The organism is Halorubrum rutilum, assembly GCF_042665015.1.
In the GTDB taxonomy this organism is placed as follows: Archaea; Halobacteriota; Halobacteria; order Halobacteriales; family Haloferacaceae; genus Halorubrum; species Halorubrum rutilum.
The window spans coordinates 55,758-493,427 of record NZ_JBHTBL010000005.1 but is presented as its reverse complement, the minus strand read 5'-3'; the positions used below and the strand labels follow the sequence as shown (position 1 = coordinate 493,427).

Below are 437,670 nucleotides of genomic sequence, written 5' to 3'. Positions count from 1 at the left end.
TCGGGACGGTCATCGCCGCGGTCGCGGTCGGGAGCGCGTCCGCCACCGCGTCGACGAGTTCCCCGAGTCCGGCGCCGTTTCGCGCGCTGACCGGAACCGGCGACCGGAGCGAGCCCGCGACCGGGACCTCGTCGGCGTCGAGCGCGTCGGCCACCGATTCGCAGGCGTCGGCCGCGGCGGCGAGGTCGTTCGAGCCGACCCGGTCGACCTTGGTCAGGACCGGGATCACCGGCCCGTCCGTCGCCTCGATCGCCGACAGCGACGTCCGGAGCTTCCGCCGGACCGTCGCCGGCTCCTCGCTCGCGTCGACGACGAGCAGCGCGCAGTCGGCGCGGCGAACCGCGTCGAGCGTCGCGCGGAACGACCGGATCGCCTCGTGGGGGAGACCGTCGAGGAACCCGACCGTGTCGGTGACGACCGCCCGGCGTCCCCCGAGGGTCGCCCGCCGCGTCGCCGTCGAGAGCGTCTCGAAGGGACGGTCGCCGGCCGACGGCGACCTCCCCGGACCGCCCGCGATCGACGCCCCGTCCGGATCGTCTGTGTCGTCCGGACCGTCCGCGCCTTCCGGGTCGTCCACGTCGTCGGCGAGGCGACGCGCGAGCGTCGACTTCCCGGCGTTGGCGTAGCCCGCGAGGGCGACGAGGTCGAACCCGGCCTCCCGGCGCTCGGCCCGCCGTTTCTCGCGGTCGTCGGCGAGCCGGTCGAGCGCGTGCTCGGCGGACTCGATCCGCCGCTCGACGTCGCGGACGCGGCCGTCGCCCTCCGGCCGAAGCCGGACGTCCTCGCTCGAATCCCGCGCGACGGTCTCCCGGAGCCGCGGGAGCTCGTATCGGAGCCGAGCCAGTTCGAGCTGCAGGTCCGCCGCCCGGGAGTCGGCCGCGTCGCCGAACAGCTCCAGCGCGAGCCGCGGGCGGTCGACGACCGCGGTGTCGGTCGGCAGCAGGTCGCCGACCGAGAACGTCTGTCCCGGCGAGAGGGAACCGTCGTAGATCACCGCCGCCGCGTCCGTCTCGGCGGCGAGCCGCATCAGGTCCTCCGCCCCCCCGCGACCGAGCCCGTACGTGGGGTCCTCGCGGCGCCGCTGGGTGACTTCGCCGACGACCGCGTAGCCGGCCGCGGCCGCCAGCTCGCGGATCTCGGCCGTGTCCGGCTCGGCGTCGCTCGATCGGGCGGCAACGACCGCCGGCGCGGCGTCGGGGTCGTCCGCCTCCGTGCCGCCGCGGCGGTCCGGATCGGGATCGTCCGTCGTGGCGTCGTCTCGTGACATTCGTTCGGGCTCGCGACCGGCCCTCCGGCGTCGGTGTCCGCGGCGGAACGGACCGGTCTCCGTGCCGATCGATACCGGCGGCCCGGGCATAAGCGTTCACCGGAAACCCGGTGTGCGATCCGGGGGCAGGGAGCGCCGGACGACGGGACCCCGGCCGCCGGTCAGGGGATGCGCACGTCGTGTTCGAGCGTCCCGACGCCCTCGACCTCGACCTCGACGGTGTCGCCGTCGGCGAGCGCGCCGACGCCCTCCGGCGTCCCCGTCGCGATCACGTCGCCGGCCTCCAGCGTGAGGTACGTCGTGATCTCCTCGATCAGGGTCGGCACGTCGAAGATGAGGTGCTCGCGGTCGCTCGACTGCTTCGTCTCGCCGTTCACCCGGAGCTCGACGCTCGCGTCCGCGGGGACCTCGTCGGGGGTCGCCATCACCGGGCCGAGCGGCGCGGCGTTGTCGAACGCCTTCCCGCGCACCCAGTTCTGCTCGCGGTTCTGGTCGTCGCGGTTCGACACGTCGTTCATGCAGGTGAAGCCGGCGACCACGTCCATCGCGTCGTCGGCGTCGACCGCCTTGCACTGCTCGCCGATCACGACCGCCAGCTCCGCCTCCCAGTCGATCCGGTCTTTCCCCGCGGGGACGGTGACCGCGTCGCCGTGGCCCGCCAGCGCGTTCGGCGGCTTCAGGAAGAGCAGGGGGCGGTCCGGCACGTCGTTGCCGAGCTCGGCCGCGTGGTCCGCGTAGTTGCGCCCGATACAGACGATCTTCGTGGGGTCCGTCGGCGGGAGCACGTCGATCGCGGGGTCGTCGAGCGCGTGCTCGTCGCCGCCGAAGGCGACGGTGTCGCCCTCGGGGTCGTATGTGCCTTCGCGGATCGATCCGGCCGGGTCGCGGAACCGTACGCGGTGCATACCCGGCGTGGGGCGACGCGGACAAAAAGCGTTCCCGGTCGGCGCAAGGACCGACCGCACACCTATTTGTGGGGGCCGGCCCGCCCTCCGGTATGGCAGACGACGCAACCGACCGAGAAGCCGACGACGAAACCGGCGACGGGAGCGACGGGGGAGCGCGCGACTACGACGACGTCCGGTACGCGGTGAGCGAGGGGGTCGCGACGGTCACCATCGACCGGCCGGACGTCTACAACGCCTTCACCCGGACCACGGTCCTCGAACTCAACGACGCGGTGCGCCGCGCCGAGCGCGACGACGGCGTGTACGCGACGGTCCTCACGGGCGCGGGCGACGGCTTCTGCGCCGGGGCGGACACGACGGAGATGCCCGACTGGGACGACCAGTACCCCGAGGAGTACGGGGCGTTCCTCTGGCTCATCCAGCAGCTCGTCTGGCGGCTCCGGACGGCCGCGACGCCCTCGGTCGCCGCCGTGAACGGCCCGGCGATCGGCGCCGGCTGCGACTTCGCGCTCGCCTGCGACCTGCGCACGATCGCCGACGGCGCGGTCATGCGCGAGGGGTTCGTCAACGTCGGGCTCGTTCCCGGCGACGGCGGCGGGTGGCTCCTCCCCCGACTGATCGGCGAGTCGAAGGCGCGCGAGTACCTGCTCACCGGTCGGGACATCACGCCCGAGGACGCGGTCGACGTCGGGCTCGCGGTCGAACGCGCCGAGGACGCGCTCGCGGCCGCGACCGCGCTCGCCGAGGAGATCCGCGACAAGCCGCGGACCGCCGTGCAGCACACGAACCGCCTGATCGACCCGCAGCAGAGCTTCGACGAGTACTGCCGGAAGGCGGCGGAGTACCAGTGGGACTGCGTCGTCGACCCCGAGCACGAGGAGGCGGTCGCCGCGTTCAACGAGAAGCGCGATCCCGACTACGGCCGGTCGTACGACGAGTAGCGAGGCCGGGATCGAGCGTCGGGGTCGGACCTCGGCGCCGGAGACGCCCGCGTTACCGCGCCGAGCCGACGAGACGCCCGCGCTACCGCGCCGAGACCGGGGGCACGCCGTCCTCCTTCAGCGCCCGAGCAATGGTGTTCAGCTGCATCTCGTCGGTGCCGGCCGCGATCCGGCGGCTCCGCGCGAAGCGGTAGAGGTACTCCAGCGGGTGGCCCCGCTGGTAGGCGCGGGCGCCGACGATCTGGACCGCCTCGCTCGCGACCTCCTCGACCATCTGCGAGCAGTGGAGCTTCGCGGTCGACGTCTGGAGCCGCGGCGGGGCGGGGTCGTGTCCCTGCGCGCCCGCCGCCGACATGTACACGAGCGACGCCGCGGTCTCGACGTTCCGGTACATCTCCGCGAGCCGCCACTCGATCCCCTGGAACTCGTCGAGCGACCGGTCGAACTGCTCGCGATCGCTCGCGTACGCCAGCGCCTGCTCCAGCGCGGCCTCCGCCCACGCGACCGTGAGCACCGAGCTGCCGAGCCGCTCCCAGTTGAGCGAGACCAGCTGCTCCTTGAACGCCTCCTTCCCCCGTGTCAGGACGTGCGACTCGGGGATCACCACGTCGTCGATCGTGAAGTGCGTCTGCGCGTAGCCGGCCATGTTCGTGTACACCTCCTCGATCTCGACGCCGGGGTCGTCGTAGGGGATCACGACCGACCCGAGCCCCTCGGGGAACCTGACCCAGGTGACCGCCGCGTCGCCGAAGGGGACGCCGCCGACCCAGGTCTTCTCGCCGTTACACACCAGCTCACCGCCCTCCTCGGTCACCTCGGTCGACATCGACCCGACGTCCGAGCCGGCGTCGGGCTCCGAGATGGCGATGGAGACGAAGCTCTCGCCGGCGGTGACGGCGGGGAGGTACTCCTCCTTGACCGCCTCGGACCCGAAGAGGTCGATCGCCCGCGGCCCGACCATCCCCTGCATGTAGGTGAACCAGCCCGTGTCCGGACACTCCCGCCCGACCGCCTGGGTGAGGAGCATCGCCGCCACGTCGGAGCGGCCCTGCCCGCCGTACTCCTCGGAGATCGACGGGCAGTAGAGGTCCGCCTCGGCGAGCCGCCGGAGGTTCTCCCACGGCACGTCCCCCTCCCAGGTGTAGGCGTCGTCGGCGAACTCCGCCGCGACCGCTTCGGCCCGCTCGGCGAACTCGCGCTGCTCGGCTGTTAGCGCCTGCATGGGCGTTGTTGTCGAGCAGACCGTGATAAGCGGTCTGGTCCGTTTCCTCCGGCCTAGCACGCCGCCCGCGTCAGGCGTCGCCGGCGCGGTCGGTCGCGGTCTCCGACCCGTCGGTCTCGGAGTCGTCCGTCGGGCCGCCGACCTCGACGCGATCAGTCGGTTCGACCCGGTCCGTCGGCTCGGCGCGATCCGTCGACTCGACGCCCTCCGCGCGGCCGTCCGCCGCTCCCTCGGAGCCGCCGAACAGCTCCGCGCGGGCGCAGTCGGCGCAGTAGCGGTTCCGCTCCATCGCGTGCGTCCGGACCGGCACGCCGGCGAGGACCGTCTCGTCGCGGCGCCGGCGGACGACCCCGCGCTCGAACGGCTCGCCGCAGACGACGCAGGGCGACTCGGTGCGCTCCGTCGCGGGCGTGACCCGGTGGTCGACGGTCCGCTTCCGACCGAACCGCGACAGGCCGTGTCGGCGCTGGAGCCGGCGCTCCGCGGGCGGCGTCAGCGCGAGCCCGACGACCGCGAACGCGGCGCCGAACGCCGCGCCGGGGACCGACCCCTGTCCCGCGGAGACGGCGGCGACGCCGACGCCGATCAGGAGCAGGATCCCGCCTAACAGGTAGCCTGAGAGGTCGACGAGCGGGTCGTCGTCGCCGCCGGGCGCCGCGAGTTCCCCCTCGGGGAGCGGGCCGTCGCCGACGCTGAGCCGGCGCGTCTCGGCCAGCTCGGAGTAGTGGTACCAGCCGTACAGGAGGTTCCCCACGCCGCCGGTGGTCAACAGGAGGAGAACGTGGACCGGGATCGAGCCGACGTCCCTGTCGACGAGGACGACGCGATCGCCGCGGTCCTCGGTGAGCTCCCAGCCGTCGTCGAGGTGGTCCCGCACCCGCCGCCGGAACGCGCGGCGCGCCTCGGAGTCCGGGGTCTCGCCGTCCCGCCCGCCCTCGCGGCCGGTCGCCTCGGACCGGTCCCTCTCGGGGCGCGCCGTCCCGCAGTCGGGGCAGAACTCGTCTTCGGGGAGAAGGGCGGAACCGCACTCGGGGCAGTAGGCGGCGTCGGCGTCGGCTCCGGCGCGCAGGTCGGCGCCGCAGCCGGGACAGAAGTTCGCGTCGGGCGGCGGGGTCCGTCCGCACTCGCGACACGGGTCGGTCGGGGAGGGGCTCTCGGTCCGCTCGGAGGGCATCGCCTCGCGGTTGGGTCGGGGCGTTGTTAACTCCTCTCCCGAGCCGCGCCGGCGCCGCGGACCTCGGCTCTTCGCTTCACCGGCGGCGGAGGCGGATCGAGACGTCGTTTCCGCCGAGGTCGTCGCTCGCGTCGAAGGCGAGCTCGCCGCCGAACGCCTCGACGGTCAGCTCCGTGAGCCAGAGCCCCAGCCCGCTCCCGTGGTGCGTCGGCGTGATCGCCTCGCCGTCGCGGATCACGTCGCGCTCGTTCGGCGGGATCCGGGGTCCGTCGTCCTCAACGTGGAGGACCGCCCACTCGGCCGCGGTCGCGTCCGCCCCGTCGTCGGGCTCGTTCAGCCGGATCCGGACCCGGGGCGACGCGCTCGGGTTGTGCTCGATGGCGTTGTCGACGAGGCTGTCGATCGCGTACCGGAGCCGGTCGTCGGCCCGCACCGTCTCCCCCTCCGCGACGGCGACCTCGATCGCGGCGCCGGGCGAGCGTGTCCGGTAGTCGTCGGCGACCGCGCGGGCCAGCGAGGCGATATCGACGTCGGCGTCCTCGTCTGTCGGCCGCCGCAGGATCCGGTGGATGTGTCCGGCCTCCTCCGCGAGCCGTTCGAGCTCGTGGGCCGCGCGCTCGACGGTCGCCGCCGACTCGGTCGTCTCGGCGTCCGGCCCGTCCAGCTCCGCGAGCAGCCGCGTCGTGTGGCCGGCGACGACGTTCGCGTTGTTCCGGAGGTTGTGGCGGAGGATCCGGTTGAGCACCTTCAGCCGTCGCTCGTTGCGCGATATCTCCGTCAGGTCGGTGTACACCGCGAAGCCGCCGGACCCGGCGCCGTCCTCGTAGGGGATCCCGCGGTAGAGGAACTCGCGGAGCCCGGCGGCGGTCTCGCGGGTCACCTCCCGGTAGTTGACCTCGCCGGACGACGTGTTCGCGTCCAAGGCGCGCGCCTCCTCCAGCTTCCACTCCGGGACGACCCACTCGTTGAGCGGCTCCCCGCGGATCTCGTCGGCGTCGTACCCGAACACGTCGACGAACGAGCGGTTCACCGACGAGACGATCGGCTCCCCGTCGACGAGGTCGAACTCGACCACCGCGTCCTGGACGTGTTCGATCAGGTGGCGGTAGCGGTCGCCCCGCCCCTCGTCTCCATCGCCGTCGCCGTCGTCGGGTCCCTCACGCGACATATCGGGGTTCCATTCTCACGAGGGCCTGTACGCGCATCCCCGGGGTAAGCGTGTGTCCGCGGGAAGATATTGCGACCGGCGGCGCGGAAACGGATCGTTCGTTCGAAAACGTCCCGACGCCCGGCGTTCGACTCCGTCGATCGCGGAGCGAGCCGCGCGGATCCGCGGCGTCGACTTTTATTACGGCTCGCCGAGAAGAAACGGTCGTACCATGGAACTCACCTGGCACGGCCACGCGACGTGGCACGTCGTCGTCGACGACACGGAACTGCTGATCGATCCGTTCTTCGATAACCCGAAGACCGACGTCGACCCGGAGGAGCTCGACCCTGACTACCTCCTCCTGACGCACGGCCACGCCGACCACGTCGGCGACGCCGCGGCGTACCCCGACGCGACCGTGGTCGCCACGCCCGAGCTGACCGCGTACGTCCAGGAGGAGTTCGGCCTCGACGACTCCGTCGCGGCCGGCGGCATGAACATCGGCGGCACCGTCGAGTGCGGCGACGCGTGGGTGACGATGGTCCGCGCCGACCACTCGAACGGGATCGAGAACGACCCCGACTACTCGGCCGGGATGCCCGCCGGCTTCGTGATCGGCGACAAGAAGCCCACCCAGGAGTCGGACCCCGACTGCACGACGTTCTACCACGCGGGCGACACCGGGCTGATGTCCGAGATGGTCGACGTGATCGCGCCGTACCTCGAACCGGACGCCGCCGCGCTCCCCGCCGGCGACCACTTCACGATGGGGCCCGCGGGCGCCGGCATCGCCGCCGACTGGGTCGGCGCCGACGTCGTGTTCCCGATGCATTACGACTCGTTCGGACCGATCGAGATCGACACGCGGGAGTTCGTCAGCGAGGTGAAGGCCGCGGGCGCCGCGGCCGAGCCCGTCGTCCTAGCGGGCGACGAGACGTACTCGCTGGAGTAGTCGGTCAGTCGGCCGGTCGGTCGATCCGGTTTTTTCGCGCCCCCGGCGCGGTTCCGGCGATGGCAACCTTTAGGCCCCGGCGAGCCGTCCGTCGACCCGTATGTCCGACATCGAGACGTCCACGGTCTCCGAGGAAGGGTACGCCTGCACGAGTCAGGTCGGCGAGTTCGACCTGCAGATCGACGCGACCGACGAGACGGGGCCGAACCCGAACGCCGCGCTCGTCGCGACGTACGCCTCCTGTTACCTCCCCGCCTTCCGCGTCGGCGGGAGCCAGCGCGGCGAGGAGGACCTCGGGAAGGTCCAGATCGACGCGAGCGCCGACCTCGACGAGGACGACGACCTCGCGTCGATCGCCTTCGACGTCCACGTCGAGGCCGACCTCGACGACGAGACCGCGTCCGAGATCGCCGAGCGCGCCGAGGGGATCTGTCACGTCCACAGCGCGCTCCGCGAGGGGCTCCACGCCGAGATCAGCGTCTACCCCGGCGCGTTCTGAGGTCGTTCCCGGCGCGTTCCGCGGGCGACCCCGGCGCGCCGACCGACTTTCTCCTTTCATCTCCGACGCCGCCCCGCCGAGCGACGCCGACGATCGTCCGTCTCGTCCGCCTCGTTCGACGCGTCGGCAGTCTCGCCCCGGCCCCTCACGCCCCCGCGTACTCGGCGACCGCGCTCGACGCGACGTAGCCGATGGCCGCGACGAGGAGCCCGGCGACGAGCGCGGTCGCGAGTCCGCGACCCACCGCGTACGCGAGGAGGAACCCGACCATGCCGGCGCCGTTCGCGCACAGCAGTCGGAGCGTCCGGTAGGAGGGCTCGCGGGACGACATATCCCCGCTAGGCGGGGCCGACGCAAAAACCCCCGAGTCGGCGGGGCCGACCCTCGACCGTCCGGGGGTTTAGGAGCGATACCGAGCCCAGCGCCGCCGTGCCACGGAGCGAGAGACGGCGGGAGCGAACGCGGGGCGCGCACCGGCGGGACGACGCGGACGACGCTCGCCGACGCCGGGTCGTCCGCGTCGCCCTCGTCGCGGTCGGGATCGGGCTCCCGACGGTCCTCGGGCTGCTCGCCGCCGTCACCGGGCTCTCGGTCCTCACGGCCGCGCTCGTCGCCGCCGTCCTCGCGCTCGCGTTCGCGGCGTGCTGGCTGGGCGCGGTCGGCGCGGCCCACGTCGTCGCCCGGGCGCTGGCGCGTCGGTAGCCCGGCCCGTCGGCGACCGCGTCGAGGGGTCGCGCGCCGGCGGCCGCGGAACCGTTTTACTCACGCCGACGGTAGCGCGACGCATGGTGATGAAAGAGTCAGACTCGACGCTCGATCGGGGGGACGCGGCCCCCGACTTCGAACTGCCCGGCGTCGACGGCGAGACGCACGCGCTCGACTCGTTCGACGCGGACGCGCTGCTCGTCGTCTTCACCTGTAACCACTGCCCGTACGCGCAGGCCAAGTTCGACCTCCTCAACGAGCTGGCGGCCGACTACGACGACCTGGCCGTCGTCGGGATCAACCCCAACGACGCCGACGAGTACCCGGCGGACTCCTTCGAGGCGATGCGCGAGCGCGTCGCCGACGGGACGGTCGCCTACGACGCGTACCTCCGCGACGGGACGGGTGCGGTCGCCGAGGCGTACGGCGCGGTCTGCACGCCCGACCCGTTCCTGTTCGGACGCGAGGGCGACGCGTGGCGGCTCCGGTACCACGGCCGGCTCGACGACGCCCTGAACCCCGACGACGAGCCGACCGAGCTCTACGTCCGGGAGGCCGTGGAGTCGGTGCTCGCGGGCGAGGACGTCGGGATCCCCGACCGGCCCTCCCGCGGCTGCTCGATCAAGTGGCCGGAGGCGTAGGGGGCGTCGGGGCCCGCGACGGCGCCGTCCCCGGACGCGCGAGCGCCGTGCCGCCGGAGACGGGTTGAAAGGGATCCGGGCCGAAGGCGTTCGCATGGGAATGAAAGGCGACGGCGAGGCGGACCTCCACGAGATCGATCGGTTCGACGGGGGGGTCGGCTGGATCGCCTACCCCGACGAGGCGATGGAGCGCGCGAGCCACGCGGTCGCGGTGCCGAACGAGGAGCGCGAGACGGACGACGTCTGGGTGTTCGACCCGGTCGACGCCCCCGGGCTCGACGACCTGCTCGCCGAGCTCGGGACGGTCGCCGGCGTTGTCGTCGGCCTCGACCGGCACAAGCGCGACAGCGCCGCGGTCGCGGCCCGCCACGACGTCTCGGTGTGGGTCCCCGAGTGGATGACGGGCGTCGCGGACGACCTCGACGCGCCGGTGGAGCGGTTCGGCGACCGGCTGGCCGACACCGGCTTCGAGGCGTTCCGGATCCGCGACTCCTCGGTGCCGCCGTGGCAGGAGGCCGGGTTCTTCGACGGCGAGACCCTGATCGTCCCCGAGTCGCTCGGCTCCGCCTCGTACTTCCGCGGTGACCGCGAGCGGATCGGGGTCCACCCGATGCTGCGTCTCACCCCGCCGACGACGGCGCTGTCGGGCCACGACCCCGACCGCGTGCTGGTCGGGCACGGCGTCGGCGTGCTCGACGGCGCGGCGGTCGCGGTCGAGGACGCGCTCTCGAACTCCCGGTCGAAGGCGCCGGGGCTCTACGCGAAGACGCTGCGGTCCGCCATCGGGATCTGACCGTGATCCACGTCACCCGCGACCTGCTGACGGTCCTGCTCGAACGCGCCGCCGAGACCGACCCCGGCGAGACGAACCTCCGCCTCTCGGCCACTCGCGCCGGCGACTTCGAGACGGACACCGGGCTCGACCCGGAGACACCCGTGTTGACGCATTTCACGCCGGACGTCGGCGGGTCGGTGAACGCGGTGTTCGGCGTCGACCTCGGCACGCCCGCGGGCCACGGCGGGGCGCGGTTCCTCTCCCACCCGGACGGCTTCCTCGGCGTGTCGAAGACCGACGACCTCGCCGCGGTCGTGCTGGTCGCCGTCCCCCCGTACGACGACCAGAGCGTCGCGGCCTTCGACCGCTCCGGCGACGGGCGGGAGCTCGCGGTGGTCGACGCGGCCCCGCCCGAGGAGTCGATCCCGGAGTGAGCGTCTCGGGGGACGCCTCCGACGCGGTCCGCCCGCGCCCCGCCGCGCGGGCATGGGTTTAAAAAGGACCGAGCGAGTACGTCGGTGCGATGGCAGCACGCCCACCCGGCGGCGGCGGTTCCTCGGAGCCCGACGCGATCGAGTTCGGCATCGCCGTGCTGGACGAGCGGATCGAGGAGGCCGGCGTCTCCTTCCCGGCGACCGGCGAGGAGATCGTGAACGCGCTCGACGACGGGGCGATCCCCTACGACGCCAAGGGCCGGACGGTCCGCCTCTCCGAGGCGTTAGAGGAGGTGCCACAGACCCGGTTCGAGAACGAGACGGAGTTCCTCGACGCGATGTACCCCGTGTTCGACCGCAAGCGTCGGGAGGGCGGCGGGCTCCTGAACAGCCTGCGCGACGCGCTCCCGTTCTAGCCGGCTACGCGGACTGGCCGACCTCCGCCTCCTCCTCGTCGCTCCCGGTGTCGAGCCGCTCGATGACGTCGTTGATCAGCACGACGTCGCCGACGGCGCGGACCCAGCGGTACGGGACGATGACGCCGGTGTTCCCGTCGACGCGCCCGGCGAACAGCTCGTGGTTGAGCTCCGCGAGCGCGAGCCCGGTCACCGACCGCGCGTCGAGATCGAGGCGGACGTCCTCGATCTCGCCGACGAAGACGCCGTTGTTCGAGTACACCTCACGACCGACGAGCGACGTGATCTCCTGTGGAGCCGCGTTCATGGGGATACGGTCACGAGCGCGCCTATTAAGCGTTCGTTGTCGAACGACGCCCGTCAGACGGGGACGGTCGCAGTCGGAGCGCGCCTCGCTCGACCGCTCGCGTCGCGCCGCCCCGTCACTCCCGCGGCGCCACCAGCTCCACGGGGTGCATCGGCGCGTCGCCGAGGAGCGCATCGATCTGCTCGGTACAGGAGGTGCCGGCGGCGACGACGGTGCGGTCGGTGTCGCCGAACTGCTCCCGGATGGGCTCCCCGACGTCCATGCTCAGCTCGTAGTAGTCCTCCTTGTAGCCGAACGAGCCGGCCATCCCGCAGCACTCGGTGTCGGAGACGCGCACGTCGTAGCCGAGCGCCTCCATCACCGCGGTCGCGTGCTCGCCGACCCCGATCGTCCGCGCCTGACAGTGCGGGTGGTAGGCGACCCGCTTCCCGGACGCCACCGGACCGGTGCCCTCCGACGGCGCGCGCAGCTCGCTCGGGTCGCCGCCGTTCTCCAGCAGGCCGAAGACGTACTCCATCACGTCGTAGCTGGCCTCGGCGAGCCGCTCGTGGGACCCCTCGGGGAGGAACTTCTCGTACTCGCTCCGGAACATCGCGAGGTCGCTCGGCTCGATCACGACCACGTCGCGGCCGGCGTCGACGTGGGTCGCGAGCCCGGCGTAGACGTCCTCGGCCGCCGACTCCGCGGTCGCGATCATCCCCTGCGAGAGCGGCGGGCGGCCGCTCCCCGGCAGGTCCGGGACCCGGACGTGGACGCCGAGCGCCTCCAGCGCGCGCACGGCGGCCTTCCCGCGGTCGACGTCGACGTAGTTCGTCGCCGTGTCGGGGTAGAGCACGGCCTCGCGGTCGGCCTCGTCGGCCGGCACCCGAGCGCCGCCGCGTGCGTCGAACCAGTCGACGAGCGGCTCGCTCGCGAACTCGGGGAGGTCGCGCCGGCGGTCGATCCCGGCGACGCGCTCCGCGACCGCGCGGACCGGGCCGGCGTCGGCGAGGCGGTTCGCTATCGGCGCGGTCCGGCTCCCCCACTTCGCGAGCGTCTCGTAGTTGCCGACGAGCCGGGTGCTCAGGTCGAGGCCGGCCGGCTCCTCGTCCGGGACCAGCTCCTCGAACATCCAGTCCGTCTGGCCGGGGTCGGCCTCGCCGCGGTTGATCCGGTCGCGGACGACGGTGTTGATCCACGGGATGTCGATCCCGACCGGACACGCCGGGACGCACCGCGAGCAGCCGGTACAGAGGTCGTTGAACTCGGCCGCGGTGTCGAGCCCCTCGATGCCCGCCTCCCAGCCGGTGGCGATGCCGCCGGAGTACGTCTCGCCGCCGAACGCGTGGCCGCCGACGCTCTGGAAGTTGCCGCAGGCGTTCGAGCAGGCGGAACACCGGATGCAGTACAGCGTCTCCTTCAGTTGCTCGTCCTCGCGCATCTCCAGCCGCCCGTTGTCGATGAGGACGAGGTGGAAGTCGCGGTCGTCGCCCGAGCCGTCGGCGAGGGGTTCGTCGTCGCGCTCGAAGTCCGGCACCGGCGAGTCGACGGGCGGGGTCAGCGTGGAGATGTACGAGGTCACGTCCTGGCCCGTCCCGGACCGCCCGATCAGCTCGACGAACGGGGCGAACTCCTCGACGGTCGGGACGATCTTCTCGACGCCCGCGACCGCGACGTGGGTGTCGGTCGCGGTCACCGTCTTCCGGGCGTTGCCCTCGCTGGTGACGAGGAGCATGGTCCCGGAGTCGGCGGCGATGAAGTTCGCGCCGGTCATCCCCACGTCGGCGCCCTCGACCAGCTCGCCGAGCCGCTCGCGGGCGAACATCGTGAGCTCCTCGGCGGTCTCCGGCGGGTCGTCGAGGTCGAACCGCTCCGCGAACAGCTCCGAGATCCCCTCGCGGGACTTGTGGATCGCCGGCGCGACGATGTGCGAGGGGGCCTCGTCGGCCAGTTGCAGGACCCACTCGCCGAGGTCCGTCTCGATCACCTCGACGCCCTCGGACTCCAGCGCCTCGTTCACCTCGATCTCCTCCGAGGTCATCGACTTCGACTTCACGAGCCGGTCGGCGTCGCGCTCCTCGGCGGTCAGCTCGGTGATGTACCGGTTGGCGTCCGCGGCGTCGTCGGCGACGTAGACGGTGCCGCCGTTCGACTCGACCGTCTCTCTCACCTCGTCGATCAGCTCCGGGAGCCGGGCGATCGCGTCCTCCTTGATCTCGCGGGCGTCGGCCTTCAGCGCCTCGTAGTCGTCGAGCCGGCCGGTCGACTCGATCCGCCCCTGATTGAAGCCGCGCGTGTTCTCGGCGACCGCGTCGCCCTCGGTCGCCATCAGCTCGCGGATCCGGTCCCCCTTCGCCGCGTCGCTACTCATCGGCGGTCACCTCGGGGGTCGCGGGGTCGTCCCCGCCGCCGTCGCCGTCCCCGCCGTCCTCGCGCAGCAGCACCACGTGCACCTCCTTCGGGCCGTGCGCGCCGTGGACGAGCCCGCCCATGTCCGCGGTCGCGCTCGGGCCGGTCGCGAACACCACGTCGACCGACTCGTCGCGCGCCCGCGGACCGAGCCACTCGAACGCGTCGGGCATGTCGGGGACGAGGTCGGCCTCGCGGAGGACGACGACGTGGCGGTCGACGAAGAGGCTCACCGGCTCCGTGCCGGCGGTGTCGGCCTCGATCGCGACGCTCCCGTACGCCGCGACGCCGAGCTCCGCGTCCGTGACGCCGGTGTGGGCCGCGCGGAGCTCGGCCGTGGTCGGGTCGGTCGCGACGCGGTCCGGGAGCGCGACCGGCGGGTCGTCCGGGCCGTCGCTCTCCTCCACCTCGCCGGCGAGCGCGACCCCGACCGCCGGGTCGCCGGCGGCCTCGTCGATCAGGTCCGCGCACTCGCTCGCGGGCCCCTCCGTGACGGTCACGCCGAGGGAGTCCAGGCGGCGCTTGAACGTCGAGCGGTCGGCGACTGACATGTCTCACCATTCTTCGGGATATATATGGGTGTTGCGCCGGCGCCCCGTTCCGCCGAACCCCACCGCCGCCGACCGCTCCGGATCCCCCGTTCCCTCGGCGGGGTCAGGGGATTTTTGGTAGTTCGACCGTGATAGAGTCGCATGGCAACTCACACGCCGGACCCGGACCCGCGGGACGGGGGGGACTTCGACTACACCGGGGGAGACGTCGAGCGCCCGGAGCTCGTGGCCGCGCTCGACGACCGGGTCGACGGGGAGGTCCGGTTCGACGACTACTCCAAGCGGCTCTACGCGACCGACGCCTCGGCGTACGAGGTCACGCCCATCGGCGTCGTGATGCCCGAGTCGACCGCGGACGTGGCCGCGGTCCAGGAGTACTGCTTCGCCGAGGGGATCCCCGTGCTCCCGCGGGGCGGCGGCACGTCGCTCGCCGGCCAGACGGTGAACGAGGCGGTCGTCCTCGACCTGACAGACTCGATGGATTCGGTCCTCTCGACCGACCCGGACGCGGAGACCGCCCGGGTCGAGGCCGGGGCGTACGTCGGCGACCTCAACGCGGCGGTCGAGCCCCACGGGCTGAAGTTCGCCCCCGACCCGGCGTGGCGCGACAAGTCCGCGGTCGGCGGCGCGATCGGCAACAACTCCACCGGCTCGCACTCGCTGAAGTACGGCAAGACCGACCACTACGTCGAGGAGGCGGAGGTCGTCCTCGCGGACGGGACGGTGACGACGTTCGGCGAGGTCGCCGTCGACGATCTCCGGGAGTCGGCCGATCCCGACGCCGACGCCCTCCTCCCGCGGATCCACGCCGAGGTCGTCCGAATCCTGGACGAGGAGGCCGACGCGATCGACGAGCGCTACCCGGAGCTGAAGCGGAACGTCTCCGGCTACAACCTCGACCGGCTGCTCGCCGAGCACCGCGGCGAGTACGGCGAGGAGGGCGTGGTGAACCTCGCCCGGCTCATGGCCGGCAGCGAGGGGACGCTCGCGACGGTCACGGAGGCGACCGTCTCGCTCGTCGAGATCCCCGACACGAAGGCGGTCGCGCTGCTGACCTACGACGACCTGCTCGACGCGATGGAGGACGTGGCGCCGATCCTCGACCACGACCCCGCCGCCGTCGAGGTGATGGACGACGTCCTCCTCGGGCTCGCCGCCGACACGCCCGAGTTCGAGGACGTCGTCGGCATGTTGCCCGACGGCACGAACTCCGTCCTCCTCGTCGAGTTCTACGCCGACAGCGACGCCGAGGGGAAGCAGAAGGTCGCGGATCTGGTCGCGGACCGGGTGGGCGCGACCGACGACCGGCCCCGCCCCGAGACGGAGGCGGAACCGAGCGAGGGCGCCGCCGACGTGACGAGCCAGCCGCGGCGCGCGGTCCACGCGATGGAGGCGCACGACCCCGAGAAGCGCGACCGGTTCTGGAAGATGCGGAAGGCCGGGCTCCCGATCCTCCTGTCGCGGACCACCGACGAGAAGCACATCTCCTTCATCGAGGACTGCGCCATCCCCCCGGAGCACCTCCCGGAGTACACCCGCGAGTTCCAGGAGATCCTGGAAGACAACGACACGTTCGCGACGTTCTACGCGCACGCCGGCCCCGGCGTGCTCCACATCCGGCCGCTGATCAACACGAAGGACGTCGACGACGTCGAGGCGATGGTCGACATCGCCGACCGCGTCACCGACGCCGTCGTCCGGCTCGGGGGGTCCGTCTCCGGCGAGCACGGCGACGGCCGCGCCCGGACCCAGTGGAACCGGAAGCTGTACGGCGACGCCCTTTACGACTCCTTCCGCGAGCTGAAGACCGCCTTCGACCCCGACTGGCTCCTCAACCCCGGGAACGTCTGCGGCGACCACGACATGAGCGAGCACCTCCGGTTTGACGCCGACTACGAGTACGACGCCGGCTTCGACCCCGCGATGGAGTGGGCCGTCGACAACGGGATGCAGGGGATGGTCGAGCTCTGTCACGGCTGCGGGGGCTGTCGGGGTCCCCAGGAGACGACCGGCGGCGTGATGTGCCCGACCTACCGCGCCTCGGAGGAGGAGATCCAGGCGACCCGCGGTCGGGCGAACATGCTCCGCGGGGCCATCTCCGGCGAGCTCCCCGACGACCCCACCGACGACGAGTTCGTCACCGAGGTGATGGACCTGTGCGTCGGCTGTAAGGGGTGTAAGGTGGACTGCCCGAGCGGCGTCGACATGGCGAAGCTGAAGGCCGAGGTCGAGCACGCGCACCACGAGGAGCACGGGGTCGACTTGCGCACGCGTCTGCTCGGGAACTTCGAGAAGCTGGCGCCGCTCGGCTCGAAGCTCGCGCCCCTCTCGAATCTCCCCGGCAAGCTCCCGGGCGCCGGCCTCGTCATGGAGAAGGCCCTCGGGATCGCGAGGGAGCGCGACCTGCCCACGTTCCGCTCGGAGAGCCTGACCGACTGGTTCGAGGCCCGCGGCGGCGCCGGCGTCCCCCGAGACGAGGCCGACCGCGAGGTCCTGCTGTTCCCCGACGTCTACACCACCTACACGAACCCCGGCGCGGGGAAGGCCGCCGTCCGGGTGTTGGAGGCCGCGAACTGCCACGTCGAGATCCCCGACGTCGACGGGAGCGGCCGCCCGCCGCACTCGAAGGGGATGCTCGACGAGTCGCGCGCGGCGGCGCGAGACGCCGTGGAGACGCTCGCGCCCCGGGTCCGCGAGGACCGTGACGTAGTCATCGTGGAGCCGACCGACGCCGTGATGCTCCAGAGCGACTACCACGACCTGCTCGACGGCGACGCCAGCGACGTGCCCGACGCCGACGTGGCGGCCGTCTCCGAGAACACCTACGGGGTCATGGAGTACGTCGACGCCCACCGGCTCGACGAGGCGCTCGCCCTCGACGCCCCCACGGAGTCGCTCACCTACCACGGCCACTGCCACCAGAAGGCGACGAAGAAGGACCACCACGCGGTCGGCGTGCTCCGCCGGGCCGGTTACGGCGTCGACCCGCTCGACTCCTCCTGTTGCGGGATGGCCGGCTCGTTCGGCTACGAGGCCGAGCACTACTCGATGAGCAAGGCCATCGGGCGGACCCTCTTCGACCAGGTCGCCGAGAGCGACGGCGACGAGGTGGTCGCGCCCGGCGCCTCCTGTCGGACGCAGCTGAAGGAGCGCGACGCCGCCGCGCCGGAGCCGCCGCACCCGGTCGAGAAGCTGGCCGCCGCGCTGGCGTAGTCGACGGCCGCGGTCAGACGGACCGCCGGCCGCCGTTCATCCCGCGGCTCGGCCGACCCTCACTCCGAGGTCGCCCGGGTGTTCGCGACGACGACGTCGATCAGGTACGAGAACGCCGGGAACAGCGCGGCGACCGCGGCGAGGTGTCCGGGATCGATCCCCGCGGGGCCGTCGACGACGAGCCCGGTGTACTGGAGGCCGGCCAGCGTGAGGACCACGATCGCCGTTCGCGCGGCGTACTCGGACAGCGACCGGTTCGGGAGCCGCATACGACCGGGTGAGGCCGCCGCTCACTCGACCCTTTCGACCCGGTCGCGTTCGCGCTCGCGGCGGCGTTCGAGCAGCGCCGCCACCCCCTTCCCCGGACCCCCTTCGATCGGCCACCCCTTCGTGCGCCACTTCGGCGGTTCGGGAGAGAACTCCGCGCAGGCGCCCGAGCACTCCCGCCCGGTGGGGACCTTCTCCTTCGCCGCGCAGTAGGGAACGAGCGCCCGTCCCTCGCGCCGGAGCTCGAAGTGCCGGCAGTCGGGCCGCATCGCCTCGCGGAAGGAGCGCCACCCCTTCCCGTAGGCGCGCTCGGCGATCTCCAGGCGGAGCGTCTCGGTCTCGGGGTCGCGCTCCCCGTCGCCGGCTGGCGCGAGGTCGCTCGGGTGCCACGCGACCTCGGCCGCGTCGGCGCGAACCCCCTCGGAGAAGTCGGTCGCGAGGATGCCGGCCTCGACCGGCAGCTCGCGGAGCAGCGCGGGCTCGACGCGCTCGCCCGTCGTCTCGGTCGCGAGCCACGCCTCGTCGGCGAGGCCGGTCCCGACGTCGTGCGCCAGCTGCCCGGCGAGCCGGTCGGCCGCGGAGCGATCCAGGTCCGGCTTGTTCTCGACCGCGACGATCCGCTCGACCCAGTCCGGGTACGGTCGCAGCCGGCGGAGCTCGATGCGGTTGCCGTCGCGGCGCTCCTCGATCAGGTCCCGGCCCGCGGCGCGGTGGACCGCCCGCCGAACGTAGCGCCACGGGTAGCCGGGATGCGGGAGCGCGTCGCGGTACCACGCCCACTCGGCCGGCGCGTTGCGGACGACGTGGAGGAGGTCGGAGTCGACGGTCCGCTCGCCGAAGGCGCGCCGGGCGGCGAACGCCGCGGGATCGACCTCGATCACGACCGTGTCCCACCGGCGCTCCTCGGTCCCCAGCTGGCGGGAGACGACGGCGGGACGCGGGCCGTCGCTCGGGTGCCACGCCAGCTCGGCGTACCGGCAGACGAGGAGTTCGTAGCCGAACTCGGCGTCCGGAGTCACGGCTGCGATAGCGCGGGACCGGTTAAAAACGAACCGCCGGGCGGCGCCTCAGACGTAGTCGCCGCTCTCCTGGTCCTTCCGCTCGTCGAGGTAGTCGTGGGCCTCTTCGAGGATGTCGCGGGGCCCGTCCTGCGTGATCGTGTTGAGCGCTTGGTCGTAGTCGCGCCACTGCAGGTCGCGGTGCTCGTTCGAGATCTCGGCGCTCGCCTCGAACGAGCGCGCGATGAACAGGTGAACCGTCTTGTGGATGGTCTTTCCGTTCGCCTCGAACACGTAGTCGTACTCCCTGCGGAAGCCGTCGATCAGCCGGAAATCCTCGATCCCGGCCTCCTCCGACACCTCCCTGATCGCCGTCTGCTGGAGCTCCTCGTCCCCTTCGACCCCGCCCTTGGGGAACTCCCAGTCCCCCGGCCGGCTCTTCAGGAGCAAGTACTCCCGTTCGCCGCGGGTGTCGCGGAAGAGGATGGCTCCGGCGCTGGTCGCTTCGACCGTCATTAGCGTCAGGTAAGCAACCACCCCTAAAGAGGGTGTCGGACTCTCGGACGCACCGGGCGTTTCAGCACCCGAGAACCGATCTGCACCGCGCCCTCGGCCCTCGATCGCGCGCTTATATGTCGGCGACGGTCCGCGTGTGCGGTCGGCTCGGTAGACGCGTTTTTATCCCTCGGACGACCATGCACGGACGACCCCCAGCCATGACCTTCGTCACCAAACTCTCCTTCGCCTCCGGCGACCGCGAGGTGCTCGCCGAGACGGTCCAGGAGCTCAAGTCGACGCTCGAACGCAAGGGCGCGGAGTGCAAGGGCCCGCACGCCACGCCCGCCGAGACCGTCCGCGTCCCGCTGTACAAGCGGCTCCGCGCCGGCGACGAGTTCTCGCCGTGGAGCTACTCGGTATATAAGCGCTCGATGGAGATCCACGGCGCCGACGACGTCGCCCGCGAGGTCGTCGGCCGCGACTTCCCGGACTCGATCCACGTCGAGGTTGAGGTCGACCAGAAGAAGCCGCTCGGTCACCGCCGCGACTGATTCCCCGAAAAACGGCTCTCGCGGCTCGGTCGCCGTCGCCGGGATCGGGCTCGGGTCCCTCCCGTACGCGGGTCGGTGAACCGCTCGGGGAACGGTCGGAAGCCGGCGACGGGGACCCGCTCAGGGGAGCGAGTCGGCCCCGCTCGCCCGTCGCTCGTCGACGGGGTCGGCGACGCCGCGGTCGGGCGCGCTCAGCCCGACGGCGCACTGCTTGAGGTTCGGCTCGGCGGACTCGGGGTCGGCGGCCGACAGCGTGAGCTCGTTGGCCGCCGGGTTGTGGACCGGGAGCCAGACGAGCCCGGGCGGCACGTCGGCGTCGGGAGTCGCCTCGACCGCGACGGCCGAGCGGCGGGACTCGACCACCGTCCTCCCGCGGTCGAACGCGGTCAGGTTGTCGGCGATCGTCTCGGGATGCAGCCGGGCGGTCGTCTCGCCCCCGTCACCGTCGGCGTCCATCCGCGTCCTGACGCCCGTGTTGTAGGCGTCGGGCCGCCGGCCCGTCGTGAGCGTGAGGGGGTACTCGGCGTCGATCGGCTCCGGGACGCCCTCGTGGGACGCGTTCGAGAACCGCGCCCGGCCGGAGTCGGTGCGGAACGACCACGGGTCGGCGTCGTCCTCGTTGTAGTACCTGTATCCCCCCTCGCCGTCGGCGTCCGGAGCGGGCCACCGGACCGCAAGCTCCTCCGCCAGCCGCTCGTAGGAGATCCCGGAGAAGTCGGCCGTCGTGCCGCGCGTCAGGGCCGCCACCTCGTCGAACAGCGCCTCGGGGTCGAGCCGGGTCGACTCGAACAGCTCCGGGACGACCCGGTCGGCCACCGCGCCGATGATGTCCACGTCCCGCCGGACGCCCTCCGGCGGCTCCCGGGCCGCCGTGACCCGAGAGACCCGCCGCTCCATGTTCATTACCGTCCCCTCCGACTCGCCCCACGTCGCCGCCGGCAGCACCACGTCCGCCAGCTCCGCGGTGTCCGAGCGGAACGCGTCCTGCACGATCAGGAAGCCGTCTTCGAGCGCGGCCCGCACGTGGCCCGAGTCGGGCACCCCCGCGACGGGGTTCGTCGCCACCGTCCAGCAGACGTCGACGTTGCCCCGCGCCAGCTCGTCGACGATCCGGACGAACCCCGGGCCGGACGAGTCGGGGAGCCGGGTCATGGGGACGCCCCACTCCCTCGCGATCGCCTTGCGGTCGGCGACGTCGTCGAACGCCCGGTACCCCGGCCACGACGACTTCGAGGCGCAGACGCGGTTCCCCATCGAGTTTGCCTGCCCGGTCAGCGAGAACGGCCCGCTGCCCGGTCCCAGGTTGCCGGTCGCCAGACAGAGGTCGATCAGCGAGCGGGCGGTCCCGGTCCCCTGGACGCTCTGGTTGACGCCCATCCCCCAGTAGACGAGGGTCCGCGAGTCGAACGCCGCCGCCAGTTCGGACACGCGGTCGGCGGGCACGCCGGCGGTCTCGGCCGCGACGTCGACGTCGGGCAGCGAGCCGACCATCGCCTCGAACCCCTCGGTGTGACGCTCGACGAACTCGCGGTCGACGAGCCCCTCGTCGACGGCCGCCGCGAGGGCCGCCCGCGCCAGCGCCAGGTCGGTCCCCGGCTCCGGCCGCACGTGGAGGTCGGCGTCCGCCGCCGTCTCGCTCTCGACGGGGTCGACGACGATCAGCTCGCCGCCGTCGCCCGCGCTGTCGGCGATCCATCGGTACAACACGGGGTGGGCGATCTTCGGGTTCGCGCCCCAGATCACGTGGGTCTCGGCCTCGGGGACGTCCTCGTAGGTCGGCGGCGGGGCATCGCTCCCGAACGCCTGCACGTACGCCCGGACCGCCGAGGCCATGCAGAGGGTGGTGTTGGCGTCGTAGTAGCGGGTGCCGAAGCCGCCGCGGGCGAGCTTGCCGAGCGCGTACGCCGCCTCGTTCGTCTGCTGGCCGCTCCCCAACACCGCGACGTTGTCGTTCCCCTCTCTGAGCGCCTCGATGATCCGCACGGCGACCGTGCCGAGGGCGGTGTCCCAGTCGGCCGGTCGGAGCTCTCCGCCGCGCCGGATCAGCGGCTCGGTCACGCGCTCGCCGCCCGGGTCGACCGTCTCGCGCACGCCCCGACTGCACGTCGACCCGCCGTTCGTCGGGTGGGCCTCGTCGCCGCGGACGTCGACGACGCCCCGGCCCTCGTCCGCGTCGCGCTGTCGGTACCCGCAGCCGACCGCACACCGCATACACGTGGTCGATTCGCGGTCAGTCATCGGGCGGTATCGCGGTCAGTCGTTGTGTGGTGTCGCGGTCGGTCATCGAGCGGTGTCTCGGTCAGTCATTGAGCGGTGTCTCGGTCGGTCATCGAGTGATGCTGCGATCAGTCTTTGGCCGATATAATTCGCGATCATTTCGATCGAACTCATAATTGTATCCGATCGTTCCGCATTACCGGGTCAGTCTGGCTCTCCGTTTCGTCGCTCCCGGTATAACTCTTTTTTCGCATGAACGACCGTGTAGTATACCGCCGCCGAGGGAGGTCGCTCGCGGGGGTCGCCCGGGCGACGGCCGGTGTCAGCCGAGGTCCGTATCAGTCGTCGGTCGGGGCCGGGTCGCCGTCGCTTGCGGCCGGACCGCCGTCCGCCGCGGAGCTCCCGTCGGCGGCCGGGTGCCCCTCGTGGACGAGGGGGTTCGACGGCGACGGCGCCCGCACGTCGACCGCGCACTGCTTGAAGTTCGGCTCGTCGGACTCGGGGTCGACGACCGGGAGCGTGAGGGCGTTCACGGCCGGGTGATGGATCGGGAGCCACACCGTCCCCTTCGGGACGCCGTCGTCCGGGTTGACCGCGACCGTCGTCGACCCGCGGCGCGACGCGACGACGGTCTTCCCGCGGTCGAACGCCTCGATGCGCTCCAGCGTCGTCTCCGGGTGGATCCGCGCCGTCGGCGGCGCGTCGCCCCCGTCGCCGCGGCTCCGGACGCCGGTGTTGTACGCGTCGGCGCGTCTCCCGGTCGTCAGCGTCAGCGGGTACTCGTCGTCGGTCGGTTCGGCCAGTCCGCCGTGGGTCCCCGTCGAGAACCGAGCGCGGCCCGACGGCGTCGGGAACGCCCAGCCGTCCCCGTCGACGTAGCGGTAGCCGCCCTCCGCGTCGGGCGACGGCGCGGGCCACCGGACCGCGAGCTCAGCGTCGAGCCGGTCGTACGAGATCCCGGAGAGGTCGGCCGGCGTCCCCGCCGTCAGCCCGCGTAGCTCGTCGAACACGGACTCCGGCGAGACCGCGGACTGCGGGAACAGTTCCGGAGCGATCGCCGCGCCGATCGCGACGACGATGTCGAGGTCCCCCTTGATCTTCGGCGAGGTCTCGGTCGCGGCGCGGACCCGCGAGACCCGCCGCTCCATGTTCGTGACGGTGCCCTCGGACTCGCCCCACGTCGCCGCCGGCAGCACCACGTCCGCCAGCTCGACGGTCTCGGTCCGGAACGCGTCCTGCGCGACGAGGAAGACGTCGTCGAGCGCCTCGCGGACGCGGTCGCCGTCGGGCATCCCCGCGACGGGGTTCGTCGCCACCGTCCAGCACGCCTCGGGCGGGCCGTCCGCCACGGCGTCGACGATGCCGACCGGCCCCGGTCCCGGGTCGTCCGGGAGCCGGCTCCGGGGAATGCCCCACGCGTCGGCGACGGTCCGGCGCTCCGCCGGGTCGGTGAACGCGCGCTGGCCGGGCCAGGTCCCCTTCGACGAGCAGACGCGAGTCCCCATCGAGTTCGCCTGCCCGGTCAGCGAGAACGGCCCGCTGCCGGGCCGGAGGTTCCCCGTCGCGAGACAGAGGTCGATCAGCGCCCGCGAGGTCGCGGTCCCCTGGACGCTCTGGTTGACGCCCATCCCCCAGTAGACGAGCGTCGGCTCCGTCAGGGCGTCGGCGACGCGCTCGACCGTCTCGACCGGCACGCCGGCGGTCTCGGCCGCCTCCTCGACCGCGGGCAGGGACTCGACCGTCGCCTCGAAGCCCGTCGTCGCCTCGGCGACGAACTCGCGGTCGACGAGCCCCTCGTCGACCACCCGCGCCAGCACCGCCCGGGCGAACGCGAGGTCGGTGCCGGGCTCGACCTGTACGTGGAAGTCCGCGTCGTCGACGGTCTCGCTCTCGACGGGGTCGACGACGATCAGTTCGCCGTCGTCGCCCGCGCTGTCGGCGATCCACCGGTACATCACCGGATGCGCCACGGCGGGATTCGCGCCCCAGATCACGTGGGTCTCGGCCTCGGGAATGTCCTCGTACGTCGGGGGCGGCGCGTCGCTCCCGAACGCCCGGTAGTAGGCGGTGACGGCCGACGCCATACAGAGGGTGGTGTTGGCGTCGTAGTAGCGGGTGCCGAAGCCGCCGCGGGCGAGCTTGCCGAGCGCGTACGCCGCCTCGTTCGTCTGCTGGCCGCTCCCCAACACCGCGACGCCGTCCGGGCTCTCGGCGAGCGCGTCCTCGAAGCGCGAGACGACGGTCCCGATCGCCGTCTCCCAGCTGGTCGGAACGAGCGTCCCGTCCTCCCTGACGAGGGGGCGCGTCAGCCACTCCCCGTCGGGGTCCGCGGTCTCGTCGATCCCGCGCTGGCAGGCGAGCCCGCGATTGACCGGGTGGGTCGCGTCGCCGCGGACGGTGTCGAGCCCGTAGTGGTTCGCGTATCCCTGTTGCGAGTGGCCGCAGCCGACCGCACACCGCATACACGTCGTGGGCGTCCACTCGCTCATGGGAGTCTCCGCCCCTCGGAGGCGGCGCGTCGCCGGGGCGCGGCGACCGCCTCGCCGGCCGCGTCTGTCCGCGATCGGTCCGAAATGGGTGGCCCGCACACGTTGTCTCGCATCAGTCTGGCTCTGGGTGGTACATAATCCATTCGCGGTATAATTGTTACGATACGACGAATACTGCTTAGATAGACCGTGTTTGTCCAGTTATTAGCCGAATAATAAAATAAACACGCACACGCCTACGCCCACGGATCCGCCGCACGCACACACCCACGTGTCCGCTGCACCCCCACACCCACGTGTCCGCTCGTCCGCTACCCGTGCGTGACGGCCGAGATCGGTCGCGCGAGCGGTCTGCCACACTTCCGCTCACACCACCTCGTCCCACTCGCACACCGCTCGATCTACCGGCGGGGATATTCGACGGATCCGGCTCGCCGATGGAAGTCGACGGTTCGACCCACCGGATCAAACGTCAATTCGGCCGCAGTCCGCCGATCTGTGGCCATCACTCCCGCCGAACGACGGGCTCCGGTTCCGGTTGTAACATTCTGTGAACTCTCGGTACCGCAACTAAAAGTTCTCTACTGTAAATATGTAATATAAGTCCCTCAACGGACCGACTTCCCGATCGCCCCGCTCCTGAACGTATTTTGTGATTTTATTAAAAGCGAAGTATTTTATGCTATCCTGTAAACTACAAACCGAGATGGCCAACCATTCGACCAACGAAAGCTCAGAAAGATTCCGTTCTTGCGGCGAGGGTGATCGGTAATGGGGAACGAAAAGGAAACCTGGAAGTCGGAACTGTACGGCGACGAGGTCCGGGAGAAGCTGCTGGAGTTCGCCGAGGAGGGGTTCGAGTCGATCCCGGAAGACGAGCGGGAGGCGTGGTTCACGCGCTTCAAGTTCTGGGGCGTGTTCCACCAGCGCTCGGGCCAGGAGAGCTACTTCATGATGCGGCTGACCAACGCCAACGGGATCTTGGAGCCCGACCAGCTCCGCGCCATCGGCGAGGTCGCCCGCGACTACGCGGACGGTCCGGTCTCGAACCCGGAGTTCGGCGACGGCTGGATCGACCTGACGACCCGGCAGTCGGTCCAGCTCCACTGGATCAAGCTGGAGGACGTCCCGGAGATCTGGGAGAAGCTGGAGTCCGTCGGCGCCACCACCCGGTCGTCAGGCGGCGACACGATGCGGAACATCTCCGGCAGCCCCGTCGCCGGCAAGGACGCGAACGAGGTGATCGACACGCTCCCGCTCCTGGAGCGGTTCCAAGAGGAGATCCGCGGCGATAACGACCTCCGGAACATGCCCCGGAAGTTCAACATCAGCATCTCCGGGACCCCCGAGGGCGGCGCGCAGGACGCGATCAACGACATCGGGCTGGAGCCCGCCCGCAAGGAGATACGCGGCGAGGAGACGCTCGGTTTCAACGTCCGCGTCGGCGGCGGGCTCGGCGGCCGAGAGCCGCGCGTCGCCCGCCCCCTCGACGTCTTCGTGACGCCGGACGAGGCGTACGAGGTCGTCCGCGGCTTCGTCGAGCTGTACCACGACCACGGCGACCGCCAAGTGCGCGCGAAGAACCGCTCGCGCTTCTTCGTCGACGAGCACGGGACCGACTGGATCCGCGACCTCCTTGCCGAGGAGTACGTCGACGGCGACCTCCGGACCGCCGGCGAGAACATCCGCGACGAGTACACGTACAACGCCGGGGAGGTCCCCGAGGAGGGGAAGAAGGACTACACCGGCGTCCACGACCAGGGCGACGGGCGGCGGTACGTCGGCCTCAGCGTCGCCGTCGGACGGCTCCCGGCCGAGGAGGCGATCGAGCTCGCGGACCTCGCCGACGAGTACGGCTCCGGGGAGATACGGCTCACGCGCCGGCAGAACCCGATCATCGTCGACGTCGACCCCGAGCGCGTCGACGAGCTGCTCGCGGAGCCGCTGCTCGCGACGCACCGCCCCGAGCCGAACCCGTTCGTCCGCGGGGCGATGGCGTGTACCGGCACCGAGTTCTGCTCGCTGGCGCTCGTCGAGACGAAGGCGCGGACCGCGCGGCTGCTCCGCTGGCTGCGCGACAACGTCGACCTGCCGGACGACGTCGAGCAGTTCAAGCTCCACTTCTCCGGCTGCACGGCCGACTGCGGCCACGCCAACACCGCCGACATCGGGCTGCTCGGGATGCGGGCGCGCAAGGACGGCGAGATGGTCGAGGCGGTCGACATCGGCGTCGGCGGCGGGATGGGCGAGGAGCCCTCCTTCGTCGAGTACGTCCGACAGCGAGTGCCCGCGGACGAGGCGCCGGGCGCGATCCGGAACCTCGTCGAGGGGTTCGCCGCGCGCCGCGAGCCGGGACAGACGTTCCGCGAGTGGGTCGACGCGACCGACACCGAGACGGTCGCCGACCTGTGCGAGCCCGAGGAGACGGACTACGTCGACGCCTCGCTCACCGACGCGAAGCAGTCGTGGTACCCGTTCGCCGACGAGGGGACGGCGCCCGCGGAGCCGGAGGTGGCCTCGTCCGATGACTGACGGTCCGACCTCGATCGCGGACGACGACGGGTCGGAACGGCTCGGCGGTCCGGAGCCGCCGGCCGACGGCGCCGGTCCCGACGGCCTCGACGGCGCCTCCGACCGCGCCGGACAGCACGCCTCCGCCGACGTCGCGCCCGAGCTGTTCGGGTGGTAGCCGCGTCCGACGAGGTCGCGTTCCCTCGCGGCGGTCCCGCCGCCGGAAGGCCCATGCCCGTGCCCGCCGACCGGTGGGGCATGAACGAGCGGATCACGTCCGTCACCGCGTACACCACGCTCGACTTCGTCGAGGGCGCCGCCGTCGGTCCGGACTGGACCGAGGCCGGCGCGGGCGTCCTGAACGTCTCCTCGCCCGACGACGACCCCGAGCGCGTCGAACTCCAGCTCGAACTCGACGACGTCGACCGCGACCGGCTCCCGCTCCACGCCGAGCGCGTGGACCTCACGCCGGAACAGGCCCGCGCCGTCGCGAGCGACCTGGTCCGGGAGGCCGACCGGATCGAGGGCGAGGACTGACGAGGCCCCGGAGCGCGCGGTCAGGGGCGCGCGGAGCGGCCCCGGCCGACGGCTCCGCCACGCGACGTTTTAAGCTCGCCCGCCGCCACCCACGCCCATGAGCGCGCTCGAATCCGACGCGTACCGCGAGTTCCGCCGCGACCTCCACCGCCACCCGGAGCCCGCGTGGCGCGAGTTCTACACCACCGCCCGGATCGTCGAGGAGCTCCGGAAGCGCGACCTCACCGAGCTCCACGTCGGCCGCGACGCCCTCGCGACCGACGACCGCATGAACGTCCCCGACGACGACGAGCTCGCCGAGTGGGAGCAGCGGGCCCGCGACGCCGGCGCCGATCCCGACATCGTCGACGGGCTCTCCGGCGGCTACACCGGCTGCGTCGCCGTCGCCGAGCGCGGCGACGGCCCCGTGGTCGCGCTTCGCGTCGACATCGACGCGCTGCCGATCCGCGAGTCCGACGAGGGCGACCACGCCCCCGCGGCCAAGGGGTTCCGCTCGGAGAACGAGGGGTTCATGCACGCGTGCGGCCACGACGCCCACGCGACGATGGGGCTCGGGACGCTCGACGCGGTGCTCGACTCCGACTTCGCGGGCACGCTGAAGGTGTTCTTCCAGCCCGGCGAGGAGCAGGTGGCGGGCGGCAAGCCGATGGCCGAGTCCGGCCACCTCGACGACGTGGAGTACCTCTACGCGGTCCACGTCGGCCTCGATCACCCCTCCGGCGAGGTCGTCTGCGGGATCGACGGCTTCCTCGCGGTCCGGCACTTCCTCGCGGAGTTCACCGGGGAACCCGCCCACGCCGGCGCGCGGCCCGAGCAGGGGCGCAACGCGGTCCAGGCGATGGCAGCCGCGGTCCAGAACCTCTACGCGATCCCCCGGCACGCCGACGGTCCGACTCGGGTGAACGCCGGGCTCGTCGGCGGCGGCACCGCGACGAACATCGTTCCGGAGGAGTCGTACATCGAGGGCGAGCTCCGGGGCGGAACGACGGAGCTGGCCGCGTACATGTCCGACCACGCCGACCGAATCTTAGAGTCGGCGGCGGCGATGCACGACTGCGAGGTCGACGTGGCGACGAAGGGGGAGGCGCCGAGCGCGACCAGCGACGACGCGCTCGCCCGGATCGTGGGCGACGTCGCGGGCGCGACCGCGGGCGTTACCGAGATCGTCGACAGCGACGACCTCGGCGGCTCCGAGGACGCGACGTACCTGATGAACCGCGTCCAGGAGAACGGCGGGCTCGCCTGCTACGTCGGCGTCGGCACCGACCACCCCGGCGGCCACCACACGAGCACCTTCGACGTGGTCGAGGGCGACATTCAGGTCGGGATCGACGTGCTGAGCGGGGCGATCCTGCGGGTCGCCGAGCGGCGTCCGCGAGCCGACGCGCGAGACCGGTGAATCGGGCGCGAGCGCTTCCCCCGGCGGTAGGTTTAGGCGCCGCGAGCCCCTGTCTTCGACCATGGAGGCCGTCCTCTGGTACGTGCTCACCGGCACCCGCGGCGGCCCGAACAGGGTCCGGATCCTCAGGGCGATCGACGACCGCCCGCGCAACGCGAACCAGCTGGCGGAGCACCTCGACCTCGACTACACGACGGTCCGCCACCACCTGGACGTGCTCCGCGACCACGACGTCGTCGAGCGCACCGGAGACGGCTACGGCACGGTGTACTACCCGACCGAGGGGACGCAGCGGCACTGGGACCTCGTCGAGGAGATCGCCGACGGGCTCCCGGTATGACCGCGACGGCTCCCGACGCGATCCCGACCGACCGCGGCGCGACCGCGGCGGCGCCCGCGAGGTGTGACCGATGCAGTGGGTAGACGTCGCGCGCGTCAGCGTCGCCGTGAACGTCGCGATGCTGTCCGCGCTCACGTGGGTGTGGGCGCGGAACTACCTCTCCTTCCGGTCGAAACACTCGGTCGGCCTCGCGGCGTTCGGCGCCGTGCTCTTGGCGCAGAACGCGCTCTCGCTGTACTTCTACCTCTACCACCCCGTGCTCGCCGGGTGGTTCGCGACAGACATGCCGTCGCTGGCGTGGCAGGCGAACGTCGCCGTCCACGTCCTCCAGACGGTCGCGCTCGGATTCCTGCTGTGGGTGACGTGGGACTGAGACGACGGCGTCGGCGGAGTGTTCGTCTCAGTTAATTTCATCTCACCAGCTGATCAGTGCGAACGCGGGAGCGCTTGACAACGGGAGTACGCGTATCGATTCGCTTGGTCGGTTGTTTATAACTGATCGAACGGCGTCGGTGTCGGCCGTTTACGAGTGATCGATGACTCCGCGGTGAAGACCTCCAAAGCCCCAGTCGCTGCGGACCGCGCACGCTCGTTGCACTCCTCGCTCGCGTCGCTCGCTGCGGTGCTTACATCGCCTGCGCGGTCCGCAGCGACTGCCCCTTTGAGTCCCACCCGTACAGCACCGCGACCGCGCCTCACGCCTCCCCAGCCTCGCGGTTCGCGCTCTCCGAGCGCTCACCGCTCCCTCGCGCGTGCTGGCTCGCGGCCTGTCGGCCGCTCGCAGGCACGCGCCACCGCGACCTTTATTTATAAACAACCGCTGCCGCCGCGCGGCTATTTAAATACTGAATCGGTACCACCGATCTGCGATACCCACTTCCGTCATCGATCGGTGTGCGCTTCCAACGACGCAGCGCCCGGTAACAGCCAACTGCCCGGACGAGACCACGCTGAGAGGATGGAACGCAACGAAAGGAACGTCGCAACGACGGCGACCTCACCCACTCGACCGCCCCGATCAGTACTTCGCGTCGGCGCCCGTCGTCTCGTAGATCCGGTCCATGATCGCGTCGCGCTCGCCGGTCCAGTTCGCCATCGCGGCCGGGCTGGTCGGGTACGACTCGTAGTGGTCGAGCAGCTCGTCGGCGAGCGTCTTCGTCTGGTAGAAGTTCCGGATCGTCCCCCAGTAGCCGAAGCTCTTCACCGCGGCCTTCAGCTTCAGCCCGAACGACATCGACGTGGAGCCCTCGTATAACGCCTCCGCGAGCTTCTCGCCCGGGAGCGCGGCGAGCAGCCCCATCAGGTCGTCGACGTCGACCGCGGTCGAGAGCACGTTGTACACGTCGAGTCCGGCGTAGCGCCCGCCGAAGTGGTCCATCACGCGGGTGTTGTACCGCCAGAGGTTCTCCTCGCTCACGTCGCCGTCGGAGACCGCCTTCACGGCCTGCTCGCCCGCGTACTTGCCCGCGTACGCCGCGCCGGCGATACCGCCGCCCGTGGTCGGGTTGACGTGCCCGGCGGCGTCGCCGACCGCCATGTACCCCGGCGCGACCGCCGAGTCGTAGGGGCGACGGGTGGGGAGCGCGGCGCCGAGCTTGTCCGTGACGGTGGCGCCCTCGAACTCGTCGCGGTTCCGGAGGTCGCGTCTCAGCGCCTCGACGAGCTGCATCGGCTCCTCGTTCATCTGGAAGCCGAGCCCGGCGTTGATCTCGGTGCTCGTCCGCGGGAAGTACCAGAGGTAGCCGGCGGCGCGGTCGGTCGCCTTGAAGACGAGGGCGTCGTCCCACTCGACCGGCTCCGGCACCTCGACGATCTCGCGGTACGCCGAGCAGAACTGCGAGTAGCGCACGTTGGTGTCGAACGTCGTCCCCTCGAAGTCCGCCTTGTCCTGGAGCAGCGACAGCGACCCGGCCCCGTCGATCACGAGGTCGGCCTCGTATGTGACCGCGTCGCCCTTCCGCTTCGCGCGCAGCCCGGTGACCCGACCGGCCTCGGTCTGAATTACGTCGTTGATGACGGTGTCGTAGTGGAAGTCGACCCCGGCGTCCTCGGCGCCCGCGATGATCTGCCGGCCGTACTCCCACCGGTCGATGACCGCGAGCTCGCCCGGCACGGGGATCTCCAGGACCGTGTCCTCTTGCGGGATCTCGAACCGCCCATGGTCGACGCCGGTGTTGGTGAACGCCGGTTCGAGCCGCTCTTTCGGGATGGCCTCCGGGAAGGCGTCGGCGCCCTTCAGCGCGTCGCCGCAGGCGATGTGGCCGGCCTCCGCCTCGTCCTTCCGCTCGACGATGACGACGTCGAGCCCCTCGTTCGCAATCGTCGCGGCGGCGTAACAGCCGGCGGTCCCGGCGCCGGCCACGACGACGTCGTACTCGTCGATGCTCATGACACGTGGGTCGTTCCCCCGGTGGCAAAACTCTTTGTTCCCGTTTCGGTCCCCTCGGGAGCGACACGAGCCCCGGACGGCGACGCGACCGACGCGGATCGCCGCCCGGTCCGGGACCGCGGGCGTCGTCGCGGTCGTCCGCGGTCGCCGACGACGCCGTCGCGTCCCTAACTGTTCAGCCCTCGTTTTTAACGGCGGTGCGGCCGTGACTCCGGACATGTCCGGACTCGATCACGTCGACACGGACCGGCTCCGGGAGTGGCTCTCGGAGGTCCGCGAGGGAGAGACGACCGCCGCCCTGATGCTCGCCGTCGCGTACGACAAGGGGATCGGCGCGGGCGAACTGGCCTCGTGGTACGACCGGTCGACCGAGTCGGTCGAGGAGGCGATCGCGGCGCTCGACTCGCCCGACTACGTCGCCGAGATCGCCCGCCTCGAAGGGGTCGACGTCGAGGCGGTCGCCGCGGAGTCGAACCTCACGGTCGAGTCGGTCGAGGCCTGGTTCGCCGGGCTGTCGGACCGCCCCGTCCCCGAGGCCGCGAGCGTGATCCGGGGGTACGCGGAGGGCGCGGTCGAGCCCCTCCTCACGGGCGAACCCTCGACCGTGTTCCACCTCGACTACGACGCGATGACCGAGCGCGGCTGGTCGCTCGACGACCCGGACCTGTTCGAGAAGGCGGCCGAGTCGGACCTCGGGCTGCCCGAGTACGGGCGGTTCCTCGTCGAGCCGGACGAGTCGATCCTGGAGGCGGCCGAGCGCGGCGGCCGGTCCTGGCCGTACGCCTGCCGGGGCGGCGCGTGCACGAACTGCGCCGTCGTCGTCGTCGACGGCGACGTGGCGATGCCGGGGCAGTCCGTGCTCTCCGACGCGCAGATCCGCGAGACGAACGCCCGGCTCTCCTGCGTCGGCGTCCCGGTCACGGACGAGGTCCGGCTCGTCACCGGCGTCGGCGACCTGGCGGAGTTCGCCGACCTGCGGCTGCCGTCCCCGGCCGAGGACGGGGACGGAGCGAGGCCGGCGTCGGACTGAGCCGCCCCGCTCACTCCTCGGGGGCGTCGTCGCCCGCTCACTCCTCGGTCTCGTAGTGCTCCCCGGCCGCCTCCGGGAGCCGCGTCCGACCGACCAGCGCGAGGACCAGGATGACGACCACGAACGGCGTGATCCGGATGAGCTGCCGGGGGATCCCGATCCCCTGGAGCTGGAGCACGGTCTGGACCGCGTCCAGCCCCGCGAACAGCATCGTCGAGAGGAACGCCCCGACCGGGTTGTAGTTGCCGAACAGGTACGCCACGATGGCGATGAACCCCTTCCCGTTCACCATCGTCGGGCCGTTGCCGGTGAACTGGCCGAGGTCGAGCGACAGCGCGGCGCCGCCCATCCCCGCGAGCACGCCCGAGATCAGCACCGCCGCGTAGCGGACCCGGGTGACGCTCACGCCGGCGGTGTCGAGCGCCTTCGGGTTCTCGCCGCTGGCGCGGATCCACCGGCCGAACGCCGTCCGCTCGAAGACGTACCACGAGCCGGCGACGGCGGCGAACAGCATGTACACCGACGGCGACGCGGAGAAGAGCGCGCCGAAGAACGGGAGGTCGGCGAGCACCGGCACGTTGATCGACGGCGACGTCGCGACGGTCGGCGTGTTCGGGCTGCCGTAGATCACCTGCGAGGCGAACGGCGCGAGCCCGAGCGCGATGAGCCACACCGCGAGCCCGGCGATGATCTGGTCCGCGCGGAACCCGATCGTCACGACGGCGAACAGCGCCGCGAGCAGCGTGCTCGCGACGACGCCGCCGGCGAAGCCGACCCACACTCCGCCGGTGAGGTCGGCGACGTAGATGGCGCTGAACGCCGAGATGATCAGGAGCCCCTCCAGCCCGATGTTGATGACGCCCGACTTCTCCGCGAAGATCCCGCCGAGGGCGGCGAACGCGATCGGCACGGAGAGCCGCAGCGCCGCCGCGAGCGTGTTCTCGCTCGTGAGCACGTCCGCGAGCGTCCCGGCGAGCGAGTCCGGGAACAGCAGCCCGGCGAGCAGCAGCGCGGCGACGGCGGCGACGGTCGCGCCGGCGACGAGCGCCCGGGTCGAGTACCGGTCGAGGAGGCCCTCCTCGTCGGCGCCCTCGGCCGAGATCGCGGCGTCGGCGTCCTCGGCGTCGTCGGCCTCGTCGCCGTCGGCGGCGCCGCCCGCGGGCGCGTCACTCATCGGTCTCACCTCCCCGGTCGGCGGCGGTCCCGCCGTCGGTCGCGACCGCCTCCGGCTTCGAGCCCGTTCCCGGCAGCCCGCGGGCCAGCAGGCGGAAGAACTCCGGCATCGCAACGAACAGGATGATGAGCCCGCGGAGGACGCCGACGAGCTGGGGCGGAACGTCGGTCGCGAACTGGACGACCGTCGTCCCGCTCTTCAACACGCCGAACAGCAGCGCGGCGACGCCGACCCCGAGCGGGTTGTTGCCGGCGAGGATCGAGACGGTGATCCCGTCGAACCCGTAGGCCGGGATCCCCGTCTGGAACGTCCCGAGCACCATCATCACGTACATCGCGCCGGCGATCCCGCCGAGCGCGCCCGACAGCGACAGGCTCGCGACGACGGTGCGCTTGGCGTCGACGCCGCCGTACTCGGCCGCCTCGGGCTGGACGCCGCTCGTCCGGACGTCGTACCCGAAGGCGGTGTGTTCGAGGACGTAGTACAGCCCGGCGACGGCGAGGAGGCCGAAGCCGAGCGCGACGACGGAGAAGTCCTGTCGGGCGCCGAACAGCAGCGCCGGAAACTGCGCGAACTCGGGGAGCGGGACGGTCTGGTTCGCGGCGCTGTTCGGGTCCTTGAAGATCCCGCTGACCAGGTACAGCGCGACGCCGGTCGCGATGAAGTTGAGCATGATCGTCGTGATCACCTCGTTGGCGTCGGCGTACGCCTTCAGCAGGCCCGGGACCGCGCCGTAGAGCCCGCCGAACACCGCGCCGACGAGGAGCCCGAACGGGATCAGGAGGACGGTGCCGAGCGCGCCCGACACGAGCGACGACGCCCAGAGGACGCCGAGCGCGGTCGCCAGCGCGCCGACGACCATCTGGCCCTGCGTCCCGATGTTGAAGATCCCGGCGCGGAACGCCAGCGCGACCGAGAGCCCGGTGAAGATCAGCAGCGTCGTCTCGCGGAGCGTGACCGCGAACTGCCCGTTCGGCGACCAGCCGCCGCTGAGCGGGTCGCCGAGCGCCCCGAGGAAGAGGCGGTCGAAGACGACGACCGGGTCGTAACAGAACCCGACCCCAAGGTAGTACACCGCCTCGCCGGCGGTACACGTCGTCATCCGACCGGCCACGAGCACCAGCGCCGCGCCGATGAGGACCGAGAGGACGAGCGCCGCCGTGCTGATCAGGACCCGCTCGGCCGCGGAGGCGTCGACGAGCCGAGAGAGCGCGTCGCGCGCGCGGTCGGCGGCGCTCACGCCCGCTCACCGTCCGCGGCGTCCGCGAGGTCCGCCTCCGCGTTCCGTTCCGGCTCGTCCGCGTCCTCGTTCCCCGCCGCCGCCGGGCCGTCCCCGCCACCGCCGCCCGGTCGCTCCCCGGCCATCAGCAGGCCGAGCTCCTCCTCCGTCGTCTCGTCCGGGTCGACCACGTCGACGAACTCGCCCTCGTACGCGACCGCGAGGCGGTCCGAGAGCCCCTGTACCTCCTCCAGCTTCGAGGAGACGAGGAGGACCGCCACGCCCCGCTCCCGGAGCTCCAGGAGCCGCTCGTGGATGAACTCGATCGAGCCCACGTCGACGCCCCGCGTCGGGTGCGAGGCGACGACCAGCTCGGGGTCGCGCTCGAACTCCCGACCGACGATGAACTTCTGCTGGTTGCCGCCGGAGAGCGACTCCGCGTCGGCGTCCGCGTCCGGCGGCCGCACGTCGTACTCGTCGATGATCGCCTCGGCGTGCCCGCGCGTCTTCTCCCAGTCGATCCGGCCGTTGGCGGCGAGCTCGCGGCCGTGTTGGCTCCCGAGCAGCCCGTTCTCGACGAGGTCGAACTCCATCACCAGGCCGCGCTCCTGGCGGTCCTCGGGGACGTACGCCATGCCGGCCTCGATCCGGTCCCGCCGCGAGGCGGTCGTGACGTCCTCGCCCCGGAACCGGACCTCGCCCGCGTCGGGGGTCCGGAGCCCGGTCACCGCCTCGACGAGCTCCGACTGCCCGTTTCCGTCCACGCCGGCGATCCCGAACACCTCGCCGCCGCGGACGTCGAACGAGACGCCGTCGACGGCCCGGACCCCGCGGTCGTCCTCGACGACGACCTCGGAGACCGAGGCGACGACCTCGCCCGTCTCCGCGGTCCCGTGGTCGACGTCGAGGAGGACCTCGCGGCCGACCATCAGCTCCGCGAGCTCCTCCTGGGTGGTGGTGTCCGCGTCGACCGTCCCGACCTTCCGGCCGTCCCGGAGGACGGAGATCTCGTCGGCCGCGCGCATCGCCTCGCCCAGCTTGTGGGTGATGAAGATGATCGTCTTCCCCTGCGAAGTGAGCTCGTCGAGCACGTCGAACAGCTCGTCGACCTCCTGGGGAGTCAGCACCGCGGTCGGCTCGTCCAGGATCAGCGTGTCGGCGCCGCGGTACAGCGCCTTCAGGATCTCGACGCGCTGCTGTTCGCCCACGGAGACGTCCTCGATCCGCGCGTCCGGATCGACGTCGAAGCCGTAGCGGTCGGCGAGCTCGACGACGGCCTCGCGCGCGCCGGCCCGGTCGACGGCGAGTCCGCCCCACTTCCGCGGCTCGTTGCCGAGCGTGATGTTCTCGGTGACGGTCATCGGGTCCACGAGCATGAAGTGCTGGTGGATCATCCCGATCCCGGCGTCGATCGCGTCCCGCGGGGAGTCGAACGCGTGGGGGTCCCCGTCGAGCCGGACCGTCCCCGACGTGGGTTCGTAGAGGCCGTAGAGCACGTTCATCAGCGTCGTCTTCCCGGCCCCGTTCTCGCCGAGGAGGGCGTGGACGGTGCCGCGCTCGACCCGCAGGTCGACGTCGTCGTTCGCCACGACGCCGGGGAACCGCTTCGTGATCCCGTCGAGGTGGACGGCTGAGGCCATTGGTCTACTACCCCCTGGTTCGAGGTCGGGTGAATATGTTTGGATATGGTTCGGTCCGCACGGACCGGCGAGCGGCCGGCGATCCGACCGGAGCGAGCGCCCGCTCCGTCAGACGTTCGAGGGCGACGAAGGAACGGAAACGTCCCCGGCGACGATGTCTTCGCGCGCGGTCGAGACCTCGTCCCTGACGTCCTGCGGGATCTCGGAGCCGAGCTGGTCGCCGTAGACGAGCGCGACGCCCTCGTTGTCGAGCCCGAGCGCGACGTTCGAGCCGCCGGGGAACTCGCTCTCGACGGTCGCCTCGATCGCGTTGTAGACGGCCGTGTCGACCCGCTTGACCATGCTCCCGAGGATCACGTCGGCGTAGTCGGGGCGCGTGATCGACTGGTCGCGGTCGACGCCGATCGCGAATCCGTCCTGCTCCTGTGCCGCCTGGAAGACGCCGGTGCCCGTGTTCCCCGCCGCGTGGTAGACGATGTCGGAACCGCTGTTGTACATCGCGGTCGCCGCCTCGCGGCCCGCCGCGGGGTCGTTGAAGCTGCCGGTGTAGTTGACGCTGACGTCGACGTCGTCGCTGCCGGCGGCGACGCCGGCCTCGAAGCCGGCCTGGAACTTCTGGATCAGGTCGGACTCGACGCCGCCGACGAAGCCGACGTTCGTGGAGTCGCCCGCGGTCGAGCCCGCGCCCGCCGAGAAGTCGCGGGTGGTGAGCAGGCTCGCCATCAGGCCCGCGAGGTACGACCCCTCGTGCTCCCGGAACGTGTAGCTCGCGACGTTGTCGGCCTGGACCACCGAGTCGACGATCATGAAGTTCTGGTCGGGGTACGACTCCGCGGTCTCCGACAGCGAGTCGGCCTGCAGGAAGCCGATACAGCACACCAGGTCGTAGTCCGGGTCGCTCGACTCCGCGAACTGCTGCTGGAAGTTACTGAACTGGGCCACCTCGTCGGGCTGTGCCTCCTGGAACGAGATGTCGAGCTCTTCCTCCGCCGCGAGGGCCCCCTGCTGGGCCTGGTCGTTGAACGACCCGTCGCCGAGGCCGCCGGTCGCGTACACCATCCCGACGTTCGCCGCCGGCTCGTCGCCTCCGTCGGACCCGTCGCCCGAGTCGTCGCCGTCGGAGCCGTCCGAGCCGTCTGAGCCGTCGGAGCCGTCCGAGCCGTCCGACCCGTCGCCGCTCGGGCCGCCGCTACAGCCGGCGAGCCCGACGAGGCCTGCTGCGCTTGCCGCCTTGACGAACCGCCGCCGATCGAGATCGGATACCATGTCACCTGTATTGGCGCGCGAACACGTCATAAATTCGTCGCTCTCGACGACGCGGTATCGGACGTTCCCGGAGCGCTTCGGCGGGAACGCCGCCCGCTCGCCCGGGTTTGACCCGAACGTGTTCACGTCCGTGGTCTCCGGGGGCCGACGGGAGCGGTATGTCGGATGGCCGACGGGAGCGGTATGTCGGGAATGATCGGTCGGCTACGCGTCGCCGGCCGCGGCCACCGCCTCCTCGACGGCCGCCTCGACGTCCGCGATCAGCTCGTCGACCGCGTCGCTCTCGGCGTACACCCTGACGTACGGCTCCGTGCCCGAGGGGCGGACGAGCGCCCACGACGCGTCCGGGAACTCCAGCCGGACCCCGTGCTCGGTGCTCGCGGTCGCGTCGGGGAAGGCCGCCGGGAGCGCGGTCTCCAGCCGCTCCATCGCCCCGGCCTTCGCGTCGTCGGGGCAGTCGACGCTGACCTTGCGGTACGGCCGCTCGGTGATCGGCTCGCGGAGCCCGTCGAGCCCCTCGTCGGCGACGAGCCGGGCGATCACGGCCGCCGACGCGACCCCGTCGATCCACTCGCCGTGAGCGACGTGGACGTGCTTCCACGGCTCGGCGGCGAAGACGACGCGGGTGTCGGTTCCCACCTCGCCGGCGGCGCCCGCCTCCCCGACCGCGCCCGCCTCGCCGAGGGCGCCGGCGTCGTCGGCGTCCGCCCGGACCGCGGCGATGCCCTCGTGGAGCGCGCCGAGCCGCACGCGCTCGACGCGCCCGCCCGCCTCGCGGACGCGCTCGTCGATCCGGCCCGAGGCGTTCGGCGTCGTGACGACCACGGGGTCGGCGGCGTCGCTCGCGCGCGTGTACCGCTCCGCGAGCAGCGCGAGGACGGTGTCCTCGTGGACCACCTCGCCGTCGGCGTCGACGACCACGATCCGGTCGGCGTCGCCGTCGTGACCGATCCCGAAGGCGAACCCCTCGGCCTCGGCGTCGCCGTCGCCTCCGGCGTCGCCCTCGCCGCCCGCGTCCGGACGCCCCGGCTCCGCGACGCCCTCGTTCGCGTCGGCGACGAACGCCCGGAGGTCGCGGAGCGTCTCCGGGGTCGGCTTGCTCCCGCGGCCGGGGAAGTGGCCGTCGACGTTCCCGTTGAGCGTGACGACGTCGGCGCCGAGCTCGCGGAGCACGGTCGGCGTCGCGGGGGCGGCCATCCCGTTCCCGCAGTCGACCGCGACCCGGAGCCCGTCGAGCGGGGCGCCGAACCGCTCGGCGTACGCGACGACGTCGGCGAGGTAGCCGCCGAGCGGCTCGACGCGCTCGGACTCGGTCCACGCGTCCCACGCCGCCGGCGGCGCCTCGCCCGCCACGCGCTCCTCGACGGCGCGCTCGGCCTCGCGGTCGAACTCGCTGCCGTCCCGGAACAGCTTGACCCCGTTGTCGGTCGGGGGGTTGTGCGAGGCGGTGAGCATGACGCCGTAGCGCCCCCGCGAGGCGTGCGCGAGCGCCGGCGTCGGCAACTGCCCGGCGCGCAGCACTCGCACCCCGCCCGACGCGAGCCCGGACTCGGTCGCAGCCGCGAGCGCGGGGCCGGTGACGCGGCCGTCGCGGGCGAGCACGATCTCGGCGGGATGCGCGTCGTCCGCGTCCGACCCGTCTCCGTCGCTCTCGGCGTCCGCTCGTATCTCCGCCGCGACGGCGCGTCCCACCGCGAGCGCGAGCTCGGGGGTGACCCGCTCCGTCGCGCTCCCGCGGATCCCCGCGGTTCCGAACAGGTCCATACCCGGCGTGTCGGCGGCCGTTCGTTAGAAGTCGTCGGTTGCGGACCGTCGTCGGTCTCTTCCCGATCGGCGGCCGCCGGCCTTCGGTTGAAACGGGCGATCCCTCGGCGCCGCGTTTAAGCCGGCGGCGGGCGCACGCTCTCGCGATGACCGACCGCACGCGAGCACACGTGTACGTCTCGGGGCGCGTGCAGGGCGTCTACTACCGGGCGACGACCCGCGACACCGCCCGCGAGAAGGGGGTCGACGGCTGGGTGCGCAACCTCGACGACGGGCGCGTCGAGGCCGTCTTCGAGGGGCCGGAGGACGCGGTCCGCGAGATGGTCGCGTGGTGCGAGACGGGGAGCAAAGCGGCCGACGTCGACGAGGTCGACGCGACGTACGAGCCGCCCGAGGGACTGGACGGGTTCGAGGTGCGGTGGTAGCTCGACCCCAGGCGACCGCTCCGCGCGGCTACGGCGCGACCGGGTCGTTCGGCGGGTCGCGGACGCCGAGCTCCTCCAGGGCGCGCAGCACGACGATCGCCTCGACCACGTCGCGCTCCTCGGTGTAGGGGTCGTCGACGGCGTCGAGCGTCGCCTCGGCCTCCGCGGCGAGCCTGGACTCCAGCTCCGTCTGGTCGGTCTCGCCCTTCACCGCCGACAGCAGCGCCTCGTGGTCCTCGCGGAGGTCGAGCGAGACGTGCGCCGCGTTACACCGCGAGAGCGGATGGGTGTCCATCTCGATGGCGAGGTCGCTCACGAGGTCCCAGTCGTCGGCGCAGAAGCGAAGGGTCACCGTCCCGACGACGTCGCGCCACGAGATGGGGTCGCCGTTCTCCATCAGCCCGAGCGCCCGCGGCGGCACCGCGATCCGGGTGTGGGTCTCGTCGCGACCGCAGAGGCAACAGGGGGTGTTCTTCAGTCCGGCGTACACGCCTGCTCGTACGGGTCGGAGGGTACTGTGCGTTTCGCCGTCGAGGGCCCTCTCCTCGAATACACTGTACAGGCTCTGTTGAAATCCTCAGATGCTGATAGGAACCAGCTGCTGAATACAGAGGGTATACTCAGCAAGATCTTGGCCACCACCCCCATATATAGAACAAAAAGTGGTGCTTCAACCGGAGATGGTGCACGATTTTAATATGCTTACACGTGTACTGGACTCATTATAATCGATGGATAACGATACAACCCACCGAGAGAATAATAATCACAAGCCAGAGTGGTATCGGACGCTCGTTGAGGAGGTAAATGATCTCGTGACAGTCGTCGATACTGACGGGACAATAACCTACGTTAGTCCGGCCATCACACGGATTCTCGGCTACGATCCCGGCGAATTGGTTGGCCACGAGGGATTCGAATTCGTCCATCCCGAGGATCGGGAGCGAAACGCCGACGCGCTGGAGGCTGTTCTCTCAAACCCTTCCGAATCCGAGACTGTTGAAGTCCGATTCCGCCACGCCGACGGCTCGTGGCGCTGGATTGAGGCCACAATGCGGAATCGAGTTGACGACGATATCATCGATGGGATTCTGCTTAGCAGTCGAGACATTACTGAGCGAAAAGAGCACGAACGCGAAGCGCGAGAGCTTGCCGAAGAGTACGAAGCCGTTTTGAACAGCGTGGAGGACGCCATCTTTCTGATGAATGTTGAGGAAGATGGGGATGGTGTCCGATTCGAGTTTGAGCGCCTCAGCCCCTCCTATGAGCGCCAGACTGGGATTACTACCGAGGAAGTACAGGGCCAGACACCACAGGCCGTGTTCGGTGAAGAACAGGGCGCTGAGTTAGCGGCGAACTATCACCGCTGTGTCAAGGCCGGCGAACCAATCTCGTATCAGGAGGAACTCCGGGTCAGCGAAGGAGCACGATTCTGGCAGACAAAACTTGCGCCGGTAGTCTCCGATGGTGAGATAACTCGCCTCGTTGGGGTCACTCGGAACGTGACTGAACGCGTCGAACGTGAGCGACAACTACGTCAGCAGAACGAGCGGCTCGGAGAGTTTGCGAGTGTTATCTCCCACGATTTGCGCAGTCCGCTCAACGTCGCACAGGGTCGCGCTGCACTCCTTGCTGAGCAGGGAGAAAGCGAGCATCTTGATCCACTACTACAGGCGCTTGACCGGATGGAGGCGATCGTCGAGGATACGTTGACGCTTGCTCGCCAAGGCGATATAATAAGCGAAACGGAGTCGGTCAGTTTGACTAACCTTGTCGGGAAATGCTGGGCGACAGTAGACACAGGCGAGGCAACTATTGAGATTGTCGACGAAATGACCTTTCAAGCAGACCCTGACCGGTTACGCCACGTGTTCGAGAACCTGTTCCGAAACGCTGTTGAACACGGTGGATCCGACGTGACCGTTCGTGTCGGCTGTCACAACGAACTTGGGATCTACGTCGAAGACAATGGACCAGGAATTCCAGTCGAAAAGCGTGACGAGGTGCTCGAACCGGGACACTCGTCGGCACAGGGTGGTACTGGTTTCGGGTTAACTATCGTAAAACGAATCGTGGAAGCCCACGGCTGGGAGCTGTCTGTAGCTAATGGAACCGATGGTGGAGCACGGTTTGAGTTCGAGATGTCTGAACAAGGAGAGTTCGTGTAAGGTTATGTATAATTCCCGACCCATGATTGAGAAGTGCGACCTCAACTACTGAGCGCAGCGTGTAGGAGATAAGCGCCCTGTACCTCGCACGACTATCCAGACACTCCTCTGAGTTGGCAGAATCCTCGACGATCAATACGCACTCTTCACCGGTCAGCTGTTTCAGTCGAGAATACATCTGAAGAGTGGGATTTCAACAGAGCCAAAACTTTAGTCTGCTTGGGCAAGTCGTTGTTTTGAGACCTGAGATGCGAGACAAATCATGAGTGAGACCCCGCCAACCAGACTGGTTCTCCAGAGCCTTCTTGACGCCACAGCCGAGGTTGCGCTTTTGATCGACTCGGACGGTCTTGTCGTTGAGGAACTCCGGAACGACAGCGATCACGAGTTACTCGACGATGGCGGCGAAGAGCTGACAAGCAAGACGCTGTGGAACGCGCTTCGGTCCTCTCAGCTTGAGCATCTCCGTACCACCATCGAAGAGGTATTCGACTGTGGAGAGACACGGCCGGCCGACATTCAGATCGGCGTCGAGGGAAAAACGAGACAAGTAGAGGGGACGGTGAGTCCAGTCGGTGACGGAGAGCCTCGCTTTGCGTTGTTGACGATCGAGGACACTACCCAGCAAATGAACAGACAGCGTGCTCGTGATCTACTCAGCCGGGTCTTCGAGGTCGCTCCCATTGGTATCGTTGTCGTAGAACCGTCTGGGAACATATCACGGGCGAATAGGCGTGCCGAAAATATTCTTAATCTAGAACGAGAAGAAATCACCGATCGGACGTACAAAGATCAAGAGTGGAATATAACCTATGACGACGGCACACCGATTGCTTCCGACGAGCACCCAGTGACGAAAGTCCTACAGACTGGAGAGCCAGTTCTCGGCTTAGAACATTGGATCGAATTGCCGGATGGGACAAAAAAGTGGCTCTCAAGCCACTCTGCTCCGGTGTTGGACGAGGAGGGTGACGTTGAGTGTGTCGTGGTCGGACTCGACGACATCACTCACGTGAAGTCTCGCGAAGAGCGACTGGAATGGCTGGTTAGAAGCGAGGAACTGGCGGACATCGGCGGTTGGGAGCTTGATCTCAACACAGACATCCTCAGGGGAACGGCCGGCATGAGCCAACTACACGGAGATGACGACTATCCCCTCCCACTAGAGGAGGTCATCACACTGTATCACCCTGATGACCGTCAAGACATACGTGACGCGATCACCGCTTGTCGGGAGGAAGGCTCTCCGTTCGAGATTGAGGCCCGACGGCGGACAGCTGACGGGTACGAACGCTGGGTCCGTGTGGCTGGAGAGCGTGTCGAAGAAGAGGGAACAGAGAAAGTCCGCGGTATCCTCCGAGACATCACGGTTGATAAGGAACGTGAGCAGCGACTCAGCGTGATGAATCGGGTATTACGGCATAATATCAGGAACCGTGCGAATGTCATACTCGGGCATGCTGATCTGGTGAAGGACGAGCTGGAGAAACTCAATGTCCCGGAAGAAATAAAAACAGAACGACAGGAACTACTGGACTCGATCGAGAAGACATCAAAAGAAGGTCGGGATCTCCAGTCCGAGGTTCGCCTGTTGGAGAATTTATTGGCTGACCTACAACAGTCGTCTGTAGAACGGGCTGAGACGGGTGTTGACATGATCAGGACTACCTCGGTAGACCTCACGGAGCTATCCGAGAAGGTGCGTGCTTTTGACGACGCAATTGACCGTATCGGCACTGTGGATAATGTCGAACTCAGCTCGGTCATCGGTGCCTTGGTCACCGAGTACGGCGAAGAGTTTCCCGAGGCCGAAATCAACGTTACCGGCGACGACGTGACGGTGACCGGTGACCGAGAGGTGCTTCGCGTGATCCTTCAGATGCCTATTGAGAACGCACTCCAACACTGTGAGGCACCGGAGCTGAGCATCTCAGTGACCGCGCCGTCGTCAAGATCGGACCGGGTTGTTGTCAGCATCAAAGACGACGGACCTGGAATCCCCGAGTTAGAGAAGCGCTCGTTAGAAAATGCTCAAGAGACACCAACGGCTCACAGCACAGGCATCGGACTGTGGACGATGCAGTGGCTCACCCGACGTATCGGAGGAGCAGTGTCCGTAGCCGAAAACACACACGGTGGAACGACGGTCGAATTGGAACTACCCATCTCCTTCGAGAGTAAACAGGCCCTCTCGTCGGAGTAGTGTATCACTTGTAGTAGGACTCGTGTCGGGTATGTACGCTCAGGGTTATTACAATCGGTTTTTGTATACTTTGGCGAGTATTGAGGCTACACCGCACATACTTTATTGATACGGAGCAATAGCCGGCACCTCATTTTTCGGGTGCCCGACACGCGCCCTCTATTCAGCACGGCTCCGAAAACATATCACCTACTGAGGATTTCAACAGAGCCACTGTACAGGAACGAACGGCCGCGTCGGCTCTGATGCATGGGAGGCGGTGCGGCGGCGCGTGCCGGTGAGCGGCCGACAGGCCGTGAACCGCACGCGCGAGGGAGTCGGTGGTCCGGAGCGAAGCGGAGGACCACCGACGAGGCTGGGGAGGCGTGAGGCTGCGGTGCTGTCCGGGACGGGACTCAAAGGGGCAGCCGTGAGGCGGGCGCAGGGAACGTAAGCACCGCAGGGAGCGAGTAAAACGAGCGACTGAGGAGCGCAGCGAGCGTGTGCCCGCCTCACGGCTGGGGCTTTGGAAGTGGTCAGCGTCGATCCAGCACCAGTCACGTATAGCCGAGCGGCTGTGATTTTAGAGGTGTTCACCGCGATTCCGACCGTTCATGAACAGAGGGTCACAGAATCGACTCTCAGTTACAAACAACCGACGTTCCCGCAACTGAGCTCCTACTATCCGCTACATTCGGCGAGCCACTCGTGCGCCCACTCGTCGATCTCCTCGAAGACGGGCGCGAGCGACTCCCCCTTTGGAGTGAGGCTGTAGTACGTCGCCACCGGCGACTCCTCCTCCAGCCGCCGGTCGACGAACCCCGTCTCCTGGAGGTCGTCGAGCACGCGCGAGAGCGTGCGGGCGTTCGCGTCCGTCTCGCGCTTGAGCTCGTTGAAGCGCGACTCGCCGTTCAACAGCTCGTGGAGGACGACGAGCCGCCAGCGCGAGCCGATCTGTTCGAGCGAGTCGACGACGGGACACGCGGAGGCCGGGGCCGAGGACGTGTCCGTCTCAGCCTCCGTATCGGTCGTTTCCGCCGGGTCGGAGCCGGCGAGTTCCTGCGATGACATCGGTGTTACCTACTTACCCTTTTGTCCGGGAAGCGATAAATAGGTTACGTCCGTATACGTAGTTACACGATGTTAGCTGAATTCACGACGCTACCGCTGCAGCTCGACGCCCCCCTCGCGGGCGAACTGTTCCTGATCGGTCGGATCCTGTTCGGCGCCACGCTCGCGTTCATGGGCCTGAACCACTTCATGGACCTCGACACGATGGCCGGCTACGCCGAGTTCAAGGGGCTGCCGGCGCCGCGCTTCTCCGTGGTCGCCTCCGGGCTCGTCCTGGTGCTCGGCGGGCTCGGGATCGTGGTCGGCGCGTTCCCCGTGGTCGCGGCCGGCGCGCTCGCCGCCTTCCTGCTCGTCTCCGCCGTGACGATGCACGACTTCTGGTCGATCGACGACCCCGAGGAGAAGCAGAGCGAGATGACGAGCTTCCTGAAGAACGTCTACGGCGCCGGCGCCGCGGTCGCGCTGCTCGCCGTCGGCGGCACCGCGTGGCCCTACGCGCTCGGCCTCGGCCTGTTCTGACCGGATGCGACCGTTCCGAACCGAACGCGACCGTTCTGATCGAACGCGACCGTTCTAACCGGACGCGACGCCTTCTGACCGTTCTTTCGACCCGCCAGTACCACTAACTGACTCCGCGACCACCCGACACACGACCATGACCGACGCCCCGCCCACCACCGGACTGCACCACGTGACGAACATCTGCACCGACATGGACGAGACGGTCGCGTTCTACGAGGACGCGCTCGGCTGGTACACGGTCAAGCGGACCCAGAACTACGACGACCCGGGGACGCCCCACTACTACTTCTCCTCCACGCCGGAGGGGGAGCCGGGGACGAACGTCACCTACTTCGAGTACCCGAACTCGCAGGGCGCGCCCGGCCCGGGCGCGAGCCACCACTTCGCGTTCGGCGTCGAAGACGAGGAGACGCTCCGCGAGTGGCAGGCGCACCTCCGCGAGCAGGGGGTTCGGGTCTCCGAGGTGAAGGACCGCACCTACTTCAAGAGCATCTACTTCAGCGACCCCGACGGGCTCGTCTTCGAGCTGGCGACCGAGGGGCCGGGGTTCGCCCGCGACGAGGAGGACCCCGGCAGCGCGGAGATCGACCCGTTCGCGGAGGGGTACGAGAACTGAGCGGGGACACGAGACCGAACGGCCCAGTCAGGACTCCACGAGCGTCGCGAACCGATCGAGCGCGCGCCGGCAGAGGGGGACGTACCACGCCGCGACAACCGGCACCTCGATGACGACGCGACTCCGGCCCGACTCCCCGGCGTAGCCGTCGACGCGGTGACCCGTCGCCGGCACCCCCGCGACCCGCCAGTCCCAGCGTCGGCCGTTGCACGCGGTCACGCGAAACGGGAGCCACGTGCCGCCGACCCGGACCCGCCCGGTCGTCCCCCGAGTCACGTACCGGTCGTCGCTCTCGACCGCCTCGATCGCCGGCCCCCAGTCGGGCCAGGCGCGGGTGTCGCGGAGCGCCTCGGCGGCGACCGCCGGCCCGACCCCGACGTCGCGACCCACGGCGAGCGTCGCCCCCTCGCGGACGACCGTCGACGCCGAGCCGCCGCCGCACCGGTCCGAACCGGAACGCCCGCCGACGTCGACGGCCCCGTCGGAATCGAAACGTTCGTCCGATTCCTCGCCCGAACGAGACCGGTAATTCACGGTTCGTTAAACGCTCCCGTCGCAGTTAAGCCGACGCATATTAATTCCTTAAATGGTATCAGGTCTCATTATCTCTTTCCACGAAGGGTTAATACGGGGATCCGCGCTATCGAGCGTCAAGATGGCCGACGACCGCGACACCATGAAAGACGTCTCGCACACGGCACCGCACGACACCTCGGCGAAGGGAGTCTGGCGACGGGGCCGAGGTCCCGTCGAGGAAGAGGAAGAAGAGGAGGAGTAACCCCGTCGCACCCCGCGGTTTCCCGATTTCCCCGACGCGGGTACCGGTCGGTTCGCCGTCCGCACTCCTCGTCCCGCCCTGTCTCCCGTCGTCCCGTTCTCCGCCGTCTCGCTCCTCACCGCTCCGGGCGGTCCGTCTCGCGACGCTCCCCGACCTCCGAGCCCCTCTCCCCGACCTCCGAGTCCGTCTCCGGGACGCCGAGCTCCTCCGCTTCCGTCGGCGCTCGGCCGAGCATGGCCCGCAGCGACGACCACGCCTGTCGCCTGTCGCCGCCCTTCGAGAGCGGGATTCCGACGAACGACGCCGCCGGGTGCGTCGTCTCCGGCCCGAGGTGGTCCATGTGCGCGGAGACCCACGTGAACACGACGGACAACGCCGTGAGCACGGCGAACGAGACCCAGGATTCGACCGGGGAGAGGCCCGCCGCCCCGACCGCGACGCCGGCGATGACGTAGACGAAGGCGACGAAGATCAGGAGGACCGTCACCGTCGCCAACAGGTCGTTGACCGCGGTGACGCGGGCGTTGTAGTCGATCCACTCGGCGTAGCTCCGGAGGAGCCGCTCGTCGAACCCGGCGTCCCCTCCGGGACCGTCCGGCCCCGGTTCCACGCCGGAGCGCTCGCGGGCGACCACGGCGTCGACGGCGTCTATCGACAGCCCGCCGCGGAGGTCGGAGGCGGTGTAGGTGACGGCGGCCAGTCCGGTCGACGCGAGCAGGAGGAGCCCGCCGACGACGGTGAAGGGGTTCAGGAAGACGGCCAGGTCGACCGTCGTCTGGACGACGATGGAGCCGCCGGTGACGACGATCCCGATGAGCAGCAGGTTCGCCTTCAGGATCTCGATCGCCTTGTTGTCGATCTCGCGGAGCCGCTCGACCTGGTAGTCGAACGTCCGCTGGAGCTCCTCGCGAGTCGTCCCCGCGACCGCGGGGTCGACGGCGGGCTCCGGGGCCCCCGCGTCGGGGGGAGCGACGGCCGACCCCCCGTCGGCCGCGTCGCCCGCGTCGGGGGCGTCGCCGTCGGCGGGGCGGCGCTGACGGTCGGTCGCGTCCCCTCGGTCGGTCATGCGACGGGGTTCTCGCAGGGGCGCCGTAAGGCTACCGGCGGCCGTGGGGCCGTGTCCCGGTGACGCGACCCGACCGACCCCCGCGGGACGCTGGCCCGTCTCCACGTGTGTCACGAGGCGCGACGTCCCGGCCAGCGGCGCGACACCCGCGTCCCCGACCGCCGTTCTCGCGGCTGATAGCCGCGGAGGTGGGTTTAACCCGGGCCGCGGCCGACCGCGATCCATGATCGAGGTGGCGGGGCTGCGGAAGGCGTACGGCGACTTCGCGGCGGTCGTCGACAGCGACTTCTCCGTCGCGGAGGGCGAGGTGTTCGGCATCGTCGGCCCGAACGGCGCCGGGAAGACGACGACGCTGAAGGTGCTCGCCGGGCTCGTCGAGCCAACCGAGGGCGAGGTCGAGGTCGCCGGCTTCCCCTCCGACGACCCGGAGATGCGACGGCGGCTCGGCTTCCTCCCCGAGGAGTCGCCCTTATACGAGGAGATGACCCCGCTGTCGTACCTGGAGTTCTTCGCCGACCTGTACGACGTGCCGAGCGACGTCGCCGACGAGCGCATCGCGGCCGCGCTCGACCGGCTCGAACTGGACCACCGCGAGCGCCGGCTCGGCGACATGTCGAAGGGGATGAAACGCAAGGTCGCGATCGCAAGGTCGCTCGTCAACGACCCGGACGTGCTCGTGTACGACGAGCCGGCCTCCGGGCTCGACCCGGTGACGACGAACTCCGTGCTGGAGTTCACTCGGGAGCTGCGCGCGGCCGGCAAGACCGTCGTCTTCTCCGCGCACAACCTCTACCACGTCGAGTCCGTCTGCGACCGCGTCGTGGTGATGAACGAGGGCCGGATCGTCGCCCGCGGGAGTGTCGACGGGATCCGCGAGCGACACGGCGAGACGACGTACCACGTGTTCACCGACGTCGCGCCCGCCGCCACCGACCGGCTGGGCGAGACCCTCGACGACCCCGAGGGCGCGACCGAGGCGGTCGGCGACCGGTTCCGAACCGCCGTGCCCGACATGGACGCGGTCGAGGCCGTCCGGGCGGCCGCCGCGGAGGCGGGCGGGGAGGTCGTCGACATCCGGACCCGCGAGCCGAGCCTGGAGGACGTGTTCCTCGACATCGTCGGGCGGCCGATGCCCGGGCGGTACGCCGCCGGGAGCGGGGCGATCGAGGGGGTCGAGGAGGGGGCCGAGTGATCGACCGGCTCCGGAGGGTCCTCCGGGTCGCGCGCTGGGAGGTCGCCCGCGCCGGCGGCGGGGTCGACCGCCGCACGCTGGCCGCGGCGCTCGCGCTCGTACTCGTCGCCGGCGCCGTCCTCGGCGGGGGGCTCGCGGTCGGCGCGGTCGGGCTCGACGTCGACCGCGACGTGTACCGCGTCGCCGTCGACGGCGACTCCCCGTACGCGGACGCGGTCGAGGCGGCGCCCGCGCTGACGCACGTGCCCGTCGACGGCGCCGCGCTCGGCGACACGGCGGACCTCGTCGTCCTCGACCGGCGGAGCGGGTCCGGCGGCGTCGAGTCCGTCGCCGTCGGCGCCGGCGACATGCGGAAGGGCGAGGCCGCGGCCGCCGAGTTCCGCGAGGCCGTCGAGGCGCACAACGAGCGGCTGATGGCGGCCGAGGAGAACGCGACCGCCGCCTTCCCGGTCACCGTCACCCTCCGGTACGTCGGGCGGACGAGCGCGCTCGACGACGGCCCGACGCTCGGGGAGGGGGGTGACAGCGACGATGGCGGTTCGGGCGACGGGAGCGGGGGCGGTTCGGGAAGCGGCGACGGCGACGGGACCGACGCCGCGACCGGCGACACCGCGACCGACGACGCCGCGAGCAACGCCGGAAGCGGGGGCGGCGGCCTCGCCGTCCCCTCGGTCGGCGGCGGGACGTTCGGCGCCGACACGGTCGGCTCGCCGGGGTCGATCTCGCCGCCGTTCCCCTTCGTCTCGCTGCTCCTGGCGTTCGTCTTCCTCGTCCCGATGAACTTCATCATCCAGGCGTACGGCTCCTCGGTGCTCGACGAGCGCACGAACCGGCGGGGGGAGCCCCTGCTCGTCACGCCGCTCTCCCCGGTCGACATCGTCGCGGGGAAGACCCTCCCGTACGTCGCGGCCGCGCTCCTCGTCACGACCCTCATCGCGGTCGCCGTGGGCGGCGGCGCCCTCTCGGTGGTCGCCGTGCTCCCCGTCGCCCTAGCGTTCCTCGGGGCCACGTTCGTCGGCGCGATGTTCGCGCGGTCGTTCAAGGAGCTCACCTTCGTCACGGTCGGCGTCAGCGTGCTCCTCACGACGTACGCGTTCGTCCCCGCCGTCTTCACCAACGTGACGCCCGTCGCGCTGGTGTCGCCGCTGACGCTCGTCGTCTTCGACCTGCAGGGCGAGGCCGTCTCGGCCGGCGAGGCGCTCTTTTCGACCGCGCCGATGTCGCTGGGCGCCGCGCTCCTGTTCGGGCTCGGGCTCGGCGTCTACCGGGAAGAGGACATGTTCACCCAGAAGCCGGTGGCGCGGAAGCTCCTCGACGCGCTCGCGGTGCGGCTCTCGGCGGTCGAGGACGCCGGACTCGGTGACCTCGCCGACCGCCGGCGGCTCCGCGCGCTCGGCTCGGTGGCGTTCCTCACCGCCTGCGCGATCCCCTTCGTCTTCGTCGCGGAGCTGCTGGCGGTCGCGACGCTGTTCGCGCTCCCCGTGACGGTCTCGATCCCGGTGCTCCTCGTGACGATCGCCTTCGTCGAGGAGGTCGCCAAGAGCGTCCACCTCTACGCCGGCTTCGAGCGCGGCGTCTTCGCCCGGACCGACCGGGTCGCCGTCGCGGTCGGGCTCGCCTCCGCGGTCGGCTTCTTCCTCGCCGAGAAGGCCACGGCGGTCGTGCAGGCGGTCGGGCTCACCGAGCTGTACGTCGGCCGGGCCGCGTTCGGGAGCGTCGCCGGCGTGGAGGGGCTCCCGCCGGTCGTCCTCGCAGCGCTGCTGTTCGCGCCCCTCGTCCTCCACGGCCTCGCCACGACCGTCGCCGCGGTCGGGGCGAGCCGGGACCGGACGCGCTACGCGCTGACGCTGGCGCTGGCGACGCTTATCCACGCCGCGTACAACTTCGGGGTGGTGAGCCTCCATGGGTGACGCCGACCGGGCGGAACGCGACGGGGCGGAACGAGGCGACGCGACCGCCGGGCGGAGCGGCCGCCTCACGATCGCGGGCCGGGAGCTCGCGGGCCTGCGCGCCGAGAAGACGATCCTGCTGGCGATCGCGATCCAGCTGTTCATCGCCGCGTTCTCCTCGTTCCTCGTCGTCGGGCTCGTCTCGATGTACGACCCCGGCGCGCTCGGCGGCGCGGAGGTCGAGGTGGCCGGCGCGGGCGACGCCGTGAGCGACCTCGAACGCGCCGCGAGCGAGGTCGACGGGGCCTCGGTGACGCGCTACGAGGACGCCGCCGCCGCGCGCGTCGCCTTCGAGCGCAACGCCGCCGACGCGGTGGTGGTCGCGGACCGGAGCGACGACGGGCGGGTCGTCGCGAGCGTCACGGCGCCGGACGCGACGGTCGAGACGACCGTGATCGTCGTCCAGCTCCGGGCGCTGCTGCGGACCTACGAGCGACAGGAGCGCGCCGACCGGGCCGCCTCCCTGAGCCAGTCGCCGCTCCCCCTGCCGGACCGGACCGGCTCCAGCCCGTACTTCACGTTCACGTACACGGTGTTGATCCCCGTCCTCGTCTTCCTCCCCGTCTTCATCTCCGGGTCGCTCGCCGTCGATTCGATCACCGAGGAGATCGACGAGGGGACGCTGGAGCTGCTCCGGGTCGCCCCGGTCACGCTGGGGGAGATCGTCGACGGGAAGGCGCTCGCGGCGGTCGCGATCGCCCCCGGACAGGCGCTGCTGTGGCTGCTCCTGCTCCGCGCGAACGGGACGTCCGTCGCCAACGTCCCGCGGATCCTCGCGTTGATGACCGCGCTGACGACGCTCGTCGTCGCGCTCGCCGTCGCCGTCTCGGCGCTCGCGCCCGACCGGCGGGCCGCGCAGTTCCTCTACTCGATCGGCGTCTTGGTCCTGTTCGGCGGCGCCACGGCGATGGCGGGCGGCCCGGCCAACGCGGTCGCGCGGCTCGCGATCGACAGCGCTGACGCGGCGACGACCGCCCTCGTCGTCGCCTACGTCGGCATCGCGGCGGTCGCGTACGTCGGCGTGCGGGGCCTCGTCGCGGAGAACGGGTTCGAGGGCTGAACGCTCCGAGGGCGGGGCTCACCACTCGCCGGTGACGCGCTCCACGAACCGTTCGACCCACCCGGCGGTCGGGAGCCGCCAGCCGTACGCGACCGCGACCAGGCGCGAGCCCGCCCAGCGCGCCCAGCGCGCCGACGGCCCAGTACGCGGTCCCGCCGAGCACCGCGGGGCTCGCGTAGAAGTCGTCGAAGAGGATGAACGGCGCGCGGTCGAGGAGGATGTCCGCGAACGCGCCGCCGCCGACCGCGTTGATCGTCGCGATGGCGACGACGCCGAACGCGGAGACGCCCGCGTCGGTCGCCACGATCGCGCCGGTCGTCGCGAAGGCGGCGAGCCCGACGGCGTCCGCGACGAGGGTGACCGGGTGCGTGTCGGGGTCGGCGAGCGCGACGCTGAGGGCGACGGCCAGGCCGACGCCGACGAGGCCGAGGGCGATCTCCGCGGGCGACCGGAGGGCGAGCGGGACCCGGTTCACGAGGAGATCGCGGGTCACGCCCCCGGCGAACGCCATCGCCAGCCCGACGACCGCGACGCCGAACAGGTCGAACTCCTCCCGGATCGCCTTCGTCGAGCCGACAAGCGCGAACGCGACCAGGCCGATCGTGTTCATCGCGGCGAACGGGTCGCCGAACAGGGTCGCCGCGAGCCCGCCCGTCACTCCCCGAACGCCCCCAGGCTCGACTGCAGTTCGCGGTCCGGCACCTCGTCGGCCAGCTCGCGGCCGACCAGCTCGCGGGCGTCGACCGCGTACGTCGAGCCGCCGCGGTCGAGCACGAGTACCCGGCCCTTCCAGCCGCGCACCGTGCCGGCCGCCATCGTCTCCGCCACGGGGCGCTCGTCGAGGTCGAGCCCGTAGTCGAAGTCGAAGCGCTCGATCGGGTCGAACCGATCGAGGAGCGCCTCCCACGCCGACTCGTCGACCGCGCGCCCGAACCCGGCGAGCTTCGTCGGCACCCGGACCCGGTCGACGAGGTCGTCGCCCTCCGCCAGCTCGGCCTCCACCCGTCGAGCGACGCGCCCGTCGGGAAACGTCCGGACGTGGGCGGCCCGGTCCGCGCCCTGCTCGCGGAGCCGCGTCTCCAGCCGCCACAGCCGCGTCACGCCGACCTTCAGCACGTCGGGGGCGAACGCGGCGAGGTAGAGCGCGTGCTCCTCGTGGCAGTCCATCTCGTCTTTCAGGCACGTCCCCGTGCACCGCGCGCACACCCAGACGCTCCCGTGGGCGTCGCAGTAGGGGGCCTCCGGGGCGTCGCAGGCGACGTGCTCGCCGTCGTGGACGGTGCCCGCGCAGCGGCGGTCGTCGAGGCCGTACGCGAGTTCCGTTCCGGCGTCGGCCTCGACGAACTCCACCGCGCCGCCGCTGGCGACGTAGAGCCCTTCGCCCGACTCGTAGCCCACGACCTGCACGCGCTCCCGTACGGGGAGCCGCGACTTATGAGCGTCGTCGGAGAGCCCGGGGCGAACGCGACCCGCGACGGACGCGACCCGAGGCTATCGCCGCGACTCGGGGGACACCGGCGCAAGAGTCAACACCGTTCGAGCCTCCTAGGTGATCTTTGATGATGGACTCCGACGACCCGCTCGCGGACGTCTTCGTCGCGAACGTCATGACCGAACCGGTCGAGACGATCGACCCCGGGGCCTCGGCGGCGACGGCGGCGCGGCGACTGGTCGAGTCGGACATCGGCTCGATCTTAGCGGGCGCCGAGTCGCTACCGCCCGACGGCATCCTCACCGAGTCCGACTTCGTCGCTCTCGCCGCCGAGGGGCGGGACCCCACGACGACGACGGTCGAGGAGTGGATGAGCTCCCCCGTGATCACGGTGAGCCCGTCCGACTCGATCGGGGCGGCGGCCCGGACGATGGCCGACCGCAACGTGAAGAAGCTCCCGGTGGTCGAGCCGGAGACCGCCGGGCTCGTCGGGATCGTGACCACGACCGACGTGGCGCGGTACGTCCCGGTCCACGAGTTCCACCCGGAGGAGACCGGCTGACCGGTCCGACGCCGCGAGGCCCGCCCGGGCCGTGGGCGGGCGGCCGCGACCGAGTTCAGTCCGGGCCGTCGCCGTGGACCGCCGCCTCGACCGCCGCCGCGAGGCGCTCGCGCGTCCGGTGGCTCGACTCGGCGTCGGTCCGGACCTCGATCAGGTGGGAGCCGTCGGCGTCCCGCGCTCTCGCGCACGCCGCTTCGAGCTCCGCGGCGGCGTCGACCGGGTCCCCGACCGCTTCCGGCCGCGCGTCGATCCGGGCGTACGCCAGCCCGTGGAGGTCGGCCAGCGGCTCGAACTCGACGCCGTGAGGCGTCTTGAACGACTCCGTGAACTCGGGCTCGAACGACTCGACCGGGAGCGCGTGGAAGATCCCGCCGCCGTCGTTGTTGATCAGCACGACCGTCGCGTCGACGTCGCACCGGTCGATCGCGAGCAGACCGTTCGCGTCGTGGTACAGCGCGAGGTCGCCGACGACGAGGGTGAGGTGGTCCGTCGTCGCCGAGCCCGCCCCGAGCGCGCTGGAGACGATCCCGTCGATGCCCGAGACGCCGCGGTTGCCGAGGGCGGTGACGCTCGCCGTGGTCGGGCCGACGAACCGGTCGAGGTCGCGGACGGGCATCGAGTTCGAGACGAACAGCGTCGCCGGGTCCGGGAGCGCGTCGGCGACCGCGCGGAGCGCGTCGCCCTCGTGGAAGCCGACCGGACCGGACGAGTCGGGGAGCGCGTCTCCGCCCTCGCTCCCGGTCGCCTCCCGCTCCCGGCCGTGTATCTCCCGGGCGACGCGGTCGGCCTCCTCCCACTGCGCGCGCCAGTCCGGGTCGCCGCCGCCTCCGCCGACGAGCCGGGAGAGGCGGGCGCAGAGGCGGCTCGGCTCGGCGACGACGAGGTCGGTCGCGGCGAACTCGGCCTCGCGCCACCGGCCCGCGGGGTCGACTTGGTACTGGTCGGCGCCGGTCCCGGCGAGGTACTTCCGGAGGTTCTTCGAGGTGGGCGACGCGCCGAGCCGGAGGACGACCTCGGGGTCGGTCCACCCGGTCGCGGGGCCGTCGCCCACGCCCCCGCCGCCGTCGCTCTCGCCGTCGCCGGCGTCGCCCTCGCCCGCGACGTCCGCCGAGAGGTACGCGTCGTACGCGCCGATCACGGGGGCGACGCGGGTGTGGCCGCCGTACCGGACGTTCGAGAGCGGGTCGGCGACGATCGGGAAGCCGGTCGCGTGCGACAGCGCCGTCACCGACTCGGCGTCGATCCCGGGCGGGTCCGCGGGGCCGGCGACGATCAGCCCGCGGTCGGTCGCCCCGAGCTCGTTCGCGAGCGTCCGGAGCCCGTCGTCGCCCGGCTCGGGCGACCCGGGCGTCACGTCGACGTAGGGGCCGTCGCGACCGGCCTCGGCGACCGGATCGAGGTCCGCGGGCACGTCGCCCGGCACCCGCGTCGGCTCCAGCGGCTTCTCGAACGGGACGTTGAGGTGGACCGGGCCGGGGTCGGCGCCCTCGGCGGTCGCCACGGCCCGACCCACGGTGGTCCGCAGCGACCGGAGCGCGCGGTCGTTCGGCGCCGGCTCGGGGAGGTCCTTGTAGAAGCGGACGGCGTCGCCGTACAGCTTCTCCTGGTCGGCGGTCTGGTTGGCCCCCGAGTCGCGGAGCTCCGGCGGGCGGTCGGCCGTGAGCGCGAGCAGGGGGACGCGGCCCTCGCTCGCCTCCATCACGGCCGGGTGGTAGTTGGCGGCGGCGGTGCCGGAGGTGCAGATCAGCGGCGCGACGCTCCCCGTCCGCCGGGCGCGGCCCAGCGCGAAGTAGGCGGCGGAGCGCTCGTCCAGCTGGGAGAAGACGCGGAGGTCGTCGTGGCGGACGGCGGCCATCGTCAGGGGCGTGGAGCGGCTGCCCGGCGAGACGACGACGCTGTCGACGCCCGCGGCGACGAGCTCGTCGACGAGCGCTCGCCCCCACAACGCGTTCCGGTTCGGCGCGGTCATTGCCACCGCTTGGGGGTCGATATTTAAATACTCCCGCGGGTCGGCGGCGACACCGGCCGCCGCTCCGTTTCAAACTCGGTCGAGCCGCGAGATCCCGTGCCAGACGGCGTCGACGAGGCGGTCCTCGCCCTCGCCCTCGGCGTCGGCCCAGCCGCGGGCGATCGCGTCCTCCAGCACCGGGAGGGGGTGGTTCTCGAAGTTGTTCATCCCGCGGAACGTCTCCAGCGCCTCGCGCTGGGGCGCGCCGAAGGCGTCGACGCCGGTCGCGTCGCCCTCGTCGAGGAAGCCGAGGTCGGCGAGCGTCGCCGCGACCGCCGCGGCGGGGTCGCCCGTCAGCTCCCGGGTCTCGTCGGGCGCCTCGCGCTCCAAGAGGGTGACGTCGTACAGCTTGAAGACGCGCTCCAACTCGTCGATCGGGCTGTCGTGGTCGTCGACGCGCACGTCGATCCACCGGTCGTTGCGGCCGTCGTACCCGCCCTCTGGCTTGGCGACGTACAGCGCGGCCGACTGCTCGCCCCGCCTGTCGCCGCCCGCCTCGTTGCCGGCGTGGAGCGCGGCGATCAGCCGCTCCGGGAACCCGCCGTCGGTCTCCTCGAACGCGTCAGCCATCGCCGTGAGGGTCTCTTCGTTCTCCAAGATGTTCCCCTGTACGGTGTAGTCGTCGCCCTGCAGATCGCCCGCGTAGTCGTGGCACTCGTCGCCGGTGAACGCGGCCGGCTCGCCGTCGAGGCCGACGATCCCGACCTGCCGGGAGGGCGCCTCGTCGTCGGGGGCGGTGAGCTCGTCGATCGCGTCGGCGGCGTCGCGACCCTCGCGGAGGCGGTCGAGCCCGTCGGGGCCGTAGGCGACGTTCGCGAAGCTCTGCGTGGCGACCGCGCCGGCGTCCGCGCTCACGAACGGGACGAGCGCGCCGACACCGATGAACTTCGACTGAACGGCGACGCCGACGGCGCCGGTCCCCGGGTCGCGGGCGGCGATCGAGAACGTCGAGGGACGAGGTGGCATGTGGATGGCGGATGGGCGGCCGCCCTCATAAATCCGGTCGCGGCCGCCGAGGGGGGCCGGTGGCGACGGGTCCCGCCGGCCGGTCCGCCGCCCCGGCCGCGTTCTGCAACGCTTATGCCCGCCGACCGACTTCGATCGGGTATGAGCGACGACGACGCCGTCGACGTCGAGGTCGAGTCCCCCGACGACGCCGCGGGCGACGCGGCGAGCGCGAACGGCACGGCGGAGGCGACCGCCGAGGAGGCGAACGGCGAGTCGGCGGGCGACGCCGACGCGGGCGGCGACGCCCGGAGCGGCGAGGGCCGCGAGGCGCTGGCCGCCGAAGTCGCCGAGCACGACGAGGCGCTCGCGCGGGAGGTCGCGGCGCTGGAGGCGGAGCTCGCCGAGACGCGCGAGGAGCTGCTGGACGCCGAGGCGGAGGTCGAGGAGCTGACGAGCAAGCTCGCCCGCGTGAAGGCGGACTTCAGCAACTACAAGCAGCGCGCCAAGCGCAAGCAGGAGGAGATCCGCGAGCGCGCCTCCGAGAAGCTCGTCGAGCGCATCGCCCCGGTCCGGAACGACCTCCTGCGCGCGCTCGACCAGGAGGAGGGGAGCGACCTCCGCCCCGGCGTCGAGTCGACGCTGGAGAAGTTCGACGAGGTGCTCGCCGAGGAGGGCGTCGAGCCGATCGACCCCGACCCGGGCGACGAGGTCGACCCGTCCCGCCACCAGGTGATGCTTCGCGTCGAGAGCGATCAGCCCGAGGACACCGTCCACGAGGTGTACGAGCCCGGCTACGAGATGGGCGACCGCGTCGTCAGCGAGGCGAAGGTCACCGTCAGCGCCGACGAGTCGTAGTCCGCGTCCGACTCACTCCCCGTCGGCGTCGTCCGCCCCGTACCGGTCCGCGAGCTCGTCGAGCCCCGCGTCCCGCTCGGCGGCGTGGGGCACCGACAGCGGCGAGACCGACACCTCGCCGTCGACGACCGCGCGGCGGTCGGTGCCGACCGGGTCCGGCACGTCCGCCGGCGTCATCCGCCCCCAGATCGGGTCGGAGATGGCGACGCCGCCGTCGCCGTCGGCGGTCGCCTCCATGCCGTACCACTCCGAGGGGGCGGTGACGCGCATCGGCGCGGGGTCGACCGCGGCGTCGCTCGGGGCGGATTCGTCCGCGGCCGACGCCTCCCCCCCGTCGCCCGCGGCCGGCTCCGCCATCGGCGCGTTCACGTTCAGGTAGTCGGCGCGCTCGAAGGCGCCGGCCTCCGGGGCCTCGTCGACGAGGAACCGCGTGGCGCGGACGGCGTGCGCGAACGACTCGGGGGGCAGCTCCCGCTTCCACCAGTCGTCGCCGCCGGGCACGTACATCGACGCCGCGATCCCGGGGACGCCGAAGAACGCCCCCTCGACGACCGCCGAGACGGTCCCGGACCGCCCGAGCGTGTACGCGCCGAGGTTGGCGCCCTCGTTGCAGCCGGCGACCACGAGGTCGGCGTCGGGGACGAGCTCGTCGAGGCCGGCGACGACGCAGTCGACGGGCGTCCCGTCGACGGCGTACCCCAGCTCGTGCTCCGCGACGTCGACGTCGGCGGAGATGGCGCGGCCGATCGAGGAGCGGTCGCCCGTCGGCGCGACCGCAACCACGTCGTAGTCGGGCGCGAGCGCGTCGTACAGGGCGCGGAGCCCGGCGGCGTCGACGCCGTCGTCGTTCGTCAACAGGATCCGCTCGACGCTCATACCGCCACGTCGGGCGGTTCGGACAAAAGCCCACCGTCGGCGGGGGTCGGTTCGAGCGGGGCCGCTCCGTCCCGACCACCGCGAACGGAAAAGCCCACGTGTCCCGGGCCCCCACAACCCGATATGGGATTCGGGGACACGGCGAAGAAGATCCAGACGCTCGCCGACAAGGCCGAGCGCACGTACCAGAAGATCAACGAGCTCCGCAGCGAGGTCGAGGAGACGCAGACGACCGTGCTCGACACCTCCGAGCGCGTCCAGCGGCTGGAAAACGAGATGGCCGAGCAGCGGGCCGTCCTCGACGCGGTCGCGCGCGAGGTCGGCGTCGACTTGGAGAGCGTCAGCACCGAGGCGCACATCGCCGAGGCCGAGCGCGCTGCCGCGGAGGGTGCGCCCGAGGACGCGACCGACGACGCCGCCTCCGCCGAGAGCGACGGCGGGGAACCGACCGACGACGACGACGCGGCGTAACCGACGCCTCAGTCGACCCCGGCCGCCTCCTCGCCGGCCTCCTCACCGGCCCGCGAGACGACCTCGGCCGGCACCCCCGCGACCGTCGTCTCGGGCGGCACGTCGTCGGCGACGAGCGAGTTGGCGGCGACGCGCGCACCCTCGCCGACCGTGACGCCCGGCAGGACGACCGCGCCGGCCCCGATCATCGCGCCCTCCTCGACGACGACGTCGCCGAGGCGGTACTCGTCGCGGAGGAACTCGTGGCACAGCAGCGTCGCGTCGTAGCCGATTATCGCGTCGTCACCGACGGCGATCCGCTCCGGCCAGAACACGTCCGGCGTCGACTCCAACCCCCACGCGACGCCGGTTCCGACCGCGACGCCGATCCGCCGCAGCAGCCAGTTCTTCAGCCGCAGGCTCGGGCAGATCCGGGCGAGCACGATCGCGACGTAGTTGCGGACGACGACGAGGGGCGACTTCGCGTCCGGCCACGACCACAGCGAGTTGCGCGGTCCGGGCGTCGGGTGGCGGTCTAGCTGGTCGGTCCGAGAGCCGTCCTCCACCGCCGCGCCGCCGTCCTCGTGAGTCACGAGGGACCGTTCGGACGGCGTGGTTAAAAGGATCGCCGACGCGACGGTTCAAGTCGGATGCCGCGACCAGCACCCGTACGACCTGACGAGGGCCCACGGCCGGCCGAGACGGGTGCGCGGTCGACCGCCGTGCGGACGCGACCGACGACCGCCTGTTCGCCACGCCGCACAGGGTCCCGCTCGTCCGGCGGCCCGCTCGGTCGCCCGCCTACTCCCGCAGCTCGTCCATGTGTTCGATCCGCCGCTCGACGAGGTCGGCCTTCCCGACGTCGTGGCGGATCCGGAGCCCGTCGCCGGCGGCCGAGAGCCCCGCCTCGGCCTGTCGCTCCGCGGCGGCGATCGAGTCGCCCCGCCCCACGACAGCGAACGACCGCGAGGTGGTCGTGTACAGCCCGTCGTCGCGCTCGTCGACGCTGGCGTAGTAGAGCAGCGCGTCACCCACGCTCTCCTCGTCGACGGCGATTTCCGCGCCCGCGTCGGGGTCGACCGGGTACCCGTCCGGCACGGCGTACTTGCAGACGGTCGCCTCGCCGGAGAAGGTCAGTTCGGGGAGCGCGTCGCCGGACTGCGTCCGGCTGCCAGAGGCGCGTTGCGCCTCGCTGTCGCCGTCGCGAGCGGCCGTCAGCACGTCGATGAACGGCGTCTCCAGGACCGGCAGCGTGTTCATCGCCTCCGGGTCGCCGAAGCGCGCGTTGAACTCGACGACCTTCGGCCCCGCGTCGGTGAGCATGAACTGGCCGTAGAGGACGCCCTTGTAGTCGGGAAGCGCGTCGACGACCGCTTCCAGCACGTCGACGGCGGCCGCGTAGTCGCCCTCGGCCATGAACGGCAGCGACGGGCCCGTGTCCGAGTACGACCCCATCCCGCCGGTGTTCGGTCCCTCGTCGCCCTCGTAGGCGCGCTTGTGGTCCTGGACCGCCGGCGTCGTCCGCAGGTCGCCGTTCGCGACGAACGCCTGCACCGTGAACTCCTCGCCGACGAGGCGCTCCTCCAGCACGACGCGGTCGTAGCCGGCGTCGCGGAGGTACGCCTTGGCCTCCTCGCTCGTCACCTGATCGCCGATCACCTTCACGCCCTTGCCGCCCGTGAGGCCGGCCGGCTTCACCGCGAGGTCGCCGTCGTAGTCGTCGATGTAGTCGCAGGCCGCCTCGGTGTCGTCGAACACCGCGTAGTCCGGACAGCCGGGGATCGACGCCTCCTCCATGAACTCGCGCTGGTACGCCTTGTCCGTCTCCAGCCGCGCCTCCTCGGCCCGCGGGCCGAACGCGTAGACGCCGGCGTCGTCGAGCGCGTCGGCGACGCCCGCCGCCAGCGACGACTCGGGGCCGATCACCGCGAGGTCGGCACCCACGTCGGTCGCGTACTCCGCGACGGCCTCGGCGTCGGTCTCGTCGATCGCCTCGAACCCCTCCGCCAGCCGGCGGATACCCGGATTGCGATTGCTCGCGCAGGCGTACAGCGCGCAGTCGTCGGCGACCGCGCGGGCGATCGCGTGCTCGCGGCCGCCGCCCCCCACCAGCAGTACGGTGTCGGTCATACGGGACGGGTGAGTGCACGGTAGTGTAAGCGTTACTCTCTCAGGGCGGCGAGATACGCAGGGACGTGGATCAACCGCGGGAACGGATCCCGAAGACGCGGCTCGTGTGACGGCTTTTTGCCTCGGCGGGGCGAACCGGGCGTATGACACAGCCGACGTCGCGGAACCGCCTCGACGAGGAGGCGAGCCCGTACCTCCGGCAGCACGCGGACAACCCGGTCAACTGGCAGCCGTGGGGCGACGGGGCCTTCGAGCGCGCCCGTGAGCACGACGTCCCGGTGTTTGTCTCGATCGGCTACTCTTCCTGTCACTGGTGTCATGTGATGGCCGAGGAGAGCTTCGAGGACGAGGGAGTCGCAGAGGTGCTCAACGACGGGTTCGTGCCGATCAAGGTCGACCGCGAGGAGCGTCCCGACGTGGACAGCACGTTCATGACCGTCTCCCAGCTCGTCACGGGCGGCGGCGGCTGGCCGCTGTCCGCGTGGTGCACGCCCGACGGGAAGCCGTTCTACGTCGGGACCTACTTCCCACCCGAGCCGCGCCGCAATCAGCCCGGGTTCCGCGACCTCTGCGAGCGCATCGCCGACTCGTGGGCCGACCCGGAACAGCGCGAGGAGATGAAGCGCCGGGCCGAGCAGTGGACGACGAGCGCCCGCGACGAGCTGGAGTCCGTCCCCGACGCGGGAACCGGGCCCGACGAGGACGACGCCCACCCTTCCGGCGCCGACCTCCTCGACGAGGCCGCCGCGGCCGCGATCCGCGGGTACGACGACGAGTACGGCGGGTTCGGCAGCGGCGGCGCGAAGTTCCCGATGCCGGGCCGGATCGATCTCCTCATGCGCGCGTACGCTCGAAGCGGCCGTGACGCCGCGCTGACGGCCGCGACCGGCACTCTCGACGGGATGGCCCGCGGCGGGATGTACGATCAGATCGGCGGCGGCTTCCACCGGTACGCGACCGACCGGCGGTGGACGGTGCCGCACTTCGAGAAGATGCTGTACGACAACGCGGAACTCCCCATGGTGTACCTCGACGGCTACCGCCTGACCGGCGACCCCGCCTACGCCCGGATCGCGAGCGAGACGCTCGGCTTCCTCGATCGAGAGCTCCGCCACGAGGGCGGCGGCTTCTTCAGCACGCTCGACGCTCGGAGCGCACCGCCGGAGGGCCGGCGGGGAGATGCGAGCGACGGTGACGGAAGCGGGCACGCCGACGTCGAGGGCGCCTTCTACGTCTGGACGCCCGCCGAGGTCGACGCGGTCCTCGACGAGCCGGCCGCGTCGCTGGCGAAGGCGCGGTACGGGATCGAGCCGGGCGGGAACTTCGAGCGCGGCACGACCGTGCCGACGATCGCGGCGTCGGTCGCGGAGCTGGCCGAGGAGCACGACCTCGCGGTCGACGAGGTCCGCGAGCGCCTGACCGAGGCCCGCGTCGCGCTGTTCGAGGCGCGGGAGTCGCGCCCGCGGCCCGCCCGCGACGAGAAGGTGCTCGCCGCGTGGAACGGCCGGGCGATCTCCGCGTTCGCGAGGGCGGGGGGCGTCCTCGGCGAGGGGTACGCCGCGATCGCCCGCGAGGCGCTCGACTTCTGCCGCGATCGGCTCTACGAAGCCGACACGGGGGAACTCGCCCGCCGCTGGCTCGATGGCGACGTCCGCGGGCCGGGGTACCTCGACGACCACGCGTTCCTCGCGCGCGGCGCGCTCGACGTGTACGCCGCCACCGGCGACCCGGAGCCGCTCGGGTTCGCGCTGGAGCTGGCCGAGACGATCGTCGACGAGTTCCACGACGCCGACGACGGGACGATCTACTTCACGCGGGACCCGGAAGCGGCGGACGACGGGGAGGCCCCCGCGGGCGACGGCGCCCTGTTCGCCCGCCCGCAGGAGTTCACCGACCGCTCGACGCCGTCGAGCCTCGGCGTGGCGGCCGAGACGCTGGCGCTGCTCGACGGCTTCCGGACCGACCGCGAGTTCGCGGCGGTCGCGGAGGCGGTCGTGACGACCCACGCGGACCGGGTCCGCGCGAGCCCGCTGGAGCACGTCTCGCTGGTGCGGGCGGCCGAGCGCTTCGAGACGGGCGGGATCGAGGCGACGATCGCCGCCGACGCGGTGCCGGACGCGTGGCGCGAGACGCTCGGCGAGCGGTACCTCCCGGGCGCGCTCGTCGCGCCCCGACCGCCGACCGAGGCGGGGCTGGACGCGTGGCTCGACCGGCTCGGCATGGGCGAGGCGCCGCCGATCTGGGCCGGCCGCGACGCCGTCGACGGCGAGCCGACGGCCTACGTCTGCGAGGGGCGGACCTGCTCGCCGCCGGAGACCGACCTCGACGCGGCGCTGACGTGGCTGGCGGAGCGGCGCGAGCCGGAGTGAGTCGCGTCGCAGTTATATGCGTCCGACTCGACGCCACTGACATGCGCGATTTCGTCGTCGTCGGCGCCGGCCCGCCGGGCTCCCGGTTCGCCAGGCGCGCGGCCGAGGCCGGCCGCGACGTCGTCGTCTTCGAGAAGGGGACGGTCGGCGAGCCGCTGGCGTGCTCGGGGCACGTCTCCGACGACGTCTGGGGATACGTCCCCGACGCGGCCCGCGACCGGCTCCGGCAGAACCGGGTGTACGGCGCGCGGTTCCACGTCGGCGGTCCCGGCTCGACGGCGTACCCGTTCTACAAGGATCGACCCGTCTCGAACGTGATCGACCGCGTCGGGCTCGACCGGACGCTCGCCGACTGCGCGCGCGAGGCGGGCGCCGACGTGCGCGAGGGCCACACCGTCCTCGACGTGGACGAGCGGCCGGACCGCGTCGCCGTCGAGGTCCGGACCCCCGACGGCGACGTGGAGACAGTCGAGGCGCGGATGGTCGCCGGCTGCGACGGCCCCACCTCCCGCGTGCGCCGGTCGCTCGACCTCCCCGAACCGGACGAGCTGCTCCACGGCGTGCTCGCCTTCGACGACGCCCCGGACGACGGCGACCTCGTCGACGTCCACCTCACCGCGCCGACGTTCTTCGCGTGGCGGATCCCGCGGGGCGACGCGGGCGTCGAGTACGGGCTCGCGGCGCCCCCCAGCGACGACGTCACGGCGATGTTCGACCGGCTCACCGACGCGTACGGCGCGACGACCGAGCGCTTCTGCTCCGGAGCGATCCCGGTCGGCCCCCCGGACCGGGTCACGACCGACCGCGCGTTCCTGATCGGCGACGCGGCCGCGCAGACGAAGCCGTTCACCGGCGGCGGGATACTGTACGGGATGACCGCGGCCGACGTGGCCGCGGACGCGATCGATCCCGGGGACCCCGCCACCCTCGCCGACTACGAGTCCGGCTGGCGGGACGAGATCGGCCGCGAGATCCTCCTCGGAAAGGGGATCCGTCGGTGCTACTCGCTGCCGGAACCCGTACAGCGGCTCGGCCTGCGGGCGCTGTCGGGCGAGATCGGCGTCCACATGGACCGCCCGAGTTCCTTTTTCTCGGCGACGCACCTCCGGCGGCTGTTCTCGCGGAGCGACCCGCCGGAGTGACCGGGACGGTCTTCCAATTAACCGAAACGGCGTTTAAGACGGCGCCCGGACGCGACCGTTACTCCCCGACGACCTCGGCGAAGGAGACGTTCTCGCGGACGCTCGTGATCTCGACGGTCGGCTCGTCGCCCGGCTCGGAGTCGGGGACGATGACGACGTAGCCGCGCTCGATCTTCGCGATCCCGTCGCCCTTGTCGCCGAGCGTCTCGATCGTGACCTCGCGGACGTCGCCCTCGGAGACCGGCGGTCCGGCGGCCGCGTCGCCGGGGGAGCGCGCCGCGGAACTCCCCGTCCCGTTACCGGTGACGCCGCGGTCCGTCGACGATGCGTCGGCCGCGGAGCCGGTCGAGGCGGCGGCCTCGTCGCCCCCGCCTCGGGCTATCAGCGCGACGCGGTAGGTCCCGCCGGGCTCGACCGTCCCGTGCTCGATTTCCGAAGCGGGGACGGCGACGACGTGGTCGCCGTCCCGCTCCTCGACCTCTCCGGTGAACAGACACGCGAGCGAATCGGTGATCTCGACCATGGGCCACGTTGCGAACACGGTAATGAAAAGCTCCCTATTCGCGCTCCGGCGCACGGGCTTCCCCCGCGCGGATCCCCGGGGCGCGAGCGGGCCGAACGCGCCCGAACGCAAACGTTTACCCCGTTCCGAATGAATCGCGGGCCGTGAGCCGAAACTACGAGTCGCTCCACGACCCGAACGCGGAGTACACGATGCGGGAGCTCTCCGCGGAGACGATGGAGGTCACGGGCTCGCGGGGCGGGGGCCGCGACGTCGAGATCACGGACGTCCAGACGACGATGGTCGACGGGAACTTCCCGTGGACGCTCGTCCGCGTCTACACCGACGCGGGCGTCGTCGGCACCGGCGAGGCGTACTGGGGCGCGGGCGTTCCGGAACTCATCGAGCGCATGAAGCCGTTCGTCGTCGGCGAGAACCCGCTCGACATCGACCGCCTCTACGAGCACCTCATCCAGAAGATGTCCGGTGAGGGCTCGGTCGAGGGCGTCACCGTCACCGCGATCTCCGGCATCGAGGTCGCGCTCCACGACCTCGCCGGGAAGATCCTCGACGTGCCGGCCTACCAGCTGCTCGGCGGGAAGTACCGCGACCGGCTGCGCGTCTACTGCGACTGCCACACCGAGGCGGAGGCCGACCCGGACGCCTGCGCCGACGAGGCCGAGCGCGTCGTCGACGAGCTCGGCTACGACGCGCTGAAGTTCGACCTCGACGTCCCCTCGGGCCTGGAGAAGGACCGCGCGAACCGCCACCTCCGCCCGGGCGAGATCCGCCACAAGGCGGAGATCGTCGAGAAGGTCACCGAGCGCGTGAAGGACGAGGCGGACGTCGCCTTCGACTGCCACTGGACGTTCTCGGGCGGCTCCGCGAAGCGCCTCGCGGAGGCCATCAACGACCACGACGTGTGGTGGCTCGAAGACCCCGTCCCGCCGGAGAACCTGGAGGTGCAGGAGGAGGTCACCAAGGGCACGACCACGCCGATCGCGGTCGGCGAGAACCGCTACCGCGTCACGGAGCTGCGCCGGCTCATCGAGAACCAGGCGGTCGACATCGTCGCGCCCGACCTGCCGAAGGTCGGCGGGATGCGCGAGACCCGCAAGATCGCCGACGTGGCGAACCAGTACTACGTCCCGGTCGCGATGCACAACGTCGCGTCCCCGATCGCGACGATGGCGGCGACGCACGTCGGCGCCGCGATCCCGAACTCGCTCGCGATCGAGTACCACTCCTACGAGCTCGGCTGGTGGGAGGACCTCGTCGAGGAGGACGTCATCGAGGACGGCTACATCGAGGTGCCGGAGGAGCCGGGCCTCGGCGTCACGCTCGACATGGACACCGTCGAGGCGCACATGGTCGAAGGTGAGACGTTGTTCGACTGAGCGGAGCGAAGTCGAGCCGGATTGACGAGCGCAGCGAGTTTATCGGTGTTCGACTGAGCGGAGCGAAGTCGAGCCGGATTGACGAGCGCAGCGAGTTTATCGGTGTTCGACTGAGCGGAGCGAAGTCGAGCCGGATGGACGAGTCGCCCGCGTGACGCGAACCGACCTCGCGGCGGACCCGTCCGTCGGCGCCGACATTTTCTACGACTGATATTCGTCCCGGCGACCCGCACCCGTCGCGGGAACCGGCGTCCGAAACGCGTCGCTACTTCACCGTTCCCGGCGCCGAACGCGACGATCCGAGCGCAACCAGCAATATATTCCGGTACACAACGCGTTCACAATTTATTCAGAAAAATTGTTATATTTTCCCGTTGACGGGTGCCGGTATGTCAGCGGGAACACAGCTCAGGGGACGGGTCGTCGACGGGGACGAGGAGCCGCTGTCGGGTCGTATCGTCGTGGGAGAGCGACGGGGGACCGACGCGCCGGTCGGCCACTGGACCACCGACGGCGACGGCGCGTTCGTGATCGAGTCCGACGGGGGCGTCGACGGGGGAGCGCTCGACCCCGACGAGGTGACGTTCACGGTGCGGAACCCGATGCGGGGCGGCGCCAAGGAGCGCGTCCGGCGGCGGGAGCGGGTCGACCGCGGGGACGGCCTCGGCCTCCGGCTCGTCGTCGCCGCCCCGTCCGTCGCGATGCACGGCGCGAGCGAACACCGCGGGATGAACGACGCGGCGTGCACCGAGATGGGTCCGATCAGGAGCCACCGCTTCTACACCCAGTTCCCCCGGCTCGACGTGTACGAGCGCGACGAGGCGCTGTTGCGGACGCTCGGCGGCGCGGGAGACGACGGGACCGACGCGCCGATGATAGAGCCCGCGGACGACCCGGTCGGGGACGCCGAGACGCCGGCGGCGTACGGGATATTCGCCCAGTTCGTCGACCACGACATCACCTTCGACCCGACCTCCGACATCGACCGGCGGAACGACCCCGCGGCGCTCCGGAACTTCCGGACCCCCGCGCTCGACCTCGACTCCGTCTACCGCCACGGGAGCGAGACGGCGCCGTACCTCTACGATCACGAGGGCGACGAGGCCCACCTGATCACCGGGGAGGCCGAGGGGATCGGCGACCGCCCCGACGGGCTGCCCGGTACCGACCTCCAGCGGAACGGGCAGGGGCGGGCGCTGATCGGCGACCCCCGGAACGACGAGAACGTCGTCGTCTCCCAGCTCTAGCTCGCGTTCGTGAACTTCCACAACCGGGTCGTCGACCACCTCCGCGGCCCGGGCGCGTCGCTGATCGAGGAGGGCGAGGGCGTGCTGGAGGCCGCACAGCGGCTCGTCAGGTGGCACTACCAGTGGCTCGTGCGCCGGGATCTGCTCCCGCGGATCTGCGACCGGTACGTGCTCGACGACGTCGAGCGGAACGGTCGGGAGTTCTTCCTCCCAGAGGGGTCCGACCCCGCCATCGCGGTCGAGTTCGCGGGGGCCGCCTACCGGTTCGGCCACAGCATGATCCGCCACGAGTACGACGTGAACGAGGCGTCCGGGAACGTCCCGCTGTTCCCGTCCGACGCGAGCGACGCGCCGACGCTCCGCGGTTTCGGCCCCGTGGAGAGCGACCTCGTCGTCGACTGGACGCGCCTGCTCGACACCGGGGACGGCGACTACCAGCACGCGCGCAAGATCGACCCGCTGCTCGCGCCGGCGCTGTTCGACCTCCCGATGCCGGGCGAGGACTCGCTCGCGCTGCGGAACCTGCTCCGCGGGGAGGCGCTCGGGCTGGCCTCCGGGCAGGACGTGGCGCGTCGGATGGGGATCGACCCGATCGGTAACCGGGAGTTCGGCGACAACTCGCCCATCGTCGAGGCGCTCCGGCGACACGAGCGCGGCGCCGACCCTGACGCCCCGCTGTGGTACTACGTCCTCGACGAGGCGCGCTATCAGGAGGACGGCGAGCGGCTCGGCGCGGTCGGCAGCCGGATCGTCGCCGAGACGCTGATCGGCCTCATGGAGCTCGACGAGACCGCCTACCCGAACGCCGCGCCCGACGGCTGGGAACCGTCGCTGCCGCGGCTCACCCCGACCGACGGGTACACGCTCGCGGACCTGACCGCGTTCGCCGACGAGCCGAACCCTGACGGGCTGGTGATCGAGTCCGTCGACCCCGGCGCCGCCCCCGCCGACGCCCCGACCGACGAGTCGGTGACCCTCCGGAACGACGCGGCCGAGCCGGCCGACCTCGACGGCTACGTCCTCGACCTGGGCGGCCAGCGCGACCCCCTCCCGGCGACGACGGTCGCGCCCGGCGCGACCCTCACGGTCCACGTCGGGAGCGGGAGCGACGGCGCGGGCGACGTCTACCTCGACCGGGGGGCCGCCGCGCTCAACGACGAGGGCGACGTCGTGACGCTCCTCGCGCCCGACGGCGAGCCGAGCACGCGACGGGTGTACGGCTGAGGTCAGTCGCCGTCGGCCAGCCCGTCGATCCCGACCGGGTCGAGCCCCCGTCGGTCCAGCTCCGCCTCGATCTCGCGGGCCCGCGGCGCGATCTCGTCGGGCTCGTGGCTGTCGGTACCCACGGTCACCGGGACGCCGGCGTCGACGAGGCGGTTGAGGAACGCCGGCGCCGGGTGGAACTCGCCGTAGTCGTCGAGCAGGCGCCCGGCGTTGATCTCCGGGACCGTCCGCGAGTCGCGGAAGGCGTCGGCGACGGCGGCGTAGTGGTCCTCGGTCGCGAACCCGCGGAGGTGCGGGTTGCGCTCGATCAGGTCCGGGTGCGCGGCGACCGCGAACAGCTCCGAGTCGATCAGCGAGACGAGCTCCTCGAAGTACCGGTCGACGAGCGTGCGCCGCTCCGCCGCCGGCTTGTCGGCGAAGTGCGACCGCGCGTGGACGTTCGCGCCGTCGAGCTCGTGGACGCTGCCGACCGCGTAGTCGAAGCCGGCCTCGTCGAGGAAGTCGGCGATCGCCGCCTCGTGCGCGGGGTCGTAGTCCATCTCCACGGCGTCGAACACGTCGATATCGGCGTCCGCGCGGACCTCCTCGATCGCCGTCCGGCGCCGCTCGTACGTCAGGTCGAGGTTGAACCCGAGCGCGCGCCGGTACCGCCTCGCGCCGGCCTCGGGCGAGACGTTGCAGTGGTCGGCGAACCCGATCCCGTCGAGGCCCGCGTCGGCCGCGGCCTCGACCATCCACCGCAGGAACGCCCCGTCCGAGTAGTTCGTGTGAGCGTGGAGGTCGTACACGCGGGTCCGTACGTCGCGCGTCGACTCGTAGCTTCGGGTCCGCGGGGCCGCTCGGCGAGGGGACTCCCCGTCCCTCGGCGAGGCTCAGTACCCAGTCCCGAGCGCCCAGTTCGCCGCGAGCACGGCGAACGTGACGCCGAACAGGGCCGCCAGGATCGCGAAGGAGACGCCCCACCCGAACAGGTCGGCCGCGAGCCCGACGCCGACGGAGCCCGCGGAGCCGACCACGGTGTACACCGTCCGGACGAGCCCGAAGCCGGCGCCGCGCTCCGCGTCGCTCAGCGCGTCCATGAACCGCGGGTCGATCGCCGAGAAGAAGCTCGCGCCGGAGCCGGCCAACAACACGCCGACCGCGACACCGGCGAGCCCGGGACCGAAGACGAACGCGGCGGTGCCGACCGCGCCCGCGAGCATCGCCCCGCCGATGGCCGTGTCGCGGCCCGCCAGGTCGGAGAGCCGGCCGAGCCCCACCTGCGCGACGGCGCGGACGACGAAGAACGCCGAGAACACCCCGGCGGCGGCCGACGGCGAGTACTCCCGGAACTCGACGAGGAACGTCGGGAGGAACGACATCACTCCCTGCACGACGTAGGTGCCGGTCATCGCGACGAACAGAGGGAGGAGGACGCTCGGCCGCGAGAGGACCTCGACGAGCGGCGTGAGCGCGAACCGCTCCCGCATCGGCTGGTCGGGGCGCCGCGGCTCGGTCGGTCGGACGCGCCACGCGAACAGCAGGAACACCGGCGCGCCGACGAGCGCGGCCAGCGCGACCGCGGGGCGCCAGCCGTACCGGACCCCCACCCACGCCGCGGCGACGGGCGCGACGAGCCCGGCCAGGGGACCGCCGACCGAGTGGAGCCCGATCGCGGTCCCGAGGTCGTCGAAGGTCCGCGAGAGCAGCGTCGTCGCCACCGCGTAGTGGAGCCCGGCGACGAGCCCCAAGAGCACCGCCGCCAGCACGAACGCGGGGAAGACGGGCGCGAGCCCCAACACGACGCTCATCGCCGCGGTGCCGCCGACGGCGACGAGGATCACGAGCCGCTCGCCGTACCGGTCCGCGAGCACGCCGCTCGGGAACTGGGCGGCGCCGTACGCCAGCCACATGCCGGAGAGCGCGACCCCGATGGCGGTGTTCGACGCCCCGAAGTCGTCGACGATCAGGGGGACGACGGGGCTGATCGCCAGCCTGGCGAAGTACGTCACGAGGAACGCGAGCATGCACAGCGACAGCACCGTGTGGCGGTACCCCCAGCTCATCCGACGCTCATTGGCACGTCGTCGGTCCGGTCGGCGGTCAACGCTTTCGGTTCCGGACGCGGCCGCCGGCTCCGGCTTCGGTCTCGCGCGCTCTCGCCCGCCTCCGGCGTCCTCGGGACGCCCCGCGACTCACCCGACCGCGGCCGGATCGACGCGGCTCCCGACCCACAGCAGGGTGGCGACGAGGCCGGCCGCCGACAGCGGGAGGAACCACCCCATCACCGCGAGCAGTCCCGCGGAGGCCTGGACTCCGATCGCGAGCAGCAGCGTCGGGCCGCAGCAGGCGAACCCGGAGAGGATCCCGGGGACCCCGGCGGCGGCGCCCGCCCCGGCCTCGAGCCGGCAGGCCGCTGGCCCGCGCCGCGCGACCACGGACACCGCGAGTGTCGCGCCGACGAGCGCGGCGAGACCGAGCCCGATGGCGGCGTTGACCGGCGCGAACAGGTACTCGACGGGCCCGACCGTCACCAGCGCGACGGGCTCGTACTGGAAGGGCCCGACCCGCCGCGTCAGGAGCGCGAGCGGGTCGCTCGCGACGGCGACGTCGACGACGGGCCCCGGACCGGTCGCGCCGCCCCTCGCGGCGCCCCGGAGCCCGAGGTGCCCGACGCCGACGCCGTACGCGAGGGCGTACGCGACCGCGACGACCCCCGCCGTGACCCGACCCTCGCGCCGACCGAGCGCCGCGCGGACGACGAACGCGGTCCGGCGGACGACCCCGATCGCCCGCGCCGTCGTCGACCCCGGCGACCCGCCGGTCTCAGCGGCCATACCCCGCCCCCGTGTGCTCGCCGACGAAGGCGGTGTCGGGGTAGAAGCCGGCCCACGCGAACCACATCGCGTCGAGCGCGAGCACCGGCTCCAGCGGGAGGTCGGCCGCCGCGAACCCGCCGCCCTCGGAGCCGACGCGGTACGCGTCGCCGTCCGGCTCGACCGTCAGACCGTCGGGGTTGCGGTAGACGTACCCCGTGAAGAGCCCCGGGTCCGCGACGGCGACGACGGGCTCCTCGCCGCCGTCGCCGTCGGGGACGCCGCCGGTCAGGACCCGCTCCGCGAGCAGCGTCTCCTTGTCGAACGCGACCGCGCCCGCCTCGGTCCGCGCGCCGATGACGACCGACTTCGGGTGGCCCTCGTCGGGCGACGAGAGCGGCGGGAACAGGGTCGGTTCCTTCGCGTAGTAGCCGCCGAGCGGGGCGTAGCTCCCGTACGGGTCGGTCTCGTAGCGCCGGATATACCCGGTCTCGTCGGTCATGACGAGCGACTCAGGGTGGCGCTCGGCCCACGCGTTCGCCGTCGTCCAGACCACCCGGAACTCGTCGAGCGTCTCCCCGGCCATCGGCCCGTCGATCCCCGTGGCCAGCATCTGCGGCCACCGGCTGTCGGTGGCCCGGTCGTACATGATCAGGTTCGAGTTGACGAGCCGACCGGACACGCCGAACGTCGTGTCGCCGCGGCGGAACCCCTGCGCCGTGCCGGTGAGCGGGCAGTAGGTGACCGCGATCGGCTCGCCGCCGATCGCGTCGTTGACGATCTCGTGACGCGAGAGCACGTGTCGCGGGTACGCCTTCGCCTCCCCGCCGCGCGCGACGCCGAACACCGGGATCCCCTCGGCGTAGTTCGCCTCCTCGATCGGCCGGAACGAGGGCTCGTCGATCGAGGGGATCCCGTCCTTCCCGACCCCGCCGCTGAGCGCCTCCGAGCGCAGCTCGTCGGCCTCGTACGCGAGGTGGTAGTCGGCCTCGACGGTCGGCGGGCGGCCGCCGGCGTTCGAGTCGTCGCGTCCGCCGTCGCCGTCGCTTCGGCCGTCGCCGTCGCTTCCGTCCCCGTTCGAGCCGTCGCCCGCCTCCTCCTCGCCGCGCGAACCGGCGCCGTCGCCGAACGAGTCGCGGACGACCCCGCCGAGACAGCCGGCGACCCCGGCGCCGCCGACCGCCGCGAGACCGGCCAGCGCGGACCGACGAGAGCGTTTCATGCGCCACGCTCCGGGTTCGACCGTCTAAAGATCGAAGCGCGGGTGTGATTTCCACACACACCCGAACGAGTCAGTCGGTCGCGCCGCTCGCGTCGCCGGAGGGGTCGGACTCGCTCTCCGAGCGCTCCCGCAGCCGCGCCGCGATGGCGTCGCCCGCCGTCCGCGGGTCCGGCTCCGCGACGGTCACCGCGTCGCCGACGGCGACGCGACCCGGCTCGACGACGTCACAGCAGAGCCCGCCGCGGTTCCGGAGCGCCGACGCGAGCCCCGCCTCGCCGGCCAGCGATTCGAGGCGCGCGCAGGGCGGCCGTCGCCGGGTCGGTCGCAGGCGCGCGTCGCCGACCGCGACGGTCGCCTCCAGCAGGTCGTCCATTCCGGCCCCGAACCCCTCGACGACGACGTTCCGGCGGTGGCGGCCGTCGGAGACGTCGGTCCCGGTCGCCGCGCGGACCGCGTCGAGCGCCTCGGCGGCGACGAGAGTGACGGCGCAGCCGTCGAGCTCGAAGTGCCCGTCGCCGCGGCGATACCGGTCTCCCTCGACGCCCCCGGACCGGATCGCGACCGCCTCCCGGCGCTCGGGCGGCGCGCCGGCCTCGGGCGCCGTGACGAGGCCCCGGACGACGCCGCTCACTCCCTCCTCGCCCGTCACGGGGCGCCCCCGAGGAGGTCCGGGTCGCCCGGTTTCAGCCACTCGCGGTGGGCGTAGTAGACGGCGCCGATCGGGGGCGCGACCAGCGAGGCCAGCGCGTAGAGCCACTTGAAGAGTCCGAGGTCCGCGACGCCGCGCTCGTCCAGCGACAGCGCGTCGAGGAGCACCGCGGCGGTCGCGAGCGGCGCGAGGAGGTAGCCGTGGGCGAACGCGACGGCGGCGCCGACCGGGGTGCCGGCCGAGAGGAGCGCCCAGTCGAGCGCGTAGAGGACGGTCCACCCGCCGGCGGCGACGGCGAGGACGAGGAGCCACGGGCCGTCGAACCGGCGGTCCGCCGGCTCGGCGGCCGGTCCGTCCGGGTCGTCGGCGGGGGCCGCGGCGTGCGTGCTCATGGCTTCGCTGAGGCCCCGACGCTACTCAACGTTCGGGTCGAGCGCGACCCGCCCCACCGCCCGACGCCTACTCGTCGAAGGTGCCGGCCGAGAGGTACCGCTCGCCGCTGTCCCAGAACACGGTGACGACGAGGGGCTCGTCGCCCGCGTACGCGCCCGACTCGCGGAGCTCCGCGGCGACCGCCTTCGCCGCGAGGTTCGAGGCGCCGGAGGACTGCCCGGCGAGGATCCCCTCCTCGCGGGCGAGCCGGCGGCACTCGGCCTCGGCCTCGTCGATGCCGACGGCGTGGACCTCGTCGATCAGGTCGACGTCGAGGTTCGGGGCGACGAACCCCGGTCCCATCCCCTGGAACGCGTCGTTCCCGGGCTCGCCGCCGGAGAGGACGGCGTTGTCGCTGGGCTCGACCGCGTCGATCCGCACGTCGGGGAAGGACTCGCGGAGGCGCCGACCGATCCCGGAGAGGGTGCCGCCGGTCCCGACGCCGGCGACGAGCGCGTCGACCGTCCGGTCGCCGACCTGCTCGACGACCTCGGGGCCGGTCGTCTCGTAGTGCGCCCGCGGGTTCGCGGGGTTCTCGAACTGGCGGAGCTGGACCATCCCCGCCTCGGCCTCCAGCTCGTCGGCGCGCTCCTTGGCCGCGGAGATGTCGCCGTCGACGACTTCGAGGTCGGCGCCGTACGCGCGCATGACCCGGCGGCGCTCCATCGACTTCCCGTCCGGCATCACGAGCGTCACGTCGTACCCCTTCACGGCGCCCACCATCGCCAGCCCGATGCCGGTGTTGCCCGACGTGGGCTCGACGATCCCATCGCCGGGCTCCAGCTCGCCGGACTCCTCGGCGGCCTCGACCATGTACCGCGCCGGGCGGTCCTTGGCGGAGCCGCCGGGGTTGCGCGACTCGACCTTCGCGGCCACCGTCGTCGCCGGCGGGGAGTCGACCCGCACCAGCGGCGAGCCGAGCCCCTCCAGCACGTCGTCGTCCATTACGCGAACGAACGGGGCCGGGACTCAAATGCCCGACGGACCGCGGCAAGACGCGTCCGCGGAGCGGCGGGACCCCCCCGCGGCGCGCCGAGCCCCGCGCCGTTTCTCGCTCCGTCCCCTCCCGCCGCCCGTTGCCACCGACGCGCGGTTTACAAGCCCGCCCGACGTATTCGGGGGTATGACGCTCGAAACGCTCGCGCCCGACGCGGCCGGCGCGACCGACGGCGACGCGCTCGACGACGAGGTCCTGGCGGCGCTCGGGGCCGGCGACTACCGCTTCAAGGTGTGGGGCGGCGACTGGTGCGGGGACTGTCAGCGCCAGCTCCCGGCGTTCGCGGCCGCCCTCGACGCGGCCGGGGTCCCCGGGGATCGGATCGAGGACTTCCCGGTCACGAAGGGGCCGGACGGCAAGGAGGGCGAGGGGGTCGAGGCGTACGGGATCGAGCTGATCCCGACCGTCGTCGTCGAGGACGCCGACGGCGAGGAGCTCGCCCGCTTCGTCGAGGAGGCGGACGTCTCGATCGCCGAGTTCCTCGCGCGGGAGCTCAGCGAGGCCGAGGCGAGCGCCTGAGCCCGGCCCGGGCGGTCCCCCTCTACGACTCCAGCTCGGCGACGATCCGCTCCCGGACGTCCCCGGCGTCGACGGGCGCCCACGCCTCGACGTCGTACGTCACGTCGGCGAGGACCTCCAGCCGGTCGGCGTCGCCGTCGCGGATCGCCGCGACCGCGTCCTCGGAGAGCCGCGCGAGGACCGCCGCCGAGAGCGCCTCGCGGTCCACGCCGCGCTCGGGCACGTCAAGGATGTGCGGGAGGTCCGACGCCCCCTCGGGCAGCGACGGGAACGCGGCGGGCCCGACCGCGAGCGCGACCTCGTCGGCGTCGGGCCCGTCCTCCGGGTCGGCGACGTCGGTCGACCCGTCGCCGGCCTCGTCGATCGCCTCCGGCGGGGCGGGCACCAGCGCGTACTCCGCGACGGCGACGTCGATCGCGGCGGCGACGGCGGCGTCGTCGACCTCGGTCCGCCGCTTGAACGCGAGCTCCGAGAGCGCCCGCGCGAGCTCCGCGCGGGTGAGCCAGCCGAACAGGTCGACGACGCCCGCGAGGTCGTCGCGCGCGGCGACGCCGGGCGCGTCGGCGATGTCCCCCGCGGAACCGTCCGGTCCGTCGCCCTCCGCCATCGGTCACTCCTCCCCCGGCGCGGGGTCGGAGGGCGGATCGGCCGGCGCCCGGTGGCCGTTCCCGCGGACGTCGGCGTCGCCGAGCGCGGCGCCGGTCCGGGTCGTTTCGTCGCCCCCCGCGTCCGTCGCTTCGCCGGCCGCGTCCGCGAGGTCCGCCCGGGCCGCGGCCGCGACCTCGGCGGGCGTGACCGGCGCGTCGCGCCACGCCGGGAGGCGGGCGTCCGGGCCCGGCTCGCCCAGGGCGCCGGCGTACGTCGCGACCTGCGAGCGCTCGTCCTCGCGGTCGTAGTCGAGCCCGTTGAACGCGGCGTCGGTCTCGTAGCCGTCGATCAGCCGCTCGGCCGCCTCGCGGTAGCGGTCGGCGAGCCCGTCGTAGTCGACGGCGACGCCGCCGTCCTCGACCGCGCGGAGGGTCGCCTCGCCGACCGCCCGGCTCATGTCCGCGAGGCCGGTCGGGCCGTCGACGGAGCGGTGGTCGTGCTCGTAGCGGCCGAGGTCGACCTGCGCGCTCCCCTCGAAGCCGGCGTGCGCGAACGCCTCGCCGAGCGTGCCGACCTCAAGCCCCCAGCCGCGCTGGACGCGAAGCTTCGAGACGAGCTCGGTCGTCGCCGCGAACTCGCCGGCGAGCGCGTACCGGAACGCGTCGAGGTACTCGATCACGCCCGCCTCGCGGCGCTCGGTCGCGTCGGCGAGCGCGCGGACGAGCGGCCGGAAGAACAGCCGGAACAGCCGGCCGTACAGCGCGCCGTCCTCGACGCGGGCGTAGTACCCCTTCGAGAACGCGTGCCCGTTCGCGACCGGGAACAGCAGGCGCTCGACGAACGCGGGCGAGTACGTCTTCGTGTCGGCGTCGTGGACGACGACGTACTCCTCGTCCAGGGCGCGGCCGAGGCCGAGCCACACGTCCCGTCCCTTGCCCCGGTCGCCGTCGAGGCCGCGGTCGGCGAGCAGCTCGGCGAGCCGCGGGCCGCCGCACCAGAGCGTCTCCACGTCGACGTCGAAGCCGGCCAGCCACCGGGCGAAGGGACCGGCCCGCTCCGCCGAGGCTCGCAGGGGGACGATCACGCGGGCGGGGTCAACCGTTTCCAGCGCCGAGAGGACGCGCTCGGCCGCGAGCGTGCCGTACTCCCGCTCGGTCATCGGCACCACGACCGCCGCCCGGCCGGTGGGGGCGGCCGGCCGGTGGTCGGTCAACGCGTGCAGCGTCGTCACGCGCTCTTGGACGTACTCCATTATCACCGTACACGGGCGGGACGACCTAAATAGGTGCGATACCCGCGGTCCGTGCCGACGGGGGACGGCGGGCGCGAGGCCGTCGACCGCGGGGACCCGTCGGCCGCGGACGCGCCCTCGTCGCCGACCGCGGCGCTCACGCCGTCGGCTCCGCGCCCGCCGCGCCGCCCGGGACGCGACCCGCGCGCTCCAGGACGGCGTAGGCGACGACGACGGCCCCGAGCCCCCCGGCGAGCGCGAGGAAGACGGCGTCGTAGGCGACCCCGGCCTCGACCGCCTCGCCGACGGCCCACGAGCCGGCCGCCTGCGTCGACATCATCCCGGCGGAGTAGACGGCGTACGCCGACGCGCGGGACTCGTCCGGCAGCGACGCGAGCAGGTAGGTGTCCATCGCGGGAAACAGCATGTGGATCGCGAAGCCGACGGCGACGCTGGCGGCGACGACGGTCGCGAGCCCCCCCGAGACGACGACGAGGACGACGCCCCCGACGAACGCGGAGACGATCCCGAGCAGGTACGGGACGTGCGGGAGCCGGTCGGCGAGGTAGCCGGAGACGAGGAAGGCGGGGACGCCCGCGGCGAAGATCACCGTCAGGAGGTTCCGCGCGGTCGCCGGCGCGAGCGCCTTGTCGACCATGTACAGCTCGTAGAAATTGAACAGGCCCTGCCAGACGAACCCGGTGAGCCCCATCAGGACGACGGCCGTCAGGATGAGCTTCCACTCGGAGCGCGCGCCGCCGAGGAAGTCGGTGTCGCCCGCCCCGGCGTCGGGGAGGTCGGTCCGCGAGGCGAGCGCGACGAAGGCGACCGTGGTCGCGGCCGCGACGACCGCGAGCCCGTGGAAGGCGAGCCGCCAGTCGTACCACAGCGCGACCGTGACGACCGGCGCGGCGGCGACCGCGGCCAGCTGACTCGCGGTCCCGTGGATCCCCATCGCGCGCCCGACCCGCTCCGGGAACAGCTCGGAGACGAACGGGTTGGCGGCGACGAAGTAGACGCCGGAGGCCAGGCCGATCGCGAACGCGGCCGCCGTCAGCGTCGGCACGCCCGGCGCGAGCGCGACGCCGAGCGCGCCGAGCGTCAACATTCCCCCGGAGACCGCGATCACGAGCCGCCGGGGGAACCGGGTGAGCGCCCACCCGGCCGGGAGCCGCGGGGCGGCTGAGCCGAGCCAGGCGAGCGTGACGATGAGCCCCGCGGTCCCCTCGCCGATCGCGAACTCGGCGATGAACTCGCCCACGAGCGGCGCGAACACGACGCGCGCGAAGTTGACGAGGAAGACGAGGGCACACAGCGAGCCGAACAGCCGGGTCCGTGACACGGGCGGGCTTCACGGCGCCCGGAGACAAGCGTTGCGAAAGCGAGGCGCCCCGGGGCGCCCGGCTCGTCGCACCGCCGACGTCCGGCCCGTCGCACCGCCGACATCCGGCGCATCACACCGCCGACGCCCGGCGCGCTTCACCGCGAGGCGGGGATCCCCCTCTCGTCCGACTCGCGTCGTACGAGGTTTTTATACCCACACGCGATCAAGCCGAACACATGAAATCGACGCGCAAGGGGCTCCGCGACGGCGACCTGTTTAAAGACACGTACGAGCGCCTGAACTGCGCCGAGTGCGAGCAGGTGTTGAAAAAGCAGAACGACCCCGACGAGGTGTTCTCGGTCCGGGTGTGTCCCGAGTGCGAGGCGACCTACAAGGAGCTTCGCTAGGCCGACGCGCCGCCGTCGCCGGCGCCCGACGAGCACCGTCTCGGTCCCGACGCGTCCCCGCCCGTCCTCCTCCGACTCGTTTTCCCCCTCCTCGTTCGCGTCCGCGGAGCGGCGCGCTCACTCGAAGACGGCGTCGAACGCCGACGCGCCGAGCGGGTCGAAGGTGCCGGCGGCGACGTTCTCGCGGACGTGGTCCGGGTCGCTCGCCCCGACGAGCGAGGCGGTGACGCCCGGCGCGCTCCGCGCGAAGTTGAGCGCGCGCTGGGCCGGCGTCTCGCCCGCGAGGGTCGCGTCGATATCGGCGGGGATCGCGCCCTCTCGCGCGAGTTCGCCCTGACCGATGCTCGCGCTCGTCACCGCGGAGAGCCCGGCCTCGTGGGCGAATTCGAGGGCCGAGATCGGGTCGGCGTCGGCCCCCGGGTCGGCGTCCGGCGGGCGGTGGTTCCGCCGCGTGAACGCGTCCGCCATCGCGACGTTGAACGGGAGCTGTATCGCCTCGAACCCGTGGCCGTCGTCGGGGGCGACCGCCTCGCCCGCGGCCTCGGCCCGCGCGAGGACCTCGGCGAGCGAGAGGTACCGGTCGCCGCCCTCGGGGACGCGGAAGGCGTCCCACGTGGCGACGCCGTAGGCCCCGAGGTCGCCGGCGACGCGTCGGCGCTCCAGCGCCTCGAAGGCGGCTTCCAACCGGTCGTACACCGCCTCGCGGGAGCGGGCCGCGAGCTGGGTCTCCGGGTTGTGCACGTAGAAGCAGTCGACCGCGTCGAGCCCGAGCCGGTCGAGCGAACGGTCGAGCGACCACTCCAGGTAGCCGGGCGCGATCGCGTGGGCGCCGTTCGCGAGCTCCTCGGCGTCGACGATCCCGGTCGCGAGGAAGCGGTCGCGGACGTACGCCGCGGGGTCGCCGGGGCGCTCGCCGTCGAACGGGAGGAACCCCCCCTTCGTCGCCACCACGACGGCGTCGCGGTCGACCGGCGAGTCGCGGACCGCCTCGCCGACGACGCGCTCGGCCCGCCCGCAGCGGTAGTTGACCGCGGTGTCGACGTGGTTCACGCCGGACCGGAGCGCGAGCCCGATCGCCTCGCGGTAGGCGTCGTCGACGGCGGCGGTCGGGTCGCCGAGGTAGGTGCCGATCCCGACGCTGGAGGCCACTCCGGGGCCGAACCGCCGGAAGTAGGTGCGTCCGAAGGCGTCGCCGAACTCGTCGCGGTAGGCCCAGAGCGCGTCGCGGGTCGCCATGTGGGTCCGGGTAGTCGTCTCGGCGGGAAAAGTCGCGCGGGAAGTTGCCGCACGGCGCTTCACCCGCCCCCGTCGTCACCCGCCCTCGTCGTCACCCGGTAGCGTTCGTCTCGGAATTCGTACGTGCGAGCGTCGTCGAGCCCGAACGGCGGGATCGAGTTGCTGAACTCCTCCAGCCGGACCCGGTCGGCGTCGCGTTCCCGGCTCAGCGCGATCGCGTCGCGCAACTGGTCGTTCCGAACAACCTGTTCGACGATGACTCGTTCGGCGTCGGTCTCGGAGCCGTCGACGCGTTCGAGGACGAACGCGTCCGGTCGGTCGCCGTCGCCGTCCGGTTCGCCGCGCGTCGACCGCGCGACGAGCGTCTCGCCGTCCCGCTCCGTCTCCGCGATCGCCGCGGTCGGCCTCAACTGCAACGGGTCGGCCTCCAGCTCGAACCCCGCCGCGAGCGCGATGGGATCCTCGTAGGAGCCGGCCGCGAACCATCCGTCGGCCCCGAACGCGTAATGCCCGCCGCCGAGGCCGGCGAGCGTGAGCGATTCCGTCCCCTCTACGGGCTCGACCGAGTCCCCGTCGCCCACGCGACCGTTCGCGACCGTTACAGTCCACGTGTGTTCGTCGCCGGCCGCCAACGGTGTCAGCGGCTCCGGCCACGACTGCGGCGCGATGTAGTACCAGTCGCCGTCCGCGCGCTTGTACAGTTGCCAGTGATAGAAGTTGGTCTCGAACCGCTGTTCGCTTCGATTTCGGAGCGTGAACCCGGTCGATCGGTCCGACCGGACCGACCGGCTCTCCGGAGCGAGCACTATCGGCGTCGCCTCGGGATCGACCGCCTCGTAGCAGACGACCCGCTCGGCGCTCTCGAACGACGGGCACGCGTCCGAGGCGGTGTCCTCGGGGAGCTCCGGAACCGACTGGGTGGAGTCGGGCGGCGTCGTCTGACCGCCGTCCCCCGCCGTCGCGTCGCCACCGTCCGTCTCGTTCGATGCGTCGGGCTCGTTCACACAGCCGGCGAGGAGGACGCCACCGGTCGCACAGAGGGACGACAGGATCCGTCTCCGGGAGAGACGAACCCGCTTTCGGGAGGGCTGAACCATGTCCCTTCGCTCCCGGCGGTATCGGGATATGTCTTCCGTCGCTATCGCCGCGGGAGCGCCCCTCGGCGGCCGGTCGTTTCGCGCTTCGTTCCGTCGCGTCCGAGAAGCGCGTCGGACGCCCGCACGACGCCGACGCAACGACTATACGTCGGCCGAGAGTCAGTTCGGACAATGGCCTCGCTCACCGACCACCTGTCCGACCTCGTCGAGGACGCGGACGCCGCCCTGCTGTTCTCGCCGACGAGCTCCTTCCACGACCGGTTCGAGGACGACGAGGCGGAGATCGTCGTCGTCGCCCCCGACAACGACGTCGACGCCGACGTGTTCGTCGAGCTCCCCCTCCCGTTCGACAACGTGAAAGACCGGATCCGGTTCGGGATCGAGGGCGCGATGGACGCCGACCTGGTCGCCGAGGGCGACGAGGTCGTCTGCATCGCGAGCGTCTTCGACGGGGGGTCGGACGCGGTGGTCCGCGTCACCGTCGACGAGACGGTCCACACCGGGATCTACGACCTGTTCGTCAACTCCCGCGCCGAGCCGAGCGTGATCCGCGACGTCTTCGAGGTCGCGATCGAGCTCGGGCGGAAGGGACAGAAGGGGAAGCCGGTGGGCGCGCTGTTCGTCGTCGGCGACGCCGGGAAGGTGATGAACAAGTCCCGCCCGCTGTCGTACAACCCCTTCGAGAAGTCGCACGTCCACGTCGGCGACCCCATCGTCAACGTAATGTTAAAGGAGTTCTCCCGGCTCGACGGCGCGTTCGTCGTCTCCGACTCAGGGAAGATCGTCTCCGCGTACCGCTACCTCGAACCGGGCGCGGAGGGCGTCGACATCCCGAAGGGGCTCGGCGCGCGACACATGGCCGGCGGCGCGATCACCCGGGACACGAACGCGACCGCGATCGTGCTCTCGGAGTCGGACGGGCTGGTCCGAGCGTTCAAGGCGGGCGAACTCGTCCTGGAGATCGATCCGGAGGAGTACTGATCGCCCATGTCCGCGGTACCGAACGCGTTCGGGGAGCTCGTCGCGAGGGTCCCCGAGCGAGCGTGGCTCGCCCTGTTCGTGCTCGTCTTCGGACTGATCGCGGCGTACCTCGTCGGCGTGATCAACAGGCGGCTGCTGACCCGGGCCGGCGTGCCCGAGGCGATAGAGGGGACCGCCTTCGAGCGCACCGTCAGGGAGTTCGACACGTCGACCGTGCGGATCTTAGCGCGGCTGTCCAGCTACTTCATCCTCGCCGTCGCCGTCATCGTCGCCCTGACCGTCGCCGAGGTCAACTACCTCGACCGGTTCTGGTCGTCGGTCGCCTCCTTCCTCCCCCGCCTCTTCGTCGCCGCGGTCGTCATGATCGTCGGCGTCGTCGTCGGCGACAAGGCGGAGCTGCTCGTCGCCGAGCGGCTCCGCGGGATCAAGCTCCCGGAGCTCGGCGTGTTGCCCCCGCTCGTCAAGTACAGCGTCGCCTACGTCGCCGCGCTCGTCGCGCTCGGGCAGGTCGGCGTCCAGACGCTCGCCCTGATCGTGCTGCTCGCGGCGTACGCGTTCGCGGTCGTCCTCTTCGCCGCGCTCGCCACGAAGGACCTCGTCGCGAGCGCGGCCGCCGGGGTGTTCCTCCTCCTCCGGCAGCCCTACGGCGTCGGCGACGAGGTGAAGGTGGCCGGCGAGCGCGGCATCGTCCAGGAGGTCGACCTGTTCGTCACGCACATCGAGGCCGACGGGGAGGACCACGTGATCCCGAACCACTCGGTGTTCCGCGACGGGATCGTCCTGATCCGGGAGTGAGTCGGCGACGCGACCGCCGCGTTCGGAACACACTTAGGCGGCTGCGCTTTAGGCTCGCCTAAAATGAGGCGACAGGAGGAACAGCTCGTCGGCGCCTTGTTCGACGTGTTAGAGGCCGAAGGGCACGGGGAGGCCCGCCAGCGCCTGTTGGACGCGTACGAGTCCGGCGCGTCCGAGGGCCGCGACGAACTGATAGAGCGGCTGATCACGGAGCTCGTCGCCGTGCTCAACGAACAGCTCGGTCCCCGGGAAGGCGCCGCCGTCCTCACGGACGCGATCGAGTTCCTCTTCGACCGGCTGGTCTCGGTCGTCGAAGTCGCTCCGATCGCCATCGTCGTGGTCGACGCCGACGGCGCCGTACAGCTCTGGAACGCCGGGGCCGAGCGGCTGTTCGGCTGGTCGGAGGCGGACGCGCTCGGCGGTCGCCTCGTCGCGACGGGGAGCGACGCGACCGGTCCCTTCGGCGACTCGCTCTCGCGGCTTCGACGCGGCGACCGACTGACCGGCGTCGAGACTCGGCACCCTCACCGTGACGGGTCGCTGCTGGACATCCGGTACTGGGCCGCGCCGCTCCGCGACGGCGACGGCGGGTTCACCGGCGCGACGTACGTCGCGACGGACGTGGGGGAACGGAAGCGCCGCGAGCAGCGACTGACCGTGCTCAACCGGGTGTTACGGCATAACATCCGAAACGACGTGAACGTCGTGACGGGCCACCTCGAGGCGCTCGCGGCCGAGCGTCCCGACGGCGATCCACACGTCGAGGCGATGGAGCGGCGGCTCTCCGGAATCGTCGACCTGAGCGACGCGGCCAGACGCGTCGAACGGCTCCAGGCGTCGGACGACGAGGCGGGCCGGAGGGCGTTCGAGCTGTCGGAGCTCGTCGCCGACCGGGTCGAGGAGTTCGCGGCCGCGCACCCCGACGCCGCGTTCGACATCGACGCGCCCGACGGCGTCGAGGCCGTCGCTCACGAGCTACTGCCGTACGCGCTCGATAACCTGCTCGAGAACGCGGCCGAGCACTGCGCCCCGTCCCCTCGGGTGCGCGTGACGGTCCGCGCGGAGCGGGACGGCGCCCTGGTCACGGTCGACGACGACGGGCCCGGGCTCCCGACCCACGAGCGCGAGGTGCTGACGCGGGCGGACGAGACGCAGCTCACCCACAGCACCGGCGTGGGACTCTGGCTCGTTCGGTGGATCGTCCGCGCCTCCGGCGGCGAACTCCGGGTCGACGGCAACGACCTCGGCGGCACCGCGGTGACGGTAGCCCTCCGCGGATGACGTCGGCTCCCCGTTCCCACCGCGTGGGACCACCTGTCACGATATAACTCCGTCCGGGACCGAGCGACGCGTATGGACCACGACGGCCCCGCCGCCTGCGAGGGGTGGAACGGCAGCGAGTGCGAAGGGACGCCGCACTGCCCGCCGCGCTGTCCGCGGTTCGTGGACGAGACCGGCGACCGGTGGACGGTCCGACCCGCCGTCCGGGAGGACGCCGCCGCGCTCGCCGAGATGTACGAGGGGTTCGGCGGCGACGACCGCGCGCAGGGGCTCCCGCCGGTGACGCGGGAGCGCCGGGCGGAGTGGATCGAGTCGACGCTGGCCGACGGGTGCAACGTCGTCGCCGAGCGCGGCGGCGAGGTCCTCGGCCACGCGACGTACACCCCGACCGACGCGGCCCGCCCGGAGCTCGCCGTCTTCGTCCACCCGACGGCGCAGGGCCGCGGGGTCGGGACCGAGCTCTGCCGACACGTGATCGCGAACGCCGCCGCCGCGGGCGGGGACGGGCTCGAACTCCACGTCGAGGCCGGGAACCACGTCGCGCGCCGCGTCTACCGGAACGTCGGCTTCGAGCTCGTCGAGCGCCGCCACGCCCTCCGGATGGCGCTCGACCTCGACGACCCGGTCGCGACCGCGGTCCGGTGGCCGCCGCTCGCGCGCGAGGGGCCCGCGGCGCCGGCCGCCGGCGAGTCGCCCGCAGCCGACCGATCGCACGCGCCGGCCGACGACTGAGCGGTCCGAGTCGGAGTCCGGGGCTCCCCGTCACCGGCGCCCTCCGCCACCGACGCTCCCCGCCACCGACGCTCCCCGCCACCGCAACCGTTAGGCCCGCGCGTCCCCAGGGACCGATAGCCGTGGAGGACGCCATCGAGTGGCTGCGGGACCGACCGTTCTACGAGGGACAGATCGCGGAGCACCGCCGCCTCCCCGCCCGCGAGCCCGAGTTCGCCGACGTCGACCTCGCGCCGCGGATGGCCGACGCGCTCTCGAAGGACGGTATCGACCGCCTCTACCGCCACCAGGCCGACGCGATCGAGGCGGTCCGCGGCGGGGACGACGTCGTGCTCGCCACCGAGACCGCGAGCGGAAAGTCGCTCGCGTACACCGTCCCCGCCTTCGAGGCCGCGATGGACCACGGGGGGCGGACCCTGTACATCGGCCCCCAGAACGCGCTGATCGCGGACCAGGAGGAGTCGCTGTCGGCGCTCGCCCACGGGCTCGGCTTCGGGAGCGGGGTCTCCGTCGAGTCGTACACGGGCCGGCTCTCCCGCAGCGAGAAGCGAGAGGTCCGCGACCACGAGCCGACCGTCCTCCTCTCGAACCCGGACATGCTCCACTACGCGCTGCTGCCGTACGCCGGGCGGCTGTGGGAGTGGTTCTTCTCGTCGCTGGAGCACGTCGTGATCGACGAGGTCCACAGCTACCGCGGCGTGTTCGGCTCGCAGGTCGCCATGACCCTCCGCCGGCTCGCGCGGACCTGCGAGCGGTTCGGGTCGGATCCGCGGTTCGTCTGCTGCTCGGCGACGATCAACAACCCCGTCGAGCACGCCGCGGCGGTGACCGGCCGCGACCCGGACGGGATCGCCCTCGTCGACGAGGACGCGTCGGGGCGGGGCCCGCGCGACTGGGTGCTGTGGAACCCGCCGGAGTACGACGACGACTGGCAGGAGCGCGGCAGCGGCCGCCGGAAGTCGAGCCACACGGAGTCGAAGCGCCTCTTCTGTGACCTCGTCACCGCGGGGGCCCAGACGCTGGCGTTCACGCGGGCGCGACAGACCGCGGAGCAGTACGCGACCGACAGCGCGAGCGACCTCCGCGAGCGCGGCGAGCGCGACCTCGCGTCCAAGGTCGGCGCCTACCAGGCCGCCCTGACGGACGAGCGCCGCCGGGAGATCGAGGCCGACCTCCACTCGGGGGCGCTCCGCGGCGTCTGGTCGACGAGCGCGCTGGAGCTCGGCGTCGACGTGGGCGGGCTCGACGCCGTGATCCTCGACGGCTACCCCGGCACGCGGATGTCGGCGTACCAGCGCGCGGGGCGGGCCGGTCGGGGCGACGACCCCGCCCTCGTCGTGATGGTGGGCGGCGAGGACCAGCTCGACCAGTACCTGATGACCAACCCCGCCGACTTCTTCGAGGCGCCGCCGGAGGACGCGATCTGCGACCCCGAGAACGCCGAGCTACTCCCCGGCCACGTCGCCTGCGCGGCCGACGAGAGCTGGCTCTCGCCCGCCGACGAGCGCTTCTTCGGCGAGTCGTTCCCCGGCGTCGTCGCCGACCTGACCGACGAGGGGGTCCTCGACCGGCGGGAGACCGCCGACGGGCTGCGGTGGACCCACGCCGGCTCGTCGAGTCCGCAGCAGTCCGTGAGCCTCCGGACGGTCGGGGACCGCGAGATCGACCTGATCGACTCCTCGCGGAGCGAGACGGTGGCCTCGCTCGGCTTCGGCGACGCCCTGCGCGACGCGCACCCCGGCGCGATCTACCACCAGCAGGGCCGCACCTACGAGGTGACGGAGCTGGACCTCGGCCGCGACGTCGCCGAGCTGCAGTCCTCGTGGGCCGACTACTACACGCAGCCGCTCACGGAGAAGGACGTCGTCGTCAACGAGGACCTCGCGGAGCGGGAGCTCGCCGCTCGGCCCGACGTCCCGGTCCGGTTCGCGGACGTGACCGTCACGGAGCGGATTACGGGGTTCGTGCGGAAGGACGCCAAGACCGGGGAGTCGCTCGGCGAGTCGACGCTGGACCTCCCGGAGACGACGCTGCGGACGGAGGCCCTCTACCTCCCGGTGCCGGCCGACCTGGAGTCGGAGATGCGGGCGATCGGCGCCGGCGACGGCGACGCGGCCGAGGGGAGCGATAGGGACGGCGAGGCCGCCACCGACGGCGGCGAGGACACGCCCGACGGCGAGTACGCCTTCAACGGCGGGATCCACGCCGCCGAACACGGGATCATCTCGCTGTTCCCGTTCCACCTGCTCTGCGACCGCGCCGACGTGGGCGGCATCTCGACGCCGTACCACCCGCACACCGACGCGCCCGCGGTGTTCGTCTACGACGGCTACCCCGGCGGCGTCGGGCTCACCCGCCGCGGCCACGAGCGGATCGCGGAGCTGATGGCCCGCACCGCGCGGCTGATCGACGGCTGCGACTGCGAGGGCGGCTGTCCGGCCTGCGTCCAGTCGCCCCACTGCGGCAACGCCAACGACCCGCTCGCGAAGGCGCCCGCGGTCCGTCTGCTGGAGGCGTTGACCCCCGACGGGTAGGCAAAAACGACTTGCCGTCCCCGCGCGAGGTGGGCCCATGGCGGTCGACCTCGAAGACGCGACGGAGCCGGCCGCGGTGGCGATGGAGTGGCTGGTGCTCGGCGCCGCCTACTTCCTCCTCCTACTGTTCCTCATCGGCCTGTTCGACCTGTTCCTGTCGCTGTACGGGCTCGTCGTCAGCGGCGCGATCGCCGACCCGATCGCGGTCGTCGACCTGCTCGACAGCGTCCTGCTCCTCCTCATCATCGTCGAGGTCCACCGGACGCTCGTCGCGTACGCCAAGGGCGAGCCCGTCCTCCGGATCGTCGTCAGCGCGTCGATCATCGCGGTCGCCCGCCGCGCGATCAGCTTCCGGCTGGAGGACTACGGTACGGGCCAGGAGACGGTCCTCGCGGCGCTCGCGATCGCGGTGCTGGTCCTCGCGCTCACCGTGGGGTACTTCCTCCTCGACCGGGTGGACGTGCCCGGCAGGCCGGAGCTGTGAGCCGACCGGACGGCGGCGGTCCGTGACCCGATCGCCGTCGGTGCCGTGAAGCGACGGTCGCCGGTGGTTTCACGGTCCTCGCACCCGTGGCGATCCCATGGAGCTGTTCTGGCACCGGCGGGACCTCAGGCTCGCCGACAACGTCGGGCTCGCGGCCGCCGCCGACCGGAGCGCGGTCGCGGGCGTCTTCGTCTTCGACGACGACGTGCTCGCGCACGCGAGCGACGTGCGGGTCCGCCGCCTGCTCGACGGGCTCGCGGCGCTGCGGGACGAGTACTGCGACCGCGGCAGCGACCTCCTCGTCGCCCGCGGCGACCCCGAGACCGTCCTCCCCGGGCTGGCCGACGCGCTCGACGCCGACCGCGTCGTCTGGAACCGGGACTACTCGGGGCTCGCTCGCGAGCGCGACGCCGCGGTCCGCAAGGCGCTCAACGAGGCTGGAATCGAGCGCGAGGCGCACCACGACGCGGTGTTGCACACCCCGGACTCGATCCGCACGAACGCCGGCGACCCGTACTCGGTGTACACCTACTACTGGCGGAAGTGGACCGACCGCGAGACCGACCCGCCCGCGCCGACGCCCGAGGCGACCGACCTCGTCGACGCCGACGCGCTGGCGGCGACGCTGGAGGGTGACGACGGCGCGCTCGCCGACGGAGGCGTCGCGACCGACCGCGTCGCCGTCGGCGACCTGCCCGCGCCGGCGGACCTCGGGTTCGCGGAGCCCGACGCCGACGTGGGTCCCGCCGGCACGGCGGCCGCCCGCGAGCGGCTCGACGCGTTCCTCTCGGAGGCGGTGTTCGCGTACGACGACGAGCGCGACTACCCCGCCCGCGAGGCGACCTCGCGGATGTCGGCCTTCCTGAAGTACGGCGAGATCGGGGTCCGAGAGGCGTACGAGGCGACCGAGGAGGCGATGGCCGCGGCGGAGGCGCGGGCCGAGGGGGACGGGGGATCCGACGGAGACGGCGACGCCGAGGACGACGGCGGCCCCGTCGCCGCGGTCGAGGAGTACCAGCAGCAGCTCGCGTGGCGCGAGTTCTACACGCAGGTGCTCTACCACAACCCGGCGGTCGTCACCGAGAACTACAAGGCGTACGAGGAGGGGATCGAGTGGCGCGACGACCCCGAGGAGATCGCGGCGTGGAAGCGCGGCGAGACGGGGTACCCCATCGTCGACGCCGGGATGCGCCAGCTCCGCGAGGAGGCGTTCATGCACAACCGCGTGCGGATGATCGTCGCCTCCTTCCTGACGAAGGACCTGCTCGCCGACTGGCGCCACGGCTACGACCACTTCCGGGAGAGACTGGCCGACCACGACACCGCCAACGACAACGGCGGGTGGCAGTGGGCGGCCTCCACCGGGACCGACGCGCAGCCGTACTTCCGCATCTTCAACCCGATGACGCAGGGGGAGCGCTACGACCCGGAGGCGGAGTATATCAAGGAGTACGTCCCCGAGCTTCGGGGACTCGACGCCGACCTGATCCACGGGTGGCACGAGCTGTCGCCGACGCAGCGCGCGAACGCGGCGCCCGAGTATCCATCCCCGATCGTCGACCACTCGGAACGGCGGGAGGAAGCGCTCGCGATGTACAAGCGAGCGCGCGGTGAGGATCCGGAGGAATAACTGGAAGCCGGTGAGAGACACGTCGTCGTTCGCGTGACGAGACACGTCGTCGCTGCGACGACGAAGGCCTCCAAAGCCCCAGCCGCGAGGACGGCGCACGCTCGCTGCGGTCCTCGACCGTTCGCTTCGCTCACGGTCTGCGGTCCTTACGTCGCCGTGCTTCGTCCTCGCGGCTGCCCCTTTGAATTCCGCCCGCATAGCACCGCAACCACACCTCACGCCTCCCCAGCCTCGCCGCGGCCGCCAGCGGCGGCCGCGGGCTCCCTCGCACGCGCGGTTCGCGCCCGACGGGCGCTCACCGGCGCGCGCCACCGCATCGCCGATTCGGTTTAAAACAGCGCCTCGCTCTCGTCGAGGACGCGCGCCGGGCCGCCGACCTCCCAGACGTCGGTGTCGACGCCGATCTCGGCGATCCGGCTCTCGACCTCGTCGGCGTGGTCGGCCAGCGTGTTCACGTACACCGAGGCGCCGGTGTCCGTCGAGAAGTAGACGGGGACGCCCGACTCGCGGAGTTCGCGCACCGCGTTGAAGACGGCGATCGTCTCGGGCTGCCAGTACACCCAGCCCGCGGGGCCGGTCATCGTGGTGGCCGTCAGGGAGAGCGAGTCGTGCTCGGCGGTCTCGAAGATCCGGTCGAAGTCGCCGTCGCGGAGCGCGTCGGTCATCTCGACGAGCTGGTCCTGCACGTGGGCGGTCCGCGCCTGCATCATGTGGCTCGCCGCGGCCTCGCGGTGCGCCTCCTCCGTCTCTTTATAAGCGGGGACGTGTGCGGCGACGATCCGGAGGTCCTCCTCGGGGTCGAACCCGTCCTCGCTCACGCCGACGTCGAGCCGATGCGAGCGGCAGTCCGCGTCGTTGAGCCCGGCGTCGAGCCGGGAGTAGGCGCCCGTCACCGAGCGGGCCGCCGAGGAGGAGCCGCGGCGGGCGACCGTGGAGACCTCGGGGAGCGAGCGGTCGAGCCCCGCGGCCTCGACGAGGGCGAGCGCGGCGGCCGCGAACCCCGACGAGGAGGAGCCGAAGCCGATGTTCGACGGGAAGGAGTTCTCGCTCTCCAGCCGGACCGCGGCGTCGACGCCCGCGAGTTCGCGGACGTGGTCGACGACCATGTCGATGCGCTCGGCGGCGCGACCGTCGACCTCCTCGCCGCCGATGACGTAGGCGTCCTCGCTCGCGTCGGGCTGCCACTCGACGGTGGTCGTCGTCGCGGTCGGGGCGGTACAGAGGCTGATGCTGTCGTGGTACGGGAGCCGGAGCTCCGGGTCGCGCATCCCGTGGTACTTGACGAGCCCCTGGATCGGGTGGGCCCGCGCGGTTGCCTTCTCGGTCATACCTCGGGAAGCGTCCGGCGGGGGATTAGTCGTTGCGATGGGCGGGAGCCGAGTCGATCGGCGACCGGCTCTCGCCTCCCCATTCGGTCCCCGCGACGGCGACGCGATCGAGGGGAACCCTTTTTGACCGGTCGGCGGGTACTCCGCGCCATGACCGAGTACACCGTCGAGTTCGTCGGCACCGGCGAGACGATCGAGGTGGCCGACACGGAGACGGTCCTCAGCTCCTGTATCGAGGCGGGGATCGCTCAGGAGTACTCCTGCCGCGTCGGGATGTGTCTCGCCTGTTCCGCCGAGATCGTCGAGGGGGAGGTGACCCAGCCGGCCGCCCGCGGGCTCACCGACGAGGAGGCGGAGGGGTACGCGCTCACCTGCATGGCGCGCCCGCAGTCCGACCTGAAGCTCCGCCGCGGCAAGTACCCGCCGAGCATCGAGGACGAGGAGGCGACCGCCGCCGAGAGCGGGGGCGACTCGGGCGGCGCCGACGGCGCGGCCGCGGACGACGACTGAATCGGCTCGCTACCCCCCTCTCGGCTCCTTTTCTCGACTCCGCTACTCGTCGACGCGCTCGAAGCGGTGACGGACCACGTCGGCGTCGTCGTCCCAGTCGAAGCTCCCGCCGTGCGCGCGCACCATCCGCTCCTTGTACGCCTCCAGCGACGGCGACCCCTCGCGCTTCGCGTCCGCGTCGGTCATGTCGCCGAGGGTGCGCTCGGTGACCTCGGTCAGCTCGAAGGTCACGCCGTCGACCTCGAAGGTGTCGCCCTCCTCGCCGTACCGATTCCCGCGGTGGAGCTGGGTCACGTCGCCGTCGAGCGCGCTCCGCTTCACGCGGTCGTTCGGGAGCAGGTCGGCCGGGTCGTTCTCGGACATGAACGCTGGTAAGGCACGGATTGGCTTATAAGCGATGCCGGCAACCGTCGAGGGCCGAACCGCGCCGTCGCGCCCGGCGCTCTGCGAATCTCGAAGCCGCCAACCGCGGGGATCTCCACGGACGTGATCACCCGAGTCGCCGGCCGAGCCGAGGGATTCAAGACCGTGCCAATCCCCTTCTCCGACGATGCGTCAGGACCACCTCATCACCGCGACGCAGCTCTCGCGGGGTGACATCGAGGCGGTGCTCGACCGGGCACGGGAGGTCGCCGACGAGCCCGCCGCCTTCGCGGACCGGCACGCCGGGCGCGTGCTCGCGCTCTGCTTCTTCGAGCCGAGCACGCGCACCCGGATGAGCTTCGACAGCGCGGCCAAGCGCCTCGGGATGGACACCGTCGACATGGGCGACGTCGACTCCTCGTCGGTCTCCAAGGGCGAGTCGCTCTCGGACACCGTCCGCGTCATCGAGGGCTACGCCGACGCGCTCGTCCTCCGCCACCCGAGCGAGGGCGCCGCGACGCTGGCCGCCGAGAACGTCTCCGTCCCCGTCGTCAACGCGGGCGACGGCGCCGGGCAACACCCCTCACAGACCCTCCTCGACCTCCACACGATCCGCGAGAACCACGGGCTCGACGACCTCACCGTCGGGATCATGGGCGACCTGAAGTACGGGCGGACGGTCCACTCGCTGGCGGCCGCGCTCACCGAGTTCGACGCCAACCAGCACTTCGTCAGCCCGGAGTCGCTGCGGCTCCCGCGCTCGGTCCGGTTCGACCTCCACGAGACCGGCGCGCAGGTGCGCGAGCACACCGACCTGGAGGCGGTGCTCGGCGAGCTCGACGTGCTGTACGTCACCCGGATCCAGAAGGAGCGGTTCCCCGACGAGAACGAGTACCACCGCGTCGCCGGCGAGTACCGGATCGACGCCGAGACGCTCGACGACGCCGCCGACGACCTCACCGTGATGCATCCGCTCCCGCGGGTCGACGAGATCGCGCCCGACGTCGACGAGACGGAGCACGCCCGCTACTTCGAGCAGGCGCACAACGGGATCCCGGTGCGGATGGCGCTGCTCGACGCGCTGCTGGAGAACGCCGAGGCCGCCGAGGGGGTGGAGGCCGACCGATGAGCGACCACGAGCTCCGCGTCTCGAAGATCCGCGACGGCACCGTGATCGACCACGTCGAGGGCGGGCAGGCGCTCAACGTGCTCGCCATCCTCGGCATCGACGGCTCTGAGGGGTTCGGCGTCTCCGTCGGGATGAACGTCCCCTCGGACCGGCTCGGCCGCAAGGACATCGTGAAGGTGGAAGAGCGGGAGCTCTCGCAGTCCGAGGTCGACGTGCTCTCGCTCATCGCGCCCGAGGCGACGATCAACATCGTGCGGGAGTTCGAGGTCGTCGAGAAGAACCGGGTGACGCGCCCCGACACCGTCACCGGCGTGCTCTCGTGTCCGAACCGAAACTGCATCACGAACGCCGACGAACCGGTCGAGACCCGGTTCGACGTGGTCGCCGACGGCGTCCGCTGCGACTACTGCTCGACGATCCTCCGCGCCGACATCGCCGACCACATCGACGTCTGATCCGCACGGAGTCTCGCGGTCTTCGCTCGTCCGCTCGCCCGCCGCGTCCGACGCTCCGGTAGATTTTAGCGCCCGCCGCTCGACGTATCGAACATGAGCAAGAAAGTCAAGCTCGTCCTAGTCGTGTCGCTCGTCGCGCTCGCGTACTTCCTGTTCGCCGGCGACAAGGAGCCGGTGACCGTCGAGTAGCGACCCCGTCGACCCGGCACACCCCGATACCGGCGGCGAACTCGGCGCGGGCGGATGCCCGCCGTTTTTACCCCGCAACCGCGTAGCGACGGGTATGTACGGGGTCGTCACGCGCAACGCCGACGAGGTCGAGATGGAGCCGTTCGACCTCGGCTTCTACGAGGTGAAAGACGTCACGGGGCGGGCGGCCGCGCCGCTCGCGAACGCCGTGAACATGGTGTCGTGTTTCGGCGACAACGCCGCGGCCGCCGAGAACCCGGACCTCGTCCCCGTGGACGGGCGCGGCGAGCCGGCGACCCGCGACCGCGACTACTTCGACTGGGCGTACATCTGCCCGACCCACCCGGAGTACCGCGAGGGCCTGCTGGAGATCATCGAGGACTGCGCCGCCGAGAGCGACGACGTGCGGCTCGACGACGTGGGGTTCCCGCGCGAGGGGTTCTGCCGGTGCGACCGCTGCGAGCGGCTGTTCGCAGAGAGCGACCGCGACGACTGGACCGACTGGCGCGCCGACGTCATCACCGAGTTCGTCGCCGACGCCGCCGACCTGGTCCCCGGTCGCGTGCTGCTCACGCTGTACCCCGACCCGTACCCGGGCCACCTCCGGGCGCGGGCCGGGCTCGACCTCGACCGGCTCGCCGAGCACGTCGACGAGTTCGTCGTCCCCCTGTACGACACGGAGTACGCGACGACCTACTGGCTGGAGACCATCGCCCGCGGCTTCCGCACGCGGCTCGGCGGCGACTACGACGTTCACGGCGCGCCGCCGGAGACCCCGTTCTCCCTGGAGCTGTACGCGGTCGACGTCGCCGTCGACGACCTGATCCACGCGACCGAGGTCGCCGAGACGTACGCGAAGGACGTGTTCTTCGGCTACGACGCCAACAACGCGGCCGCCGCGCTCCGCCGGAAGGACGCCGACGGGCGCGACGGCGAAGTCCATCGGCCGGAGTGAGGGATCGCAGCGGCCCGTCCGACGGTCACGTGAACGAGGGTTTAAATACGGCCGCGGCGGACGCCTACTCGACCGGCCGCCGGCGTGCGACATCACCGGTCGTCTCGCGTTCGCGCGAGGCGGTCGCCTTTCAACGTCCGCGCCGTAGCGGCGGTCGCCCCACAGTCGCGAGCCGCCGGCTCGTCGGTCCCGTGAGGCGGTCGCCGTCGACACAGCGGGGCGGTCGCGCGTCGAAAGCGCCCGCATCGGGGCGCCCGCCGTCCGATCAGTGGACCGTCCGATCGTCGCTCGTGTCGATCTCCTCGATCGGGTCGGCGTTGCCGAAGTCGGGCGTCGGCCCGTCGCCCGGCGCCGCCCACTCGACAGCGTTCCGAAGCACCCGTCGAACGTCGTCGTTGTAGTATATCGGATACGTCTCATGACCCGGTCGGAAGTAGAACACCTTCCCGTTGCCGCGGCGGTAACAGCAGCCGGAGCGGAACGTCTCGCCGCCTTCGAACCAGGAGTTGAAGACGAGGGTGTCCGGTGCGGGAACGTCGAAGCGCTCGCCGTACATCTCCGCCTCCTCGACCTCGACGTGCTCGCCGATCCCGTCGGCGATCGGGTGGCCCGGCTCGATCGTCCAGAGCCGCTCCGTCTCGGCCGCCTCCCGCCACTTCAGCGAGCAGCTCGTGCCCATGAGCCGCTTGAAGATCTTCGAGTAGTGCGCGGAGTGGAGGACGAGGAGCCCCATCCCGTCGAGCACGCGCTCGCGGACGCGGTCGACGACCGCGTCGCGCACCTCGTCGTGGGCGGCGTGCCCCCACCACGTGAGCACGTCGGTATCCGCCAATACCTCCTCGGTGAGCCCGTGTTCCGGCCCCTCGTCGAGCGTGGCGGTGCGGACGTCGTGGCCCGCCGCCTCGAAGACCTCGGCGAGGACCGCGTGGATCCCGTCGGGGTACACGTCGGCGACGACCTCTCTCTCGCGCTCGTGGCGGTACTCGTTCCAGACCGTGACGCGTGCCATACGCCCCGTCTCCGCCGGACCGACTTGTAGGATCGTATCCGGAGCGAAAGCGATCTGTGCGGTGGCGCGCGCCTTCGAGCGCCCGAAGGGCGCGAGAAGCGCGTGCGAGGGACGCGGTGAGCGCTCGGAGAGCGCGAACCGCGAGGCTGGGGAGGTGTGAGGCTGTGGTGCTGTGTGGAGCGGGGTGGGAATCAAAGGGGCAGCCGTGAGGCGGGCGCAGGCGAAGCAAGCACTGGAACGAGGGAGCGAACGGAGTGAGCGACCGAGTGAAGCGCGCAGCGAGCGTGCGCCCGCCTCACGGCTGGGGCTTTGGAGGCGTTTGCCGCGGGTCCGCCAGTACGCATTTATAATCGAGCGGCTGGGGCTTCGGATCTCTTCACCGCCAGGTCTCGGTCAGTCACTTATAAACGAGAACAGTCAAGACTTCGGACCTGCTTACCGCGCTCCACGCTGAGCGAACGCTCGCCTCCACCACTTATCCCGAAAATTCCGACTCGCTCACCCGGACGATCACCGTCTCGTCGACGTCGCGGAGGTCGTACTCGGGCGTCTCGCCCTGCGTCCGCCGGACGTACAGCGGCTCGACCGGCCGCTCGTCGACGAGCCCGAACACCTTCAGGCGCTGGTCGGTCTCCTCGGGCGGGACCGCGCCGTCGCGCACCTCGCGGGCGAGGTCGCGCGAGAGCCACTCGTCGGTCGAAATCGACGGCTCGCGGACGAGCGCCTCGTCGACGAAGCGCGCGAGGTACCAGTTGAGGTCGTTCAACAGCGCCACGGCGGCGCCGAGGCTCACGGTGTCCACGGCGAGGCTGTTCGCGTACGGCTCCTCGATGTCGTACGTCGCGAGCGCGTCCCGGGCGGTCTCGCGGGACAGCAGCTCGTAGGTGAGGTCGACGTCCGGGTCGCCGAGGAGACACACCCGCGTCACACGCTACCGGACTCGCCGGCCCCCCAAATCGGTTGCGGTCGTCGGGGCGTCGAGTAAGGAGCCGACCGACGGCACGGCCGTCCTCGGCTCAGAACGTCGAGACGTCGCCGTCGATGACGCTGCGGGTCACGTCGGTGACGTCGGCCAGCTCGCGGTCGACGATCTCCAGGACGTCCGCCTCGATGTCGCCGATCGCGACGCCCTCCTCGGTCACCAGCTGCGCGTCGGCGACGTGCGGCTCGTCGATCGGGCGCCCGATCTGCGAGAGCAGCCGGACCTGCAGGTCGCGGATCCCGTCGACCTCGTCGGTGACCGACTCGGCGATCCGCGTCGAGAGGAGGTTGTAGATCTTCCCGATGTGGTTGACCGGGTTCTTCCCGGAGGTCGCCTCCATCGACATCGGGCGGTTCGGGGTGATGAGGCCGTTCGCGCGGTTGCCGCGGCCGACGGAGCCGTCGTCGCCCTGCTCGGCGGAGGTGCCGGTGACGGTGAGGTAGACGGAGCCCTCGTCGTAGTCGTCGGCGGTGTTGACGTCGACGCCGACCTCGCGGTCGGTGCGGGCCTCGGCGAGGTCGGTGACGAACTCGCGCACGCTCGCGACCGCGTCGTCGTACTCCTCCAGCCCGTCGACGTAGGCGTCGACCATCGCGGCCGCGACCGTGATGTCGATCCGGTCGCCCTCGCGCTTGCCCATGATCTTCACGTCGGGGCCGAGCTCGGGGTGGTCGTCGTGGTACCGGCCGTTGAGCGCGCGCTCGGCCTCGCGGACGATGGTCTCGGTCTCGGTGAGCGGCGCGTGACCGACGCCGAAGGAGGTGTCGTTCGCCATCGGCACCTGCTGGGTCTCCTCGCCGAACACGTCCTGGAGGTCGCCGGAGCCCTCGCCGAGCTTCGCGTCGATGACGACGTCGGTGCCGTACTCCAGCTCCGGGAGCGCCTCGCCGAGGTAGTCGCGGGCGGCCGCCAGCGCGGTCGAGTCGACCGGGAGCTGCTCGCCCTCGTACTCCTTCGTGGCGCGCCCGACGATGAGCACGTAGATCGGTTCGACGACCTCGCCGCCGCCGTACGCCGGCGCGGCGCGGCCGGCGACGAGCTGCGTCTCGTCGGTGTTGTAGTGGAGCACCTTGCCGACGCGGTCCAAGTAGAGCTGCGAGAGCGCCCGCGACACCGACTCGGCGATACCGTCGCAGATCGAGTCCGGGTGTCCGACACCCTTCCGCTCGACGATCTCGACCTCCTGGTCCTCGACGGCCCGCCGGTCGAGGCGGCTGACCTGAATGTTCCGGTCCATTACCCCTCGGTACTTCGTCGGTCGCAGTATAACTTGCGGAAACCTCTCGCCCCCGGCTAATGCCCTAGGGTTATTTTTCGGCGGCGCCCGACGCTACCGTACCGCCTCGTACGCCTCGCCCATCACGTCGAGCGCCTCGCGGAGCTCGCTCTCGTCGGTCGCGTACGAGATCCGGGCGTGGCCCCGTCCGTGCTCGCCGAACGCCTCGCCCGGGACGACGATCACCCCGCGGTCGATGCACTCGTCGACGAACCCCTCGGGCACGCGGGGCATCGCGTAGAAGGCGCCCTGCGGCGTGGGGCAGTCGAGCCCGATCTCGTCGAACCCCTCCAGCAGGAGGTCGCGGCGGCGCTCGAAGGAGGCGGTCATCTCGTCGACGATCCCGCGGTCGCCCCGGAGCGCGCCCTCCGCCGCGTACTGCGCCGGCGCCGACGCGCAGGCCTGCGCGTACTGGTGGACGCGCAGCATGCGCTCGACGCGCTCGTCGGAGCCGTACACCCAGCCGAGCCGCCAGCCCGTCATCGAGAACAGCTTCGAGGCGGAGTTGACGACGACGACGCTGTCCGTCTCCGCGAACTCCATCGGCGAGTAGTGCTCGCCGTCGAAGACCGTGTACTCGTACACCTCGTCGGAGAGACAGAGCACGTCGTGCTCGTCGGCGATCCGCGCGAACTCCCGCACGTCGGCCTCGGAGGAGACCGCGCCGGTGGGGTTGCCGGGCGAGTTCACCACGAACGCCGCGGTGTCGTCCGTGATGGCGTCCTCGATCGCGGCCGGGTCGATCGTGAGGTCGTCGCGCAGCGGCGCGGGCACGGGCTCGCCGCCCGCGAGCTTCGTGAGCGCGTCGTAGGAGACGAACCCCGGGTCCGGGATCACGACCTCGTCGCCCTCGTCCACGTGCGCCTCCAGCGCGACGTGGAGCGCCTCGCTCCCGCCCGCGGTGGCGATCACGTTCGCGGGGTCGAGGTCGACCCCCTGGTCCGCCCGGTGCTTCGCCGCGATCGCCTCCCGGAGCGACCGGATCCCCTTGTTCTCGGTGTAGGCGTCGGCCTTCCCGTCCTCTATCGCGTCGACGGCCGCCCGGCGCGCGTGCTCCGGCGTCGGGAAGTCGGGCTGTCCCAGCCCGAGGTTGATCGCGTCGTCGCCGGCCGCCTCGAACACCTCGCGGATCCCGCTGATGGAGATCCGCTCGACCCTCTCGGAGAAGTTCGGCATACCCGTTCGGGGGCGCCGCCGGGAGTTAGTTCTTGTCACGTTGGCGCCCGGCGGCGCGCTCGGCGGGAGCGGAGCGACGGCCGACCGCTACTTGCGGTCCCACACCGGTCGACGCCCCGCGCCGCCCGCACCGGAGCGGGGCGTCCCGTTCCCGTCGAGCGGGAGCGCGAACCGCCCGCGGAGCACGCTGAGCACCTCCGTCGGCTCGGCCCGGAGGAGCGCCTCGTCGACCGCCCTGAGCCGGAGTAGCGGCCGCCCCGGTCCGGTGGGGACCCTGATCGACTCGATCAGCTCGCGCTCGACGAGCGCGCGCCGGTCGGCCGTGAGCTCCTGTCCGGGCGCGACCGCGACGCGGTCCTCCCCAGCCGCGACCCGGTCCTCTCCGGACGCGACGCGGTCCTTCCCAGCCGCGACCCGGTCCTCTCCGGACGCGACGCGGTCCTCCGCGCCGCGGTCCGCCGCGTCGCCCTCATTCCCGTCGCCCCGGTTCCCGCCGCCGTCGACCCACTGCCGGAGGTCTCGGAACAGGTGGTCGTGGCGCGCGGCGAGCGCGACCAGCAGGGTCCGGTCGGTGACGGTCCCGGTCCGCCCGACCGCCCCGTGGTCGAGCGCGTCGAAGATCGCGGCCACGTCGTCCGCGAACCGGTCGTCGAGGGTCTCGCGCGCCGCGTCCAGCAGGCGGGTGCGCGGGGGCATGCCGACGGTCGCGGGCGTCGCCGCGTCGAACCGCGCCGCCGCCGCGCCGAACGCCGCCGAGGCGGTCTCACCGCTCGTCTCGGAGACGAGCGTTCGGGCCGATCCCGGGCCCGCGACCGCGTCGACCCGATCGGGCGTCGCGAACGCGAGCGGGCGACCCGCGGTCTCGGTGTCGGCCGCGCCGCCTCGCCCCGCGTCGTCGGCGAGCGTCCGGAGCTCGAACTCCCCGGCTGCGACCGCCTCGGCGACGGCGGTGCCGAGGACGACCGCCCGGCCGAGCGCGTCGACGGCCCCGGGACGACAGGCGATCCGCCAGGGTTCGTCGTCGTCGGTCCGCCGACGAGCGGCGAGGACCGGCGGGAGCAGTCCGAGGGGGACGCCGACGGCGACGACGCCGGACCGGCCCGCGAGGGCCGACTCCAACGCGGACGAGAGCCCCTCGTCGTACTCGTCGACCGCGGCGGCGACCTCGGAGGGCTCGTCGGTGGATGCGTCGCCGTTCCCGCCTCCCGGGGGAGCCATACGCTCCGTGGCGGCGGAACCGGAAAGAACGTTGCGCCGGCTCAGGGCGCCCGCGCGAGGACGAGGTACCCGGTGTGGCCGACGCCGGCGGTCGAGGGGCGGGAGCCGCGCTCCGAGAACTCCATCTCGCGCTGGATCGTCTCCAGCGTCTCGATCCCGTCGAGGCCGGCCTCGCGGGCCGCGAGGACCGCCTCGCGCGTCCCCTCGACGAACGGGGAGTAGACCGCGAGACAGCCCCCGGAGACGAGCAGCTCGTCGGCGCGCTCGACGACAGTCGGCGCGTCGCCGGTGTCGAGCGTGAGGGCGTCGAACGGCTCGCCCTCGGCGAGCGCGTCGAGCTCCTCGGTGAGGTCGCCGGTCCGGACCTCGACGCGGTCGGCGACCCCCGCGGTCGCCATGTTGGCGCGGGCGACGTCGGCGAACTCGGCGTCGACCTCGTAGGTCGTCACGTCGGCGCCCGCCCGCCCGAGGTACGCCGCGAGGATCCCCGTCCCGGTGCCGGCGTCGAGGACGCGGTCGCCGCCGGACGCGCCGGTGTGGCCCATCACGAGCCCCACGTCGCGGGGCATCATCGGGGCGCCGGTGCGTTCGAGGTGGTTGAACAGGTCCGGCCCGCGGAGCTCGCGGACCGCGAAGGCGGTGCCGAGATGCGTCTCGACGGTGTCGCCGCCCTCGACGTCCTCGGGGACGTCGAGCACGCCGAGGTCGGTGCCGAACTCCTCGCCCGGCTCCAGCAGGTACTCCCGGTCGTCGCGAACCAGCAGGTACGCGGCGTCCGTCACGCCCGATCAGTCACTCCAGGGCCGCGATGGCGGCCGCGAGGTCGCCGTCCGCGTCTTCGAGGGCCTCGCGGGCCGTCGACTGCGGGACGCCGGCGCGCTCGGCGACCAGCGCCACGTCCTCGTCGGGGATCGCGTCGGCCGTCCCGTCGCCGTCGTCGGCCGCCTCGTCCTCGATCGCCGCCGCGCCCGAGTCGCCCTCGACCGCCGAGGGGGTCCCGCCGGCGTCGGCGACCTCGTCGGGCGAACCGACGATCTGGTAGGTCTCCTGACCCTGCGCGTCCATCTTGGTCACGTCGGCGCCGTCGAAGACGAGGTCGTCGCCGTCGGCCGTCTCGATGACGACCCGCTCGGCGTCGATCTCCTCGACGTCGATCCCCATCTGTTTCATCATCTGTTTCATCTTCCGCGGATTCATGCCGCCGCCTCCAAACATGGGAGAGCGTTCGGCCGGACGGCACAAAAAGGGTGGCGACACGGGACGATACCCCCGTCGACGGCCGAATCGGGCGAGCGGGACCGAGACGGCGAACCGCGCCGGAACGGCCGGGTTCATACGTCCCGAACCCCACCTCAGAGTATGTACCTCGCCGACCACACGTGGCCGGAGCTCGGAGCGAAACTGTCCGACGAGTCCGTCGCGCTGGTCCCGCTCGGCTCCACGGAACAGCACGGCCCGCACCTCCCGCTGGCCACCGACCACCTGATCGCGGAGGCGCTCGCGAGCGCGGCCGCGGAGGAGACCGGCGTCGTCCGAACCCCGACGGTCCAGGTTGGCGTCAGCCCGCACCACCGGCAGTTCCCGGGGACGATGTGGGTCGACCCGCCCGAGTTCCGGGACTACGTCGAGGGGTTCACCCGGAACCTCGCGTACCACGGGATCGACCGGGTCGTCTACGTGAACGCCCACGGCGGCAACGTCCAGCACCTCCGCGAGGTCGGTCGGCGGCTCCACGAGGACGGCACGACCTACGCGCTGGAGTGGATGTGGGACGAGTCGATCCCGGAGCTCGTCGACGAGCTGTTCGAGCACAACGGGCCGCACGCGGGGCCGAAGGAGACCGCGATGATCACCCACATCGCCCCCGAGCTCGTCCGCGAGGACCAGTTCGAGAACGCCCGCGACGACGGGCTGGTCCACCTCGACGAGTCGGACGCGGTCGTCCACGGCGCCCGGACCTTCTACGACTCGGTCGACAACTCCGCGAACGGCGCGTTCGGCGACCCGACCGACGTGACCCCGGAGAAGGCCGAGCGGCTGTTCGAGGCGGCGACCGACCAGCTCGTGCGGCTCGTCGAGTGGCTGGAGGCCCGCGACCGCGAGGAGCTGCTTCCGAAGGAGCGCGTCGAGTCGTCGCCCTACTGACCGCTTCCGGACAACGCCGCGTCGAGCGCCGCGTCGGCTGCCTCCCGCCGCCCGTCGAGGACCCCGAACCGCTCGCCCCGGCGGCGTTCGAGCCACCGCAGCAGGCGCGCGGCCCAGTCGAGCTTCCTCGCCTTCGTCGGGCCCACGTCCGGGTCGTCGAACGCCCAGCCCGGGAAGACGAGCCGCCCGGCGCCGACGTGGTCGGCGAGGAAGGCGGCGCGGTCGCCGTCGGTGAACCCGCCGAGGTTCGCGACGGGACCCGCCGGCGCGGCCTGCGTCGTCGCCAGCGTCCGCTCGTCGGCGAACCGCGGCAGCCACTCGCGGACCGCGGGGACGTTGTCGCCGTGGGCGTGGGCCGCGACCGGGACGCCCTCCCGCGTCAGCGCCGCCGCGGTCTCCGGGTTCTTGTCGAGGTCGGTCACCATGCAGTCGACCGCGACGCCGCGGTCCCTGAGGACGTCGGCGGCGGTGGAGGCGGCGACGACGACGTCGGCGTCGCGGGCGATACCGACGTCGTCGACGAGTCGCGGCGCGGCGCCCGCGACGGCGACGGTCTCGCCGCGCCAGTCCCCGAGGCGGTCGAGCGGGAAGGGGGTCGCCAGCTCGGCGGCGACGTCGCGGGCGCGCTCGTCGGCGGCCCGATCGAAGCCGAAGTCCGCGAGGATCGCCTCGTACAGCGGCTCGAACGCCTCGAAGTTCACGGCGTCTCCCCCGGGTCCGAACCGTCGGGCCTCTCGTCTCGGGTCGGCGCCGCGCGGCGCCGCCGCTGGCGGGGTGGAGTACGGTATGGACCGGAGTGGCACAGAGTACCCCTACCCGCGTGCCCCTCCGGCGTCCGGTCGATCGGTTGTCTGCACGACGGCATAAACTTTCTCTTACTTCCCACCGGCGCCGATCGTTTCGAGCGCGGCGTCGAGCGGGTCGGAGACGCCGGAAACGGCCTCCGTGAGGGCTGAGAGCCCGGCGGGCGTACAGACGAGGAGCCCGGTCGCGCCGGCCCCTCCGGAGTCGGCGGTCGCTCCGGAACCGACGGACGCCTCGACCCCGTCGTCGCCGAGCGCCCCGCCGTCGGTCGCAGAGGGCGGACCGGCGGCCGCGTCGACCGCTCCCGCGAGGGCGAACGCGGTTCCGTCGACCCCCTCGGACCCCGCGGTCGCGGCCCTGAGCGCCCCGACCGCCGGCTCCGGCAGCCCGGTCAGCTCGTAGGTGCGAACGACCGCGGCGCCGGCGACGTCGCGGTCGGCGCCGAGCCGGTCGAGGTGGCGCTCCGCCTCCCGCGCGGTCGTCACGTCCAGTTCCTCGACGGCGACGTCGCCCGCGTCGCGGCCCGACCGGACGCGGTCGCGGGCGAGCTCCGCGCCGACGAGCGCGGCGTCGCGGGTCTCCGCCACGTCGTGGGTACGGACCACGTGGGCGCCGCGCTCGACCGCCATCGACGTGGCGGCCAGGGAGACGGGGAGCGCCTCCTCGGTGGTCCGCCCCGCGATCGTCTTGAGGAAGCTCTTGCGGTTGATCGAGACGAGCAGCGGGCGGCCGTACCCCCGGAACTCCCGGAGGCGGCGGAACGTCTCGCGGTCGTCGGCGTGGGTCTTCGCCTCGGACCAGCCGCCGAAGGCGGGGTCGAGGATCGTCTTGTCGGTGAACCCGTTCATCGAGAGCGCCTCGTAGATCTCGTCCACGTCCTCGATCGCGCCCGGACGCTCCAGGTCCGGCGGCGAGGCCATCTTCGAGACGGCCGCGTCGTGTTCGCGGCAGACGCGGGGCATCTCCGGGTCGGCGAACCCGCAGATGTCGTTGACCATGTCGAACCCCCGAGAGAGCGCCTCGTCCGCGACCTCGTGGTAGCGGGTCTCGATCGACCAGACGGCGTCGCCGGAGGTCGATTCGAGGGTCTCGATCGCGGTGTCGAGCCGGTCCAACTCCTGTTCGGCCGAGAGCACGTCGAGGTCCTTGTTCGCGGATTCGAGCCCCACGTCGACGACGTCGGCCCCCTCGCCGATCAGCTCCTCGTCGACGTACTCGGCGGCCTCGCCGGGGTCGTCGTACACGCTCGGGTCGTACGGCGACTCCCGGGAGACGTTGAGCACGCCCATGATCCGGGGCGGGTGGTCGTCGCCGATCCCGAGCCCCGCGGCGTCCACGTTTCGCATACGCTCACCACGGGCGCGAGCGACATAAACGGGGCGAGTACCCGACGCCCTCGCCGGGAATTTGACGGGAAACACGGAGTGAATCCACGCCGACATACGATTCGTTCGAACCACCAGCCGGTCGTGATCGCCGCGATACCGGTGGCACACAACCGGTGGTGCTGAAGTACCCGACTGGGTTCAGACACACGCACCTCTCCGGTGAACTCGACCGGAAAAGACTGAAAACCCGAAGAACGGTTGCAAGAGTCGCGCTGTCCGTATAGAACCCCGCGGTGAACTATCATTTCTGCTACTGACGGTATGACTGGCTCTAAGACCGATTTCACCGGAGCCGCACCGTTGAGTTCGGAAGTATTAGCTGTTCGGCGACCCATTGCTACATCAACATGAGTGAGGAATTGCATCGCAAGCTTGTCGAAGAATCTTCGGATATTGCGACGGTCATCGATTCAGACGGGACGATTACGTATGTCAGTCCCTCCGTCACTCGGACTCTCGGACACGAGCCGGAGGAGTTGGTCGGAGAGGTCGGCTACGAGTATCAACAGCCGGACGACCGTGAGGCCGTCGCCGACGCTATCGAAACCATTCAGACGAACCCCGACGAGACCCAGATAATCGAGACGCGGTTTCGGCGAGCCGACGGCTCGTGGTGTTGGATCGAGGCAACGCTGCAAAACCGGTTCGACGACCCGGATATCGGCGGGATTCTCGTGAATAGCCGCGACATCTCCCAGCGGAAACGCCAGGAGCAACAGTTCCAGGGGCTCGCCGAAGAGTACAGAACGCTCCTCGAGACCGTCCAGGACAGTATCTTCTTCCTCTCCGTTGACTCGGCGGAGACGGGGTACGTGTTTCGGTTCGAACGGCTGAACCGGGCCTACGAGGAACAGACCGGAATCACAACGGAAGAAGTCAAGGAGAAAACCCCGACCGACGTGTTCGGTAAAGACCTCGGGGCGGAGATCCGAGCGAACTACCGTCGCTGTGTCGGAGCCCGCGAACCGATCTCGTATGAAGAAGAGTTACCCGTCGAGACGGGCGCACGGTTCTGGCAGACGGTTCTCACACCGGTTGTTACGAACGGCGAGGTAACCCAGATCATCGGGATCACGCGGAACATCACCGAGCGCGTCAAGCAGGAACGACAGCTCCAGAGCCAGAAGGAACAGCTCGACGAGTTCGCGGGCGTAGTGTCCCACGATTTGCGAAATCCGCTCAATATCGCACAGGGGCGGGCAGCGCTGCTCACCAACGACTGCGATAGCGACCATCTCCCACCCATCGTCGGAGCGCTCGACCGGATGGAGGAGATCATCACTGATACGCTCACGCTCGCCAGAGAGGGTCAAGTCGTTTCGGACCCGGAACCGATAGATCTGACCAATATCGTCGGCACGTGTTGGAAAAACGTCCAGACAGGCGAGGCAACCATCGAAATCGAGGACGACGTCACGATTACCGGCGACCGGAGCCGACTCCAGCACGTCTTCGAGAATCTCTTTCGGAACGCAGTCGAACACGGCGGGGAAGACGTGATCGTTCGTGTCGGCCGGATCGATGACCGCGGGATCTACGTGGAAGATACCGGTCCGGGGATTCCCGAAGACGCTCGTGAGACTGTGTTTGACCCCGGGCATACCTCAGCGAGCGGCGGAACCGGGTTCGGATTAACCATCGTCAGACGGATCGCCGAGGCCCACGGCTGGCAGGTTGCGGTCGTCGATGGGACGGACGGGGGAGCCCGGTTCGAGTTCACTGATATTAGTTTCGGTCAGTGAGCGAGATACGCGTCCTGTGTTCCGTGCGGTATCACAGCTCGAACGCCAGCACGTCTCCCGCCTCGACGCCGTGGTCGTCGGTCCATTTATAAGGGACCTCGAGCACGTACCGGCCCGATCCGGGGTACTCCTGCTCGCTCCCGTCTTCGTTCGGCCCCGGTTCTGGCGCGTGGTGGATCCGGGTGATCGTCCCTTCGCTATCGGCGTAGACGATGTCGATTCCGAAGTCCATCTCGCGCATCACGAACGTGAGCGACTCGCGCTCCGCGGGGAAGACGAACAGCAACCCGGCGTCCTCGGGAAGTGTCTCGGCGTCGCTGAGCCCGAGAAAGCGCTGGTCACCGGTCTCGGCGATCGCCGCGGTCACCGTCCCGAGTCGGTCGCCGTCGGCGGTCCGGACCGCGACGGGAGTCGCGTCGTAGTCGGCGTATGGACCGGACGGCCACTCGGTCGCCCCTCCCGAGTCCTCGCCGTCATTGCCGTCGCCGTTCCTGTCGCCGTCGTCGCCGTTTCCTCCGCCATCGCCTGCTCGCCCGTCGCTCCCGGTCGGTCCGAGCCCGGCGCAGCCGGCGAGAGCGCCGATCGACCCGGCACCGACCGCGCGGAACAGCTCTCGTCGTCGCATCGCTAGGTCTACGACCCGCTCGCGTATATGCCCCGCGGAGGGCGTCTGCGTTCACGGCGACTCGACGAGAGCGACGGGCTCGTCGCGTCGGCGGCGCTCGTTCCGGGAAGGACGCGCTTTTATCCGCGCCTCGTCTAGGCGCTCGCATGGCGAAAGTGAGCGTCGGCCTCCGCGGATGGCGGTTCGACGAGGAGGAAATCTTCACCGACGACGGCGAGCTCAAGCCGCTCGACGAGATCCCCGAGGGGCCGCGGGAGCGGCTCTTTCGGCTCGTCTCGCTCGTCGAGGAGCCCTGCGACGTCTGTTACCTGGAGCACGGCGAAAGCGAGGTCCACCGCTGTAACCAGGCCGAGATCGTCTACGGCGAGCCCGAGGGGGAGGTGCTGGTCTGCCCCGAACACGAGCCCGACCTGATCTACTGGTACCGCGAGGAGGGCGGCAGCGAGCACGCCGGCAGCCTGGAGTTCGGCGACCGCTTCCACGAGTGGGTCGCGGCCGGCAACGAGGCCCCGGAGGGGTACGGCTCGGTCGAGCACGTCGAGGAGGACCCCGACGGGCTCCCGGACCTGCCGGACCAACAGGAGGTCCAGGAGCGCGTCGAGCAGGACTTCGAAGGCGACCGGATCGACATCCTCGAACTCGCCGGCGAGGGCGACGAGGGAGACGACGCGGACAACGAGCTGAGCGAAGACGACTTCGAGGCCGTCGACCTCTCGACCGACTACCCGTCGAACCGATGAGCGGCGACGACGAGAGCGAGAGCGTCGAGCGCGACGACGCGACTCCTGAGGGCGACGCGACTCCCGAGGGCGACGATCCCGCCTCGCCGACCCGCCGGAAGCCGGTCGTCGTCGTCGTGGAGCCGGAGACGCCCGGCAACGTCGGCACGATCGCCCGGGCGATGAAGAACTTCGGCCTATCCGACCTCAAGCTGGTCGACCCGCCGGCGCTGAGGGAGGACGGCGAGGCGTACGGCTTCGCCGGCCACGCCCGGGAGGACGTGCTCCCGAACGCCGAGGAGGTGACGTTCGACGAGGTGGTGGCGAACTACCACACCGTCGGCACCACCGCGATCACCGGCGAGGACGACCGAAGCCACGAGCGGTTCCCGTTCAAGACCCCCGCCGAGCTCCGCGAGTCGCTGAAGGCCGTCGACGCGCCGACCGCGATCGTGTTCGGCCGGGAGGGCCGCGGGCTCAACAACGAGGAGCTCTCGCGGCTCGACGAGGTCTGCTCGATCCCGGCGGACGACGACTACCCGGTCCTGAACCTCGGGCAGGCCGCGACCGTCCTCCTCTACGAGCTCCGCGAGCTCACCGTCGACGAGACGCAGCTCCCGGACACCGAGGTCACGCGGGCGCCCGAGGGCGACGTGGAGCGCTTCCACGGCTTCTTCCGCGACTTCCTCGAAGCGACCGGCCAGCGCGACCACCAGGTCGAGAAGAACGCGCTGCTGATGCGCCGGCTGCTCGGACGCGCGCATCCCACGGAGCGGGAGGTCCACTCCCTGTTGGGGACGTTCCGGAAGGCGAACGCCAAGCTGGAGCACGCGGAGCACCTGGCCGCCAAGTACGACGAGCCGGTCTACCCGCGGGAGCGATAGCGTGCGCGACTCCCCCCTCGACGGCGACCTCTGGGCCGGCGTCCGCGACGTGTCGCCGCTCATGCTCGGCATCGTCCCGTTCGCCTTGGTCGCCGGCATCGCCGCGGTCGACGCCGGCCTCGGGCTCGCGGAGGCGGTCGGGATGTCGGTGATCGTGTTCGCCGGCGCCTCCCAGCTGGCCGCGCTCGACCTGCTCGGGTCGAACGCGCCGCTCGCGGTCGTCGTCGGCACGGCGGTCGTGATCAACGTCCGGATGGTGATGTACTCGGCCTCCATCGCGCCGCACTTCGCCGACTACGGCCGCCGCCTCCGGGCCGGCCTCGCGTACGTACTCACCGACCAGGCGTACGCCCTCTCGGTCGCGGAGTTCGACGAGAACCCCGACCGGAGCCGGTGGCGCTACTACCTCGGCGCGGGGGCGTCGCTGTGGGTCGTCTGGCAGGTCGGGACCGTCGTCGGCGTCGTCGTCGGCGCCGGCGTCCCCGACGCGTGGGGGCTCACGTTCGCGGTGCCCCTCGTCTTCCTCGCGCTCCTCGTCCCCGCGATGAAGGACCGCCCGACCACCGCGGCCGGCGTCGCGGGCGGCGCGGTCGCGGTCGTCGCGGCCGGGCTCCCGCTGAACCTCGGCCTGCTCGTCGGGTCTGTCACCGGCATCGCCGTCGGCCTCGCGGCGGAGGTGAGCGAGGCGTGACGGGCGCACCCCCGGCCGCGGGCTCGCTCGGCGTCTGGCTCGCGATCCTCGTCATCGGCGCCGCGACGTACGGCTTCCGACTCTCCTTCATCCACCTGTTCGGACGGATCGACGAGGTGCCGCCTCGGATCGAGCGCCCCCTGCGCTACGTCCCGCCGGCGGTGCTCGCGGCGCTCGTCCTCCCCGACCTGGTGACGCTCGGTCCCTCGGTCGGCGCGACGCTTCTCGACGAGCGGCTGATCGCGGGCGCCGCGGCCGGCGTCGTCGCGTGGCGCACCGAGAACGTCTTCGCCACGATCGCGGTCGGGATGGGCGTGCTGTGGCTGTTCCGGTTCGTCGTCTTCGCGTGAGGCGCTCGGCTCGACCCGGCCCGCCCAACCCCGTTTGATCTAACCTTGCCCAGCCCCAACCTGCACGGCGCCCTCACTCGATCCGGTCCGGGTACCGCCGGGCCAGGAGCGCGACCGCGACCGCGCAGAGCCCGGCGAACGGCACCGCGGTCGCGACGCTCACGAGGTCGCGAGCCGGGGGCACGGAATACGAGACCGCGGCGGCGACGAGGACCGTAGCCGAACGCGGCGGTCCCGAGCAGCGCCGGCCGCGCCCGCGGCGACCGCCAGAGCGACGTCCGCGTCGCGGCCCCGGCGACGACCCCCGCCGCGATCCCGACCGGGAGGCCGACGAGCGCGGAGAAGGCGATCCGGGCCGAAAGCGCCTCGGTGAGGGCTCCGGCGACGACGAGGAACGTCGCGATGGCGACGCCGACCGCCGCCGGGAGACGAGCGTTCATGCGCGGCCGAACGACGGCTCGCCGCTTAAACTTCGCGCCGGGACCCGACCGCGAGCGACGGCCTACCGGTCGCGCTCGGCGACGCGGTCCGCGGACGATCCCTCGCGTTCGGCGGCGGCCCCGAACCCGGACTCCCTCTCGACCTCGCGCTCCCGGGCGTCGGCGATGCGCTGGGCCGCGTCGGCGAGCGCGTCCAGGGCGGCGAACGTGCGGTACGAGAGGTAGAGGCCGACCGGGAGCAGGACCCCGACGACGACCCCGAGCAGGAACTGCGCGACGATCAGGACGGAGTAGACGAACGTCAGGAGGGCCACGGTCGCGACGACCGTCCCGATACGGGTTCGGAGGGCCTCGGCCGGCGAGAGCGGGTCGTGCGCCATACGCGTCGCTACCGGCGTGAATCACTTAAAAATGAATGCGAGCGCCGGCCGAGCGTCCGCGCCCGCGACGCGGTCGCTCAGTCGTCGGCCGGGGCCGCGGAGTCGCCGGCGGAGACGCCGGTGCCGGGTCCGACGTCGATGCCGAGCTCGTCGAGCTTCTCGTCGGGCACGACGCCGTCGACCCAGCCGCGGGTCTCGTAGTACTCGGCCTTCATCTCGTCGAGCTCGACCAGTTCGCCCTCGCTGGCGCCCGTGCCGGGGATGGCGTCCGGGTGCCCCTCGATGAAGCGGTTCGGCAGCGTGTCGTCCGCGCCGTCGAAGCCGGCGAGGTTGTTGTAGTAGCGTTCGAGGTTGTAGACGCGCTCGCCGGCCTCGAACAGCTCGTCCTCGGTGACGTCGCGGCCGGTCACGCCGTTGTACTGGAGCACGTACTCCTCGATCCCCTCGGCGAAGGCGCTGAACTTGCAGATGTCGAACGAGTCCGACACCGCGTGCAGGTCCTGGAAGGTGGCGGTGAGCTCGCCCTTGCCCTCCCACTCGTACGGGTCGACCTTCTCCGGAATGCCGAGGATCTCGGCGGCGGGCGTGTAGCCGCGCAGGTGACAGGCGCCGCGGTTGGAGGTCGCGTACGCGATCCCCATCCCCTTCATGCAGCGCGGGTCGTAGGCGGCCATCGTCTGGCCCTTGACCGAGAGCTTGTTGCCGTGCGCGTCCTTCGCGTCGGCGACGCGCTCCGGCCCCTCCGCGAGGAGGTCGCCGAGGTCCGAGGAGCGGTGCCCGATCTCGTCGATGAGGTCGATCATCGCCTCGGAGTCGCCCCAGTCGATGTGGCCCACGTCGTCGAGCTTGCCCTCCTCGCTCATCTCCATCGCCATCGCCATCATGTTGCCGGCCTCGATGGTGTCGACGCCGAGGTCGTTACAGCGCTGGAGCAGCAGCGCGATCTCGTCGCGGTCGGAGTGGCCGGAGTTCGGGCCGAGCGCCCACGCGGACTCGTACTCGTACGACTCCGTGCGGACGTTCATGTCCTGGCCCTTGTGCGTGACGTTGACGTCGACCTCCTTCTTACACGCCACCGGACAGGAGTGGCACGTCGGCTCGTCGACGAGGATGTTCTCGCGGACGTTCTCGCCGGAGACGCGCTCGGCCTCGATGTCGACGCCCTCGGCGTCGTGGTACGCCTCGGTCGAGGTGTACTTCGCGTTCTTCGACGGGAGGCCGTCCATCTCCTCGGTCGCGTTCATCAGGACGTTCGTCCCGTACATCGAGAGCCCGCCCTCGTTGGGCGCGGTGACGTCGGACTCGCGGATGACCTCCATCGCCTGCTGGTACCCTTCCTGGAACGTCTCCGGGTCGGCGGGCTTCGGCATGTCGGTCCCCGACTTCACGACGACCGCCTTCACGTTCTTCGCGCCCATCACAGCGCCCGTGCCGCCCCGACCCGAGGCGCGGTCGTCCTCGTTGATGACGCAGGCGTAGCGGACGCCGTTCTCGCCGCCCTGCCCGATCGCCATCACGGAGAGGTCCCGGCCGACCTTCCCGTCGACCTCCTCGCCGATCTGGTCGACCGTGTCGTGGACGCCCTGACCCCAGAGGTGCGAGGCGTCGCGCACCTCGACCTCGCCGTCCTCGACGAGCAGGTAGACGGGCTCGTCGCTCTCGCCGTCGAGCAGGATCCCGTCGAGCCCGGCCCACTTGAGCCGCGCGCCGGACCAGCCGCCGTGGTGCGAGTCGGTGACGGTCCCCGTGAGCGGGGACTTCGTCACCAGCGCGATGCGGCCGCTCATCACGGTCTGGGTCCCGGTGAGGGGGCCCGTCATGAACGCCAGCCGGTTGTCCGGTCCCATCGGGTCCACGTCCGGGCCGGCGTCGAAGACGTACTTGACGCCCAGCCCGCGCGCGCCGATGTACTTCTTCGCGTCCTCGTCGTCGATACCGCGGTACTCGACCGCCTCGTCACCGAGGTCGACCTGTGCAACTCGGTCCCTGTAGCCGCCCATTTCAGTCATGTAATGCTCGTTCATTATAGAAGGACCGTAGCCTGTTAGGTGTTCACCTCCGGATGAAACCGATATCAATTACGTCGGGGTGGCTCAATCGCTGCCCTGGTATATAAACGACGACCGCGACCGGCGGGGAGAAAAATCGGGGACCGAAGCGAGATCGAACAGTTTTAGGCCGGCCGAAAACGAGAGTACTTCCGAGCGGTTTCGACCGGACGACGGGCCGGACCGACGGTGTCGGGTCGGACGCGACGCCGCCGGTCCGTGAGCGCTAACCCCGCGGGGCGCGAACCGGTGCGCGTGACCGGGACCGACGACGACCGCGCCGAACCCAGCGCCGGCCGGGCCGCCGTCGGGTTCGCGCTGGCGGTCCTCGTCGCGTCGACGCTCCCGGTGTCGTGGGCCGCGCGCGCCGTCGACGCGGTCGGTCGCGTCGTCGGTGCGGTCGGCGGGGGTGACGCGGTGGGGCGGGGCGACCCGCTCGGCGGGGGCGGCGGAACGCTCCCCGTCGATATCGGCCTCACCGACCCCTTCCACCTCGTCGGCTACGCGGTCCTCACCGTTCTCGCGAGCCGCGCGATCGGCCGGGGACGGCGGGGACTCCCCCTGGCCGCCGGGGCGGCCGTCGCGTTCGGGTTCGGGATCGAACTCGTCCAGGCGCCGATCCCGTGGCGGTCGTTCGCGTGGGGCGACGCCGCGGTCAACGCGGTCGGCGCGGGGCTGGGAGCCGCGGCGGTCGTCGCGGCCGCCGCGCTTCGAGAGATCGCCGGCGAGCCCCGATGACGACACGGCTTTACGCGCTCGACCGCTTCTTCCGGTAATGAGTAAGCCGAGCCCCGACGCGTACGAGCAGGGGCGCGGGATGGACGCGCACAACGCCGTGATGCGCGACATCCGCGCCGAGCGCTCGGAGACGTACGACCCGACGCAGCCGACCCGCGTCTGGATCGACGAGGACAACACGCCCGACGGCGTGGTGAACTCCCTCACGATCATCCTCAACACCGGCGGCTGTCGGTGGGCCCGCGCCGGCGGCTGCACGATGTGCGGCTACGTCGCCGAGTCGGTCGAGGGCGGCAGCGTGAGCCACGAGGCCCTCATGAACCAGATCGAGGTCTGTCTCGACCACGAGCGCGAGGAGGCGGACGCCCCCGCCGAGCTGATCAAGATCTACACCTCCGGCTCGTTCCTCGACGAGCGCGAGGTCCCCGCGGAGACCCGCCGGGCCATCGCCGAGACGTTCGTGGACCGAGACCGGATCGTCGTCGAGTCGCTGCCGGACTTCGTGAGCCGGGAGAAGATCGGCGACTTCGCCGATCACGGGATCGCGACCGACGTGGCGGTCGGGCTGGAGACGGCCACCGACCGGGTGCGGCACGACTGCGTGAACAAGTACTTCGACTTCGCCGACTTCGAGGACGCCTGCGCCGAGGCGGCCGCGGCCGACGCCGAGTTCGACGCGGCGGTGGGGATCAAGGCGTACCTCCTCATGAAGCCGCCCTTCCTCGCGGAGCCCGAGGCCGCCGCCGACATGGTCGACTCGATCCGGCGCTGCGCCGACGTCGACGGCTGCCACACCGTCTCGATGAACCCGACGAACGTCCAGCGCTACACGATGGTCGACGAGCTGTTCTTCGAGGGCGGCTACCGGCCGCCGTGGCTCTGGTCGGTCGCGCACGTCCTCGAAGCGACGGCCGACGTCGACGCCATCGTCGTCTCGGATCCCGTCGGACACGGCTCCGACCGCGGCGCGCACAACTGCGGCGAGTGCGACGACCGCGTCCAGACCGCGATCAAGGACTTCGACAAGCGCCAGGACCCGAGCGTCTTCGACCAGGTCTCCTGCGACTGCGAGGCGACGTGGGAACACGTGATGGCGGCGGAGACGAGCTACAACATGCCGCTGGCGCGGTAGGGGGCCGATCGATCCGGAACGACGGTGACAGAACCGATCAGTTCGATTCGAATCCCTGAAACGGTCGTTTTCTTTCGGCACGAATATCGACGCGCTTCCGGGTTATAATTCGGAATATACCGAACGATCAGGCCGGACAAGACCCATATACGTCGGGACGGTACGGATAGGTATGAACGCAGTCGCCAGCGGTCCCCGGTCGTCCCCCCGGAAGTCGGTCCTCTTCTGTGCGGAGTGCAGCTTCCAGAGCCCCGTCTCGGAGGGGTGGCTCGTCGTCAGCGACGGCGACGCGCGCACCATCGTCTGCCCCGAGTGCGGTCACGTCGCGGACCACCGCACGGAGCGGTCCGCGCCGTCGCCGAAGCGCGCGGACTGAGCGGTCCCCGGTCGACGTCCGACGGTCGGTCGTCCTTCCTACCCTCGCTCCGGTGCCCGCTCCGCGAGCACCGGGATCTCGTCCAGCCGCTCCGGGTCGAGCGCGGTCCAGTCGATCCCGCTCGGCCGGTCGTACGGCGTCTCGGTCCGGACCGTTCGCTCCGGCGTGACGATCAGGTCGAGCGGTACGTCGTGCGCGTCCGGTTCGGGACGGTCCGCGCCGTCCGCCACGGGAGAGTCCGGACCGTCGATCACGGACAGCTCGTGGACCGTGGTCGCGACCGTCGTGTCGGCGTCGCCGGACTGCGTCCGGCTTTCACCGGGCGACGCCCGGTCGCCCGAGGGACGCTGTCCCTCGCTGCCAGAGGCGCGCTGCGCCTCGCTGCCGACGGCGTCGAGCTCGCTGAGCACGCCCCACTCCAGGTCGCTGTACCCCTCGCCCTTCCCGATCCGGGCGCCGTCGGTCGTCACGCCGACGGAGCCGGCGACCACGAGGTCGACGCGGGGAACGTCCCCGGGTCCGACCGGCGTGCCGTACTCGGAGATGCCGGAGACCGTCGTCGCGTCGTCGATCTCCTCGGGCGGTATCTCGGCCGGATCGAGACGGAGGAAGGGGTCCGGGTCGCGGAGCCGCGGCTGCGCGACGTACACCGTCTTGCCGGCGCGGAGCGCGGCGCGCCTGACCGGGAGCTGGGGCGCGTCGGGGTTGCACTTGAGCGTCTCGGCGCCGGCCCACTCGTCGGTCGCGGTCAGTCGCTCGCACGCCGCGTCCGCGCCCGCGAAGTTCGGGATCCGGTCGTGCGGCGGGAACGGGAACCGCGCCTGGTCGCCCGCCTCGAAGGCGTCCCAGACGGCCTCGCGGACGGCCTGTTTGTCCATGCCGGACGGAGGGCGCGGGGCGACAAGTAGGCGACGGACGCGAGGTCGACGCGGATCGGCCCCGATCTCGACTGACGCGACGGTGCGTCGTCGGCGAGACGGCGGGCCGTCGGCGACCGTGTCGCCGTTTTTATATATCAGATCGGTGTTGGGTCGGGATATGATCGAAGACGGGCTGTCGTATCCGATGCGCGAGGACTGGGTCGGGCGGATCGTCATCGGCGGCGTCCTGGGGCTGCTCTCGGTGCTCGTGATCCCGACGTTCGCCGTCTTCGGCTACCTCGTCAGGGTGCTGGAGCGGACCGTGGCGGGCGACGACGTGCCGCCGGCGTTCGACGACTGGGGCGACCTGCTGGCGAAGGGCGCGGTCGGGGTGCTCATCGCGCTCGCGTACTCGATCGTTCCCCTCGTCGCGTACGGGATCGTCGTCTCGGTGGTCGTCGGGATCGGGTCCGGAGTCGGCGGCGATCTCGGCGCGCTGATCGGCCTCACCGGCGCGCTGCTCGCGGTGGCCTTCATCCCCGTGCTGTTCCTCATCTACTACGCGGTCCCGGCGGCGCTCACGGCGTACGCGGTCCGCGGCGAGGTGAGCGCGGCCTTCGACGTGAGGCTCCTCAAGCCGACGCTGTTCAGCGCGGAGTACCTCCTCGCCGTGGTGATGCCGCTCCTGATCTCGGTCGGCGTCTTCCTCGTCTCCGTCGTGCTCATCGTGACTATCGTCGGCGCGGTGTTGGTCCCGTTCGTCCAGTTCTACGGCCAGGTCGCCGTGTTCCGGATGTTCGGGTCGGCGTTCGCGGCCGTCAACGACCGCATCGAGGGGCCGGCGGGCCCGGAGGACCCGGAGGGTCGGGCCGACGACGGCGGCGCGGCGGTCTGACCGCGGCGACGTCGGCCTCGCAGTCCGGGGGCGACACGGCCACGACGCGCCTTTTAAACCGCTCAGTCGCCCATGGACGCCTATGTTCGAAGACCGGCCGGACCGCGACGCCGAGGTCGTCCTCGTGGGGCGCTCGAACGTCGGGAAGTCCACGCTGATGCGCGAGCTGACGGGCCACGACTTCTCGACCGGCGGGAAGCCGGGCGTCACCCGGCAGCCGAACCACTTCGACTGGGCCAGCGAGGGCTTCATGTTCACCGACCTGCCCGGGTTCGGCTTCATGTCCGGCGTCGAGGAGGCGCACCGCGAGCAGATCAAGACGGACATCGTCCATTACCTAGAGGCGAACGCCGACTCGATCCTGGCCGGCGTCGTCGTGATGGACGGGAAGGCCGCCGTCGACATCATCGACCGCCACGCCGAGCGCGGAAATCTCCCCCACGATATCGAGATGTACGGCTTCTTGGAGGACGTGGGCGTCGAACCGATCGTCGCCGTCAACAAGACCGACAAGATCGACGACCTCGACGAGCGCCTCGACGAGATCTGCGACCGCCTGGGGCTCTACCCGCCGTGGCAGCAGTGGTCGGACCGGATCGCGCCGATCTGTGCGAAGCGGGGCGATATCGAGGCGTTAGAGGAGTGCCTGCGAACGCGGTTCCACGAGCACAACCGCGACGACCTGCTGAAGTTCGTCTCGTAAGTCGTCGTGTCTAATCGCAGAGTTGGTTGCTCCGTGACTGCGATTGTCTGTTTGTAAATGGCCGACTGCGGATCGTCGGCGAACACCTCCAGAGCCCCAGCCGTGAGGGCGCCCCTTTGAGTCCCGCCCCGCACAGCGACCGCACCTCACGCCTCCCCAGCCTCGTCGCTGGCGGCTGATGCCGCCAGCGACTCCCTCGCGCGTGCTCCTCGGCCCCGAGGCGGCCTCAGAGGCACGCGCCACCGCGGTTGTACTGGTATGTCGTCGGTATCGATATCCGATCGAGATCGCGTCAGGTCAGAACTCGAAGCCGACCGCGTCGCGGTCGGGGCGAAGCGGGCTCATCGGGTACGGCGGCGACGCCTTCGGGTCATTGAACGGCCGGGGCGCCACGTCGTTCGGGCCGTCGGGGTAGAAGAGGGCGGCGAGCGTCTGGATCGCGTCCCGCCCGCTGGCGAGTTCGAACTGCCCGCCGCCGTACATCTCGATCCCCTGCTCCCGACAGTACGCGATCGTCTCAAACAGCGATTCGAGGGTGCCGAACCGGGACGGTTTGATGTTGCAGTACCCCGGGTCGATCGGGAGCGATTCGAGGCTCTCGACCCCGTCGATCGGGTAGTCGAAGGAGAGCCGGTCCGCCTGCGGCTCGACGAGCGCCCGCGTCGCCGGCGTGAGCGCCGGGTCCTCGACGACCGCGGCGGGGAACGCGGCGAACACGTCGCGGTACAGCTCGGGGTCGGCCTCGGCGTCCACGTCGGTGCCCTCGTACCAGCCCTTGAGGTCCAGGATCCGGACGGCGTCCGTCTCCCGGAGCGTCACGAACGCCTCCTCCGGCCAGTCCGGCGTCGGGTCGAGCTTGAACTCCAGCTCGTCGTCGAGCGCGAGCAGCTCCTCGACGCGGTCGGTCGTCGGCGGCTCGCCGAGGCGCGTGGAGACGACGAACCGCACCGGCGACGCCTCGACGCCGAGGAACGCGCCGAGCGACTCCTCCCGCTGCCTGAGCGCCAGGTCGAGCGCCGCGCTCTCGACCGCCCACCGGCGGTAGCTCCGCGAGTACTCGCGTTCCGGCGCCTCGTGCGCGAACAGATCCTCGTTGTCGAGCCGCGCCGACAGCTCGTCGATCGTCCACTCCCCCTCGATGTCGATCGGGTCGGTCCCCGCGAGCGCGTCATGGTCCTCGGTCTCGTAGGTCACGTCCTCGCCGCGTCCGACGACGCCGTCGCCGGCGAGCCGGAACTCGGTGGTGGTGCGCTCGAAGCCGCTGGTGGTCGCGCCGGTGTACCGACGCCGGTCGACGGACTCGATGGTCACGGACAGCTCCGCGATACGCTCGTAGACGCTCATGGATCGTCCGACGCCCTCGGTGAACTTAAATCAGGGACGCGGGCGGCCGCCGTCGGGACTCGCTCCGTCGCCCCCGGGTCCGTACCGCGTCCGGAGCTTCTCGACGTGGGTTCCGAGCGTCCAGAACAGCGGGATCACGGTGAGCACGACCGCGCCCGCGGCCGCGACCTGCAGCACCGTCGTGGTGAACCACGGCGTCGCGTCGGCGTACGGCAGCGAGGTGTGGGTCACGCCGCCGGTCACGGGGACGAAGTAGTCCATCAGGAGGTCGACCGTGTACCACGCGGTCGCGACGGCGACCGCCCCCGGCGGGAAGTCCGTGATCCGGTAGAGCACGAACGCCTGCACGACCATTCCGAGGTGGCTCACGAGGAGGAACGCGTACAGCGGCGGCCCCGACGTCTCGACGAACCGCGGCGCGAAGACGACGAGCACGTAGGGGGTCCACAGCCCGAGCTTGACGTTGCCGAAGAAGGCGAGCGTCGCGAGGGTGTCGCTCGACCGCCCGACCGCCCACGCCGCGAGCGCGAGCGCGATGAGCAGCGTCGCGCCCGGGCTGTCCGGGACGAACGCCCACATCTCGACGGGCACTTCCCGGAACTGGAACCGGTAGTACCAGAAGCCGAACGCGGTGCCGACGAGGTTGATCGCGACGATGACCCACGCGAACCGGAAGGCGACGTCCTCCAGCGCCTCCGGCAGGGGCGCGACCCACCGCGGCAGCGGCTCGCGCTCCGGGGGGTCGCGTCCGAGCGCGCCGACGATGTCCATACGCTCGGGTCGGCCCCGTCGCTCAAAGCCGTGGCGGTCGCGGATCGCCCCGACGCGAGCGCGGTCGGGCGTCGCCGGCGGTCGGGTCGGCCCCCGGCCGGACGAAAAGGGCTATGAGTCCCCGGCCGGAACGCTCGTGGTATGCGCCCGCGCACGCTGCTCGCGCTGCTGCTCGTCGTCCCCCTCGTGGACGCGCTGTTCCTGATCGTGGTCGCGACGCGGCTGGGGTGGGCGGTCACGGTCGCGCTGGTCGTGTTGACCGCCGTGCTCGGGATGCTCCTCCTGCGCGCCGAGGGGCGGGCGACGCTCGCGCGCGTCCAGCGCAAGCTGGCCCGCGGCGAGCCCCCGACCGACGAGCTGCTCGACGGCGGCCTCCTGATCGCCGCCGGCGCGTTCCTGCTCACGCCCGGGCTCGTCACCGACGCGGTCGGCTTCCTGCTCGCGCTCCCGCTCTCGCGAGTCCCGATCCGCATGGCGCTCAAGAAGTACGTCGTGGTGCCGTACCTCGACGGCGAGAGCGGGGGCTTCGCCTCCGGCAACGTGTACATCGGCGGCTTCCCCGGCGGCGACGGCGGCGGGGCCGGCTTCACGATGGGCGGCGGGGGATTCGGCGGCGACGGGTTCGACGGCCCCGCCGGCGACGACCCCGACGACTTCCCCGGTGCGGGCGGCGCCGGTGGGTCCGGTGGAGCGACGGACGGGGGAAGCGGCGGGAGCGGCGACGGCGGCGACCGTTTCGACGACCCGGACCGCGCCGACGACGTGGTCGACGTCGACTTCACGGTCGAAGACGAGGAGTCCGAGCGAACCGACTGACCGCGAGAGGATCGCGGCGCGGGACGTTAAAACCGCGAGACGGCGGCGGACTGTCGAAAGGAAACCCTTAAAATCCTACCCGCGCAACGACCGAATGCGCTCACCTGGGCCAATAGCTCAGTCAGGTTGAGCGCTCGGCTGATAACCGGGAGGTCCACGGTTCAAATCCGTGTTGGCCCACCTGCTTCGCGGGCGGCCTTCGGCCGCTCGGGATTGGTGGGCTGGGACTCCCCAGCCACCCAATTTCGTCGTTCTAATCCTCCAGCGACGCCGCTACATCGTCGAGAGCGCGTTCGAGGCGTGCTCGGTCGAAACGGTCCCGTTCTCCCGTGACCAGTCATTTGTAGGCCGCGCGCGAGGGGGTGGTATGGACCGATTGGCCTGTTACGACTGCGGCGAGACGTACGCGTTCGGCGACGCGGTCCGCTGTCGCTGCGGCGAGCCGCTCTGGTTCGAGCCCGACACCGCGTCGTTCGACTGGTCCGACGCGAGCGGAACGACGGGGGGCGACGCGACGCTCGGACGGGACACCCTCTGGCGTTACGACTCCGTGCTCCCCGCGGCGGCGCCGACCGGATTCGCCGCCGCTGCCGGGGGGACGCCGCTGTTTCGGGCGCCGTCTATCGAACCGACGGACGGCCCCCGGATCCATCTCAAGGTCGAGGGCGTCAACCCGACGGGGAGCTTCAAGGACCGGGGAACGGCCGTCGGTGTCTGCCGAGCGGACGGCCCGATCGGAACGGTCTCGCACGGCAACATGGCGCTGAGCGTCGCCGCTCACGCCGCCGCGGCGGACCGCGAAGCGGTCATCCTCGTGGCCGAGGACACCCCCGACTCCCGGCTCGCGATGATCGCCCAACACGACCCGCACCTGTTCCGGGTCCGCGGGGACTACGGGCGGCTCTACCGCGACACCGTCGACGGCGACCTCGGCGCCGCGTTCCTCAACTCGGACGCCCCGCTCCGCGTGGCCGGACAGAAGACGGTCGCGTACGAGATCTGCGAGGCGTTCGCCCCCGACGCCCCCGACGCGATCGTCCTGCCGGTCAGCAGCGGCGGGCAGGCGAGCGGGGTCTGGAAAGCGCTCCGAGAGCTGGACGCCGCCGGACTGCTCCCGTCGGTACCGCGGATCTACCTCGCGCAGGCCGCGCGGTGCGATCCGATCGCGCGGGCGTACCGACGCGGGAGGTCGCGCGTCGAGCCGGTCGAGGGGGAGCCGACGGCGGCCGTCTCGATCAACAACGCCGACCCGCCGAGCGGGAACCGGGCGCTGGCCGCGGTCGCGGAGACGGACGGGGGCGTCGTCTCCGTCGCCGAGGAGGCGATGATCGACGAGACGGACCGCCTCGCGGCCGACGCCGGGGTCTCCGTCGAGCCGTCCTGCGCCGTGGCCACAGCCGCCGTGCGGGAGCTCGCCACGGCCGGGGAGTTCGACGCCGCGGACGACGTCGCCGTGATACTGACCGGGTCGGGGTACAAGTACGGGCCGTCGGATCCCGACACCGCGTCGGTTCGGGAGGTCGACCGGACGGACGTCCCCGCCGCGGTCCGCGACGCGGTGTCGTGAGCCGCCGCAACCGGCCGCTGTCGGTCCTTCCGTCGGTCGGCGGCGTCGTCTCGCCGGACCAGCGCGCCGACGTACCGGAACTGCGGTCCCATCGAAACCGCTCCGGCGAGGCCGGCTCGGGAGGGGTCGCCGGGGATACGCGGCGACGAACGCGTACACCGAGACGGGGGCGCTGAGCGGGTTGAGCCGGCGGCGTGGACGTCGGGACCTCCGACCACCGAATATTTGTACCAGTCAGCAGTCATCCACGGACGCCCTCGAAACCATGCTCGACGAGATATTCGAGATCGTCTTCGACGTTATCCTGGAGTTGGTCCCCACCGTCGTCCTCAAAATCGTCCTCTTGCTCGCCGGTCTCGTGGCGGTGGCGATCGGCGTCCCGCTGCTCGCCGACTCGCCGCTCTTCGGCGGCGCGCTGACGGTCCTCGGCGCGGCGGCGGTGATCGGCGTCCTCGCCAGCTGGGTGCTCTGAGGCGCGGCGGCGCGCTCCGCGGTCGCCGCGGTCCGTGCGATCGCGGTCGCGTTCCTCCGGCGGTCGCCGAGGGCCCCACTACGTTTAACCGGTCCGGACGAGATGTTACCAACGATCATGAAGAAGCTGATCAACGACCCGGACGACGTCGTCGACGAGATGCTCGACGGGATGACCGCGGCGCACCCGGACCGCCTCCGCCGGCTCCCGGAGACGCAGGTACTCGTCCGCGACGACGCGCCGGTCGACGACAAGGTGGCGCTTGTGACCGGCGGCGGCAGCGGCCACGAGCCGACCCATGCGGGGTACATCGGCGACGGAATGTTAGACGGGGCGGCCGCGGGCGACGTGTTCTCCTCGCCGACCGCGGACGAGTTCGAGGAGCTGATCGGGGCCTGCGACGCGGGCGACGGCGTCCTCGCGATCATCAAGAACTACGAGGGCGACGTGATGAACTTCGAGACCGCCATCGAGCTCGCGGAGATGGAGGGGATCGAGGTCGAGAGCGTCGTGGTGAACGACGACGTGGCGGTCGAGGACTCGCTGTACACGTCCGGGCGGCGCGGCGTCTGCGGGACGATCCTCGTCCACAAGGCCGCGGGCGCGAAGGCGGCGCAGGGCGCCGACCTCTCGGAGGTTAAGCGCGTCGCGGAGAAGGTGATCGACAACGTCGGCACGATGGGCACCGCGCTCACCTCCTGCGTCACCCCCGAGAAGGGCGAGCCCACCTTCGACCTGGGCGACGACGAGATCGAGCTCGGGATCGGGATCCACGGCGAGCCGGGCACCGAGCGCACCGAGGCGATGCCCGCCGACGAGGTCACCGAGCACCTGACGGAGGCGGTCCTCGACGACCTCGACGAGGGGCAAGAGGTGCTCACGGTCGTCAACGGGATGGGCGCGACCCCGCAGATGGAGCTGTTCGTCGTCAACCGTCGGCTCCAGGAGCTGCTCGGCGAGCGCGGCCTGGAGACGTACGACGCGTGGGTCGGCGACTACATGACCTCGCTCGACATGGCCGGCGCGTCGATCACGGTGTGCGCGGTCGACGACGAGCTGAAGGAGCTGTTCGACGCGCCGGCCGACACCCCGGCGCTGACGACGAAATGAGCGACGACGGCGCTGCGACCGGAGACGACCCGGCGACCGACGACGGCGCGGCGGTCGTCGCGGCGGTCGAGGCGGTCGCCGAGCGCATCGAGGACGAGCGCGACCACCTGACCCAGCTGGACTCCGCCATCGGCGACGCCGACCACGGCGGGAACATGGCGCGCGGCTGGGCCGCGGCCGCCGACGCCGCGCGCGACCTCGACGACCCCGACCCGGAGACCGTCGCGAAGACGGTCGGCAAGACGCTGATGGGGGAGGTCGGCGGCGCCTCAGGCCCGCTGTTCGGCGGGTCGCTCGTGTTCGCGGCGGGCGAGCTCGGCGACGGGATCACCCCCGAGAGCGCGGTCGCGTTCGCGGAGACGTACCTAGAGAAGGTCGAGGACCGGGGCGACGCGCGCGTCGGCGACCAGACGGTGGTGGACGCGCTGACGCCCGCGGTCCACACCTTCAAGAAGTCGATCGAGGTCGACGACCTCCCGCCGATCGAGGCGCTGGCGAAGGCGGTCGCCGCCGCCGAGCGCGGCGTGGCGTTCACCGTCCCGATCCGCGCCCGAAAGGGCCGGGCCTCCTACCTCGGCTGGCGCTCGGTCGGCCACCAGGACCCGGGGGCGACGAGCGCGCTGTTCATCCTCGAAGAGCTGCTCGTCGTCGCCGCCGACCGGCTCGGCGTCGACGTCCCCGAGACGGACGCCGCGTCACCGACGATCCCGGACGACGATCCTGACGAGGCCGCGGAGGACGGCCCCGCCGGAGGGGCCGACTTGGAGGGCGACTGATGGTCGGGATCGTCGTCGTCTCGCACAGCGAGCGCGCCGCCGAGGGGATCGCGGAGATCGCCGCCGAGATGGCCGGCGACACCCGGATCGAGCCGGTCGGCGGCGACGGGAACGGCGGGATCGGCACCGTCCCGGACGCGATCGAGGACGCCATCGACGCGGCGGCCGGCGCGGGCGGCGAAGCCGGGGGAGAGGAGTCCGACGGCGTCGTCGTCCTCGTCGACCTCGGCAGCGCGGTGATGAACGCGGACGTCGCCGTCGAACTGAGCGACGCCGAGGCGGTCATCGCCGACGCCCCCGTCCTCGAGGGCGCGGTCAACGCGGCGGTCGCGGCCACCGACCCGTCGGCCACGATAGCGTCCGTCCGCGAGCAGGCGGAGGCGGCGCGCGACGTCGAGAAGCTCTGAGGCGGGGCCGTCCCTCTCTCCTCTCGGTTCGGGCTACGGCCCGCGGTCGTCGAGCCCCAGCACGTCGAGGACCTCGCGGCGCGTCTCGCAGGCGAGCGCGTCGCTCGCGAGGGACGCCGCGGCGTCGGCGTCGACCTCGCGCACCCGCGCCTTCACCTCGGGCGCCGTCACGGCGCTCATGCTGAGCTCGTCGAAGCCGAGCCCGACGAGCAGCTCCGTCAGCGCCGGGTCGCCGGCCATCTCGCCGCAGATCCCGACCCAGGCGTCGCTCCCCTCGGCGGCCGCCGTCGTGCGGTCGAGAGCACGCAGCACCGCCGGGTGGAGCGGGTCGTGGTACTCCGCGACGGCGTCGCTGCCGCGGTCGGCCGCCATCACGTACTGAGCGAGGTCGTTCGTCCCGACGCTCAGGAAGTCCAGCCGCTCCGCGAGCGCGTCGGCGAGGAACGCCGCCGCCGGCGTCTCCACCATCGCGCCCAGCTCCGGGACCGCGTGGTCGACGCCCTCGCTCGCGAGGTCGTCGGCGACCGACTCGACGGTCGCGACCGCGCGCTCGACCTCCTCGACCCGCGTCACGAGGGGGAACATCACGGCGAGCCCGTCGCCCGCCTCGGTCGCCGCGGCGCGGAGCAGCGCCCGGAGCTGCGTCTCGAAGAGGTCCGCGTGCTCGTCGAGCGACAGCCGGATCCCGCGCCGCCCGAGGAACGGGTTCGGCTCGTCGGGGAGGTCCAGGTAGGGAACCGGCTTGTCGCCGCCGACGTCGAGGGTGCGTACGACGACGCGGTCGTCCGGGTCGTCGAACGCCGACAGCGCGGCCGCGACCGCCTCGTACTGCTCGTCCTCGGTCGGCGGCGACTCGCGATCGACGAAGAGGAACTCCGTGCGGAACAGCCCGACGCCGTCGGCGCCGCGCTCGGCGGCCGGCCCCAGCTCGGCCTCGCCGCCGACGTTGGCCGCGACCTCGACCGGCCGGCCGTCGGCCGTCTCGACGCGCCCTCGGATCGCGTCCGGGCCCGCCTCCCGCGCCGCTTCGCGGCGCGCCCCGTCCGGGTCGACGACGACCTCGCCGGCCTCGCCGTCGACGAGGACGGTCTCCCCGTCCGCGACCGATTCGAGCGCCTCGCCGACGCCGACGACCGCGGGGATCGCGAGCGACCGCGCGATGATCGCGGCGTGGGAGGTGCGGCCGCCCTCGACGGTCGCGATTCCCGCGACCGCCCCGGGGTCGAGCGCGGCGGTGTCGCTCGGCGTGAGCCGCTCCGCCAGCAGGACCGTGCCCTCGGGGAGCGCGGCGAGGTCCGCGGCGCCGGTCGGTCCGTCTCCCTCGGCGTCGAGGAGCGCGCGGAGCAGCCGGTCGCGCACGTCGCGCAGGTCGTCGGCGCGCTCGGCCATCCGCCCCTCCATCCCCTCGAACTGCGCGACCGCCTCGTCGAACCGGTCCGCGACGGCGTGCGCCGCGGGGGTCCCGTCGCGGATCTCGGCCTCGACGTCCTCGACTATCGTCGGGTCGTCGAGGAACCCCTCGTGGGCCTCGAACACCGCCGCCTCTTCCTCCCCGACGCGCTCGGCCGTCCGGTCGCGGGCGTCGCGCAGGGCCTCCCGGGCGGCGTCCCGGGCCGAATCGTACCGCTCCAGTTCCGCCTCGGCGTCGACCGCGGCCGGGTCGGGGCGGTCGGGGAGCGTCAGGTCGGCGTCCGGCCGGTACCAGCGCGCCGCGCCGACGCCAGAGCGCGGCGTGCTGCCGACGCCGTCGAGCGTCCTCACGGCGCGTCCCCGGCGTCGCCGCCGCTCCCTCCGGCCTCGGATTCCCCCTCGACCGGACTCGCGAGCAGGTCGCAGACCGCGTCCAGCGCCGCCTCGGCGTCGGGGCCCTCGGCGACCACGCGGACCGACTCGCCGTGCTCGACGTTGAGCCCGCTGACGGAGAGCATGCTGTCGGCACGGACGAGGCCGTCGTCGCCGTCGTCGGCGCGGCCGATCGACACGTCGGCGTCGAATCGGTTCGCCGTCTGTACCAGCTTCGAGGCGGGGCGCGCGTGGAGCCCGGCCTCGGGTTCGACCGTGACGGTCCGTTCCATGGGGTCGGGTTGGACCCCGGCGGGTAATAGCTGATCGGAGTTCACGGCGGTCGCCGGGCCGGCGTCGCGTTCGGGGCGGCTACGGCGCAGCCTGCTTCGTGGAGACGAGCTCGATCACGTCGCGGTGGGAGAGCTCGCGGTCGGCCCCGACCTGGCGCCCGCTCCGACAGTCGGTGCCGTGGAGCAGCCCCTCGCCGATGTCCGAGTGGATGTGGTACGCGAAGTCCTCCGTCGTCGACCCCTCGGGGAGGACGAAGCAGTCGCGGAAGACGCCCTTCTCGTCTTTACTCCCGTTCGCGGAACCGGGGAAGACCGCGATACAGCCGAGCACGTCGAAGACGGCGGCTTCGAGCGCGCCCTGAACCCCAGTACCCTCGTACTCGGCGACGAACTCGGCGATCTTGTCGAGGCCCGCTTCCTGCTCGCCGGAGACGTCGCCGACGACGTCGAAGTCGCGCTCGCCGGGCGCGTAGTCGACGACGCCCGCCTCGTCCGCGGTTTTGAGGGCCTTCTCCGCGTGGGCGCTCGCGGGGACGAACGAGAGGTGGTCGTAGTCCGGGTCGGCCGTGATCTCCTCCCAGTTCGCCTGCGCCTCGGGCGTGTCCATCTTGTTGGCGGCGACGACCATCGGCTTCGTCCGCTTGCGGATCTCGCGGGCGAGGTCGGTCTTGTCGGTCTCGTCCCACGTCTCCGGGTCGAGCTCTAACCCCTCGGCGAGGATCACCCGCTTCATCCGGTCCTTGTCGATGCCGAACGCGGACATCTGGTCGGCGAGCTCCGCCTCGATCGCGGCGTCCGCACCGTGGTAGCGCGTCTCGAACTTCTCCAGTCCTTTCTCCAACACGTCGAGGTACCACGCGTCCAGCTCCTCCTCCAGGAAGTCGATGTCCTCGCGCGGGTCGTGGCCCTCGGTCGCCTCGCCCTCGATGTCCGTCTTCCCGGAGAAGTCGACGACGTGGATCAGCACGTCGGTCTCGTTGAGGTCGGTGAGGAACTGGTTCCCGAGCCCGCGGCCCTCGTGGGCGCCCGGGACGAGCCCGGCCACGTCGACGAGCTTCACGGGGACGAACCGCGTCCCCTCGCGGCAGACCCCCACGCTCGGCGTACAGGTCTCGCCGAACTCGGGGGCGGCGCAGTCGACGCGGACGTACGCCTCGCCGACGGTCGGGTCGATCGTGGTGAACGGGTACGCACCCTCGGGCACGTCGTTCATCGTCGCGGCGTTGAAGAACGTCGACTTCCCCACCGAGGGCTTGCCGACGAGGCCGATCCGATAGCTCATTACCGCCAGTGCGCGACCCGCGGTGAAAAGCGATGCGAGACGCTCCGTGACGTGTGTACGGGTGACGCGGACGGCGGGCGTGACCGACGGCGACGGATCCGACGCGACCGACGGGTCCGATCAGGCGTCGCCGTCGGACTGGCCGGGCTCCCCGACCGCCTCGACGGGGAGGACGTTCTGCAGCGCGGTGAACGCGTCTTCGGCGCTCTCGAACCGCGGTTGGTCGATCTCGGCGACGAGGTCGCCGAGGTCGGCGTCGCCGTCGGCGAACAGCACGGTCGTTCCGGCGCACTCGTCGACGAGCGTCTCGCGGCTCGTCGGGTACGACCGCTCGCGGAGTTCGCCTTCGACGCGTGACAGGTGCACTTCGTGAGTCATGCCACCACGTTAGCGCGCCGGGGGCTTAAACGCGCGCTCCGGCGTGGCCGGTGCGCCCGGTGCGGCCGGCGCGGCCCGCGCGGCTGCGAGAGCGATCGCGGCCCCCTTCGGGAGCGTTCGATCCGCCGGTGGACGTTTCGAAAGTCGGTAGACTCCGGCGCATCCGCCGTCTCAGGCCACGAGGCGGCTATATCACGGTAAATAACTACACTAAGTCGGCCTCAGTAGTAGCGAGTGTAAATTTCTATCCGTTATTCGACCCGGTGTTTTAAATTCGATTTTCATAGCAGGAATACTACTCGGCGCCGAACTGCGTTCGCGAAACGACTAACGAAATGCCGTATTATCGTGTGTACACTCACCGATTTCCTTATTAAACGCCCGAGTGTGCCTATGAGACGTGAAAGAAGCCATGTTCGACCAGATGTTTACCGGAAACACGCAGGCGCGTACCGTCTCCGTTCGCAGCGATCCGACCGCCCTCGCGGCCGACTTCGAGGTGACCGGCGCGTGAAGAGTCCGATCCGGATGACGAAGTACCGGACGCTGCTCCTGGCGACCGTCGGATTCAACTTCTCGTTTCTGATCTGGTTCTCGTTCGCGCCGTTCACGGGCGGGATGGCCGAGGAGTTCTCCCTCACGACGGCCGAGATCGGTATCCTCGCCAGCTCGGCGATCTGGATGGCGCCGTTCGGTCGCATCCTCACCGGGTGGCTCTCCGACCGGTTCGGCGCGCCGGTCATCTTCTCCATCGTGCTCGCGTACGTCGGCGTGTTCTCCATCGCCAGCGCGTTCGCGCAGGGATACGGCGTGTTCTTCGCGACGCGGCTGATCGTCGCCACGGCGGGGATCACGTTCGTCATCGGCATCCAGCACGTCGCCGAGTGGTTCGAGGAGGAGAACCTCGGACTGGCCGAGGGGATCTACGCCGGCGTCGGCAACGCCGGAGCGGCGGGCGGCGCGCTCGTGCTCCCGCGAGTGTTCGGCGCCGACTGGAGCGGCCCGCTGTTCCAGACCAACTGGCGGGCCGCCTTCTTCTACACCGGGATCGTCTCCATCCTCCTCGCGGGCGTCTACCTCGTCTTCGGCGAGGCCGCGAAGAGCGACGAGAAGCGGCAGGCGACCAGGGAGAACGCGACGCTGCGGGGCTGGCTCCACACGGCCACCCGATACGGGACGGTCGTGCTCGCGGCCGCCTACGTCATGTCGTTCGGACTGGAGCTGTCGATGAACGGCTGGCTGGCCACCTACTACCGCGAGGGGTTCGACACGCAGAACCTCGTGCTCGCCAGTACCTTCGCGGCGACGTTCTCCGTGGCGGCCGGGCTGCTCCGCCCGTTCGGCGGGTACATCAGCGACGTGCTCGCCCGCACGGAGACGAACATCCTCCCGGTGTTCGAGGGCCACTACCGCGAGCAGTGGACGTTCCTCGGGCTCTGTTTCATCGTGGTGACGATGGTCGCGATGACGCTCGCCGGGCTCTCCGGCGTCGTGATGAACGCCGTGATAGTCGGGTTCCTCGTCGGCGCGGGCTGTGCGTGGGCCGAGGGGGCGATCTTCGCACAGGTGCCGGCGATGTTCCCGGACAGCTCCGGCGCCGTGGCCGGGGTCGTCGGCGGCGTCGGCACCGTCGGCGGGATCGTCTACCCGCTGATCTACTCCGCGCCGTGGCTCGCCAACCTCCACGTGGGGTACTCGATAACGGCCGCCACGATGGTCCCGATCGTCCTGCTCGCGGCGTGGGTGTTCCGCCCCGAGATCGCGACGGTCGCGAACACCGCCGGACTCACCGACGCCGGTCCGGAGACGGGGTCGGTCACGCCCGGCGACGACTGACGGTCGGTGACGATTCTGTGGGGACAAACGAGGGACGAAGCGGGTCCGAACCGGTCCGGATTCGCCCCGAGACCGCCTCGCGGGGTCGGGGCAAAGCGTAAGCCCGTCGGCGAAATCACGTACTGTGTGATCACATGTCACTATACGACCGAATCCTGGTTCCGACCGACGGGTCCGCCGAGGGGGAGCGAGCGGTCGCGCACGCCGTGGACCTCGCCGCGGTCCACGACGCGACGGTCCACGCGATCCACGTGGTCGACTCGGCGCGGTACGCGGGGATGCCGATGGAGGCCTCGTGGGAGGGGGTCGGCGAGCTCCTGCGAGGCGACGCCGACGAGGCCGTAGGCGCGGTCGAGGAGCTCGCGGCGGGGACCGACGTCGACGTGGAGACGGCGGTCGTCGAGGGGTCGCCGAGCCGGGAGATCGTCCGATACGCCGAGGGCAACGACTTCGACCTCGTCGTGATGGGGACCCACGGTCGCGGCGGGATCGACCGCCTCCTCCTCGGGAGCGTCGCCGAGAAGGTCGTCCGGGGGTCGGCCGTGCCCGTCCTGACGGTCCGGATCGACGGCGACGTCCCCTCCGAGCCGGGCGTCGCAGAGGGCGCGAGCGAGGGGACGACCGACGAAGGGGCGGCGACCGACGGGGAGCCGGCAGACGAAACCGAGTCGGGAGCGTCGGGGCGGACGTAGTCCGCGGGGTCAGTCCCCGGCGTCGCGGAGGTGCTCGCAGTCGCCCGCGTGGACCCGTCGCGTCCCCTCGCCGGTGTCGATCACGAGCGCGCCCGGGGACTCGACGTCGACAGCGGTCCCGGTCACGGACCCGGTCGGCGTCTCCACCCGCACCCGCCGCCCGAGCGTGCTCGCCCGGTCGCGCCACGCCGAGAGGATCCGGTCGGGCTCGTCAACCGCCCCCGCGAGCGACGCGAACCGTTCGAGGAGCGTCGCCGCGAACCGGCGCCTGTCGACGTCGCCGCCGGCCTCGGCACGCAGCGAGGTCGCGTCCGCGGGCAGCGCCTCGGGGTCGAGGTTCGCGTTGACCCCGACCCCGACGACGAGCCACGACACCCGGTCGGCCTCCCCCTCCATCTCCGTGAGTATTCCCGCGAGCTTGCGCCCGCCGCGTCCGGAGCGCGCGCTCGCGTCTCCGGTCCCACTCTCGGTTCCCTCGTCGCCCCCGACGAGCACATCGTTCGGCCACTTGATGTGCGCGTCGACGCCGGCCTCGCGGCAGGCGTCGACCGTCGCGACCGCCGCGACGAGGGTGAACAGGGGCGCCCGGGCCGGCGGGACCGTCGGCCGCGCGACGAGCGAGAGCCAGACGCCGCCGCTCGGCGCGACCCACTCGCGGTCCAGCCGCCCGCGACCGCCGGTCTGCTCGTCGGCGACGACGGCGACGTCGGCGGCGCCCTCGGCCGCCAGCTCGCGGGCGCGGTCGTTCGTCGACGGGAGGCTCTCGTGGTACTCGACCGCGTACGGCGCGTCGAGCCCGAACTCGATCCCGGCCGCGCAGTAGGGGGGATCCGCGGGCGCGACGTAGCCGTCCGGCGTCGACTCGACGGCGAACCCCTCCTCGCGGAGCGCCTCGACCGCCTTCCACACCGCGGTCCGCGAGACGTCGAGCTCCGCGGCGAGCGCCGGACCCGAGACCGGTCCGTCCGCCAGGGCGTCGAGCAGCGCGCGGCGCGTGTCCATGTCGACCGGGTCGGGGCGGGCGCCGAAAGTCGTTCCGGGTCGCTCGCGCGGGGCGCCGCGTCGCCGGCGCGGGACCCGCTCACCTATGTGGCCGCGGACGTAATCACGGGCGTCGCATGACCGATGCCGAGGCCGAGACCGTTCCCCTGACCGTCGTCGACGGCGACGAGCGCACCGAGCTGTCGGTCGAGGTCGGCCGGAACCTGCGACGCGTCCTCCTCGACGCCGATCTGTCGCCGTATGCGGCCGCGACGCGGCGGCTGAACTGCGGCGGGCGCGGGATCTGCGCCACCTGTGGCGTGCGAGTCCGCGAGGGGCCGCCGGCGGACCACTGGCACGACCGGCTCGCGGCCCGGTTCGGCTACCCGCGGCTCTCCTGTCAGGTGACCGTCGACGGGCCGACGACGGTCGAGCTCGTCGACAAGCGCGTGTGGGGGTCGCGCGAGCCGGACGGTGAGGGCTGAGGTCCGGGACGGGGAGTCGGGACCGACCGCGAACGGGATCGGCCGCGGCCGCGCTCTCCGCGTCGCCGTCGCTCGCCCGCGAGATACCCCGTTTCCGGTGAAAACGGCCGGTCAGACGGTCGGACGGGATCCGACTCCGGGCACAAGACACAAGGTCTCACGGGCGAACGCTCCGGTATGCAACCCTCCAAGGAGGAGGAGTCGTCCGACGGCGACCCGATGGACGACCTCGACGACCTCCTCGACGACGACCTCGCCGAGGGCGGCTCGACCGCGTCGTCGGACGGCGCCGGGACCGACGCCGCGCCGAGCGAGTCGTCCGGGCGGGCGACCGCGGCGAGCGACGACGGCGGTCGCCTCGGGACGAGCGGTGGGTGGTTCTCGGCGAAGGCGTTCGCGCTCTCGGCCGCGGCCGTCGCGGTCGGCGTCTTCGTCGGCGGCGCGATCCCCTTCATCGGCGGGACGATCGGGTCGGCCGGAGGGGTCTTCCTCGCCGCGTTCCTGGTCGGGCTGGTCCTCTCCGCCCGCCGGTACGTCGAGACCGGGCTCGCCGGCGGCGCGGCCGGAGCGCTCGTCGCGGTGACGAACGTCCTCGGCGTCGGCTTCCTCCCGATCGGGATCGACTACCTCCGGCAGTGGGGGCTTCCCCTGCTCGCGGTCGGCGGCGGGCTCGGGCTCGTCGTCGCGCTCCTCGGTCACTACCTCGGGCGCGACCTCCGGGCCGGGCTGACCGCGGACATCGACGGCTGAGGGCGGATCGCCCCGACGGCTGAGGGCGGATCGTCCCGACCGCCGGCGGTCGCTCGCGCGGCCCCGTCACTTCCGACCGATCAGCGCGGGCCAGTGGTACGCGTCGAACCCGACGTACGCGGCGATCTCGCGGCGTTCCAGCGCGAGGAAGCCGGCGAGGATCGCGACGAACCCGACGACGGCCTCCGCCTCGATCAGGCTGCCGAGCAGGAGCCAGCTCCCGGCCGCGGCGACGACGGGCTCGGCGTACCCGACGAGGTGGAGCTGCGCCGGCCCGACCGCGTCGAGCAGCGCGAAGTAGATCAGGAACGCGAGGACGCCCGACAGCAGCGTGAGGTACGCGAGCGAGGCGATCGCGGTCCGGGTCCACTCGATCGCGGCCGGCGACTCGCCGAGCGCGGCGGCGCCGACGAACAGGAGCCCGGCGCCGATGACCATCGCCCAGCCCTGCAGGGCGGCGATCGGGAGGTCGGTCCGGAGCGGCCGGAGCAGCACCGCGCCCAGCGAGAAGGCGACGGCGCCGGCGAACGCGAGCCCGACGCCGAGCAGGGCGGAACCGTCGACGCCGGCCGCCGCGGGATCGGCGATCACCACCACCCCGAGGATCCCGAGCGCGAAGCCGCCGATCTCGACGGGGCCGAGGCGCTCGTTCGGGAGGAGGAGGGCGGCGAACACCGCGGTCAACACCGGCGCGAGGCTCACGACGACGGCGGCGACCGCGCCGGAGACGTACAGCTCGCCGACGTACAACAGGCCGTGGTAGGCGGCGATCACGAAGGTCGCCGCGACGGCGACGCCCAGCCACTCGTCGCGGCCCCGCGGCACCGTCCGGCCGGACGCGACCGCGGCGATCCCCAGCACGATCGCCCCGGCGATCGCGTACCGGACGCCGGCGAACAGCAGCGGCGGGAAGTAGTGCAGCCCGGCCTCGATCGCGACGAAGGAGGTGCCCCACAGGACCGCGAGGAGGACGAACGCGGCGACGACCGATTCCGAAGTAGAGAGGAACGTCCGTGACTTCATTGAGTGTCAGATCGAAGATTCTCGACGTGGTTAAACTATTCTCTTAGAATTGGAGGTATTTAGAATGAACAATCACACATACGAACGAACTGCAATACGGTCCCGGATCGAGCACCGTTCTTGGAGTCGAGTACAAGCCTGTCGGTCGGAATATACAACAGTCTCTCACGCGAAGGCGGGGTATGGACGAGCGCGACGTGCGGCTGTTGAAGGCGATCTCGGACCTCGGCACCGGGAGTCCCGAGCGGCTCCACGAGGAGACCGGGATCCCGGTGTCGACGATCCACTACCGGCTGAACAACCTGCGCGACGACGGCGTGATCGAGAACGACCTGTACGACCTCGACCACGAGGCGCTCGGGCTCGGCGTCACCGTGATCGTCGAGGTGCTCGCCGACTACGAGGGGCCGTACGAGGCGTTCGCAGACGAACTGCTCGCGGTCGAGGGGGTCACGGAGGCGTTCTTCACGATGGGCGAGACCGACTTCGTCGTGCTCGCGCGGCTCTCCTCGTCCGACACCGTCGAGCGGCTGATCAGCGACTTCGAGGCGATCCCGGAGGTCGAGCGCACGAACTCGACGTTCACGATCGCGACCCTCCGCGACGAGCCGCGCGCGCCGGCGACGTACGACCTCGACACGCTGCTGGCGGAGTTGACGGAGTGAGACGGCGCCCGACCACCGAGCAGCGCGAATCAGTCAGTGGTGATCGACGGCCCGATGGACCGCTCGACGAACAGGAGCGCGACGAGCCCCAGAACGACCAGCGTGTACGAGAGCGCGGCGAACAGCGCGTCCTGCGTCGTCGCGTACTCGGTGGTGCGGAAGATGATCACCTTCCGGACCATCGCGATGACGCCGGTGTAGATTACCAGCCTGACGATGCGACGGGTGTCGCTCTGTTCGATGTACGCGACGACCGTCTCGTACACCTCGACGATGATGAGCAGGAGGAGTCCCGTCTCGATGAAGCTGATGACGGTGTTCGGGTCCGTGATCTCGCCGGTGGGGACCGACTCCGCGATCTGGATCGCGAGGTCGACGACACCGATGCCGAACAGGAGCGCGAAAAGCGCCGCGGCGGCCAACTCGACGCCGTGAACGAACTGGTTTGTCACCTCCGAGACGCGGTCGCCGCGGGTGTGTGCGACTGCCGGATCGGGTGCGGGACCGGATCCGTCGGTCCGTGACGTGTCGTCGTCGGTCGGTGGCGGATCGTCCATCGAGTGTTACCTCTCGGATCGGGATACGGGCCGGCGACAAGTAAGTGACGGGGACGACCGGGGGCGGAATGTGCGACCGTCGGGCGCTACGACCGCTCGGCGATCTCCTCGCGGAGCACGTCGGAGACGACCTCGCCGTCGGCCTTCCCGCGGAGCGCCCCCATGGCCTCGCCCATCAGGCCGGAGAACGCGCCCATCCCCTCGGCCTCGACTTGGTCGGCGTTGCGCTCGACGACCTCGACGACCGCCTCGCGCACCTCGGCCTCGCTCACGCCCGAGAGGCCCGCCTCCTCGACGGCCGCCGCGGCCGTGAGTTCGGGGTCCTCGGCGAGCGTCGCCAGCACCTCCGGCACCCCCTCCTTCGCGAGGTCGCCGTCCTCGACGAGCGCGAACAGGTCGAGGAAGTGGTCGTCCGTCAGGTTCTCGACGGGCGCGCCGTCCCGACGGATCTCCGTCGTCGTCGACTCCAGCGTCGACGCGGCGAAGGTGGGGTCGACGCCGCGGTCGACCGCGGTCTCGAACAGCGGGAAGCGCCGGCCGAACGCGACCTGCTCGGCGAGTCCGCGGTCGAGCCCGAACTCCTCGACGTAGCGGTCGGTCTTCTCGTCGAGGAGCTCCGGGCGGTCCACGTCGGACGGGTCGGGCTCGACCGGCGGTACGTCCGTCTCGGGGTACATCCGCGCGGCGCCCGGCAGCGGCCGGAGGTAGCGCGTGGTCCCGTCGTCGTTGGCGCCGCGGGTCTCCTCGGGGACGCCCTCGATCGCGGCGGCGGCGCGGTCGGCGGCGGCCTCGATCGCGAGGTCGGCCGTCTCCGGGTCGGCGGCGACGATGGCGACCGCGTCGCCCTCGCCCGCGCCGACCGCGTCGCGGAGGGCGTCGACCTCTTCGTCCGTCACGCCGTAGGCCGGCAGCTCGTCGGTGTGGAAGATCCCGCCCGCGCCGTGGCGCTTCGCGTGGTCGGAGAGCTCCGTGCCGAGCCGGCGGTCGGGCTGGATCTCGCGGCCGACGAGCCCGTCGAAGCCGAAGAGGGGGACCGCGGTGACCTTCCCGCCCGCGTCGAGCGCGCCCCGGATGACGCCCGACTCGGTGTCGGCGAAGACGTCGGTGACGTCCGCGACGTCGCCCACGCTCGCGTCGCGGTCGCGGAGTTCGTCGCGGATCGCCAGGAGTTCGGCCTGCCGCCCGACCTCGCCGCGGACGATCTCCTCGATCCCCCGGAGGTCCTGAACCCCCTTCACCTCGACGCGGGCGCCGTCGGCGATGGAGACGTTCACGTCCTGCCGGATCGTCCCGAGCCCGCGCTTGACCGCGCCCGTCGAGCGCAGCAGCATCCCGATCCGCTCGGCGGCCTCGCGGGCGCCCTCGGGGCTCCGGATGTCGGGGCCGGTCCCGATCTCGACGAGGGGGACGCCGAGGCGGTCGAGGGAGTAGACGACCCCGTCCTCCTTCTCCTCGACGCGCTTGGCCGACTCCTCCTCCAGCATGAGGTCGACGATCGACACCCGGCCCTCGCTCGTCTCGATCTCCCCGCTCTGGCCGAGCAGGATCGAGCGCTGGAAGCCGGAGGTGTTCGATCCGTCGATGACGAGCTTCCGCATCACGTGCGCCTGGTCGACGACCGACACGTCGAGCAGGTCGGCGATCTGCAGCGCCACGGAGAGGGCCTCGTCGTCGACGCGGCGCGGCGGCTCGTCGTCCTCCTCGACGAGGCAGGTGGTGTCGTACGCGAGGTAGGTGAACTCGCGGTCGACGCGGCTCTCCTCCACCGCGGCGTCGTCGAGCTCGCCCAGCTCGCTCTTCGTCGGGTGGAGCCGCCGGGTGATCGACCGGTCGGACTCCTCGGGGTCGCGCTCGACGGTGGGGGAGTCGCAGAACAGCTTCGTCTCCGTGTCGAGCTGCTGGTGGATCTCCAGCCCGGCGACGAGCCCCAGCTCCTCGTAGTCGTACTCGGGGGTCGCGTCCGTACTCATTACGCCACACTCCGGCGGCGCGCGACTAAAAGGGTGGCAGTTCGCGCGAGCGACGAGAATCGTGATTACTGAGAGTGCTCATAAATGACTGGGAGGTGGCGCGTGCCTGCGAGCGGCCGCCGCCGGTGGCCGCGAGACAGCACGCGCGAGGGAGTCGGCCGACCGGAGCGAAGCGGAGGGAGGCCGACGAGGCTGGGGAGGCGTGAGGTGCCGTGCTGTGCGGGGCGGGACTCAAAGGGGCAGCCGCGAAACCGCAGTAGGCGACGTAAGCACCGCAGCGAGCGTAGCGAGCGAGGAGCGCAACGAGCGTACTGCGGTTTCGCGGCTGGGGCTTTGGAGGTGTCCGCCGTCGATCCGCCAACAGCAATTTATGACCGAGCGGGTGGGGCTTTGGCGGTGCTCACGATGTCGCTAGTCGGTACCCACCACAGAGTAGCCACTCGGCGCGTAACGTTCGAAAGGAGTTGTGCGTGGGTGCTGTCGTAGAGACAACACCGTGCATCGGTGTGGCGGGTGTGCCGCCGAGCGATGCGTGGGACCGGATTTGAACCGGCGGACCTCTACAGGACAGCGCCCTCAACGCTGCGCCGTTGGCCTGGCTTGGCTACCCACGCTCGCGGTGTTCTGTCGCGTACTCACCTACCTTTCCCCTAATTAAAAGCCCTTCCATTCGGGAGTACCGTGCCGGGGTTTCGCAGACGGCCGGGCGGCGGAGCCGGCCGTGACTCGGCGACCGCGACCGGAACGCGCCGACCGCAACCGGCACGCGTTTGGGGGTCGCGTCCCACCTCACGAGCATGTCCGACTGGGCCCGCGAGAACGTCCCCGTCCTGACCGCCGTCGCCTCCGTCGCCGCGCTCGCCGTGGTGTTCGGTGCCGTCGGCGGCGCGATCCCGAGTTCCCTCCTGCCGCGCGCGAGCGACGCCGTCCTCGCCGCGATCCCGCACTTCAACGCCGCCGTCTCCGCGACCGCCATCGTCACCATCCTCCTCGGGTGGCGGGCGATCTCGCGCGGGAACGTCCAGCGGCACCGGAACTTCATGATCGCCTCGTTCGGCCTCTTTACCGCCTTCCTCGTCGCGTACCTCTACCGGCTCATCCACGTCGGGACGACGCCGTTTCCCGGTCCCGAGCCCGTCTACACGTACCTCTACCTCCCCTTCCTCGGGATCCACGTCCTGCTCGCGATCGCCTGTCTCCCGTTCGTCTTCCACGCGCTCCTGCTCGCCGCGACGCGCTCGCACGAGGAGCTGTACCACACCCGGCACGCGCAGGTCGGTCTCGTCGGCGCCGTCCTCTGGCTGATCTCGTTCACGATGGGGATCGGCGTGTACGTCATGCTGTACCACGCCTTCTGATCCGGGCGATCCGTCCGGCACCGATCGATCCGAATTCGGGCCCCCGACCGCCGAGATCGACGACGAAGGTTGAAGCCGTCGTCGCCCGTACGGGCCGCCGTGCTGTTCCCGACCCACCTCCTCGTCGCCGGCTGGATCGGGTGGCTGTCCGGCCGCCCCCGCGTCCGGGAGCGCCTCCCGGGGACGCCGACGCTCTCGGTCGGGTGGCTCGTCGTCGGCGCGACGCTGCCGGACGCCGTCGACAAGCCGCTCGGCGCGCTGGGCGTCGTCGACGTCTACCACTCCGTCGGCCACTCCGCGCTGCTCGCTCCCCTCGCGGTCGCCGTCGCCGCGCGGCACCGACGCGGGCTCGCGGCGGCGGTCGGCTGGGGATCCCACCTCGCGCTCGACACGCTCCATATCGTCGTGAACGGACGGGCCGAGAACGCGGTGTCGCTGCTGTGGCCGGTGCTCGAACAGCCCGAGCCCCTGGGCATCCCGCCGGGAGATTTCGCGGCCTTCTACGTCGGGACGCCGTCGTTTTACCTCGAAGCGGTGATCTGGACCGCGGCGGTCCTCGTCGGGTTGCGGTCGCGGTTCGGCGTCGGCGCGGACCGGCGGACCGACGGCTGACCCGCGGTCGGCGTCGGCGCGGACCGAGGGGTACGCCGCGGTCCGGTCGCGTTACCGTCAGTCGTTCGCCATCTGGTGGGCCGCGTAGAAGAGCGGGACGAGCAGCGCGCCGGCGAAGCCGAAGCCGAGCGCGAGCGCGCCGATGTCGCCCGCAGTGAGGGCGCGGCCGCCGCTCCCGCCGCCGTCCCCGCCGTCGCCGCCTCCACCGCTTCCGCCGTCTTCGCCGCCGCTTCCGCCGTCTCCGCCACCGCTCCCGCCGTCGCCGCCGTCCCCGCCGGCGTCCGGCTCGATGAGGTCGTCGTCGACGGAGCCGACCGCGACGGCCCCTTTCATTCCGGCCGCCCTGTGCGGCGTGCAGTAGTAGTTGAACGTGTCCCCGTCCCCGGCGTCCTCGAAGGTGTACTCGAAGGTGGTCCCCGCCTCGGAGACCGTCTCGCCGCTGTCGAACGTCTCGTCCTCGGCGACGACGTTGTGCGCGCCGCCCTCGCCGGTCCACTCCCAGACGACGGTCGTCCCGGGGTCGATCAGGATCGCCGCGGGGTCGAACCGGAGCCCGTTGACCGCGCCGACGCTGACCGTGACCTCGTCCCGCCCGGTGTAGTCGACGGTGCCCTCGTAGTTGTCGACGTCGTCCAGGTACCCGCCGTACTGGGCGGCCGCGGTCCCGGACCCGGCGGCGAGACCGGTCGCGACGGCGGCGCCGGCGGCGCCGGCCCTGAACAGCCCGCGGCGACTCATCGTCGCGTCGTCGGCGTCGGATGTCATACGCGTACCTCCCGGCGTGGGCGTATTTAAATTCCCGATTCCGGGCTCGCGTCGCGAGAACCCGAGACGGCGGGGCCGCCGGGGGCGTGGCGGCGGGGACGAAGGGGGTTCGCCGGCACCGGAGAACGGGTCCGACCGGCCGACGACGACCCGATCAGTCGTCCGCCGGCGTGGGGTCGGGCGCGGCGGTATCGAGGTCGCGGTCGGTCTCCTCGCCCTCGACGTCGAAGGGGTACTCCCCGGTGACGCAGCCGAGACAGAGGTCGGCGCGGCTCTCGCCGAGGGCCTCGGCGACGGCGTCGATCGAGAGGTACGAGAGGGAGTCGGCGCCGACCTGCTGGCGGATCTCCTCGGTGGAGGCGTCGGCGGCGATCAGCTCCTCGCGGGTCGCCATGTCGATCCCGAAGTAGCAGGGCGCGACGATCGCCGGCGCGCCGATCCGGAGGTGGACCTCCTCGGCGCCCGCCTCGCGGACGAGGTCGACGAGCTGGGTCGACGTCGTCCCCCGGACGATCGAGTCGTCGATGATGGTGACCGACTTCCCCTCGACGGTCGACCGGATGGGGTTGAGCTTCAGCCGGACCGCGCGCTCGCGCTCGTCCTGCGTCGGCATGATGAACGTCCGACCGACGTAGCGGTTCTTCATCAGCCCCTCGGCGAACTCGATGCCGGCGTCCCCCTCCGGGCGGGGCTCCCCGTCCGCGGTCGTCTCGCCGGCCGCGTCGGCGTAGCCGGAGGCGAACGCGCGCCCGGAGTCGGGGACTGGCATCACCACGTCCGACTCGGTGCCGGACTCCGCCCAGAGCTTGCGACCGAGCTTGCGCCGCACCTCGTAGACGAGGTTCTCGTCGATGACCGAGTCGGGGCGCGCGAAGTAGACGTGCTCGAAGAAGCAGTGCGCGGTCGACTCGCGCTCGACGAGCTGGTACGTGTCGTAGCCGCTCCCGTCGGGGTCGAGGACGACCAGCTCGCCCGGGCGCACGTCCCGGATCAGCTCTCCGTCGAGGGTGTCGATGGCGGCCGACTCGCTGGCGAGGACGTAGCCGCCGTCGATCTTCCCGAGACAGAGGGGGCGGTTCCCGAGCGGGTCGCGCACGCCAAGCACCGTGTCGTCGTGGGTGATCGCTAGCGAGTAGGAGCCGTGGATGCGGTTCATCGTGTGTTTGACGGCGCGCACGAGGTCCTCTTCGAGGAGGTTGCGCGCGAGGTCGTGGGCGATCACCTCGGTGTCGCCGTCGGAGGTGAACGCGTGGCCCGCCGCCGCGAGCTCCTCGCGCACCTCGTCGGCGTTGACGAGGTTCCCGTTGTGCGAGAGCCCGAGCGAGCCGGACTTGAACGAGACGGAGAACGGCTGCGCGCAGCTCTTGTCGAGGCTGCCGGCGGTCGGGTACCGGACGTGGCCGATACCGGTCCCGCCGGACAGCGACGCCAGGTCCCCCTCCTCGAACGCGTCGCCGACGAGCCCCCGCTCGACGTGGCTGTGCTGTTGGAACCCGTCGTGCGTGACGATCCCCGCGGACTCCTGTCCCCGGTGTTGGAGCGCGTACAGCGCGTAGTACAGCGGCCGCGCGGCCTCGCGGTCAGCGAGCGAGACGCCGACGACGCCGCACTTCTCTCGCGGCCCGTCAGCGGTGTGGTCCCCACCGGCGTTCATGTACGCGAGGGTGAGGCGGGAGGCGATAAAAATCCTCGTGTTCGTGGTGCGATCGGGATTTATGACAGAATATATATCCACGAACGCGGATCGAACCGGGCGACCCCGCCGGTCGCTCCGTCTCGTTCACTTCCGCTCGATCAGCCCGTCCAACCGCTCGAAGTACGCCTCTCTCGGCACCTGGTAGGCCGCCCGGTAGTCCACGTCGCCGGCGGCGAACCGCGTCGCGACGTCGACGGCGGCGGCCGCGCCGGCCTCGCGGCTCTCGCGCGTCTCCGAGACCGCCTCGACCTCGGGCTCCAAGAAGAGGACGACGTGCCACTCGTCGGTCGCGTACTGACCGGATCCGGGGCGGGCGTTGCGCGCGCCGTTCGTCAGGTAGATCGTCGGGAGACACTCGGCCGGCAGGTCGTCGCCGTCGAACACGTCGGGCCGGTAGACGAGGATGGCGCGACCGCTCGGCTCCTCGTTCCACACGCGCCAGCCGTCCGGCAGCGCCTCGAAGCTCATGGGCGGAGTCGGGGGCGGAGGCTTGAAAGGGTCGCGCTCCGGCGGAGGCGCCGGGGCGTTTCCACCCGCCGTCCGCCCTCGGCGATCCTCGACCGCTCAGGCGACCTTCGGTCGGTCTTCAGTCGACGATGTCGGAGCCGCCCGGCGGGAGGAACTCCTGAAGTTGATCCGCGCTCGCCACCCTCCGGACGAACGACTGGTCCGCGAACCGCTCTTTCAGCTCTCGGTACACCATCATCGCGGCGTCGTTCTGTGCGTACATCCCCGGCTCCACCGTGATCGACGTCGCCGCGCGGTCGACGATCGCGGACGGCGGGCCGCCGATGGCCCGCGTCACGGGCTCGCACTGCACGCCCACCGCGATCCGGCAGGGCACGTCCTCGAAGTAGGTGCGGTCGCCGCGGATCACGAAGCTCCCCTTCTCGATGTACTCGCCGCTCTCGGGCGTCTTCGACACCTGGTCCGGCTCGACCATGTACGCGTCGCCCGCGCCGCGGCCGTCCTTCCAGTCCGAGGAGTAGGAGACGGCGAACTGCGCGGCCTCTCGGAGCGTCTCCTCGGCGAAGTCGACCGGATCGGCCGACTCCGAGGGCCCGGCGGCCTTCAGGAGCGTCACCGGCCCCCCGTGCGCCTGCGTGTGGAAGAACCGGTCGTGTTTCCCCATGTACTTCTTCACCAGCTCCTCGTTCTGGTCGGCGTTGCGCCCGCCGATGACGAGGTAGCCGGACGAGGTGTGGAACCACCGGAAGCGGTCGTACCAGTCGTCGGGGCTCCGGACCGGGATCGAGGAGCGCGAGAGCCAGTCCGTCTCGTACGCCTCGTCTCCGTCGTCCTCGCCGTCGCCCGCCTCGCCCTCGCCGTCTCCGTCGTCGGCCGCCCGCTTCGCCTCCCACTCGGCCTTGCGCTCCCTGACCGCCTCCAGCTCCGTCCGGGTCGACTCGATCGCCTCCATCGCGCCCTCCTTCTTCCCCTCGATGCGCTTGGCCTCCTGATACAGCCGGTCTGCGTTGACCTCCACGCCCGCGCTCGCGTCGAGTTCGACGCGGACCGAGTCGCCGTCTCCGTCGCTCTCGCCGTCCTCGTCGCCCTCGCGGTCGAGCGCGACCGTCACGGTCCCCTCGCCGCCGTCGACGTCGACGACGGCCTCCGCGGCTGGGATCCCGCGCTCGGCGCCCGCGTCGAGCGTCTCCGCGATCTCGTCCCACGGGACCTCGTCCGCTCTGGCGTCCTGCACCGTCGAGAGCACCTCGTCGACGAGGTCGTAGTTCGCGTACAGCAGCTCGGCGCGCTCGCGCTCCGCCTCGGCCTGCTCCTCGAACCCCTCGATCGCCCCCTTCTGCTGTTCGATGATCCGCTCCTGTTTGGCGATCTCCTCCTCGAAGTCGGGACGGGAGGCGCTCGCGTCCGACGGGGCCTCGCCCGCCTCGCTGTCGTCGCGGTCGAGCCGGTGGAAGTAGTCGTCGACGGCGGCGTTGAACGAGTCGAAGCCGACGCTCGGCAGCCCCTCGTGCTCGGAGAGCGGGAAGGGCGTGACGTCGACCACCCGCGGCTCGCGGTCGTCCGCCTCGCTCTCGGACAGCTCCTCCTCGTACACGCGGGGGTCGATGTCGCCGGACCGGAGCCGGTCGCCGATCCGTTCGAGCGCCTCGTGGAGCGCGCGGAGTTGGTCGTCGGTCGCCTCCTCGATCGGCGTCTCCTTCGGGACGCCGGCGCGGGTACACACCTCCTCGGCGTAGAGGCCGCCGAGGTTGAGCTGCGTGGCGAGGGTGCGCACCACGTCGCTGTCGGAGTCGCGCATGTGCCGCTCGAACCCGCCGAGGCTCACGTCGAGGGGGTTGAGCCGCGAGGCGGGGTACTCGTACTGCGCGCCGGGCGCGACCGTCCGGGACTTGAGCCGGACCGTCGACAGCGACCCGACGACCTCACCGGTCTCGTCCAGCGCGGCGACGTTGCCCTGGCCGAACAGCTCGGCGACGAGCGTCGTGTTCTCGTCCTCGCGCTCGAACTCGAAGGTGAGGATCCGGTCGAACTCGTACTGCTCGACCCCCGCGAAGTCGGCGCCCGACATCCGGTTTCTGAGCATCTTCGCGAAGTTCGGCGGGCGACCGGGCGCGTCCGCGACGTGGTCGGCGTCCGCGACGTGGGCGCGCTTGACGTCGCCCACCTCGATCATGAGCTCGACGCGGCCGCGGTCGAAGTCGCGGAGCTTCAGCCGGAGCAGGTCGTCGTCGTAGAGGTACGCCTTGTCGACCTTCGCGCCCTCGTACCGATTGAGCTCGGTGACGAGGGCCGCGAGGTCGATGCTCGACAGCTCCCGCTTCTGGTCCATACGCGAACGAGAGCGTCGGCCCGGAAAAAGGCGTGTCGTTGTGGGGACGGGCGGCCGAGCGGTCGCGTCCCGGGACCGGGCCGGCTACAGCCGCTTCGAGACGTACGGTCCGTCCTGGTGGTAGCCGAGCTTGTTCCGGTAGTACTCCCGGGCGCCGATCCCGGAGATGACGGCCAGCTTTCGGTAGCCGGCATCGCGGGCGATCGCTTCGGCGCGTTCGAGCAGTCTCCGCCCGTACCCCTGGTGTTGCCAGTCGCCGTCGCCGCCGATGGCGACCTCGCTGCCGTACACGTGGAGCTCGCGGATCAGCGCGGCGTCCGCCAGCTCGCGGCGGACCGCGTCGTCCTCGGTGCCCGGCGCCCCCGGCTGGTCGGGGGCGAACGAGGGGAACCGGAGGCGACAGAAGCCGACGAGCAGGTCGCGGACGGGGTCCTCGAAGGAGATGAAGTGTTCCGTCCCGCCGCCGGCCTCGTAGGTCAGCACGTCGAGCTCCACGTCGTCCGGGTCCGGATCCGCGTCGTTGTGGCCGACCTCCCGGGCGCGGATGTCGCGCTGGACGATCCCCTTCTCCTCGGCCCGCTGATCGGCGAGCTGCCGGAGGTTCGACTTCCAGACGCCGCCCTCGATGAAGTCGGCGGGGATGTCTCGCTGGACGCGCTGGAGCCGGGTGTACTTCGGGATCCGGTCCATCGCCTCGGCGACGACGTCGGCCGCCTCCTCGTTCGAGAGCGGCTCGAAGTCGTCGCGGCGCCACCGGTCGTATACCCGGGTCCCCTCGACGACGAGGGTCGGGTAGATCTTGAGGTAGTCGGGGCGCCAGTCCGGGTTCTCGAACAGCTGGCGGAAGTCCTCGACGCACATCTCCCGCGTCATCCCCGGCTGGCCCGGCATCATGTGAAAGCCGACCTTGAACGCGGCGTCGCGCAGTCGGCGGTTGGCGTTCCGGGAGGCCTCGTTGCCGTGGCCGCGGTGCATCTCGCGGTTGATCCGCTCGTAGGTGGTCTGGACGCCGACCTCGACCTTCGTCCCCCCCAGGTCGAGCATGCGGTCGATCTGCTCGGGGTCGCACCAGTCCGGCTTCGTCTCGAAGGTGGTCCCGATGTTGCGGATGGCGTTCGTCTCGTTGTCCGCGATCACGTCTTCGAGGTACTCGAACTCGCTCGCCTCGGGGTCGGGCGCGAACGACTCCTCCTCGGCCGGCTCCGGCTCCTTGTCGAGGTCGTAGTCGTTCATCGCCTGTAAGGCGCGCTTGACGAACCACTCCTGGTAGTCGTGCGAACGCGCCGTCATCGTCCCGCCCATCAGGATGAGCTCCACCTTGTCGACCGGGTGGCCGATCTTCCGGAGCTGTTCGAGCCGGAGCGTGACCTGCCCGTACGGGTCGTAGTCGTTCTGCTCGCCGCGGGCCGCGGCGGGCTCGTGGCCCGTGTACGACTGCGCCGAGGAGAACTCGGAGGCCGGCCCGCCGGGGCAGTAGAGGCACTTCCCGTGCGGGCAGAGCTTCGGCGACGTCATGATCGCGACCGGCGAGACGCCGGACGCGGTCCGGACCGGCTTCCGCCGGACGACCTCGATCACGTCGTCGCGGGCCTCCGGGGGCGCGTGGTCCAGTATCTCGGTGTTCTTCGGGACCTTCGGCGAGGAGAACTCCGAGCAGGCGTCGAGTTTGGCGGACTCCAGGTCGTCGCGGTCGATCTCCCCCGCGAGGATCCGGTCGACGAGGTGTTCGCAGGTCCGGACGAACGCCTCGGGCTCGTCGCTGCCGGAACTCTCCCCTCCGCCGCCGTCACCGGCAGCGTCCGCGTCACTCGCCGCGTCGGTACTCATTACGCTCCGATCGACGGGTTCCGGAGTTAAGCGTGTCGCACCGGGAGAACCCGCCGGTTTTAGGCCGGCGCTCGCGTAGTCGTCGCCGTGCTACGCAAGGACCTCCTGCGCGTCTCGCGGGCCGGCGGGGGCTACCGCCCGCGGTTCACGGGCCGCGAGCACCGGCCGCTCGCCGCGACGGTCCTCGGGACCTTCGAGTCCCGCGTCGGGGAGCGCCGCGGCGACCTCGACGACGCGCTGGCGGCGCTGGAGGCCGACGCCGCGGAATCCGGCGGCGACTTCAAGCTCGTCCGCGGGCTCGCCGCCCTCGTCGAGCGCGAGTGCGCCTTCGAGACGCGCGCGCCGGTCCCGCCGCGTCGCGTCCGGCGGGCCGCGTTCGAGGCCGCGGAGACGGTCGGCGTCGCGAGCGAGGCGGAGCGCGAGGCCGCCGTCGACCGCGCCGCCGACGCGCTCGGGATCGAGTCCGAGGCGGTCGAGGCGTCGCTGTACGCCGACCGCGACGTCAACGAGGTCCTCGTCGACGCCGACGTGCGGTGGGACCCGGACGCGCTCTTGGAGCAGTACGACCTCTCGCTCGCACAGACCGCCCTCTTCGACGCCACCGAGGTCCGTGTGCGGTCGAACGACCCGAAGCGGCTCGTCTCCGCCGTCAAGCGCCTGCGCCTGATGTACGAGCTGGAGAGGACCCTCGAGGGCCGCGAGCTGGTCGTCACCGGCCCCGACGCCCTGTTCTCGCGCACCCGTCGCTACGGGACCGCGTTCGCGCGGCTGCTCCGCACCGTCGCGGAGTCCGCGGAGTGGGAGCTCGCGGCGACGATCGACGACCGCGGCCGCGAGCGCACCATGCGCCTCTCCGACGGCGACGTGACCGTGCCGGGCGTCGAGCCGGTCGCGGAGCCCGACTTCGACAGCGGGGTCGAGGCCGACTTCGCCGGCCGGTTCCGCGGGCTCGACCTCGACTGGACACTCGTCCGCGAGCCGGAACCGCTCGAAACCGGGACGCGGGTGATGATCCCCGACTTCGCGTTCGACTACGCCCACGCCGACTTCCGGCTGTTCTTCGAGGTGATGGGCTTCTGGACGCCCGACTACGTCGAAAAGAAGCTCTCCCAGCTCGCGGACGTGGAGGACGTGGACCTGCTGGTCGCCGTCGACGAGAGCCTCGGCGTCGGCGAGGAGATCGCCGCGCGCGACCACCGCGTCGTCACCTACTCCGGGACGGTGCGGGTGAAGGACGTCGTCGACGTGCTCCGCGAGTACGAGGCCGAGTTCGTCGCGGACGCGGCCGCCGACCTCCCGGACGCCCTCTCGCCCGACGTCGACGCGATCGGGCTGGACGACCTCGCGGCCGAGCGCGGCGTGAGCGTCGAGGCGATCGAGGGCAAGGCGTTCCCCGACCACGAGCGGATCGGTCGGACGCTCGTTCGGCCCGCGGTACTGGAAGCGGTCGACGCCGAAATCGAGGCCGGGACGGCGCTCTCGGCGGCCGAGTCGGTCCTCGACGACTACGGTATCGACGACGCGAGCGCCGCGCTCTCGCGGCTCGGCTACCGCGTCGAGTGGGAGGGGCTCGGCGGCGGGACCGTCCGGGAGAAACCGGAGGAGAGTGTTTAAACCGATGCGGTGGCGCGTGTCTCCGAGTGGCCGCCGAAGGCGGCCGCGAGGGGCACGCGCGAGGGAGTCGCGGCCGTTTAAAGACGGCCGCGACGAGGCTGGGGAGGTGTGAGGCGCGGTCGCTGTGCGGGCGGGACTCGAAGGGGCAGTCGCGAGTCCCGCGAGTGAAACGACCGGAAGCACGGAAGTCGCAGCCCGTGCAGCGGAGCGAGCGGGAGCGACGTTCGGCGGTCCTCGCGACTGGGGCTTTGGCCGCGTTCACCGACGATCCGGCGTCGATCCCGTATCGCCGAGCGGCCGGGGCTTCGGAGATGACCTTCGCGTCGCCGACCGGTTCCGACGGAACGCCGTCTGATGGAGCGACGTTCGACGGGGCAACGCCGTCTCACTGCCGGCCCTCGTACCGCTCTCGCGTCGCGATCCGCACCCGCGTCTCTCCGCGCTCCGCGAAGACGGCGTCCGCCTCGCGGACGAACGCGACCCCCTGAAGGGCCACCGACTCGTTCGCCGCTGGGAGCCCGGCCCGCGCGGTCTCGCCCCCGTGAGCGACGCGAAGTTCGAATCCGCCCTCGACCGCCGCGACGGTCACGTTTCGCCCGTCGATCCGCGGCTCCGCCCGCGCCGGTTCGCTCGTGAACAGCGTCGAGCGCGTCTCGTTCCGGACCGCGTCGACCCGGTACGTCGGGCCCCCGTTCGCCGCCACCCACCCCACGCGATGGACCCAGACGGTCTCGCGCCAGCCGGTCCCGCCCAGGTCGACGGCGCGGTACCCCCAGAAGGCGAGGTTCCCGCGCGAGACCGCCGTCGTCCAGATCTCCCGGTCCGGGTTCGTCACGATCACCCCCGAGGTGTTGACGCTCGTCGACCGGCCGAACGCCTCGACGTCGACGGCGCTCACGGCCCGGTTCTCGACGTTCTCCGCGTACGTCAGCCGGTAGCCGTCGACCTCGATCGGGTCGCCGGGCAGGTCGCCGTCGTCGACGGCGACGAGGTTCGGGACCACGCCCGGCCCGGCGACGACCGCCAGCGCCGAGGCGAGCAGCAGCAGCCCGACCGCGGCCGGCGTGGCGGACCGGACGGCCCCCCGGACCGTGTCGGGCTCCGGGACGGCCAGATCGGGACGTAGCGGCTCGTCTCGCCCCGCGACCGCGAGGGCGACGATCGCCGCGAGGACCGCGAGCAGGCCGACCCCGAGCGCCCGGTACAGCTCGTACCGCTGGTTCCCGAGGTACCAGTACACCGCCCAGAGCCGGCGCGACGCGCCGAAGAGGAGGACGGCGCCGAACGCGACGAGGGCGGTCGTCCGCGAGTCGCCGGCCGATGCCAACGTCCGCGACCCCTCGGCCGCCGCGTCGGCGCGGCCCTCGCTCCCGCGTCGCCGCCGGACGAGCCAGGCCGCGGCGAGGATCCCGGCGATGAGTCCGAGCGCGTGGCCCTGGATCGCGACGTTCGCCCACCCCGGCGGGCCGTAGGACCCGCTCGCCTCGGCGGTGACGACCGGGTTCCGGAGGGTCTCGTAGGCGACGTCGACGAGCGTCGCGCCCGTGAGCGCCGCGATCGTCCCGACCGGGTGGAAGACCAGGGCGAACCCCCACAGCGCGAAGACGACCCCCGAGAACCCGATCACCGGTCCGAGCGCGAACAGCGCGGAGACGACGCCGAACACCGCCATCGCGCCGGGCACGACGACGAACGCGCGAACGCCCGGGTTCGCGGCGAGCGAGCCCAGGTCCGGCCGCGACGCGACCGTCGAGAGCGACGCGCGCGTCGAACGTCCGACCCGTCCGAGTCCGAGCGCGCCGAGCCCCTTCGAGCGGAGCCGTCGCACCGACGCGCGCGACGGGAGCACCGATCGGAGCGTCCCGGTCTCGTCGTCGACCTCGCGGCCGCCGGGGAAGTGGCCGTACGCGTACTCGGCGATCCCGCCCGCGACGAGCGCCGAGAGGAGGTTCCCCGTGAGGTGGCCCCGGCTCGCGTGCGCGAAGCTCGACCAGAGGATCCCCTCCGGGTAGAGGTACGACCACGAGCGGAACGGGATCACGACGGGCCGGTCGGGGGTCCCCAGCCCGCTCTGCACGAAGAGGTACACCCCGGTCACGCCCGCGACGGCGACGAGCGTTCCCCACGGGACCCCGAGCAGGAAGCGCGAGCGGAGCGCGCGGGTCCACGCGCCGCTCGGTCGGTCCGTCTGATACACGACGGCGAGCGCCACGGCGACGAGCGCGCCGCCGACGGCGAGGTGGGCGGCGTCGGACGTCAGCGCCTCCGCGACCATGTGAGGAAGGGAGCGGTCGGTCACATATCAATCCGCGGGTCGGGGGTGACGTCGCGTCCGGAGCGGACGAGGGGGTCGAGAGGTGACGGAAACGGGGGTCTCAGATCTTGTTCTCGGCGTCGTCCGCGAGCTCCTCCATGCGCTTACCGACGCGACCGGCGGGAGAGAACTCGTCCTCGCTCATCGCGTTCGCCAGCGCGTTGCCGAGCACGAACACGGCGTGTTTGTGCTCGCTCTTCGACTTGTGGACGTGCGAGGGGTCGACCTCGAGCTCGTCGTACGGGTCGAACAGCGAGCCGTCCACGGTCTCGTGCGAGCGGAAGTGCTCCATGATCGTCACCATCTGTTCGTGGAGTTCGAGGAGCTCGTCCTTGTGCATACCGCGTGATACGGGTCGTAGACCCTTTAAGCGTTGTTGAGGGGCATACGCACGGGTCGAGAGGGAGACCGACTCGAAAAGGGCCGTCAGCGAATCGCGGTCGACGCGGGACGGGCGGCGACGGCGAACCGCGGCGGCGGCCCGCTCAGAACACGTACTCGTCTTCGTGGCCCATCATGCCCTCGTCCTCGAATCCGCCGGAGTCCTCCTCGTCGTCTCGCGGACCGCTCGTCTTGAACGCCTTTATCCCCGTCGACAGGAGCTCTTCGACCGCCTCCTCGCGGTTGAGGAACTCTCCCTGCTCGACCATCTGAGCGATCTGCATCTCCAGATGCTCCGGCACGGTTATCTCTACTCGTGGCATTTCCTGCCCGGGAGTAATGGCAATGGGTATATAAATGTGGCGTCGCCGATACCGATATTTGAAATCTCACAGCGGTGTTTCAGAAACTCTCCTTTCGATCGATCGAATCTTATCTCTACTATATAAAATATATTATTGGTAACCGACACGTTTCGCCGAACCGAATCCGTTCCCCCGCTACCGGCGTCATCGGGGCCGGAGAGCGATACGCATAGGTGACCCCGAACCGTATCGGGGTTCATGACCGGATCCGGCGCCCCGAACGCCGCGGGCGAGACCGACGGTACCGCCGAAGGCGACGCCGACGCCGAGGGCGACACCGATATCGAGGGCGATACCGACATCGAGGGCGACACCGACATCGAGGGCGATTTCCAGGACCTCACGGGGCTCTACCGCGAGTACGGCGACGACCGACTCCCCCCTGGCCAGCGGGAGACCGACCGCTTCCCGGTGCTCTCGAAGGGCGGGACGCCCTCGGTAGAGCCCGAGACGTTCGCCTTCGAGGTCTGGGGCGCCGTCGACGAGCCGCTCGCGTACTCGCTGTCCGAGTTCCGCGAGCTCCCGGCCGTCACGCAGCGACAGGACTTCCACTGCGTGACGGGCTGGAGCAGGTTCGACTGCGCGTTCACCGGCGTCGAGTTCGGCGAGGTCGCCGACCGCGCCGGGATCGGCGACGACGTCGAGCACGTCCTCTTCCACGCGCTCGACGGCTACACCACGAACCTCCCGCTCGACGAGTGCACCCGCGAGGGCGTCCTGTTCGCGTACGGCCTCGACGGCGACGACCTCCCGGCGGACCACGGGGGACCGATCCGGGTCGTCACCCCGCACAAGTACGCGTACAAGGGGGCCAAGTGGGTCTCGGGCGTGGAGTTCCTCACGGAGAAGGAGCTCGGCTACTGGGAGAAGCGCGGCTACAGCGACTCCGCGAACCCGTGGAACGAGGAGCGGTACGGCTGACGGTCGGCCGTCCGCGTCGCCCCCCGCGATAGTCAGGGTAAAGGGGCCGCGGCACCGAACGAGGGGTAATGGAACGGGCGCGCTCGACGTCGGCTCCGCCCCTCGTCAGCCGCACGACCGCGGTCGACGCGCCCCCCTTCGCGGCCGCGTTCGACGCCCTCTCGGCGCCTCGCACGACGTGGAGCGCGCCGGACGACGCCCTCGTGCTCGGGAGCGGCGCGGCCGCGACGCTGACCGCGAGCGGCCCGGAGCGGTTCGCCGAGATCCGGACCGCGGCCGACGACCTGTTCGACGCCGGCGACGTCCACGCTGGGACCGAGGCCGCTCGCCCCCGGCTGTTCGGCGGTTTCGCCTTCCACGAGGGGGCCTGCGACGGCGACCCCTGGGGGCCCTTCCCGGAGGCGCGCTTCGTGCTCCCGCGGGTCCAGCTCACGTTCGCGGACAACGGGACCTGGCTCACGGTGAACGCCGCCGGGCCGGACGCCGCGGTCGAGGCGGTCGAGGCCCGGCTCGCCGAGGAGGCGGAGCGACTCGCCGCGGTCGACGGCGGCGACGCGGGCGTCCCGCCGCGGCCCGGTATCACCGAGGCCCGTCGGACCACGGGCCGCGAGGCGTGGCGCGAGAGCGTCGAGGCCGCGGTCGGCCGGATCCGCGGCGGCGAGCTGCGGAAGGTCGTCCTGGCGCAGGCGCTGGAGGCGGACCTGGCGTCCGAGTTCCCCCGCGCGGCGACGCTGGAGCGGCTCGCGGGCAAGTACGCCGACTGCCACCGCTACTGCTTCGAGCCGGACGGGGGCGGGAGCGCCTTCTTCGGCGCGACGCCGGAGCGGCTGGTCTCGCTGCGCGGGCGGACCGTCGAGACCGACGCGCTCGCGGGGACCACGGGACGGGGCGAGACCCCGACGGAGGACGAGTGGCTCGCGCAGGAGCTGCTCGAAGACGCCAAGAACGTCCACGAACACCGGCTCGTCGCCGACACCGTCCGCGATCAGCTGGAGCCGTTCGCGGCCTCGGTCTCCGCCGGCGAGCGCCGCGTCCGTCGGCTCGCGACCGTCCAGCACCTCCACACGCCGATCACGGCCGAGCTCAGCGACGACCGGCACGTGCTCGAACTCGTCGAGGCGCTCCATCCCACCCCCGCCGTCGGCGGGCTTCCGCCGGACCGCGCCCTGGAGACGATCCACGAGACGGAGCCGTTCGACCGCGGCTGGTACGCCGCGCCGGTGGGCTGGATCGACGCCGCGGGCAACGGCGCCTTCGCGGTCGCGATCCGCTCGGCCGTCGCGACGCCCCGGCGGGCCACCCTCTTCGCCGGGGTCGGGCTCGTCGCCGACTCCGACCCCGACCGCGAGTGGGACGAGGTCCAGCTCAAGTACCGCCCGATCCTCGACGAGTTGGAGACGGGCGGGGTCGGGACCGGGTCGAGCGCCGCGGCCGGGGACGAGTCGTCCGTCGCGGACGACGACTGACGGACCGCCGTCGCGGACGACGATCAAGGGGTCGGGCGGAGCGGCCGTCGCCTACTGGAACATCTTCAGCGGCTCGGCCTGCGAGCTCTCCTCGGTGGCCTGCTGCATCCGCTCGGCGAAGGCCCGCTTCGCCTCCCGGATCTCCTCGGCCTGTTCGACGAGCCCGTCGGTGGTCGTCTCGGTCCCCGCGATCGGGTCGATCCCGCTCCTGATGAGGACGCGCGCGGCCTCCGGATCGGGGAACTGCGGGTCCGACTCGACGACGAGGCCGACGGCGTCGCGGCCGCGCTCCAGCGACTCCGCGAGCATCGCGCCCGTCGGCCCGGAGACGAGGCCGGCCTCGGGCGGGTCCTCGACGTCGGCGCGGTCGAGCCGATCGCCGCCGTCGCCGGTCGCGACGCCGTAGATCGCCGGCGGCGCCTCTCCCTTCTCCTGACCGAGCCCGGAGAGGAACACCGGGAACGTCGCCGTCTCCGCGAACCAGCTCTCCAGGCAGCCGGCGACCTCGGTCGCGGCGCCGGGCTTCACCGGGACGTCGCTCCGGAGCGCGACGAGGTCGTTCTCCGCGTCGGCGTACAGCCGCACGGGCGTCGTCAGTGCCCGGTTCGCCTCGCGGTAGACGGCCACCCGCGGGAGCCCGTCGCAGTGGACGTTCGCGTAGTGGTCCATCCCGTGCGCCTCGATCATGTGGTCGGTCGCGATCTTGCCGACGAGTCCGACCCCGGGGAACCCCTCTACCAGCGTCGGCTCGTCCAGCGAGACGTCGTCGTCGACGACGGAGATGCGTGCCATGGCTCCGCCTACTCGGGGCGGCGACCTAAAGGTGGGGCGCCGGGCGGCGGCGCGGGAGTCCCGAAACCGTCTAACGGCCCGCCGCGAAAGGAGGGGCATGAACCCGCTCGACCGATACGAGCCGCTCGTCGACGACGTCGACGCGTTCCGGGCGGCGTGCGACCGCTCCCTCCCCTCGGTCGTGCGCACGAACCGGCTCGCGGCCTCGCCCGCTCGCGTCCGCGAGGCCTTCGACGAGGAGGGCGTGGACCACGAGCCGGTGGCGTGGCACGACGGTCTCTTTCGACTCCCGGACGGGAACCCCGGCGGCAACTGGCCGTACGTCCACGGCTGGACCCACGGCCAGGAGGAGGTGTCGGTGTTGCCGGGGCTCGCCTTGGACCCCCGCCCCGGCGAGCGCGTCTGGGACGCCTGCGCGGCGCCCGGCAGCAAGACGACGCAGATCGCCGACGCGATGGACGACGAGGGCACCCTCGTCGCCAACGACAACAACCTCGGGCGGCTCTCCGCGCTCCGGCACAACGCGGAGCGCCTCGGGATCACGAACGCGATTGTCACGAACCAGGACGCCCGCAACTTCTCGACCAAGCCGCTCGCGTTCGACGAGTTCGACCGCGCCCTCGTCGACGCCCCCTGCTCGTGCGAGGGCACCTGCCGAAAGAACCCGGACGTCGTCGACCAGTGGACCCTCGACCACGTCCACGCGGTCGCCGGGATCCAGAAGGGGGTCCTGGCGCGCGCGGTGCAGGCGACCCGGCCCGGCGGGACCGTCGTCTACTCCACCTGCACGTTCGCGCCGGAGGAGAACGAGGCGGTGCTCGACCACGTGCTCGGCGCGGAGGACTGCGAGCTGGTCGCGTTCGACCTCCCGCTCGACACGGTCCCCGGCGTGACCGAGTGGGACGGCGAGGCGTTCGACGAGTCGGTGACGCGCGCGCACCGCGTCTACCCGCACCACAACGACACGGGCGGGTTCTTCTGCGCGAAGCTGCGCGTGGGCGGGGAGGGTGACGAGAGCGCGAGCGACGGCGAGGTGGCCGCGTGAGCGACGACGCCGCCGCAGATGCCGCCGACGCCGCCCCCGCCAACGACGGGCAGCGGTTCGACCGACTGCCGGAGACCCCCGGGGACCGCGAAGTCGAGGGGCGCGCGAGCCGCGCGGAGGTCCTCGACTGGTGGGAGGAACGGTTCGGGGTCGACGGGGCGGTGTTCGCGGGGTACAGCTTCTGGGAGAAGGGCGCCGGGAAGGTCTGGATCTTCAACGGCGAGGCGACCGACCCAAGCGGGGTCGAGGCGATCGGGATGACCTTCCTCCGGACGCGACAGGAGCACTGGAAGCCGACGAGCCGGGCCGTCTCGCGGTTCGGCCGTCACGCGACGAGGAACGTCATCGAGCTCGACCCCGAGCAGGCTGTGACCTTCGTGGCCGGCGAGGACCAGGACCTCCCCGAGTGGGACGGGGACTGGGGATACCTGATCGCGACTCACGAGGTCGTCGGCGAGTCGGTGCCGATCGGCGTGGGGCTCTACCTCTACGACGAGTTGCGCTCCGTGGTCCCGAAGGGAAGTCGGGCGGACCTACCCGTCGTGGAGTGACGGACCGCTCTGTTGCTTATAGCTGCTCGACGCTGAGCCGGCGGTGAACGCCGCCGAGGCCACGGCCGCTCACTGACACATCGCCGCCGATGCGGTGAACACTTCCACAGCCTCGGCCGCTCAGTAATAGATGGCCGGTCGCGTATCGACGGGGCACGCCTTCGAACCACCGGCAATTCGTGTGTGAACGGCCGCCGGCGGCCCCCCGAAGGACACCGCCGATGCCCCAGTCGCGAGGACCGCCGAACGTCGCTCCCGCTCGCTCACTGCGTTCGCCGCGCGGGCTGCGACTTTCGTGCTCCCGCTCGCTCCCGTCGGTCGCTCACGAGACCGCGGCCTCACGCCTCTCCGGCCTCGCGGTTCGCGCTCTCCGAGCGCTCACCGCATCTCTGTCCGTGTGTTCCCGATACCCTTCGTCACACCCACTCGATCCGGTAGACCTCGGCGTCGATCTCCTCGGACTCCTCGGTGTGGTGGTCGAACTGCGCGTCGACCGCGAAGTCGGCGGCGAACGCGTGGGTCACCTCGCCGCCGTTGTCGGCCGCGAACGCCTCCACGAACGCCTCGCTGCCGGCGTTGTGGACCGAGTAGGAGACGGCCGCGACGCGGCTCGCCGTCGCCAGGAATCCGCGGTCGGCGTTCCGACTCCCGTCTCGCGCGCCGAACGGCGGGTTCATCACGACCGTCACGGGGTCCGGAACGTCGAGCGGGAGCCGCGTCGCGTCGGCTTGGATCCAGTGGACGGGCGCGCTCGCGGCCACTCGACGCTGATTGGCCGTCGCGGTGGTCAGCGCGTCGCGGTCGAGCTCGACGCCGAAGACGCGGGCGGGGCCGCGGAGGGCGGCGGCGAGCGCGAGCATCCCGGTTCCGGTGCCGAGGTCGAAGACGGTGCGGCCGTCGACGTCGCCGTGGAGGTCCGCGAGGTGGACGACGTGCGCGGCCAGGTCCGGCGGGGTGGGGTACTGTTCGAGCGCGAGGCTCGGCTCGTCGAACCCGGTGACGACGCCGAGCTTCGTCGCGAGCGAGCGCTTCGACGCCATCCGTCAGGCCGCCGTCGCGTCGCCGCCGGCCCGGACGAGTTCGACGCCCTCGCGGCGGGCGCGCTCGGCCAGCGCCGACAGCGCCGGCTCCGCGGCCGCCGGGTCCGAGACCTCGTCGACGCGGACCTCGATCCGGCCGGCGCCGAGGAACGACGCGGCGCGGACGAACTCGCGGAGCCGGTCGGCCTCGCGCTGGGTCGCGAGCGTGTCCTCGCAGTCGAAGCACGCCTCGACCGACAGCGTCGCCGGCTGGTAGCCGCGGGCCGAGAGCTCGGCCTTGAGGTCGCGGAGGTGCTCGGGCGCGGTGCTGTCGAGGTCGTCGGCGTCGATGACGATCGGGTCGATCTCGGCGGGGCGACAGCCGCGAAGCGTCCCCTCTATCGCGTCGGACTGCGTCGTGCTCATGGCGAGTAATATGTAATAGTTATACAAAAGTCTTTGTAAATGCTCAGTAATAATTATTTCTCGGCGACCGAGGCGCAAATGTGACCCTCCGCGGCGGTCACGTTTCGTATCCGAGGCCCGGCGGCGACGACGGCCGAGGGCGCGGAATCGACCGCGACCCGTCAGCGCGGACGGCCGTTTCAACGCCGGCTGTTCGGTTCGACGGCGGTTACGGCGAAACGGTGGGCGGCGGCGCCCTGCGCCGATCCGGGACAAAGGTTTAAATGCGGCAGTGACCAGAAACCTTATAATGGAACGTCCGAGCCGCCAGCGTCAACAAGAGCGGAACACCGAGCGAGAGTCGGACGAGACGGAGACGCTCTCCTGCCCGGAGTGCGACTCGGAAGAGATCGTCACGGACGCCGACCAAGAGCTCGTGTGCGAGGACTGCGGCCTGGTGTTGGACGAGCGCAACATCGACCGCGGCCCGGAGTGGCGGGCGTTCAACCACTCGGAGCGGCAGTCGAAGTCGCGGGTCGGCGCCCCGATCACCGAGACGATGCACGACAAGGGGCTGACGACGACGATCGACTGGAAGGACAAGGACGCGTACGGCCGGTCGCTCTCCTCGGAGAAGCGGTCGCAGATGCACCGGCTGCGCAAGTGGCAGGAGCGGATCCGGACGAAGGACGCGGGCGAGCGGAACCTCCAGTTCGCGCTCTCGGAGATCGACCGGATGGCCTCGGCGCTCGGCGTGCCCCGCTCGGTACGGGAGGTCGCCTCCGTCATCTACCGACGCGCGCTCAACGAGGACCTGATCCGCGGGCGCTCCATCGAGGGCGTCTCCACCGCCGCGCTCTACGCCGCCTGCCGCCAGGAGGGGATCCCCCGCAGCCTCGACGAGGTCGCCGACGTCTCGCGGGTCCCGCAGAAGGAGATCGGCCGGACGTACCGCTACATCTCCCAGGAGCTCGGCCTGGAGCTGAAACCCGTCGATCCGAAGCAGTTCGTCCCGCGGTTCGCCTCGTCGCTGGAGCTCTCCGAGGAGGTGCAGTCGAAGGCGACGGAGATCATCGACGTCTCGGCCGAGCAGGGGCTCCTCTCCGGGAAGTCCCCGACCGGCTTCGCGGCCGCCGCCATCTACGCGGCCTCGCTGCTCTGTAACGAGAAGAAGACCCAGCGCGAGGTCGCCGACGTCGCGCAGGTCACCGAGGTCACCATCCGCAACCGGTACCAGGAGCAGATCGAGGCGATGGGGTTCCGATAGCGCCGTCGTCGTGCGGTTTTTCGAACGATACCGCTCGTGATCGGGTTTTTAATCCGTACCGAGCGTAGCGGGCCACGTAATGTACTCGCAGATCCTCGTTCCGACCGACGGCAGTCCCGCGTCGGACGCCGCGATCGAACACGCGATCGATCTCGCCGGGCGGTACGACGCCACGCTCCACGCGCTGTACGTCGTCGACGGCGCGGCGTACTCGACGCTCGAAGCCGGCGCCGAGGTCGTCGTCGACGCCCTCGAATCCGAGGGGAAGGAGGCCACGCGACGCGTCGCGGGCGCCGCCGAGCGCGCCGGCGTCGACTGCGAGACGACGGTCGCCAGCGGGACCGCCTACCGCTCGATCCGCGACTACGTCGACGAGCACGCGATCGACATGGTCGTGATGGGGACGCACGGTCGGAAGGGGCTCGACCGGTACCTCCTCGGCAGCGTCACCGAGCGCGTCGTCCGGACCTCGGACGTGCCGGTCCTCACCGTCCGACACGCCGACGATGAGTGAGACGCCGCCGCGCGGGAGGTGACGCCCGTGCGAGACTGGCTCGCCCACCGGGTCGCGGCCTCGCCGGACGACGAGGCGCTCGTCCGCGCGGAGGACGGCGAGGCGTGGACGTACACCGACCTCGACCGCCTCGTCTCGGAGACGGCCGGCCGCCTCGTCGCTCACGGGGTCGAGGCGGGCGACAGGCTCGGCGTGCTCACCCCGCCGTACGTCGGGACCGTCGGACTGGTCCACGCGGCGATGCGGATCGGGGCGACCTTCGTCCCGCTCGGGCAGGAGCTCACGCCGAGGGAGCTCTCGGAGCGGATCGAGCGCGCCGACCTCTCGGCGGTCGTCTGCGCGGAGCCCACCGAGGACGACGCGCTGGCGGCCGTCGACGGGATCGACGACACGCCCCTGTTCTCCGTCGACGACCCGGCCGACGCGACCGTCACCGCCGTCCACGACGTCGAGCCGGCGTCGGTCGAGCCCCCCGAGTGGGAGTTCGACGACCACCTCTGCATCCTCTTCACCTCCGGCACGACTGGGACCCCCAAGCCGGTCCCGCTCACCGCGGGCAACGTGTACAGCTCCGCCGTCGCCTCCGCGTTCCGGCTCGGGGTCGACCCCGGCGACCGCTGGCTCGTCTCGCTCGCGCTCCACCACATGGGCGGGCTCGCGCCCGTCTACCGCTCCGCGCTCTACGGGACGACGCTCGTGCTCCGGGAGGGGTTCGACGCCGGCGGCACCGCCGACGACATCGACGCGTACGACGTGACCGGCGTCTCGCTCGTGCCGACGATGCTCAAGCGGATGCTCGACAGCCGCGGCACGCTCTCTGACACGCTCCGCGTGGTCCTGCTCGGCGGCGCGCCGGCGCCGGACGAGCTGCTGGAGCGCTGCCGCGACTACTCGATCCCGGTGTACCCGACCTACGGCATGACCGAGTCCGCCTCGCAGATCGCGACCGCGACGCCCCGACAGACGCGGGGCCGGCTCGGCACCGTCGGTCGGCCCCTCTTCGGCACCGACGTGACGGTCGTCGACGAGGACGGCGCGGCGGTCGAAGCCGGCGAGACGGGCGAGATCGTCGTGGACGGCCCGACGGTGACGCCGGGGTACCTGGAGCGTCCGCCGGCCCCCGACGAGGACGAGTCCGCCGCCGAGCTCGACCGCTCCGCGTTCGGTCCGCACGGGCTCCACACCGGCGACGTGGGACGGATCGACGAGGACGGCTACCTCTACGTGCTCAACCGGCTCGACGACCGGATCATCACCGGCGGACAGAACGTCGAGCCCGGCGAGGTCGCCGACGTGCTCGGGCGGTTCCCCGCGGTCGAGGCGGTCACCGTCGTCGGCCTCGACGACGAGACGTGGGGCGAGCGGGTCGCCGCGCTGCTCGCGGTCGAGGACGGGGACGAACCGCTGGACGAGGCGGCGCTCGACTCCTTCGCCCGGGAGCGGCTCAGCGGGTTCAAGATCCCCAAGACGGTCGCGGTCGTCGACGAGCTCCCCCGGACCGTCTCGGGCACCGTCGACCGGGCGGCCGCGCGGGAGATGCTCCGGGAGCGGGGGCACGCCCTGAACGGGAGCTCGGAGCCCGAGCTGGAGACGGCCGGGTTCAGGCCCGCCGACCCGGCCGAGCCGCCGGACGGCGGAATCGAGGGAGAAATCGATGCCCGGGAGGGTGACGGGGGCGGAGAGGACGGCGGAGAGGGGGAGGGCGACGCGGCCGATCGCGAGCCCGTCGACATCGCCGACGCCGAGGCGGTCGCGAGCGCGAGCGATCCGACCGGAGCGGGCGATTCGACCGGAGAGGAAACGGACGACTCGGCCGGGGAGGGGTCAGAGAGCGACATCGATGTCGACGAGGACGGAGACGGAATCGGCGAGGCCGACGCCGGGGACGGCGACGAGACCGACACCGAGGAGACGGAGGCTAACACCGAGGAGACGGAGGCTAACACCGAGGAGACGGAGGCCGACGAGTAAACGCTCCCGTCATTCCTCGTTGTTTCACGAACGTTTTGGTCGCGGGGGCCGCGGATCGGGCATGGATCTACTCGACGACGGCGTCGTGCCGGAGCGCGCGCGCGACGTGAAGGCCGAGGCCCGGGAGTTCGCGGACGAGCACATCGCGCCGAACGCGGCGGCGTACTACGACTCGGGCGAGTACCCGTGGGAGGTGCTGGAGGCGGGGATGGACGCCGGGCTCGTCGCGCAGGACATCGGCGAGGAGTACGGCGGGAGGGGGTTCGACCTCGCGCAGGTGCTCGCGGTCGCGGAGGAGTTCTACCGCGCCGACGCCGGCATCGCGCTCACGCTCCAGCTCGCGAGCTTCGGCGCCGAGATGGTCGAGCAGTACGGCACCGACGAACAGAAGGAGGAGTACCTGCGGCCGGTCGCCGAAAACGACCAGATATCGGGGCTCGCCGTCTCGGAGCCCGAGACCGGCTCCGACCTCGCGGGGATGACGACGAAAGCGGAGAAGGTGGAAGGCGGCTACGAGCTCACCGGCGAGAAGTACTGGGTCGGCAACGCGGTCGAGGCCGACTGGCTCACCGTCTACGCCAAGACCGGCGAGAGCGACGACCGCTACTCCAACTACACGCTGTTCATCGTCGAGACCGACTCGGACGGGTACGAGGCCGAGCACATCCCGGAGAAGATGGGCATGCGCGCCTCCAAGCAGGGCCACATCGTCTTCGACGACTGCTTCGTCCCCGAGGAGAACGTCGTCGGCAGCGAGGGCGGGGGCTTCTACGTACTCGCGGACTTCTTCAACCACGGTCGGGTGATCGTCGGGGGCCACGGCCTCGGGCTCGCGGCCGCCGCCATCGAGGAGGCCGAGGAGTTCGTCCACGACCGCAACGCCTTCGGCCGCACGGTCAACGAGTTCCAGGCGGTCCAGCACACCCTCTCGGACATGCGGATCGGCTTCGAGTCGGCGCGGGCGCTCAACTGGCGCGCCTGCGAGAAGGTCGCGAACGGCGAGGACGCCGGCTACTGGGCGGCCCTCGCGAAGACGAAGTCGACCGAGGTCGCCGCCGACTGCGCCGAGAAGGGGATGAAGCTCCATGGCGGCCGCTCGATCCTGACCGACCGCCGGATCGCCCGCGTCTACCGCGACGTGCGCATCCCGGTGATCTACGAGGGCGCCAACGACATCCAGCGGAACCTGATCTACCGGCAGTCACGGTAGGGCGGCGGGGATGGGCCGCGCGTTCGATTCCCTCAAATCCGCGCCGCGAGCGCTCCGAGCGCCTCGTCTCCCCCGGAAGCGAGCGGCTCGCCGTGGCCGACGCAGGCGATCTCGAACGGCGGGGCGCGGGCGGCGAGGTCGCGGACGCTGTCCAGTACCGCGTCCGTGTCGTAGCTGACGAACCACTCCGAGGGTTCGAGCGCGCCGTCGGACGCGGCGACGAGGTCGCCGAGGAGCGCGACGCCGAGGTCCTCGCTCACGTACGCGACGTGGCCCGGCGTGTGGCCGGGGGTGTGGTAGGCGGTGAACGAGCCGAGCCGCTCGCCGTCGGCGACCGCCTCGATGTCCAGGTCGGGCGGGGTGTCGAAGAGCCCGGCGAGCCGCTGGAACGCGCCCTTGTGGTTCCGCAGCGGCGGCGACCGCTCCCCCCGGAGGATCGCCGCGTCGAACGCGCCGGCGTAGACGGTCGCGTCGAGCTCCGGCGCCAGCGCCGCGAGCGTCCCGACGTGGTCGAGGTCGTAGTGCGTCAGGAGCACGCGCCCGACGTCTCCGACGCCGACGCCGGCCTCTTCGAGCCCCTCCCGGACCCGCTCCTCGTCCCACGGCGTCCCCGCGTCGACGAGCACGGGGACGTCGTCGTCGACGAGGTAGGCGCTGACGCCGCGCAGCTCGAACCGCCACACGCCGTCCGCGAGCTCGGTGGCCATGGGTGCCGGTAGCGACCGACGGGATTTGACGCTGGCGGCCGACCGGGGCCGCGGTCGCTCCGCGCCCGGCGCCCGTCCCGCCGCCGACGAAAACGCCAAGACGCCGCGCCCTCACGTCGGCGTATGCGACTCGAGGACTACTGGGGGATCGGCCCGAAGACGAGCGAGCGGCTCGTCTCGGCGCTGGGGACCTCGCGGGCGATCGAGGCGATCGAGTCGGCCGACGTCCGGGCGCTCGTCGACGCCGGACTTCACCGCGGACGCGCGACCCGGATCCTCCGTCGGGCCAACGGCGAGGCCGGGATGGACGTCCTCGCGACGGGCGACACCCGATCGGTGTACGACGACCTGCTCTCGCTGGCCGCGGGCCACGCGCTGACGGCCCACGCCGCCGACCGGATCCGGGTGTTGACGCCGCTGGCCGACCGCGAGGCCGTCGAGGAGCGACTGGACGACGTCGTCGCCGCGCGGGAGGCGTGGGAGGGGCTCGGCGAGGCCGACCGCGAGCGCGTCGTCGAGGCGTTCGACGCGTACGACGACGCGGAGGGCTCCGACCTCGCGGCCGTCGAGACGGCCCTCGCCCTGCGGGAGGCGGGACTCGACCACGGTCCGTTCGCGGCGGTCGGCGAGCTGGAGTCCGAGCGCCTCCGGGACGCCGCCGACGCCCTCGCCGACGTGCGCGGCTCGATCGACCCGACGGCGATCGACGACGGCGGCGAGATCGAGATCGCCCGCGGCGCCGACGCGGAGCTCGACCGCCTCCGCGACCGGCGCGACGCGGCCGAGGAGCTGGCGAACTCCGCGTTCGACGTGCTCGACGCGGTCCGAGACGGATCGCTCCGCGACTTCGAGGCGCTGGAGGCCGCGACCGTCGACCGCGTCGCGAGCGAGACCGGCGTCGACCCGGCGACGGTGCGGTCGGTCGCGCCGGACGACGCGCTCGACGCCGCCGACTTCGTCTCGGCGACCCTCCGCGACCTCGCGGCGGAGCTGGAGGCCGAGGTCGCGGAGCGCGAGGCGGCGGTCGCCGCCGACATCCGGGAGCGGATCGGAGGAATGCAGGCGAAGACGGACGAGGCCGGCGAGGCCGACGGGAATAACGGACGCGGAAGCGCCGTTACCCGCGCGGTCAACGCGGTCTCCGACGCCGCGTTCCTGCTCTCGCTCGCGCGGTTCGCGGCCGACCACGACCTCGTCCGCCCGACGCTCGTCGACGACGGGATCGCGGTGCGGAACGCCCGAAACCTCTTCCTCGCCGGCGAGGTCCAGCCGGTGTCGTACGCGGTCGGGACCCACTCGCTCGCGGGCGACGCGGGCGTCGCGAGCGCCGACGCGCCGCCGACCGGCGACCGCGTGAGCGTGCTCACGGGCGCGAACTCGGGCGGGAAGACGACCCTGTTGGAGACGATATGCGCGGTGGCGCTGCTCGCGTCGATGGGGCTCCCGGTGCCCGCCGAGGCGGCCGAGGTCGGCGCGTTCGACCGGATCGTCTTCCACCGCCGGCACGCCTCGTTCAACGCCGGCGTGCTGGAGTCGACCCTGAAGTCGGTGGTCCCGCCGCTCGTCGAGGACGGTCGGACGCTGATGCTCGTCGACGAGTTCGAGGCGATCACGGAGCCGGGCCGCGCCGCCGACCTGTTGAACGGGCTCGTGACGCTCACCGTCGAGCGGGGCGCGCTCGGCGTGTACGTCACCCACCTCGCGGAGGACCTGAGCCCGCTCCCCGACGCCGCCCGGATCGACGGGATCTTCGCGGAGGGACTCACGAGCGACTTGGCGCTGCGCGTCGACTACCAGCCGCGCTTCGGGACGATCGGCAAGTCGACGCCGGAGTTCATCGTGTCGCGGCTCGTCGCGAACGCGAGCGACCGCGGCGTCCGCGCCGGCTTCGAGCACCTCGCCGGCGCCGTCGGCGAGGAGGCGGTCCAGCGCACCCTCTCGGACGCGGAGTGGACGGGCGACGATGAGTGAGCGCGGCGAGGGCGGTCCCGACCGGATCCGGTCGATCGCGGTCCACCGCGAGGACGTCGCGAGCGCGCTCGAAGCCACGCTCCGGAGCGACCGCGAGGTCGTCCTCCGGGTGACGCCGCCCTTCTCGGGGCGGATGCGCGCCCGGCTCCACGCGGTCGACGCGGGCGCGTCCGACCCGCCCGGCGAGGATGCGGCCGCGAGCGGCGAGCGCGACGGCGACCCCCCGACCCCGATCCACGTCGATCCCCGCGAGCTCGTCGCCGAGGTCCCGCCGTACCCCGAGGTCGACGAGACGGCGGCGGCCCACCCGGACGCGGACCTCGAAACCCGCCGACGGCTCCACGAAGAGGCCGTCGAGTCGTGGCGCGAGCGCGTCCGCGACTCGGTCGTCGAATCCGTCGCGATCGAGGTCGACGAGGCGTCTCGCGATGTCGACGTGACCGCGCTCGGCTGACGCCGGCCGATCGTTAAAAGAACCCGCGGAGCCGCTACAGCCGGAGTCGCTCGACCGACGTGCCGGCGCCGGCGAAGTCGGCGAGGGAGTCGTCGCCGTCCGGCGAACCGTCACCGTCGGCGGTCGCCGCCGCGACGACCACCGTGTCGGCGTCGAGGTCGGCGTCCAGCCGGACCTCGTACGCGCCGTCGTCGGGGGTCGCCAGCGCGGAGCCGTCCGCGGCGTACACCGCGACCGCGTCGCCGTCGGTCTCGCCGGCGACGACGAGGTCCTCGCCCGCGTACTCGACGGCGGCGGTGAGGTCGGGGCCCGCGGGCCGGTCGCGCTCGACGTAGCGGTCTCGGACGACGGTCGGGGTCTCGACCGGCTCGCCGGCGTCGACGCCGTGCGCGAGCCGGATGTAGCCGGCCATCGACCACGCGAGGGGCGTCGCCCCCCCGGTGCCCTCGCCGAACTCCCAGCCGTAGTCGGTCGGGTGCTCGCGGTCCCACACCTGCTCCGGGAGCATCCGGCCGGAGTTGCCGAAGCCGGCCATCGTCTCCAGGAGGGCGTCCGGTTCGAGCGCGTCCTCGTCGGTGCCGCCGAAGGCGTCTGGGCCGTCGGCGCGGGCGCGCAACTCGTACTCGCCGCGCTCGCCGGTGAAGATCGGCCACAGGCGCCCGCGGCCGTCGCCGGTGCCGGCCCACGGCGCGCCCGGGTCGCCGGCGGCGATCTCGCCGTAGGCGTCGCCGACGTACCGGTACCACGCGGGGCCGTGCGGGGTGTCGACCCGGATCGAGTCGTCGACGACGGAGACGGAGTTCAGAACCGTCTCGTCGTCCGCCGGCTTCACGCCGAGCCGGACGAGCTCCAGGAAGCCGCCGTCGACGATCTCGCGCTCGTCGTAGGTCGGGCCGTCGTTGGCGATCGTCCGCGGGCGCCCGGACTCGGGGTCGCCGTCGGCGGTGACCCGGAGGTAGTACGGCGTCTGGGCGTGGCGCTCGGTCCCCGTCGCCGTCGCGCACCACTCCTCGACGCGCGCGGCCCAGTCGTCGGCGAGGCCGAGCCACGCGAGGGCGTCGGCGTGGAGCGCGTCGGGGGACTCCTCGGCGGTCGCGTCGCCGTCGCCCGACTCGATCCGGTCGGCCTCGGCGAGCGCGAGCGCGGCGCCGCAGACGAGCCCGGCGATCTCGGCCGCGATGCTCGACGGCGAGAAGCCGGCCTCCTCCTCCCAGCGCTCCTGGGCCGTCTCGGGGCCGTTCTCGGCGATGTAGCCGAGCGAGCGCCGGACCTGATCGTAGGTGTAGTCGGCGTCCGCCGGCGCCAGGCCGTGCTCGTACAGCTGCCACGCCATCACCGACGGGAACGCGATGTTGTCCATCTGCTCGCCGCCCCACCGGGTGCGGCCGTCGATGTAGGTGTTCTGCGGGAGGAAGCCGTCGTCGTCCTGCTGGGTGTTGTAGAGGTACGCGAGCGCGTTCGCGCCGCGCTCGACCTCGCCGACCTCGATCAGCGCGGTGAACACCTGGTAGAGGTCGCGCGACCAGACGAAGTTGTAGCCGTAGCCGCGGTCCTCGGCGGCGTACTCCGTCTCGCCCCACGGCACCGACGGGCTGGCGATCCCCGCGCCGTCGTGGCGCTTGTCCTCCACGGCGGCGAGCGTCATCAGCGCGAAGCGGTACTGGGTCGCGAGCTCCGGATCGCCGGTCACCGAGTCGGGGAACTCGCGGCCGGCGAGCCAGTCGCGCCACGACCCGACGTAGGCGTCGGCGACGTCGGCGAAGCCGCGCGAGATGGCGCCGCGGGCCTCGCCGAGCGCGGCCGCGGTGTCGGCGTTCTCCGCGAACCCGAGCGCGACCGTGTCCGAGACGTCGGTCCCGCTCCCGACGAGCCCGGCGAGCACGACGTTCCCGGTCGCCTCGGCGGCCCCCTCGCCGCGCTCGCCCTCGCCGAAGAGGGCGTCCGCCTCCTCGCCGCCGGCCGAGAGGACGCTGGCCCACTCGAACCGGTCGTCGGCGGCGAGCGCCAGGGCGACCTCGAAGGAGTCGCCGTCGTCGTCGACGAGCTTGCCCGCGCCCCGGTCGGCCGCGTCGTCGTTGCGCGCGAGCAGGTGGTAGCCGTCGCCGTCGCCGACCCGGTCGCCGCGGTCGTTCGTGCCGACGTTCGTGATCGTCGTGTCGACGAGGGCGTACACGTCGTACTCGCGGCCCCCCTCGAAGTCGACGTCGGCGAGGACCGCGTCGCCGTCGGTGTCGACCGCGTACTCGACGGTGAGCGTCCACTCGTGACCGTGGCCGTCGCCGGTCTCGCGGACCGTCTGCGTGTACGCGAGCGCGTCGTCGACCGTCGGTTCCGTCCGGCGCTCGACGGTCTCGGTGGCCGTCACGTGGCTCGTCTCGTCGAAGGTGCGGATCGTGTATCCCGTCTCCGGGTCGGCGACGAGGAAGTCGAACGTCCGGACGTTCATCACGTCGATCCGCGGGAACCGGGCCTCGGTGAGCGCCCCCTCCGTCAGCGTGAACCAGACCGGGACCGGGTCGTCCGCCTCGTGGTCGGCGGGCGTGCCGACGCCGAACTTCCGGCCCGTCGTCCAGTGCGGGGCCTCGTCCGGGCCGGTCGGCCGGTCGTGCGGGACCGGGAGCGCGCCGTGCCGGGCGAGCGTCACCGTGGCCTCGATCCGGAGCGCGTGGGACCAGCCGATCGGCGTCGCGCTGTCGAGGTCGCCGTCGTCGAACGCCTGCTCGGCGAACAGCCCGGCGTCGTTGACGAAGTGGCCGTCGGGCCCGCAGAGGGCGTACAGGTCGCGGGCCGCCCCGAACAGGTCGGCGCCGGCGTCGCGGTCGGCGCCGGCGTCGCGGTCGGCGCCGCCGCCGTCGCCGTCGCGCTCGCGGACGAGCCCGCCGAGCGAGGCGGCCGCCGTCGCGCCCCACAGGGTCGCGATCGACCACACCTTCGCGGCGCCCTGCTCGGCCGTGCGCCAGTCGTCGCCGGTGAACCTGACGAGCCCCTCGACGTCGGCCGTCTCGCGGCGCAGGGCCTCGATCGAGTTCCGGACGTGGCGCGCCACCCGGTCGAGGAACGCGTCGAAGTCGGCCGTCGCGACCGCCGCGCCCGAGCCGTCGGTGACCGCGCCGTCGACGCGGGCGCGCTCCTCGCGCAGGGCCGCGTACTCGACGGCGGCGCCGGCGAGCGCGAACGTGCTGGCGTCGGCGCGGTCGTCGCGGCTCTCCGCGCTCGCGCGCTGCGGGAACCGCCCGGTGTCCGGGTTCCAGCGCTCGTCGAGCCCGGCGAGCGCGTCGTCGGCCGCCGCGGCCGCCGCGACGCGCGTCTCGTCGTCGACCGGCGCGCGGGCGACCGCGGCGAACGCGCGGAGGTACGCCGCGCCGGTGTGGGTGAACCGCCCGAGGGCGTTCTCCCAGCAGTTCTGACAGCGACGGGGGAGCCCGTCGTCCTCGGTCGTCTCGCGGAGGAAGGCGACCGCGTCCGCGATCGTCGCGTCGATCCGCTCGCGCCACTCCGCGGGGAGGTCGGTCGTCCGGCGGAGCCGGGCGAGGAACGCGACCACCGAGGCGGGCTGGTCGAGCTGGTCGTTCGGGCCGGCGGTCCCGTTCGCGCCCTCGATCCGGGCGTTCGCCCAGCCGGGCGCGACCTTGCCGGAGTCGGCCCAGACGCGGTGGGGCCACGAGCCGTCCGCGTCCTGCGTGCGGCAGAAGAAGGAGGCGGTCGCGAGCAGCTCCTCGTCGGCGTCGAGGCCGAGCTCCTCGCTCGCGCTCAAAAGCGCCGACGCGGTCTCCGCCTCGTCGCGGAACCAGGTGTAGCCGTAGCCGCCGGACGTCGAGTAGAAGGGGTCGAACTCGGGGGCGGCGATCCGGGCGCCGGACTCGGCCGTCAGCAGGTCGAGTGCGCGGAGATCGCTCGCGATCACGCCCCGCCGCGGGACGTCCTCGGGGACCGTCGGCCCCCGGCCCGCGGCCGCCTCGCGGAGGTCGTCGGCGTCGGGGTAGGCGGTCGCGATCCGCGAGAGCTCCTCGATCCGGCGCTGGCGGTCGGGGCCGTCGGAGAGCGCGTCCATCGCGTCGTCGCCCGTCTCGCGCGTCTCCCGGCGGTCGACGACCGCCCGGCTCGCCAGGGTGACGCGCTCGGTCCGGCCGTCGCGCTCGAAGGGGGCGCGGACGACGACGTCGGGGGTGAGCCGCGAGTCCTCGCGCTGATCGATCTCGCCGCGGTGCGGGAAGCCGTTCTCGTCCTCGCCGAGCAGCTCCGTGATCGTGCGGAGCCGCTGGCCGTGCGCCGCCGAGAGCCCGGTCGACGCCGTGAGGAAGTCGTGCTCGGAGCGGTGGTACACCTCGACGACGCTCCCGTCGTCCGGCCCGGCCTCCTGGTGGACCAGGTTGCCGACGCGGCCCTCGACCATGTCCGGCGAGAAGGCGCAGGCGGCGACGAGCTCGGCGCCGGCCGGCGGCGCGCCGCGCAGCTCGACGTGCGTCAGGTGCGTGTCGCTCACCACGAGGTCGAACTGGTGGATCGTGTACCGCCCCGCGTCGTACTCGGTCTCGACGAGGGGGGTGTCGCCGTCGTAGTGCTGGCGCGTCGTCGCGAGGTCGTCGAACCAGCGGACGCCGCGGCCGGCCGTGATCCCCATTCGGAGCCGGTCGGCCCCGCCGACTCCCGACAGGGCGTACGAACAGTCGTGGACGGCGCCGTCGGGCCCGACGTGGACCAGACGGCCGTCGTCGCCCGTGAACGCGCCGGCGGTCGTGGGACGCTCCGCCGGATAGCGCTCGCCGCGCCGACGTTCGTGCTCCGTGAGAGCGGTTCGCAGTCGCATAGTCGCCCTGCGATTTCCGGGGTAAAAGCCTTGACGAACGAGGCGACCCCTCGGTCCGAGGGGACCGACCGAAGAGCAACACCGAAGACCCCAGGCGTCAATGGGTGCCACATGCACCACCCTGGACCCCCCCGATTCCTCTCGACCGGGGAGACGACGCAGCTCGCGCCGCGGGACCCGGACCCGTCGGCGAGCTACGAGTGGCGCGTCGCCGACGCGCCGCCGGACAGCGACGCGACCGTGGGCGAGCGGTCCGTGACCGACTTCACGCCGGACGTCCCCGGACGGTACCGGCTCGGGCTCGACGCGCCCGACGGCGACCACCTCCTGACGGTGCGCGCGTTCCCGGCGAGCTACGAGGGCGTCGACGTCGCCGGCGGCAGCGGGACCGCGATCCGCGACCGCGACGCCGACCGGGCCGCGATCGACTACGGCGCCGAGCGCGCCCGCGAGGGCGTCGGGCGGCCGCGCGTCCGGCTGGACGCGACCGTCGAGGAGGCGGCGGGCGAAGGCGGGGGCGCGGCGGGGCGAGACGAGGGCACGGCGGGCCGAGACGAGAGCGCGGCGGGCCGAGACGAGGTCGTCGTCCGGGCGACGCCGACGCCGAACCCCGAGTCGGCCCTCGACGCGTCCGAGCTGGCCGTCACCTTCGTCGTGGACGACCGCGACGTCGAGGCGGCGGTCGGGGAGGGGCGGCGGAACCCGCGAGACGCGCTCCGGACGACCGACGACGGCCGGACGCTCCGGATCCCGACCGAGGCCGTGCCGGACCGGCTGCGCGTCCACGGCGTCGCCGTCGCCCGCGAGCCGGGGCGCGAACGGCGGGTGAGCGTCGCCGACGCGGTCGCGGTCGAGCGCACCGACCGGAGCGAGCTCGCCGGGGACGACGGTCCCGAACCCGCCGAGCCGGAGCTGACGGCGCCGACGGGCCCCGACGGTCACGCCTTCGAGACCGTCCGGCTCAACCAGCCGCCGGAGTGGACGACTGACGCGACCGTCTACGAGGTGTACGTCCGGACGTTCGCCGACGCCGACGAGGGGGAGGCGTTCGCGGCGATCGAAGGGCGGATCCCGGAGATCGCCGACCTCGGCGTCGACACGCTGTGGCTCACGCCCGTGCTCGAACACGACGGGAAGCCGCACGGCTACAACATCGTCGACTTCTTCGACGTCGCCGAGGACCTCGGCGACCGCGACGACTACGAGGCGCTGGTGGAGACCGCCCACGACCACGGGATGCGGGTGCTGTTCGACTTCGTCGCCAACCACACCGCGCGCGACCACGAGTGGTTCCGAGACGCCTATCGGAATCCCGAGTCGCCGTACCGCGACCGCTACGAGTGGCAGGAGTCCGGCGAGCCGGGGACGTACTTCGACTGGGAGCTGATCGCGAACCTGAACCACGCGAACCTCGACGTGCGCCGCTTCCTCCTCGACGTGGTCGACGAGTGGGCGCCGCTCGTGGACGGGTTCCGCTGCGACATGGCGTGGGCCGTGCCCGACTCGTTCTGGCGCGAGCTCCGCGACCGGGTGAAGGCGAAGGACCGCGAGTTCCTGCTGATGGACGAGACGATCCCGTACATCCCCGGCTTCCACGAGGGGATGTTCGACGTCCACTTCGACGCGACGCTGTACTTCCAGCTCCGGCAGGTCGGGCGCGGCGCCGAGCCGGCCGCGTCGCTGCTCGACGCGATCGACCGGCGCCCGGAGATCGGCTTCCCCGACCACGCCGGCTTCCTCCAGTACATCGAGAACCACGACGAGACGCGCTACCGCGTCGAGTGCGGAGACGCCGCCGCGGCCGCCGCGGGGGCGGCGACGGTGACGCTGCCCGGCGTGCCGATGGTGTACGCCGGCCAGGAGATCGGCCAGCGCGGCCGCCGAGACGCGATCGCGTGGGACCACGCCCGCGACGAGGTCCGCGAGCGCTACGAGCGCCTGCTCGCGACCCGCGCCGACCACAGGGCGCTCGGTCCCGACGGCGACCTCGAACGGGTGGAGTACCACGTCGCCAGCGGCGACCTCGACGAGCGGCCGATCGCCGCCAGCGGGAACGTGCACCCCGACGACGTGGTGGCGTTCCGCCGGAGCGACGGCGAGGAGTCGCTGATCGTCGTCCTCAACTTCGCGCCCGAGACGGCGAGCGTCGCCGTCGACGCCGCCCACGCCGACCGCGACCTGGTCACCGGCGACCCCTGCGTCGTCGTCGACGGCGACGGGACCGAGCGGATCCGCGCCGACGAGGTCGCGGTCGTCCGGGAGACCGGCCGGTGACCCGTCCCCGCGGACGCAACGCTTGAGTCGGTGGGGGTCACAGGGGGACGCATGCGATTCGACCGCTCCGCCGGCGTGTTCTGTCACGTCACCTCGCTGCCGGGACGACACGGGATCGGCGACCTCGGCGACGGCGCCGAAGCGTTCCTCTCCTTCCTCGGCGACGCCGACGTCGACCTCTGGCAGATCTGCCCGGTCGGCCCGACGACGAGCGCCGCCGGGGAGTCGCCGTACCAGTCGCCGTCGGCGTTCGCCGGCAACCCCCTCCTGATCGACCTCGACGGGCTCGTCGCCGACGGCTGGCTCGACGAGTCCGACCTCGAACCGGTCCCCGACTTCCCGGACGACCGCGTCGACTACCCGGCGGTCAGGGAGTACAAGCTCCCGCTGTTGCGGACCGCCTTCGAGCGGTTCGACGAGACCGTAGAGGACGGCGGGGACGCCGGGGCGGAGGCGGCGGCCGAGCTCGACGCCTTCCGCGAGCGCGAGCCGTGGCTCGCCGACTACGCCCTGTTCCGGGCGCTCTCGGAGGCCCGGCCGGAGGGGACGTGGGTCGAGTGGCCCGACCCGCTCCGGACGCGCGACCCCGAGGCGCTCGCGGAGGCGCGCGACGAACGCGCGACCGAGGTCCGCTTCCGGGAGTTCGTCCAGTGGACGTTCGACCGGCAGTGGCGCGAGCTCCGGGCGGTCGCGGCCGACGAGGGGGTCTCGATCGTCGGCGACGTGCCGATCTACGTCGCGCTCGACTCGGCCGACGTGTGGGCGAACCCCGGAGCGTTCCGGCTGGACGAGGCGAACCGCCCCACCGCGGTGGCGGGCGTCCCGCCGAATCCGGGCGACGACGGCCAGCGCTGGGGGAACCCCGTCTACGACTGGGAGCGGCTCGCCGAGCGCGGCTACGACTGGTGGCTCGCCCGGTTCCGGCGCCTGTTCGACCTCGCCGACGTGGCGCGGCTCGACCACTTCCTCGGCTTCGTGAAGTACTGGGCGATCCCGGCCGACCGCGACGACCCGGCCGCCGGCGAGTGGCGCGAGGGGCCGGGGCGCGACCTGTTCGAGGCGGTGGAGCGCGAGCTGGGGCGGGCCCCGTTCATCGCCGAGGACCTCGGCTTCGAGGAGCCGAGGATGAACGAGCTGATGGCCGAGTTCGGCTTCCCGGGCATGCGCGTCCCGCAGTACGCCGACTGGTGCGAGGAGGGGAACCCCTACCAGCCGATGCACTACCCGGAGGGCGTCGTCGGCTACACGTCGACCCACGACACGGACACGTGGGTCGGCTACTACGAGGACCTCCCCGAGCGCCAGCGCGACTGCTTCCGGTACAACGTCGGCGCCGACGGCGACCGCGCGGTCGAGTGGGAGATCGTCGACGAGGTGTGGGCCTCCGAGGCGGTGATCGCGATGACGACGATGCAGGACCTGCTCGGGCTCGGCAGCGAGGCGCGGTTCAACGAGCCGGGGACCGTCGACGGCAACTGGGAGTGGCGCGTGACCCGGGACGACCTCGACGACGAGATCGCCGACCGGCTGTGGGAGCTCGCCGGGCGGCACATTCGCTAACGGGGCCGAGCGTCGACGAAGGAGAGGGCGGGCGGTTATCGCCGGCCGACGATGAAGTACAGCACGAGCCCGAGCAGCGGTGCGAGGAACGCGACGACGGCCCACAGGAACGCGGGCTGGTCGCTGCGCTGCTTCGCGTCCGAGTAGATCCAGACGATGATACCCAGCTGTACGAGCAGTACCAGTAGACCGAACAGGAGGGCGATCCCGCCGGCCAGCGCCTCCTGAAGCAGTATCGGGGACATCGGTCGAACTCACTCGCGGGCGTAATAAGTGTCTTTGGTATCGCGGTATCCCCACCTTTGGTATCGCGGTGTCCCCACCCACTCGCTCCCGCGTCGCGGCGCCGGTGCGGCGGGGAGTCTATCACGAAATATCTATATAGTAGCGATCGACGGATCGACGCGACTCGATCGGCGACGGCGATAGACGAGAAACCGGCAGCTACTATCGCCGTGACGCCGTGTGCGATGCGCTCTGCCGTCGGTTTTCGTTCTCGATATCGAAGCGAGGATTTAAATACGTTCGGTCCTTACCCGTTAGTGAGGAAACCAACCGAGAAGCGTCTCTCGGTCCCCTCGTTCCCTCCATTTGAACCAACCAATGAGCGAAAACGTTCGAACGTACACGGCGGAGCACGTCGGCGACGAGGAGGAGACCGAGTCGTCGGACGAGGAACTGCGATGTCCCGAGTGCGGCGGCCAGCTCGCGACCGACACCGAGCACGGCGAGACTGTGTGTGTCGACTGCGGGCTCGTCGTCGAGGAGGACGAGATCGACCGCGGGCCGGAGTGGCGCGCGTTCGACTCCAAGGAGAAGGACAACAAGTCGCGCGTCGGCGCCCCGACGACGAACATGATGCACGACAAGGGGCTCTCGACCAACATCGGCTGGCAGGACAAGGACGCCTACGGGAAGTCCCTGTCGAGCCGCCAGCGCGAGAAGATGCAGCGGCTGCGCACCTGGAACGAGCGGTTCCGCACCCGCGACTCCAAGGAGCGGAACCTGAAACAGGCGCTCGGCGAGATCGACCGGATGGCCTCGGCGCTCGGCCTCCCGGACAACGTCCGCGAGACCGCCTCGGTCATCTACCGCCGCGCGCTCGACGAGGACCTCCTGCCCGGCCGCTCGATCGAGGGCGTCTCGACGGCCTCGCTGTACGCGGCCGCCCGACAGGCGGGCACGCCGCGGAGCCTCGACGAGATCGCGGCCGTCTCCCGCGTCGAGAAGGACGAGATCGCCCGGACGTACCGCTACGTCGTCCGCGAGCTCAAGCTGGAGATCCAGCCCGCGGACCCCGAGAGCTACGTCCCCCGGTTCGCCTCGGACCTCGGCCTCTCCGACGAGGCCGAGCGCCGCGCCCGGTCGCTGCTCGACACCGCGAAGTCGCAGGGAATCCACTCCGGCAAGTCGCCGGTCGGCCTCGCCGCCGCGGCGGTGTACGCCGCCTCCCTGCTGGTCAACGAGAAGGTGACCCAGAGCGAGGTCAGCGACGTGGCGAACATCAGCGAGGTCACTATCCGGAACCGCTACCACGAGCTGTTGGAGGCCGAGGACGGCGTCGCGCTGAGCTGATCGGCGGCACCGCGCCGACCGCCGCGCGCCGACCGACGGACCGACGTCGTCGACGCTCCGCCGGTTCCTCGACCGACCGCGTTTCGGCTCCGGACTTTCCTGACGCACGCCGACTTTCCGAACGCACAAGCACCCGCGGGCCGAGCGACGCGTATGGAGACCACCCGTCACTTCACCGCGACGACGTACGTCGTCAACGACGGCGCGACCGCGCTCCACGCGCACGACCGGCTCGGGATCCGCCTCCCGCCCGGCGGCCACGTCGACCGCGACGAGCTCCCGCACGAGGCGGCGCTCCGCGAGGTCCGCGAGGAGACCGGCCTGGAGGCGGAGCTGGTCGCGACGCGGTCGTCGATCGAGGGGCCCAACACCCGCGGCCTCCCGGAGCCGGCCCACCTGATGCTCCACGACATCAACGTCCACGAGGACGGGTCGGTGGGTCACCAGCACGTCGATCACCTCTACTACGCCCGCGTCGGCTCCCGCGAGATCGCGCCGGGCGCCGACGACGAGGTCGACCCGGAGGCGTGGCGCTGGTACACCCCGGCCGAGCTGGCCGCGAGCGACCTGCAGCCGGACGTGATCGAGCTCGGCCGCGAGGCGATCGCGGCCGTCGAGGACGCGTAGTCGGTCGACGGCGCGACGGGCCCCTCGCCCGAAAGCGCCGGCCGGCGCGTCGACCGGTGACGGCGATCCCCGCCCGATCGGCGTCAGACGGCCGTCTCACGGTCCGGAAGGTATTTGGGTCGTTGCAGGCGACATAAAGCAAGATGGACGCAGAGCGACGATCGGAGATCGCCGAGTGGGACGCCCGCGAGTTCTCTGGCGGGTTCGCCGAGCTCGGTCGCCTCGTCGACGGCGGGTTCTCCGGCGCGGTGACCGACGGGGCGGCGTGGCTGTTCGTGTTCGAGGGCCGCGTCGTCGGGGCGGTCGACGGCGACCTCGACGACTTCGCGGAGGCCTCGGGGACGCTGTACGAGGCCCCGGAACCGGTCCTCCCGGTCCTGTTCGCGATGCAGGAGCGGGGCGGCGAGCCGCGGGCGCAGTACTACACGAACGACACCCCGCTCTCGGAGGCGGACCGGAAGCTCTCGCAGGGCGGGTTCACCGGCTACGTCGAGCTCTCCGAGAACGTGCTCTCGGGCGACTACTACGTCACGTACACGGCCGGCGAGTCGATGGCCGCCGCGTACGTCGGCAACTCCCGACGGCTCGAGACCGGCGAGAAGGCGTTCTCACTGGCCGACGACGAGGTCGGTATCTACACCGTCTACGAGGTCGACCTGAGCGTCCGGGAGATCCCGTCCGGCGGTCCGGAGGCCGACGACGACGGGGAGGCCGACGACGACGGGGAGGCCGACGACGACGGGGAGGCCGACGACGACGCGGACGCCGGCCCGCCGGCGAGCGCCGGATCGGTGAGCGCCGGATCGACAGGAGACGTGGCTGGCGACGAAGACCCCGACGGCGAGGCGATCGACGCGGACCCGGCCGCCGACCGCGGCGACGGCGGCCCGACGGGCGACGAGTCGAACGGCGGGGGAACGACCCGGGACCCGGAGGCCGTCGGACGCGGGACGGCCGAGGGCGACCGGGACCCCGACGCTCGGAGCGCCGACGAGCCGGCCGACGACGACCGCCCGTCGCCCGTCGAGATCGACGCGGCGGGCGACCGCGACGAGGGGCGCGGACCCCGGAGTTCGGACGAGGGACCGACCGAGGGCGGCGTCGGCGCGGACGCGTCGACGGCGAGCGCCGCCGACGGCGCCGCGAACGTCGCCGACGCGCGGTCGGTCGACGCTCCCGACGGACGGGACCGCGACGCGCGGACCGCCGACGCCGCCGGTCGGGACCGCGACGGCGACGGGGGAGACGGGGCCCGCCCCGACGACGACGTGTTCTCCGAGGAGGAGCAGTGGCGCGAGCAGAAGTCCATCCCCGCGCTGGACCCGTCGGAAGCGAGCGACCCGCCGGAGAACCGCGACGGCGACGCGATGACGTCCGGAGGCTCGCGGCGGTCCGGCAGCTCGGACGGGACGGCGAACCGCGGCGGCGGGCCGGCCGCGAACACCGCGAACGAGTCGTCTCCCGAGCCGCGTTCGACCGGCGAGGGCGGCGCGAACCGGTCGGCCGTGTCGCAGCGCTCGCGCGATTCCGGCGGGTCGCGCGGCGAGGGGTCGCCGCGGGAGCGGCTCCGACAGCTGGAGGGCGCGCTGGAGGAGTCCGAGCGGGAGCGCGAAGAGCTGGCCGCCGAGCTGGAGGAGTCCGAGCGGGAGCGCGAAGAGCTGGCCGCCGAGCGCGACGAGCTGGCGTCCGAGGTCGACCGCCTGGAGTCCGAGCTCTCGACGCTCCGCGAGGAGCGCGACCGGCTGCGCGACGAGCTCGCCGCGGCCCGCGACCGGCTCCCCGAGAGCGACCGCTCGATCTCGCCCGCAGAGGCGCGGAGCGGGACGAACCTCTTCGTCAGGTACGACTCCAAGGGCGGCGCGACGCTGGAGGACGCCCACGACGGGGCGGTGGACCGCGACGCCCTCCGCGAGAACCTCCGGATCGAACACCACACGAGCTTCGAGACCGAGGGGCTCGCGGTCGACGGGCGACCGTACGAGGAGTTCCTCCGCGACACGATCGAGTACGGGTTCACCCGCTGGCTCGTCGAGGACCTCCCGTTCGAGGTGAGCGGGACGGGGAACCAGGGCGTCCTCCGCGACCTCTACGACGCGATCCCCGAGGTCGACCGCGCGGAGATCGGGGGGTCGGTGTCGATCGCGATCCGCGAGAACGGCGGGGAGACGCGCGAGCAGCGCACGTTCGACCTCGTCCTGCGCGACCGGATGGGGAACCCCCTGTTCGTCGCCGACCTCAACGACAGCCGGGACCCGACCGCGGAGGGGACCCTGGAGTCGCTCGTGGGCAACGGCCGCGACATCGCCGAGTCGAACGACTCGTTCGCGGCGGCGTTCGCCGTGACGGAGAGCTTCTTCGAGCCGGGCGCGTTAGAGACCGCGAGCGACGCCGTCGGCGGCGGGCTGTTCAGTCGGTCGAAGCGCGCGAGCTTCGTGAAGCTCTCGCGCAAGCGGGGGTACCACCTCTGTCTGGTCGAGGCGCGCGACGGCGGCTTCCACATGACCGTTCCCGACCTGTAGCCCGGGGCGTTCGCGCCGGGGCACGGGCGACCGAGACGGCACGAGTGACGGAGACGAGAGACGGGGAGCGAGCGGCGCCGGGGCTACCGTCCGTAACGCGCGACGCGACTGGGGGCGGTGACTCGAGATCAAAACGCGGACTCGCGGCCGGCGGTGCGGACGAACGTGGGCGTTCAGTTCTCGAGTTCTGCGGCGTCGTCGATCCGCATGGAGCCGAGCTTGTCGACCGTCTCGTCGAGCTTCTCGTCGAGTTCGTCGACGAACTCGTGGGTCCGCTCGGTGGTGATCGCGCCCTGGCTGGACGGTTCGATGAGGTTCTCCTCTTCGAGCACGCGCAGCGAGTAGCGGACCTTGTGGTGGGGGTAGCCGGTCTCGTTCGACATCTTCACGATGCCGATCGGCTCGTTCTCGATGACCATCCGCAGGACTTGGAGGTGGCGTTCCAGCATGTCTACCTCCTTCTCTAGTCGATCTATCATGGCACATGTTAACTCGTCATGCCCCCGTTTAAAAGTTGCTGTCGGCGGGCGGGACCGGGTGGGACGATCACACGCTTCGACGTGCCAGTAGTTAACGCGTTCGATCGGTTCGGCCGGTGAGGCCCCCGGTATGGTCCGACCGAAAGCGAACCGAAGCGCCGCCGCGGGCGAGCGCGTGCGGAGGGTCGACGGTGCGGACGAACGGATTTCGACCGCACGAACGGGCATATTTCGGACTGACGCGATGCGGTGTGATACACGTCCGTGGGGTGATCGCGTCCGCGGACCGTAATCGGTTTTACCCCCCGGCCGGAACCTCCGGGCCGTATGACACTCACCATCGTCGGCTCCCAGCTGGGCGACGAAGGCAAGGGCGCGCTCGTCGACCGGTGGGGAGGGGACGCGGACGTCGTAGTCCGATATCAGGGCGGCGACAACGCCGGCCACACCGTCGTCGAGGGGGGCGCGGAGTACAAGCTCTCGCTGGTACCGAGCGGCGCCGTCCGGGGGACGGTCGGCGTCCTCGGCAACGGCTGCGTCGTCAACCCGCGCACGCTGTTCACCGAGATCGACGACCTCCGCGAGCGCGGGCTCGACCCCGACGTGCGGGTCGCCCGCCGCGCGCACGTCATCATGCCGTACCACCGCGTGCTGGACGGGATCGAGGAGGAGATCAAGGCGGACGACGACGCCGGCGACGAGGTCGGCACGACCGGCCGCGGCATCGGCCCGACGTACGAGGACAAGGCCGGGCGACGGGGGATCCGGGTCGCCGACCTGCTCGACCCCGACGTGCTCCGCGAGAAGCTGGCGTACGCCGTCCCGCAGAAGCGCGCGCTCGTCGAGGACGTGTACGGGCTTGACCTCGCCGACGACGACCGCGCCGCGGCGTTCGACGTCGACGCGCTCCACGAGGAGTTCGCCGGGATCGGCGAGCGGCTCGCCGACGAGGAGATGACCGTCAACTGCTCCGACTACCTCCACCGACGCCACGAGGCGGGCGACGAGATCCTCTTCGAGGGCGCGCAGGGCACCCACATCGACGTCGACCACGGGAACTACCCGTTCGTCACCTCCTCGAACCCGACCGCCGGCGGCGCCGCGGTCGGGTCCGGCCTCGGCGTCACGAACGTCGGCGCGGGCGAGGTCGTCGGCATCGTGAAGGCGTACCTCTCGCGGGTCGGCGAGGGGCCGATGCCGACCGAGCTCGACGGCGACGCCGACGAGGAGTCGCTCGCCGACGACATCCGCCAGAAGGGCGGCGAGTTCGGCACGGTGACGGGTCGCCCGCGCCGGATCGGCTGGCTCGACCTCCCGATGCTGCGCCACGCCGCGCGGGTCTCCGGCTTCACGGGGCTCGCGGTCAACCACGTCGACGTGCTCGCCGGGCTCGACGAGCTGAAGGTGTGCACCGCCTACGAGCTGGACGGCGAGGAGCGGGATACCGTCCCGACCACGCCGGACCGGTGGGAGCGCTGCGAGCCGGTGTACGAGACGCTCGACACCTGGGCGGAGTTCGACTCCGCCGCGGTCGCCAAGGCCGGCTACGACGCCCTCCCGGAGGCGGCCCGCGAGTACCTGGAGTTCCTCGCCGACGAGACCGACACGCCCGTCTACGCGGTCGGCGTCGGCCCCGACCGCGAGGAGACGGTCGAGCTGACGAACCCGTTCGACGAGTAGCGCGGCGGAGCGGTTCTCCCTCCGGCTCGGCCGTCGCTACGCCTGCGGGTCGATCCCGTCCAGCGCGCGCACGTCCTCGCCCGTCAGCGACAGCTCCGCGGCCGCGACGTTCGTTTCGAGGTGCTCGACGCTCGACGTGCCCGGAATGGGAAGCGTCGCGTCGGAGTGCTCCAGCAGCCAGGCGAGCGCGACCTGCCGCGGCGTCGCGCCGCGGCGCTCGGCGACCTCATCGAGCACCTCCGCGACGCCCTCGTCGTCGACGGCGTACGTCGGCCCCCACGGGATGAAGCCGATGTCGTCGCGCTCGCAGGCGCGGAGCACGTCCTCGTCGTCGCGGTTGCCGACGTCGTACCGGTTCTGGACGGTGGCGACGTCGACGATCTCCATGGCTGTCTCCAGCTGCTCGACGGTGACGTTCGAGAGACCGACGTGGGCGACCTGGCCGGCGTCTCTCATCTCCGCGAACGCGTGGACCGACGCCTCGAAGTCGGTGTCGGGGTCCGGGCGGTGGAACTGATAGAGGTCGATCGTGTCGGTGTCGAGCCGGTCGAGGCTACACAGCACCTGATTCTTCAGGAAGTCCGGGTCGCCGTGGGGGAGCCAGTCGCCCTCGCGGTTGCGGAGCAGTCCGGCCTTCGAGGCGACGACGACCTCGTCGGGGTCGCCGAGCGCCTCGCCGATCAGCCGCTCCGAGACGCCCGGCCCGTAGGAGTCGGCGGTGTCGACGAAGTCGACGCCGAGGTCGACCGCTCGCCTGATGACCCGTTTGGCCGCCTCCTCGTCGGCCGGGCGTCCAATGATGTCCTCGCCCGTTACCCGCATCGCGCCGAAGCCGAGCCGGTTGACGGTTAGGTCGCCGCCGATGTCGAACGTGTCGCTCCGCCCAGTGGTGTCTGAAGCCATGGGCGACCGATCTCGCGCCACCCGGAAACTCGTGGGGATGGCGGAAGGAGACGATCGCGGGGAGGATGATCGAAGGGAATCCTCTCAGGGAGGAAGATGTCGATCGTATATGTTCCGACGGTGGCCAACGGCCTCGACACGGATGATCCCGGCACTTCGATCCCACGCGACGACGGCCCGATAGTCGCCGGCTCGCAGCTTGTAGTACGGATACCCGGAGAGCGGTTCCAACCGGTGTTCGGTCCATTCGGTCGCCTCGTCGATCTTGTTCATCATCCGATCGGCGGACTGTGGATCGAGAGATTCGAGATGGGAGAGCGCCTGTTCCGTGTACTCGACCTCAGTCATCTAGTCCCAGTCGCTCTCGGGCCTCGTCGGCCGACACCGTCTCGTCGCGCTCCGCCTGCTCGCGGCTCTCTGCCAGGTCAGATAACGTTTCCTCGGAGAGCGTCACCGACGGGTCCACCCAGTCACGTAACGCGTCGCGAATCGCCTCAGACTTACTCGCGTATCCCCGTCGCTCCCACTCCTCGTCGATCCGGTCCAGCAGGGACTTCGGAACGCGAACGTTGATCTTCTCCATCCGGTCGTCGCCGGTGTTCGCGTCGGTGCTCATACTGTGTGGTACAATGGTATCACTCATAAGGATTCGGGAGATTCAGGGCGTAACCCCGTTGCGTCGCGATCCAACCGCTCGCCGTTCGCCCGTCTTGCGCGCGTCGCTACTCATAAACCGCCCCCGTGCGATCGTTCGGTATGGACGCCGAGCGCGAGGTACTCGACGTGTTGGCGCGGAACGCCCGCGAGGACATCGACGACATCGCGGCCCAGACGGGCCTCGACGCGGCAGCGGTAGCGGACGCGATCGACGGGCTGGAGGCGGACAACGTGGTCCACGGCTACCAGGCGGTCGTCGACTGGGACCGCGTCGATGAGGGGAAGATCCGGGCGGTCGTCGAGATCAACGTCGAGCTCGACCGCGAGACCGGCTACGAGGAGGTCGCCGACCGGATCGCGAAGTTCCCGGCCGTCGACGCCCTCCACCTCGTCTCCGGCGACTACGACTTCGCCGTCGAGGTGCTCGGCGAGACGATGCAGGACGTCTCGCGGTTCATCTCCGAGCAGGTCGCGCCCATGCCGGAGGTCACCCAGACGGTGACCCACTACATCATGGAGACGTACAAGGACGGCGGGGTCCGGTTCGAGGACGGCGACGACGACGACCGCCTCTCCGTCTCGCCATGAGGCTCTCCGACCGCGCGCGCGACCTCCCCGAGTCGGGGATCCGGAAGTTCTTCGAGCTCGCGGAGGCGCGCGACGACGTGATCTCGCTCGGCGTCGGCGAGCCCGACTACTCCGCGCCGTGGGCGGCCCGCACGGCCGCGATCGACTCGCTCGAACGCGGCAAGACCTCCTACACGGCGAACCGCGGGATGGCGGCGCTCCGCGAGCGGGTCGCGGCCCACCACGAGCGCTACGACCAGTCGTACGACCCGGCCGAGGAGGTGCTCGTCACCACGGGCGCGAGCGAGGCCGTCGACCTCGCGTTCCGCGCGCTGGTCGACCCCGGCGACACGGTCGCCGTCCACGAGCCGACGTACATCTCCTACGGGCCGGGGATCGAGCTGGCCGGCGGCGAGCGGCTCACGGTCCCCACGCGGGCCGCGGACGACTTCGCGCTCACCCGGGAGGCGCTGGAGGCGTCCGGCGCGGCCGACGCCGACCTCCTCGTCCTCTGTTACCCGAACAACCCGACGGGCGCGACGATGAGCGGCGAGCAACTCGCCGAGGTCGCCGCCTTCTGCCGCGACAACGAGATCCGGGTGGTCGCCGACGAGATATACGCCGCGCTCACCTACGGCGCCGACCACGCCTCGATCGCGACGCAGCCGGGGATGCGCGAGCGCACCGTCGTCGTCAACGGCTTCTCGAAGGCGTACGCGATGACCGGCCTTCGGCTCGGCTACGCGCTCGGCCCGACCGAGGCGATCGACGCGATGAACCGGATCCACCAGTACACGATGCTGTCGGCGCCGACGACGCCGCAGTACGCCGCGTGCGAGGCGCTCGACCGCTGCGACGACGAGGTGGCGGAGATGGTCGACGAGTACAACCGCCGCCGGCGGCTGGTCGTCTCGCGGTTCAACGAGATGGGGCTCGACACGTTCGAGCCGGGCGGCGCGTTCTACGCGTTCCCCGACTGCGGCGGCGACGACGAGGCGTTCGCCGAGGCGCTGCTGGAGGCGCAGGGCGTCGCGGTCGTCCCCGGGTCGGTCTTCGGCGCGGGCGGCGAGGGCCACCTCCGGGTGTCGTACGCGACCTCCATGCGCGAGCTGAAGGAGGCGACCGACCGCATCGCGACGTTCGTCGAGAACCGCTGAGGCGGCCGCCACGGTTACGTGGCCGGTCGCCGATAGACCGTCCGACGCGAAACGATGATCGACAGGATCTGGCACGGGTGGACGACGCCGGCGAACGCGGACGAGTACGAGCGACGCCTCCGGGAGGAGATCCTCCCGTCGTTCGCCGACGAGGGGATCGACGGCTACCGCGGCGCCCGGGTGCTCCGCCGCTCCGACGGCGAGGAGGTCGAGTTCGTCACGATCATCCGGTTCGACTCCGTGGCGTCGGTGAAGGAGTTCGCGGGCGAGGAGTACCGGAACGCGCACGTTCCCCCCGCGGCTCGCGAGGTCCTCAAGCGGTTCGACGACCGCGCGAAACACTACGAGGTGCGCGAGGAACGGGAGTTCTGAACCGCCGGTCCGCGGTCGTTGGCGCGTCGAGCGTCGCCCTCGCGAGTCCGGCCCCGGTCTCGCCCTCGCGAGCCTCCCCTTCCCGAACGCCTCCACCGCAGCGGCTACCGGACCGTCAAACTGTAAACGGGGTTCGAATTCCCGACCGTTTGACAACCTCTATCACGGACTCCGGCGAAGCGCCGGCATGGAGTTCCAGCTGACCGATGAACAAGAGCAGCTGCGCGAGGAGGTCCGGAAGTTCGCCGACGAGGAGATCCGACCGGTCGCGACCGAGCACGACGTCGAGGAGGCGTACCCTCACGAGGTCATGGAGGAGGCCGCGGAGATGGGGTTGCTCGCGCCGCACGTTCCCGTGGAGTACGGCGGCGTCGGCTACTCCTCGCTGGAGAACGCGATCCTCACGGAGGAGCTGTTCGCCGCCGACCCGGGGATCGGTCTCTGTATCTCCAGCGCCGGGTTCGGCGCCGAGGCGCTGATGGAGTTCGGCACGGAGGCGCAGAAGGAGCGCGTCCTCCCCGAGGTGACCGCCGGCGACGCGGTGATGGGCTCGGCCATCTCGGAGCCGCAGGCGGGTTCGGACGTGACCTCGGTCGCGACCCGCGCGGAGAAGCGCGAGGCGCGGAGCGCCTCGGAACGGAGCGGCAGCGCCGCGGAGAAGGACGGCGACGAGTGGGTTATCAACGGCTCGAAGATGTGGATCACGAACGGCACCGTCGCCGACTACTTCGTCGTCGTCTGCGAGACGGACCCGGAGGTCGACGACCGCTACTCCGGCTACTCGCAGATCCTCGTCGAGGGCGACCGGGACGGGCTCACCCGCGACAAGATCACCGGGAAGCTCGGCATCCGCGCGAGCGACACCGCCGAGCTCAGGTTCGACGACGTGCGGGTGCCCGAGGAGAACCTGATCGGTCAGCGCGGGATGGGCTTCCTCCAGCTGATGCAGTTCTTCGACGAGACCCGCACCGCGGTCGCCGCGCAGGGGGTCGGGATCGCCCGCGGCGCGGCCGAGCGCGCCCTGGCGTACGCCGAGGAGCGCGAGCAGTTCGGGCGCCCGATCGGCGACTTCCAGGCGATCAAACACAAGCTCGCGGAGATGCACACGAACACCGAGGCGGCCCGCTGGCTCACCTACCGGTCCGCGTGGGCGGTCGACAACGAGTCGGGAGACCTCACGGCGCTGGCGTCGATGGCCAAGGAGTTCGCGTCGCGGGTCGCCGTCGACGTCGCCGACGAGGCGGTCCAGGTCCACGGCGGTGCCGGCTTCGTCAACGACCACGACGTCGAGCGGCTCTATCGCGACGCGAAGATCACCCAGATCTACGAGGGCACCACCGAGATCCAGAAGAACATCGTCGCCCGCGAACTCCTCGACGAGGGGATCTGAGGCGGTGGCGGTCGGCGCACCCGTCTCCCGCGACCGGCATCTAAAAACGCCGGGCGGGCGTACGCTCCCGGTATGAGCGAGGCCGACGTCGACCCGGAGGAGCGGCTCAAGCGACAGCGGGACGACCTCCGACTGCTGAACCAGGTGATGCGCCACGACATCCGCAACGACCTCCAGCTCGTCGGGGCGTACGCCGAGCTGCTCGACGACCACGTCGACGAGGAGGGCAAGGAGTACCTCGACGTCATCAAGCGGAACACGAAGAGCGCGGTCTCGCTCACCACCACGGTCCGGGACCTCGCGGAGGTGATGCTCCGGGAGGACGCCGAGCCGAGCCGCGTCTCGCTCGCTCGGACCCTCTCACAACAGGTCGAGGAGGTCCGGTCGGGGTACCCGGAGGCCGTCTTCACGGTCGAGGGGTCGTTCCCCGAGGCCGAGGTCGTCGGCGACGAGATGCTGAGCTCCGTGTTCCGGAACCTCCTCCGGAACGCGGTCCAGCACAACGACGAGACGCCGCCGAAGGTCACGGTGTCCGCGACGGTCGACGAGGCCGAGGGCGTCGCCGAGGTCCGCGTCGCCGACAACGGGCCGGGGATCCCCGAGGACCAGCGCGACGAGATATTCGGGAAGGGAGAGAAGGGGCTCGACAGCCCGGGCGCCGGGATCGGGCTCTATCTGGTTCGCTCGCTCGTCGAGATCTACGACGGCGACGTGTGGGTCGAGGACAACGAGCCGAAGGGCGCCGTGTTCGTCGTCAGGCTGCAGTTGGCCGAGTAACGGGTATGTGGATCGGGTCGACCGCCCCGCCCGCGTCCGACTCACGCCTCGTCGTACTCCATCGCGACCGAGTTGATGCAGAACCGCTTGCCGGTCGGCTCGGGGCCGTCGTCGAACACGTGGCCGAGGTGGGAGTCGCAGGTCGCGCACCGGACCTCGGTGCGGCGCATCCCGTGGCTCGTGTCGAGCGTCGTCGTCACGTTCTCCTCCTCGGCGGCGTAGAAGGCGGGCCAGCCGCAGCCGGACTCGTACTTCGTCTCGGCGTCGAAGAGGACGGTCCCGCAGGCCCGACAGCGGTAGTTCCCGTCGTCGGGGTGGTGGTCGACGTACTCGCCGGAGAACTTCGCCTCCGTGCCGCTCTCGCGGAGTATCCGATACTCCTCGTCGGAGAGGCGCTCGCGCCACTCCTCGTCGGTCAGCTCGCGCGGGTCGGTCGCGTCGGCCTCGCCGGTCTCGCTCATACCCGACGTAGGCGCCCCACGGGCAAGGGGGTTGCGGCGGTCGGGGTCACGCGTCGCCACCGGCGCAACCGGTTTCACCCTCGCGCCGGATCGGATCCCATGGCGCGCGAAGTCACTCACGAGGAGCGGGGCCCGGCGGTACTCGACGAGTCCGACATGGGCGACGACGATCTGATCTACGTCTGCCGGTGCGGGCTCTCGGACACGAAGCCGCTCTGTGACGGCTCGCACAACGCGACCGCAGACGAGGATGAGGGCGTCGTGTACAAGTACGAGAACGACGATTCCGAGGGGGAACGGCGCGAGGTCGACGAGATCGTCTACGCGGACGAGTAGGGGGCGGCGTCGGTTCGCCGTCTTCGTCCCCTCAGATCACGCCCATCTCCCCGAGCCGCTCGGGGAGGTAGGTGTCGGTGACGAAGTCGAGCCCGCGGCTCGCGAGCGACTGCTGTTCGGACTTCTTCCCGATGTCGAGCTGGAGCTCGATCTGCTCCTCCCAGTAGTCCGTCTGGAAGCGCGGGTCGTCAAGCTCGGATTCGAGGGCGTTCACGTCCGAGTCCGAGAGCGGGTCGGCCGGGAGGTCGTACTCGACGATGTCCTCGGGCTGGATCCCGACGAACTGCGCCTCCGGGGTCGCGAGGTACTTCGACAGGTGCGCGGACTTGATCGAGCCGTACGCCACGGAGCCGTAGATCCGGTAGGACCACGGGTCGCCGTCGGCGAAGACGGCGATCGGAACGCCGAGCTCGTCGTGGACGCGCTTCGTGATCCGGCGGGTCGCCCGCGCGGGCTGGCCCTTCAGGTGGATGACGAGGCAGTCGTACGCCTCGTCGAACCCGTTCTCGACGAGCCGGTCGCGCATCCCGCCGGTCTCGACCGCGAGGGCGAAGTCGATGTCGTCGTCGAGGAACTCGATCATGTCGGGGTTGTTCGGGATCTGGTAGCCGCCCTCGCCGACGTCCTCCTGGCAGTGGATCTCGCGCTCGCCCCGGCGGGTCTGCTCGCGGATCTCCAGCGGGCCCATCAGGGTCGCGCCCGACTCCTCCGGGCGCATGTGGAAGTCCTCGCGGGTGACGCCGGTCACGATTTCGAGGTCCTCCACGAGGTCGTTCGACTCGTCCTGCGACTTGAACTGCGCCTCGTCGTTGTCCCACGACTCGGAGAGGTAGTACAGCTCCCGGAGGGTCGACGACCGGTCCTCGTCGAGCTGGTTCGCGAGGAACTCGATCGTGTACGCCGCCTTCAGCAGCTTGCGCGCGCCCCGCACCGAGTTGGCGCTGCGCGTCGACGTGCGGTCGCCGTACGTCCACACGCCGCTCTCCGTGTCGTACTCGATGTTGCTCTTCGTCCGCGTGGGAAGCGTCATCTCCGGGATGTCCCCCGCGGCGAACTGGTCGTAGAAGTCCGCGGCCAGGTCGATCAGCTCGTCTCGTGCGTCGCTTTCGGTCGTCATTTAGGCGTTCACCGTGAGTTTCTCCGTCTCCACGCCGCCGACGCTGACCTCGAACTCGGCGTCCTCGTCGACCGCGTACGTCAGTTCCCGCTCGTCGCCCGAGGGCACCTCGGGCTTCCACTGCACGAACCACTCGCCGTCCATGTCGACCACCGTCCCGTCCGAGGGATCGGTCGGCTCGGCCGAGACGATGTCCGTTATCTCCAGCTGTTCGTTCACGTCGGAGTGGTTCTCGACGACCAGCGTCACGGTGCCGTCCGACACCTCGCGCTCGACGCTGACGTTGTTCATGATCCGCGCCAGGGCCCCGTCGATGTCGGGCCGCGGCCGGCCCGTCACCTCCGAGACCTTGTCGGCCATCTCCGGGAGGATCCGCCCGAGCACGTCCTGCTTCTCGCGTCGCTGCTGCATCGAGCGCCGCTTGTTGAGGAACGACTTCAGCTCCCGCGCGGCCTCCCGCACCGCGAGCTCGATCTCGTCTTCGATCGCCGGGACGTTCGCGAGCGCGTCCTTCGACTCGCTCGTGAACGGGACGTTCGTGGAGGCGACGTGGATCGATATCACGGCCGGCCCGTTCGGGAGCCCGGAGCCGCCGGGCTGGTCGAGGCCGTAGTTGCGCCAGCCGATCCCCTTTATCACGTCCGTCGTCGCGCAGGCGCCGCGCTGGTACACCAGGGGGACCCGGTTCGCGAACCGGAGCAGCTCCACCGACCCCTCGGACGGGATCGACCCGCCGTAGGCGATGCCGGCCTCGACGATGAACGGGTCGCCGCCGTGGACCTCGGCGTCGCGGGTCGCGGCCGCGTAGAAGTCGGCGTCGTACTCCTTGCGGAGCCCGGCCTCGACGAGCTCGGCCGTGATCGGCGCGAGGCAGTCGGTCGGCGGCGCGAGGATGTCGGTGGTCCGCATCGCGTCGAGCAGGTCGGCCGACGCGTCGCGGTCGCCGGCGATCGACCGCACCTTCGGCGGGTCGTCGGGCACGGTTCGCGCCCGCGACCAGAACGCCTCGACGACGTTCTCGCGGGCGGTCTCGCCGAACGTCGCGTCGTGCTGCTCGGCCACGAAGTCCGCCGCGTCGGCGACGAGCCGCTCCAGGTCGTCGCGGGCGATCCGGAAGGCGTCGCCGTCGAGGTTCAGGAACCGACGCGTCAGCGCGTCGGCCATCGCCCGCACGGCGGCGTCGTCCTTCCGCGTCGAGGTCGCCTCGTCGACGAGCGCGTACGCGTCGGCGACGAGGGGCGACGCTGCGGTCTCGTCGTCCTCGGCGTCGGCACCGTCCGCGTCTCCGGCGCCCCCGACCGCGTCGCCGTCGGCGTCAACCCCGGTGACCGCCCGCCACGCGGCGTCGACCGCGTTCTCGCGGACGGTCCCGCCGAACGTCTTGCCGGTGTCGCCCTCGACGCGGTCGGCGACGTTCCCGACGATAGTCGCGAGCTCGGACCGGCTGAGGCGGTCGTTGCCCGCGACGGTCTCGGCGACGCCCTCGGCGAAGTCGGCGGTCGCCGCCTTCCCCTTGTTGGCGACCGCCTCGCGCACCGCGGCGGCGACGTCGCCGTCGTCGTGGGCGCGCGGCGGCGTCCACGAGAGCTCGCGGCCGTAGTACACGTCCCGGAAGTTGTCGATGACCGAGTCCGCCGTCTTCTTGCCGACCCGGGTGAACTCCTCCTGGAGGAAACCGGAGACGGAGTACGACTCGGTCGCCTCCAGCATCTTGATCAACGCGCCGAGCTCGACCCCGTGGGGGTGCGGGCGGATCTCCGTCGTCTCCGCCGGCAGCTCGTCGGTCGCGCGCTCGAACTTCATCGGCTCGTCGAGCCCCGGCTCGCGTAGCTCGATGCGGGCGTGGGGGTTGACGACCGCGGTGTGTTTCACGTAGTCGTGGAGCTGCTGACGAGCGCGCATGTTGGCCTCCATCTCCAGCTCGATGCGGGTGCCGTGCGGGCGGTCCCACGTCGCCTCCTCGTCCGCCTTGATCTCCGGCTCGTTCGTGTCGGTGTCGATGATGAGCTCGAAGTACTGCGCCCGCGACTGCCCCTTCGGGCGCGAGGTGATCTTCGCCGGCTGGCCGGACGTCAGCTGCGAGTATAGCACGGCCGCTGAAATCCCGATCCCCTGTTGACCGCGGTTTTGTTCACGAGTGTGAAATCTTGAACCATACAAGAGCTTCCCGAAAACTTTTGGAAGTTGTTCTTTCGTGATACCGGGCCCGTTGTCCTCGATGACGAGCCGGTAGTAGTCGCCCACCTCCTCGATCTCGACGTAGATGTCGGGGAGGACGCCGGCCTCCTCGGTCGCGTCGAGGGCGTTGTCGACCGCCTCCTTGACGGCGGTGACGAGGCCGCGGGCGCCCGAGTCGAACCCGAGCATGTGCTTGTTCTTCTCGAAGAACTCGGCGATGGAGATCTCGCGCTGGCCCTCGGCCAGCTCCTCCGCGATCCCCTCCTCGTCGCCGATCGTCGACTGGAAGGACGTCATTCGGTGTCCCTCCCTTCCACCGAGGCAGTTAAAAACGCACCGCCAGCGCGGTGAACGTAGATACCGGCGTTAGACGCTGTCTCGTGTCGGTGTAACGTCCGGCCGCTCGCTCCGCTCCGGTCGGTATCCACCGGTTCGCCGGCCGACAGCTTTCTCACCGCGTGGCCCCTCCGAACGGTCATGTCAGGCTGGACGGCGGACGAGATGCCGCGGCTCGACGGGAAGACCGTCGTCGTCACCGGGGCGAACAGCGGGCTCGGTTACGAGGGGACGCGCGCCTTCGCCGAGCGGGGCGCGACCGTCGTGATGGCGTGTCGGAGCGTCGAGCGCGGCGAGCGCGCCGCCGACGAGATCCGACGGGAGAGCGCCGCCGACCGGGCCGACCTCGACCTCGACGTCCGCGAGTGCGACCTCGCCTCCCTCGACTCGGTGCGGGCGTTCGCCGAGGGGGTCGAGGACGGCTACGACGCGGTCGACGTCCTCTGTAACAACGCCGGCGTGATGGCGATCCCGCGGAGCGAGACCGAGGACGGCTTCGAGACCCAGTTCGGCGTGAACCACCTCGGCCACTTCGCGCTCACCGGGCGCCTGTTCCCGCTGCTCGACGACGCCGACGGCGTCGGCGGCGACGCGCGCGTCGTCACGCAGTCGTCGGGCGCCCACGAGCAGGGCGAGGTGGACTTCTCGGACCTCAACTGGGAGCGCTCGTACGGGAAGTGGAAGGCGTACGGCCGGAGCAAGCTCGCGAACCTGCTGTTCGCCTACGAGCTCCAGCGCCGGATCGACGACGCCGACGCGGGCGACGGGGAGGGCGCGACCGGCGACCTCGCAGTCCGCAGCGTCGCCTGCCATCCGGGCTACGCGGCCACGAACCTCCAGCACCGCACCGCGGAGGAGAGCGGCAACCCTCTCATGAAAGTCGCGATGACGGCCGCGAACGCGGTCCTCGGGCAGGACCCCGCGACGGGCGCGCTCCCCATGCTGTACGCCGCGACCGCCGACGTCGACGGCGGCGCCTACGTCGAGCCGAGCGGCGTCATGAACATGCGCGGGACCCCGACCGTGGGCCGGTCGAACGACGCCTCCTACGACCGCGCGGACGCCCGGAGGCTCTGGGAGTACTCCGAGGAGGCGACCGGCGTGGAGTTCCCGCTGTAGCCGCGGCCGACGCGGCCGGACCGCCGCCGGACGAGTCAGTGCAGCGTCCCGTCCCGGACGTGCGCGTCGTGCGCGAACAGCGCGTACCCCACGTCGACCGCCCGGCGGCCGGTCTCGTCGGCGATCTCGCGGATCGGCCCGATCATCGTCACGTAGTCGGCGGCGTCGAACGACTCCTTCCGCCCGTCGAGGTACCCCAGCCGCTCCAGCGACGCCCACACGCGGGTGTCGACGACCGCGTGGCGGTCGCCGTCGAGCGCGGCGACGACGCACGACGCGGTCGGCGCTTTGAACCCCGAGAGCCCCGTGATCAGGCGGAGCGTCGAGAAGTCGCCGTCGACTGCGCGGGCGTTGCGGGTCACCTCCCGGCAGCGCTCGGGCGGGTTCGCCTCGACGTGGTACGCGCTCCGCGTCGACGACTCGTAGGCGATCTCGTACAGCCCCTCGCGCGTCAGGTGTCCCTGCGACCGGTACCGCTCGCCGAACTCGTCGAGCCGCTCGGGGAGGACCCCCTGCGTCTCGGCGTAGCGGTCGAGGTTCTCGGCGACGAACGCGTCGAGATCGGTGACTTCCGGATCGCCGTCGCCGGTGCCGTCGGTCTCCATGTCGGCCCTCGCGGCGCGGCGACCAAAATTCCGGCGCCGCCGCTCGCCGAGTCATATACGCGGAACGCGTTTCGAGAGCTGTCCGCCGTCGCCGGTCGCGGGTACGGCCGAGCGAGCTACAGCCGAGTGAGGTTGGTCGCGCGCGGACCCTTCTCCGCCTCCTCGATCTCGAACTCTACCTCCTGGCCTTCCTCGAGGTCGGGGCCGCCGACGTCTTCCATGTGGAAGAACACGTCCTCGTCAGCCTCGTCGGTCTCGATGAATCCGTAGCCGCCGGTGTCGTTGAAGAAGTCGACCTTGCCTGTCGCCATCGCACCCGGAACCACTCCCGACTGGGCCATAAGTGTTGCGTGCGCGCCCAGCGCGTCCGGTTCGGACGCGTTTGGCCGGTAAAAACTTTGAAACGGTTTTTCCGGGTCTACGAGAGGAGGAACCCGACGCGTCGACACCGTCCCGAAGCGTTAGGTCGCGAGCGATCTCCCCCGAACGGGACTCGCCGTGGGAAACGACGACGCCCGGGTCGACATGACGGCGGGGGCGATCGCCCCGAAGCTGTTCGACCTCGCGTAGCCGCTGGTGCTCGGCAACCTCCTCTAGGCCCTGTACAGCCTCGCGGGCAGGTTCTGGGTCGGGCGGGTGAGCACCGAGGCCGTCGCCGCCGTCTTCGTGGCGGCGCTCGTCGCGCGGTTCGGCCCGGCCGCGACCGCGGCCTACGGGATCGGCGTCAGGCTGATGTCCGTCTCGTGGTCGGTAACGGGCGCGGTCGGGCAGGCGACCGCGACCGGAGTCGGACAGAACCTCGGGGCCGAGACGCCCGACCGCGCCGTCGCCGTCACCCGCGTCGCCACGCTCGGAACGATGGCGCTGCTGGGCGTCGCCGGCGGCGCGGTCTGGCTCTTCCCGGCGGCCGCGATGCGCGTCTTCATCGACGACCCGGCGACGGTCGGCGAAGAGGTCGTCTTCCTCCGCGTCATCGCGCTGTCGTGGGCCTTCTTCGGCGGGCTCATGGTGATACAGGGCGCGTTCCGCGGCGCGGGCCACACCAAGGCGGCGCTGGCGCTCTCCCTGCTCTCGCGCTGGGCGGTCCGGATCCCCCTCGCCGCCCTGCTCGCGTTCGGCGCGGTCGGGGTCACGCTCGGCGGTGTCGCGGTCGGTCCCGTCGACGTCCCCTCGATCGGGGTCGGCTACGTCGGCCTCGACTGGGGGGTCGTCGGGCTGTGGTGGGCGTACGCGACGGCCGCCGTGGCCTCCTTCGCCGTCGGCGCGGCGTGGTTCCTGCGCGGGACGTGGACGGAGGGCGTCGTCGGGAAATCCGACGGCGCCGCGGTCGCACCGGACGCGGACGCCGTCGACGATGACGGCGGAGCGGACCCGGACGACTCGGTCGAGGCGCTCGACGACTGAGGGGAGGCGAGGGCGCCGCGGCTACCGCTGCCGCTTCGCCATCTCCAGCGACAGGAAGAAGCCGAAGTACGCCGGGATCCCGGCGAGCATGAACATGTACAGTACCCACTGCGGGGTGTTCGCGAACGCGAAGTCGTACAGGAGCGACACGACGGTCACCCAAGCGATCGCGAACACGAGGTCCTGGAGCATACCGCCCCGGTTCTCGCTGACGTGCGATCGGACGCGGTCGACGGGGCCCTCCTCGTCCGGGTCGTCGATCGGATCTGTCTCGGTCATGGGCGAGCGTGTCGGTCGGAGTACGTGGGTGTACCGATAGCGGATCGGTCGGGGACCGGGCGAACGCGAGGCGGGGACGGGCGGCGGGCCCCGAGTCGGTCCCCGTCGAGGTTCAGTCCTCGTCGAGGTAGTCGACGACGAGGACGGGGACGTGCGTCGAACGCAGCGTCCGCTCGGTGACGCTCCCGAGCAGCGCGCGCCGGACGCCCGCGCGGCCGTGGCTCCCCATCACGATGAGGTCGATCCCGTTGTCCTCGGCGTAGTCGCCGATCACCTTGTGAGGCCGCCCGCCCGAGACGTGTTCGACGACGTCGATGTCGCGTTCGGCCCCGCGGCCGGCGACGACGCCGGTCGCCTCGTCGGCCTGCTCTTTCAGCTCGCCCATCTCGTCGAACCGGCCCTGCTTGAGCCGATCGACCTGTTCGGTCCCGAGGCTGAAGTTCACGGAGTCGATGTCGACCACGTACAGCGCGTGGACCTCGGCGCCGTACTTCTCGGCGAGGTCGAGCGCGTGGTCGACGGCGGCCTCCGCGACGTCGCTTCCGTCCGTGGGAACGAGGATGCGTTCGTACATGGATTACTCCTCCGCGCCCGCGTCGTCCGCTGCGCGGCCGCCATCCGTCGCCACGTCCTCACCGCCGTCCGCGGCGACGACGTCCTCGGCCGTCTGCTGTTGCCCCATCGGTTCGGGGCTGTGACACTGCCGGACGATACGCTTCGTTTCGAGCGACGGCTCGTCGGTCGCCATCGAGACGACGACCGTGACCACGATCACGATGGGCAGCGTGACGAGCGCCGAGCCGATGGCGGGCATCCACTGCGCCAGCCCCGCGGACAGCGGCGCTTCGAGCGAGCCGATGTACGTCGGGACGATCTGGTTGATCATCGGGATCGACCAGAGCGTCAGCCCGGTCGTCATGCCGGCGAGCGCGCCCTGCCGGTTGGCGTTCTCCCACCACATGCCGAGGAAGAACATCGGGAACAGCACGGAGCCGGCGAGCGAGAACGCGTAGCCCACGAGCGCCGCGATCGAGGAGGCGGGGTTCAGCGCGGCCAGCGTCGTCAGCGCGCCCAGCGCGACGATCGAGAGGCGGCCGACGAGGATCTGCTGGCGCTGCGTCGCGTCCTCGTTGATGATGTTGGTGTAGATGTCGTGGCTGATCGCCGAGGAGCCGGCGATGAACAGCCCGGCGACGGTCGCGATGGCCGCGGCGATACCGCCCGCCGCGACGATGCCGACGAACCAGTCCGGGAGCCCGGACAGCTGCGCCGCCAGCACGACGATGACCTCGCTGGCCGCGCTCGTCATGCCGGGGTCGCCGTAGGTGGCGCCGACGTTCTGCGAGTAGAGGTCGGTGCCGAACGCCGCGAACGCCGGGGCGCTCCAGTAGAGGATACAGATGAAGAACAGCCCCCAGACCGTCGACCAGCGGGCCGTCCGCTCGCTCTCGACCGTGTAGAACCGGACGAGGACGTGCGGGAGCCCGCAGGTGCCGACGATGAGCGAGAACGTCGTGGCGACCCAGAGGTAGTAGCTCGACGTGGCGAACGGCTCCGAGAACTCGCTGCCGAGCTGACTGATCAGCGCGCCGTACTCGAGCTGCGGCAGCACCGTCGAGTAACCGTTGGTGTAGCCGACGACGAACAGCCCGACGACGAACGCGAGGATGAGGATGACGTACTGGACCGCCTGGTTCTTCGTGGCGCCCAGCATGCCGGACAGCGTCAGGTAGCCGACGGTGACGACCATCATGGCGACGACCATCACCTGGTACCCGTCGAGGCCGGGGATGAGGCCGCCGTAGTTACCGAAGATGTACAGGCCGACCAGGGCCATCCCCTTCGCCTGCCCGATGGCGTAGACGAAGCCGATGAGGAACGTCGTCACGGCCGCGATGGCGCGCGCGGTGTCGGAGTTGAAGCGGTCGCCGACGAAGTCCGGCGCCGTGTACTTCCCGAACCGGCGGAGCTGCGCGGCGAGGAAGATGAGCAGGATGAAGTAGCCGGTCGTCCAGCCGACGACGAACACGAGGCCGTAGAACCCCGCGAGTGCGATCGACGCCGCCATCCCGAGGTACGACGCCGCCGACATCCAGTTCGCCCCGATCGCCATCCCGTTCTCGACGTTCCCGATGGACCGACCGGCGACCCACATGTCGTCGGTGTCGGCGACGCGGAAGACGAACCCGATCGTGAGGAACAGCCCCAGCATCCCGATCACGAGGAGCGCCGGCCCGATCTTGAACGAGATGTCGAGGGCCTCGGGGAGGAGGTCGCTCTGTAGGAGGAGCGAACTCGCCGTCATTCGTCGGTCCCTCCGTCGGTCGCCGCGACGTCAGCGCCGCTGCCCGTCTCCGTGACGGTCGCGTGTTCGATACCGTACTTCTCGTCGAGCGCGTCCCGCTTTCGCGAGTACCAGAACGCCAGGATCAGCGCGCTGGTCGGCGCCCCGAACGCGACGAGGAAGTAGTGGAGCGGGAACTGGAGGATCGGCATCTGACTCGTCATCGGGCCCGGCGCGAGCCGCGTCAGGGTCACCGGCCCCCATACCGCGAGGACCCAGGCGGCGAACCCCGTCCAGACGATGCGGAGGTGATCGCGCATGTACGGCGTGCTCGGGTTCAGGATGTTCACTTCCGCACCCAGGTAGTCGGTGTCGCTGTGCTCCTGTGCCGCAGTCGCGGCGACGCCGCCGTCGGTGGCCGCGTCGTCAGCTGCGCGACCCCCATCGGTGGCCGCGTCGTCAGCTGCGCGACCCCCATCGGTGGCCGCGTCGTCCGCCGCGCGGCCACCGTCGGTGACTGCGCCGTCCGAACTTCGTGAGCTATCGTCTGTCATGTGTTGTGGTGTGTATTGTCGTGGTCCGTCTGTGCGATTTTATCGTGATATTTACGTCCGGTGTCGTGCGCTCCGTCTCTCGTTCGTCACTCGGAAAACGGGACGTCCTGGGCTACTCGCCCGTCGCCTTCTGCTGGATCTCCTCGACGATCTCCGGGTTCCGGAGCGTGCTCGTGTTCCCGAGCTCCTTGCCGTCGGCGATGTTCTCCAGCAGGCGGCGCATGATCTTCCCCGAGCGCGTCTTCGGCAGGTCGGGAGTGAACACGACCTGCTCCGGCCGGGCGATCGGGCCGATGGCGTCCTCGACGCCCGCGACGATCGCGTCGCGGAGCTCGTCGGTGCCCTCGTAGCCGTCCTCGGTCGTCACGTACGCGTAGACGGCCTCGCCCTTGATGTCGTGGTCGCCGCCGACGACGGCCGCCTCCGCGACGCCCTCGACGCCGACGATGGCGGACTCGATCTCCATCGTCCCCAGCCGGTGGCCGGAGACGTTGAGCACGTCGTCCACGCGACCGAGGACGGTGATGTAGCCGTCCTCGTCGATCTTCGCGCCGTCCTCCGGGAAGTACACCCAGTCCTCGGGGTCGTCGCTGTCGGTGTCGGAGTACTCCGCCCAGTACTCCTCGATGTAGCGCTCGTCGTTGTTGTACAGCGTCCGGAGCATGCCGGGCCACGGCTTCTGTACCGTGAGGTAGCCGGCCTTCCCGGGCTCTACCTCGTCGCCGAGGGTGTCGAGGATCTGGACGTCGAGGCCGGGCAGCGGCGGTCCCGCCGCCCCCGGCTTCATGTCCTTGATCCCGGGCAGCGTCGTCACCATCATCCCGCCGGTCTCGGTCTGCCACCACGTGTCGACGATGGGGCACTCCTCGTTCCCGATGTGCTGGTAGTACCACTTCCACGCCCGCGGGTTGATCGGCTCGCCGACCGTGCCGAGCAGCCGCAGCGAGGAGAGGTCGTGGCGGTCGGGGTACTCCTCGCCCCACTTCATGAACGCGCGGATGGCCGTGGGCGCCGTGTACAGCTGGGTCGCCTCGTGCTCCTCGACGATCTCCCACAGGCGGTCCTGTTCGGGGTGATCGGGCGTCCCCTCGTACATCATCGTCGTCGTCCCGAGCGCGAGCGGCCCGTAGACGATGTAGGAGTGCCCCGTGATCCAGCCGATGTCGGCCGAACAGAAGTACGTGTCGTCCGGCTTGATGTCGAGGACCGACTGCGAGGTCCACGACACCCACGAGAGGTAGCCGCCGGTCGTGTGTTTCACGCCCTTCGGCTCCCCCGTCGTCCCCGAGGTGTACATGAGGAACAGCATGTCCTCGGCGTCGCGGGTGACCGGCTCGACCGCCGCGCCCTCGTGGTCCGCGACGAGGTCGCCGTAGTCGAGCTGGTCGTCGCCGAGCTCGTGGCCGAAGTCGTCGCCGTTCGGGCCGAGCCGGTCGACGACGACGGTCGTGGTGTCGTGGTCGACGCCGGAGAGCCCCTCGTTCGCCTTGTCGAGGTGGTCGAGGGGGTCGCCGCGCCGGTAGTAGCCGTCGCAGGTGACGAGGTACTCCGAGTCCGCGGAGTTCATCCGCGTCGCGAGCGCGTCCGCCGAGAAGCCGGCGAAGACGACGCTGTGGGGCGCACCGATGCGGGCGCACGCCAGCATCGCGATCGGCAGCTCCGGGATCATCGGCATGTACATCGTCACGACGTCGTCCTCCTCGACGCCCTGCTCGCGGAGCGCGGCCGCGAACTCGTTCACCTCGCGGTGGAGCTCCGCGTACGTGTACGTGCGATCGTCTTCGTCGACCGGCTCGCCGACCCATTCGATCGCGGCCTCGTCGCCGCGCTCGTCGAGGTGGCGATCGAGGCAGTTGGCCGACGCGTTCAGTTCGCCGCCGGTGAACCACTCGTAGAAGGGCGGGTCGCTGTCGTCCAGCACCTGGTCGTAGTCGGACTCCCAGTCGAGGAGGTCGGCCGCGGCCTCCCAGCACTCCGGCCAGTTCTCGTCGAACTCCTCGTAGATCTCGGGGTCGGAGACGTTGGCCTGCGCCGAGAACGACTCGGACGGCTCGAACACCTCCTGCTCCTCCAGTCTCGCTTCCAGTTGACCGTCACCCTCTGTCATGGTACGGTCGTATCCAACCGATCTCGCCATATAAACGCTGGCGCTAAATACGAAAAATCGTGACGGATTCGCGGCGCCGCTCGCGGCCGTCTCGGGTCCGGATCGGGCGCCGCGGCACCCGCGCCGGGAGGCCCGGATCCGGCTTCAGGGCCGCTCCCGGTCGTCCCGCTCGAAGAGGCCGTCGAGGAGCGCGCGCTGGGCCTTCCGGAGGTGGTTGTGGAACGTCGGGGAGGAGACGTCCATCGCGTCGGCGACCTCCTCGGCCGTGCTCTCCCGGGGCCAGTCGAAGTAGCCGCCGTGGTACGCGGCCGACAGCGCGGCCCACTGGCGGTCGGTGAACCGCTCCGCGACCCCCTCGCGGAACGAGGACTCGGAGCGCGACGACCGGGCGACGGACTCCTTGCTCGCGAGCCGGGCGTCGTCGAAGGCCGCCCGGAGCCCGTCGGCCACCGGCCTGACGTCGGCGCCCTCGGGCAGATCGGCGACGACTCGCACGCGGCCGTCCTCCGCGGTCGCGTCGCGGACGGTCGCGCCGTGCTCCGTGAGCGTTCGCACCGCCGACCCGCCCTCGACGCGCACGGACACCGCGCAGCCGTCCTCTCTGGTCTCGATCACCCGCAGGTCGGAGACGCCGTCGGCGTCGTCGACGACGTCGGCGACGCCCTGCGGCCTCGCCCCGGCGGCGGAGAGGTACAGCCGAGAGGCCTCGTCGGTGACGCCGACGGTGGAGTCGAGCTCGATCCGACAGCCGAGGGCGTCGCTCGCGAGGGCGAGGAAGGCCCCGTCGTCTGCGGTGTGGAACTCGACCTCGGTGACGGCGTCGGAGTGGAGGAGGTCCCGCCACCGGCCGGCCGTCACCGCCCAACCGAGACACCGGCCGAGCGCGACCAGCTCCCGCCGCTCGGCCGTCGAGACGGGCGTTCCGTCGGCGGCGACGACGCAGAGCGCGCCGTGCGTCACGTCCCGGTAGCTCGCCGGGACGGCGATCCCCGGTCGCCCGTCGGCGGTCGGCTCGCCGTCCGTCAGGACCGGGTCGCCCGCCTCGATCGCGTCGAGCCACGGGCCCTCCCGCGTGACGCCGCGGTCGACGAGGACCTCCCGCTCGACGCCCGCGGCGCCGACGACCTCCGTCCGGCCGCCGTCGGTCGACCCGCGGACCACCCACGCCTCGGCCCACCGATCCGACTCGGCCAGCCGCTCCGGGACGGTCGCGAGCGGCGAACTCCGGTCCTCGCCGTCGGCGAGGGCCTCGAACCCGCCGAGCGCGGTCGGCTCTCCCCCGTCCGGGTCGCCGGTCGCCTCGGCGCTCTCGGCGGTCCCCGCCCCTCCGGCGGTCCCCGCCCCTCCGGCGGCCCCGCCGGTCCCGACGGCCCCGGCGGCGGCGAACGCCTCGGCGATCTCCCGCCCGTCGAGCGGGCCGAGGAACTCGTCCAGCGTCCCCATCGTCTCCCACCCCCCGGCCTCGCGCACGGCGTGGGGATCGACGCCGCGGTCGACGAGCAGCCGGCGCGCGAAGGCGCGGCGGAGGTCGCGGGGCGTGACGTCGGCCGGGACCGCGCCGCCGCTCCGCGCCGCCGCCCGCTCGGCGGTCCCGCTCACGATCATCTGGACGCGGCGGGGCGAGACGCCGACGAACGGCTCTCCCGCGCCGAGCCCCTCGCTCTCGGCGTACCGTCGGAGCTCGGCCGCCAGCGAGGCCGGGACGGCGGTCTCGCGGTCGATCGTCTCCCCCGTGTCGTCGGCCGGGACCGCGAGGAGACACACCTCCGAGGCGACCCCCGGGCCCCGGAGGTGCCGCGGCGCGACGCGGGGTATCTCGGCGGTCCGCAGCCCGGCCTCGCCGGCGAGTCGAACCGCGACCGCGGCGCGGTACGTCTCGGCGGCGGCCACGAGCGCGTCGTACGCGTCGGCGTCGAGCTCGGTGACCATCGGTTTCGTAAATACATAGAAACCCGAAGCAAAAGAGTTCCGCCCGTCTCCACTCAAACGGCTCTAAAGCTAATATACTCTCGACGGACCCGGAAAAACGGTGTTGAGCGGGTAATCCCGACCGCGTTCTGTTTCGGTTTTCGAATTATTTACGAAACGAGCTTCGCTCCGCCGGGGCGAGGACGACCCCCTCAGACGCCGTCGGCGATCCCCCAGGCGACGTGGTCCCACAGCCGCTCGTACGCGTAGTACGTCGCGGTCTTGACGACGTTGGCCACGAGTCCGATGTTCACGGCGGCGCCCGCGTCTCCGACGACCGCCCACGCCACGAGCACCGTGATCGCGACCATGAGCGCGCGGTAGCAGAGGGTCTTCGCGACCGCTCGCTTCCGGTCGTGAAGCGCGGAGCGGGAGACGAGCGTTCCCATACCGACGGGTCGGACGCGACGCTTAAGAAACCCATAGACGTTTCTAACTATCTTCAAAGAAACTATTTGTGGTTACTCCTCGCGAACCGACGACTCGATCTCGCCGACGACCTCGGGGTTCCGGAGCGCGCTGACGTCGCCGAACTCCTCGCCCCGGGCGATGTCCTCCAGCAGGCGGCGCATGATCTTCCCCGAGCGCGTCTTCGGGAGGTCCGGGGTGAACACGGTCCGGTCCGCGCGGGCGAGGTCGCCGACGGAGCGGGCCAGCTCGTCGCCGATCGCCGCCCTGAGGGCCTCGTCCGGCTCGACGTCGCTCCGGGTCGTCACGTAGGCGACGATGTCGCCGTCGCCGTCGCCGACGACCGCGGCCTCCGTGACGCCCTCGACGCCGACGATCGCCGACTCCAGCTCGGCGGTGTTGAACCGCCGCGCCCGCACGTTGATCACGTCGTCGACGCGACCGAGAATGGTTACGTAGCCGTCCTCGTCGACGGTCGCGCCGTCGCCGGTGCGGTAGCGCCAGCCGTCCTCGGCCTCGACCCAGTACTCGCGGCGGTAGCGCTCGTCGCCCTCGCGGAGCCCGCGCAGCATGCCGGGCCACGGCGAGTCGATCGTGAGGTACCCCGGTTCGCCCGGGTCGACCGGCTCCCCGTCCTCGTCGACGACGCGCGCGTCGATGCCGGGCAGCGGCGGGCCGACCTTCCCCGGTTTCATCGGCGTGACCCCCGGCAGCGTCGCGAGCGCGATGGCGCCCGTCTCGGTCTGCCACCACGTGTCGACGACCGGGGCCTCGCTCCCGCCGACGTGCTCGCGGTACCAGCGCCACGCCTTCGGGGTGATCGACTCCCCGACAGTGCCCAGCAGGCGGATCGACGAGAGGTCGTGGCGGTCGGGGTACTCCGCGCCCCACTTCATGAACGACCGGATCGCGGTGGGGGAGGTGTAGAAGACGCTGACCGCGTTGCGCTCGATCAGGTCCCAGACGCGGTCGCGGTCCGGGTAGTCCGGGGACCCCTCGTAGAGGACGGTCGTGGTCCCGACCGACAGCGGACCGTACACGCCGTAGGAGTGGCCGGTGATCCACCCGATGTCGGCGGCGCACCAGTAGGTGTCCTCGGGTCTGACATCGAGGACGTTCCGGGTGGTCCACGCGACGTGCGCGAGGTAGCCGCCGGTCGCGTGCTCGACGCCCTTCGGGCGCCCCGTGGTCCCGGAGGTGTACATGACGAAGAGGAGGTCGGTGGCGTCGCGCGCGACCGGGTCGACCGTCTCGCCGTCGTGCGCGTCGACGAGCGGCTCGTACCCGTGCTCGTCGTCGCCGAGCGACACGTCGAGCGCGTCCCCGAGCCGGTCGACGACGACCGTCGCCGCGAGGTCGGCGTCGGCCCGGAGCCGGGCGTTGTCCGCCTTCGACTTCTGGTTGAACGCGTCCTCCCGGCGGTAGTAGCCGTCGCAGGTGATCAGGTACGACGAGTCGGCCGCGTCGAGCCGCGTCGCCAGCGCCTCCGCCGAGAGCCCCGCGAAGACGACGTTGTGTGGCGCGCCGATCCGGGCGCACGCCAGCATCGCGATCGGCAGCTCCGGGACCATCGGGAGGTACAGCGTCACCACGTCGTCCTCCGCGACGCCGAGCTCCCGCAGCCCGGCCGCGAGCGCGTTCACCTCGCGGTGGAGGTCGCGGTACGTGTACGATCGCCGCTCGCCGCGCTTGCCGAACCACCGGATCGCGAGCTGGTTCCCGCGCTCGTCGAGGTGCCGATCGACGCAGTTGGCCGCGGCGTTGAGCCGGCCGTCCGGGAACCACTCGTAGAAGGGCGGATCGCCGTCGTCGAGCACCGTCTCGTACGGGCGCTCCCAGTCGAGGAGGTCGGCGGCCCGGCGCCAGGCCGCCGGCCCCTCGGCCGCGAACGCGTCGTACACCCCCTCATCGCTCGCGACGGCCCGCTCGCTGAACCCGGTCGGCGGCTCGACCGCGTCGTCGTCGGCGACGAGTCGGTCCCGCCGTCGGCCGTCGACTCCGGCGTCGTCCATGGTATCCGTTCGCAAGTGAAGGAATGTATACTTTGTCCGAAACCCCGGGAGATGAGAGGGGCCGACCGGGGGAGGGGGGCGCCGCCGAGTCGTCTACGTCGACTCCGCGGGCGCGAGCCCCGCCGCCTTCGACCGGGCGCGGGCCACGACCGAGGGCTTGGCCTCGAAGTCGACGGTCACCTGGTCGCTCGCGTACGACTCCTCGTCGACGTGGCCGTGGTCGTGGATCCACGAGACGAGGCTCATCGCCTCGTCGGAGACGGGAAGGACGAGCCGCTCGCGCTCCCAGTCGGGGAGCTCGGCCTCGACGCGGTCGCGCAGCTCCGCGACGCCCGCGCCCGTCTTCGCCGAGACGGCGACCGGGTCCGGCGCGACGCCCGAGAGCGCGCCGCGCTTGTCGGCGAGCTCGCCGGGCGCGAGCCGGTCGACCTTGTTGAACACCGTGACGACGGGGGCCTCGTTGCGCTCGTAGAGGGTGTCGTGGCTCGTGACGAGCTTCTCGCGCATCGCCTCGACAGGCTCGCTCGCGTCGACGACGAGCAGCACGAGGTCGGCGCGGTAGACGGAGTCGAGCGTCGACTCGAACGACTCCACGAGCCAGTGGGGCAGGTCCGCGATGAACCCGACCGTGTCGGTGAGCAGGACGTCGCGCTTCTCCATCTCGGCGCGGCGCGTGGTGGTGCCGAGCGTGGTGAACAGCATGTCCTGCGACTCGGCGGTGGTGTCGAGGTCGGGGTGGCGGTCGGCGTTCTCGTCGACGTCGATCTCGGCCGCGAGCCGGCGCATCAGCGTCGATTTCCCGGCGTTGGTGTACCCCGCGAGCGCGACCAGGTCGAAGCCGGAGTCGCGGCGCTGCTCGCGGCGCGCCTCCTCCTTCTCCGCGATCGACTCCAGCTCGTCGCGGATCTCGGAGATCTGGCGTTTGATGTCGCGCTCGACGCTCTCGTCGTACTCGCCGAGCCCCATGAACCCGGGGCGCTCGTCGCGCTTCGCGAGGCTCGCCTTCGCCTCGGCGCGCGGGAGCTCGTACCGGAGCTCGGCGAGCTCGACCTGCAGCTGCGCCTTCCGGGTGTTGGCGCGCTGGCCGAAGATCTCGAGGATGAGCGTGAACCGGTCGATCACCTCGACGCCCTCGGGGAGCTTCCCGCCGACGTTGAACGTCTGGTAGGGCCCCACGTCGTTGTCGACGATGACGGCGCCGGCGTCGGTCCGGCGGACGAGCTCGCGCAGCTCCGCGACCTTCCCCTCGCCGAACATGAACGCGGCGTCCTCGGTGCGGGTCTGCGAGAGCTCGCCGACGACCTCGTACCCCGCGGCCGCGGCGAGCTGGCGGATCTCGGCCAGGTCGGCGTCGCCGGCGTCGACGCGCTTGGCGACGACCGCCCGCCGCTCTCGGGGGACCGATTCGGCGTCCGCGTCGGCGTCCGCGCCCTCGACGCTCCCCGTCATAAGAGGAGGTCTCGGGCGGCGTACGCGGCGTGGTGTGCTGCCTGCACTGTTTCGCGCTCCCCTATGCTCTCGACGTATTTAAACTCGGGTCGGAAGCTCGGCCCGACCCGCTCGGCCGGCTCCTCGTAGAACTCGCCGTGCTCCGCGACGATCGGGCCGTCCGGCGGCTCCGGCAAGTTCCCGACCGCGGTCGCCACGAGCTCGAGCGTCGCGTCGAGCGAGGGCCCCTCGCGCGCGGCGGCGAACCCCGTCCCCTCGACCGACCGGATCCGGGTCGAGTCGATCCGGGCGCGGACCGCGGCCGCGACCATCAGGTACTCGCCGTCCTCCTCGTGGCGGCCGCTGATGTCGACGCCGACGACCTCAGGGACGGGCGCCGGCCACCTCGGTTCGCCTGGACCGCGACGCCGCACCGGTCGATATCGGTTCCATGGCCCCGCGTACGTCGCCCGCCGAGTTGAACGTTTCCGTGGCGTGCGCGCCGGTCGGGCGACTCCGGGCCGCGGACGGACGCCTCCCCGAGCTGACGGCACCGCCGCCCCCTCAGGCCGACAGCGCCGCGACCGCGTCGCCGATCCGGTCGACCGCCTCCTCGACGTCGTCCGCGTGGACGTCGAGGTGGGTCGTGAACCGCGTCGTGTGCTCGTCGAACTCGACGCAACCGACGCCGGCCGCCTTGCAGGCCTCCACGAGGTCGGCGGCCGGAATCTCGGCCTCGTCGGAGTGCGCGACGACGATGTTGGTGTCCGGCGCGGGCGCGTTCACCCCGTCGAGCGCGTCGAGCCCGGCGGCGAGCCGCTCGGCGTTCGCGTGGTCCTCGGCGAGCCGGTCGACGTTCTCCAAGGCGAGGAGGCCGGGCGCGGCGATCATCCCGGCCTGTCGCATCCCGCCGCCGAACAGCTTCCGGACGCGGCGCGCCTCCTCGATGAACCCCTCGTCGCCGGCGAGGACCGAGCCGACCGGCGCGCCGAGCCCCTTCGAGAGGCAGAAGGTGACGCTGTCGACCGGGTCGACGATCGCGCTCGCGTCGACGCCGAGCGCGACCGCGGCGTTGAACAGGCGGGCGCCGTCGAGGTGGACCGGCACGCCGGCGTCGCGGGCGACGTCGGCGGCCGCGGCGATCCCCTCGACGGGGACCGCGACCCCACCGCGGTAGTTGTGGGTGTTCTCCAGCGACAGGAGGCCGGTGCCGGGGCGGTGGAGGTCCTCGCTCACGAGCCCCTCGCGCACCTCCTCCGGGGTCGGGACGCAGCGTTCGCCGGCGTCGACCGTCCGTGTCTGCGCGCCGGAGAGCTTCGCCGCGCCGGCGAGCTCCCACCGGTAGATGTGCGACTCGCGCTCCAGGAGGAGCTCCTCGCCCGGCTCCGTGTGGACGTGGACGGCGATCTGGTTCGCCATCGTCCCGGAGGGGACGTAGAGGGCGGCCTCGGCGCCGACCGCCTCGGCGGCGCGGCGCTCCAGCTCGTTGACGGTCGGGTCGTCGCGGTACACGTCGTCGCCGACCTCGGCGGTCGCGGCCGCCTCGCGCATCTCGGCCGACGGCGCGGTGACGGTGTCGGATCGCAGGTCGATGGTGTCCTCGTCGATGTCCATCCGTTGCCGGCGGTTCGGCGGCCGGCCGGAAATAGGTCGCGCTCGGGGGCGGGCCGCTCCGAGGAGTCCGTGTTCGGTCCCTTCTTAACCGACGCGGCCGATCCATGGCGTATGGCAACGGAAGCCGCGGCCGACGACGCGACCGACGCCCCCGAGGCGTACGAGGCCCTCCTAGACCGCGTTCGCCGCTGGAACGCGGTCGGGAGCGCCGCCGGCGTGCTCGGGTGGGACCAGCAGGTGATGATGCCCGAGGGCGGCACGCCCGCCCGGTCGAAGCAGCTCTCGGCGCTCTCGTCGGTCCGACACGACATGATCACCGACGAGGAGACCGGCGAGCTGCTCGACGCGCTCGACGGCGCCGAGCTCACCGACGAACGAGAGGCGGTCCTCCGCGAGGTCCGCCGCGAGTACGAGCGCGCCGACGCCGTCCCGGTCGAGCTCGTCGAGGAGATCTCCGAGACCGGCTCGGAGGCGCTTCAGGCGTGGGAGGAGGCGAAGGCCGAGGACGACTTCGAGGCGTTCGCCCCCTACCTGGAGAAGCACGTCGAGCTCAAGCGGGAGTACGCCGAGCATATCGACCCCGACCGGGACCCCTACGCGGTCCTCTTCGAGGAGTACGAGCCCTGCCTCTCGATCGGTCGCGCCGAGTCGATCCTGGAGGAGCTCCGCGAGACGCTCGTCCCCATGATCGACGCGATCCGCGAGTCCGACGCGGACCTCGCCGTCGACACCTTCGAGGGGACCTTCCCCGAGGACGAGCAGGAGGCGCTCGCCCGCGAGGCGCTCGAACTCGTCGGCTACGACTTCGACCGCGGCCGCCTCGACGTCTCCTCGCATCCGTTCACGTCTGGGAACCAGTTCGACTGCCGGGTGACCACCCGGTTCGACGAGTCCGACCCGCTCGGCGCGATCGGCTCGACGATCCACGAGTACGGCCACGCGCAGTACGTCCTCGGGCTCCCGCGGGAGGAGTGGGGGACCCCGCTCGGCGACGACCGCGACCTCTCGGTCCACGAGTCGCAGTCGCGGCTCTGGGAGAACCACGTCGGCCGGAGCCGGGCGTTCTGGGAGCTGTTCCTCCCGCGGTTCAAAGAGCGGTTCCCGGAGACCGAGGAGGCCACGGTCGAGGACGCCTACGAGGCGGTCAACCAGGTGTACGAGGACAACCTCATCCGGGTCGAGGCGGACGAGCTCACCTACCACCTCCACATCGTCGTCCGGTTCGAGATCGAGCGCGACCTGGTCCGCGGCGACCTCGCGGTCGAGGACGTGCCCGAGGTCTGGAACGACAAGTACGAGCGGTACCTCGGGATCCGGCCCGACACCGACAGCGAGGGGTGCCTCCAGGACATCCACTGGAGCCACGGCAACTTCGGCTACTTCCCGACCTACTCGCTCGGCTCGGTCATGGCCGCGCAGCTGTTCGAAGCGGCCGAGGAAGAAATCGACGACCTCGACGCGAAGGTCGCCGACGGCGACTTCGACGACCTCCAGGCGTGGCTCGGCGAGAACGTCCACCGGCACGGCTCGCGCTACGAGACGAACGAGCTGGTGGAGCGGGCGACCGGCGAGGCGCTCTCGGCGGACGCGTTCACCGACTACGTCGAGGCGAAGTACGGCGAGCTGTACGGGCTATAGCTCAGACGCCCAGCCGGAACCCGGTCATCAGGACGATCAGCGCGAGCATGACGGCCGCCTCGAACAGCCCGACGACGAGGTTCTTCCTCTCGATCGATTCGAGCCGCGAGGCGTCGGGCTCCGGCGAGAGCGTCTCGTAGTACGCGCTGAGCTGGAGGCGGTGAGGCACCGCCAGCCCGAACGCGAACAGCCCCCAGCCGAGGCCGAGCGCGAGCCCGGACCACGCCCCGGCGAACCCGTAGCCGAGCCCGAGGCCGGGCGTCAGGAGGACGGTCCCCGAGAGCACCGTCGTGAGCGAGAAGCCGACGAGGAAGAAGACGGCCTTCGGAATGAGAGCCGCGTTCACCGCGGCCGACGCCTCCTCGTCAAGCCCGCCCAGCGTCGGCCCGATGATCGCCGGGAAGATCAGCGCGAACCCGAACCACACCGCGCCCGCGGCGACGTGCGTGTAGAAGAGCAGTTCGGTGCTCGCGAGCGCGAGGCTCGCGGCGAAAAACGCCAGCGGCACGAGGAGGCTCCCGGCCGCGAACGCCGGATTCGCGGCCTCCGCGAGGTGCCGAACCCGCTCGACGAATCCCAACTCCGCGACGCGACGACCGCCTTCGTTCGCGACTGCCATAGGAGCCGATCACGAACCGACGTGAAATGCGTTCTGGTCGACACGATCTCGGCCGCTTCTCGGCGGCCGGGGTTCGCTCGCTGTCGCGGTCTCGTCGGCGGTGGTCGCACCGCGTTCGCTCGGCCGGCTCGCTACAGTGGCCTCGCGTTCGCTCGGCCGCTCGGCTCGCGGTTTCACCGCTCCCCACGAGACCTCACGTCGTTCGGTCTCGCTTCTCGCCGGCGGAGGCCGGCTCGCTACAGTGGCCTCGCGTTCGCTCGGCCACTCACTTCTCGATGATGCTCTCCTCCACCGCCTCGCCGAAGTGCCGCGCCACGTCCTCGTAGTAGACGAGCGCCTCGTCGCCCTCCTCGAGGTCGGTGACCGCCTTCTTCCCGTCAGCGGTCGCGACCTTCACCGTCTCGGCGTTCTGGATCAGCGTCTCCACGCGGTCGACGCCCTCATCGGTCTCCACCTCGGCCTGGATCCGGAACATCGGCCGCTTCTCGATCTTCACGCGCCCGACGATCGCCTCGCGGGTGCGGCCGTCGGTGTCGACCACCTGCACCTCGTCGCCGCTGGAGAGCTCCGCGAGGTAGTTCGTGCCGCCCTCCGCGTTCCGGACGTACGCGTGGACGGCCCCGGCGTTCACCCGGAAGGGGCGCGACTCGACGTACGGCGACTCCGCGGTTTCGGCGTGCACGAAGAACAGCCCGCGCGACATCGACCCCACGAGCATCCCCTCGTCGTCGTCCATCAGCGAGCCGGTGTCGATGCAGACGCGGTCGGCCATCCCGGTGCGCTCGACCGCGGTCACCTCGGCGTGCCGGAGGTCGAGCGTCTCGCGGTCGGCGGCGTCGCGGGCGTCGACCGCGCCCCGGATCTCGTCGGGGTCGCCCGAGTCGAGGAGCACGCCGTCGGCGCCGATCTCCAGCGTCTCGAAGGCGGTCCGGGCCTCGGCGGCGGTGGTCGCGCCGGCGACGAGGTGCGTCTCCTCGCCGACCCGCGCGATCAGGTTCTCCAGCGGGATGATCGACCAGTCCTCGCCGACGACGATCGTGTACTCGGCGTCCGCGGCCGCCTCCTCGGCGAACCGCTCGTACTCGGTCCCGAGCACGCGGACGTACACGCCCTGCGCGCGGTCGTCGCGCCGGCGGACCGTCGTCAGGTCCGCCGAGCCGGAGAAGTCGTCCGGGAGGTCGATCGTCCCGTCGCCCTCGCCGCCCTTGCCGACGAAGTAGGCGTCGGCCTCGGCGTCGCTCTCGGCGTCGTCGATGACGTCCGCCTCGGAGCGGAACGCCGCGACCGAGATGTCGCCCAGCTCGCGGACGCGCCCCACGTCCGCCTCGTCGACGAGCACCCAGTCCGCGCCGGCCTCGATGGCGGCCGTGACCCGTCGCTTGCGCGCCTCCCAGTCGCCGACGCTCCCGTCGGCCTTCACCCAGACCGTGCGTGTCATTGTCGGAACCTCACGGCGGGCGGGCTTGAAAACTGCGGAAGGGTCGCGCGTTGCGGCCGACGCTGCGACGCGGTCGGACGCCGTGCCCGACGCCGCGCCTCCGGAGACGACAAAGCACTTATCGCTGAGATGGCACCTACGACCCGAAGCACCGAATGACGCCACTACGCGAGCGGCTCTCGAACGCGGCCCCCCGGGACGCCGCGACGCGCGACGCCCTCCGCGAGCGCGCCGCCCCCTGCCTCGGGGTCGACCCGCGCGCGCTCGGCGCGTTCCGCATCGCGCTGGCGCTCCTGCTCCTCGGGGACCTGCTCGTCTACCGGCTCCCGGGGCTGCGCGCGTTCTACACCGACGAGGGCGTCCTGCCGCGCTCGACGCTCGCCGAGGTGTACCCGACGCTGGAGGCCGTCTCGATCCACGCGGTGTCCGGGTCGGCGCGGGTCCAGGCGGCGCTGCTCGCGCTCGCCGCGGGCGCCGCCGTCTGCCTGCTCGTCGGCTACCGGACGCGGGCGTCGACGGCCGTCTCGCTCGTCCTCCTCGCGTCGCTGTACGCCCGGAACCCGTTCGTGATCAACGGCGGGAACACGATCCTGGTCGCGTTCCTGTTCCTGGCGCTCTTCCTCCCGCTCGACGCCCGGTGGTCGCTCGGCGGGAGCCGGCGGAGCGACCGTCGCGACCGGGACGAACTCGACGGACGGGGCGACCTTGACGAACGGGACGGCGACGAGCGGGGAACCGGAAGCGACCGGCGAGTCTGTTCGCTCGGGACGGCCGTCGCCCTCCTGACGCTCGTGTCGATCTACGCGGCGAACGCGGTCTCCAAGTACCGGAGCGACGCGTGGATGTCGGGCGTCGCGGTCCCGCGGATATATCAGGTGGAGGAGTTCGTGGTGGGACTGGGCCCGCTCATCTCAGAACGGACCGCGGTCCTCGCGGCGGTGAACTGGCTCTGGATCGCGCTCCTCGCGGCGTCCGTCCTGCTGCTCGTCCCGTCCGAGCGACTCAGGACCGGCGTCGTCCTGTCGTTCGTCGCCGCGCACCTCGGGATGGCCGCGACGATGCGTCTCGCCGTCTTCCCGTTCGTCATGATCGCGGTCCTCCTGCTGTTCCTCCCGCCGCGGGTCTGGGACGCCGTCGAGGGAGTCGCCTCGAAGGCCCGCGTCCCAGCCCGGCTCGCGGCCCCCGCGCTCCGGAGCGACGGCGGGAGCGCGGACGCGACCGCGTCGGCGCCGTCGGTCCCGTCGGGGGTTCGCCGCGGGGTCCGAGTGGCGGCCGCCGTCCTGCTCGTCGGCTTCTTCGTCGCGCTCGTGTGGTGGCAGGCCGCGGGGGTCGGGCTCGTCGACCTCCCGGCGTCGGAGTCGACGGGCGGCCTGTCGGAGGTGAGCTGGTCGTTCTTCGCGCCGAACCCGCCGGACACGTCCAGCTGGTACGTCGTCCGGGCCACCCTCGACTCCGGCGAGTCGGTCGACGCGCTCGGCGGCGGGGCGGTGGCGTTCGACCGGCCCCCGGACGCCGCTGAGACGTACCCGACGACCCTCTGGCACCAGTTCGGACACCGGACGCGGTACGCCGGCGAGACGCGGTACCGCCCGGTGGCGGCGTACGTCTGCGAGCGAGCGGACCGGAGCGTGGAGTCGGTGACCGTCTTCCACGTCGAACAGGAGGTCGGACCGACCGGGCCGGTCGGACCGCCGGAGCCGCAGAAGCGTATCACCGCCGCCTGCTGACGCGTCGTTCCCCCTCGTCGACGCGGAGCGATTCAACGCGTCCCGAGGCGTCCCTACGCCTCGATGAACCCGCCCGCCCGGAGCGCCTCGTCGACGCCGGCGTCGTCGTGGACGATCGCCGAGACGGCGCGGGCGATCCCCTCCGGGTCCTCGTGCTGGAAGATCGACCGTCCCATCGACACGCCGGACGCGTCGCCGTCCATCGCGCCGCGGACCATCTCGACGGTCTCGCGGTCGGTCCCCTTCGAGCCGCCGGCGATGACGACCGGGAGCCGGGTCGACTCAGTGACGCGGGCGAACGAGTCGCCGTCGCCGGAGTAGCCGGTCTTCACCACGTCGGCGCCGAGCTCCTCGGCGAGCCGGACCGCGTGCCCCAGCGACTCCGGGTCGGTCTCGTCGACGCCGGGGCCGCGCGCGTACGCCATCGCGAGCACGGGGAGCCCGAGACGCTCGGCGTCGGCGGTCAGCTCCGCCAGCTCCTCGATCTGGTCCGGCTCGTGGTCGGAGCCGACGTTGATGTGGAACGAGACCGCGTCGGCGCCCGCGCGCACCGCGTCCTCGGCGGTCGCCGTGACGCGCTTGTCGCTCTCGTCGGGGCCGATCGTCGTCGACCCGTTGACGTGGACGATGTAGCCCGCGCCGTTCTTGTTCGGGTGGACGCGCTCCGCGACGCCGCGCTGCGTGAGGACCGCGTCTGCCCCGCCGCGCGTGACGCCGTCGATCGTCGACTCGATGTCGACGAGGCCGTCGACGGCGCCCATCGTGATCCCGTGGTCCATCGGGACGATGAGGTACCGGTCGTTCGTGGAGATGCGGTCGAGTCGTGCCGAGAGTCCTGCTGTCATGGTGGGTTCGGTCGTTGTGTGAGAGTGTGGCAATCGCAGGTAAGTGGGTTTCGTTCGGGGTCGTATTGGCTCGAACCCCCGGTCACCGCGACTCGGGCGCGCCGACGCGGGCGGCGTGGCCGCGCTCGGCGCCCGCCTTCAGCTCCCGCGAGAGCGCCTCAAGCCGGTCCGCGACCGCCTCGGTCGACAGGTCCGCCTCGACGCCCTCGGCGACGATGTCGACGAGCGCCGAGCCGACGATGACCCCGTCGGCGCCGCCGGCGACGATGCGCTCGGCGTGCTCGCCCGAGGAGATGCCGAACCCGACCGCCTTCGGCACGTCGTACTCGGCGAGCCGGTCGAGGCTCTCCGTGGTCTGGTCGGAGACGTCGTCGCGCGCGCCGGTCGTCCCGAGCCGCGCCTGCACGTAGACGTACCCCGACACGCGACCCATGATCCGGTCGAGCCGGTCGCCGACCGTGGTCGGCGCGACGATGAAGATCAGGTCGAGGCCGAACTCGTCGCACGCCTCCCGCAGCGGGTTGGCCTCCTCGGCCGGGAGGTCGGGGACGACGAGCCCCTCGATGCCGGCCGCGGCGGCGCGCTCGACGAAGGGGCGGGGGCCGGTCTCGCTCGCGGTTTCACCGCTCGCGTCCGAGGCGCGCTGCGCCTCGCTATCCCCGTACTGATAAATGAGGTTGTAGTACGTCATGCAGACGAGCGGCGCGTCGACGTCGAGCTCCTCGGCGAACGCGAAGAACCGGTCCGGCGTCATCCCGCCGTCGAGCGAGCGCACGAGCGCCCCCTGGATCGTCGGTCCCTCGGCGATCGGCTCCGAGAAGGGCAGCCCGAGCTCGATGACGTCGGCGCCGCCGCGGTCGAGCGCGCGGACGTACTCCAGCGACGCCTCGTAGGAGGGGTCGCCGACGGCGAGGTAGGGGACGTAGGCGGGGCCGTCGGCGAACGCCTCGGCTATCGCGGCCGAGTTGCCCGTCTCCGCCATTCAGATCCCCCCCGTGAACATCGACATGTCCGGCGCCTCGTCGACGTCGCGCTTGTCCGTCTCCTCGATGGCGGCGTCGAGGTCCTTGTCGCCGCGCCCGGAGACGTTCACGACGACGCGCTCGCCGAGCTCCTCGTGGCGCTCCTCTAAGAAGCCGAAGGCGTGCGCCGTCTCCAGCGCGGGGATGATCCCCTCCGTGCGCGAGAGCCGGTGGAACCCCTCCAACGCGGCGTCGTCGTCGACGGCGACGGGGCTCACGCGCCCCTCGTCGACGAGGTACGCGAGCTCCGGGCCGACCCCGGCGTAGTCGAGCCCGGAGGAGATCGAGTGGCTCTCCATGATCTGTCCGTCGGAGTCCTGCAGGAGCTTGGTGCGCGCGCCGTGGAGCACGCCCTCCTCGCCGGTGTACAGCGAGGCGGAGTTCGGGGCGACGCCGGCCTCCTCGTCGACCTCCAGCGTCGAGCCGCCGGCCTCGACCGCGTGGAGCGCGACGTCCTCGTCGTCGACGAACGCGGCGAACGACCCCATCGTGTTCGAGCCGCCGCCCGCGCAGGCGACCACGTCGGTCGGGAGCTCGCCGGTCTTCTCGATCGCCTGCGCCCGCGCCTCCTCGGAGATGACCGCCTGGAAGTCGCGGACCATCACCGGGAACGGGTGCGGGCCGACGATCGACCCGATGACGTAGTGGGTGTTCTCGACGGTGGTCGCCCAGTCGCGCATCGTCTCCGAGATGGCCTCCTTCAGGGTGCCGCGGCCCGCCGTGACCGGGTTCACCTCGGCGCCGTTCAGCTTCATCCGGAAGACGTTGGGGCGCTGGCGGTTGATGTCGCGCTCGCCCATGTAGATCTCGCAGGGCATGTCGAGGTGGGCGGCCGCCATCGCGGTCGCGGTGCCGTGCTGCCCGGCGCCCGTCTCGGCGATGATCCGCTCCTTCCCCATGTACTTCGCCAGCAGGACCTGGCCGAGGGCGTTGTTCAGCTTGTGCGCGCCGCCGTGGAGGAGGTCCTCGCGCTTGAGGTACACCTCGCGGTCGTAGCGCTCGGAGAGCCGGTCGGCCCGCTGAAGCGGGATCGGGCGACCGCCGAAGTCCGCGAGCCGCTCGCGGAACTCGTCCATGAAGCCGTCCTCGTTGTCGAGGACGTACCGCTCGTAGGCGTCGGTCAGCTCCTCGATCGCCGGCATCAGCGCCTCCGGGACGTACTGGCCGCCGTAGCGGCCGAACTTCCCGTCCTCGCGGCCGCGCTGGCGGCCGGGGCGTCGCGACAGCTCTCCGGTCTCGATCGTCGTTGGCTCGGTTTCGCTCATGTGGGTGTCTCCGTGGTGTCTCGGTGGTCTCCGTCGTCCGCCTCCGCCCGCGTCAGCGCCCGCGTGTTCGCCTCGACGTCGCCGTCCATGATCGCGCTCCCGACGAGCAGGGCGTCGGCGCCGGCCGCCCGCATCCGGCGGACGTCGGCGGGCGAGCCGATCCCGCTCTCCGCGATCAGCGTCACCTCGTCCGGGACGTGGGGCGCCACGGACTCGAAGGTTCCGAGGTCGACGACCAGCTCCGCGAGGTCGCGGTTGTTCACGCCGATCGTCGTCGCCCCCGCGTCGAGCGCCCGCGTCAGCTCCTCGCGGTCGTGGACCTCGACGAGGACTTGGAAGCCGCGCTCGCGGGCCGCGGCGAGCAGGTCCGGGAGGTCGTCGCCGACGAACCGCGCGATCAGGAGGACGACGTCGCTCTCGACGGCGTCGAGCTGGGACTCGGCGACGACGAAGTCCTTGCGGAGGACCGGCACGTCGACGGCCTCGCGGACGCGTTCGAGCACCGCGACGCTCCCGCCGAAGTGCTCGGGCTCCGTGAGCACCGAGAGCGCCGCGGCGCCGCCGGCGACCATCCCCTCGGCGAGCGCGACGGGGTCGTCCTCGCGGGCGCCGTCGGTGGTCGGACTCGTCGGCTTGACCTCGGCGATCAGGGGAACCCGGCCGTCGGCCTCGGCGCGGTCGAACGCGGCCCGCAGGTCGCGCGGGTCGACGTCGACGCGGTCGGTTCGGCCCTCGGCCGCCCGGTCGCGCGCGGCCGACAGTATCGACCTGACCGCGGGGGCCAGCTCGGTTGTATCCTCCATTACTGTACACTAATGCACGTATCTGTTCATAAGACTTGCGGGGCCGGCCGTCCGCGGGGCGCGCCGTGGGCCGCACGGGCCCGACGCGGGATTCGCCCCCTCGTTTTAACCGTCGGGCCCGTCGTGTGACGGGTATGAATACGACGGGAACGTCGGGCGTCTTCGCCCGCGAGTTCGCGGCCCTCGACCGAGCGGTCGAAGTCGGCTTCGCCGGCGGGCGGGTCATCTCGGTGTCGTTCCCGGCGGACGTGCCGGCGGACGCGGAGCCGGACCACGAGCTGCTCGACCGGATCGGCGCGTACGTCCGCGGCGAGCGCGACGAGTTCGCCGACGTCGCCGTCGGGCTCACGGTGCCGACGGACCGGCGCGACGTCCTCGAAGCGCTCCGCACGGTCCCCTACGGCGAGGAGGTGTCGGTGAGCCGGCTCACGCGCCTGGCCGCGCTCGACGCGGACGACCCCGACGACCTCGAACTCGTGCGGAACGCGCTCGACGAGAACCCGGTCCCGCTCCTCCTCCCGGACCACCGGGTACAGGGCGGGCCGCACGCCACGCCGGGGGCGGTGCGGAACGCGCTCCGGCGGGTCGAGGGGCTGTAGCGGAGGCGGTTCGAAGCCGCGGTTCCGCCGGTCTACCCCTCCGGTGCCCGCTCTCGCCCGTGCTCCTCGATGTTCTCCCAGACGACCGTCATCAGCTCGCCGGTCTTCTCGACGAGGTCCTCGACCGCGCCGCCGGCGTCGGCGGGCGCGCAGCCGAGGTCGCGGATCGCCTTCGTCGCCGACGTGTGGTGGACGTGCACCCGGTCGTCGCCCTCGCGCTCGTAGACGATGGTGGTACAGGGGAGCATCCCGGCGAGCGTGGGGTCGATCTCGATCGCGTCGAACGCGATCTCTGGGTGACAGACGACGATGAGGGCGGTCCGCTCGACGTCGTCGTGGCCGAGCATCCCCTCGATCATCCGGTCCAACCGCGTGACGCGCACCGTCTCGAAGTCGGCGAGCTCGTGTTCGATCTGCACGAAGGGGACCGCGTCGTCGAACGGCATGTCGAGGGTCGTGTGGAGCGCCTCGTCGGCGGTCGGCGCCGGCGACCCGTGCTCGGCGTCGCTCATGCCAGCGACTCCGACCGCGGCGGCAAAACCCTCCGCTAGCCCGTCAACGACTGCCGCTACCTGTGACGGAGCGCGGCCCTTGCCGGTCGGGACGGACTTATCGGTCGGAGTCGCCTTCGCTCGGCCATGATCGAACTCTCGCGAGCGGTCTACGACGACATCGTCTACCACGCGTACGGCGGCGGCGAGGCGGAGGTCTGCGGCGTCCTCGCCGGCACCCACGGGACCGACGGCGAGCCGAGCGTCGTCACCGACACGTATCAGGCGGAGAACGTCGCCGACACGCCCCAGATCCGCTACCTCATCGACCCCGAGGAGCAGTTCGAGCTCATCGAGACGATCGAGGGCGACGGGCTCGACGTGGTCGGCTTCTACCACTCGCACCCCACGGGCCCGACCCACCCGAGCGAGACGGACGCCGCGCGGGCGACGTGGCCGGACCACTCGTACGTCATCTGCGCGCTCGACGGCTACCCGTTCGTCGGCTCGTGGCGCTGGCGGGGCGACGAGGAGGCGTTCGAACAGGAGACGGTCTCGGTGCGGAGCGAGCGGTAGGACGCGTTCGAACGCGACATCCGCGTGTGCGTCTCGGAGTCGGCGGTGTCAGGCTTCGCGGTCCCGACCGTTCGTTTATACGTGGTTGATTCCGAGTCGGCGGTGAAGACCGCCACGGTCCCAGCCGCTCGGCTGTACGCGGTCGACGTCGGATCACCGGTGAACACCTCCAAAGCCCCAGAAACGAGGGCGAGTTACGCTCGCTGCGCTCCTCGGTCGGTCGCTTTCGCTCCCTCCCTGCGGTGCTCTCGTCGCCTAACTCGCCCTCGTTTCTGCCCCTTTGAGTCCCGCCCGACTGCACCGCCCCGCAGCCTCACGCCTCCCCAGCCTCGTCGCTCCCTTCGGTCGCGACTCCCTCGCACGCGCTCCTCGCGGCCGCCGAGGGCGGCCGCTCGCAGGCGCGCGCCACCGCATCGTTTCTGGGTTAGCTCGCGTCGTTGACGCTCACGCTCCTTGAGTGTAGGTCGCGGCCGGTGCTTCGCTGAAAAGAAAATTTCGCCGAGCGTCGGGCCTCAGTCGTCCGCTTCGATCTCGGGCTCCGCCTCGTCGTCGCCGCCGACGTCGATGGCGCACGAGGCGTTGTACTCGACGTCCTGCACCGACTCGATGGCGGGGTCGTCGCCGCACACCGGGCAGTCGTCCTGCTTGGGGATCTCGACCTTGTCGAACTCCATGTCGAGCGCGTCGAAGAACAGCATCGAGCCGTCGAGCGACTCGCCCTCGCCGATGACGTGTTTCACCGTTTCGGTCGCCTGCAGGCAGCCGACCGTTCCGGGGAGCACGCCGAGAACCCCGGCGGTCGCGCAGTTCGGGACCATCCCGGCCGGCGGCGCCTCGGGGAACAGACAGCGGTAACACGGCGAGTCGTCGTCGCCGGCGAACGTCGTCACCTGCCCCTCGAACTTGAAGATGGAGCCGTGCGAGAAGGGGATCCCGGCGAGGGTGCAGGCGTCGTTGACGAGGTACCGCGTCGCGAAGTTGTCCGTGCCGTCGACGACGAAGTCGTAGCCGTCGATGAGGTCCTCGATGTTGTCCGAGGTGACCCGGAGCTCGTGTTTCCGGACGTCGATGTCGGGGTTCAGCCCCTCGACGAAGTCGGCGGCTGAGTCGACCTTCTTCCGGCCGACGTCGTCGTTCCCGTGGATGACCTGGCGCTGGAGGTTCGACAGCTCGACCTCGTCGTCGTCGGCGATTCCGAGCGTGCCGACGCCGGCGGCGGCGAGGTACTGGATGATCGGCGCGCCGAGCCCGCCCGCCCCGAGGACGAGCACCTCGGCGTCGAGCAGGGCCTTCTGGCCCTCCGGGCCGACGTCGTCCATGATGATGTGTCTGGAGTAGCGGTCGAGCTGCGTCGGATCGAGATCGAGGTCGCTCATTCGGCCGCCCTTATCGCCGCGAACGCATAAGCCGGCCGCCCACCGGCGCGTCCTGCCGGCATCTCGGAGGTGCGTCCTGTCCGCACGACCGGCGACGCGTTCGGGGACGGCCGGGGACGACACCGGCGACGGTTCCGACGACGCCGACCCGCTTCCCGTCGCCAACCCCCGCCCCGTCGCCGACGCGGGACCGTCGGTCGGAACCGGCGCGAGCGGACCGTGGCGGGACGCCGGTCGTGTTAGGCCGTGGCCGCGGTTGCCGTCGACGCGTCCCTTTTTGGACTGGGACGCGAACGTGACGTATGGCAACGATCAAGCTGCCGGCCGTCCTCGTCGGCGGGTCCGCGACCTCGGAGGTCGAGGTCAAGGGCGCCACCGTCCGCGAACTGTTCGACAACCACGCCGACGAGCACGGCCCGGAGCTCCGGGACAGCGTGCTCGAAGACGGCGAGATCAAGGAGTTCATCAACGTCTACGTCGAGGGGACGCCCGTCGACGGCGTCGACGCCGAGGTCCCGGCCGACGCGCAGGTCCGCGTCATCCCGGCCGCCTCCGGCGGACGGTAACGGTTCAGTTTCTTTCCTCGCGAAGACGGCCCGTTTATAAATAGTCCTCCCAGAGCGGGATGTCCGCGTACTTGTCGCCGCGGTCGCACAGCATGAACACGACCACGTCGTCGTCCGCGAGGTCGCCGGCCGCGTCGAGGTTCGCCACTACCGCGGCGCCCGCGCCCGCAGACGTGCCCACGACGAACTGGTCGCCGACGCGGAGGTGCTCGCGGACCGTCGCCTCGTCGTGCTGGCCGGGGTCGGCGACGGGGACCGAGTCGTCGAGGTAGCGCTCCCGGAGGGCCCGCGCCCGGTCGTAGGCGTCCGAGGTGGTGACGTACTCCGTCCGGTCGAGGACCGACTCGTCGTACGTCTCGGGGTGGTAGTGGTCGCCCGTCTTGAGGAATTTGAGACCGTCGATGGCGTGGAGCTGCTCGTCCGGCTCGAAGCCGACGACCTCGACGGCGCCGTCGCTCAGGTCGGTCAGGCCGCGGCCGGTCCCCGTGATCGTCCCGCCCGTGCCGACGCCGGCGACGAAGTGGGTCACGTCGCCGTCGGTCGCCTCGTAGATCTCGCGGGCGGTCGTCCGCTCGTGGGTGCCGGGGTTGTCGGGGTTCTCGTACTGGTTCGGGCGGAAGTACGCCTCGGGGTCGGCCGCGATGATCGCCTCGCAGCGTTCGATGACGGCGTCGTAGCCGAGGTTGGCGTCGACGAAGTGGATCTCCGCGCCCGCGTCCCGGACCGCCTCGACCTTCCCGCCGGCGGCGTTGTCCGGCATGACGATCTCGACGTCGTAGCCGCGGGCGGCCGCGAGCCGGGCCACCTCGCTGCCGGTGTTGCCGGAGGTCGGCTCGATCACGGTGACGCCGGGCTCCAGGTCGCCGCGCTCCTCGGCGCCGTCCAGCATCCCCTTCGCGATCCGGGACTTGATCGACCCGCCGCCGTGCGGGGCGTCGTAGAGGTTGAACCACTCCGCCTTCGCGTACACGTCCGCGTCGGCCTCGATGTCGAGGTCGAGCTCCACGAGGGGCGTCTCGAAGATCGTCGACTCGTCGACGACGTACTCGCTCATGGGTTCCGTAGGTCGCTCCCCGATAAGAGTCCGACGGAAACGGTCGTCTCGACGGCTATCGCGGTCGTGCGCCGCGATCGCCCGTCCGAGATACGGGAGAAGCCTGCCGCACACGAAAGGGGTTACCGGGCGAGACGCGTACCGGTCCGTATGAGTCAACCATCGTGGGACGACGTCGTCGAGATGCCCGACGAGCTCGACGACGAGACCGCCGAGTCGCTCCTGGCGGACGCGACCGAGGTACAGGACATGACCGGCGAGGTCTGCCCGTACCCCCAGGTCGAGGCGAAGAAGGCCATCGCGGGGCTCTCGCCCGGCGACGTGCTGGTCCAGAAGACGGACCACGTCCCGAGCACGGAGAACGTCCCGAAGGCGGTCGGCGACGACGCGACCGCCAAGGTGTGGAAGTCCGGCGACGGCCGCTACCGCATCTTCATGCGGAAGGAATGATCATGGTCGAGGAACTCACCCCCGAGGAAGTCAACGAGCGCGTCCAGCAGGGCGACGTCCGCGTCATCGACACGCGACCGCCCGAACAGTACGAGCAGGGGCACATCCCCGGCGCGATCAACGTGCCGCTGGGGGACCTCCCCTCCCGCGTCCCCGACATCGACTGGGACGACACCGACGTGGTCTGCGCCTGTCCGGTCGGCCAGTCGTCGAAGCAGGCCGCGATGCTGATCCAGAGCTACGAGGGCGTCGAGGACGGCGTGCTCGTCGCCAGCATGTCCGGCGGCTACGAGGAGTGGGACTTCGAGCTGGAGACCGGCGCGGCGGCTGACGCCTGAGCCGGCGGTCGAAGTTTTTGCTGGTATTCTCGTCTTTGAGAGGCTTCACGGCCGAGAGTCGTCGGCGCCGATTCGGTACTGACTATGCCGGTGCGGCGGCGCGCGCCTGCGAGCGGCCGCCCCCGGCGGCCGCGAGTCAGCGCGTGCGAGGGAGTCGGTGGTCCGGAGCAACGCGGAGGACCACCGACGAGGCTGGGGAGGCGTGAGGCTGCGGTTGCGGGGCTGTGCGGGGGAGGGACTCAAAGGGGCAGCCGGCTCCGGGAAGACGGGCGACGCCAGGACCGCAGAGAACGAGCGCAGCGAGTGATTGAGGACCGCAGCGAGCCCCTCGACCGGAGCCGGCTGGGGCTTTGGAGATGTTCTCCGCGGTGGTTTCTCAGAGGAGCGTGCATACGGCTTCAAGAGATACCACGTCCTTACAGATCGGCCCGTAGTCGTCCCGATCAGCGGCTTCGAATCCGGTCGAGAATTCCTCTTAGATCGCGCAGCCGACCTCGCGGTACATGTAGTGGGTCATCACGTAGACGCCGAGGATGATCCCCGCGCCGGCCAGGAATGAGTGAATCGACAGCAGCGCGACCCCCGAGAAGAGGTTCGCGATGTTGCAGCCGGCCGCGAGCCGCGAGCCGACGCCCATCAGGAGCCCGCCGACGGCGTAGTTGGGCACCCGGTTCAGCTTCGGCTTCCGGACCCGGAAGTCGCCGGAGGCGTACGCGGCGAGGAAGGAGCCGACGATCAGCGACGCGATCATGATCATGTCGATCGTCAGCGAGACGTCGCCGTCGCGGAACAGGATCGACCCCCAGTACTCGACGCTCGCGACGTCGAACCCGGCGCCCGCGAGCAGGTAGCCGGCCCAGCGCGCCTCGCTCCCGGTGATCGCCCAGTGGCCGTGCACGTAGAACCAGAGGCTCGCGACGAGCGCCATCGCCACGCCCGCGGTCCGCGCGTCCCACGAGTCGCGGAGCCGGACCGCGAGGGGCCGGTCGTCGTCGCGGAGCCCCCGGGCGTACGCGACGGTCCCGTCGGCGATGCCGCGCAGTCCGACCGAGACCGCCGAGAGCGTCCGGGAGGCGCCGAGCGCGGCCTGCGCGCGGGTGTCGGCCCCCACGCCGGTCCCGCCGGAGGGGTCGTCCGGGAGGGCGCTTCTCCCCTTCACGAACGCGTACGCGAGGGTGCCGACCGCGACCGCCAGCGCGCCCGTGATCGCCGGCGAGAACGGGAGCGAGAGGTACAGCGTCTGCCCCTCGAACGGGTTCAGGGTCTGGAAGTAGTACGTCTCCGCGACCGGGAACGCGAACGCGAAGAGGACGTAGCCGACGAACATGAACAGGAGGACGAGCCAGAACTGGAGGTACCCCTGCCCGGCGCGGTAGAGGGTGCCCGAGGCGCAGCCGCCGGCGAGCGTCATCCCGAGCCCGAAGACGAAGCCGCCGAACAGCGAGCCGAGCCCCCACGCGGGCGTCCAGAAACCGCGGAAGTAGCCGAACGTAGCCTGGACGCTCCAGAAGACGGTCATCACCGCGATGCCGGCGAGCAGTCCCTTCAACACGCGGGTGTCCTTGAACGCGACGAAGTCGCGGAACGCGCTGACGAAGCAGAACCGCGCCTTCTGTAACAGCACGCCGAACGAGAGCCCGACCGCGACCGAGATCCCGACGTAAGCGACGGGCGAGAGCATCATTACCGGAGCGGAGTGCGCCCGCACCTAAAACGTCGCTGAAGACGGTAACGGTGCGCACCGGTCGGAGGAACGAGCAACACTTGCTCCTATGTGACACACGGGGCAACGAAGCGCGCGTCCGAGAGCCCTTTACGCGCGAGCCGCGTCGTGGGCGTATGAGCGACGACTGCGGCTGCGGAGCGAACGACGCGGCGTCGAGCGCCTCGGCCGACGGGGGCCCCGGCGCGTCGGGCGGCGCGGGACCGCGCCCCGCGAAGGGGAGCGAGCTGGCCAACGACGACCGGCGGAACCCCTTCGCCGACGGGATCGACCGGCGGCGCCTCCTGCAGGCCTCGGGGGCCGTCGGCGCGACGACGGCGCTGGCCGGCTGCTCGGGGGGAAGCGACGGCGGGGGCGGCGACGAGCCCGCGCCGACGATGTTCGTCTTCAACAACGGGGACCGGACGCTGAGCGTCATCGACACGGAGAGCGACGAGCTGCTCACGACCGCGTTCCTCGGCACGACCGCCTCCTTCCCGGCCAACCAGTACGCCACGGGCATCGACGACGAGCACGACGTGCTCTGGCTGAACGTCTCGGGCGGCGTCCGGGCGTTCGACCAGCGCACGCTGGAGGAGCTCGCCTTCGTCGAGACGGGGTACGGCCCGAACTACCCGAACGTGACGCCCGACGGCGAGCACCTCCTGATCGCCTCGGGCGGGACGACCGGGATGGCGCCCGAGGGCGACGAGAACCACGCCATCTTCCGCGTCGACGCGGACCGCGACAGCGACGCCTTCGGCGAGGTGACCGCCGAGATCGAGACCGGCTACGTCGGTCCCTGCGACATGACGCTCGGCCCGGACGGCGACTACGCCTTCGTCGTCGACGTCGCCGACGAGGCGATCCGCGTGCTGAGCGTCGACCCCTTCGAGACGGTGACCCGGGTCGACGCCGGCGAGCCGGTCACCGAGGGCAACGTCCTCCCGTTCATGTGCACCGCCTCCTTCGACGGGGAGCTCCTCCTCGTCGAGAACGGCGAGGGGACGCTCGGCGGCGACCCCGAGGTGCCCCGCGAGGGCTCCGAGAGCGTCTGGGACATCTCCGATCCGGAGAGCCCGGAGGAGATCGCGAAGGTCACCCGCGACGACGGGCTCCCGGGCGCGCCGATCACGAGCGAGGTCGCCCCCGACAACACGGCCGCGTACCTCTTCATCCCCGGCGAGGGCGTCGGCGTGATCGACCTGGAGGCGAACGAGTACGCGACCACCCTCGACGTCGGCGGCAGCAGCATCGCCGGCGCCTGGGGGCCGAACCGCGAGAAGCTGTACGTCCCCGTGCAGGACGCGAACCAGGTCGCCGTGATCGACCACGCGAGCCGCGAGGTCGTCGCGACGGTCGAGGCCGGCGAGGCGCCCACCGGCGCGGTCGCCGGCACCGTTCGCCCGGAGGAGGACGCGGTGTCGCGGGTGCAGGCGTCGCTCGCCTCGCTCGGGATCACGTTCGGCGAGATGGAGGCCTCGTGGTGCATGGACGACCACTGCTACTGCGGATGACCCCCGATAGCGCGTCCGACGACGGGGACGTCGACGACGACCCCGACGACGGGAGCGCCGACGACGCCCGCGACGAGCGGGAGCCGGACCCGGCGTCGACCCGTCGCGGGCTCCTCCGGGCCGCGGCGGGCGCGACGGTCGCCGGCGCGGCGAGCACGGCCGGCTGCCTCGGCGTCTCGACCCCGGCCGACGTCGCCGCGCGGTACGAGGTGAGCGGGAACGTCGCCCACTTCGTCGGGCCGAGCTGGCTCGCCGACAACCGCGGGGACGTCGTCGTCCTCGACGCGCGGAACGCCGAGCGCTTCCGCGAGGAGCGGATCTACGGCGCCAGGCGCGTCCCGTTCGACGCGATCACGGGCCGGGAGTCGAGCGGCGCCGGCCTGGTTCCGGACGTCGAGGCGATCGCGGCCGCGTTCGGCGAGGTCGGCGTGTCGCCCGACGACGACGTCCTCGTCTACGGCGCGAGCGTCGGGTCCCGGGTGACCCGGACCGCGTTCGCGCTCGCGGCGCTGGGCCACGGCGGCTCGATCCGCGCCCTCAACGGCGGCCTCTCGGGCTGGAACGGTCGGCTCGGGACCGGTTCCCGAGACCGGGTCACGCCGACCGAGTACGATCCCGACCCCGCGGAGTCGGCGTGGGTCACCCGCGACTGGCTCGCCGATCGCCTCGGGACGTTCAACGGCGAGGGCCCCGGCCTCGTCGACGTTCGCGCCCCGGAGGCGTACCTCGGCGCGCCCGCCGCCGACGCCCTGAACCCCGACAACGACCGCCACGGGCACCTCCCGGGCGCGATCGGCGTCCACTGGGTCGGCAACGTCTCCGGCCGGCGGATGACCGACCCGGGCGAGCTCGTGGGGCTGTACGAGAACCGGGCCGAGCTGGACCGGTCCGGCACCGTCGTCGTCTACGGCGACGACAACGTCGACCCCACGTCGACGTGGCTGACGCTCCGGGCGATCGGCTTCGAGGACGTGCGCGTGTACGACGGCGGCTTCGGCGAGTGGGCGAACGTCGAGGGCGACCGCGGCCGCTACCCCGTCGAGACCGCGACGAGCGTCGTGATCGAGACGGAGGGGAGCGTCGGCGGCGACGACAGCAGCGGCGACTTCTCCTGTACGGGATGACGGGCGACGGGGCGGCCGACCGCGGCGACGCGGGCGACTCCGACCGCCCGCCCGACCGCGTCGTCGCGGTCCCCTGCGAGGGCGACGACGTCCTCGCGCTGTTCGCGCTCGCCGACGGCGAGCCGCTGGGCGAGGTCCCGGTCGGCAGCCACCCGGTCCACGCGACGACCGCCGCGGGGCGGACCTTCGTCGCGACGATGGGCGAGCGGGCGGTCACCGCGGTCGACCCGGACGGCGCCGTCTCGCGGGTCGAGACCGGCGTGCTCGGCCCCACGCATTTCGCGACCGCGAACGGCGAGCTGTTCGTCTCCTGTACCGCCGGCGACGCGCTCGCCGTCGTCGACCCCGAGTCACGGACGCTCGTCACCCGGATCGGGGTCGGCGCCGAGCCACACGAGGTCGCCGTCGCCCCGGACGGCGGTCGGCTCTACGCCGGCAGCCGGCGGGAGGGCGTCGTCGACGTCGTGGACCCCGTCGCCCGCGAGCGGCTCGGCGCCGTCGGCGTCGGGCCCGACGCCCGGGTGCAGGGCGTCGCGGTCGGCCCCGACGGCGACCGCGGCTACGCCGTCGACCAGGCGGGCGCTCGGATCGTCGCGTTCGATACGGACGGGGGTCTCGTCCGGCGCGACGGCGCGGGCGCCCCGACCGACGAGCCGGTCCTCGGGGAGGCCGCGGTCGGCGCGGACCCGTACGACCTCGTCGTCACGGCCGACCGGGTCTTCGTGCCCGGTCGCGATGACGGCGTCGTCCACGAGTTCGACCGCGACCTCGGGGTCGTCGCGGTCCACGAGGGGTTCGACCGCCCCGTCGACCTGTTCCGGATCGGCGGGGAGTGGTGGGTGCTCGACGCCGCCGCGCCCGGGCTCCGGTCGCTGTTGGGTGCCGTCGTCGAGACGCCGGCGCCGGGCCTCGTCGCCACCCGCGTCGGCGACCGGCTGGTCGTCTCGCACTACGACGACGACCGGGTCTCGCTCGTCGACGTCGAGGCGGGGCCGGTCTGGACCGCGGAGACTGGGGCGTACCCCTTCGGCTCCGTCGTCGTTTGACCGCGGACTCGCTCTCGCCGCGGGCTCGCTCCCGCTGCGGACCCGCTCCCGCCGCGGGCGACGCTCGACCCCCACCGGTGCGCCACTCGTCACAGACGGCGGGGAATCCTGCCGATGCCCGCGGAGCGATGTCCCGTCCCGTCGTCCCCGCGGTATGAAGGTCGCGTACGTCTTCGCGACGGCCGGACAGACCATCGACTACGTGCTCGGGGACATGATCCTCCCGCAGCTGGAGGCGGGGGCCCACGGCGCCGACGTGGTCGGGATGTTCTTTTTCCACGACAACACGTACGCGCTCCGCGAGGGTGATCCCCTGGGCCAGCGGCTCGCCGACGTGGCGGCCGAGCGGGACATCCTCCTCATGCTGTGCGACCAGTGCGCCACCCGCCGGGGGCTCGCCGAGTTCGACCGCACCGACGAGCACGGCCGGGACCGCTACGAGCCGACGAACACCGTGGAGGGGGCGACCGTCGGCTGCTTCCCCGACCTCTACGCGGCGCTCGGCGAGGTCGGCGTCGACCACGTGATCACGCTGTAGGCGCGGGGTCGCGGCCAGAAAGGCTACTCCCTAAATCTCGAAGTCGGGCGTGTCGAACGCGCCCTCGTCGGCCTCGACGTCGTACCCCTCGATGGCGGTGAGCGCGACGTCGAGCGTCGTCTCGACGTCCCACCGCCCCGTGTTGATCGCGAGGTCGTAGATCGACCGGTCGGAGAGGTCGATCCCGTAGTACGACTTGTAGCGCTTCTCCTCTATCACCTCGCGGACCTGCATCTCCGAGGTCATCTCCTCGCGGTCGAGCGTCCGGTCGGCGCGCACCTCGTCCGGCGCGTCGAGCCAGATCCGGACGTCGGCGCGGTTCCCGGCGATCCACCCGGCGAGGCGCGACTCCAGGACGAACGCCTTGTTGGCGGTCCCCCACTTCTCGGCGATCCGGCGGAGCCGCCGGTCGAGCGCGCGGTCGATCTCCTCCGACTCGCCGGTCTTCGCGATCAGCTGCGAGAGGCTCATGTCGCGCTCGGCCGCGATCTCGCGGAACAGCTCCCCCCCGGAGACGTAGCCGCAGTCGAGCGCCTCCGCGAGCCCCTCGACCAGCGTCGTCGCCCCGCACCCCGGCGGCCCCGAGACGGTGACGAACAGGTTGCGGTCTATCTCCCGCTCCGTCGCCGGCGAGGTTCCACTCATACGTGCGGCGCCACGGACGGACCGCGGATAAACGAGGCGGTTCGGTACGGTCGCCGACGCGGGCGAGCGCGCGACCACCGACGCAACCGATATCCCTTCGCGCGCCCACGTACGCGGTAGTGACGGAACTCACGGACCGCGGCGCGGAGCGCCCGTCCGCGCGGGCGCTCCTCCGCGAGGCGCTCGCCGGACGCGACGCCCCCGCCGTCGAGTTCGATCCGGAGACGGTGCCGCTCCCGGACGCCGACGTGCTGGACCGCCTCTCGCCGCCGGTCCGCCGCTGGTGGGTCTCGGAGTTCGGCGCGTACGTCGGCGAGAACGGCGGCTTCTTCACGCCGCCGCAGCGCGAGGCCATTCCCCACGTCGACGAGGGGAGAAACTGCCTCGTCGCCGCGCCGACCGGCAGCGGGAAGACGCTCGCCTCCTTCACCGCCGTGCTCGACGACCTCTTCGCCCGCGAGCGGGCGGGAGGGCTGGAGAACTCGGTGTACTGTCTCTACGTCTCGCCGCTGAAGTCGCTCGCGAACGACATCAAGCGCAACCTGGAGGCCCCGATCGAGGGGATCGCGGCGGAGCTGTCGAAGGCCGGCGAACCGGGCGACGACGCCGACCCCGACGTCCGCCAGGCGATCCGGCACGGCGACACGAGCGAGGCGGACCGGCGGGCGATGCTGGAGGAGACGCCGCACGTGCTCAACACCACGCCGGAGACGCTGGCGATCCTGCTCAACTCCCCGAAGTTCAAGGAGAAGCTCCGGACGGTCGAGTACGTGATCGTCGACGAGATCCACTCGCTGGCCGCGAACAAGCGCGGCACGCACCTCGCCGTCTCGCTGGAGCGGCTGACGGAGCTGGCCGACGGCTCGCCGACTCGGATCGGCTGCTCGGCGACGGTCGAGCCGCTCGACGAGGTCGCCGAGTTCCTCGTCGGCCGCGAGCGCGTCGCGGGCGAGGTCGGCGACGAGTCCGGGCTCGAACCGCGCCCGTACGAGCTGGTGGACGCGCGGTTCGTCCGGGAGTTCGACCTCGAACTGCGGACGCCGGCGGCCGACCTGATCCACACCCCCAGGTCGGTCGTCACCGACCGGTTCTACGAGTCGCTCCGCGAGCTGATCGAGTCCCACGAGAACACGCTGGTGTTCACGAACTCCCGGTCGGGCGCGGAGCGAACCCTGCAGGAGCTCCGCGAGCGCTTCGGCTACGACGAGTCGGACTCGGGCTGTCACCACGGGAGCCTCGGCGAGGGGCAGCGCACCCGGATCGAGGAGGGGCTGAAGGCGGGCGAGCTGGACGTGGTGACCACGTCGACGAGCCTAGAGCTCGGCATCGACATGCCCCACCTCGACCTGGTGGTCCAGGTCGGGTCGCCGAAGTCGGTCGCGGCGCTGCTCCAGCGCGTCGGCCGCGCGGGCCACAGCCCCGGCGAGACGGTCGAGGGGCGATTGTTCGCGCTCGACCGCGACGAGCTGGTCGAGTGCGCGGCGATGCTCGCCCGCGCCGAGGACGGGTTCGTCGACCGCGTCTTCCTCCCCGAGGGCGCCTACGACGTGGCCGCCCAGCACGTCTACGGGATGGCGATAAACCGGATCCGCCCCGACCGCGAGGTCCGGGAGACGCTCCGGCGCGCGCACCCGTACCGCGGCTTCGGCGAGGACGAGTACGAGCGCCTCATGCGGTACCTCACGGCGGACTACGATGGGCTCGAAGACAGGAACGTCTACCCGAAGGTGTGGCGCGACGAGAACGACCCGCCGGGCGGGGAACACCACCACGAGGGGCACCCGGTCGGCGAGCTTCTCGTCGGGAAGCGCGGCCGGCTGGCGCGGGTCATCTACATGACGAACGTCGGCACCATCCCGGACTCGTTCAGCTGTCAGGTGCTCACGCGCGACGGGGAGCCGGTCGGGACGCTCGACGAGAGCTACCTCGACACCCTGGAGTCCGGCGACGTCTTCACCCTCGGCGGCGAGCGGTTCGCCTTCCGGTACCGCCGCGGCTCGAAGGTGTACGTCGACCGGACGAGCGAGCGCCCGACCGTCCCCTCGTGGTACTCCGAGCGGCTGCCCCTGTCGTACGACCTCGCGCGGGAGGTGCTGGCGTTCCAGGGCGAGCTGCTCGACCGGCTCGAAGCGGGCGGGCCGCCGGCGGTCCGCGCGCGGCTCCGGGAGTTCCCCCTCGACGAGAACGCGGTCCGAGCGATCGCGCGGACCTACGACGAGCAGGTCGCGTACGCGGGCGAGGAGAGCGTTCCCACTCCCTCGCGGCTCGTCGTGGAGGAGGAGCTCGACCGCGCCGAGTACAAGCGCCGGTTCTACGTCCACTCGAACTACGGCCGGCGGTTCAACGACGGCCTCTCGCGGCTCGTCGCCGCCGCGGTCGCGGACCGCACGGACGCGAACGTCGCCGTCGCGGTCGCGGACCGCGGCTTCTCGCTCGCGCTCCCGCTGAACCGCAAGGTCGACGTCGCCGCGATCCTCCGCGGCCTCGACCCCGAGACGGTCCGGGAGGACCTCCGCGAGGCGGTGCGGGGGACGGACCTCCACCAGCGCTACTTCCGGATCGACGCGGCGCGCTCGCTGCTCATCTTGAAACGGTACAAGGGGTACGAGAAGACCGCGGCCGAACAGCAGGTGTCGGCCGAGATGCTGCTCTCGTTCGCGGACGAGCTCGACGAGTTCGCCGTCGCCGAGGAGACGTACCGAGAGCTGCTGGAGGACCGGCTCGACGTCGCGGGGATCCGGGAGGTGCTCGGCGCGGTCGCGGACGGCGACGTCGACGTCGTGCGCCACGCCGTCGACTCGCCGACGCCGCTCTCGTTCGGGCTCGCGACGCTCGTCGACTCCGACACGGTGCTCGCCGACGACGAGTCGGCGGTGCTGCAGGAATTCCACGCCCGCGTCATGGAGTCGATCGAGGAGGGTGAGGAGAGCGACGACGGCGACGGGTCGTGAGCGAGCGATCGCGACTGCGGCCCCCTCACGGCCGCGAAACCGCGGAGGGGATCACGTCCGGAAGCCCGTCGAGGATCAGCGTCGTGTAGTGGAGGAAGACCGCGAGCGCCGCGAGGGAGAGCAACAGGAGAAACAGGAGGATCAGGCGCTCGTCGCGCCCGACGGCGGCGCGGGCGTCGGCGGCGAACCGCGAGAGGGGACCGGTCGTCGACACTGTCGGTTCTACGCGCCCGGTGGTTTAAAAGGGGTCGAACGGGACGGCGGGTCGCTTCCGGCCGTCGCCGGTCAGTCGCTCTCGACCGGCGGCGTCCCGGAGCGAGACAGCGGCTCGCCGTCGACCGGCTCGTCGGGGTTGGCGTCGATCGCGGCCTCGCTGAGCCCGAGCTGGGCGTCGACGTCGGCGTCCTCGCGCACGTGGACCGTGCCGCGGTGGATCGCGATCGCGTCGGCGAGGTGGAGCCGGACGGCGTCGAGCAGCACGTCGGCCTCCAGCGGCTGCCCGCGGCGCTTGATCTCCGAGACCTCGGCGCCGGCGGGCACGTCGAAGGCGCGCTGGGCGATCACGGGCCCCTGGTCGAGGTCGGTCGTCACGTAGTGGGCGGTGACGCCCGCGATGCGGACGCCGGCGTCCTTCGCCTGCCGGTACGCCTCCGCGCCGGGGAACGCCGGCAGCAGCGAGGGGTGGACGTTGATGATCCGGCCCTCGTACCGGAAGACGACCTCCGGCGAGAGGATCCGCATGTAGCGGGCCAGCGCGATCAGGTCCACGTCGTACTCGGCCAGGAGGTCGAGCAGGCGCTCCTCGTCGGTGTTCCCGCTCCCGTCGCCCACGTCGTAGAAGGGCTTGTCGTAGCGCTCCGCGAGCGACCGCAGGTCGCCGCGGTTGCCGATGACGACCGGGATCTCGGCCTCCTCGCCGTCGTCGGCGAGGTCGCCGTTGGCCTCGGCCTCCAGCAGCGCCTCGGGGGCGTGCGTCTCCTTCGTGACGAGGAGCGCGATCCGGCGGGCGTCGCGGTCGCTCGGGAACCGGACCTGGATGTCGACGTCGAGCTCGCGGCCGAGCTCGGCGAGCGCGCGCCGGAGCTCGCCGCGCGAGGTGTCCATCTCGGAGGCGTCCACGCGGGTCGTCATCCGGAAGACGCCCTCGCGGACCGCCTGGTCGAGGTCCTCGATGTTGATTCCCCGCTCGAACAGCAGGGAGGTGACCCGCGCGATGAGTCCGGTCTTGTCTCCTCCGACGACCGTGATCTCGGTCAGTTCGCGGGTCATGCGACGATCACCTCCGCGGGTTCGAACGGCTGCATACGCCGGGATCAGATCGCGGAGGGGTTTGCCCCTTTCGTTCTGGACCGAGCCGCGTCTCGCACGATCGACCGATATGTATCCACGAATATGGATAGAAGGGCCGTTCCAAAACGGTTTTTACACACGACTCCGCAGTACCGGCCATGACGGCATACACCGCGACGGTGACGGTCCGGCTGAAGCGGGGCGTCCTCGATCCCGAGGCCGAGACGACCCAGCGGGCGCTCGAACGCCTCGGGTTCGAGCTGTCGGACCTGCGGTCGGCCGACCGGTTCGAGGTGGACCTGGAGGCCGCCGACGCCGACGAAGCCGCTGACCGCGCCGACGAGATGGCCGAGCGGCTCCTCGCGAATCCGACCATCCACGACTACGACGTCGCGGTCGCCGAGCGATGACGGTCTCGGTGGTTCAGTTCGGCGGTTCGAACTGCGACCGCGACGCGGTCCGCGCGCTCGACCACCTCGGGGTCGACGCGGAGCGGGTCTGGCACGAGGACGGGCTCCCGGACGACACGGAGGGGATCGTCCTCCCCGGCGGCTTCTCGTACGGCGACTACCTGCGCGCCGGGGCGATGGCCGCCCGCGCCCCGATCATGGCCGAGGTCCGGGCCGCGGCCGAGGCGGGCGTCCCCGTGATCGGCGTCTGCAACGGCGCGCAGATCGGCGCCGAGTCCGGGCTGACGCCCGGCGCGTTCACCACCAACGCCTCCGCGCGGTTCCAGTGCGAGCCGGTCCGCCTGCGCGTCGAGCGCGCGGACACGCCCTGGACCGCCGCCTACGACGAGGGCGACGTGATCGAGGTCCCCATCGCGCACGGCGAGGGGCGCTTCGAGATCGGCGAGGACGCGCACGCCGACCTCGTCGCCGACGACCGCGTGCTGTTCCGCTACTGCGACGCCGACGGGAACGTCACCGACGCGGCCAACCCGAACGGCTCCACCGACAACGTCGCCGGCGTCCTCGGGGAGCGCGAGACGGTCGCCGTCCTCATGCCCCACCCCGAGCGCGCCACGCTCCCGGACCTCGGTCGGAGCACGGACGGCGCGGGGATCCTCCGCGCGTTCGCCTGACCGGGCCCGCGCCGACCGCTCGCCGCTACCGTTCCCGCACCGGAGCAGAGCGTTCGGCGCCCGCGGGGTCGCCCCCCTCGTCGACCGTCTCGTCGGCGAGTTCGCGGTCCAGCGCCCGTTCGAGCTCGGCCTCGGTGAGTTCGCCCTCCGCGTACCGTCGCTGGAGCCGGGCGATCGGATCGAGTTCCGCCTCCTCGTCGACGCCGTCGTCTCCGCCCGCGCCCGCGATCGCTCGGACTCCGACGTAGCCGAGCGCGAGGACGGCCGCGAACGCGAGGAACGCGAGCGAGAAGAGGACGAACGGGAAGAGCCCCGACCCGCCCATCATCCCGCCACCGCCCATCATCCCGCCGCCCGTCATCCCACCGCTGCCCGTCATCCCGCCGGCACCGGTCGTGCTCGCGGCCGGAAACCCGACGACGAGCGCGAGGAGTCCGACGCCGCCGAGCGCGACGAGGCCGATACCGGCGGCGACGAGCGCGGATCGATCGAGGTCGGTCATGTGTGACGGGTTCAGTTCCATCCGTATACGTCACACGACCGATCTCGCGTCCGGGGATTCCCGTCGACTTTTGAGCTCCGGCGCCGAACCGAGTCACATGCAGGCACGCCACATCGACCACGTGAACCTCAGGATCCCCGAGGACGGCGCCGACGACGCGCGGGGGTTCTACGGCGAGCGGCTCGGCTTCGGGATCGAGGACGCGCTGTACGCGGCCGGCGAGAAGCCGTTCTTCGACGTGCGGCTGTCGGCGACCGGGGTGATCCACTGCTGGCCGACCGACGAGTTCGAGCCGCCGACGGCGACGAACTACGACCACGTCGCCGTCGTCGTCGAGGAGCCGATCGAGGAGGTCGAGGCCGAGCTGGCCGAGGCCGGCGTCGAGGTCGAGAAGACGCTCGACTCGCCGCTCGGCGCGACCGGAGAGGCCGGGGCGGTGTACGTCAGGGACCCGTTCGGGTATCGGGTGGAGCTGAAGGCGCGAGTGTGAGTCCCTTCCGGTCCGGCAGTCAAGAATAGCTCTCGAATTACGAGGCAAATGTACCAAACAGCTATTAGCCAACAGTGCCAACATGCCTCTATGTCGAGCGGTACGATCGATATCGACGAGTTCGAGGACGCCGACGGCGACGGGTTCGAGACGCCGACCGACACCGAACGGATCGTCTCGTTCCTCAGCGAGAACGACGACCGCGCGTGGAAGGCGGCGACGGTCGCCGAACGGCTCGGATTGGACACGGACGCGGTCAGTGCGATCCTCTCGCGACTGAAAGACCGCGGCCTCGTCCGTCACAAGAGTCCGTACTGGGCGATCACCGACGACGAGGATCGACTCCGATCCGCGTATCGACTTCACCAACTCCACGAGGCCGCAGATGAGGAGTACGGTGAAGAACACCTCGAAGAACTGCGGACCGAAGAGATGGAGGAAATACAGTGACGGCCTTCGAGGAGCTGAAACACGGTGACATCGTCTGGGGAGACGATCCGCTTTCGGACAAGGGCCGACCGATGCTCGTTCTCGGAACGCCTCGGTTCCCCGAGCACGGCGTGCAGCTCATTACCGTTCTGATCTCCACGAAGAGTCGATCAAGCTTCGAGACGGCGACTACGAGAGCGACGCTCTCGGGAAGCGGAGTCACGTCCTCCCGTGGTCGCTCGTAACTCTCAACGACGCCGCCGCGGTGGAGTTTCACATGACTTCCCTCGTCGATAGACGGATCGAAGACGTCGCGACGCGGTCGATCGGCTACATCGCTTCCTGACCGAACCGGTTCGCCCGACCGAGCAACCCTCGCCCCGTTGCGGTCGTTTAAGACCCCCGAGCGACAGGGTCAGGTATGAGCGAACAGCAGCCGAGACCCGACGAGGGGGAGTCCCCCCGTCGACGCGGAGGCGACGCGGACCGGTTCGCGGGCGAGAAGGACGAGGACCTGCGGAGCAGGGACGTGACCGAGGGCGCCGAGCGCGCCCCGCACCGCTCGATGTTCCGGGCGATGGGGTTCGACGACGAGGACCTCTCGTCGCCGATCGTCGGCGTGCCGAACCCCGCCGCCGACATCACGCCGTGTAACGTCCACCTCGACGACGTCGCCGACGCGGCGATAGACGGGATCGACGCGGCGGGCGGGATGCCGATCGAGTTCGGGACGATCACCATCTCCGACGCCATCTCGATGGGGACCGAGGGGATGAAGGCGAGCCTGATCTCCCGCGAGGTCATCGCCGACTCGGTCGAGCTCGTCTCGTTCGGCGAGCGCATGGACGCGCTGGTGACCGTCGCGGGCTGCGACAAGAACCTCCCCGGGATGCTGATGGCGTCGATCCGCACCGACCTGCCGAGCGTGTTCCTCTACGGCGGCTCGATCATGCCCGGCGAACACGAGGGGCGCGACGTCACCATCGTCCAGGTGTTCGAGGGCGTCGGCGCCTACGCCGAGGGCGACATGAGCGGCGAGGAGCTCGACGAGCTGGAGCGCCACGCCTGTCCCGGCGCGGGCTCGTGCGGCGGGATGTTCACCGCCAACACGATGGCGTCCATCTCCGAGGCGCTCGGGATGGCGCCGCTCGGCTCGGCCTCCGCGCCCGCCGAGGATAAAGAGCGCTACGAGGTCGCGGAACGGGCGGGCGAGCTCGTGCTGGACTGCATCGAGAACGACCGCCGTCCCTCCGACATCCTCTCGCGGGAGTCGTTCGAGAACGCGATCGCCCTCCAGACCGCCATCGGGGGCTCGACGAACGGCGTGCTCCACCTGCTCGCCTTGGCCGCCGAGGCCGACGTCGACCTGGCGATCGAGGACTTCGACGAGATCTCGCGGCGCACGCCGAAGATCGCCGACCTCCAGCCCGGCGGGACCCGCGTGATGAACGACCTCCACGAGGTCGGCGGCGTCCCGGTCGTCCTCCGCCGCCTGCTGGAGGCCGACCTGCTCCACGGCGACGCGATGACCGTCACGGGTCGCACCCTCGCCGAGGAGCTCAACGAGCTGGAGGCGCGCGGCGCGCTCCCGGACGACTCGGAGATCGAGGCCGACTTCCTCTACACGGTCGACGACCCGAAGGAGGAGGAGGGCGCCATCAAGATCCTCGACGGCAACCTCGCGCCCGACGGCTCGGTGCTGAAGGTGACCGGCGACGACGAGTTCTACCACGAGGGGCCGGCCCGCGTGTTCGAGAACGAGGAGGACGCGATGGAGTACGTCCAGTCGGGCGCGGTCGACTCGGGCGACGTGATCGTGATCCGGAACGAGGGGCCGACCGGCGGGCCGGGGATGCGCGAGATGCTCGGCGTCACCGCCGCCGTCGTCGGCGCGGGCCACGAGGACGACGTGGCGCTGCTCACCGACGGCCGCTTCTCCGGCGGCACCCGCGGCCCGATGATCGGCCACGTCGCCCCGGAAGCGGCCGACGGCGGCCCGATCGGCCTCATCGAGGACGGCGACCACGTCACCGTCGACATCCCCGAGCGCGACCTCTCGGTCGACCTCTCCGACGAGGAGTTCGCGGAGCGCCGCGAGGCGTGGGAGGCGCCCGCGCCGCAGTACGAGGGCGGGATCCTCGCGAAGTACGCGCGCGACTTCGCCTCCGCGGCCGACGGCGCCGTGACGAACCCGCGGCTGACGGGCGACAGATAGGCGAAGCCGCGACCGCGCCGCCCCCGTTCAGGACCGCGGCTTACGGCCCTCGATCGTCGCGGCGACGACGTACTCGCTCGGGTCGCGGTCGTCGTCCCAGTCGCGGATGAACGACTCGCTCCCCGCCTTCGGCTCGACCGCGACGTCGACGAACCCCGCGTCGCCGAGGAACGATTCGATCTCTTCGATCGACGACGCGCCGGCGACGCAGCCGGTCACGGAGTCCGGGTCGAGCCGCACGTCGTCCGGGAACGGCGCGGTGCGGACCACGTCGGAGACCGCGAGCCGACCGCCCGGTCGGAGGACGCGGAACGCCTCCCGGAACACCTGCGGCTTCTCCGGCGAGAGGTTGATCACGCAGTTCGAGAGGATCACGTCGACCGACGCGTCCCCGACCGGCAGGTGCTCGATCTCTCCCAGTCGGAACTCGACGGCCTCGGCGTCGTTTCGCTCGACGTTTTCGCGGGCCCGCTCGACCATCTCCGGAGTCATGTCGACGCCGATGACGCGTCCTTCCGGCCCGACTTCCCGAGCCGCGAGGAAGCAGTCGAACCCGCCGCCAGAGCCGAGATCGAGGACCGTCTCCCCGGGTTCGAGGGCCGCGATCGCGGTCGGATTCCCGCAACCGAGCCCGAGGTCGGCCCCGTCCTCCACGGCTTCGATCTGCTCCGTCGCGTAGCCGATCCGATCGGAACCGACGTCCGAGGCATCGCCGTCGTCACAGCACGTCGACGCCCGCGTCGCGATGCCGGCGTATCGCTCTCGGACGACGGAGCGTCGCTCGGCGGCGTCGACGTCGGTCACGTCCGCATCCGCGTCTGCGTCGGCGGTCGCCCCGTCACCCGCCGAATCGGCTCGGTCGCTCACGGCCGCTCACCCCCTTCGCCCCGGTCGGTCGGGCGCGTCTCGTCGAGCACGTCGAGCAGCCGAGCGGCGCGTTCAGTCGCGTCGTAGTACCGCCAGCGTCCCTCTTTTCGGCGCGTCACGAGCCCGGCGTCGCGGAGCCGCGAGAGGGCCTGACTGACCGCTCCCTGACTCACGTCGAGCGCGGGCTCGATCTCGCAGCCGCAGGTGCCGCCCTCGGTCGCCGCGACGAGCCGGAGCGCCTCGTACCGCGTCTCGTTGCCGAGCGCCGCGAGCGCGTCGACGTCGAGTTCGACCTCACGGCCCGAGAGCGGGTGTTCGACCCCCGAACAGCACCCGTCGTCCGCGGCGGCGGTCCCGTCAGATCGGACTTCCGACGACTGTTGGCGAGCCATATCTGTGTATGCTAATATAAGAAGCCGCTAATATATTTGCTTCGGCGAGAGGGGCCCGACCGATCGGGGAGCGGAGCGGCGACCCCGGCGGAACGACGGCGGTGAGAACGGAGGATGGAGGCGAGAACGGAAGATGGAGGCGAGAACGGAGGATAGAGGCGAAAGCGGGAAACGAAGGAGGGAAACCAGAGACGGGCACGGGGGCGCGATTGGAGGTGGATCACGGCGGCCGGTCCGGGACGACCGACGCGAGGGCGACGGGAGGACCGGTCCCGCTTACTCGCGCTTCCCGCCGTCGGTGTGGGCGGTCCGGACCGACTCGGCGCGCCAGACGTTGCTGCGGCGACCGGCGCGCGACAGCTCCATCTTTACTACCGACCCGACGGGCAGGTCGGCGACCGCGTCGCGCGCGTCGTCGTCGGCGTAGTCGACGACGTGGTACGTCTCGTTGCGGGGATGTGCACGAAGCGTGGTGCATTCGTGATCGTTCTGCTCGGAAATCACGGTGAAGGTGTCGTGGTTCGACATCTTAACTCGTTATTCTTGGACATCCTACTTCAATACTCCGTATAGCCTCTACGGTCGTCGATCAGGTCGTAAAACGGATATAAGGTGTATAACGTGGGCGTCCGGTGCGGTCGATGGAACTGATCGAGGGCGGTCGGCCGCGTCGGTTCGACCGACCGCGGACCAGCACGCATATTTCCGCCCGCCGCCGACACCGGGGCATGGAATCCAGCCGGGAGGACGCGGAGCCGGTCGGCGTGGCGCTGTTCGTCGACGGCCCAAACGTGTTGCGCGAGGAGTTCGACGTCGACCTCGACGACGTGCGCCGGGCCGCCGAGGCCGAGGGGCCGCTGGTGACGACGCGGCTCTACCTCGACGAGCACGCGACGCCGGGGCTCATCCAGGCTGCGGAGGCGCGCGGGTTCGAGGTCGTGATCACGAGCGGCGACGTCGACGTGCGGCTCGCGGTCGACGCCGCCCGGTTCGCCGCCGAGGACCGGATGTCGGTCCTCGCGATCGCCTCCCGGGACACCGACTTCAAGCCCGTCGTCGAGGCGGCGAACGGCTACGGGATCCGGACCCTCGCGATCGCGCCCGGCGAGTTCGGGCGGTCCGACGCCCTCCGAAACGCGGCGAACGGGTCGGTCACCCTCGACGAGGGCGACGCGGCCGAAGGCGGGGCGGGCGGCGAGCCCGACGCCGAGAGCGCGGAAGTCGACGCGGCGGAGGATGCGGTCGACGCGGAGGCCGAACCGGACGCCGTCGTCGACTCCGACCCGGAGTGAGCGCCGCGTCGGCGCGACGCCGCGTCATCGGTTCCGCCCGCGGCGTCACTCCCGCGGTCCGTCGCGCCCGCGACCGATCCGCCCGATCAGCCCGATCAGCACCGCGCCGAAGCCGCCCGCGAGCGCCGCGGCGCCGCCGACGCCGACGGCGGTCGGCAGGAGGCCGAGCCGGGCGATCCCGGCGTCGACGCCGACGCGGAACCAGCCGAGGTCCGGCGCCGAGACGAGCGCCTTGGCCGAGATCCACTCCTCGCGAACGACCGGGGCGATCCCGGCGCTCTGGTCGTACTCGCCGTTGGCGTCGCCGTAGGTGACGTACCCGTCGCGGGGCGCGGGACAGGCCGCGATGTCGTCGCAGTCGCCGTCGAGCAGCGCGGGGTCGGCGCGGTCGGTCCAGTCCTCGCCCGCGCTGACCGGGAACGCGATCCGGTGGAGGATCGGCCTGGTCCCCGCGTCCGGGGGTTCGAACACCACCACGTCGCCCCTGTCGCCGAGCCGCGTCGGCGCGCCCGGCTCGGCGTGCCCGACGAGCCCGCCCCAGGGGAACCGATCCGTCGCGGTGACGACGACGAGGTCGCCGCGCTCGACGGCCGGCTCCATGCTCCCGCTCTCGACGGCGACGAACGGGGGCCACGCCCCGGCGACCGCCGCGACGACGAGCGCGACGAGCAGGACCGCGGCGGCGGGCGCGAGGAGTCCGGCGGCCTTCCGGTTCACGTGAGGGGAGGAGAGGGGGAGCGGCTTGAGGCTGTCGGCGGCCCGCCTCCCGCGCCGGAACCGTCCCGATGGCAAGACCTTAGGCGCGTCCCGGCGACCGTACCGCCATGACCGATCGGCTTTCGCCCCTCCACGAGACCCACGAGGCGCGCGGCGCGACGTTCACTGACTTCGGCGGCTGGCAGATGCCGGTCGAGTTCGACTCGATCCGCGAGGAGCACGCCGCGGTCAGGGAGTCGGTCGGCGTCTTCGACGTCTCGCACATGGGCGAGGTCGAGGTCTCCGGGCCGGACGCGACGGCGCTGATGAACCGCCTGACGACCAACGACGTGACGGCGCTCGACCCGGGCGACTCGCAGTACGCGGCGATCACGGACGACGGGGGGATCATGCTCGACGACACCGTCGTCTACCGGCTCCCGGACGGGATCAAGGCGGGCGAGGGCGCCGACGCGCTCGCCGAGATGGACCGCGACCTCGACGCGGGCGAGGGCGACCCCGCGTACCTCTTCGTCCCGAACGCGGGTCACGACGAGCAGATGATCGACCGGTGGACCGACCACCGCGACGAGAACGGGCTCGACGCGACCGTCGCGAACGCCACGGACGACTGGGCCATGCTCGCCGTGCAGGGGCCGGACGCGGCCGACGCGGTCGGCGACGCGACCCCCGGCGACCGCGCCGTCGGCCTCTCGAAGTTCGAGGCGACCGTCGCCGCGGTCGCGGACGCCGATAGCTGGGTCGCGCGCACCGGCTACACCGGCGAGGACGGGTTCGAGGTCATGTGTCCGACCGACGCGGCCGAGGACGTCTGGGAGGCCTTTGCCGGAGCGGAGGGCGACGGGGACGCGAGCGCCCCGGCCGCCCGGCCCTGCGGGCTCGGCGCGCGCGACACGCTCCGCACGGAGATGGGGTACCTCCTCTCCGGGCAGGACTTCGACCCCGACGACGAGCCCCGTACCCCCTACGAGGCGCGGATCGGCTTCGTCGTGAAGCTCGACGCGGAGTTCGTCGGCCGAGACGCCCTCGAGGCGCAGAAGGAGGAGGGCATCGACGAGCGGTTCGTCGGCGTCCGCCTGCTGGAGCGGGGCGTGCCGCGACACGGCTACGCCGTGACCGACGGCGACCTCACGCGGGTCGGTCACCTCACCTCCGGGACGATGAGCCCGACGCTCGACGAGCCGATCGGTCTCGGCTACCTCCGCGAGAGCTACGCCGACCCCGGCGCCGAGGTGAGCGTGGTCGTGCGCGGCGACGAGAAGCGCGCCGAGGTCGTGATCCCGCCCTTCCTCGACCGCTGAAGGGGCCGGGCCGGTATCAGCCGTCCCCGGCGTCGAGCGCCCGCTTCTCCTTCGCGACGACCTCCACGCCCGAGATCCGGGTGTCGGGGTAGCCGCCGTCGGCGTCCTTCTCGGCGGCCTTCACCATGTCCCAGACGACGTTGAGCCCGGTGGTGACGCCCTCCAGCGCCTCCATCTCGCAACCCGTCTTCCCGGTCGTCTCCACCCCGACCGTCAGCTCGATTCGGTCGTCGCCGACGGAAAAGTCGGTGTCGACGTTCGTGATCGGGATCTGGTGGCACATCGGGATCGTCTCCCACGTGTGTTTGACGGCCTGTACGGCGCCGACCCGGGCGGTCGCGAGCACGTCGCCCTTCCCGACCTCGTCGGCCTCGACGGCCGCGACCGTCGAGGGCGTCAGCCGGATCTCGCCGCGCGCGACCGCGCGCCGGCTCGTGTCCGGCTTCGCGCCGACGTCGACCATCCGGACCTCGCCGGACGCGTCGGTGTGGGTCAGCTCGTCCGCCGGCTCCGCCGCCTCCCGTTCGTCACTCATCACGCATCGCCTCGGGAAGCCGGTCGGGTAAGTCCGTCGCCGCGAGGCCGTTCCCGAACGCCTCGGCCGCGGCGTCGCCGGCCAGCCCGTTGACGTGGGCGCCGACCGCGGCCGCCCGGAACGGGTCGGTCACGGCCGCGAGCGCGCCGACCGCGCCCGCGAGCACGTCGCCGGTCCCGCCGACGGTCATCCCCGGGTTGCCCGTGCGGTTCAGCCGGACCGCGTCGCCGTCGCTGACCACGTCGACCGCGCCCTTCACGAGCAGCGTGTGGCCGAGGTCGGCGGCGAACGAGCGCACGAGCGCCGCGCGCTCGTCCGGGTCGCTCGCGGTCTCGCCGCCCATCCCGACGAGCTCCCCCTGGTGGGGCGTGCAGACCAGCTCGGCGTCCGTGTCGGCCTCGGGGACCGCCCGGAGCGCGTCGGCGTCGACGACGGCCCGACCGTCGTACGCGGCGAGGAGCTCGCGGGCGAACGCCCGGGCCCCGTCGTCGTCGCCCAGCCCAGGTCCGAGCACGACCACGTCGTTGGCGGCGGCGAGCTCCCGAACGCGGTCGACGTGGGCCGGGCCGAGCCGGTCGCCGGGGAGCCCGCGGACGATCAGGTCGGCGGAGTACCCCTGTACCTCCCGCGCGACCGTCTCCGGGCAGGCGACGCGCACGAGGTCGGCGCCGGCCCGGAGCGCGGCCCGCGCGGCCAGCGACGGCGCGCCCGTGTAGGGGCCGCCGCCGACGACGAGCACCTCGCCGTTCTCGCCCTTGTGGGAGTCCGGGTCCCGCCCGAGCGCGAGCAGGTCGCCGGGGCCGACGAACCGCTCCGCGGCCGCCGGGATCCCGATGTCGGCGACCGTCACGGCGGCGTCGAGCGCGCCGAGCCCCGGCTTCTCGTCGTGGAAGGTGACGACGCGGTCGGCGTCGACGAACGGGTCCGACTCGGCTCCCGTCGGCTCGCCGGTGTCGGCGTCGATCCCCGAGGGGACGTCGACGGCGACGACCGTCGCGTCGCTCCCGTTCGCCAGCCGCGCCGCCGTGCGCTCGGGCTCGCGGAGCGCGCCCGTCGCGCCCGTGCCGAGCATCGCGTCGACGACCACGTCGGGGTCGCCGAGCGACAGGTCGGCCGAGTCGGTGACGGTCTCGGCCGGGATCTCGGCCGCGCCGAGGGCCGCCCAGTTCTCCCGGGCGATGTCGGTCCGGATCGACTCGGGGCGGCCGAGCAGGTGAACCGTCGCGTCGTACGCGGCGAGGAACCGGGCGGCGACGAACGCGTCGCCGCCGTTGTTCCCGCGCCCGCACAGCAGCGCGACCTCGGCGCCGGGGTCGGCGACCGCGCGCACCTCGCGGGCGACCGCGTTGCCCGACGACTCCATCAGCTGTTTCCGCGGCACGCCGAGGGCCGCGGCGTTGGCGTCGACCGCGGCCATGCGCTCCGTCGATATCATGCGTCGGGATCCGCGCCGCGTCGGATTAAGCGTGGGGTCGCCGTCGCGGCGGCCCGCGCCGCTGGCGGGGGCGGGGCGCAGCCGGAGCGCGGCCGGGACGGACCGCGCTCTCCGCGTTCGGAATGAAAATGTTGAAGCTATCCGATGGAGAATTCGAGAGACAGAACCCGTGCGACCCGCTGGACACCCCGACGCGTCGCCGCGGTCCGGCCGGCGCTCGCCCTCCCCGAACGCCGCGCCCGGCGAGCCGACGCGCCAGAACGCCGCCGCCGCGCCTCCGGAGAGGGGTCTCCGGCGGACGCGCGACCGACGGACCCTCGCATGAACATCGGATTCTTCACCGACAGCTACTTCCCCGGCGTCGACGGCGTCACCTACACGATCCGCGCGTGGCGCGACCGCCTGGAGGACCGGGGCCACGAGGTGTACGTCGTCTACCCCGCGAGCAGCCACGACCCGGACGAGCGGGAGCTCCCCGTGCCGTCGCTGCCGAACCCCTTCTACCGCCAGTACCGCGTCCCGCTCTACCGCCGGCTCTCCACGCTCCCCGACCTCGACGTGGTCCACTGTCACGGGCCGGCGTCGACCGGGCTGATGGGGCGCCGGTACGCGAGAAAGCGCGGCGTGAAGTCCGTCTACACCCACCACACGCCGGTCGAGGACTACTTCGTCCAGGGGCTCAAGCTGGAGTCGCTCTCCGAGGTCGCCGGGCGCCTGTACGTCGCCTACGAGAACCGGTTCCTCCGCTCGTTCGACTGCGTCACCGCGTCGACGTCGCGGATCCGGCGCGACGTGGCCCCGCGCAAGCTCCCGGTCGGCATCGAGACGGACACCTTCCGCCCCGTCGATGGCTCGCGGTTCGAGCGCGACGGGCCGACGGTCGGCTACAGCGGCCGGATGACCCGCAACAAGAACGTCGACGAGATCCTCCGGCTGGCCGAGCGGACGCCCGACCTGTCGTTCGAACTCGTCGGCGAGGGACCGGTGCGGGACGCGCTCGAACGCGACGCCCCGGACAACGTCCGGTTCCGCGACTTCCTCCCGCGCGAGGACCTCCCCGCGTTCTACTCCGCGCTCGACGTCTTCGTCACCGCCTCGACCTGCGACACCCTCGGGCTCTCGACGCTGGAGGCGAACGCCTGCGGGACGCCGGTCGCCGCGGCCGACGTCTCCCCGTTCGACGAGACCATCGGCGAGGCCAACGGCGCCCGGTTCGCGTACGGCGACCTCGACGACATGGAGCGGGCGGTGCGGGACTGCCTCGACGGCGACCGCCGGACCCGGGAGGCGGTCGAGGAGTTCTCCGTGACGCGCACGATAGACGAGCTGGAGTCGATCTACGGGGTGTCCTCGTAGATGGGGGCGGACAACGTCGACGTCTTCCAGCGGCTGGTGTTCAGCGTCCCGCCGCTGAAGCTGCAGGTCCCGGCGCTGATCGGGCTCAGCGTCGTCTACAGCCTCGTCTCGTACGCCGCCCTGTCGATGTCGATCTTCGTCGTGCCGGCCCCCGAGAGCGTCCTGCCGGTCGCCGCCCTCCTCTTCCTCCTCCCGTTCCTGTTCGCCGGCGAGCTGTTCCACCGCCTGCTCCCCAGCTACCCGCGGTCGTGGAGCTTCTTCCTCGCGCTGGCCAACCAGTTCGTGTTCTTCGTCTACGCGCTGGTGCTCTCCGGCGCCAACGACGTCGGGAACGCGTGGAGCATCGTCTGGCTCCTCTTCATCACCATCTACCTGATCAACATCCTCGCGCTCGTCGTGTCGACGGGGATCGACCGCTACAAGCGGATCCTCCTCGTGTCGCTCGCGGAGCCGGCGGCGCTGATCGCGGCGTTCTACGCGTTCGGGGGCGCGGACCTCGGCTTCTCGACGTACCGACACGTGTTCGCGTTCGCGTCGCTGCTGATCGCGGCCGGGTTCCTCGTGTCGGTGCTCGCCCTGGTCGACTACCTCATCCGGAGCAACACGGACGTCTCGGCGTTCGCGCTCACGTCCGGCATCCTCCGGAACGACCGGGAGTCGCTCGACCTCGGCGTCGAGGCCGAGCCCGCCGTCGAGACGCTGGCGATCGACAACGGGGACCGGCTGACCCTCGCCGCGCCGTGGGTCCACCCCGGCCCGCTCGGGGGGTTCGGCGGCGGCCAGCTCAGCGGGAACGTCATCGACGCGCTGAACGGCGGCGACGGGCACGGCTTCTTCCTGCACGTCCCGTGCACGCACAAGGAGGACCTCTCGAACCCGAGCGACGCCGAGAAGATACTCGACGCGGTCGGCGACCCCGAGGGGGCCGACCGGGCCTCGCGGCTCGTCCACGAGGACTACGGCGAGATCGAGTTCTACGGTCGGCGGATCGGCGACAAGGAGGTCGTCTTCCTCCACAGCGAGGGGATCGACGACTACGACACCGGCGTCTTCACCCGGGACGTCGACGGCTCCGAGCTGCTCCTGGTCGACCTCCACAAGCACGACATCCAGGACGGGCCGACGAAGGAGGTCCAGTACGGGTCGAGCGAGGCCGACCGCCTGAAGCGTCGCTTCGACGACTTCCGCGAGCGGCTCGCCGAGGAGCCGCTCCACGAGTACGCCGCCGGGTTCGAGGTGGTGCGCGACGACCGGGACATGATCGCGATCGCCGAGTCCGTCGACGGCCAGGACGTGCTCACGATGGGGATCGACACCAACGGCGTCACCCCCGACATCCGCGAGCTCGCGGCCGGCTACCGCGGGGAGTTCGACGAGGTGCTCGTGTTCTCGACCGACACGCACGCCTCGGTCCACGAGCTCGCGAACAAGACCCGGTCGAACGTCGAGGCGCTCGACGCCGCGGTCCAACGCGCGATCGACGACGTCTCCCCCGCGACGATCGGGCTCGAAAGCGAGAAGACCGAGCCGCTCAAGCTCCTGAAGAACGACTACAACGGGCTCGTGTTCAGCGTCAACATCCTCATCCGGCTGACGGTGATCGCGCTGCTGGCGCTGTACGTGCTGCTCGTGCTGTGGCTGTTCTTCTGAGGCGAGTCGACCGGCCGGCGATCGTCCGGGGGGCGGTCGTCCGCCGTTCGATCGAGTGCCCGGCCGTCGACGGCGCGGACGGAACCGGGATCGGGGACGGAGCCGGGATCGCGGACGCCGACGGACCCGACGACGGCCGCGATGGGTTTAGGGCGCTACCGACACACGTCGACGTATGAGCCGGCCGACGGCCGAGGCGCTCGACGACGCGGCGATCGAGTCGTTCCTCGAAACGCAGTCCGTGGGGACGCTCTCGCTGGCGAAGGGAGACGAGTCCTACGCGGTCCCGGTGGCGTTCACGTACGACCCGGCGGACCGCGACGTGTACTTCCGGCTCGGATACGCCCCGGAAAGCCGCAAGCGGGAGTTCATCGACGCGACGGAGCGCGCGACGTTCGTCGTCGCCGACGAGACCGAGGCGGGCTGGACGAGCGTCCTCGCGCGCGGCAGGCCGGAACACCGCAGCACCGTCGACGACCTCGACACGCACCGCCCGAGCGACCGCTCGGTCAGTCAGGCCGAGCGCGACGCCGAGATCCCGTTTTACCACGTGTTCGACGCGCCCGAAGAGGCGGTGTTCGCGCTCGTTCGGCTCGCGGTCGACGAACTGACCGGCGTCGTGGAGGCCGACGGACGCTGACGGCGGACCGTCGAGAGGGAGTCCGACACCGTCGCGGCCGTTCGTCCGCCCGGGACTGCGCCCCCTCACCGCACCGCGTCGATCCCGAGCGCCGAGACCGAGAGCCCCCCGATCAGCATCGGGAGCCAGTAGACGGCGCCGCGGAACACGAGCACGGCGGCGGTGACGGTCGACGCGGCGACGCCCGTGGTGGGAACGAGCAGCGCGACGAACGCCGCCTCGATCCCCCCCAGTCCGCCCGGCAGCGGGGTGGCGCCAGCGACGTACGCGAGCGGGACCGCGAACAGCGCGACCTCCGGCGCGATCGGGCTCCCGACGGCGGCGAACGCGACCGCGAGCGCCGTCGCCTGGAGCGTCCAGCCCGCCAGCGAGAGGGCGACCGCGGCCGCGAGGCGGCGGGGGCTCGTGCCGACGCGCTCGATGTCCGAGAAGAAGTTCTCTAGGCGCGTCGCGAGCGCCGCCTCGACCGCGGCCGCGTCGAACCGCTTCAGCCGACCGAGGAGGCCGCCGACGGCCGCGGGGAGCCGATCGACGATGGCCCGGTGGTAGCGCCAGCCGAGGGCGATCGCGGCCGCGATCGCCGCGATCAGCGCGACGGCGACGCCGACGGCGACCCCGAGGCGCTCGCCGACGGCCGCGGTGGCGGCGTAGGCGCCGACCCCGAGGAACACCAGCGAGATCGAGGGGACGACGTTGAGCACGTCGACGCTGGCGATGCCGACGAGCCCCGTCTCGTAGCGCGAGCCCGACACCTTCGCGATGAGCGCCGCGGCGACCGGCTCGCCGCCGGCCTGGCCGAAGGGAGTGACGTTGTTCGCGAAGACGGCGCCGGCGTACACGAGGAACGACGTCGCGACCGGGAGGTCGACCTCGACGGCGCCGAGGACCGTCCTGAGCATCAGGCTCCACGCGAGCAGCCAGCAGAGCGCGATCCCGAACGTCGCCGCCACCAGCCCGCGGTCGGCCGCGAGCAGCGTGTCGACCACTCGGTCCGCGCCGACGACGACGAACAGCACCGCGAGGATCGCGACCGCCGCGACTCCGCCGATCACCAGCCCGCGGCGACGCGTCCCGTCCATACCGCCACTGCGTCGCTGGCGAACTTGAAACGTCTGATCGCGGCCGTCGGCGCCCGGTCCCGGTCGTCCCGGCCGCGTCCGGCGGTCCGCTCCGCCGGCCGCCGACCGCGCACCAACAGGAATACAACGGTCGGTCGGGTACGGTAGCGCAACCTATGGAAGACCAGCGGTTCCTCGAGTCCGAGTGGGATTACTGTCTGGTCCTCGACGCGTGTCGCTACGACGTGTTCGAGGACGTGTACGACGAGTACCTCGACGGCGACGTGGAGAAGCGCCGGAGCGTCGGCTCGTCGACCCCGGAGTGGGCCTACCGGACGTTCACCGGCGACCACGACATCGCCTACTTCTCCGGCAACCCCTTCATCAACGACCTCGGGATCCCGCTGAACGAGCTGAAGTGGGGCGCGAGCTGCGACTACGAGTGGACCGCCTCCGACCACATCAGCGACATCCACGACGTCTGGAAGACCGGGTGGGACGACGACCTCGGCACGGTCCCGCCCGAGGGGCTCGCGGAAGCGTACCGGAACAACCTCGACGCCGTCGAGCGCGCCGACCGAACGGTGCTCCACTACATGCAGCCGCACGCCCCGTACCTCTCGCGCGGGAAGGGGCAGAAGCTCAAGCAGATCCAGAAGGGGATCAAGCGGCAGGAGGAGGAGGAAGGCGGAGCGGGCGACGCGGCCGAGACCGACGGGGACGGCGGCCTCCTCTCCTCGCTCAGCGACACGGTCCGGCCGAAGATCGAGAGCCGGCTCGACGACAGCGAGTTCGCGCAGAAGGCGGGGCTCTGGCTGGAGCTCGACCCCGCGGACCTCGTGAAAGACGGCACCCGCGTCACGGCGCTCCGCCTCTACGAGGAGAACCTGCGGATCGCGCTCGAATCGGTCGCGGAGCTCGTCGAGGAGCTGGACGGCACCGTCGTCGTCACCGCCGACCACGGGGAGGCGTTCGGCGAGGAGGGCGTCTGGGAACACCACATCGAGACGCACATCCCGCCGCTGATGGAGGTCCCGTGGCTGGAAGTCGAGTGAGCGCCGACGCGGCCCGCGACGCCGCCGTCGCCGCCGACGCCGCGACGCGATGAAGGTCAGCCACTACTTCGAGTTCGAGGACCGCGTCACGGGCGGCATCAAGGAGTCGGTCGTCCACCAGCGCAAGATGCTCGACCGCGAGGGGATCGCGTACACGACCGAGCCGACCCTCGACGCTGACGCGTTCCACTGCAACCTGATGGGACCGCGCTCGGTGTGGTACGCGAAGCGCGCCCGCGACCGCGGCGTGCCGGTCGTCGCGCACACCCACGTCACGGCCGAGGACTTCGGCGACAGCTTCCGGTTCACGAACGCGCTCGCGAGGCCGCTCAGGCCCTACCTCAGCCGCGCGTACGGGCTCGCCGACGCCCTGGTCTGCCCCTCCGAGTACAACCGCGGCGTGATCGAGGGGTACACCGACCGGCCGACGACCGTCATCTCGAACGGCGTCGACCGCGAGAAGCTGGCGGGCTTCGAGTCGCTGGAGGACGAGTACCGCGAGCGCTACGACCTCGACCCGCCCACCGTCTTCCTCGTCGGCCACGTGATCAAGCGGAAGGGGTTAGAGACGTTCGTCGAGGTCGCTCGCGCGCTCCCCGACGTCGACTTCGCGTGGTTCGGCCCGCTCGACCTCTCCCTGAAGGGCCGCGAGACGACCCGGCTCATCGAGGGGTCGCCCGACAACTGCACGTTCACCGGGTTCGTCGACGACGTTCGAGGGGCGTTCGCCGCCGGCGACGTGTTCCTGTTCCCGACCCACGAGGAGAACGAGGGGATCGCGCTGCTGGAGGCGATGACGGCCGGGAAGGCGGTCGTCGTCCGCGACATCGAGACGTTCTCGTGGCTCGACGACGGCGAGGACTGCCTCAAGGTCGACCCCGCCGACGGCGACTCGGGGGGCGACGCCGGGTCGGAGGTCGCGGCCTTCGCCGACGCGGTCCGGCGGCTGGAGGACCCCGCGCTCCGCGAGCGGCTCGGGTCGAACGCGGCCGCGCGCAGCGAGGCGTTCTCGCTCGACGCGATCGCGGCGGAGTACCGGTCGCTGTACGAGCGGCTGATCTGACCCCCGTTCGGGGGGCCGAGCCCCTCTCGACGCCACCGGTCGGGGTCTCGCCGAAACCGCAGTTGGTATGACCCTGAGCGTACTCCCTGCAGGTAACATGACACGCGTGAGCGTCATCGGCTGCGGAAACATGGGGGGTGCCCTGCTGCGCGGCCTCGCGAGAACCGGCTCGTATCACCTGACGGCGATCGACCTCGATCCCGACGCGCTCGCCGCCGTGGAGGACGTCGTCGACGAGACGACCGACGACGTCGACGCGGCGAAGTCGGCCGACGTCGTCGTGCTCGCGGTGAAGCCGGACGTGGCCGAGCACGTCCTCGACGACCTCGACCTCGGCGCCGACCAGCGGCTCGTGACGCTGGCCGCGGGGCTCCCCCGGGAGTTCGTCGCGGAGCGGACCGCGGCGGGCGTGGTCCGGATCATGCCGAACCTCGCGGCCGAGACGGGCGACATGGCCGCGGCGGCGACGGAAGAGGGCCTCACCGACGAGGTCCGCGCGATGCTCGACGACGCCGGCGAGTTCGTCGAGGTCGACGAGTCGCTGATGGACGTCTCGACCGCGGTCAACGGCAGCGGCCCCGCCTTCGCGTTCTACCTCATCGACGCGGTGAAGCGGGCCGGGATCGACGGCGGGCTCGACCCCGAGCAGGCCGAGACGCTCGCCGCGCAGACGTTCAAGGGCGCGGCCGAGACGGTGCTCCGCGACGACCGGAGCGTCGACGAGCTCATCGACGCGGTCTGCTCGCCCAACGGGACGACGATCGAGGGGATGGAGGTCCTGTGGGACAGCGACGCCGACGAGGCGGTGATCGACGCCGTCGCGGCGGCCGAGGAGCGCTCGCGGGAGCTCGCCGAGGCGTTCGATGACGAGTGAGGGCGTCGCGGTCGGGGCGGTTGACGCCGAGGCCGTCGAGCGCACGCGGACCGCGGCCGCCGAGGCCGACCGCGTGGTGGTGAAGGCCGGCACCAACTCCCTGACCGACGAGGAGTCCCGGCTCGACCGCGTGAAGCTCGACAAGCTCGTCGCCGACGTGATGGACCTCCGGCGGCGCGGCAAGGAGGTCGTCCTCGTCTCCTCGGGGGCCGTCGGCGCCGGGATCGGCCGGCTCGGCAACGGCGGCGGGAGCGCCGCGGTCGACGTCGACGAGGGGCGCGACGAGATCGAGGAGAGCCAGGCGTTGTCGACGGTCGGGCAGAGCCTCCTGATGCGCCACTACACGCAGAGCTTCGACCGGTACGACCAGCCGGTCGCGCAGATCCTCGTGACCGGCGCCGACCTCGACACGCCCGAGCGGTTCGACAACTTCACGAACACCGTCGAGACCCTCTTAGAGTGGGGCGTCGTCCCCGTGATCAACGAGAACGACGCGGTCGCGACCGACGAGCTGCGGATCGGCGACAACGACATGCTGTCGGCCTCGGTCGCCATCGCGCTCGGCGTCGACCTGCTCGTCACGCTCACCGACGTCGACGGGGTCTACACCGGGAATCCGAAGCGCGACGCGGACGCGGCGCTCATCGAGGCCGTCGGCGCGAACTACGACGCCGTCCGGGAGCTCATCGGCGAGAGCACGACCTCCGAGTTCGGCGGGATCCAGACGAAGGTGGAGGGCGCCCGCGACGTGGCGGAGCACGGCGCGCCGGCGGTCATCGCCGGGTCGGCGACGCGGGACGTGCTGGAGCGGATCGCAGCCGGTAAACCGACGGGCACGCTATTCGTGCCGACAGCGGGTGAGACCAATGAGTGAGACGACCGAGGTCGAGCGGGACACGGACGAACTGATCGAGGCGTCGGGGCGGGCCGCCCTGCGGCTCGCCAACGCCGACGAGGCGACCCGGAACGACGCGCTCCGGTCGATCGCCGACGCGCTCCGCGCGAACGAGTCGGCGATCCTCGACGCGAACGCGCGGGACGTCGAGGCGGCCGAAGAGATGCTGGCGCGCGGCGAGTACACGCAGGCGCTCGTCGACCGCCTGAAGCTCGACGCCGCGAAGCTCGAGGACATCGCCGAGATGGTCGAGTCCGTCGCCGAGCAGGCGGACCCCCTCGGCCGGACGCTCGCGGCCCGCGAGCTCGACGAGGACCTGGAGCTGTACCGCGTGTCGGTGCCCATCGGCGTGGTCGCGACCGTCTTCGAGTCGCGGCCGGACGCGCTCGTCCAGATCGCGGCGCTCGCGCTGAAGTCGGGCAACGCCGTCATCCTCAAGGGCGGCAGCGAGGCGAGCGAGTCGAACCGCGTCCTCCACCGCGTGATCCGCGAGGCGACCGCGGACCTGCCGGACGGCTGGGCGGGACTCGTCGAGGCCCACGAGGAGGTCGACCGCCTCCTCGAACGCGACGACGCGGTCGACCTGGTGATGCCGCGGGGCTCCTCGGAGTTCGTCTCGTACATCCAGGAGAACACGCAGATCCCCGTGCTCGGCCACACGGAGGGCGTCTGTCACGTCTACGTCGACGACGACGCCGACCTGGAGATGGCCGCCGACGTCGCCTTCGACGCGAAGGTCCAATACCCGGCCGTCTGCAACGCGGTCGAGACGCTGCTCGTGCACGAGTCCGTCGCGGCCGACCTCCTCCCCGACCTCGTCGAGCGCTACGAGGAGGCGGGCGTCGAGCTCCGCGGCGACGCCGCGACCCGCGAGATCGTCGACGTCGGCGCCGCGACCGACGACGACTGGGACGCGGAGTACGGCGACCTCGAACTGTCCATCAAGCTCGTCGGCGACGCCTACGAGGCGGTCGACCACGTCAACGCGCACGGCTCGAAACACACCGAGTCGATCGTCACGGAGGACCGGTCGACCGCCGACGCGTTCATGACCGGGATCGACGCCGCGAGCGTCTTCCACAACGCCTCGACCCGCTTCGCCGACGGCTACCGCTACGGGCTCGGCGCCGAGGTCGGCATCTCGACCGGGAAGGTCCACGCGCGCGGCCCGGTCGGCCTGGAGGGGCTCACCACGTACAAGTACTACCTGGAGGGCGACGGCCACCTCGTCGCGAGCTACAGCGGCGAGGACGCGCTCCCGTTCGCCCACCGCGAGCTCGACGCGGAGTGGGAGCTCGGCGGGGAGTGAGGGCGTCGCAGTCCGTCTCTTTCGGTACGCGACCCGACCCGCCGGGCCGGTTCCGCCCCCGAGACGCTACCCCTGCATCAGGTTCATGACCTCGTCGGCGACCTCGGACTCGACGGCGACGACGTAGCGCTTCCCCGGCGTCAGCGTCGTGTCCGGACGGGCGACCCGGTGACCGTCGGCGTCGGAGACGACGAGTGTCCCCTCTGGAAAGCGGACCTCGGTGAGCGACTTCCCCGCCGCCGGCGCCCCCTCGGCGACGCGTATCTGCATGATGTCGAGGTCGCCCGTCACGTCCGCGAGCGTCTGGACGTCGTCGCCCACCACCTCGTTCGCCGCCACGCGGGCGCCGGCGCGCTCGGGGAACAGCACCGCGTCGACGAACCGCGTGTACGACTCCCCGGCGGCGCGGTCGATCCGGGCCACCGTTCGGATCGACGAGGACAGCTCCTTGGCGGCCAGACAGACGGCGAGGTTCAGTCCCGTCTCGCCGGTGAGCGCCGCGATCACGTCGGCGCGCTCGACGCCGGCCTGCTCGACGATGTCCGGGTTCGTCGCGTCGCCGCGGACGACGGTCGCGACCCACTCGTCGGCGATCTCGGAGACGATCCGCTCGTCCCGCTCGATTATCGTCACCTCGTGGCCGCGGTCCGCGAGGATCTCAGCCGTCTGAAAGCCGACGCGTCCGCCGCCCGCGATCACGACGTCGAGTGAGCTCGTCATGGGTCAGTCTTCGGCCTCCGGGGTGATTTCGGTGTCGGCCGCCGCGGAGCCGGCGTCCGGCTCCGCGCGGAACCGGTTGAGCGCGAGGTACGCGGCGCCGCCGAGCAGGATCCACGCCGCGCTGAGCGCGAGCGCAAGCGGGTCCGTCCGGAGCAGGTACTCGACGAGCACCCCGGTCAGGACCAGGTTGAGCGCGATCCCGATCAGCGGCGGCGCCGGGTAAAACGGCATCTCGTAGGGGCGGTGCATGTTCGGGCGCTCGCGGCGGAGCCTGATCGCCGCGACGTTGACGATGACGAACGACAGCAGGAAGAAGAGGCTCGACATGTTGCCGGCGCTCTGGGTCGGCAGCGCGACCGAGCCGAGCATGACCACCGCGCTGGCGAGGATCGCCACGAACGGCGTCCCGTAGCGGTGGTGGATCTGCCCGAACGAGGGGAGCAGCTGGCCCTCGCGGCCCATCGAGAAGGCGACGCGCGAGGAGGCGATCACGACCGCGTTCAGCGCGGTCAGCGTCGAGAACACCGCGCCGAAGACGACGAGCGCGCCCCCGTTCCGGATGATCGGCAGTCCCGTGGGCATAAAGGAGGTCGCGGCCGCGGCGATTCCCGCCTCTCCCGCCTCGGCCAGCCCGCTCGCGCCGAGCGTCCCGATCGCGACGGCGACGACGGCCAGGTAGACCACGACGGTCACCGCGAGGCTCACGAAGATCGCCTTCGGGATGTTCTCGCGGGGGTTCTCCACCTCCTCCGTGACGGTCGTGATGAGGTCGTACCCCTCGAAGGCGATGAACGTGAGGCCCATCGCCGGCAGGACCGCGCCCGCGCCGCTCCCCTCCGGGAACAGGGGCTGGAACTCCGCGCCCGAGAACATGGGCGACGCCAGCCCGAAGGCGACGAACACCAGCAGGATGGACACCTTGATGATCGTGAACACCGTCTCGGCGCTCCCGCTGGCGGCGGTCGAGACCGCGTTGAGCGCCACCAGCCCGAGCACCGCGACGAACGCGAGCAGGAAGCCGACCGGGAGCGCCGCGTCGACGACGGGCAGGGCGACCGCGCCGACCTCCCCCGGCGGCGGGACGATCTCGTAGACGTGGAGGAGTTCGAGGAAGTTCGGGGCGAACCCGAGCGCGTACAGTGCCCCCGCGATCATGTACGCGAACCAGAGCATCCAGCCCATGATGAACGACGAGAGGTCGTCGAAGATCTCCCGGACGAAGGCGTACCCGCCGCCGCTCTTGGGGATCGAGCTCGCGAGCTCGGCGTACGACAGCCCCGTGAACGCGGTGACGACCCCGTTCAGCGCGAAGACGACGATGGCGGCCGGGCCGGCGATCTCGGCCGCCAGCCCGGTCAGCACGAAGATGCCGGCGCCGATCATCGCCCCCATGCCGATCATCGTCGCGTCGAGCAGCCCGAGCTCGGCCTCGGGGGACCGAGTCTGACTCCCGCTCATCGGTCGGACCGATCGTTTCCTGTGTCGTCCATCGTGCAGTTGAAGCGGCGATTATGCAAACACTTCATTTGTCGGGTGGATTCTGCTGTGTCAGTAAATGTGATCCACTCTCATAACGTTTTATCCGGATGGCGGACGAGGCCCGAAACCGATGGTGCGGACGCATCGGAGCCCGAGACCGATCGATACCGACGCCGACCGCGAGTCGCCGCGATGACCCGGCCGAAGCGGTTCGTCATCGCGGGCGGCGGGCGCGTCGGGCTGCAGGCGGCCGAGAACCTCACGGACCGGGGCCACGACGTGGTGTTGATCGAGGTCGACGGGGAGCGCGTCGAGGCGCTGTCGGACGCGTACCTGGGGCCGGTCATCCACGGCGACGCCACGCGCGCGTCGATCCTGAGGCAGGCGGACCTCGCCGGCGCCGACGCGATCGCCGCGCTCACCGACGAGACGGAGACGAACATGGAGATCTGCATGACGGCGCATCACCTCTCGCCGTCGATCCGGACGCTCGCCCGGTCGGAGGCCCGGAGCGAGGAGGGGCGCGACGAGGTCGTCGACGCCACGCTCATCCCGACATCGCTCGGCGGCGACCACGCGGCCGACATGCTCACCGGCGAGGGGATCCGGACGCTCGTGTTCCCCACCGCGGAGCTCGACATCATCGAGGTCACCGTCACCGAGTCGGCCCCGGTGGCGGGGCGCCGGCTCGAAGAGGTCGCCCTGCCGACCGGGAGCCTCCTCATTTCGACCGCCGACCGCGAGGCGCTCGCCGGTCCGGGGACGATGTTAGAGCCCTCGGAGCGGTACATCCTCGCCGTCGAGTCGGACGTCGTCGACGAGGTCGTGAAGCTCTTCCGCGGGTGAGCGGGGCCGGCGGACGCCTACGCGCCCGCGGCGAGGACCCGGGATCGCGCCCTCGCGACCGTCCGTCCGCGCGCCGTCGAATTCATATAGCGATATGTGATTTACGCGTTCGACGTCGGACGGACTTCCGTCGTTTGCAGACCCACGCGATTCGGCGACGGTGTCAGTATCCCCCCGAAATCCGAGCGCACTCCGGAATCGTTACCCCGGACGCCCCCGCAGCGACTGCCATGGCCGACTCCGACTGGGGCGACTGGCTGCCGCGCGCGGTGGCCGACGCCGACCCCGACACGGTGGCGCTGTGGTACCTGGGCTGTAACGGCTTCGCGATCAAGGGGAGCGAGGGCACCGTCCTCTGGATCGACCCGTACGTGGGGACGGGCGACCCGCCCCGCACGGTCCGGATGATCCCCGTCCCGTTCGATCCCGCCGACGTCGACGAGGCGGACGCGGTGCTCGCGACCCACGAACACACGGACCACGTCCACGGGCCCTCGCAGGCGCCGATCCTCGCGAACACCGACGCCGACTTCGTCGCGCCCGACGACTCGCTCGCGGTCGCGCGCGAGGAGGAGCGCTGGACCGACGAGTGGGACGTCGACGAGGCGGCCTTCCTGGAGGTGACCGAGGGCGACGAGCTGCGGATCGGCGAGTTCACGGTCCACGTCGTCGAAACGCATGACCCGGACGCCACGCACCCGGTCGGGTACGTGATCGAACACGACGCCGGCACCGTGTTCCACGCCGGCGACAGCAAGCCCGCGGCGTCGTTCCCGGGGCTCGCAGACGAGTTCGACGTCGACCTCGGAATCCTCGCGTTCGGCTCCGTCGGCAATGTCCCCGACAAGGAGACGGGCGAGCCGGTCCGCACGAAGTGGTACAGCGACGAGAACGAGGCCGCGGAGGCCGCGAACGACCTCGAACTGGACCGGCTCGTCCCGACGCACTGGGACATGTGGAAGGGGCTGACGGCGGACCCGACCGCGCTCCACGAGCACGTGCGGAGCTTCGAGCACCCGAACCGGCTGGAGATCGTCGAGATCGGCGACCGGATCGACCTGTAGGCGGTCCAGTCTCGCCGGGTGAGGCCGCGAGTCCCGGGCCGCGGCGGTTATCAGCGCCGAAACGCGGCCCGTGGAATTTAAGCCCCTGCTCCGGGAGGGTCTCCGTATGAGCGAACGGACGGCAGAAGCGACGACGACCGTCGACGAGGACGGTATTCGCGTCGAGAAATCCTTCACCGACGACGCGTTCCCCGTGCCCGCGGTCACCTACGAGCTCTCCTCGACCCGCGACGACCCGGTGCGGGTGCGGATCGTCGACCGCATCCCGGAGTCGTTCCCGATGGACCGCATCGGGTTCCACCCGGAGTACGAGAGCGAGAACTGGACGGCGTACAAGGACCACCGCGTCGAGTTCGAGCGCGTGCTCGACCCGGGCGACGCCGTCGAGACGGTGTTCGGGATCCGCGACGACGACCCGGACCTCGACGGGTTCCTCGGCACGCCCGTCATCGAGCACGTCCCGGTCGGCGAGGAGATCGAAGACGTCCTCGGCGCCGGCGACACGGACGCCGTCAGGGAGGTGCTCTCCGGCGATCGCGCTACCCTTCCGGGGATGGAAGACCAGGTCGCCGACGCGGGAACCGACGAGGCGCCGCCCGCAGAGACGGCGGAAGCGGACGCCGGAGATACGCCGACCGCCGAGGGCGACGACGTGGCCGTCGGAGGCGACGAGACCGACGCCCCCGAGCCGCGCACCGTCTCCGCGGTCGGCACCCCGGCGGTCACGGTCCGCGATAGCGAGTCGTCGGCGTCGACCGAGGCCCCGGACGACGCCGACGACCCGGCGGTGACGGGCGATTCGGAACCGGCGTCCGAACCCGACGAGGGTGTCGACGCCGACGTCGAGGACGAGGCCGACGGGGAGACCGAAGGCGACGAGGAGTTCGGGGTCGACGAGGGAACCGCGGCCGACGAGCCCGGAGACAGCCGGAGCGACGCGCCCGCGGCCGGCTCCGGGCCGGGAGCGGCCCCCGAGGACGGCGTCGCGGCCGCGCTGGCCGCCGAGATCCGCGCCGGCGAGGTCGCGGAGGAGGACCTCGACACCCTGAGCGAGGAGCTCGACGTCGGGGTCCCGCGGAGCGTCGACGTCCGGATCGCTCGCCTCCAGTCGAGCGTCGCCGACATCGAGGCGTACGCCGACGCGCTCGCGGAGTTCATCGACGGAGAGGGGACGGCGCGCGAGATCCTCGACGAGCTCGACCGGAAGGTGGAGCGCGTCGAGTCCGAGATGGACGCCCTCGACGAGCGGGTCGACGCGGCCGACGCCGACCGCGAGGACCTGCGCGAGGCGGTCTCGGAGGTCGACGACTCCGTCGACGCGGTCTCGACGGAGGTCGACGCCGTCACGGAGCGCGTCGACGGCGTCAGCGACCGGGTTGACGGGGTCGAAACGACCGTTTCGAGCGTCGAGGACGCCGTCGACGACGTGGAGGCGACGGTCGGGGACGTGACCGACGACGTCTCGCGGATAGACGAGCGGACCGCCGCGCTCGACGAGGCGCTCGACGACGTCGACGACGACGTCGAGACGCTGTACGAGGAGGTCGACGACGCCGCCGCCGCGGCCGAGGCGACGGCGGACCGCGTCGAGGACGTGGAGTCGCGACTGGGCCGGTTCGACGAGGAGTTCGACGACCTCTGGGACGACCTCGCGGAGGTCGACACCCGGTTGACGGAGGTCGAGGACCGGCTCGGGGAGGACCTCGACGACGTGGAGGCCGAGCTCGACGAGATCAACGACCACCTGGAGGAGCTGGAGGCGTTCCGGGAGCGGCTCAACGAGGCGTTCGGGCCGTAGAAGGCGTCTCGACGGGACCTCTCTTCGTTGCGAGCGCGTCGGACGGGAGCCTCGGTCTCCCGACGGAAAGCGCAACCCGTTTCACCCGCGGCGACCCACCTCGGACAATGAGCGAACCGGTACCGGTCGCCGTCCCGCGGAAGGGCCGGCCCCTCGAAGCGGTCCTCGAACGGATCGCGACCGTCGGCCGCGACGACCGGCTGGAGCGGCTCGCGGACGGCGTGAGCAACACGCTCCGCTACGAGAAGGCGATCACGAAGGACCGCGTCGAGGCCGAGGCGGGCCCCTACGAGCGGCTCGCCGAGTACTCCGACCCGAACGCGCCGACGGAGCCGGAGTTCACGCTGCTGCGCGACGACCGGGACGGGAAGCCGCGCCGGATCGTCTTCGACGCCGCCACGGTCGACCTCGGCGACGTCAGCCTGAAGCTCGTCGGCCGCGAGGAGCCGTTCCGCGCCCTCCGCACCCACGAGTTCGCGCTCGGCTTCGACTCGGCGGACCTCGTCTTGGAGGAGGTCGTCGGGATCAGACCGGAGGGACTCGGCGAGATCGCCGACGTCAACGACCGGATCGACCCCGTCGACACCGACGTTCGGGTCGTCAACGGGCTCGGAGACACCGTCTATCACACGCTGATGGCTCGCCCCGATCGGCTCCGACCCGGAACCGACCTCGACCGCGCGTTCCTCGCCGACTACGAGGGGTCGTTGTGTATCTCGCCTCGGTACGAGCGGCTGGTCACGGCGGTGCTGGGCACGGACGCGCTCGACGGGATCGACTTCGTCTATCCGAAGCCGGACGAGGAGGAGGAGGCGGGCATCGCGCGAACCGGCGTCGGCGTCTACCTCACCGTCACCGGGTCGACGGCCCGCGACCACGGGCTCGTCGTCGGGGAGCACCTCTTCCCGAGCGAGACCGTCCTGATGCGGAACGCGGCCGAGGGCGACCCGCGGGTCGAGCGCGCGATAGCCGCCCTCGACGCCGAAGACGCGACCTCCGAGATCCGGATCTGATCCCGGCAGTTTCTATAGCGGTATTCGATACATCTGTTGCGGGCGATCCACGACACCGCGAGCGGTCGGTTCCGTCGTGGGAAACCATCCGTTCCGAGTGAGGCGCCGAGGAAGTCGGGAGCGACGAACGACCAGCATACCGGGCTGGCGATGCCCTGCCCCACCTCGCGACGTCGCGTTGGATCGAGGCTGGGAGACGGATAACGAGGCGAGACGGATGATGAGGCGAGATGGATAACGAGGGAGAAAGATGACGACTCGACTGATCGGAGAACCCGAGTGGGATCGCACGGGGTTTTTCTGACCGCCGAAATACGACCGATTTCGAAAATTAATATCCCTATATCTAATACTACAAGCCAAATTCTTGGAACCAGAATTTCATATACATGGTCTAGAACGGCGAATTTGGGGGACTAGAACCCAGTATAAATGACCTTATCCGGATATCTGGGATAGATTGAAGTCGGCGGCCCGAGAAGCGGAACGCGAACGATGAGCGACGACCGCCGCTCGGTGAAGACGTACGTTCCCGCCGAGCAGAAGGATCGGTGGCGAGAGCACGCGGACGAGCTCGACATGTCACAGAGCGAGTTCGTCAGGACGATGGTACAGGCCGGTCGTCGGGGATTCTCGACGGTCGACTCGAAGACGGCCGCCGAACCCGGTCCGTCCGGGTCTAACCCCCAGGGTGAGAGCCTCGAAACCAGGGTGGAAGCCGCGCTCGCCGACGGGCCGCTCTCGTGGGACGAGCTCGTCGAGCGAGTGGTCGGGGACTTCGAGGATCAGTTGGAGGAGGCGCTCGACGCGCTGCAGGACCGGAACCGCGTCAAGTACAACGGGCGAAAGGGCGGGTACACCCTCAGCGATGAGTAGCGCCCGCGCGCCGGAGGAGGTCTCGGACCCGGTGGGATACTTCGTCGACGACCTCACGTACCACGGCAAGACGGAGCGCACCCGAGAGTCCTACGAGCGCGTCCTCCGCCGGTTCGAGGCGTTCCTCGGCCCGGAGACGACGCCCGCGTCGGCGACGCACCGCGACTGCATGTCGTTCGTCCACTCGCTGCGCGGCGACGTGGCGGACAGCACGGTGGCGACGTACGCCGCCTACCTCCACCGGTTCTACGGCTACATGACGGAGGTCGGCGTCTTCGAGGGGAACCCCATGACGCTCGTGATGGAGGAGATGGACGAGACGGTCGACAAGGACCCCGCTCGGCGCGACATCTCCGTGCCGGCGATGCGCGAGTTCGTCGCCGGTGTCCGCCACCCGCTCCATCGGGCCCTCGTGGTGACGCTGCTCAAGACCGGGATGCGGGTCGGCGAGTGTTGCAACCTCGACCTCCGTGACCTCGCCGTCGACGACCCCGAGCTCCGGGACGCGTACGATCTCGGGACGCGAGCGGTGCTCTCGGATCGCCCGAACTCGCTGTACGTGACCCCCGACGCGTCCGTCGGCGAGGAGCTGAACGGCGAGGTGCGGACGGCGTCGAACAAGCGCAAGCGCGGGACAGTGATCCCCGTCGACGACGAGCTCGCCCGGACGCTGAAGCGGTGGCTGGCGATCCGGCCGGACAGCCCCTCGTCGGCGGATCCGCTGTTCGCCGGTACGGCCGAGGGGTGGGGGGAGCGACTCGACCCGCAGGCGGTACGACACGTCGTCGAGCGGTACGCCCGCGAGGCGGGCTGGTATCGGACCGGCGGCGGCGCCGCGGAGAACGTCACGCCCCACTACTTCCGGCACTTCTTCACGACGCACCTGCGCGACCGGACCGGCGACCGCGGCGTGGTCAAGTACCTTCGCGGCGACGTCGCCGATGACGTGATCGACACCTACACGCACAACTGGGGCGACCAGGTCCGGGAGACGTACGAGGCGAACGTCTACCGACTGTTGGAGTGAGTTGCGGGCCGCAGTGGTATTCCGTCGGTCTATCATCGACAGATTTCCGTCGTGATTTTCATAGATAAACCATATTATGTTATATCGAATTTGAGGTCGAGACCCGCCGAAGGATATCGGCGAAATCGCGCCGCGCAACGGCCGAGATCGGCCGGAAGAACGGGAAACGACTGGAAGCCCGTCTCGGCCGGATTCGAGCCGAACGCCGGTACTCGATTCGACGGGACGCCTTCCGGCCGTCGGTACGGTTTTTTGACTCGCCCGCGTACCGGGCCTCGCATGTCCGATACGGCCCTCCGGGACGAGCCGAACGGCGGTTCGTCCGACACCGTGGATATCGACTTAGACTGGCTCACGCTCGAAGACGGCGAATCGATCCTGTGGGCGAGCACGCCGCACAGGTACAGCGTCGTCCCCGCGTTCATCGTCGGGATTCCGCTCTCGCTCGTGCTCATCGGTCTCCCGGTCCTCGCGGCGGCGTACCTCCAGTACCGGAACACGAACTACGTCGTGACGAACCGGGGCCTCTACAGCAAGCGGGGCATCCTCTCTCGTGACGTCCAACAGATCGGGTTCGACAAGGTGCAGAACACCTCCTACTCCCAGTCCGCGCTCGGGTCGTCGTTCGGGTACGGCTCGGTCGACGTCAGCACGGCCGGCGGCTCGGGCGTCGAACTGCAGTTCAGGAGCATCCCGGACCCGGCGTCCGTCCAGGAACTGATCGCGAGGGAGGTCGACCGCCGACAGGGAAGCGAGCGGGACTCGACCGCCGAGGACGACGTGCTGAACGAGATCCTCCGGGAGCTCACCGCGATTCGACGAGCGGTGACCGACGGCTCCGAGAGGTCGAGAGGCGAGAGCGCGCGGGACGGAGACGGAGGGGCCGAACGCGCCCCGCCGACCGGCGACGGCGCGTCGGTCGAGCGACCGTCGACGGACACGCGACCGTCGACGGACGAGCCATGAGCGACGACTGGTGGTACCGACGCGACGACGAACGCGTCGTCTGGCGAGGCCGACCGCGGCTCTCGGCGGCGCTCCCCGAGACCGTCGTCGGGGGCGCGGTGGTCGCGCTCGCGGTCGCGGGCGCGGCGACCGTCGATCCGCGGCTCGTCGCGGGGGCCGTTCTCGGGGTCGGGATCGCCGCGTGGGCGGCGCTCAGAGTGCGACGGACCCGATATCTGCTCACGGACCGGGCCCTGTGGGCCAGACGCGGCGTGCTCGGGCTGACCGTCAGGCGGGTCGGCCTCGAAAAGGTGCAGAACACCGCGTACACCCAGTCGATCACCGGGTCGGCGTTCGGGTACGGGACGGTCGCGATCGAGGTCGCCGGCGGTCCCGACCTGGCGTTCCGGCGGGTCAGCGACCCCCGAGAGGTCCAGACCGCCGTCGCCGAGCGCGGCGGCGAGACGGACGACGCGGTCCCCGGATCGATCGAGCAGTGGCGGTCGGTGCTGCGGCTCGTCCGCGAGATTCGGAGCGCAGTCGAATAGGAGTCCGGCGAACGAGGCCGTCTGGCGGGCGACCGTCCCCCGAGACGGCGGACCGGCGGCGGGTTCGATTCGCGTCCGGCGGGAGTGACCTTCCCTGAACACGTTCGGGGTGTCGGCCAAGGCGGTACGAGTCGTACCCCGATGAGAGCCCATGTTCGACGACCTCGACACGGACCGGCGCCCGCTCGTCCTGATCTGGGAGGTGACGCAGGCGTGCGGCCTCGCCTGCCGTCACTGTCGGGCCGACGCGAGGCCGGAGCGCCACCCCGACGAGCTGACGACGGCGGAGGGGAAGCGGCTCCTCGACGACGCCGCGGCGTTCGGCGACGGCCAGTTGGTCGTCCTCTCCGGCGGCGACCCGCTCGCCCGGGACGACCTCGTCGAGCTGGTGGTGTACGGGGACGAGCTCGGACACCGGATGACGATCACGCCGAGCGGGACGGGGTCGCTGACCCCGGACCGCGTCGAGGCCCTCGCCGACGCGGGGATCCGGCGAATGGCGCTCAGCCTCGACGGGGCGACCCGCGAGAGCCACGACCGGTTCCGCGGCGAGGAGAGCTTCGCGGACACGCTGACCGCGGCGCGGGCGGCCCGCGAGGCGGGGCTCCCGCTACAGGTCAACACTACCGTCTGCGCGGAGACCGTCGACGAGCTGCCGGCGATCCGCGACCGGGTGCGCGAGCTCGGGGCGGTGCTCTGGAGCGTCTTCTTCCTCGTCCCCGTCGGTCGTGGGCAGATCCTCGACCCGGTCTCGCCGCGACGCGCTGAGAGCGTAATGGAGTGGCTCCACGACGTCGCCGAGGCGGAGCAGTTCGGCGTCAAGACCACCGAAGCGCCGTTCTACCGGCGAGTCGGGCTCCAGCGCGACGGCGACGAGACCGGCAGTCGCCGACGGGGCGGCATCGCGGCCGGGCGGGGCTTCGCCTTCGTCAGCCACACCGGCGAGACGTACCCGTCCGGGTTCCTCCCGGAGTCCGCGGGCAACGTTCGGGACCGATCCGTCGTCGATATCTACCGGAACGCGGAGCTGTTCGAGTCGCTCCGGGACCCGGACGGGTTCGCCGGGAAGTGCGGCGCCTGCGAGTTCCGGCACGTCTGCGGCGGCAGTCGCTCGCGCGCGTTCGCGGCGACGGGAGACCCCCTCGAAAGCGATCCCCTCTGTCCGTACGTGCCGGAGGGGTACGAGGGGGAGCTCCCGGAGACGCTGGCGGACGGTGAGTCGGGCGTTCGAGACGCCGCCGACTGAGGGTGCGGCCCGGTCGGACGCGTTCGGAACTCCGTTACAGCGGAAGCACTCCGTCGTCGCCGTCGTCGGTCCCGTCTGTGGTGTTATCGTCCGTGGAGCCCTCGTCGATGACGCCGTCGAGGCCGACGCCGACCGGGTTCGGGTTCGCGACGGTCAGGTCCGTCTCGACCTCGGTCGTCTCGTTCGTGACGTCGCCGAAGCTGTTGTCCACGGCCGCGACGCTCGGCACACCGAGTATCCCGAGCGCGAACGCGCCGCCGACGGCGGCTCCCGCGATCAGGAGCGCGACGAGCGCGGCTCTGCGCTTCGAGCCCGTGAGCGCCGCGAGCGCGTCTCCGGAGTCCATACCCCGGCGAATCCGGTCGGCGCGTAAAATCGTACCGCTTCGGGGAGTCGGCCTATAGCACGTCGCCGATCCGCACGGGCTCGCCGTCCAGCTCGGGCTCCTCGGCGACGATCCGGAGGACCTCGTGGTCGGTGACGTCGCGGAACCCCTTTCCGGTCGCCTCCTCGATCAGGTCCTTCTCCAGCTCGAACTCGGTCCCCTCGTAGACGACGTCGACGCCGTCGTCGGTGAACGTCAGGTCGGTGCTCATGGAGCCTCGTAGGCGGCGATCGGATAAAAGGGGCGTGACACGGTCGGGACGGCGATCCGGGCGGAACGGCCTACTCGTCGTCGTCGCCGTCGCCTTTCATCTCCGAGAGCCGACCGACCAGGTCGTCGGTCGAGGCGCCGCCCTCGATGGAGACGTCGCCGTCGTGGTCGTGCTCGTGGACGTTCACGGCGCCGTCGTCGTCGGTGTCCACGTCCTGGTCCTTCTGCTCGCTCTCGTCGTACGATCCGAATCCCATACCCGAGCCTCCGGCCCCGAACTGAAAAGGGTAGTGACCTGGTCCCGGGAGCGCGGCGACCCGACCCCGGGCCGCGTCGGCGTCCGACGGGCGTCTGACGCCCCACACGGTTTATAATCGCGGAGGGAGTGCTCCCGGTGTGTCGCTGCGAGGAGACGGTCCGATAGAGGAGCTCGCGGTCCCGGACGGGACGACCGTCGAGGAGCACGACCTCGTCGTCGACGGCGACGTGCTCGTCGGCGGCCAGTCGACGGTGGAGTTCGGGCTCCGCGGGCGCAACGTCGCCATCGGGGAACGCGTGCGCGTCGGGAACGACATCGAGGCCGAGGGCGACTGCCGGCTCGACACGTGGTGTACCGTCGACGGCAACGTGCTCGTCGGCGAGGACGCCTACCTCGGCGAGCGCGTGACCGTCACCGGCCGGCTGATGGTCTCCGGCGACCTCGACATCGGCGACGACGTGTCGATCGAGGAGGGGTTCGAGGCGAACGGCTGGATCGTCATCCGGAACCCCGTCCCCACCATCGTCTTCTACTTCATCGTCCTCTCGCAGCTCCTGCGCGTCGGCGAGACCGACGCGGCCGACGAGCTCGCGGAGGCGCTCGCCGACGGCGACGACGTGCGCGACCCCCTGTTGGTCCCGCGCGGCGCCGAGATCTCCGACGACGCGTGGCGCGTCTCGACGCCCGCGACGGTCGGCGACGACTGCCGGCTCCACGGGAACCTCCGCGCCGAGTCGGTCCGCGTCGGCGAGCGCAACGAGGTGTTCGGCTCGCTCCGCGCCCGCGGGGAGATCGCGGTCGGCGCGGAGACGGTCATCCACGGCGACGTCACCACCCGCGGCGGGACGGTCACGATCGAGGCGGGCGCGCGGGTGCTCGGCGACGTCTCCGCCGGCGACCTCGTCGTCCACGACGGCGCCGAGATCGACGGCTCGCTCCGCGCTCGCGGCGAGATGAAGCTGGTGCAGGAGGCGCGAGACGAGCCGGACGAGGGCGGCGAGGCGGCCGACGAGGAGACGGCCGATGACGGTGAAACTGACGACGGCGAGACGGACGACCAGGAGGCCGGAAGCGCCCAGGGCGACGACGAGAGCGTTGAAGCCAGCGAGAGCGCCGAAGCCGAAGAGGGCGCCGAAGACGACGCAGAATCGACGGAAGGCGAATCGGAGACCGGCGAAGTACCGTCAGAGGGCCAGCCGATCGCAGACGCGGAAGCCGTCGCCGGCGGGGAGACCGAGAGCGACGACGAGCCGGAGGGTGACGACGGATCGGCGACCGACGACGACTCGGCGACCGACGAGTCGACTTCCGACGGGAGCGCTCCGGAGTCCGAGGCGGTCGAGACCTCGGCCGACCCCGACCCGGGAGCGACGTAGCCGACGCGGTGTCGTCGGTCGCGGTCCTACTCCGACTCGGCGGTCGGGCCGACGAACACGTCCTCGTGGAGCCGCTCGCAGACGGCGTCGGCGAGCGTCCGGAGGTTCTCGGTGTCCTCGCGGTTATACGAGACGAGGGTGTCGAGCGCGTCGTCGTCGCCGCGCTCGTACTCGCGCCAGAGCCGGACGGCGTCGCGGCCCGACAGGTCCGGGCGGTCGCGGTCGATCCCGATCTCCTCCTCGATGGGTTTCAGCCCCCCGGAGAGCCCGATCCGCTTGCAGGGGTACATCAGGTCGAGGTGGGGCGTGTCGACGTCGATCCCGAAGGAGGTCTCCAGGAAGGGGACGTCGAACCGCGCGCCGTTGAACGTCGCGAGCAGGCTCGCGTCCGCGAACCGCTCGCGCAGGCGGTCGGCGGTGAGGTCGTCGCCGGCGACGAGCGTCGTCGTCTCGCCGTCTCGGTGGAAGCTCACCGTCGTCACCCGATTGCGGTGCTCGTCCAGGCCGGTCGTCTCGATGTCGAAGAAGCAGGTCTCCTCGCGGAAGTTCTCGTAGAGCCGCCAGCGCTCCCCGCTCGGGAACGCGCGGTCGAAGTAGGCCGCGTCGCCGTCGTCGAGGCGCGTCAGCGCCTCGGCGATGAACGACTCGATCCGGTCGGCGGTGGTCGAGCCGACGCCGGCGACGTCGACGGCGGGGTCGAACTCCTCCCACGTGGTGACGCCCTCGCGCCACAGCCGGCGCTCGGTCGTCTCGCCGACCCCCTCGACCGGGATGAAGCTGTTCTCGATGCGCATACCCGACCGCGGCGGCGCGCGGGCAAAAACCCGACGGGAGGCGGCGACGCGATTTATGCCGCCGCGGACCGAACCCGGGGACACGCATGTGCGGCCGCTACACCCTCTTCACCCCCGCCGCCGACCTCGAGACCCGGTTCGGCGCCGACTTCGGCGAGTTCGAGCCCAGCTACAACTGCGCGCCCGGACAGGAGCTCCCGGTGATCGCCGACGAGTCGCCCGACCGCGCGACCCGGATGGAGTGGGGGCTCACCCCCTCGTGGGCGGACGAACCGTTCGACCTCATCAACGCCCGCGCCGAGACGGTCCGCGAGAAGCGGAGCTTCGCCGACGCCTTCGAGCGCCGGCGGTGTCTCGTTCCCGCCGACGGCTTCTACGAGTGGGTCGAGGGCGGCGGGCCGAGCGGAGCCGACGGGCGGAGCGGGGCCGGCGGACGGGGCGATGGCGGGGGATCCGGGAAGACCCCCTATCGCGTCGCCTTCGAGGACGACCGCCCGTTCGCGATGGCGGGGCTCTACGAGCGGTGGGAGCCGCCGGAGCCCGAGACGACGCAGACGGGGCTCGGCGCGTTCGGCGGGGGATCGGCCGAGGGGGGCGAGGACGAGGCCGATGGGCCCGTGGAGACGTTCGCGGTACTGACGACCGAGCCGAACGAGCTCGTCGCCGACCTCCATCACCGAATGGCGGTGATCCTGGACCCGGACGAGGAGGGGACGTGGCTCCGCGGCGACCCCGACGAGGCCGCAGCGCTGCTGGACCCCTACCCGGCCGACGAGCTGACCGCGCATCCGGTGTCGACGCGGGTGAACTCCCCCGGCGTCGACGCGCCGGAGCTGATCGAGCCGGTCGGCGCGGAGTGAGGGCGCGCGGTCGCCGCGGGGCTCCGGCTCGACTCAGGGCGCGACGAGGTCGACGACCGTCTCGTCGTCGACGACGACGTTGTACGCGCCCTCGTCGTCGTTCCAGAGCACCAGGCCGTTCTCGACGAAGACGACCGCGCCGTAGTCGGCCCGCCGGAGGTCCTCGTTGAGCGCGGTCTCTCGCGTGCAGACGAGGTAGTGGTCGACCGTCTGCGAGCCGTCGCCGACGCGGTAGAGGGCGTTGTCGCCCGCGCTGAGGTCGTGGCTGAGCTTCACCGCGAGCAGGTTCACGCGGTCGGTGACGTGCGCCTCCGAGTCCGCCATCCGCGCGCAGCGGTCGTCGCTCGCCCGGACGTCGACGCGCCGTTTCCCGTCCGGGCGGAGGATCGCGTACGCGAACTGCACGTCGACGTTGACGAACTCGCCCGGCTCGTCGGTCGCGCCGCGCTCGGCCGCCTCGTCGAGGCGCCGCTGGAAGGGGGGGACGTCGAGGTCGTCTGCGACGTCGAACGACCAGCCGCCGTCCCAGGGCGTCGCGTCCGGCCAGAGCCGGAGCGTGGGCGCGTACGTCTCGACGTCGCTCGTCGGGGTCACGACCGCGCGCTCGACCTCGCGGAGCCCCATCGCGGTGTCGCGGTCGGCGGGCGCGAAGGCGACGACGCTCCCGTCGTCGGCGAGGCGGTCGAGCGCGGCCTCGACGACCGCGACCGGGTCCGCGAGCTCCGAGAGGACGTTCCCGAAGACGACGAGGTCGAAGGGGTCGTCGGACGCGGACTCGGCTTCGTTGCCGCCGGTCCCGAGGAACGACTCCGCGGTCGCCCCGTGGACCGTCGTCCGGAAGTTGCGGCCGGTCTCGTCGAGCAGCCGGTCGAGCACGTCGGCCGCGGCGCTCGGCTCGACGGCGTGGTAGTCGACGACCGCGTCGTCGGGGAGGTAGTCGTGGAGGCCGAGCGCGGGGCCGCCGACGCCGGCGCCCACGTCGAGGACGCGGAGCGTCCGGTCGAGCAGCCCGTTCTCGACGAGGTCGTCGAGGACGTACCCGACCGTCGCGTAGTAGGCGGGGAGGTGGTAGACGCCGTAGCCGAGCGCCGCGGTTCGGTCGTACTCGACGTCGTTCCCGCGGAGGTAGTCGCTCTTCAGCCGCCGGACCGCCTCGCGCAGCTCCGCGCCCGACTCGCCGCGGTGCCAGTTCGCGCCGAACTCCTCGACGAGGAGGTCTTCGAGCGCGAACGCGTACTCCTCGGGGAACGCCGTCGGCGCCCAGCCGGGATCGGGGATCGGCCCCTCGGGGACCGGTTCGAAGCTCCCGTCGTCGCGCTCGCGCAGCCGGAGGTCGAACGCCTCCTCGCGGAGCGTCTCGCGGACGACCGCCGGGTGCGGCGTCCCCTCGACGTACTCCGCGATCTCTTCGGGGTCGATCGGCCTGACGTTGCGCAGGTAGTTGGCGTTGTTCCGGACCGCCTCTCTGTCTATCATGGGATCACTGTGGGCGTCGGTCGGTCGCTCGTGGTCGTCGTCGGGCTCACTCGTGTCGCTCCCGGCCCTCGCGGTCGCCGCGGGCCGCCTCGTACAGGTCGGCGAACTCGTCCGGATCGGCGTCGGCGATCGCGCGGGCCGCGTCGGCGACGTCGTCCGCGCCGTCGAAGGCGCGCTGGATCTCGGCGTACACCTCGGGCGCGCCCTCGGTGACCGTGTCCGCGACCTCGTCCAGCGCGGCCGAGACCGGGGTGTGGAACTCCTCGCGCACGTCGTCGCCCGCGAGCCGCCACGCGAGGACGGCCGCGTGCGCGCCGGCCTGGACCGTTTCCATGGCCCGGTCGTGCTCGGCCGGCGTCGTCTCGAACACCTCGTTGCCGCCGGCCTCGATCGCCCCCGTGACGCCCGCGACGACCGGTCCGCCCTCGTCGACGACGCAGGCGACGTTGCCGGGGACGCGCGGCGGCGCGAACAGGGGGTGGTAGCTCGCGCGCTGGAGCCCCGGCGCGTGCTCGCGCATCGCCGCGACCGCGTCGGTCATCTCGCCGGAGACGTCGAGGATCGCCCGCTCCGCGCGGGACGCGTACGCCTCGACCGCCGCGGGGACCGCCGACATCGGCACCGCGAGACACACCGCGTCGTGGGTCGTGTCGCCGTCGGCCGGGACCGTCGTCGCCCCGCGCGACGCGGCGGCGTCGTCGGCCACGTCCGGGTCGCGGTCGGCGAACGCGACCGCGGCGTCCACCGGCGATTCGTCGGCCGACACGGTGTCGGCGACCCACCGGCCGATCTCGCCCGCGCCCACGACGAGGAGGTCCATCGGTTGCCGGAACGGAGGGGGCGCATGGCTTAAAAAGGCTCGAATCGGGCGGCCGTCCACCTCGATCGGCGGCGACCGCTACTCCGACGTCGACCGCTCGGCGCCGCCGCGGAGCCCGAGGAGGCCGTCGCCCGGCGCGATCGCCCGGACGGCCGGGAACAGCGCCAGCGCGATCGCGAGCTCTAACCCGCCGACCGCGAGGAACGCCGGCGCGTAGCCGAACGCCTCGGTGGCGCTCCCGCCGACGAGGAAGCCGGCGAGGAAGCCGAGCGAGCCGAACACGTTGAACAGTCCCATCGCCGCGCCGCGGGCCTCGGGCTCGACGAGGTCGGTGACGAGCGCCATCGTCGCCGGCGCCATCAGCGCGCCGCAGACTCCGACGAGGACCATCAGCCCGGCCGCGAGCGGGTATATCGGCGCGACGCCGACGCCGACCGTGACGACCCCGTACGCGACCGAGCCGACCACGACGGGGAGGAAGCGCCCGACCCGGTCCGACAGCGACCCGAACGGCGACTGGAGCAGCGCGAACGGGACGAAGAAGAGCGCGAGCGTCGCCCCCGCGCCGGCGGCCGAGAGCCCGAACGTCGCCGAGTCCTGGAAGTAGTACACCCCGACTAAGGCGAAGAAGCCGGCCGTGAGCCGGTCGACGAAGCCGAACGCCAGCGGGACGAGGAGTCCGCGCGTCGTCCGCGCCCGCGAGAGCACGTCCCGGAAGCCGGCGTCGCCTCCCGTCCCCGCAGGGCCGGCTCCGTTCGGGAGCCCGCGCCCCGCGGCCCGGTCGTCGACGGTCGCCGCGAGCAGGCCCGCGCCCGCGAGCACCGCGGCGCCGGCGTACACCGGGTAGAACGGGTCGAGGTCGGCGAGCGCGCCGCCGACCACGGAGCCGACCGCCGCGCCCAGCCCGATGGCCGTGCCGGCGGCGCCCATGTTGCGCCCGTTCCCGCCGCCGAGGTCCATCAGAGACGTGATCGCGAGCGAGAACGCCCCGATCGTGAGCGCGCCGCCGACCGCCCGGACGGCGAGCGCCGCCCGGAAGCCGAGGCCGAGCTCCGGCACCGCCGCGAGCGCGACGTAGGAGGCGGCGCCGCCGAGCGCGCCGGCGACGATGAGCGGGACCCGTCGACCGAGCGCGTCGCTGGCGGCGCCCCAGGCGACCGCGAAGGAGACGAACGCGCCGAACTCCGCGACGAGGAACCACATGCCGGCGTCGATGCCGGCCGGCGCGCCGAGCGCGACCACGAGGTCCGGGACGCCGGGGTAGAGGAGGACCTGCGAGATCAGCACCGCGAGCACGACGGCGCCGAGCAGCCGCCGCTCCCCGCGGTCGTCGTCGCTCATCGGCTTATAAAACGGGTCGGACGGGCAAAAGGTCGGCGCTCGGGGAGACCAGCGAGGAGGCGAGGGGCGGCTACAGCGCCTCGTCGATCGCCGCCGCGATCGTCTCCGCCCGGTAGTCGGCCACCGCCTCGCCGTCCACGAAGATGGTCGGCGTCCCGGAGACGCCCATCGACGTTCCCTCCGACCGGTCCTCCGCCGACGCCTCTCCGTACGCCGCGAACCGCGCGTCCGACATCGCCGCGCAGGAGTCGGCGCCCGCGGCCTCCGCGGCGGCGCCGATCGCCTCGCCGCTGTAGCTCCCCTGCGACTCGTAGGCCGCGGTGGCGAACTCGAAGAACGCCTCTGAGCCGTTTCGATCGCCGACGCCGCGGGCCGCGCTGGCGACGGGGACCGCCCACGTCTCGTTGACGGGGATCGGGAAGTCCCAGTGCTCGTAGCGCACCTCGCCGGGTTCGATGTACTCCTCGCGGATCGCCGGGAAGTGATCGAGTTTGTAGCTCGCGCAGTGACCGCAGGTGAAGTCCTCGAACGCCCGAACGACCACGTCCGACTCGGGGTCGCCGAGGGTCGGTCGGTAGTCGAGGTTCGGGTCCGACGGCTCCGCTAGGTCGCAGTCGAACTCCCCGGTGTCCAGTTCGACGCCGCCGAGGTCGAGGGTCGTGCCGCCGCTGCCGCCGAGACACCCCGCCGCGCCGACGACGCCGACCGACGCCGCGCCCGCGAGCAGGGACCGCCGCGTGCGTTCCATGGCCGTCGCTCGGGCCGGCGAGCACTTAACCGCTCCGTGAAGGGGCCGTGGCGGGTCACCCCGGCGGCGTTCCGTCCGCCAACGCGGTCCGCGGCGTCCGAACGTTTTTGCCGGCGCCTCGCGACCCTGTGGTATGAGCGACTGGGACCTCGACTTACGCGACGCCGAAGAGCAGATGGACGAGGCGATCGCGGCCGCCGGCGACGTCGTCCTCGGCGTCCTCGACGGGACGACCGACCCGAAGGAGTGGGTCCGCAGCGTCGACTACGGCAACACGCTCGTCCTCTCGATCGAGGGCGACCTCAACGAGCTGGCCGCGGGCTTCGCCCGCGAGGTGAAGGACATGGGCGGCGAGCTGATGCATTTCCGCGGGTTCCTCGTCGTCACCCCGCCCGGCGTGAGCATCGACACCGACCGGCTGAGCGAGTGAGTCGCGCCCGCCGCCGTCCCTCCGCGACCGCTCCCCGCCGCGTTGTCGGCGGTTGACAGGAGCAAAAGAGGTATGCCACCGGGGTGAGACGGGTGCGGTATGAAAGCCGTCGTACTCGCGGGGGGTTACGCGACCAGACTCTGGCCGATCACCGAGCACCGTCCGAAGATGTTCCTGCCGGTGGGCGACAACACCGTCATCGACGAGATCTTCGAGGACCTAGAGGCCGACGAGCGCGTCGACGAGGTGTTCGTCTCCACCAACGAGCGCTTCGCCGACACGTTCGACGAGTACCTCACCGACAGCCCGTTCGAGAAGCCGACGCTCTCGGTCGAGGAGACCGTCGAGGAGGACGAGAAGTTCGGCGTCGTGGGGGCGCTCGAACAGCTCGTCGACCGCGAGGACGTCGACGACGACCTCATCGTCGTCGCCGGCGACAACATGATCAGCTTCGACCTGGCCGACTTCACCGACTTCTTCGAGTCGAAGGGGACGCCGACGCTGGCCGCCTACGACGTCGGCGACCGCGAGCGCGCGAAGTCGTACGGGCTCGTCCAGCTCGACGGCGACGAGGTGATCGACTTCCAGGAGAAGCCCGAGGACCCGCAGTCGACGCTCGTCTCCATCGCCTGCTACGCGTTCCCCGCCGAGACGCTCCCGAAGCTCACGACCTACCTGGACGACGACAACAACCCGGACGAGCCGGGCTGGTTCCTCCAGTGGCTCCAGCGGCGCGGGGCGGTCCACGCGTACACCTTCGACGGCGCGTGGTTCGACATCGGCACCGCCGACAGCTACCTCGACGCGGTCGAGTACGCCTTAGAGGGCGGCACGCTCGTCGCCGACGACGCGACCGTCGAGGGCTCCGACCTCGGCGACGTGGTCCACGTCATGTCGGGCGCGACCGTCACCGACTCGACGCTCGACCGCGCGGTCGTCTTCCCGGACGCGACGATCACTGATTCCGAAATCCGGAACTCCGTGATCGACGAGGGCGTCACGCTGGAGGGGGTCGACCTCTCCGGCGCGCTGATCGGCTCGTACACCTCGATCACCGAGGGCGACGGCTTCTAGGTCGACTTCGCGGTTCGACCGCGACCCCGTCAGTCGGTGCCGGCCTGCTCGTGCGTGTGGTGATAGCAGTCGAAGGCGGGGTCGCCGTCGTCGGTCGCGGGGTGGAAACAGACCCGCCGGTAGCGCTCGTTGTCCAGCAGGTTCGCCACGAAGCCGCCCGCGTGTCGCGAGACCGAGTCGTACGGGTCGCCGCAGGCGGGGCAGGCGTCGGGCGGGTCGTCGGGGACGTGCATGCTGGTCGCGGCGCGCTCGCTCGGGGATACGGAACCGACGAGTAAAACGGATCCGGCGGTCGGGCCGGCGGTGCTCGCGTCGACGCGTCCCGCTACGACCCGTTCCCGCCGTCGCCGCCCTCGACGCCGAGGGCGTCGAACAGCTTCCGGCGGACGGCCTCCTCGGTGAGGTGGAGGAGGGTGTCGCGGTTCTCGCCGCTCGCCTCGATGCCGGTGAAGATGCCGAGGGGGATCTCCAGCGACCCCTGCGTCGAGTGACCGGCGGCGTCGCCCATCTCCGAGAACGCCTCGTCGAGGACGTTGCCGATGTTCAGCCGGATGTCCTTCGAGCGCGCGGCGAGGTAGATGGTGTCGTCGGCGATCCCGAGGACGGCGGTCGTCGTGATCCCCTCCAGGTTGAGGAGGTGTTGGGCCGCCTGCGCGAGCGCCTCGCGGTCCCGGATGAAGCCGGCGGTCGAGAAGAGGTGGCTCCCCTGCACCTCGCGGTTCTGGATCGCCTCCGCGAGCACGTCCAGCGTCTCGGGGCTCATCGACGGCGACTCCACCTGTTCGAGGGTGTCGTGGTTCGCGAACGGGTGGAGGTACGCGGCCGCCGTCAGGTCCGCGGGCGTCGTGTCGCGCTTGAAGTCGAGCGTCTCGGCGCGGATCCCGTAGAGGAGCGCGGTCGCGACCGCCTCGGTCGGCGACTGGTCGAACTCCTGGAGGTACTTCGTGAGGATCGTCGACGTCGAGGAGACGTTGGTCCGCACATCGACGAACCGGGCGTCGAACGGCACGTCGGCTTCCAGGTGGTCGACGTAGACGTCGATGTCGACGTCGAAGTCGAAGCCGTCGTCGGCCGACTTCGCGAGGTCGACCGCGGCGACCGTCTCGTACTCCGAGAGGTCGGGCGCGTCGGACCGCGCGACGAGGTCGATCCCGAGGAGGTTGACGAACGCGCGGTTCTCCTGGTGCCCCACGTCGCCGGAGTAGAGGATGTCGGCCTCGACGCCGAACGCGCCCGCGATCGCCTGGAGCGCGGTCGCCGACGCGATCGAGTCGGGCTCCGGGTTGTCGTGGGTCAGGATCGCCATCCGGCCGCCGCCCTTCTCGATGATCTCCGCGAGCTGGCGCGCCATGTACTCCAGCTCCCCCGTTTCGAGCGACTGGAGGGCGCTGTCGGCGATCACGGTCGAGGGGTTGATCACCACGTCGGCGCCGCGCTCGCGGAGCTCGTCCTCGCTGACCGGGTCGGAGGCGCGGGCGACGAGGTAGTGGTCGCCGCCGACGTCGCGGATGGCCGAGACGGCCGCCTTGTTGGCCTCGACGTCGCTGGCGAGGATCAGCACGATGTCGCGGCCGTCGATCGCGTCGACGACGTCCGGCTCGGCGATGTCCTGCACCTGGGCGTTGAGGTCCTGATCGCGGAGCGCCTCGACGCGGCTCTCGTCGCGGTCGAGGATGAGCACGTCCTTGCCGCGACCGGTCAGCTCCTCCGCGACGGCGTGTCCGACGCTGCCACAGCCGAGGATGGCGTATCGCGTCCGCGCCGATCCGGATGCCCCACTCATTGCACGTGATTTCCCCGGGACGACACTTAACGAGTGCGCTCTCCGCGCGGGGCGGGCGGAAGCGGTGAGTCCATCGGGGACGACGGCGCCCCGGAGACCGCGTCGTCGAATGAAAAGGTCTTTTACCTCGACAGCGGTAGAATTCGGTGAGGGCCGGTAGCTCAGTTAGGGAGAGCGACGGACTCTTAATCCGTCGGTCGCGTGTTCAAATCGCGCCCGGCCCGTGCACCGAACCGCAGAGCGACAGCGATGCGGTGAGGGAACCGGACGGAAGCGGTTTGAAGTAGAGAAGTCGCAGCGCGAGCGAAGCGAGCGACCGTCTTCTCGTAGTTCACAATCGCGCCTGGCCCGCTCATTCACTAAACAATTTGAGCCGCGTATATCACAGGACTGCAGACTTACCACCTCAAAGTCAACACAAATCGCAGAGTGAGTTCGTCTGGTAACTGAACATTTCCCGGGTACCTGAGCCCACATTTAATGAGTGCGCGGATGAGTGTCATCTCCGTGGTGTTGCGGTGTCTGTCTCAGCGTGAGAATTGACTGTGACAAAGTCGAGATACCACTACATAACCTGAACAGTGAGCGAGAACGACAAGCCTCCTCAATGCAGCTCTTCCTGAATGTCATCAAAAATGCGTACTCTGCAGTCCTCAAAATATAGTATGAGGAGACTCAAGCCGGAATCACGATTAGGCCAAACAATGATCCGAGCGATACACACATTATACAAATAATTCCAAATATCCAGGTTCCAATAGAGCCTATTTCTCGTCTATTTTTGTCAATTGCATTCTGATATATCCCAACAATCTCCTCAGTAGCGATACTTCTCGATTCTGAATTTATTTCTGCTACAAATTCACGATTAAGCCCGTATCCCCAAGCTTCAGTCAAATTTCTGTATTTGATTATGGCGAGTAGAATAGCTAATATCTGTAATGCAATTGGTATGGAGAACTCAAGCAGCCCAATAGGTAGGCTTGTTTGTATAGCTACACCGGCAAATGCGAGTAACATACTAAGTAAAACTATATTAAAACTCGCAATTCTCAGTAAGGAAAGGCGTCCTTGTCGCAATGTCTGAAGTTGCTGCTCATGTGTGCTCAATATCGCTTCGAGAATTAGATCACTGTTACCACCGTCACTCATAAGATCGTATTTGACAAACTGATCAAAAAACCACCGTAATGGAGTAGGTTTACTCGTCGGTATAATTACGCTCGAACTCAAGCTCGTATTCACCATAGAGCGTGTTAATATGCTGTGTCAATTTCCTATTGTTGGGGCTGATCTGTCCGTGTCGACCGCAGAACGAGCCACCGCTTCCCCGACGCGATCCTTTATCACCGCGCTCTGCGATCCGCCGGACATGACGACGCTCGACGGCGAGACGGCACTGGTGACGGGCGCGAGCTCCGGGATCGGCGAGGCGACCGCGCACGCGCTGGCGTCCCGCGGCGCGAACGTCGCGCTGCTGGCCCGGCGGCGCGAGGCGCTGGAGTCGGTGGCGGCGGACCTGGAGGCCGAGCACGACGCGAGCGCGCTGGTCGTCGACGGCGACGTCCGCGACCGGGCGACGGGCGAGGCCGCGGTCGAGGCGGTCGTCGACCGCTTCGACGGGCTCGACGTCGTCGTCTCCAACGCGGGGCTCGGCCGCGGCAGCGACGTGGAGACGATGACCGACGAGGAGTACTTCGCCATGCAGGAGACGAACGTCGACGGGACGTTCTTCCTCGCGCGCGAAGCGCTCCCGCGGCTGAAGGAGAGCGAGGGGACGCTCGTCGTGGTCGGGAGCTTCGCGGGCCAGTACCCGCGCTCGTTCAATCCGGTGTACGCCGCGACGAAGTGGTGGGTGCGCGGCTTCGCGCACAGCGTCGCGGCGCAGGTCGGCGACGAGGGCGTCGCCGTCTCGGTAGTGAACCCCTCCGAGGTGCGCACGGAGTTCGGCAGCGAGGACGGCGAGCCGTTCGAGGAGCGGTTCGAGCCGGGCACGGTGACCGAGCCCGAGGAGGTCGCCGAGGCGATCGCGTTCGCGGCCACGCGCCGTGGGTCGTCGGCTCAGGAGATCGACCTCTTCCGCCGAGACAAGTTCGGCGACACGCTCTGACCGCGCCCTCGGTCACTCGGGGAGCGACGCGCCGCACTCGGGGCAGGCGTCGTCGGCCCGCGCGACGGCGAGGTCGCACTCGGGACAGAACCGGCGGTCGCAGGCTGGGTCGCCCATGGCGGGGAGACGCGCGCGCCGAGGTAAAACTCCGGCGGCGGTCGCGAGGCGGCCGCGGGCCGCGGTCGCTGTCCGTCGACGGTCGAGAGAGTCGCTGAGGCCGCTACGGCCGGCGCCGACGGCGGCGTCGACGCTATCGACCCGCCGCGCGGCCGGTGCGACCGCCACGACTGCCCCGGAGCTCACGCGTCGCCACGCTTCCGCAGCGCGGCGCGGTAGTGGTACTCGTTCCCCTCGCCGCCGCGGGCGACCTCGCCGAGCTCCCAGCCCGTCCCGATCGCGGCCTCGCGGAGCCGAGCGGGGCTGAACAGCCGGAGCTGGAGGACCGGGTTCGTCTCGCCCTCGTACTCGAAGAACATGACGCGGTGCGCGAGCCCCGGAGTCGGGTCGTCCCGGTAGCCGACGAGCTCGGCGGTCGCCGGATGGGTCGGATCGTAGGAGTCGACGACGGCGGTCGCGTCCGGCGCGGTCACGTGCGCGAGGTCGCCGAGGAACTCGCTCAGTCCCCGCATCGAGCCGGCGAGCCCGACCTGAGTCCCGTTCGCGAGCGCCGAGCCGAACCGGTCGCGCTCGAACTGCTCGCGCAGCGCGAACATGTCGCCCTCGCGGGCGTCGTCGACGCCGCGGTCCCGCATCGTCTCGACCAGCGCCGGGCTCGGCTCGATCGCGACCGTCTCGAACCGCTCCTGGAAGTACAGCGCGTGTCGACCGGTGCCGGCGCCGAGGTCGACGAGCGGCCCCCGAAGCCGGGACGCCAGCCACTCGTGGGCCGGGTCCGCGCTCGGGTCGAAGTCGGCGAAGTAGAACGCCTCGATCGGGTGTTCGACGGTCTCGCCGCCGTCGCGGTGCAGGAGGGGCTCGTCCCGCTCGCCGCGGAAGTGGTCGCGGATCGCTCGGCCGAACGCGTCGGACATACCGAGACCGCCGTCGGCGACGGACAAAAAGGCGAGTGAGAGGCGGTACCGCGCTCCGGTGCGGGGCGCCGCGGGCTCAGGCCTCGTACCCCTGCTCGGCCAGCGCGTCCGCCAGCGCGGCCAGCAGGTACTCGACGTTCTCCCGGCGTGCGGAGCGCCCCATGCAGCCGATCCGCCAGATCTCCCCTTCGAGATCGCCCAGTCCGGAGGCGATCTCCAGGTCGTACTCGTCGAGGAGCCGGTCGATGACCGCGGCGTCGTCGACGCCGTCGGGGACGCGCACGGCGTTCAGGCTCGGCAGCCAGCACTCCTCGGCGGCGTTCATCTCCAGCCCCAGGTCCCGCAGCCCGGCCTTCAGCTCGCCGGCGACGGCGCGGTGGCGGTCCCACCGGTCCTCGATCCCCTCCTCGGCGACGAGCCGGAGCGCCTCGCGGAGCGCGTAGACGTTCGTGATCGGCGCGGTGTGGTGGTACGCGCGCTCGTCGCCCCAGTACCCCTCCAACAGCGAGAGGTCGAGGTACCACGACCGGGCCCGCTCCTCGCGCGAGAGCACCTTCTCCATCGCGCGGTCGTTGAGCGTGAGCGGGCTCGCGCCCGGCGGACAGGAGAGGCACTTCTGCGGCGCCGAGTAGGCGACGTCGACGCCCCACTCGTCGACGCGCATCTCGACGCCCCCGAGCGAGGTGACGCAGTCGGCGATCACGTACGCGTCGTGGGCGTGGGCGATGTCGGTCAGCTCCGACACGTCGGGCTGGCGGACGCCCGTGCTCGTCTCGGCGTGGACGAAGCCGAACACGTCCGGCTGATGCTCGTCGAACGCGCGCTCGACGTCGACCGGGTCGAGGGGCTCGCCCCACGGGGCGTCGACCTCGACGACGTCGCCGCCCGCCCGCTCGGCCATGGACCGCATCCGCCCGCCGAAGTAGCCGTTCGTCGGGACGAGCATCGTGTCGCCCGGCTCGACGAGGTTCCCGATCGCGGCCTCCATCGACGCGGAGCCGGTGCCCGAGACCGGGATCGTCCACCGGTTGTCCGTCCGGAACGCGTACCGCAGCAGCTCCTGGACCTCGTCCATGATCTCGACGAACGACGGGTCGAGGTGGCCGACCAGCGGCGTGCTCATCGCCCGAAGCACGCGCGGGTGGACGTCGCTCGGCCCGGGCCCCATCAGCGTGCGGTCGGGCGGTGTCAGCTCGCCGACGTCGGGCGGCCGTTCGTCGAGCGTCGGAACCTGCTTCGACATACGCGACAAACGGAGCGGAGACGGTAAAAACGCGACGGAACGCGCAACCGAACGCGGGCCACGGCCGCGTCGCCGCCGCGACGACGCGGGCCGGGATCCGGGTTACCTAAATGGGTGGTGGCCGAACCCGGCGGTATGACTGACCTGTCGCCCGGACCGGGGTCCGAGGAGGACTTCCGGACCGTCCTCGACCGGATGGCCGACGGGTTCTTCGCGGTCGACACCGACTGGCGGGTCACGTACGCCAACGAACGGGCGGCGGAGATCCTCCAATCGGCGATGACCGACGACGCGCTCGGCGACGCGGAGTCGATCGAGGGAACCCACCTGTGGGAGGCGATCCCCGACGCCGTCGACACGGAGTTCTACGACGAGTACCACGAGGCGATGGAGACCCAGGAGCCGGTCTCGTTCGACTCGCACTACCGGCCGCTGGGGACGTGGTTCGATGTGCGAGCGTTCCCGTCCGAGAGCGGGCTCTCGGTGTACCTCCGCGACATCACCGAGCGGCGGGAGCTGGAACAGCGGCGACAGGAGAGCCTCCACGCGACCCAGCGGCTGTACGCGGTGTCGTCCGACCAGGACCGCTCGTTCGAGGAGAAGGTCGAGTCGATGCTGGAGCTGGGCTGTGAGTACCTCGGGATGCCGAACGGCTTCCTCACCCGGATCGAGGGCGACACCCAGTACGTCGAGTTCTCGAACGCCGAACACCCGGAGCTGCGGGCCGGCGAGAGCTGTCCGCTCGAAGAGGCGTACTGCAAGCGGACCGTCGAGCTCGACAGCCTGTTGACGATCGTGAACGCGGCCGACGAGGGGTGGGACGAGGACCCCGCGTACGACCGGTTCGAGCTGAACTCGTACATCGGGGGCCGGATCGAGATCGGGAGCGATCGGTACGGCACCCTCTGTTTCGCGAGCACGGCCGCCAGGGGCGAGGCGTTCACCGACACGCAGCGGACGTTCGTGGAGCTGTTGACCCGCTGGATGAGCTACGAGCTGGAGCGCCAGCGGGCGCGGTCGGAGCTCCGGCGCGAGCGGGACCGGCTCGACCGGTTCGCCAGCGTGGTGAGCCACGACCTGCGGAACCCGCTGAACACCGCGATGGGTCGCCTCGACCTCCTCGCGGCCGAGTGCGACAGCGAGCACGTCCCGCCGATCGACCGCGCGCTCGAACGGATGGAGACGCTCACCGAGGACCTCCTCACGATGGCCCGGGAGGGGCTGCCGGTCGACGACGTGGACGACGTCGACCTCGGCGAGGTCGCGGCCGACGCGTGGGAGACGACCGAGACGGCGGGGGCCGCGCTGCGCTCGGAGGCTGACGGGCACCGGATCACGGCCGACCGGACTCGGCTCCGACAGCTGCTGGAGAACCTCTTCCGGAACAGCGCCGAGCACGCGCCCGCGGACGGGGACGGAGGGGCGGACGGCGCGGACGGGATCACGGTCGCCGTCGGCCCCCTGTCCGACCGCACCGGGTTCTACGTGTCAGACGACGGTCGGGGCGTCCCGACCGCCGAGCGCGACCGGGTGTTCGAGACGGGGTACACGACGACGGACGAGGGCACCGGGTTCGGACTGAGCATCGTCGAGGAGATCGCCGGCGCGCACGGGTGGGAGGTCGCGCTCGTCGAGGGGGACCGCGGCGGCGCGCGGTTCGAGGTCACCGGCGTCGAGCCGGCGTGAGCCGGCGGGGCGAGCGCCCGGGAGCGGCCGGGGTCACGCCGCGTCGACGAAGTCGGGCTCGGTCCGCTTCTCGTCGCGCTCGTCGGTCAGGTGGTCGACGAAGGCGTCGAGCTCGACGTCGCCGCGCTGGTTCTCGAAGCGGTCGCGCACCGAGACGGTGCCGGCCGCCTCCTCGTCGTCGCCGACGATGACCATGTACGGGAGCCGGTCGTCGTGGCCGGCGCGGATCTTGCGGCCGACCGTCCAGTCGCGGTCCTCGACCTCGACGCGGAAGCCGGCCTCGGCCAGCTCGTTTTTCACCTGGTGGGCGTAGCCGAGCGTCTCGTCGGAGACGGGGAGGATCCGGACCTGTTCCGGCGCGAGCCACAGCGGGAAGTCGCCGTCGAAGTGCTCGATGAGCACCATGAAGAAGCGCTCGTAGCTCCCGTACAGCGCGCGGTGGATCATCACCGGCCGGTGGTCCTCGTTGTCCTCGCCGGTGTACGTCAGGTCGAACCGCTCGGGCATGTTGAAGTCGAGCTGGACGGTGGGGCCGTCCCAGACGCGGCCCAGCGCGTCCTCGAAGCCGAAGTCGATCTTCGGGCCGTAGAAGGCGCCGTCGCCGGGCTCGACGTCGTAGTCGTAGCCGCCGGAGTCGAGCACCTCGCGCAGCTGCTCCTCCGCGGACTCCCAGATCTCGTCGCCGCCGACGGACTTCTCCGGGCGGGTCGCCAGCGCGACCTCGACGGAGAGGTCGAGCGTCTCGACGACCTCGAAGATCATCTCGATGACGGACTCGATCTCCCGGCGGATCTGGTCGGGGCGGACGAACAGGTGGCCGTCGTCGATGGTGAACGACCAGACGCGCGAGAGGCCGGAGAGCTCGCCGCGCTGCTCCTTCCGGTACACCTTCCCGTTCTCGAAGTAGCGCTGCGGGAGGTCGCGGTACGACCACGACTGCTGGTCGAAGATCGTCGCGTGGCCCGGGCAGTTCATCGGCTTGAGCCCGTACTCCTCGTCGTTGACGTCGAGGAGGAACATGTCGTCCTTGTAGTTCTCGTAGTGGCCGGACTTCTTCCAGAGCTCGGTGCGGAACACGTGCGGGGTCTCGACCTCCTCGTACCCGTTCTCGCGGTTGAGCTCGTTCGCGAACTCCGAGAGCTCGCGGAGCACGGTCTTGCCCGGCGGGTGGTACAGCGGGAGCCCGGGCCCGGTCACCGTTGGGATGGAGAAGAGGTTCATCTCCTGGCCGATCTTCCGGTGGTCGCGCTCCAACGCCTCCTCGCGCAGTTCGAGGTGCTCTTCGAGGTCGGACTCGGAGGCGAAGGCGGTGCCGTACACGCGCGTGAGCGTGTCGTTGTCCTCGTCGCCGCGCCAGTACGCCGCGGAGACCTCTAGGAGGGCCGCCGCGCCGATCTCGCCGGTCGACTCGACGTGGGGGCCCTGACAGAGGTCGCGCCAGCCGTCCTGGACGTAGAAGGTCACTTCCTCGTCGTCGGCCTCCTCCTCCAAGATCTGCAGCTTGTACTCGTTGTCGGCGTAGATCTCCCTGGCCTCCTCGCCGGAGCGAACCTCGCGTTCGATGTCGTAGTCGGCCTCGATGATCGCCTCCATCTCGTCTTCGATCTCGGCCAGGTCGTCCTCGTCGAGGTCGACGTCGGTCACGTCGTAGTAGAACCCGTCGTCGGTCGGGGGACCGATGGTGAGCGTCGCCTCGGGGCGGAGCCGCTGGAGGGCCTGCGCGAACACGTGGGCGGCGGAGTGGCGCAGCACGGTGAGGTACTCGTCGGACTGGTCGGTGACGATCTCGACCCGCGCGCCGTCGTGGACCTCGGCGTGCTTCTCGACGAGCTCGCCGTCGATCTTCCCCGCCACGGTGTCGCGACCGAGCCCGGGGCCGATCTCGAAGGCGACGTCCTCTACTGTCGCCCCCGCCGGAACGTCCAGCTCTGATCCGTCCGGAAGGACGACCGTCACGTCGGCCTGCGCATCGGTCTCGCTCATACCTCTTCGGAACCGGACGAGGGGCATAAGTTTGTTCGATCCCCGGCACCCGTTGACGAGACCGTCGATCCGGTCGCGTCACGGGCGGCGGCAACGCCCGCCGACGGCGACGACAGGTGGCGGTCGACGCGGCCATGGAAACACGCAAAAGGGGCGGCAACGATTGCGGGAACATGACGACCCATCGGGAGCCCCTGTCGTCCGTGCTGGAGACGATCGGGGAGACGCCGCTCGTCCGGGTACACGACTCGCCGGACGCGGTACCGGTGTACGCGAAGCTGGAGACGTTCAACCCCGGCGCGAGCGTCAAAGACCGGATCGGGAAGCACATGCTCGAACGGATGCTCGAGCGCGGCGACGTGGGCGAGGGCGGCACCGTCGTCGAGCCGACCGCGGGGAACACCGGGATCGGCATCGCCGTCGCGGCGAAGCAGCTCGGGCTGGACGCCGTCTTCGTCGTCCCCGAGCGGTTCTCGGTGGAGAAACAGCAGCTCATGCGGGCGCTCGGCGCGGAGGTTGTCAACACCCCGAGCGAGGACGGGATGGGGTTCGCCATCGACCGCGCGCACGAGATCGCCGACGAGCTCGACGACGCCGTCGTCCCCCAACAGTTCTCGAACCCGCTCAACGCCGAGGCCCACTACGAGACCACCGCCCCCGAGATCGACGAGGCGCTCGACGGCGAGGTGGGCGCCGTCGTCGCGGGCGTCGGCACCGGCGGGACGCTGATGGGGACGGCCCGCTACTTCCGCGAGCGCGACCCCGACACCTGCGTCGTCGCGGTCGAGCCGGAGGGGTCGGCCTACCGCGAGTTCCTCGGCGAGGAGGTCGACCACGGGGCGTACAAGACCGAGGGGATCGGCACCCACGACATCTCGCGGAACGAGCTGTTCGACCCCGACCTCGTCGACGACATCCTGACCGTTCCCGACCGCGCGGTCCACGAGGAGATGGGCCGGCTCGCGGCCGAGGAGGGACAGCTCGTCGCCTCGTCCGCCGCCGCGAACGCCATCGCGGCGAAGCGGGTCGCCCGCGAGGTCCGCGACGGCGACATCGACGCCCCGCACGACGCCGTCGTCACGATATTCTGCGACTCCTCCGAGCGCTACCTCTCGAAGGGCGTCTACCGGAGCTTCGAGGAGTGGGAGGGGTGAGCCCTCTGCCGCCGGTCCCCGCCGTCACCCCCGGAGGCGACCGTGTTCGACCTTCATACAGCGGTCCTGTACGACCTCGATCCCGTCGGCCTCGGCGGCCGCGGCCGCCTCGTCGTGGCCGATCCCGAGCTGGAGCCACGCCGCGCCCGCGTCGCCGCGCGCCGCGTGTCGCTCCCGCACCGCTTCGAGGATCTCCGGCACCTCCTCGCTCGGGCGGAACACGTTCACGAGGTCGACCTCGGCCTCGACGTCCGCGAGCTCGTCGAACGCGGGCTCGCCGAGGACCTCGTCGGCGAAGGGGTTCACGGGCACGATCCGGTAGCCGTGCCGCTGGAGGTACGCCGGCACGTCGTGGGCCGCCTTCCCCGGCGTCGTCGAGCAGCCGATCACGGCGACCGTCTCGGCGTCGAGCAGTCGGTCGAGTCCCTCGTCGTCGGTGGTGGGCATGGCCGGGCGTACGCGGTCGCGGGAATTAAACCGCCCGGCGGTCGCCCCCGCTCGGCGCTCAGGCCAACCGGATACTCGGCTCGTCGTCCTCGGAGAGCGTGACGACGCCGTCGAAGAGCTGCTTGATCGTGTTCATCGCCTGGTCGTCGTGGGAGGTCGAGTCGATGCTGAACAGGCCCAGCCCGTTCACGCTCTGGATGCGTCCGGTGAACACGTGGAGGAACCGGAACACGGTCTGGAGGTCCGAGTACATCAGCAGCGTCGAGAGCGAGTGGACCATCACGCGGTTCCGGTCGATCCCGCGGTCGCCGAACGCCTGCAGGAACTCGGAGAGCTTGATCCCGATGCCCGTCATGTCGACCGGGGAGGAGGCGTACTTGATACGGTCCGACTCGCGGGCGTCGCCGACGCCCTGCTGGCGCGTGACGCAGTCGACGACGGCGACCGGCTTCCCCTCGTACGCGGTTCGCTTCTCGTAGTCTTTCAGCACCCGGTCGGCGCCGTCCTTCGTGGTGACGACGATCGCGCCGTCGCCGCGGTCGGTGCCGGCGGCCAACACGTCCATCATCATGGACCGCTTGCCGGTCAGCGGCGGGCCGGTGAGGAGGAGGTTCGTCCCGGGGTCGACCTCCTCGTCGAAGTGCGGCCTCAGGTCATACATGGGCGCACCTCGGCGACGGCGAAAGCGACCCGGGCCTCTCGTTCGGCCGCGAGGCCGTACGACCAGAACACATCTACTACGGAAACCATGCTCGGTCCCGATAATATTCTTTTTGATCGGTCACGGCCGCGACCCGACGGCCGCCCGCGATGACCGCCGATCGGGTCCGAACCGCGGGAGTTAAAACGTCCAGCGGAATACCACACGGCACGGGCGCTTAGCTCAGTCTGGATAGAGTGCTTGGCTTCGGACCAAGTTGTCGCGGGTTCAAATCCTGCAGCGCCCATCCTGCCGCATAACACCTAGGAGTCAACAGACGGCGACGAGGTGTATTTAAACCTTTCTCCGATATTGGAGTAGAGTTCATTATGCCACGTCATCCCCATCTCCTCCGTCGTGCGATTTGCTAGAGTCAAGATTACCGTAGTTCATAATAAAGCTACTGACGCTTGACCTTCTGGAGAACGATTCAGCCTCTCTCGTGGTCAGCTCGCCACCTCTGATGACATCGTTCTTGTTCAATAGTTTGTGTCCCCAATAGAATTATTGTAGTTCAGCGCTAACCGCTACGCATGACAGATGAATCTGGGGCCGAGCTCTGGAAAGAGCACCAGAGTGCCTTTGACCGCGTGCGCGCGGTCGCCGTTACAGTTTCCGAGCCTAAGCCGGCTGACTGGATTGCAGAGCAGGCCCACGTCGCGGGAAATACTGCGCGCGACCACCTCCAACGCCTCGTGGAAATGAATGTTCTCCGAACCGCTACCGGAGGGACTGCAACCCGGTACGAACCCGACCCGCTCTACACGCGAATGCAAGCTCTCCGCGACCTCCTCGACAACCGGACCCGCGACGACCTTCTCGAACTGCGTGGCGACCTACAGGAGCAGGTCGAGGAGTGGAAAACCGAGTACGACGCGGATTCACCGAGCGACCTTCGCGAGCAGGCGGCACATGCCGATACTGCCGAGGCAACGCGAGAGATGCGCCGGACTGCGAACGACTGGGACATCATCTCGTATCGTCTCCAACTTGTAGAGGACGCTATCGAGCATTACTCTGACTACGCTGGAAGTACCCCAGCACCTGCCTGACCGGATGTTCGCGTTCGACGGCGGCTACGACCCCGGACAGGCATCGCACACGATTCTACTCGAACTCAGACGCACGATTGAGCGACACCCTACCGTCCAACATGCGAGTGGGGAGCCGCCCGGCCAATTCATCCGTGTCGTTGCGACACTTGACCCTGCTATCCTCGGCAGCGAAGCGGACGAGGGAACACTCACCCTTCGGTGGTACGCGGGCGAGGCTGCCGACGCAGACCCCGAATTCGCCTTTCATTACAGCGAAAGCTCGGGCTTCGACTGTGGGTGGCACCACGAACCGAATCCGCACGTGGATGGATGGGCGCACTATCAAGAACGCCCGGCGGCTAATGACGAGTACGTGTATGAGGCTATCTCCTTCCGCAGTCTCCAGCCAGTTCCGTTGCTTTGGGAAATCCTTGACCGCCTTGAAGCCCGCCTTATTGACTAAGTCGCCGAGTGTATGTAGTTTAGACTATTCTCACTGTGTGTCTGTGGATGTTGAAAGCCATTCGAGTATGAATCACAACGAGGCGCACAAGTTAGTGAACGTAGACGGTAGCAGTTTCTGCTACTAACGGTGGACGATGTCGTCACGTTGATTGGCCGAAATGCTCCTCAGCTTTCTCACGGAACCACGTCTTGAATTGCTCATACTTCTCGTGTTCGTAGATATCCGTGGCAGACGACCGCCACAGTGTCCCGTGCCGAGCATAGTAGATGCCGACTTCAGAGAAACGAGGCATTTCATCTAACTCGTCTCCCGCGAGGTCAGCTAACACGACATACCCGACAAGCTGACGCCAATAATCCGGTTTCAATTTGAGATTCTTGACGGTCTTGATGTCGACGAGCATCTCGTCAAGGACGATGTCTGCATCTGCTCCACTCACCAAGCGTGATGCGGACCCGAACGTGGGATTTAGCAGTACGTGATTCGCTCCCCGGAATTCATCTCGCGGAATAATGTCGTACAGACAGCGGCTGCTGGAGGCCTTAGGTGCGATGAGAACTCCACAATCTTCGCAGAAGTTCATGTAACGTACAGAATCGAAGACAAGATAGTCATATGCTATGTGGTGCCCTCAACGAGCTTGTCGTCATCAGTCGAATTTCTTGGGTAAGAGGTCGGTCTTTTGTAAAGGGAGTCTCGACCGAAATGCTCGCGATACCATATTGGACAAACGTCTAATATTATCCAGAATATAGGGCTGCCCCTAGCGAAGATAGCCGATGTGAAAATGCCGATTATTCTCGAACAACACAGACAATTGAAATCTGGGTATAGGGCACAGTAACCCTGAATTTGGCTATTTAACTTCTTCTACTTTCTCAGTCTTTCCTCCATCTAGTATATGAATCCTTCTACTTTAGAAATTCCAAAACTAGTCACACTTATACTACATTCAGACGTTTGTAGGAGTAATGGAAACGAATGAATCGGCTGTGATTGACCCGTGCATGAATCTCAGTAAAATGCCGTCTTTCTTCCGCGAGGTGAGCCACAAATGAGCGCTGCTGACGACACATCTCCGAAGGTCTCTGACCTGTCTGCGGAAGAGATGATGCAGATGTTCACGGACAAGATGTCGGAGGAACTGAGTCCATCACTCTCGTCAAAGACACCGAAAGAGGCCGTGGACAAATACTTCCAGACCCGAAATATGAGAGCTGGTACTGAGTACACGCACCGTTCTGCCTTGTACAACCACTTCGTTGTCTGGTGTGATGAGGTGAGGGGAATCACTGACCTGAGCGAATTAACGGGTAACGACCTCGCGGATTACCGTGTCTGGAGGCGAGAAGAAGCACCGACGAAGGTCAAGAAACTACGACCCAAGTCAGAAGAGACGCAGCAAAAGATTCTTCGAGTGTTCATCAAGCGATGTGAGCAGTGGGAATTCGTCACGCCCGGTCTACACGAGTACGTCCTCATACCGAAGGTCAGCCGAAGTGACGAGGTTCGAGATGAAATTCTCGATTCACACACTGCGAAGCAAATACTCGATTGGCTTGCTCGGTACGAGTATGCGAGCCTTCACCACGTCATCTGGCTCCTGTATGCAGAGAGTGGAGCACAATTGGGTGGAATTCATTCGCTTGACGTGTCGGACTACGTGTCCCAGAGGGAAGGTGGGTATCTGAAATTGAGACACCGACCGAAGACGGGAACGACACTGAAGAATGGTGAGGAGGGTGAACGCGATGTTAGTATTACTCTGGACGTTTGTGACGTTCTGGATGACTACCTTGATGATAAGCGGGTGGACCAGTCAGACGAGTACGGCCGAGCACCGTTGCTGACTACCTCGCATGGGCGAGTTTCGAAGTCGACCATTCGCACGTACTTCTACGCGTGGACGCGTCCCTGCGCTATCGGTATGGAGTGTCCCTACGGTAGAGACCCGCGTGAGTGCGATGCCGCCAAGAGAAATAACTGGGCATTCAAGTGCCCAGACAGTCTGAGCACCCATCCGGTTCGGAAAGGGTATATCACAGCCAGTCTCAAGGATGCGATTCCAAAGATGGTACTCTCAGAGAGGTGCGACGTATCCGAGAAGATTCTCGACCGGCACTACGACTTCCGGACCAAGCAAGAAAAGATGGAGGCCCGGATGAGGTTGATGAAGATGGCACACCAACAAAACCAGAAATATGGCGCATAGAGGCCTTTCCATCAAATAATTCCTTAGAGGGCACGAAACAGCAGATAGCGGAAGCTCTGAGTTTTCCCACAGTAGCTCATACTTTGACTGAAATCACAATGACCTTCATAGATGGTTTCCAGACTTCCACTTTCGGAGCTGATGGCTAGGGAGTAGATTTATAGCGATGAATCACTTAACTGCTCGTATGTCGACTGAATTCGCTCGGGAACCCGCTCAGTCAGAGGGAGACGATGAGCCCTCTGTACCGGTAGAGGTTCTCGAAGCGATTGATAACCTTGCAGAGGGCAACACCGCTAGCAAGGACGAAATCGAAGCCGTTCTCAAATTTTAAACTTTTAAGTCGCATTACCGTCTCTTGAAGCTGTGTGGCGCATATTCCTCTAGGCGGGTCTGAAGAGACGCACATTATATTTGATGGGAGGTTCCCTAACCATCTCGCTGGTCTGAGTGCTTCCGAACAAAAGAACCTACTAACGAAACTCAGGAATATCGCGAAGGAAACTGCGCCGCCTGACGGGTATGTTTACGAACAAATTGGAAACTTAGATATAATCAAATTCAGCGAAGCGGGCCGTGTATACGCAAAAGTAGTCACGTTCATACCCGAGGGCAATACTAACTATCATATAATTTACGTTCTCTACGTTGACGAAGACCACGAATATGACCAAGGCGAACTGGGAAAATTCAGCCAGCAAGCCCAACAGAAACTTGATATGATTACAGATTTGGACACGGTTGAAGATGTTGATGCATATCTTGAGGAGCATAATTCGCTGACTGCCGGCGACTTAGATGACCTTCTGGACGGGTAGATAACTTCTTACAAGTTTCCAGTAGAACGGTCCAGAAAGACTGGTAGCCAGACATCCTACGAGCACTGCCGGACACCGTAGGAGTAATAAAAAGTTGTGAATACCGACTCACGGTTGTTGTGTAGTTTGGATTATATATTGTTGAGGTATTTTCTCCGCTGTTCCATCTTCGTTTTCTCATCCCGCCGGTCGTAGTGTTTGTCGAGGGTATCTGGGTTCACGTTCGCACGGGCTGAGACGACCTCAACCGGAACATCCGAGCTGAGATGATGCGTTATCGCACCTCGGCGAACAGCGTGCGATGACACGCTCTCGGGACACTTCGATGCGTGGACGTACTCCGCAGCTTCGCATTCTTCCGGGTCCCGATTGAGAGGACATTGAAGTCCAATTCTACACGGCCGCGACCAGTTGTACACAATCGTCGTCGGCGTGGTAGCGTGCATTCGTCCGTGTGGTGTTGCGATGAGTGGCTCCCTCCCGAATTCATCAACAACATCCGGTCGTTGGTTGTCTATCCAGTCATCAAGCAGAGCACAGACCTCCGAAGAGAGCGCGACGAACCGTTCTCCCACCATTTTATTCTTGATTGGCGTGTCCGTCTCTGGTCGATGGCGAATTTCCAGCGACTGGTCGTCTGGATGGTAGTCCGACAAATCGAGTGTTCGGACTGCTCCACGACGGAGCATCGTATGCCACTGGAGCGTGAGAACCACGTGTGCTCGCGAGGCATACTCGTATTTCCCCAAGTGGGTCAGGATGGCTTCGGCCTGCTCGGGAGTGAGCCGGTCGTCCCGTACGTTTTCGTCGGCATCAAGGTCGGGTGAGAGAACTTTCTCGCTGAGGTCGGGTTTGACTGCGTCGACAGTCTCTAGGAACCGGATGAACACGCGAAGCGTATCCATCTGCGTTTTTTCGGTGACCGGTTTGATTTCCCCGTCGTGGCTTCGCCGCCATAGTCGGAACTCGTGGAGAAGACGGCCGGTGAGCTCGTTGAGATTCGTGATTTCCTTTTCGTGTTCACACCAGCGGACGAAGTGTCCGAGGCGGGATTTGTGGGAGCGAAGGGTCGATTTGGCCACTTCGCGTCGTCGATGGTCGATGTACAGTGCGAGTGCTTCGTCGGGCGCGATTGGTTCGAGGTCGTCCATAGTTGGTCCAGCAAATCCCAGTCGGGAGGCGGCGGATTCTGGACCAGCCTGCTGATTGATACTAGGTTGTTACGGGGTGGACAGGGTTCCTGCAGCGCCCATGATTTTGCGACGACCGCACAGGAAGAGCTAAATCCGGGTCGAAGGTTTGAATCGGGGTATGAAGCGAGGCGGGACGACCGTGGTTCACGATCCCGCAGCGCTCATTTTTGCGGGTCGTTTCGAAACGAGCTCCGAATCGCTCGGAATCGCTGTCGCTCGGACGGACACCGAGCGGGAGTTCAGTCCGCCGGACAGCGGTCGATTCCGAGCACGCGGTAGAGGAGACACCGACGCGTCGCGCCCTCGACGATCAGGACCGCCCCCGCGACGCCGAGTCCGACCGCGGAGACGACCGGAACGGTCAGGCGCCCGGTTGCCGCGAGGACCGCGAGCACGGCGATCGCGACGCCGGCCGCGATCCGGACGAGCGCGTCGATCCGCCCGATGTTTCGTTTCACGCGGTATGCTAAGGGCTGCCCGAACAAAATTCCGTGGTGTCCGCGTAACGGCTTACGGCCCGACAGCGACTCGCTACGCCGGGGCGACGCGCCACGTCGTCGCGCCCGTGTACGACCACTTCTCGATCTCGACGTCCTCCATCGAGTCCCGAAGTCGGACGATCAGCGCGCCGATCTCCTTCGGCGAGAGGCCGACGTCGTCGGCGATGAACTTCGCTTTGAAGTACGTCTCGCCGTCCGCCGCCTCGGTCCGGAGGAACTCGGCGAGCCGATCGGCCTTCGACGCCGACGGTTCGGGCTCGGCGGCCGAGTGAACGGTCTCTTCGGTCGCGCTCATGCGTGACCCCCGGAACCGTGGTGGTCGTGACCGACGACGACGCAGGCGACGTGGAGGACGATGAGCGCGAGCGGACGCCACCCTTGCTCGAAGCCCGCGACGCCGTACGCCGCGGGCACGTACGCGATCGGCAACAGGATCGCCGCCCAGAAGGCGACGGCCCGAACGCTCGCGACCGCTCGGTTCCAACACGCGCTCGACAGGGTGGCGCCGATCCGTATCGGCGCCCGAATCGATCGGGAGGACGTTTTGCTTGACATGGGGAACACCGGACGTACTCGTCGCATGGACGGCCGGCATCATATAAGGGGCAGAGCGTTGTCGCGGCTTCGCCTGGATTAACGATCGCTCCGGTCATTTCGAGACTGTTTACCGATGTGGCGCGATCGTTCAAAACGCTGTCAGAGGCAGTTAGAAAATTTATAACTGTCTGAGGGGCGCTCGTTTTCGGAAGCTTCTGGTCAGTGGTCGGACGCCGGATCGCCGTCGCTCCCCGGTCGAAACCCTTCACTCGTCACATCGCCGCCGCTCGCGACGTCGTGCGCGGCGGCAGAAAAATGGGGCCGGAGGGATTTGAACCCCCGATCGACTGATATCTCCGGTGCGCCTCGGAACTCCAGAGGGTCGTCAACGCGAGCGATGATCAGTCGCCCGCTCGGTATATCAGTCTGGAGCGTCGTCCCAGGCGCGGACCTCTGGAGTCAGTCGCCATGCCTGGCTTGGCCACAGCCCCACGCGGTGTCGCATCGAGACGTTGCCGAAAGACGGGTAAAGGGGTTTCGATCGCGAGCGATTGAGGGACGGAAGGGCGACGCGATCGGCGTCGAACACCGGATCGCCCTCGACCGTCACGACCGACGCCTCGCCTCCGTCAGCGGTCGTCGTCGCTCCAGTCGCATTCCTGGCATTTGAACCCGGTGACGAACTCGGTGACGCTCGGCATGTAGCCGACGGTGATGACGTCGCCGCCGCACTCCGGACAGTCGCGGTCGGCGTCGGCGATCGACTCGGCTTCGAGCACCGGCTCGCCCTCGACCAGCTCGGCGAGCTTCTCGGGCGTCACCATCCGCCCCTGAACGACGCGATTGGACATACACGGCGTAGCGGACGGAGCACCTAAACCCCGGCGACACGCCGGAGCGGGGGCCGATCGGTTCCGGGCCGACGCCTACAGCCAGGGAGCGCGGGAGTCGTCGTCGGTGAACGGGTCGGCGTCGTCGTCCGGGTCGCGGTCGCCGCCGTTGGCCAACGCCGTCACGTCGTCGCTGACGATCGGACCGGGAGCGTCCGGCGGGGTGTCGAGCGGCGGGTCGGTCGGCGCGATCCCCTCGTCGCCGGGGGTCTCGTCGTCCGCCGGGCCGTCCGCGTCGCCGCCCTCCGCGTCACCGTCGCCATCGCCCTCCGCGTCACCGCCGACGGGCCCGTCGTCCGGCGAGTCGCCGTCGGCGTCCGCGACGGGACCCGCGTTCGGGTCGTAGGCGAACAGCGTGGTGACGGCGAGGACGGCCAGCGCGATCGGCGCTTCGGTCTGCATCAGGTCGAACGGCCCGAGCAGGATGGGGAGCGCGAGCACGCCGAGCGCGACCGCCGAGCCGAACCGGAAGCGGTCGATGTCGACGCGGCCGCGGAGGTGCGGCGACAGCAGCGCGATCGACAGCGCGAACGCGACGCCGACGCCCGCCGCGGCGGCCCCGTTGACCACGTACTCCGGCGACGTCTCGATCGCGAAGCCGCTGGGGTCGAAGCTCGCGACGAGCCCGAGCGCGATGATGACGCCGGGGCTCGGCAGGAACTCGCCGATCTCCGAGCTCGCGGTCTTGGCGGCGATCGTGAGGATCACCAGCCCGGCGAACCGCTCGAAGACGGGGAGGTTGAGGAAGCCCCTGAACGTGGGGGCGAACGCGGCTTCGAGCGCCGCCAGCGGGACGACCACCGCGCCGATCAGCAGCACCGAGGTCACCATCTCGCGGCGGCTGCCGTCCATCTCGGCGAGGATCACGGCTGCGGTCGCCGATCCGCCGAAGATGAGGATGCCGGTCTCGACGACTCCGGTCGCGGTGCTCAACACGCCGGCGACGACGAGGGCGGGGAAGATGCCGTCGATCAGCGGCAGCACCATGACCGTCGCGAGCAGCTTCGTCGCGCTGCCCACCTGCCGCTCTAAGCGGAGCGCTATCGGGTGGCGTGAGACGCTCATTCAGGGGCGATGTCCCTGACCGACGGGGAGACGGTGGGAAGCGGACGACCCGCGATAGCCGAGGGCCCGGCGTGCGGAGTCGAAGCCGAAGGCGGCCCGACGAGCCCATGTGAAGAGTTTGCGCGGATTGCCGGCTGTAAAGGAGGCGCCGAGGACGCGGATCGGCTGGCCGGCGGTGCGCGCGTTCATGGAACTGTCGGAGTCCATACTTCGTATACGCGTTTCGGTCGCGTTAAAGGTTGTGTGAGACCCGTCCGCACGACACGGACGATCGCCGGCGTCCGCTTATGAGTGCGGGCGGGAACCGACGGCCGATCGCCCGCTCCGCCGACGATCCGTCGCCGAACCCGGCGCCCGGGCGTCGAATCGCGGATCGGTTCGGGCATGCGAAATCGAACGAGGCGGCGGCGGCCGCCGGGACGGAACGCCAACGATGTCGGCGACGTGAGACCACGGTGATAGCCCCGGTCGACACCGGCCTCGTCGTGCTCTGTTCGATCCACGAATTCGCATATCTGCCGGCCAGGAATGAGAACGACGTGCACGTCCGTGCTGACTCGCAACGTTTTTTATTCGGCACTCACGACGGTTTATATGGAGACAAACTCCGGTCGATTCTCTGCGAAGCTCGACGTGCCGGAAGCGCTGACGTTCGACGACGTGCTCCTCCGCCCCAAGGAGAGCCGGGTCGAGCCCGACGACGCCGACCTCTCCGCGCGCGTCTCGAAGAACGTCGAACTCACCGTGCCGGTGCTGTCGGCGGCGATGGACACCGTCACCGAGAGCGACCTCGCGATCGCGATGGCCCGCGAGGGCGGGCTCGGTGTCCTCCACCGCAACATGACCGTCGAGGAGACGGCGGCCGAGGTCGAGCGCGTCAAGCGCGCCCACGAGCTCGTCATCCGCCGCGAGAACGTCGTGACGGTCTCGCCCGACGACACCGTGCGCGAGGCCGACGCCGTGATGGAGCGACAGGGCGTCTCCGGCGCCCCCGTCGTCGCCGGCGACGACACCGTTCTCGGGATCATCTCCGGCACCGACATCCGCCCGTACCTCGAGGTCGGCGAGGACGACGCCGTCAGCGAGGCGATGACCGACGAGGTCATCACCGCGCCGGAGGACGTCGAGGCGCGCGAGGCGCTCGAACTGATGTACGACCACAAGATCGAGCGCGTCCCGGTCGTCGACGGCGACGACCGGCTCGTCGGGCTCGTCACGATGCAGGGGATCCTCCAGCGCCGCGAGCACGAGGACGCCGCCCGCGACGGGGAGGGCCGCCTGCTGGCGGGCGTCGCCGTCGGCCCCTTCGAGGAGGAGCGCGCGATCGCGGCCGACGAGGCCGACGTCGACGTGATCTTCATCGACTGCGCGCACGCTCACAACCTCAACGTGCTCGACTCGGCGCGGGCGATCAAAGGGACCGTCGACGCCGACGTCGTCGTCGGCAACGTCGGCACGCGCGAGGCCGCGGAGGCCGCCGTCGACTTCGCCGACGGGCTGAAGGTGGGGATCGGGCCGGGCTCGATCTGCACCACGCGCGTCGTGAGCGGCGCCGGGATGCCGCAGATGACCGCGGTCTCGGAGGTCGCCGACGTGGCGACCGAACACGGCGTGCCGGTGATCGCCGACGGCGGCATCCGCTACTCCGGCGACGCGATCAAGGCGCTCGCCGCGGGCGCGAACGCGGTCATGCTCGGATCGTACTTCGCCGGCACCGACGAGGCGCCGGGCCGCGTCATCACGATGCAGGGGAAGAAGTACAAGCAGTACCGCGGGATGGGCTCGGTCGGCGCGATGAAGTCGGGCGGCGGCGACCGCTACCTCAAGGAGGAGGAGGAGGACGAGGAGTTCGTCCCCGAGGGCGTCGAGGCCGCGACCCCGTACAAGGGGAGCCTCGCCTCGGAGCTCCACCAGCTCACCGGCGGGATCTGCTCCGGGATGGGGTACGTCGGCGCCGAGACGGTCCCCGAGCTGCACGAGCGCGCGGAGTTCGTCCGCGTCTCCAGCGCCGGGCAGACCGAGGGGCACCCACACGACGTGATGATCACGGACGAGGCGCCGAACTACAGCCCGAACGAGTGACCCGGCCGGCGGTCGGGCGACCGGCGGGCCGATCCGGCGGGGTCCGGTAGCGGCGGTGTGGGCCCGAAGAGGTATTTTAATATAGCCCGCGGAACGACGAAAGGTGTGAGCGAATACCTCGTCGCTCCGAGAACCCATGAGTGAGCAACCGCCGCTCGTCCTCGTGGTCGAGGACGAACCGGATTTGGCCGACCTGTACGCCGCGTGGCTCGGCGACGAGTACCGCGTCCGGACCGCGTACGGCGGCCAGGAGGCGCTGGAGCAGCTCGACGAGGCCGACGACGACGTCGACGCGATCCTCCTCGACAGGCGGATGCCGGGGCTCTCTGGCGACGAGGTGCTGTCGGCGGTGCGCGAGCGCGGGATCGACTGCCGGGTCGCGATGGTCACCGCCGTGGAGCCCGACTTCGACATCCTGAAGATGGGGTTCGACGACTACCTCGTGAAGCCGGTCACCAGCGACACCCTCAAGGAGACCGTCTCGGGGCTGTTGCGGCGCGGCGAGTACGACACGGAGATGCAGGAGCTGTTCTCGCTGACCTCGAAGAAGGCGATGTTGGAGACGGAGAAGAGCGCGACGGAACTCGCCGACAACGACGAGTACCAGCGGCTCACGGACCGGATCGAGGAGCTGCGGTCGCGGGCCGACGAGTCGCTGGAGGCGGTGACCGAGGACGACGATGACTTCAAGAAGCTGTTCCAGGAGTTCGACGACGGGGAGTGACGGGCCGGCCGCGGACCGCCGCCGGGCCGCCCCCGGCGGGCGTCGGTCGTGTTCCCGCGGTCCGTAACCTGACGCGCTGTCCGTAAGCCGACGGTGCCGCCGGTCCCGTCCCCGCCGACTATTTAAATACGGTCCGGCCGAACCGACGATCGAATGCGCGTCAGCGACCTCCCGCTCGCGGAGCCGCACGTCGACCACTTCGCCGAGCGGGGGATCCGGGAGCTGTACCCCCCGCAGGCGGCCGCCGTCGACGCCGGCGTCTGCGAGGGCGAGAACGTCGTCGCGGCGATCCCCACCGCCTCGGGCAAGACGTTCGTCGCCGAGCTGGGGCTGTTGACCGCGGACGGGCCGGGGCTGTACGTCTGCCCCCTCCGGGCGCTCGCCCGGGAGAAGTACGAGGCGTTCGCGGCGCTGCCCGGCGTCGACGTGGGGATCTCCACCGGCGACTTCGACGCCGCGGGCGAGGCGCTCGCGGGCAACGACGTCGTCGTCGCCACCAGCGAGAAGGTCGACTCGGCGATCCGCAACGGCGCCGCCTGGGTCGACGAGCTCGCCTGCGTCGTCGTCGACGAGGTCCACCTCCTCGGCGCGGAGCGCCGCGGCCCGACCCTCGAAGTGACGCTCGCGACCCTCCGCCGCCGGAACCCCGACGTGCAGGTCGTCGCGCTCTCGGCCACCGTCGACAACCCGGAGGCGATCGCCGGGTGGCTGGACGCGACGCTCGTCGAGTCCGACTGGCGTCCGGTCGACCTCCGGACCGGCGTCGCCGTCGGCGGGCGCGTCGAGTTCGACGACGGGACGGCGATCGACGTCGCGGTCGAGGGGGGAGCGGGCCCCGGAGAAGACGGCGACGATGACGCCGACGGCGACGACGCCCCCGACGACACCGAGGTCACCGCCGCGCTCGTCGCCGACACGGTCGCCGACGGCGGGCAGTGCCTCGCGTTCGTGCGGTCCCGGACGGAGGCGGTCGCGCTGGCGGAGCGGCTCGCCGAGGACGGGCTCGGAGCGGAGATGGGGGTCGAGTCGGCCGCGGCGGCCGCCGCCGACGAGGTCGAGGCGGTCGACGGCACGGTCACCGGGCGACGGCTCGCCGACTGCCTCCGGTCGGGCGTGGCGTTCCACCACGCCGGGCTCCGCTCGGGGCACCGCTCGGTCGTCGAGTCGGCGTTCCGCGACCGCGACGTCGCATGCATCTGCGCGACGCCGACGCTCGCCGCCGGCGTCAACGTCCCCGCGCGCCGCGTCGTGGTCCGCGACCAGAAGCGCTACGCCGGGTCGGCGATGGAGTGGCTCCCGACGCTGGAGGTCCACCAGATGTGCGGCCGCGCGGGCCGCCCCGGGCTCGACCCCCACGGCGAGGCGGTGCTCGTCGGCGACGCCGACAGCGAGGCCGAGCTCGTCGAGCGCTACGTGGAGGGCGAGCCGGAGGCCGTCGAGTCGACGCTCGCGGACCCCGCGTCGCTCCGGACCCACGTCCTCTCGGCGGTCGCGACCGGCTTCGCCGAGACGGAGGAGGAGATCCTCGGCGTCTTCGAGGGCACCTTCTACGCCCGGGAGGCCGGCGCCGGCGGCCTCGCCGACGCCGTCGCCGTCGCGGTCGACGACCTCGTCGCGGCCGAGATGGTCCGCCGGGAGACCGGGGGCGTCGACGACTACCGGCTGGTCGCCACGCCGGTCGGCGAGACCACCTCGAAGCAGTACGTCAGGCCGGAGACCGGCGAGCGGATCGTCGCGGGGCTCCGGACCGCCGCCGAGATGGCCGACGCGACGACGCTCACCGCCTTCGAGGTGATCTGCGACACCCCCGACATGCAGGACACCTACCTCGGCAACGAGGAGCGCGCCGAGATCTACCGGTTCGCCCGGGCGAACGCGGGGCGGCTGACCACGGCCATGGGCGAGACCGACGAGTTCGAGGAGTGGTTGGAGTCGGTGAAGACCGCCCGGATCCTCGACGAGTGGATCGGGGGCGCGACGGTCGAGGAGCTCGTGGAGGCGTACCGGATCGGCCCGGGCGACCTCGACTCGCGGATCGAGCGCGCCGAGTGGCTGCTGAGCGCGGCCGAGGCGCTCGCGGAGACGGTCGGCGTGAGCGTGCCGGCGGTGTCGCGGGCGCGGGCTCGGTTGTAGCCGGAGTGAAGAAGCGGCGGCCGGACCCGTCAGTCGGCCGGCTCGACCGCGCGGTGGAACGGCGTCCGGGCGATCGTCCGGCGGAGGTCCGCCAGCGAGTCGCGGCCGGCGTCGCCGGCGACGGACATCACCGCGAACACCTCCTGCCTGGAGACCTTCACGCCGGTCTCGGTGAGCGCGTCCTCGGGGCGGGAGCTGAGCTCGCGGAGGGTGCCCACCGCGAGCAGGTACGGGACGGTCCACGCCTCCATCGTGTTCCCGTTCGAGAGCGGCATCGTCTCCAGGTACGCCTGCGCGTCGTCGAGGAACGACCGGGCGTACTCGGCGGTGCGGCCGACGACGCGGGCCGACGACTCCCGGTTGTCGGGATGGACGACGCGCTCCTGCTCGACCCCCTCGTCGGCCAGCCACTCGGCGGGGAGGTAGACGTTGTTCTCCTCGGTGTAGTCGTCGTACACGTCCTTCGAGACGTTGACGAGCTGGAGGAGCAGCCCGAACTCCTCGGCGGTGTCGCGGAGCCGCTGCGCCCGGTCCTCGCCGACGTCGCCCCGGGTGAGGAGGTTCGTGATGAGGTTGCCGACGGTGCCGGCGGCGTAGTAGCAGTACTGCTCTAACTCGTCGCGGTCGTCGATCCGGAGGCCGCCCTCGGTGGCGTGCCGGTCGACGAACATCGCCATCCCGTCGACCATCTCCAGCACGGGCGGGACGATGGCCTCGCGGGCCTCGGGCTCTAAGTCCTCGAACGTCGCCACGATCGTCGGGGCCTCGGCGACGACCTCCCAGTCCTCGTCGCGCTCGGCGGGCGCGGGGAGCCACTCGTCGACGGCCTCGCGGAACGCCGCGATGTCGACGTCGGAGTCGGGGTCGACGGCGTTGCGGTACGTGCGAAGCGCGTCGCTCTGGGCCTCGGGGGGGATGTGCCCAGCGTCCTCGACGGTGTCGGCGACCCGGCAGAGGAGGTACCCCACGCAGATCTGCGAGGCCATCGGCTCCTCCAACACGTCGACCGTCAGCGCGAAGGTCCGAGAAACGCCCTGCACCGCCTCGTGACACCACGAGAGGTCGGGCTCGACGGGATCGTGTGCTCGTCCGCTCATTCAGTTACCGACACTTACGGCACAACGCATAAAAAGCCTCGTGGAACGCCGCAAGCCTCCGCGAGCCGGGACGGCGACGGCGTCCCGGCGTTCGCGGGGACGGACCGACCGACGGCGGCGCGATCGGCGGTGAGGAATCCCACCGGCGTGTAAGATCGTGTAGAAACCGATAAGTCGCCGTGTCCGGAGTGTGTGGCATGGACTTCGCGCTCTCCGAGGAGCAGCGTCAGATCCGCGACACGGTCGCGGCGTTCGTCGACGCGGAGGTCGTCCCGCGGGCCGCCGAAATCGACGAGACCGACGAGTTCCCGGCGGACCTGATCGACGAGATGGCCGACCTCGGCCTCATGGGGATGCCGTTCCCGGTTGAGTACGAGGGCGCCGGCCTCGACTACCACAGCTACGCGATCGGCCTCGCGGAGATCTCTCGCGGCTCCGGCGGGCTCGGCACCGTCGTCGCCGCACACACCTCGCTCGCGGGCAACATGCTCTACGAGTTCGGCGACGGGGCGCAGAAGGAGCGGTACCTCACCGCCCTGAACACCGGCGAGGACGTCGGGGCGTTCGCGCTCTCGGAGGCCGAGGCCGGCTCGGACGTGCCGGCGATGACCACGACCGCGGAGCGCGAGGCGCGGAGCGCCTCCGAACGGAGCGGCGTCGCCGCGGAGCGCGACGGCGACGGCTACCTCGTCAACGGCGGGAAGCTCTGGATCTCGAACGGCTCCGTCGCGGACACGGTCGTCCTCTTCGCCAAAACCGACCCCGACGCGGGCCGGAAGGGGATCTCCTCGTTCGTCGTCCGTCCCGAGGAGGACGACGGCTTCGTCGTGGAGGGGACCGAGGACAAGCTCGGCGACAAGGGGTGCCCGACCGCGGAGCTCCGCTTCGACGACATGTGGATCCCCGAGGACCGACGGCTCGGCGGGGAGGGCGAGGGGTTCGTGCAGGCGCTGAAGACGCTGAACGGCGGCCGGATCACGATCGCGGCGCGGTCGGTCGGCATCGCCCGGGCCGCCCTCGACGAGGCGAAGTCGTACGCGGGGGAGCGCGAGCAGTTCGACCGGCCAATCTCCGACTTCCAAGCGATCCAGCACAAGCTCGCCGACATGGACACGAAGGCCCGCGCCGCGGAGCTGCTGATGCACGAGGCCGCGGACCTGAAGATGCGCGGCGAGGAGTACGTCAAGGAGGCCGCGCAGGCGAAGCTGTACGCCTCGGAGATCGCCCGCGAGGTCGCCAACGAGGGGATCCAGATCCACGGCGGCTACGGCTACACGAAGGACTTCCCGGCCGAGCGCTTCTACCGCGACGCGAAGCTCTCCGAGATCTACGAGGGGACCAGCGAGGTCCTGCGGAACACGATCGCTCAACGCCTGCTCGACGAGTGAGTCGGGCGCGGAGGCCGACTACGTCTCGTCGTCCGCCGAATCGCTCCCGCTCTCGACCGAGTCCGCGGCGGTCCCGTCGTCGCTCTCGGCCGAGCCGTCCTCGGACTCGTCGCCGCTCTCTCCGTCCGGCTCGTCCCCGCGATGCGCCACGTCCGCGTCCGAGGGGAACCGATCGACCGCGTACTCGCCGGTGTCGATCCGCTCCGCGGGCTCGGAGTAGTCCCGCTCGCTCGTGGAGAAGTCCGGTCGGATGACGCCGTCGTCGGGGACCTCCGGGCTCGCGTCGTCGTCGCCGGTGTCGGCGTCGACGTCGGATTCGGCGTCCGCGATATCGACCGCGTCGGTGTCAGGGGTCGACTCGACCGTCTCGTCGGCGTCGCCGTCCGCCGTCTCGTCGACATCGCCGTCGGAATCTGGCTCTACCGCCTCGTCGGCATCGGCGTCGAGATCCGACCCGACCGCCCCGTCGGCGTCGCCCTCGAACCACTCGAAGCGGTCCCGGCGGTCGCGCTGTTCCCGGAGCGACGACTGGAGCCGCTCCTGTAGCGTCTCGCGGAGCTCGATCGCCTCGTCGAGCTCGAAGTCGACCGCGGCGGCCGACGTGCCGGAGAGCGAGCTGCCCCCGGCGGTGTCGGCGACGACCGTCGCCACGTTCCACCGGCGCTGGAATATCGTCCGGCTGTCGATGACGGTCTGGATCCGGTAGTACGGGACGACCGTCACCGTCCGGTTCCAGAAGCCGTTGCGCGTGAGGAGGTGGTCGTCGCCCAGCCAGTAGCCGCGGTGCTTCCACTTCAGGTGCGCGGCCGGCGGCACGGCGAGCAGCAGGACGGCCGGACCGTACCACGGGAGGTCGGGGCCCGCGAACCAGTCGACGGCGAAGGCGACGCCGACGAGGACCGCGACGGCGATCGCGTACCGCACGACGTAGCGCCACCGGATCCGCTTCGGCGGCCGGGAGAACGTCGGCGTGCCGAACGGCTCGACCTCGTGGGCGAGCCGGTAGACGCGGTCCGTCGCCGCGATGGGGACGGCCGCCTGGCTCCCCCCGTCGCCGGACTGCCCGGGGGCGTAGCCGGCGGTCTCGATCGAGAGGCTCGCGTAGCCGAGCGCGCGCTTCGCCGGGTTGTCGGAGACCGTCAGCGTCTGCACCTTCTCGGTCGGGATCGAGCCGCTGTACCGGCGGAACAGCCCGCGCTCGTACCGGAGCTCGTCGCCGGCGCGCGAGAGGCGGAAGCCGTAGTAGTTCGAGAACGCGACCCCCGCGCCGAGGACCCACGACACGAGGAACAGCGCGCCGACGGCGACGACCGCGGTCGCGGTGAGCGCGGCGGCGGACGCCTCGGGGATGTACCCGGAGAGCACCGGGACCGACCCCGAGCTCAGGAACGCCAGCAGCCCGATGAGCCGCCCGTCGAACGAGAGCGCGCCGACCAAGGCGAGCTCGCCCGGCGAGATGGCGAACAGCTCCTCCTCCTCCGGACCGACCGCGTCGCCGTCGGCGGCCTCGTCGGTCCCCGCCGCCCCGGTCGACTCGCCGTCCGACGAGCCCGACTTGCGCCGTTGGACCTCGCGGCGGATCCGGGTCGCCTCGTCGGGCGTGACGAACCGGATCGACCCCTCGGTGGAGGAGCCGCCCGCGGTCTCCAGGTCGACCGCGGCGATGCCGATCGCCCGCTGGATCACGCTCTGGCTCACGTCGACGTTCTGGATCCGTCGGTAGGGGATCTCCCGCTCGCGGCGCGAGATCACGCCGGAGGAGATGTCGAGCGTGTCCTCCGTGAGCTCGTACTCGAACCGCCGGTAGTAGGCGACCTGGTACGCGAGCGCGGCGAGGAGGATCGCCCCGCCCGCACCGACCGCGATCGGGAGTCCGAAGTCGTTGCTGTTGACGACGAAGAAGGCGACCACGACGAACCCCGACACCTTCTGGAGCGCGCGGTACGGGACCGACCGGGGCGCGAGCTTCACACCGCGTCCTCCCCGTCCGCGCGGATCGCCAGTCGCTTCAGCTCCTCGCGGAGGTCGCTCGCGCCGTCCGGCGTCAGCCCCGGGATCCGGACGTCGGCGCCGCGGGAGCCGGCCGTGTAGACGACGCAGGAGGCGAGCCCGACGCCGCGCTCGACCGGCCCGCGCCGGGAGTCGACGTGCTGGATCCGCACCAGCGGCACCGTCGTCCGGACCTGCGTCACCACGCCGCGGTCGAGGTACAGCGCGTCCTCGCGGATCTCGTAGCTCCAGCGCCGGTACTTGAGCACGGCGTGCGTCACGCCGAGGGCGAGGAAGGCGCCGGCGGCGGCGACCGGCGCCCACCGCGGGAGCCGGTCGAGGTAGAACGCGCCGGCGAACGGGAGGGAGAGCACCGCGGCGACGAGCACCGCGCGGAGGACCCACACGACCTGGATTCGGGGATGCAGCGACTGTGCCGTCATCGGCGCTCCCCCGACGCGTGTCCGCGTGTCATACGCCGCCGTTGTCGACGCCGACGTATAAGTCCGGGCGGATCAGACCCGCCGGATCCGGTCCGCGCTCACGTCGATCGGGTCGGCACAGTGGACGATCGGCTCGCCGTCCGGGCGCTCGAAGCCGTTCGCCTCGAACAGCGTGTTCGCCCGGAGCTCGGCCGTCCCCTCGCGCAGCGTCCACGGCTCGTGCGCGATCTCCCCGCGGTAGAGGCGGTCTCCGTGAGCGTAGAACCGGTAGTTCTCGACGAGGAACGCGTCGAGCGACCCCGGCTCGGCCGCGAACGCCTCGCCGGTCGGCTCGTAGGTCGCGTCGAACCGCGCGCTCGGGACGCCGCGGTGCGTCCGGCGGCTCCGGAACCGGACGCCCTCGCCGGCCCGGGACCGCGTCGCGCTCATCTCGGCCCGGTAGTACGGCAGGGCGAACAGGCGCCGGGCGACCGCGACGCCGAGGCGGTCGTCGGCGTCGAGGTTGTAGAAGTAGACCCCGGGGCCCGCGGGACCTTCGACGTAGGTCCGGAGGTTGAGCTCCGGGAACGAGAGGCCGACGGGCGACCCGCGCGGCCGGATCCCGTCCATCACGAACGCGACGACGCCGAGGTACGCGTCGCCGTCGTGCGTGGCGACCGAGAGCCGCTCGGGAAGCGTCTCGTCGACGACCGCGGAGTCGACCGGCCAGTGGCAGAACAGCCCGTCGCGCCACGTCATCTCCAGCCAGCGGCGTCCGAACATACCCGAGGTAGGGGCGCGACGGGCAAAACCCACACGACGAGCGAGGGCTCTGGAGGCTCGGCCTCCCGTTCCGGACCGGGTCAGGCGTTCCGGCCCATCCCGATCCGGGTCAGGCGTCGCGGGTCCCCGGTTCGGGGGCCGGACCGGACCCCTCGCCCGCGTCGTCGGCGTCCTTCCACTCGCCGAGGCCGGACGGGTCGAGGTGGACGTGGACGTCGCCGACGTCGCGCAGGTCGCGGAGGCCGGTGACGAGCTGGGTCTCGACGTCGTGGGCCTCCCGGAGCGTCATCTCGCCGTCGACCTCGACGTGGACCTCGACCTCCAGGTCGGTCCCGTCGTAGAACACCGTCAGGTCGTGGACGCCCTCAACGGCCGGGTGTTCGCGGAGCGCCTCGATCACGCGGTCGCGGTCCCCGGCCGGCGGCGCCGCGCCGACGAGGTAGGTGACGTTCTCGCGGGCGATCTCGATCCCCTGGTAGACGACGAGGACGCTGACCAGCGCGCCGGCGACGGGGTCGAGGACGGGGAACCCGAACAGCGCGCCGACCACCCCGACAAGCGCCGCGACGGTGGTGTAGATGTCGTTGAGGCAGTCGGCCGCCAGCGCGGTCAGCGCCGTCGACCCGAGGGTCGCGTTGACCCGCTCGGTGTACCGGTAGAGGAGGTACATGTCGACCAGCGCGAACGCCAGCGCCGCGACGAGGACGGGGCTCGCCGTGATCTCCGGCGACCCGAGGAACTCCGAGACGGACTCCCGCAGCAGCAACGCGCCGAGCAGGAAGATGGTCGCGCCGACGAACAGCGCCGCCAGCGGTTCGATCCGCTGGTGGCCGTGGGGGTGCGTCTCGTCGGCGTCGTCGTAGCGGGCGCCCCCCCAGACGAAGACGACCGCGCTGGCGACGAGGTCGGCGACCGAGTGGGCGGCGTCGGCGAGCAGCGCGACGCTCCCGAACGCTAGCCCGGTGGCCCCGACGACCGCGATCTTCACCGCGTTGCCGAGGATGTTCGCCCCCGCGGCCAGCCGGAATCGGGCCTTCTCGCCGTCACCCCAGGGGCGCCACATACGTCCGGGTCGTCGCCGGGCGTGCTTAAGAACCTCGCCGTTTCGATCGGCGGCCGAGAGCCCCCGCGCGGCTCGGAGAACCGCCGCGCGGTCCCGGGAGCCGCCGCGCCGCCGAGGCGGCCGACGCCCGACGATCGCGGCCCCAGCGCCGCGGATCGCCGCCCGTCGTAACGACTAAGAACGAAACGCTCCTCGGTTACGGTAATGAATCACGAGTTTTTCGCCCGAGGTGGTCCCCGTGGGCGTCGAGATTAAGGAAACGGAGGTGAGCGACGAGGACTTCGAGGAGATGATGGGGTTCGTGCGGGACTACCTCGCGGCCAGCGTCGAGAGCGAGGAGGACGGCGGTCGGATGCGCTGGTACCCGTGGCACTCCGCGGACTACCGGTTCAACCACATCGTCAACGTCGTCGACCTCGCGACCGAGATCGCCGAGGCCGAGGGCGCCGACGTCGACGTGGTCCGGGTCGCCGCGGTGTTCCACGACGTCGCGAAGCTGGAGGCGGAACAGGACGTCCACGCCGAGGCCGGCGCCCGCGTCGCCCGCGAGTACCTGCAGAGCCGCGGCGACTACCCCGAGTCGTTCGTCGAGGAGGTGTGCGGGGCGGTCGTCGACCACTCGTACACGGGCGACCTCGCGGACGTGTCGCTCGAGAGCCGGTGCCTGATGGAGGCCGACCTGCTCGACAAGGTCGGCGCCAACGGCGCCGTGCTGATGCTGCTGCGGATGGGGTACGAGTCCCGGACGCACATGGACGCCGCGAAGATGGTCGACCGCGTGCTCCAGCGCGCGCACGACCACACCGAGCGCGTCGTCTCCGACACCGCCGAGAGCATCGCACACCAGCGCATCAAGCGCGTGAAGTGGATCCGCGAGTGGCTCGAAGAGGAGGTCAGCCGGATGGACGCCGAGGGCGTCACCGAGCGCTGACCGCGGCGCCCCGCTCGCGCTCGGCGGCCTCTCCGCGACCGGCGCGGTGGGACGGCCGGCTACTCCGCCGGCTCCGGGCGATCGACGTCGTCCCCCGCCCGTCGCGACCGGGCCTTCCCGGCGAGCACCGCGGCGACGTAGACGCCGACGGCGACGAGGACGATGGTGCCGCCGGCGGTCGTGTTGTAGCTGAACGACAGCGTGATCCCGACGATCACCGCGATCTGCGCCAGCACGACCGACGCGAGCAGGGCCTCGCGGAAGCCGCGGGCGAGCTGGGCGGCGGCCGCGACGGGCACGACGAGCATCGCGGCGACGAGGATGACGCCCATGATCTGCATCGCGCCGACGACGACGAGCGCGGTCAGCGTCGTCATCAGGCGGTTGTACCACGGGACGTCGATCCCGGCGACCCGCGCGGCAGTCTCGTCGAACGTGACGTACAGCAGCTGTTTGTACGTGACCGTGACGACGAGCGAGACGATCGCGAAGAGCGCGACCAGCAGGACGGCGTTCTCCCGGGAGACCGTCGAGAGGTTCCCGAACAGGTACTGGTTGATCCCGACCGCGAGCCCGCCGGTATTTAAACTGATGAGGACCGCGCCGAGCGCGAAGCCGGTCGAGAGCACGATCGCCATCGACACGTCGTTGTACGCGTCGGTGGTCTCCGAGATCAGCTCGATCGCCAGCGCGGCGATCACGGCGACGACCACGGCCGTGACGTACGGCGAGATCCCCGTCCCGAGCACGGAGTTGACGAACAGCCCGACGGCGACGCCCGCGAACGCGGTGTGCGCGAGCGCGTCGCCGATGAGCGCGAGCTGGCGGTGGACGAGGAAGGTGCCGATAAGCGGCGCCATCACCGCGATGAGCGCGCCGACGAGGAAGGCGTGGTGCATGAAGACGTACTCCAGCATCGCGATCCCGAGCCTCTCGCCGACCCAGCCGAGCCCGTCGCTCCACAGCCCGACGAGCCGCGAGAGGAGGTCGAAGGGGGCGCTCGACGGGAGGACCGACGCGACCGCGGCGGGCGCCGCCGGGGTCACGTCCGGAGCCCTCCCGCCTCGCGGCGCACGTTCGTCCCATAGGCGCGGTCCAAGGCGTCGCTCTCGGCGAACGCGACCGGGTCGCCGTCGAAGTACACCTCGCGGTTGAGACAGACGACCCGGGAGGCGTGCTCGATGACGGCGCCGATGTCGTGCTCGACGAGGAGGACGGTGATCCCGTCGGCGACGAGGTCGTCGAGGAGGGCGAAGAAGGCGTCGACCGACTCGGCGTCGACGCCGACGGTCGGCTCGTCCAGGACGAGCAGCTCCGCCTCGCCGGCGAGCGCCCGCGCGATGTACGTCCGCTGGCGCTGCCCGCCCGAGAGCGCGGCGATCTTCCGGTCGGCGAGCCCCTCGATTCCGACCGTCGCCAGCGCCTCGCGGACGCGGTCGCGGTCGGCGGCGGTCACCCGCCCGAAGCCGGCGTGCGGGAACCGGCCCATGAGGACGACCTCGCTCACCGTGATCGGCATGCGCTTCTCGTCCTCGGTCACGTCCTGCGCGACGTAGCCGACGCGCTCGCGCTCCGCGAACGCCCGGGCGGGGTGGCCGAGCAGCTCGGCCGTCCCCGCGTCGGGCTCGTGGAGCCCGAGGAGGAGGCGGAGCAGCGTGCTCTTCCCGGAGCCGTTCGGCCCGACGATCCCGACGTACTCGCCGCGCTCGACCCGCAGGTCCACGTCCTCGACGACGGGCGACGCCGCGTAGCCGAACGTCAGCCCGCGGGCGTCGACGAGGGGTCCGATCTCGCTCGCGCGGGAGCGCTCGGCGGCGGCGGCGTCCCCGCTCGTGGTCTCCTCGCGCGCGGCGTGTTCCCCGCTCATGGCTCGAAGTTCCGACCGTAGTCGGCGAACGTCACGTCGTCGGGGTCGTCGACGCCGAGGAGGATCCGGAACGTCGAGAGGTTCACCTCGCGGGCGATCTCGAAGTACCCCCAGCCGCGCTCGACCCACGATTCGGCCGTCCCGGCGTACGGCGTCACCGGGAAGTACGCCTCGACGTCGGTCTGCGCGAGGAGCTGTCTCGCCGGCCGTATCGGCTCGAAGACGGCCGCACCGATGTGGCGGATATCGTTGGCGGCGATCGTGTCCTGCGCCCGCCGCATGTCGGCCGGCCGCACGTCGTCGCTGGCCGCGAGGTTCACCACCAGCGGCTCGATCGTCGCGCCGTAGCGCTCCGAGACGTACGCGAAGGCGTTGTGCGCCGCGAGGAACGCCACGTCGCGCTCGGCCGCGTCGAAGACGGCCCGCCACTCCGCGTCGAGGGCGTCGAGCTCGGCGTCGATCGCGTCGGCGTTCTCGCGGATCGTCGCCTCGTCGTCGGGAGCGAGCGCCGCGAGCCCGTCGGCGATGTTCTCGACCGCGACCGTCGCGCGCCGCGGGTCGAGCCAGAAGTGCGGGTCCTTCGCGTCCTCGACCGCCTCGTCCTCGGTCAGCGAGTCGGCGAGGTCGAGCAGGTCGACCCCGGCGCGGGCGTTTATCAGCGCCGTCTCCGTCGTCTCCGCCTCCAGCGTCTCGATCGCGCGGTCGACCCACGGCTGGAAGTCGGGCCCGACGTGGACGAGGGCGTCGGCGTCGGTGATCCGGCGCTGGATCGACGGGTCGGGCTCCCAGCCGTGGCCGTGGAGCCCGGTCGGGACCAGGTTCTCGACCGCGACGTCCGTCCCTTCGGCGAGCGCGTCGGCGAAGTCGTAGAAGGTGAAGAAGGAGGCCACGACCGTGTACTCGCCGTCGGCGGCGGCTTCGTCGGTCCCGTCGCCCGCCGGATCTCCTCCGCCGGACTCCCCCGGATCGGCCGCGTTCCCCGCGCAGCCGGCGAGACCGCCCGCGAGGATGCCGGCGCCGACACCGGCGAACCGCCGACGCGAGAGACCGGTCGCCTCGTTCGTGTCAGTGTTCATTGCCGCTCTTTTGCGGCGGTGTATATAATACTCTTTGGACCAAAGAAAAAGATTAGAGTAGTCTAATTTTTTGCGGCGGGAGGGGAACGGTCGCTAGCACCGCCGAGACCGCCGAACGCGGCGATACCGTTTAGTTGCGCGACCGGCACGGGTGCGACAATGGCGGACTCCGGCGTGCGCGGGCGGTTCGAGCGGAACGCGAGCGAGATCGCGGTGACGGTCGTGACGGGGACGTGGCTCGCGGCGCTCTTCCTCGACGTCGGGTGGTGGCTCCCGCTGCTGCTGTTCGGCTACGTGGTCGTCGTCCCGGCGGTCGCGATCCTGTTCGACGAGGGCGAGGCGGCGAGGTGGCCCGGCGACGTGCGCGGCGACCGCACCGCAGAGTCCGACGCCGACGCGGGGCCCGAACGCGCGAGCGACGCGCTCGATCGGCTTCGCACGCGGTACGCCGAGGGAGACCTCACCGATGAGCAGTTCGAGCGGAAGCTCGACCGACTGCTGGAGACCGAGACGCCGGAGGACGCGGCCGAGTACGCGCGTCGCGATCGGGCGCCCGACCGCGCCGCGGACCGCGAGCGAGACGAGGGCCCCAACGCGGACCGCGACGCCGAGCGCGAGCGGTGACGACGGGCGTCCCGAGGGGCGCCGTCCGCGAACCTCAAGCTTCAACTGCCGCGACCGAGTGAACGGGGTATGAGCGACCAACAGCTTCGCAAGGAAGCGCACGACCTCGACGTCACCGTCTGGGTCGGGAAGAAGGGCGTCGACGCCGTCGTCGACGAGACGGCCGACCAGCTCGACGACGCCAAGCTCGTGAAGGTGAAGTTCCTCCGGGCGGCGCGGGGCGGGACCACGACCGACGCGCTCGCCGCGGAGCTGGCCGACGCGGCCGACGCCGAGCTCGTGGAGACGCGCGGGAACACGGCGGTGCTCCACTGATGAGCGCCGCGGGCGGTACGGGCGGGGTCGTCGGGGTCGCGGGGACGCTGGAGCCGTACCTCGGCCCGGCGACCGGCCTCGCCGTCGACGCCGCGATCTTCCTCGCCGTCGTCGCCGCGACGTACCTCCTCTACAAGGCGGCCATCGCGCCGCTCGTCCGGCGGGTCTTCGACAGGCAGGGGCTCGATGAGCACGCGCGGCGACCGCTCCAGAAGATCGTCGCGTTCCTCGTGCTGTTCGCCGGCGTCACGGTCGCGTTCGGGGCGGCGGGGTACCAGGGGTTCCTGCGCTCGCTGGCGACGATCGCCGCGGCGGCGACGCTCGCGATCGGCTTCGCGCTCCAGGACGTGATCAAGAACTTCGTCGCGGGCGTCTTCATCTACACGGACAAGCCGTTCCGCATCGGCGACTGGATCGAGTGGCAGGGGAACTCGGGGGTCGTGGAGGACATCTCGTTCCGAGTCACCCGCGTCCGCACGTTCGACAACGAGCTGCTCACGGTGCCGAACCACGCGCTGACGAGCGACGTGGTGAAGAACCCGGTCGCGAAGGGGACGCTCCGGCTGAAGTTCGTCTTCGGGATCGACTACGAGGACGACGTGGAGCGGGCGACCGAGATCATCGTGGAGGAGGCCGAGGCGAGCGACGCGATCCTCGACGACCCCGCGCCGTCGGTGCGGCTGACCGAGCTGGCCGACTCCTACGTCGGGCTGCAGTCGCGGATCTGGATCGACGACCCGTCGCGGGCCGACTTCGTGAAGGCGCGCGCGGACTACGTGAAGGCCGTCAAGCGGCGGTTCGACGAGGAGGGGATCTCGATCCCGTTCCCGCAGCGGACCGTCTCCGGGCGGAACGAGTGGACGGACCCCTCGTCGTTCGGCGGGGAGGCGTAGGCGTCCGTCGGGCGGACCGCCGTTCCGCGGCGCTCCCCCGGCTCCCGATAGTAACGAACTTGAGGGCTCGGTGACTCGTTGGGCCCATGCACGTGGTCGTCATCGGGGCCGGCGAGGTCGGGACGAGCATCGCTTCGAGCCTCGCGTCGGACCACGAGGTCGTCGTCGTCGACGTCGACCCCGAGCGCGCGGAGCAGCTGAAGTACGAGCTCGACGTGCTCACGATCGCCGGCGACGGGACGACCTCCGACATCCAGACGGCGGCGGAGGTCGGCCGCGCGGACATGGTCATCGCCTGCACCGACAACGACCAGACGAACCTCGTCGCCTGCGGCACCGCGAAGACGCTCGGCGACGGGTTCACGATCGCCCGCGTGAAGAGCACCGACTTCCTCCGGACGTGGGAGGGCAGCGAGGGCGCGTTCGGCGTCGACTTCATGGTGTGTACGGACCTGTTGACCGCGCAGAACATCGTCCGCGTCATCGGGCTCCCGGCCGCGATCGACGTCGACCCGTTCGCGAGCGGGCTGGTCCAGATGGCCGAGTTCGAGATCGCCGAGGGGAGCCCCGTGGCGGGACAGACCGTCTCGGAGGCCGACCGCTTCGAGTCGCTCACGTTCGCGGGGCTGTTCCGCGACGGCGAGATGATCGTCCCGCGGGGCGACACGGACATCAGGGTCGCGGACCGCGCGGTGGTGATCGGGAGCCCCGAGAGCGTCCAGTCGTTCGCGACCGACGTGGCGCCCGAGACGACCCCCGACCGCGCCGACGAGATCGTCGTCGTCGGCGGCAGCGAGATCGGCTATCAGACCGCGCGGCTGCTGGAGGAGCGCGAGTTCACGCCGCGGCTGATCGAGCGGGACGCCGACCGCGCGCGCTGGCTCGCGGAGAACCTCCCGAACACCGTCGTGATGGAGCACGACGCGACGGACACGGAGTTCCTCACGCGCGAGCACGTCGACGAGGCCGACATCGTCGTCACCGCGCTCCGGTCCGACGAGAAGAACCTCCTCATCTCCGTGCTCGCCAAGCGGCTCGGCGTCGACCGCGTGATCGCCGTCGTCGACAGCCCGGACTACGTCACCGTCTTCGAGGAGATCGGGATCGACATCGCGATCAACCCGCGCACCGTGACCGCCGAGGAGATCACCCGGTTCACCTACGAGAGCGTCGCGGAGAACATCGCCGTGCTGGAGAACGACCAGGCCGAGGTCCTCGAACTCGAACTCACCGAGGGGTGCGGGCTCGTCGGGCGACCGATATCGGAGATCGTCGCTGACACCGACGCGCGGTTCGTCGTCGGCGCGATCACCCGCGGCCGCGACCTCGTCACGCCGCGGGGCGACACCGTGCTCCGGCCCGGCGACCACGTCATCCTGTTCGTGGAGTCCGACTCCGTGAGCGCGATCACCGCGATGGCGTGAGTCCGCCGTGAGCACCAGGATCCGGGTCGGCTGGCGGGCGAGCGTGGGACTCACCGGCGACGTCCTCGCCGCCCTCCCGGTCCCGCTCGCGTTCCCGCTGCTCGTCGCGCTCTACTACGGCGAGTCGCCCCTCCCCTTCGTCGCGGCGATCGCCGCCTCGCTCGCGGTCGGCGCGGCGTTCCGGTCGGTGCAGGACCCGGAGGAGGACCTCGGCCCCCGAGAGGCGTTCCTCGCGGTGGCGCTGATCTGGTTCCTCGTCGCCGCGGTCGGCGCGATCCCCTTCGTCGTCGCCGGCGTCGGAACGGTCGCGCACCCTGTGAACGCGCTGTTCGAGTCGATGAGCGGGCTGACGACGACCGGGGCGACCGTCCTCCGGGACTTCTCGATCCACTCGCGCTCCGTCATGATGTGGCGGCAGGTGATCCAGTGGCTCGGCGGGCTCGGGATCCTGATCTTAGCGACCGCGGTGCTCTCCGAGGTCGGCGTCGGCGGGGCCCAGCTGATGGAGTCGGAGTCGCAGACGCAGGACGTCAACAAGCTCACGCCGAAGATCTCGGAGACCGCGCAGCTCATCTGGGGGATCTACTTCGGGCTCACCGGGCTCGCCGTCGTCGTCTACTTCCTGCTGGGGCTGGCGTTCGACCCGCGGATGGACCTGTACAACGCCGTCGCCCACGCGTTCACGTCGGTCGCGACCGCCGGCTTCTCGCCGGAGCCGCTCTCGATGGGGGCGTTCCACCCGGTCGTCCAGTGGGCGGTCGTCCCGTTCATGGTGATCGGCTCGACGAGCTTCGTCCTCATCTACTTCGCCATCAACGGGGAGCCGATGCGCCTGCTGCGGAACGAGGAGTTCCACTTCTACCTCGGCGCGATGGGGACGTTCGCGACGGTCGTCGCCGTCGCGCTGTTCCTCGATCCGGGCGTCGCCTTCGGCGCCGAGGCGACGGTGCGCCACGCGGTGTTCAACGTCGCGTCGATCGTGACGACGACGGGGTACGCCAGCACCGACTACGTCCGGTGGGCGCCCGCGGCGAAGCACGTGCTGTTCATGGGCATGTTCGTCGGCGGGATGGTGGGGTCGACGACCTGCTCGATCAAGTCGCTCCGGTGGCTGGTGGCGCTGAAGTCGTTCAAGCGGAACCTCTTCACCGCCATCCACCCGGAGGCCGTGCGGCCGGTGCGGATCTCGGGGAAGCCGATCGACGAGGGCGCAATCCGCGACATCTACGCGTACCTCCTCCTCAGCATCGTGATCTTCTTCCTGCTCGCCGTGGTCGTCGTCGTCGACGCCGAGCGGGCGGACGTCCGGGTCACCGAGTTCGAGGCGCTCGGCGCCGCGGCGACGACGTTCCTCAACATCGGGCCGGCGTTCGGCGCGGCGGGCCCGTACGGGACGTTCGCGACGTTCCCGACGACGACGCGGGCCGTGATGATCGTCCTGATGTGGATCGGCCGGATCGAGATCATCCCCGTTCTCGTGCTGTTCACGAGGGCGTTCTGGACGTCGTGACGACCGGAACCGGGGATCCGAGTCGGGGCGTTAGTCCCCGGACGCGACCGCGACGGCGACGCGCCGAGGTCGCCGGCGCCGTCCCCCCTTCGACAGTTTAATACAGCGAACGGGCGACTCCCGGATCGATCGAACAACCATGTCGTGGGGCGTCAACTGGAAGGCGAGCGTGGGGCTTCTCGGGGTCGGGATCAAGTACCTCGCCGTCACGATGTTGGTACCGCTCGTCGTGGCGCTCGCGTACGGAGAGGACGCCGGGGTGTTCCTCGCCTCGATGGCGCTCGTCGCCGCGATCGGGTTCGCCGTCGAGCGCGTCGACCCGGACCCGGACCTCGGGCCGCGCGAGGCGCTGCTTTTCGTCTCGCTCGCGTGGCTCGCGGCCGCGGCCATCGGCACGGTGCCGTACCTGATCGCCGGGTACAACACGGCGTCGACCGTCGGGCTCCAGACGGGATCTGTCGGCGCGTTCACGGGGTCGATCGTCAACGCGCTGTTCGAGTCGATGAGCGGGTTCACCACCACGGGCGCGACCGTCCTCGGCGAGATCGGGACGGACCGACACTCCCACGCCCTGCTGATGTGGCGCCAGCTCACGCAGTGGCTCGGCGGGATGGGGATCATCGTCCTGATGATCGCCATCCTCCCCGAGGTCGCGGTCAACGGCGCACAGCTGATGGAGTCGGAGGCGCCGGGCCCGGAGCTCCAGAAGCTCACGCCGAAGATCGCCGAGACGGCGCGCGCGCTGTGGCTGATCTACTTCGGGTTCACCGTCCTGCTCGCGGCGCTGCTGTACGCGCTCCACCTCCTCGGGATGGCGCCGAACATGGACCTGTTCAACGCGGTGGCCCACGGCTTCTCGACGCTGCCGACCGGGGGGTTCTCGCCGCAGGCCGACAGCATCGGCGCGTTCTCGGCGGCCGTCCAGTGGGTCGTCATCCCGTTCATGGTCGTCGCCGGCGTCAACTTCGCGCTGTTCTGGCACGTGCTCCGCGGCGAGGCGGAGGTAATGTTAGAGAACGCCGAGTTCCGCGCGTACGCCGGCGCCCTCGCCGTCATCACCGCCCTGCTCGCCGTGCTCCTGTTCCGGGGGGCCGCCCCGCTGATCGAGCTCGGCGGGACCACCCAGGGCGTCGCCGGGAACTCCATCCGGCAGGCCGCCTTCCAGATCGGGTCGCTGCTGAACTCGACCGGATTCGCGACCGCGGACTTCGCGCAGTGGGACGCGCACGCGCAGGTCCTGCTCCTGTTCACGATGTTCATCGGCGGCTCCGCCGGGTCGACCGGCGGGGGCGTGAAGATCGTCCGCTGGCTCGTCGTCGGGAAGGCGATCCGCCGGGAGCTGTTCACCTCGGCGCACCCCGAAGTCGTTCAGCCGGTCCGGTTGGGCGGCAACGTCGTCGACGAAAGCGCCATCCGCGGTATCATGGCGTTCACCATGCTGTACGTGGTGTTGTTCGCGCTCTCCGCGGTGTTCATCGCGCTCGACACCGCGCGGATCGGGGTCCAGCTGAGCGCGCTGGAGTCGATCAGCGCGTCGCTCGCGACCATCGGGAACATCGGACCGGGGTTCGGTCGGCTCGGGCCGTTCGGGAGCTACCTGTTCTTTCCGAACACGTCGAAGCTCCTGATGATCTTCCTGATGTGGATCGGCCGGCTGGAGATCGTCCCGGTGCTCGCGGTGTTCATCTCCGGGATCGACGCGCGGTAGCCGCTCGGACCGGCCGACCTCCGCCGGCCGACGCGCGGAGCGTATCTTCTTAACGGACGGGGGAGTTGATGCCCGTATGACCAGCCACGACGAGACGGGCGGACGGGACCTGCTCGCGCACGCGCTCCTCCCCGTCGCTAACGAGGACGACGCGCTCGCCACCGCGAGAGCGCTCGAACCGTACGACGTCGGCCGAGTGACGGCGCTCCACGTCGTCGAGAAGGGCGGCGGCGTCCCCGACAAGACGCCCGTCGAGCAGTCGGAGGAGCTCGCCGCCGAGTCGTACGCGGCGGTGCGGACGGTGTTCCCGGACGCCGGGGAGCACACCGCCTACTCCCGGGACGTGGTCGACGCGATCTTCGACGCCGCCGGCGAGGTGGACGCGAGCGCGATCGCCTACCGGCCCCGGGGCGGGAACCGGCTCGCGCAGTTCCTCTCGGGCGACCTGTCGGCGAAGCTCGTGACCGACGCGCCGGTCCCGGTCGTGGCGCTCCCGCGCGCGGAGTCGGCCGAGCGCTGACCCGGCTCCGAACGGATGACCGAGACCGGCGACGGGCCGACGGTGCTGGTCGCGCTCGCGAACCCGCGGACCGAGGGCGCGCTCGTCGCGCTCGCCGGCGCGCTCGCCGAGCGCGAGGGCGGGCGCGTGCTGGCGATCCACGTCGTCACCGTCCCCGATCAGACGTCGCTGGAGAAGGCCGCCGAGAACAGGGAGCGGCTCGACGACTCCTCCGCGGAGCTGCTCGACGCCGCCGTCGCCGACGCGGCCGCCTTCGACGTGCCGGTCAGGACGAAGACAGTCCTCTCGCACCGCGGGATCGAGGAGGTGTTCGACGCCGCCCGGACGAGCGACGCCGACGCCGTCGTGATGGGGTACGGCGGGACCCGGTTCGCCGGCGGACGCGTGGAGGGGTCGCTGGACGAACTCGCCCGGGACCTCCCGTGCGACTTCCTCGTCCTCGACGGCGAGCGGCCGGACCCCTCGGACGTGCTCGTCCCGACCGCCGGTGGCCCCTCCTCCGACCTCTCCGCGGAGGTCGCGGCGGCGCTCCGGGACGTCGCCGGCGCGGAGGTCTCGCTCCTGCACGTCGTCGAGCCGGGCGACGAGGAGACCGGCCGGGCGTTCCTCGCGGACTGGGCCGACGGTCACGGCCTCGCCGACGCGACGCTGCGGGTCGAGACGGGCGACGTCGAGGAGGCGATCGAGCGCGTCGGCGAGGGGTACGGCCTCGTGATCGTGGGGGCGACGGAACGGGGGCTGCTCTCGCGGATCGTCCGCGGGTCGCTGGCGTCCGAGGCGGTCGAGCGCCTCGACGCGCCGGTGTTGCTCGCGGAGCGCCCGTCGTCGCGATCGCTCCGCGAGCGGCTTTTCGGGGGGCGATGACGTCGTCCGGTTCGAGCGTTTCGCCGTCCGAGTCGCGCATCTCTTAAAATATAATGAATATTTATACGAGTCCGGCGGGTAGCGGGCGCCATGTACGACGACGAGGAGCTCTCCGAGATCCGCGAGGCCAAGGCGTCGTGGGAGGCGGAGACGCTCGGCCCGACCCTCGACCGGCGGGGCGAGCGGAGGGAGCGGTTCGCGACGGTGTCGAACCGCGAGGTCGACCGCCTCTACACCCCCGCGGACGTTGCCGACCTCGACTACGGCGAGGACCTCGGCTTCCCCGGCGAGGAGCCGTACACCCGCGGCGTCTACCCGACGATGTACCGCGGCCGGACGTGGACGATGCGGCAGTTCGCGGGGTTCGGCACCGCCGAGGAGACGAACGAGCGCTTCCGCTACCTCATCGACGAGGGACAGACCGGCCTCTCGACGGCCTTCGACATGCCGTCGCTGATGGGGCTCGACTCCGACGACCCGATGTCGCTCGGCGAGGTGGGCAAGGAGGGCGTCGCGGTCGACACGCTCCGGGACATGGAGGTCCTCTTCGACGGCATCGACCTCGCCGAGGTGTCGACCTCGTTCACGATCAACCCGAGCGCGCCGGTGATCTACGCGATGTACGTCGCGCTCGCTGACCGGCGCGGAATCCCGCGCGAGGAGCTCCGCGGGACCCTCCAGAACGACATGCTCAAGGAGTTCATCGCGCAGAAGGAGTGGGTGATCCCCCCGGAGCCCTCCCTCGATCTGGTGACCGACACGATCGAGTTCGCGGTCGACGAGACCCCCAAGTTCAAGCCGATCTCGGTGTCGGGGTACCACATCCGCGAGGCGGGGTTGACCGCGGTCCAGGAGCTCGCCTTCACCCTCGCCGACGGGTTCGCGTACGTCGAGGCGTGTCTCGACCGCGGGCTCGACGTCGACGCGTTCGCGCCGCAGCTCTCCTTCTTCTTCAACGCGCACAACTCGGTCTTCGAGGAGGTGGCGAAGTTCCGCGCCGCCCGCCGGATCTACGCGCGGATCATGGGCGAGTGGTACGGCGCCGAGGCCGACGCCTCGAAACGGCTCAAGTTCCACACCCAGACGGCGGGGCAGTCGCTGACGGCCCAACAGCCCCTGAACAACGTCGTCCGCGTCACGCTCCAGGCGCTGGCGGGCGTGCTCGGCGGCACCCAGAGCCTCCACACCAACTCCTTCGACGAGGCGCTCGCGCTTCCCTCCGAGCGGGCCGTCCGGGTCGCGCTCCGCACCCAGCAGATCATCGCCGAGGAGTCGGGCGCGGCCGACATCGTCGATCCGCTGGGCGGCTCCTTCGCGGTGGAGGCGCTCACCGACGAGGTGGAGGCGGAGGCGACGGCGTATATCGAAGAGATACGGGACATGGGCGACGGCTCCGTCCGCGACGGGGTGCTCCGCGGCATCGAGCGGGGGTACTTCCACCGCGAGATCCAGGAGGCGTCCTACGAGTACCAGGAGCGGGTCGACGAGGGCGAGGAGACCGTCGTCGGCGTCAACGCCTACCGGGTCGAGGCGGACACGGAACCCGACCTGCTCCGCGTCGACGAGACGACCCGGGAGCGCCAGCTCGACCGGCTGGAGTCGGTGAAGGCGGAGCGCGACGACGACGCGGTCGAGGCCGCCCTCGACGACCTCCGCGACGCGGTCGACGCGGGGGAGAACGTCGTGCCCGCGATCGTCGCGGCCGTCAAGGCGTACGCGACGATGGGGGAGGTCATGGACGTGTTCGAGGCGGAGTACGGGAGCTACCGCGAGCGCGTCGGGGTGGCCTGAGCGGCGCGAAAAACTGAGACGGCGGGACGGGCGGACCGGCGGCGCGTCACGCCGGGTCGACCGGCCGAGCGGACTCCGCGCACCACGCGTTGCCGCGGCGGCCCGCCCGCCAGAGGTCGAGCTCGACGACCGAGCCGGCGTCGAGCGCCGACAGCTCGGCTTCCACGTCGGGATCGTCGTATTCGACGACGTACAGCGTCCCGTTGCGCGGGTATTCACGGAGCGTGATCGCCCCGTGGTCGTTACACGCGTCGACGATCGTGTACTTGCCAGTGCGGTCCATCCCGCGTCGAGCTACGAAGTGTCCCATGTTAACGCTTGTGCGAACGGGCGCCGAGCCCGCACGCGGCGGCCGCGAACGGTCCACTTTACTCGGCGCGCCGCCTCGCTCGGGTATGACGGAGACGGAGGTCCCGGAGGACCACCCGCGGTACGCCTCGCTCGTGACGCGTCACCGGATCGAGGCGGGCGTCGAGAAGGGGATCACCTCGAAGCAGGGGCTGATCGCACAGGGGCGCGGCGAGGCGTTCGACTACCTCCTCGGCGAGCGGACGCTCCCGAGCGCGGACCGCGCCGCGCGCGCCGCCGCGGCGACGCTGCTCGCGGCCGATCGCCCGGTGATCTCGGTGAACGGCAACGTCGCCGCGCTCGCGCCCGCGGAGACGGTCGAACTCTCCGAGGCGGTCGACGCCGACCTGGAGGTGAACCTCTTCAACCACACCGACGAGCGCGCCCGGCGCATCGCCGACCACCTCCGCGAGCACGGCGCCGACGAGGTGAAGGGGCTCGCCGGCGACGGCGAGATCCCCGGCCTCGACCACGCGCGCGGCGTCGTCGACGCCGACGGGATCGAGGCGGCCGACGTCGTCGTCGTCCCGCTGGAGGACGGCGACCGCGCCGCGGCGCTCGACGCGATGGGGAAGACGGAGATCGTGATCGACCTCAATCCCGGGAGCCGGTCGCCGCGGACGGCGGACGTCCCGATCATCGACAACCTGATCCGCGCGGTGCCGAACGTCGCAGATCACGCGCGCGACCTCGCCGACGCCTCGCCCGAGGAACTGCGGGGGATCGGCGACGCGTTCGACGCGGACGAGGCGCTCTCGGCGGCGGAGACCGCGATCCGAGAGGGGTCGCTCGAGACGCCCGACGAGCCGTAGCCGCGGGGCGGCCGCGAAGACGAGGCGGGCGGCGGGGGTGGGCCCCTCGTCGACGAGATATTAGGAAAACGAGGAGTAGCGTTCGCGGGACGTCGGAACTGCAAAGTCCGTCCCCGACCTAACGAGGGCATGGAACTCGACGAGACCGACCGCGAAATACTCAGGATCCTCCAGGAGGACGCCCGTACTCCCTTCTCGGAGGTCGCGCGTCGGATCGACATGTCGAGCGCGACCGTCCACGACCGGGTCGGGCGGATGGAGGAGGCCGGCGTCATCGAGGGGTACCACGCCGAGGTCGACCCCAAGGCGGTCGGCTTCGGGGTCAGCGCGTTCGTCGGACTCCGCGTCGAACAGGGGCGCGAGGAGGACGCGCTGGAGCGGCTCCGCGAGATCGACGGCGTCAGCGAGATCCACCTGACGACCGGCGAGTGGGACGTCATGCTCCGGGTCGTCGCCGCCGACACCGACAGCCTCCGCGAGCTGATGTTCGAGGAGATCGCGGAGATGGACGGGTTCTCGCGCTCGCAGACGATGATCATCCTCGGAACCGACTTCGACGACGACGGGCCGCCGATCTGAGCGGACCCCGCGGACGAGGCCCTCGCTGACGGGGTTCGCGGCGGCGCTCGGCCCCGACGACGCCGGGCCGCGCGACGAGCGGGGACCGGAACGCTAAACTCGGAAACACCCCGAACGGGAACCATGAGCACACCGGTCGCCGGACGGGTCGAGCGGTCACCGGAACGGGCGTGGGCGGCGATCGTCGGCGGGTTCGCGCTGCTGCTCGCGGTCGGGTCGGCCGTCTTCCCGCGGGCCGTGTACGACCGGTTCGTCTGGCGGTACTTCTGGGGGCCGGTCGTCGCCGACGGTCGGGGCGCGCAGTGCGCCGTTCGGGACGCGAGCGGGACCGAACTGCTCGGGAGCTCGTCGGCGTGTCAGGCCGCGGTCGACGCCGGCGAGGTCGTCGCGTTCCCGGGGTACACCACCGTCTCGACCGTGAGCTACGTGGTCGTCCTGCTCGCGATGCTGATCGGCGTGGTGTTCCTGCTCCGCCGGCTGGAGATCGGCGAGGAGCTCCGGTTCTTCTTCGCGCTGTTCCCGTTCATGCTGCTCGGGGGCGCGCTCCGCACCGTCGAGGACTCGGGCGTCGCCGCGCTCCGCGCCGGCACGGAGCCGCTGATACCGTTCCCCGCGAGCGCGCTGCTGATCAGCCCGTTCATCTACTTCACCGCGTTCGGGTTCACGCTCGCCTGCGTCCTCGCGGCGTACGGGCTGGCGAACCGCGGGGTCGTCGACGACTACGCCCGGCCGCTGTTCGCGATGGGGGCAGTCGCGCTCGCGGCCTCGGTCGGCTACCTCTCGTACCTCGCCGCCGCGACCGACTACGTCGAGTTCTACCCGCAGGTGCTCGCGCTGACGTTGGTCGTCGCGACCGTCGCGACCGCGGTCACCTGGAAGCTCGCGACCCGCTACGAGCCGACGATCCGCCAAGGGACCGGCGTCGCCGGGATCGTCATCGTCTGGGGCCACGCGATCGACGGCGCCGCCAACGTGATCGGGCTCGACTGGATGCCGGCGCTGACCGGGACCGCGAACCTCGTCCCGAAGCACGTCGTCAACGCGCTGATCGTGAACTGGACCGGGCGGCTCCTCCCGGACCCGATCGTCGCCGTCACCGGCGACGCGTGGCCGTTCCTGCTGGTGAAGCTCGTCGCCGCGTCGTTCGTCGTCTGGGTGTTCAACGGCGAGATGTTCGAGGAGTCGCCGCGGTACACGCTGATGCTGCTGATCACCGTGCTGGCCGTGGGGCTCGGCCCCGGCACGCGGGACATGCTGCGTGCGACGTTCGGTATTTAAATAGGCGAATCGGTTTAGTCCGGTATCCGTCAATTTTCGCTTTTGGTGGCGCTGAGAGCGCTTTAGAGAATTCAGTCGCTTGTATATAAATGGCTGATCACAGATCGGCGGTGAACACCTCCAAAGCCCCAGCCGCAAGGAGGGCGCACGCTCGCTGTCGTTCGAAAGGCGCTCCGCGCCTTTCGTGATGACGAGAGAGCTTCGCTCTCTCGAACCACGCGCTTCGGTCGCTCGCGTTGCTCGCTCCCTGCAGTGCTTACGTCGCCTGCGCCCTCCTTGCGGCTGCCCCTTTGAGTCCCACCCGCCAGCACCGCACCTCACGCCTCCCCAGCCTCGTCGGTGGTCCTCCGCGGTGCTCCGGACCACCGACTCCCTCGTGCGGTCTGCTCGCGCCCGATGGGCGCTCGCAGGCGCACGCCACAACGGTCATTCGTTTTTAGTAGCGCCGACCGGGTGCAGCGAGCGGTCGATGTCAACCCCGTTCCGCAACGGTATCTTATAAGCCGCCAGGGGCAGAACGGTCTCGGTAATGCTACAGGGGGTCAACGTCGCGCTCGGCGTCTCGGGGAGCATCGCGGCGGTGAAGGTCGTCGAACTCGCCCACGAGCTCCGCCGACAGGGCGCGAGCGTGCGCGCCGTCATGTCTCCGGCGGCGACCGACATAATCCACCCGTGGGCGGTCGACTTCGCGACCGACGAGCCCGTCGTCACCGAGATCACCGGGGACGTGGAGCACGTCGAGCTCTGCGGCCGCGAGGGGTGGGCCGACGTGCTCCTCTTGGCGCCGGCGACCGCGAACACCGCCGGGAAGGTCGCCGGGGCGATCGACGACACGCCCGTGACGACCTGCGCGACGACCGCGCTCGGCGCCGGGATGCCCGTGGTGATGGCGCCCGCGATGCACGAGCCGATGTACGACCACCCGGGCGTGTTGGAGGCGCTCGACCGGCTGGAGGCGTGGGGCGTGACGTTCGCGGACCCCCGGATCGAGGAGGGGAAGGCGAAGGTCGCCGCGGAGTCGGAGATCGTCACCGAGGTCGCCCGCGCGACGACCCCGCAGTCGCTCTCGGGCGCGCACGTCGTCGTCACGGCGGGCGCGACGAAGGAGCGCATCGACCCGATCCGGATCTTAACGAACCGGGCGTCGGGGAAGACGGGTCGGGCGGTCGCCCGAGCGCTCTACGTCCGCGGCGCGAAGGTGACGCTCGTCCAGGACGGCCCGGACGTGCCCTACGCCGACGTCGTCGCCGTCGAGACCGCGGACGAGATGATGGCGGCCTGCCGGCGGACCGCGGCCACCGCCGACGCGCTGGTGTCGGCGGCGGCCATCTCCGACTTCACCGCCGACGCCGTCAACCAGAAGATCCGGTCGGGCTCGCCGCTCTCGGTGGACCTCCGCCCCACGCCGAAGCTCATCGACTCGGTCCGGGAGGCGTACCCCGACCTGCCGATCGTCGGGTTCAAGGCCGAGACGTCGGGCGACGACGCCGCGATGGTCGCGGAGGCCGAGCGGATCCGCGACCGCGTCGACCTCGCGTTCGTCGTGGCCAACGACGCGAGCGTGATGGGCGACGACGAGACGCGCGTCCTCCTCGTCGGCGACGAGGGCACGGAGCCGGAGGAGGCGGCGGGCTCGAAGGACCGGGTCGCGGGGCGGATCGCCGACCGGCTCGCGGCCGCGCTCGGGCGGGACGCGGCGGGGTAACGACCCCCTCCGGCCGCGAGAGGGACGACGGCGACGCGGTCGATTCGTTCGACATCGGCTGGGATACAAACTGTTTTGAGGCGGTAGGGAAAGGATCCCGATAGAGATACCTATGTGCACAGAGACGGTGGCCCTCGGACCCGCCGGAGGTGTGGTGGGTGACTGACGCCGCCGACGCCGACGGGCCCGTCGCGGACGACGCCGACGCGGAGCCGGCGTCGACGGTCGTCGTCCCCGTCGAGCCGTCGCCGACCCTCCGCGCGACGGTCTCCCACGTCGTCGAGGCGGCCGTCGACGGCGAGTTCTCCGCGATCCACTTCGTGGAGATCGCCTCGTGGCGCGACGGCGACCCGGGGTCGGACGACCACAGCGCCGAGGCCCGGCGCGTCCTCGAGCGGGTGGTCGCGTGGGCGGAGGCGGACCTCGACGACGCCGACGGCGACGCGGGCGACGGCGTGACGGTCGCCTCGGCGCTGATCGGCGCGGAGGGGTACCTGTTCGGCCCGGACGACTACGTCGAGGTGCTCGCGGGGTACGCCGAGGAGCACGGCGCCGACGCGGTGGTGCTCGACCCCGAGTACACGCCGGTCGGCAACACGACGCTGCTCCAGCCGCTTGAGTTCGCGCTGTCGAACACCTCGCTGGACGTCCGGACGGCCCCCGTAGGGCGCCCGACCCGACCGGAGCGGCTCCGGAGCGAGGCGACCGGCGTGCGGTTCGCGGCGATGTTCGGCCTCTCGCTCGCCTTCTACTTCGTGCTCGGCGACCCCCTCTACTGGTTCGACTGGGTGACGGGCGTCGCGACCGCCGCGATCGTCTCGATCACCCTCTCGCGGGTCAGCTTCGACGCCGACCCGGCGGTCCCGCGGACGCCGCTGCGGCTGGTCCGCGGCGCGGTCTACGTCCCCGTCCTGCTGTACGAGATCGTCGTGGCGAACCTGGTGGTCGCCCGCGTGATACTCGACCCCAGGCTCCCGATCGACCCGACGCTGAACCGCGTCCGGGTGATCGTCGGGAGCGGGCTCCCGCTGATGACGCTCGCGAACTCGATCACGCTGACGCCGGGGACCCTGACGGTCCGCGCCCGCGACAGCGACCTCTACGTCCACTCGCTGCTCCCGTGGGCCCGCGAGGGGCTGTTCGACGGCTCACTGGAGCGGTGGACGCGCTTCGTCTACTACGGGCGCTCGGCGGCCCGCCTTCCCACGCCCCGCGAGCGCGACGACCACGCGATCCTGCAGGGCCCCGACGCGACCGAGGAGCTCCCGATCGCCGCCGCTGACGGCGGCGCGACCGACGCGGACGGGATCGAGGCGGGCGACGGCGACGACGGACCGCCGGTCGAGGACGACGGCCCCGCCGCCGAGGACGAGGGGGTGACCGACGCGTGACGCTCGTCGACGTCGCGGTCGCCGCCGGCTACACTGTCGGCGACTTCCTCCTCTTCGCGGCCGCCGGGTTCGCGGTGCTCGCGATCGGAATGTTATACCGGGCGGTGAAGGGGCCGACGATGCAGGATCGGGTGCTCGCGGTGAACGTCCTCGGGACGAACACCGTCGTCATCCTCGCGATCCTGGCCGCGGCGCTGTCGGAGCCGACGTTCCTCGACATCGCCTTAGTGTACGCGCTGCTGAACTTCCTGATGGCGATCGCCATCTCGAAGTTCACGGTCGAGCGGGGTGGTGTGCTGTGACCGAGACGCTCGGGGCGCTCGGGACGGTCCGCGTCGCGCTGGTCGTCGCGTTCACCCTGCTCGGGCTGTTCTTCACGTTCGTCTCCATGACGGGCGTGCTCCGGCTCCCGGACGTCTACTCCCGGGCCCACACCGCCTCGCAGGCCGACACGCTCGGGGCGGGCTTCGGGCTCGCCGCCGTCGCGCTCGCCGTCGGCTGGGAGGGCGCCGGCTTCAAGTCGATGCTGCTGCTGTTCTTCATCTTCGTGACGAACCCGACTGCGGCCCACGCGATCGCCCGGGCCGCCTTCGAGGAGGGGATCGTCCCGTGGACCGAGGGGGACGACCGGCGATGACGGGAGCGATCGCCCTCGCACCGTCGACGCCCGCCCAGGCCCCCGTCGTCGCTCAGGTCACGGCCATCGAGGCGAGCCTGCTCGCGTTCGTCGTGTTGACCGCGCTGGCGACGGCGCTGGCGCGCGACGTGCTCGCGGCCGTCATCGTCTTCGGCGCGTACAGCCTCGGCATGGCCGCGCTGTACACGTTCTACCGCGCGCCGGACGTCGCGCTGACGGAGGCGGCGATCTCCGCCGGGGTGACCACCGTCCTCCTCCTGTTGACCCTCGCGAAGACGACGCGGATCGACCACGACGTGGCCTTCGAGTCGGTGAACCTCCCGGCCGTCGGCGCCGTGGGAATCCTATTCGGGGGGCTCCTGCTCACGATGGGCGACATCCCGGCGGTCGGCTCGCCCGACGCGCCGGTGTGGTCGAACCCGGAGGTGAGCCAGTGGTACCTCAGCGAGTCGTACGCACAGACCGGCGTCGAGAACACGGTGATGGCGGTGCTGGCGGCGTTCCGCGGATTCGACACCTTCGGCGAGGCGGTCGTCGTCTTCGCCGGCGGGATCGCGGCCCTCATCGTCCTCCATCGAGAGGTGTTCGCATGAGCGACGTTCGCCCCGAGGACGAGACCGCCGGCGGCGACGCGGTCGGCGGCGCGGCCGACGCGACCGACGCGGAGTCGTCCGGAGGGGGAAGCGACGAGGGCGAGTCGGACGTCCCGCCGCACCGGGCGGTCCCCCGGTCCGGGCGCCTCGACTCCGAAGAGCGGCAGGGGACCCCGTACACGGAGAGCCAGGTGATCATGCCGACGGTGAAGATCGTGGCGCCGTTCGCGTTCACCTACGGCCTGTTCATCACCTTCCACGGCGCCGGGTCGCCCGGCGGCGGGTTCCAGGGCGGCGCGATCGTGGCCGCCGTCGTCTTCATGATCGCGTTCGCGTTCGGGATCGAGGCGACCCGCGACTGGCTCGCGAACACCGTCGTCGTCGCGCTCGCGGTCGGCGGCGCGCTGGCGTTCGCCGGTATCGGGCTGATCCCGGTGGCGCGCGGCGGCGCGTTCCTCCAGTACGACCTGCTGCCGATCCCGGTGAAGTACGGGTTAGAGAGCGTCGAGGTCTTCGGCATCGCGGCCATCGTGAGCGGCGTGCTCATGGGGCTGTTCTTCCTGCTCGCGAACGGGTTCGACTCGGACGGGAGCGGGTTCGGCGATACCGGTTCCGCCGAGGACGACGCCGACGAGCCCGCTGGCGAACCCGGCGGTCGGGAGTCGGACCGCACCGCGGCCGCCGACGGGGGTGAGCGATGACGGGCGCCGCGTCCGCCGTCCCGGTCGCGGATCCCGCCGTCGCGCTCGCGTCCGCGGGGGCGTTCGAGGTCCTCGCGACGAGACACGCCTACGTCGCGTTCGCGGCGCTCCTCTGCGTCGGCCTCTACATGATGATAGCGAACCCCAACCTCGTGAAGAAGATCATCGGGCTCAACCTGTTCCAGACGGCGATCTTCCTGCTGTTCATCGCCTCCGCGTACGTCGATGGGGGCGCGATACCGATCGTACCCTCCGGGGGGCCCGAGGGCGGAACGTTCGTCAGCCCGCTCCCGCACGTGATCGTGCTCACCGCCATCGTCGTCGGCGTGAGCCTCACGGCCGTGGGGCTCGCGCTCTGTATCCGCATCTACGACGAGTACGGGACGCTGCGGACGGACGTCCTCCGCGAGCTGATGCGCGACGAGGGGTCGCTCCCGTCCGGCCCGACCGCCGAGGGCGACGGGGACGCGTCCGGCGTCGACCCGGCGGACGTCGAGGCGACCGTCGGCGGCGACGAGACCGCGACCGACGGGGGTGTGAGCGATGACTGACGTCCTCCTCCCGCTGGCGATCGCCGTCCCGATCGTGGCGGCCACGCTGCCGATCGCGCTCGGACTGCGGTACGACGACGTCGGCTGGCCGATCGCGGCGGTCGCGACGACCGCGGTGGTCGGGATCGCGGCCGCGATCGCCGCCGAGGTCGCGGTCGGGGGCCGGCTCAGTCACGCGCTCGGCACCTACCGACCCCCGATCGGGATCGAGCTCGTGGCCGACCCGCTGTCGGCCGCGGTGCTCGCGCTGATCGCGGTCGTCTCGCTCGCGACGCTCGCCTTCTCGCGGGTGGCGGGCCCGCGCGGGAATCCCTTCTACAGCGCCTACCTCCTCCTCGTCGGCGGGCTCTCGGGGATGGCGCTCACGGGCGACCTGTTCAACATGTTCGTCTTCCTGGAGATCGTCGGGATCACGACGTACGCGCTCATCGCCGCCGACCGCTCCGGGGCGAGCGCGTACGCCTCGCTGAAGTACCTCGTCGTCGGGACGGTGGGCGCCTCGTTGTACCTCGTCGGCGTCGGCTACGCGTTCCTCGCGACCGGGACGCTGAACATGGTCGACATGCGCGAGCAGATCGTCGCGCAGGCCGGCTACGGCGACCCGCTGATCCAGGCGAGCTACGCGCTGATCGTCGCCGGGCTCGCGCTGAAGATCGCCCTGTTCCCGGTCCACACGTGGCAGCCGGACGCCTACCAGCGCGCGCCGGACGCCGTCACGGCGGTCGTGGCGGCGCTCGTCTCGACGACGAGCGCGTACGCGCTGATCCGGGTGACGTACACCGTCTTCACCGTCGACTTCCTCGCCGCGAACGACGCGATCACGACGGCGATGCTCGTCGTCTCCGGGGCGTCGATCCTCGCGGGCTCGGTGCTCGCCGCGATGCAGTCGGACCTCAAGCGCATGTTCGCCTACTCCTCGGTCGCGCAGTTCGGGATGATCGGGGCCGCGATCGCGTTGGCGAACGAGACCGCGCTGCTCGGCGGGATCGTCCACCTGATCGGCCACGGGCTGCTGAAGTTCGGGCTGTTCCTCGGGATCGGCACCCTCGCGCTCGGCTACGGCGTCCGGCGGATCGAGGACGCCGCGAGCGCCGCGCGCGAGGCGCCGTTCACGGCCGGGGCGATCGCCCTGCTCGGCCTCGGCCTCGTCGGGATCCCGCCGTCGGTCGGCTTCCTCGGGAAGTGGTACATCGGCGTCGGCGCGGTCGAGTCGAGCATGGCCGGCGCCGGGCCGGCCGGGATTGGGATCGCCGCCGTGATCTTCGTCAGCACCCTGTTCACGCTCTCCTACGTCGCGCGGCTGATCGAGCGGTTCTACTTCGCCGGCGTCGGGCTCCCCGGCGGCCGCGCCGACGAGGCGGCGGCCGACCACGGCGGCGACCCCGCGAGCGGCCCGAGCGAGGACCCGACCGGCGCGGTCGCCGACGGCGGGGACGAATCGGGTGACGGCGAGACGCCGGCCGGCGGGACCCCCGTCGCGCCCGTCGCTGGCGCGCCCCGGCCCTCGCTGGTCCCCGACCGCGTGCCGCCGGCGTCGCTGGCGGTGCTCCTCGTCACGACGCTCGTCACGGTCTCGCTCGGCTTCGCCGGCTTCGCGCTCGCCGAGTGGTTCGGTCCGTTCCTCACGGAGGTGTTCGCATGACTGACGCTCTCGTCTCTGACCCACGACCCCTACTGGCCGTCCTCGTCTCGTTCGTCGCGGCGTTCTTCATCGTCGCGTCGCACCGCTCGCCGAACGTCCGCGAGGGGTGGACGATCGCCGCCTCGGTCGCGAAGTTCGGGATCGTCGCCTCGATGCTCCCCGCCGTCCTCGACGGCGCCGTCTTCGAGTGGTCGCTCGGGGCGTTCCTCCCCGGGATCGAGTTCGCGCTGCGCGCCGACGCGCTCGGCATGCTGTTCGCGTTCCTCGCCAGCGGGCTCTGGATCGTCACCTCCTTCTACAGCATCGGCTATATGCGCGGGAACGACGAGACGAACCAGACTCGGTACTTCGCCGCGTTCGCGGTGTCGCTGTCGGCGACGATGGGGATCGCGTTCGCGGGCAACCTCGTGACGATCTTCGTCTTCTACGAGATCCTCTCGATCGCGACGTATCCGCTCGTCGCCCACGACGAGACGCCCGAGGCGCGCTCGGCCGGCCGGAAGTACCTCGCGTACACGATGTTCGGCGGCGGCGTGCTCGTGCTCGCCGGCACCGCGCTCGTCTACCTGATCGCCGGCAACGTCTCGTTCACGGCCGGCGGGATTCAGGAGCTGGCGAACGCCGACCCCGGCCTCGCGATGCTCGCCTTCTTCCTGCTCGCGATCGGGTTCGGCGTGAAGGCCGGGATCATGCCGCTCCACCAGTGGCTCCCCGAGGCGATGGTCGCGCCGACGCCCGTCTCCGGGCTGCTCCACGCGGTCGCGGTCGTCAAGTCCGGCGCGTTCGGCGTCTCGCGCGTCGTCCTCGACGTGTTCGGCCCGGAGCTCGTCTTCGAGCTCTCGCTCCCGTTCGGCTTCTCGGCCGGGCTCGTCCTCTCGACGATCGGCGCGATCACGCTGACGGCGGCCTCGATCATCGCCATGCGGAAGGACCACCTGAAACAGCGGCTCGCCTACTCGACGGTGAGCCAGCTGAGCTACATCGTCCTCGGGCTCGGGCTGTTCGGCTGGTACGGGCTCGTCGGCGCGCTGCTGCACATCCCGGCGCACGCGTTCATGAAGCTCACCCTGTTCTTCTGTGCCGGCAACCTCCACGTCTCGACGCACACCGACTACATCTCCGAGATGGCGGGGATCGGCAAGCGGATGCCCCTGACGATGGGGGCCTTTACCGTCGCCTCGCTCGGGATGGCCGGGATCCCCCTCCTGGCCGGCTTCGTCAGTAAGTACTACATGCTGATCGGCGGGATCCGGATGGGCGCCCGGCTGACCCCGGTCGCCTACTACCTCGCCGGCGCGCTGCTGCTCTCCGGCGTCCTCAACATCGCGTACTTCTGGCCGGTGATCTACACCGCCTTCTTCGAGGCGGAGGACGACCACGACGCGAAGCCGCTCGTCGACTTCCGGCTGGGCGGGGAGTCGCGGTCGACGCTGGCGGCGACCGATGGCGGCCGGCCTGAGGACGAGAGCGACGACTCCGAAAACGACGACTCCGAGGTCGACGAGGTCGTCGAGAGCGCCGAGGACGGCGCGGCGGTCGAGGACGCGTCCGCCGGCGACGACATCGAACTCCCCGACGATTCCGACATCCCCGACGCTGAGCTCGACGACCTGCCGACCGACGAGGAGGGTGTCGTCCGGCCGGACTTCGACACGAGCGAGCGCGACTTCTCCGAGCCGGCCGAGCGCGTCGACACCGGGGATTACGCGGTCGACGCGCGCCCCTCCGACGCCGACGTGCCGTTCGGCGTCGGACGGAGCGACGACTCGACCTTAGGCGACGGCGAGCCGGACGACGGCGACACCGACGACACGGCCGGTGACGGCCACGACGACGATCACACCGACCACGGCGCACACGACGACCACGGCCACGCCGGCGGCCCGCCCGCGGGCGGCTGGCGACATATCGACGGCCTCGACGCTCTCCGCGGGCGCGAGTCGTCGTGGTTCACGCTCGGACCGATCCTCACCGCGATGAGCCTCGCGGTGCTGCTCGGCGTGATCCCCTACGAGATGGGCTTCCTGGAGCTGATCGAGCTCATCGTCGACACGCGGCTCCCAGAGGAGGCGATGCGCCCGTGAACGCGATTCTCACCTCGCTGCCGCCGTACGTCGTGCTCGCGGCGGCGGCGTTCCTCGTGCTCGGGCTCCCGCGCCGGGCCGGCCACGCGGCGGCCGCGCTGGCGACGGGGTTCGCGTTCGTGCAGGCGGTGCTGCTCGGTGACGGCGGCATGGGAACCCACCTCGCCACCCAGCTGTTCGGCTTCGACGTGGTGTTGTTCAACGTCGACCAGTTCTCGCTGTTGATGGGGGTCGTCGTCGGCTTCCTCGCGACGGCGGCGGTGCTGTACGCGTACGGCACCGAGGCGCCCAAATGGGTGACCGCGTTCGCGCTGGTGTACGTCTCCTCGACGCTCGGGACGATCTACGCCGGCGACTGGCTCACCCTGATCTTCTTCTGGGAGCTGATGGCCGTCACCAGCACCCTGCTGGTGTGGCAGTACGGCGGCGCGGCGGTGCGGGCCGGCTACCGCTACGCGCTGTTCCACGGGATCGGGGGGACGTTCTTCCTCGGCGCCGTCGTCGTCCACGGCGCGTCGATGCTCGGCAGCGTGCCGGCCGCCGAGATCTTCCTGTTCTCGTCGACGACCGGGATCCACGCCAGCGCGACCGTGCTCGCGGCGATCGGCGTCGGCGTCAACTGCGGGTTCATATTCCTGCACACGTGGCTGCCGGACACCTACCCGCGCCCGCACGTCGCGGCGTCGGTGTTCCTCTCCGTGTTCACGACGAAGACGGCGGCGTACGTGATGTACCGGACGTTCCCCGAGGGCGGCATGTGGCTGGCGTACCTCGGCGGGTTCATGGCCGTCTACGGCGCGTTCTTCGCGCTGCTGCAGTACGACCCGCGCCGGCTCCTCTCGTATCACATCCAGGCGCAGCTCGGCTACATGCTGGCCGGGTTCGGGCTCGCGACGTACGTGGGCGAGTTCGCCGTCACCGGCGGGTTCGCCCACCTGTTCAACAACGTGCTGTACAAGAGCCTCCTGTTCATGGCCGTCGGCGTCGTGATCTACCGCACCGGCGTCGAGGACATCCGCGACATGGGCGGGCTCTGGCGGGAGATGCCGGTCGCCTTCCTGCTGTACGTCGTCGGCGCGGCCTCGATTACGGCGGTCCCGGGGTTCAACGGATTCATCTCGAAGGGGATGGTGATCGACTCGGCGCACGAGGTCCACAACTACGTGCTCCTGCTGGACAGCGGGCTCCTCTGGTGGCTGCTGATCCTCGGCGGCGTGGGGACGTTCATGTCGTTCATCAAGCTCGGCTACTACGTGTTCTTCCACGGCTCGGCGACGCTGTCGCCGGACGACGCCACGCCGTTCCAGACCGCCGGCATGGCGCTCGCGGGCGGCGCCTGTATCTTCTTCGGGGTGTTCTACACCCAGCTGATCGAGCTGATGCCGTTCACGGAGCTCATCCTCAGCGAGGACGTCTATTTCAAACCGTACAGCACGAGCCACCTGACGGAGAGCGCGGCGCTGCTCGTCGCCGGCTTCGTCGGCTTCTTCGCGCTGAAGCGGCCGCTCGGCTGGCTCGCCCACCGGATGCACGACGTCGACGCGGTCACGTACCCGGCCGCGTTCTACCTCGGCCGGGCGTCGGTGTGGGGCGTCACGGAGCTGTGGGCCGCCGTCGACCGCGCCGTGATGCGGCTCGTCGCCGCGGTCAAGCGGACCGCGATGCACCCGCGGGCGGCCGTCGCGGGGCTCGGCGTCGACGTCGAGATCCGGACCGGAATCGGCCGGAGCGTCCTCTTCCTGACGCTCGCGGCCGGCGTCGCGCTGTTCGCCTTCCTGCTGGCCTAGCCGGGTCATCCCGTCGGTCCGGTCGGTCGCGGGGGCGGTCCGGTCGGTTCCGAGAGCGGTCCGGTCTCAGTCGGCCTCGTCGCCGACTCGCCGGGCTCGCTCGCTGAGCGTGAGGAAGGCGACCGCTCCGAAGAAGACGACCACGAATCCGACGACCGCGGCGTCGTCGCTCCCGGCGTACTGAGCGAACAGCAGCGGGCCGACGCTCAGCCCGAAGAGCCCGACGCCGTAGCCGATCCGGTCGGTGCGGTCGTCGAACCCGGGGGCTTCCGCGAACAGCGAGACGTCGAACGCGAGGGAGAAGTACGCCGCTCCGGCGTAGACGGCTGCCGTGGCCAGCGCGATCGGGACGCGGGGAACGAGCCGATGGAGGCCGGCGCCGACGGCGAGGCCGACGCCGACCGAGAGCGGGAGGGCACGGTTCACGACCGGATGTTCGGCGGGGTCCCTGATAAAACTGCGAGTGGCGGCCGCTCAGTACTCCTCGTACGCGAGGTTCATCATCCACTGCGAGAAGGCGTCCGCCTGCGGGTCCACCTCCTCCTCGCCGATGAACGGCGACAGCATGTCGCCGGCCATCAGCAGCGAGAAGTCGAGGTCGCGGGGCGCGGGCTCCAAGTAGTACGTGTTGTGCCCGTCGTAGACGGTGTCGGACCGCTGGATGAGTCCCGACTCCTCTAGCGCCTCCGCGATGCGGCTCCCCTTGCGCGAGGAGACGTCGAGTTCCTTCCAGAAGTCGCTCTGGTGGATGCCACCCGTCTCGCGGATGAGTTCGAGGCCGGCCCGCTCGTCCTCCGACAGCTCGGCCTCGAGTTCGGACACGCTCATGGTCGAACACCCGCCCGCGACTCGCTTAAAACTGGCTTTCCGTCCCGTCGCGGCCGGAGGAGCGGCGACGGGGGACACCCGTCACGGGGGCCGCGGACCGCGTCACGTCCCGCCGTCGGCCGCGCCGAAGTCGCTCGGGACCGACACGGGCGCCGTCGGCGTCTCGCAGGGCGGCCCGTCGGCATAGGCGAACTCGGGAGTCCCCGTCGGGTCGGCGCTCGTCCGGATCCGAGTGAACGACCGCGTCCCGAACCCGTCGCCGTGGAGGCAGGCGCCGTACTCGTGGTCCGCGAGGACGTCGCTCGCGCGGTCGACCCACGACGCGCCGGATTCGCCCGGTTCGGGGACCAACGCGGCCGCGACCCGACGCGCGCTGTCGGCGCGCTCCGCACCGAACTCCCGGCGGCGCTCCGGGACCGCGAACCGCTCGACGCCGTTCACCACGCCGCCGACGTTGCCGACGACGTGGACCCCGGGGTCGAGCCGGGTGACCGCGAGGCCGCCGTCGTACGAGAGCACGAAGGCGGCGGTGTCGTCCGCGAGCACGAGGTTGAACCCGTCGTACGCCCGGGTTTCGAGATCGCGCTCAACGGCGCGCGCGGCGGCCTCGGCGGAACCCGCTTCGAGGCAGTCCCGGACGAGGAGCCCCCTGGAGCGGTCCCCCTCGCGGTCCGCGTCGAGCCAGCGGTTGGTGACCGCGACGGCGACCCCGGCGGCCGAGAGGCCGATCCACGTCCCGCCGGCCTCGGCGTCGCGCGGAGCGACGTATCGGACGCCGTCGCCGTCGGCGGGGTCGCGCAGCGCCGGCGGCTCCGCGGGCCGGTCGAGCGCCTCGTCGCGGTTGGCGGCGAGCGCGACGGGGGCGTCGCCGAACGCGCGCCACGCGAGGGCGAGGGTACACACGAGTAACCCTCCGAGCGAGGGGGAGGAAAAACCCGCGGTCGAAAGGGGCGTATTCTTTACTCACAATAAAAGAAATCTTTTGGTGGCTGACCACGTCGGTTCGCGTATGAACGCGATAGCCGTGTACGAAGGGGCCGAGAAACCGGTCGTGACGGAGAAGCCGCGACCGGAGCCCGCGCCCGGGGAGGCGCTCGTCCGGACCCTCCGGGTCGGCGTGGACGGGACGGACCACGAGGTCATCGCCGGCACTCACGGGGGCGCGCCCGAGGGCGAGGACCACCTCGTGTTGGGTCACGAGGCCGTGGGCGTCGTCGAGGACCCGAACGACACGCCGTTCGAGGTCGGCGACGTGGTCGTCCCGACGGTGCGACGTCCGCCGAACGGCGCGAACGAGTACTTCGCGCGCGGCGAGCCCGACATGGCGCCGGACGGCGAGTACCACGAGCGCGGCATCGTCGGCGCGCACGGCTTCATGGCCGAGTACTTCACCAGCCCGGCGGAGTTCCTCGTCGAGATCCCGCCCGCGCTCGCCGAGTGGGGGTTCCTCGTCGAACCGATCTCCATCGCGGAGAAGGCGATCGAGCACGCGTACGCCAGCCGGTCGGCGTTCCACTGGGAGCCGGAGTCGGCGCTGGTGCTCGGTAACGGCTCGCTCGGGCTGCTCACGGTCGCGACGCTCGACGCCGACTTCGATCGGATCTACTGCCTCGGTCGCCGCGAGCGACCGGACCCGACGATCGACGTCATCGAGTCGCTCGGCGCGACGTACGTCAACTCCAACGAGACGCCCGTGCCGTCCGTCCCGGAGGCGCACGAATCGATGGACTTCGTCTTCGAGGCGACCGGCCACGCGCCGCACGCCTTCGAGACCATCGAGGCGCTCGCCCCGAACGGGGTGGGCGCGCTGCTCGGCGTCCCGGGCGACTGGGAGTTCGAGGTCGACGGCGGACGGCTCCACCGCGAGTTCGTCCTGCACAACAAGGCGCTCGTCGGCAGCGTCAACTCCGGCTACGAGCACTTCGAGGCCGCCGCCGACTCGCTGTCCCGGTTCGACGAGGGGTTCCTCGGCGATCTCGTCACCGGCGTCTACGGGCTCGACGAGGTCGAGGCCGCGTTCGCGGATGACGACACGACTATTAAAACGGCGGTCGAATTCGGCGCATATGAAGAACGTTGACGACCTGATAGACAGCGCGGCCGAGCTCGCGGAGCACGGTCTCTCGAAGGGCGAGATCGCCGACGAACTGAACGTCTCCCGGGAGACCGCGAGCTGGCTCGTCGAGCGCGGCGGAGGGAGCAACGCCGCGGCCGAGACCGCGGCCCCCGGGTCGACCGCCGACATCCACGTCGACTGGTCGGCGCTGGGGCGCGACTCGACGCGGCTCGGCTACGCCGCGAGCGCGATGGCCGACCTCCTGGCGAAGCAGGGCGAGGCGGTCGACCTGACCGTCGGGATCGAGAAGGCCGGCGCGCCGCTCGCGACCGCGGTCGCGGACCGGCTCGACACCGACCTCGGGACGTACGCCCCGGCCAAACACCAGTGGGAGGAGGGCGACATCGACGAGCAGGGCGGCGGCTTCTCCCGGAACTTCGCGGCGATCCGCGACCGCGACTGCTACGTCGTCGACGACATCATCACCTCGGGGACGACGATGCGGGAGTCGATCAACGCGATCCGCGAGCAGGGCGGCGAGCCCGTCGCCTGCGTCGTGCTCGTCGACAAGAAGGGGTACGACGAGATCGACGGCGTCCCCGTGTACTCGCTCGTGGACGTCGTCCGCGTCGACCGCGACGAGTAGTCGGCCGCCACCCAAACACCGACTGCGGTCGGTGCGCGCCTCCGAGCGGCCGCCCTCGGCGGCCGCGAGTCAGCGCGTGCGAGGGAGTCGCGAGGGAGCGGGCGACCGCCGGGAGCCCCGACCGAGCGACGAGGCTGGGGAGGCGTGAGGTGCTGTGTGGAGCGGTGCGGGGCGGGACTCAAAGGGGCAGTCGGGAGGACGGCGCAGGCGACGCAAGCACTGGAGGGAGCGAACGGAGTGAGCGACCGAAGCGCGCAGCGAGCGTGCGCCGTCCTCCCGGCTGGGGCTTTGGCTGTATTCACCGATTATCAAGCCTCAACCGCGTATAGACGAGCGCATAGAAATTCGAAAATAACGATTGTACTGATAGCTGTTTACGGGCGATCGATCGCGCATACGCTCCCTCGTTCGCGGTCGTCCCGTGCGGAACCCATTTGCCGCGGGGGCGCGTACCGACGGCCATGACGTTCCAGCCCGAATCCGAGGCCGACCCCGACGAAATCGAAGCGCGCGTCCAAGAGACCATCGCCGAGAACGACGTGGTCCTGTTCATGAAGGGGAACCGCCTGATGCCCCAGTGCGGCTACTCGCAGCGCGCCGTCGAGCTGATCGGTCAGCACGTCGAGGAGTTCGAGACCGTCGACGTGCTGCCCGCGCTGGACCACTACCGCGAGGCGCTGGAGGCCGAGAGCGGCTGGGAAACCATCCCGCAGACGTTCGTCGACGGGGAGTTCGTCGGCGGGAGCGACGTGCTCGCGGAGCTGGAGGAGCGCGGCGAGCTGGCGGCCGAGCTCGGCGCCGAGTAGACCGCGGCATCGAGTGGAGCCCGGCGCCGAGTCGATCCGGGCGCCCGCACCGGGCGTATCGACGCCCGATCTTGGGGGTCGAAGGGCAGGCCATATAAACCTACGGTGCCTAACTGAACCAGGTGCAGCCGTTGCCGCTGCCGCCGTGCCGACCGTCTCGATCCATCTCACCCAACCAACAATGACAGGCCGCGTGTTCAGACTTCATTCGACGCTCGAACTGCCCCTCGAAGACGTGGAGACGTACTTCGAAGAAGACCCCGACCTCCCGCCGGAGATCGACGACATCGACATCACGCGTCGAAACAACACTCTCATCATCAAGGCCCTGTCCGACGACGACTCGATCAGCAAGTACACGCCGACCGCCCAGCTGAAGGCGTCCGTCACGGAGACGCGCGTCTGGGAGGAGGAGCCGCCCCGCGCCGGCGGCCCGCAGTGGATGGACGACGAGGAGGAGGAGATCCCCTCCGAGCTCGTCGAGTTCGCCTGCTTCAAGGGCGACCGCGAGACCGTCCTCCAGAACTCCGCGCTCCAGTACCCGATGTTCCTCGTGCTCCGCGAGCTGGCGCAGCTCTCGGAGAAGGGGACGCTGACCGCGATCACCGAGGAGAACGACGAGCTCGAAGCGACGCGGATCGTCGAGGGTGAGCCGCGTCCCGCGAGCATCGAGGTCGTCGAGAGCCCGCAGGGCGCCGGCGACGGCGACGGCGGCGTCAACTGGCGCGACAACGAGTTCATCTCGGACTGAGCGTCGGTCCGGAGCGCGCCGGTCGTTCTCGCGCACCCCGACACCCCGACACGCTGAGCGACGGCGCCCCGGACCGCCAACGACTGAGACGCCCCGGACCGCCGACGCTTTAGGCGCGCCGAGCGTTCCGCCGCCAATGACCGACGACTGGGTGAGCCTCTTCTCGGGCGGGAAGGACTCCTCGTGGGCGCTGTACCGCGCCCTGGAGACGGGACTCGACGTCTCGCGGCTCCTGACCGTCCACCCCGCGGGCGATTCGTACATGTACCACACCCCGGCGACGGAGCTCGCCGGGCTCGCGGCCGAGAGCGTCGGGATCGACCTCGTCGAGGTGTCGCCCGACGACTTCGGCGCGGACGACGTCGACGACGCGGGCGCGCAGGGCGACGCCGAGCTGGAGCCGATGGAAGCGGCGCTCCGGGAGATCGCCGCGGCCGACGGGGTCGACCTCGCGGGCGTCACCGCGGGCGCGGTCGAGAGCGAGTACCAGACCAGCCGGATCCGGGGGATGTGCGACCGGCTCGGAATCGATCTGTTCGCCCCGCTGTGGGGCGAGGACCCGGTCGCGCTCGCGGAGGCGATGTTCGACGCCGGCTTCGAGATCCGGATCGTCCAGGTCGCCGCCTACGGCCTCGACGAGTCGTGGCTCGGGCGGCGCTACGACGCCGACGCGCTCGCGGAGCTGCTCGATCTGCGCGAGGAGTACGGGGTCCACCCGCTGGGCGAGGGCGGCGAGTTCGAGACGTACGTCGTCGACGGCCCCCACATGGACCGCCGGATCGCGTTCGAGTACGACGCCGTGTGGGAGGGCGACCGCGGTCACGTCGAGGTCCGGGACGCGCGGCTGGAGTAGGGGCGTCGCTCCGGACGAGCCGAACTACGGCCAGCTGCCGGCCTGGTCGTAGGCGTCCACGATCCGACCGATGGCGACGACGTAAGCGGCGGTGCGGAGGTCGCGGACGTCGCGTCCCTCGTAGGCCTCGACGATCCCGTCGAACGCCTCCGTGATCACGCGTTCGAGCTCGTCGTTGACGCGCTCCTCCGTCCAGCCGAACCGCTGGCGGTTCTGGACCCACTCGAAGTACGAGACGGTGACGCCGCCGGCGTTGGCGAAGATGTCGGGGACGACGTAGACGTCCTTCTCGACGAGGACGTCGTCGGCGTCGGGGGTGAGGGGACCGTTGGCCGCCTCGACGATCACGTCGGCCCGGACGTCGGCGGCGAGGTCGCCGTCGATCGCGTTCTCCAGCGCCGCGGGCACGAGCAGGTCGACGTCGAGCGTCAACAGCTCCTCGTTCGTGATCGACGCGGCGTCACCGTAGCCCGAGACGGCGCCCGTCTCGGCCTTGTGCTCCTTCACCGCCCGTGGGTCGAACCCGTCGGAGTCGTAGATCCCGCCGGAGGAGTCGGAGACGGCCACCACGTCCCCGCCGAGGTCGTCGACGAGCGCGGCCGCGACCGACCCGGCATTGCCGTACCCCTGCACGGCCACCGTCGCGCCCGCGAGGTCCCGGTCGAGCCAGTCGAACGTCTCGCGCGCGGCGAGCGCGACGGAGCGGCCGGTCGCCTCGACGCGTCCCTCGCTCCCGCCCGAGTCGAGCGCCTTCCCGGTGATGACGCCGGGCGCGGTCGTGTTCTCCAGCGTCTCGTAGGTGTCCTTGATCCAGTTCATCTCCCGCTGGCCGGTGTTGACGTCCGGCGCCGGGATGTCGCGGTCCACGCCGATGAGCGGTCGGAGCTCCGTCGCGAACGCGCGCGTCAGTCGCTCCAGCTCGCTCTCGGAGTAGTCGCTCGGGTCGATCGCGATCCCCCCCTTCCCCCCGCCGTAGGGCACGTCGACGACGGCGCACTTGTACGCCATCCATCCGGAGAGCGCCTTCACCTCGTCGCGCGTGACGCCGGGGTGATACCGGATCCCGCCCTTGTACGGCCCGCGGTCGCCGTTGAACTGCGACCGGTAGGCGCGGACCGTCTCCAGCGATCCGTCGTCGAGCTCGAACGTCAGGTTCGTCTCCAGCAGTCGCTCCGGGTTCTTCAGTCGGGTGAGCACGCCCGGCGGGGCGTCGAGGTGCGCCGCGGCGTCGTCGACCTGTTCCCGCAGACTCTCGAACGGGTTCGCCTGATCGGCCATGTGGGAACGTCCCCGGGGACCGGGGTTAATTGTGACGGACGATCAGCGGGAAGGGACGGTCGCTACCGCGCGTCGATCCCCGCGGCCGCCGCCCGCTCGACGATCCGCTCCGCTCGCGCGACCAGCGGCGCGTCGATCATCTCGCCGTCGACGCTGAACACGCCGCGGTCCTCGCGGTCGGCCTCGTCGCGGGCGTCGAGCACGCGCGACGCCCACTCGATCTCGTCCGGGTCGGGCGTGAACGCCTCGTTGATCGGGTCGACCTGCGACGGGTGGATCGCGAGCTTCCCGTCGTAGCCGAGCGTGCGCGCGAACGCCGCCTCCTCGCGGAGCCCCTCGGTATCGGAAAACGCCGTGTACACCGTGTCGAGCGCGTCGACGTCGGCCGCACCGGCCGCGAGAACGACGTGCTCGCGGGCGTACAACACCTCGGTCCCCTCGTCGGTCCGCGTCGCCCCGAGGTCGGCCGCGAGGTCCTCGGCGCCGAAGAGGAGGGCCTCCGTCGCGGCCGCGTCGGCGATCGCCTCCGCGGCGAGCACGCCGCCCGCCGTCTCGACGAGGGCGAACACGGCGGGATCGAGCCCGCGGTCGGCGCACAGCGCGGCCGCGTCGGCCACGCGGTCGGCGCCCTCGACCTTCGGAAGCATGACCGCGTCGAGCCGGATCGCGGGCTCGGCGTCGCCGTCGCTTCCGGCTTCGTCCGCTATCTCGGCACCGACGAGGGCGTCGAGGTCGGCGCCGGGGTCCGACGCCGTGAGCCGGACGCACACCTCGGCGTCGGGGTCGAAGTCGGGGGCCGCGAGCACGCGGCGGACGGCGGCGCGGGCCTCGTCCTTCCGGCCGGGAGCGACGGCGTCTTCGAGGTCGAAGCAGACGACGTCCGCGCCCGTCCCCGGCGCCTTCCGCATGAGCTCCGGGCGGTCGCCGGGGGAGAACAGGAGGCTTCGTCGGGCCATGTCGAGGACTCCTCGCGACCGGACATAAAGAGCCGGGCCGTCCGGATCGTGACCCGAGCCGGCCGTCCGGACCGCCGACGCCTCCGGCACCCGGAGCGGTACCGATTTGTCGCCCGAGGTCGAGGGTCGCCCCATGACGGGACGCTACTACGAGGAGTTCGAGGTCGGAGAGACGATCGAGCACGCGCGCCGGCGGACCGTGAGCGAGAGCGACAACCAGCGGTTCTGCGACATGACGATGAACCAGCAGCCGCTCCACCTCGACGCCGACTTCGCCGGGGAGACGCAGTTCGGCGAGCGGCTCGTCAACGGGCTGTACACGCTGTCGCTCGCGGTCGGCGTGTCGATCCCGGAGACGACGGACGGCACCATCGTCGCGAACCTCTCGTACGACGACGTCGAGCACCCGAATCCGGTGTTCCACGGCGACACGATCCGCGCGCGGTCGACCGTCACCGACAAGCGGGAGACGAGCGACGGCGAGCGCGGCGTCGTCACGATGCACGTGGAGGCGTTCAAGCTCGTCGAGGACGGCGACGACGTCCTCGTCTGCGAGTTCGACCGGACCGCGCTCTCGAAGAAGCGGCCCGACGGCGACGGAGACTGAGTCCGGTCGCGAGCGGCGCCCGGCTACTCGTCGTCGCTCGCGTCGGCGTCCGCCAGCAACAGCCCGAGGTAGGAGGTGCGGACCTGTTCCGCGCCGTCCAGCCCGAGCCGGTCGAGGGCGGCGAGCGCGTCGTCCCTGACCGATTCGATCGCGGTCTCGTCGTCGACCGAGCGCTCGATCTCGACGAACTCACCGAGCCCGTCGACCGCGTCGAGCGTCACGGTGAACCCGTCGTACGCCCAGAACTCGCGCCGCTTCTCGACGGTCGCCGCCGGCTCGAATCCGAGTCCGGCGAGGATGCCGGCCGCGGCCTCCGGGTCGGCCACCTCGGTCTCGCGTTCCGCGCGGGTCTTCGACCCCTCGTCGAGCAGCGGTCCCTTGTACGTGAGCTTGGTCGTCTCGGGAGTCGGATCGCGGTCGGCCGTCTCGGCGGCTCCCGAACCGATCCCGTCCGGGAGCGGCGCCTCGCGTCGCACCCGGAGCGCCTCGTCCGTCTCGGCGAAGTCGCGGTGCGGCGCGTCGTAGTAGGCGTCGCGCTGGCGGCGCGCGTCGACGCGCTCGGCGCCGGCCTTCCGGAGGCGGTCGCGGACCGCGTCGACGTCGGCCGGCACCTTGATCTCGACCTCGAACATACCCGGAATCAGCCGGGCGCGTTCTTAAGCGCCGCGGGACGCTGATTCCGGTGCGTCGCGGCGCTCGCCGCGTCGAACCGTGCGCCTTAAGGGTGTAACAGGTGACCTTCAGGGTATGAGCGATCAGGAGCAAGCGGACGCGGCCGAGGACGCCGACGAGGCCGAGACCGAAGCCGAGACCGAGAGCGCCGGGCTGGCGGACGGCGACTTCGTGCGGGTCGCGTACACGATCCGAACGGCCGACGACGGCCGGGTCATCGACACCACCGACGAGGAGATCGCCGAGGAGGCCGAGATCGACACCGAGGACCACAAGTTCGAGCCCCGCGTCATCGCGCTCGGCGCCGGCCACGTCTTCCCGGCCGTCGACGAGGCGTTCGTCGGCGCGGAGGTCGGCGACGAGGGCGTCGTCGACGTGCCCGCCGAGGACGCCTTCGGCGAGTACGACCCCGACGAGGTCGAGACGGTCAAGGCCGACAAGATCCCCGAGGACAGCCGCTACCCCGGCGCGCAGGTCCAGATCGACAACCAGCAGGGGTACCTCGAGACGATCATCGGCGGCCGCGCCCGCGTCGACTTCAACCACCCGCTGGCCGGCGAGGACCTCGAGTACGAGTACGAGATCCTCGAGGAGATCGACGACCGCGAGCAGCAGGCCGCCGGCATGCTCGGGATGTACCTCCAGGAGGCCCCCGAGGTCCGCATCGAGACGGTCGCCGAGGAGGAGGAGACGGTCTCCGAGGACGACGAGGGCGAGGAGACCGTCGAGACCGAGGAGGTCGAGAAGGACGTCCTCTACGTGACGGCCACGCAGGCGATGCAGATGAACCAGCAGTGGATGTTCCAGAAACAGCAGATCGCGCAGGACCTCATGAGCCGGCTCGACCTCGACCGCGTCGTGATCGAGGAGGTCATCGAGGGCGGCGGCATGGGCGGACTCGGCGGCATGATGGGCGGGATGGGCGGCGGCGGCGCGGGCGACATCGAGGACGCGCTCGAAGACGTCGACGTCGACGCCGACGAGATCGTCGACGAGCTCGACGAGGAGTAGCGCCCGACCCGCGGCGTCCCGGTCCGAGGAAGATCGATCCCTTTTGAACGACGCTCGACCCAGTCGGAGACATGGAACGCGACCGGGCGACGGAGCGGGACGCGGAGGGCGACTGAGATGACGGAGGGCGACTGAGATGGAGATCGAACGTGCGCGCGACGACCTCGTCGTCGCCGCGAGCGCCGGCGCGACGACGATAGCGGTCGCGCTGCTGTCCGGCGTCGCCGGCGTCGTCGAGGTGGGGACGCTGCCGACGCTCGCACCGCTCGCGGTGTACGCGGTCTACCTCCTCTCGCGGAAGGGCGGCCCGTACGGACCGCTCGACGAGCCGCGGAACTGGGCGGCCGCGGCGGCGCTCGTCGGCGTGGTCGTAGTCGTCGCAGTCGCCGTACTGTAGACGCGAAATTCGAGAGGACGACCGGCTCAGGCGATGTCCCGGCTCGTGTCGACCGACACCGAGTCGGTGAGCTTCAGCTTGAGCGGCTCCTCTAACGCCGCGCCGCCCCGGAACTTGGGCACGACGAGCCGGTTCGCGATCTCGGTTCCGGTCACGGTGGTGCGGAGGTCGAAGACGACGTCCGCGACCTGTTCGGTGACGACCCGGTTCCGGTCCGCCGCCGCGCCCTTGAGCGCGTGGAGCACCGCGAGCCCGCCGGCGTCGTCGACGCGCCGACGGAGCTCACCGAGGAACGCGCCGTACTCCTCGCGGTCGCCGGCCTCCAGCGGCCCGACGGAGTCGACGACGACCGTCTCCCCCTCGGCCAGCTCGGCGGTCGCGTCCAGCACCGCGGCGAACGGATCGTCGCCCGTGGCGTCTCGGACGACCGTCTCGCCCTCCTCGTCGTCGGCCGTGAGGCCGGCCTCCACCGCGTCGGCCGAGCGCACCGTCGTCAGGTATCGACACGCCCGGACCCGCGAGAACCGGTCCAGAATGAGCTCGGACTGGCTCGCCGCGTCGGCCTTCAGCGCGACGACGCTGCCGCTCGGGATCCCCCCGCCGAACTCCCTGTCCAGCACCGATATCCCCGTCGGGAGCGGCTCCATACGAACGCTGCCGTCTCCGGAGGTTTGGCTCTGTCGGTGGCCGTCAAACGGCGCGCCCGCGGCGGGATCGACGGTCACGCAACGCGCCATCGCTCCGCTCCGTACTCACCCGCGAGCCGCCTCGCGAGGTCGTCGTACGCCGATTCGACCGACGAGTCCGAGAGCGGTGCCGGCGCCGCGGACGGGACCCGGCCCATCACCGGACAGCCGAGCAGGTCGGCGACGGCGTCCGGGACGGACGGCGCGCGGACGGCGACGGCGCCCACCGGCGGACAGTCGAGCCGCCGCGCGACCGCGGCCGTCTTGGCGGCGTCGCGCAGGGCCGACCGCCGGAGCGGCGTCACGAGGAGCGACCGGTCGGCCGCGCGGAGCGGCGCCGCCGCGTCCGGCGACGCGCCCGCCGGGCAGTCGAGGAGCGTCGCGGCGTCGTCGGGGACCGCGTTCCGGAGCGCCTCGAACGCCGGAGCGGGGTCGACGGTCTCGGTGCCGTCGGGCGCGGCGATCACCGCGGGGGCCGAGCGGTCCGGCGAGACCCCGTCGCGGACCGCGTCGACGACGGTTCGGCGGTCGCGCTCACCGGCGGCGCCGTCGTCCGTCTCCGACGCCAGCCGGGCGAGGTTCGGGAGGTCCCAGTCGGCGTCGACCGCGACCGCGGGCGCGCCCCGCCTCGACAGCGCCCGCGCGAGCCCGAGGGTCGTGGTCGTCTTTCCGCTCCCGCCCTTGCCGCCGGCGACTGCGATCACGCGACGGACTGCGTCGCTATGGGTGAAAAGGAGAGGGGAGTCGACGGTCTGTCGGCGCGACCGTCAGTCCTGACAGCAGCCGCCGGCCTCGCCGCCGAAGTCGACCGCGAGCGGTTCCGAGATGGCCTCGTTGACCGATTCGAGGGTGTCGTTCAGCTCGTCCTGCGCGTCGAGGAACTCCCGCATGACGGGCATCGAGTGGAGCTCGTCCTGTGCCGCCTGCACCTTCTGGAGCCCCGAGTTCGTCGCCTGTCCCGTCTCTCGGGCCTGCATGAACTCGGCGCGCAGCTGCTCGAACTCGTCGATCTTCGCCTGAACCTCCTCGTCGCGCTGGACCGCTTCGCGCGCCTCCTCGAAGCGCTCGTACTCGGGGGTTCGGGCGATCCGCTCGCCGAGCTCGCGACCGAGGTCCTCGATGGAGGCCTGTTCGTCGGGGGTGGCCCGTTCGACGCTCATACCCGATCGTTGGCGCGGAGCGGTTTCAACCTGCCGAAGGGAGGCCTCTCGTGCCGCAAGCGCACGCCGCGGGCGGTCTGTGACCCCGCAGTCACGCCGCCTGCGCCTCGACGAAGGCGACGAGGTCGGCCAGTTCCTCCTGCCCGATGCCGTGGCCGCCCGGATAGCTGCCGCGGGCGACGTCGGCGCCCAGCTCCTCGAACCGGTCGGCGGCGGCGGCCGAGCGCGACTCCGGGATCACGCGGTCGCCGGCCCCGGCGCCGACGAAGACGGGCTTCCCCTCGATCCCGTCCGGGTCGGCGTCGGCGTGGGCGTCCGCGAGGTAGCCGTGGAGCGCGGCGACCCACGCGTACCGGTCCGGGTCCTCCAGGACGAGCGAGAGGCTCGTGATCGCGCCCTGGCTGAAGCCGAGCAGCCCGATCCGGTCGGGGTCGAGGGCGTACGCCTCCGTCGCGGCGTCGACGCTCTCGGCGACCAGATCGAGGCTGCGGCGGAAGTCGGCAGCGTCCGGCTGGCTCGATTCGAGGCCGCCCGCCGAGAGGTCGAGCTCGTACCACGTGTACCCGCCCTGAAGCGGGTCGGGCGCCCGGAGGCTGATCGCGTGGAGCTCGTCGGGGAGGTGTCGCGCGACGGGCAGCAGGTCCTCTTCGTCGGCGCCGCGGCCGTGAAGCACGAAGACGGCGGGCGCGTTCTCAGGGGCGTCGTCCGGCGCGACGTGGACGTGTTCCAGCGGAATGTCGCTCATTGTATCCCGGTTCGTCGGCTCGGGGGTTGTATCCGTCGGCCGCGGCAGGGTTCGACCGCACTCGATCCCGAACGATCACGAGGATGACCGCCGAGCGCGCCGTTTAACCGTCCCCCCGCGTAATTCGAGTCCATGAGCGGCTCCACGGAGGGCGACCTCACCAAGACGGGGATGGCCCTGAAACACGACCGCGAGTGGGACTACGAACTCGACCGGATCCTGGAGGCGATCGAGGAGCGCGACGCCTCCAAGGTCGGCCTCCAGTTCCCCGAGGGGCTCAAGCGCCGCGGTCCGAAGGTCGCCGACGACCTCCGCGAGGTCGCCCCCGACGACGTCACGTTCATGCTCTCCGGGCAGCCCTGCTACGGCGCCTGCGACCTCGACACCTACCTGATGCGCCGGACGGACGTGTTCGTCCACTTCGGCCACACGCCGATGAAGGAGTCCGACAGCATCGTCTACGTCCCGCTCTTCTCGAACGTCGACCCCTTCCCGATCATGGAGGACGCGCTGGACGAAGAGCTGGACGACCCCGAGGAGAACGCCGACGTGGGGCTCGTGACGACCGCCCAGCACATGAACCGGTTCGAGGAGATGACCGACTGGCTGGAGGAGCGCGGCTACGAGGTCCACACCCGCCGGGGCGACGACCGGCTCACGAAGGAGGGGCAGGTGCTCGGCTGCAACTACGCCTCCGCCGACATCCCCGCCGACCAGGTGCTGTACGTCGGCGGCGGAAAGTTCCACCCCGTCGGGCTCGCGATGGAGCACCCGGAGAAGCGCGTCGTCATCGCCGACCCCGTCAACAACGCGGTGTCCGTCGCCGAGCACGACCAGTTCCTCAAGCAGCGCTACGCCTCGGTCCACAAGGCGATGGGCGCCGAGAAGTGGGGCGTCATCTTCTGTACGAAGATCGGGCAGGGCCGCTGGGAGACGGCCCAGGAGATCGTCGACGACAACGAGGACGCCTACCTGATCACCATGGACGAGGTGACGCCGGACCGCCTCCGCAACTTCGACATGGACGCGTTCGTCAACACCGGCTGTCCCCGGATCACGACCGACGACGGGCCGCGGTTCCACAAGCCGATGCTGACCCCGGGCGAGTACGAGGCCGCCATCGGCGAGAAGCCCCTCGACTCGATCGAGTTCGACACGTTCCACGACACCTGGTAGCGCGGCCGAAGCCGACCGGTCCCGTTTCTACCGCACCGCGTCCTCGACGTAGTCGACCGCCTCGGCGGGCGATCCCACCGGTTCCACGCCGGCCACGTCGTGCGTGTCGAGTCCGGCGACCGCCCGACCGTGGGCGAGCGCCGTCCCAATCTCCGAGAGCGTGCCGTGCGAGCCGTCGACCGCGACCGCGGCGTCGCCGTTCATCGCGACGAGCGCGTTGCGGGCGTGGCCCATCCCGGTCGCGATCGGCACCGTGACGTGCGGGTTCGCGTCCGATCGTCGGTCGGTCGGCAGGATCCCGACGGTCTCTCCGCCGGCCTCGCGAGCGCCGCGACAGACCGCTTCCATCACGCCGCCGAGCCCGCCGCAGACGACCGCGTGGCCGCGGTTCGCGAGCCGTTCTCCCAGTTCCTCCGCGACCGCCGCCGTCTCGGGCGGGACCGAACTGCCGCCGATGACGCTGACGCGCATACCGCGGGACGGGCGGCGGACGTATATAAATGAACGGGGCGTCGCGACGGATCGGTGGTGAAACCCTTTTAAGTGCTGAGCAACTCCGGAACGTATGACGTACGATACCGTCGTGTTCGACAACGACGGTGTCCTCGTGGGCCGCACGCGCTTCGACGTGCTTCGGGACGCAACCCGGAGCGCGTTCGAGGAGTGCGGCGTCGAGGAGCCCGATCCGGACGACGTAGAGCGCATGACCATCGGTGCGACCCCCGGCAGCGTGGGGACCGTCTGTCAGACGTACGACCTCGATCCGGGGTCGTTCTGGCGGACCCGCGACGACGTGGTGTCGAAGGCCCAACAGCAGGAGGCGCGCGAGGGGCGCAAGACCCCGTACGACGACCTCGACGAGCTGGCCGACCTCGACGTGGAGATGGGGATCGTCTCCTCGAACCAGCAGGCGACGGTCGACTTCCTCGTGGAGCACTTCGACGGCTTCGAGCGGTTCGGCGCCGCCTACGGCCGCGAACCGACGATCCACTCGCTCCAGCTCCGCAAGCCGAACCCCCACTACATCGAGCAGGCGCTCGGCGACCTCGACGCGGGGAACGCCCTGTTCGTCGGCGACAACGAGTCCGACGTGCGCGCGGCCGAGAACGCCGGTATCGACTCCGCGTTCATCCGGCGACCTCACCGCCGCGACTGGGAGCTGAACGTGTGGCCGACGTGGGAGATCGACCGGCTCTCCGACCTGCACGACATCGTCGGGTAGGACGGTCGCGGCGAGGGGACGTCGGCCGTCGGCGGAGACCCGCCGCGGCCGCCCGCCGGTGACCCCCGCGGCCGTCCCGCTCTCTCAAGGTTTAACTCCGATGGGGAGCTACGCCGCCACAGTGACGAACCCCCCGCCGTGGGCCGACATCTTCGGCCACGCAGAGCCGTACCCGGAGCAGGCCGACGGGATCGACGCCGCCGTCGACGCCGCCGAGGACGGCGGCTTCCTCGCCCTGGAGGGCGCGTGCGGGACCGGCAAGACGATGCTCGCGCTCACCGCCGGGCTCGACCGCGTCCGCGACCCCGACTCCAACTTCGAGCGCGTCTTCGTCCTCACGAGCGTCAAACAGCAGCTGCGCCAGTTCGAGACGGACCTCGGGACGATCAACTCAGACCTCCCCGACGAGTACGACCCGGTCTCCGGGCTCACCCTCGTCGGCAAGGCGGACGTCTGCCCGTACGCGCGCGAGAACCGCGGCGGGATCGACCGCGAGAACGTCTACGAGCGCTGCGAGGGGCTCCGCGAGCGCACTCGGAACCTCGTCGGCGACGGCGGCGCGACGACGACTTCGAACCTCGTGAGCGAGGCGCGGAGCCAGCAGGTGGGACTGATGGACTCGGGAAGCGACACAGGCTCGCCCGGCGATGACGCCCCCGCCGCCGACTACCTCAGCGTCGACGGCGAGCCGACCCCCTACCGCCCCGACACGGAGGAGTACGAGGGGACCGAGTTCTGCCCGTTCTACGCCGGCTTCCTCGACGACCTCCCGGAGGACGGCGACCCGGCGGAGGCGGTCCCGTTCGACGTGACCGACCTCGGCCACGTCGACAGCGACGAGCTGGTCCGGCTCGCCGCCGGCCACGGCTCCTGTCCGCACTCGGTCATGGGCGCGCTCGTCCCCGAGGTCGAGGTCGTCATCGGCAACTACTACCACGCGTTCGATCCGGTGACGACCGGGACGTTCACCGGCGCGCTGCTCGACGACTCGACGTTCGTCGTCTGCGACGAGGCGCACATGCTCGAACCGCGCGTCCGCGACCTCGTGAGCGACGCGGTCGCCGACGCCAGCCTCCGCGACGCCGAGAACGAGCTCACCCGCGTCGTCCAGCCGCTCTCCTTCGAGACGGCCGGCGCGGAGTCGGACGACGCGGCGCTCGTCCGGGGCGAGCTCGAAGACGCCGACGTGACCGTCGACGAGATCGAGTCGGTCCGCGAGTTCTACGCCGACCTCCGCGGCGAGCTCGACCGCCGGGTGACGGAGCGGCTCGACCGCGAGCGGCCCGACTGGCGGGCGTCGATGCGCGAGCTCGACGACGACGAGGTCCCCCTCCGCGACCCCGAGGAGCCGGACGAGGACGAGGTCACGGCGTGGGCGAAACGTGAGGGGTACGGCGACCGCGTCTGGGCGCGCGCGCAGCAGGTCGGCGCGGTCGTCAAGCGGGTGCTCGACTCGCTGGAGGAGGACGACAAGCGGCGTGCGGCGCCGGGCGTCGGGCGCACGCTCAACGCCTGGTACCGCGAGGACCACGAGGAGTTCTTCCGGGCCATCGACCTGGAGCGGACGTGGGACGAGACGGAACCGCCGGACTCGTGGCGCCGCGCGTACAACGCAAGCCTCGCGCTGTACAACTGCCTCCCGAGCGAGCCGATCGGCGACCGGCTCGCGGAGTTCGGCGGCGGCGTCCTCATGAGCGCGACGCTGGAGCCGATGGACGTGTTCCGCGAGGTGACCGGGCTCGACCACCTCGAAGCGCGGGGCCGGCCGGTCGTCGAGCGGACGTACGGCCTCTCGTTCCCCGAATCGAACCGCGCGAGCTTCGCGGTCGACGCGCCGAAGTTCACGCATCAGAACCGCGGTCCGCCCGGCGAGGAGAACGACACGCGCCTCGCGTACCTCGACGCGACGGCGACGGTGGCCGCCCGCGAGGGCAACGTCCTCGTCGGCACGCCGAGCTACGCGGAGGCGACGTGGATGGCCGAGTCGCTCGCGGAGCGCCTCGACAAGCCCGTGCTGCTCGACGAGTCCTCCGGCGACCGCGCCACGGAGTCGCTGAAGGACGACTTCTTCGCGGGCGAGGGGAAGGTGCTCGTGACGAGCCTCCGGGGCACGCTCACGGAGGGCGTCGACTACCGCGGGGACCGCCTGTCGGCCGCCGTGGTCTGTGGCGTCCCCATCATCAACACGGCGCGGCCGCGGACCCGGGCGGTCGTCACCGCCTACGACCGCCGGTTCGAGTCCGGGTTCGAGACCGCGCTCACGGTGCCGGCGGTGCGGAAGGCCCGTCAGGCCGTCGGTCGCGTCATCCGCGGCCCGGAGGAGCGCGGGGTGCGCGTCCTGCTCGACGCGCGGTACGCCCGGGAGTCGTGGAACAGCGTCCGGGAGTACCTCCCGGCACACGAGCGCGAGGAGTACCAGCCCGTGAGCCCGGACATGCTCGGGCTCGCGCTCGACCGGTTCGAACGCCGGGCCGGCGGCGACTGACCTCGGACGGCACCGGTCGCGCCCGGCGACGAGCGTCTCGATACCGCCGGATAACGTCCCGTTTAACCGCGGGTACGGTGCGTGTAACTACGTCGGAGGGGGGCGTGGCAACGTCCATGCGATCCACACCGAACGAAGCGAAGTACCACGTCGTCTGCCGGGAGTGTCCGGTCGAACGCCTGTTCGGAACCGGCAGCGACGCGACCGCGCTGGAGCGAACGCACGCCGAAGCGACCGGACACCGGGTCGCCGTCGGTCGCGTGGAGTAGCTCGCGCCGTGACCGCGCGCGGGCCGCGTCGACCCGGTCGCTCAGTCCTCTCGGCGGGCGAACGCGAGGCTCCCCGAGACGTTCTTGATGTACGCCGTGACGGTCTCGCCCTCCTGCGCGCCGGGGACGAAGACGGTGTACTCGCCGACCTCGGCGACGCCGTCGCCCTTGCGACCGGTGCCGACGATCTCGAGCTCGTAGGTCTTCCCGGACTCGATGGCCTCCTCCTGCCGCTGGGTGTTCGAGGTGTTCTGCTTCGCGACCGGGCGGAACGCCCCGCAGGCCTCACACCGGAGCATCGGGGTGCGGTTCTCGGTCTCCAACCGCGTGTCGGGGAGGCCGCACTCCGAGCAGGTGACGAACGACTCGATGTACGAGTCGACCGCGGCCTGGAAGTCGCGCTCGCGGAAGTTCCCGCTGTAGCGGGCGCGGCCCGACTCGTACTGGCCGGCGGTCCCGAGCTCCTGCTGGATCTTCGAGTGGACGTGCTCGGGCTCGCGGCTCAGGGCGTCCGCGATCGCCGAGAGGTTCGTCAGTCTGGTGAACGCGCCGTCCTTCTGCGTCTCCGGGTCGGGCACCGACAGCCGCTCGTCGGAGCCGCCGAGGTCCGGTACCTCCTCCATCGCGCGGTCGAGGCTCGATTCGTAATCCATACGCGAGGGAACGACAGCGCGACGGAAATCGCTTCCGGGTTCGAGAGCGACGGGTCGAAAGGGGAGTCGGCGCGAGACGAGACCGCCGCTACGAACGTGGCGGTCGGCCGGAAGTAGCGGGAGGTAGATTTGAACCGCGATCGCTCCGCACCGCTCCGTTCCCTGGTTCAAATCCCTTCCGGGGCTATCTCGTCGACGACGCCGCTCGCGCCTCGCAGCGCTCGGCGTTCGCGGTCGTCGACAGAAGATAGCGGGAGGTAGATTTGAACTACCGATCTCCGGGTTATGAGCCCGGCGGAATCTCCTGGCTATCCCATCCCGCTATCGTATCAAAACCCGTTGCGACTGTTAAGGGTTCTGATCCCGTCGCCCGTATGCGATTCGGCCGCGCGCGATTTATATACCGAGGGCGGCGGAATCACCCGAATTCGGCGGGGTCTCAGGTCCCGACGGCGACGGCGTTCGCGTCAGTCGGCGGCGTATCGCCCGCGGATCCGGATCGCGGCGAGCGCACCGAGGGCGAACGCGAGGGGGAGCGCGGCGTCGGCGGGGTTGCCCGACAGCGCGCGACCGGCGGTCAGTCCCGCCATCAGGGCGAACAGCAGCGCCATCAGTCCCGCGATGGGAACCACGTACCCCTCGGCGATCATCGGCCGGCCGGATCCGTCGGTCATACCTTTCCCGTGGGGCGGGCGCCGTGTAAACCCCCGTTCCCGAGGCGAGGTGCCGAGCCCCGCGCCTCGAACGCGGGTCCTCACGCTCCGACGCCGGTCCCCACGCTCCGACGCCGGTCCCCACGCTCCGAATACGGGCCTCTACACCCCGGATCACCGAGGTGGAGATCGCCGGAGCCGAACGAGGGAAGTCACGGCGCCGTCCCCTGGCTTGCTTGCGTCGGCCGCAAACGCTTTTATCAATCATAAATAGTGATAAACTGATGCGAAAACCGCTACTGACGACCGACTTCCTGGACCGGGCCCGCCGGCACTACGCGGACGAGGAGGCCGTCCTGGCGACTGACGGGACGCGGTACACGTACGCCGAACTCGGCGAGCGCGCGGACCGGTTCTCGGCCGCCCTGCAGGCGCGGGGGATCGAGAAGGGCGACCGTGTCGCGGTGTTGGACCCGAACACCCACTACCACCTCGAAGCGGCCTACGGCGCGATGCAGGTCGGTGCGGTCCACGCGCCGCTGAATTACCGGCTCACGCCAGACGACTTCGCGTACATGCTCTCCGACGCCGGCGTCGACGCGATCTACGCCGACGCCGAGTACGCCGACCGGATCGAGGCGGTCCGCGACGAGGTGCCGACGGAGACGTTCCTCACGAACGACGCGGACGCGGTCGCGGGCGACTGGGAGTCGTTCGACGCGGCGCTCGACGCCGCCGACCCCGACGCCTACGAGCGCCCGGAGATGGACGAGGACGATGTGATCACGATCAACTACACCTCCGGGACCACCGGCGACCCGAAGGGCGTCTGCCGCACCCACCGCGCCGAGACGCTCCACGCCTACCTCATCGCGATCCACCAGGAGATCACCGACGACGACGTCTACCTCTGGACGCTCCCGATGTTCCACGTCAACGGCTGGGGGCACATCTACGCGATCACGGGGCTGGGCGCCCGACACGTCTGCACCCGCGGCGTCGACGTCGCGGAGACGTTCGACCGGATCCGCGAGGAGGACGTCTCCTACTTCTGTGCGGCCCCGACCGTCCTCAACATGCTCGGCGACCACCACGCCGAGCACGGCGGCGCGACGACCGGCGACAGCGACGTGCGGGTCGCCACCGCGGGCGCGGCGCCGCCGGAGGCGACGATCCGGACCGTCGAGGAGGAGTTCGGCTGGGAGCTCAAACATGTGTACGGCGCGACCGAGACGGGTCCCCTGATCACCACCTCGGACGCGAAGCGGCACTTTGAGGCGGACTCGCCGGACCGCTTCGCGGTGAAGAAGACGCAGGGGATCGGCTACCTCGGCACCGACGTGCGCGTCGTCGACGAGGACGGCGAGGACGTGCCCGCCGACGGCGAGACGATCGGCGAGATTGTCGTCCGCGGGAACCAGGTGATGGACCGCTACTGGAACAAGCCCGAGGCCACCGAGGCGGCATTCTCGGAGCGGCTGGAGGGCTACTACCACATGGGCGACCTCGCCGTCGTCGACGAGGACGGCTTCGTCTCGATCCAGGACCGCAAGAAGGACATCATCATCTCCGGGGGCGAGAACATCTCCTCGATCGAACTGGAGGACACCCTCTTCGAGCACGACGCCGTCTCCGACACCGCCGTCATCCCGGCGCCCGACGAGCGCTGGGGGGAGACGCCGAAGGCGTTCGTCGTCCCGGCGAGCGGCGACCCGGACGATCCGGGCGCGACGGCCGAGGAGCTGAAGGCGTTCGTCCGCGAGCGCGTCGCCGACTACAAGACCCCCGGCGAGGTGGAGTTCGTCGCCGAGCTTCCCACGACGGCGACGGGGAAGATCCAGAAGTACGAGCTGCGCGAGCGCGAGTGGGACGAGGAGGAGCGGATGGTCGGCGAAGGGTAGCGCGAGGAAGCGGCGGAGCGAGGGCGGTGACCGCCCGCCTCACTCCTCGTCGAGCAGGCTCTCGACGAGCGCCTCGGGCTCGAACAGGGTGAGGTCGTCGTACCCCTGTCCGGTCCCGAGGAAGAGGATCGGCTTCCCGGTGACGTACGCCACCGAGATGGCGGCGCCGCCGGAGGAGTCGGCGTCGGCCTTCGTCAGGACCGCGCCGTCGATCTCGGCGGCGTCGTTGAACTCCTTCGCGCGGTTCACGGCGTCCTGGCCCGCGACCGCCTCGTCGACGAACAGCGTCATGTCCGGGTCGACGACGCGGTCGATCTTCTCCAGTTGCGCCATCAGGTCGTCGCTCGTGTGGAGCCGGCCGGCCGTGTCGCCGAGCACGACGTCGACGTCGTTGGCCGCGGCGTACTCGACGCCGTCGTAGATGACGGCCGCGGGGTCGCCGCCCTGGTCGTGGGAGATCAGCTCCCGGTCGAGCCGGTCGGCGTGCTCCGCGATCTGCTCGTTGGCGCCCGCCCGGTAGGTGTCGCCGTTCGCCAGCACCGACGAGTAGCCGCGGTCGGCGAGCCACTCGGAGAGCTTCGCGATGCTCGTCGTCTTCCCGACGCCGTTGACGCCGGTGAAGACGATGGTGACGGGCTTGTCGGCCTCGGCGATCCGCTCCTCGAAGTCGAACTGGCCGACGGCGATCACGTCGAGCAGGGCGTCGTGGAGCGCCGACTCGACCAGCTCGCCGGTCGTCTCGACCTGCTTGCGCGACTCGCCGAGCATCTTCTCGCGGACGGTGTCGAGGATCTGTTCCGCGACGCTCATCTCCACGTCGCTCTCCAAGAGGGCCATCTCCAGGTTCCACAGCGGCTCCTCTAAGTCCTCCTCCTCGATGATGATCCGGCCGGTGGCGAACGCCTTCGCGCGCTGGAAGGCGCTCGGCTCGTCGTCGGCGGCGTCGCTCGCGGGCTCCGCCTCGGCGTCCGCGGGCGCCTCGGCCGCGACCACCTCCGCGTCACCGCTCGCGGCGGCGTCGTCGCCGGCGGCCGGGTCGCCGCTCGTCGGGTCGCCGTTCGCGGGCTCGTCGCCCTCTGCGGGCTCCTCCTCGACGTCCGCGCTCTCCTCGACGTCCTCCCGGAACCCCGAGAGCTTGTCCTTCAGTCCGTCGAACACGGTCAGTCGTTACTCCCCGTCGTCCTGGCCCTGTCCCATCTGCTGCATCTGCTGCTGCTGCATCTGCTGTTGCATCTGCTGGGCCTGCTGTTCGAGCTCCTCGCTCTCGTCTTCGAGCTCGTCGACCTCCGCCTGCGTCTCCTCGATGCGGTCGTCGAGCGCCTCCTGCTTGCGCCGGAGCACGTCGATCGCGTCCTCCTCGCTCTGCTCGGCGGAGTAGTTGCCGCCGAGCGAGACGATGATCTCGTCGATATCCTGGACCTCGGCGCGGACGTAGGCGCCGCCGCCGAGCGGGACCTGCACCGTCGACCCCGAGTCGAGGGTCTCGATCGCCTCGACCGCGTCGTCGATGTCGGACTGCTCCTCGCGGAACTCCGCGATCTCCGCTTCGAGCGCCTCGATCTCCTCGTCGAGCGCCTGCAGCTCCTGCGAGAGCTGCTGGAGCTGCTGTTGCCCGCCGCCCATCATGCCGCGGACACCTCCTCGATCTCGATCTGGGTGCGCTTCCGGTTGTGCTGGCTCCCGACCGTGGTGTAGATGCGCTCGCGGGCGAGGTCCTCGTTCTCGGCCTCGACCTCCTTCGTGAACGGCTGGTAGTCGCCTCGGCTCTGGAACCGTCCACTCACCGTGTAGGTACTCATGTTCACCGATCCGGCAGGGACAGGGAAGTATCTTCCTAAAAAGCGAGGAACGGAGACGCGGGCCGGATCCGCCTCGCTCGGAGGTTACGGCGCGAATTCGGGGAGAATAGGCGAACGGCACCGGGGCACGCGGACGGCGAAACGGCGGTCCGAGCGGTCGCGCCGCGGTCGGCGGGGCGGAATCCGGAGTCAGTCGATGAACCCGAGCGTCTCCTCGATGCGGCCGAGCTCCGGCCCGGTCGTGTCCTCGCCGACGACGTACCCCTCGTCGGTGGCGACGAGGCCGGAGCCGACGAGCGGCGCGCCGTAGTTGATCGTGCCGAGGTCGGTGCGGACGTCGAGCGCCTCCTCGACGGCCTGCAGCTCCGACTCGTTCGATTTCGGGTGACAGAGGACGCCGGCGTCGTTGGCGGCCGCCGCCGTTCCGACGGTGCGGACGCCGCCGAGGTCGCCGCGCTCCACGGGGACGCCGAGGGTGTCCCTGATCGTCACGATCGACTCGCGCGGGAGGTCCGGGTGGACGTAGGCGCCGTAGTCGTTCGCGAGGACGACGTTCCCGGCCGCGTTGATCTCGCCGGGGAGCTCGCCGACCTCGCGGTCGGCGGCCTCGGCGATCCGCGACCGCTCCCGTTCGGTCGCCCGCGCGGAGACGAGAACCCCGTTCTCGTTGCCCGTCGCGAGGGAGCCGACGGTGTTGGCGCCGCCGACCGTCGTGAGGAGGGGCTCGGCGTCCAGCTCCTCGCCGAGCGACTCGGCGAGCTCCTCGTCGACGTCCGGCCGAACCAACAGGAGGTCGTCGATCGCGCGGGCGAACACGCCCACGTACGACGAGCCGGTGAAGGTCGCCCGTAACACGTTACTCGGCGTACTCGGCTTCGACGACGGGCTCGCCGTCCTCGACGAACCGGGCCGCGCGGACGCGGACCTTGCTCGGCGGGTTCTCGCGCCCGTTCGCCCAGACGGCCTCGTTGACCGAGGTGTCGATGACGACGTCGTCCTCGTCGACGGAGAAGTGCTGCGCGAGGTGCTCGCGGACGATCCGCATCGCGAAGTCGGCGCGCTCCTGGACCGGCTTGTCGTTGGCGTCGCGGAGCGGGACGGTGACGACGCGCTCCTCGAAGTCGCTGGTGCTCATCTATTCGTCCAGGTCGTTCCGGCGCCAGTTGCGCCGCTTGGGGTTTCGCGTCACGTTCATGTCCGTCTTCATCATGACCCACGCGGGGACGCGGGTGTTCTGGCGCTCCGCCTTCGCCAGACGCTTCTTCTGAGCCTTCGACTTGTCTCCCATAGTAGCCCACAGTTCCCGCGGGGCGCATAAAACCCCTTCCATACCGCGTCGCTCGCGGCGAGAGGACACCCCGAGACGCCTCCCCTCGCCGGCGCTCAGAGCGGTCGTTCGGAGATTCCCTTATAAATGCGATAACACCGGTCGAGGACCTCGATCCCGACGCTCTCCGTGTCGGTGTGCGCCTCGCCCGGCTCGGAGGCGCCGCAGACGAGGCAGTCGGTGCCGGCCTCGGCGAGCCAGCCCGCGTCGGTCGCGTGCGGCTTGACGACGCGTTCGGGCGCGTCGAGCCCCAGCTCGTCGTGGACCTCGCGGGCGACCGCCAGCGCGGCGTCGGCGAAGGCGTCGTCGCCGCAGGCCATCGGCGGGAGGTCCTGGTCGACCTCCCACTCGACGCCCGCGACCCCCTCGGCGCGGGCGAGGTCGGCGCGGTCGCCGGGGACGGTGCGCTCGTCGACCGTCACCTCGCAGCGCTCCGGGATCACGTTCCACGTCTCGCCGCCGTGGGCCATCGTCACGGCGAGCGAGCCGGTGACCGACTCGCCGAACACCGTCGCCTCCGGCGCGTCGAGCCCGCGGACCACGTCGATCGCGTCGCTCGCGCGGTAGATCGCGTTCTCTCCCGCCTCCGGCTCGGACGCGTGCGCCGCGGTCCCGTGCGCGACGAGCGTCGACGCGCGCCGGCCCTTGTGCGCGACGGCGACGTCGGTGACGCCGGGCTTCGAGTAGTCCGTCGACCCCTCCGCGACGAGCGCGCGGTCGGGGGCGAACCCCGCGTCGATCGCGTGGCGCGCCCCCTCGCCGCCGACCTCCTCGCCGACGAACGACGCGAACGCGAGCTCGCGGCCCGCCGGCGGCTCGGCCTCGCGGAAGGCGAGCATGCAGGCCGCCACCGCGCCCTTCATGTCGGCCGCGCCGCGGCCGTATATCCGGCCGTCGCGGCGCTCGACGACGTAGTCGCCGGCGCTCCCCCCGCCGGTCGTCTGGCGCTCGGCCGGCGGGACCACGTCGTGGTGGCCGACCAGCGCGAGCGCGTCGGCGTCGGGATCGTCGGTCGCTCCCTTCCGAGCGATCACGTTGCCGGCGTCGTCGCGCTCGACCCGCGCGTCGGTCTCCGCGCGGAGCCACTCCTCGATGGCGTCGCCGGCGGCGGCCTCGTCCTCGTGGGAGGGGATCGAGACGAGCGTCTCAGTCAGGTCCGCGAGTTCGTCCATACGGTCGGGTCGGCGCTCAGCCGCTTAAAAACTGAGTCTACGAGAGTGTTTGTAACTCAACCGCGGTGGCGCGCGCCTGTGAGCGCCCATCGGGCGCGAACAGCGCCGCGCGAGGGAGTCGCGAGCGCTGTGGGCGACCGTAGGGAGCCCCGAGCGAGCGACGAGGTTGGGGAGGCGTGAGGTGCGGTGCTGTGCGGGGCGGGGTGGGACTCAAAGGGGGAGCCGTCGAGGCGGGCGCAGGCGTTCACGAGAGCTCCGTTCTCGTGAGCCAATCAGAACGCTCCGCGTTCTGATGACGACGCAAGCACCGCAGAGAGCGAGCAACGCGAGCGATCGAGGAGCGCAGCGAGCGTGCGCCCGCCTCGACGGCTGGGGCTTTGGAGGTGTTCACCGATTCTGTCTCGACGATTTATACACGGGGCCCCGCTGAGTGAATCACGTCTCCCTCACAAGCGCGCGTGATTAATACGTCTCCGAGCCCTTGCAACGCCTATGTCCGATCAGCTCGAAACCGCGACGCTCGGCGGCGGGTGCTTCTGGTGCGTCGAGGCGGCGCTCGAACAGCTCGCCGGCGTCGAGTCGGTCACCTCCGGCTACGCGGGCGGCGACGTCGACGACCCCACGTACAAGCAGGTCTGCTCCGGCAACACCGGCCACGCCGAGGTCGTGCAGGTCGAGTTCGACCCAGACGTGGTCGCCTACGACGAGGTGTTGGAGGCGTTCTTCGAGATCCACGACCCGACCCAGCTCAACCGGCAGGGCCCGGACGTGGGGAGCCAGTACCGCTCGATCGTCCTCTATCACGACGAGGCCCAGCGCGAGGCCGCCGCGGCCTACGTCGAGGCGCTCGACGAGGAGTACGACGACGACGTGGTGACGGAGCTCGACCGGCTGGAGACATTCTATCGGGCAGAGGAGCACCACCAGGACTACTTCACGAAGAACCCGAACGACGCCTACTGCACCTTCCACGCGAAGCCGAAGATGGAGAAGGTGCGCGAGAAGTTCGAGGCGAAGGTCGCGAAGTAATCGGTGAATTCCGCAGTGAACGCCTTTTGAGTCCCGGCCGATCGCAGATGACCGACTGACTACTTTGCGAGGAACACCTCCAAAGCCCCAGCCGCGAGGACTCGCGTGGCTCGCTGCGCGCTTCAGTCGCTCGCGTTGCTCGCTCCCTGCAGTGCTTGCGTCGCCAAGCGTCGTCCTCGCGGCTGCCCCTTTGAGTCCCACCCGACTGCACCGCCCCGCAGCCTCACGCCTCCCCAACCTCGTCGCTCGCTCGGGGCTCCCTTCGGTCGCCCGCTACGCTCGCGACTCCCTCGCGCGTGCTGGCTCGCGGCCTGTCGGCCGCTCGCAGGCACGCGCCGACCGCCTCATTCATTTATAAGCAATACTCGCCCGCTCCGGCGTCGTTCCCGAATCGGTTCGCCCGGGAACCCGGCCCCGGAACGGTAGACCTTTGCCGTCGCCCGTGCGACCGTTCGTATGGTCTCGCTGGGACTGGTGGTGGCGCGGTTCAACGACTCCGTCACGGAGCCGATGGCCGAGGCCGCCCGCGAGGCGGCCGCCGACCGCGACGCGGTCGTCGTCGACGAGGTGAGCGTGCCGGGGGCGTACGACAGCCCCCTGGCCGCCGACCGGCTCGCGCGCCGGGACGACGTCGACGCCGTCGCGGTCGTCGGCGCCATCGTCACCGGCGACACCGACCACGACCACGTCATCGCGAGCGCGACCGCCGAACAGCTCACGCGCGTGAGCCTCGACCGCGACACCCCGGTGACGTTCGGCGTGAGCGGCCCGGGGATGTCCGGCGCGGAGGCCCGCGAGCGGATAGACAAGGGCGCGGAGGCGGCGAACGCCGCGATCGACCTCGCGGAGGAGCTCGAATGAGCGCCGGAGACGACAGACGGACCCAACGACAATGAGCGACGCATACGACTTCTCAGAGCGGATCGGACGCGTAGAGCCCAGCGCGACGCTGGCGATATCGAACCTCGCGGCGGAGAAGGAGGCCGAGGGCGCCGACATCGTCGACCTCTCGGTCGGCGAGCCCGACTTCGACACGCCCGAGAACGTCGTCGAGGCCGGCAAGGCGGCCCTCGACGCGGGCCACACGGGGTACACCTCCTCGAACGGGATCCCCGAGCTGAAGGCGGCGATCGCCGAGAAGCTCCGCGGTACCGGGATCGACGCCGACGCCGACGAGGTGATCGTCACCCCCGGCGGCAAGCAGGCCCTGTACGAGACGTTCCAGACGCTGATCGACGACGGCGACGAGGTCGTCCTCCTCGATCCGGCGTGGGTCTCATACGAGGCGATGGCGAAGCTCGCCGGCGGCGACCTCTCCCGCGTCGACCTGTCGCCGCACGGCTTCCAGCTGGAGCCCGCGCTCGACGATCTCGCGGAGACGGTGTCGGACGACACCGAACTGCTCGTCGTCAACTCCCCGTCGAACCCCACGGGCGCGGTCTTCTCGGAGGCCGCGCTGGAGGGCGTCCGCGACCTCGCCGTCGAGCACGACGTCGCCGTGATCGCCGACGAGATCTACGAGCGCATCATCTACGACGCCGAGCACGTCTCGCTCGCGAGCCTCGACGGGATGGCCGACCGCACGGTCACGGTCAACGGCTTCTCGAAGGCGTACTCGATGACCGGCTGGCGGCTCGGCTACCTGCACGCCACGGACGACTTCGTCGGCCAGGCTGGGAAGCTCCACTCGCACTCCGTCTCCTGCGCCACGAACTTCGTGCAGCGCGCGGGCGTCGAGGCGCTGGAGAACACCGACGAGTCGGTCGAGGAGATGCGGCGGGCGTTCGCCGACCGCCGCGACCTCCTCGTCGACCTGTTCGACGAGCACGGCGTCGACGTCGACGTCGGCGACGGCGCCTTCTACATGATGATTCCGGTCGCGGACGACGACCAGGCGTGGTGCGAGGCCGCGATCGAGGAGGCCGCGGTCGCCTGCGTCCCGGGCAGCGCGTTCAACGCGCCCGGCCACGCCAGGATCTCGTACGCCGCGAGCGAGGAGCGCCTGCGCGAGGCGGTCGACCGGCTCGTCTCGAACGACCTGCTGTAGTCGCGGCGCCCGACCGGCGGTCGAATCGGCCGAGTTCGGGAATCCGCGGTGCGTTTTTACCGCTACTCTACGAATTTACCGGGTGGTGGTACCATGTACCACGACATCCTGTACCCGACGGACGGGAGCACCGGGTCGGAGGCGGCGGCGGCGCACGTCGGGGAGCTCGCGTCCGCGTTCGACGCGACCGTCCACGTGCTCCACGTCGTCGACACCCGCGAGGGCGGCCTCGGACTGAGCGGGGCGTTCCTCGACGAGGAGAGCCAGGCGATGAGCGGACGGTCGCCCGAGGGGGGATACATCGGCCGACACGAGGACCGGCTCGACCGCGACGAGATCGCCGACGAGCTCGCGGAACACGCGCGCGACCTCCTCGGAACGGAGACCGGGTCCGAGACCGGGACCGAATCCGAGACGGGGACCGAGTCGTCCGAGGGGATCGACCTGGAGGTCGCCGTCGAGATGGGAACCCCCCACTCGGCGATCCTGGGATACGCGGACGAGCGCGACGTCGACCTCGTCGTGATGGGGACGCACGGCCGGACCGGCGTCGAGCGCTACCTCCTCGGCAGCGTCACGGAGAAGGTGGTGCGCATGGCGGACGCGCCGGTGGTGACGGTCCGGGCCGACGAGGGCGAGTGACCGCGCGCGCCGATTTTTCCGGGAGACACCCCCCGGTGCGACGTTCCGAAACCCTTACTCCCCGAGCGCGACACCTCGGCGTATGAGCGATACGTCCGAGTCGACTGGTGACGCGGCGGGGGGCGAGTCGGGCGACGCGGACTCGCCCGACGGGTCCGACGCCGCGGCCGTCGACGCCGAGGAGGTCCGTCACGTCGCGGAGCTGGCCCGCGTCCGGCTCGCCGACGACGAGGTCGACGAGTTCGCGGCGCAGTTCGGCGACATCCTCGACTACTTCGAGGCGCTCGACGAGGTCCCCGAGACCGAGCGCGAGGAGGACCTCGTCAACGTGATGCGTCCCGACGAGGTCGAGGCGGGACTCACGCAGGCGGAGGCGCTGTCGAACGCCGAGGAGACGGAGGACGGCTACTTCGTCGGCCCGAAGGTGTCGTGATGGCGGCCGATCTCAACCTGTTCATCACCGAGGAGACGGTCGAGGGCGACGCGGACGCCGAGGGCCCCCTGGCCGACAAGACCGTCGCGGTCAAGGACAACATCTCCACGGAGGGGATCCGGACGACCTGCGGCTCCGAGATGCTCGCCGACTACGTCCCGCCGTACTCCGCGACGGTCGTCGACCGCCTCGCGGCGGCCGGCGCGACGGTCGTCGGCAAGGCGAACATGGACGAGTTCGGGATGGGGACGACGACGGAGACCTCCGCGTTCGGTCCCACGCGGAACCCCGTCGACCCGGAGCGCGTCCCGGGCGGCTCCTCGGGCGGATCGGCCGCGGCGGTCGCCGCGGGCGAGGCCGACCTCGCGCTCGGCTCCGACACGGGCGGGTCGGTGCGCTGCCCGGCCGCGTTCTGCGGCGTCGTCGGGATCAAGCCGACGTACGGGCTCGTCTCGCGGTACGGGCTCGTCGCGTACGCGAACTCCCTCGAACAGATCGGCCCGATCGCGGGCACCGTCGAGGAGGCGGCCGCCGCGCTCGACGTCATCGCGGGGCCGGACCCGAACGACGGGACCACGCGCGATCTCGCCGACGTGGAGGGCGCCGACCCCGACCCGAACTACGCCGCGGCCGCCGACGGCGACGTCGACGGACTGACGGTCGGCGTCCCGACCGAGCTGTTCGAGGGCGCCGACGAGCGCGTCGTCGAGACGGTCGAGGCCGCGATCGCGGACTTAGAGGCGCGGGGCGCGGAGACCATCGAAATCTCGCTCCCGTCGGTCGAACACGCGGTCCAGGCGTACTACGTGATCGCGATGGCGGAGGCCTCCTCGAACCTCGCGCGCTTCGACGGCGTCCGGTACGGGAACCGCGCCGAGTCGGACGGGAACTGGAACGAGTCGTTCGCGGAGACGCGCGAGGAGGGGTTCGGCGCGGAGGTCAAGCGCCGGATCCTGCTCGGCACGTACGCGCTCTCGGCGGGCTACCACGACAAGTACTACGAGAAGGCGCAGGACGCCCGCGCGTGGGTCCGGCGGGACTTCGAGGAGGCGTTCGCGGACGTGGACGTGATAGCGTCGCCGACGATGCCGGTGCTCCCCTTCGAGCTCGGCGAGAGCCTCGACGACCCGCTGCGGATGTACCTCGCGGACGCGAACACGACCCCGGTGAACCTCGCGAACCTCCCGGCGATATCGGTGCCCGCGGGCGAGGCCGACGGGCTTCCCGTCGGGCTCCAGCTGGTCGGCCCGAAGTTCGACGAAGAGACCGTGATCCGCGCCGCGAGCGCGGTCGAAGACGCCGACTGAGAACGCCGCAGTCGGCGCTTAATCCGCGTTAAACCGCCTTGAGCGTCTCGGCCGGTTATGTGCCTCCCGCCCGTTCCCCCGGGCGCATCATGACCGAATCCGAGTCGCCGGCGACGGACGCGTTCGACCGCGAGACCGTTCGCTCCGCCAGTCGGGTCGCTATCGCGGCGCTCGCGCTGGTGGGGGTGTTATACCTGTTCACGCTGCTGCCGGGCGTCGACCGCCTGGTCCCGCTCACGCCGGTCACGTTCGCCGCGGTCGCGGGCGCCGTGGTGACGGCCGCGGTCGTCGCGCTCCTCCTGTACGCCGCGCCGAGGGTCGCCTCGCTGACGCGCGCCGCGCTCCACCGGACGGACGCCGCGGAACGCGTCGAGCGCGTCGCCGAGAACGGCGCCGCGCTGGCCTACTGGCTCGTCGTGCTCGCGGCCGTGCTGGTCGCGCACCGCGGGTTCGCCGGCGCCGTGGTCCCGCTGCTCGACGGGTTCGCGTGGGCGTACGACGCCGCGTTCCTGGTCGCGTCGTTCGTCCCGCTCGTCTTCGTCGTGGCGCGGCTGACCGTGACGGTCGACCCGCTCTCGACGCTCGTCGCCGACCGCGTGACGGACCCCGAATCACCGGCGGAAGCCGATGGCGACGCGGACGGCCCCGAGGCGGCGACGGCCGGCGACGAGTCCGGCGGCCCCGCGACCGGGGTCGACGCCGCCGACTCGCACGGCCACTCGATCGAGGAGCGGTGGGGAGTCGACGACGAGTTCGGAGAGGCGGCCGACGACGGGTCCGAAGGAGCGGCCGACGGCGAGTCGGCCGACGGATCGGCGGATCCCTGACGGGTGAGACGGGATCGGACCGTCCCGGATCGTCCCCGGATCGTCCGTACCCGCCCCGGATCGCCCCCGGATCGCGATCCGGAACGTCCATACCCGCCCCGGTGAACGGGGAGGTATGGCGCTGACCGACGAGGAGCGGAGCCGGCTCGCCGACGTCGTCCGGCTCCAGCCGACGAAGAACGGCGAGCTGCAGGACGCGTGGGGGCTCGACAGCGGCAGCGAGGTGCACCAGTACCTGCAGAACCACCTGAAGGAGTATTACTACCGCGACGACGACAGCCTGATCCGGTCGACGGCGGAGGCGAACGACCTCGTCGACGTCGAGCCCGGGATCGAGGCCGACGCGGTCGCGAAGGGCGGCGCGCCGGAGACGATCCGCGTCCCGGAGCTGGTCGCGCAGGTGTTCGAGGTCGTGGCCGGCCCCGACGAGCGCTCGCAGTCGGTCGTCAGCGTGCTCAACGCGGTCCGCGAGGCGTACGACGTCGACCCCGAGGTCGACGAGGTGCGGCGCGCGCTCCGGACCCTCGAACGCAAGAACGTCGTCGAGGTCGTCTACCGGACCGTCCCCACGTTCAAGCTCGCCGTCGAACGCGACGAGATCACGGTCGAAGTGAGCGAATAAGCGATCGACTGGGGTTTATATTTACAAATAGTCGACGCTGGACGATTCAGACGCGTCTCCGAAGGCCCAGCCAATCATTTATAAATTATCGACAGCTGATCGACGGTGAAGCCCTCCAAAGCCCCAGCCGCGAGGGCGGCGCACGCTCGTTGCGCTCCTCGCTCAGTCGCTAGCGCTCCTTCGCTGCGGTGCTTACGTCGCCTGCGCCGCCCTCGCGACTGCCCCTTTGAATCCCACCCCGCACGCACCGCACCTCACGCCTCCCCAGCCTCGTCGGTCGTCCTCCGCGTTGCTCCGGACGACCGACTCCCTCGTGCGGGCTGCTCGCGCCCTATCGGGCGCTCGCAGGCGCACGCCACCGCACTCTATCTATATGTAGTCGTAGCCAGCCGCGGTCACATCCCCATGTCGGCGGCGGCGTCGGGGACCGGGAGGTCGTTGACGGCGACGCCGAGCAGCTCCGCGGCGTGGTCGAGCGCCATGTCGAACCCGTAGTAGCGCTCCAGCTCGTCGCCGGCCGGCCCGGGTCGGACCTTCAGCATCGCGTACCCCTCGACGTTCTGTGCGACGGTGGCCTCGCCGCCCCCGGTCGAGAACGTGAGGCGCCGCTCGCCGTCGGCCACCTCGTATCGCGCCGCGATCCCGTTCGCCTCGGCCTCGGTGGACTCGGTCTCGCCCTCGGTCGACTCCGCCCCGGTCTCCCCGCCGGGCGTCGTATCGCTCATACTCCGGGTAGGGACCGGTGCCTGTCGTATCTGTCGGTCGTCGAGGGCGGTGACTGGGGCGGAGGCGGGGATCCGTCGTCTCGCCTTACCGCGGGTCCCAGCCGTGGAATTCGTCGCCGTCCTCCAGTTCGAGGTCGAACGCGTCGATCATGCCCCCGAGTCCGGCGTACCCCTGCGCGAGCGCCGCGATGCCGACGACCGTCTCGTCGTCGTAGCGGGCGGCGGTCTCCTCGTGAGCGACCGCGTCGACCTCGCGGCGGACGACCGCGACGGCGTACTCGACGAGCGTCGTCTCGTCGCCGTCGAGGGGTGACAGGTCACCGGTGCCGATCCCGGCGATGACCTCGTCGTCGATCCCGACGTCGCGGGCGATGTTGACGTGCTGGTGCCACTCGTAGCGGTTGCGCGTCTCGCTCGCGGCGGCGAGGATGACGAGCTCGCGGTCGCGCTCCGAGAGCCCGCTGTCCGTCCACAGCGAGCTCAGGAACGAGCGCAGCCCGGCGAGCACCTCGGGATTGTTGCCGAGCGACCGGTAGACGTTGAGCGGCTTCCCCTGAAGCGACGACTCCAGCAGCTCCTCGTACTCCGCGGGCACGTCCGACGCGTCGGCGTATGGAACGCGGGCCATGTGGGGGAGTCGTCGTCGGTCGGGATAGCTGTGGGTGTCGCGGACGGCTCCGCCGGATCGACTCGGAAGCGGATCGATTCGGAAGGGGGTCGATCCGGAACGCGGACCGGTCCGGGAAGGCAAGGTTAAGGGACGCGACGCGCCTATCGCCGCCAATGAGCACCGAGGTGTCGCGGCGGCGGGCGTGGGTGATCGCCGCGCGGCCGCAGACGCTGCCCGCGGCGGCCGCGCCGGTGATCGTCGGCGTCGGGCTCGCGCTCCGGACCGGCGCGTTCGCCCCGCTCCCGGCGCTCGCGGCGTTCGTCGGCGCGGCGCTGATCCAGGTCGGTACCAACTTCGCGAACGACTACTACGACGCGATCCAGGGCGCCGACACGGACGACCGCGAGGGGTTCACCCGCGTCGTCGCCAGCGGCCTCATCGAGCCGGCCGAGGTGAAGCGGGCGATGTGGCTGACGTTCGCGGCCGCGATCCTCGTCGGCACGTACCTCGTCTACGTGGGGGGCGTCCCGATCCTCGCGATCGGCCTGGCGTCCGTCGCCGCGGGGATCGCCTACACCGGGGGGCCGTACCCGCTCGGCTACCACGGGCTCGGCGACCTGTTCGTCTTCCTCTTCTTCGGCGTGATCGCCGTCACCGGCACCTACTACGTGCAGGCGGCCGCCCTCGTCGGCGAGTCGTTCCCGCTGTGGATCCCAGAGGGCACGGTCACCCTCGCGGCCGTCGTCGCCAGCCTCCCGATCGCCGCGCTCTCGACGAACATCCTCGTCGTCAACAACGTCCGCGACCGCGAGGAGGACGCGGCGACCGGGAAGCGCACCCTCGCGGTCCGGTTCGGCTACCGGTTCTCGCGCGCCCAGTACGTCGGGCTCCTCGCGCTCGCCTACCTCACGCCCTTCTGGTTCCTCGCCCGGGGCGACGGCCCCGCGGTGCTGCTCCCGCTCGTCACGCTCCCGCTGGCGGCCGCCGTCGCGCGCACCGTCCTGACGGAGACCGCCGGCGACGCGCTCAACCCCGCGCTGGAGTCGACCGGGAAGCTCCTCGCGGCGTACGCCGTCGCGTTCGCGGTCGGCCTCGCGGTCTGACCGTGCGACTCCGCCCATTCTCCGTCGGCCTGACGAGGCCGCTCGGTACGGCACGCGGGGAGATCACGGAGCGCGAGGGATTCGTGGTCGGTGTCGGGACAGAGGACGGCGTACCGGCTCCGGGCGTCGGCGAGGCCGCCCCGCTCCCCGGCTGGACCGAGTCGCCGTCGGCGTGCGAATCGGCCCTGCGGGGCGTCGGGACGGACGACGGCGGTCTCCGCCCCGACGCGCTCGATCGGATCGACCCGGGCGAGACGCCGGCGGCGCGACACGGGCTCGCGCTCGCGCTCGCGGACGCCGCGGCGCGTGGGGAGGGGCGGTCGCTGGCCGCGCACCTCTCGGCCGCGCGCGACCTGCCGACGCCGGCCGCGTCGGTCCCGGTCAACGCGACGGTCGGCGACGGCGACCCGGAAGCGACCGCGGCCGCGGTCGAGCGCGCCGTCGACGACGGGTTCGACTGCGTGAAGGTGAAGGTCGGCGCGCGCTCGCTCGACGCCGACGTCGAGCGCCTGCGCGCGGTCCGGGAGGCGGTCGGCGACGGGGTCGCGCTCCGGGCCGACGCGAACGGCGCGTGGGACCGGGCGACCGCCGGGGCGGCCGTCGACCGCCTCGCGCCGCTGGACCTCGCGTACGTCGAGCAGCCGCTCCCCGCCGACGACCTCGACGGCTCGGCGGCGCTCCGGGAGGGCCGCGGCGACCGAGACCGCGACGCCGACGACGAGGACGGCGGCTCCGCGGTCCCGATCGCGCTCGACGAGTCGCTGGCGCGGCGCGACCTCGACACCGTCCTCGCCGCCGACGCGGCCGACGTCGTCGTGCTGAAGCCGATGGCGCTCGGCGGGCCGGACCGCGTGCTGGCGGCGGCGAAGCGGGCGCGGGCGGCGGGCGTCGAGCCCGTGATCACCACCACGATCGACGCCGTCGTCGCGCGGACCGCCGCGGTCCACGTCGCGGCCGCGGTCCCCGACGTCGCCCCCTGCGGGCTCGCCACCGCCTCGCTCCTCGCCGACGACCTCGCGCCGGACCCGTGTCCGGTCGCTGACGGGGAGGCGTCGGTGCCGAACGGTCCCGGACTCGCCGGCGACGCGTTCGACGGGCTCTTTTAGCTGACCGGGCAGACTCGCCGTCGGATCGACTACCGCTCGACGACCTCGATCGTCCCCTCCATGTCCCGCGTCTGGTGGGGCGTGCAGACGTACTCGTAGGTCCCCGGCTCGGCGAACTCGCGTTCGAACGCGTGGCCCTCGGCGGCCGCGAGCCCGGAGTCGAAGGCGCCGCCCCGGTCGACGACGTTGTGGCTCCCGCCGACGCCGGTCCACTCCCAGACGACGGTCGTCCCGACGCCGACCCGGACCGCCGCCGGCGCGAACGAGAACCCGCCGTCCGCGCCGACCGCGACCGCGACGGTCTCCGCGCCGGTCCGGTCGACCGTCTCCGTCTCGCCCTCGTCGCCGCCGGGGAGGAGCGCGCCGGTACAGCCCGCGATCCCGGCGGCGGAGGCGGCGCCGACGGTCCCGAGCAGGTCGCGTCGCGTTCGCGCGTTCATACCGGTGATATGGCCCGGACGAGCTAAAGGGCCCCGAGAGCGATCCTCAAGAGCGTAGCGCCGCGAGGGCGACGAGGGAAAGGGGCTTGTACGGCCGCGACCGAACGGCACGGTATGAGCGAGTGGACAGACGCGATCGTCGGCGAGCGGATGACCGTCGACAACCAGTTCACGGACCGGGTGGCGGCCTCGCGGTTCTCCAGCCAGGAGTGGGGCCTGATCATGACCGCGACCGAGTTCGAGATCGAGAACGCGGCCGATCCCGACGACGCCCGGATCGTCGCCGACACCTCCAGTCTCCCGGCGATCATGCCGGAGCTGGAGAACGTCCGGTCGCAGGTCGCCGCGATGGGCGGGGCGCCGGGAGGGGACGGCGACTCCGGCGGCTCCGGCGGCGGCGGCCTCGTCGACTCGATCAAGGGCGCGCTCGGGCTCGGCGGCTCCGGCGGCGGGGGCGGCGGGTCGGACGAGGAGCTCGACGCCGCCGAACGCCTCGTCCAGGAGTACGCCGACGAGCTGCAGGCGCACCTGGAGGACACCGGGAAGTGGGAGCAGGTCAGGGTCGCGTATCAGGAATAGACGGACGACCGCGGCCGGCGGGCGCGGCGCCGGTCAGTCCATGTCGCCGCTGCGGAACAGCGTCAGCTCCTCGGCCTCGTAGATGTTGATCAGCTCGCTGACGATCTCGTCGTACTCCTCGTCGTCGACGCGGAGCGCGTCGAGGCGCTCGACCGTCTCCTCGTCGAGGTGAACCTGTGGCATGGGCGGCGCTTCGTCGGGTAGAGAGTAAAAATCCTCGGTGATCCTCGACGCGGACGCGGACCGACCCGGCTCACTCGCTCACTCGCCGCGCCGCTGCTCCGTCCGGTCGGTCCGGTCCGTCTCGTCGTCCGCGCGCTCCGCGAGGGACCGCTCGGCCAGTCGCTCGATGTCCGACTCGGTGAGACCGTCGCAAGGGAGCAGAAGTCGCCCGTCGAGTCTGACGACGGAGTCGTCCTCGCGGAGGAGCGCCAGGATCTGCGAGGAATCGAACTCTGAGGCAGCGGTGCGCTCCGTCCCGGCCAGTTCGGACAAGTCACTTGAGCCGTCGAATACCTGCGATACCTCGGTTCCGATTCGACCAGACTGCGTCAGGATCGACCTTCGGCGAAGGCGGTACGACATCGGCGACCGCGAGTTAAAGTAGTCAGCGTGCTTCGAGAGGATTTGGTCGGAAGCAACCGACGCGGCCGGGCAGCAGACACACCGAACATCCGTTTTGTCAGAGATACCGGAGAGGGAAACACTCGCATCTGTCGGGACCGAGGCGGCCAATAACGCCACCAGCGACCGAACCGAGCGACGGTCCAGACACTGCGCGGCGACGATCGATCCCATGCCGCCGTTTTCGACGACCCGTACGCCCTCCCGGACCCCGTCGGTCCCCTCGAAAATCGTCAGCGCCGGCGCGTCGTCGAGGTCGCCGAGCGCGACGGCGCCGTCGGACGCGACGACCGCCCCGTCGCCGACCGGGAGCCCGCACTACGCGATGTCCGTCTCGGGGTCGGCGAGGACGGCCGCGGCGGTCGCCGCGTCGGGTCGGTCGATCACCGTCCACTCGCCCACCCCCTCCGGGACCGCCGGATCGGAGAGCGCGCGACGGACCGTCGCCGCGCGGTCCGGCGAACCGACCAGCGCGACGACTCGGACCTCGCCGCGTGCGGTCGTCTCGCGCTGGAGCCGATTCTCGTAGCTCGCAGGGGTCGACACCGACGTACCGGCGGGGAGCGGGTCGTCGTCCGGGCTCGGGACCTCGTTCGCCGGGGAGAGCCACGGGGACGTGGCGAGCGCCGCCGGCGCCTCGGGGTCGTCGGGCTCCGCCGCACCGCGAACCCGGACCGGAGCCAGCACGTGCGCGAGGTGAGGCAGTAGCTCGGCGCCGGCGGGCCCCGGACGGAGCACGGCCTCCGTCGGCCAGTCGGGCATGTACGGCGCCACCGTCTCCGGGTCGACCTCGAGGTACTCCATGAGGCGCTCGCTCATCGACAGGTCGGCGAGGTTCGGGGGATAGAAGGGGAGCTCCGGGCCGACCTGCTCGTACTCGTACCGATCGGAGGGGACGTACCCGTCCGTCCGCGCGAGCGTGTCGAGGAAGAACCACGTCCGGAGCAGCTCCTCGGCGCGCGCTTCGAGCGCGACCCCGTCGGTCGGCAGGGGCTCGACGTACCCGGTGTCGAGCCGGACCGCGGGCGCGTCGCCGACGACCATCCGCGCGCCGAGATAGTACGAGAGCGTCGAGAGCCGGTAGACGTCCGCGTACTCGGGGCGGACGACCACCTCGACCCCCGTGTCGGGCCGGGTCAGCGGGCTCGGGATCCTAAGCTCGTCGCCGCGCTCGATCCGCGGCGGGTACCCGCGGAGCGTCGGCCACGAGCGCTCGGGCGAGAACTCCTTGATCGACGAACCGAGCACCGAGACCGCCTCCGCGAGCGCCGTCGGGTCGTCCGGCACGGTGATCGTCGCCTCCGGCCGCGTATGGCGCGAGCGCGCACCGACGGAGACGGTGACCGGCCGGTCGAATTCGACGTCGACGGGACCCGATTCGACCGTACCAGTCGTCGACGGGCCGACGTCGACGACGCGGACGAACGTCTTCGTCGCGCCGCTCACATCGAAGCAGTAGGACCCGCGAGGGAGTTCCATCGGATCGTCGAGGCGGGCGATGAACTCGCCGTCGTCCGACCGGACTCTCACCGACGAGTAGTCGGGCACGGAGAAGGAACTGGCTTCGAAGCTGACCGCGTCGTCGACCGGGAACGGGAACAGTTCCGTGAGCGCGGACTGCGGGTCGACCTCGCGGTCCAGCACCAGCCGGAGTTCCGCGCCCTCCAGTTCGTCGCGGACGCGGAGCGTCTCCCCGTCGACCTCGAATCCCACTCGCCCCCCGAACGCGTCGTCTCTCACGGCTAACTGATGTATCACCAACAGGTATGAGGCTGTCGGTAGATGTCCCCTATTTGCCGTTTCTCGGCCGTGAAAGACGCGTTCTCCGTCTCGTGCTAACAGCCGTGACAGCAGCCTTTACAGCCGTCGGACGCGACGAGCCCGCATGGACGAGACCGCGGCGGCGGCGCTCCGCGAGGCGTTCCCGGAGCGGTCGGTCGAGCGCCTGACCGACGTCGGCCCCTCGTGGAACGGCGGCAACGAGACGGTCGGCGTCGCCTTCGCGGACGGCGGTCGGGCGTTCTGCAAGGTCGCGGTCGACGGCGACGGCGCCCGGATCGCCCGCGAGCTGGCGGTGCTGCGGCACGTGGCCGCCGAGCGGCCACTCACGGTTCCCGAGGTGCTCGCCGCCGACCCCGACGCGGCCGCGCCCTACCTCGTCACGGCCCCCGCGCCGGGCCGCGAGCTCCGCGGCGCGTGGGAGGAGCTCGGCGGCCGGAGCGGAGGAGACGGGGAGGCGGACCGAGCGGCGCTCCTCCGCCGCGTCGGCGCGACGCTGGCGACGCTCCACGCCGAGCGGTTCGAGGCGCACGGGGAGATCGCCGGGGGCGACGGGCGCGGCGGGCTCAACCTCGACCGCGCGCCGTGGCCCGACGTGCTCTTGCGGACGGTCGAGCGAACCCGCCGGATCGGCACGTCGGAGCGGCTCGCACACCACTACGACGCCGCGATCGACTGTATCGAGGCGAACCGCGACCGCCTCCGCGACGCCCCCGCCGCGCTCCTCCACGGCGACGTCGCGATGCCGAACCTGTTCGTCGCCGACGGCGGGAACGGTCGCGGCGGGGCCGACGGGGCGGGCACGACCGACGGGATCGTCCCGATCGACTGGGAGCTCGCCCACGTCGGCGACCCCGCCCGCGACCTCGTCAGGGCGGAGGACCAGCTCCTCAGCGGGTTCGACGAGCGGGGACCCGAGCGCTACGCGGCGGCGCTACGCGCGGGCTACGCAGAGCGCGCCGGCGGGCTCCCGCCGGGGTTTGAGGAGCGACGCCCGATATACGAGGTCGTCAGGATGCTCGGACGCTCGGGGTTCATCGACCAGTGGACGACCTACCTCGGCGAGCCGACGGCCGACCTCGTCGACCGCGCGGAGGCTGAGCTGGCGGCGCGGCTGGCGGCGGTCTGAGGTCGGCGGTCTGCGCCCGGTGGTTGAGATCGACGGTCTGCGGTCGGTGAGAAACGGTCGAGCGCCTCTCAGCGGCTCCACGCCGCGTCGTCGGGATCGATGCGACGGTCGCCCGGGGCCAACGCGTCGACCTCGTCGAGAACGGCGGGCTCGACGTCGGCGTCGACCGCGCCGAGGTTCTCGCCGACGTGGTCGCCCGTCGCCTTCGGAATCGGCGCGACGCCGCGAGCGAGCGCCCACGCGAGCGCGAGGACGGCCGGCGAGCGGTCGGCCCGCTCGGCGACGCCTCTGAACTCCTCGTCGTCGAAGAGGTCGCCGCGGGCCAGCGGCGAGTAGCCGACGAGGCGGTGGTCGAACTCGGCGGCGAGGTCGCGGAGCTCTCGCTGTTGGAACCTGGGGTGACACTCCACCTGATGCGCGGCGATCGGCGCGTCGAGGATCCCGCGGGCCTCGCGGAGCAGCTCCGGCGTGAAGTTCGAGACGCCGACGTGGTCCGTGAGCCCCGCGTCGCGCAGCTCGTCGAAGACCGGCAGGGTCGTCTCCGCGTCGTACGCGCGAGTGGGCCAGTGGACGTACAGCAGGTCGACGCGGTCGAGCCCGAGCCGGTCGAGGCTCTCGCGGGCCGTCTCGCGGACGTCCTCGGGCGCGAGGTTCTCCGGGTGGACCTTCGTGGCGACGACGACGTCGTCGCGGTCGACGTCGGCGGCGGCGATCCCCTCGCCGACCGCGGCCTCGTTGTCGTACATCTGCGCGGTGTCGACGTGGCGGTAGCCGGCCTCCAGGGCGGCGGTCACGGTGGCGGTGCACTCGTCGGGGTCGTCGAGCCCGGACGTGCCGAGCCCGAGCGGCAGTTCCAGCGGCGGCATACCGTCCGGTTCCGGCCCGGACGTCAAAAGGGCGCGCTCACCGGAACGGATCGCGGGATTCCGGCGAACGGCCGCGGAGCGCGCGGTGACGGGCGCTCGACGGCCTTCCCACCGCCTTGGAAACCGCTCCGCGTTATATGAATCGCGGGGATGCTACGTTCGCCCATGACCGACGGGATCCACGTCGAGCTCTCCGTCTCCGCCTGCGACCGCTGTCCCGTGGCCGCGCTCTCGTCGAGCACCGCGGTGGAGGACCTGCGCGTCGACGCGGCGGACGACCGGGTCGAGTTCGTCGCCGACGACCCGCCGGACGACCCGCCGACCGGACTCGACCTCGTCGAGTTCGGCGGCCGGGCGCACGGGCGATACGAGATCGAGTGCGGACGCCCGGCGACCGATGGTGGCCGCGCAGCTGACGACGCGGGCACGGACGGTGGCCGCGCAGTCGACGACGCGGGCACGGACGGTGGCCGCGCAGCTGACGACGCGGCCACCGACGGCGGCGTCGTGATGGGCGCGGCCGAGGCCGGCGATCCGACGGACGCGCCGGGGACCGAACCGAGCGCCGACGCCGTCGACCCCTCGCCGCCGACCGAGAGCGACGCGGCCTGCGTGGGGTGTTCCTGCGGCGGGCTCCCGGCGGCGTTCGAGAACTTCCCCGTCTCGCCGCGTCGGACGGCGATGGAGGACGGAGAGCTCCGGCTCTCCTTCGTCCTGACCGGCCACGAGGAGCTGCGGGCGATCGTCGACGAGTGCGAGGCCGCCGGGCTCGGCGTGGAGCTCCGGCGGCTCTGCGTCGACCGCGGGGGCGAAGCGGGGGAGTTCGGCGGCGACGTGGTCCCCGTCGACCTCGCCGGCGTGACCGACAGGCAGGCCGAGGTCGCGACGGTCGCCGCAGAGAAGGGGTACTTCGAGGCTGGCGGCGCCTCCGCCGCCGACGTCGCGGCCGAGTTCGACCTCGCGAAGTCCACGGTGTCGGAACACCTCCGGACCGTGACGGCGGCGCTCTTCTCGCAGACGTTCGGGGACGGCGCCTGACGGAACGGGCCGCGTTCGCGGCGGGCGTCGCCGCGGTCGCGCTACGCGCGAGGCGGGTCGCGTTCCGCGCGACGGAACCTGGCTACCGGAGCCGGTCGACGGCGCGCTCGTACGCGTCGTCCTCCCGGACCCGATCGAGGTACCGCCTGTAGACGAGCGCGATCTCGCGCTTCTCCTCGTCGTGCCACTCCCGCGGCTCGCGCTCGACGCGCTCGCCCTCGTCCGTCTCGTACTTCCGTCCGCCGGGGTACTTCGCGTAGCGCATCGCTCGCGTCCAGCCCATCTGCAGGTACTTGCGCGCCATGTCCATCCCGACGAGGTCGCCGTCCTCGCGGTACTCGCGGTACCGGTCGTGGATCGCCGCCGCGCCCTCCTCGGCGTCGGACCGCGTCGCGATCCCCCACAGCGGGAGGAGCTCGCTCTTGTACGGCTCGATCTTGAACGCGCCGCGCTCGTCGTCCGTGTGTCGGTAGCGCTCGGGGTGTTCCCGGAAGTCGAGGTCGTACTCGGGGCCGTCCTCGACCTCGGGGACGTCGCCGCGCACGGGGTCGGCCATCGCCCCCGCTTCGGCCCGACTCCGAATGGGCGTTTCGGCGCGGCTCGGTGGCGGAGGAGGCGAGAGGGGAGGAGAAGAGAGGTGGAGAGAGGAGAAGAGAGGAAAAGAGAGGTGGAGAGAGGAAAAAAGAGGCGGAGACCGCTCCCGGTCGCGTTCAGCCGCCGGGGCCGTCGGGACCGTCGGAGGGGTCCGCGTTCGCCGTCGGCCCCGACTCGGCCGCGCCCCCGCCGAGCAGCTCGGGGCCGCCGTGTCGGACGACGGTGGCGACCGCGTTGGCGGCGAACAGCAGCGCGCCGGCGACGACGAGCGCGCCGCCGAGGGGCCGAACGACGCCGGCGGAGAGCCCGGTGCCCGGCCCGACCGAGGCGAGCGCGGGGGAGAGCGCGGCCGCGAGCAGGAGGGCGGCGCCGAGGACGGTCGCGGCGAGGTCGGCGGTCGCGACGCGGGCGTCGTAGAGGTCGTCGATCGCGGGCACGCGCTCCAGCCCGACCCGGTCGGCGTACCGGTCGAGCCAGACGATGAACGGGACGACGTGGTAGAGGCTCCCGACGACGACGAAGCCGACGAGCGCGCCGAGCAGGACGGGCCCGACCCCGGGGTGGCCGAACCGGACCGCCGGACCGAAGGGGTCGACGACCCACGTCGCGGCCGCCGTCGCGCTCCACGCGAGCGTCGCGACGGCGACGACCGCGTACCGCGGGAGCATCGGGGTCGCCGGCGCGGTCGCGTCGCGGAGCCGCCGGAGGAGGACTCCCCCGGCGGCCGCCGCGCCGCCCGCGGCGAGCAGCCCGCCGAGGGCGGCGAGGGGCGCGACCCGGAACAGCCGCCCGCCGGCGAGCAGGGTCACGCCGACCGGATACGCCGCGGTCTCGACGCGCGCGAGCCGCTCCTCGACCGGGAGCGAGTCGGTCTGGGTGAACATCGGACCGAGCTGGTACAGGGCGCCGAAGACGGTCGCGAGGACGGCGCCGAGGACCGCGAGCGTGACGTGCGCGTCGACGACCGCGATTCGCGAGAGCCCGAGCGGGGCGAGCACGCCCCAGCGGTAGTCGGCGGCGAGGCTCCCGCCGAGGACCGCCGCGAGCGCGAGGAAGCCGAGCGCGAACGCGAAGTGCCCCTCCGTGACGTCGAGGGGGCGGGCGCGCCACAGCGTCCGGGCGAGGTTGTAGACGAAGACGGCGAATCCGAGGACGATGAGGCCCGCGAACAGCGCCGCGTCCGCCGGCCGTCCGACCCGGAGCCCGCCGGCGAAGCCGCCGACGCCGACCGCGACGGCGACGAGCTGGAGCGTCGCCAGCCGCTCGGAGTGGAGCTCGACGCCGGACCAGACGGGAACGAACTGGGTCATCGCGCCGAGGATCGTGAGGCACACCCACCCGACGAGCAGCAGGTGCGCGACGGCGATCCCGCCGAGGGGCGCTCCCGCGCCCGGCACGCCCGCGACGCGCGAGAGCGCGAGCGCTCCGCCGGCGGCGAGGAACGCCAGCCCGACGAGGAAGTGGCGGAGCGGGATCGTGGTGGGCGGACGCGTCGAGGTCGTGAGATCGCCGGGGACGCCTCGCATGCGATCGCGTACGGCCCGCGGGCCCCTGTTCGCGTCCCCGAACCTGTTCGGGGGTAGTCGCCTCCCCCCCTCCCGGCCGAACCCCCGAACAGGTTCGGGGTAAACGACGGGCGCGTGGAGGACGAACTCCGACCCATGCCACGGGAGACATCGGTCCTCGAAGCCACGGACGCGCCGGCGGACCGGCCGACCGAGAGCCTCGACGTCGCCGACCTCGGCCCGCCGGAGCCGCTTCGGCGGACGCTCGAACTGCTCGCCGACCTGTCGGACGAGACCGTGCTGGTCCAGCGCAACGACCGGGTCCCGCGGTTCCTGTTCCCGAAGCTCGACGACCGCGGCTACGCGTACGAGACGGTCGAGACGGACGACGGCGTCGTCACGGCGATCTGGGCCGCGGACGGCGATGGAACGGCGGAGGGAGACCGATGAGCCTCCTCGGCGGCTCCGAGCCCGAGTTCGACGACCCGGACGAGTTCGTGCCGGAGCACGTCCCGGAGCCGGGCGCGTTCCTGACGGACCACGACGTCCTCGCCGGCGAGGACCACGTCGCCGTTCACCGACACGCGAGGGACGCCTTCGAGGAGTACGGCGTGTACGATGCCACGTTCGGCTACAACCTCGCCCGGCTCAACCTCGACCCGCGACACCCCGACGCCGGCTTCCGCTACGCCGAGGAGGCGGACGACCCGACGACGCTCCGCGCCGAGTTCACGCCGACGACGCGGTTCTGTCCGCAGGCGGAGCCGCTGGCGGTGGGCGCCTTCCGCGCGTTCGACGCCGTCGGCGACCACGGCTACGACCTGGTCCGGGTCCGCGTCGACCCCTCGCTCAACGGGAGCGAGGCGGTCAACGACCGGCTCGCACGGATGGCGTCCGGCGGCGAGCCGCCCGCCGGCGACGGAACGGACGGGTCGGACGCCGCCGGCGCGAGCGGTCCGACGAGTCCCTTCTGACCGCGCTCCCGTCCGCGACCGACCGGTCAGAGGGGGGGCGAGCGCGAGCGGCGTCGAACATGTTCCCGCGAACGCCCATGTCGGACCGCGGCGCACGTCCGGGCATGAGCGACGCCGAATCGGTCCTCGACGTGCGCGAGCGCGACGCTCCGCCGTTCCCGGTCATCAGCGACGCGCTCGACGAGCTCGGCCCGGACGAACGGCTGCGGCTCGTGAACGACTTCGAGCCGGTCCCGCTGTACGACGTGCTGGCGGACCGCGGCTTCGAACACGAGACCGAGCGGGTCGACGACGACGAGTGGCACGTCACGATCGAGCGCGTCTGAGCGGCGGCGACCGCGACCGCCGTCGCGGCCCTTTTTATACCCCGAGCCGAACAGTTCGGCTCGCGACCCCGGTGTCCGAGAATCCTCGCCGAAGGTATTCCCCCTACTCTCCTACGTCGAGACGCGTAACCCGACGCGCGCTCGACCAGCGAGCGGACCTCGCCGGACGGCGGAACCGACGACGACCGCACCCCGACCACCCACCGATGCCACAAGCACGACTCCTCGTCGACCTTCCCGACGGCCCGTGGATAGCCGACGTCTCGCGCGAGTTCCCTGACGCGGGGTTCCGCGTGCTCACCGCGGTCCCCGGCGAGGAGGCCGGCTTCGCCCTCGTCAGGGTCACCGCCCGCGACGTCGACGCGGTGCTGTCGGCGATGGGGTCGCACGACGCGCTGACCTCCGTGTCGGTGATGGCGCGGGAGGAGGGCGTCGCCACGGTCCGGATCGAGACGGACGCGCCGCTGCTGCTGCTGGCCGCGAAGCGCTCCGGCCTCCCGATCGAGATGCCGCTCGACATCGAGGACGGGGTGGCGGAGGTCGAGGTCACCGGCGAACACGAGCGCGTCGCCGAGATGGGCCGCCGGCTGAGCGAGCTCGGCCTCTCGTTCGAGGTCGAGCGCGTGCGCCAGCGCGTCGACCCCGCCCGCCTGCTGACGGACCGACAGCGCGAGCTCCTGCTCGCGGCCGTCGACCTCGGCTACTACGACGTCCCGCGGGAGGCCACTCTGACGGAGGTCGCGGAGCACGTCGGGATCGCGAAGTCGACGTGCAGCGAGACGCTTCAGCGCGTCGAGCGGACGGTGGTCCGGGAGTTCGTCGACGAGCTCCCCAGCCGACCCGTCGGCGCCGAGATCGCGGCCGCCGACCACTGATCGCGAGCGACCGTTCCAATGACATCCACTACCGACGACCACGACCACGACGAGACCGCCGAACCGATCACCGACCGGGTCCACGACAACTCCTGGTCGGCGAACTTGGAGGAGCCGAAGTACGCCGACGACCCGGAGCTGGCGGTCCGCGACGCGCTGGCGGCGGTCGACCACACGGCCTCCGGGAACCACGTCAACCTCGTCACCCACGGCGACCTCGGTCACCCAAAGGAGTTCCTCTACGACGCGCTCCGCGAGGAGCGCGACGGCCTCGACCCGGAGTACGTCGAGCGGTGCGGGTGCGGCGGTCACGTTACCCGCGTGGACGTGCCCTGAGAGGGTGGCACCCGGCGTCCGCCGCCACTCTTAATCCGCCCGCCGCGTAGGTGCGCGTGTGCCTCCCGAACCGACCCTGCCGTTCGCGGACGGTCGGGGGGCGATCGGGGACCTCGCCGACCCGGTGCTCGCGGACCCGTCGCCGCCGCTGTTGACGGCGGTGATCGAGGCGTACCGCGAGGCGGCGCCGGCGGTCGTCGAGCCGGACCTCTCGACGCTGCGCGGGCTGACGTCGACCGAGGGCGCTCCGGGACCGTCGCCGGACTCGCCCGTCTCGGAGCTCCCGACGCTCACCGTCCTCGCGACCGACCGCGCGATCGACGCCGTCGTCGACGAGTTCCGCCGCGCGAGCCGGCTCGCGGCGCTCGCGGAGGCGGGCGTTCTCGACCTCCGAACGCTGTCGGAGCCGCAGCCGAACCCGGCGCTCGTCGGCCGAGAGACGGGTCACGTGCTCGTCGCGGTCGGGGGCCGGGAAGACGGCGACGCGACCGCGACGTGGTGCCGCGTCGGCGACGACCCCGCGCTCCGAGAGCGCTACGTCCCGCTCGTCGAGGCGGCCGAGGGGCGCCGCCCGCGGGCGCCGAGCCGCCGCCGCGTGTACGAGTCGGTCCGGGAGCGCTGCGGCGTCGCCGTCGCGGACGACGTCGTGCGGGCCTTCGACGCCGGAGTCGTCGAGGGTCCCGGCGGCGACGCGGTCGGGGGCGACCCCCTCGACCTGGCCGGGGCGCGGCGTCGGGCGTACGTCGCCGGCGCCCGCCGCGGCGCGCTCGACCGCGACCTGCGCCGCGCCTTCGAGGACGCGGGGCTCGGGAGCTCGGCGACGTTCACGCGGGTGAAGCGGAAGCTCCGAGAGTCGGGGCTGCTCGGCACGGAGTCGGTCCCCCAGCCGGTCGGGCGGCCGCGGGAGCGGCTCGTCGCCCGCGGCGCGCTCGCCGAGGCGGACGGGCCGGGAGAAGCGGTCGCGGCGGCCGCGACCGCGGTCGAGCGATAGACGATCGAGCGATAGACGGTCGAACGGCGGGACGGTCGGAGCGCCCCGACGCCGACCGCCCTCAGTCGTCCCTCGTCTTGATGTCGGCCGAGAGCCCCTGCGCCATCTCGATCTCCGTCGAGTTGTTCAGGGTCCACGCGGTGCGGTCGGTGACGGCCTCGATGGCCTCCCGGGCCGAGGGGTAGCCGTTGCCGGACTTCTTCACGCCGCCGAAGGGGAGCTGGACCTCGGCGCCGATACAGGGGAGGTTCCCGTACGCCAGCCCGAGCTCCGCGCGGTCGCGGTAGTAGTTGATCTGCCGGTAGTCCTCGGAGATGACCGCGCCGGCGAGGCCGTACTCGGTGTCGTTCTGGATCTCGACCGCGCGCTCGATGCCGCCCTCGTACTCCAAGAGCGCGACGTGCGGCCCGAACACCTCCTCGTGGGTGCACCGCAGGTCCGCGTCGGGGTCGGCCTCGTAGACGAACGGGCCGATCCAGTGGCCGTCCGCGTGGCCGTCGGGGACCTCGTCGGCGTCGAGGTCGGTGCGGTCGACGAGGACGTTCACGCCCTCCTCGCGGGCGAGCGCGTTGTACTCGGCGACCTTCTCGTGGTGCTCCGCCTCGATGAGCGGGCCCATGAACGTCTCCTCGTCGAGCGGGTCGCCGACCGCGACGGACTCCGCGATCTCCACGAACCGCTCTTTGAACTCGTCGTACACGTCGGCGTGGACGATCAGGCGCTCGGACGAGACGCAGCGCTGGCCGGTCGTCTTGAACGAGGACATGACGGCCGAGTGGACCGCGACGTCGAGATCCGCCTCTTCCGTGATCACGATCGCGTTCTTGCCGCCCATCTCGCAGGCGGCGCGCTTGCCGGCGACGCCGCCGAGCTTGTCCTGAATGTGGTGGCCGACCTCGGCCGAGCCGGTGAACAGGACCGTCTCGACGTCGTCGTGCTCGACGATCGCGTTGCCGGCGTCGCCGAACCCCTGTACCATGTTGAAGACGCCGTCGGGGATCCCGGCGTCGTCGAACATCTCCGCGATGATCTGCGCGCACCACGGCGTCTGCTCGGCCGGCTTGAACACGACGGTGTTGCCCTCGACCAGCGCGATGGCCATGTGCCAGTACGGGATGGCGACCGGGAAGTTCCACGGGGTGATACAGCCGGTGACGCCGCGGGGCTTCCGGCGCATGTACGCGTCCTTCGACGGGATCTCCGAGGGGACGATGTCGCCCTTCGGGTGTCGGGCGTCGCCCGCGGCCCACTCGACCATGTGCGCGGCCTCGACCACGTCGGCCTTCCCCTCGCTGATCTCCTTCCCGCACTCCTTCGTGACGACCTCCCCGAGCTCGTCGGTGCGCTCGCGGAGCTCGTGGTACACGTCCCAGAGGTACTCCGCGCGCTGGATCCGGGAGAGCTCGCGCCACTCGTCGAACGCCTCGTCGGCGGCGTCGACCGCGCGCTCGACGTCCGCGGGGGTCCCCCGACGGAACTCGCCGAGCGACTCCCCGGTCGCCGGGTTCTCGCTCTCGAAGGTCTCGGAGCCCGCGCCCGAGACCCACTCGCCGTCGACGTAGTGTTGGTACGGCTGCGACATAGGCGGTGCTTGCCCTCGCTCCGTCCAAATATCCCACCCGACCATGGTCGGCAGAGTCTTTGTGATCCGCTGCCAAGGAGGCGACAACGATGGCAACGACCGACGCGGCCGGGGCGGGCGAGTGGTCCGGGACCCGGCTCACTCTCGACCTGTGGCACCCGAACTGCTGGGCGATCGAGGCGACGAGCAGGACCGACGGCGGCGTGCTCGCGCACGCCATCTACAACTCGCCGCGGACCGACGCCGACGCGCCGAACTCGGTGAACGGCCTGTTCACGGCGTTCGCCGACACCAACGAGGAGGTCGAGGCGCTGCTCGACGCGATCCGCGACTCCGACCGCGCGGGGAACCTGCTCGAACTGCAGGAGCGGTTCGGACGCGCGAGGGACGCCCCGGGCAACGTCGTCCGCGAGTTCTTCCTGGAGTACGACCCGGCCGACATGGTGTGTCCGACGCTGCTGGAGCACGGGTTCGTCCACAGCGCGCCGGTCCGGATCGAGGACGGGCGCGAGGAGTGGCAGGTGTGCTTCGTCGGCGAGCGCACCGACATCCGGGAGGCGCTCGACGCGGTGCAGGCGGACTCTGGCGCCGAGGTGACCGTGGAGTCGATGTCGTCGTCGGGCCACGCGGGCCGGACCCCGCGCGAGCAACGGCTCGACACGCTGACGCCCACGCAGCGGGACGTGTACGAGCACGCCCGCGAGGCGGGGTACTACGAGTGGCCGCGTCAGGCGTCGACGCGCGAGCTCGCCGACGACATGGGCGTCTCGAAGACGACGCTGCTCGAACACCTCCGGAAGGCGGAGTCGAAGCTGCTGGACCCGTAGTTCGAAGTCGACGATTCCCTACCCCGTCGCGACCTCTGATAGGCGATATCCTTCGAATCCCGTGCGGCCAGTAGAGACAGAGCGGCGATCGATACAGACAGAGCGGCGATCGATAGCGGGAGTAGGTGTCGTAGGTCGTGAGCGAGGCCGTTTATCAGTCGAATCGCGGTGTTGCTGTCGGTTGTTTATAACTGATCGGCGCTACCGCGGTGGGCACCTCCAAAGCCCCAGCCGCTCGGTTATAATCGATCGCGAGGAGATCTGCGGTGAACTCCTCCAAAGCCCCAGCCGTGAGGACAGCGCACGCTCGCTGTCGTTCGAAAGGCGCTCCGCGCCTTTCGTGATGACGAGAGAGCGAAGCTCTCTCGAACCACGCGCTTCGGTCGCTCACTTCGTTCGCTCCCTCCAGTGCTTGCGTCGCCTGCGCTGTCCTCGCGGCTGCCCCTTTGAGTCCCGCCTCGCCCCGCACAGCACCACGCCTCCCCAGCCTCGTCGCTCACGCCCTGCGGGCGTTCGCGACTCCCTCGCGCGGCGCACCTCGCGGCCGCCACCGGCGGCCGCTCGGAGGCGCGCGCCACCGCATCCGTCATTCATAAGCGATCGTCACCGTCGCTCACGGCTATTTAAATACGGTTACGCAGACACCGATCTGCAGTACTCACTCCCGCGTTCAATCGCAAGTACGGTTCGACGGAGTCCGACGATCGACGCCCGAGCGCGATTCTCGGTCGAACCCGCTCAGCTCCCGACGACCGCCCGCAGCGCGAACAGCGCGTTCGACTTGCGCTCCCGGATCCGCCGGTAGAAGTAGGAGAACCACTTGGAGCCGTACGGGATGTACTGGTACACCGCCACGTCGTCCTCGGCCGCGAGCTCGAACTGCGCCGACTCCCGGACGCCGGTCAGCATCTGCACCTCGTAGGGGGTGCCGTGCTCGGCGTGCAGCTCCTTCGCGTAATCGATCATCGCCGGGTCGTGACTCCCGACCGCGACCCCGTCGTCGAACGCCTCGAACATGTACGCGAGGCAGTCGCGGTAGGACTCGTCGACGCGGGCCTTCTTTTTATACGACAGCTCGGCGGGTTCGTCGTAGGCGCCCTTGACGAGCCGGACCTTCCCCGGGAGGTCGGCGAGCCGTTCGAGGTCGTCGCGGGTCCGCTTCAGGTTCGCCTGGACGCAGACGCCGACGTTGCCGTCGGTCGCGACCGCGTGGCGCTCGAACGCGTCGAGCGTCACGTCGGTGGTCTCGTGGTCCTCCATGTCGATCCAGACGAACGTGCCGCGGCCGTCGGATCCGGTCGCCGCGGGCGAGTTGGCCGCCTCGACGATCCGCGCGAGGTTCTCCTCGAAGACGGCGTCGCCGACGTCGAGCCCGATCTGGCTGGACTTCACGGAGACGCAGGCGTCGACGCCGCGCTCCGCGATCGCCTCGACGAGGTCGACGTACGCGTCGGCGTCGGCGTCGGCGGGCGGACGCTCCTCGTAGTGCTCGCCGAGCAGGTTCAGGATGCCGGCCACGCCGCGGTCGTTGAGCCCCTCGACGTGGGCGAGCGCCGCCTCCGGCGTCTCCCCGGCGACGAAGTTGCTCGCGATGGGCGGGATCATACGATCACCGCGGATCCCCATCGGTATATATGGGCACCCGACCAATTATTTCATTACAGTTTGAAGTGAATAAATACTCGTCACGACCGTCGCGCCGGACGAAAAGAACATATGGGATCGACCCGACCATGGACGGGCCGGGGTTGAGATACCCGGCTGTCCACGGAGATATCAGGTCACATATGTCACGAGATACCACGGATGTGGCGGACCGGCGAACCCTGCTGAAACTGACCGGCGGTGCGGGACTCGTCGCCCTGTCGGGCTGTCTGAGCACGACGGACGACGGCGACGGAAGCGACGGGGACGGCGGCGACGGCGGCGACGACGGAACGGACGGTGAGGACGGCGGCGACGGCTCCGACGGCGACGACGGGGGGTCGGCCGGCCCGTACGAGATCGGGATGGTCGACTCGCAGACCGGGTCGCTGTCGGCGTTCGGCGAGCGGAATCAGCGCGGCGTCAACCTCGCCTTACAGCGCGTCAACGAGGTCGGCATCGACGGCCGGGAGCTCGACCTGATCGTCGAGGACTCCGAGAGCGAGAACCAGGGCGGGATCGCGGCCGCCCAGAAGCTCGTCAACCAGGACGGCGTGCCGTTCCTCATCGGCGCTGTCGGCTCCGGCGTCTCGCTGGCCATCTACGAGAGCGTCGTCGAGGGGACCGACGTCGTCCAGCTGAGCCAGAACTCCACCGGGCTCAACCTCACCGACTTCCCGGGGCTGCTCCGGATGTCGCCGTCGGGCCGCAGCCAGTCGCTCGCGCTCTCGAACCTCATCGCCGACGACGGCTACGACGAGGTGGCGGTCACCTACGTCAACAACGACTACGGCCAGAGCCTCACCGACGCGTTCGTCGACGCGTACGACGGCGAGGTCGTCTACAACACGCCCCACGACCAGGAGCAGCAGTCCTACTCCAGCGTCGTCTCGGAGATGAACGGCTCCGGCGCGGACGCGTGGCTGTTCATCACCTACCAGGCGGAGTTCACGACGATGGTCAACGAGGTGTTCTCGTCGGGGTACGAGGCGCAGTTCTACGGCGCCGACTCCGTCTCGGGCGACAACGTGCTGGAGAACACCCCCGAGGGGAGCATCGACGGGATGAAGATCGTCGTCCCCTCCGCGCCGATCGAGGAGGAGAACTACCAGTCGTTCGCCGACGCCTTCGAGTCGGAGTACGACCGGCAGCCGACCTCGTGGGCGGCGTACGCGTACGACTGCGTGATCAACGCCGCGCTCGCGATCCAGGCCGCCGACGAGTTCACCGGCGCGGCGCTTCAGGAGACGGTGCGACGGGTCTCCGGCCCGGAAGGCGAGGAGGTGACGTCGTTCGAGGCCGCGAGCGAGATCCTCGCCGACGGCGGCGGCCCGGACGACGTCGACTACCAGGGGGTCAGCGGTCCCATCGACTTCGACGAGAACGGGGATCCGGTCGGCTTCCTCCAGGTCCTGGAGGTCCAGGACCACGCGTACGAGGGCATCGACTTCATCGAAGGCTGATAGCACCGATGACCGTCCTCGGATACCTGGCCAACGGGCTGGTCTTCAGCAGCATCATCGTCCTCGGGAGCATCGGGCTGTCGCTCGTGTACAGCATCGCGGACTTCGCGAACTTCGCGCACGGCGACACGATGACGATCGGCGCGTACGCGGCGCTCGTGACCTTCGGCGCCGTCGGCGGGCTCGGGGGGGCCGTGCTGGGGCTCCCGTACGGCTTCTTCGTCGCCCTGGTCGCCGGCATCGCCGTCGCGGCGGTCGTCGCGGTCGGCACCGAGAAGCTCATCTACGAGCCGCTCGACGTCGACTCGATCGGCCTGCTGATCACGTCGATCGGGATCGCGTTCATCTACCGGGCGCTGATCCAGATCCGGTTCGGCTCCGACTTCACCCGGTTCGACCTGCGGCCGCTGCGACCGATCGAGTCGCTGGTGCCGTACGGCGTCCGGATAACGCTCCACGACGTCGCGATCGTCGGCTCCGCGGTGGTGCTCGTCGTCGGGCTCCACGTCCTGTTACAGTACACCGACCTGGGCCGGAAGATGCGCGCGATGGCGGACAACCCGGACCTCGCCCGCGTCAGCGGTATCCGAACGAAGCGCGTGAAGCTGTGGACGTGGGTCATCGGCGCCGGGCTCGCGGGCGCGGGCGGCGTCTTCCTCGGCCTGTTCAACCAGCTCTCGCCGCGGATGGGGTTCAACCTCCTGCTGGTGATCTTCGCGGCGGTGATCCTCGGCGGGATCGGCTCCGTCTACGGCGCGATGGCGGGCGGCTTCCTCATCGGCATGATAAACCAGCTCACACCGTTCTTCTCCGACGTGATCGAGGCGTTACCGATCTGGCCGGGGTGGCTCGCGACCGCCCTGGAGAACCTGGTCACCATCGAGTACGCGAACGCGATCGCGTTCCTGATCATGGTCGCGGTGCTGCTCGTCCGGCCGAACGGGATCGCCGGGGAGGGGGCGACGTGAGCCTCCTCGACGGTCCGCGGGGGGCGGTCGACGACCTGACCCGCCCGGAGGGGTGGGTGCTCGGCGTCAGCGCCGCGTTCCTGCTGTTCCTGCTCGCCGCGCTGCTCACCGGCGCGCTCGGCCCGACGTACTTCCTGTTCCTCGTCGGACTGGCGGGGATGTACGCCCTGCTGTCGCTCGGGCTGAACGCCCAGTGGGGGTTCACCGGCCTGATCAACTTCAGCGTCGCCGCCTTCTTCGGGATCGGCGCGTACGGCTCCGCGCTGATGACCGCGAGCGGGTCGCCGGTCGCGGGCGGGTTCAACCCCCTCGTCGGGCTCGTCGTCGCGCTCGCCGCCGCGTTCGCGCTGGCGCTTTTGATCGGAGTCCCGACGCTCCGGCTCCGGGCGGACTACCTCGCCATCGCGTCGCTCGGGCTCGCGGAGGTCGTGCGGCTGGTCGTGCTCAACGAGCGCTGGCTCACGAACGGCAGCGCTGGGGTCCGCGGTATCCCCGGCTTCTTCGCCGGGTGGCCGGTGCTCTCGACGTTCCCGGAGGTGATGCCCGGGCTCCGGGTGGAGGTGATCCCCGGGTCGCCGGTGATCCTGGAGACCGCGTTCTGGCAGGCGTCGCTGAACGTCCTGCTGGTGCTCGCGTTCGCGGGGGGCGCGTACTTCGTCCTCCGGCGCGCGCACCGGTCGCCGTGGGGGCGGGTGCTGCGCACGATCCGCTCCGACGAGGACCTCGCCCGGGCGCTCGGCAAGGACACCTACTCGTTCAAGATGCAGTCGTTCGTCATCGGGAGCCTGATCATGGCGCTTGCCGGCGTCTTCTACACGCACCTGAACCTCTACGTCGGGCCGGGCGACCTCGACCCGATCACGACGTTCTACGCGTGGGTCGCCGTGATCTTGGGCGGCAGCGGCTCCAACCGCGGGGCGCTGTTCGGCGGCATCGTCATCGTCACCATCCGCGAGGGGACCCGATTCTTGAACGACGTGGCGCTGCCGATCGACCCCGCGCCGCTGCGGCTGCTGCTGATTGGGGTCGTGATCGTCGCCGTGATGCGCTACCGGCCGCAGGGAATCCTCCCGCCGCAGCGCGAGCTGATCTGGCCGAGCGCGGTCGACGGTCGGGGGGCGCCCGAGACGCCCGACACCGGCGTCCGCGACCGGAAGGGAGGTGAGGGCGGTGAGTGAGGGCGCCCTCCCGAAGGACGACGCCGTCCTGCGCGTCGACGACCTCCAGAAGTCGTTCGGCGGGCTCGCGGCGACCGACCACGCGACGTTCGCGGTCGAGCGCGGCACCATCACCGGGCTCATCGGCCCGAACGGCGCCGGGAAGTCGACGCTGTTCAACCTCATCTCCGGCTTCTACGAGCCCGACGGGGGGACCGTGGAGGTGAACGGGACCGACGTGACGGGGATGGAGCCGTACGAGGTCGCCGAGCACGGGCTCGTTCGGACGTTCCAGACCCCGCGCAAGCTGGAGGGGATGACGGTCCGGGAGGCGATGCTGGTCGGGCCGCGGAACCAGCCCGGCGAGTCGTTCCTCAGGCTGTTCGCGTCGCCCGGGTCGGTCGGCGAGAGCGAGTCGGCGAACCTCGCCGAGGCGGAGCGGATCCTGGCGGAGTTCGAGATCGACCACCTCGCGACGCAGCCGGCGACCGACATCTCCGGCGGCCAGATGAAGCTCGTCGAGCTCGCGCGGGCGATGCTCGCCGAGCCGGAGATCCTCCTGCTCGACGAGCCGGTGGCGGGGGTGAACCCGACGCTCGCGAAGAAGCTGAAAGAACAGATCCGGCGGCTCAACGAGCAGGGGACGACGTTCCTGCTCATCGAGCACGACATGGAGTTCGTGATGGACGTAGCGGACCCGATCGTCGTCCTCGATCAGGGGCACGTCCTGACCGAGGGGACGCCGGAGGGGGTCCGCAGCGACGACCGCGTCGTCGACGCGTACCTCGGAGGCGGCACATGAGCGACGAGGCGACCGGCCCCGCGAACGGGGGTCACGACGGGACCGATCCCGTGCTCTCGCTGTCGAACGTCGACGGCGGGTACGGCGAGGTACAGGTGCTCGACGACTGCTCGATCCGGCTCGATCCGGGCGAGATCGTCTGTCTCGTGGGCCCGAACGGCGCCGGGAAGTCGACGGTGCTCAAGACGGCGTTCGGGATGTTGACCCCGTGGACGGGGACCGTCGAGTACCACGGCCGCGAGATCGGCGGGATGCCGCCCGAGGAGATCGTCCGCGAGGGGATCGGCTACGTCCCCCAGACCGACAACGTGTTCGGCTCGCTGACGATCGACGAGAACCTGCGGATGGGGGGCGTGGCCCGCGAGGGCGGCCTCGACGAGGTGATCGAGACCCTCTACGACCGGTTCCCGATCATCGACGAGAAGCGCGGCTCGAAGGCGCGGACGCTCTCCGGCGGTCAGCGCCAGGTGCTGGCGTTCGCGCGGGCCCTGGTGATGGAGCCCGACGTGCTCCTCATCGACGAGCCGTCCGCGGGGCTCGCGCCCAACACCGCGGACGACGTGTTCGAGGACGTTCAGGAGGTCAACGACATGGACACGGCGATCCTCATGGTCGAGCAGAACGTGACGAAGGGGCTCGGCATCTCCGACCGCGGCTACGTCCTCGACCAGGGGACCGTCCGGTTCGAGGGCACCCCGGAGGAGCTGTTGAACGACGAGGAGGTCTCCCAGCTGTACCTGGGCGGCTGAGCCTCCGTCCGCGGCGATCGACTCCTCGCCGGCTCCGATCCGTATCGCCGTCTTCAACACCCGACGCCGACCTTCCGCGAACGGACCGCGACTCGGCCGCTCGCCCCACGCCATGACGACCACGCTCGGACGGTACGCGTTCGCGCTCGCCCCGCTCGCAGCCGCGGCGCTGTGGGGCGGGATGTACGTCGTCAGCAAGTGGGGGTTCGCGCTGATCCCGCCCGTGACGCTCGGGTTCCTCCGGGTCGCGCTGGGTGCCGCGGCGCTCTGGCTCGTCGTCGCCGGCCGGGGCGGGGTCGCGCCGCCGCGCGACGAGTGGGCGACGTTCGCGGCGCTCGGCGGGTGGGTGACCCTGACGGTCGCGACCCAGTTCGTCGGCACCGAGCTGACGAACGCCAGCCAGGGGTCGCTGCTGACGGTGTTGACGCCCGTGTTCACCGTCGCGCTCGGCGCGCTCGTGCTCGGCGAGCGCGTCACGGCGACGAAGGCGGCCGGGATGGCGCTCGCGGGCGTCGGCACCGCGGTCGTCCTCGCCGGGCGGTACGAGCTCGCGTCGGTCGCCGCCGGCAACCTCCTCGGGGTGGGGCTGCTGCTCGTCGCGAGCGCGGCGTGGGCCGGCTACACCGTCTGGGGGCTCCGGGCGGTCAGGCGCCACGGGGCGCTCCGCGCGGCGACGTACTCCTCGCTGGCGAGCGTCCCGATGCTGGGGGTTCTCGCCGGCGGCGAGCTGTGGTACCTCGGCCGTTCGCCCGCCGACCTCCCGCTGACCGTCGAGTCGGCCGGCGCCGTGCTGTACCTCGGCGTCGCGTCGACGGCGGCGGCGTGGTTCCTCTGGTACAAGGGCCTGGAGTACGTCTCCGCCGGGACCGTCGCCGCGTTCTTCTTCGCGCAGCCCGTCGTCGGGGCGGCGCTCGGCGCGGCGCTGCTGGGCGAGGCGCTCGGTCCGGGGTTCCTCGCCGGCGGCGCGCTGATGGCCGTCGGCATCTGGATCGTCAGCCGGGAGCGCGCCGAGCCGCCCGACGAGTCGCCGGACCCGACCGCGGGGTGAGCCGGGAGTCGCGGCCGCGGGACCCCCGACTGCGGACGCCGACGGGTCCCCGACCCCTACGCCGTCCGCTTCTCCAACTCCCCCTTCAGCTCCGCGGCCTCGAAGTCGTGGTCGGGGCGGATCGCGACGAAGTCGAGGAACCGCCGGGCCGCGAGCAGCTCGTCGGTCGAGTAGCCGCCGAGCGCGGCGCCGATCGCGTCGGGCGCGCCGATCAGGGGTTCCAGCGCCGCGAGCGCGCTCGCGAGGTCGTACGACCGCGCCGACTCGCGGCCCGCCTCGCTCACGCTCGTCGCGTCGATGACGTACAGCTCGCCGTCCCGCACGAGGACGTTCTCCGCCCGGAGGTCGCCGTGGGCGAGCCCGGCGTCGTGGATGGTCCGGAGCGTCGCGAACAGCGCGGGCGCCAGCTCGGCGACCGCCGCCCGGTCGAGCTCGTCGAGCGTCCGGAACTCGGGGAGGTACTCCAAGACGACGACGCCGAGGTCGCCGACCTCCAGCGCCTCGATCGGCTCCGGCGCGTTGACGCCGAGCCCCCTCACCCTGCGAGTCGCCTCCAGCTCGTGGCGGGCCATCTCGTAGGGCGTCTCGTAGCGCTCGAAGAAGCCCTCGGTGCCGGCGGAGACGGCCCCGAGGTTCCGCCCGGTGGTGAACAGCGTGTGGACGAGCGTGTTCTGTCTCGTGATCACCTTCACGAACAGGTCGTCGTCGACGACCATCGGCGTCGACAGCCAGTTGTCGGCGTCGAGGAACCGCACCCGCATCCCGTCGCGGTCGTACCGGTCCGCCAGCTCCCGGACGACCCGCTCGATGTCGGGCCAGTCCACGCGACCGCGCACGAGCCGGCGGAGCTCCATGTGGAGACCGAACGCGGCGACGGGACATAAGTGGCGTCCCCGGTCGGCGCCCGGAGGCGCGGTTGGGGGCCGAGACGGGCTCGCGACCGAGAGGTGAGGCGGGCGCGCGACCGGGAGGCGGGGGCGAGCGCGTAGAATCGATCACGGTCGTTCGCATCGTTTATGCCGGCGGGTCGCAATTCTTGCCCATGGACTTCGAGCTACCCGCGGAACACCGGATGATACGCGACACCGTCCGGGAGTTCTGCGAGGAGGAGATCCGGCCGATCGCTCAGGAGATCGAGGACGAGCACCGGTTCCCCGACGAGGTCTTCGCCGACCTGAACGACCTCGATATGATGGGCGTCCCCGTGAGCGAGGAGTACGGCGGGCTCGGCGGCGACCAGCTCATGTACGCCCTCGTCACCGAGGAGCTCGGCCGCGTCTCGGGCGGGATCGGCCTCTCGTACGCCGCCCACACCTCCCTCGGCGCGAAGCCGATCGAGCTGTTCGGGACCCACGAGCAGAAGGAGGAATGGCTCCGACCCCTCGCCGAGGGCGGCGAGATCGGCGCGTGGGCGCTCACCGAGCCCGGCAGCGGCTCCGACGCCTCCGACATGGACACGACCGCCGAGTTCGACGCCGACGCCGGCGAGTACGTGCTGAACGGGACGAAGCAGTTCATCACGAACGCGAACGTCGCCAACAGCGTGCTGGTGAAGGCCGTCACCGACCCGGACGCCGGCTACGACGGGATCTCGACGTTCATCGTCGACCCCGACGACGACGGGTTCGAGATCGCGACCGTCTGGGACAAGATGGGGCTCAACTCCTCGCCGACCTGCGAGATCAGGCTGGACGACGTGCGGATCCCGGCGGACCGGCTGCTCGGCGAGGAGGGCGAGGGGTGGACGCAGACGATGAAGACGCTGGACGGCGGCCGGATCTCCATCGCGGCGCTGTCGGTCGGGCTCGCGCAGGGGGCGTACGAAGCGGCCAAGGAGTACGCCGGCGAGCGCGAGCAGTTCGGGAAGCCGATCGCGAAGTTCGACACGATCCGCGACAAGGTCGTCCACATGCACCGGCAGACGGAGCGCGCGCGGCTGCTCACGCATAAGGCGGCGACGAGGTACGACGCCGGCGAGTCGGTGACGAGGGAGTCGTCGCTGGCGAAGCTCGACGCCAGCGAGGCGGCCCGCGAGGTGGCCGAGGAGGCGGTCCAGACGCTCGGCGGCTACGGCTACACCACGGACTTCGCGCCGCAGCGCTTCTACCGCGACGCGAAGCTGATGGAGATCGGCGAGGGGACGAGCGAGATCCAGCACGTGGTGCTCGGCCGGGAGCTCGGGCTGTAGCCTCCGAGCCGCTTCCGCGACCGCCGAGCGGTCGCGCCCTCACTTCCGCGCGACGATCCGGAGCACGTCCTCGTCGGCCAGCTCGTGGCCCTTCCCGACCTGCTGGTCGTCGTGTTTCGCGCTCGGGCCGGAGACGCGCGCGAACTTGAACCGCTCGTCGAACTCCCCGCCGATCTTCGCGCAGGCGTCGCCGACCGTGTCGCCCTCGAAGAGGATGAGCGGCTCCTCGTAGTCGACGCCGCGGCCGGGCTTGTCCATGTAGATCCGGATGACGCCGAGCTCCTCCCAGAGGCGCTCCTTGAGCCCGTCGAGCCCGAGCTCCTTCTCGGCGGAGATGAAGAGCACGTCGTCGGGGTCGAGGTCGCGCTCGCGGAGCTCCTCCTTGACGGTCGGGAGGTAGCTCCTGTCGATGAGGTCGGCCTTGTTCACCGTGACCATCGACGGGAGGTACTCCCGGTTGTCCATCACGGCGTCGACGAGCTCGTCGATCGTGAGGTCGTGGGGGATCGTCACCTTCGCGTTGACGTACCCGTACTCGCGGAGCACCTGCTTGACCGTCTCCTCGTCGAGGCTCACCTCGTCGCTCATCGTCACGCCGAGCCCGTCCTTGTGCGTCTTCCGGATGTTGATGTTCGGCGGCTCCGTGTCGAGGCGGATGTTGGTCGCGTACAGCTCCTCGCGGAGCCGGTCGTACTGCTCGATCTCGAAGACGGAGAGCATGAACACCACGAGGTCTGCGGTCCGGACGACCGAGAGCACCTCCTTCCCGCCGCCGCGGCCGCCCGCGGCGCCCTCGATCAGCCCCGGCACGTCGAGGATCTGGATGTTCGCGCCGCGGTACTTCAGCATGCCGGGGTTGACGTCGAGCGTCGTGAACTCGTAGGAGCCGACCTCGCTGTCGGCGTTGGTGAGGGCGTTGATGAGGGTGGACTTGCCCACGCTCGGGAACCCGACCAAGGCGACCGTGGCGTCGCCGTGCTTCTCGACCGCATAGCCGTGGCCGCCGCCGGCGGAGGACTGGTTCTCCAGCTTCTCCTTCTTCTCCGCGAGCTTCGCCTTCAGGCGCCCGATGTGGGCCTCCGTGGCCTTGTTGTAGGGCGTCTCGGCGATCTCCTCGCGGAGGTCCTCGATCTCCTCTTCCAGTCCCATTGGCGTACTGTCGGCCGTTCGCCTCGTTAAAGGTGTTCCTTCGGTCCGTCGGAGGGTTCGCAGACCGGTCGGGGACCGGCCGCCGCGGTCCGCGAGAGCCCTCCGGGATCCGCCCGCTGCGGCGGTCCGTGCGACTCTCGCGGCGGTCCGTTCGAGTCCGTCTCGACGGTCCGTGCGAGTCGGCCGCGATCGTGTCGATACTTCGATACGGTTATTATCCGCCACGCGCGACCCACACGCACGTCGAATGCCCGATCCGTCGAGCCTCCGTGACAGCACGCAGATCGTCCTCCCGTGTCGCGCCCTCGACGGCATCGGCGGGCGGTTCCGGGAGCGGTTCACCGTGACGGTCGTGGAGGCCGACGGCTACTGTCGGATCATCGGCAGCCCGGTCGAGATCAAGGCCGCGAGCGACTTCCTCGCGCGGAACGGCGTCGCGGTCGCGTAGGGAGGTCGGCGCGGTCCGGGAAGGGAGTCGCGGTCGCCGGGTCGCGGTTTCTTCGCCGACCGTTCGCCGAGGAGATCTGAGACGCTGACCGGGACGCGGTCGTCTCGCGGGGCGCGACGGGAACGGATCGACGGGACCGCACTCAGCCGATGACGCCGACGAGGAGCTGGACCGCGATGAGGACGAGGAAGACGAGCCCCGCGGCGAACGAGCCCGCCGCGACGCCGTGCGCGTTCCCGAGCCCGCGCCCCCGGGCGCTGAAGTAGGCGCCGAGGAAGACGAAGCCGGTCACGAGCAGCCCGACCGCGGCGTAGGTGACGCCGAGGAGGCTGCCGGAAAGCCCCTCCGGGAGCCCGAAGCTGCCGACCGCGAGCAGCGCGACAGCGCCGATGCCGACCGTGACGACGACGAAGGTGACGGCCCACACGACCGGCCGGCGGACGAAGTCGCGGAGCGCGCCGACGACGACGGCGTATCTGTCGTGCGACGCGTCCGTCCCGGGCGCCGTCCGCCGCGCGCCGACCTTCGCGACGGCGAGGAAGGTGGCCGCGGCGAGCAGCCCCATTAGTGCCGTGCTCAAGAGCGTGAGTGAGACCATGGTGGGGTTCGTTGTTAGGCGGTCCGTTCGCGTGTACAAATAGCCTTCGTATACGCGTTCGGATCGGCTCTTCGTCCCCGTCGGAGAGGCGTCGGATCGGGGGGCGGACACGGGGTTTCCGGTCGCGCTACACAAGAGCTAAGTGTGCCATCGCCAAGTGTGAGTCAAGAGCTGATAGAGGAACATGATAGATCCAATTATCCTGCAACCCGGGGGCGACTGGCGCGCGCAGGCGGAGGTGTTCGAGGAGATATTCTTCGTCTTCCTCGCGCTCGGGACGCTCGTCGGGACGATCGTCGTCGCATACACGCTGTGGAACGTGTACAAGTACCGCGACGACGGAGGCGAACCGAAAGAGAGCTTCGACGCGCCGACGGTCGGCGAACTCCCGACGGGACAGGGCGGTCCGAAGGCGAAGAAGCTGTTCCTGTCGTTCGGGCTGAGCGCGATCGTCGTCATCAGTCTCGTCGTGTACGCGTACGGCATCCTCCTCTACGTCGAGGAGGGCCCCGACACGGGTGACGAGGGCGATATCGAGATCCTCGTCGAGGGGTATCAGTTCGGCTGGGAGTACGAGTATCCGAACGGTCACACCACGACCGGCGAGATGGTCGTGCCGGCCGACCAGCGCATCGACATCGAGGTGACCTCACGCGACGTCTGGCACAACTTCGGCTCGTCGGAGTTGCGGATAAAATCCGACGCTATCCCCGGAGAGACCAACTCCAACTGGTTCTCCGTGAGTTCCGAGGAGGTCGAGGCGCAGGGCGGTGAGGCGACGTACAGGGTCGAGTGCTTCGAGCTGTGCGGACAGGGGCACTCGGCGATGAAAGGGCAGATCACGGTCCTCCCGCAGGACGAGTGGCGGGAGTGGTACGAGGAGACGGGCGGCGACGCCGCGGAGGGTAACTCCTCCAGCGCGAGCGTGAGCGCCGCCGTTGGGGGTGTTCCCGCGTGAGCGAGCTCCCGCCGACGACCTCCGTCAAGCGCTGGCTCGTGACGACGAACCACAAGGACGTCGGCATCCTCTACACGATCACCGCGCTGTTCTTCCTGCTGTTCGGCGGCGTGCTGGCGCTGCTGATCCGCGTTCAGCTCTGGGACCCCGCGAACCAGGTGCTCTCCGGACTCGCGTACAACGAAGCGGTGACGGCCCACGGGCTGATAATGGTGTTCTGGTTCCTCTCGCCGTTCGCCTTCGGCTTCGCGAACTACTTCGTCCCGCTCCAGATCGGTGCCGACGACTTGGCCTTCCCGCGGCTGAACGCGCTCTCGTACTGGATGTACCTGTTCTCCGGCGTACTGCTGGGAGTCAGCTTCTTCCAGGGCGGCACGCTGAGCGCCGGCTGGACGATGTACGCCCCGCTCAACATCCCGATGTACACGCCGAGCATCGGGTCGACGGGGGCAGTCCTCGCGCTCGCGGTGTTCATCATCGGAGTCACCGCCTCGTCGGTGAACTTCCTCGTGTCGATCCACCACTCGCGCGCCGAGGGGATGGGGATCATGGACATGCCGATGTTCACGTGGAGCATCCTCGCGACCGTGTGGATGATGCTGTTCGCGTTCGCCGCGATGCTCGCCGCGGGGCTTATCCTCGCCGCCGACCGCGTGCTCGGCTCGGTGTACTTCTCGGCGACTGAGGGCGGCTCCCTCCTGTGGGGGCACCTGTTCTGGTTCTTCGGTCACCCGGAGGTGTACATCGTCTTCTTCCCGGCGCTCGGCGTCATGTTGGAGCTGTTCCAGACGTTCTCCGGCCGCCGGCTCGTCGGCCGGAAGTGGGTCATCATCTCCATCTGTCTCATCTCCGTCCAGTCGTTCCTCGTGTGGATGCACCACATGTTCCTCACGACGATCAACCTGGAGATCAAGACGCTGATGATGGCGACAACCATCGGCATCTCGCTCCCCTTCGACCTCGTCGTCTTCTCGCTGATCTACACGCTGATCAAGGGGCGGATCCAGTTCACGACGCCGTTCCTCTTCGCGTTCGGCGCGCTCCTGCTGTTCATTCTCGGGGGCATCACCGGGGTGTTCCTCGGCGCCATCGTCCTCGACTACGAGTTCCGCGGCACCTACTGGGTGGTCGCGCACTTCCACTACGTGATGTTCGGGGGGGCGACGGCGCTGTTCGGCGGGGCCTACTACTGGTTCCCGAAGATCACGGGGAAGATGTACGACGAGCTGCTGGGGAAGCTCCACTTCGTGATCTTCTTCGTCAGCTTCAACATGGTGTACTTCTCCATGTTCCTCGCCTGGGAGACCCCGCGCCGCGTCTTCGAGTACAACCCCGAGTTCCAGTCGTTCCACCAGATCGGGACGATCGGGGCGTTCATCCTCGGGTTCTCCTTCTTTATCATGTTCTACAACTTCGCGAAGTCGTACGTCTCCGGCCCCGAGGCGGGCGACAACCCGTGGGACTACTCGCGGACCGCCGAGTGGGCGGTCTCCTCGCCGCCGCCGCTCGAAAACTGGCCGAACCGGCCGTCGTACGCGTCCGGGAAGCTCGAGTTCGTGAAGGACTTCGTCCCCGACGGCGGGCCCGCGGTGAAGACCGACGGCGACGGGAACGCCGCGACCGACGGCGGCGACACGCACTCGGACCACATCAAGGAGTACCCGTACTGGGACAAACACCCGAGCCACGCGAGCATCTGGCCGTTCGCCCTCTCGCTGATGACCGCGTTCTTCATGTTCGGGCTCTCCGGGTTCGCCGACTCGGTCACGTTCATCGTCGGCGAGTCGCTCGCGTCGACGAGCGTCGAGATTTCGAGCTTCCTCTACCCGACGTTCATCCTCGTCGGCTTCGTCGGGCTGGTCGCGTCCGGCGTGATGTGGGGGTTAGAGGACTTCTACGCGCCACCGAGCGAGTTCGCCGAGCGGTGGCCGTTCAACGGCGTCGAGAAGGTGAAGCTGGGGATGTGGTTCTTCCTAGCGTCCGACGTCATCGTCTTCGGGGCGTTCCTCTCGGCGGCCATCTTCGTCCGGTACAACGCCGGCTGGATGACGTGGGAGCCGCTGACGGAGTCACTCCCGGGGCTCATCAACACGTTCGTGCTGATCACCTCCTCGTTCACGGTGATCCTGGCGCTCGTCGCGGCCCACCGAGAGAGCCGGAAGGGGCTGTTGGCCTCGCTCGGCGCGACGATCCTGCTCGGGTTCACCTTCCTGGCGATCAAGATGTGGGAGTGGCACCACGAGATATACGACGTGGGCGTCCTCATCGCGCAGAACCCGTACGGCGACCCGGTGCAGGCGTCGATCTACTACGTCACCACGGGACTTCACGGCATCCACGTCGTCGGGGGACTCCTGATCGCCTGCTACCTGTTCGTCCGGGCCTACCAGGGCCACTACATGGACGACGAGCGGCCGGTGGAGTACTTCGGCCTCTACTGGCACTTCGTCGACATCGTCTGGGTGTTCATCTTCCCGCTGTTCTACCTCTTCTGAGGCGGCGGTCGCGGTCCCGTTTCCGACGGTTCTTTTCTAGGCCGACCGCGTTCCGATAGCTCGCGCGTCGCTCTCTCGGTCGACCTCACTCGTCGATCGGCTCGGCGCACCACTGACAGAAGTCGAAGGACGGATCGGTCTCGCGGCCGCAGTGCGGACACGGGGCCGCGTCCGCGTCGGGCGTCTCGTCGGACGCCGGCGGGTCCCGAGGCTCGGTCGTTGCGCTCGTTCCCGACGCGGCGTCCATCCGCTCCGCCGACGCCTCCCGATCGGCCGGCTCCGACGCCGTCCGCCGTTCGCGTTCGTACTCGCGGTTCTGTCGGTGCGCCGTGACGTACGCGTCGATCACGCTGGCGGCGACGACGAGCACGGCCGGCGCGACGTCGGCGAGCGGCGGCACGTCGCCGGCGATCAGTCCGTCGACCGCCGCGTCGGGAACGAGCGCGACGACCGCCGCGGTGACCGCGACGTACCAGCCGAGCGCGCGAGCCCAGCGGCGGAGGTAGGCGTGCCCGAGCCCGGAGACGACGAGCGCCAGCAGCGCGGCGAGCCACGGCCGACGGCGGCTGCGGTCTGTCATGGGGCGGGATACGACCTTCGGGACCGTGTAACTGCCCCTCGCTCGGAGCGTTTATGTTGCCGAGACGCCGAGTCGAGATATGCTCGGATTCCCGGCCGGCGACTTCCTGATCGGGATCGGATACGCGGTGTTCGGGGTCGGGACGTGGTTCCTCGGGCTCGGGATAGCGTACCTCCTCTACCGGCGCTGGCGCGGCGACGGACCGCGGTCGAAGTACGGCGACTGAGTCGTCGGCCTCCCGGCTGCGCGACCCGTTTCGGTTCGGTCACGCTTTTGAGTGCGTCGGACCCAGATCCCGTATGACCGACACGGCGCTCGTCGTCGGCGGCACCCGGTTCATCGGGCGACACACCGTCTCCGACCTGCTCGCGAACGGCTACGACGTGGCGATGCTCAACCGCGGCAACCGCGAGGACCCCTTCGCCGACGACGACCGCGTGACGCACGTCGAGGGCGACCGGACGAGCGAGCGCGCCCTGCGCACGGCGAAGCTCTCCGCGGAGCCCGACGTCGTGATCGACTGCGTCGCCTACCGCCCCGACGACGTGGCGACTGCGGTCGACGTCTTCGCCGACGTCGACGGTTACGTGTACGTCTCGTCGGGGTCGAGCTACGCCGCCGAGGAGATCCCCAAGCGCGAGGGAGAGACGCCGCTAGAGCCGTGTACCGACGAACAGGCGACCGACGAGAGCGACGAGACGTACGGGAACCGGAAGGCCGAGGGCGACCGGATCGTGTTCGAGGCCGCCGAGGAGGGCGTCAGCGCGACCGCGGTCCGGCCCTGCGTCGTCTACGGGCCGTACGACTACACGGAGCGGCTCGACTACTGGATCGACCGCGTGCTCTCGCACGACCGCGTCGTCGTCCCCGGCGACGGCCAGAACCTCTGGCACCGCGCGTACGTCGAGGACGTGGCGAGCGCGCTCCGAATCGCCGCCGAGCGCGGCGACCCCGGCGCCGCCTACAACGTCGGCGACCGGCGGGCGTTCACCCTCGAAGAGACGCTGGACGCGATCGCCGAGGCCGCCGGGGCCGATCCCGAGGTCGTGCCGGCGAGCGCCGACGCGCTCGCGGCCGGCGGGCTCGAACCCGACGACTTCCCGCTCTACCGGGAGTACCCCCACCTGCTCGACACGTGCGCGCTCGCCGACCTCGGCTGGGAGTCGACCCCGGTCGACGAGGCGATGGCGCGGACCGTCGCCGAGCACCGGGAGGCCGAGCGCGACGGGAGCGAGTGGGACCCCGGACGCGAGGCTGAGGAGCGGGTGCTTGGCGTGAAGGAGACGCTGTAGCGGGGATCGCTACGGGTCGAGGCGGTGCGACGCGCGCGGCTCAGTAGGCGGCGTCCCAGCGCGACGGCTTCCGCCGGTTCCCGCAGTCGCCGCACTCCATGCGGTCCATCGTGTCGATGGCGACGTCGGTCCCCTCGCAGTTCCCGCAGAAGTAGCCGTAGCGCCGCTCTCGGTCGGGGTCGGCGTAGGCGACGTAGAAGGGACCGTCGGAGCCGCGCTCGCTCTCGTCGAAGGCGACGTAGACGGTGTCGCCGGCGGCCGTCTCGACGGTGCCCTCAGAGATGCCCGTCAGGCGGCTGACCTGTTTGCGGTACTCGCGCTCGTCGAACGTCTCCTCGCCGATCTCCACGCGCCGCTCGCCGACCAGCTCGTACCCCTCGCCCTCGTAGAACGCGGTCCCGACCTCGTTGGCGACGAGGACCCGCGCCTCGATGCGGTCGACGTCGGCGTCCCGGAGCTCCGCCTCGACGCGTTCGAGGAGCGCGGAGCCGATGCCGGAGCCCCGGTGGTCCGGGTGGACGTGGAGCCAGTCGATCTCGCCGACCCGCTCGCGCCGCCCGACCACGTAGCTCTCGGCGAACCCGACCACGGCGTCGTCGACGACGGCGACGGGACACACCGTCGTCCCGTCGTCGATGTCCGCGACGAGGTCGTCCCGGTCGTACCACTCGTCGACCGCCTCGGCGAGCAGCGCCTCGTCGACCGCGTGACCGTAGGAGGCGATCAGCGATTCGCGGGCGACTTCTCGGATCGCGTCGACGTCGTCTGCGGTGGCGTCGCGGAGTTCCATACGATACCCTTCGCGCACGGGCACAAAAAACACGTCCGAACGTGTCAGAACTACCGGATCGATCGGGGGCGTCTGGAGACGGAGGAGGTCGGAAGACGGAGCGGGCCGGAGAACGGAGGCGACTGCGCTACGAGATGGAGTAGGTCGCGGCGGCCATCAGTAGCATCGTGAGCGCGAGCGCGAGCGCCATCACGTAGGTGAGCGAGCGGTTCTCCCACCGGAGGTGCTGGAAGTAGGCGACGATGAGCAGCGTCTTGACCGTCGCGATCACCAGCGTCCCGCCGAGCGCCTGGGCGTACGTGAACTCGATGAACGTGGCCTCGAAGAGAATGAAGTTCAGCGTCGCCGCGATCAGGAGCGCGACGTATATCGCTGTGTAGAGTTTGAGCGAGTCGTCCGACATTGCTTGCCACCACCTTCGTCCGTGCGCTTAAAGAATTAACCATCCGGTCCCCGTTCCGCGATCGCTCGGTCCTTCGCTTCCGCGATCGCTCGGTCCTTCGCTTCCGCGATCGCTCGGCCCTCGTTTCGGTGGTCGCTCGGCCTTTCGCTTCGGCGCGCGCTCGTGCCCCGGGAGCCCCCGAAACGCCTATGTCGTCGACGCGCCGAACTGGCGGTGACACCTCCGACCGAGGACTCACCGTGGACCCGCTCGAACCGACGGACGACCTGCTCGAATCGCTGTACGTCGTCAACAAGGTCGCGAAGCGGTTCGCCGACGAGGCGACCGCGGCCTACGACCGCGGCGACGTCACCGAGAGCAACGTCCGTTCGGCCCGCAAGGACGCCCTCTACCGGACGAAGACCGCGGTCCTGTCGCGGATCGTCGCCCACGAGGGATCGCGCGTCACCGGGGAGTACCACGCGATCAACGGCGACGTCTGGCTGTTCCTCACGGTCCGCGGCTGGCACTTCCACCAGCCGCCGCGCGCGATCGGCGCCGCCCTCGCGGACGAGGTCGACGTCGCGAACGCGCCCGACGAGCCGATCGACGCGCCGTACGAGCGCGACGCCGCGGTCGAGCGATCGGACCGGTCGCTCGAAGACGCCCTCGCGCGGCTGGCGGAGGCGGGAGTCAACGCGAACGACCACCTCGCGCGGCCGACCGTGACGACCGAGCACGACCGGATCGTCGACGTGCGCTGGTCGTTCCTCCCGTAGTCGGGGCCGGACCCGCGGCCGTCCGGCTCGGCGTCGGTGTCGGCGCCGTCGGAAAAATCGGGAACCGCTGCGAGATCGGCCCGGCGTCAGGCCTCGACGACCTCGATGGCGCCGAGCATCCCGTTCGCCTGGTGCGGCGTGCACTGGTAGAGCTGGATCCCGGTGTTGTCGAACGACTGCTCGAAGGTCGTTCCCTCCTCGGCGACCGCGTTACCGCTGTTGAAGTCGGACTCGGACGCCTCCACGGAGGCGACGTTGTGAGCGCCGCCCTGGCCGGTCCACTCCCAGACGACGGTCGTGCTGGAGTCGATTCGGATCGCCGGGGGATCGAACGCGTAGCCGATGTCGCCGGCGCCGACGGCGACGGTGACCTCGTCCTGACCGGTGTAGTCGGCGATGGTGCCTTCGTACATCCGGGCGTCCGCGAGGTAGTCGTCGATCTCGCTCGGGACGTCGTCGAGGGCCTCCCCCGCGCCGCCCGAGCCGCCGTCGGAACCGTCCGACCCGTCACCGCCGTCACCGCCGCCCCCGCCGCCGGAACAGCCGGCGAGCGTTCCCAGGGCGAGCGCGGCTCCGGTTCCGGCGACGTACCGCCGTCTACTCAGTCTGTCAGACATCGTCGGAGGTAGGGGTTCGACCCTTACATACCTCTTGCTACGCCCCGGATCGTCGGAACGGTCAGAGGGGTTAAGTGGTTCCTCGGAGCGAGGGACCGCGGCCGCGCCGTCGGCGCCTTTATTCGCCGGCGGCACCGAGGTCGCGACGTATGCGGGAGGACGAGCTGGCGACGCGCGTCGTCGACCACTACGCGGCCGCCCGCGACGACCCCGAGGTGCGGCTGGAGGAGCCGTACGACGCCGACGGGCGGCGCGGGGTCGTCGACGCCTACGTCCGGCTGCGGACGCCCGAGCGCGTCGACCACGTGATCGAGCTCAAGGCCGACGCGGCCGTGCGCCGCGCGACCGGCGCGAACGAGGTCCTGCGCCAGTACCGGCGGATGGAGCGGTACTTCCACGCCGACGACCGGCACGCGCTCCGGCCGAAGCTGGGCCGCACCGAGCCGGGCGCGCGCTACCTGCTCCTGTTCGCGCCGACGCCGACCTGCGTCCACCACGTGGCCACGCACCGGTCGCTGTACGGCTCCGTCGACGTCGCGGCCCGCGTGGAGGACGTTCCGGCGGTCCGCACCGTCGCGTTCCTCACGGGGCTCGACGGCGATCCCGCCGACCTCGGGATGGCGTCGGTCAACGGGGACGCCCCGTTCGGCTCCGAGGCGTTCCTCGACGCCGTGCCGCCGGAGTCGCGGCTGGCGGAGAGCCTCCGGGGCGTCGACGACGACCTCGTCGAGTTCCCGTGACCGGTCGGCCGGGGCGCCGGCATGGAGACCGTCGACCGCGGCCCGCCCGACCGAAAGGCGCTTTCCGCCGCGCCGCGACCCACGACCATGATCACGGTCGCGTTGGCGGGGAAGCCGAACGCCGGGAAGTCCACCTTCTACACGGCCGCGACGATGGCCGACGTCGACGTCGCGAACTACCCGTTCACGACGATCGACGCGAACCGCGGGGTCACCCACGTCCGGACCGAGTGCCCCTGTCTCGACCGCGAGGAGCGCTGCGGCAACGAGAACTGCCGCGACGGGAAGCGGTACGTCCCGGTCGAGCTCCTCGACGTGGCCGGGCTCGTGCCGGGCGCCCACGAGGGGAAGGGGCTCGGCAACCGGTTCCTCGACGAGCTGACGAACGCCGACGTCGTCCTGAACGTCGTCGACGCCTCCGGGGCGACGAACGCCGAGGGCGAGCCGGTCGAGGTCGGCGCGCACGACCCGCTCGACGACGTGGACTTCGTCGAGGAGGAGATGGACCTGTGGCTCGCGGGCATCGTCGACCGCAACTGGGAGGGCGTCGAGCGCAAGTCGCGCTCGCCCGACTTCGACCTGGAGGCGTCGATCGCGGAGCTGCTGACCGGGTTCGGCGCGACGGAACGCGACGTGACGGCCGTCCTCCGCGGGCTGGAGTACCCCGACGACCCGAAGGCGTGGAGCGACGGCGACCGCGAGGCGCTCGCGCGGGCGACGCGCCGGCGCACCAAGCCGATCGTCGTCGTCGCCAACAAGGTCGACGCCGCGCCGGAGGGCGCGCTCGACCGGATCCGCGAGGGGACCGACAAGCCCGTGGTCCCGGCGACCGCCGACGGCGAACTGGGGCTGCGCCGGGCGGCCGAGGCGGGCGTCGTCGACTACGACCCCGGCGACGGCGACTTCGAGGTCCGCGGCGACATCTCCGAGGAGCAGCGCAGGGGGCTCGACGCGATCCGCGACGCGATGGCCGAACACGGCGGGACCGGCGTCCAGGCCGCGCTGAACGCCGCCGTCTACGACCTGCTCGACCGGATCACGGTCTACCCGGTACAGGACGCCTCGAAGTGGACGGACGGGACGGGCGACGTCCTCCCCGACGCCTTCCTCCTCCCGTCGGGGGCCACCCCGCCGGACCTGGCGTACGCGGTTCACACCGACATCGGCGAGGGGTACCTGCACGCGGTCGACGCGCGCTCCGCGCGGCGGATCGGGGAGGGCCACGAGCTGAGCGAGGGCGACGTGGTGAAGATCGTCTCGACCGCGGGGCCGTGAGCGGCGCGGGGAGGAGGGGCCGTCGCCGACGGCGTCCCGACTCCCCGCTCACTCCAGCGGCCGCGCGTACGTCACCTGCTTGGGTTCGAACCCCGCGTCCCGGTAGAACCGTCGCGCGTCGTCGTTGCCCCACTCGCACGAGACGGTGAGGTAGTCGCGCTCCTCGTCGCGAGCCAGCTCCGTCACCCGTTCCACGACCGCCGTGCCGTACCCCTGACTCCGACGCTCTTCGTCGATTTCGAGGTTCACGATCTCGAGGTACCGACCCCGCTGTCGGGAGGGTCGCTCGCCCGTTTCGAGCGTAACGAACCCGACGGTCTCGTCGCCGTCGACGACGAGGTAGTCGGTCACCGACGGATCGTTCAGGTGCGCGCGGAAGCCGTCGTCTGGGACCGCCGCCGCGTCCGCGTAGGCGACCTCGTTCAGTTCGGAGTACCGTTCCATCGACGTCGCGAGGTCGAACCATCTGTCGACGAGAGCGCCGAGGTCGTCCTCGGTCGCTTCGACGAGTTCCATGTCCGGACGGGGACGCGGTCGCCCTTCGGCCTTCGCTCGGCGTGGGTCGCCGGCGCGCTCGGGGGAGCCGAGTCGGCCCGGCGCGCGTGAGACCGACAGGCACATGCGGATCCCCCGAGAGGGGCCGGTAGATGCTCGGGCTGGAACACGACTTCCGGATCATCGACACCCGCGCGACGCTCGACCCGGACGAGTCCTCGGTCGCCACCCACGGCCGGGACATCTCCCCCGAGCGGCTAGAGCGCGAGATGCACCAGGCGGGCGTCGTGCGCGCGGTCGCGAGCCCCGGCCGCCGCGCGTCCGGACGGAGCTACCTCCGCGCGAACAACGCGGTCGCGCGCCTCTCGATCGACCGGCCGTTCGTCGCGTTCGCCCGGCTCAACGGCCCCCGCGATCCGGGCGACGGCCCCGTCGCCGCGGTGCGGAACCTGCGCGCCGAGCGGGACGACCACCACGCCCGGCCCGACGACGTCGAGCAGTACTCCTACGACGACCGCTTCCACGGGTTCACGCTCGTCCCGCACGTCGACGGGCTCCCGAACGAGGACGTGCTCGCCCGGCTGGAGGCGGCCGACCTCCCCCTCATCGTCCACGCCGGCAGGAAATTCCCGCCCGACGCCGTCGAGCGCGAGCTGCTCGACTACGACCTCCCCGTGGTGCTCGCGAGCTTCGGCGGCTACCCGCTCGACGCCGACCTGATGAACGAGACGCTCGACCTGCTCGACGAGTACGACCGGCTCTACGTCGAGACGAGCGCGGTCCGCTACCGGGAAGTGCTCGAACGCGGCGTCTTGGAGCACCCGGACCGCGTCCTCTTCGGCTCCGGCGCGCCCGACGTCCACCCGAACGTCGGGGTGATGGAGGTGCTCACCCTCGACGTCTCTGAGGACCTGATGCGCCGGGTGTTCGCCAAGAACCCCGCCCGGCTGATCCCCGCGCTCGCCGAGGGCGCGGACATCTGAAGCGACGCCCGCCCGAGCCGAGACGGCAGCCACTTGTCGCGCCGGCGCCGACCCGACGAGCATGAGCGACGCAGACGCGGGGACTGACGACGCGAACGGTGAAGCGGACGACCGCCTCGTCGAGGTCGTCCGCGCGACCGGCCACGAGCACGTCACCGCCGAGCACGCGAGCACCGTCGAACTCACGACCGACGACTGGCTCACCCCCGCGGGCGACTGCATCGTCGGCGTCGGTGCCGACCGCGCGCCCCGCGACTTCTCCCCCGAGTTCCGCGAGGCGTGTCGGGACGCGGCCGCGACGATCACGGCGACGTTCGCGGTCGGAGAGCCGGGGGCGGACGCCGCGGACCTCGCGGACCCCGCGCACGTCGACGAGATCGTCGGGCGGGGCGACCCCGGGCTCGCGCTGCTCGACGACCGCTCGATGGTCGGCCGGACGAGCGAGTACACGGACGACGAGCGCACGGTCTTCGTCGCGGGCGACGGCGCGGCCGCCGACCTCGACCGCGACCTCGTGGCCGCGCTCGCCGAGGGCGCGCCCGTGACGCTGCGGCTGGCGGTCGAACCGAGCGCGTGACGGTCGCCGTCCCCGGGCCGCGTCCGGTCCGGTCAGAGCCGGTCGGCGGCGTCGATGAGTTCGGTGACGGGGAACGGCTCGGTCCGGTCGAACGACGCGAAGACGGCCTCGTAGCGCGCCGAGGGCGACACGAGCACGACGACGTTCTCGAAGAACAGGGCCTGGGCCTCGAACGCCTCGTCGATGAGGTCCTTGAACTCGTCGCCGGTGACCTGATTCGCCATGATCAGCCGGTAGGCGGATTCGAGGTCTCCCCCCGAGTACCGCGACTCGACGTCTTCCCGGATGTACTCGACCTCGAAGTCGAGGGAGCCGAGGGAGGCGATCACGCGCGCCTCGGCGCCGTCGACGCCGCGGAGCGTCTCGACGAGTTCCGACACACCGGCGTCTTTTGCTGCTACCTGGTAAACCTGGCTATCCGGGACCGGTCCGGCCTCAGATCGGGAGCTCGGCGTCGGCCCCGACCACCCGGTCGACCTCCTCGGGCGCGCGCCAGTCGGTCGTGCGCTCCAGCAGCTGGACGACCATCCGACCCGTCACGCCCCAGACGGTGTAGCCGCCGACGTGGAAGTAGTGGACCCGGTGGTCGCCGTACTCCGGGTGCCCGAGGCGGCGCTCGGACTCGTAGTTCGCGGGGTCGGTCAGCTCGGCGACGGGGAGGACCGCCACCGCCGCGACCTCCGACTCGTCGGGGACGTACTCGCGGTCGGGCGCGACGCCGACGAAGGGACGGATCCGGTACGCGGAGGAGGTGCGCGTGTCGTCGAGCCGCCCGACGACGTCGACCTCGTCCGGGCGCATCCCGACCTCCTCGTCGGCCTCGCGGAGCGCGGTGTCGGTGAGGGTCCGGTCGACGGGCTCGCGGCCGCCGCCGGGGAAGCTCATCTGTCCGGGGTGCTCGCCGAGGTGGGCCGCGCGCTTCGTGAACAGCAGGTGGGCCTCGCCGCCGCGCTCGATGACGGGCGCGAGCACGGCCGCCTCGCGGCGCGCCCGAGTCACCTCCTCGGGCGCGTGCCGACGCAGCCCCGTCAGGTCCATATCGACCGTAGGCGTCCGGACGGGGTTAACGTTTCTCCGCGTTCCGGCGATCTGAAGAGGGGCCCGAGGGCGACGCGCTCGTCGCGACCCCGGACGGGGCGCGGCTCCGGGCGAGTGGCGTGTCGCGGCCGGGGACCCGCCCGCGCGGCTTCGGACGTTTTAAGCCCGCGACCGACCCTTCACACGACAATGAGCGACGACGACCAGGAGCTCGGGATCACCGAGTCCAAGTCACACAACACCGGCGAGTGGTACGCCGAGGTCGTGCGGAAGGCGGGGCTGGCCGACTACGGCCCCGACGGGATGAGCGGGTTCATCGTCACCCGGCCGCGGGCGTACGCCGTCTGGGAGCGCCTCCAGGGGTTCCTCGACGCGAAGTTCAAGGACACCGGCGTGCAGAACGCCTACTTCCCCCTCTTCATCCCCGAGTCCTACCTCGAACGCGAGAAGGACATCGTCGAGGGGTTCGACCCCGAGGTGGCGTGGGTGACCGAGGCGGGCAACAAGGAGCTCGAAGAGCGGCTCGCGGTCCGGCCCACCTCCGAGTCGATCATCACGCCGTACATCAGCCAGTGGGTCCGGAGCCACCGCGACCTCCCGCTGCGCGTGAACCAGTGGTGCTCGGTCGTGCGCTGGGAGGCGACGGAGACGAAGCCGTTCTTCCGCACGAAGGAGTTCCTCTGGCAGGAGGGCCACACGGCGCACGCGACGAGCGAGGGCGCCTGGGACGAGACCCTGACGCGGCTCGACCAGTACGAGTCCGTCTACGAGGACCTGCTGGCGATCCCGGTCCTGAAGGGGCAGAAGCCCGACCACGACAAGTTCCCCGGCGCGGACACGACGACGACCGTCGAGGCGCTGATGCCCGACGGGAAGTCGGTGCAGGCCGGCACCTCGCATCACCTCGGGCAGTCGTTCGCCGAGGCGTTCGACATCACCTTCTCCGACGAGGACGAGGCGGAGCGGCTCGCGCACACGACCTCGTGGGGGCTCTCGTGGCGCGCGCTCGGCGCGCTGATCATGACCCACTCCGACGAGCAGGGGCTCGTGCTCCCGCCGGGCGTCGCCCCCGAGCAGGTCGTCGTCGTCCCGATCTGGCAGGAGGAGACGAAGGAAGACGTGCTGGAGTACGCCGAGGGCGTCGCCGACGACCTCGACGAGGCCGGCGTCCGCGTCGAGCTCGACGACCGCGACGAGCGCAACCCCGGCTTCAAGTTCAACGAGCACGAGCTCAACGGGATCCCGCTCCGGATCGAGATCGGTCCCCACGAGGTCGAGGACGGCGAGCTCACGCTCGTCCATCGCCCCGACGGCGAGAGCGTCGTCGAGGATCGGGAGGCGGTCGCCGAGACGGTCCGCGACCACCTCGACGAGGTCTACGCGAAGCTGTACGCGAGCGCCGAGGCGACGCTCGACGGCGAGGTCCGCGAGGCCGACGACCGCGCCGAGATCCTCGGGACGCTCGGGCAGCACGGCGGCTACGTGAAGACGCCGTGGTGCGGCGACGAGGCGTGCGAGGAGCCGATCAAGGAGCCGATGGCCGCCGAGATCGTGATGGTCCCGTTCGAGGACGAAGACCCCCTCGTCGACGGCGACGGCGACGAGACCTGCGCGATCTGCGGCGAGGACGCCGAGCGGACCGCCTACTTCGCGAAGTCGTACTGAGTCGGCATCGACCGCCGGGGGCGATCCGGGGGTCGGGGATACCCCGTCGCAGTCCCGCGTTTAATCCGCGTTGATCCGGCTTAACGGAGATCGGTTTATATGTGGATACGCCGCGTACCGTCGGGTGATGAACCGACGGATCGCGCTCGTCGCCGCCGCGGTCGTACTGATCGGTGCCGCCGGGATCGCCGCGGCCGGCCCCGTCGGAGCGACCGTCGGCCAGGCCGACCCGGTGGCGACGAACGAGACGGGGGAGAGCGGCGAGGCGGCGAACGTGACCGACGAGGGCGACATCAGCCCCGGTGAGCGCCTCTCCGGCGTGATCGGGGTCCAACGGGCCGAGATAGCCGGCGAGATCGACTCGCGGGCGTTCGAGGTCGGGCTCAACCGGACGGAGGCGCCCGAGGAGCGGGCCGAGCTGGTCGCGGAGCGGCTGAACCGGACGGAGGAGCGGCTGAGCGAGATCGAGCGGCGCCAGCGGGAGCTCCGCGAGCGCTTCGCCGCCGGCGAGCTGACTCCCGGCGAGTTCGCCGCGCGGATGGCGGAGCTCGGCGCCCGGGCCGAGACGATCGAGCGGGAGGCGAACCGGAGCGCCGAGGTCGCCCGCGACCTCCCCGAGTCGGCCAGGGCGGACCGCGGTCTGAACGAGACGCGCCTCGACCGGCTGCGCGAGCGGGCGGGGAACGCCAGCGGCCCCGAGGTCGCCGCGATCGCTCGCGGAATCGCCGGCAACGGCGTCGGACGCCCGCTGGCGTCCGAGGCCCGCGGACCGCCGCCGAACGCGGGGCCGGGGCCAGGTGACGGACCGGGCGCCGGAGACGGACCGGGTGCCGGAGACGGACCGGGTGCCGGAGACGGACCGGGCGACGGCGGCCCCGGCCGCGGCGACGGGAACGACTCCGACGGTAACGGGACCGACGACGCGACGAACGCGGTCGGCGGTCCGGGGAACGGACCCGCCAACGCGAGCGACGGCGGAGGCGGCCGAGGGGCTCCCAACGGATCGAGCGGCGGCGACGGCGGAAACGGCGGGGATGGAGGAGCCTCTGATCGGTCGGACGGCGGCGATCAGGGGGCCCCTGACGGATCAGATGGTAGCGATCAAGGGGCCTCCGACGGACCTGACGGCAGCGATCGAGGAGCCTCCGACGGATCAGACGGCAGCGATCGAGGGGCCTCCGACGAATCCGACGGCGGCGACGGTGAGGGTTCGACGCCCCCGACGGATGAGCCGTCCTCACCCGCCGGTGGCGACCGCGGCGGGGGCGGAAACGGGTCCGCTACGGGGGCCGCGAACGCCGTCGACGCGGTCGCGGAGCGTCTCGCCCGGCCGCTGACCGACGGCGCCGGTCTTCTGCGGGAGATCGTCGGCGACGTCGATGGGTAGATCGTTCCGAGGGGGGCCGCGGTCAGAGGGGGCCTCGATCGGGTCGGACCGGTCCGATCTCACTCCGGAGATGGGAAGCAATTTATCCGAGCCTCGTAACGGGTAGTCCGTGCAGCGAACGGTGCTCCTTCTCGTCGTCGCCGCGGTCGTCGCCGGCGCCGGCCTCGCGCCGGCCGGGGCCGCACAGAGCGGTGCCGGCCTCCCGGAGGGCGGCTTCGGCCAGATGGACGTCGCGCCGGACGACATCCTGATCGAGGTCGGGGTCGAGCCCGACGGCGACGCGGTCTGGGAGACGCAGTACCGGGTCCGCCTCGCGAGCGACGACGAGGAGCGGGCCTTCGAGGAGCTCCGCGCGGACGTGGCGTCGAACCCGGACGCGTACACGGGGCGGTTCGGCGAGCGGATGCGCGCGACGGCGGACGCGGCCGAGAACGCGACGGGCCGCGAGATGAACGTCACGAACGTCAGCGTGACCGCCGAGCGGCGCGAGCTCCCGCAGTCGTACGGCGTCCTCACCTACCGGTTCGAGTGGCGCAACTTCGCGGCCGTGGACGGCGATCGGCTCCGCGTCGGCGACGCGATCGACGCGCTGTTCCTCGACGAGGCCTCGTCGCTCATCGTCTCGTGGCCCGACGGTTACCGGCTCGGCGAGGCGTCCCCGTCGCCCACGGAGACCCGCGAGGACGCCGTCGTCTGGGAGGGGCCGGTGGACTTCACCGAGGGCGAGCCGCGGGTGACGATCGAGCCGGAGGGGCTCGCCGCCGGACCCCTCCCGTTCGTCGCCCTCGGACTGCTCGTGGCGGCCGTCGTCGCCGTCGGCTATCGCCGCCGACCGTGGAGGGAGTCGGCCCGGGACGGGGCGCCGGCGGCGACGAGCTCCGAGGCGGACGCGACCGCCGCGAGCGCGGGCGACGGCGACGCAGCCACCGGCGGCGGCGCAGCCGGGGCGAGCGCGGCGGCCGGCGACGGGTCGGATCCGGAACCCGGCGAACCGACCGGCGAATCCGGCGAACCGACCGGCGGATCCGGCGAACCGACCGACGAAGCCGGCGTTCCACCGGTCGACGACGAGCTGCTGAGCAACGAGGAACAGGTGCTCCGGCTCGTCGAGGCGAACGGCGGGCGGATGAAACAGAAGCGGGTCGCCGAGGAGCTCGACTGGACCGCCGCCAAGACGAGTCAGGTCGTGACCGGGCTCCGCGACGAGGGCGACCTCGACGGGTTCCGGCTCGGTCGCGAGAACGTGCTCTCGCTCCCCGAGTACGACGCGACTGTGGAAGGCGATGACGAGGAGACCGACGCCAAAGACGGAGACCGCGACGACGGGGATCGCGACAACGGAGACCGCGAAGACGGGTGACGGAAGCGGCCGTCGCGCGTCGACCGGTCCCTCGCGTGTGAAGCAGACCCGTCACGCACCGGCTCGCCTCAGAGGTCCCGCGATCGGCCGAGGTGCCTGAGCTCGCCGCCGCACTCGCACGTGCCGCCGGAGTCCGTCCGCGTCCCGCATTCGAAACACTCGTACAGTTCTCGTCCGTCGCTCTCGGATTTCGGTCGCATAATAAGTCATATGACACCGAGTCACATAGCCTCGGCCCTATTATTCTTTATAGAATATAACACTCACACCGCGACAGGGTGGACGAACGATCGGATTCCGGACGGAACGGCCGGTACGGCCGGCACTGCGGCGGTGACGGGGGGAGCGAGGGTGACGGGGGTGGCGAGAGCGCCGGGGGCACGCCGGGTCGCCGGTCACGACGGAAGGGGGTCGGATCCGGCCGGAACCCGGCCCTTTTTCACCGGAATCGACGTACGGGAGGTATGGCAATCGGCTTCGATCTCGGGGCGAACGCGCCGACCGGCGTCTTCGTCCTCCACGCCGCGGTCGCCGCGTTCTTCCTGTACCTCGGCGCCGCGAACGCGGCCGCCGGCGAATCGCTCGGGCTCGCGTTGAACGGTCTCATCGGCGCCATGCTCGTCGCCGCCGGCGTCGTGGTCGCGCGGATCACCGAACGACGGAGCTGAGGAGCGTCGTCCGCGGTCGGAGACAGAGACGGGAAGCCGGAGGAGAGGCTGGAACCACGGTCGTTCCGCTACGCTTTACTCCCCGATTCAAATCCCTCTCGCCGCTCTTCGACTCCGCTTCGTTCCGTCAGAAGAGCCGGAGGAGGGATTTGAACCCTCGACCTATTCCTTACGAAGGAATCGCTCTGCCAGCTGAGCTACTCCGGCGCGCGTCTAACAATTCCCGAACGGCAAAATAAGGGTTCCGAAACGGTGACGGCGCGGGGGACCACCGCGGGGCCGTCCGTCGAAATCGCCGATCAGTCGCGGGATAGTCGCTTCTCGTCGTTCGTTTCATAGTTCCCGGCAAAGTAGCCGGATCCGTATGTTCTATCGATGAGAATCACAGGTGTATAAGGAAAAAGTATAAATACGTGTTCGGAATTCAATCGTAATGTGGTCGCACCGATCGCGTGCCGAGACGGCGGGGATCGACTCCCTCGACGGTGCGTGCCCGGTCGAAGCCCGTGCCGGGCGTCTGTAGTCCCGTCGGTCGCACCCCCCACGGCGACCCGACGTGGCGGTCACCACCATCAGCGATCCACCGCGGCCGTCGTCTGACCCACGTCTCCGACGTGCCAAGCGCGAAATCGCCTCTGGCCTCGACGGTCCGACGACCGCGGCCTCTTGTCATGTGACGGGCCGTGCCGTCCCAACCCGCGCGTTCCCGGGTGGGACGGCGGTCACGCTGTCGATACGTGCGCCTCGTTCCGTCGGCGGGTACCGGTAGGGGAACCAGTCGATGGGGGAAGGGAACCGATCGATGGGAGAAGAGAACCGGTCGACGGAGGCGGGGAACCGAGGCGGGGCGGCGCTCGTCCGGACGGGACACACCGATACCCTGATGCTTCGTCAGGCGAAGAGCCGTCGGGGCGCCCTCACGGCCGCCGAGAGGCCGCTCGCTCCGGCCGCCAGGGCGCCGGCGAGTCGGACCTCCGCCGGGGCGACGTCGAGCTCGCGGGACAGGAGGCCGGGCCGGGCGTCGCCGCCGACGACGGCGACCGTCCGACCGCGGACGCGCACCTCGGCGGTGAGGTCCGTCGCGGTCAGCAGCGCCGCCGGACCGGTAGCGTCGCCGTCGTTCGGCAGGCGTCGCGCGACGCGGACGGCGTCGCGGACGGTCGCCACCTCGACGAACAGGCGGTCGCCCGTCGACCGGACGTCGAGGTCGACGCCGTCGACGCTGAGCGTCAGGTCCTCCGTGACGACCGAGAGCGGCGCCTTCGCGTCAGTCCCGCTCACGGGTCGTGACCCGAACGGTGCCGTCGAGCCGCCAGTTGGCGTGCTCGACGTCGTCGCCGGTGCCGCTCGGGACGTCGACGGTCATCTCCTCGAACTCGTAGACGATCTCCGCGTTGCGACCGGTGAGCCTGTCGTAGAGGCCGATCGCGAGGTCGGGCCACGTCGTCGTCTCGTCGATGCGCTCCTCCGGATCCACTGTGTCGCTCATAGACGATAAACACCACGTGCCACAGTACCATAAAATTGGTACACCGCCGAGACCGCGGGCGACGGCGGAGCGGGTCGGTCGGCTCAGTTCCGCGTCAGCCTGACGTCGAGACAGACGTTGTACTCGTGGGGCGCGTACGACCTGACGACGCGCTCGGTCTCGACGGCGACGTCGTACTCCTCGCCGGCCGCCTCGCGGATCGCCCGCGTCCCGGGGCCGAACGGGTCGTCCTCGTGCTGGATGTCGTAGTAGTGGACCGCGCAGTCGTCGCCCGCCAGCCGGACCGCGGTGTCGAGGAACGCGCCGGCGGAGTGCGGGAGGTTCATCACGAGGCGGTCGGCCGCCCCGGCGCGCTCGTCCGCGACCTCCCGGACGTCGCCGGCGACCGCGGTCACGCGGTCGGCGACCCCGTTCCGGGCGGCGTTCTCGCGGAGGTAGTCGACGGCGCGCTCGTTGAGGTCGCAGGCGACCACGTCGGCGCCGCGGGACGCCAACGGGACCGCGTAGGGGCCGACGCCGGCGAACATGTCGATCGCGGTCTCGCCGGCGTCGGCCTGCTCGACCACGCGGTGGCGCTCGGTCGCGAGCCGCGGCGAGAAGTACACCTCGGCGACGTCGAGCAGGAACTCGTGGCCGTACTCGCGGTGGACCGTCTCCGTGCCGTTCCCGGCCAACACGTCCCACCGGCGGACGCGGAGCTCGCCCTCGATCGGCGAGGCGCGGTTGAGCACCGTCCCGCAGGGCACGTCGGAGGCCATCACCGCGTCGGCGATCTCCTGGGCGCGCTCGTCGTCGTCCTCGTCGACGATGACGATGTCGCCGAGGCGCTCCAGCGAGGGCTCGTAGCCCAGGATCTCCGCGGGCGTCCGCGGGCGGTCGCGCTCGGCGGCGTCGCGCTCGACGATCCGCGCGTCGAGGTCGGCGGGGACCGCCTCGGGGTCGACGACCGGGATGTAGATCGCGTCGCCGTCGGCCGCGATCTCGTGGTCGCCGTCGAGGGCGTCGGCCTCGGCGAGCCGCTCGCGGACGGCCTCGCCGCGCTCGCGCTCGACCGCGACGCAGGGAACGCTCATTGTCGAGGAAACGCGGAGCGAGCCATAAACGCTGACGCTTTCGGTCTTCGGAGCGGACCTCGGTCAGTCGTCTGCGGGCGCCTCCGGGCGGTACGCCTCGCTTATCCCCTTCCACTTCCCGGAGCGGAACCGCCAGTAGTTGATCGCGGCGGGGATCGTCGTCTCCGCGAGGAACGCCAGGTAGAGCCCCCACAGCCCGATCGCCGGGAGCGCGACCTCCGGGACCGTGAGCCCCGTCAGGGGCACGTCGATCGCGGGCGTCGCGTCGTTGGCGCCGACGTACGCGAGCGGGATCGAGACGCAGAACATCCCGAGGAACTGGCTCGCGAAGGGGACCTTCGTGTCGCCCGCCGCGTCGAGCGGTCCCGCCGCGCCGCCCGAGACCCCCTGGAACACGACGGCGACGCAGGCGGCGTACACGAGGCTCACGGCGATGGGGACCTCCGGGCTCTGCGGGCTCTCCGCGAACAGCGTCACGATGTCGGTCGCGAAGGCGGCCGTCAGCGCCGCGAACACCAAGTACGTCGCCACCGAGAAGCGGATGATGTCGCGGGCGTACGCCTCCGCCTCCGCGGGGTCCTCGTCGCCGAGCTCCTGCCCCACCAGGCTGGAGGAGGCGAGCCCGAACCCCCAGCCGGGCGCGTTCATGATCCCCCAGACGCGCCGGGCGATGACGAACGCGGCGACGGTGTTCTCGCCGAAGACGTCGAGGATGGCGAGCATCGGGAACTCCGCGGCCGTCCAGACGAGGTTGCGCGCGCCGACCGGGACGCCGATCGCGACGAGGTCCCGGAGCATCCCCGGGTTCAGGTACGAGCCGACCGGATCGATGGCGACCGGAAACTCGCCGACCAGGGGCGCGCGCCCGCGGACGAGCCCGACGGCGAAGCCGGCGACCGCGAGGACGTTCGAGAGCACGGTGCCGACCGCGGCGCCCTCGACCCCCCAGCCGAGGCCGAAGATGAACAGCGCGCTCAGCGCGACGTTCGCGACCGCGCCGCCCGCCCGCACCTGCATCGCGGTGTACGCGTCGTCGCAGCCGACGAGCACGCGGCTCCCGACGAGGTTGAGCGCGGCGAACGGGACGCCGAGCCCGACGACGCGGAGGTAGTCGGCCCCGAGCGCGATCGCCCGCCCGTTGCTGCTCAGCGCGTCGATGAACGCCGGCGCGTACAGCCAGAACGCCGCGCTGACGGGGAGGGTAACGGCGACGGCGAGGAGGACGCTCGACCGCACCGCGTCGCCGAGCTCGGCGCGCGCCTCGGCGCCGTACCGCTGCGAGACGAGGGCGATGGTGCCGCCGGCGACGCCGCCGCCGAGCGCGAACGCGAGCCCCCAGTACGGGCCGGCGAAGCCGACGCCGGCGACCGCGCTGGTGCCGACGGCGACGCCGACCATCGCGACGTCGACGGCGTTCTTCGACATCCGGGCGACCCCCGTGACGATCCGCGGCCACGCCAGGTCCGTCGTCCGGACCACCCGGTGGCGGTCGATCAGCCCGACCCGCGCGAGGGCGAGGCCGATGTACAAGATCAGCACGCGGAAGGGGTTGGGAAGGCGGTCCACGACGGGTCCGACTCTTCCCCGGTCGGCGCTAAATGGATTTCGTCACGCGGCGGGCGGTCTCAGAGGGGACGGCGGAGGCGACGAGGGCGACGGCGTCGGAGACGGCGGCCCTCAGGCCCCCGACACGAGGTACACGGACGCGGCGGCGAAGGCGATCCCGAGCGCCTTGCGGGCCGTGAACGACTCGCCGAGGAAGAGGAAGCCGATCACCGACGAGAAGACGAGGAACATCGCGAAGATGGGCGTCACGACGCTCACCGGCCCGAGCGCGAGCGAGCGGTACAGCGCCAGGATGCCGATCCCGAGGAACACGCCGGCGGCGAGCACGTGGAGGATCTTCGGCGAGGAGAGGTGGGTGACGAACCCCTGGCCCGTGTACGCCAGCACGCCGACGGCGATACAGATGAGCAGCGTGTTGGAGATCACGACGGCGACGTCGCTCGGGACCGCGTCCGGCCCCGTGGTCGCGACGCGCATCAGCGGCGAGACGAGCGCGTACGCGCCCATCGCGAGGAGCGCGTAGGGGAGGTATGTGGCGTCCATACCGGCCGGTCGGTCGGGGCGAACTAGTGCCTGCCGAACCGCGTCGACCGGGTAGTGCTCCCCGAGCCGGCGCCGCCCACCGGTCGCCGGCGGATCCGCGGCCCCTTCAGTACGCTTTTGAGGCGAGCGGCCGATCGCTCGCGTATGGACGGAACGTTCGATCACACGATGATCCGCGTCGAGGACTTAGAGGAGAGCCTCGACTGGTATCAGACGCACCTGAACTACGAGGAGAAGGGCCGCTGGGAGGCCGACACGTTCACCAACGTCTACCTCGGGCCCGAGGACGTTCACGAGGACGGCGCGCTGTTGGAGCTCACCTACAACCACGGCGACCACACCTACGAGATCGGCGACGCGTGGGGCCACATCGCCGTGCGCGTGCCCGAGGACGAGCTGCAGGCGTCGTACGACCAGCTGATGGACGAGGGCGTCGAGGACTACCGCGACCCCGAGTCGTGCGGGAACCGCTACGCGTTCGTGAAGGACCCCGACGGCCACGAGATCGAGATCGTCAAGCGCGACTTCGGCGAGAAGTGGAGCATCGACCACACGATGATCCGCGTCGAAGACGCCGACGAAGCGCTCGGCTACTGGACCCGCAAGTTCGAGTACACGGAGCAGCCGAGCGGCCGCTGGGAGGCTGACAGCTTCTCCAACTACTTCATGGCCCCCGAGGACGCCCCGAAGGAGGCGATGAAGCTGGAGCTCACCTACAACTACGACGGCCGCGAGTACACGATGGGCGACGGCTGGGGCCACCTCTGCGTCCGCGTCGACGACCTCGACGAGGCGTGGGAGACGCTGATGACCCGCGAGGCGCCGGACTATCGCGACCCCGCCTCCTGCGACTACAACTACGCGTTCACGAAGGACCAAGACGGCCACGAGGTCGAGCTGCTCGTCCGGGAGTGACGCGCGTCGCCGCGGTCGGGTCGCCGCCCTTCGCCCTGTGGCGACGCGTGCCGGCCGCGACGCCGCTTCTCGCTCCGCGGCGCCGCCTCTCGCGCCGCGACGCCGCCGTCCTCACTCGTCGGCCGGCGGCTCCGCGACGTCGACGCCGCTCACCTCGAACCGAGCGCCGCCCAGCTCCGGATCGTCCGTGACGCGGATCTCCCAGCCGTGGGCGGTCGCCACCTGTTCGACGATCCGGAGGCCGAACCCGGTCCCGTCCGCCGACGTCGAGTAGCCGGCGTCGAACGCGTCGGCGCGGTCGTCCGGCGGGATCCCGGGCCCGTCGTCGGCGACGAAGAACCCCTCGCCGTCGCCGAGCGTGCCGACCGCGACGGCGACGCCGTCGCCGCCGTGCTCGACCGCGTTACGCATCAGGTTCTCGATCAGCTGTTGCAGTCGGCTCGCGTCGGCGAGCAGCGTCAGGTCGGTCTCGACGGCGAGTGTCGCGTCCGCGGTGTCGACGTTCAGCCAGCAGGACTCGACGACCGCGGCGAGGTCGACCGGCTCCGTCTCGCTCACGCGCTCGCCCTGGCGAGCGAGCGCGAGCAGGTCGCTGATCAGGGTGTCCATCCGGTCGTGGGCCTTGGCGGCCGCGTCGAGGTGCACCGAGTCGCACTCCTCCCGGGCCAGTTCGACACGGCCCTGCGCCACGTTGAGGGGGTTGCGGAGGTCGTGGGAGACGACGCTGGCGAACTCCTCTAACCGCTCGTTCTGACGCTCCAGCTCGGCGCTCCGGCGGTGGAGCCGCTCGGTCCGGGCCTCGGAGTCGAACGCCGTCTCCGCCGCGGTCGCGAGGATGCGCGCGAGGAACTCGTCGGTGCCGTCGAAGACGCCCGGCTCGGTCTCGCCGATCGAGACCGTCCCGTGCTCGCCGGCGGGGAGGATCAGCAGGCTCCGGAGCCCCGTGCCCTGATCGACCGCGTCGACGGTCTCGATGTCGTCGTACAGGCGGACCTCGCCGGCCTCGTACGCCGCCCAGTTGAGGCTCCCGCCGTCGGGCGTGAACACCTCCCGCTCCGGGAGGACCCCCTTCACCGCCTCCGAGACGGCGACGGGGACCAGCCCGCCGGCGTCCTCGTCGTAGAGCCGGACGGTGGTCACGGAGAAGCCGAGCACCTCCGCGGCGGCCTCGATGACCCGTTCGGCGATCTCCTCCCTGGAGTCCGCGCGGATCAGGCTCCGCGTCGCGTCGTGGAGGCGTTCGAGGCGCGTCTCGCGGTCGACGCGGTCGAGGGCGGTCTCCAGGTGGTTCGCCAGGATCTCGGCGATGAGGACGTCGGTGTCGGTGAACGCCTCCGGCGTCGACGCGGAGATGACGAACAGCCCGCGGTCGCCGATCGGGTGGAGCACGAGGCTCTCCGCCGGGGACTCCTCGTCGAGGCGGTCCGAGGCCGACAGCTCGTCGATCGCCACGGGCTCGTCGCCCCGGTAGGCCTCCCACGCCAGCGCGGCGCGCGACCCCGGAGGCGCGTCCCGGTCGTACGACGGCCGCTCGTCGAAGAACGCCGGGACGGACTCGGCGAGCGCGACCGGTTCGAGCGCGGTCCCCGCGTCGTTCACCAGGTGGATCCCGCTCAGCTCCGCGCCGACGATGGCGTCGACGGCGTCGACCGTCAGCCGCGTCGTCTCCTCGACGGTCCGGGCGTAGTTGAGCTCCCGCGTCCACTCGCGGAGGCGGGCCAGCTTCTCCTCGCGCCGCTTCCGGTCGGAGACGTCCCGCGTGTTGACCACGTAGCCGCCGATCCCGCGCTCGTCGAGCCGGTCGCTGCCGACCGACTCAACCCACAGGTAGTCGCCGTCGGCGCGCCGCAACCGGTACTCGATCGTCGGGTTCTCGGTCTCCCCGGTGATCGACCGGCGGAACGCGTCGAGGACGCGCTCGCGGTCGTCCGGGTGGACGTACTCGAACGCGTTCTCGCCGAGGAGGTCGCCCGGCTCGTAGCCGACGATCGACTCGACGGACGGGCTCACGTACTGGAACGTCCCGTCCGCGTCGAGCGCGGCGACGACGTCGTTCGAGCGCTCGACGAACGCCCGGTGTCGCTCGCGCTCCGTCACGTCTCGAATGACCCCGACGAACCGCCGCTCGCCGTCCTCCTCGAACTCGCCGAAGGAGATCGACAGCGGCACCTCGCGGCCGTCGCGGTGCCGACCCGGGAACTCGACCGCCGACCAGTCCGTCGTCGCGTCGCCGCCCGCCAGGTAGCGGTCGACCGCCTCGTAGTGGTCGTCCACCTCGCGGTCCGGCATCAGCGTCGACAGCGGCTCCCCCTCCAGCTCGTCCGGCGCGTAGCCGAACAGCCGCTCGACGGCCGGGTTCGCGAACAGGATCGTGCTCTCGGCGTCGATCGTGACGATCGCGTCCATCGAGTTGTCGGTGATCGCCCGCAGGTGCGTGCGGGTCCGCTCGGCCTCGCGCTCGGCGCGGCGCTTCGACACGGCGTCGGCGATCCGGTTGGCGAGGATCTCGTACTGCTCGGTGCCGCCGCCCTTCTGGAGGTAGTCCGTCACGCCGGCCGAGATCGCCTCGCTGGCGACCGTCTCGGAGCCCTTCCCCGTGTACAGGATGAAGGGGAGGTCGGCGTCCCGCTCCCGGACGCGCTCTAAGAACTCGATCCCGTTCGGTCCGGGCATGTCGTGGTCGGAGACGACGCAGTCGATCCCGCCCTCGGCGAGCCGCTCCAGTCCGACCGTCGCGTTCGGAGCGCTCTCGACCGCGATCCGATCGTCCTCGCGTTCGAGGAACGACCCGGTCACCTCCGCGAGGTCGGGGTCGTCGTCGACGAGGAGGACGCGGATCCGGTCGGTCATTAGGGGCGATAGAGGTGACGGGCGTATAACCATTTGGTCGGGCGGTCGAGCCGGCGACGCGCGCCGGTCGGCCCTACGCGTCGTCGACCGGCCGGAAGGCGACCAGCGGCTCCCCGTCGGTCGCCCGCTCCTCCACGCCGACCGCGACCGATAGCCCGACGTCGACCGCGTCGCCCTCGGGATCGACGCCGCGCAGGACGCCGGTCGCTCGGACCGGGCCGAGGTCGACGACCGCGGTGACGTACGGGGCGTCGCCGGCGAACCGCGGCGAGGGGACGTGGACGACGCTGAACGTCTCGACCCGGCCGGCGTCGGCGAGCGGCTCCCGCGAGAGCGACGCCGACCCGCACTCCGGGCAGATCCGCCGCGGCGGGAGCGACCCGTGGCCGTCGGGGCAGACCAGGGCGTACCCCTCGCCCGCCGCGAGCGCGTCGAGCCACTCGCCGTGGTCGGCGTCGGTGATCGGGGTCGGCGCGCGCTCCGCGAGGTCGACGTCCCCCTCGTCGCCGTCCGCGTCCCCGTTTTCCGCGCCGTTCCCGCTTCCCGCGCCGTCGCCCGAGCCGTCGTCGCTCATTCGGCCACCTCCAGCACGTGGACGACCGCGCTGGCGACCGTCCCGCCGGCGTTGTGCGCGACGCCGACCTCGGCGTCGGCGACGTGCTCGCTGTTCGGGTGGTCGCCGCGGAGCAGCCGCGTCAGCTCGGCGATCTGCGAGCCCCCGGTCGCGCCGACCGGGTGGCCCTTCGCCTTCAGGCCGCCCGAGAGGTTCACCGGGAGGTCGCCGTCGGCGGTCGTGACGCCCTCGCGGGCGGCGTCGATCCCCTCGCCGACAGCGAAGAGCCCGAGCGACTCCGTCGCGAGCACCTCGGCGATGGTGAAGCAGTCGTGGACCTCGGCGACGTCGACGTCCTCGGGGCCCACGCCGGCGGCCGCGTAGGCGCCCTCGGCCGCGGCGTCGGCCGCCGGCGTGCGCGCGAGGTGCTCGCGGTCGGCGAGCGCCATGCGGTCGGTCCCCTGGCCGGTCCCCGTCACCGCGACGGGGGCGTCCACGTCGTGCTCGGCGGCGTACTCCGCGGAGACGATCACCAGCGCGCTCGCGCCGTCGGTGATCGGGCAGGCGTCGTAGAGGTGGAGCGGCTCGGCGACGGGCGGCGCGTCCATCGCCTCGTCGACGGACACCTCCCGGCGGTACTGGGCGTACTCGTTCGGGACCGCGTTCGCGTGGTTCTTCGAGGCGACGTGGGCGAGGTCCCGCCGCTCCCCGCCGTACGCCCCGAAGTAGGCGGTCGCCATCAGCGCGTACGCGCCGGGGAAGGTGACGCCGGACCGCACCTCGAACAGGTCGTCGGCGGCCATCGCGAGCCCCTCCGTCACCTCGTCGGTCGGGAGGTTCGTCATGCGCTCCATGCCGCCCGCGAGGACGACGTCGGCGTCGCCCGCGGCGACGGTCCGGACGGCCTCGCGCACCGCGACGCCCGCGGAGGCGCACGCCGACTCGTAGCGGGTCGCGGGGCAGGACACGCCGGCGGCCTCGGCCATCAGCGGCGCCTGGTGGCCCTGATGCTCGGCGAGCGCGCCCATGAAGTTCCCGTAGTTCAGCTCCTCGACGTCCCCCCGCGGGACGCCGGCGTCCTCGAACGCGCGCTCCGCGGCCGTCGCGAAGAGGTCGCGTCCCGCGCGGTCCGCGTGGCTCCCGAAGCGCGTGAGCCCCACTCCGGCGACGCGTGCGTCGGTCATACGGGGAGAATACTCGGGGGCCGGTTTATCGTTGCCGGAAGGAGTGGCGCTCGCGGGGGACCGCCGGGCCGCGGCCGGGACGCGGCTCGGGGCGACTCAGCCGATGTACCGCAGGTCGTCGTCGGGCACCGCCGGGCCGTCCTGCATCTCGCGGATCTTGCCGACGACCTCCTCCATCTCCTCGGCGCGGTCCTCTAAGCTCTCGTAGTCGACCTCGAAGTCGAGCACCGCTTCCAGCACCTCCAGCACCGCGCGGGCGCTCTTCGGGTCGACGAGGTAGCCGCTCGTCTCGCCCATCAGGCAGGCGGCGTCGACGCCGCGGCGCCCCCCGAGCCCGAGCACGAGCCCGGAGACGCCGACGATCCCGCCCGCGGGCTCGTCCGGCCGGAACTCGACGCCGGCGTCCTTCAGCCCGTCGACGAGGTCGCCGTCGGAGACCGCGCCGAGGACGGTGTACTCCTCGACGAGCTCGCCGGTCGGGACGCCGCCGAGCGCGTACGCGCGGTCGGCGCCGAACTCCTCGGCGATATCGAGGAACGTCGTCGTGAGCGTGTAGTGGCCCTCGTTCGAGCCGGCCTGGTGGTCGCCGGTCAACACGAGCAGGTCGGCGCCGTCGGTCTCGACGGCGTGGAACTCGGCGCAGGTCAGCGACGCGACCCCGTCGCCGTCGACGCTCACCTGCGGCGGGAACTCGGTGGTGTACACCCGGCGGACTAACTCGCCGTCGAACTCCTCTAACAGGTGTTCCGCCGCGAGCTTCCCCACGTGGCCGACGCCCGGCAGTCCCTCGATGAGCACCGGGTCGTCGAGCTCCGGCGTCGCCACCTCGTCGATCTCGATGTCGTCCATACCGGGTCCGTCGGGGCGGCGGTCACAAGAGGGTGGCTATTCCGGCGGCGCGGGCGTTCGGCCGGAGGGGTCGCGGATGCGCGGTCGGGGCGGTCGCGGGTCCGCTGCCGAAGCGCGGCGCGGACGAGAGACGCCCTACTCCGACTCCCGACGGCGACGCGCCCGGCGCCGGTACTCGCCGTACGGGTCCTCCGGACCGAACGGCGCGGGGGCGCTGTTGGCGGTCGGGCCGCCGCAGTCGGGACAGCTGTCGCCGAGCGTGTACACCGGGCGGTCGTGAACGGTCTCCCAGTTCGCGCAGACGCGGATGTCGGATTTCACGGGCGGAGCGAGATGGAAAAAGCGGGGCCGTCGGGCGGTTACTCGTCGTCCTCGCGGCGCTCGCGGTGGAACTCGCCGGCGCCGCCGGCGGCCTCGATGGCCTCGCGGGCGCGGGCCGCGGCGGCCTCCAGCTGGTCCTCGGCCGTCTTGTAGTCGGGCGCGCGGACCTTGATCCGGTACTCCGGCGAGCCGACGTAGCCGACTTCGAGGTCGACGCCGTCCGGGACCTCGCCGTTGCCCTCGGCGGCTTCGAGCGCCGCCTTCACGTCGTCGACGCCGTCGGGGGCCGCGGACTCGAGGTCGACGTAGCCGGTCACGTCGACGTACGGGACGGAGACGTTGTCGCGGGCGGCCTCGACGATCGACTCGCGGGCGTCGTCGTCGACGTCGACGCCGTCGAGCGCCTCCGCGCCGCTGATCGCGGCCGCCTCGAAGGCGTCGTAAAGCGAGTCGTACTCGGCGAGCAGCGCGTTGGCGACCGCGGTGTAGCGGTCGTCGTCGACGTCCTCGCCGAGCGCGATGAGCATCCAGTTGTCGGCCTTCTGCGAGTTCTTCCAGGCCTGTATCTTGTCCTTCCGCTGGTGCTCGTTGACGTCCTTGATCGAGAGGTCGATCTGGTTCGACGACTCGTCGACCTCCAACACCTTCGCGACGACCGTCTGCCCCTCGCGGACGTGGTCGCGGACGTTCTTGATCCAGCCGGAGGCGACCTCGCTGATGTGACAGAGGCCGCGCTTCTCCTCGTACTCGTCGAGGTCGACGAAGACGCCGAAGTCGGCGATCTCGTCGACGTCGCCGACCACCAGCTCGCCGGGTTCGGGCCAGCCGCTGTACTTCATACGGGGGTCAGAGGCGGTTACCGCGCCTCAACGGTTTCGACGATCTCGCCGCGGAGCTCGGCCTCCCCGCCGGTCGGGGTCGCGAGCGTCGTGCCGCAGACCGCGCACGACACCACGGAGGAGGCCTTGCCGAAGACGACCTGTTCGTTCTCGCAGTCGCCGCAGGCGACGCGGTGGAAGTCTCCCGCCATGCTTACTCCTGGAACGTGAGCCGGCCGGCGCGCCAGCCCTCGCGCATGTGGGCCTTGCCGCAGTCGCCGCAGCGGTACTTCAGGTGGGTCTTCTTCGTCGGCTTGTCACCGCCGGGCACCTTCGAGTACCCGCCGGCGTTGCCGATCGTCGCGAGGGCGCGGCGCTGCTGGCGCGCGTCCCGCTTCATTCCGGTCGCCCGACCCGATCGAACCTTCTCCACCTCGTGCTCCTGATGGGAGTCACAGTGCGGACAGTACGTGTTGAAACGACGTGGCATCTCCATGGATATCGACCTTGAATCGCGGTTCGTCGCCGACGCTTAAAACGGGTTTGGTCTGGCTCCCGGCCGGCGATCGGGACGCACGGCGTCCGCGCCGCCGCGCCGTCTCCTCACGCCTCCCGCCGCGCGCACGCCTCCCACTCCGCGACGGCCCGCACCGGCGACCCGTCTCCCTCCCGCAGGCGGAGCGGGAACGCGTACAGCCGGAACCGCGCCGGGAGCCCGTCGAGCCCGCGGAGGTTCCCGACGATCGGGAGGCCCTCGTTCAACAGGGCGTCGTGAGCGGGGGTCCCGTCGGGCTCGTCGCCCGCGGGCGCGGCGTCGGTCGCCGTCGGCCGCCCGCCTCCGCGGCCCGAACGTATTTGCGCCGGCCGCCGTTCGGTGCGCCCATGTCGGCACTCCCGCTCGACGCCTACTACGACCTGACGGAGGTCGGCGAGGTCGCCGTCTCCCCCGCCGGCGACCGCGTCGCCTTCACCGCCACCGAGTACGACCAGCGCGCGGACGAGGCCGTGACCTCGCTGTTCGTCGTCCCGACGGACGGCTCCCGCGACCCGCACCGCCTGACGAGCGCGTCGGGCGCCTCCGCGCCGGCGTGGGGGCCGGACGGCGACCGCCTCGCGTTCGTGGCCGCCCGCGACCGCGACGTCGAGCGACGCGTCGGGCGGCGGGACCGGGACGGCGACGAGGACGCCGAGACCGACGGTGACACCGGGGAGGGAGACGGAGACGCGCCCGCCGGCGACGACGAGCCGGAGCCGCAGGTGTGGCTGTTCGACCTCGCCCTGGGCGGCGACGCGAGACAGGTCACCGAGCGCGACGAGGGCGTCGCCGACTTCGACTGGTCGCCCGAGGGCGACCGGCTGGTGATCGAGTCGCGCGACCCGACCGACGGGGAGGCCGACTACCTCGATCGGGTGCGCGAGGAGGGCGGGCCGATCGAGATGACGCGGCTCCAGCACAAGCTGAACGGCGTCGGCTGGACCGACGAGGTGACGCCGTACCTCTTCGTCGTCGACCTCGACGACCCCGAGCGCGACCCGCGGCGGCTCGACGACGCGTACGGCGGCGGCGCCTTCCAGGACGTCGTCGGGATGGAGCCTCACTGGGGAGAGACCGGTCGGATCGCGTTCACCGCCTGTCGGCTCGACCGCCCCGACGACACCACCGTCCGCGATGTCTACGCGGTGTCGCCCGGGGGCGGCGACGCCGAGCGGCTCACCGGCGGCGACCTCGCCCACGGCGTCCCGACGTGGCGCCCGGGCGCCGACGAGCTGGTGACGGTCGCCGACGACCCGGACGATCCGCCCGCGCCGGCCGAGGTGTACCTCGTCGACGGCGGGGACGAGGGGAGCGCATACCGGGACGAGGGCGACGGCGGGGACGACGCCGGGACCGTCGCCTCGCTCACCGCCGACCTCGACCGGACGGTCACGCGCGGCGGCGAGCCGGTCTGGGTCGACGGCGCGGTCTACGTTCCGATCGGCGACGAGAGCCACACGCGGCTGGTCCGCGCCGAGGCCGACGGGACCGCCGAGCGCGTCTTCGCGGCGCAGGGGCGCGACCGCGCGCTGGCCGGGTTCGACGTCTCCGCGGACGGGTCGACGGCGGTGGCGGTCCTCTCGGACCCGACCGAGGGGACCGACCTGTACGCGGTCGACGTCGCCGCCCTCGACGACGGGGGTGACCTCGGCGACCCGCCCGCGGAGCCCGACTCCCTCCGGCGGCTCACCGCGGTCAACGAGCTGCTGATCGACGAGTTCGCGGCGCCGGAGGCGACCCGGGTGGAGTGGGAGTCCGACGGCTGGACGATCGACGGGATCGTCTACCACGACCCGGCCGTGGACCCCGCCGACGGGGACCACCCGCTCGTGGTGGGGATCCACGGCGGGCCGACGTCGTACGACGAGCCCGAGTTCGCCTTCGCGAACGCCGCGCTGACGAGCCGCGGGTACCTCGTCCTCCGGCCGAACTACCGCGGCGGCACCTCCCGCGGCCGCGAGTTCACCGCGGAGCTGACGGGCGCGTGGGGGACCGTCGAGGTCGACGACGTCGCGGCCGGCGTCGCGTCGCTCGCCGATCGCGGCTGGGTCGACCCCGACCGCGTCTTCGGCCACGGCTTCTCGTACGGCGGGATCGCGCAGGGGTTCCTCGTCACGCGGCGCCCCGACCTCTTCGCGGCGGCGGCGCCGGAGCACGGCATCTACGACCTCCGGTCGGCGTTCGGCACCGACGACACGCACACCTGGTTCGAGGCGGAGTACGGGCTCCCGTGGGAGGAGCCGGAGGCGTACGACGCGGCGACGGCGGTCCTCGACGCCGGGGAGATCGAGACGCCGCTGCTCGTGATGGCCGGCGGCGAGGACTGGCGCTGTCCGCCCTCCCAGTCCGAACAGCTGTACGTCGCGGCCCGGAAGCGGGGGGTCGACGCCGAGCTCGTCGTCTACCCGGACGAGCACCACGACGTCGGCGCCCCCGACCGCGCGATCCACCGGTTAGAGAAGATCCTCGGCTGGTACGAGGCGCACGACCCGGCGGTCGAGGAGGGGGACTGAGGCGCGGCGTCGGCCGCGCCCCGCGTCGCTGTGACGGCCCGCCGCCCTCAGTGCTCGACGAACTCGACGAGCACGCCCCCCGTCGACCGCGGGTGGAGGAAGGCGACCTCGTGGCCCCACGCGCCGGGGCGCGGCGCCTCGTCGACGAGGTCCACGCCGAGCCCGCGGGCGCGGTCGAGCGCCCCCCCGACGTCGTCGGTCGCGAGCGCGACGTGGTGGATCCCCGGTCCCTCCCGGTCGAGGTAGTCGGCGATCGCGCCGCCGTCGACGGGCTCCAGGAGTTCGAAGTAGCCGCCGTCGTCGAGTTCGAGGAAGACGACGGCCATCCCGTCGAACGTCTCCTCGTGGGCGACCGGGGCGTCGAGCAGGCCGTCGAACAGGTCGGCGAGGTCGGCGGCGTCGCGGGCGGCGACGCCGACGTGGTCGAAGCGCATGCGGGAGCGTCGCGACGCGGCCGTATAAACCGATCCACGCCGGACGCGGAGACGGGGAGGCACCGGCGGGGCTCGACGGGACGCCGGCGCGGGGTCGACGGCGTCGGTGCCGGGTCGGAACTCGGCCCGGGGCCGCGGCCGAGGTTCGCCGATGGAAAGGATTGGGTACCCCGAGCGATAAGGCGGAGTCGGGACTCCCGTGAGCGAACAAAAGGACACGGCGACCGCGCGGCGTCTGGACGCGGAATCGACACAGGAGACCGAGGCGTCGGGCGAGCAGAAGACGTCGCGGACGATCCTCGACTCCATCCTCGACAGCGCGCTCCACGAGATGAACCGCGAGCGGTCGGGGCTGTTCCTCTCCGGGCTCTCCGCGGGGCTCGACATCGGCTTCGGCCCGCTGTTGATGGCCGTGGTGCTGACGCTCTCGCCCGGCGGCTACGGCGACCTCCGGACCGAGCTGCTGCTCGCGAGCGTCTACTCCGTCGGCTTCATCTTCGTCATCCTCGGCCGCTCGGAGCTGTTCACCGAACACACGATGCTCGCCGTGATCCCCGTGTTGGACCGGCAGGCCTCGCTCGGCCAGCTGGGTCGCCTCTGGGGACTGGTGTACGTCGGCAACCTCCTCGGGGGGCTCTGTTTCACCCTGCTCGCCGTCCTCTTGACTCCAGGACTCGGCGTCGTCGAGGCGATCGCGTTCGAGGAGATCGCGCTCAAGCTCGTGGGCCACGACCTGGGGTGGCTGTTCGTCGGCGGGGTGTTCGCCGGGTGGCTGATGGGGCTGCTGGCGTGGCTCGTCACGGCCGCTCAAGAGACGACCGGCCGGCTGCTCATGGTGCTGATCGTGACCGGCACCATCGGGATGCTCCACCTGCCGCACTCGATCGCGGGCAACGTCGAGGTCCTGTTCGGGCTGTTCGTCTCGCCCGCGATCACCGTGACCGACTACCTGTCCTTCCTCGCGCTCGCGACCGTCGGCAACGCCGTCGGCGGCGGGATCTTCGTCGCGGCGCTGAAGTACGAGCACGTGGTCCGCGGCGCGGACTGACCCTCCGATCGGGGACCGACCGGCCGTCTCGGCGGCCCTCGAAGCGGCCTCAGCGACCCGGCTTGTACTCGCCGAACTCGTCGCGGAGCACGTCCGAGACCTCCTGGACCGTCGCGTACGCCTTCACGGCGTCGACGATGTGGGGCATCACGTTCTCGAAGCCGCGGGCGGCCTCGCGCAGCGACGCGAGCGCGTCGTCGACCGCGTCGCCGTCGCGGTCTGCCTTCACCGCCTCCAGGCGCTCGCGCTGGTTCCGCTCCTGCTCCGGGTCGACCTCTTCGAGGTCCATCTCCGGCTCCTCGTCGACCTCGAACTCGTTGACGCCGACGATGATCCGCTCGCCCTCCTCGATCTCGCGCTGGCGCTCGAAGGCGACGTCCTGGATCTGCCGCTGGACCCACTGGCTCTCGACCGCCTCCAGCATGCCGCCGCGGCGGTCGACCTCCTCCAGGATCTCGAACGCCTCCTCCTCGATCCCGTCGGTGAGGCTCTCAACGTAGTACGACCCCGCGAGCGGGTCGATCGTGTCGGCCGCCCCCGACTCGTGCGCGAGGATCTGCTGGGTGCGCAGCGCGGTGCGGACCGACTTCTCTGTCGGGAGCGCGAGCGCCTCGTCCTTCCCGTTGGTGTGGAGGCTCTGGGTCCCACCGAGGACGGCCGCGAGCGCCTGATAGGCGACGCGGACGACGTTGTTCTCGATCTGCTGGGCGGTGAGGGTGGAGCCGCCGGTCTGGGTGTGGAACTTCAGCTGTTTCGACTTCGGGTTCTGCGCGTCGAAGCGCTCGTCCATGATCTGCGCCCACATCCGCCGAGCGGCGCGGAACTTCGCGGCCTCCTCGAAGACGTTGTTGTGCGCGTTGAAGAAGAAAGAGAGCTGCGGGGCGAACTCGTCGACGTCGAGCCCGGCGTCGATCGCGGCCTGCACGTACTCGATCCCGTTGCCGAGCGTGAACGCGACCTCTTGGGCCGCCGTCGAGCCCGCCTCGCGGATGTGGTACCCCGAGATGGAGATCGTGTTGAAGTTGGGCGTCTCGGCGGCGCAGAACTCGAAGATGTCCGTGATCAGCCGCATCGACTGCTTGGGGGGGTAGATGTAGAGGTTCCGCGCGATGTACTCCTTCATGATGTCGTTCTGGATCGTCCCGCGGAGCTGCTCGCGCGGGACGCCCTGCTCGTCGCCCATCGCGACGTACATCGCGAGGAGGACAGCGGCGGGGGCGTTGATCGTCATCGACGTCGACACCTCGTCTAAGGGGATCCCGTCGAAGACGGTCTCGAAGTCGTCGAGGGTGTCGATGGCGACGCCCGACCGGCCCACCTCGCCCTCGGCCATCGCGGCGTCGGAGTCGTACCCCATCTGCGTCGGGAGGTCGAACGCCATCGAGAGCCCGGACGAGCCCTCCTCGATGAGGTAGTTGAACCGCTCGTTCGTCTCCGCGGCGGTCCCCATCCCCGCGTACTGGCGCATCGTCCAGAGCCGCCCGCGGTGCATCGTCGAGTAGACGCCGCGCGTGTACGGCTCCTCGCCCGGGTTCCCCAGGTCCTCACGGTAGTCGTGGTCGGGGACGTCGGCGGGAGTGTACAGCGGGTCGACCGCCTGCCCGCCCGTGTCGGTGGTGAACTCTTCCTTGCGCTCCCCGAACCGGTCGACCGTCTCGCCGTAGGTCCCCTCCTCCCACGACTCCTTCGCCTCCCGGATCGCGGCCAGTTCCTCAGGGTCGTACATTACCGAAACGGTCGACCGAGCGGGACTTAACAGTTTTCAGAGTCGGCGTCGCGGAGGGCGCCCGACCGGTCTCGGCGACCGGTTTCAAGTGCCGTGCGGTCCATTCGCACGCATGGACGTCCTCTCAGACCCGGCCGAGCGCTTCCTCGCCGCGACGGCGCCGGCACACACCGAGACGCAGGCGGCGATGACCGAGTTGGCCGACGACTGGGGGTTCCCGATCATCGGGCCGGAGGCCGGCGCGGTGCTCCGGCTGCTCGCCCGCCTGACCGACGCCCGGCGCGTCTTCGAGTTCGGCTCCGGCTTCGGCTACTCCGCGACGTGGTTCCTGCGCGGCGGCGCCGAGGCGGTGATCTGCACGGAGTTCGACGAGGACGAGGCCGAGCGCGGCGTCCGGTTCGCCGCCGACGGCGGGTACGCCGACAGCGTCACCTTCGAGGTGGGCGACGCGATGGAGACGGTCGAGCGCTACGACGGCCCGTTCGACGTCGTCCTCATCGACCACCAGAAGGGCCGGTACGCCGAGGCCTACCGCACCGTCCTCCCGAAGGTCCGGACCGGGGGCGTGATCGTCGCCGACAACGTCACGAGGGGACCGATCGACCTCGGTGACCTCGTGGCGCACTTCGAGGACGGCGTGCCGCTGCCGGACCCCGAGGTCGACGAGGAGACCCGCGGGATCGGCGAGTACGTCGGCACCGTGCGCTCGGACGACGCGGTCGAGACCGCGGTCCTCCCGGTCGGCAACGGGATCGCGGTGTCGACGAAGGTGGCGTGAGGGGACGGCGACGCGGACGGTTTATAACCGAATCTGCGGTCGGCGCGTGCCTGCGAGCGGCCGCCCTCGGCGGCCGCGAGTCGCACGCGCGAGGGAGTCGCCCGGTCGGAGCGAAGCGGAGACCGGGCGATGAGGCTGGGGAGGTGCGAGGCGCGGTTGCGGTGCTGTACGGGTGGGACTCGAAGGGGCGGCCGTTCTCGGCGAACCCCAGCGACGCAAGGACCGCAGGGAGCGTAGCGACCGAGGACCGCAGCGAGCTGTGGGAGCCGAGAACGGCTGGGGCTTCGGAGGTGTTCGCCGTCGGTCTGCGGTCCACTACCCGAATTTATACCCAATCGACAGCTTCGACACTCTCACGCTCACCCCCGCACGACACGACGTATCGGCCGAAGCTATTCGGGCGTCGCCCTCCAACCCCGATCCGATGAAGGTGGGGCTCATCTCGGACGTCCACGCGAACCTCCCGGCGCTCGACGCCGTCCTCGACGACATGCCCGCGGTCGACCGGATCGTCTGCGCCGGCGACGTGATCGGGTACAACCCGTGGCCGGCCGAGTGCGTCGAGCGCGTGCGCGAGGTCGCCGCGAAGACGGTCCGGGGCAACCACGACCGAACCGTCGAGACCCCCGAGCGCTACCGCGCCAACCGCATGGCGGAGGCCGGGCTCGAACACGCGAAGGCGACGCTCTCAGCGGACCAGCTCGCGTGGCTCGGCGGGCTCCCGCGGGCCGAGACGTTCGCGGGCGGGCGGTACCTGCTGGTGCACTCGCACCCCGCGGCCGAGCGCGAGGACGCCTACGTCTACCCCGAGGAGTTCCCGACGCTGGACCGACACATGGACGGGTACGACGGTATCGTCCTCGGGCACACGCACGTGCAGGGGAAGCGGTCGGTCGG

At 70.9% G+C, this 437,670-nt stretch carries 442 protein-coding genes, 7 tRNA genes and 7 pseudogenes (2 of these 456 running past the window's edge); 235 read left to right on the top strand and 221 right to left on the bottom strand.

The genetic code is table 11. The features are described from left to right. Positions 1–1,267, bottom strand: partial view of an HflX-like GTP-binding protein gene (locus ACFQMF_RS08755; RefSeq protein WP_256408943.1) — the 5' portion only. Its footprint begins 164 nt before the window's first position; only the first 1,267 of its 1,431 coding nucleotides appear in the window; the start codon lies at positions 1,265–1,267; the stop codon falls past the left edge of the window. 161 nt (positions 1,268–1,428) lie between these two features. Next, positions 1,429–2,172: a fumarylacetoacetate hydrolase family protein gene (locus ACFQMF_RS08750; RefSeq protein WP_256408944.1), complete on the bottom strand. Its 744-nt coding sequence runs from the start codon at positions 2,170–2,172 to the stop codon at positions 1,429–1,431. 92 nt (positions 2,173–2,264) lie between these two features. On the opposite strand from ACFQMF_RS08750, the gene ACFQMF_RS08745 reads away from it, so the two are divergent. Continuing rightward, positions 2,265–3,116, top strand: a complete 852-nt coding sequence (locus ACFQMF_RS08745; RefSeq protein WP_256408945.1) for an enoyl-CoA hydratase/isomerase family protein — start codon at positions 2,265–2,267, stop codon at positions 3,114–3,116. Positions 3,117–3,198: 82 nt separating this feature from the next. Here the strand turns inward: ACFQMF_RS08745 and ACFQMF_RS08740 are convergent, their stop codons facing one another. The 3 genes from ACFQMF_RS08740 to ACFQMF_RS08730 all read right to left on the bottom strand — a co-directional run bounded on the left by ACFQMF_RS08740 (position 3,199) and on the right by ACFQMF_RS08730 (position 6,680). Beyond that, on the bottom strand, positions 3,199–4,338 hold the full coding sequence (locus tag ACFQMF_RS08740) for an acyl-CoA dehydrogenase family protein (protein ID WP_256408946.1): 1,140 nt from the start codon (positions 4,336–4,338) through the stop codon (positions 3,199–3,201). A gap of 70 nt (positions 4,339–4,408) precedes the next feature. Beyond that, a complete protein-coding gene (locus tag ACFQMF_RS08735; RefSeq protein ID WP_256408947.1) occupies positions 4,409–5,512 on the bottom strand; it encodes a zinc ribbon domain-containing protein in 1,104 nt (367 codons plus the stop codon). Between the two features lie 76 nt (positions 5,513–5,588). Beyond that, positions 5,589–6,680 (bottom strand): PAS domain-containing sensor histidine kinase, encoded by a 1,092-nt coding sequence (locus ACFQMF_RS08730; RefSeq protein ID WP_256408948.1) that lies wholly within the window; start codon positions 6,678–6,680, stop codon positions 5,589–5,591. 211 nt (positions 6,681–6,891) lie between these two features. On the opposite strand from ACFQMF_RS08730, the gene ACFQMF_RS08725 reads away from it, so the two are divergent. Further along, positions 6,892–7,614 (top strand): metal-dependent hydrolase, encoded by a 723-nt coding sequence (locus tag ACFQMF_RS08725; RefSeq protein ID WP_256408949.1) that lies wholly within the window; start codon positions 6,892–6,894, stop codon positions 7,612–7,614. A 100-nt stretch (positions 7,615–7,714) separates the two neighbouring features. Beyond that, on the top strand, positions 7,715–8,113 hold the full coding sequence (locus ACFQMF_RS08720; protein ID WP_256408950.1) for an OsmC family protein: 399 nt from the start codon (positions 7,715–7,717) through the stop codon (positions 8,111–8,113). A gap of 145 nt (positions 8,114–8,258) precedes the next feature. Here the strand turns inward: ACFQMF_RS08720 and ACFQMF_RS08715 are convergent, their stop codons facing one another. Beyond that, positions 8,259–8,444, bottom strand: coding sequence for a hypothetical protein (locus ACFQMF_RS08715; RefSeq protein ID WP_256408951.1), 186 nt, complete (start codon positions 8,442–8,444; stop codon positions 8,259–8,261). A 98-nt stretch (positions 8,445–8,542) separates the two neighbouring features. Between ACFQMF_RS08715 and ACFQMF_RS08710 the strand changes: the two genes are divergently transcribed. From ACFQMF_RS08710 to ACFQMF_RS08690, 5 genes are all read left to right on the top strand, one after another. Then, positions 8,543–8,815, top strand: a complete 273-nt coding sequence (locus ACFQMF_RS08710; RefSeq protein ID WP_256408952.1) for a hypothetical protein — start codon at positions 8,543–8,545, stop codon at positions 8,813–8,815. Between the two features lie 83 nt (positions 8,816–8,898). Continuing rightward, the gene (locus tag ACFQMF_RS08705) at positions 8,899–9,459 is read left to right on the top strand and encodes a thioredoxin family protein (protein WP_256408953.1); all 561 of its coding nucleotides are present in this window, start codon (positions 8,899–8,901) and stop codon (positions 9,457–9,459) included. A 100-nt stretch (positions 9,460–9,559) separates the two neighbouring features. Then, positions 9,560–10,252: a hypothetical protein gene (locus ACFQMF_RS08700; RefSeq protein WP_256409265.1), complete on the top strand. Its 693-nt coding sequence runs from the start codon at positions 9,560–9,562 to the stop codon at positions 10,250–10,252. A 2-nt stretch (positions 10,253–10,254) separates the two neighbouring features. Next, the gene (locus ACFQMF_RS08695; protein WP_256408954.1) at positions 10,255–10,668 is read left to right on the top strand and encodes an MPN domain-containing protein; all 414 of its coding nucleotides are present in this window, start codon (positions 10,255–10,257) and stop codon (positions 10,666–10,668) included. Positions 10,669–10,757: 89 nt separating this feature from the next. Beyond that, on the top strand, positions 10,758–11,084 hold the full coding sequence (locus ACFQMF_RS08690) for a DUF5789 family protein (RefSeq protein ID WP_256408955.1): 327 nt from the start codon (positions 10,758–10,760) through the stop codon (positions 11,082–11,084). A gap of 4 nt (positions 11,085–11,088) precedes the next feature. Here the strand turns inward: ACFQMF_RS08690 and ACFQMF_RS08685 are convergent, their stop codons facing one another. The 3 genes from ACFQMF_RS08685 to ACFQMF_RS08675 form a co-directional block, all read right to left on the bottom strand. Then, on the bottom strand, positions 11,089–11,391 hold the full coding sequence (locus ACFQMF_RS08685; protein ID WP_092566112.1) for a PRC-barrel domain-containing protein: 303 nt from the start codon (positions 11,389–11,391) through the stop codon (positions 11,089–11,091). 115 nt (positions 11,392–11,506) lie between these two features. Continuing rightward, complete coding sequence (locus ACFQMF_RS08680) at positions 11,507–13,741, bottom strand: LUD domain-containing protein (protein WP_256408956.1); 2,235 nt, start codon at positions 13,739–13,741, stop codon at positions 11,507–11,509. Continuing rightward, on the bottom strand, positions 13,734–14,330 hold the full coding sequence (locus ACFQMF_RS08675) for an LUD domain-containing protein (RefSeq protein ID WP_256408957.1): 597 nt from the start codon (positions 14,328–14,330) through the stop codon (positions 13,734–13,736). The genes ACFQMF_RS08680 and ACFQMF_RS08675 overlap by 8 nt, the downstream gene beginning before the upstream one ends. Positions 14,331–14,471: 141 nt before the next feature. Between ACFQMF_RS08675 and ACFQMF_RS08670 the strand changes: the two genes are divergently transcribed. Then, positions 14,472–17,543, top strand: a complete 3,072-nt coding sequence (locus tag ACFQMF_RS08670; RefSeq protein WP_256408958.1) for an FAD-binding and (Fe-S)-binding domain-containing protein — start codon at positions 14,472–14,474, stop codon at positions 17,541–17,543. Positions 17,544–17,602: 59 nt separating this feature from the next. Here the strand turns inward: ACFQMF_RS08670 and ACFQMF_RS08665 are convergent, their stop codons facing one another. The 3 genes from ACFQMF_RS08665 to ACFQMF_RS08655 are packed head-to-tail and all read right to left on the bottom strand — an operon-like array spanning position 17,603 to position 19,324. Then, a complete protein-coding gene (locus tag ACFQMF_RS08665; protein ID WP_256408959.1) occupies positions 17,603–17,812 on the bottom strand; it encodes a hypothetical protein in 210 nt (69 codons plus the stop codon). 21 nt (positions 17,813–17,833) lie between these two features. Then, a complete protein-coding gene (locus ACFQMF_RS08660) occupies positions 17,834–18,829 on the bottom strand; it encodes a DUF5787 family protein (RefSeq protein WP_256408960.1) in 996 nt (331 codons plus the stop codon). 48 nt (positions 18,830–18,877) lie between these two features. Then, positions 18,878–19,324, bottom strand: coding sequence for a bis(5'-nucleosyl)-tetraphosphatase (locus ACFQMF_RS08655; RefSeq protein ID WP_256408961.1), 447 nt, complete (start codon positions 19,322–19,324; stop codon positions 18,878–18,880). A gap of 200 nt (positions 19,325–19,524) precedes the next feature. Between ACFQMF_RS08655 and ACFQMF_RS08650 the strand changes: the two genes are divergently transcribed. Next, complete coding sequence (locus tag ACFQMF_RS08650) at positions 19,525–19,857, top strand: uS10/mL48 family ribosomal protein (RefSeq protein ID WP_256408962.1); 333 nt, start codon at positions 19,525–19,527, stop codon at positions 19,855–19,857. Positions 19,858–19,977: 120 nt separating this feature from the next. On the opposite strand, the gene nasA (ACFQMF_RS08645) is transcribed toward ACFQMF_RS08650, so the two are convergent. Together nasA (ACFQMF_RS08645) and nasA (ACFQMF_RS08640) are read right to left on the bottom strand one after the other, a co-directional pair. Continuing rightward, entirely contained in the window at positions 19,978–22,095 is a 2,118-nt protein-coding gene (gene nasA / locus ACFQMF_RS08645; protein WP_256408963.1) for an assimilatory nitrate reductase NasA, read from the bottom strand. A gap of 317 nt (positions 22,096–22,412) precedes the next feature. After that, positions 22,413–24,563, bottom strand: coding sequence for an assimilatory nitrate reductase NasA (gene nasA / locus ACFQMF_RS08640; protein ID WP_256408964.1), 2,151 nt, complete (start codon positions 24,561–24,563; stop codon positions 22,413–22,415). Between the two features lie 771 nt (positions 24,564–25,334). Between nasA (ACFQMF_RS08640) and ACFQMF_RS08635 the strand changes: the two genes are divergently transcribed. The 6 genes from ACFQMF_RS08635 to ACFQMF_RS08610 all read left to right on the top strand — a co-directional run bounded on the left by ACFQMF_RS08635 (position 25,335) and on the right by ACFQMF_RS08610 (position 29,723). Beyond that, positions 25,335–27,095 carry a nitrite/sulfite reductase gene (locus tag ACFQMF_RS08635; protein WP_256408965.1) on the top strand — a complete coding sequence of 587 codons (1,761 nt, stop codon included), beginning with the start codon at positions 25,335–25,337 and terminating at the stop codon, positions 27,093–27,095. Next, complete coding sequence (locus tag ACFQMF_RS08630; protein WP_256408966.1) at positions 27,088–27,252, top strand: hypothetical protein; 165 nt, start codon at positions 27,088–27,090, stop codon at positions 27,250–27,252. Before ACFQMF_RS08635 ends, ACFQMF_RS08630 begins: the two co-directional genes overlap by 8 nt. Positions 27,253–27,332: 80 nt before the next feature. Continuing rightward, the gene (locus ACFQMF_RS08625; protein WP_256408967.1) at positions 27,333–27,611 is read left to right on the top strand and encodes a DUF6360 family protein; all 279 of its coding nucleotides are present in this window, start codon (positions 27,333–27,335) and stop codon (positions 27,609–27,611) included. A 97-nt stretch (positions 27,612–27,708) separates the two neighbouring features. After that, entirely contained in the window at positions 27,709–29,010 is a 1,302-nt protein-coding gene (locus tag ACFQMF_RS08620) for an amidohydrolase (protein WP_256408968.1), read from the top strand. A gap of 61 nt (positions 29,011–29,071) precedes the next feature. Beyond that, entirely contained in the window at positions 29,072–29,350 is a 279-nt protein-coding gene (locus ACFQMF_RS08615; protein WP_256408969.1) for a winged helix-turn-helix domain-containing protein, read from the top strand. A gap of 70 nt (positions 29,351–29,420) precedes the next feature. Further along, the gene (locus ACFQMF_RS08610) at positions 29,421–29,723 is read left to right on the top strand and encodes a DUF8036 family membrane protein (protein ID WP_256408970.1); all 303 of its coding nucleotides are present in this window, start codon (positions 29,421–29,423) and stop codon (positions 29,721–29,723) included. 645 nt (positions 29,724–30,368) lie between these two features. Here the strand turns inward: ACFQMF_RS08610 and ACFQMF_RS08605 are convergent. After that, positions 30,369–31,739 (bottom strand): geranylgeranyl reductase family protein, encoded by a 1,371-nt coding sequence (locus ACFQMF_RS08605; protein ID WP_256408971.1) that lies wholly within the window; start codon positions 31,737–31,739, stop codon positions 30,369–30,371. 217 nt (positions 31,740–31,956) lie between these two features. On the opposite strand from ACFQMF_RS08605, the gene fer reads away from it, so the two are divergent. Then, positions 31,957–32,769 (top strand): ferredoxin Fer, encoded by an 813-nt coding sequence (fer, locus tag ACFQMF_RS08600; RefSeq protein WP_256408972.1) that lies wholly within the window; start codon positions 31,957–31,959, stop codon positions 32,767–32,769. 37 nt (positions 32,770–32,806) lie between these two features. Here the strand turns inward: fer and ACFQMF_RS08595 are convergent, their stop codons facing one another. The 5 genes from ACFQMF_RS08595 to ACFQMF_RS08575 form a co-directional block, all read right to left on the bottom strand. Further along, positions 32,807–33,943 carry an ABC transporter permease gene (locus tag ACFQMF_RS08595; RefSeq protein ID WP_256408973.1) on the bottom strand — a complete coding sequence of 379 codons (1,137 nt, stop codon included), beginning with the start codon at positions 33,941–33,943 and terminating at the stop codon, positions 32,807–32,809. Next, on the bottom strand, positions 33,936–35,183 hold the full coding sequence (locus ACFQMF_RS08590) for an ABC transporter permease (RefSeq protein WP_256408974.1): 1,248 nt from the start codon (positions 35,181–35,183) through the stop codon (positions 33,936–33,938). Before ACFQMF_RS08590 ends, ACFQMF_RS08595 begins: the two co-directional genes overlap by 8 nt. Then, positions 35,180–36,802: an ABC transporter ATP-binding protein gene (locus ACFQMF_RS08585; RefSeq protein WP_256408975.1), complete on the bottom strand. Its 1,623-nt coding sequence runs from the start codon at positions 36,800–36,802 to the stop codon at positions 35,180–35,182. Before ACFQMF_RS08585 ends, ACFQMF_RS08590 begins: the two co-directional genes overlap by 4 nt. A gap of 108 nt (positions 36,803–36,910) precedes the next feature. Continuing rightward, positions 36,911–38,068: a BMP family lipoprotein gene (locus tag ACFQMF_RS08580; protein WP_256408976.1), complete on the bottom strand. Its 1,158-nt coding sequence runs from the start codon at positions 38,066–38,068 to the stop codon at positions 36,911–36,913. A 204-nt stretch (positions 38,069–38,272) separates the two neighbouring features. Beyond that, positions 38,273–39,832, bottom strand: a complete 1,560-nt coding sequence (locus ACFQMF_RS08575) for a phosphohexomutase domain-containing protein (RefSeq protein ID WP_256408977.1) — start codon at positions 39,830–39,832, stop codon at positions 38,273–38,275. 146 nt (positions 39,833–39,978) lie between these two features. Between ACFQMF_RS08575 and ACFQMF_RS08570 the strand changes: the two genes are divergently transcribed. Next, positions 39,979–40,257, top strand: coding sequence for an acylphosphatase (locus tag ACFQMF_RS08570; protein ID WP_256408978.1), 279 nt, complete (start codon positions 39,979–39,981; stop codon positions 40,255–40,257). Between the two features lie 28 nt (positions 40,258–40,285). On the opposite strand, the gene ACFQMF_RS08565 is transcribed toward ACFQMF_RS08570, so the two are convergent. Beyond that, positions 40,286–40,747 carry a hypothetical protein gene (locus ACFQMF_RS08565; RefSeq protein ID WP_256408979.1) on the bottom strand — a complete coding sequence of 154 codons (462 nt, stop codon included), beginning with the start codon at positions 40,745–40,747 and terminating at the stop codon, positions 40,286–40,288. A 241-nt stretch (positions 40,748–40,988) separates the two neighbouring features. Here ACFQMF_RS08565 and ACFQMF_RS08560 point away from each other — a divergent pair, with 241 nt between their 5' ends. Beyond that, positions 40,989–42,425: a PAS domain S-box protein gene (locus tag ACFQMF_RS08560; RefSeq protein ID WP_256408980.1), complete on the top strand. Its 1,437-nt coding sequence runs from the start codon at positions 40,989–40,991 to the stop codon at positions 42,423–42,425. A 262-nt stretch (positions 42,426–42,687) separates the two neighbouring features. Further along, positions 42,688–44,628 (top strand): sensor histidine kinase, encoded by a 1,941-nt coding sequence (locus ACFQMF_RS08555; protein WP_256408981.1) that lies wholly within the window; start codon positions 42,688–42,690, stop codon positions 44,626–44,628. A 660-nt stretch (positions 44,629–45,288) separates the two neighbouring features. Here the strand turns inward: ACFQMF_RS08555 and ACFQMF_RS08550 are convergent. Further along, complete coding sequence (locus ACFQMF_RS08550) at positions 45,289–45,678, bottom strand: winged helix-turn-helix transcriptional regulator (protein WP_256408982.1); 390 nt, start codon at positions 45,676–45,678, stop codon at positions 45,289–45,291. Between the two features lie 69 nt (positions 45,679–45,747). Between ACFQMF_RS08550 and ACFQMF_RS08545 the strand changes: the two genes are divergently transcribed. Next, positions 45,748–46,197 (top strand): DoxX family membrane protein, encoded by a 450-nt coding sequence (locus tag ACFQMF_RS08545; RefSeq protein WP_256408983.1) that lies wholly within the window; start codon positions 45,748–45,750, stop codon positions 46,195–46,197. A 136-nt stretch (positions 46,198–46,333) separates the two neighbouring features. Continuing rightward, the gene (locus tag ACFQMF_RS08540) at positions 46,334–46,816 is read left to right on the top strand and encodes a VOC family protein (protein WP_256408984.1); all 483 of its coding nucleotides are present in this window, start codon (positions 46,334–46,336) and stop codon (positions 46,814–46,816) included. Between the two features lie 27 nt (positions 46,817–46,843). On the opposite strand, the gene ACFQMF_RS08535 is transcribed toward ACFQMF_RS08540, so the two are convergent. Beyond that, positions 46,844–47,350, bottom strand: coding sequence for a hypothetical protein (locus tag ACFQMF_RS08535; RefSeq protein ID WP_256408985.1), 507 nt, complete (start codon positions 47,348–47,350; stop codon positions 46,844–46,846). 121 nt (positions 47,351–47,471) lie between these two features. On the opposite strand from ACFQMF_RS08535, the gene ACFQMF_RS08530 reads away from it, so the two are divergent. Continuing rightward, positions 47,472–47,594, top strand: coding sequence for a hypothetical protein (locus tag ACFQMF_RS08530; RefSeq protein WP_256408986.1), 123 nt, complete (start codon positions 47,472–47,474; stop codon positions 47,592–47,594). Positions 47,595–47,709: 115 nt separating this feature from the next. Here ACFQMF_RS08530 and ACFQMF_RS08525 read toward each other — a convergent pair whose 3' ends face one another. Continuing rightward, entirely contained in the window at positions 47,710–48,660 is a 951-nt protein-coding gene (locus ACFQMF_RS08525) for a hypothetical protein (protein ID WP_256408987.1), read from the bottom strand. 223 nt (positions 48,661–48,883) lie between these two features. Here ACFQMF_RS08525 and ACFQMF_RS08520 point away from each other — a divergent pair, with 223 nt between their 5' ends. Genes ACFQMF_RS08520 through ACFQMF_RS08510 form a run of 3 tightly spaced genes read left to right on the top strand, consistent with a single transcriptional unit; the run spans position 48,884 to position 52,861 of the window. Then, positions 48,884–49,852, top strand: a complete 969-nt coding sequence (locus tag ACFQMF_RS08520; protein ID WP_256408988.1) for an ABC transporter ATP-binding protein — start codon at positions 48,884–48,886, stop codon at positions 49,850–49,852. Then, positions 49,849–51,762 (top strand): ABC transporter permease family protein, encoded by a 1,914-nt coding sequence (locus ACFQMF_RS08515; RefSeq protein ID WP_379791837.1) that lies wholly within the window; start codon positions 49,849–49,851, stop codon positions 51,760–51,762. Before ACFQMF_RS08520 ends, ACFQMF_RS08515 begins: the two co-directional genes overlap by 4 nt. Continuing rightward, positions 51,755–52,861 carry an ABC transporter permease gene (locus ACFQMF_RS08510; RefSeq protein ID WP_256408990.1) on the top strand — a complete coding sequence of 369 codons (1,107 nt, stop codon included), beginning with the start codon at positions 51,755–51,757 and terminating at the stop codon, positions 52,859–52,861. The genes ACFQMF_RS08515 and ACFQMF_RS08510 overlap by 8 nt, the downstream gene beginning before the upstream one ends. An 18-nt stretch (positions 52,862–52,879) precedes the next feature. On the opposite strand, the pseudogene ACFQMF_RS08505 reads toward ACFQMF_RS08510, so the two are convergent. Together ACFQMF_RS08505 and ACFQMF_RS08500 are read right to left on the bottom strand one after the other, a co-directional pair. Further along, positions 52,880–53,519, bottom strand: a pseudogene (locus ACFQMF_RS08505) (trimeric intracellular cation channel family protein). Further along, the gene (locus tag ACFQMF_RS08500) at positions 53,516–54,268 is read right to left on the bottom strand and encodes a DUF2797 domain-containing protein (protein ID WP_256408991.1); all 753 of its coding nucleotides are present in this window, start codon (positions 54,266–54,268) and stop codon (positions 53,516–53,518) included. The pseudogene ACFQMF_RS08505 and the gene ACFQMF_RS08500 overlap by 4 nt, the downstream one beginning before the upstream one ends. A 155-nt stretch (positions 54,269–54,423) precedes the next feature. Between ACFQMF_RS08500 and ACFQMF_RS08495 the strand changes: the two genes are divergently transcribed. After that, positions 54,424–54,855 carry a CBS domain-containing protein gene (locus ACFQMF_RS08495; RefSeq protein WP_379791835.1) on the top strand — a complete coding sequence of 144 codons (432 nt, stop codon included), beginning with the start codon at positions 54,424–54,426 and terminating at the stop codon, positions 54,853–54,855. A gap of 55 nt (positions 54,856–54,910) precedes the next feature. Here ACFQMF_RS08495 and menD read toward each other — a convergent pair whose 3' ends face one another. Together menD and ACFQMF_RS08485 are read right to left on the bottom strand one after the other, a co-directional pair. Then, the gene (gene menD / locus ACFQMF_RS08490) at positions 54,911–56,824 is read right to left on the bottom strand and encodes a 2-succinyl-5-enolpyruvyl-6-hydroxy-3-cyclohexene-1-carboxylic-acid synthase (RefSeq protein WP_256408993.1); all 1,914 of its coding nucleotides are present in this window, start codon (positions 56,822–56,824) and stop codon (positions 54,911–54,913) included. Positions 56,825–56,893: 69 nt separating this feature from the next. Beyond that, positions 56,894–57,829 (bottom strand): DUF1028 domain-containing protein, encoded by a 936-nt coding sequence (locus tag ACFQMF_RS08485; RefSeq protein WP_256408994.1) that lies wholly within the window; start codon positions 57,827–57,829, stop codon positions 56,894–56,896. 141 nt (positions 57,830–57,970) lie between these two features. Here ACFQMF_RS08485 and ACFQMF_RS08480 point away from each other — a divergent pair, with 141 nt between their 5' ends. Beyond that, on the top strand, positions 57,971–58,666 hold the full coding sequence (locus ACFQMF_RS08480) for a nucleotide exchange factor GrpE (RefSeq protein WP_256408995.1): 696 nt from the start codon (positions 57,971–57,973) through the stop codon (positions 58,664–58,666). 12 nt (positions 58,667–58,678) lie between these two features. Here the strand turns inward: ACFQMF_RS08480 and surE are convergent, their stop codons facing one another. Next, positions 58,679–59,542 (bottom strand): 5'/3'-nucleotidase SurE, encoded by an 864-nt coding sequence (gene surE / locus ACFQMF_RS08475; protein ID WP_256408996.1) that lies wholly within the window; start codon positions 59,540–59,542, stop codon positions 58,679–58,681. Between the two features lie 123 nt (positions 59,543–59,665). Between surE and ACFQMF_RS08470 the strand changes: the two genes are divergently transcribed. Beyond that, a complete protein-coding gene (locus ACFQMF_RS08470) occupies positions 59,666–60,013 on the top strand; it encodes a DUF5798 family protein (RefSeq protein WP_256408997.1) in 348 nt (115 codons plus the stop codon). Between the two features lie 8 nt (positions 60,014–60,021). Here ACFQMF_RS08470 and ACFQMF_RS08465 read toward each other — a convergent pair whose 3' ends face one another. Further along, a complete protein-coding gene (locus ACFQMF_RS08465; protein WP_256408998.1) occupies positions 60,022–60,585 on the bottom strand; it encodes an acyltransferase in 564 nt (187 codons plus the stop codon). Between the two features lie 208 nt (positions 60,586–60,793). After that, entirely contained in the window at positions 60,794–62,122 is a 1,329-nt protein-coding gene (purD, locus tag ACFQMF_RS08460) for a phosphoribosylamine--glycine ligase (protein ID WP_256408999.1), read from the bottom strand. A 143-nt stretch (positions 62,123–62,265) separates the two neighbouring features. Here purD and ACFQMF_RS08455 point away from each other — a divergent pair, with 143 nt between their 5' ends. Then, the gene (locus tag ACFQMF_RS08455) at positions 62,266–64,491 is read left to right on the top strand and encodes a thioredoxin domain-containing protein (RefSeq protein WP_256409000.1); all 2,226 of its coding nucleotides are present in this window, start codon (positions 62,266–62,268) and stop codon (positions 64,489–64,491) included. A gap of 41 nt (positions 64,492–64,532) precedes the next feature. Then, positions 64,533–65,633, top strand: coding sequence for a geranylgeranyl reductase family protein (locus ACFQMF_RS08450; protein ID WP_256409001.1), 1,101 nt, complete (start codon positions 64,533–64,535; stop codon positions 65,631–65,633). A gap of 58 nt (positions 65,634–65,691) precedes the next feature. Here ACFQMF_RS08450 and ACFQMF_RS08445 read toward each other — a convergent pair whose 3' ends face one another. Continuing rightward, positions 65,692–66,156, bottom strand: coding sequence for a TRAM domain-containing protein (locus ACFQMF_RS08445; RefSeq protein ID WP_256409002.1), 465 nt, complete (start codon positions 66,154–66,156; stop codon positions 65,692–65,694). 191 nt (positions 66,157–66,347) lie between these two features. On the opposite strand from ACFQMF_RS08445, the gene ACFQMF_RS08440 reads away from it, so the two are divergent. The 3 genes from ACFQMF_RS08440 to ACFQMF_RS08430 all read left to right on the top strand — a co-directional run bounded on the left by ACFQMF_RS08440 (position 66,348) and on the right by ACFQMF_RS08430 (position 70,003). Beyond that, on the top strand, positions 66,348–67,532 hold the full coding sequence (locus tag ACFQMF_RS08440) for a mandelate racemase/muconate lactonizing enzyme family protein (protein ID WP_303654754.1): 1,185 nt from the start codon (positions 66,348–66,350) through the stop codon (positions 67,530–67,532). A 389-nt stretch (positions 67,533–67,921) separates the two neighbouring features. Then, positions 67,922–68,779 (top strand): peroxidase family protein, encoded by an 858-nt coding sequence (locus ACFQMF_RS08435; protein ID WP_256409004.1) that lies wholly within the window; start codon positions 67,922–67,924, stop codon positions 68,777–68,779. A gap of 9 nt (positions 68,780–68,788) precedes the next feature. Continuing rightward, on the top strand, positions 68,789–70,003 hold the full coding sequence (locus ACFQMF_RS08430; protein WP_256409005.1) for a lamin tail domain-containing protein: 1,215 nt from the start codon (positions 68,789–68,791) through the stop codon (positions 70,001–70,003). 2 nt (positions 70,004–70,005) lie between these two features. Here the strand turns inward: ACFQMF_RS08430 and ACFQMF_RS08425 are convergent, their stop codons facing one another. The 7 genes from ACFQMF_RS08425 to ACFQMF_RS08395 all read right to left on the bottom strand — a co-directional run bounded on the left by ACFQMF_RS08425 (position 70,006) and on the right by ACFQMF_RS08395 (position 76,046). Then, on the bottom strand, positions 70,006–70,791 hold the full coding sequence (locus ACFQMF_RS08425; protein ID WP_256409006.1) for a PHP domain-containing protein: 786 nt from the start codon (positions 70,789–70,791) through the stop codon (positions 70,006–70,008). A gap of 84 nt (positions 70,792–70,875) precedes the next feature. Next, a complete protein-coding gene (locus ACFQMF_RS08420; protein ID WP_256409007.1) occupies positions 70,876–72,048 on the bottom strand; it encodes an MFS transporter in 1,173 nt (390 codons plus the stop codon). Positions 72,049–72,177: 129 nt separating this feature from the next. After that, the gene (locus ACFQMF_RS08415) at positions 72,178–72,819 is read right to left on the bottom strand and encodes a hypothetical protein (RefSeq protein WP_256409008.1); all 642 of its coding nucleotides are present in this window, start codon (positions 72,817–72,819) and stop codon (positions 72,178–72,180) included. Next, the gene (locus tag ACFQMF_RS08410; protein WP_256409009.1) at positions 72,809–74,020 is read right to left on the bottom strand and encodes a DUF3179 domain-containing protein; all 1,212 of its coding nucleotides are present in this window, start codon (positions 74,018–74,020) and stop codon (positions 72,809–72,811) included. Before ACFQMF_RS08410 ends, ACFQMF_RS08415 begins: the two co-directional genes overlap by 11 nt. Before the next feature lie 70 nt (positions 74,021–74,090). Further along, on the bottom strand, positions 74,091–74,669 hold the full coding sequence (locus tag ACFQMF_RS08405) for an MOSC domain-containing protein (protein ID WP_256409010.1): 579 nt from the start codon (positions 74,667–74,669) through the stop codon (positions 74,091–74,093). Continuing rightward, entirely contained in the window at positions 74,666–75,061 is a 396-nt protein-coding gene (locus ACFQMF_RS08400; RefSeq protein WP_256409011.1) for a hypothetical protein, read from the bottom strand. Before ACFQMF_RS08400 ends, ACFQMF_RS08405 begins: the two co-directional genes overlap by 4 nt. A gap of 67 nt (positions 75,062–75,128) precedes the next feature. Beyond that, positions 75,129–76,046, bottom strand: coding sequence for a PLP-dependent cysteine synthase family protein (locus ACFQMF_RS08395; RefSeq protein WP_256409012.1), 918 nt, complete (start codon positions 76,044–76,046; stop codon positions 75,129–75,131). 178 nt (positions 76,047–76,224) lie between these two features. Here ACFQMF_RS08395 and ACFQMF_RS08390 point away from each other — a divergent pair, with 178 nt between their 5' ends. After that, positions 76,225–76,617, top strand: coding sequence for a TlpA family protein disulfide reductase (locus ACFQMF_RS08390; RefSeq protein WP_256409013.1), 393 nt, complete (start codon positions 76,225–76,227; stop codon positions 76,615–76,617). A gap of 22 nt (positions 76,618–76,639) precedes the next feature. Here ACFQMF_RS08390 and ACFQMF_RS08385 read toward each other — a convergent pair whose 3' ends face one another. The 3 genes from ACFQMF_RS08385 to ACFQMF_RS08375 form a co-directional block, all read right to left on the bottom strand. Further along, the gene (locus ACFQMF_RS08385; protein WP_379791861.1) at positions 76,640–77,185 is read right to left on the bottom strand and encodes a DUF7109 family protein; all 546 of its coding nucleotides are present in this window, start codon (positions 77,183–77,185) and stop codon (positions 76,640–76,642) included. Between the two features lie 42 nt (positions 77,186–77,227). Further along, positions 77,228–78,457 carry a glycosyltransferase family protein gene (locus ACFQMF_RS08380; RefSeq protein WP_256409015.1) on the bottom strand — a complete coding sequence of 410 codons (1,230 nt, stop codon included), beginning with the start codon at positions 78,455–78,457 and terminating at the stop codon, positions 77,228–77,230. Between the two features lie 136 nt (positions 78,458–78,593). Beyond that, positions 78,594–79,778, bottom strand: a complete 1,185-nt coding sequence (locus ACFQMF_RS08375) for an MFS transporter (protein ID WP_256409016.1) — start codon at positions 79,776–79,778, stop codon at positions 78,594–78,596. 218 nt (positions 79,779–79,996) lie between these two features. Here ACFQMF_RS08375 and ACFQMF_RS08370 point away from each other — a divergent pair, with 218 nt between their 5' ends. Beyond that, entirely contained in the window at positions 79,997–80,167 is a 171-nt protein-coding gene (locus tag ACFQMF_RS08370; RefSeq protein WP_256409017.1) for an HVO_0758 family zinc finger protein, read from the top strand. 117 nt (positions 80,168–80,284) lie between these two features. Here ACFQMF_RS08370 and ACFQMF_RS08365 read toward each other — a convergent pair whose 3' ends face one another. Together ACFQMF_RS08365 and ACFQMF_RS08360 are read right to left on the bottom strand one after the other, a co-directional pair. After that, positions 80,285–81,403 carry an aldo/keto reductase gene (locus ACFQMF_RS08365; RefSeq protein ID WP_256409018.1) on the bottom strand — a complete coding sequence of 373 codons (1,119 nt, stop codon included), beginning with the start codon at positions 81,401–81,403 and terminating at the stop codon, positions 80,285–80,287. A 59-nt stretch (positions 81,404–81,462) separates the two neighbouring features. After that, positions 81,463–82,500, bottom strand: a complete 1,038-nt coding sequence (locus tag ACFQMF_RS08360; protein ID WP_256409019.1) for a hypothetical protein — start codon at positions 82,498–82,500, stop codon at positions 81,463–81,465. 171 nt (positions 82,501–82,671) lie between these two features. On the opposite strand from ACFQMF_RS08360, the gene dacZ reads away from it, so the two are divergent. The 7 genes from dacZ to ACFQMF_RS08325 all read left to right on the top strand — a co-directional run bounded on the left by dacZ (position 82,672) and on the right by ACFQMF_RS08325 (position 90,937). Continuing rightward, positions 82,672–83,481, top strand: coding sequence for a diadenylate cyclase DacZ (dacZ, locus tag ACFQMF_RS08355; protein ID WP_256409020.1), 810 nt, complete (start codon positions 82,672–82,674; stop codon positions 83,479–83,481). A 6-nt stretch (positions 83,482–83,487) separates the two neighbouring features. Then, positions 83,488–84,276, top strand: a complete 789-nt coding sequence (locus ACFQMF_RS08350; protein ID WP_256409021.1) for a mechanosensitive ion channel domain-containing protein — start codon at positions 83,488–83,490, stop codon at positions 84,274–84,276. Positions 84,277–84,339: 63 nt separating this feature from the next. After that, a complete protein-coding gene (locus ACFQMF_RS08345) occupies positions 84,340–85,557 on the top strand; it encodes an ATP-binding protein (protein ID WP_256409022.1) in 1,218 nt (405 codons plus the stop codon). 72 nt (positions 85,558–85,629) lie between these two features. Further along, on the top strand, positions 85,630–86,289 hold the full coding sequence (locus ACFQMF_RS08340) for a GNAT family N-acetyltransferase (protein ID WP_256409023.1): 660 nt from the start codon (positions 85,630–85,632) through the stop codon (positions 86,287–86,289). Positions 86,290–86,411: 122 nt separating this feature from the next. Continuing rightward, positions 86,412–88,823 (top strand): DEAD/DEAH box helicase, encoded by a 2,412-nt coding sequence (locus ACFQMF_RS08335; protein ID WP_256409024.1) that lies wholly within the window; start codon positions 86,412–86,414, stop codon positions 88,821–88,823. A gap of 37 nt (positions 88,824–88,860) precedes the next feature. Further along, a complete protein-coding gene (locus ACFQMF_RS08330) occupies positions 88,861–89,307 on the top strand; it encodes a phosphate-starvation-inducible PsiE family protein (RefSeq protein WP_256409025.1) in 447 nt (148 codons plus the stop codon). A gap of 97 nt (positions 89,308–89,404) precedes the next feature. Continuing rightward, on the top strand, positions 89,405–90,937 hold the full coding sequence (locus ACFQMF_RS08325; RefSeq protein WP_256409026.1) for a cryptochrome/photolyase family protein: 1,533 nt from the start codon (positions 89,405–89,407) through the stop codon (positions 90,935–90,937). A gap of 329 nt (positions 90,938–91,266) precedes the next feature. On the opposite strand, the gene mvaD is transcribed toward ACFQMF_RS08325, so the two are convergent. Then, positions 91,267–92,265, bottom strand: a complete 999-nt coding sequence (gene mvaD, locus ACFQMF_RS08320; RefSeq protein WP_256409027.1) for a phosphomevalonate decarboxylase MvaD — start codon at positions 92,263–92,265, stop codon at positions 91,267–91,269. A 150-nt stretch (positions 92,266–92,415) separates the two neighbouring features. On the opposite strand from mvaD, the gene ACFQMF_RS08315 reads away from it, so the two are divergent. Then, complete coding sequence (locus ACFQMF_RS08315) at positions 92,416–92,775, top strand: 2Fe-2S iron-sulfur cluster-binding protein (RefSeq protein ID WP_256409028.1); 360 nt, start codon at positions 92,416–92,418, stop codon at positions 92,773–92,775. A 42-nt stretch (positions 92,776–92,817) separates the two neighbouring features. Here the strand turns inward: ACFQMF_RS08315 and ACFQMF_RS08310 are convergent, their stop codons facing one another. Beyond that, entirely contained in the window at positions 92,818–93,138 is a 321-nt protein-coding gene (locus ACFQMF_RS08310) for an ASCH domain-containing protein (RefSeq protein WP_256409029.1), read from the bottom strand. Between the two features lie 187 nt (positions 93,139–93,325). On the opposite strand from ACFQMF_RS08310, the gene pyrB reads away from it, so the two are divergent. From pyrB to ACFQMF_RS08295, 3 genes are all read left to right on the top strand, one after another. Beyond that, the gene (gene pyrB, locus ACFQMF_RS08305) at positions 93,326–94,267 is read left to right on the top strand and encodes an aspartate carbamoyltransferase (RefSeq protein WP_256409030.1); all 942 of its coding nucleotides are present in this window, start codon (positions 93,326–93,328) and stop codon (positions 94,265–94,267) included. After that, the gene (gene pyrI / locus ACFQMF_RS08300; RefSeq protein ID WP_256409031.1) at positions 94,264–94,722 is read left to right on the top strand and encodes an aspartate carbamoyltransferase regulatory subunit; all 459 of its coding nucleotides are present in this window, start codon (positions 94,264–94,266) and stop codon (positions 94,720–94,722) included. Before pyrB ends, pyrI begins: the two co-directional genes overlap by 4 nt. 283 nt (positions 94,723–95,005) lie before the next feature. Beyond that, a complete protein-coding gene (locus tag ACFQMF_RS08295; protein WP_256409032.1) occupies positions 95,006–95,866 on the top strand; it encodes a family 10 glycosylhydrolase in 861 nt (286 codons plus the stop codon). 265 nt (positions 95,867–96,131) lie between these two features. Here the strand turns inward: ACFQMF_RS08295 and ACFQMF_RS08290 are convergent, their stop codons facing one another. The 7 genes from ACFQMF_RS08290 to ACFQMF_RS08260 all read right to left on the bottom strand — a co-directional run bounded on the left by ACFQMF_RS08290 (position 96,132) and on the right by ACFQMF_RS08260 (position 102,742). Further along, the gene (locus ACFQMF_RS08290; RefSeq protein WP_256409033.1) at positions 96,132–96,875 is read right to left on the bottom strand and encodes a ThuA domain-containing protein; all 744 of its coding nucleotides are present in this window, start codon (positions 96,873–96,875) and stop codon (positions 96,132–96,134) included. Positions 96,876–97,350: 475 nt separating this feature from the next. Then, positions 97,351–97,803 carry a DUF5804 family protein gene (locus ACFQMF_RS08285; protein ID WP_256409034.1) on the bottom strand — a complete coding sequence of 151 codons (453 nt, stop codon included), beginning with the start codon at positions 97,801–97,803 and terminating at the stop codon, positions 97,351–97,353. A gap of 88 nt (positions 97,804–97,891) precedes the next feature. Next, entirely contained in the window at positions 97,892–99,094 is a 1,203-nt protein-coding gene (locus ACFQMF_RS08280; RefSeq protein WP_256409035.1) for a methionine adenosyltransferase, read from the bottom strand. Positions 99,095–99,187: 93 nt separating this feature from the next. Beyond that, positions 99,188–100,309: a pyridoxal phosphate-dependent aminotransferase gene (locus ACFQMF_RS08275; protein WP_256409036.1), complete on the bottom strand. Its 1,122-nt coding sequence runs from the start codon at positions 100,307–100,309 to the stop codon at positions 99,188–99,190. A gap of 87 nt (positions 100,310–100,396) precedes the next feature. Continuing rightward, positions 100,397–101,527, bottom strand: coding sequence for a transcriptional regulator TbsP domain-containing protein (locus ACFQMF_RS08270; protein WP_256409037.1), 1,131 nt, complete (start codon positions 101,525–101,527; stop codon positions 100,397–100,399). Between the two features lie 41 nt (positions 101,528–101,568). Beyond that, a complete protein-coding gene (locus ACFQMF_RS08265; RefSeq protein ID WP_256409038.1) occupies positions 101,569–102,309 on the bottom strand; it encodes a methyltransferase domain-containing protein in 741 nt (246 codons plus the stop codon). Positions 102,310–102,319: 10 nt separating this feature from the next. Continuing rightward, complete coding sequence (locus ACFQMF_RS08260) at positions 102,320–102,742, bottom strand: nascent polypeptide-associated complex protein (protein WP_256409039.1); 423 nt, start codon at positions 102,740–102,742, stop codon at positions 102,320–102,322. Between the two features lie 144 nt (positions 102,743–102,886). On the opposite strand from ACFQMF_RS08260, the gene ACFQMF_RS08255 reads away from it, so the two are divergent. Beyond that, a complete protein-coding gene (locus ACFQMF_RS08255) occupies positions 102,887–103,672 on the top strand; it encodes a creatininase family protein (protein ID WP_256409040.1) in 786 nt (261 codons plus the stop codon). Here the strand turns inward: ACFQMF_RS08255 and ACFQMF_RS08250 are convergent. Beyond that, complete coding sequence (locus ACFQMF_RS08250; protein ID WP_256409041.1) at positions 103,666–104,373, bottom strand: 6-hydroxymethylpterin diphosphokinase MptE-like protein; 708 nt, start codon at positions 104,371–104,373, stop codon at positions 103,666–103,668. The genes ACFQMF_RS08255 and ACFQMF_RS08250 overlap by 7 nt on opposite strands. Before the next feature lie 174 nt (positions 104,374–104,547). After that, the gene (gene folP / locus ACFQMF_RS08245) at positions 104,548–105,822 is read right to left on the bottom strand and encodes a dihydropteroate synthase (protein WP_256409042.1); all 1,275 of its coding nucleotides are present in this window, start codon (positions 105,820–105,822) and stop codon (positions 104,548–104,550) included. Between the two features lie 389 nt (positions 105,823–106,211). On the opposite strand from folP, the gene ACFQMF_RS08240 reads away from it, so the two are divergent. Continuing rightward, the gene (locus tag ACFQMF_RS08240; protein ID WP_256409043.1) at positions 106,212–107,606 is read left to right on the top strand and encodes a sensor histidine kinase; all 1,395 of its coding nucleotides are present in this window, start codon (positions 106,212–106,214) and stop codon (positions 107,604–107,606) included. A gap of 31 nt (positions 107,607–107,637) precedes the next feature. Here the strand turns inward: ACFQMF_RS08240 and ACFQMF_RS08235 are convergent, their stop codons facing one another. Continuing rightward, positions 107,638–108,231, bottom strand: a complete 594-nt coding sequence (locus ACFQMF_RS08235; RefSeq protein WP_256409044.1) for a DUF192 domain-containing protein — start codon at positions 108,229–108,231, stop codon at positions 107,638–107,640. Positions 108,232–108,377: 146 nt separating this feature from the next. Between ACFQMF_RS08235 and ACFQMF_RS08230 the strand changes: the two genes are divergently transcribed. Genes ACFQMF_RS08230 through ACFQMF_RS08215 form a run of 4 tightly spaced genes read left to right on the top strand, consistent with a single transcriptional unit; the run spans position 108,378 to position 110,875 of the window. Then, a complete protein-coding gene (locus ACFQMF_RS08230) occupies positions 108,378–108,971 on the top strand; it encodes a hypothetical protein (RefSeq protein WP_256409045.1) in 594 nt (197 codons plus the stop codon). Further along, positions 108,968–109,834, top strand: coding sequence for an RNA methyltransferase (locus tag ACFQMF_RS08225; RefSeq protein ID WP_256409046.1), 867 nt, complete (start codon positions 108,968–108,970; stop codon positions 109,832–109,834). The genes ACFQMF_RS08230 and ACFQMF_RS08225 overlap by 4 nt, the downstream gene beginning before the upstream one ends. Before the next feature lies 1 nt (position 109,835). Then, positions 109,836–110,525 carry an AzlC family ABC transporter permease gene (locus ACFQMF_RS08220; protein WP_256409047.1) on the top strand — a complete coding sequence of 230 codons (690 nt, stop codon included), beginning with the start codon at positions 109,836–109,838 and terminating at the stop codon, positions 110,523–110,525. Then, positions 110,522–110,875: an AzlD domain-containing protein gene (locus ACFQMF_RS08215; protein ID WP_256409048.1), complete on the top strand. Its 354-nt coding sequence runs from the start codon at positions 110,522–110,524 to the stop codon at positions 110,873–110,875. Before ACFQMF_RS08220 ends, ACFQMF_RS08215 begins: the two co-directional genes overlap by 4 nt. A gap of 272 nt (positions 110,876–111,147) precedes the next feature. Here ACFQMF_RS08215 and ACFQMF_RS16295 read toward each other — a convergent pair. The 3 genes and pseudogenes from ACFQMF_RS16295 to ACFQMF_RS08205 form a co-directional block, all read right to left on the bottom strand. Beyond that, positions 111,148–111,315 (bottom strand): annotated as a pseudogene (locus ACFQMF_RS16295) (DUF8147 domain-containing protein); the annotation flags it as partial. A gap of 62 nt (positions 111,316–111,377) precedes the next feature. Next, positions 111,378–111,695 (bottom strand): DUF8066 domain-containing protein, encoded by a 318-nt coding sequence (locus tag ACFQMF_RS08210; protein WP_256409049.1) that lies wholly within the window; start codon positions 111,693–111,695, stop codon positions 111,378–111,380. Positions 111,696–111,772: 77 nt separating this feature from the next. Next, positions 111,773–113,704 (bottom strand): aldehyde ferredoxin oxidoreductase family protein, encoded by a 1,932-nt coding sequence (locus tag ACFQMF_RS08205; protein ID WP_256409266.1) that lies wholly within the window; start codon positions 113,702–113,704, stop codon positions 111,773–111,775. Positions 113,705–113,992: 288 nt separating this feature from the next. Between ACFQMF_RS08205 and ACFQMF_RS08200 the strand changes: the two genes are divergently transcribed. From ACFQMF_RS08200 to ACFQMF_RS08190, 3 genes are all read left to right on the top strand, one after another. Further along, a complete protein-coding gene (locus ACFQMF_RS08200) occupies positions 113,993–114,481 on the top strand; it encodes a hypothetical protein (protein WP_256409267.1) in 489 nt (162 codons plus the stop codon). A 37-nt stretch (positions 114,482–114,518) separates the two neighbouring features. After that, positions 114,519–115,613 carry an archaeosine biosynthesis radical SAM protein RaSEA gene (locus ACFQMF_RS08195; protein WP_256409050.1) on the top strand — a complete coding sequence of 365 codons (1,095 nt, stop codon included), beginning with the start codon at positions 114,519–114,521 and terminating at the stop codon, positions 115,611–115,613. A gap of 172 nt (positions 115,614–115,785) precedes the next feature. Next, positions 115,786–115,989 carry a DUF8106 domain-containing protein gene (locus tag ACFQMF_RS08190; protein WP_256409051.1) on the top strand — a complete coding sequence of 68 codons (204 nt, stop codon included), beginning with the start codon at positions 115,786–115,788 and terminating at the stop codon, positions 115,987–115,989. Positions 115,990–116,027: 38 nt separating this feature from the next. On the opposite strand, the gene ACFQMF_RS08185 is transcribed toward ACFQMF_RS08190, so the two are convergent. Next, positions 116,028–116,867, bottom strand: a complete 840-nt coding sequence (locus ACFQMF_RS08185; RefSeq protein ID WP_256409052.1) for a 5-formyltetrahydrofolate cyclo-ligase — start codon at positions 116,865–116,867, stop codon at positions 116,028–116,030. Positions 116,868–117,027: 160 nt separating this feature from the next. Here ACFQMF_RS08185 and ACFQMF_RS08180 point away from each other — a divergent pair, with 160 nt between their 5' ends. Both ACFQMF_RS08180 and engB read left to right on the top strand, forming a co-directional pair. Beyond that, positions 117,028–117,744 (top strand): DUF4013 domain-containing protein, encoded by a 717-nt coding sequence (locus ACFQMF_RS08180; protein WP_256409053.1) that lies wholly within the window; start codon positions 117,028–117,030, stop codon positions 117,742–117,744. Positions 117,745–117,826: 82 nt separating this feature from the next. Beyond that, a complete protein-coding gene (gene engB / locus ACFQMF_RS08175) occupies positions 117,827–118,447 on the top strand; it encodes a GTP-binding protein EngB (RefSeq protein WP_256409054.1) in 621 nt (206 codons plus the stop codon). 297 nt (positions 118,448–118,744) lie between these two features. Here engB and ACFQMF_RS08170 read toward each other — a convergent pair whose 3' ends face one another. Beyond that, entirely contained in the window at positions 118,745–119,791 is a 1,047-nt protein-coding gene (locus ACFQMF_RS08170) for a hypothetical protein (RefSeq protein ID WP_256409634.1), read from the bottom strand. A 30-nt stretch (positions 119,792–119,821) separates the two neighbouring features. Then, positions 119,822–120,562, bottom strand: a complete 741-nt coding sequence (locus ACFQMF_RS08165) for a DUF1405 domain-containing protein (protein ID WP_256409633.1) — start codon at positions 120,560–120,562, stop codon at positions 119,822–119,824. 141 nt (positions 120,563–120,703) lie between these two features. Here ACFQMF_RS08165 and ACFQMF_RS08160 point away from each other — a divergent pair, with 141 nt between their 5' ends. The 7 genes from ACFQMF_RS08160 (at position 120,704) to ACFQMF_RS08130 (ending at position 125,710) form a co-directional block, all read left to right on the top strand. Further along, complete coding sequence (locus ACFQMF_RS08160) at positions 120,704–121,378, top strand: FxsA family protein (RefSeq protein ID WP_256409632.1); 675 nt, start codon at positions 120,704–120,706, stop codon at positions 121,376–121,378. Between the two features lie 106 nt (positions 121,379–121,484). After that, positions 121,485–121,558: transfer RNA gene (locus tag ACFQMF_RS08155), tRNA-Ile, on the top strand. A gap of 187 nt (positions 121,559–121,745) precedes the next feature. Then, complete coding sequence (locus ACFQMF_RS08150; protein WP_256409631.1) at positions 121,746–122,945, top strand: threonine synthase; 1,200 nt, start codon at positions 121,746–121,748, stop codon at positions 122,943–122,945. Between the two features lie 265 nt (positions 122,946–123,210). Continuing rightward, positions 123,211–123,417 (top strand): hypothetical protein, encoded by a 207-nt coding sequence (locus ACFQMF_RS08145; protein WP_256409630.1) that lies wholly within the window; start codon positions 123,211–123,213, stop codon positions 123,415–123,417. A gap of 117 nt (positions 123,418–123,534) precedes the next feature. Next, positions 123,535–124,527, top strand: a complete 993-nt coding sequence (gene dhaK / locus ACFQMF_RS08140) for a dihydroxyacetone kinase subunit DhaK (protein WP_256409629.1) — start codon at positions 123,535–123,537, stop codon at positions 124,525–124,527. Then, positions 124,524–125,303, top strand: a complete 780-nt coding sequence (gene dhaL, locus ACFQMF_RS08135; RefSeq protein WP_256409628.1) for a dihydroxyacetone kinase subunit DhaL — start codon at positions 124,524–124,526, stop codon at positions 125,301–125,303. Before dhaK ends, dhaL begins: the two co-directional genes overlap by 4 nt. Then, positions 125,303–125,710, top strand: a complete 408-nt coding sequence (locus tag ACFQMF_RS08130; protein ID WP_256409627.1) for a PTS sugar transporter subunit IIA domain-containing protein — start codon at positions 125,303–125,305, stop codon at positions 125,708–125,710. The genes dhaL and ACFQMF_RS08130 overlap by 1 nt, the downstream gene beginning before the upstream one ends. Positions 125,711–125,743: 33 nt before the next feature. On the opposite strand, the gene ptsP is transcribed toward ACFQMF_RS08130, so the two are convergent. The 4 genes from ptsP to ACFQMF_RS08110 all read right to left on the bottom strand — a co-directional run bounded on the left by ptsP (position 125,744) and on the right by ACFQMF_RS08110 (position 129,445). Beyond that, entirely contained in the window at positions 125,744–127,471 is a 1,728-nt protein-coding gene (ptsP, locus tag ACFQMF_RS08125; protein ID WP_256409626.1) for a phosphoenolpyruvate--protein phosphotransferase, read from the bottom strand. Further along, a complete protein-coding gene (locus tag ACFQMF_RS08120) occupies positions 127,468–127,785 on the bottom strand; it encodes an HPr family phosphocarrier protein (protein ID WP_256409625.1) in 318 nt (105 codons plus the stop codon). The genes ptsP and ACFQMF_RS08120 overlap by 4 nt, the downstream gene beginning before the upstream one ends. Before the next feature lie 79 nt (positions 127,786–127,864). Continuing rightward, positions 127,865–129,067: a redox-regulated ATPase YchF gene (locus ACFQMF_RS08115; protein ID WP_256409624.1), complete on the bottom strand. Its 1,203-nt coding sequence runs from the start codon at positions 129,065–129,067 to the stop codon at positions 127,865–127,867. 120 nt (positions 129,068–129,187) lie between these two features. Then, positions 129,188–129,445, bottom strand: a complete 258-nt coding sequence (locus tag ACFQMF_RS08110; RefSeq protein WP_256409623.1) for a DUF5789 family protein — start codon at positions 129,443–129,445, stop codon at positions 129,188–129,190. Between the two features lie 528 nt (positions 129,446–129,973). On the opposite strand from ACFQMF_RS08110, the gene ACFQMF_RS08105 reads away from it, so the two are divergent. Both ACFQMF_RS08105 and ACFQMF_RS08100 read left to right on the top strand, forming a co-directional pair. Next, positions 129,974–131,281: an MFS transporter gene (locus ACFQMF_RS08105; protein WP_256409642.1), complete on the top strand. Its 1,308-nt coding sequence runs from the start codon at positions 129,974–129,976 to the stop codon at positions 131,279–131,281. Between the two features lie 134 nt (positions 131,282–131,415). Continuing rightward, positions 131,416–131,973, top strand: a complete 558-nt coding sequence (locus ACFQMF_RS08100) for a universal stress protein (RefSeq protein WP_256409622.1) — start codon at positions 131,416–131,418, stop codon at positions 131,971–131,973. 9 nt (positions 131,974–131,982) lie between these two features. On the opposite strand, the gene ACFQMF_RS08095 is transcribed toward ACFQMF_RS08100, so the two are convergent. Further along, on the bottom strand, positions 131,983–132,975 hold the full coding sequence (locus ACFQMF_RS08095; RefSeq protein ID WP_256409621.1) for a biotin--[acetyl-CoA-carboxylase] ligase: 993 nt from the start codon (positions 132,973–132,975) through the stop codon (positions 131,983–131,985). 116 nt (positions 132,976–133,091) lie between these two features. Here ACFQMF_RS08095 and ACFQMF_RS08090 point away from each other — a divergent pair, with 116 nt between their 5' ends. Continuing rightward, positions 133,092–133,439: a 2Fe-2S iron-sulfur cluster-binding protein gene (locus ACFQMF_RS08090; protein ID WP_256409620.1), complete on the top strand. Its 348-nt coding sequence runs from the start codon at positions 133,092–133,094 to the stop codon at positions 133,437–133,439. Positions 133,440–133,616: 177 nt separating this feature from the next. Next, complete coding sequence (locus tag ACFQMF_RS08085) at positions 133,617–134,189, top strand: hypothetical protein (RefSeq protein WP_256409619.1); 573 nt, start codon at positions 133,617–133,619, stop codon at positions 134,187–134,189. Positions 134,190–134,255: 66 nt separating this feature from the next. On the opposite strand, the gene ACFQMF_RS08080 is transcribed toward ACFQMF_RS08085, so the two are convergent. Continuing rightward, positions 134,256–135,212, bottom strand: coding sequence for a DMT family transporter (locus ACFQMF_RS08080; RefSeq protein ID WP_256409618.1), 957 nt, complete (start codon positions 135,210–135,212; stop codon positions 134,256–134,258). A gap of 182 nt (positions 135,213–135,394) precedes the next feature. Here ACFQMF_RS08080 and ACFQMF_RS08075 point away from each other — a divergent pair, with 182 nt between their 5' ends. Next, on the top strand, positions 135,395–135,877 hold the full coding sequence (locus ACFQMF_RS08075) for an Lrp/AsnC family transcriptional regulator (protein ID WP_256409617.1): 483 nt from the start codon (positions 135,395–135,397) through the stop codon (positions 135,875–135,877). A gap of 29 nt (positions 135,878–135,906) precedes the next feature. Here ACFQMF_RS08075 and ACFQMF_RS08070 read toward each other — a convergent pair whose 3' ends face one another. The 3 genes from ACFQMF_RS08070 to ACFQMF_RS08060 all read right to left on the bottom strand — a co-directional run bounded on the left by ACFQMF_RS08070 (position 135,907) and on the right by ACFQMF_RS08060 (position 139,018). Beyond that, positions 135,907–136,434 carry a phosphate-starvation-inducible PsiE family protein gene (locus ACFQMF_RS08070; RefSeq protein ID WP_256409616.1) on the bottom strand — a complete coding sequence of 176 codons (528 nt, stop codon included), beginning with the start codon at positions 136,432–136,434 and terminating at the stop codon, positions 135,907–135,909. A gap of 86 nt (positions 136,435–136,520) precedes the next feature. After that, a complete protein-coding gene (gene gatE / locus ACFQMF_RS08065; RefSeq protein WP_256409615.1) occupies positions 136,521–138,404 on the bottom strand; it encodes a Glu-tRNA(Gln) amidotransferase subunit GatE in 1,884 nt (627 codons plus the stop codon). A 529-nt stretch (positions 138,405–138,933) separates the two neighbouring features. Continuing rightward, a tRNA-Leu gene (locus ACFQMF_RS08060) sits at positions 138,934–139,018 on the bottom strand. A 183-nt stretch (positions 139,019–139,201) separates the two neighbouring features. Between ACFQMF_RS08060 and ACFQMF_RS08055 the strand changes: the two genes are divergently transcribed. Next, positions 139,202–139,762 (top strand): DUF420 domain-containing protein, encoded by a 561-nt coding sequence (locus ACFQMF_RS08055; RefSeq protein ID WP_256409614.1) that lies wholly within the window; start codon positions 139,202–139,204, stop codon positions 139,760–139,762. Between the two features lie 99 nt (positions 139,763–139,861). Beyond that, positions 139,862–140,374 carry a metal-dependent hydrolase gene (locus tag ACFQMF_RS08050; RefSeq protein WP_256409613.1) on the top strand — a complete coding sequence of 171 codons (513 nt, stop codon included), beginning with the start codon at positions 139,862–139,864 and terminating at the stop codon, positions 140,372–140,374. A gap of 57 nt (positions 140,375–140,431) precedes the next feature. Here the strand turns inward: ACFQMF_RS08050 and ACFQMF_RS08045 are convergent, their stop codons facing one another. The 5 genes from ACFQMF_RS08045 to ACFQMF_RS08025 form a co-directional block, all read right to left on the bottom strand. Continuing rightward, positions 140,432–141,139, bottom strand: coding sequence for a halocyanin domain-containing protein (locus ACFQMF_RS08045; RefSeq protein WP_256409612.1), 708 nt, complete (start codon positions 141,137–141,139; stop codon positions 140,432–140,434). 154 nt (positions 141,140–141,293) lie between these two features. Beyond that, entirely contained in the window at positions 141,294–142,793 is a 1,500-nt protein-coding gene (gene purF / locus ACFQMF_RS08040) for an amidophosphoribosyltransferase (RefSeq protein ID WP_256409611.1), read from the bottom strand. A gap of 126 nt (positions 142,794–142,919) precedes the next feature. After that, the gene (locus ACFQMF_RS08035; RefSeq protein ID WP_256409610.1) at positions 142,920–143,303 is read right to left on the bottom strand and encodes a DUF5820 family protein; all 384 of its coding nucleotides are present in this window, start codon (positions 143,301–143,303) and stop codon (positions 142,920–142,922) included. 118 nt (positions 143,304–143,421) lie between these two features. Beyond that, entirely contained in the window at positions 143,422–145,632 is a 2,211-nt protein-coding gene (gene rqcH / locus ACFQMF_RS08030) for a ribosome rescue protein RqcH (RefSeq protein WP_256409609.1), read from the bottom strand. Positions 145,633–145,716: 84 nt separating this feature from the next. Next, positions 145,717–147,459 carry a tRNA uridine(34) 5-carboxymethylaminomethyl modification radical SAM/GNAT enzyme Elp3 gene (locus ACFQMF_RS08025; RefSeq protein WP_256409608.1) on the bottom strand — a complete coding sequence of 581 codons (1,743 nt, stop codon included), beginning with the start codon at positions 147,457–147,459 and terminating at the stop codon, positions 145,717–145,719. An 87-nt stretch (positions 147,460–147,546) separates the two neighbouring features. On the opposite strand from ACFQMF_RS08025, the gene ACFQMF_RS08020 reads away from it, so the two are divergent. Beyond that, a complete protein-coding gene (locus ACFQMF_RS08020) occupies positions 147,547–149,073 on the top strand; it encodes a DUF790 family protein (protein ID WP_256409607.1) in 1,527 nt (508 codons plus the stop codon). 385 nt (positions 149,074–149,458) lie between these two features. Here ACFQMF_RS08020 and ACFQMF_RS08015 read toward each other — a convergent pair whose 3' ends face one another. The 3 genes from ACFQMF_RS08015 to ACFQMF_RS08005 form a co-directional block, all read right to left on the bottom strand. Next, complete coding sequence (locus tag ACFQMF_RS08015) at positions 149,459–151,348, bottom strand: rhomboid family intramembrane serine protease (RefSeq protein ID WP_256409606.1); 1,890 nt, start codon at positions 151,346–151,348, stop codon at positions 149,459–149,461. Positions 151,349–151,448: 100 nt separating this feature from the next. After that, the gene (locus ACFQMF_RS08010; RefSeq protein ID WP_092563640.1) at positions 151,449–151,727 is read right to left on the bottom strand and encodes a UPF0058 family protein; all 279 of its coding nucleotides are present in this window, start codon (positions 151,725–151,727) and stop codon (positions 151,449–151,451) included. A gap of 145 nt (positions 151,728–151,872) precedes the next feature. After that, the gene (locus ACFQMF_RS08005) at positions 151,873–152,091 is read right to left on the bottom strand and encodes a DUF7120 family protein (protein WP_092563643.1); all 219 of its coding nucleotides are present in this window, start codon (positions 152,089–152,091) and stop codon (positions 151,873–151,875) included. Between the two features lie 240 nt (positions 152,092–152,331). Here ACFQMF_RS08005 and ACFQMF_RS08000 point away from each other — a divergent pair, with 240 nt between their 5' ends. Further along, positions 152,332–153,054, top strand: a complete 723-nt coding sequence (locus tag ACFQMF_RS08000; protein WP_256409605.1) for a sulfite oxidase-like oxidoreductase — start codon at positions 152,332–152,334, stop codon at positions 153,052–153,054. Positions 153,055–153,122: 68 nt separating this feature from the next. Then, positions 153,123–154,520 carry an isochorismate synthase gene (locus ACFQMF_RS07995; RefSeq protein ID WP_256409604.1) on the top strand — a complete coding sequence of 466 codons (1,398 nt, stop codon included), beginning with the start codon at positions 153,123–153,125 and terminating at the stop codon, positions 154,518–154,520. 51 nt (positions 154,521–154,571) lie between these two features. Here ACFQMF_RS07995 and ACFQMF_RS07990 read toward each other — a convergent pair whose 3' ends face one another. Next, positions 154,572–155,312 carry a proteasome assembly chaperone family protein gene (locus ACFQMF_RS07990; protein WP_256409603.1) on the bottom strand — a complete coding sequence of 247 codons (741 nt, stop codon included), beginning with the start codon at positions 155,310–155,312 and terminating at the stop codon, positions 154,572–154,574. 97 nt (positions 155,313–155,409) lie between these two features. On the opposite strand from ACFQMF_RS07990, the gene ACFQMF_RS07985 reads away from it, so the two are divergent. Further along, positions 155,410–156,357, top strand: coding sequence for an RsmB/NOP family class I SAM-dependent RNA methyltransferase (locus ACFQMF_RS07985; RefSeq protein WP_256409602.1), 948 nt, complete (start codon positions 155,410–155,412; stop codon positions 156,355–156,357). Next, positions 156,354–156,908: a DUF7122 family protein gene (locus ACFQMF_RS07980; RefSeq protein ID WP_256409601.1), complete on the top strand. Its 555-nt coding sequence runs from the start codon at positions 156,354–156,356 to the stop codon at positions 156,906–156,908. Before ACFQMF_RS07985 ends, ACFQMF_RS07980 begins: the two co-directional genes overlap by 4 nt. A gap of 416 nt (positions 156,909–157,324) precedes the next feature. Here the strand turns inward: ACFQMF_RS07980 and ACFQMF_RS07975 are convergent, their stop codons facing one another. Further along, positions 157,325–157,948 (bottom strand): METTL5 family protein, encoded by a 624-nt coding sequence (locus ACFQMF_RS07975; protein WP_256409600.1) that lies wholly within the window; start codon positions 157,946–157,948, stop codon positions 157,325–157,327. A 3-nt stretch (positions 157,949–157,951) separates the two neighbouring features. Then, positions 157,952–158,353, bottom strand: a complete 402-nt coding sequence (locus ACFQMF_RS07970) for a DUF7961 family protein (RefSeq protein WP_092563631.1) — start codon at positions 158,351–158,353, stop codon at positions 157,952–157,954. A gap of 289 nt (positions 158,354–158,642) precedes the next feature. Between ACFQMF_RS07970 and ACFQMF_RS07965 the strand changes: the two genes are divergently transcribed. From ACFQMF_RS07965 to ACFQMF_RS07950, 4 genes are all read left to right on the top strand, one after another. Further along, a complete protein-coding gene (locus tag ACFQMF_RS07965; RefSeq protein ID WP_256409599.1) occupies positions 158,643–159,599 on the top strand; it encodes a transcription initiation factor IIB in 957 nt (318 codons plus the stop codon). 79 nt (positions 159,600–159,678) lie between these two features. After that, positions 159,679–160,113 (top strand): universal stress protein, encoded by a 435-nt coding sequence (locus ACFQMF_RS07960; protein WP_256409598.1) that lies wholly within the window; start codon positions 159,679–159,681, stop codon positions 160,111–160,113. A gap of 27 nt (positions 160,114–160,140) precedes the next feature. Further along, positions 160,141–162,084: an o-succinylbenzoate--CoA ligase gene (gene menE, locus ACFQMF_RS07955; protein ID WP_256409597.1), complete on the top strand. Its 1,944-nt coding sequence runs from the start codon at positions 160,141–160,143 to the stop codon at positions 162,082–162,084. 61 nt (positions 162,085–162,145) lie between these two features. Further along, positions 162,146–163,294, top strand: a complete 1,149-nt coding sequence (locus ACFQMF_RS07950) for an acyl-CoA dehydrogenase family protein (RefSeq protein WP_256409596.1) — start codon at positions 162,146–162,148, stop codon at positions 163,292–163,294. Positions 163,295–163,326: 32 nt separating this feature from the next. On the opposite strand, the gene ACFQMF_RS07945 is transcribed toward ACFQMF_RS07950, so the two are convergent. Beyond that, positions 163,327–164,001 (bottom strand): MBL fold metallo-hydrolase, encoded by a 675-nt coding sequence (locus tag ACFQMF_RS07945; RefSeq protein WP_256409595.1) that lies wholly within the window; start codon positions 163,999–164,001, stop codon positions 163,327–163,329. A 123-nt stretch (positions 164,002–164,124) separates the two neighbouring features. Here ACFQMF_RS07945 and ACFQMF_RS07940 point away from each other — a divergent pair, with 123 nt between their 5' ends. Together ACFQMF_RS07940 and ACFQMF_RS07935 are read left to right on the top strand one after the other, a co-directional pair. Further along, a complete protein-coding gene (locus ACFQMF_RS07940) occupies positions 164,125–165,972 on the top strand; it encodes a MutS-related protein (protein ID WP_256409594.1) in 1,848 nt (615 codons plus the stop codon). Continuing rightward, a complete protein-coding gene (locus ACFQMF_RS07935; protein WP_256409593.1) occupies positions 165,965–166,426 on the top strand; it encodes a DUF8009 family protein in 462 nt (153 codons plus the stop codon). Before ACFQMF_RS07940 ends, ACFQMF_RS07935 begins: the two co-directional genes overlap by 8 nt. A 34-nt stretch (positions 166,427–166,460) precedes the next feature. On the opposite strand, the gene ACFQMF_RS07930 is transcribed toward ACFQMF_RS07935, so the two are convergent. Next, positions 166,461–171,233, bottom strand: coding sequence for a DUF7997 domain-containing protein (locus ACFQMF_RS07930; RefSeq protein WP_256409592.1), 4,773 nt, complete (start codon positions 171,231–171,233; stop codon positions 166,461–166,463). A 111-nt stretch (positions 171,234–171,344) separates the two neighbouring features. Here ACFQMF_RS07930 and malA point away from each other — a divergent pair, with 111 nt between their 5' ends. Both malA and malQ read left to right on the top strand, forming a co-directional pair. Next, complete coding sequence (gene malA / locus ACFQMF_RS07925; protein ID WP_256409591.1) at positions 171,345–173,507, top strand: alpha-amylase MalA; 2,163 nt, start codon at positions 171,345–171,347, stop codon at positions 173,505–173,507. Between the two features lie 51 nt (positions 173,508–173,558). Further along, complete coding sequence (malQ, locus tag ACFQMF_RS07920) at positions 173,559–175,067, top strand: 4-alpha-glucanotransferase (protein WP_256409590.1); 1,509 nt, start codon at positions 173,559–173,561, stop codon at positions 175,065–175,067. A 35-nt stretch (positions 175,068–175,102) separates the two neighbouring features. On the opposite strand, the gene ACFQMF_RS07915 is transcribed toward malQ, so the two are convergent. Next, the gene (locus ACFQMF_RS07915; protein WP_092565868.1) at positions 175,103–175,312 is read right to left on the bottom strand and encodes a PLDc N-terminal domain-containing protein; all 210 of its coding nucleotides are present in this window, start codon (positions 175,310–175,312) and stop codon (positions 175,103–175,105) included. Between the two features lie 358 nt (positions 175,313–175,670). On the opposite strand from ACFQMF_RS07915, the gene ACFQMF_RS07910 reads away from it, so the two are divergent. The 3 genes from ACFQMF_RS07910 (at position 175,671) to ACFQMF_RS07900 (ending at position 179,788) form a co-directional block, all read left to right on the top strand. Then, on the top strand, positions 175,671–176,642 hold the full coding sequence (locus ACFQMF_RS07910; RefSeq protein ID WP_256409589.1) for a transcription initiation factor IIB: 972 nt from the start codon (positions 175,671–175,673) through the stop codon (positions 176,640–176,642). A 153-nt stretch (positions 176,643–176,795) separates the two neighbouring features. After that, entirely contained in the window at positions 176,796–177,269 is a 474-nt protein-coding gene (locus ACFQMF_RS07905; RefSeq protein WP_256409588.1) for an NUDIX hydrolase, read from the top strand. A gap of 143 nt (positions 177,270–177,412) precedes the next feature. Further along, a complete protein-coding gene (locus tag ACFQMF_RS07900) occupies positions 177,413–179,788 on the top strand; it encodes a DUF7527 domain-containing protein (protein WP_256409587.1) in 2,376 nt (791 codons plus the stop codon). A gap of 173 nt (positions 179,789–179,961) precedes the next feature. On the opposite strand, the gene ACFQMF_RS07895 is transcribed toward ACFQMF_RS07900, so the two are convergent. Further along, positions 179,962–180,267, bottom strand: a complete 306-nt coding sequence (locus tag ACFQMF_RS07895; protein WP_004045854.1) for a hypothetical protein — start codon at positions 180,265–180,267, stop codon at positions 179,962–179,964. Positions 180,268–180,594: 327 nt separating this feature from the next. Here ACFQMF_RS07895 and ACFQMF_RS07890 point away from each other — a divergent pair, with 327 nt between their 5' ends. After that, entirely contained in the window at positions 180,595–181,947 is a 1,353-nt protein-coding gene (locus tag ACFQMF_RS07890; protein WP_256409586.1) for an adenylosuccinate synthase, read from the top strand. A gap of 36 nt (positions 181,948–181,983) precedes the next feature. Here the strand turns inward: ACFQMF_RS07890 and ACFQMF_RS07885 are convergent, their stop codons facing one another. The 3 genes from ACFQMF_RS07885 to ACFQMF_RS07875 form a co-directional block, all read right to left on the bottom strand. Then, positions 181,984–182,850, bottom strand: coding sequence for an aldo/keto reductase (locus tag ACFQMF_RS07885; RefSeq protein ID WP_256409585.1), 867 nt, complete (start codon positions 182,848–182,850; stop codon positions 181,984–181,986). 84 nt (positions 182,851–182,934) lie between these two features. Further along, positions 182,935–183,198 carry a type II toxin-antitoxin system RelE family toxin gene (locus ACFQMF_RS07880; RefSeq protein ID WP_256409584.1) on the bottom strand — a complete coding sequence of 88 codons (264 nt, stop codon included), beginning with the start codon at positions 183,196–183,198 and terminating at the stop codon, positions 182,935–182,937. Beyond that, positions 183,191–183,466: a ribbon-helix-helix domain-containing protein gene (locus ACFQMF_RS07875; protein WP_256409583.1), complete on the bottom strand. Its 276-nt coding sequence runs from the start codon at positions 183,464–183,466 to the stop codon at positions 183,191–183,193. The genes ACFQMF_RS07880 and ACFQMF_RS07875 overlap by 8 nt, the downstream gene beginning before the upstream one ends. A 140-nt stretch (positions 183,467–183,606) precedes the next feature. Here ACFQMF_RS07875 and ACFQMF_RS07870 point away from each other — a divergent pair, with 140 nt between their 5' ends. The 5 genes from ACFQMF_RS07870 to ACFQMF_RS07850 all read left to right on the top strand — a co-directional run bounded on the left by ACFQMF_RS07870 (position 183,607) and on the right by ACFQMF_RS07850 (position 187,770). Then, positions 183,607–184,095 carry an Lrp/AsnC family transcriptional regulator gene (locus tag ACFQMF_RS07870; protein ID WP_256409582.1) on the top strand — a complete coding sequence of 163 codons (489 nt, stop codon included), beginning with the start codon at positions 183,607–183,609 and terminating at the stop codon, positions 184,093–184,095. Continuing rightward, entirely contained in the window at positions 184,092–185,231 is a 1,140-nt protein-coding gene (locus tag ACFQMF_RS07865) for a pyridoxal phosphate-dependent aminotransferase (RefSeq protein WP_256409581.1), read from the top strand. Before ACFQMF_RS07870 ends, ACFQMF_RS07865 begins: the two co-directional genes overlap by 4 nt. 54 nt (positions 185,232–185,285) lie before the next feature. Beyond that, a complete protein-coding gene (locus ACFQMF_RS07860) occupies positions 185,286–185,603 on the top strand; it encodes an antibiotic biosynthesis monooxygenase family protein (protein ID WP_256409580.1) in 318 nt (105 codons plus the stop codon). Positions 185,604–185,790: 187 nt separating this feature from the next. Beyond that, positions 185,791–186,993, top strand: coding sequence for an acyl-CoA dehydrogenase family protein (locus ACFQMF_RS07855; RefSeq protein ID WP_256409579.1), 1,203 nt, complete (start codon positions 185,791–185,793; stop codon positions 186,991–186,993). A gap of 72 nt (positions 186,994–187,065) precedes the next feature. Beyond that, entirely contained in the window at positions 187,066–187,770 is a 705-nt protein-coding gene (locus ACFQMF_RS07850; RefSeq protein WP_256409578.1) for a sensor histidine kinase, read from the top strand. A gap of 41 nt (positions 187,771–187,811) precedes the next feature. On the opposite strand, the gene msrB is transcribed toward ACFQMF_RS07850, so the two are convergent. Next, positions 187,812–188,231: a peptide-methionine (R)-S-oxide reductase MsrB gene (msrB, locus tag ACFQMF_RS07845; RefSeq protein ID WP_256409577.1), complete on the bottom strand. Its 420-nt coding sequence runs from the start codon at positions 188,229–188,231 to the stop codon at positions 187,812–187,814. A 99-nt stretch (positions 188,232–188,330) separates the two neighbouring features. On the opposite strand from msrB, the gene ACFQMF_RS07840 reads away from it, so the two are divergent. Further along, positions 188,331–188,567, top strand: a complete 237-nt coding sequence (locus ACFQMF_RS07840; protein WP_256409576.1) for a CDGSH iron-sulfur domain-containing protein — start codon at positions 188,331–188,333, stop codon at positions 188,565–188,567. Between the two features lie 31 nt (positions 188,568–188,598). Here the strand turns inward: ACFQMF_RS07840 and ACFQMF_RS07835 are convergent, their stop codons facing one another. Together ACFQMF_RS07835 and ACFQMF_RS07830 are read right to left on the bottom strand one after the other, a co-directional pair. Then, on the bottom strand, positions 188,599–189,684 hold the full coding sequence (locus tag ACFQMF_RS07835; protein WP_256409575.1) for a DNA topoisomerase IV subunit A: 1,086 nt from the start codon (positions 189,682–189,684) through the stop codon (positions 188,599–188,601). Next, positions 189,685–192,159, bottom strand: coding sequence for a DNA topoisomerase VI subunit B (locus ACFQMF_RS07830; RefSeq protein WP_256409574.1), 2,475 nt, complete (start codon positions 192,157–192,159; stop codon positions 189,685–189,687). Between the two features lie 180 nt (positions 192,160–192,339). Between ACFQMF_RS07830 and ACFQMF_RS07825 the strand changes: the two genes are divergently transcribed. Continuing rightward, positions 192,340–193,317: an oxidoreductase gene (locus tag ACFQMF_RS07825; protein WP_256409573.1), complete on the top strand. Its 978-nt coding sequence runs from the start codon at positions 192,340–192,342 to the stop codon at positions 193,315–193,317. A gap of 35 nt (positions 193,318–193,352) precedes the next feature. Here ACFQMF_RS07825 and ACFQMF_RS07820 read toward each other — a convergent pair whose 3' ends face one another. Together ACFQMF_RS07820 and ACFQMF_RS07815 are read right to left on the bottom strand one after the other, a co-directional pair. Then, positions 193,353–193,922 (bottom strand): hypothetical protein, encoded by a 570-nt coding sequence (locus ACFQMF_RS07820; RefSeq protein ID WP_256409572.1) that lies wholly within the window; start codon positions 193,920–193,922, stop codon positions 193,353–193,355. 116 nt (positions 193,923–194,038) lie between these two features. Then, on the bottom strand, positions 194,039–194,233 hold the full coding sequence (locus tag ACFQMF_RS07815; protein WP_256409571.1) for a cold-shock protein: 195 nt from the start codon (positions 194,231–194,233) through the stop codon (positions 194,039–194,041). Between the two features lie 325 nt (positions 194,234–194,558). On the opposite strand from ACFQMF_RS07815, the gene ACFQMF_RS07810 reads away from it, so the two are divergent. Next, a complete protein-coding gene (locus ACFQMF_RS07810; RefSeq protein ID WP_321169229.1) occupies positions 194,559–195,326 on the top strand; it encodes an MATE family efflux transporter in 768 nt (255 codons plus the stop codon). A gap of 21 nt (positions 195,327–195,347) precedes the next feature. Here the strand turns inward: ACFQMF_RS07810 and ACFQMF_RS07805 are convergent, their stop codons facing one another. The 11 genes from ACFQMF_RS07805 to ACFQMF_RS07755 all read right to left on the bottom strand — a co-directional run bounded on the left by ACFQMF_RS07805 (position 195,348) and on the right by ACFQMF_RS07755 (position 207,980). After that, positions 195,348–195,605: a hypothetical protein gene (locus ACFQMF_RS07805; RefSeq protein WP_256409570.1), complete on the bottom strand. Its 258-nt coding sequence runs from the start codon at positions 195,603–195,605 to the stop codon at positions 195,348–195,350. A 112-nt stretch (positions 195,606–195,717) separates the two neighbouring features. Then, the gene (locus tag ACFQMF_RS07800) at positions 195,718–196,179 is read right to left on the bottom strand and encodes a universal stress protein (RefSeq protein WP_256409569.1); all 462 of its coding nucleotides are present in this window, start codon (positions 196,177–196,179) and stop codon (positions 195,718–195,720) included. 3 nt (positions 196,180–196,182) lie between these two features. After that, positions 196,183–197,910, bottom strand: coding sequence for a VC_2705 family sodium/solute symporter (locus ACFQMF_RS07795; RefSeq protein ID WP_256409568.1), 1,728 nt, complete (start codon positions 197,908–197,910; stop codon positions 196,183–196,185). After that, the gene (locus ACFQMF_RS07790) at positions 197,907–198,443 is read right to left on the bottom strand and encodes a DUF4212 domain-containing protein (protein ID WP_256409567.1); all 537 of its coding nucleotides are present in this window, start codon (positions 198,441–198,443) and stop codon (positions 197,907–197,909) included. Before ACFQMF_RS07790 ends, ACFQMF_RS07795 begins: the two co-directional genes overlap by 4 nt. A gap of 112 nt (positions 198,444–198,555) precedes the next feature. Next, positions 198,556–200,550: an acetate--CoA ligase gene (acs, locus tag ACFQMF_RS07785; RefSeq protein WP_256409566.1), complete on the bottom strand. Its 1,995-nt coding sequence runs from the start codon at positions 200,548–200,550 to the stop codon at positions 198,556–198,558. A 144-nt stretch (positions 200,551–200,694) separates the two neighbouring features. Next, the gene (locus ACFQMF_RS07780; protein WP_256409565.1) at positions 200,695–202,479 is read right to left on the bottom strand and encodes a bacterio-opsin activator domain-containing protein; all 1,785 of its coding nucleotides are present in this window, start codon (positions 202,477–202,479) and stop codon (positions 200,695–200,697) included. A 191-nt stretch (positions 202,480–202,670) separates the two neighbouring features. Then, positions 202,671–202,907: a DUF2061 domain-containing protein gene (locus ACFQMF_RS07775; protein WP_256409564.1), complete on the bottom strand. Its 237-nt coding sequence runs from the start codon at positions 202,905–202,907 to the stop codon at positions 202,671–202,673. Between the two features lie 72 nt (positions 202,908–202,979). Further along, positions 202,980–204,938, bottom strand: coding sequence for an acetate--CoA ligase (gene acs / locus ACFQMF_RS07770; protein WP_256409563.1), 1,959 nt, complete (start codon positions 204,936–204,938; stop codon positions 202,980–202,982). Positions 204,939–205,031: 93 nt separating this feature from the next. Then, positions 205,032–206,387 carry a GTPase HflX gene (gene hflX / locus ACFQMF_RS07765; protein WP_256409562.1) on the bottom strand — a complete coding sequence of 452 codons (1,356 nt, stop codon included), beginning with the start codon at positions 206,385–206,387 and terminating at the stop codon, positions 205,032–205,034. Further along, complete coding sequence (locus tag ACFQMF_RS07760; RefSeq protein ID WP_256409641.1) at positions 206,384–206,734, bottom strand: DUF2209 family protein; 351 nt, start codon at positions 206,732–206,734, stop codon at positions 206,384–206,386. Before ACFQMF_RS07760 ends, hflX begins: the two co-directional genes overlap by 4 nt. A gap of 196 nt (positions 206,735–206,930) precedes the next feature. Then, positions 206,931–207,980, bottom strand: a complete 1,050-nt coding sequence (locus tag ACFQMF_RS07755; protein WP_256409561.1) for a threonine aldolase family protein — start codon at positions 207,978–207,980, stop codon at positions 206,931–206,933. Between the two features lie 111 nt (positions 207,981–208,091). On the opposite strand from ACFQMF_RS07755, the gene ACFQMF_RS07750 reads away from it, so the two are divergent. Further along, positions 208,092–209,618 (top strand): carboxypeptidase M32, encoded by a 1,527-nt coding sequence (locus ACFQMF_RS07750; RefSeq protein WP_256409560.1) that lies wholly within the window; start codon positions 208,092–208,094, stop codon positions 209,616–209,618. Position 209,619: 1 nt separating this feature from the next. Here ACFQMF_RS07750 and ACFQMF_RS07745 read toward each other — a convergent pair whose 3' ends face one another. After that, the gene (locus ACFQMF_RS07745) at positions 209,620–210,237 is read right to left on the bottom strand and encodes a hypothetical protein (RefSeq protein WP_256409559.1); all 618 of its coding nucleotides are present in this window, start codon (positions 210,235–210,237) and stop codon (positions 209,620–209,622) included. Positions 210,238–210,502: 265 nt separating this feature from the next. Further along, positions 210,503–211,675, bottom strand: coding sequence for a 3-dehydroquinate synthase II (locus ACFQMF_RS07740; protein ID WP_256409558.1), 1,173 nt, complete (start codon positions 211,673–211,675; stop codon positions 210,503–210,505). Between the two features lie 155 nt (positions 211,676–211,830). On the opposite strand from ACFQMF_RS07740, the gene ACFQMF_RS07735 reads away from it, so the two are divergent. Continuing rightward, complete coding sequence (locus tag ACFQMF_RS07735) at positions 211,831–213,402, top strand: HTTM domain-containing protein (protein ID WP_256409557.1); 1,572 nt, start codon at positions 211,831–211,833, stop codon at positions 213,400–213,402. Between the two features lie 53 nt (positions 213,403–213,455). Here ACFQMF_RS07735 and ACFQMF_RS07730 read toward each other — a convergent pair whose 3' ends face one another. The 4 genes from ACFQMF_RS07730 to trpC form a co-directional block, all read right to left on the bottom strand. Continuing rightward, on the bottom strand, positions 213,456–214,247 hold the full coding sequence (locus tag ACFQMF_RS07730) for a 2-amino-3,7-dideoxy-D-threo-hept-6-ulosonate synthase (protein WP_256409556.1): 792 nt from the start codon (positions 214,245–214,247) through the stop codon (positions 213,456–213,458). 82 nt (positions 214,248–214,329) lie between these two features. Then, entirely contained in the window at positions 214,330–215,229 is a 900-nt protein-coding gene (gene trpA / locus ACFQMF_RS07725; RefSeq protein WP_256409555.1) for a tryptophan synthase subunit alpha, read from the bottom strand. After that, a complete protein-coding gene (gene trpB / locus ACFQMF_RS07720) occupies positions 215,230–216,534 on the bottom strand; it encodes a tryptophan synthase subunit beta (protein ID WP_256409554.1) in 1,305 nt (434 codons plus the stop codon). Next, positions 216,531–217,337, bottom strand: coding sequence for an indole-3-glycerol phosphate synthase (gene trpC, locus ACFQMF_RS07715; protein ID WP_256409553.1), 807 nt, complete (start codon positions 217,335–217,337; stop codon positions 216,531–216,533). Before trpC ends, trpB begins: the two co-directional genes overlap by 4 nt. 134 nt (positions 217,338–217,471) lie before the next feature. Between trpC and ACFQMF_RS07710 the strand changes: the two genes are divergently transcribed. Next, positions 217,472–217,936 carry an MGMT family protein gene (locus tag ACFQMF_RS07710; RefSeq protein ID WP_256409552.1) on the top strand — a complete coding sequence of 155 codons (465 nt, stop codon included), beginning with the start codon at positions 217,472–217,474 and terminating at the stop codon, positions 217,934–217,936. 32 nt (positions 217,937–217,968) lie between these two features. On the opposite strand, the gene ACFQMF_RS07705 is transcribed toward ACFQMF_RS07710, so the two are convergent. Next, positions 217,969–218,448 carry a DUF302 domain-containing protein gene (locus ACFQMF_RS07705; protein ID WP_256409551.1) on the bottom strand — a complete coding sequence of 160 codons (480 nt, stop codon included), beginning with the start codon at positions 218,446–218,448 and terminating at the stop codon, positions 217,969–217,971. A gap of 126 nt (positions 218,449–218,574) precedes the next feature. Between ACFQMF_RS07705 and ACFQMF_RS07700 the strand changes: the two genes are divergently transcribed. Continuing rightward, a complete protein-coding gene (locus ACFQMF_RS07700; RefSeq protein ID WP_256409550.1) occupies positions 218,575–219,003 on the top strand; it encodes a desampylase in 429 nt (142 codons plus the stop codon). A gap of 512 nt (positions 219,004–219,515) precedes the next feature. Here ACFQMF_RS07700 and ubaA read toward each other — a convergent pair. Continuing rightward, the gene (ubaA, locus tag ACFQMF_RS07695; RefSeq protein ID WP_256409549.1) at positions 219,516–220,379 is read right to left on the bottom strand and encodes an SAMP-activating enzyme E1; all 864 of its coding nucleotides are present in this window, start codon (positions 220,377–220,379) and stop codon (positions 219,516–219,518) included. Between the two features lie 302 nt (positions 220,380–220,681). Between ubaA and ACFQMF_RS07690 the strand changes: the two genes are divergently transcribed. Continuing rightward, a complete protein-coding gene (locus ACFQMF_RS07690; RefSeq protein WP_256409548.1) occupies positions 220,682–220,945 on the top strand; it encodes a MoaD/ThiS family protein in 264 nt (87 codons plus the stop codon). A 34-nt stretch (positions 220,946–220,979) separates the two neighbouring features. Here ACFQMF_RS07690 and ACFQMF_RS07685 read toward each other — a convergent pair whose 3' ends face one another. Continuing rightward, positions 220,980–221,999, bottom strand: a complete 1,020-nt coding sequence (locus ACFQMF_RS07685; RefSeq protein ID WP_256409547.1) for a PLP-dependent cysteine synthase family protein — start codon at positions 221,997–221,999, stop codon at positions 220,980–220,982. 150 nt (positions 222,000–222,149) lie between these two features. Here ACFQMF_RS07685 and ACFQMF_RS07680 point away from each other — a divergent pair, with 150 nt between their 5' ends. Both ACFQMF_RS07680 and ACFQMF_RS07675 read left to right on the top strand, forming a co-directional pair. Beyond that, positions 222,150–222,449 carry a sulfurtransferase TusA family protein gene (locus ACFQMF_RS07680; RefSeq protein WP_092565923.1) on the top strand — a complete coding sequence of 100 codons (300 nt, stop codon included), beginning with the start codon at positions 222,150–222,152 and terminating at the stop codon, positions 222,447–222,449. 2 nt (positions 222,450–222,451) lie between these two features. Then, the gene (locus tag ACFQMF_RS07675) at positions 222,452–222,787 is read left to right on the top strand and encodes a rhodanese-like domain-containing protein (protein WP_256409546.1); all 336 of its coding nucleotides are present in this window, start codon (positions 222,452–222,454) and stop codon (positions 222,785–222,787) included. 475 nt (positions 222,788–223,262) lie between these two features. Here ACFQMF_RS07675 and ACFQMF_RS07670 read toward each other — a convergent pair whose 3' ends face one another. Beyond that, on the bottom strand, positions 223,263–224,471 hold the full coding sequence (locus ACFQMF_RS07670; RefSeq protein WP_256409545.1) for a YeeE/YedE family protein: 1,209 nt from the start codon (positions 224,469–224,471) through the stop codon (positions 223,263–223,265). A 155-nt stretch (positions 224,472–224,626) separates the two neighbouring features. Between ACFQMF_RS07670 and ACFQMF_RS07665 the strand changes: the two genes are divergently transcribed. The 4 genes from ACFQMF_RS07665 to ACFQMF_RS07650 all read left to right on the top strand — a co-directional run bounded on the left by ACFQMF_RS07665 (position 224,627) and on the right by ACFQMF_RS07650 (position 228,714). After that, on the top strand, positions 224,627–226,006 hold the full coding sequence (locus ACFQMF_RS07665) for a beta-propeller fold lactonase family protein (protein ID WP_256409544.1): 1,380 nt from the start codon (positions 224,627–224,629) through the stop codon (positions 226,004–226,006). Further along, the gene (locus tag ACFQMF_RS07660) at positions 225,976–227,130 is read left to right on the top strand and encodes a sulfurtransferase (protein WP_379791794.1); all 1,155 of its coding nucleotides are present in this window, start codon (positions 225,976–225,978) and stop codon (positions 227,128–227,130) included. Before ACFQMF_RS07665 ends, ACFQMF_RS07660 begins: the two co-directional genes overlap by 31 nt. Next, on the top strand, positions 227,127–228,176 hold the full coding sequence (locus tag ACFQMF_RS07655; protein WP_256409542.1) for a YncE family protein: 1,050 nt from the start codon (positions 227,127–227,129) through the stop codon (positions 228,174–228,176). The genes ACFQMF_RS07660 and ACFQMF_RS07655 overlap by 4 nt, the downstream gene beginning before the upstream one ends. Before the next feature lie 154 nt (positions 228,177–228,330). Next, positions 228,331–228,714 carry a SaoD/DsrE family protein gene (locus ACFQMF_RS07650; RefSeq protein ID WP_256409541.1) on the top strand — a complete coding sequence of 128 codons (384 nt, stop codon included), beginning with the start codon at positions 228,331–228,333 and terminating at the stop codon, positions 228,712–228,714. Positions 228,715–228,744: 30 nt separating this feature from the next. On the opposite strand, the gene cmk is transcribed toward ACFQMF_RS07650, so the two are convergent. After that, a complete protein-coding gene (cmk, locus tag ACFQMF_RS07645; protein WP_256409540.1) occupies positions 228,745–229,359 on the bottom strand; it encodes a (d)CMP kinase in 615 nt (204 codons plus the stop codon). A gap of 119 nt (positions 229,360–229,478) precedes the next feature. On the opposite strand from cmk, the gene ACFQMF_RS07640 reads away from it, so the two are divergent. Beyond that, positions 229,479–232,310: an ATP-dependent helicase gene (locus ACFQMF_RS07640; RefSeq protein ID WP_256409539.1), complete on the top strand. Its 2,832-nt coding sequence runs from the start codon at positions 229,479–229,481 to the stop codon at positions 232,308–232,310. Positions 232,311–232,335: 25 nt separating this feature from the next. On the opposite strand, the gene ACFQMF_RS07635 is transcribed toward ACFQMF_RS07640, so the two are convergent. Further along, positions 232,336–232,524, bottom strand: coding sequence for a hypothetical protein (locus tag ACFQMF_RS07635; protein ID WP_256409538.1), 189 nt, complete (start codon positions 232,522–232,524; stop codon positions 232,336–232,338). A 71-nt stretch (positions 232,525–232,595) separates the two neighbouring features. Further along, positions 232,596–233,579: a formyltetrahydrofolate deformylase gene (locus ACFQMF_RS07630; protein WP_256409537.1), complete on the bottom strand. Its 984-nt coding sequence runs from the start codon at positions 233,577–233,579 to the stop codon at positions 232,596–232,598. Positions 233,580–233,758: 179 nt separating this feature from the next. Here ACFQMF_RS07630 and purS point away from each other — a divergent pair, with 179 nt between their 5' ends. Together purS and purQ are read left to right on the top strand one after the other, a co-directional pair. Then, complete coding sequence (gene purS / locus ACFQMF_RS07625) at positions 233,759–234,010, top strand: phosphoribosylformylglycinamidine synthase subunit PurS (RefSeq protein WP_256409536.1); 252 nt, start codon at positions 233,759–233,761, stop codon at positions 234,008–234,010. Beyond that, positions 234,007–234,684, top strand: a complete 678-nt coding sequence (gene purQ, locus ACFQMF_RS07620) for a phosphoribosylformylglycinamidine synthase I (RefSeq protein WP_256409535.1) — start codon at positions 234,007–234,009, stop codon at positions 234,682–234,684. The genes purS and purQ overlap by 4 nt, the downstream gene beginning before the upstream one ends. A 25-nt stretch (positions 234,685–234,709) precedes the next feature. Here purQ and ACFQMF_RS07615 read toward each other — a convergent pair whose 3' ends face one another. Then, positions 234,710–235,207: an SHOCT domain-containing protein gene (locus ACFQMF_RS07615; RefSeq protein WP_256409534.1), complete on the bottom strand. Its 498-nt coding sequence runs from the start codon at positions 235,205–235,207 to the stop codon at positions 234,710–234,712. Between the two features lie 76 nt (positions 235,208–235,283). On the opposite strand from ACFQMF_RS07615, the gene ACFQMF_RS07610 reads away from it, so the two are divergent. The 4 genes and pseudogenes from ACFQMF_RS07610 (at position 235,284) to ilvD (ending at position 238,320) form a co-directional block, all read left to right on the top strand. After that, the gene (locus ACFQMF_RS07610; protein ID WP_256409533.1) at positions 235,284–235,676 is read left to right on the top strand and encodes a VOC family protein; all 393 of its coding nucleotides are present in this window, start codon (positions 235,284–235,286) and stop codon (positions 235,674–235,676) included. Positions 235,677–235,766: 90 nt separating this feature from the next. Then, entirely contained in the window at positions 235,767–236,126 is a 360-nt protein-coding gene (locus tag ACFQMF_RS07605; RefSeq protein WP_256409532.1) for a MarR family transcriptional regulator, read from the top strand. Next, a pseudogene (locus ACFQMF_RS07600) lies at positions 236,123–236,451 on the top strand (PemK-like protein). The gene ACFQMF_RS07605 and the pseudogene ACFQMF_RS07600 overlap by 4 nt, the downstream one beginning before the upstream one ends. 75 nt (positions 236,452–236,526) lie before the next feature. Further along, positions 236,527–238,320 (top strand): dihydroxy-acid dehydratase, encoded by a 1,794-nt coding sequence (ilvD, locus tag ACFQMF_RS07595; RefSeq protein WP_256409530.1) that lies wholly within the window; start codon positions 236,527–236,529, stop codon positions 238,318–238,320. Positions 238,321–238,347: 27 nt separating this feature from the next. On the opposite strand, the gene arsM is transcribed toward ilvD, so the two are convergent. The 3 genes from arsM to ACFQMF_RS07580 form a co-directional block, all read right to left on the bottom strand. Beyond that, complete coding sequence (arsM, locus tag ACFQMF_RS07590; protein WP_379791789.1) at positions 238,348–239,187, bottom strand: arsenite methyltransferase; 840 nt, start codon at positions 239,185–239,187, stop codon at positions 238,348–238,350. Beyond that, complete coding sequence (locus ACFQMF_RS07585) at positions 239,184–239,579, bottom strand: ArsR/SmtB family transcription factor (protein WP_256409529.1); 396 nt, start codon at positions 239,577–239,579, stop codon at positions 239,184–239,186. Before ACFQMF_RS07585 ends, arsM begins: the two co-directional genes overlap by 4 nt. 276 nt (positions 239,580–239,855) lie before the next feature. Then, positions 239,856–240,107, bottom strand: coding sequence for a hypothetical protein (locus ACFQMF_RS07580; RefSeq protein WP_256409528.1), 252 nt, complete (start codon positions 240,105–240,107; stop codon positions 239,856–239,858). A gap of 200 nt (positions 240,108–240,307) precedes the next feature. On the opposite strand from ACFQMF_RS07580, the gene ACFQMF_RS07575 reads away from it, so the two are divergent. Then, positions 240,308–240,871, top strand: a complete 564-nt coding sequence (locus ACFQMF_RS07575; RefSeq protein ID WP_256409527.1) for an NYN domain-containing protein — start codon at positions 240,308–240,310, stop codon at positions 240,869–240,871. Positions 240,872–240,916: 45 nt separating this feature from the next. Here the strand turns inward: ACFQMF_RS07575 and ACFQMF_RS07570 are convergent, their stop codons facing one another. Beyond that, positions 240,917–241,588 carry a S26 family signal peptidase gene (locus ACFQMF_RS07570; protein WP_256409526.1) on the bottom strand — a complete coding sequence of 224 codons (672 nt, stop codon included), beginning with the start codon at positions 241,586–241,588 and terminating at the stop codon, positions 240,917–240,919. A gap of 107 nt (positions 241,589–241,695) precedes the next feature. Here ACFQMF_RS07570 and gcvT point away from each other — a divergent pair, with 107 nt between their 5' ends. Then, on the top strand, positions 241,696–242,889 hold the full coding sequence (gene gcvT, locus ACFQMF_RS07565) for a glycine cleavage system aminomethyltransferase GcvT (RefSeq protein WP_256409525.1): 1,194 nt from the start codon (positions 241,696–241,698) through the stop codon (positions 242,887–242,889). Positions 242,890–242,905: 16 nt separating this feature from the next. Here gcvT and moaC read toward each other — a convergent pair whose 3' ends face one another. Together moaC and ACFQMF_RS07555 are read right to left on the bottom strand one after the other, a co-directional pair. Then, on the bottom strand, positions 242,906–243,424 hold the full coding sequence (gene moaC, locus ACFQMF_RS07560; RefSeq protein ID WP_256409524.1) for a cyclic pyranopterin monophosphate synthase MoaC: 519 nt from the start codon (positions 243,422–243,424) through the stop codon (positions 242,906–242,908). Next, a complete protein-coding gene (locus ACFQMF_RS07555) occupies positions 243,417–244,859 on the bottom strand; it encodes an NAD(P)H-hydrate dehydratase (RefSeq protein WP_256409523.1) in 1,443 nt (480 codons plus the stop codon). The genes moaC and ACFQMF_RS07555 overlap by 8 nt, the downstream gene beginning before the upstream one ends. A gap of 321 nt (positions 244,860–245,180) precedes the next feature. Here ACFQMF_RS07555 and ACFQMF_RS07550 point away from each other — a divergent pair, with 321 nt between their 5' ends. From ACFQMF_RS07550 to ACFQMF_RS07535, 4 genes are read left to right on the top strand one after another with little or no spacing between them, the layout of a single operon-like run. Continuing rightward, a complete protein-coding gene (locus tag ACFQMF_RS07550; protein ID WP_256409522.1) occupies positions 245,181–246,215 on the top strand; it encodes a glycosyltransferase in 1,035 nt (344 codons plus the stop codon). Beyond that, positions 246,216–247,865: a DUF2070 family protein gene (locus tag ACFQMF_RS07545; RefSeq protein WP_256409521.1), complete on the top strand. Its 1,650-nt coding sequence runs from the start codon at positions 246,216–246,218 to the stop codon at positions 247,863–247,865. After that, positions 247,850–248,044, top strand: a complete 195-nt coding sequence (locus tag ACFQMF_RS07540; RefSeq protein ID WP_256409520.1) for a hypothetical protein — start codon at positions 247,850–247,852, stop codon at positions 248,042–248,044. Before ACFQMF_RS07545 ends, ACFQMF_RS07540 begins: the two co-directional genes overlap by 16 nt. Then, on the top strand, positions 248,041–248,505 hold the full coding sequence (locus tag ACFQMF_RS07535) for a pyridoxamine 5'-phosphate oxidase family protein (RefSeq protein WP_256409519.1): 465 nt from the start codon (positions 248,041–248,043) through the stop codon (positions 248,503–248,505). The genes ACFQMF_RS07540 and ACFQMF_RS07535 overlap by 4 nt, the downstream gene beginning before the upstream one ends. Positions 248,506–248,570: 65 nt before the next feature. Here ACFQMF_RS07535 and ACFQMF_RS07530 read toward each other — a convergent pair whose 3' ends face one another. Next, positions 248,571–249,584, bottom strand: coding sequence for a lysylphosphatidylglycerol synthase transmembrane domain-containing protein (locus ACFQMF_RS07530; RefSeq protein WP_256409517.1), 1,014 nt, complete (start codon positions 249,582–249,584; stop codon positions 248,571–248,573). 155 nt (positions 249,585–249,739) lie between these two features. Here ACFQMF_RS07530 and ACFQMF_RS07525 point away from each other — a divergent pair, with 155 nt between their 5' ends. From ACFQMF_RS07525 to ACFQMF_RS07505, 5 genes are all read left to right on the top strand, one after another. Further along, positions 249,740–250,618 (top strand): hypothetical protein, encoded by an 879-nt coding sequence (locus tag ACFQMF_RS07525; RefSeq protein WP_256409516.1) that lies wholly within the window; start codon positions 249,740–249,742, stop codon positions 250,616–250,618. Positions 250,619–250,667: 49 nt separating this feature from the next. Beyond that, a complete protein-coding gene (locus ACFQMF_RS07520) occupies positions 250,668–251,681 on the top strand; it encodes a glycosyltransferase family 4 protein (protein WP_256409515.1) in 1,014 nt (337 codons plus the stop codon). 97 nt (positions 251,682–251,778) lie between these two features. Continuing rightward, complete coding sequence (gene proC, locus ACFQMF_RS07515; RefSeq protein WP_303654777.1) at positions 251,779–252,555, top strand: pyrroline-5-carboxylate reductase; 777 nt, start codon at positions 251,779–251,781, stop codon at positions 252,553–252,555. Next, positions 252,545–253,429, top strand: a complete 885-nt coding sequence (gene proB / locus ACFQMF_RS07510; protein WP_256409514.1) for a glutamate 5-kinase — start codon at positions 252,545–252,547, stop codon at positions 253,427–253,429. The genes proC and proB overlap by 11 nt, the downstream gene beginning before the upstream one ends. Next, on the top strand, positions 253,422–254,759 hold the full coding sequence (locus ACFQMF_RS07505; protein WP_256409513.1) for a glutamate-5-semialdehyde dehydrogenase: 1,338 nt from the start codon (positions 253,422–253,424) through the stop codon (positions 254,757–254,759). The genes proB and ACFQMF_RS07505 overlap by 8 nt, the downstream gene beginning before the upstream one ends. Before the next feature lie 66 nt (positions 254,760–254,825). Here ACFQMF_RS07505 and ACFQMF_RS07500 read toward each other — a convergent pair whose 3' ends face one another. Beyond that, the gene (locus ACFQMF_RS07500; protein WP_256409512.1) at positions 254,826–255,479 is read right to left on the bottom strand and encodes a potassium channel family protein; all 654 of its coding nucleotides are present in this window, start codon (positions 255,477–255,479) and stop codon (positions 254,826–254,828) included. A 3-nt stretch (positions 255,480–255,482) separates the two neighbouring features. Further along, positions 255,483–256,937, bottom strand: coding sequence for an APC family permease (locus ACFQMF_RS07495; protein ID WP_256409511.1), 1,455 nt, complete (start codon positions 256,935–256,937; stop codon positions 255,483–255,485). Positions 256,938–257,150: 213 nt separating this feature from the next. Between ACFQMF_RS07495 and ACFQMF_RS07490 the strand changes: the two genes are divergently transcribed. From ACFQMF_RS07490 to ACFQMF_RS07450, 9 genes are all read left to right on the top strand, one after another. After that, positions 257,151–257,804, top strand: a complete 654-nt coding sequence (locus tag ACFQMF_RS07490) for a potassium channel family protein (protein WP_256409510.1) — start codon at positions 257,151–257,153, stop codon at positions 257,802–257,804. A 230-nt stretch (positions 257,805–258,034) separates the two neighbouring features. Continuing rightward, positions 258,035–258,868, top strand: a complete 834-nt coding sequence (locus tag ACFQMF_RS07485) for an MBL fold metallo-hydrolase (protein WP_256409509.1) — start codon at positions 258,035–258,037, stop codon at positions 258,866–258,868. Between the two features lie 106 nt (positions 258,869–258,974). Continuing rightward, on the top strand, positions 258,975–260,666 hold the full coding sequence (locus ACFQMF_RS07480; protein WP_256409508.1) for a hypothetical protein: 1,692 nt from the start codon (positions 258,975–258,977) through the stop codon (positions 260,664–260,666). 107 nt (positions 260,667–260,773) lie between these two features. Further along, positions 260,774–261,679, top strand: a complete 906-nt coding sequence (locus tag ACFQMF_RS07475; RefSeq protein WP_256409507.1) for a hypothetical protein — start codon at positions 260,774–260,776, stop codon at positions 261,677–261,679. 495 nt (positions 261,680–262,174) lie between these two features. Beyond that, the gene (locus ACFQMF_RS07470; protein ID WP_256409506.1) at positions 262,175–262,555 is read left to right on the top strand and encodes a DUF5805 domain-containing protein; all 381 of its coding nucleotides are present in this window, start codon (positions 262,175–262,177) and stop codon (positions 262,553–262,555) included. After that, the gene (locus ACFQMF_RS07465) at positions 262,548–263,582 is read left to right on the top strand and encodes a tyrosine-type recombinase/integrase (protein WP_256409505.1); all 1,035 of its coding nucleotides are present in this window, start codon (positions 262,548–262,550) and stop codon (positions 263,580–263,582) included. Before ACFQMF_RS07470 ends, ACFQMF_RS07465 begins: the two co-directional genes overlap by 8 nt. A 279-nt stretch (positions 263,583–263,861) precedes the next feature. After that, the gene (locus tag ACFQMF_RS07460; RefSeq protein WP_256409504.1) at positions 263,862–264,548 is read left to right on the top strand and encodes a PH domain-containing protein; all 687 of its coding nucleotides are present in this window, start codon (positions 263,862–263,864) and stop codon (positions 264,546–264,548) included. Continuing rightward, on the top strand, positions 264,545–265,075 hold the full coding sequence (locus ACFQMF_RS07455; RefSeq protein WP_256409503.1) for a PH domain-containing protein: 531 nt from the start codon (positions 264,545–264,547) through the stop codon (positions 265,073–265,075). Before ACFQMF_RS07460 ends, ACFQMF_RS07455 begins: the two co-directional genes overlap by 4 nt. Before the next feature lie 151 nt (positions 265,076–265,226). After that, positions 265,227–266,321 (top strand): radical SAM protein, encoded by a 1,095-nt coding sequence (locus ACFQMF_RS07450; protein ID WP_256409502.1) that lies wholly within the window; start codon positions 265,227–265,229, stop codon positions 266,319–266,321. A 46-nt stretch (positions 266,322–266,367) separates the two neighbouring features. Here ACFQMF_RS07450 and ACFQMF_RS07445 read toward each other — a convergent pair. The 3 genes and pseudogenes from ACFQMF_RS07445 to ACFQMF_RS07435 form a co-directional block, all read right to left on the bottom strand. Next, positions 266,368–266,667 (bottom strand): annotated as a pseudogene (locus ACFQMF_RS07445) (LEA/WHy family protein); the annotation flags it as partial. A gap of 52 nt (positions 266,668–266,719) precedes the next feature. Then, on the bottom strand, positions 266,720–266,917 hold the full coding sequence (locus tag ACFQMF_RS07440; RefSeq protein WP_256409501.1) for a DUF5800 family protein: 198 nt from the start codon (positions 266,915–266,917) through the stop codon (positions 266,720–266,722). 70 nt (positions 266,918–266,987) lie between these two features. Further along, positions 266,988–267,173, bottom strand: coding sequence for a DUF5786 family protein (locus tag ACFQMF_RS07435; protein WP_256409500.1), 186 nt, complete (start codon positions 267,171–267,173; stop codon positions 266,988–266,990). A gap of 139 nt (positions 267,174–267,312) precedes the next feature. On the opposite strand from ACFQMF_RS07435, the gene ACFQMF_RS07430 reads away from it, so the two are divergent. Continuing rightward, positions 267,313–268,551 (top strand): polymer-forming cytoskeletal protein, encoded by a 1,239-nt coding sequence (locus ACFQMF_RS07430; protein ID WP_256409499.1) that lies wholly within the window; start codon positions 267,313–267,315, stop codon positions 268,549–268,551. 26 nt (positions 268,552–268,577) lie between these two features. Here ACFQMF_RS07430 and ACFQMF_RS07425 read toward each other — a convergent pair whose 3' ends face one another. Continuing rightward, on the bottom strand, positions 268,578–269,345 hold the full coding sequence (locus ACFQMF_RS07425) for a ribonuclease H-like domain-containing protein (protein WP_256409498.1): 768 nt from the start codon (positions 269,343–269,345) through the stop codon (positions 268,578–268,580). 86 nt (positions 269,346–269,431) lie between these two features. On the opposite strand from ACFQMF_RS07425, the gene ACFQMF_RS07420 reads away from it, so the two are divergent. Further along, a complete protein-coding gene (locus ACFQMF_RS07420; protein ID WP_256409497.1) occupies positions 269,432–270,205 on the top strand; it encodes an SOS response-associated peptidase in 774 nt (257 codons plus the stop codon). Between the two features lie 33 nt (positions 270,206–270,238). Here the strand turns inward: ACFQMF_RS07420 and ACFQMF_RS07415 are convergent, their stop codons facing one another. The 4 genes from ACFQMF_RS07415 to ACFQMF_RS07400 form a co-directional block, all read right to left on the bottom strand. Beyond that, positions 270,239–271,681, bottom strand: coding sequence for a small ribosomal subunit Rsm22 family protein (locus ACFQMF_RS07415; RefSeq protein ID WP_256409496.1), 1,443 nt, complete (start codon positions 271,679–271,681; stop codon positions 270,239–270,241). A 46-nt stretch (positions 271,682–271,727) separates the two neighbouring features. Next, on the bottom strand, positions 271,728–272,501 hold the full coding sequence (locus tag ACFQMF_RS07410; protein WP_256409495.1) for a prephenate dehydrogenase: 774 nt from the start codon (positions 272,499–272,501) through the stop codon (positions 271,728–271,730). Positions 272,502–272,579: 78 nt separating this feature from the next. Next, entirely contained in the window at positions 272,580–273,842 is a 1,263-nt protein-coding gene (locus ACFQMF_RS07405) for an MFS transporter (protein ID WP_256409494.1), read from the bottom strand. A 70-nt stretch (positions 273,843–273,912) separates the two neighbouring features. Beyond that, positions 273,913–274,590, bottom strand: coding sequence for a thioredoxin domain-containing protein (locus ACFQMF_RS07400; RefSeq protein WP_256409493.1), 678 nt, complete (start codon positions 274,588–274,590; stop codon positions 273,913–273,915). Between the two features lie 133 nt (positions 274,591–274,723). Here ACFQMF_RS07400 and ACFQMF_RS07395 point away from each other — a divergent pair. Beyond that, a pseudogene (locus ACFQMF_RS07395) lies at positions 274,724–275,017 on the top strand (DUF5779 family protein); the annotation flags it as partial. Between the two features lie 102 nt (positions 275,018–275,119). Beyond that, positions 275,120–276,094 (top strand): sugar phosphate nucleotidyltransferase, encoded by a 975-nt coding sequence (locus tag ACFQMF_RS07390; RefSeq protein ID WP_256409492.1) that lies wholly within the window; start codon positions 275,120–275,122, stop codon positions 276,092–276,094. A 29-nt stretch (positions 276,095–276,123) separates the two neighbouring features. Here ACFQMF_RS07390 and ACFQMF_RS07385 read toward each other — a convergent pair whose 3' ends face one another. Together ACFQMF_RS07385 and ACFQMF_RS07380 are read right to left on the bottom strand one after the other, a co-directional pair. Then, positions 276,124–276,327, bottom strand: a complete 204-nt coding sequence (locus tag ACFQMF_RS07385) for a hypothetical protein (RefSeq protein ID WP_256409491.1) — start codon at positions 276,325–276,327, stop codon at positions 276,124–276,126. 92 nt (positions 276,328–276,419) lie between these two features. Beyond that, a complete protein-coding gene (locus tag ACFQMF_RS07380; protein ID WP_256409490.1) occupies positions 276,420–277,877 on the bottom strand; it encodes a DHH family phosphoesterase in 1,458 nt (485 codons plus the stop codon). Positions 277,878–278,027: 150 nt separating this feature from the next. On the opposite strand from ACFQMF_RS07380, the gene ACFQMF_RS07375 reads away from it, so the two are divergent. Beyond that, positions 278,028–278,101 (top strand) — tRNA-Lys (locus ACFQMF_RS07375). A gap of 451 nt (positions 278,102–278,552) precedes the next feature. Here the strand turns inward: ACFQMF_RS07375 and ACFQMF_RS07370 are convergent. After that, positions 278,553–279,029 carry a hypothetical protein gene (locus ACFQMF_RS07370; protein WP_256409489.1) on the bottom strand — a complete coding sequence of 159 codons (477 nt, stop codon included), beginning with the start codon at positions 279,027–279,029 and terminating at the stop codon, positions 278,553–278,555. A 220-nt stretch (positions 279,030–279,249) separates the two neighbouring features. Between ACFQMF_RS07370 and ACFQMF_RS07365 the strand changes: the two genes are divergently transcribed. After that, positions 279,250–279,987, top strand: coding sequence for an SDR family oxidoreductase (locus ACFQMF_RS07365; protein ID WP_256409488.1), 738 nt, complete (start codon positions 279,250–279,252; stop codon positions 279,985–279,987). 299 nt (positions 279,988–280,286) lie between these two features. Here ACFQMF_RS07365 and ACFQMF_RS07360 read toward each other — a convergent pair whose 3' ends face one another. Then, entirely contained in the window at positions 280,287–281,018 is a 732-nt protein-coding gene (locus tag ACFQMF_RS07360; protein ID WP_256409487.1) for a methyltransferase domain-containing protein, read from the bottom strand. Positions 281,019–281,094: 76 nt separating this feature from the next. Beyond that, positions 281,095–282,261: a pyridoxal-phosphate-dependent aminotransferase family protein gene (locus tag ACFQMF_RS07355; RefSeq protein ID WP_256409486.1), complete on the bottom strand. Its 1,167-nt coding sequence runs from the start codon at positions 282,259–282,261 to the stop codon at positions 281,095–281,097. A 135-nt stretch (positions 282,262–282,396) separates the two neighbouring features. Here ACFQMF_RS07355 and ACFQMF_RS07350 point away from each other — a divergent pair, with 135 nt between their 5' ends. Beyond that, positions 282,397–283,947 carry a PAS domain-containing sensor histidine kinase gene (locus tag ACFQMF_RS07350; protein ID WP_256409485.1) on the top strand — a complete coding sequence of 517 codons (1,551 nt, stop codon included), beginning with the start codon at positions 282,397–282,399 and terminating at the stop codon, positions 283,945–283,947. A 33-nt stretch (positions 283,948–283,980) separates the two neighbouring features. Here the strand turns inward: ACFQMF_RS07350 and thrS are convergent, their stop codons facing one another. Further along, positions 283,981–285,957 (bottom strand): threonine--tRNA ligase, encoded by a 1,977-nt coding sequence (gene thrS / locus ACFQMF_RS07345; RefSeq protein WP_256409484.1) that lies wholly within the window; start codon positions 285,955–285,957, stop codon positions 283,981–283,983. 146 nt (positions 285,958–286,103) lie between these two features. Here thrS and ACFQMF_RS07340 point away from each other — a divergent pair, with 146 nt between their 5' ends. Then, positions 286,104–287,084 carry a PLP-dependent cysteine synthase family protein gene (locus ACFQMF_RS07340; RefSeq protein ID WP_256409483.1) on the top strand — a complete coding sequence of 327 codons (981 nt, stop codon included), beginning with the start codon at positions 286,104–286,106 and terminating at the stop codon, positions 287,082–287,084. A 24-nt stretch (positions 287,085–287,108) separates the two neighbouring features. Here the strand turns inward: ACFQMF_RS07340 and ACFQMF_RS07335 are convergent, their stop codons facing one another. Continuing rightward, positions 287,109–287,531: a CoA-binding protein gene (locus tag ACFQMF_RS07335; RefSeq protein ID WP_256409482.1), complete on the bottom strand. Its 423-nt coding sequence runs from the start codon at positions 287,529–287,531 to the stop codon at positions 287,109–287,111. 58 nt (positions 287,532–287,589) lie between these two features. Then, positions 287,590–288,192: an RAD55 family ATPase gene (locus ACFQMF_RS07330; RefSeq protein WP_256409481.1), complete on the bottom strand. Its 603-nt coding sequence runs from the start codon at positions 288,190–288,192 to the stop codon at positions 287,590–287,592. Positions 288,193–288,403: 211 nt separating this feature from the next. Here ACFQMF_RS07330 and ACFQMF_RS07325 point away from each other — a divergent pair. From ACFQMF_RS07325 to ACFQMF_RS07315, 3 genes are all read left to right on the top strand, one after another. After that, a tRNA-Arg gene (locus ACFQMF_RS07325) sits at positions 288,404–288,478 on the top strand. 286 nt (positions 288,479–288,764) lie between these two features. Then, the gene (locus ACFQMF_RS07320; RefSeq protein ID WP_256409480.1) at positions 288,765–289,283 is read left to right on the top strand and encodes a DUF7342 family protein; all 519 of its coding nucleotides are present in this window, start codon (positions 288,765–288,767) and stop codon (positions 289,281–289,283) included. Between the two features lie 4 nt (positions 289,284–289,287). Next, positions 289,288–289,728, top strand: a complete 441-nt coding sequence (locus tag ACFQMF_RS07315; protein ID WP_256409479.1) for a hypothetical protein — start codon at positions 289,288–289,290, stop codon at positions 289,726–289,728. 142 nt (positions 289,729–289,870) lie between these two features. On the opposite strand, the gene ACFQMF_RS07310 is transcribed toward ACFQMF_RS07315, so the two are convergent. Further along, positions 289,871–290,170 (bottom strand): hypothetical protein, encoded by a 300-nt coding sequence (locus ACFQMF_RS07310; RefSeq protein WP_256409478.1) that lies wholly within the window; start codon positions 290,168–290,170, stop codon positions 289,871–289,873. A 615-nt stretch (positions 290,171–290,785) separates the two neighbouring features. On the opposite strand from ACFQMF_RS07310, the gene ACFQMF_RS07305 reads away from it, so the two are divergent. The 3 genes from ACFQMF_RS07305 to ACFQMF_RS07295 all read left to right on the top strand — a co-directional run bounded on the left by ACFQMF_RS07305 (position 290,786) and on the right by ACFQMF_RS07295 (position 292,761). Further along, complete coding sequence (locus ACFQMF_RS07305; protein WP_256409477.1) at positions 290,786–291,943, top strand: tyrosine-type recombinase/integrase; 1,158 nt, start codon at positions 290,786–290,788, stop codon at positions 291,941–291,943. 187 nt (positions 291,944–292,130) lie between these two features. Next, complete coding sequence (locus ACFQMF_RS07300) at positions 292,131–292,277, top strand: hypothetical protein (protein WP_255150403.1); 147 nt, start codon at positions 292,131–292,133, stop codon at positions 292,275–292,277. A gap of 34 nt (positions 292,278–292,311) precedes the next feature. Next, the gene (locus ACFQMF_RS07295; RefSeq protein ID WP_256409476.1) at positions 292,312–292,761 is read left to right on the top strand and encodes a hypothetical protein; all 450 of its coding nucleotides are present in this window, start codon (positions 292,312–292,314) and stop codon (positions 292,759–292,761) included. 131 nt (positions 292,762–292,892) lie between these two features. On the opposite strand, the gene ACFQMF_RS07290 is transcribed toward ACFQMF_RS07295, so the two are convergent. The 8 genes from ACFQMF_RS07290 to ACFQMF_RS07255 all read right to left on the bottom strand — a co-directional run bounded on the left by ACFQMF_RS07290 (position 292,893) and on the right by ACFQMF_RS07255 (position 297,153). Continuing rightward, positions 292,893–293,912, bottom strand: coding sequence for a tyrosine-type recombinase/integrase (locus tag ACFQMF_RS07290; protein ID WP_256409475.1), 1,020 nt, complete (start codon positions 293,910–293,912; stop codon positions 292,893–292,895). Positions 293,913–294,193: 281 nt separating this feature from the next. Continuing rightward, on the bottom strand, positions 294,194–294,412 hold the full coding sequence (locus ACFQMF_RS07285; protein ID WP_256409474.1) for a YgaP family membrane protein: 219 nt from the start codon (positions 294,410–294,412) through the stop codon (positions 294,194–294,196). Positions 294,413–294,485: 73 nt separating this feature from the next. After that, complete coding sequence (locus ACFQMF_RS07280; RefSeq protein WP_256409473.1) at positions 294,486–294,749, bottom strand: DUF7123 family protein; 264 nt, start codon at positions 294,747–294,749, stop codon at positions 294,486–294,488. Next, positions 294,746–295,009, bottom strand: coding sequence for a DUF8028 family protein (locus ACFQMF_RS07275; RefSeq protein ID WP_256409472.1), 264 nt, complete (start codon positions 295,007–295,009; stop codon positions 294,746–294,748). Before ACFQMF_RS07275 ends, ACFQMF_RS07280 begins: the two co-directional genes overlap by 4 nt. A 298-nt stretch (positions 295,010–295,307) precedes the next feature. Further along, positions 295,308–295,482 (bottom strand) — tRNA-Trp (locus ACFQMF_RS07270). Between the two features lie 138 nt (positions 295,483–295,620). Beyond that, positions 295,621–295,842 (bottom strand): DUF5795 family protein, encoded by a 222-nt coding sequence (locus ACFQMF_RS07265; protein ID WP_092565533.1) that lies wholly within the window; start codon positions 295,840–295,842, stop codon positions 295,621–295,623. Positions 295,843–295,917: 75 nt separating this feature from the next. Beyond that, positions 295,918–296,946 (bottom strand): DUF5794 domain-containing protein, encoded by a 1,029-nt coding sequence (locus ACFQMF_RS07260; protein ID WP_256409471.1) that lies wholly within the window; start codon positions 296,944–296,946, stop codon positions 295,918–295,920. Next, entirely contained in the window at positions 296,947–297,153 is a 207-nt protein-coding gene (locus ACFQMF_RS07255; protein WP_256409470.1) for a DUF8099 family protein, read from the bottom strand. It lies immediately after the preceding gene. Positions 297,154–297,540: 387 nt separating this feature from the next. Here ACFQMF_RS07255 and guaB point away from each other — a divergent pair, with 387 nt between their 5' ends. The 3 genes from guaB (at position 297,541) to ACFQMF_RS07240 (ending at position 301,885) form a co-directional block, all read left to right on the top strand. After that, positions 297,541–299,028: an IMP dehydrogenase gene (gene guaB, locus ACFQMF_RS07250; protein ID WP_256409469.1), complete on the top strand. Its 1,488-nt coding sequence runs from the start codon at positions 297,541–297,543 to the stop codon at positions 299,026–299,028. Positions 299,029–299,164: 136 nt separating this feature from the next. Next, positions 299,165–299,752, top strand: coding sequence for a HalX domain-containing protein (locus ACFQMF_RS07245; RefSeq protein WP_256409468.1), 588 nt, complete (start codon positions 299,165–299,167; stop codon positions 299,750–299,752). A gap of 153 nt (positions 299,753–299,905) precedes the next feature. Next, the gene (locus ACFQMF_RS07240; protein ID WP_256409467.1) at positions 299,906–301,885 is read left to right on the top strand and encodes a DEAD/DEAH box helicase; all 1,980 of its coding nucleotides are present in this window, start codon (positions 299,906–299,908) and stop codon (positions 301,883–301,885) included. A gap of 29 nt (positions 301,886–301,914) precedes the next feature. On the opposite strand, the gene ACFQMF_RS07235 is transcribed toward ACFQMF_RS07240, so the two are convergent. After that, on the bottom strand, positions 301,915–302,982 hold the full coding sequence (locus tag ACFQMF_RS07235) for a phytoene/squalene synthase family protein (protein ID WP_256409466.1): 1,068 nt from the start codon (positions 302,980–302,982) through the stop codon (positions 301,915–301,917). Positions 302,983–303,179: 197 nt separating this feature from the next. Between ACFQMF_RS07235 and ACFQMF_RS07230 the strand changes: the two genes are divergently transcribed. Further along, entirely contained in the window at positions 303,180–304,370 is a 1,191-nt protein-coding gene (locus ACFQMF_RS07230) for an acyl-CoA dehydrogenase family protein (protein ID WP_256409465.1), read from the top strand. An 18-nt stretch (positions 304,371–304,388) separates the two neighbouring features. On the opposite strand, the gene ACFQMF_RS07225 is transcribed toward ACFQMF_RS07230, so the two are convergent. From ACFQMF_RS07225 to ACFQMF_RS07210, 4 genes are all read right to left on the bottom strand, one after another. After that, entirely contained in the window at positions 304,389–306,341 is a 1,953-nt protein-coding gene (locus ACFQMF_RS07225; RefSeq protein WP_256409464.1) for a PH domain-containing protein, read from the bottom strand. Continuing rightward, positions 306,338–306,802 (bottom strand): PH domain-containing protein, encoded by a 465-nt coding sequence (locus ACFQMF_RS07220; RefSeq protein WP_256409463.1) that lies wholly within the window; start codon positions 306,800–306,802, stop codon positions 306,338–306,340. Before ACFQMF_RS07220 ends, ACFQMF_RS07225 begins: the two co-directional genes overlap by 4 nt. A 72-nt stretch (positions 306,803–306,874) precedes the next feature. Next, the gene (locus tag ACFQMF_RS07215) at positions 306,875–307,564 is read right to left on the bottom strand and encodes a YqjF family protein (protein ID WP_256409462.1); all 690 of its coding nucleotides are present in this window, start codon (positions 307,562–307,564) and stop codon (positions 306,875–306,877) included. A 109-nt stretch (positions 307,565–307,673) separates the two neighbouring features. After that, a complete protein-coding gene (locus ACFQMF_RS07210) occupies positions 307,674–308,627 on the bottom strand; it encodes a cation diffusion facilitator family transporter (RefSeq protein ID WP_256409461.1) in 954 nt (317 codons plus the stop codon). A gap of 229 nt (positions 308,628–308,856) precedes the next feature. Here ACFQMF_RS07210 and ACFQMF_RS07205 point away from each other — a divergent pair, with 229 nt between their 5' ends. Next, on the top strand, positions 308,857–309,558 hold the full coding sequence (locus ACFQMF_RS07205; RefSeq protein ID WP_256409460.1) for an HD domain-containing protein: 702 nt from the start codon (positions 308,857–308,859) through the stop codon (positions 309,556–309,558). 59 nt (positions 309,559–309,617) lie between these two features. Here ACFQMF_RS07205 and ACFQMF_RS07200 read toward each other — a convergent pair whose 3' ends face one another. Genes ACFQMF_RS07200 through ACFQMF_RS07190 form a run of 3 tightly spaced genes read right to left on the bottom strand, consistent with a single transcriptional unit; the run spans position 309,618 to position 312,501 of the window. Beyond that, entirely contained in the window at positions 309,618–310,604 is a 987-nt protein-coding gene (locus ACFQMF_RS07200) for a metal ABC transporter permease (protein WP_379791771.1), read from the bottom strand. Next, entirely contained in the window at positions 310,601–311,425 is an 825-nt protein-coding gene (locus ACFQMF_RS07195) for a metal ABC transporter ATP-binding protein (protein WP_256409459.1), read from the bottom strand. Before ACFQMF_RS07195 ends, ACFQMF_RS07200 begins: the two co-directional genes overlap by 4 nt. Beyond that, the gene (locus tag ACFQMF_RS07190) at positions 311,422–312,501 is read right to left on the bottom strand and encodes a metal ABC transporter substrate-binding protein (RefSeq protein ID WP_256409458.1); all 1,080 of its coding nucleotides are present in this window, start codon (positions 312,499–312,501) and stop codon (positions 311,422–311,424) included. Before ACFQMF_RS07190 ends, ACFQMF_RS07195 begins: the two co-directional genes overlap by 4 nt. Positions 312,502–312,660: 159 nt before the next feature. Between ACFQMF_RS07190 and ACFQMF_RS07185 the strand changes: the two genes are divergently transcribed. The 9 genes from ACFQMF_RS07185 to ACFQMF_RS07145 all read left to right on the top strand — a co-directional run bounded on the left by ACFQMF_RS07185 (position 312,661) and on the right by ACFQMF_RS07145 (position 322,150). Further along, the gene (locus ACFQMF_RS07185; protein ID WP_256409457.1) at positions 312,661–313,125 is read left to right on the top strand and encodes an SHOCT domain-containing protein; all 465 of its coding nucleotides are present in this window, start codon (positions 312,661–312,663) and stop codon (positions 313,123–313,125) included. A gap of 69 nt (positions 313,126–313,194) precedes the next feature. Beyond that, positions 313,195–313,440 carry a YhbY family RNA-binding protein gene (locus ACFQMF_RS07180; RefSeq protein ID WP_256409456.1) on the top strand — a complete coding sequence of 82 codons (246 nt, stop codon included), beginning with the start codon at positions 313,195–313,197 and terminating at the stop codon, positions 313,438–313,440. Then, on the top strand, positions 313,440–314,333 hold the full coding sequence (locus ACFQMF_RS07175; protein WP_256409455.1) for a mechanosensitive ion channel family protein: 894 nt from the start codon (positions 313,440–313,442) through the stop codon (positions 314,331–314,333). The genes ACFQMF_RS07180 and ACFQMF_RS07175 overlap by 1 nt, the downstream gene beginning before the upstream one ends. 86 nt (positions 314,334–314,419) lie before the next feature. Then, positions 314,420–315,757: a Trk system potassium transporter TrkA gene (gene trkA / locus ACFQMF_RS07170; RefSeq protein WP_256409454.1), complete on the top strand. Its 1,338-nt coding sequence runs from the start codon at positions 314,420–314,422 to the stop codon at positions 315,755–315,757. 7 nt (positions 315,758–315,764) lie between these two features. After that, positions 315,765–317,267, top strand: coding sequence for a TrkH family potassium uptake protein (locus ACFQMF_RS07165; RefSeq protein ID WP_256409453.1), 1,503 nt, complete (start codon positions 315,765–315,767; stop codon positions 317,265–317,267). A gap of 139 nt (positions 317,268–317,406) precedes the next feature. Beyond that, positions 317,407–318,975, top strand: a complete 1,569-nt coding sequence (locus ACFQMF_RS07160) for a TrkH family potassium uptake protein (RefSeq protein ID WP_256409452.1) — start codon at positions 317,407–317,409, stop codon at positions 318,973–318,975. 76 nt (positions 318,976–319,051) lie between these two features. Continuing rightward, the gene (locus ACFQMF_RS07155; protein WP_256409451.1) at positions 319,052–319,495 is read left to right on the top strand and encodes a universal stress protein; all 444 of its coding nucleotides are present in this window, start codon (positions 319,052–319,054) and stop codon (positions 319,493–319,495) included. 15 nt (positions 319,496–319,510) lie between these two features. Then, positions 319,511–320,359: a universal stress protein gene (locus tag ACFQMF_RS07150; RefSeq protein WP_256409450.1), complete on the top strand. Its 849-nt coding sequence runs from the start codon at positions 319,511–319,513 to the stop codon at positions 320,357–320,359. 90 nt (positions 320,360–320,449) lie between these two features. After that, complete coding sequence (locus ACFQMF_RS07145; protein ID WP_256409449.1) at positions 320,450–322,150, top strand: acyl-CoA mutase large subunit family protein; 1,701 nt, start codon at positions 320,450–320,452, stop codon at positions 322,148–322,150. A 46-nt stretch (positions 322,151–322,196) separates the two neighbouring features. Here the strand turns inward: ACFQMF_RS07145 and ACFQMF_RS07140 are convergent, their stop codons facing one another. Next, entirely contained in the window at positions 322,197–322,433 is a 237-nt protein-coding gene (locus tag ACFQMF_RS07140; protein WP_256409448.1) for a hypothetical protein, read from the bottom strand. A 112-nt stretch (positions 322,434–322,545) separates the two neighbouring features. On the opposite strand from ACFQMF_RS07140, the gene ACFQMF_RS07135 reads away from it, so the two are divergent. The 13 genes from ACFQMF_RS07135 (at position 322,546) to ACFQMF_RS07075 (ending at position 336,258) form a co-directional block, all read left to right on the top strand. Beyond that, positions 322,546–323,310 carry a 4-phosphopantoate--beta-alanine ligase gene (locus ACFQMF_RS07135; protein ID WP_256409447.1) on the top strand — a complete coding sequence of 255 codons (765 nt, stop codon included), beginning with the start codon at positions 322,546–322,548 and terminating at the stop codon, positions 323,308–323,310. 129 nt (positions 323,311–323,439) lie between these two features. Next, the gene (locus tag ACFQMF_RS07130) at positions 323,440–323,889 is read left to right on the top strand and encodes an Lrp/AsnC family transcriptional regulator (RefSeq protein WP_256409446.1); all 450 of its coding nucleotides are present in this window, start codon (positions 323,440–323,442) and stop codon (positions 323,887–323,889) included. Positions 323,890–324,012: 123 nt separating this feature from the next. After that, positions 324,013–325,167 (top strand): DUF63 family protein, encoded by a 1,155-nt coding sequence (locus tag ACFQMF_RS07125; RefSeq protein WP_256409445.1) that lies wholly within the window; start codon positions 324,013–324,015, stop codon positions 325,165–325,167. Between the two features lie 529 nt (positions 325,168–325,696). Next, positions 325,697–326,872 (top strand): bifunctional phosphopantothenoylcysteine decarboxylase/phosphopantothenate--cysteine ligase CoaBC, encoded by a 1,176-nt coding sequence (gene coaBC / locus ACFQMF_RS07120; RefSeq protein WP_256409444.1) that lies wholly within the window; start codon positions 325,697–325,699, stop codon positions 326,870–326,872. 149 nt (positions 326,873–327,021) lie between these two features. Next, positions 327,022–328,263: a monovalent cation/H+ antiporter subunit E gene (locus ACFQMF_RS07115; protein WP_379791764.1), complete on the top strand. Its 1,242-nt coding sequence runs from the start codon at positions 327,022–327,024 to the stop codon at positions 328,261–328,263. Further along, positions 328,260–328,565, top strand: coding sequence for a cation:proton antiporter (locus tag ACFQMF_RS07110; RefSeq protein ID WP_256409442.1), 306 nt, complete (start codon positions 328,260–328,262; stop codon positions 328,563–328,565). Before ACFQMF_RS07115 ends, ACFQMF_RS07110 begins: the two co-directional genes overlap by 4 nt. Continuing rightward, the gene (mnhG, locus tag ACFQMF_RS07105) at positions 328,562–328,900 is read left to right on the top strand and encodes a monovalent cation/H(+) antiporter subunit G (protein ID WP_256409441.1); all 339 of its coding nucleotides are present in this window, start codon (positions 328,562–328,564) and stop codon (positions 328,898–328,900) included. Before ACFQMF_RS07110 ends, mnhG begins: the two co-directional genes overlap by 4 nt. After that, the gene (locus ACFQMF_RS07100; RefSeq protein ID WP_256409440.1) at positions 328,897–329,493 is read left to right on the top strand and encodes a DUF4040 domain-containing protein; all 597 of its coding nucleotides are present in this window, start codon (positions 328,897–328,899) and stop codon (positions 329,491–329,493) included. The genes mnhG and ACFQMF_RS07100 overlap by 4 nt, the downstream gene beginning before the upstream one ends. Beyond that, entirely contained in the window at positions 329,490–330,194 is a 705-nt protein-coding gene (locus ACFQMF_RS07095) for an MnhB domain-containing protein (RefSeq protein WP_256409439.1), read from the top strand. Before ACFQMF_RS07100 ends, ACFQMF_RS07095 begins: the two co-directional genes overlap by 4 nt. Then, positions 330,191–330,745 (top strand): cation:proton antiporter subunit C, encoded by a 555-nt coding sequence (locus ACFQMF_RS07090; protein ID WP_256409438.1) that lies wholly within the window; start codon positions 330,191–330,193, stop codon positions 330,743–330,745. Before ACFQMF_RS07095 ends, ACFQMF_RS07090 begins: the two co-directional genes overlap by 4 nt. Further along, entirely contained in the window at positions 330,738–332,387 is a 1,650-nt protein-coding gene (locus ACFQMF_RS07085; protein ID WP_256409437.1) for a proton-conducting transporter transmembrane domain-containing protein, read from the top strand. The genes ACFQMF_RS07090 and ACFQMF_RS07085 overlap by 8 nt, the downstream gene beginning before the upstream one ends. Next, positions 332,384–334,471 (top strand): cation:proton antiporter, encoded by a 2,088-nt coding sequence (locus tag ACFQMF_RS07080; protein ID WP_256409436.1) that lies wholly within the window; start codon positions 332,384–332,386, stop codon positions 334,469–334,471. Before ACFQMF_RS07085 ends, ACFQMF_RS07080 begins: the two co-directional genes overlap by 4 nt. Next, the gene (locus ACFQMF_RS07075; protein WP_256409435.1) at positions 334,468–336,258 is read left to right on the top strand and encodes a Na(+)/H(+) antiporter subunit D; all 1,791 of its coding nucleotides are present in this window, start codon (positions 334,468–334,470) and stop codon (positions 336,256–336,258) included. The genes ACFQMF_RS07080 and ACFQMF_RS07075 overlap by 4 nt, the downstream gene beginning before the upstream one ends. Before the next feature lie 66 nt (positions 336,259–336,324). On the opposite strand, the gene ACFQMF_RS07070 is transcribed toward ACFQMF_RS07075, so the two are convergent. The 3 genes from ACFQMF_RS07070 to ACFQMF_RS07060 all read right to left on the bottom strand — a co-directional run bounded on the left by ACFQMF_RS07070 (position 336,325) and on the right by ACFQMF_RS07060 (position 337,989). Beyond that, positions 336,325–336,684, bottom strand: coding sequence for a hypothetical protein (locus tag ACFQMF_RS07070; protein WP_256409434.1), 360 nt, complete (start codon positions 336,682–336,684; stop codon positions 336,325–336,327). Between the two features lie 48 nt (positions 336,685–336,732). Beyond that, on the bottom strand, positions 336,733–337,086 hold the full coding sequence (locus ACFQMF_RS07065) for a helix-turn-helix transcriptional regulator (RefSeq protein WP_092562122.1): 354 nt from the start codon (positions 337,084–337,086) through the stop codon (positions 336,733–336,735). A gap of 102 nt (positions 337,087–337,188) precedes the next feature. Then, entirely contained in the window at positions 337,189–337,989 is an 801-nt protein-coding gene (locus ACFQMF_RS07060; RefSeq protein ID WP_256409433.1) for an NRDE family protein, read from the bottom strand. A 106-nt stretch (positions 337,990–338,095) separates the two neighbouring features. Between ACFQMF_RS07060 and ACFQMF_RS07055 the strand changes: the two genes are divergently transcribed. The 5 genes from ACFQMF_RS07055 (at position 338,096) to ACFQMF_RS07035 (ending at position 342,198) form a co-directional block, all read left to right on the top strand. Then, positions 338,096–339,166 carry a glucose 1-dehydrogenase gene (locus ACFQMF_RS07055; RefSeq protein WP_256409432.1) on the top strand — a complete coding sequence of 357 codons (1,071 nt, stop codon included), beginning with the start codon at positions 338,096–338,098 and terminating at the stop codon, positions 339,164–339,166. After that, complete coding sequence (gene gfcR / locus ACFQMF_RS07050) at positions 339,153–339,788, top strand: transcriptional regulator GfcR (protein ID WP_256409431.1); 636 nt, start codon at positions 339,153–339,155, stop codon at positions 339,786–339,788. Before ACFQMF_RS07055 ends, gfcR begins: the two co-directional genes overlap by 14 nt. 461 nt (positions 339,789–340,249) lie before the next feature. Further along, on the top strand, positions 340,250–340,594 hold the full coding sequence (locus ACFQMF_RS07045) for a glutaredoxin family protein (RefSeq protein WP_256409430.1): 345 nt from the start codon (positions 340,250–340,252) through the stop codon (positions 340,592–340,594). A gap of 181 nt (positions 340,595–340,775) precedes the next feature. After that, on the top strand, positions 340,776–341,345 hold the full coding sequence (locus ACFQMF_RS07040; RefSeq protein ID WP_256409429.1) for a DUF7110 family protein: 570 nt from the start codon (positions 340,776–340,778) through the stop codon (positions 341,343–341,345). Between the two features lie 136 nt (positions 341,346–341,481). Next, entirely contained in the window at positions 341,482–342,198 is a 717-nt protein-coding gene (locus tag ACFQMF_RS07035; protein ID WP_256409428.1) for a diphthine--ammonia ligase, read from the top strand. Positions 342,199–342,222: 24 nt separating this feature from the next. Here ACFQMF_RS07035 and ACFQMF_RS07030 read toward each other — a convergent pair whose 3' ends face one another. Then, on the bottom strand, positions 342,223–343,476 hold the full coding sequence (locus ACFQMF_RS07030; protein WP_256409427.1) for a Glu/Leu/Phe/Val family dehydrogenase: 1,254 nt from the start codon (positions 343,474–343,476) through the stop codon (positions 342,223–342,225). A gap of 62 nt (positions 343,477–343,538) precedes the next feature. Next, complete coding sequence (locus tag ACFQMF_RS07025; RefSeq protein ID WP_256409426.1) at positions 343,539–344,432, bottom strand: HpcH/HpaI aldolase/citrate lyase family protein; 894 nt, start codon at positions 344,430–344,432, stop codon at positions 343,539–343,541. 133 nt (positions 344,433–344,565) lie between these two features. Here ACFQMF_RS07025 and ACFQMF_RS07020 point away from each other — a divergent pair, with 133 nt between their 5' ends. Beyond that, positions 344,566–345,039: a MaoC family dehydratase gene (locus ACFQMF_RS07020; protein ID WP_256409425.1), complete on the top strand. Its 474-nt coding sequence runs from the start codon at positions 344,566–344,568 to the stop codon at positions 345,037–345,039. 23 nt (positions 345,040–345,062) lie between these two features. On the opposite strand, the gene cyaB is transcribed toward ACFQMF_RS07020, so the two are convergent. Continuing rightward, positions 345,063–345,671 (bottom strand): class IV adenylate cyclase, encoded by a 609-nt coding sequence (gene cyaB, locus ACFQMF_RS07015; protein WP_256409424.1) that lies wholly within the window; start codon positions 345,669–345,671, stop codon positions 345,063–345,065. A gap of 115 nt (positions 345,672–345,786) precedes the next feature. On the opposite strand from cyaB, the gene ACFQMF_RS07010 reads away from it, so the two are divergent. Then, complete coding sequence (locus tag ACFQMF_RS07010) at positions 345,787–346,722, top strand: FKBP-type peptidyl-prolyl cis-trans isomerase (RefSeq protein WP_256409423.1); 936 nt, start codon at positions 345,787–345,789, stop codon at positions 346,720–346,722. 136 nt (positions 346,723–346,858) lie between these two features. Continuing rightward, on the top strand, positions 346,859–347,119 hold the full coding sequence (locus tag ACFQMF_RS07005) for a hypothetical protein (protein ID WP_256409421.1): 261 nt from the start codon (positions 346,859–346,861) through the stop codon (positions 347,117–347,119). Positions 347,120–347,145: 26 nt separating this feature from the next. On the opposite strand, the gene ACFQMF_RS07000 is transcribed toward ACFQMF_RS07005, so the two are convergent. From ACFQMF_RS07000 to ACFQMF_RS06985, 4 genes are all read right to left on the bottom strand, one after another. Further along, a complete protein-coding gene (locus tag ACFQMF_RS07000; RefSeq protein ID WP_256409420.1) occupies positions 347,146–347,766 on the bottom strand; it encodes an RAD55 family ATPase in 621 nt (206 codons plus the stop codon). Between the two features lie 74 nt (positions 347,767–347,840). Then, positions 347,841–348,509: a nucleotide-binding protein gene (locus tag ACFQMF_RS06995; protein WP_256409419.1), complete on the bottom strand. Its 669-nt coding sequence runs from the start codon at positions 348,507–348,509 to the stop codon at positions 347,841–347,843. A gap of 63 nt (positions 348,510–348,572) precedes the next feature. After that, positions 348,573–348,965 (bottom strand): YlbF/YmcA family competence regulator, encoded by a 393-nt coding sequence (locus tag ACFQMF_RS06990; protein ID WP_256409418.1) that lies wholly within the window; start codon positions 348,963–348,965, stop codon positions 348,573–348,575. Positions 348,966–349,056: 91 nt separating this feature from the next. Beyond that, complete coding sequence (locus ACFQMF_RS06985; protein WP_256409417.1) at positions 349,057–349,710, bottom strand: alpha/beta hydrolase; 654 nt, start codon at positions 349,708–349,710, stop codon at positions 349,057–349,059. A gap of 132 nt (positions 349,711–349,842) precedes the next feature. Between ACFQMF_RS06985 and dph2 the strand changes: the two genes are divergently transcribed. Next, positions 349,843–350,886, top strand: coding sequence for a diphthamide biosynthesis enzyme Dph2 (gene dph2, locus ACFQMF_RS06980; RefSeq protein WP_256409416.1), 1,044 nt, complete (start codon positions 349,843–349,845; stop codon positions 350,884–350,886). Positions 350,887–350,913: 27 nt separating this feature from the next. Here dph2 and ACFQMF_RS06975 read toward each other — a convergent pair whose 3' ends face one another. Beyond that, entirely contained in the window at positions 350,914–351,357 is a 444-nt protein-coding gene (locus tag ACFQMF_RS06975; protein ID WP_256409415.1) for a TIGR00725 family protein, read from the bottom strand. 94 nt (positions 351,358–351,451) lie between these two features. Between ACFQMF_RS06975 and ACFQMF_RS06970 the strand changes: the two genes are divergently transcribed. From ACFQMF_RS06970 to ACFQMF_RS06960, 3 genes are all read left to right on the top strand, one after another. Beyond that, positions 351,452–352,108 carry an HAD family hydrolase gene (locus ACFQMF_RS06970; RefSeq protein ID WP_256409414.1) on the top strand — a complete coding sequence of 219 codons (657 nt, stop codon included), beginning with the start codon at positions 351,452–351,454 and terminating at the stop codon, positions 352,106–352,108. Positions 352,109–352,229: 121 nt separating this feature from the next. Then, positions 352,230–354,593: an ATP-dependent DNA helicase gene (locus ACFQMF_RS06965; protein ID WP_256409413.1), complete on the top strand. Its 2,364-nt coding sequence runs from the start codon at positions 352,230–352,232 to the stop codon at positions 354,591–354,593. Between the two features lie 116 nt (positions 354,594–354,709). Continuing rightward, positions 354,710–354,862 carry a hypothetical protein gene (locus tag ACFQMF_RS06960; RefSeq protein WP_256409412.1) on the top strand — a complete coding sequence of 51 codons (153 nt, stop codon included), beginning with the start codon at positions 354,710–354,712 and terminating at the stop codon, positions 354,860–354,862. A gap of 41 nt (positions 354,863–354,903) precedes the next feature. On the opposite strand, the gene ACFQMF_RS06955 is transcribed toward ACFQMF_RS06960, so the two are convergent. From ACFQMF_RS06955 to ACFQMF_RS06945, 3 genes are all read right to left on the bottom strand, one after another. Next, positions 354,904–355,515 carry a translation initiation factor IF-2 subunit beta gene (locus tag ACFQMF_RS06955; RefSeq protein ID WP_256409411.1) on the bottom strand — a complete coding sequence of 204 codons (612 nt, stop codon included), beginning with the start codon at positions 355,513–355,515 and terminating at the stop codon, positions 354,904–354,906. 248 nt (positions 355,516–355,763) lie between these two features. Next, positions 355,764–355,838: transfer RNA gene (locus ACFQMF_RS06950), tRNA-Met, on the bottom strand. Between the two features lie 144 nt (positions 355,839–355,982). Next, the gene (locus tag ACFQMF_RS06945) at positions 355,983–356,189 is read right to left on the bottom strand and encodes a hypothetical protein (protein WP_256409410.1); all 207 of its coding nucleotides are present in this window, start codon (positions 356,187–356,189) and stop codon (positions 355,983–355,985) included. A 263-nt stretch (positions 356,190–356,452) separates the two neighbouring features. On the opposite strand from ACFQMF_RS06945, the gene ACFQMF_RS06940 reads away from it, so the two are divergent. Then, positions 356,453–358,069, top strand: coding sequence for a long-chain-fatty-acid--CoA ligase (locus tag ACFQMF_RS06940; protein WP_256409409.1), 1,617 nt, complete (start codon positions 356,453–356,455; stop codon positions 358,067–358,069). Positions 358,070–358,108: 39 nt separating this feature from the next. Here the strand turns inward: ACFQMF_RS06940 and ftsY are convergent, their stop codons facing one another. The 7 genes from ftsY to ACFQMF_RS06905 all read right to left on the bottom strand — a co-directional run bounded on the left by ftsY (position 358,109) and on the right by ACFQMF_RS06905 (position 362,367). Then, positions 358,109–359,227 (bottom strand): signal recognition particle-docking protein FtsY, encoded by a 1,119-nt coding sequence (gene ftsY / locus ACFQMF_RS06935; protein WP_256409408.1) that lies wholly within the window; start codon positions 359,225–359,227, stop codon positions 358,109–358,111. A gap of 9 nt (positions 359,228–359,236) precedes the next feature. Then, a complete protein-coding gene (gene pfdA, locus ACFQMF_RS06930) occupies positions 359,237–359,692 on the bottom strand; it encodes a prefoldin subunit alpha (RefSeq protein WP_256409637.1) in 456 nt (151 codons plus the stop codon). After that, positions 359,692–359,868 carry a 50S ribosomal protein L18Ae gene (gene rpl18a / locus ACFQMF_RS06925; protein WP_256409407.1) on the bottom strand — a complete coding sequence of 59 codons (177 nt, stop codon included), beginning with the start codon at positions 359,866–359,868 and terminating at the stop codon, positions 359,692–359,694. Before rpl18a ends, pfdA begins: the two co-directional genes overlap by 1 nt. A 189-nt stretch (positions 359,869–360,057) precedes the next feature. Continuing rightward, positions 360,058–360,723, bottom strand: a complete 666-nt coding sequence (locus ACFQMF_RS06920) for a translation initiation factor IF-6 (RefSeq protein WP_256409406.1) — start codon at positions 360,721–360,723, stop codon at positions 360,058–360,060. 1 nt (position 360,724) lies between these two features. After that, positions 360,725–361,003 (bottom strand): 50S ribosomal protein L31e, encoded by a 279-nt coding sequence (locus tag ACFQMF_RS06915; RefSeq protein WP_256409405.1) that lies wholly within the window; start codon positions 361,001–361,003, stop codon positions 360,725–360,727. Then, positions 361,004–361,156, bottom strand: a complete 153-nt coding sequence (locus ACFQMF_RS06910) for a 50S ribosomal protein L39e (protein ID WP_004050128.1) — start codon at positions 361,154–361,156, stop codon at positions 361,004–361,006. It abuts the gene before it with no gap. Between the two features lie 95 nt (positions 361,157–361,251). Next, a complete protein-coding gene (locus ACFQMF_RS06905) occupies positions 361,252–362,367 on the bottom strand; it encodes a M20 family metallopeptidase (RefSeq protein ID WP_256409404.1) in 1,116 nt (371 codons plus the stop codon). A gap of 492 nt (positions 362,368–362,859) precedes the next feature. Here ACFQMF_RS06905 and msrA point away from each other — a divergent pair, with 492 nt between their 5' ends. From msrA to ACFQMF_RS06865, 8 genes are all read left to right on the top strand, one after another. Further along, the gene (gene msrA / locus ACFQMF_RS06900) at positions 362,860–363,396 is read left to right on the top strand and encodes a peptide-methionine (S)-S-oxide reductase MsrA (RefSeq protein ID WP_256409403.1); all 537 of its coding nucleotides are present in this window, start codon (positions 362,860–362,862) and stop codon (positions 363,394–363,396) included. A gap of 456 nt (positions 363,397–363,852) precedes the next feature. Further along, positions 363,853–364,257: a 6,7-dimethyl-8-ribityllumazine synthase gene (ribH, locus tag ACFQMF_RS06895; protein WP_256409402.1), complete on the top strand. Its 405-nt coding sequence runs from the start codon at positions 363,853–363,855 to the stop codon at positions 364,255–364,257. 31 nt (positions 364,258–364,288) lie between these two features. Next, complete coding sequence (locus ACFQMF_RS06890) at positions 364,289–365,443, top strand: pyridoxal phosphate-dependent aminotransferase (protein WP_256409401.1); 1,155 nt, start codon at positions 364,289–364,291, stop codon at positions 365,441–365,443. 93 nt (positions 365,444–365,536) lie between these two features. After that, entirely contained in the window at positions 365,537–366,085 is a 549-nt protein-coding gene (locus tag ACFQMF_RS06885; RefSeq protein WP_256409400.1) for a universal stress protein, read from the top strand. 82 nt (positions 366,086–366,167) lie between these two features. Next, a complete protein-coding gene (gene gatC / locus ACFQMF_RS06880) occupies positions 366,168–366,518 on the top strand; it encodes an Asp-tRNA(Asn)/Glu-tRNA(Gln) amidotransferase subunit GatC (RefSeq protein ID WP_256409399.1) in 351 nt (116 codons plus the stop codon). Further along, positions 366,518–367,825, top strand: coding sequence for an Asp-tRNA(Asn)/Glu-tRNA(Gln) amidotransferase subunit GatA (gatA, locus tag ACFQMF_RS06875; protein ID WP_256409398.1), 1,308 nt, complete (start codon positions 366,518–366,520; stop codon positions 367,823–367,825). The genes gatC and gatA overlap by 1 nt, the downstream gene beginning before the upstream one ends. An 89-nt stretch (positions 367,826–367,914) precedes the next feature. Then, the gene (locus tag ACFQMF_RS06870) at positions 367,915–368,652 is read left to right on the top strand and encodes a hypothetical protein (protein WP_256409397.1); all 738 of its coding nucleotides are present in this window, start codon (positions 367,915–367,917) and stop codon (positions 368,650–368,652) included. Between the two features lie 115 nt (positions 368,653–368,767). Next, on the top strand, positions 368,768–369,274 hold the full coding sequence (locus ACFQMF_RS06865; protein ID WP_256409396.1) for a DUF5797 family protein: 507 nt from the start codon (positions 368,768–368,770) through the stop codon (positions 369,272–369,274). 395 nt (positions 369,275–369,669) lie between these two features. On the opposite strand, the gene ACFQMF_RS06860 is transcribed toward ACFQMF_RS06865, so the two are convergent. Then, positions 369,670–369,999, bottom strand: a complete 330-nt coding sequence (locus ACFQMF_RS06860; protein WP_256409395.1) for a DUF7111 family protein — start codon at positions 369,997–369,999, stop codon at positions 369,670–369,672. An 85-nt stretch (positions 370,000–370,084) separates the two neighbouring features. After that, entirely contained in the window at positions 370,085–370,627 is a 543-nt protein-coding gene (locus ACFQMF_RS06855) for a carboxymuconolactone decarboxylase family protein (protein ID WP_256409394.1), read from the bottom strand. A gap of 155 nt (positions 370,628–370,782) precedes the next feature. Here ACFQMF_RS06855 and ACFQMF_RS06850 point away from each other — a divergent pair, with 155 nt between their 5' ends. Then, positions 370,783–371,712 (top strand): 1,4-dihydroxy-2-naphthoate polyprenyltransferase, encoded by a 930-nt coding sequence (locus ACFQMF_RS06850; protein WP_256409393.1) that lies wholly within the window; start codon positions 370,783–370,785, stop codon positions 371,710–371,712. A gap of 2 nt (positions 371,713–371,714) precedes the next feature. Next, the gene (locus ACFQMF_RS06845; RefSeq protein ID WP_256409392.1) at positions 371,715–372,818 is read left to right on the top strand and encodes a mandelate racemase/muconate lactonizing enzyme family protein; all 1,104 of its coding nucleotides are present in this window, start codon (positions 371,715–371,717) and stop codon (positions 372,816–372,818) included. Positions 372,819–372,847: 29 nt separating this feature from the next. Here the strand turns inward: ACFQMF_RS06845 and ACFQMF_RS06840 are convergent, their stop codons facing one another. Next, on the bottom strand, positions 372,848–373,258 hold the full coding sequence (locus ACFQMF_RS06840) for a halocyanin domain-containing protein (RefSeq protein WP_256409391.1): 411 nt from the start codon (positions 373,256–373,258) through the stop codon (positions 372,848–372,850). Positions 373,259–373,372: 114 nt separating this feature from the next. Between ACFQMF_RS06840 and ACFQMF_RS06835 the strand changes: the two genes are divergently transcribed. Then, positions 373,373–373,837: a DUF5799 family protein gene (locus tag ACFQMF_RS06835; protein ID WP_256409390.1), complete on the top strand. Its 465-nt coding sequence runs from the start codon at positions 373,373–373,375 to the stop codon at positions 373,835–373,837. A gap of 33 nt (positions 373,838–373,870) precedes the next feature. On the opposite strand, the gene ACFQMF_RS06830 is transcribed toward ACFQMF_RS06835, so the two are convergent. Both ACFQMF_RS06830 and ACFQMF_RS06825 read right to left on the bottom strand, forming a co-directional pair. After that, the gene (locus tag ACFQMF_RS06830; protein ID WP_256409389.1) at positions 373,871–374,020 is read right to left on the bottom strand and encodes a DUF7557 family protein; all 150 of its coding nucleotides are present in this window, start codon (positions 374,018–374,020) and stop codon (positions 373,871–373,873) included. A gap of 78 nt (positions 374,021–374,098) precedes the next feature. Next, positions 374,099–376,201 (bottom strand): annotated as a pseudogene (locus ACFQMF_RS06825) (hypothetical protein). Positions 376,202–376,346: 145 nt separating this feature from the next. On the opposite strand from ACFQMF_RS06825, the gene ACFQMF_RS06820 reads away from it, so the two are divergent. Continuing rightward, a complete protein-coding gene (locus ACFQMF_RS06820) occupies positions 376,347–377,369 on the top strand; it encodes a phosphotransferase family protein (RefSeq protein WP_256409388.1) in 1,023 nt (340 codons plus the stop codon). Positions 377,370–377,437: 68 nt separating this feature from the next. On the opposite strand, the gene ACFQMF_RS06815 is transcribed toward ACFQMF_RS06820, so the two are convergent. Beyond that, positions 377,438–378,235, bottom strand: a complete 798-nt coding sequence (locus ACFQMF_RS06815; RefSeq protein WP_256409387.1) for an aldo/keto reductase — start codon at positions 378,233–378,235, stop codon at positions 377,438–377,440. A gap of 165 nt (positions 378,236–378,400) precedes the next feature. Here ACFQMF_RS06815 and ACFQMF_RS06810 point away from each other — a divergent pair, with 165 nt between their 5' ends. Further along, positions 378,401–379,273, top strand: coding sequence for a helix-turn-helix domain-containing protein (locus tag ACFQMF_RS06810; RefSeq protein WP_256409386.1), 873 nt, complete (start codon positions 378,401–378,403; stop codon positions 379,271–379,273). An 82-nt stretch (positions 379,274–379,355) separates the two neighbouring features. Here the strand turns inward: ACFQMF_RS06810 and ACFQMF_RS06805 are convergent, their stop codons facing one another. After that, the gene (locus ACFQMF_RS06805; RefSeq protein ID WP_256409385.1) at positions 379,356–379,829 is read right to left on the bottom strand and encodes a DUF4385 family protein; all 474 of its coding nucleotides are present in this window, start codon (positions 379,827–379,829) and stop codon (positions 379,356–379,358) included. Between the two features lie 154 nt (positions 379,830–379,983). After that, the gene (locus tag ACFQMF_RS06800; protein WP_256409384.1) at positions 379,984–381,393 is read right to left on the bottom strand and encodes a hypothetical protein; all 1,410 of its coding nucleotides are present in this window, start codon (positions 381,391–381,393) and stop codon (positions 379,984–379,986) included. A gap of 135 nt (positions 381,394–381,528) precedes the next feature. On the opposite strand from ACFQMF_RS06800, the gene ACFQMF_RS06795 reads away from it, so the two are divergent. The 6 genes from ACFQMF_RS06795 (at position 381,529) to ACFQMF_RS06770 (ending at position 384,874) form a co-directional block, all read left to right on the top strand. Then, complete coding sequence (locus tag ACFQMF_RS06795; RefSeq protein ID WP_256409383.1) at positions 381,529–381,822, top strand: DUF2249 domain-containing protein; 294 nt, start codon at positions 381,529–381,531, stop codon at positions 381,820–381,822. Next, positions 381,819–382,346: a hypothetical protein gene (locus ACFQMF_RS06790; RefSeq protein ID WP_256409382.1), complete on the top strand. Its 528-nt coding sequence runs from the start codon at positions 381,819–381,821 to the stop codon at positions 382,344–382,346. Before ACFQMF_RS06795 ends, ACFQMF_RS06790 begins: the two co-directional genes overlap by 4 nt. Before the next feature lie 104 nt (positions 382,347–382,450). Beyond that, complete coding sequence (locus ACFQMF_RS06785) at positions 382,451–382,672, top strand: DUF2249 domain-containing protein (RefSeq protein ID WP_256409381.1); 222 nt, start codon at positions 382,451–382,453, stop codon at positions 382,670–382,672. A gap of 206 nt (positions 382,673–382,878) precedes the next feature. Further along, positions 382,879–383,547 carry a helix-turn-helix domain-containing protein gene (locus ACFQMF_RS06780; protein ID WP_256409380.1) on the top strand — a complete coding sequence of 223 codons (669 nt, stop codon included), beginning with the start codon at positions 382,879–382,881 and terminating at the stop codon, positions 383,545–383,547. A gap of 18 nt (positions 383,548–383,565) precedes the next feature. Next, positions 383,566–383,883, top strand: a complete 318-nt coding sequence (locus ACFQMF_RS06775) for a CGCGG family putative rSAM-modified RiPP protein (RefSeq protein ID WP_256409379.1) — start codon at positions 383,566–383,568, stop codon at positions 383,881–383,883. A gap of 58 nt (positions 383,884–383,941) precedes the next feature. Continuing rightward, on the top strand, positions 383,942–384,874 hold the full coding sequence (locus ACFQMF_RS06770; RefSeq protein ID WP_256409378.1) for a transcriptional regulator TbsP domain-containing protein: 933 nt from the start codon (positions 383,942–383,944) through the stop codon (positions 384,872–384,874). Between the two features lie 61 nt (positions 384,875–384,935). Here ACFQMF_RS06770 and ACFQMF_RS06765 read toward each other — a convergent pair whose 3' ends face one another. After that, a complete protein-coding gene (locus ACFQMF_RS06765) occupies positions 384,936–386,456 on the bottom strand; it encodes an aldehyde dehydrogenase family protein (RefSeq protein ID WP_256409377.1) in 1,521 nt (506 codons plus the stop codon). Between the two features lie 89 nt (positions 386,457–386,545). On the opposite strand from ACFQMF_RS06765, the gene ACFQMF_RS06760 reads away from it, so the two are divergent. Next, positions 386,546–387,283 carry a helix-turn-helix domain-containing protein gene (locus ACFQMF_RS06760; RefSeq protein WP_256409376.1) on the top strand — a complete coding sequence of 246 codons (738 nt, stop codon included), beginning with the start codon at positions 386,546–386,548 and terminating at the stop codon, positions 387,281–387,283. A 738-nt stretch (positions 387,284–388,021) separates the two neighbouring features. Here ACFQMF_RS06760 and ACFQMF_RS06755 read toward each other — a convergent pair. Continuing rightward, a complete protein-coding gene (locus tag ACFQMF_RS06755) occupies positions 388,022–388,888 on the bottom strand; it encodes a proline dehydrogenase family protein (protein WP_256409375.1) in 867 nt (288 codons plus the stop codon). Positions 388,889–389,070: 182 nt separating this feature from the next. Between ACFQMF_RS06755 and ACFQMF_RS06750 the strand changes: the two genes are divergently transcribed. The 6 genes from ACFQMF_RS06750 to ACFQMF_RS06725 all read left to right on the top strand — a co-directional run bounded on the left by ACFQMF_RS06750 (position 389,071) and on the right by ACFQMF_RS06725 (position 395,114). After that, on the top strand, positions 389,071–390,390 hold the full coding sequence (locus ACFQMF_RS06750) for an ABC transporter substrate-binding protein (RefSeq protein ID WP_256409374.1): 1,320 nt from the start codon (positions 389,071–389,073) through the stop codon (positions 390,388–390,390). Positions 390,391–390,398: 8 nt separating this feature from the next. Further along, positions 390,399–391,358 (top strand): branched-chain amino acid ABC transporter permease, encoded by a 960-nt coding sequence (locus ACFQMF_RS06745; protein WP_256409373.1) that lies wholly within the window; start codon positions 390,399–390,401, stop codon positions 391,356–391,358. Continuing rightward, a complete protein-coding gene (locus tag ACFQMF_RS06740; protein ID WP_256409372.1) occupies positions 391,355–392,536 on the top strand; it encodes a branched-chain amino acid ABC transporter permease in 1,182 nt (393 codons plus the stop codon). Before ACFQMF_RS06745 ends, ACFQMF_RS06740 begins: the two co-directional genes overlap by 4 nt. Further along, positions 392,529–393,317 (top strand): ABC transporter ATP-binding protein, encoded by a 789-nt coding sequence (locus tag ACFQMF_RS06735; RefSeq protein ID WP_256409371.1) that lies wholly within the window; start codon positions 392,529–392,531, stop codon positions 393,315–393,317. Before ACFQMF_RS06740 ends, ACFQMF_RS06735 begins: the two co-directional genes overlap by 8 nt. Beyond that, positions 393,314–394,066: an ABC transporter ATP-binding protein gene (locus ACFQMF_RS06730; protein ID WP_256409370.1), complete on the top strand. Its 753-nt coding sequence runs from the start codon at positions 393,314–393,316 to the stop codon at positions 394,064–394,066. The genes ACFQMF_RS06735 and ACFQMF_RS06730 overlap by 4 nt, the downstream gene beginning before the upstream one ends. A 112-nt stretch (positions 394,067–394,178) precedes the next feature. Next, the gene (locus ACFQMF_RS06725) at positions 394,179–395,114 is read left to right on the top strand and encodes a DMT family transporter (RefSeq protein WP_256409369.1); all 936 of its coding nucleotides are present in this window, start codon (positions 394,179–394,181) and stop codon (positions 395,112–395,114) included. A gap of 56 nt (positions 395,115–395,170) precedes the next feature. On the opposite strand, the gene ACFQMF_RS06720 is transcribed toward ACFQMF_RS06725, so the two are convergent. After that, positions 395,171–395,968, bottom strand: coding sequence for an RIO1 family regulatory kinase/ATPase domain-containing protein (locus ACFQMF_RS06720; protein ID WP_256409368.1), 798 nt, complete (start codon positions 395,966–395,968; stop codon positions 395,171–395,173). Between the two features lie 188 nt (positions 395,969–396,156). On the opposite strand from ACFQMF_RS06720, the gene ACFQMF_RS06715 reads away from it, so the two are divergent. Continuing rightward, complete coding sequence (locus ACFQMF_RS06715; protein WP_256409367.1) at positions 396,157–397,302, top strand: acyl-CoA dehydrogenase family protein; 1,146 nt, start codon at positions 396,157–396,159, stop codon at positions 397,300–397,302. A gap of 39 nt (positions 397,303–397,341) precedes the next feature. On the opposite strand, the gene ACFQMF_RS06710 is transcribed toward ACFQMF_RS06715, so the two are convergent. Continuing rightward, positions 397,342–398,451, bottom strand: coding sequence for an OBG GTPase family GTP-binding protein (locus ACFQMF_RS06710; protein WP_256409366.1), 1,110 nt, complete (start codon positions 398,449–398,451; stop codon positions 397,342–397,344). Positions 398,452–398,698: 247 nt separating this feature from the next. On the opposite strand from ACFQMF_RS06710, the gene ACFQMF_RS06705 reads away from it, so the two are divergent. After that, positions 398,699–398,899, top strand: coding sequence for a VNG_1110C family protein (locus ACFQMF_RS06705; RefSeq protein WP_256409365.1), 201 nt, complete (start codon positions 398,699–398,701; stop codon positions 398,897–398,899). A 142-nt stretch (positions 398,900–399,041) separates the two neighbouring features. Here ACFQMF_RS06705 and ACFQMF_RS06700 read toward each other — a convergent pair whose 3' ends face one another. Continuing rightward, complete coding sequence (locus ACFQMF_RS06700; protein WP_256409364.1) at positions 399,042–399,497, bottom strand: hypothetical protein; 456 nt, start codon at positions 399,495–399,497, stop codon at positions 399,042–399,044. 184 nt (positions 399,498–399,681) lie between these two features. Between ACFQMF_RS06700 and coxB the strand changes: the two genes are divergently transcribed. Next, positions 399,682–400,455, top strand: coding sequence for a cytochrome c oxidase subunit II (gene coxB / locus ACFQMF_RS06695; protein WP_256409363.1), 774 nt, complete (start codon positions 399,682–399,684; stop codon positions 400,453–400,455). Then, on the top strand, positions 400,452–402,950 hold the full coding sequence (locus tag ACFQMF_RS06690; protein ID WP_256409362.1) for a cbb3-type cytochrome c oxidase subunit I: 2,499 nt from the start codon (positions 400,452–400,454) through the stop codon (positions 402,948–402,950). The genes coxB and ACFQMF_RS06690 overlap by 4 nt, the downstream gene beginning before the upstream one ends. A gap of 85 nt (positions 402,951–403,035) precedes the next feature. On the opposite strand, the gene ACFQMF_RS06685 is transcribed toward ACFQMF_RS06690, so the two are convergent. Beyond that, the gene (locus tag ACFQMF_RS06685) at positions 403,036–403,530 is read right to left on the bottom strand and encodes a zinc ribbon domain-containing protein (protein ID WP_256409361.1); all 495 of its coding nucleotides are present in this window, start codon (positions 403,528–403,530) and stop codon (positions 403,036–403,038) included. A gap of 79 nt (positions 403,531–403,609) precedes the next feature. Here ACFQMF_RS06685 and ACFQMF_RS06680 point away from each other — a divergent pair, with 79 nt between their 5' ends. Beyond that, entirely contained in the window at positions 403,610–403,756 is a 147-nt protein-coding gene (locus ACFQMF_RS06680; RefSeq protein ID WP_256409360.1) for a hypothetical protein, read from the top strand. A gap of 73 nt (positions 403,757–403,829) precedes the next feature. Continuing rightward, positions 403,830–404,822, top strand: a complete 993-nt coding sequence (locus ACFQMF_RS06675; RefSeq protein WP_256409359.1) for an NAD-dependent epimerase/dehydratase family protein — start codon at positions 403,830–403,832, stop codon at positions 404,820–404,822. 40 nt (positions 404,823–404,862) lie between these two features. Here the strand turns inward: ACFQMF_RS06675 and ACFQMF_RS06670 are convergent, their stop codons facing one another. Next, positions 404,863–405,612 (bottom strand): GNAT family N-acetyltransferase, encoded by a 750-nt coding sequence (locus ACFQMF_RS06670; RefSeq protein ID WP_256409358.1) that lies wholly within the window; start codon positions 405,610–405,612, stop codon positions 404,863–404,865. 127 nt (positions 405,613–405,739) lie between these two features. Next, the gene (locus ACFQMF_RS06665; protein WP_256409357.1) at positions 405,740–406,015 is read right to left on the bottom strand and encodes a cytochrome C oxidase subunit IV family protein; all 276 of its coding nucleotides are present in this window, start codon (positions 406,013–406,015) and stop codon (positions 405,740–405,742) included. A gap of 239 nt (positions 406,016–406,254) precedes the next feature. Here ACFQMF_RS06665 and ACFQMF_RS06660 point away from each other — a divergent pair, with 239 nt between their 5' ends. After that, positions 406,255–406,773: a hypothetical protein gene (locus ACFQMF_RS06660; RefSeq protein ID WP_256409356.1), complete on the top strand. Its 519-nt coding sequence runs from the start codon at positions 406,255–406,257 to the stop codon at positions 406,771–406,773. Positions 406,774–406,859: 86 nt separating this feature from the next. On the opposite strand, the gene ACFQMF_RS06655 is transcribed toward ACFQMF_RS06660, so the two are convergent. Next, positions 406,860–407,390 (bottom strand): halocyanin domain-containing protein, encoded by a 531-nt coding sequence (locus ACFQMF_RS06655; protein WP_256409355.1) that lies wholly within the window; start codon positions 407,388–407,390, stop codon positions 406,860–406,862. A gap of 149 nt (positions 407,391–407,539) precedes the next feature. On the opposite strand from ACFQMF_RS06655, the gene ACFQMF_RS06650 reads away from it, so the two are divergent. Further along, positions 407,540–408,130 carry a hypothetical protein gene (locus ACFQMF_RS06650; protein WP_256409354.1) on the top strand — a complete coding sequence of 197 codons (591 nt, stop codon included), beginning with the start codon at positions 407,540–407,542 and terminating at the stop codon, positions 408,128–408,130. An 87-nt stretch (positions 408,131–408,217) separates the two neighbouring features. Then, positions 408,218–409,405, top strand: a complete 1,188-nt coding sequence (locus tag ACFQMF_RS06645; protein WP_256409353.1) for a redox-regulated ATPase YchF — start codon at positions 408,218–408,220, stop codon at positions 409,403–409,405. 48 nt (positions 409,406–409,453) lie between these two features. On the opposite strand, the gene ACFQMF_RS06640 is transcribed toward ACFQMF_RS06645, so the two are convergent. Then, positions 409,454–409,921, bottom strand: a complete 468-nt coding sequence (locus ACFQMF_RS06640; RefSeq protein ID WP_256409352.1) for a GNAT family N-acetyltransferase — start codon at positions 409,919–409,921, stop codon at positions 409,454–409,456. Positions 409,922–410,052: 131 nt separating this feature from the next. Here ACFQMF_RS06640 and ACFQMF_RS06635 point away from each other — a divergent pair, with 131 nt between their 5' ends. Together ACFQMF_RS06635 and ACFQMF_RS06630 are read left to right on the top strand one after the other, a co-directional pair. Continuing rightward, positions 410,053–410,883 carry an amidohydrolase family protein gene (locus ACFQMF_RS06635; RefSeq protein ID WP_256409351.1) on the top strand — a complete coding sequence of 277 codons (831 nt, stop codon included), beginning with the start codon at positions 410,053–410,055 and terminating at the stop codon, positions 410,881–410,883. Positions 410,884–410,944: 61 nt separating this feature from the next. Further along, positions 410,945–411,460 carry a DUF371 domain-containing protein gene (locus ACFQMF_RS06630; RefSeq protein WP_256409350.1) on the top strand — a complete coding sequence of 172 codons (516 nt, stop codon included), beginning with the start codon at positions 410,945–410,947 and terminating at the stop codon, positions 411,458–411,460. 32 nt (positions 411,461–411,492) lie between these two features. Here the strand turns inward: ACFQMF_RS06630 and ACFQMF_RS06625 are convergent, their stop codons facing one another. Together ACFQMF_RS06625 and ACFQMF_RS06620 are read right to left on the bottom strand one after the other, a co-directional pair. After that, positions 411,493–411,840, bottom strand: coding sequence for a DUF7522 family protein (locus ACFQMF_RS06625; RefSeq protein ID WP_256409349.1), 348 nt, complete (start codon positions 411,838–411,840; stop codon positions 411,493–411,495). Positions 411,841–411,895: 55 nt separating this feature from the next. Continuing rightward, positions 411,896–412,498, bottom strand: a complete 603-nt coding sequence (locus tag ACFQMF_RS06620; RefSeq protein WP_256409348.1) for an NUDIX hydrolase — start codon at positions 412,496–412,498, stop codon at positions 411,896–411,898. Between the two features lie 189 nt (positions 412,499–412,687). On the opposite strand from ACFQMF_RS06620, the gene proS reads away from it, so the two are divergent. The 3 genes from proS to ACFQMF_RS06605 all read left to right on the top strand — a co-directional run bounded on the left by proS (position 412,688) and on the right by ACFQMF_RS06605 (position 416,910). After that, complete coding sequence (gene proS / locus ACFQMF_RS06615; RefSeq protein WP_256409347.1) at positions 412,688–414,163, top strand: proline--tRNA ligase; 1,476 nt, start codon at positions 412,688–412,690, stop codon at positions 414,161–414,163. A 127-nt stretch (positions 414,164–414,290) separates the two neighbouring features. Next, a complete protein-coding gene (locus ACFQMF_RS06610) occupies positions 414,291–415,550 on the top strand; it encodes a DUF7096 domain-containing protein (protein ID WP_256409346.1) in 1,260 nt (419 codons plus the stop codon). Positions 415,551–415,659: 109 nt separating this feature from the next. Continuing rightward, the gene (locus tag ACFQMF_RS06605) at positions 415,660–416,910 is read left to right on the top strand and encodes a helix-turn-helix transcriptional regulator (protein WP_256409345.1); all 1,251 of its coding nucleotides are present in this window, start codon (positions 415,660–415,662) and stop codon (positions 416,908–416,910) included. 68 nt (positions 416,911–416,978) lie between these two features. Here ACFQMF_RS06605 and ACFQMF_RS06600 read toward each other — a convergent pair whose 3' ends face one another. Continuing rightward, positions 416,979–417,110 carry a rubrerythrin-like domain-containing protein gene (locus ACFQMF_RS06600; RefSeq protein WP_256409344.1) on the bottom strand — a complete coding sequence of 44 codons (132 nt, stop codon included), beginning with the start codon at positions 417,108–417,110 and terminating at the stop codon, positions 416,979–416,981. 264 nt (positions 417,111–417,374) lie between these two features. Between ACFQMF_RS06600 and ACFQMF_RS06595 the strand changes: the two genes are divergently transcribed. Next, positions 417,375–417,578 (top strand): hypothetical protein, encoded by a 204-nt coding sequence (locus tag ACFQMF_RS06595; protein ID WP_256409343.1) that lies wholly within the window; start codon positions 417,375–417,377, stop codon positions 417,576–417,578. A 134-nt stretch (positions 417,579–417,712) separates the two neighbouring features. Here the strand turns inward: ACFQMF_RS06595 and ACFQMF_RS06590 are convergent. From ACFQMF_RS06590 to ACFQMF_RS06565, 6 genes are all read right to left on the bottom strand, one after another. Continuing rightward, positions 417,713–417,785, bottom strand: a tRNA-Thr gene (locus tag ACFQMF_RS06590). Positions 417,786–418,469: 684 nt separating this feature from the next. Continuing rightward, entirely contained in the window at positions 418,470–418,859 is a 390-nt protein-coding gene (locus tag ACFQMF_RS06585) for a peptide ABC transporter ATP-binding protein (RefSeq protein WP_256409342.1), read from the bottom strand. Continuing rightward, positions 418,846–419,067: a hypothetical protein gene (locus ACFQMF_RS06580; protein ID WP_256409341.1), complete on the bottom strand. Its 222-nt coding sequence runs from the start codon at positions 419,065–419,067 to the stop codon at positions 418,846–418,848. Before ACFQMF_RS06580 ends, ACFQMF_RS06585 begins: the two co-directional genes overlap by 14 nt. Before the next feature lie 83 nt (positions 419,068–419,150). Continuing rightward, the gene (locus tag ACFQMF_RS06575) at positions 419,151–420,140 is read right to left on the bottom strand and encodes a class I SAM-dependent methyltransferase (RefSeq protein WP_256409340.1); all 990 of its coding nucleotides are present in this window, start codon (positions 420,138–420,140) and stop codon (positions 419,151–419,153) included. A gap of 63 nt (positions 420,141–420,203) precedes the next feature. Then, entirely contained in the window at positions 420,204–421,706 is a 1,503-nt protein-coding gene (locus ACFQMF_RS06570; RefSeq protein ID WP_256409339.1) for an MATE family efflux transporter, read from the bottom strand. 111 nt (positions 421,707–421,817) lie between these two features. Then, positions 421,818–422,249 (bottom strand): EamA family transporter, encoded by a 432-nt coding sequence (locus ACFQMF_RS06565; protein WP_256409338.1) that lies wholly within the window; start codon positions 422,247–422,249, stop codon positions 421,818–421,820. Between the two features lie 144 nt (positions 422,250–422,393). On the opposite strand from ACFQMF_RS06565, the gene ACFQMF_RS06560 reads away from it, so the two are divergent. Next, positions 422,394–423,164 (top strand): VOC family protein, encoded by a 771-nt coding sequence (locus ACFQMF_RS06560; RefSeq protein ID WP_256409337.1) that lies wholly within the window; start codon positions 422,394–422,396, stop codon positions 423,162–423,164. A 111-nt stretch (positions 423,165–423,275) separates the two neighbouring features. Here the strand turns inward: ACFQMF_RS06560 and ACFQMF_RS06555 are convergent, their stop codons facing one another. The 9 genes and pseudogenes from ACFQMF_RS06555 to ACFQMF_RS06515 form a co-directional block, all read right to left on the bottom strand. After that, complete coding sequence (locus tag ACFQMF_RS06555) at positions 423,276–426,014, bottom strand: hybrid sensor histidine kinase/response regulator (RefSeq protein WP_256409336.1); 2,739 nt, start codon at positions 426,012–426,014, stop codon at positions 423,276–423,278. A 73-nt stretch (positions 426,015–426,087) separates the two neighbouring features. Next, the gene (locus ACFQMF_RS06550; RefSeq protein ID WP_256409335.1) at positions 426,088–426,588 is read right to left on the bottom strand and encodes a Zn-ribbon domain-containing OB-fold protein; all 501 of its coding nucleotides are present in this window, start codon (positions 426,586–426,588) and stop codon (positions 426,088–426,090) included. Continuing rightward, positions 426,585–427,751: a thiolase domain-containing protein gene (locus tag ACFQMF_RS06545; RefSeq protein ID WP_256409334.1), complete on the bottom strand. Its 1,167-nt coding sequence runs from the start codon at positions 427,749–427,751 to the stop codon at positions 426,585–426,587. The genes ACFQMF_RS06550 and ACFQMF_RS06545 overlap by 4 nt, the downstream gene beginning before the upstream one ends. Before the next feature lie 96 nt (positions 427,752–427,847). Then, a complete protein-coding gene (locus ACFQMF_RS06540) occupies positions 427,848–428,600 on the bottom strand; it encodes a proteasome assembly chaperone family protein (protein ID WP_256409333.1) in 753 nt (250 codons plus the stop codon). A 135-nt stretch (positions 428,601–428,735) separates the two neighbouring features. After that, positions 428,736–428,921: an RNA-protein complex protein Nop10 gene (locus ACFQMF_RS06535; protein WP_256409332.1), complete on the bottom strand. Its 186-nt coding sequence runs from the start codon at positions 428,919–428,921 to the stop codon at positions 428,736–428,738. A gap of 38 nt (positions 428,922–428,959) precedes the next feature. Next, positions 428,960–429,760 (bottom strand): translation initiation factor IF-2 subunit alpha, encoded by an 801-nt coding sequence (locus tag ACFQMF_RS06530; protein ID WP_256409331.1) that lies wholly within the window; start codon positions 429,758–429,760, stop codon positions 428,960–428,962. A gap of 17 nt (positions 429,761–429,777) precedes the next feature. After that, on the bottom strand, positions 429,778–429,951 hold the full coding sequence (locus ACFQMF_RS06525; protein WP_256409330.1) for a 30S ribosomal protein S27e: 174 nt from the start codon (positions 429,949–429,951) through the stop codon (positions 429,778–429,780). A gap of 2 nt (positions 429,952–429,953) precedes the next feature. After that, entirely contained in the window at positions 429,954–430,235 is a 282-nt protein-coding gene (locus tag ACFQMF_RS06520; protein WP_004050353.1) for a 50S ribosomal protein L44e, read from the bottom strand. Between the two features lie 107 nt (positions 430,236–430,342). Next, positions 430,343–430,540 (bottom strand): annotated as a pseudogene (locus ACFQMF_RS06515) (hypothetical protein); the annotation flags it as partial. Positions 430,541–430,621: 81 nt separating this feature from the next. On the opposite strand from ACFQMF_RS06515, the gene ACFQMF_RS06510 reads away from it, so the two are divergent. Continuing rightward, positions 430,622–432,787, top strand: a complete 2,166-nt coding sequence (locus ACFQMF_RS06510) for a S9 family peptidase (protein WP_256409329.1) — start codon at positions 430,622–430,624, stop codon at positions 432,785–432,787. A gap of 47 nt (positions 432,788–432,834) precedes the next feature. Here ACFQMF_RS06510 and mce read toward each other — a convergent pair whose 3' ends face one another. Next, positions 432,835–433,221 (bottom strand): methylmalonyl-CoA epimerase, encoded by a 387-nt coding sequence (gene mce / locus ACFQMF_RS06505; protein ID WP_256409328.1) that lies wholly within the window; start codon positions 433,219–433,221, stop codon positions 432,835–432,837. A gap of 331 nt (positions 433,222–433,552) precedes the next feature. Between mce and ACFQMF_RS06500 the strand changes: the two genes are divergently transcribed. After that, entirely contained in the window at positions 433,553–434,269 is a 717-nt protein-coding gene (locus ACFQMF_RS06500) for a formate/nitrite transporter family protein (RefSeq protein WP_379791858.1), read from the top strand. A 49-nt stretch (positions 434,270–434,318) separates the two neighbouring features. On the opposite strand, the gene ACFQMF_RS06495 is transcribed toward ACFQMF_RS06500, so the two are convergent. Further along, positions 434,319–435,995, bottom strand: coding sequence for an acyl-CoA mutase large subunit family protein (locus ACFQMF_RS06495; protein WP_256409327.1), 1,677 nt, complete (start codon positions 435,993–435,995; stop codon positions 434,319–434,321). 112 nt (positions 435,996–436,107) lie between these two features. On the opposite strand from ACFQMF_RS06495, the gene ACFQMF_RS06490 reads away from it, so the two are divergent. After that, positions 436,108–436,773, top strand: coding sequence for an O-methyltransferase (locus tag ACFQMF_RS06490; protein ID WP_256409326.1), 666 nt, complete (start codon positions 436,108–436,110; stop codon positions 436,771–436,773). 424 nt (positions 436,774–437,197) lie between these two features. Continuing rightward, positions 437,198–437,670, top strand: the 5' portion of a protein-coding gene (locus ACFQMF_RS06485; RefSeq protein ID WP_256409325.1) for a metallophosphoesterase family protein. Its footprint extends 199 nt past the window's final position; only the first 473 of its 672 coding nucleotides appear in the window; its start codon is at positions 437,198–437,200; the stop codon falls past the right edge of the window.

Excerpts from the sequence above, each read along its gene's own strand:
- ACFQMF_RS08750 (WP_256408944.1), bottom strand. The coding sequence starts at position 2,172 with ATGCACCGCGTACGGTTCCGCGACCCGGCCGGATCGATCCGCGAAGGC.
- ACFQMF_RS08745 (WP_256408945.1), top strand. The coding sequence starts at position 2,265 with ATGGCAGACGACGCAACCGACCGAGAAGCCGACGACGAAACCGGCGAC.
- ACFQMF_RS08740 (WP_256408946.1), bottom strand. The coding sequence starts at position 4,338 with ATGCAGGCGCTAACAGCCGAGCAGCGCGAGTTCGCCGAGCGGGCCGAA.
- ACFQMF_RS08735 (WP_256408947.1), bottom strand. The coding sequence starts at position 5,512 with ATGCCCTCCGAGCGGACCGAGAGCCCCTCCCCGACCGACCCGTGTCGC.
- ACFQMF_RS08730 (WP_256408948.1), bottom strand. The coding sequence starts at position 6,680 with ATGTCGCGTGAGGGACCCGACGACGGCGACGGCGATGGAGACGAGGGG.
- ACFQMF_RS08725 (WP_256408949.1), top strand. The coding sequence starts at position 6,892 with ATGGAACTCACCTGGCACGGCCACGCGACGTGGCACGTCGTCGTCGAC.
- ACFQMF_RS08720 (WP_256408950.1), top strand. The coding sequence starts at position 7,715 with ATGTCCGACATCGAGACGTCCACGGTCTCCGAGGAAGGGTACGCCTGC.
- ACFQMF_RS08715 (WP_256408951.1), bottom strand. The coding sequence starts at position 8,444 with ATGTCGTCCCGCGAGCCCTCCTACCGGACGCTCCGACTGCTGTGCGCG.
- ACFQMF_RS08705 (WP_256408953.1), top strand. The coding sequence starts at position 8,899 with ATGGTGATGAAAGAGTCAGACTCGACGCTCGATCGGGGGGACGCGGCC.
- ACFQMF_RS08700 (WP_256409265.1), top strand. The coding sequence starts at position 9,560 with ATGAAAGGCGACGGCGAGGCGGACCTCCACGAGATCGATCGGTTCGAC.
- ACFQMF_RS08690 (WP_256408955.1), top strand. The coding sequence starts at position 10,758 with ATGGCAGCACGCCCACCCGGCGGCGGCGGTTCCTCGGAGCCCGACGCG.
- ACFQMF_RS08685 (WP_092566112.1), bottom strand. The coding sequence starts at position 11,391 with ATGAACGCGGCTCCACAGGAGATCACGTCGCTCGTCGGTCGTGAGGTG.
- ACFQMF_RS08680 (WP_256408956.1), bottom strand. The coding sequence starts at position 13,741 with ATGAGTAGCGACGCGGCGAAGGGGGACCGGATCCGCGAGCTGATGGCG.
- ACFQMF_RS08675 (WP_256408957.1), bottom strand. The coding sequence starts at position 14,330 with ATGTCAGTCGCCGACCGCTCGACGTTCAAGCGCCGCCTGGACTCCCTC.
- ACFQMF_RS08670 (WP_256408958.1), top strand. The coding sequence starts at position 14,472 with ATGGCAACTCACACGCCGGACCCGGACCCGCGGGACGGGGGGGACTTC.
- ACFQMF_RS08665 (WP_256408959.1), bottom strand. The coding sequence starts at position 17,812 with ATGCGGCTCCCGAACCGGTCGCTGTCCGAGTACGCCGCGCGAACGGCG.
- ACFQMF_RS08655 (WP_256408961.1), bottom strand. The coding sequence starts at position 19,324 with ATGACGGTCGAAGCGACCAGCGCCGGAGCCATCCTCTTCCGCGACACC.
- ACFQMF_RS08650 (WP_256408962.1), top strand. The coding sequence starts at position 19,525 with ATGACCTTCGTCACCAAACTCTCCTTCGCCTCCGGCGACCGCGAGGTG.
- nasA (WP_256408963.1), bottom strand. The coding sequence starts at position 22,095 with ATGACTGACCGCGAATCGACCACGTGTATGCGGTGTGCGGTCGGCTGC.
- nasA (WP_256408964.1), bottom strand. The coding sequence starts at position 24,563 with ATGAGCGAGTGGACGCCCACGACGTGTATGCGGTGTGCGGTCGGCTGC.
- ACFQMF_RS08635 (WP_256408965.1), top strand. The coding sequence starts at position 25,335 with ATGGGGAACGAAAAGGAAACCTGGAAGTCGGAACTGTACGGCGACGAG.
- ACFQMF_RS08630 (WP_256408966.1), top strand. The coding sequence starts at position 27,088 with ATGACTGACGGTCCGACCTCGATCGCGGACGACGACGGGTCGGAACGG.
- ACFQMF_RS08625 (WP_256408967.1), top strand. The coding sequence starts at position 27,333 with ATGAACGAGCGGATCACGTCCGTCACCGCGTACACCACGCTCGACTTC.
- ACFQMF_RS08620 (WP_256408968.1), top strand. The coding sequence starts at position 27,709 with ATGAGCGCGCTCGAATCCGACGCGTACCGCGAGTTCCGCCGCGACCTC.
- ACFQMF_RS08615 (WP_256408969.1), top strand. The coding sequence starts at position 29,072 with ATGGAGGCCGTCCTCTGGTACGTGCTCACCGGCACCCGCGGCGGCCCG.
- ACFQMF_RS08610 (WP_256408970.1), top strand. The coding sequence starts at position 29,421 with ATGCAGTGGGTAGACGTCGCGCGCGTCAGCGTCGCCGTGAACGTCGCG.
- ACFQMF_RS08605 (WP_256408971.1), bottom strand. The coding sequence starts at position 31,739 with ATGAGCATCGACGAGTACGACGTCGTCGTGGCCGGCGCCGGGACCGCC.
- fer (WP_256408972.1), top strand. The coding sequence starts at position 31,957 with ATGTCCGGACTCGATCACGTCGACACGGACCGGCTCCGGGAGTGGCTC.
- ACFQMF_RS08595 (WP_256408973.1), bottom strand. The coding sequence starts at position 33,943 with ATGAGTGACGCGCCCGCGGGCGGCGCCGCCGACGGCGACGAGGCCGAC.
- ACFQMF_RS08585 (WP_256408975.1), bottom strand. The coding sequence starts at position 36,802 with ATGGCCTCAGCCGTCCACCTCGACGGGATCACGAAGCGGTTCCCCGGC.
- ACFQMF_RS08580 (WP_256408976.1), bottom strand. The coding sequence starts at position 38,068 with ATGGTATCCGATCTCGATCGGCGGCGGTTCGTCAAGGCGGCAAGCGCA.
- ACFQMF_RS08575 (WP_256408977.1), bottom strand. The coding sequence starts at position 39,832 with ATGGACCTGTTCGGAACCGCGGGGATCCGCGGGAGCGCGACGGAGCGG.
- ACFQMF_RS08570 (WP_256408978.1), top strand. The coding sequence starts at position 39,979 with ATGACCGACCGCACGCGAGCACACGTGTACGTCTCGGGGCGCGTGCAG.
- ACFQMF_RS08560 (WP_256408980.1), top strand. The coding sequence starts at position 40,989 with ATGGATAACGATACAACCCACCGAGAGAATAATAATCACAAGCCAGAG.
- ACFQMF_RS08555 (WP_256408981.1), top strand. The coding sequence starts at position 42,688 with ATGAGTGAGACCCCGCCAACCAGACTGGTTCTCCAGAGCCTTCTTGAC.
- ACFQMF_RS08550 (WP_256408982.1), bottom strand. The coding sequence starts at position 45,678 with ATGTCATCGCAGGAACTCGCCGGCTCCGACCCGGCGGAAACGACCGAT.
- ACFQMF_RS08545 (WP_256408983.1), top strand. The coding sequence starts at position 45,748 with ATGTTAGCTGAATTCACGACGCTACCGCTGCAGCTCGACGCCCCCCTC.
- ACFQMF_RS08540 (WP_256408984.1), top strand. The coding sequence starts at position 46,334 with ATGACCGACGCCCCGCCCACCACCGGACTGCACCACGTGACGAACATC.
- ACFQMF_RS08530 (WP_256408986.1), top strand. The coding sequence starts at position 47,472 with ATGGCCGACGACCGCGACACCATGAAAGACGTCTCGCACACGGCACCG.
- ACFQMF_RS08525 (WP_256408987.1), bottom strand. The coding sequence starts at position 48,660 with ATGACCGACCGAGGGGACGCGACCGACCGTCAGCGCCGCCCCGCCGAC.
- ACFQMF_RS08520 (WP_256408988.1), top strand. The coding sequence starts at position 48,884 with ATGATCGAGGTGGCGGGGCTGCGGAAGGCGTACGGCGACTTCGCGGCG.
- ACFQMF_RS08510 (WP_256408990.1), top strand. The coding sequence starts at position 51,755 with ATGGGTGACGCCGACCGGGCGGAACGCGACGGGGCGGAACGAGGCGAC.
- ACFQMF_RS08495 (WP_379791835.1), top strand. The coding sequence starts at position 54,424 with ATGGACTCCGACGACCCGCTCGCGGACGTCTTCGTCGCGAACGTCATG.
- menD (WP_256408993.1), bottom strand. The coding sequence starts at position 56,824 with ATGACCGCGCCGAACCGGAACGCGTTGTGGGGGCGAGCGCTCGTCGAC.
- ACFQMF_RS08485 (WP_256408994.1), bottom strand. The coding sequence starts at position 57,829 with ATGCCACCTCGTCCCTCGACGTTCTCGATCGCCGCCCGCGACCCGGGG.
- ACFQMF_RS08480 (WP_256408995.1), top strand. The coding sequence starts at position 57,971 with ATGAGCGACGACGACGCCGTCGACGTCGAGGTCGAGTCCCCCGACGAC.
- surE (WP_256408996.1), bottom strand. The coding sequence starts at position 59,542 with ATGAGCGTCGAGCGGATCCTGTTGACGAACGACGACGGCGTCGACGCC.
- ACFQMF_RS08470 (WP_256408997.1), top strand. The coding sequence starts at position 59,666 with ATGGGATTCGGGGACACGGCGAAGAAGATCCAGACGCTCGCCGACAAG.
- purD (WP_256408999.1), bottom strand. The coding sequence starts at position 62,122 with ATGACCGACACCGTACTGCTGGTGGGGGGCGGCGGCCGCGAGCACGCG.
- ACFQMF_RS08455 (WP_256409000.1), top strand. The coding sequence starts at position 62,266 with ATGACACAGCCGACGTCGCGGAACCGCCTCGACGAGGAGGCGAGCCCG.
- ACFQMF_RS08450 (WP_256409001.1), top strand. The coding sequence starts at position 64,533 with ATGCGCGATTTCGTCGTCGTCGGCGCCGGCCCGCCGGGCTCCCGGTTC.
- ACFQMF_RS08445 (WP_256409002.1), bottom strand. The coding sequence starts at position 66,156 with ATGGTCGAGATCACCGATTCGCTCGCGTGTCTGTTCACCGGAGAGGTC.
- ACFQMF_RS08440 (WP_303654754.1), top strand. The coding sequence starts at position 66,348 with ATGCGGGAGCTCTCCGCGGAGACGATGGAGGTCACGGGCTCGCGGGGC.
- ACFQMF_RS08435 (WP_256409004.1), top strand. The coding sequence starts at position 67,922 with ATGTCAGCGGGAACACAGCTCAGGGGACGGGTCGTCGACGGGGACGAG.
- ACFQMF_RS08420 (WP_256409007.1), bottom strand. The coding sequence starts at position 72,048 with ATGAGCTGGGGGTACCGCCACACGGTGCTGTCGCTGTGCATGCTCGCG.
- ACFQMF_RS08415 (WP_256409008.1), bottom strand. The coding sequence starts at position 72,819 with ATGGCCGCTGAGACCGGCGGGTCGCCGGGGTCGACGACGGCGCGGGCG.
- ACFQMF_RS08410 (WP_256409009.1), bottom strand. The coding sequence starts at position 74,020 with ATGAAACGCTCTCGTCGGTCCGCGCTGGCCGGTCTCGCGGCGGTCGGC.
- ACFQMF_RS08400 (WP_256409011.1), bottom strand. The coding sequence starts at position 75,061 with ATGAGCACGCACGCCGCGGCCCCCGCCGACGACCCGGACGGACCGGCC.
- ACFQMF_RS08395 (WP_256409012.1), bottom strand. The coding sequence starts at position 76,046 with ATGGACGACGACGTGCTGGAGGGGCTCGGCTCGCCGCTGGTGCGGGTC.
- ACFQMF_RS08390 (WP_256409013.1), top strand. The coding sequence starts at position 76,225 with ATGACGCTCGAAACGCTCGCGCCCGACGCGGCCGGCGCGACCGACGGC.
- ACFQMF_RS08380 (WP_256409015.1), bottom strand. The coding sequence starts at position 78,457 with ATGGAGTACGTCCAAGAGCGCGTGACGACGCTGCACGCGTTGACCGAC.
- ACFQMF_RS08370 (WP_256409017.1), top strand. The coding sequence starts at position 79,997 with ATGAAATCGACGCGCAAGGGGCTCCGCGACGGCGACCTGTTTAAAGAC.
- ACFQMF_RS08365 (WP_256409018.1), bottom strand. The coding sequence starts at position 81,403 with ATGGCGACCCGCGACGCGCTCTGGGCCTACCGCGACGAGTTCGGCGAC.
- ACFQMF_RS08360 (WP_256409019.1), bottom strand. The coding sequence starts at position 82,500 with ATGGTTCAGCCCTCCCGAAAGCGGGTTCGTCTCTCCCGGAGACGGATC.
- dacZ (WP_256409020.1), top strand. The coding sequence starts at position 82,672 with ATGGCCTCGCTCACCGACCACCTGTCCGACCTCGTCGAGGACGCGGAC.
- ACFQMF_RS08350 (WP_256409021.1), top strand. The coding sequence starts at position 83,488 with ATGTCCGCGGTACCGAACGCGTTCGGGGAGCTCGTCGCGAGGGTCCCC.
- ACFQMF_RS08345 (WP_256409022.1), top strand. The coding sequence starts at position 84,340 with ATGAGGCGACAGGAGGAACAGCTCGTCGGCGCCTTGTTCGACGTGTTA.
- ACFQMF_RS08340 (WP_256409023.1), top strand. The coding sequence starts at position 85,630 with ATGGACCACGACGGCCCCGCCGCCTGCGAGGGGTGGAACGGCAGCGAG.
- ACFQMF_RS08330 (WP_256409025.1), top strand. The coding sequence starts at position 88,861 with ATGGCGGTCGACCTCGAAGACGCGACGGAGCCGGCCGCGGTGGCGATG.
- ACFQMF_RS08325 (WP_256409026.1), top strand. The coding sequence starts at position 89,405 with ATGGAGCTGTTCTGGCACCGGCGGGACCTCAGGCTCGCCGACAACGTC.
- mvaD (WP_256409027.1), bottom strand. The coding sequence starts at position 92,265 with ATGACCGAGAAGGCAACCGCGCGGGCCCACCCGATCCAGGGGCTCGTC.
- ACFQMF_RS08315 (WP_256409028.1), top strand. The coding sequence starts at position 92,416 with ATGACCGAGTACACCGTCGAGTTCGTCGGCACCGGCGAGACGATCGAG.
- ACFQMF_RS08310 (WP_256409029.1), bottom strand. The coding sequence starts at position 93,138 with ATGTCCGAGAACGACCCGGCCGACCTGCTCCCGAACGACCGCGTGAAG.
- pyrB (WP_256409030.1), top strand. The coding sequence starts at position 93,326 with ATGCGTCAGGACCACCTCATCACCGCGACGCAGCTCTCGCGGGGTGAC.
- pyrI (WP_256409031.1), top strand. The coding sequence starts at position 94,264 with ATGAGCGACCACGAGCTCCGCGTCTCGAAGATCCGCGACGGCACCGTG.
- ACFQMF_RS08295 (WP_256409032.1), top strand. The coding sequence starts at position 95,006 with ATGTACGGGGTCGTCACGCGCAACGCCGACGAGGTCGAGATGGAGCCG.
- ACFQMF_RS08290 (WP_256409033.1), bottom strand. The coding sequence starts at position 96,875 with ATGGCACGCGTCACGGTCTGGAACGAGTACCGCCACGAGCGCGAGAGA.
- ACFQMF_RS08280 (WP_256409035.1), bottom strand. The coding sequence starts at position 99,094 with ATGGACCGGAACATTCAGGTCAGCCGCCTCGACCGGCGGGCCGTCGAG.
- ACFQMF_RS08275 (WP_256409036.1), bottom strand. The coding sequence starts at position 100,309 with ATGCCGAACTTCTCCGAGAGGGTCGAGCGGATCTCCATCAGCGGGATC.
- ACFQMF_RS08270 (WP_256409037.1), bottom strand. The coding sequence starts at position 101,527 with ATGGCTCCCCCGGGAGGCGGGAACGGCGACGCATCCACCGACGAGCCC.
- ACFQMF_RS08260 (WP_256409039.1), bottom strand. The coding sequence starts at position 102,742 with ATGTTTGGAGGCGGCGGCATGAATCCGCGGAAGATGAAACAGATGATG.
- ACFQMF_RS08255 (WP_256409040.1), top strand. The coding sequence starts at position 102,887 with ATGTACCTCGCCGACCACACGTGGCCGGAGCTCGGAGCGAAACTGTCC.
- folP (WP_256409042.1), bottom strand. The coding sequence starts at position 105,822 with ATGCGAAACGTGGACGCCGCGGGGCTCGGGATCGGCGACGACCACCCG.
- ACFQMF_RS08240 (WP_256409043.1), top strand. The coding sequence starts at position 106,212 with ATGAGTGAGGAATTGCATCGCAAGCTTGTCGAAGAATCTTCGGATATT.
- ACFQMF_RS08235 (WP_256409044.1), bottom strand. The coding sequence starts at position 108,231 with ATGCGACGACGAGAGCTGTTCCGCGCGGTCGGTGCCGGGTCGATCGGC.
- ACFQMF_RS08230 (WP_256409045.1), top strand. The coding sequence starts at position 108,378 with ATGGCGAAAGTGAGCGTCGGCCTCCGCGGATGGCGGTTCGACGAGGAG.
- ACFQMF_RS08225 (WP_256409046.1), top strand. The coding sequence starts at position 108,968 with ATGAGCGGCGACGACGAGAGCGAGAGCGTCGAGCGCGACGACGCGACT.
- ACFQMF_RS08210 (WP_256409049.1), bottom strand. The coding sequence starts at position 111,695 with ATGGCGCACGACCCGCTCTCGCCGGCCGAGGCCCTCCGAACCCGTATC.
- ACFQMF_RS08205 (WP_256409266.1), bottom strand. The coding sequence starts at position 113,704 with ATGACTGAAATGGGCGGCTACAGGGACCGAGTTGCACAGGTCGACCTC.
- ACFQMF_RS08195 (WP_256409050.1), top strand. The coding sequence starts at position 114,519 with ATGAGTAAGCCGAGCCCCGACGCGTACGAGCAGGGGCGCGGGATGGAC.
- ACFQMF_RS08190 (WP_256409051.1), top strand. The coding sequence starts at position 115,786 with ATGAACGCAGTCGCCAGCGGTCCCCGGTCGTCCCCCCGGAAGTCGGTC.
- ACFQMF_RS08185 (WP_256409052.1), bottom strand. The coding sequence starts at position 116,867 with ATGGACAAACAGGCCGTCCGCGAGGCCGTCTGGGACGCCTTCGAGGCG.
- ACFQMF_RS08180 (WP_256409053.1), top strand. The coding sequence starts at position 117,028 with ATGATCGAAGACGGGCTGTCGTATCCGATGCGCGAGGACTGGGTCGGG.
- engB (WP_256409054.1), top strand. The coding sequence starts at position 117,827 with ATGTTCGAAGACCGGCCGGACCGCGACGCCGAGGTCGTCCTCGTGGGG.
- ACFQMF_RS08170 (WP_256409634.1), bottom strand. The coding sequence starts at position 119,791 with ATGAGCGTCTACGAGCGTATCGCGGAGCTGTCCGTGACCATCGAGTCC.
- ACFQMF_RS08165 (WP_256409633.1), bottom strand. The coding sequence starts at position 120,562 with ATGGACATCGTCGGCGCGCTCGGACGCGACCCCCCGGAGCGCGAGCCG.
- ACFQMF_RS08160 (WP_256409632.1), top strand. The coding sequence starts at position 120,704 with ATGCGCCCGCGCACGCTGCTCGCGCTGCTGCTCGTCGTCCCCCTCGTG.
- ACFQMF_RS08150 (WP_256409631.1), top strand. The coding sequence starts at position 121,746 with ATGGACCGATTGGCCTGTTACGACTGCGGCGAGACGTACGCGTTCGGC.
- ACFQMF_RS08145 (WP_256409630.1), top strand. The coding sequence starts at position 123,211 with ATGCTCGACGAGATATTCGAGATCGTCTTCGACGTTATCCTGGAGTTG.
- dhaK (WP_256409629.1), top strand. The coding sequence starts at position 123,535 with ATGAAGAAGCTGATCAACGACCCGGACGACGTCGTCGACGAGATGCTC.
- dhaL (WP_256409628.1), top strand. The coding sequence starts at position 124,524 with ATGAGCGACGACGGCGCTGCGACCGGAGACGACCCGGCGACCGACGAC.
- ACFQMF_RS08130 (WP_256409627.1), top strand. The coding sequence starts at position 125,303 with ATGGTCGGGATCGTCGTCGTCTCGCACAGCGAGCGCGCCGCCGAGGGG.
- ACFQMF_RS08120 (WP_256409625.1), bottom strand. The coding sequence starts at position 127,785 with ATGGAACGGACCGTCACGGTCGAACCCGAGGCCGGGCTCCACGCGCGC.
- ACFQMF_RS08115 (WP_256409624.1), bottom strand. The coding sequence starts at position 129,067 with ATGAGCTATCGGATCGGCCTCGTCGGCAAGCCCTCGGTGGGGAAGTCG.
- ACFQMF_RS08110 (WP_256409623.1), bottom strand. The coding sequence starts at position 129,445 with ATGACTCACGAAGTGCACCTGTCACGCGTCGAAGGCGAACTCCGCGAG.
- ACFQMF_RS08105 (WP_256409642.1), top strand. The coding sequence starts at position 129,974 with ATGACGAAGTACCGGACGCTGCTCCTGGCGACCGTCGGATTCAACTTC.
- ACFQMF_RS08100 (WP_256409622.1), top strand. The coding sequence starts at position 131,416 with ATGTCACTATACGACCGAATCCTGGTTCCGACCGACGGGTCCGCCGAG.
- ACFQMF_RS08095 (WP_256409621.1), bottom strand. The coding sequence starts at position 132,975 with ATGGACACGCGCCGCGCGCTGCTCGACGCCCTGGCGGACGGACCGGTC.
- ACFQMF_RS08090 (WP_256409620.1), top strand. The coding sequence starts at position 133,092 with ATGACCGATGCCGAGGCCGAGACCGTTCCCCTGACCGTCGTCGACGGC.
- ACFQMF_RS08085 (WP_256409619.1), top strand. The coding sequence starts at position 133,617 with ATGCAACCCTCCAAGGAGGAGGAGTCGTCCGACGGCGACCCGATGGAC.
- ACFQMF_RS08080 (WP_256409618.1), bottom strand. The coding sequence starts at position 135,212 with ATGAAGTCACGGACGTTCCTCTCTACTTCGGAATCGGTCGTCGCCGCG.
- ACFQMF_RS08075 (WP_256409617.1), top strand. The coding sequence starts at position 135,395 with ATGGACGAGCGCGACGTGCGGCTGTTGAAGGCGATCTCGGACCTCGGC.
- ACFQMF_RS08070 (WP_256409616.1), bottom strand. The coding sequence starts at position 136,434 with ATGGACGATCCGCCACCGACCGACGACGACACGTCACGGACCGACGGA.
- gatE (WP_256409615.1), bottom strand. The coding sequence starts at position 138,404 with ATGAGTACGGACGCGACCCCCGAGTACGACTACGAGGAGCTGGGGCTC.
- ACFQMF_RS08055 (WP_256409614.1), top strand. The coding sequence starts at position 139,202 with ATGTCCGACTGGGCCCGCGAGAACGTCCCCGTCCTGACCGCCGTCGCC.
- ACFQMF_RS08045 (WP_256409612.1), bottom strand. The coding sequence starts at position 141,139 with ATGACATCCGACGCCGACGACGCGACGATGAGTCGCCGCGGGCTGTTC.
- purF (WP_256409611.1), bottom strand. The coding sequence starts at position 142,793 with ATGAACGCCGGTGGGGACCACACCGCTGACGGGCCGCGAGAGAAGTGC.
- ACFQMF_RS08035 (WP_256409610.1), bottom strand. The coding sequence starts at position 143,303 with ATGAGCTTCGAGGCGCTGCCGGACGGCTGGCGCGTGTGGAACGAGGAG.
- rqcH (WP_256409609.1), bottom strand. The coding sequence starts at position 145,632 with ATGGACCAGAAGCGGGAGCTGTCGAGCATCGACCTCGCGGCCCTCGTC.
- ACFQMF_RS08025 (WP_256409608.1), bottom strand. The coding sequence starts at position 147,459 with ATGAGTACCGACGCGGCGAGTGACGCGGACGCTGCCGGTGACGGCGGC.
- ACFQMF_RS08015 (WP_256409606.1), bottom strand. The coding sequence starts at position 151,348 with ATGGTCGCGGAGGCGCTGACGTCCGACGCCGCCCACCTCGCCGTCGGC.
- ACFQMF_RS08010 (WP_092563640.1), bottom strand. The coding sequence starts at position 151,727 with ATGCACAAGGACGAGCTCCTCGAACTCCACGAACAGATGGTGACGATC.
- ACFQMF_RS08005 (WP_092563643.1), bottom strand. The coding sequence starts at position 152,091 with ATGCCACGAGTAGAGATAACCGTGCCGGAGCATCTGGAGATGCAGATC.
- ACFQMF_RS08000 (WP_256409605.1), top strand. The coding sequence starts at position 152,332 with ATGACCGGATCCGGCGCCCCGAACGCCGCGGGCGAGACCGACGGTACC.
- ACFQMF_RS07995 (WP_256409604.1), top strand. The coding sequence starts at position 153,123 with ATGGAACGGGCGCGCTCGACGTCGGCTCCGCCCCTCGTCAGCCGCACG.
- ACFQMF_RS07990 (WP_256409603.1), bottom strand. The coding sequence starts at position 155,312 with ATGGCACGCATCTCCGTCGTCGACGACGACGTCTCGCTGGACGAGCCG.
- ACFQMF_RS07985 (WP_256409602.1), top strand. The coding sequence starts at position 155,410 with ATGAACCCGCTCGACCGATACGAGCCGCTCGTCGACGACGTCGACGCG.
- ACFQMF_RS07975 (WP_256409600.1), bottom strand. The coding sequence starts at position 157,948 with ATGGCGTCGAAGCGCTCGCTCGCGACGAAGCTCGGCGTCGTCACCGGG.
- ACFQMF_RS07970 (WP_092563631.1), bottom strand. The coding sequence starts at position 158,353 with ATGAGCACGACGCAGTCCGACGCGATAGAGGGGACGCTTCGCGGCTGT.
- ACFQMF_RS07965 (WP_256409599.1), top strand. The coding sequence starts at position 158,643 with ATGGAACGTCCGAGCCGCCAGCGTCAACAAGAGCGGAACACCGAGCGA.
- ACFQMF_RS07960 (WP_256409598.1), top strand. The coding sequence starts at position 159,679 with ATGTACTCGCAGATCCTCGTTCCGACCGACGGCAGTCCCGCGTCGGAC.
- ACFQMF_RS07950 (WP_256409596.1), top strand. The coding sequence starts at position 162,146 with ATGGATCTACTCGACGACGGCGTCGTGCCGGAGCGCGCGCGCGACGTG.
- ACFQMF_RS07945 (WP_256409595.1), bottom strand. The coding sequence starts at position 164,001 with ATGGCCACCGAGCTCGCGGACGGCGTGTGGCGGTTCGAGCTGCGCGGC.
- ACFQMF_RS07940 (WP_256409594.1), top strand. The coding sequence starts at position 164,125 with ATGCGACTCGAGGACTACTGGGGGATCGGCCCGAAGACGAGCGAGCGG.
- ACFQMF_RS07935 (WP_256409593.1), top strand. The coding sequence starts at position 165,965 with ATGAGTGAGCGCGGCGAGGGCGGTCCCGACCGGATCCGGTCGATCGCG.
- ACFQMF_RS07930 (WP_256409592.1), bottom strand. The coding sequence starts at position 171,233 with ATGCGACTGCGAACCGCTCTCACGGAGCACGAACGTCGGCGCGGCGAG.
- malA (WP_256409591.1), top strand. The coding sequence starts at position 171,345 with ATGCACCACCCTGGACCCCCCCGATTCCTCTCGACCGGGGAGACGACG.
- malQ (WP_256409590.1), top strand. The coding sequence starts at position 173,559 with ATGCGATTCGACCGCTCCGCCGGCGTGTTCTGTCACGTCACCTCGCTG.
- ACFQMF_RS07915 (WP_092565868.1), bottom strand. The coding sequence starts at position 175,312 with ATGTCCCCGATACTGCTTCAGGAGGCGCTGGCCGGCGGGATCGCCCTC.
- ACFQMF_RS07910 (WP_256409589.1), top strand. The coding sequence starts at position 175,671 with ATGAGCGAAAACGTTCGAACGTACACGGCGGAGCACGTCGGCGACGAG.
- ACFQMF_RS07905 (WP_256409588.1), top strand. The coding sequence starts at position 176,796 with ATGGAGACCACCCGTCACTTCACCGCGACGACGTACGTCGTCAACGAC.
- ACFQMF_RS07900 (WP_256409587.1), top strand. The coding sequence starts at position 177,413 with ATGGACGCAGAGCGACGATCGGAGATCGCCGAGTGGGACGCCCGCGAG.
- ACFQMF_RS07895 (WP_004045854.1), bottom strand. The coding sequence starts at position 180,267 with ATGATAGATCGACTAGAGAAGGAGGTAGACATGCTGGAACGCCACCTC.
- ACFQMF_RS07890 (WP_256409586.1), top strand. The coding sequence starts at position 180,595 with ATGACACTCACCATCGTCGGCTCCCAGCTGGGCGACGAAGGCAAGGGC.
- ACFQMF_RS07885 (WP_256409585.1), bottom strand. The coding sequence starts at position 182,850 with ATGGCTTCAGACACCACTGGGCGGAGCGACACGTTCGACATCGGCGGC.
- ACFQMF_RS07880 (WP_256409584.1), bottom strand. The coding sequence starts at position 183,198 with ATGACTGAGGTCGAGTACACGGAACAGGCGCTCTCCCATCTCGAATCT.
- ACFQMF_RS07875 (WP_256409583.1), bottom strand. The coding sequence starts at position 183,466 with ATGAGCACCGACGCGAACACCGGCGACGACCGGATGGAGAAGATCAAC.
- ACFQMF_RS07870 (WP_256409582.1), top strand. The coding sequence starts at position 183,607 with ATGGACGCCGAGCGCGAGGTACTCGACGTGTTGGCGCGGAACGCCCGC.
- ACFQMF_RS07865 (WP_256409581.1), top strand. The coding sequence starts at position 184,092 with ATGAGGCTCTCCGACCGCGCGCGCGACCTCCCCGAGTCGGGGATCCGG.
- ACFQMF_RS07860 (WP_256409580.1), top strand. The coding sequence starts at position 185,286 with ATGATCGACAGGATCTGGCACGGGTGGACGACGCCGGCGAACGCGGAC.
- ACFQMF_RS07855 (WP_256409579.1), top strand. The coding sequence starts at position 185,791 with ATGGAGTTCCAGCTGACCGATGAACAAGAGCAGCTGCGCGAGGAGGTC.
- ACFQMF_RS07850 (WP_256409578.1), top strand. The coding sequence starts at position 187,066 with ATGAGCGAGGCCGACGTCGACCCGGAGGAGCGGCTCAAGCGACAGCGG.
- msrB (WP_256409577.1), bottom strand. The coding sequence starts at position 188,231 with ATGAGCGAGACCGGCGAGGCCGACGCGACCGACCCGCGCGAGCTGACC.
- ACFQMF_RS07840 (WP_256409576.1), top strand. The coding sequence starts at position 188,331 with ATGGCGCGCGAAGTCACTCACGAGGAGCGGGGCCCGGCGGTACTCGAC.
- ACFQMF_RS07835 (WP_256409575.1), bottom strand. The coding sequence starts at position 189,684 with ATGACGACCGAAAGCGACGCACGAGACGAGCTGATCGACCTGGCCGCG.
- ACFQMF_RS07830 (WP_256409574.1), bottom strand. The coding sequence starts at position 192,159 with ATGACGTCCTTCCAGTCGACGATCGGCGACGAGGAGGGGATCGCGGAG.
- ACFQMF_RS07825 (WP_256409573.1), top strand. The coding sequence starts at position 192,340 with ATGTCAGGCTGGACGGCGGACGAGATGCCGCGGCTCGACGGGAAGACC.
- ACFQMF_RS07820 (WP_256409572.1), bottom strand. The coding sequence starts at position 193,922 with ATGGAGACCGACGGCACCGGCGACGGCGATCCGGAAGTCACCGATCTC.
- ACFQMF_RS07815 (WP_256409571.1), bottom strand. The coding sequence starts at position 194,233 with ATGGCGACAGGCAAGGTCGACTTCTTCAACGACACCGGCGGCTACGGA.
- ACFQMF_RS07805 (WP_256409570.1), bottom strand. The coding sequence starts at position 195,605 with ATGACCGAGACAGATCCGATCGACGACCCGGACGAGGAGGGCCCCGTC.
- ACFQMF_RS07800 (WP_256409569.1), bottom strand. The coding sequence starts at position 196,179 with ATGTACGAACGCATCCTCGTTCCCACGGACGGAAGCGACGTCGCGGAG.
- ACFQMF_RS07795 (WP_256409568.1), bottom strand. The coding sequence starts at position 197,910 with ATGACGGCGAGTTCGCTCCTCCTACAGAGCGACCTCCTCCCCGAGGCC.
- ACFQMF_RS07790 (WP_256409567.1), bottom strand. The coding sequence starts at position 198,443 with ATGACAGACGATAGCTCACGAAGTTCGGACGGCGCAGTCACCGACGGT.
- acs (WP_256409566.1), bottom strand. The coding sequence starts at position 200,550 with ATGACAGAGGGTGACGGTCAACTGGAAGCGAGACTGGAGGAGCAGGAG.
- ACFQMF_RS07780 (WP_256409565.1), bottom strand. The coding sequence starts at position 202,479 with ATGGTCACCGAGCTCGACGCCGACGCGTACGACGCGCTCGTGGCCGCC.
- ACFQMF_RS07775 (WP_256409564.1), bottom strand. The coding sequence starts at position 202,907 with ATGGGAACGCTCGTCTCCCGCTCCGCGCTTCACGACCGGAAGCGAGCG.
- acs (WP_256409563.1), bottom strand. The coding sequence starts at position 204,938 with ATGGACGACGCCGGAGTCGACGGCCGACGGCGGGACCGACTCGTCGCC.
- hflX (WP_256409562.1), bottom strand. The coding sequence starts at position 206,387 with ATGACGGGGAGCGTCGAGGGCGCGGACGCCGACGCGGACGCCGAATCG.
- ACFQMF_RS07755 (WP_256409561.1), bottom strand. The coding sequence starts at position 207,980 with ATGGACATCGACGAGGACACCATCGACCTGCGATCCGACACCGTCACC.
- ACFQMF_RS07750 (WP_256409560.1), top strand. The coding sequence starts at position 208,092 with ATGGCAACGGAAGCCGCGGCCGACGACGCGACCGACGCCCCCGAGGCG.
- ACFQMF_RS07745 (WP_256409559.1), bottom strand. The coding sequence starts at position 210,237 with ATGGCAGTCGCGAACGAAGGCGGTCGTCGCGTCGCGGAGTTGGGATTC.
- ACFQMF_RS07740 (WP_256409558.1), bottom strand. The coding sequence starts at position 211,675 with ATGACACGCACGGTCTGGGTGAAGGCCGACGGGAGCGTCGGCGACTGG.
- ACFQMF_RS07735 (WP_256409557.1), top strand. The coding sequence starts at position 211,831 with ATGACGCCACTACGCGAGCGGCTCTCGAACGCGGCCCCCCGGGACGCC.
- ACFQMF_RS07730 (WP_256409556.1), bottom strand. The coding sequence starts at position 214,247 with ATGACAGCAGGACTCTCGGCACGACTCGACCGCATCTCCACGAACGAC.
- trpA (WP_256409555.1), bottom strand. The coding sequence starts at position 215,229 with ATGGCGGAGACGGGCAACTCGGCCGCGATAGCCGAGGCGTTCGCCGAC.
- trpB (WP_256409554.1), bottom strand. The coding sequence starts at position 216,534 with ATGAGCGAAACCGAGCCAACGACGATCGAGACCGGAGAGCTGTCGCGA.
- trpC (WP_256409553.1), bottom strand. The coding sequence starts at position 217,337 with ATGGAGGATACAACCGAGCTGGCCCCCGCGGTCAGGTCGATACTGTCG.
- ACFQMF_RS07710 (WP_256409552.1), top strand. The coding sequence starts at position 217,472 with ATGAATACGACGGGAACGTCGGGCGTCTTCGCCCGCGAGTTCGCGGCC.
- ACFQMF_RS07705 (WP_256409551.1), bottom strand. The coding sequence starts at position 218,448 with ATGAGCGACGCCGAGCACGGGTCGCCGGCGCCGACCGCCGACGAGGCG.
- ACFQMF_RS07700 (WP_256409550.1), top strand. The coding sequence starts at position 218,575 with ATGATCGAACTCTCGCGAGCGGTCTACGACGACATCGTCTACCACGCG.
- ubaA (WP_256409549.1), bottom strand. The coding sequence starts at position 220,379 with ATGAGCGACCTCGATCTCGATCCGACGCAGCTCGACCGCTACTCCAGA.
- ACFQMF_RS07690 (WP_256409548.1), top strand. The coding sequence starts at position 220,682 with ATGGCAACGATCAAGCTGCCGGCCGTCCTCGTCGGCGGGTCCGCGACC.
- ACFQMF_RS07685 (WP_256409547.1), bottom strand. The coding sequence starts at position 221,999 with ATGAGCGAGTACGTCGTCGACGAGTCGACGATCTTCGAGACGCCCCTC.
- ACFQMF_RS07680 (WP_092565923.1), top strand. The coding sequence starts at position 222,150 with ATGAGTCAACCATCGTGGGACGACGTCGTCGAGATGCCCGACGAGCTC.
- ACFQMF_RS07675 (WP_256409546.1), top strand. The coding sequence starts at position 222,452 with ATGGTCGAGGAACTCACCCCCGAGGAAGTCAACGAGCGCGTCCAGCAG.
- ACFQMF_RS07670 (WP_256409545.1), bottom strand. The coding sequence starts at position 224,471 with ATGATGCTCTCGCCCGTCGCTTACGTCGGGATCTCGGTCGCGGTCGGG.
- ACFQMF_RS07665 (WP_256409544.1), top strand. The coding sequence starts at position 224,627 with ATGAGCGACGACTGCGGCTGCGGAGCGAACGACGCGGCGTCGAGCGCC.
- ACFQMF_RS07655 (WP_256409542.1), top strand. The coding sequence starts at position 227,127 with ATGACGGGCGACGGGGCGGCCGACCGCGGCGACGCGGGCGACTCCGAC.
- ACFQMF_RS07650 (WP_256409541.1), top strand. The coding sequence starts at position 228,331 with ATGAAGGTCGCGTACGTCTTCGCGACGGCCGGACAGACCATCGACTAC.
- cmk (WP_256409540.1), bottom strand. The coding sequence starts at position 229,359 with ATGAGTGGAACCTCGCCGGCGACGGAGCGGGAGATAGACCGCAACCTG.
- ACFQMF_RS07630 (WP_256409537.1), bottom strand. The coding sequence starts at position 233,579 with ATGACCCGCGAACTGACCGAGATCACGGTCGTCGGAGGAGACAAGACC.
- purS (WP_256409536.1), top strand. The coding sequence starts at position 233,759 with ATGACGGCATACACCGCGACGGTGACGGTCCGGCTGAAGCGGGGCGTC.
- purQ (WP_256409535.1), top strand. The coding sequence starts at position 234,007 with ATGACGGTCTCGGTGGTTCAGTTCGGCGGTTCGAACTGCGACCGCGAC.
- ACFQMF_RS07615 (WP_256409534.1), bottom strand. The coding sequence starts at position 235,207 with ATGGAACTGAACCCGTCACACATGACCGACCTCGATCGATCCGCGCTC.
- ACFQMF_RS07610 (WP_256409533.1), top strand. The coding sequence starts at position 235,284 with ATGCAGGCACGCCACATCGACCACGTGAACCTCAGGATCCCCGAGGAC.
- ACFQMF_RS07605 (WP_256409532.1), top strand. The coding sequence starts at position 235,767 with ATGTCGAGCGGTACGATCGATATCGACGAGTTCGAGGACGCCGACGGC.
- ilvD (WP_256409530.1), top strand. The coding sequence starts at position 236,527 with ATGAGCGAACAGCAGCCGAGACCCGACGAGGGGGAGTCCCCCCGTCGA.
- ACFQMF_RS07585 (WP_256409529.1), bottom strand. The coding sequence starts at position 239,579 with ATGGCTCGCCAACAGTCGTCGGAAGTCCGATCTGACGGGACCGCCGCC.
- ACFQMF_RS07580 (WP_256409528.1), bottom strand. The coding sequence starts at position 240,107 with ATGTCGAACCACGACACCTTCACCGTGATTTCCGAGCAGAACGATCAC.
- ACFQMF_RS07575 (WP_256409527.1), top strand. The coding sequence starts at position 240,308 with ATGGAATCCAGCCGGGAGGACGCGGAGCCGGTCGGCGTGGCGCTGTTC.
- gcvT (WP_256409525.1), top strand. The coding sequence starts at position 241,696 with ATGACCGATCGGCTTTCGCCCCTCCACGAGACCCACGAGGCGCGCGGC.
- moaC (WP_256409524.1), bottom strand. The coding sequence starts at position 243,424 with ATGAGTGACGAACGGGAGGCGGCGGAGCCGGCGGACGAGCTGACCCAC.
- ACFQMF_RS07555 (WP_256409523.1), bottom strand. The coding sequence starts at position 244,859 with ATGATATCGACGGAGCGCATGGCCGCGGTCGACGCCAACGCCGCGGCC.
- ACFQMF_RS07550 (WP_256409522.1), top strand. The coding sequence starts at position 245,181 with ATGAACATCGGATTCTTCACCGACAGCTACTTCCCCGGCGTCGACGGC.
- ACFQMF_RS07545 (WP_256409521.1), top strand. The coding sequence starts at position 246,216 with ATGGGGGCGGACAACGTCGACGTCTTCCAGCGGCTGGTGTTCAGCGTC.
- ACFQMF_RS07535 (WP_256409519.1), top strand. The coding sequence starts at position 248,041 with ATGAGCCGGCCGACGGCCGAGGCGCTCGACGACGCGGCGATCGAGTCG.
- ACFQMF_RS07530 (WP_256409517.1), bottom strand. The coding sequence starts at position 249,584 with ATGGACGGGACGCGTCGCCGCGGGCTGGTGATCGGCGGAGTCGCGGCG.
- ACFQMF_RS07525 (WP_256409516.1), top strand. The coding sequence starts at position 249,740 with ATGGAAGACCAGCGGTTCCTCGAGTCCGAGTGGGATTACTGTCTGGTC.
- ACFQMF_RS07520 (WP_256409515.1), top strand. The coding sequence starts at position 250,668 with ATGAAGGTCAGCCACTACTTCGAGTTCGAGGACCGCGTCACGGGCGGC.
- proC (WP_303654777.1), top strand. The coding sequence starts at position 251,779 with ATGACACGCGTGAGCGTCATCGGCTGCGGAAACATGGGGGGTGCCCTG.
- proB (WP_256409514.1), top strand. The coding sequence starts at position 252,545 with ATGACGAGTGAGGGCGTCGCGGTCGGGGCGGTTGACGCCGAGGCCGTC.
- ACFQMF_RS07505 (WP_256409513.1), top strand. The coding sequence starts at position 253,422 with ATGAGTGAGACGACCGAGGTCGAGCGGGACACGGACGAACTGATCGAG.
- ACFQMF_RS07500 (WP_256409512.1), bottom strand. The coding sequence starts at position 255,479 with ATGACGAGCTCACTCGACGTCGTGATCGCGGGCGGCGGACGCGTCGGC.
- ACFQMF_RS07495 (WP_256409511.1), bottom strand. The coding sequence starts at position 256,937 with ATGAGCGGGAGTCAGACTCGGTCCCCCGAGGCCGAGCTCGGGCTGCTC.
- ACFQMF_RS07490 (WP_256409510.1), top strand. The coding sequence starts at position 257,151 with ATGACCCGGCCGAAGCGGTTCGTCATCGCGGGCGGCGGGCGCGTCGGG.
- ACFQMF_RS07485 (WP_256409509.1), top strand. The coding sequence starts at position 258,035 with ATGGCCGACTCCGACTGGGGCGACTGGCTGCCGCGCGCGGTGGCCGAC.
- ACFQMF_RS07480 (WP_256409508.1), top strand. The coding sequence starts at position 258,975 with ATGAGCGAACGGACGGCAGAAGCGACGACGACCGTCGACGAGGACGGT.
- ACFQMF_RS07475 (WP_256409507.1), top strand. The coding sequence starts at position 260,774 with ATGAGCGAACCGGTACCGGTCGCCGTCCCGCGGAAGGGCCGGCCCCTC.
- ACFQMF_RS07470 (WP_256409506.1), top strand. The coding sequence starts at position 262,175 with ATGAGCGACGACCGCCGCTCGGTGAAGACGTACGTTCCCGCCGAGCAG.
- ACFQMF_RS07465 (WP_256409505.1), top strand. The coding sequence starts at position 262,548 with ATGAGTAGCGCCCGCGCGCCGGAGGAGGTCTCGGACCCGGTGGGATAC.
- ACFQMF_RS07460 (WP_256409504.1), top strand. The coding sequence starts at position 263,862 with ATGTCCGATACGGCCCTCCGGGACGAGCCGAACGGCGGTTCGTCCGAC.
- ACFQMF_RS07455 (WP_256409503.1), top strand. The coding sequence starts at position 264,545 with ATGAGCGACGACTGGTGGTACCGACGCGACGACGAACGCGTCGTCTGG.
- ACFQMF_RS07450 (WP_256409502.1), top strand. The coding sequence starts at position 265,227 with ATGTTCGACGACCTCGACACGGACCGGCGCCCGCTCGTCCTGATCTGG.
- ACFQMF_RS07440 (WP_256409501.1), bottom strand. The coding sequence starts at position 266,917 with ATGAGCACCGACCTGACGTTCACCGACGACGGCGTCGACGTCGTCTAC.
- ACFQMF_RS07435 (WP_256409500.1), bottom strand. The coding sequence starts at position 267,173 with ATGGGATTCGGATCGTACGACGAGAGCGAGCAGAAGGACCAGGACGTG.
- ACFQMF_RS07425 (WP_256409498.1), bottom strand. The coding sequence starts at position 269,345 with ATGCGCATCGAGAACAGCTTCATCCCGGTCGAGGGGGTCGGCGAGACG.
- ACFQMF_RS07420 (WP_256409497.1), top strand. The coding sequence starts at position 269,432 with ATGTGCGGCCGCTACACCCTCTTCACCCCCGCCGCCGACCTCGAGACC.
- ACFQMF_RS07415 (WP_256409496.1), bottom strand. The coding sequence starts at position 271,681 with ATGATAGACAGAGAGGCGGTCCGGAACAACGCCAACTACCTGCGCAAC.
- ACFQMF_RS07410 (WP_256409495.1), bottom strand. The coding sequence starts at position 272,501 with ATGGACCTCCTCGTCGTGGGCGCGGGCGAGATCGGCCGGTGGGTCGCC.
- ACFQMF_RS07405 (WP_256409494.1), bottom strand. The coding sequence starts at position 273,842 with ATGAGCGACGACGACCGCGGGGAGCGGCGGCTGCTCGGCGCCGTCGTG.
- ACFQMF_RS07400 (WP_256409493.1), bottom strand. The coding sequence starts at position 274,590 with ATGGAACGCACGCGGCGGTCCCTGCTCGCGGGCGCGGCGTCGGTCGGC.
- ACFQMF_RS07390 (WP_256409492.1), top strand. The coding sequence starts at position 275,120 with ATGAAAGCCGTCGTACTCGCGGGGGGTTACGCGACCAGACTCTGGCCG.
- ACFQMF_RS07385 (WP_256409491.1), bottom strand. The coding sequence starts at position 276,327 with ATGCACGTCCCCGACGACCCGCCCGACGCCTGCCCCGCCTGCGGCGAC.
- ACFQMF_RS07380 (WP_256409490.1), bottom strand. The coding sequence starts at position 277,877 with ATGAGTGGGGCATCCGGATCGGCGCGGACGCGATACGCCATCCTCGGC.
- ACFQMF_RS07370 (WP_256409489.1), bottom strand. The coding sequence starts at position 279,029 with ATGAGTGACGGTGGTAACAGTGATCTAATTCTCGAAGCGATATTGAGC.
- ACFQMF_RS07365 (WP_256409488.1), top strand. The coding sequence starts at position 279,250 with ATGACGACGCTCGACGGCGAGACGGCACTGGTGACGGGCGCGAGCTCC.
- ACFQMF_RS07360 (WP_256409487.1), bottom strand. The coding sequence starts at position 281,018 with ATGTCCGACGCGTTCGGCCGAGCGATCCGCGACCACTTCCGCGGCGAG.
- ACFQMF_RS07355 (WP_256409486.1), bottom strand. The coding sequence starts at position 282,261 with ATGTCGAAGCAGGTTCCGACGCTCGACGAACGGCCGCCCGACGTCGGC.
- ACFQMF_RS07350 (WP_256409485.1), top strand. The coding sequence starts at position 282,397 with ATGACTGACCTGTCGCCCGGACCGGGGTCCGAGGAGGACTTCCGGACC.
- thrS (WP_256409484.1), bottom strand. The coding sequence starts at position 285,957 with ATGCCCCTCGTCCGGTTCCGAAGAGGTATGAGCGAGACCGATGCGCAG.
- ACFQMF_RS07340 (WP_256409483.1), top strand. The coding sequence starts at position 286,104 with ATGACGACCCATCGGGAGCCCCTGTCGTCCGTGCTGGAGACGATCGGG.
- ACFQMF_RS07335 (WP_256409482.1), bottom strand. The coding sequence starts at position 287,531 with ATGCCCACCACCGACGACGAGGGACTCGACCGACTGCTCGACGCCGAG.
- ACFQMF_RS07330 (WP_256409481.1), bottom strand. The coding sequence starts at position 288,192 with ATGTATGACCTGAGGCCGCACTTCGACGAGGAGGTCGACCCCGGGACG.
- ACFQMF_RS07320 (WP_256409480.1), top strand. The coding sequence starts at position 288,765 with ATGACAGATGAATCTGGGGCCGAGCTCTGGAAAGAGCACCAGAGTGCC.
- ACFQMF_RS07315 (WP_256409479.1), top strand. The coding sequence starts at position 289,288 with ATGTTCGCGTTCGACGGCGGCTACGACCCCGGACAGGCATCGCACACG.
- ACFQMF_RS07305 (WP_256409477.1), top strand. The coding sequence starts at position 290,786 with ATGAGCGCTGCTGACGACACATCTCCGAAGGTCTCTGACCTGTCTGCG.
- ACFQMF_RS07300 (WP_255150403.1), top strand. The coding sequence starts at position 292,131 with ATGTCGACTGAATTCGCTCGGGAACCCGCTCAGTCAGAGGGAGACGAT.
- ACFQMF_RS07290 (WP_256409475.1), bottom strand. The coding sequence starts at position 293,912 with ATGGACGACCTCGAACCAATCGCGCCCGACGAAGCACTCGCACTGTAC.
- ACFQMF_RS07280 (WP_256409473.1), bottom strand. The coding sequence starts at position 294,749 with ATGAGCGCGACCGAAGAGACCGTTCACTCGGCCGCCGAGCCCGAACCG.
- ACFQMF_RS07275 (WP_256409472.1), bottom strand. The coding sequence starts at position 295,009 with ATGTCAAGCAAAACGTCCTCCCGATCGATTCGGGCGCCGATACGGATC.
- ACFQMF_RS07265 (WP_092565533.1), bottom strand. The coding sequence starts at position 295,842 with ATGTCCAATCGCGTCGTTCAGGGGCGGATGGTGACGCCCGAGAAGCTC.
- ACFQMF_RS07260 (WP_256409471.1), bottom strand. The coding sequence starts at position 296,946 with ATGAGCGTCTCACGCCACCCGATAGCGCTCCGCTTAGAGCGGCAGGTG.
- ACFQMF_RS07255 (WP_256409470.1), bottom strand. The coding sequence starts at position 297,153 with ATGGACTCCGACAGTTCCATGAACGCGCGCACCGCCGGCCAGCCGATC.
- guaB (WP_256409469.1), top strand. The coding sequence starts at position 297,541 with ATGGAGACAAACTCCGGTCGATTCTCTGCGAAGCTCGACGTGCCGGAA.
- ACFQMF_RS07245 (WP_256409468.1), top strand. The coding sequence starts at position 299,165 with ATGAGTGAGCAACCGCCGCTCGTCCTCGTGGTCGAGGACGAACCGGAT.
- ACFQMF_RS07240 (WP_256409467.1), top strand. The coding sequence starts at position 299,906 with ATGCGCGTCAGCGACCTCCCGCTCGCGGAGCCGCACGTCGACCACTTC.
- ACFQMF_RS07235 (WP_256409466.1), bottom strand. The coding sequence starts at position 302,982 with ATGAGCGGACGAGCACACGATCCCGTCGAGCCCGACCTCTCGTGGTGT.
- ACFQMF_RS07230 (WP_256409465.1), top strand. The coding sequence starts at position 303,180 with ATGGACTTCGCGCTCTCCGAGGAGCAGCGTCAGATCCGCGACACGGTC.
- ACFQMF_RS07220 (WP_256409463.1), bottom strand. The coding sequence starts at position 306,802 with ATGACGGCACAGTCGCTGCATCCCCGAATCCAGGTCGTGTGGGTCCTC.
- ACFQMF_RS07215 (WP_256409462.1), bottom strand. The coding sequence starts at position 307,564 with ATGTTCGGACGCCGCTGGCTGGAGATGACGTGGCGCGACGGGCTGTTC.
- ACFQMF_RS07210 (WP_256409461.1), bottom strand. The coding sequence starts at position 308,627 with ATGTGGCGCCCCTGGGGTGACGGCGAGAAGGCCCGATTCCGGCTGGCC.
- ACFQMF_RS07195 (WP_256409459.1), bottom strand. The coding sequence starts at position 311,425 with ATGAGCGGGGAACACGCCGCGCGCGAGGAGACCACGAGCGGGGACGCC.
- ACFQMF_RS07190 (WP_256409458.1), bottom strand. The coding sequence starts at position 312,501 with ATGAACACTGACACGAACGAGGCGACCGGTCTCTCGCGTCGGCGGTTC.
- ACFQMF_RS07185 (WP_256409457.1), top strand. The coding sequence starts at position 312,661 with ATGGCGGACTCCGGCGTGCGCGGGCGGTTCGAGCGGAACGCGAGCGAG.
- ACFQMF_RS07180 (WP_256409456.1), top strand. The coding sequence starts at position 313,195 with ATGAGCGACCAACAGCTTCGCAAGGAAGCGCACGACCTCGACGTCACC.
- ACFQMF_RS07175 (WP_256409455.1), top strand. The coding sequence starts at position 313,440 with ATGAGCGCCGCGGGCGGTACGGGCGGGGTCGTCGGGGTCGCGGGGACG.
- trkA (WP_256409454.1), top strand. The coding sequence starts at position 314,420 with ATGCACGTGGTCGTCATCGGGGCCGGCGAGGTCGGGACGAGCATCGCT.
- ACFQMF_RS07160 (WP_256409452.1), top strand. The coding sequence starts at position 317,407 with ATGTCGTGGGGCGTCAACTGGAAGGCGAGCGTGGGGCTTCTCGGGGTC.
- ACFQMF_RS07155 (WP_256409451.1), top strand. The coding sequence starts at position 319,052 with ATGACCAGCCACGACGAGACGGGCGGACGGGACCTGCTCGCGCACGCG.
- ACFQMF_RS07150 (WP_256409450.1), top strand. The coding sequence starts at position 319,511 with ATGACCGAGACCGGCGACGGGCCGACGGTGCTGGTCGCGCTCGCGAAC.
- ACFQMF_RS07145 (WP_256409449.1), top strand. The coding sequence starts at position 320,450 with ATGTACGACGACGAGGAGCTCTCCGAGATCCGCGAGGCCAAGGCGTCG.
- ACFQMF_RS07140 (WP_256409448.1), bottom strand. The coding sequence starts at position 322,433 with ATGGACCGCACTGGCAAGTACACGATCGTCGACGCGTGTAACGACCAC.
- ACFQMF_RS07135 (WP_256409447.1), top strand. The coding sequence starts at position 322,546 with ATGACGGAGACGGAGGTCCCGGAGGACCACCCGCGGTACGCCTCGCTC.
- ACFQMF_RS07130 (WP_256409446.1), top strand. The coding sequence starts at position 323,440 with ATGGAACTCGACGAGACCGACCGCGAAATACTCAGGATCCTCCAGGAG.
- ACFQMF_RS07125 (WP_256409445.1), top strand. The coding sequence starts at position 324,013 with ATGAGCACACCGGTCGCCGGACGGGTCGAGCGGTCACCGGAACGGGCG.
- coaBC (WP_256409444.1), top strand. The coding sequence starts at position 325,697 with ATGCTACAGGGGGTCAACGTCGCGCTCGGCGTCTCGGGGAGCATCGCG.
- ACFQMF_RS07100 (WP_256409440.1), top strand. The coding sequence starts at position 328,897 with ATGACGGGAGCGATCGCCCTCGCACCGTCGACGCCCGCCCAGGCCCCC.
- ACFQMF_RS07095 (WP_256409439.1), top strand. The coding sequence starts at position 329,490 with ATGAGCGACGTTCGCCCCGAGGACGAGACCGCCGGCGGCGACGCGGTC.
- ACFQMF_RS07090 (WP_256409438.1), top strand. The coding sequence starts at position 330,191 with ATGACGGGCGCCGCGTCCGCCGTCCCGGTCGCGGATCCCGCCGTCGCG.
- ACFQMF_RS07085 (WP_256409437.1), top strand. The coding sequence starts at position 330,738 with ATGACTGACGTCCTCCTCCCGCTGGCGATCGCCGTCCCGATCGTGGCG.
- ACFQMF_RS07080 (WP_256409436.1), top strand. The coding sequence starts at position 332,384 with ATGACTGACGCTCTCGTCTCTGACCCACGACCCCTACTGGCCGTCCTC.
- ACFQMF_RS07065 (WP_092562122.1), bottom strand. The coding sequence starts at position 337,086 with ATGAGCGTGTCCGAACTCGAGGCCGAGCTGTCGGAGGACGAGCGGGCC.
- ACFQMF_RS07055 (WP_256409432.1), top strand. The coding sequence starts at position 338,096 with ATGAACGCGATAGCCGTGTACGAAGGGGCCGAGAAACCGGTCGTGACG.
- gfcR (WP_256409431.1), top strand. The coding sequence starts at position 339,153 with ATGAAGAACGTTGACGACCTGATAGACAGCGCGGCCGAGCTCGCGGAG.
- ACFQMF_RS07045 (WP_256409430.1), top strand. The coding sequence starts at position 340,250 with ATGACGTTCCAGCCCGAATCCGAGGCCGACCCCGACGAAATCGAAGCG.
- ACFQMF_RS07040 (WP_256409429.1), top strand. The coding sequence starts at position 340,776 with ATGACAGGCCGCGTGTTCAGACTTCATTCGACGCTCGAACTGCCCCTC.
- ACFQMF_RS07035 (WP_256409428.1), top strand. The coding sequence starts at position 341,482 with ATGACCGACGACTGGGTGAGCCTCTTCTCGGGCGGGAAGGACTCCTCG.
- ACFQMF_RS07030 (WP_256409427.1), bottom strand. The coding sequence starts at position 343,476 with ATGGCCGATCAGGCGAACCCGTTCGAGAGTCTGCGGGAACAGGTCGAC.
- ACFQMF_RS07025 (WP_256409426.1), bottom strand. The coding sequence starts at position 344,432 with ATGGCCCGACGAAGCCTCCTGTTCTCCCCCGGCGACCGCCCGGAGCTC.
- ACFQMF_RS07020 (WP_256409425.1), top strand. The coding sequence starts at position 344,566 with ATGACGGGACGCTACTACGAGGAGTTCGAGGTCGGAGAGACGATCGAG.
- cyaB (WP_256409424.1), bottom strand. The coding sequence starts at position 345,671 with ATGTTCGAGGTCGAGATCAAGGTGCCGGCCGACGTCGACGCGGTCCGC.
- ACFQMF_RS07010 (WP_256409423.1), top strand. The coding sequence starts at position 345,787 with ATGAGCGATCAGGAGCAAGCGGACGCGGCCGAGGACGCCGACGAGGCC.
- ACFQMF_RS07005 (WP_256409421.1), top strand. The coding sequence starts at position 346,859 with ATGGAGATCGAACGTGCGCGCGACGACCTCGTCGTCGCCGCGAGCGCC.
- ACFQMF_RS07000 (WP_256409420.1), bottom strand. The coding sequence starts at position 347,766 with ATGGAGCCGCTCCCGACGGGGATATCGGTGCTGGACAGGGAGTTCGGC.
- ACFQMF_RS06990 (WP_256409418.1), bottom strand. The coding sequence starts at position 348,965 with ATGAGCGTCGAACGGGCCACCCCCGACGAACAGGCCTCCATCGAGGAC.
- ACFQMF_RS06985 (WP_256409417.1), bottom strand. The coding sequence starts at position 349,710 with ATGAGCGACATTCCGCTGGAACACGTCCACGTCGCGCCGGACGACGCC.
- dph2 (WP_256409416.1), top strand. The coding sequence starts at position 349,843 with ATGAGCGGCTCCACGGAGGGCGACCTCACCAAGACGGGGATGGCCCTG.
- ACFQMF_RS06975 (WP_256409415.1), bottom strand. The coding sequence starts at position 351,357 with ATGCGCGTCAGCGTCATCGGCGGCAGTTCGGTCCCGCCCGAGACGGCG.
- ACFQMF_RS06970 (WP_256409414.1), top strand. The coding sequence starts at position 351,452 with ATGACGTACGATACCGTCGTGTTCGACAACGACGGTGTCCTCGTGGGC.
- ACFQMF_RS06960 (WP_256409412.1), top strand. The coding sequence starts at position 354,710 with ATGCGATCCACACCGAACGAAGCGAAGTACCACGTCGTCTGCCGGGAG.
- ACFQMF_RS06955 (WP_256409411.1), bottom strand. The coding sequence starts at position 355,515 with ATGGATTACGAATCGAGCCTCGACCGCGCGATGGAGGAGGTACCGGAC.
- ACFQMF_RS06945 (WP_256409410.1), bottom strand. The coding sequence starts at position 356,189 with ATGACCGACGGATCCGGCCGGCCGATGATCGCCGAGGGGTACGTGGTT.
- ACFQMF_RS06940 (WP_256409409.1), top strand. The coding sequence starts at position 356,453 with ATGCGAAAACCGCTACTGACGACCGACTTCCTGGACCGGGCCCGCCGG.
- pfdA (WP_256409637.1), bottom strand. The coding sequence starts at position 359,692 with ATGGGCGGCGGGCAACAGCAGCTCCAGCAGCTCTCGCAGGAGCTGCAG.
- rpl18a (WP_256409407.1), bottom strand. The coding sequence starts at position 359,868 with ATGAGTACCTACACGGTGAGTGGACGGTTCCAGAGCCGAGGCGACTAC.
- ACFQMF_RS06915 (WP_256409405.1), bottom strand. The coding sequence starts at position 361,003 with ATGAGCACCAGCGACTTCGAGGAGCGCGTCGTCACCGTCCCGCTCCGC.
- ACFQMF_RS06910 (WP_004050128.1), bottom strand. The coding sequence starts at position 361,156 with ATGGGAGACAAGTCGAAGGCTCAGAAGAAGCGTCTGGCGAAGGCGGAG.
- ACFQMF_RS06905 (WP_256409404.1), bottom strand. The coding sequence starts at position 362,367 with ATGGACGAACTCGCGGACCTGACTGAGACGCTCGTCTCGATCCCCTCC.
- msrA (WP_256409403.1), top strand. The coding sequence starts at position 362,860 with ATGTCCGATCAGCTCGAAACCGCGACGCTCGGCGGCGGGTGCTTCTGG.
- ribH (WP_256409402.1), top strand. The coding sequence starts at position 363,853 with ATGGTCTCGCTGGGACTGGTGGTGGCGCGGTTCAACGACTCCGTCACG.
- ACFQMF_RS06890 (WP_256409401.1), top strand. The coding sequence starts at position 364,289 with ATGAGCGACGCATACGACTTCTCAGAGCGGATCGGACGCGTAGAGCCC.
- ACFQMF_RS06885 (WP_256409400.1), top strand. The coding sequence starts at position 365,537 with ATGTACCACGACATCCTGTACCCGACGGACGGGAGCACCGGGTCGGAG.
- gatC (WP_256409399.1), top strand. The coding sequence starts at position 366,168 with ATGAGCGATACGTCCGAGTCGACTGGTGACGCGGCGGGGGGCGAGTCG.
- gatA (WP_256409398.1), top strand. The coding sequence starts at position 366,518 with ATGGCGGCCGATCTCAACCTGTTCATCACCGAGGAGACGGTCGAGGGC.
- ACFQMF_RS06870 (WP_256409397.1), top strand. The coding sequence starts at position 367,915 with ATGACCGAATCCGAGTCGCCGGCGACGGACGCGTTCGACCGCGAGACC.
- ACFQMF_RS06865 (WP_256409396.1), top strand. The coding sequence starts at position 368,768 with ATGGCGCTGACCGACGAGGAGCGGAGCCGGCTCGCCGACGTCGTCCGG.
- ACFQMF_RS06860 (WP_256409395.1), bottom strand. The coding sequence starts at position 369,999 with ATGAGCGATACGACGCCCGGCGGGGAGACCGGGGCGGAGTCGACCGAG.
- ACFQMF_RS06855 (WP_256409394.1), bottom strand. The coding sequence starts at position 370,627 with ATGGCCCGCGTTCCATACGCCGACGCGTCGGACGTGCCCGCGGAGTAC.
- ACFQMF_RS06850 (WP_256409393.1), top strand. The coding sequence starts at position 370,783 with ATGAGCACCGAGGTGTCGCGGCGGCGGGCGTGGGTGATCGCCGCGCGG.
- ACFQMF_RS06840 (WP_256409391.1), bottom strand. The coding sequence starts at position 373,258 with ATGAACGCGCGAACGCGACGCGACCTGCTCGGGACCGTCGGCGCCGCC.
- ACFQMF_RS06835 (WP_256409390.1), top strand. The coding sequence starts at position 373,373 with ATGAGCGAGTGGACAGACGCGATCGTCGGCGAGCGGATGACCGTCGAC.
- ACFQMF_RS06830 (WP_256409389.1), bottom strand. The coding sequence starts at position 374,020 with ATGCCACAGGTTCACCTCGACGAGGAGACGGTCGAGCGCCTCGACGCG.
- ACFQMF_RS06820 (WP_256409388.1), top strand. The coding sequence starts at position 376,347 with ATGGACGAGACCGCGGCGGCGGCGCTCCGCGAGGCGTTCCCGGAGCGG.
- ACFQMF_RS06815 (WP_256409387.1), bottom strand. The coding sequence starts at position 378,235 with ATGCCGCCGCTGGAACTGCCGCTCGGGCTCGGCACGTCCGGGCTCGAC.
- ACFQMF_RS06810 (WP_256409386.1), top strand. The coding sequence starts at position 378,401 with ATGACCGACGGGATCCACGTCGAGCTCTCCGTCTCCGCCTGCGACCGC.
- ACFQMF_RS06805 (WP_256409385.1), bottom strand. The coding sequence starts at position 379,829 with ATGGCCGACCCCGTGCGCGGCGACGTCCCCGAGGTCGAGGACGGCCCC.
- ACFQMF_RS06800 (WP_256409384.1), bottom strand. The coding sequence starts at position 381,393 with ATGCGAGGCGTCCCCGGCGATCTCACGACCTCGACGCGTCCGCCCACC.
- ACFQMF_RS06795 (WP_256409383.1), top strand. The coding sequence starts at position 381,529 with ATGCCACGGGAGACATCGGTCCTCGAAGCCACGGACGCGCCGGCGGAC.
- ACFQMF_RS06790 (WP_256409382.1), top strand. The coding sequence starts at position 381,819 with ATGAGCCTCCTCGGCGGCTCCGAGCCCGAGTTCGACGACCCGGACGAG.
- ACFQMF_RS06785 (WP_256409381.1), top strand. The coding sequence starts at position 382,451 with ATGAGCGACGCCGAATCGGTCCTCGACGTGCGCGAGCGCGACGCTCCG.
- ACFQMF_RS06780 (WP_256409380.1), top strand. The coding sequence starts at position 382,879 with ATGCCACAAGCACGACTCCTCGTCGACCTTCCCGACGGCCCGTGGATA.
- ACFQMF_RS06775 (WP_256409379.1), top strand. The coding sequence starts at position 383,566 with ATGACATCCACTACCGACGACCACGACCACGACGAGACCGCCGAACCG.
- ACFQMF_RS06765 (WP_256409377.1), bottom strand. The coding sequence starts at position 386,456 with ATGTCGCAGCCGTACCAACACTACGTCGACGGCGAGTGGGTCTCGGGC.
- ACFQMF_RS06760 (WP_256409376.1), top strand. The coding sequence starts at position 386,546 with ATGGCAACGACCGACGCGGCCGGGGCGGGCGAGTGGTCCGGGACCCGG.
- ACFQMF_RS06755 (WP_256409375.1), bottom strand. The coding sequence starts at position 388,888 with ATGATCCCGCCCATCGCGAGCAACTTCGTCGCCGGGGAGACGCCGGAG.
- ACFQMF_RS06750 (WP_256409374.1), top strand. The coding sequence starts at position 389,071 with ATGTCACGAGATACCACGGATGTGGCGGACCGGCGAACCCTGCTGAAA.
- ACFQMF_RS06745 (WP_256409373.1), top strand. The coding sequence starts at position 390,399 with ATGACCGTCCTCGGATACCTGGCCAACGGGCTGGTCTTCAGCAGCATC.
- ACFQMF_RS06730 (WP_256409370.1), top strand. The coding sequence starts at position 393,314 with ATGAGCGACGAGGCGACCGGCCCCGCGAACGGGGGTCACGACGGGACC.
- ACFQMF_RS06725 (WP_256409369.1), top strand. The coding sequence starts at position 394,179 with ATGACGACCACGCTCGGACGGTACGCGTTCGCGCTCGCCCCGCTCGCA.
- ACFQMF_RS06720 (WP_256409368.1), bottom strand. The coding sequence starts at position 395,968 with ATGGAGCTCCGCCGGCTCGTGCGCGGTCGCGTGGACTGGCCCGACATC.
- ACFQMF_RS06715 (WP_256409367.1), top strand. The coding sequence starts at position 396,157 with ATGGACTTCGAGCTACCCGCGGAACACCGGATGATACGCGACACCGTC.
- ACFQMF_RS06710 (WP_256409366.1), bottom strand. The coding sequence starts at position 398,451 with ATGGGACTGGAAGAGGAGATCGAGGACCTCCGCGAGGAGATCGCCGAG.
- ACFQMF_RS06705 (WP_256409365.1), top strand. The coding sequence starts at position 398,699 with ATGCCCGATCCGTCGAGCCTCCGTGACAGCACGCAGATCGTCCTCCCG.
- ACFQMF_RS06700 (WP_256409364.1), bottom strand. The coding sequence starts at position 399,497 with ATGGTCTCACTCACGCTCTTGAGCACGGCACTAATGGGGCTGCTCGCC.
- coxB (WP_256409363.1), top strand. The coding sequence starts at position 399,682 with ATGATAGATCCAATTATCCTGCAACCCGGGGGCGACTGGCGCGCGCAG.
- ACFQMF_RS06685 (WP_256409361.1), bottom strand. The coding sequence starts at position 403,530 with ATGACAGACCGCAGCCGCCGTCGGCCGTGGCTCGCCGCGCTGCTGGCG.
- ACFQMF_RS06680 (WP_256409360.1), top strand. The coding sequence starts at position 403,610 with ATGCTCGGATTCCCGGCCGGCGACTTCCTGATCGGGATCGGATACGCG.
- ACFQMF_RS06675 (WP_256409359.1), top strand. The coding sequence starts at position 403,830 with ATGACCGACACGGCGCTCGTCGTCGGCGGCACCCGGTTCATCGGGCGA.
- ACFQMF_RS06670 (WP_256409358.1), bottom strand. The coding sequence starts at position 405,612 with ATGGAACTCCGCGACGCCACCGCAGACGACGTCGACGCGATCCGAGAA.
- ACFQMF_RS06665 (WP_256409357.1), bottom strand. The coding sequence starts at position 406,015 with ATGTCGGACGACTCGCTCAAACTCTACACAGCGATATACGTCGCGCTC.
- ACFQMF_RS06655 (WP_256409355.1), bottom strand. The coding sequence starts at position 407,390 with ATGTCTGACAGACTGAGTAGACGGCGGTACGTCGCCGGAACCGGAGCC.
- ACFQMF_RS06650 (WP_256409354.1), top strand. The coding sequence starts at position 407,540 with ATGCGGGAGGACGAGCTGGCGACGCGCGTCGTCGACCACTACGCGGCC.
- ACFQMF_RS06645 (WP_256409353.1), top strand. The coding sequence starts at position 408,218 with ATGATCACGGTCGCGTTGGCGGGGAAGCCGAACGCCGGGAAGTCCACC.
- ACFQMF_RS06640 (WP_256409352.1), bottom strand. The coding sequence starts at position 409,921 with ATGGAACTCGTCGAAGCGACCGAGGACGACCTCGGCGCTCTCGTCGAC.
- ACFQMF_RS06635 (WP_256409351.1), top strand. The coding sequence starts at position 410,053 with ATGCTCGGGCTGGAACACGACTTCCGGATCATCGACACCCGCGCGACG.
- ACFQMF_RS06630 (WP_256409350.1), top strand. The coding sequence starts at position 410,945 with ATGAGCGACGCAGACGCGGGGACTGACGACGCGAACGGTGAAGCGGAC.
- ACFQMF_RS06620 (WP_256409348.1), bottom strand. The coding sequence starts at position 412,498 with ATGGACCTGACGGGGCTGCGTCGGCACGCGCCCGAGGAGGTGACTCGG.
- proS (WP_256409347.1), top strand. The coding sequence starts at position 412,688 with ATGAGCGACGACGACCAGGAGCTCGGGATCACCGAGTCCAAGTCACAC.
- ACFQMF_RS06610 (WP_256409346.1), top strand. The coding sequence starts at position 414,291 with ATGAACCGACGGATCGCGCTCGTCGCCGCCGCGGTCGTACTGATCGGT.
- ACFQMF_RS06600 (WP_256409344.1), bottom strand. The coding sequence starts at position 417,110 with ATGCGACCGAAATCCGAGAGCGACGGACGAGAACTGTACGAGTGTTTC.
- ACFQMF_RS06595 (WP_256409343.1), top strand. The coding sequence starts at position 417,375 with ATGGCAATCGGCTTCGATCTCGGGGCGAACGCGCCGACCGGCGTCTTC.
- ACFQMF_RS06580 (WP_256409341.1), bottom strand. The coding sequence starts at position 419,067 with ATGAGCGACACAGTGGATCCGGAGGAGCGCATCGACGAGACGACGACG.
- ACFQMF_RS06575 (WP_256409340.1), bottom strand. The coding sequence starts at position 420,140 with ATGAGCGTTCCCTGCGTCGCGGTCGAGCGCGAGCGCGGCGAGGCCGTC.
- ACFQMF_RS06565 (WP_256409338.1), bottom strand. The coding sequence starts at position 422,249 with ATGGACGCCACATACCTCCCCTACGCGCTCCTCGCGATGGGCGCGTAC.
- ACFQMF_RS06560 (WP_256409337.1), top strand. The coding sequence starts at position 422,394 with ATGGACGGAACGTTCGATCACACGATGATCCGCGTCGAGGACTTAGAG.
- ACFQMF_RS06555 (WP_256409336.1), bottom strand. The coding sequence starts at position 426,014 with ATGACCGACCGGATCCGCGTCCTCCTCGTCGACGACGACCCCGACCTC.
- ACFQMF_RS06550 (WP_256409335.1), bottom strand. The coding sequence starts at position 426,588 with ATGAGCGACGACGGCTCGGGCGACGGCGCGGGAAGCGGGAACGGCGCG.
- ACFQMF_RS06545 (WP_256409334.1), bottom strand. The coding sequence starts at position 427,751 with ATGACCGACGCACGCGTCGCCGGAGTGGGGCTCACGCGCTTCGGGAGC.
- ACFQMF_RS06540 (WP_256409333.1), bottom strand. The coding sequence starts at position 428,600 with ATGGACGACATCGAGATCGACGAGGTGGCGACGCCGGAGCTCGACGAC.
- ACFQMF_RS06530 (WP_256409331.1), bottom strand. The coding sequence starts at position 429,760 with ATGAAGTACAGCGGCTGGCCCGAACCCGGCGAGCTGGTGGTCGGCGAC.
- ACFQMF_RS06525 (WP_256409330.1), bottom strand. The coding sequence starts at position 429,951 with ATGGCGGGAGACTTCCACCGCGTCGCCTGCGGCGACTGCGAGAACGAA.
- ACFQMF_RS06520 (WP_004050353.1), bottom strand. The coding sequence starts at position 430,235 with ATGGAGATGCCACGTCGTTTCAACACGTACTGTCCGCACTGTGACTCC.
- ACFQMF_RS06510 (WP_256409329.1), top strand. The coding sequence starts at position 430,622 with ATGTCGGCACTCCCGCTCGACGCCTACTACGACCTGACGGAGGTCGGC.
- mce (WP_256409328.1), bottom strand. The coding sequence starts at position 433,221 with ATGCGCTTCGACCACGTCGGCGTCGCCGCCCGCGACGCCGCCGACCTC.
- ACFQMF_RS06500 (WP_379791858.1), top strand. The coding sequence starts at position 433,553 with ATGAACCGCGAGCGGTCGGGGCTGTTCCTCTCCGGGCTCTCCGCGGGG.
- ACFQMF_RS06495 (WP_256409327.1), bottom strand. The coding sequence starts at position 435,995 with ATGTACGACCCTGAGGAACTGGCCGCGATCCGGGAGGCGAAGGAGTCG.
- ACFQMF_RS06490 (WP_256409326.1), top strand. The coding sequence starts at position 436,108 with ATGGACGTCCTCTCAGACCCGGCCGAGCGCTTCCTCGCCGCGACGGCG.